This window comes from Pseudochrobactrum sp. XF203, from assembly GCF_020341615.1.
Classification (GTDB): Bacteria; Pseudomonadota; Alphaproteobacteria; order Rhizobiales; family Rhizobiaceae; genus Pseudochrobactrum; species Pseudochrobactrum saccharolyticum.
Map to the genome: position 1 here is coordinate 1,956,256 of NZ_CP084392.1, position 461,373 is coordinate 2,417,628.

The 461,373-nt window shown below is 51.0% G+C and carries 414 protein-coding genes, 8 tRNA genes, 2 other RNA genes and 10 pseudogenes (2 of these 434 cut by a window edge); 175 read left to right on the forward strand and 259 right to left on the reverse strand.

Annotation, left to right across the window (positions count from 1 at the left end; translation table 11 throughout):
• From LDL70_RS08880 to purB, 6 genes are all read left to right on the forward strand, one after another.
• On the forward strand, positions 1-1,139 hold the 3' portion of the coding sequence (locus LDL70_RS08880; RefSeq protein ID WP_225684885.1) for a beta-ketoacyl-ACP synthase. Its footprint begins 25 nt before the window's first position; the window shows 1,139 of its 1,164 coding nt (coding positions 26-1,164); the start codon falls outside the window, past its left edge; the stop codon is at positions 1,137-1,139.
• A gap of 12 nt (positions 1,140-1,151) precedes the next feature.
• Positions 1,152-2,426: a beta-ketoacyl-ACP synthase gene (locus tag LDL70_RS08885; protein WP_225684886.1), complete on the forward strand. Its 1,275-nt coding sequence runs from the start codon at positions 1,152-1,154 to the stop codon at positions 2,424-2,426.
• 56 nt (positions 2,427-2,482) lie between these two features.
• Positions 2,483-3,511: a zinc-binding dehydrogenase gene (locus LDL70_RS08890; protein WP_075654854.1), complete on the forward strand. Its 1,029-nt coding sequence runs from the start codon at positions 2,483-2,485 to the stop codon at positions 3,509-3,511.
• Between the two features lie 88 nt (positions 3,512-3,599).
• A complete protein-coding gene (locus tag LDL70_RS08895) occupies positions 3,600-4,523 on the forward strand; it encodes a lipid A biosynthesis lauroyl acyltransferase (RefSeq protein ID WP_220159890.1) in 924 nt (307 codons plus the stop codon).
• Positions 4,524-4,638: 115 nt separating this feature from the next.
• A complete protein-coding gene (gene rpe / locus LDL70_RS08900; protein WP_075654852.1) occupies positions 4,639-5,316 on the forward strand; it encodes a ribulose-phosphate 3-epimerase in 678 nt (225 codons plus the stop codon).
• 112 nt (positions 5,317-5,428) lie between these two features.
• Entirely contained in the window at positions 5,429-6,742 is a 1,314-nt protein-coding gene (gene purB, locus LDL70_RS08905) for an adenylosuccinate lyase (protein ID WP_075654851.1), read from the forward strand.
• Between the two features lie 156 nt (positions 6,743-6,898).
• Here the strand turns inward: purB and LDL70_RS08910 are convergent.
• Positions 6,899-7,696: pseudogene (locus LDL70_RS08910) on the reverse strand (VOC family protein); the annotation flags it as partial.
• Between the two features lie 330 nt (positions 7,697-8,026).
• Here LDL70_RS08910 and LDL70_RS08915 point away from each other — a divergent pair.
• Positions 8,027-8,575, forward strand: coding sequence for an alpha/beta hydrolase (locus tag LDL70_RS08915; protein WP_075654850.1), 549 nt, complete (start codon positions 8,027-8,029; stop codon positions 8,573-8,575).
• A 34-nt stretch (positions 8,576-8,609) separates the two neighbouring features.
• On the opposite strand, the gene LDL70_RS08920 is transcribed toward LDL70_RS08915, so the two are convergent.
• Together LDL70_RS08920 and LDL70_RS08925 are read right to left on the reverse strand one after the other, a co-directional pair.
• Positions 8,610-9,374, reverse strand: a complete 765-nt coding sequence (locus tag LDL70_RS08920) for an HpcH/HpaI aldolase/citrate lyase family protein (protein WP_225688473.1) — start codon at positions 9,372-9,374, stop codon at positions 8,610-8,612.
• A 160-nt stretch (positions 9,375-9,534) separates the two neighbouring features.
• The gene (locus LDL70_RS08925) at positions 9,535-9,855 is read right to left on the reverse strand and encodes a DUF1476 domain-containing protein (protein ID WP_075654849.1); all 321 of its coding nucleotides are present in this window, start codon (positions 9,853-9,855) and stop codon (positions 9,535-9,537) included.
• 314 nt (positions 9,856-10,169) lie between these two features.
• Here LDL70_RS08925 and purC point away from each other — a divergent pair, with 314 nt between their 5' ends.
• The 9 genes from purC (at position 10,170) to LDL70_RS08970 (ending at position 18,692) form a co-directional block, all read left to right on the forward strand.
• Positions 10,170-10,934, forward strand: coding sequence for a phosphoribosylaminoimidazolesuccinocarboxamide synthase (gene purC / locus LDL70_RS08930; protein WP_022711521.1), 765 nt, complete (start codon positions 10,170-10,172; stop codon positions 10,932-10,934).
• A gap of 107 nt (positions 10,935-11,041) precedes the next feature.
• Positions 11,042-11,284, forward strand: a complete 243-nt coding sequence (gene purS / locus LDL70_RS08935) for a phosphoribosylformylglycinamidine synthase subunit PurS (protein ID WP_022711522.1) — start codon at positions 11,042-11,044, stop codon at positions 11,282-11,284.
• A gap of 173 nt (positions 11,285-11,457) precedes the next feature.
• Positions 11,458-12,129, forward strand: coding sequence for a phosphoribosylformylglycinamidine synthase subunit PurQ (purQ, locus tag LDL70_RS08940; RefSeq protein WP_022711523.1), 672 nt, complete (start codon positions 11,458-11,460; stop codon positions 12,127-12,129).
• A gap of 93 nt (positions 12,130-12,222) precedes the next feature.
• Positions 12,223-12,873: a glutathione S-transferase family protein gene (locus LDL70_RS08945; protein ID WP_022711524.1), complete on the forward strand. Its 651-nt coding sequence runs from the start codon at positions 12,223-12,225 to the stop codon at positions 12,871-12,873.
• Positions 12,874-12,966: 93 nt separating this feature from the next.
• Positions 12,967-13,365 (forward strand): hypothetical protein, encoded by a 399-nt coding sequence (locus LDL70_RS08950; RefSeq protein ID WP_116087579.1) that lies wholly within the window; start codon positions 12,967-12,969, stop codon positions 13,363-13,365.
• A gap of 101 nt (positions 13,366-13,466) precedes the next feature.
• Positions 13,467-15,698: a phosphoribosylformylglycinamidine synthase subunit PurL gene (purL, locus tag LDL70_RS08955; protein ID WP_151159020.1), complete on the forward strand. Its 2,232-nt coding sequence runs from the start codon at positions 13,467-13,469 to the stop codon at positions 15,696-15,698.
• A 304-nt stretch (positions 15,699-16,002) separates the two neighbouring features.
• Complete coding sequence (locus LDL70_RS08960) at positions 16,003-16,236, forward strand: BolA/IbaG family iron-sulfur metabolism protein (RefSeq protein ID WP_022711527.1); 234 nt, start codon at positions 16,003-16,005, stop codon at positions 16,234-16,236.
• A gap of 260 nt (positions 16,237-16,496) precedes the next feature.
• Positions 16,497-16,829 carry a Grx4 family monothiol glutaredoxin gene (gene grxD / locus LDL70_RS08965; RefSeq protein ID WP_022711528.1) on the forward strand — a complete coding sequence of 111 codons (333 nt, stop codon included), beginning with the start codon at positions 16,497-16,499 and terminating at the stop codon, positions 16,827-16,829.
• A 678-nt stretch (positions 16,830-17,507) separates the two neighbouring features.
• The gene (locus LDL70_RS08970; protein ID WP_238481724.1) at positions 17,508-18,692 is read left to right on the forward strand and encodes a multidrug effflux MFS transporter; all 1,185 of its coding nucleotides are present in this window, start codon (positions 17,508-17,510) and stop codon (positions 18,690-18,692) included.
• A gap of 47 nt (positions 18,693-18,739) precedes the next feature.
• Here the strand turns inward: LDL70_RS08970 and LDL70_RS08975 are convergent, their stop codons facing one another.
• The 3 genes from LDL70_RS08975 to LDL70_RS08985 form a co-directional block, all read right to left on the reverse strand.
• Positions 18,740-19,564 carry an inositol monophosphatase family protein gene (locus LDL70_RS08975; protein WP_225684888.1) on the reverse strand — a complete coding sequence of 275 codons (825 nt, stop codon included), beginning with the start codon at positions 19,562-19,564 and terminating at the stop codon, positions 18,740-18,742.
• Between the two features lie 12 nt (positions 19,565-19,576).
• A complete protein-coding gene (gene ttcA / locus LDL70_RS08980) occupies positions 19,577-20,434 on the reverse strand; it encodes a tRNA 2-thiocytidine(32) synthetase TtcA (protein ID WP_033316122.1) in 858 nt (285 codons plus the stop codon).
• 217 nt (positions 20,435-20,651) lie between these two features.
• The gene (locus LDL70_RS08985) at positions 20,652-21,767 is read right to left on the reverse strand and encodes a P1 family peptidase (RefSeq protein WP_225684889.1); all 1,116 of its coding nucleotides are present in this window, start codon (positions 21,765-21,767) and stop codon (positions 20,652-20,654) included.
• A gap of 1,281 nt (positions 21,768-23,048) precedes the next feature.
• On the opposite strand from LDL70_RS08985, the gene uvrA reads away from it, so the two are divergent.
• Positions 23,049-25,970 (forward strand): excinuclease ABC subunit UvrA, encoded by a 2,922-nt coding sequence (gene uvrA, locus LDL70_RS08990; protein WP_225684890.1) that lies wholly within the window; start codon positions 23,049-23,051, stop codon positions 25,968-25,970.
• An 86-nt stretch (positions 25,971-26,056) separates the two neighbouring features.
• Here the strand turns inward: uvrA and LDL70_RS08995 are convergent, their stop codons facing one another.
• Positions 26,057-27,616 (reverse strand): NAD(P)H-hydrate dehydratase, encoded by a 1,560-nt coding sequence (locus LDL70_RS08995; protein WP_225684891.1) that lies wholly within the window; start codon positions 27,614-27,616, stop codon positions 26,057-26,059.
• A 377-nt stretch (positions 27,617-27,993) separates the two neighbouring features.
• Between LDL70_RS08995 and LDL70_RS09000 the strand changes: the two genes are divergently transcribed.
• On the forward strand, positions 27,994-28,332 hold the full coding sequence (locus LDL70_RS09000; RefSeq protein WP_028233793.1) for a P-II family nitrogen regulator: 339 nt from the start codon (positions 27,994-27,996) through the stop codon (positions 28,330-28,332).
• A gap of 66 nt (positions 28,333-28,398) precedes the next feature.
• Entirely contained in the window at positions 28,399-29,808 is a 1,410-nt protein-coding gene (gene glnA, locus LDL70_RS09005) for a type I glutamate--ammonia ligase (RefSeq protein ID WP_225684892.1), read from the forward strand.
• A gap of 177 nt (positions 29,809-29,985) precedes the next feature.
• On the opposite strand, the gene LDL70_RS09010 is transcribed toward glnA, so the two are convergent.
• From LDL70_RS09010 to LDL70_RS09025, 4 genes and pseudogenes are all read right to left on the reverse strand, one after another.
• Positions 29,986-30,786, reverse strand: coding sequence for an ATP12 family chaperone protein (locus LDL70_RS09010; RefSeq protein WP_225684893.1), 801 nt, complete (start codon positions 30,784-30,786; stop codon positions 29,986-29,988).
• 41 nt (positions 30,787-30,827) lie between these two features.
• A complete protein-coding gene (locus tag LDL70_RS09015) occupies positions 30,828-31,481 on the reverse strand; it encodes an HAD-IA family hydrolase (RefSeq protein ID WP_225684894.1) in 654 nt (217 codons plus the stop codon).
• 65 nt (positions 31,482-31,546) lie between these two features.
• Positions 31,547-32,407 (reverse strand): annotated as a pseudogene (locus LDL70_RS09020) (DMT family transporter); the annotation flags it as partial.
• Between the two features lie 139 nt (positions 32,408-32,546).
• Positions 32,547-33,530: an RluA family pseudouridine synthase gene (locus tag LDL70_RS09025; RefSeq protein ID WP_022710968.1), complete on the reverse strand. Its 984-nt coding sequence runs from the start codon at positions 33,528-33,530 to the stop codon at positions 32,547-32,549.
• Between the two features lie 507 nt (positions 33,531-34,037).
• Here LDL70_RS09025 and LDL70_RS09030 point away from each other — a divergent pair.
• Positions 34,038-35,834 carry a glucan ABC transporter ATP-binding protein/ permease gene (locus LDL70_RS09030; RefSeq protein ID WP_022710967.1) on the forward strand — a complete coding sequence of 599 codons (1,797 nt, stop codon included), beginning with the start codon at positions 34,038-34,040 and terminating at the stop codon, positions 35,832-35,834.
• Between the two features lie 165 nt (positions 35,835-35,999).
• Here the strand turns inward: LDL70_RS09030 and LDL70_RS09035 are convergent, their stop codons facing one another.
• The 33 genes from LDL70_RS09035 to rpsL all read right to left on the reverse strand — a co-directional run bounded on the left by LDL70_RS09035 (position 36,000) and on the right by rpsL (position 58,394).
• Positions 36,000-37,313: a replication-associated recombination protein A gene (locus LDL70_RS09035; protein WP_225684895.1), complete on the reverse strand. Its 1,314-nt coding sequence runs from the start codon at positions 37,311-37,313 to the stop codon at positions 36,000-36,002.
• A 101-nt stretch (positions 37,314-37,414) separates the two neighbouring features.
• Positions 37,415-38,887: a DegQ family serine endoprotease gene (locus LDL70_RS09040; protein ID WP_225684896.1), complete on the reverse strand. Its 1,473-nt coding sequence runs from the start codon at positions 38,885-38,887 to the stop codon at positions 37,415-37,417.
• Positions 38,888-39,180: 293 nt separating this feature from the next.
• Positions 39,181-39,606: a 50S ribosomal protein L17 gene (gene rplQ, locus LDL70_RS09045; RefSeq protein ID WP_022710964.1), complete on the reverse strand. Its 426-nt coding sequence runs from the start codon at positions 39,604-39,606 to the stop codon at positions 39,181-39,183.
• Between the two features lie 42 nt (positions 39,607-39,648).
• Complete coding sequence (locus LDL70_RS09050; RefSeq protein ID WP_022710963.1) at positions 39,649-40,662, reverse strand: DNA-directed RNA polymerase subunit alpha; 1,014 nt, start codon at positions 40,660-40,662, stop codon at positions 39,649-39,651.
• Between the two features lie 105 nt (positions 40,663-40,767).
• Complete coding sequence (gene rpsK, locus LDL70_RS09055; RefSeq protein ID WP_022710962.1) at positions 40,768-41,157, reverse strand: 30S ribosomal protein S11; 390 nt, start codon at positions 41,155-41,157, stop codon at positions 40,768-40,770.
• Positions 41,158-41,393: 236 nt separating this feature from the next.
• Positions 41,394-41,762, reverse strand: a complete 369-nt coding sequence (gene rpsM, locus LDL70_RS09060; RefSeq protein WP_022710961.1) for a 30S ribosomal protein S13 — start codon at positions 41,760-41,762, stop codon at positions 41,394-41,396.
• A 485-nt stretch (positions 41,763-42,247) separates the two neighbouring features.
• Positions 42,248-42,832, reverse strand: coding sequence for an adenylate kinase (locus tag LDL70_RS09065; RefSeq protein ID WP_022710959.1), 585 nt, complete (start codon positions 42,830-42,832; stop codon positions 42,248-42,250).
• Positions 42,829-44,169, reverse strand: coding sequence for a preprotein translocase subunit SecY (gene secY / locus LDL70_RS09070; protein ID WP_022710958.1), 1,341 nt, complete (start codon positions 44,167-44,169; stop codon positions 42,829-42,831). Before secY ends, LDL70_RS09065 begins: the two co-directional genes overlap by 4 nt.
• Before the next feature lie 152 nt (positions 44,170-44,321).
• Positions 44,322-44,795, reverse strand: coding sequence for a 50S ribosomal protein L15 (rplO, locus tag LDL70_RS09075; RefSeq protein ID WP_075654834.1), 474 nt, complete (start codon positions 44,793-44,795; stop codon positions 44,322-44,324).
• A 20-nt stretch (positions 44,796-44,815) separates the two neighbouring features.
• A complete protein-coding gene (gene rpmD, locus LDL70_RS09080) occupies positions 44,816-45,013 on the reverse strand; it encodes a 50S ribosomal protein L30 (protein ID WP_022710956.1) in 198 nt (65 codons plus the stop codon).
• 48 nt (positions 45,014-45,061) lie between these two features.
• Entirely contained in the window at positions 45,062-45,622 is a 561-nt protein-coding gene (gene rpsE, locus LDL70_RS09085) for a 30S ribosomal protein S5 (protein WP_022710955.1), read from the reverse strand.
• Between the two features lie 276 nt (positions 45,623-45,898).
• Positions 45,899-46,261 (reverse strand): 50S ribosomal protein L18, encoded by a 363-nt coding sequence (gene rplR, locus LDL70_RS09090; protein ID WP_075654833.1) that lies wholly within the window; start codon positions 46,259-46,261, stop codon positions 45,899-45,901.
• A 12-nt stretch (positions 46,262-46,273) separates the two neighbouring features.
• The gene (gene rplF, locus LDL70_RS09095) at positions 46,274-46,807 is read right to left on the reverse strand and encodes a 50S ribosomal protein L6 (protein WP_022710953.1); all 534 of its coding nucleotides are present in this window, start codon (positions 46,805-46,807) and stop codon (positions 46,274-46,276) included.
• 40 nt (positions 46,808-46,847) lie between these two features.
• Positions 46,848-47,246, reverse strand: a complete 399-nt coding sequence (rpsH, locus tag LDL70_RS09100) for a 30S ribosomal protein S8 (RefSeq protein WP_022710952.1) — start codon at positions 47,244-47,246, stop codon at positions 46,848-46,850.
• 13 nt (positions 47,247-47,259) lie between these two features.
• The gene (gene rpsN, locus LDL70_RS09105; RefSeq protein ID WP_022710951.1) at positions 47,260-47,565 is read right to left on the reverse strand and encodes a 30S ribosomal protein S14; all 306 of its coding nucleotides are present in this window, start codon (positions 47,563-47,565) and stop codon (positions 47,260-47,262) included.
• Positions 47,566-47,591: 26 nt separating this feature from the next.
• Positions 47,592-48,149 (reverse strand): 50S ribosomal protein L5, encoded by a 558-nt coding sequence (rplE, locus tag LDL70_RS09110; RefSeq protein ID WP_022710950.1) that lies wholly within the window; start codon positions 48,147-48,149, stop codon positions 47,592-47,594.
• Positions 48,142-48,453 (reverse strand): 50S ribosomal protein L24, encoded by a 312-nt coding sequence (gene rplX / locus LDL70_RS09115; RefSeq protein ID WP_022710949.1) that lies wholly within the window; start codon positions 48,451-48,453, stop codon positions 48,142-48,144. The genes rplE and rplX overlap by 8 nt, the downstream gene beginning before the upstream one ends.
• A 13-nt stretch (positions 48,454-48,466) precedes the next feature.
• On the reverse strand, positions 48,467-48,835 hold the full coding sequence (rplN, locus tag LDL70_RS09120) for a 50S ribosomal protein L14 (RefSeq protein ID WP_022710948.1): 369 nt from the start codon (positions 48,833-48,835) through the stop codon (positions 48,467-48,469).
• 79 nt (positions 48,836-48,914) lie between these two features.
• Entirely contained in the window at positions 48,915-49,145 is a 231-nt protein-coding gene (rpsQ, locus tag LDL70_RS09125; RefSeq protein ID WP_022710947.1) for a 30S ribosomal protein S17, read from the reverse strand.
• A 12-nt stretch (positions 49,146-49,157) separates the two neighbouring features.
• Positions 49,158-49,358 carry a 50S ribosomal protein L29 gene (gene rpmC, locus LDL70_RS09130; RefSeq protein WP_022710946.1) on the reverse strand — a complete coding sequence of 67 codons (201 nt, stop codon included), beginning with the start codon at positions 49,356-49,358 and terminating at the stop codon, positions 49,158-49,160.
• 11 nt (positions 49,359-49,369) lie between these two features.
• Positions 49,370-49,783, reverse strand: a complete 414-nt coding sequence (rplP, locus tag LDL70_RS09135) for a 50S ribosomal protein L16 (RefSeq protein ID WP_022710945.1) — start codon at positions 49,781-49,783, stop codon at positions 49,370-49,372.
• A gap of 39 nt (positions 49,784-49,822) precedes the next feature.
• Entirely contained in the window at positions 49,823-50,533 is a 711-nt protein-coding gene (rpsC, locus tag LDL70_RS09140) for a 30S ribosomal protein S3 (protein WP_022710944.1), read from the reverse strand.
• Positions 50,533-50,922: a 50S ribosomal protein L22 gene (rplV, locus tag LDL70_RS09145; protein ID WP_022710943.1), complete on the reverse strand. Its 390-nt coding sequence runs from the start codon at positions 50,920-50,922 to the stop codon at positions 50,533-50,535. The genes rpsC and rplV overlap by 1 nt, the downstream gene beginning before the upstream one ends.
• A 2-nt stretch (positions 50,923-50,924) precedes the next feature.
• Positions 50,925-51,203 (reverse strand): 30S ribosomal protein S19, encoded by a 279-nt coding sequence (gene rpsS, locus LDL70_RS09150; protein ID WP_022710942.1) that lies wholly within the window; start codon positions 51,201-51,203, stop codon positions 50,925-50,927.
• Between the two features lie 15 nt (positions 51,204-51,218).
• Entirely contained in the window at positions 51,219-52,052 is an 834-nt protein-coding gene (rplB, locus tag LDL70_RS09155) for a 50S ribosomal protein L2 (RefSeq protein WP_022710941.1), read from the reverse strand.
• A gap of 20 nt (positions 52,053-52,072) precedes the next feature.
• Positions 52,073-52,366, reverse strand: a complete 294-nt coding sequence (locus tag LDL70_RS09160; RefSeq protein WP_022710940.1) for a 50S ribosomal protein L23 — start codon at positions 52,364-52,366, stop codon at positions 52,073-52,075.
• The gene (gene rplD, locus LDL70_RS09165; RefSeq protein WP_225684897.1) at positions 52,363-52,983 is read right to left on the reverse strand and encodes a 50S ribosomal protein L4; all 621 of its coding nucleotides are present in this window, start codon (positions 52,981-52,983) and stop codon (positions 52,363-52,365) included. Before rplD ends, LDL70_RS09160 begins: the two co-directional genes overlap by 4 nt.
• Positions 52,983-53,711, reverse strand: a complete 729-nt coding sequence (gene rplC / locus LDL70_RS09170; protein WP_022710938.1) for a 50S ribosomal protein L3 — start codon at positions 53,709-53,711, stop codon at positions 52,983-52,985. The genes rplD and rplC overlap by 1 nt, the downstream gene beginning before the upstream one ends.
• 26 nt (positions 53,712-53,737) lie before the next feature.
• The gene (gene rpsJ / locus LDL70_RS09175) at positions 53,738-54,046 is read right to left on the reverse strand and encodes a 30S ribosomal protein S10 (RefSeq protein ID WP_002964363.1); all 309 of its coding nucleotides are present in this window, start codon (positions 54,044-54,046) and stop codon (positions 53,738-53,740) included.
• 81 nt (positions 54,047-54,127) lie between these two features.
• Positions 54,128-55,303 (reverse strand): elongation factor Tu, encoded by a 1,176-nt coding sequence (gene tuf, locus LDL70_RS09180; protein WP_022710937.1) that lies wholly within the window; start codon positions 55,301-55,303, stop codon positions 54,128-54,130.
• Between the two features lie 64 nt (positions 55,304-55,367).
• Positions 55,368-57,452 (reverse strand): elongation factor G, encoded by a 2,085-nt coding sequence (gene fusA / locus LDL70_RS09185; RefSeq protein WP_225684898.1) that lies wholly within the window; start codon positions 57,450-57,452, stop codon positions 55,368-55,370.
• Positions 57,453-57,482: 30 nt separating this feature from the next.
• Positions 57,483-57,953, reverse strand: a complete 471-nt coding sequence (gene rpsG, locus LDL70_RS09190; protein WP_022709962.1) for a 30S ribosomal protein S7 — start codon at positions 57,951-57,953, stop codon at positions 57,483-57,485.
• A 69-nt stretch (positions 57,954-58,022) separates the two neighbouring features.
• Positions 58,023-58,394, reverse strand: a complete 372-nt coding sequence (gene rpsL, locus LDL70_RS09195; protein WP_022709963.1) for a 30S ribosomal protein S12 — start codon at positions 58,392-58,394, stop codon at positions 58,023-58,025.
• 502 nt (positions 58,395-58,896) lie between these two features.
• Here rpsL and LDL70_RS09200 point away from each other — a divergent pair.
• Entirely contained in the window at positions 58,897-59,205 is a 309-nt protein-coding gene (locus LDL70_RS09200) for a hypothetical protein (RefSeq protein WP_022709964.1), read from the forward strand.
• A 126-nt stretch (positions 59,206-59,331) separates the two neighbouring features.
• Here LDL70_RS09200 and rpoC read toward each other — a convergent pair whose 3' ends face one another.
• The 12 genes from rpoC to LDL70_RS09260 all read right to left on the reverse strand — a co-directional run bounded on the left by rpoC (position 59,332) and on the right by LDL70_RS09260 (position 73,680).
• The gene (gene rpoC, locus LDL70_RS09205) at positions 59,332-63,534 is read right to left on the reverse strand and encodes a DNA-directed RNA polymerase subunit beta' (protein WP_075657647.1); all 4,203 of its coding nucleotides are present in this window, start codon (positions 63,532-63,534) and stop codon (positions 59,332-59,334) included.
• Positions 63,535-63,779: 245 nt separating this feature from the next.
• Complete coding sequence (gene rpoB / locus LDL70_RS09210; RefSeq protein ID WP_022709966.1) at positions 63,780-67,916, reverse strand: DNA-directed RNA polymerase subunit beta; 4,137 nt, start codon at positions 67,914-67,916, stop codon at positions 63,780-63,782.
• 298 nt (positions 67,917-68,214) lie between these two features.
• Positions 68,215-68,586 carry a 50S ribosomal protein L7/L12 gene (gene rplL, locus LDL70_RS09215; RefSeq protein WP_075657645.1) on the reverse strand — a complete coding sequence of 124 codons (372 nt, stop codon included), beginning with the start codon at positions 68,584-68,586 and terminating at the stop codon, positions 68,215-68,217.
• A 51-nt stretch (positions 68,587-68,637) separates the two neighbouring features.
• Positions 68,638-69,156 (reverse strand): 50S ribosomal protein L10, encoded by a 519-nt coding sequence (gene rplJ / locus LDL70_RS09220; protein WP_022709968.1) that lies wholly within the window; start codon positions 69,154-69,156, stop codon positions 68,638-68,640.
• Positions 69,157-69,530: 374 nt separating this feature from the next.
• Positions 69,531-70,229, reverse strand: a complete 699-nt coding sequence (rplA, locus tag LDL70_RS09225) for a 50S ribosomal protein L1 (protein WP_075657644.1) — start codon at positions 70,227-70,229, stop codon at positions 69,531-69,533.
• A gap of 4 nt (positions 70,230-70,233) precedes the next feature.
• Positions 70,234-70,662: a 50S ribosomal protein L11 gene (rplK, locus tag LDL70_RS09230; protein WP_022709970.1), complete on the reverse strand. Its 429-nt coding sequence runs from the start codon at positions 70,660-70,662 to the stop codon at positions 70,234-70,236.
• Between the two features lie 175 nt (positions 70,663-70,837).
• Complete coding sequence (gene nusG, locus LDL70_RS09235) at positions 70,838-71,368, reverse strand: transcription termination/antitermination protein NusG (protein ID WP_116087609.1); 531 nt, start codon at positions 71,366-71,368, stop codon at positions 70,838-70,840.
• 50 nt (positions 71,369-71,418) lie between these two features.
• Positions 71,419-71,619: a preprotein translocase subunit SecE gene (gene secE / locus LDL70_RS09240; RefSeq protein ID WP_022709972.1), complete on the reverse strand. Its 201-nt coding sequence runs from the start codon at positions 71,617-71,619 to the stop codon at positions 71,419-71,421.
• A gap of 344 nt (positions 71,620-71,963) precedes the next feature.
• Positions 71,964-72,039: transfer RNA gene (locus LDL70_RS09245), tRNA-Trp, on the reverse strand.
• A gap of 65 nt (positions 72,040-72,104) precedes the next feature.
• On the reverse strand, positions 72,105-73,280 hold the full coding sequence (gene tuf / locus LDL70_RS09250; protein WP_022710937.1) for an elongation factor Tu: 1,176 nt from the start codon (positions 73,278-73,280) through the stop codon (positions 72,105-72,107).
• Positions 73,281-73,496: 216 nt separating this feature from the next.
• Positions 73,497-73,570: transfer RNA gene (locus LDL70_RS09255), tRNA-Gly, on the reverse strand.
• Positions 73,571-73,595: 25 nt separating this feature from the next.
• A tRNA-Tyr gene (locus LDL70_RS09260) sits at positions 73,596-73,680 on the reverse strand.
• A gap of 280 nt (positions 73,681-73,960) precedes the next feature.
• On the opposite strand from LDL70_RS09260, the gene rlmB reads away from it, so the two are divergent.
• Positions 73,961-74,851 carry a 23S rRNA (guanosine(2251)-2'-O)-methyltransferase RlmB gene (rlmB, locus tag LDL70_RS09265; protein ID WP_225684899.1) on the forward strand — a complete coding sequence of 297 codons (891 nt, stop codon included), beginning with the start codon at positions 73,961-73,963 and terminating at the stop codon, positions 74,849-74,851.
• Positions 74,852-75,063: 212 nt separating this feature from the next.
• On the opposite strand, the gene LDL70_RS09270 is transcribed toward rlmB, so the two are convergent.
• Positions 75,064-75,498 (reverse strand): CBS domain-containing protein, encoded by a 435-nt coding sequence (locus LDL70_RS09270; RefSeq protein ID WP_022710935.1) that lies wholly within the window; start codon positions 75,496-75,498, stop codon positions 75,064-75,066.
• A 186-nt stretch (positions 75,499-75,684) separates the two neighbouring features.
• Positions 75,685-76,422, reverse strand: a complete 738-nt coding sequence (locus LDL70_RS09275) for a rhomboid family intramembrane serine protease (protein WP_116087614.1) — start codon at positions 76,420-76,422, stop codon at positions 75,685-75,687.
• Positions 76,423-77,084: 662 nt separating this feature from the next.
• Here LDL70_RS09275 and LDL70_RS09280 point away from each other — a divergent pair.
• The 3 genes from LDL70_RS09280 (at position 77,085) to LDL70_RS09290 (ending at position 80,126) form a co-directional block, all read left to right on the forward strand.
• Positions 77,085-78,047, forward strand: a complete 963-nt coding sequence (locus LDL70_RS09280) for a PAS domain-containing protein (protein ID WP_225684900.1) — start codon at positions 77,085-77,087, stop codon at positions 78,045-78,047.
• Positions 78,048-78,238: 191 nt separating this feature from the next.
• Complete coding sequence (locus LDL70_RS09285; RefSeq protein WP_151160000.1) at positions 78,239-78,868, forward strand: PilZ domain-containing protein; 630 nt, start codon at positions 78,239-78,241, stop codon at positions 78,866-78,868.
• Positions 78,869-79,532: 664 nt separating this feature from the next.
• The gene (locus tag LDL70_RS09290) at positions 79,533-80,126 is read left to right on the forward strand and encodes a transglutaminase-like cysteine peptidase (RefSeq protein WP_075656443.1); all 594 of its coding nucleotides are present in this window, start codon (positions 79,533-79,535) and stop codon (positions 80,124-80,126) included.
• Positions 80,127-80,234: 108 nt separating this feature from the next.
• Here the strand turns inward: LDL70_RS09290 and LDL70_RS09295 are convergent, their stop codons facing one another.
• Both LDL70_RS09295 and LDL70_RS09300 read right to left on the reverse strand, forming a co-directional pair.
• Positions 80,235-80,765: a gamma carbonic anhydrase family protein gene (locus LDL70_RS09295; protein WP_225684901.1), complete on the reverse strand. Its 531-nt coding sequence runs from the start codon at positions 80,763-80,765 to the stop codon at positions 80,235-80,237.
• Positions 80,766-80,794: 29 nt separating this feature from the next.
• Entirely contained in the window at positions 80,795-81,250 is a 456-nt protein-coding gene (locus LDL70_RS09300) for an NUDIX domain-containing protein (protein ID WP_225684902.1), read from the reverse strand.
• A gap of 162 nt (positions 81,251-81,412) precedes the next feature.
• Between LDL70_RS09300 and LDL70_RS09305 the strand changes: the two genes are divergently transcribed.
• Positions 81,413-82,390 carry a metallophosphoesterase gene (locus LDL70_RS09305; RefSeq protein ID WP_225684903.1) on the forward strand — a complete coding sequence of 326 codons (978 nt, stop codon included), beginning with the start codon at positions 81,413-81,415 and terminating at the stop codon, positions 82,388-82,390.
• Here LDL70_RS09305 and LDL70_RS09310 read toward each other — a convergent pair.
• The 3 genes from LDL70_RS09310 to LDL70_RS09320 all read right to left on the reverse strand — a co-directional run bounded on the left by LDL70_RS09310 (position 82,353) and on the right by LDL70_RS09320 (position 86,218).
• Positions 82,353-83,012 (reverse strand): hypothetical protein, encoded by a 660-nt coding sequence (locus LDL70_RS09310; protein ID WP_225684904.1) that lies wholly within the window; start codon positions 83,010-83,012, stop codon positions 82,353-82,355. The genes LDL70_RS09305 and LDL70_RS09310 overlap by 38 nt on opposite strands.
• 134 nt (positions 83,013-83,146) lie before the next feature.
• Positions 83,147-84,853 (reverse strand): 2-isopropylmalate synthase, encoded by a 1,707-nt coding sequence (leuA, locus tag LDL70_RS09315; protein ID WP_075656326.1) that lies wholly within the window; start codon positions 84,851-84,853, stop codon positions 83,147-83,149.
• A 456-nt stretch (positions 84,854-85,309) separates the two neighbouring features.
• Positions 85,310-86,218 (reverse strand): cation diffusion facilitator family transporter, encoded by a 909-nt coding sequence (locus tag LDL70_RS09320; RefSeq protein ID WP_028233639.1) that lies wholly within the window; start codon positions 86,216-86,218, stop codon positions 85,310-85,312.
• Between the two features lie 660 nt (positions 86,219-86,878).
• On the opposite strand from LDL70_RS09320, the gene LDL70_RS09325 reads away from it, so the two are divergent.
• Both LDL70_RS09325 and LDL70_RS09330 read left to right on the forward strand, forming a co-directional pair.
• Entirely contained in the window at positions 86,879-87,787 is a 909-nt protein-coding gene (locus LDL70_RS09325; RefSeq protein ID WP_116087624.1) for a cation diffusion facilitator family transporter, read from the forward strand.
• Positions 87,788-87,913: 126 nt separating this feature from the next.
• Positions 87,914-88,387 (forward strand): YccF family protein, encoded by a 474-nt coding sequence (locus LDL70_RS09330; RefSeq protein WP_075656322.1) that lies wholly within the window; start codon positions 87,914-87,916, stop codon positions 88,385-88,387.
• A 91-nt stretch (positions 88,388-88,478) separates the two neighbouring features.
• On the opposite strand, the gene LDL70_RS09335 is transcribed toward LDL70_RS09330, so the two are convergent.
• Both LDL70_RS09335 and putA read right to left on the reverse strand, forming a co-directional pair.
• Positions 88,479-90,650, reverse strand: coding sequence for an anthranilate synthase (locus LDL70_RS09335; protein ID WP_225688475.1), 2,172 nt, complete (start codon positions 90,648-90,650; stop codon positions 88,479-88,481).
• Between the two features lie 889 nt (positions 90,651-91,539).
• Positions 91,540-94,698, reverse strand: coding sequence for a bifunctional proline dehydrogenase/L-glutamate gamma-semialdehyde dehydrogenase PutA (putA, locus tag LDL70_RS09340; protein ID WP_225684905.1), 3,159 nt, complete (start codon positions 94,696-94,698; stop codon positions 91,540-91,542).
• Positions 94,699-94,823: 125 nt separating this feature from the next.
• On the opposite strand from putA, the gene LDL70_RS09345 reads away from it, so the two are divergent.
• Positions 94,824-95,285 carry an Lrp/AsnC ligand binding domain-containing protein gene (locus LDL70_RS09345; RefSeq protein WP_075656316.1) on the forward strand — a complete coding sequence of 154 codons (462 nt, stop codon included), beginning with the start codon at positions 94,824-94,826 and terminating at the stop codon, positions 95,283-95,285.
• A 69-nt stretch (positions 95,286-95,354) separates the two neighbouring features.
• Here the strand turns inward: LDL70_RS09345 and zigA are convergent, their stop codons facing one another.
• The 3 genes from zigA to cysE all read right to left on the reverse strand — a co-directional run bounded on the left by zigA (position 95,355) and on the right by cysE (position 98,015).
• Entirely contained in the window at positions 95,355-96,560 is a 1,206-nt protein-coding gene (zigA, locus tag LDL70_RS09350; protein WP_075656314.1) for a zinc metallochaperone GTPase ZigA, read from the reverse strand.
• Between the two features lie 255 nt (positions 96,561-96,815).
• The gene (locus LDL70_RS09355) at positions 96,816-97,022 is read right to left on the reverse strand and encodes a DUF3126 family protein (protein WP_022710917.1); all 207 of its coding nucleotides are present in this window, start codon (positions 97,020-97,022) and stop codon (positions 96,816-96,818) included.
• A gap of 168 nt (positions 97,023-97,190) precedes the next feature.
• On the reverse strand, positions 97,191-98,015 hold the full coding sequence (gene cysE / locus LDL70_RS09360; RefSeq protein WP_075656312.1) for a serine O-acetyltransferase: 825 nt from the start codon (positions 98,013-98,015) through the stop codon (positions 97,191-97,193).
• Between the two features lie 67 nt (positions 98,016-98,082).
• On the opposite strand from cysE, the gene LDL70_RS09365 reads away from it, so the two are divergent.
• Positions 98,083-98,253, forward strand: coding sequence for a hypothetical protein (locus LDL70_RS09365; protein WP_175576099.1), 171 nt, complete (start codon positions 98,083-98,085; stop codon positions 98,251-98,253).
• Positions 98,254-98,272: 19 nt separating this feature from the next.
• Here the strand turns inward: LDL70_RS09365 and LDL70_RS09370 are convergent, their stop codons facing one another.
• The 3 genes from LDL70_RS09370 to LDL70_RS09380 form a co-directional block, all read right to left on the reverse strand.
• Positions 98,273-99,052, reverse strand: a complete 780-nt coding sequence (locus LDL70_RS09370) for an alpha/beta fold hydrolase (RefSeq protein ID WP_075656310.1) — start codon at positions 99,050-99,052, stop codon at positions 98,273-98,275.
• Positions 99,053-99,105: 53 nt separating this feature from the next.
• Positions 99,106-99,588 (reverse strand): DUF192 domain-containing protein, encoded by a 483-nt coding sequence (locus LDL70_RS09375; protein ID WP_075656308.1) that lies wholly within the window; start codon positions 99,586-99,588, stop codon positions 99,106-99,108.
• An 89-nt stretch (positions 99,589-99,677) separates the two neighbouring features.
• Positions 99,678-100,259 (reverse strand): cold-shock protein, encoded by a 582-nt coding sequence (locus LDL70_RS09380; RefSeq protein WP_075656306.1) that lies wholly within the window; start codon positions 100,257-100,259, stop codon positions 99,678-99,680.
• 229 nt (positions 100,260-100,488) lie between these two features.
• Between LDL70_RS09380 and LDL70_RS09385 the strand changes: the two genes are divergently transcribed.
• The gene (locus tag LDL70_RS09385; RefSeq protein ID WP_075656304.1) at positions 100,489-100,929 is read left to right on the forward strand and encodes a VOC family protein; all 441 of its coding nucleotides are present in this window, start codon (positions 100,489-100,491) and stop codon (positions 100,927-100,929) included.
• Between the two features lie 30 nt (positions 100,930-100,959).
• Here the strand turns inward: LDL70_RS09385 and recJ are convergent, their stop codons facing one another.
• The 6 genes from recJ to LDL70_RS09415 all read right to left on the reverse strand — a co-directional run bounded on the left by recJ (position 100,960) and on the right by LDL70_RS09415 (position 109,424).
• Positions 100,960-102,762 (reverse strand): single-stranded-DNA-specific exonuclease RecJ, encoded by a 1,803-nt coding sequence (recJ, locus tag LDL70_RS09390; RefSeq protein WP_225688479.1) that lies wholly within the window; start codon positions 102,760-102,762, stop codon positions 100,960-100,962.
• 252 nt (positions 102,763-103,014) lie between these two features.
• Complete coding sequence (gene glpX / locus LDL70_RS09395) at positions 103,015-104,004, reverse strand: class II fructose-bisphosphatase (protein WP_022710910.1); 990 nt, start codon at positions 104,002-104,004, stop codon at positions 103,015-103,017.
• Between the two features lie 288 nt (positions 104,005-104,292).
• Entirely contained in the window at positions 104,293-105,822 is a 1,530-nt protein-coding gene (locus tag LDL70_RS09400) for an ABC-F family ATP-binding cassette domain-containing protein (protein WP_225684906.1), read from the reverse strand.
• A gap of 460 nt (positions 105,823-106,282) precedes the next feature.
• On the reverse strand, positions 106,283-107,602 hold the full coding sequence (locus tag LDL70_RS09405; protein ID WP_075656298.1) for a homoserine dehydrogenase: 1,320 nt from the start codon (positions 107,600-107,602) through the stop codon (positions 106,283-106,285).
• A 105-nt stretch (positions 107,603-107,707) separates the two neighbouring features.
• On the reverse strand, positions 107,708-108,901 hold the full coding sequence (locus LDL70_RS09410) for an LL-diaminopimelate aminotransferase (RefSeq protein ID WP_225684907.1): 1,194 nt from the start codon (positions 108,899-108,901) through the stop codon (positions 107,708-107,710).
• Between the two features lie 178 nt (positions 108,902-109,079).
• Entirely contained in the window at positions 109,080-109,424 is a 345-nt protein-coding gene (locus tag LDL70_RS09415; RefSeq protein WP_022710906.1) for a hypothetical protein, read from the reverse strand.
• 401 nt (positions 109,425-109,825) lie between these two features.
• On the opposite strand from LDL70_RS09415, the gene LDL70_RS09420 reads away from it, so the two are divergent.
• The 5 genes from LDL70_RS09420 (at position 109,826) to map (ending at position 113,407) form a co-directional block, all read left to right on the forward strand.
• Positions 109,826-110,998, forward strand: a complete 1,173-nt coding sequence (locus LDL70_RS09420; protein WP_370637637.1) for a D-Ala-D-Ala carboxypeptidase family metallohydrolase — start codon at positions 109,826-109,828, stop codon at positions 110,996-110,998.
• 314 nt (positions 110,999-111,312) lie between these two features.
• Positions 111,313-111,387: transfer RNA gene (locus LDL70_RS09425), tRNA-Glu, on the forward strand.
• 238 nt (positions 111,388-111,625) lie between these two features.
• A tRNA-Glu gene (locus LDL70_RS09430) sits at positions 111,626-111,700 on the forward strand.
• A gap of 93 nt (positions 111,701-111,793) precedes the next feature.
• The gene (sfsA, locus tag LDL70_RS09435) at positions 111,794-112,498 is read left to right on the forward strand and encodes a DNA/RNA nuclease SfsA (RefSeq protein WP_225684908.1); all 705 of its coding nucleotides are present in this window, start codon (positions 111,794-111,796) and stop codon (positions 112,496-112,498) included.
• Positions 112,499-112,579: 81 nt separating this feature from the next.
• The gene (gene map / locus LDL70_RS09440; RefSeq protein ID WP_022710902.1) at positions 112,580-113,407 is read left to right on the forward strand and encodes a type I methionyl aminopeptidase; all 828 of its coding nucleotides are present in this window, start codon (positions 112,580-112,582) and stop codon (positions 113,405-113,407) included.
• A gap of 58 nt (positions 113,408-113,465) precedes the next feature.
• On the opposite strand, the gene pdxY is transcribed toward map, so the two are convergent.
• Positions 113,466-114,314: a pyridoxal kinase gene (pdxY, locus tag LDL70_RS09445; protein WP_225684909.1), complete on the reverse strand. Its 849-nt coding sequence runs from the start codon at positions 114,312-114,314 to the stop codon at positions 113,466-113,468.
• A complete protein-coding gene (locus LDL70_RS09450; RefSeq protein WP_225684910.1) occupies positions 114,314-115,549 on the reverse strand; it encodes a benzoate/H(+) symporter BenE family transporter in 1,236 nt (411 codons plus the stop codon). Before LDL70_RS09450 ends, pdxY begins: the two co-directional genes overlap by 1 nt.
• A 140-nt stretch (positions 115,550-115,689) precedes the next feature.
• Between LDL70_RS09450 and LDL70_RS09455 the strand changes: the two genes are divergently transcribed.
• The 10 genes from LDL70_RS09455 to LDL70_RS09500 all read left to right on the forward strand — a co-directional run bounded on the left by LDL70_RS09455 (position 115,690) and on the right by LDL70_RS09500 (position 126,850).
• Complete coding sequence (locus tag LDL70_RS09455) at positions 115,690-117,177, forward strand: PLP-dependent aminotransferase family protein (protein ID WP_225684911.1); 1,488 nt, start codon at positions 115,690-115,692, stop codon at positions 117,175-117,177.
• 119 nt (positions 117,178-117,296) lie between these two features.
• The gene (locus LDL70_RS09460) at positions 117,297-118,100 is read left to right on the forward strand and encodes a YggS family pyridoxal phosphate-dependent enzyme (RefSeq protein WP_225684912.1); all 804 of its coding nucleotides are present in this window, start codon (positions 117,297-117,299) and stop codon (positions 118,098-118,100) included.
• Between the two features lie 156 nt (positions 118,101-118,256).
• Complete coding sequence (gene radC, locus LDL70_RS09465; protein ID WP_370637639.1) at positions 118,257-119,147, forward strand: DNA repair protein RadC; 891 nt, start codon at positions 118,257-118,259, stop codon at positions 119,145-119,147.
• Between the two features lie 199 nt (positions 119,148-119,346).
• The gene (locus LDL70_RS09470) at positions 119,347-119,985 is read left to right on the forward strand and encodes an outer membrane protein (RefSeq protein ID WP_225684914.1); all 639 of its coding nucleotides are present in this window, start codon (positions 119,347-119,349) and stop codon (positions 119,983-119,985) included.
• Between the two features lie 375 nt (positions 119,986-120,360).
• Positions 120,361-121,425 (forward strand): dipeptidase, encoded by a 1,065-nt coding sequence (locus LDL70_RS09475; protein WP_151159966.1) that lies wholly within the window; start codon positions 120,361-120,363, stop codon positions 121,423-121,425.
• 205 nt (positions 121,426-121,630) lie between these two features.
• Positions 121,631-123,253, forward strand: coding sequence for an ABC transporter substrate-binding protein (locus tag LDL70_RS09480; protein ID WP_022710894.1), 1,623 nt, complete (start codon positions 121,631-121,633; stop codon positions 123,251-123,253).
• 6 nt (positions 123,254-123,259) lie between these two features.
• Positions 123,260-124,324, forward strand: a complete 1,065-nt coding sequence (locus LDL70_RS09485; RefSeq protein ID WP_022710893.1) for an ABC transporter permease — start codon at positions 123,260-123,262, stop codon at positions 124,322-124,324.
• On the forward strand, positions 124,321-125,250 hold the full coding sequence (locus LDL70_RS09490) for an ABC transporter permease (RefSeq protein WP_022710892.1): 930 nt from the start codon (positions 124,321-124,323) through the stop codon (positions 125,248-125,250). Before LDL70_RS09485 ends, LDL70_RS09490 begins: the two co-directional genes overlap by 4 nt.
• The gene (locus LDL70_RS09495; RefSeq protein WP_022710891.1) at positions 125,247-126,083 is read left to right on the forward strand and encodes an ABC transporter ATP-binding protein; all 837 of its coding nucleotides are present in this window, start codon (positions 125,247-125,249) and stop codon (positions 126,081-126,083) included. The genes LDL70_RS09490 and LDL70_RS09495 overlap by 4 nt, the downstream gene beginning before the upstream one ends.
• On the forward strand, positions 126,080-126,850 hold the full coding sequence (locus tag LDL70_RS09500; RefSeq protein WP_151159964.1) for an ABC transporter ATP-binding protein: 771 nt from the start codon (positions 126,080-126,082) through the stop codon (positions 126,848-126,850). The genes LDL70_RS09495 and LDL70_RS09500 overlap by 4 nt, the downstream gene beginning before the upstream one ends.
• Positions 126,851-127,066: 216 nt before the next feature.
• Here LDL70_RS09500 and LDL70_RS09505 read toward each other — a convergent pair whose 3' ends face one another.
• The 3 genes from LDL70_RS09505 to LDL70_RS09515 all read right to left on the reverse strand — a co-directional run bounded on the left by LDL70_RS09505 (position 127,067) and on the right by LDL70_RS09515 (position 129,294).
• A complete protein-coding gene (locus LDL70_RS09505; RefSeq protein ID WP_225684915.1) occupies positions 127,067-127,555 on the reverse strand; it encodes a hypothetical protein in 489 nt (162 codons plus the stop codon).
• A 171-nt stretch (positions 127,556-127,726) separates the two neighbouring features.
• Positions 127,727-128,629 (reverse strand): alpha/beta hydrolase, encoded by a 903-nt coding sequence (locus tag LDL70_RS09510; protein WP_370637640.1) that lies wholly within the window; start codon positions 128,627-128,629, stop codon positions 127,727-127,729.
• Between the two features lie 122 nt (positions 128,630-128,751).
• Positions 128,752-129,294, reverse strand: a complete 543-nt coding sequence (locus tag LDL70_RS09515) for a flavin reductase family protein (RefSeq protein ID WP_022709840.1) — start codon at positions 129,292-129,294, stop codon at positions 128,752-128,754.
• Between the two features lie 479 nt (positions 129,295-129,773).
• Here LDL70_RS09515 and LDL70_RS09520 point away from each other — a divergent pair, with 479 nt between their 5' ends.
• A complete protein-coding gene (locus tag LDL70_RS09520) occupies positions 129,774-130,844 on the forward strand; it encodes an ABC transporter substrate-binding protein (protein ID WP_225684916.1) in 1,071 nt (356 codons plus the stop codon).
• A 37-nt stretch (positions 130,845-130,881) separates the two neighbouring features.
• Complete coding sequence (locus LDL70_RS09525; RefSeq protein WP_225684917.1) at positions 130,882-131,931, forward strand: P1 family peptidase; 1,050 nt, start codon at positions 130,882-130,884, stop codon at positions 131,929-131,931.
• A gap of 64 nt (positions 131,932-131,995) precedes the next feature.
• On the opposite strand, the gene LDL70_RS09530 is transcribed toward LDL70_RS09525, so the two are convergent.
• Positions 131,996-132,448 carry a TerB family tellurite resistance protein gene (locus tag LDL70_RS09530; protein WP_075656273.1) on the reverse strand — a complete coding sequence of 151 codons (453 nt, stop codon included), beginning with the start codon at positions 132,446-132,448 and terminating at the stop codon, positions 131,996-131,998.
• 359 nt (positions 132,449-132,807) lie between these two features.
• On the opposite strand from LDL70_RS09530, the gene LDL70_RS09535 reads away from it, so the two are divergent.
• A complete protein-coding gene (locus LDL70_RS09535; protein WP_075656427.1) occupies positions 132,808-133,593 on the forward strand; it encodes a TSUP family transporter in 786 nt (261 codons plus the stop codon).
• On the opposite strand, the gene LDL70_RS09540 is transcribed toward LDL70_RS09535, so the two are convergent.
• Positions 133,590-134,018, reverse strand: a complete 429-nt coding sequence (locus tag LDL70_RS09540) for an EamA family transporter (RefSeq protein ID WP_022709845.1) — start codon at positions 134,016-134,018, stop codon at positions 133,590-133,592. The genes LDL70_RS09535 and LDL70_RS09540 overlap by 4 nt on opposite strands.
• A gap of 849 nt (positions 134,019-134,867) precedes the next feature.
• On the opposite strand from LDL70_RS09540, the gene LDL70_RS09545 reads away from it, so the two are divergent.
• The 3 genes from LDL70_RS09545 (at position 134,868) to LDL70_RS09555 (ending at position 138,041) form a co-directional block, all read left to right on the forward strand.
• Positions 134,868-135,878 carry an ABC transporter substrate-binding protein gene (locus tag LDL70_RS09545; RefSeq protein ID WP_022709846.1) on the forward strand — a complete coding sequence of 337 codons (1,011 nt, stop codon included), beginning with the start codon at positions 134,868-134,870 and terminating at the stop codon, positions 135,876-135,878.
• A gap of 227 nt (positions 135,879-136,105) precedes the next feature.
• The gene (locus tag LDL70_RS09550; RefSeq protein WP_075656271.1) at positions 136,106-136,996 is read left to right on the forward strand and encodes a proline/glycine betaine ABC transporter permease; all 891 of its coding nucleotides are present in this window, start codon (positions 136,106-136,108) and stop codon (positions 136,994-136,996) included.
• Positions 136,986-138,041 carry a glycine betaine/L-proline ABC transporter ATP-binding protein gene (locus LDL70_RS09555; protein ID WP_225684918.1) on the forward strand — a complete coding sequence of 352 codons (1,056 nt, stop codon included), beginning with the start codon at positions 136,986-136,988 and terminating at the stop codon, positions 138,039-138,041. Before LDL70_RS09550 ends, LDL70_RS09555 begins: the two co-directional genes overlap by 11 nt.
• A gap of 73 nt (positions 138,042-138,114) precedes the next feature.
• Here the strand turns inward: LDL70_RS09555 and LDL70_RS09560 are convergent, their stop codons facing one another.
• Entirely contained in the window at positions 138,115-138,249 is a 135-nt protein-coding gene (locus tag LDL70_RS09560) for an entericidin A/B family lipoprotein (protein ID WP_075656425.1), read from the reverse strand.
• 588 nt (positions 138,250-138,837) lie between these two features.
• On the opposite strand from LDL70_RS09560, the gene LDL70_RS09565 reads away from it, so the two are divergent.
• Complete coding sequence (locus LDL70_RS09565; RefSeq protein WP_022709850.1) at positions 138,838-139,836, forward strand: GlxA family transcriptional regulator; 999 nt, start codon at positions 138,838-138,840, stop codon at positions 139,834-139,836.
• Between the two features lie 114 nt (positions 139,837-139,950).
• Here the strand turns inward: LDL70_RS09565 and LDL70_RS09570 are convergent, their stop codons facing one another.
• From LDL70_RS09570 to LDL70_RS09580, 3 genes are all read right to left on the reverse strand, one after another.
• On the reverse strand, positions 139,951-142,461 hold the full coding sequence (locus LDL70_RS09570; RefSeq protein WP_225684919.1) for an FAD-dependent oxidoreductase: 2,511 nt from the start codon (positions 142,459-142,461) through the stop codon (positions 139,951-139,953).
• A gap of 373 nt (positions 142,462-142,834) precedes the next feature.
• The gene (locus LDL70_RS09575) at positions 142,835-143,119 is read right to left on the reverse strand and encodes a hypothetical protein (protein ID WP_022709852.1); all 285 of its coding nucleotides are present in this window, start codon (positions 143,117-143,119) and stop codon (positions 142,835-142,837) included.
• Positions 143,120-143,308: 189 nt separating this feature from the next.
• Positions 143,309-145,651: a mechanosensitive ion channel domain-containing protein gene (locus tag LDL70_RS09580; RefSeq protein WP_170265286.1), complete on the reverse strand. Its 2,343-nt coding sequence runs from the start codon at positions 145,649-145,651 to the stop codon at positions 143,309-143,311.
• Between the two features lie 543 nt (positions 145,652-146,194).
• Between LDL70_RS09580 and LDL70_RS09585 the strand changes: the two genes are divergently transcribed.
• From LDL70_RS09585 to LDL70_RS09600, 4 genes are all read left to right on the forward strand, one after another.
• Complete coding sequence (locus LDL70_RS09585) at positions 146,195-146,584, forward strand: hypothetical protein (RefSeq protein ID WP_225684920.1); 390 nt, start codon at positions 146,195-146,197, stop codon at positions 146,582-146,584.
• Between the two features lie 143 nt (positions 146,585-146,727).
• A complete protein-coding gene (gene secD, locus LDL70_RS09590) occupies positions 146,728-149,262 on the forward strand; it encodes a protein translocase subunit SecD (protein ID WP_225684921.1) in 2,535 nt (844 codons plus the stop codon).
• Positions 149,263-149,604: 342 nt separating this feature from the next.
• Positions 149,605-151,386: a YbaL family putative K(+) efflux transporter gene (gene ybaL, locus LDL70_RS09595; RefSeq protein ID WP_225684922.1), complete on the forward strand. Its 1,782-nt coding sequence runs from the start codon at positions 149,605-149,607 to the stop codon at positions 151,384-151,386.
• A gap of 173 nt (positions 151,387-151,559) precedes the next feature.
• Positions 151,560-152,510, forward strand: coding sequence for a YbhN family protein (locus tag LDL70_RS09600; protein WP_022709857.1), 951 nt, complete (start codon positions 151,560-151,562; stop codon positions 152,508-152,510).
• 57 nt (positions 152,511-152,567) lie between these two features.
• Here the strand turns inward: LDL70_RS09600 and LDL70_RS09605 are convergent, their stop codons facing one another.
• The gene (locus tag LDL70_RS09605) at positions 152,568-153,422 is read right to left on the reverse strand and encodes a branched-chain amino acid aminotransferase (protein WP_225684923.1); all 855 of its coding nucleotides are present in this window, start codon (positions 153,420-153,422) and stop codon (positions 152,568-152,570) included.
• Positions 153,423-154,067: 645 nt separating this feature from the next.
• Here LDL70_RS09605 and LDL70_RS09610 point away from each other — a divergent pair.
• From LDL70_RS09610 to LDL70_RS09625, 4 genes are all read left to right on the forward strand, one after another.
• A complete protein-coding gene (locus LDL70_RS09610; protein ID WP_028233375.1) occupies positions 154,068-155,081 on the forward strand; it encodes an ABC transporter substrate-binding protein in 1,014 nt (337 codons plus the stop codon).
• Between the two features lie 277 nt (positions 155,082-155,358).
• Positions 155,359-156,453, forward strand: a complete 1,095-nt coding sequence (locus LDL70_RS09615) for an ABC transporter ATP-binding protein (protein WP_022709861.1) — start codon at positions 155,359-155,361, stop codon at positions 156,451-156,453.
• Positions 156,450-157,643, forward strand: a complete 1,194-nt coding sequence (locus tag LDL70_RS09620; RefSeq protein ID WP_022709862.1) for an ABC transporter permease — start codon at positions 156,450-156,452, stop codon at positions 157,641-157,643. The genes LDL70_RS09615 and LDL70_RS09620 overlap by 4 nt, the downstream gene beginning before the upstream one ends.
• Positions 157,640-158,431: an ABC transporter permease gene (locus LDL70_RS09625; RefSeq protein ID WP_075656254.1), complete on the forward strand. Its 792-nt coding sequence runs from the start codon at positions 157,640-157,642 to the stop codon at positions 158,429-158,431. The genes LDL70_RS09620 and LDL70_RS09625 overlap by 4 nt, the downstream gene beginning before the upstream one ends.
• Positions 158,432-158,495: 64 nt before the next feature.
• On the opposite strand, the gene cysW is transcribed toward LDL70_RS09625, so the two are convergent.
• From cysW to cysP, 3 genes are all read right to left on the reverse strand, one after another.
• Positions 158,496-159,221, reverse strand: a complete 726-nt coding sequence (cysW, locus tag LDL70_RS09630; RefSeq protein ID WP_245293634.1) for a sulfate ABC transporter permease subunit CysW — start codon at positions 159,219-159,221, stop codon at positions 158,496-158,498.
• 130 nt (positions 159,222-159,351) lie between these two features.
• Entirely contained in the window at positions 159,352-160,194 is an 843-nt protein-coding gene (cysT, locus tag LDL70_RS09635) for a sulfate ABC transporter permease subunit CysT (protein ID WP_225684925.1), read from the reverse strand.
• A gap of 78 nt (positions 160,195-160,272) precedes the next feature.
• Positions 160,273-161,283: a thiosulfate ABC transporter substrate-binding protein CysP gene (gene cysP, locus LDL70_RS09640; protein ID WP_075656250.1), complete on the reverse strand. Its 1,011-nt coding sequence runs from the start codon at positions 161,281-161,283 to the stop codon at positions 160,273-160,275.
• Between the two features lie 164 nt (positions 161,284-161,447).
• On the opposite strand from cysP, the gene LDL70_RS09645 reads away from it, so the two are divergent.
• Positions 161,448-161,708: a hypothetical protein gene (locus LDL70_RS09645; protein WP_225684926.1), complete on the forward strand. Its 261-nt coding sequence runs from the start codon at positions 161,448-161,450 to the stop codon at positions 161,706-161,708.
• A 279-nt stretch (positions 161,709-161,987) separates the two neighbouring features.
• On the opposite strand, the gene LDL70_RS09650 is transcribed toward LDL70_RS09645, so the two are convergent.
• From LDL70_RS09650 to LDL70_RS09660, 3 genes are all read right to left on the reverse strand, one after another.
• The gene (locus tag LDL70_RS09650) at positions 161,988-162,554 is read right to left on the reverse strand and encodes an NADPH-dependent FMN reductase (protein WP_225684927.1); all 567 of its coding nucleotides are present in this window, start codon (positions 162,552-162,554) and stop codon (positions 161,988-161,990) included.
• Positions 162,555-162,746: 192 nt separating this feature from the next.
• Complete coding sequence (locus LDL70_RS09655) at positions 162,747-164,306, reverse strand: TerC family protein (RefSeq protein ID WP_075656249.1); 1,560 nt, start codon at positions 164,304-164,306, stop codon at positions 162,747-162,749.
• A gap of 773 nt (positions 164,307-165,079) precedes the next feature.
• The gene (locus LDL70_RS09660; RefSeq protein ID WP_022709872.1) at positions 165,080-165,757 is read right to left on the reverse strand and encodes a DedA family protein; all 678 of its coding nucleotides are present in this window, start codon (positions 165,755-165,757) and stop codon (positions 165,080-165,082) included.
• A gap of 515 nt (positions 165,758-166,272) precedes the next feature.
• On the opposite strand from LDL70_RS09660, the gene LDL70_RS09665 reads away from it, so the two are divergent.
• Positions 166,273-166,348 (forward strand) — tRNA-Lys (locus LDL70_RS09665).
• A 650-nt stretch (positions 166,349-166,998) separates the two neighbouring features.
• On the forward strand, positions 166,999-167,676 hold the full coding sequence (locus tag LDL70_RS09670) for an outer membrane protein (RefSeq protein WP_225684928.1): 678 nt from the start codon (positions 166,999-167,001) through the stop codon (positions 167,674-167,676).
• Between the two features lie 48 nt (positions 167,677-167,724).
• On the opposite strand, the gene LDL70_RS09675 is transcribed toward LDL70_RS09670, so the two are convergent.
• Together LDL70_RS09675 and LDL70_RS09680 are read right to left on the reverse strand one after the other, a co-directional pair.
• A complete protein-coding gene (locus LDL70_RS09675) occupies positions 167,725-168,177 on the reverse strand; it encodes a hypothetical protein (RefSeq protein ID WP_225684929.1) in 453 nt (150 codons plus the stop codon).
• A gap of 349 nt (positions 168,178-168,526) precedes the next feature.
• Positions 168,527-169,306, reverse strand: a complete 780-nt coding sequence (locus LDL70_RS09680; RefSeq protein ID WP_225684930.1) for an alpha/beta fold hydrolase — start codon at positions 169,304-169,306, stop codon at positions 168,527-168,529.
• A gap of 105 nt (positions 169,307-169,411) precedes the next feature.
• Between LDL70_RS09680 and LDL70_RS09685 the strand changes: the two genes are divergently transcribed.
• On the forward strand, positions 169,412-170,296 hold the full coding sequence (locus LDL70_RS09685) for a LysR family transcriptional regulator (RefSeq protein ID WP_225684931.1): 885 nt from the start codon (positions 169,412-169,414) through the stop codon (positions 170,294-170,296).
• Between the two features lie 674 nt (positions 170,297-170,970).
• Here LDL70_RS09685 and LDL70_RS09690 read toward each other — a convergent pair.
• The 3 genes from LDL70_RS09690 to LDL70_RS09700 are packed head-to-tail and all read right to left on the reverse strand — an operon-like array spanning position 170,971 to position 173,216.
• The gene (locus LDL70_RS09690) at positions 170,971-171,876 is read right to left on the reverse strand and encodes a dihydrodipicolinate synthase family protein (RefSeq protein WP_225684932.1); all 906 of its coding nucleotides are present in this window, start codon (positions 171,874-171,876) and stop codon (positions 170,971-170,973) included.
• Between the two features lie 21 nt (positions 171,877-171,897).
• Complete coding sequence (locus tag LDL70_RS09695; protein ID WP_225684933.1) at positions 171,898-172,581, reverse strand: B3/4 domain-containing protein; 684 nt, start codon at positions 172,579-172,581, stop codon at positions 171,898-171,900.
• A 23-nt stretch (positions 172,582-172,604) separates the two neighbouring features.
• Positions 172,605-173,216 (reverse strand): LysE/ArgO family amino acid transporter, encoded by a 612-nt coding sequence (locus LDL70_RS09700; RefSeq protein ID WP_151159931.1) that lies wholly within the window; start codon positions 173,214-173,216, stop codon positions 172,605-172,607.
• A gap of 99 nt (positions 173,217-173,315) precedes the next feature.
• Between LDL70_RS09700 and LDL70_RS09705 the strand changes: the two genes are divergently transcribed.
• Complete coding sequence (locus LDL70_RS09705; RefSeq protein ID WP_225684934.1) at positions 173,316-174,218, forward strand: LysR family transcriptional regulator ArgP; 903 nt, start codon at positions 173,316-173,318, stop codon at positions 174,216-174,218.
• A 99-nt stretch (positions 174,219-174,317) separates the two neighbouring features.
• Positions 174,318-174,737 carry a group III truncated hemoglobin gene (locus LDL70_RS09710; protein ID WP_225684935.1) on the forward strand — a complete coding sequence of 140 codons (420 nt, stop codon included), beginning with the start codon at positions 174,318-174,320 and terminating at the stop codon, positions 174,735-174,737.
• A 62-nt stretch (positions 174,738-174,799) separates the two neighbouring features.
• Here the strand turns inward: LDL70_RS09710 and LDL70_RS09715 are convergent, their stop codons facing one another.
• Entirely contained in the window at positions 174,800-175,111 is a 312-nt protein-coding gene (locus LDL70_RS09715; protein WP_225684936.1) for a hypothetical protein, read from the reverse strand.
• Positions 175,112-175,684: 573 nt separating this feature from the next.
• On the opposite strand from LDL70_RS09715, the gene LDL70_RS09720 reads away from it, so the two are divergent.
• The 3 genes from LDL70_RS09720 (at position 175,685) to LDL70_RS09730 (ending at position 177,151) form a co-directional block, all read left to right on the forward strand.
• Positions 175,685-176,119 carry a DUF2834 domain-containing protein gene (locus LDL70_RS09720; RefSeq protein ID WP_225684937.1) on the forward strand — a complete coding sequence of 145 codons (435 nt, stop codon included), beginning with the start codon at positions 175,685-175,687 and terminating at the stop codon, positions 176,117-176,119.
• Positions 176,120-176,204: 85 nt separating this feature from the next.
• On the forward strand, positions 176,205-176,720 hold the full coding sequence (locus LDL70_RS09725; protein WP_225684938.1) for an MgtC/SapB family protein: 516 nt from the start codon (positions 176,205-176,207) through the stop codon (positions 176,718-176,720).
• 92 nt (positions 176,721-176,812) lie between these two features.
• Positions 176,813-177,151 (forward strand): hypothetical protein, encoded by a 339-nt coding sequence (locus tag LDL70_RS09730; protein ID WP_225684939.1) that lies wholly within the window; start codon positions 176,813-176,815, stop codon positions 177,149-177,151.
• A 288-nt stretch (positions 177,152-177,439) separates the two neighbouring features.
• Here LDL70_RS09730 and LDL70_RS09735 read toward each other — a convergent pair whose 3' ends face one another.
• Complete coding sequence (locus LDL70_RS09735; RefSeq protein WP_022709125.1) at positions 177,440-177,775, reverse strand: hypothetical protein; 336 nt, start codon at positions 177,773-177,775, stop codon at positions 177,440-177,442.
• Positions 177,776-177,907: 132 nt separating this feature from the next.
• Positions 177,908-178,231, reverse strand: a complete 324-nt coding sequence (locus LDL70_RS09740) for a hypothetical protein (protein WP_022709126.1) — start codon at positions 178,229-178,231, stop codon at positions 177,908-177,910.
• 162 nt (positions 178,232-178,393) lie between these two features.
• Here LDL70_RS09740 and LDL70_RS09745 point away from each other — a divergent pair, with 162 nt between their 5' ends.
• Positions 178,394-178,741 (forward strand): hypothetical protein, encoded by a 348-nt coding sequence (locus LDL70_RS09745; RefSeq protein WP_075656216.1) that lies wholly within the window; start codon positions 178,394-178,396, stop codon positions 178,739-178,741.
• A 75-nt stretch (positions 178,742-178,816) separates the two neighbouring features.
• Here LDL70_RS09745 and LDL70_RS09750 read toward each other — a convergent pair whose 3' ends face one another.
• The 7 genes from LDL70_RS09750 to LDL70_RS09780 form a co-directional block, all read right to left on the reverse strand.
• The gene (locus LDL70_RS09750; protein WP_225688484.1) at positions 178,817-180,235 is read right to left on the reverse strand and encodes a M20 family metallopeptidase; all 1,419 of its coding nucleotides are present in this window, start codon (positions 180,233-180,235) and stop codon (positions 178,817-178,819) included.
• Between the two features lie 26 nt (positions 180,236-180,261).
• Positions 180,262-181,137, reverse strand: a complete 876-nt coding sequence (locus LDL70_RS09755; protein WP_225684940.1) for an alpha/beta hydrolase — start codon at positions 181,135-181,137, stop codon at positions 180,262-180,264.
• Positions 181,137-182,138, reverse strand: coding sequence for an ABC transporter ATP-binding protein (locus LDL70_RS09760; protein ID WP_225684941.1), 1,002 nt, complete (start codon positions 182,136-182,138; stop codon positions 181,137-181,139). The genes LDL70_RS09755 and LDL70_RS09760 overlap by 1 nt, the downstream gene beginning before the upstream one ends.
• Positions 182,135-183,136: an ABC transporter ATP-binding protein gene (locus tag LDL70_RS09765; RefSeq protein ID WP_225684942.1), complete on the reverse strand. Its 1,002-nt coding sequence runs from the start codon at positions 183,134-183,136 to the stop codon at positions 182,135-182,137. The genes LDL70_RS09760 and LDL70_RS09765 overlap by 4 nt, the downstream gene beginning before the upstream one ends.
• Positions 183,136-184,035, reverse strand: coding sequence for an ABC transporter permease (locus tag LDL70_RS09770; protein ID WP_225684943.1), 900 nt, complete (start codon positions 184,033-184,035; stop codon positions 183,136-183,138). Before LDL70_RS09770 ends, LDL70_RS09765 begins: the two co-directional genes overlap by 1 nt.
• On the reverse strand, positions 184,032-185,009 hold the full coding sequence (locus tag LDL70_RS09775; protein ID WP_075656205.1) for an ABC transporter permease: 978 nt from the start codon (positions 185,007-185,009) through the stop codon (positions 184,032-184,034). Before LDL70_RS09775 ends, LDL70_RS09770 begins: the two co-directional genes overlap by 4 nt.
• 142 nt (positions 185,010-185,151) lie before the next feature.
• On the reverse strand, positions 185,152-186,777 hold the full coding sequence (locus LDL70_RS09780) for an ABC transporter substrate-binding protein (protein WP_075656203.1): 1,626 nt from the start codon (positions 186,775-186,777) through the stop codon (positions 185,152-185,154).
• Positions 186,778-186,894: 117 nt separating this feature from the next.
• On the opposite strand from LDL70_RS09780, the gene LDL70_RS09785 reads away from it, so the two are divergent.
• The gene (locus tag LDL70_RS09785; RefSeq protein ID WP_225684944.1) at positions 186,895-187,758 is read left to right on the forward strand and encodes a MurR/RpiR family transcriptional regulator; all 864 of its coding nucleotides are present in this window, start codon (positions 186,895-186,897) and stop codon (positions 187,756-187,758) included.
• Between the two features lie 37 nt (positions 187,759-187,795).
• Here LDL70_RS09785 and LDL70_RS09790 read toward each other — a convergent pair whose 3' ends face one another.
• The 5 genes from LDL70_RS09790 to LDL70_RS09810 form a co-directional block, all read right to left on the reverse strand.
• Positions 187,796-190,276: an FAD-dependent oxidoreductase gene (locus LDL70_RS09790; protein WP_225684945.1), complete on the reverse strand. Its 2,481-nt coding sequence runs from the start codon at positions 190,274-190,276 to the stop codon at positions 187,796-187,798.
• Positions 190,277-190,354: 78 nt separating this feature from the next.
• Positions 190,355-191,191, reverse strand: a complete 837-nt coding sequence (locus LDL70_RS09795) for a DeoR/GlpR family DNA-binding transcription regulator (RefSeq protein ID WP_225684946.1) — start codon at positions 191,189-191,191, stop codon at positions 190,355-190,357.
• Positions 191,192-191,263: 72 nt separating this feature from the next.
• Positions 191,264-192,217 carry a PhzF family phenazine biosynthesis protein gene (locus tag LDL70_RS09800; protein WP_225684947.1) on the reverse strand — a complete coding sequence of 318 codons (954 nt, stop codon included), beginning with the start codon at positions 192,215-192,217 and terminating at the stop codon, positions 191,264-191,266.
• A gap of 162 nt (positions 192,218-192,379) precedes the next feature.
• Positions 192,380-193,087 carry an NUDIX hydrolase gene (locus LDL70_RS09805; RefSeq protein ID WP_225684948.1) on the reverse strand — a complete coding sequence of 236 codons (708 nt, stop codon included), beginning with the start codon at positions 193,085-193,087 and terminating at the stop codon, positions 192,380-192,382.
• Positions 193,088-193,116: 29 nt separating this feature from the next.
• Positions 193,117-194,187: an endonuclease/exonuclease/phosphatase family protein gene (locus tag LDL70_RS09810; protein ID WP_225688485.1), complete on the reverse strand. Its 1,071-nt coding sequence runs from the start codon at positions 194,185-194,187 to the stop codon at positions 193,117-193,119.
• 318 nt (positions 194,188-194,505) lie between these two features.
• On the opposite strand from LDL70_RS09810, the gene LDL70_RS09815 reads away from it, so the two are divergent.
• Positions 194,506-194,934 (forward strand): BA14K family protein, encoded by a 429-nt coding sequence (locus LDL70_RS09815; RefSeq protein ID WP_225684949.1) that lies wholly within the window; start codon positions 194,506-194,508, stop codon positions 194,932-194,934.
• 80 nt (positions 194,935-195,014) lie between these two features.
• Here the strand turns inward: LDL70_RS09815 and LDL70_RS09820 are convergent, their stop codons facing one another.
• From LDL70_RS09820 to LDL70_RS09870, 11 genes are all read right to left on the reverse strand, one after another.
• Positions 195,015-196,637 carry an ABC transporter substrate-binding protein gene (locus tag LDL70_RS09820; protein ID WP_225684950.1) on the reverse strand — a complete coding sequence of 541 codons (1,623 nt, stop codon included), beginning with the start codon at positions 196,635-196,637 and terminating at the stop codon, positions 195,015-195,017.
• A 276-nt stretch (positions 196,638-196,913) separates the two neighbouring features.
• On the reverse strand, positions 196,914-198,134 hold the full coding sequence (locus LDL70_RS09825; protein WP_121991425.1) for a PLP-dependent aminotransferase family protein: 1,221 nt from the start codon (positions 198,132-198,134) through the stop codon (positions 196,914-196,916).
• 206 nt (positions 198,135-198,340) lie between these two features.
• Complete coding sequence (locus tag LDL70_RS09830) at positions 198,341-198,847, reverse strand: GNAT family N-acetyltransferase (RefSeq protein ID WP_022711411.1); 507 nt, start codon at positions 198,845-198,847, stop codon at positions 198,341-198,343.
• Positions 198,848-199,040: 193 nt separating this feature from the next.
• On the reverse strand, positions 199,041-200,060 hold the full coding sequence (gene ilvC / locus LDL70_RS09835; RefSeq protein ID WP_022711410.1) for a ketol-acid reductoisomerase: 1,020 nt from the start codon (positions 200,058-200,060) through the stop codon (positions 199,041-199,043).
• 76 nt (positions 200,061-200,136) lie between these two features.
• Positions 200,137-200,769 carry a TetR/AcrR family transcriptional regulator gene (locus LDL70_RS09840; RefSeq protein ID WP_028233755.1) on the reverse strand — a complete coding sequence of 211 codons (633 nt, stop codon included), beginning with the start codon at positions 200,767-200,769 and terminating at the stop codon, positions 200,137-200,139.
• A 291-nt stretch (positions 200,770-201,060) separates the two neighbouring features.
• Positions 201,061-202,905: a potassium transporter Kup gene (locus LDL70_RS09845; RefSeq protein ID WP_225688486.1), complete on the reverse strand. Its 1,845-nt coding sequence runs from the start codon at positions 202,903-202,905 to the stop codon at positions 201,061-201,063.
• A gap of 389 nt (positions 202,906-203,294) precedes the next feature.
• On the reverse strand, positions 203,295-204,032 hold the full coding sequence (locus LDL70_RS09850; RefSeq protein ID WP_225684951.1) for a pyridoxine 5'-phosphate synthase: 738 nt from the start codon (positions 204,030-204,032) through the stop codon (positions 203,295-203,297).
• 24 nt (positions 204,033-204,056) lie between these two features.
• The gene (locus LDL70_RS09855) at positions 204,057-205,184 is read right to left on the reverse strand and encodes an ATP-dependent RecD-like DNA helicase (protein WP_022711406.1); all 1,128 of its coding nucleotides are present in this window, start codon (positions 205,182-205,184) and stop codon (positions 204,057-204,059) included.
• 58 nt (positions 205,185-205,242) lie between these two features.
• Positions 205,243-205,845 carry a LysE family translocator gene (locus tag LDL70_RS09860; RefSeq protein ID WP_022711405.1) on the reverse strand — a complete coding sequence of 201 codons (603 nt, stop codon included), beginning with the start codon at positions 205,843-205,845 and terminating at the stop codon, positions 205,243-205,245.
• An 86-nt stretch (positions 205,846-205,931) separates the two neighbouring features.
• On the reverse strand, positions 205,932-206,504 hold the full coding sequence (ilvN, locus tag LDL70_RS09865) for an acetolactate synthase small subunit (RefSeq protein ID WP_022711404.1): 573 nt from the start codon (positions 206,502-206,504) through the stop codon (positions 205,932-205,934).
• A gap of 22 nt (positions 206,505-206,526) precedes the next feature.
• Positions 206,527-208,341, reverse strand: a complete 1,815-nt coding sequence (locus tag LDL70_RS09870; RefSeq protein ID WP_225684952.1) for an acetolactate synthase 3 large subunit — start codon at positions 208,339-208,341, stop codon at positions 206,527-206,529.
• Positions 208,342-208,472: 131 nt separating this feature from the next.
• On the opposite strand from LDL70_RS09870, the gene LDL70_RS09875 reads away from it, so the two are divergent.
• Positions 208,473-208,709, forward strand: coding sequence for a hypothetical protein (locus tag LDL70_RS09875; protein WP_225684953.1), 237 nt, complete (start codon positions 208,473-208,475; stop codon positions 208,707-208,709).
• 109 nt (positions 208,710-208,818) lie between these two features.
• Here the strand turns inward: LDL70_RS09875 and LDL70_RS09880 are convergent, their stop codons facing one another.
• Together LDL70_RS09880 and miaA are read right to left on the reverse strand one after the other, a co-directional pair.
• Positions 208,819-209,571 (reverse strand): GGDEF domain-containing protein, encoded by a 753-nt coding sequence (locus tag LDL70_RS09880; RefSeq protein WP_075656181.1) that lies wholly within the window; start codon positions 209,569-209,571, stop codon positions 208,819-208,821.
• 91 nt (positions 209,572-209,662) lie between these two features.
• Positions 209,663-210,574, reverse strand: coding sequence for a tRNA (adenosine(37)-N6)-dimethylallyltransferase MiaA (miaA, locus tag LDL70_RS09885; protein ID WP_225684954.1), 912 nt, complete (start codon positions 210,572-210,574; stop codon positions 209,663-209,665).
• Between the two features lie 37 nt (positions 210,575-210,611).
• On the opposite strand from miaA, the gene serB reads away from it, so the two are divergent.
• Both serB and LDL70_RS09895 read left to right on the forward strand, forming a co-directional pair.
• Positions 210,612-211,511, forward strand: coding sequence for a phosphoserine phosphatase SerB (serB, locus tag LDL70_RS09890; RefSeq protein ID WP_225684955.1), 900 nt, complete (start codon positions 210,612-210,614; stop codon positions 211,509-211,511).
• Positions 211,508-212,086: a GNAT family N-acetyltransferase gene (locus LDL70_RS09895; RefSeq protein WP_225684956.1), complete on the forward strand. Its 579-nt coding sequence runs from the start codon at positions 211,508-211,510 to the stop codon at positions 212,084-212,086. The genes serB and LDL70_RS09895 overlap by 4 nt, the downstream gene beginning before the upstream one ends.
• Before the next feature lie 89 nt (positions 212,087-212,175).
• Here LDL70_RS09895 and LDL70_RS09900 read toward each other — a convergent pair whose 3' ends face one another.
• From LDL70_RS09900 to LDL70_RS09930, 7 genes are all read right to left on the reverse strand, one after another.
• Positions 212,176-213,678 (reverse strand): Do family serine endopeptidase, encoded by a 1,503-nt coding sequence (locus LDL70_RS09900; protein WP_213599971.1) that lies wholly within the window; start codon positions 213,676-213,678, stop codon positions 212,176-212,178.
• A 475-nt stretch (positions 213,679-214,153) separates the two neighbouring features.
• The gene (locus LDL70_RS09905; protein WP_225684957.1) at positions 214,154-214,351 is read right to left on the reverse strand and encodes a DUF2065 family protein; all 198 of its coding nucleotides are present in this window, start codon (positions 214,349-214,351) and stop codon (positions 214,154-214,156) included.
• A 15-nt stretch (positions 214,352-214,366) separates the two neighbouring features.
• A complete protein-coding gene (gene hflC, locus LDL70_RS09910; RefSeq protein WP_022711398.1) occupies positions 214,367-215,290 on the reverse strand; it encodes a protease modulator HflC in 924 nt (307 codons plus the stop codon).
• Positions 215,290-216,441, reverse strand: coding sequence for an FtsH protease activity modulator HflK (hflK, locus tag LDL70_RS09915; protein ID WP_075656173.1), 1,152 nt, complete (start codon positions 216,439-216,441; stop codon positions 215,290-215,292). The genes hflC and hflK overlap by 1 nt, the downstream gene beginning before the upstream one ends.
• 187 nt (positions 216,442-216,628) lie before the next feature.
• Positions 216,629-217,141 (reverse strand): dihydrofolate reductase, encoded by a 513-nt coding sequence (locus tag LDL70_RS09920; protein WP_225684958.1) that lies wholly within the window; start codon positions 217,139-217,141, stop codon positions 216,629-216,631.
• Positions 217,138-217,932, reverse strand: a complete 795-nt coding sequence (locus LDL70_RS09925) for a thymidylate synthase (RefSeq protein WP_221720560.1) — start codon at positions 217,930-217,932, stop codon at positions 217,138-217,140. Before LDL70_RS09925 ends, LDL70_RS09920 begins: the two co-directional genes overlap by 4 nt.
• 132 nt (positions 217,933-218,064) lie before the next feature.
• On the reverse strand, positions 218,065-218,376 hold the full coding sequence (locus LDL70_RS09930) for a DUF2853 family protein (RefSeq protein WP_022711394.1): 312 nt from the start codon (positions 218,374-218,376) through the stop codon (positions 218,065-218,067).
• 280 nt (positions 218,377-218,656) lie between these two features.
• Between LDL70_RS09930 and ssrA the strand changes: the two genes are divergently transcribed.
• Positions 218,657-219,023, forward strand: a transfer-messenger RNA (tmRNA) gene (gene ssrA, locus LDL70_RS09935).
• A gap of 62 nt (positions 219,024-219,085) precedes the next feature.
• Here ssrA and LDL70_RS09940 read toward each other — a convergent pair.
• Positions 219,086-220,303, reverse strand: coding sequence for a multidrug effflux MFS transporter (locus LDL70_RS09940; RefSeq protein WP_225684959.1), 1,218 nt, complete (start codon positions 220,301-220,303; stop codon positions 219,086-219,088).
• Between the two features lie 471 nt (positions 220,304-220,774).
• Here LDL70_RS09940 and LDL70_RS09945 point away from each other — a divergent pair, with 471 nt between their 5' ends.
• From LDL70_RS09945 to LDL70_RS09955, 3 genes are all read left to right on the forward strand, one after another.
• Positions 220,775-221,371 carry an SspB family protein gene (locus tag LDL70_RS09945; protein WP_225684960.1) on the forward strand — a complete coding sequence of 199 codons (597 nt, stop codon included), beginning with the start codon at positions 220,775-220,777 and terminating at the stop codon, positions 221,369-221,371.
• A gap of 73 nt (positions 221,372-221,444) precedes the next feature.
• Positions 221,445-221,654 carry a DUF4169 family protein gene (locus LDL70_RS09950; RefSeq protein ID WP_220159977.1) on the forward strand — a complete coding sequence of 70 codons (210 nt, stop codon included), beginning with the start codon at positions 221,445-221,447 and terminating at the stop codon, positions 221,652-221,654.
• Entirely contained in the window at positions 221,651-221,923 is a 273-nt protein-coding gene (locus tag LDL70_RS09955) for a ribbon-helix-helix domain-containing protein (protein WP_075656163.1), read from the forward strand. The genes LDL70_RS09950 and LDL70_RS09955 overlap by 4 nt, the downstream gene beginning before the upstream one ends.
• A gap of 39 nt (positions 221,924-221,962) precedes the next feature.
• Here the strand turns inward: LDL70_RS09955 and LDL70_RS09960 are convergent, their stop codons facing one another.
• On the reverse strand, positions 221,963-225,826 hold the full coding sequence (locus LDL70_RS09960; RefSeq protein WP_225684961.1) for an AsmA family protein: 3,864 nt from the start codon (positions 225,824-225,826) through the stop codon (positions 221,963-221,965).
• A 279-nt stretch (positions 225,827-226,105) separates the two neighbouring features.
• On the opposite strand from LDL70_RS09960, the gene LDL70_RS09965 reads away from it, so the two are divergent.
• The 4 genes and pseudogenes from LDL70_RS09965 to LDL70_RS09975 all read left to right on the forward strand — a co-directional run bounded on the left by LDL70_RS09965 (position 226,106) and on the right by LDL70_RS09975 (position 231,482).
• Entirely contained in the window at positions 226,106-227,182 is a 1,077-nt protein-coding gene (locus LDL70_RS09965) for a serine/threonine protein kinase (RefSeq protein WP_028233748.1), read from the forward strand.
• 117 nt (positions 227,183-227,299) lie between these two features.
• Positions 227,300-228,158, forward strand: a pseudogene (locus LDL70_RS18065) (ATP-dependent helicase); the annotation flags it as partial.
• A 77-nt stretch (positions 228,159-228,235) separates the two neighbouring features.
• Positions 228,236-229,915, forward strand: a pseudogene (locus LDL70_RS18070) (3'-5' exonuclease); the annotation flags it as partial.
• Between the two features lie 190 nt (positions 229,916-230,105).
• Positions 230,106-231,482, forward strand: coding sequence for a dicarboxylate/amino acid:cation symporter (locus LDL70_RS09975; RefSeq protein ID WP_028233746.1), 1,377 nt, complete (start codon positions 230,106-230,108; stop codon positions 231,480-231,482).
• Positions 231,483-231,516: 34 nt separating this feature from the next.
• Here the strand turns inward: LDL70_RS09975 and LDL70_RS09980 are convergent, their stop codons facing one another.
• The 3 genes and pseudogenes from LDL70_RS09980 to LDL70_RS09990 all read right to left on the reverse strand — a co-directional run bounded on the left by LDL70_RS09980 (position 231,517) and on the right by LDL70_RS09990 (position 234,281).
• On the reverse strand, positions 231,517-232,878 hold the full coding sequence (locus LDL70_RS09980) for an Nramp family divalent metal transporter (RefSeq protein WP_225684963.1): 1,362 nt from the start codon (positions 232,876-232,878) through the stop codon (positions 231,517-231,519).
• 209 nt (positions 232,879-233,087) lie between these two features.
• Positions 233,088-233,519, reverse strand: a pseudogene (locus tag LDL70_RS09985) (CreA family protein); the annotation flags it as partial.
• Positions 233,520-233,633: 114 nt separating this feature from the next.
• Positions 233,634-234,281 carry a CatB-related O-acetyltransferase gene (locus LDL70_RS09990; protein ID WP_225684964.1) on the reverse strand — a complete coding sequence of 216 codons (648 nt, stop codon included), beginning with the start codon at positions 234,279-234,281 and terminating at the stop codon, positions 233,634-233,636.
• A gap of 159 nt (positions 234,282-234,440) precedes the next feature.
• Between LDL70_RS09990 and LDL70_RS18010 the strand changes: the two genes are divergently transcribed.
• From LDL70_RS18010 to LDL70_RS10005, 4 genes are all read left to right on the forward strand, one after another.
• Complete coding sequence (locus LDL70_RS18010; protein ID WP_255560626.1) at positions 234,441-234,569, forward strand: hypothetical protein; 129 nt, start codon at positions 234,441-234,443, stop codon at positions 234,567-234,569.
• A gap of 11 nt (positions 234,570-234,580) precedes the next feature.
• Complete coding sequence (locus LDL70_RS09995; RefSeq protein ID WP_022711382.1) at positions 234,581-235,168, forward strand: SCO family protein; 588 nt, start codon at positions 234,581-234,583, stop codon at positions 235,166-235,168.
• 79 nt (positions 235,169-235,247) lie between these two features.
• Positions 235,248-236,126: a 50S ribosomal protein L11 methyltransferase gene (locus tag LDL70_RS10000; RefSeq protein WP_225684965.1), complete on the forward strand. Its 879-nt coding sequence runs from the start codon at positions 235,248-235,250 to the stop codon at positions 236,124-236,126.
• Between the two features lie 39 nt (positions 236,127-236,165).
• On the forward strand, positions 236,166-237,989 hold the full coding sequence (locus LDL70_RS10005) for an aminopeptidase P family protein (protein WP_225684966.1): 1,824 nt from the start codon (positions 236,166-236,168) through the stop codon (positions 237,987-237,989).
• 53 nt (positions 237,990-238,042) lie between these two features.
• Here LDL70_RS10005 and LDL70_RS10010 read toward each other — a convergent pair whose 3' ends face one another.
• From LDL70_RS10010 to LDL70_RS10135, 26 genes are all read right to left on the reverse strand, one after another.
• Positions 238,043-238,342, reverse strand: coding sequence for an AzlD family protein (locus LDL70_RS10010; RefSeq protein ID WP_022711379.1), 300 nt, complete (start codon positions 238,340-238,342; stop codon positions 238,043-238,045).
• A complete protein-coding gene (locus tag LDL70_RS10015) occupies positions 238,342-239,130 on the reverse strand; it encodes an AzlC family ABC transporter permease (protein ID WP_225688488.1) in 789 nt (262 codons plus the stop codon). Before LDL70_RS10015 ends, LDL70_RS10010 begins: the two co-directional genes overlap by 1 nt.
• 165 nt (positions 239,131-239,295) lie before the next feature.
• Positions 239,296-241,449, reverse strand: coding sequence for an NAD-dependent DNA ligase LigA (gene ligA / locus LDL70_RS10020; RefSeq protein ID WP_225684967.1), 2,154 nt, complete (start codon positions 241,447-241,449; stop codon positions 239,296-239,298).
• 70 nt (positions 241,450-241,519) lie between these two features.
• Positions 241,520-243,199, reverse strand: a complete 1,680-nt coding sequence (gene recN, locus LDL70_RS10025) for a DNA repair protein RecN (RefSeq protein ID WP_022711376.1) — start codon at positions 243,197-243,199, stop codon at positions 241,520-241,522.
• A 118-nt stretch (positions 243,200-243,317) separates the two neighbouring features.
• Positions 243,318-244,154: an outer membrane protein assembly factor BamD gene (locus LDL70_RS10030; protein WP_225688489.1), complete on the reverse strand. Its 837-nt coding sequence runs from the start codon at positions 244,152-244,154 to the stop codon at positions 243,318-243,320.
• Positions 244,155-244,539: 385 nt separating this feature from the next.
• Positions 244,540-245,400 (reverse strand): UDP-3-O-acyl-N-acetylglucosamine deacetylase, encoded by an 861-nt coding sequence (lpxC, locus tag LDL70_RS10035; protein ID WP_370637645.1) that lies wholly within the window; start codon positions 245,398-245,400, stop codon positions 244,540-244,542.
• 157 nt (positions 245,401-245,557) lie between these two features.
• Entirely contained in the window at positions 245,558-247,321 is a 1,764-nt protein-coding gene (ftsZ, locus tag LDL70_RS10040; RefSeq protein ID WP_075656143.1) for a cell division protein FtsZ, read from the reverse strand.
• 237 nt (positions 247,322-247,558) lie between these two features.
• A complete protein-coding gene (ftsA, locus tag LDL70_RS10045; protein ID WP_022711371.1) occupies positions 247,559-248,881 on the reverse strand; it encodes a cell division protein FtsA in 1,323 nt (440 codons plus the stop codon).
• Entirely contained in the window at positions 248,878-249,816 is a 939-nt protein-coding gene (locus LDL70_RS10050; protein WP_370637646.1) for an FtsQ-type POTRA domain-containing protein, read from the reverse strand. The genes ftsA and LDL70_RS10050 overlap by 4 nt, the downstream gene beginning before the upstream one ends.
• Positions 249,804-250,730: a D-alanine--D-alanine ligase gene (locus LDL70_RS10055; RefSeq protein ID WP_151159850.1), complete on the reverse strand. Its 927-nt coding sequence runs from the start codon at positions 250,728-250,730 to the stop codon at positions 249,804-249,806. The genes LDL70_RS10050 and LDL70_RS10055 overlap by 13 nt, the downstream gene beginning before the upstream one ends.
• A 547-nt stretch (positions 250,731-251,277) precedes the next feature.
• Positions 251,278-252,243 (reverse strand): UDP-N-acetylmuramate dehydrogenase, encoded by a 966-nt coding sequence (murB, locus tag LDL70_RS10060; RefSeq protein WP_151159848.1) that lies wholly within the window; start codon positions 252,241-252,243, stop codon positions 251,278-251,280.
• 290 nt (positions 252,244-252,533) lie between these two features.
• A complete protein-coding gene (gene murC, locus LDL70_RS10065; RefSeq protein ID WP_151159847.1) occupies positions 252,534-253,940 on the reverse strand; it encodes a UDP-N-acetylmuramate--L-alanine ligase in 1,407 nt (468 codons plus the stop codon).
• A complete protein-coding gene (gene murG, locus LDL70_RS10070; RefSeq protein WP_225688491.1) occupies positions 253,937-255,064 on the reverse strand; it encodes an undecaprenyldiphospho-muramoylpentapeptide beta-N-acetylglucosaminyltransferase in 1,128 nt (375 codons plus the stop codon). The genes murC and murG overlap by 4 nt, the downstream gene beginning before the upstream one ends.
• Before the next feature lie 75 nt (positions 255,065-255,139).
• The gene (gene ftsW / locus LDL70_RS10075) at positions 255,140-256,291 is read right to left on the reverse strand and encodes a putative lipid II flippase FtsW (RefSeq protein ID WP_022711365.1); all 1,152 of its coding nucleotides are present in this window, start codon (positions 256,289-256,291) and stop codon (positions 255,140-255,142) included.
• Positions 256,291-257,700 (reverse strand): UDP-N-acetylmuramoyl-L-alanine--D-glutamate ligase, encoded by a 1,410-nt coding sequence (gene murD, locus LDL70_RS10080; protein ID WP_225688493.1) that lies wholly within the window; start codon positions 257,698-257,700, stop codon positions 256,291-256,293. The genes ftsW and murD overlap by 1 nt, the downstream gene beginning before the upstream one ends.
• A gap of 92 nt (positions 257,701-257,792) precedes the next feature.
• Complete coding sequence (gene mraY / locus LDL70_RS10085; RefSeq protein WP_022711362.1) at positions 257,793-258,875, reverse strand: phospho-N-acetylmuramoyl-pentapeptide-transferase; 1,083 nt, start codon at positions 258,873-258,875, stop codon at positions 257,793-257,795.
• Positions 258,876-259,024: 149 nt separating this feature from the next.
• Positions 259,025-260,464, reverse strand: coding sequence for a UDP-N-acetylmuramoylalanyl-D-glutamyl-2,6-diaminopimelate--D-alanyl-D-alanine ligase (locus LDL70_RS10090; protein ID WP_022711361.1), 1,440 nt, complete (start codon positions 260,462-260,464; stop codon positions 259,025-259,027).
• Entirely contained in the window at positions 260,461-261,915 is a 1,455-nt protein-coding gene (locus LDL70_RS10095) for a UDP-N-acetylmuramoyl-L-alanyl-D-glutamate--2,6-diaminopimelate ligase (protein ID WP_225684969.1), read from the reverse strand. Before LDL70_RS10095 ends, LDL70_RS10090 begins: the two co-directional genes overlap by 4 nt.
• 87 nt (positions 261,916-262,002) lie before the next feature.
• Complete coding sequence (locus LDL70_RS10100; RefSeq protein WP_022711359.1) at positions 262,003-263,817, reverse strand: penicillin-binding protein 2; 1,815 nt, start codon at positions 263,815-263,817, stop codon at positions 262,003-262,005.
• Entirely contained in the window at positions 263,814-264,251 is a 438-nt protein-coding gene (locus LDL70_RS10105) for a hypothetical protein (RefSeq protein WP_022711358.1), read from the reverse strand. Before LDL70_RS10105 ends, LDL70_RS10100 begins: the two co-directional genes overlap by 4 nt.
• Positions 264,248-265,225, reverse strand: coding sequence for a 16S rRNA (cytosine(1402)-N(4))-methyltransferase RsmH (rsmH, locus tag LDL70_RS10110; protein WP_370637827.1), 978 nt, complete (start codon positions 265,223-265,225; stop codon positions 264,248-264,250). The genes LDL70_RS10105 and rsmH overlap by 4 nt, the downstream gene beginning before the upstream one ends.
• 511 nt (positions 265,226-265,736) lie before the next feature.
• Positions 265,737-266,149: RNase P RNA component class A (gene rnpB, locus LDL70_RS10115), an RNA gene on the reverse strand.
• A gap of 214 nt (positions 266,150-266,363) precedes the next feature.
• Positions 266,364-267,065: a lytic transglycosylase domain-containing protein gene (locus LDL70_RS10120; protein WP_022711010.1), complete on the reverse strand. Its 702-nt coding sequence runs from the start codon at positions 267,063-267,065 to the stop codon at positions 266,364-266,366.
• Between the two features lie 243 nt (positions 267,066-267,308).
• Positions 267,309-268,139, reverse strand: coding sequence for an N-acetylmuramoyl-L-alanine amidase (locus LDL70_RS10125; RefSeq protein ID WP_225684971.1), 831 nt, complete (start codon positions 268,137-268,139; stop codon positions 267,309-267,311).
• Complete coding sequence (locus LDL70_RS10130; protein ID WP_225684972.1) at positions 268,129-268,866, reverse strand: DnaJ family molecular chaperone; 738 nt, start codon at positions 268,864-268,866, stop codon at positions 268,129-268,131. Before LDL70_RS10130 ends, LDL70_RS10125 begins: the two co-directional genes overlap by 11 nt.
• A gap of 165 nt (positions 268,867-269,031) precedes the next feature.
• On the reverse strand, positions 269,032-269,457 hold the full coding sequence (locus tag LDL70_RS10135; RefSeq protein ID WP_022711006.1) for a hypothetical protein: 426 nt from the start codon (positions 269,455-269,457) through the stop codon (positions 269,032-269,034).
• 316 nt (positions 269,458-269,773) lie between these two features.
• On the opposite strand from LDL70_RS10135, the gene LDL70_RS10140 reads away from it, so the two are divergent.
• The 3 genes from LDL70_RS10140 (at position 269,774) to LDL70_RS10150 (ending at position 272,425) form a co-directional block, all read left to right on the forward strand.
• A complete protein-coding gene (locus tag LDL70_RS10140) occupies positions 269,774-270,601 on the forward strand; it encodes a GH25 family lysozyme (RefSeq protein WP_022711005.1) in 828 nt (275 codons plus the stop codon).
• Between the two features lie 158 nt (positions 270,602-270,759).
• Entirely contained in the window at positions 270,760-272,034 is a 1,275-nt protein-coding gene (locus LDL70_RS10145) for a lytic murein transglycosylase (protein ID WP_225684973.1), read from the forward strand.
• A 148-nt stretch (positions 272,035-272,182) separates the two neighbouring features.
• Positions 272,183-272,425, forward strand: coding sequence for a hypothetical protein (locus tag LDL70_RS10150; RefSeq protein ID WP_139316405.1), 243 nt, complete (start codon positions 272,183-272,185; stop codon positions 272,423-272,425).
• 366 nt (positions 272,426-272,791) lie between these two features.
• Here LDL70_RS10150 and metF read toward each other — a convergent pair whose 3' ends face one another.
• Together metF and LDL70_RS10160 are read right to left on the reverse strand one after the other, a co-directional pair.
• Complete coding sequence (gene metF, locus LDL70_RS10155) at positions 272,792-273,688, reverse strand: methylenetetrahydrofolate reductase [NAD(P)H] (RefSeq protein WP_022711001.1); 897 nt, start codon at positions 273,686-273,688, stop codon at positions 272,792-272,794.
• A 176-nt stretch (positions 273,689-273,864) separates the two neighbouring features.
• A complete protein-coding gene (locus LDL70_RS10160; protein WP_022711000.1) occupies positions 273,865-274,851 on the reverse strand; it encodes a metalloregulator ArsR/SmtB family transcription factor in 987 nt (328 codons plus the stop codon).
• Between the two features lie 142 nt (positions 274,852-274,993).
• Here LDL70_RS10160 and LDL70_RS10165 point away from each other — a divergent pair, with 142 nt between their 5' ends.
• The 3 genes from LDL70_RS10165 to LDL70_RS10175 are packed head-to-tail and all read left to right on the forward strand — an operon-like array spanning position 274,994 to position 276,428.
• Positions 274,994-275,311 (forward strand): DUF2293 domain-containing protein, encoded by a 318-nt coding sequence (locus LDL70_RS10165; RefSeq protein ID WP_225684974.1) that lies wholly within the window; start codon positions 274,994-274,996, stop codon positions 275,309-275,311.
• Between the two features lie 54 nt (positions 275,312-275,365).
• Positions 275,366-275,875: a hypothetical protein gene (locus LDL70_RS10170; protein ID WP_225684975.1), complete on the forward strand. Its 510-nt coding sequence runs from the start codon at positions 275,366-275,368 to the stop codon at positions 275,873-275,875.
• A 31-nt stretch (positions 275,876-275,906) separates the two neighbouring features.
• On the forward strand, positions 275,907-276,428 hold the full coding sequence (locus LDL70_RS10175; RefSeq protein ID WP_225684976.1) for a hypothetical protein: 522 nt from the start codon (positions 275,907-275,909) through the stop codon (positions 276,426-276,428).
• 43 nt (positions 276,429-276,471) lie between these two features.
• Here the strand turns inward: LDL70_RS10175 and LDL70_RS10180 are convergent, their stop codons facing one another.
• The 3 genes from LDL70_RS10180 to ettA all read right to left on the reverse strand — a co-directional run bounded on the left by LDL70_RS10180 (position 276,472) and on the right by ettA (position 279,693).
• The gene (locus LDL70_RS10180; RefSeq protein WP_225684977.1) at positions 276,472-277,083 is read right to left on the reverse strand and encodes a molybdenum cofactor sulfurase; all 612 of its coding nucleotides are present in this window, start codon (positions 277,081-277,083) and stop codon (positions 276,472-276,474) included.
• A gap of 7 nt (positions 277,084-277,090) precedes the next feature.
• The gene (tam, locus tag LDL70_RS10185; RefSeq protein ID WP_225684978.1) at positions 277,091-277,864 is read right to left on the reverse strand and encodes a trans-aconitate 2-methyltransferase; all 774 of its coding nucleotides are present in this window, start codon (positions 277,862-277,864) and stop codon (positions 277,091-277,093) included.
• Between the two features lie 179 nt (positions 277,865-278,043).
• Complete coding sequence (gene ettA, locus LDL70_RS10190; RefSeq protein ID WP_022710994.1) at positions 278,044-279,693, reverse strand: energy-dependent translational throttle protein EttA; 1,650 nt, start codon at positions 279,691-279,693, stop codon at positions 278,044-278,046.
• A gap of 258 nt (positions 279,694-279,951) precedes the next feature.
• Here ettA and LDL70_RS10195 point away from each other — a divergent pair, with 258 nt between their 5' ends.
• Positions 279,952-280,881, forward strand: a complete 930-nt coding sequence (locus LDL70_RS10195; RefSeq protein WP_225684979.1) for an alpha/beta fold hydrolase — start codon at positions 279,952-279,954, stop codon at positions 280,879-280,881.
• 7 nt (positions 280,882-280,888) lie between these two features.
• On the opposite strand, the gene LDL70_RS10200 is transcribed toward LDL70_RS10195, so the two are convergent.
• On the reverse strand, positions 280,889-281,578 hold the full coding sequence (locus LDL70_RS10200) for a D-lyxose/D-mannose family sugar isomerase (protein ID WP_220160007.1): 690 nt from the start codon (positions 281,576-281,578) through the stop codon (positions 280,889-280,891).
• A gap of 373 nt (positions 281,579-281,951) precedes the next feature.
• Here LDL70_RS10200 and LDL70_RS10205 point away from each other — a divergent pair, with 373 nt between their 5' ends.
• The 6 genes from LDL70_RS10205 to LDL70_RS10230 all read left to right on the forward strand — a co-directional run bounded on the left by LDL70_RS10205 (position 281,952) and on the right by LDL70_RS10230 (position 287,826).
• On the forward strand, positions 281,952-283,196 hold the full coding sequence (locus LDL70_RS10205) for an SRPBCC family protein (RefSeq protein WP_022710991.1): 1,245 nt from the start codon (positions 281,952-281,954) through the stop codon (positions 283,194-283,196).
• Between the two features lie 108 nt (positions 283,197-283,304).
• Positions 283,305-284,387 (forward strand): hybrid-cluster NAD(P)-dependent oxidoreductase, encoded by a 1,083-nt coding sequence (locus LDL70_RS10210; RefSeq protein WP_225684980.1) that lies wholly within the window; start codon positions 283,305-283,307, stop codon positions 284,385-284,387.
• Positions 284,388-284,454: 67 nt separating this feature from the next.
• Positions 284,455-285,069: a bifunctional nicotinamidase/pyrazinamidase gene (gene pncA / locus LDL70_RS10215; protein ID WP_022710989.1), complete on the forward strand. Its 615-nt coding sequence runs from the start codon at positions 284,455-284,457 to the stop codon at positions 285,067-285,069.
• A 108-nt stretch (positions 285,070-285,177) separates the two neighbouring features.
• Positions 285,178-286,359: an NAD(P)/FAD-dependent oxidoreductase gene (locus tag LDL70_RS10220; protein ID WP_225684981.1), complete on the forward strand. Its 1,182-nt coding sequence runs from the start codon at positions 285,178-285,180 to the stop codon at positions 286,357-286,359.
• 179 nt (positions 286,360-286,538) lie between these two features.
• A complete protein-coding gene (locus LDL70_RS10225) occupies positions 286,539-287,225 on the forward strand; it encodes an outer membrane protein (RefSeq protein WP_022710987.1) in 687 nt (228 codons plus the stop codon).
• 229 nt (positions 287,226-287,454) lie between these two features.
• Entirely contained in the window at positions 287,455-287,826 is a 372-nt protein-coding gene (locus LDL70_RS10230) for a hypothetical protein (RefSeq protein WP_022710986.1), read from the forward strand.
• A 29-nt stretch (positions 287,827-287,855) separates the two neighbouring features.
• Here LDL70_RS10230 and LDL70_RS10235 read toward each other — a convergent pair whose 3' ends face one another.
• A complete protein-coding gene (locus LDL70_RS10235) occupies positions 287,856-288,215 on the reverse strand; it encodes an MmcQ/YjbR family DNA-binding protein (RefSeq protein WP_116087801.1) in 360 nt (119 codons plus the stop codon).
• Positions 288,216-288,339: 124 nt separating this feature from the next.
• On the opposite strand from LDL70_RS10235, the gene LDL70_RS10240 reads away from it, so the two are divergent.
• Positions 288,340-288,537, forward strand: a complete 198-nt coding sequence (locus LDL70_RS10240) for a hypothetical protein (RefSeq protein WP_221720525.1) — start codon at positions 288,340-288,342, stop codon at positions 288,535-288,537.
• On the opposite strand, the gene LDL70_RS10245 is transcribed toward LDL70_RS10240, so the two are convergent.
• From LDL70_RS10245 to LDL70_RS10265, 5 genes are all read right to left on the reverse strand, one after another.
• A complete protein-coding gene (locus tag LDL70_RS10245; protein ID WP_225684982.1) occupies positions 288,534-288,824 on the reverse strand; it encodes a hypothetical protein in 291 nt (96 codons plus the stop codon). The two genes, LDL70_RS10240 and LDL70_RS10245, sit on opposite strands and share 4 nt — an antisense overlap.
• Before the next feature lie 387 nt (positions 288,825-289,211).
• Positions 289,212-289,742, reverse strand: a complete 531-nt coding sequence (locus LDL70_RS10250; protein WP_225684983.1) for a hypothetical protein — start codon at positions 289,740-289,742, stop codon at positions 289,212-289,214.
• An 11-nt stretch (positions 289,743-289,753) separates the two neighbouring features.
• The gene (locus tag LDL70_RS10255) at positions 289,754-291,688 is read right to left on the reverse strand and encodes a MobA/MobL family protein (protein ID WP_225684984.1); all 1,935 of its coding nucleotides are present in this window, start codon (positions 291,686-291,688) and stop codon (positions 289,754-289,756) included.
• Complete coding sequence (locus LDL70_RS10260; protein ID WP_225684985.1) at positions 291,675-292,223, reverse strand: hypothetical protein; 549 nt, start codon at positions 292,221-292,223, stop codon at positions 291,675-291,677. The genes LDL70_RS10255 and LDL70_RS10260 overlap by 14 nt, the downstream gene beginning before the upstream one ends.
• Entirely contained in the window at positions 292,220-292,522 is a 303-nt protein-coding gene (locus LDL70_RS10265; RefSeq protein WP_225684986.1) for a hypothetical protein, read from the reverse strand. The genes LDL70_RS10260 and LDL70_RS10265 overlap by 4 nt, the downstream gene beginning before the upstream one ends.
• A 297-nt stretch (positions 292,523-292,819) precedes the next feature.
• On the opposite strand from LDL70_RS10265, the gene LDL70_RS10270 reads away from it, so the two are divergent.
• From LDL70_RS10270 to LDL70_RS10280, 3 genes are all read left to right on the forward strand, one after another.
• A complete protein-coding gene (locus LDL70_RS10270) occupies positions 292,820-293,143 on the forward strand; it encodes a hypothetical protein (protein ID WP_225684987.1) in 324 nt (107 codons plus the stop codon).
• Positions 293,127-295,196, forward strand: a complete 2,070-nt coding sequence (locus LDL70_RS10275; protein ID WP_225684988.1) for a DotA/TraY family protein — start codon at positions 293,127-293,129, stop codon at positions 295,194-295,196. The genes LDL70_RS10270 and LDL70_RS10275 overlap by 17 nt, the downstream gene beginning before the upstream one ends.
• A gap of 79 nt (positions 295,197-295,275) precedes the next feature.
• Positions 295,276-296,133: a hypothetical protein gene (locus LDL70_RS10280; RefSeq protein WP_225684989.1), complete on the forward strand. Its 858-nt coding sequence runs from the start codon at positions 295,276-295,278 to the stop codon at positions 296,131-296,133.
• A gap of 61 nt (positions 296,134-296,194) precedes the next feature.
• On the opposite strand, the gene LDL70_RS10285 is transcribed toward LDL70_RS10280, so the two are convergent.
• Together LDL70_RS10285 and LDL70_RS10290 are read right to left on the reverse strand one after the other, a co-directional pair.
• Entirely contained in the window at positions 296,195-296,647 is a 453-nt protein-coding gene (locus LDL70_RS10285) for a hypothetical protein (protein WP_225684990.1), read from the reverse strand.
• 330 nt (positions 296,648-296,977) lie between these two features.
• Positions 296,978-297,451 carry an HIRAN domain-containing protein gene (locus LDL70_RS10290; RefSeq protein ID WP_225684991.1) on the reverse strand — a complete coding sequence of 158 codons (474 nt, stop codon included), beginning with the start codon at positions 297,449-297,451 and terminating at the stop codon, positions 296,978-296,980.
• A gap of 450 nt (positions 297,452-297,901) precedes the next feature.
• On the opposite strand from LDL70_RS10290, the gene LDL70_RS10295 reads away from it, so the two are divergent.
• Positions 297,902-298,099 (forward strand): hypothetical protein, encoded by a 198-nt coding sequence (locus LDL70_RS10295; RefSeq protein WP_225684992.1) that lies wholly within the window; start codon positions 297,902-297,904, stop codon positions 298,097-298,099.
• Positions 298,100-298,120: 21 nt separating this feature from the next.
• On the opposite strand, the gene LDL70_RS10300 is transcribed toward LDL70_RS10295, so the two are convergent.
• Genes LDL70_RS10300 through LDL70_RS10310 form a run of 3 tightly spaced genes read right to left on the reverse strand, consistent with a single transcriptional unit; the run spans position 298,121 to position 299,008 of the window.
• Positions 298,121-298,405, reverse strand: a complete 285-nt coding sequence (locus tag LDL70_RS10300) for a hypothetical protein (RefSeq protein WP_225684993.1) — start codon at positions 298,403-298,405, stop codon at positions 298,121-298,123.
• Between the two features lie 2 nt (positions 298,406-298,407).
• The gene (locus LDL70_RS10305) at positions 298,408-298,659 is read right to left on the reverse strand and encodes a hypothetical protein (protein ID WP_225684994.1); all 252 of its coding nucleotides are present in this window, start codon (positions 298,657-298,659) and stop codon (positions 298,408-298,410) included.
• 10 nt (positions 298,660-298,669) lie between these two features.
• Positions 298,670-299,008 (reverse strand): hypothetical protein, encoded by a 339-nt coding sequence (locus LDL70_RS10310; RefSeq protein ID WP_225684995.1) that lies wholly within the window; start codon positions 299,006-299,008, stop codon positions 298,670-298,672.
• Positions 299,009-299,933: 925 nt separating this feature from the next.
• On the opposite strand from LDL70_RS10310, the gene LDL70_RS10315 reads away from it, so the two are divergent.
• Complete coding sequence (locus LDL70_RS10315; protein ID WP_225684996.1) at positions 299,934-302,168, forward strand: replication endonuclease; 2,235 nt, start codon at positions 299,934-299,936, stop codon at positions 302,166-302,168.
• 372 nt (positions 302,169-302,540) lie between these two features.
• Here LDL70_RS10315 and LDL70_RS10320 read toward each other — a convergent pair whose 3' ends face one another.
• The 9 genes from LDL70_RS10320 to dnaG form a co-directional block, all read right to left on the reverse strand.
• A complete protein-coding gene (locus tag LDL70_RS10320; RefSeq protein WP_225684997.1) occupies positions 302,541-303,137 on the reverse strand; it encodes a hypothetical protein in 597 nt (198 codons plus the stop codon).
• Positions 303,138-303,370: 233 nt separating this feature from the next.
• Positions 303,371-303,667, reverse strand: coding sequence for a hypothetical protein (locus LDL70_RS10325; protein WP_225684998.1), 297 nt, complete (start codon positions 303,665-303,667; stop codon positions 303,371-303,373).
• 157 nt (positions 303,668-303,824) lie between these two features.
• Positions 303,825-305,444 carry a tyrosine-type recombinase/integrase gene (locus LDL70_RS10330; protein ID WP_225684999.1) on the reverse strand — a complete coding sequence of 540 codons (1,620 nt, stop codon included), beginning with the start codon at positions 305,442-305,444 and terminating at the stop codon, positions 303,825-303,827.
• A gap of 90 nt (positions 305,445-305,534) precedes the next feature.
• Positions 305,535-305,611 (reverse strand) — tRNA-Ile (locus LDL70_RS10335).
• 248 nt (positions 305,612-305,859) lie between these two features.
• On the reverse strand, positions 305,860-306,225 hold the full coding sequence (locus LDL70_RS10340) for a hypothetical protein (protein ID WP_028233645.1): 366 nt from the start codon (positions 306,223-306,225) through the stop codon (positions 305,860-305,862).
• Between the two features lie 112 nt (positions 306,226-306,337).
• Positions 306,338-306,784 carry a YcgN family cysteine cluster protein gene (locus tag LDL70_RS10345; protein ID WP_051139026.1) on the reverse strand — a complete coding sequence of 149 codons (447 nt, stop codon included), beginning with the start codon at positions 306,782-306,784 and terminating at the stop codon, positions 306,338-306,340.
• A 113-nt stretch (positions 306,785-306,897) separates the two neighbouring features.
• Positions 306,898-307,191 carry an HlyU family transcriptional regulator gene (locus LDL70_RS10350; RefSeq protein ID WP_225685001.1) on the reverse strand — a complete coding sequence of 98 codons (294 nt, stop codon included), beginning with the start codon at positions 307,189-307,191 and terminating at the stop codon, positions 306,898-306,900.
• 275 nt (positions 307,192-307,466) lie between these two features.
• Positions 307,467-309,488: an RNA polymerase sigma factor RpoD gene (gene rpoD / locus LDL70_RS10355; RefSeq protein ID WP_022710979.1), complete on the reverse strand. Its 2,022-nt coding sequence runs from the start codon at positions 309,486-309,488 to the stop codon at positions 307,467-307,469.
• Between the two features lie 458 nt (positions 309,489-309,946).
• A complete protein-coding gene (dnaG, locus tag LDL70_RS10360) occupies positions 309,947-311,920 on the reverse strand; it encodes a DNA primase (protein ID WP_022710978.1) in 1,974 nt (657 codons plus the stop codon).
• Positions 311,921-312,449: 529 nt separating this feature from the next.
• Between dnaG and LDL70_RS10365 the strand changes: the two genes are divergently transcribed.
• Positions 312,450-314,126 (forward strand): Na/Pi cotransporter family protein, encoded by a 1,677-nt coding sequence (locus tag LDL70_RS10365; RefSeq protein ID WP_075656065.1) that lies wholly within the window; start codon positions 312,450-312,452, stop codon positions 314,124-314,126.
• Between the two features lie 55 nt (positions 314,127-314,181).
• Here LDL70_RS10365 and LDL70_RS10370 read toward each other — a convergent pair whose 3' ends face one another.
• Positions 314,182-314,637 (reverse strand): GatB/YqeY domain-containing protein, encoded by a 456-nt coding sequence (locus LDL70_RS10370; RefSeq protein WP_225685002.1) that lies wholly within the window; start codon positions 314,635-314,637, stop codon positions 314,182-314,184.
• A 717-nt stretch (positions 314,638-315,354) separates the two neighbouring features.
• Here LDL70_RS10370 and carA point away from each other — a divergent pair.
• On the forward strand, positions 315,355-316,575 hold the full coding sequence (gene carA, locus LDL70_RS10375) for a glutamine-hydrolyzing carbamoyl-phosphate synthase small subunit (RefSeq protein WP_075656063.1): 1,221 nt from the start codon (positions 315,355-315,357) through the stop codon (positions 316,573-316,575).
• A 292-nt stretch (positions 316,576-316,867) separates the two neighbouring features.
• Here the strand turns inward: carA and LDL70_RS10380 are convergent, their stop codons facing one another.
• Positions 316,868-317,779: a neutral zinc metallopeptidase gene (locus LDL70_RS10380; protein ID WP_116087806.1), complete on the reverse strand. Its 912-nt coding sequence runs from the start codon at positions 317,777-317,779 to the stop codon at positions 316,868-316,870.
• Positions 317,780-318,101: 322 nt separating this feature from the next.
• Here LDL70_RS10380 and carB point away from each other — a divergent pair, with 322 nt between their 5' ends.
• Positions 318,102-321,593, forward strand: coding sequence for a carbamoyl-phosphate synthase large subunit (gene carB, locus LDL70_RS10385; RefSeq protein ID WP_151159818.1), 3,492 nt, complete (start codon positions 318,102-318,104; stop codon positions 321,591-321,593).
• A gap of 15 nt (positions 321,594-321,608) precedes the next feature.
• Here carB and LDL70_RS10390 read toward each other — a convergent pair whose 3' ends face one another.
• The gene (locus LDL70_RS10390) at positions 321,609-321,908 is read right to left on the reverse strand and encodes a hypothetical protein (protein ID WP_225685003.1); all 300 of its coding nucleotides are present in this window, start codon (positions 321,906-321,908) and stop codon (positions 321,609-321,611) included.
• A gap of 70 nt (positions 321,909-321,978) precedes the next feature.
• On the opposite strand from LDL70_RS10390, the gene LDL70_RS10395 reads away from it, so the two are divergent.
• Together LDL70_RS10395 and LDL70_RS10400 are read left to right on the forward strand one after the other, a co-directional pair.
• Positions 321,979-322,188: a cold-shock protein gene (locus LDL70_RS10395; RefSeq protein ID WP_022711712.1), complete on the forward strand. Its 210-nt coding sequence runs from the start codon at positions 321,979-321,981 to the stop codon at positions 322,186-322,188.
• Between the two features lie 475 nt (positions 322,189-322,663).
• Complete coding sequence (locus LDL70_RS10400) at positions 322,664-323,866, forward strand: pyridoxal phosphate-dependent aminotransferase (RefSeq protein ID WP_116087809.1); 1,203 nt, start codon at positions 322,664-322,666, stop codon at positions 323,864-323,866.
• Between the two features lie 417 nt (positions 323,867-324,283).
• Here LDL70_RS10400 and LDL70_RS10405 read toward each other — a convergent pair whose 3' ends face one another.
• Complete coding sequence (locus LDL70_RS10405) at positions 324,284-325,189, reverse strand: LysR family transcriptional regulator (protein ID WP_022711710.1); 906 nt, start codon at positions 325,187-325,189, stop codon at positions 324,284-324,286.
• Positions 325,190-325,529: 340 nt separating this feature from the next.
• Complete coding sequence (gene trxB, locus LDL70_RS10410; RefSeq protein ID WP_225685004.1) at positions 325,530-326,489, reverse strand: thioredoxin-disulfide reductase; 960 nt, start codon at positions 326,487-326,489, stop codon at positions 325,530-325,532.
• Between the two features lie 378 nt (positions 326,490-326,867).
• On the opposite strand from trxB, the gene LDL70_RS10415 reads away from it, so the two are divergent.
• Both LDL70_RS10415 and LDL70_RS10420 read left to right on the forward strand, forming a co-directional pair.
• Positions 326,868-328,268 carry a TrkH family potassium uptake protein gene (locus LDL70_RS10415; RefSeq protein ID WP_225688495.1) on the forward strand — a complete coding sequence of 467 codons (1,401 nt, stop codon included), beginning with the start codon at positions 326,868-326,870 and terminating at the stop codon, positions 328,266-328,268.
• A gap of 253 nt (positions 328,269-328,521) precedes the next feature.
• A complete protein-coding gene (locus LDL70_RS10420) occupies positions 328,522-328,992 on the forward strand; it encodes an Lrp/AsnC family transcriptional regulator (RefSeq protein ID WP_022711706.1) in 471 nt (156 codons plus the stop codon).
• Positions 328,993-329,041: 49 nt separating this feature from the next.
• Here the strand turns inward: LDL70_RS10420 and LDL70_RS10425 are convergent, their stop codons facing one another.
• Both LDL70_RS10425 and greA read right to left on the reverse strand, forming a co-directional pair.
• Positions 329,042-330,121, reverse strand: a complete 1,080-nt coding sequence (locus LDL70_RS10425) for a glycosyltransferase family 4 protein (RefSeq protein WP_225685005.1) — start codon at positions 330,119-330,121, stop codon at positions 329,042-329,044.
• Positions 330,122-330,124: 3 nt separating this feature from the next.
• On the reverse strand, positions 330,125-330,598 hold the full coding sequence (greA, locus tag LDL70_RS10430; RefSeq protein ID WP_022711704.1) for a transcription elongation factor GreA: 474 nt from the start codon (positions 330,596-330,598) through the stop codon (positions 330,125-330,127).
• Positions 330,599-331,407: 809 nt separating this feature from the next.
• On the opposite strand from greA, the gene LDL70_RS10435 reads away from it, so the two are divergent.
• The 9 genes and pseudogenes from LDL70_RS10435 (at position 331,408) to LDL70_RS10470 (ending at position 340,559) form a co-directional block, all read left to right on the forward strand.
• Entirely contained in the window at positions 331,408-332,334 is a 927-nt protein-coding gene (locus LDL70_RS10435) for a DMT family transporter (protein WP_022711703.1), read from the forward strand.
• 193 nt (positions 332,335-332,527) lie between these two features.
• The gene (locus tag LDL70_RS10440; RefSeq protein ID WP_022711702.1) at positions 332,528-333,703 is read left to right on the forward strand and encodes an alpha/beta hydrolase; all 1,176 of its coding nucleotides are present in this window, start codon (positions 332,528-332,530) and stop codon (positions 333,701-333,703) included.
• Between the two features lie 358 nt (positions 333,704-334,061).
• Complete coding sequence (locus LDL70_RS10445) at positions 334,062-334,613, forward strand: SH3 domain-containing protein (protein WP_225685006.1); 552 nt, start codon at positions 334,062-334,064, stop codon at positions 334,611-334,613.
• Positions 334,614-334,823: 210 nt separating this feature from the next.
• Positions 334,824-337,295, forward strand: a pseudogene (uvrB, locus tag LDL70_RS10450) (excinuclease ABC subunit UvrB); the annotation flags it as partial.
• Between the two features lie 45 nt (positions 337,296-337,340).
• Positions 337,341-337,532, forward strand: a pseudogene (locus LDL70_RS18075) (hypothetical protein); the annotation flags it as partial.
• A 239-nt stretch (positions 337,533-337,771) separates the two neighbouring features.
• Positions 337,772-338,695 carry a lytic transglycosylase domain-containing protein gene (locus LDL70_RS10455; protein ID WP_225685008.1) on the forward strand — a complete coding sequence of 308 codons (924 nt, stop codon included), beginning with the start codon at positions 337,772-337,774 and terminating at the stop codon, positions 338,693-338,695.
• A 309-nt stretch (positions 338,696-339,004) separates the two neighbouring features.
• A complete protein-coding gene (locus LDL70_RS10460) occupies positions 339,005-339,340 on the forward strand; it encodes a hypothetical protein (protein ID WP_139316403.1) in 336 nt (111 codons plus the stop codon).
• Positions 339,322-339,537 (forward strand): cold-shock protein, encoded by a 216-nt coding sequence (locus LDL70_RS10465; protein ID WP_022710150.1) that lies wholly within the window; start codon positions 339,322-339,324, stop codon positions 339,535-339,537. The genes LDL70_RS10460 and LDL70_RS10465 overlap by 19 nt, the downstream gene beginning before the upstream one ends.
• Before the next feature lie 530 nt (positions 339,538-340,067).
• Positions 340,068-340,559: a BA14K family protein gene (locus LDL70_RS10470; protein ID WP_075656380.1), complete on the forward strand. Its 492-nt coding sequence runs from the start codon at positions 340,068-340,070 to the stop codon at positions 340,557-340,559.
• Between the two features lie 75 nt (positions 340,560-340,634).
• Here LDL70_RS10470 and LDL70_RS10475 read toward each other — a convergent pair whose 3' ends face one another.
• Positions 340,635-341,276: an MBL fold metallo-hydrolase gene (locus LDL70_RS10475; protein ID WP_075656045.1), complete on the reverse strand. Its 642-nt coding sequence runs from the start codon at positions 341,274-341,276 to the stop codon at positions 340,635-340,637.
• A 366-nt stretch (positions 341,277-341,642) separates the two neighbouring features.
• The gene (locus tag LDL70_RS10480; RefSeq protein WP_022710147.1) at positions 341,643-341,924 is read right to left on the reverse strand and encodes a hypothetical protein; all 282 of its coding nucleotides are present in this window, start codon (positions 341,922-341,924) and stop codon (positions 341,643-341,645) included.
• Between the two features lie 311 nt (positions 341,925-342,235).
• On the opposite strand from LDL70_RS10480, the gene LDL70_RS10485 reads away from it, so the two are divergent.
• The 3 genes from LDL70_RS10485 (at position 342,236) to LDL70_RS10495 (ending at position 344,989) form a co-directional block, all read left to right on the forward strand.
• On the forward strand, positions 342,236-342,757 hold the full coding sequence (locus LDL70_RS10485) for a MarR family winged helix-turn-helix transcriptional regulator (RefSeq protein ID WP_051138994.1): 522 nt from the start codon (positions 342,236-342,238) through the stop codon (positions 342,755-342,757).
• 139 nt (positions 342,758-342,896) lie between these two features.
• Positions 342,897-343,604: a response regulator gene (locus LDL70_RS10490; protein ID WP_022710145.1), complete on the forward strand. Its 708-nt coding sequence runs from the start codon at positions 342,897-342,899 to the stop codon at positions 343,602-343,604.
• A gap of 89 nt (positions 343,605-343,693) precedes the next feature.
• Complete coding sequence (locus tag LDL70_RS10495; protein ID WP_075656378.1) at positions 343,694-344,989, forward strand: ATP-binding protein; 1,296 nt, start codon at positions 343,694-343,696, stop codon at positions 344,987-344,989.
• 46 nt (positions 344,990-345,035) lie between these two features.
• On the opposite strand, the gene LDL70_RS10500 is transcribed toward LDL70_RS10495, so the two are convergent.
• The 3 genes from LDL70_RS10500 to LDL70_RS10510 form a co-directional block, all read right to left on the reverse strand.
• Positions 345,036-345,383: a tRNA-binding protein gene (locus LDL70_RS10500; protein WP_225685009.1), complete on the reverse strand. Its 348-nt coding sequence runs from the start codon at positions 345,381-345,383 to the stop codon at positions 345,036-345,038.
• Between the two features lie 372 nt (positions 345,384-345,755).
• On the reverse strand, positions 345,756-346,256 hold the full coding sequence (locus tag LDL70_RS10505; protein ID WP_022710142.1) for a YbjN domain-containing protein: 501 nt from the start codon (positions 346,254-346,256) through the stop codon (positions 345,756-345,758).
• A 462-nt stretch (positions 346,257-346,718) separates the two neighbouring features.
• A complete protein-coding gene (locus tag LDL70_RS10510) occupies positions 346,719-347,012 on the reverse strand; it encodes an accessory factor UbiK family protein (protein WP_022710141.1) in 294 nt (97 codons plus the stop codon).
• A gap of 415 nt (positions 347,013-347,427) precedes the next feature.
• Here LDL70_RS10510 and lgt point away from each other — a divergent pair, with 415 nt between their 5' ends.
• The 7 genes from lgt to LDL70_RS10545 all read left to right on the forward strand — a co-directional run bounded on the left by lgt (position 347,428) and on the right by LDL70_RS10545 (position 354,114).
• Positions 347,428-348,270: a prolipoprotein diacylglyceryl transferase gene (gene lgt / locus LDL70_RS10515; protein WP_213598524.1), complete on the forward strand. Its 843-nt coding sequence runs from the start codon at positions 347,428-347,430 to the stop codon at positions 348,268-348,270.
• 3 nt (positions 348,271-348,273) lie between these two features.
• Positions 348,274-349,374, forward strand: coding sequence for a class I SAM-dependent methyltransferase (locus tag LDL70_RS10520; protein WP_225685010.1), 1,101 nt, complete (start codon positions 348,274-348,276; stop codon positions 349,372-349,374).
• A 25-nt stretch (positions 349,375-349,399) separates the two neighbouring features.
• Complete coding sequence (gene pgeF, locus LDL70_RS10525) at positions 349,400-350,179, forward strand: peptidoglycan editing factor PgeF (RefSeq protein ID WP_221720512.1); 780 nt, start codon at positions 349,400-349,402, stop codon at positions 350,177-350,179.
• A gap of 90 nt (positions 350,180-350,269) precedes the next feature.
• Positions 350,270-351,421: a Xaa-Pro peptidase family protein gene (locus LDL70_RS10530; protein WP_075656377.1), complete on the forward strand. Its 1,152-nt coding sequence runs from the start codon at positions 350,270-350,272 to the stop codon at positions 351,419-351,421.
• 135 nt (positions 351,422-351,556) lie between these two features.
• Positions 351,557-352,057 (forward strand): hypothetical protein, encoded by a 501-nt coding sequence (locus LDL70_RS10535; RefSeq protein ID WP_225685011.1) that lies wholly within the window; start codon positions 351,557-351,559, stop codon positions 352,055-352,057.
• A gap of 395 nt (positions 352,058-352,452) precedes the next feature.
• Positions 352,453-353,385: a ribose-phosphate pyrophosphokinase gene (locus LDL70_RS10540; RefSeq protein ID WP_075656032.1), complete on the forward strand. Its 933-nt coding sequence runs from the start codon at positions 352,453-352,455 to the stop codon at positions 353,383-353,385.
• A 108-nt stretch (positions 353,386-353,493) separates the two neighbouring features.
• Positions 353,494-354,114, forward strand: a complete 621-nt coding sequence (locus tag LDL70_RS10545) for a glutathione S-transferase family protein (RefSeq protein WP_225685012.1) — start codon at positions 353,494-353,496, stop codon at positions 354,112-354,114.
• Here the strand turns inward: LDL70_RS10545 and LDL70_RS10550 are convergent, their stop codons facing one another.
• Positions 354,115-355,629 (reverse strand): ATP-binding protein, encoded by a 1,515-nt coding sequence (locus tag LDL70_RS10550; protein ID WP_116087823.1) that lies wholly within the window; start codon positions 355,627-355,629, stop codon positions 354,115-354,117. It abuts the gene before it with no gap.
• A gap of 373 nt (positions 355,630-356,002) precedes the next feature.
• On the opposite strand from LDL70_RS10550, the pseudogene rplY reads away from it, so the two are divergent.
• The 5 genes and pseudogenes from rplY to LDL70_RS10575 all read left to right on the forward strand — a co-directional run.
• Positions 356,003-356,296 (forward strand): annotated as a pseudogene (rplY, locus tag LDL70_RS10555) (50S ribosomal protein L25); the annotation flags it as partial.
• Positions 356,297-356,420: 124 nt separating this feature from the next.
• Positions 356,421-357,161 carry an aminoacyl-tRNA hydrolase gene (gene pth, locus LDL70_RS10560; protein ID WP_225685013.1) on the forward strand — a complete coding sequence of 247 codons (741 nt, stop codon included), beginning with the start codon at positions 356,421-356,423 and terminating at the stop codon, positions 357,159-357,161.
• Positions 357,162-357,356: 195 nt separating this feature from the next.
• Complete coding sequence (gene ychF, locus LDL70_RS10565) at positions 357,357-358,460, forward strand: redox-regulated ATPase YchF (RefSeq protein ID WP_116087826.1); 1,104 nt, start codon at positions 357,357-357,359, stop codon at positions 358,458-358,460.
• 175 nt (positions 358,461-358,635) lie between these two features.
• Entirely contained in the window at positions 358,636-359,097 is a 462-nt protein-coding gene (locus LDL70_RS10570; RefSeq protein WP_083647048.1) for a MaoC family dehydratase, read from the forward strand.
• Between the two features lie 2 nt (positions 359,098-359,099).
• Entirely contained in the window at positions 359,100-359,585 is a 486-nt protein-coding gene (locus LDL70_RS10575) for a MaoC family dehydratase (RefSeq protein ID WP_225688497.1), read from the forward strand.
• Positions 359,586-359,768: 183 nt separating this feature from the next.
• On the opposite strand, the gene LDL70_RS10580 is transcribed toward LDL70_RS10575, so the two are convergent.
• The 7 genes from LDL70_RS10580 to LDL70_RS10610 all read right to left on the reverse strand — a co-directional run bounded on the left by LDL70_RS10580 (position 359,769) and on the right by LDL70_RS10610 (position 368,315).
• Positions 359,769-360,314, reverse strand: a complete 546-nt coding sequence (locus tag LDL70_RS10580; protein ID WP_022710126.1) for an adenine phosphoribosyltransferase — start codon at positions 360,312-360,314, stop codon at positions 359,769-359,771.
• A 203-nt stretch (positions 360,315-360,517) separates the two neighbouring features.
• Positions 360,518-361,378, reverse strand: coding sequence for a cytochrome c1 (locus tag LDL70_RS10585; protein WP_022710125.1), 861 nt, complete (start codon positions 361,376-361,378; stop codon positions 360,518-360,520).
• Positions 361,379-361,407: 29 nt separating this feature from the next.
• A complete protein-coding gene (locus tag LDL70_RS10590; RefSeq protein ID WP_022710124.1) occupies positions 361,408-362,685 on the reverse strand; it encodes a cytochrome b N-terminal domain-containing protein in 1,278 nt (425 codons plus the stop codon).
• Positions 362,686-362,705: 20 nt separating this feature from the next.
• Positions 362,706-363,269, reverse strand: coding sequence for a ubiquinol-cytochrome c reductase iron-sulfur subunit (gene petA, locus LDL70_RS10595; RefSeq protein WP_028233437.1), 564 nt, complete (start codon positions 363,267-363,269; stop codon positions 362,706-362,708).
• A gap of 581 nt (positions 363,270-363,850) precedes the next feature.
• Positions 363,851-365,728 (reverse strand): ABC transporter ATP-binding protein, encoded by a 1,878-nt coding sequence (locus tag LDL70_RS10600; protein WP_225685014.1) that lies wholly within the window; start codon positions 365,726-365,728, stop codon positions 363,851-363,853.
• Between the two features lie 212 nt (positions 365,729-365,940).
• Entirely contained in the window at positions 365,941-367,809 is a 1,869-nt protein-coding gene (locus LDL70_RS10605; protein ID WP_225685015.1) for an ABC transporter ATP-binding protein, read from the reverse strand.
• A gap of 353 nt (positions 367,810-368,162) precedes the next feature.
• On the reverse strand, positions 368,163-368,315 hold the full coding sequence (locus LDL70_RS10610) for a hypothetical protein (RefSeq protein ID WP_175576092.1): 153 nt from the start codon (positions 368,313-368,315) through the stop codon (positions 368,163-368,165).
• Between the two features lie 219 nt (positions 368,316-368,534).
• On the opposite strand from LDL70_RS10610, the gene LDL70_RS10615 reads away from it, so the two are divergent.
• Complete coding sequence (locus LDL70_RS10615; protein ID WP_022710118.1) at positions 368,535-368,990, forward strand: TrmH family RNA methyltransferase; 456 nt, start codon at positions 368,535-368,537, stop codon at positions 368,988-368,990.
• A gap of 119 nt (positions 368,991-369,109) precedes the next feature.
• Here the strand turns inward: LDL70_RS10615 and LDL70_RS10620 are convergent, their stop codons facing one another.
• Positions 369,110-369,370: a hypothetical protein gene (locus tag LDL70_RS10620; RefSeq protein ID WP_022710117.1), complete on the reverse strand. Its 261-nt coding sequence runs from the start codon at positions 369,368-369,370 to the stop codon at positions 369,110-369,112.
• A 336-nt stretch (positions 369,371-369,706) separates the two neighbouring features.
• Here LDL70_RS10620 and hemF point away from each other — a divergent pair, with 336 nt between their 5' ends.
• Positions 369,707-370,621, forward strand: a complete 915-nt coding sequence (gene hemF, locus LDL70_RS10625; RefSeq protein ID WP_075656014.1) for an oxygen-dependent coproporphyrinogen oxidase — start codon at positions 369,707-369,709, stop codon at positions 370,619-370,621.
• 54 nt (positions 370,622-370,675) lie between these two features.
• Here hemF and blaOXA read toward each other — a convergent pair whose 3' ends face one another.
• The 4 genes from blaOXA to LDL70_RS10645 all read right to left on the reverse strand — a co-directional run bounded on the left by blaOXA (position 370,676) and on the right by LDL70_RS10645 (position 374,129).
• Complete coding sequence (gene blaOXA / locus LDL70_RS10630) at positions 370,676-371,485, reverse strand: class D beta-lactamase (protein ID WP_225685016.1); 810 nt, start codon at positions 371,483-371,485, stop codon at positions 370,676-370,678.
• A 127-nt stretch (positions 371,486-371,612) separates the two neighbouring features.
• Positions 371,613-372,854, reverse strand: a complete 1,242-nt coding sequence (locus tag LDL70_RS10635) for a CCA tRNA nucleotidyltransferase (RefSeq protein WP_225688499.1) — start codon at positions 372,852-372,854, stop codon at positions 371,613-371,615.
• A gap of 20 nt (positions 372,855-372,874) precedes the next feature.
• Positions 372,875-373,486 (reverse strand): CoA pyrophosphatase, encoded by a 612-nt coding sequence (locus LDL70_RS10640; protein WP_370637828.1) that lies wholly within the window; start codon positions 373,484-373,486, stop codon positions 372,875-372,877.
• A gap of 79 nt (positions 373,487-373,565) precedes the next feature.
• On the reverse strand, positions 373,566-374,129 hold the full coding sequence (locus tag LDL70_RS10645; RefSeq protein ID WP_225688502.1) for a DUF1285 domain-containing protein: 564 nt from the start codon (positions 374,127-374,129) through the stop codon (positions 373,566-373,568).
• A gap of 253 nt (positions 374,130-374,382) precedes the next feature.
• Here LDL70_RS10645 and LDL70_RS10650 point away from each other — a divergent pair, with 253 nt between their 5' ends.
• Genes LDL70_RS10650 through LDL70_RS10665 form a run of 4 tightly spaced genes read left to right on the forward strand, consistent with a single transcriptional unit; the run spans position 374,383 to position 381,277 of the window.
• A complete protein-coding gene (locus tag LDL70_RS10650; RefSeq protein WP_075656366.1) occupies positions 374,383-375,387 on the forward strand; it encodes a MoxR family ATPase in 1,005 nt (334 codons plus the stop codon).
• Positions 375,387-376,301 (forward strand): DUF58 domain-containing protein, encoded by a 915-nt coding sequence (locus tag LDL70_RS10655; protein WP_225685018.1) that lies wholly within the window; start codon positions 375,387-375,389, stop codon positions 376,299-376,301. Before LDL70_RS10650 ends, LDL70_RS10655 begins: the two co-directional genes overlap by 1 nt.
• Positions 376,302-379,187 carry a DUF4159 domain-containing protein gene (locus tag LDL70_RS10660; RefSeq protein WP_225685019.1) on the forward strand — a complete coding sequence of 962 codons (2,886 nt, stop codon included), beginning with the start codon at positions 376,302-376,304 and terminating at the stop codon, positions 379,185-379,187.
• A gap of 2 nt (positions 379,188-379,189) precedes the next feature.
• On the forward strand, positions 379,190-381,277 hold the full coding sequence (locus LDL70_RS10665; RefSeq protein ID WP_225685020.1) for a glutamine amidotransferase: 2,088 nt from the start codon (positions 379,190-379,192) through the stop codon (positions 381,275-381,277).
• A 141-nt stretch (positions 381,278-381,418) separates the two neighbouring features.
• Here the strand turns inward: LDL70_RS10665 and LDL70_RS10670 are convergent, their stop codons facing one another.
• Positions 381,419-381,943, reverse strand: coding sequence for a GNAT family N-acetyltransferase (locus tag LDL70_RS10670; RefSeq protein WP_225685021.1), 525 nt, complete (start codon positions 381,941-381,943; stop codon positions 381,419-381,421).
• 387 nt (positions 381,944-382,330) lie between these two features.
• Here LDL70_RS10670 and LDL70_RS10675 point away from each other — a divergent pair, with 387 nt between their 5' ends.
• On the forward strand, positions 382,331-383,311 hold the full coding sequence (locus LDL70_RS10675; RefSeq protein ID WP_225685022.1) for a glutathione S-transferase family protein: 981 nt from the start codon (positions 382,331-382,333) through the stop codon (positions 383,309-383,311).
• Positions 383,312-383,459: 148 nt separating this feature from the next.
• Positions 383,460-384,158, forward strand: coding sequence for an OmpW family protein (locus LDL70_RS10680; protein WP_151159792.1), 699 nt, complete (start codon positions 383,460-383,462; stop codon positions 384,156-384,158).
• Positions 384,159-384,213: 55 nt separating this feature from the next.
• On the opposite strand, the gene LDL70_RS10685 is transcribed toward LDL70_RS10680, so the two are convergent.
• Entirely contained in the window at positions 384,214-385,185 is a 972-nt protein-coding gene (locus LDL70_RS10685; RefSeq protein WP_221720494.1) for a small ribosomal subunit Rsm22 family protein, read from the reverse strand.
• A 77-nt stretch (positions 385,186-385,262) separates the two neighbouring features.
• Positions 385,263-386,504: a DUF2333 family protein gene (locus LDL70_RS10690; RefSeq protein ID WP_225688504.1), complete on the reverse strand. Its 1,242-nt coding sequence runs from the start codon at positions 386,502-386,504 to the stop codon at positions 385,263-385,265.
• Between the two features lie 684 nt (positions 386,505-387,188).
• Between LDL70_RS10690 and LDL70_RS10695 the strand changes: the two genes are divergently transcribed.
• From LDL70_RS10695 to choV, 3 genes are all read left to right on the forward strand, one after another.
• On the forward strand, positions 387,189-388,094 hold the full coding sequence (locus LDL70_RS10695; protein WP_225688506.1) for a choline ABC transporter substrate-binding protein: 906 nt from the start codon (positions 387,189-387,191) through the stop codon (positions 388,092-388,094).
• Positions 388,095-388,217: 123 nt separating this feature from the next.
• A complete protein-coding gene (gene choW, locus LDL70_RS10700; RefSeq protein ID WP_022710101.1) occupies positions 388,218-389,054 on the forward strand; it encodes a choline ABC transporter permease subunit in 837 nt (278 codons plus the stop codon).
• Positions 389,055-389,056: 2 nt separating this feature from the next.
• Complete coding sequence (gene choV / locus LDL70_RS10705; protein ID WP_116087842.1) at positions 389,057-390,094, forward strand: choline ABC transporter ATP-binding protein; 1,038 nt, start codon at positions 389,057-389,059, stop codon at positions 390,092-390,094.
• A gap of 73 nt (positions 390,095-390,167) precedes the next feature.
• On the opposite strand, the gene LDL70_RS10710 is transcribed toward choV, so the two are convergent.
• The 5 genes from LDL70_RS10710 to LDL70_RS10730 form a co-directional block, all read right to left on the reverse strand.
• Positions 390,168-391,010 carry a dipeptide ABC transporter ATP-binding protein gene (locus tag LDL70_RS10710; RefSeq protein WP_022710099.1) on the reverse strand — a complete coding sequence of 281 codons (843 nt, stop codon included), beginning with the start codon at positions 391,008-391,010 and terminating at the stop codon, positions 390,168-390,170.
• On the reverse strand, positions 391,007-391,861 hold the full coding sequence (locus LDL70_RS10715; RefSeq protein WP_022710098.1) for an ABC transporter ATP-binding protein: 855 nt from the start codon (positions 391,859-391,861) through the stop codon (positions 391,007-391,009). Before LDL70_RS10715 ends, LDL70_RS10710 begins: the two co-directional genes overlap by 4 nt.
• A 2-nt stretch (positions 391,862-391,863) precedes the next feature.
• Positions 391,864-392,772, reverse strand: a complete 909-nt coding sequence (locus tag LDL70_RS10720; protein WP_028233427.1) for an ABC transporter permease subunit — start codon at positions 392,770-392,772, stop codon at positions 391,864-391,866.
• 8 nt (positions 392,773-392,780) lie between these two features.
• Positions 392,781-393,788 (reverse strand): ABC transporter permease subunit, encoded by a 1,008-nt coding sequence (locus tag LDL70_RS10725; RefSeq protein WP_022710096.1) that lies wholly within the window; start codon positions 393,786-393,788, stop codon positions 392,781-392,783.
• Positions 393,789-393,851: 63 nt separating this feature from the next.
• Entirely contained in the window at positions 393,852-395,459 is a 1,608-nt protein-coding gene (locus tag LDL70_RS10730; RefSeq protein WP_075655989.1) for an ABC transporter substrate-binding protein, read from the reverse strand.
• Between the two features lie 342 nt (positions 395,460-395,801).
• Between LDL70_RS10730 and LDL70_RS10735 the strand changes: the two genes are divergently transcribed.
• The 3 genes from LDL70_RS10735 (at position 395,802) to LDL70_RS10745 (ending at position 397,940) form a co-directional block, all read left to right on the forward strand.
• On the forward strand, positions 395,802-396,299 hold the full coding sequence (locus tag LDL70_RS10735; RefSeq protein WP_075655987.1) for a HugZ family protein: 498 nt from the start codon (positions 395,802-395,804) through the stop codon (positions 396,297-396,299).
• Between the two features lie 468 nt (positions 396,300-396,767).
• Entirely contained in the window at positions 396,768-397,103 is a 336-nt protein-coding gene (locus LDL70_RS10740; protein WP_022710093.1) for a helix-turn-helix transcriptional regulator, read from the forward strand.
• Between the two features lie 9 nt (positions 397,104-397,112).
• On the forward strand, positions 397,113-397,940 hold the full coding sequence (locus LDL70_RS10745) for an RNA methyltransferase (RefSeq protein ID WP_225685023.1): 828 nt from the start codon (positions 397,113-397,115) through the stop codon (positions 397,938-397,940).
• Positions 397,941-398,450: 510 nt separating this feature from the next.
• Here LDL70_RS10745 and mnmA read toward each other — a convergent pair.
• A complete protein-coding gene (gene mnmA, locus LDL70_RS10750; protein WP_175576091.1) occupies positions 398,451-399,662 on the reverse strand; it encodes a tRNA 2-thiouridine(34) synthase MnmA in 1,212 nt (403 codons plus the stop codon).
• A 309-nt stretch (positions 399,663-399,971) separates the two neighbouring features.
• Here mnmA and LDL70_RS10755 point away from each other — a divergent pair, with 309 nt between their 5' ends.
• Positions 399,972-400,247: a DUF1153 domain-containing protein gene (locus tag LDL70_RS10755; protein WP_075655983.1), complete on the forward strand. Its 276-nt coding sequence runs from the start codon at positions 399,972-399,974 to the stop codon at positions 400,245-400,247.
• Between the two features lie 399 nt (positions 400,248-400,646).
• On the opposite strand, the gene LDL70_RS10760 is transcribed toward LDL70_RS10755, so the two are convergent.
• Entirely contained in the window at positions 400,647-401,033 is a 387-nt protein-coding gene (locus LDL70_RS10760; protein WP_022709453.1) for a hypothetical protein, read from the reverse strand.
• 446 nt (positions 401,034-401,479) lie between these two features.
• On the opposite strand from LDL70_RS10760, the gene ctrA reads away from it, so the two are divergent.
• A complete protein-coding gene (ctrA, locus tag LDL70_RS10765; RefSeq protein ID WP_022709454.1) occupies positions 401,480-402,181 on the forward strand; it encodes a response regulator transcription factor CtrA in 702 nt (233 codons plus the stop codon).
• A gap of 224 nt (positions 402,182-402,405) precedes the next feature.
• Here the strand turns inward: ctrA and chpT are convergent.
• A pseudogene (chpT, locus tag LDL70_RS10770) lies at positions 402,406-403,032 on the reverse strand (histidine phosphotransferase ChpT); the annotation flags it as partial.
• A gap of 517 nt (positions 403,033-403,549) precedes the next feature.
• Here chpT and LDL70_RS10775 point away from each other — a divergent pair.
• Both LDL70_RS10775 and LDL70_RS10780 read left to right on the forward strand, forming a co-directional pair.
• Positions 403,550-404,134, forward strand: coding sequence for a DUF1134 domain-containing protein (locus LDL70_RS10775; RefSeq protein WP_075655981.1), 585 nt, complete (start codon positions 403,550-403,552; stop codon positions 404,132-404,134).
• Positions 404,135-404,331: 197 nt separating this feature from the next.
• Positions 404,332-405,291: a hypothetical protein gene (locus tag LDL70_RS10780; RefSeq protein ID WP_225685024.1), complete on the forward strand. Its 960-nt coding sequence runs from the start codon at positions 404,332-404,334 to the stop codon at positions 405,289-405,291.
• A 93-nt stretch (positions 405,292-405,384) separates the two neighbouring features.
• On the opposite strand, the gene LDL70_RS10785 is transcribed toward LDL70_RS10780, so the two are convergent.
• From LDL70_RS10785 to LDL70_RS10795, 3 genes are all read right to left on the reverse strand, one after another.
• Positions 405,385-406,473, reverse strand: coding sequence for a siderophore-interacting protein (locus LDL70_RS10785; RefSeq protein WP_225685025.1), 1,089 nt, complete (start codon positions 406,471-406,473; stop codon positions 405,385-405,387).
• Positions 406,474-406,651: 178 nt separating this feature from the next.
• Positions 406,652-407,770, reverse strand: coding sequence for a DegT/DnrJ/EryC1/StrS aminotransferase family protein (locus LDL70_RS10790; RefSeq protein ID WP_225685026.1), 1,119 nt, complete (start codon positions 407,768-407,770; stop codon positions 406,652-406,654).
• A gap of 361 nt (positions 407,771-408,131) precedes the next feature.
• Positions 408,132-409,091 (reverse strand): Gfo/Idh/MocA family protein, encoded by a 960-nt coding sequence (locus LDL70_RS10795; RefSeq protein ID WP_225685027.1) that lies wholly within the window; start codon positions 409,089-409,091, stop codon positions 408,132-408,134.
• A gap of 171 nt (positions 409,092-409,262) precedes the next feature.
• Between LDL70_RS10795 and LDL70_RS10800 the strand changes: the two genes are divergently transcribed.
• Positions 409,263-409,339 (forward strand) — tRNA-Met (locus LDL70_RS10800).
• 1,236 nt (positions 409,340-410,575) lie between these two features.
• On the opposite strand, the gene LDL70_RS10805 is transcribed toward LDL70_RS10800, so the two are convergent.
• From LDL70_RS10805 to LDL70_RS10815, 3 genes are all read right to left on the reverse strand, one after another.
• Positions 410,576-410,986, reverse strand: a complete 411-nt coding sequence (locus LDL70_RS10805; RefSeq protein ID WP_022709461.1) for a hypothetical protein — start codon at positions 410,984-410,986, stop codon at positions 410,576-410,578.
• Positions 410,987-411,085: 99 nt separating this feature from the next.
• The gene (locus LDL70_RS10810) at positions 411,086-411,625 is read right to left on the reverse strand and encodes a terminase small subunit (RefSeq protein ID WP_213598582.1); all 540 of its coding nucleotides are present in this window, start codon (positions 411,623-411,625) and stop codon (positions 411,086-411,088) included.
• Positions 411,626-411,834: 209 nt separating this feature from the next.
• Positions 411,835-412,059 carry a hypothetical protein gene (locus LDL70_RS10815; protein WP_139316401.1) on the reverse strand — a complete coding sequence of 75 codons (225 nt, stop codon included), beginning with the start codon at positions 412,057-412,059 and terminating at the stop codon, positions 411,835-411,837.
• Positions 412,060-412,350: 291 nt separating this feature from the next.
• Between LDL70_RS10815 and LDL70_RS10820 the strand changes: the two genes are divergently transcribed.
• The 7 genes and pseudogenes from LDL70_RS10820 to LDL70_RS10850 form a co-directional block, all read left to right on the forward strand.
• Positions 412,351-413,430, forward strand: a complete 1,080-nt coding sequence (locus LDL70_RS10820; protein ID WP_225685028.1) for an HlyD family secretion protein — start codon at positions 412,351-412,353, stop codon at positions 413,428-413,430.
• A 2-nt stretch (positions 413,431-413,432) separates the two neighbouring features.
• The gene (rbbA, locus tag LDL70_RS10825) at positions 413,433-416,216 is read left to right on the forward strand and encodes a ribosome-associated ATPase/putative transporter RbbA (RefSeq protein ID WP_213599988.1); all 2,784 of its coding nucleotides are present in this window, start codon (positions 413,433-413,435) and stop codon (positions 416,214-416,216) included.
• A 1-nt stretch (position 416,217) separates the two neighbouring features.
• The gene (locus tag LDL70_RS10830) at positions 416,218-417,330 is read left to right on the forward strand and encodes an ABC transporter permease (protein WP_225685029.1); all 1,113 of its coding nucleotides are present in this window, start codon (positions 416,218-416,220) and stop codon (positions 417,328-417,330) included.
• Positions 417,331-417,392: 62 nt separating this feature from the next.
• A complete protein-coding gene (locus tag LDL70_RS10835; RefSeq protein ID WP_225685030.1) occupies positions 417,393-418,577 on the forward strand; it encodes an acetate/propionate family kinase in 1,185 nt (394 codons plus the stop codon).
• A gap of 16 nt (positions 418,578-418,593) precedes the next feature.
• Entirely contained in the window at positions 418,594-420,984 is a 2,391-nt protein-coding gene (locus LDL70_RS10840) for a phosphoketolase (RefSeq protein ID WP_213598585.1), read from the forward strand.
• Between the two features lie 80 nt (positions 420,985-421,064).
• Positions 421,065-421,394, forward strand: a complete 330-nt coding sequence (locus tag LDL70_RS10845) for a ribose-phosphate pyrophosphokinase-like domain-containing protein (RefSeq protein ID WP_213598587.1) — start codon at positions 421,065-421,067, stop codon at positions 421,392-421,394.
• A gap of 61 nt (positions 421,395-421,455) precedes the next feature.
• A pseudogene (locus LDL70_RS10850) lies at positions 421,456-422,035 on the forward strand (DDE-type integrase/transposase/recombinase); the annotation flags it as partial.
• 121 nt (positions 422,036-422,156) lie between these two features.
• On the opposite strand, the gene hemH reads toward LDL70_RS10850, so the two are convergent.
• Both hemH and LDL70_RS10860 read right to left on the reverse strand, forming a co-directional pair.
• Positions 422,157-423,203 (reverse strand): ferrochelatase, encoded by a 1,047-nt coding sequence (gene hemH, locus LDL70_RS10855; protein WP_213598589.1) that lies wholly within the window; start codon positions 423,201-423,203, stop codon positions 422,157-422,159.
• A gap of 178 nt (positions 423,204-423,381) precedes the next feature.
• Positions 423,382-424,800: a deoxyribodipyrimidine photo-lyase gene (locus LDL70_RS10860; RefSeq protein ID WP_225685031.1), complete on the reverse strand. Its 1,419-nt coding sequence runs from the start codon at positions 424,798-424,800 to the stop codon at positions 423,382-423,384.
• 101 nt (positions 424,801-424,901) lie between these two features.
• Between LDL70_RS10860 and LDL70_RS10865 the strand changes: the two genes are divergently transcribed.
• Positions 424,902-425,660 carry an SDR family oxidoreductase gene (locus LDL70_RS10865; protein WP_225685032.1) on the forward strand — a complete coding sequence of 253 codons (759 nt, stop codon included), beginning with the start codon at positions 424,902-424,904 and terminating at the stop codon, positions 425,658-425,660.
• Here LDL70_RS10865 and LDL70_RS10870 read toward each other — a convergent pair.
• From LDL70_RS10870 to LDL70_RS10880, 3 genes are read right to left on the reverse strand one after another with little or no spacing between them, the layout of a single operon-like run.
• A complete protein-coding gene (locus LDL70_RS10870) occupies positions 425,657-426,907 on the reverse strand; it encodes a cyclopropane-fatty-acyl-phospholipid synthase family protein (RefSeq protein WP_225685033.1) in 1,251 nt (416 codons plus the stop codon). The genes LDL70_RS10865 and LDL70_RS10870 overlap by 4 nt on opposite strands.
• Positions 426,894-427,682 (reverse strand): DUF1365 domain-containing protein, encoded by a 789-nt coding sequence (locus tag LDL70_RS10875; RefSeq protein WP_238481780.1) that lies wholly within the window; start codon positions 427,680-427,682, stop codon positions 426,894-426,896. Before LDL70_RS10875 ends, LDL70_RS10870 begins: the two co-directional genes overlap by 14 nt.
• Positions 427,683-427,738: 56 nt before the next feature.
• Complete coding sequence (locus LDL70_RS10880; protein WP_370637829.1) at positions 427,739-429,094, reverse strand: NAD(P)/FAD-dependent oxidoreductase; 1,356 nt, start codon at positions 429,092-429,094, stop codon at positions 427,739-427,741.
• A 215-nt stretch (positions 429,095-429,309) separates the two neighbouring features.
• On the opposite strand from LDL70_RS10880, the gene LDL70_RS10885 reads away from it, so the two are divergent.
• The 3 genes from LDL70_RS10885 to LDL70_RS10895 are packed head-to-tail and all read left to right on the forward strand — an operon-like array spanning position 429,310 to position 430,995.
• The gene (locus tag LDL70_RS10885; protein ID WP_213598597.1) at positions 429,310-429,888 is read left to right on the forward strand and encodes a sigma-70 family RNA polymerase sigma factor; all 579 of its coding nucleotides are present in this window, start codon (positions 429,310-429,312) and stop codon (positions 429,886-429,888) included.
• Positions 429,885-430,541: a ChrR family anti-sigma-E factor gene (locus tag LDL70_RS10890; protein WP_075655955.1), complete on the forward strand. Its 657-nt coding sequence runs from the start codon at positions 429,885-429,887 to the stop codon at positions 430,539-430,541. The genes LDL70_RS10885 and LDL70_RS10890 overlap by 4 nt, the downstream gene beginning before the upstream one ends.
• 40 nt (positions 430,542-430,581) lie before the next feature.
• Positions 430,582-430,995 carry a DUF2177 family protein gene (locus LDL70_RS10895; protein WP_213598599.1) on the forward strand — a complete coding sequence of 138 codons (414 nt, stop codon included), beginning with the start codon at positions 430,582-430,584 and terminating at the stop codon, positions 430,993-430,995.
• A 90-nt stretch (positions 430,996-431,085) separates the two neighbouring features.
• Here the strand turns inward: LDL70_RS10895 and LDL70_RS10900 are convergent, their stop codons facing one another.
• The 5 genes from LDL70_RS10900 to LDL70_RS10920 all read right to left on the reverse strand — a co-directional run bounded on the left by LDL70_RS10900 (position 431,086) and on the right by LDL70_RS10920 (position 435,414).
• Entirely contained in the window at positions 431,086-433,029 is a 1,944-nt protein-coding gene (locus tag LDL70_RS10900) for a cation-translocating P-type ATPase (protein ID WP_022709077.1), read from the reverse strand.
• A gap of 619 nt (positions 433,030-433,648) precedes the next feature.
• Complete coding sequence (locus LDL70_RS10905; protein ID WP_225685035.1) at positions 433,649-433,912, reverse strand: DUF6074 family protein; 264 nt, start codon at positions 433,910-433,912, stop codon at positions 433,649-433,651.
• Entirely contained in the window at positions 433,909-434,724 is an 816-nt protein-coding gene (locus LDL70_RS10910) for a hypothetical protein (protein ID WP_213598601.1), read from the reverse strand. The genes LDL70_RS10905 and LDL70_RS10910 overlap by 4 nt, the downstream gene beginning before the upstream one ends.
• A gap of 100 nt (positions 434,725-434,824) precedes the next feature.
• Positions 434,825-435,229, reverse strand: a complete 405-nt coding sequence (locus tag LDL70_RS10915; RefSeq protein WP_139316400.1) for a hypothetical protein — start codon at positions 435,227-435,229, stop codon at positions 434,825-434,827.
• The gene (locus tag LDL70_RS10920; protein WP_022709082.1) at positions 435,226-435,414 is read right to left on the reverse strand and encodes a hypothetical protein; all 189 of its coding nucleotides are present in this window, start codon (positions 435,412-435,414) and stop codon (positions 435,226-435,228) included. The genes LDL70_RS10915 and LDL70_RS10920 overlap by 4 nt, the downstream gene beginning before the upstream one ends.
• 122 nt (positions 435,415-435,536) lie before the next feature.
• On the opposite strand from LDL70_RS10920, the gene LDL70_RS10925 reads away from it, so the two are divergent.
• Together LDL70_RS10925 and LDL70_RS10930 are read left to right on the forward strand one after the other, a co-directional pair.
• Positions 435,537-435,980, forward strand: coding sequence for an Arc family DNA-binding protein (locus LDL70_RS10925; protein WP_213906855.1), 444 nt, complete (start codon positions 435,537-435,539; stop codon positions 435,978-435,980).
• 3 nt (positions 435,981-435,983) lie between these two features.
• Positions 435,984-437,201, forward strand: coding sequence for a site-specific integrase (locus LDL70_RS10930; RefSeq protein WP_022709084.1), 1,218 nt, complete (start codon positions 435,984-435,986; stop codon positions 437,199-437,201).
• A gap of 469 nt (positions 437,202-437,670) precedes the next feature.
• Here the strand turns inward: LDL70_RS10930 and LDL70_RS10935 are convergent, their stop codons facing one another.
• Together LDL70_RS10935 and LDL70_RS10940 are read right to left on the reverse strand one after the other, a co-directional pair.
• Positions 437,671-438,903, reverse strand: coding sequence for an HlyD family secretion protein (locus tag LDL70_RS10935; RefSeq protein WP_022711331.1), 1,233 nt, complete (start codon positions 438,901-438,903; stop codon positions 437,671-437,673).
• On the reverse strand, positions 438,903-439,406 hold the full coding sequence (locus LDL70_RS10940; RefSeq protein WP_225685036.1) for a hypothetical protein: 504 nt from the start codon (positions 439,404-439,406) through the stop codon (positions 438,903-438,905). Before LDL70_RS10940 ends, LDL70_RS10935 begins: the two co-directional genes overlap by 1 nt.
• A gap of 126 nt (positions 439,407-439,532) precedes the next feature.
• Between LDL70_RS10940 and LDL70_RS10945 the strand changes: the two genes are divergently transcribed.
• Positions 439,533-439,751, forward strand: coding sequence for a hypothetical protein (locus tag LDL70_RS10945; protein ID WP_225685037.1), 219 nt, complete (start codon positions 439,533-439,535; stop codon positions 439,749-439,751).
• A gap of 7 nt (positions 439,752-439,758) precedes the next feature.
• Complete coding sequence (locus LDL70_RS10950; RefSeq protein ID WP_225685038.1) at positions 439,759-442,080, forward strand: Tex family protein; 2,322 nt, start codon at positions 439,759-439,761, stop codon at positions 442,078-442,080.
• Between the two features lie 188 nt (positions 442,081-442,268).
• On the opposite strand, the gene LDL70_RS10955 is transcribed toward LDL70_RS10950, so the two are convergent.
• The 7 genes from LDL70_RS10955 to LDL70_RS10985 all read right to left on the reverse strand — a co-directional run bounded on the left by LDL70_RS10955 (position 442,269) and on the right by LDL70_RS10985 (position 450,905).
• A complete protein-coding gene (locus LDL70_RS10955; protein WP_225685039.1) occupies positions 442,269-443,027 on the reverse strand; it encodes a 5'/3'-nucleotidase SurE in 759 nt (252 codons plus the stop codon).
• A gap of 81 nt (positions 443,028-443,108) precedes the next feature.
• Entirely contained in the window at positions 443,109-444,290 is a 1,182-nt protein-coding gene (locus LDL70_RS10960; RefSeq protein ID WP_225685040.1) for an MBL fold metallo-hydrolase, read from the reverse strand.
• On the reverse strand, positions 444,287-445,360 hold the full coding sequence (locus LDL70_RS10965) for an ABC transporter ATP-binding protein (protein ID WP_225685041.1): 1,074 nt from the start codon (positions 445,358-445,360) through the stop codon (positions 444,287-444,289). The genes LDL70_RS10960 and LDL70_RS10965 overlap by 4 nt, the downstream gene beginning before the upstream one ends.
• The gene (locus LDL70_RS10970; RefSeq protein ID WP_225685042.1) at positions 445,348-447,048 is read right to left on the reverse strand and encodes an iron ABC transporter permease; all 1,701 of its coding nucleotides are present in this window, start codon (positions 447,046-447,048) and stop codon (positions 445,348-445,350) included. The genes LDL70_RS10965 and LDL70_RS10970 overlap by 13 nt, the downstream gene beginning before the upstream one ends.
• 11 nt (positions 447,049-447,059) lie before the next feature.
• Entirely contained in the window at positions 447,060-448,049 is a 990-nt protein-coding gene (locus tag LDL70_RS10975; RefSeq protein WP_170265281.1) for an ABC transporter substrate-binding protein, read from the reverse strand.
• Between the two features lie 274 nt (positions 448,050-448,323).
• Positions 448,324-449,607, reverse strand: a complete 1,284-nt coding sequence (locus LDL70_RS10980; protein ID WP_225685043.1) for an FAD-binding oxidoreductase — start codon at positions 449,605-449,607, stop codon at positions 448,324-448,326.
• A gap of 365 nt (positions 449,608-449,972) precedes the next feature.
• Positions 449,973-450,905 (reverse strand): LysR family transcriptional regulator, encoded by a 933-nt coding sequence (locus tag LDL70_RS10985; protein WP_022709344.1) that lies wholly within the window; start codon positions 450,903-450,905, stop codon positions 449,973-449,975.
• 391 nt (positions 450,906-451,296) lie between these two features.
• Here LDL70_RS10985 and LDL70_RS10990 point away from each other — a divergent pair, with 391 nt between their 5' ends.
• The 3 genes from LDL70_RS10990 (at position 451,297) to LDL70_RS11000 (ending at position 454,947) form a co-directional block, all read left to right on the forward strand.
• Positions 451,297-452,688, forward strand: coding sequence for a VOC family protein (locus LDL70_RS10990; RefSeq protein WP_225685044.1), 1,392 nt, complete (start codon positions 451,297-451,299; stop codon positions 452,686-452,688).
• A 271-nt stretch (positions 452,689-452,959) separates the two neighbouring features.
• A complete protein-coding gene (locus LDL70_RS10995) occupies positions 452,960-454,495 on the forward strand; it encodes an aldehyde dehydrogenase family protein (RefSeq protein WP_022709346.1) in 1,536 nt (511 codons plus the stop codon).
• A 131-nt stretch (positions 454,496-454,626) separates the two neighbouring features.
• On the forward strand, positions 454,627-454,947 hold the full coding sequence (locus LDL70_RS11000) for a hypothetical protein (RefSeq protein ID WP_225685045.1): 321 nt from the start codon (positions 454,627-454,629) through the stop codon (positions 454,945-454,947).
• Positions 454,948-455,245: 298 nt separating this feature from the next.
• Here the strand turns inward: LDL70_RS11000 and purU are convergent, their stop codons facing one another.
• From purU to LDL70_RS11030, 6 genes are all read right to left on the reverse strand, one after another.
• Positions 455,246-456,130, reverse strand: a complete 885-nt coding sequence (gene purU / locus LDL70_RS11005) for a formyltetrahydrofolate deformylase (protein WP_028233241.1) — start codon at positions 456,128-456,130, stop codon at positions 455,246-455,248.
• A gap of 208 nt (positions 456,131-456,338) precedes the next feature.
• Complete coding sequence (locus LDL70_RS11010; protein WP_225685046.1) at positions 456,339-457,067, reverse strand: SIS domain-containing protein; 729 nt, start codon at positions 457,065-457,067, stop codon at positions 456,339-456,341.
• Positions 457,064-458,236, reverse strand: a complete 1,173-nt coding sequence (gene nagA, locus LDL70_RS11015; protein ID WP_225685047.1) for an N-acetylglucosamine-6-phosphate deacetylase — start codon at positions 458,234-458,236, stop codon at positions 457,064-457,066. Before nagA ends, LDL70_RS11010 begins: the two co-directional genes overlap by 4 nt.
• Positions 458,236-459,267 (reverse strand): SIS domain-containing protein, encoded by a 1,032-nt coding sequence (locus LDL70_RS11020; protein WP_225685048.1) that lies wholly within the window; start codon positions 459,265-459,267, stop codon positions 458,236-458,238. The genes nagA and LDL70_RS11020 overlap by 1 nt, the downstream gene beginning before the upstream one ends.
• Positions 459,264-460,079: a GntR family transcriptional regulator gene (locus LDL70_RS11025; protein ID WP_022709351.1), complete on the reverse strand. Its 816-nt coding sequence runs from the start codon at positions 460,077-460,079 to the stop codon at positions 459,264-459,266. The genes LDL70_RS11020 and LDL70_RS11025 overlap by 4 nt, the downstream gene beginning before the upstream one ends.
• 244 nt (positions 460,080-460,323) lie before the next feature.
• On the reverse strand, positions 460,324-461,373 hold the 3' portion of the coding sequence (locus LDL70_RS11030) for an efflux RND transporter permease subunit (protein WP_225685049.1). The gene runs 2,049 nt beyond the window's last position; 1,050 of the gene's 3,099 nt are visible here — the last part of the coding sequence; its start codon lies beyond the right edge, outside the window; it ends in the stop codon at positions 460,324-460,326.

Below are 461,373 nucleotides of genomic sequence, written 5' to 3' on the forward strand. Positions count from 1 at the left end.
CCGGCATCGGCCTCATCACCTCTCTGGGTGAAGGCGTGGAAGCCCATTGGTCTGCCCTCACATCAGCAGGGACGCAGCCGAAGCTCGATACAGAGAATTTCGCTCCTTACACAGTTCACCCGTTGGGTGAAGTTGACTGGTCTCAGCAGATTCCGAAGCGCTCCGACCAGCGCCAGATGGAAACATGGCAGCGTCTCGGCACCTATGCAGCAGGTCTTGCCCTGCAGGATGCCGGCATCAAAGAGAATGAAGCGCTCTGCTCCACAATGGATATGATTGTGAGCGCCGGTGGCGGCGAACGCGATATCAGCGTCGACACACAAATTCTCGATGCAGGCCGCGGCAATAACCAACCGGGTCTGATACTCAACGAAAAGCTCTCCACAGAACTGCGCCCGACGCTGTTTCTGGCGCAGCTTTCCAATCTGCTTGCCGGTAATATTTCGATTGTTCATAAAGTTACCGGATCATCGCGCACTTTCATGGGTGAAGAAGGCTCCGGCATTTCCGCTGTGGAAACCGCAGCAGCCCGCATCCGTACCGGCCAGAGCACCCATGCGCTCGTGGGCGGTTCTTACAATGCGGAACATTTCGACATGTTGCTCGGCCATGAGCTCGGCGGTTTCCTGAAGTCCGACGGCTGGGCTCCGGTCTGGGCACGTGAAGGCTCGCAGGGCGGCGGTATGATCACCGGTTCCGGCGGCATCTTCCTCGTTCTCGAAGAAGCAGAACATGCCAAAGCCCGTGGTGCCCGCGCCTATGGTGAGATTGCATCTATCTCCAGCGGCCAAATCCGTCGTGGTAAAGAAGATCTTACCGCAACTGTTTCAGCACTGATTGAAGACAACAGTTTTGTTGTGACCGGTGCATCAGGTGCCCAGCAGCCGACAGCCGCAGAAAAAGCAGCTTTGAGTGCCAAGGGTGCCAGCTATCGCGGTGTATCCGGCCTGTTCGGCCATATGCGTGAAGCACAGTTCCCGCTGGCACTCGCACTCGCCGCGCTCAGCGTCTGGAAAGGCGAAGCTTTTGCTCCGCTTTCCGGTGATGAAACAGCACGCAGCGGTGCGCTTGACCGCGCCACAGCACTGACCGTCGGAGCCACCCGCTCCGAAGGTGCAGCCATTATTGTAAAAGCCTGATCGGAGGTCACCATGTCAAAATTTACCGATCATCTCGGCCGCCCTCTCGTAGCCATTACCGGTGCCGGTGTTGTTTCCCCGCTGGGAACCGGCAAGGAAGATAACTGGAACGCCCTGACCGGCGGTCAGTCCGGTATTCACGAAATCAACCGCTTCCCAATAGAAAATCTCAAGACCCGCATCGCCGGTACTGTTGATTTTCTGCCGGAAAGCACAATCGGCGCGTCTGCTCTGTCTGAAAAACTGGCGCGTCTCGCCGGTGAAGAAGCCATTGCCCAGTCCGGTCTGTCGGTCACCGATTTCGGCGGCCCGCTGTTTCTGGCTGCACCACCGGTTGAACTCGACTGGAAAAGCCGCTTTGCGCTGGATGCTCTGGTGAAAAATCAGGGTGAGCCAAGCTATCAGCTGCTGCTGGAAGCCTGCCGCAACAATCCGCGTATGGATGAATTCAACACCACGCAGTTCGGCTATATTGCCGAGCGTCTGGCAGATATTTTCGGCACACGCGGCCTGCCTGTAACCATGTCCACAGCTTGCGCATCGGGTGCGACCGCTATTCAGTCCGGCGTTGAAGCCATTCGCCGTGGCGAGAGCGACCGCGTTCTGGCCATTGGTACAGACGGTTCTGTTTCTGCCGAAGCACTCATCCGCTTCTCGCTGCTCTCGGCGCTGTCCACACAAAACGATCAGCCGCATAAAGCGTCCAAGCCATTCAGCAAAGACCGTGACGGTTTTGCGATGGCTGAAGGCTCCGGCGCTCTGGTGATGGAATCGCTGGAAAGCGCTATTGCCCGCGGTGCAAAAATTCTCGGTATTCTCAAAGGCTGCGGCGAAAAGGCGGATGATTTCCACCGCACCCGTTCCAGCCCAGATGCTTCACCTGCTATCGCCACCGTACGTGCAGCCTTGGATGATGCAGGTCTGACCATTGACGATATCAGCTATGTCAACGCCCATGGCACATCGACACCGGAAAACGACAAGATGGAGTATCACACTCTGTCCTCCGTCTTCGGTGAACGCATCAGCTCAATTCCGGTCTCTTCCAACAAGTCGATGATCGGTCATACGCTGACTGCTGCCGGTGCGATTGAAGCCGTGTTCTCGCTGCTGACCATTCAGACAGGCACACTGCCGCCGACCATCAATTACGACAATCCTGATCCGGCTATCGCGCTTGACGTGGTGCCGAATGTAAAACGGGATGCCAATGTTACTGCCATTCTGTCGAACTCTTTCGGCTTTGGCGGTCAGAATGCCAGCCTCGTGGTTGCAGCGCCGCTTTAAGCGGCTTTGCGCTCCCCGATCAGGCACTCAAAATTTAATAAGGATAGAACTCAAACATGCGCGCATTACAGCTCCTCGATGACCGCCGCTTGGAAATCACCGACATTCCGGCTCCTGAAAAGCCAGGCTTTGGTGAAGTTACCGTCAATATCAAAGCGGTTGCCCTCAACCATATCGATGTATGGGGCTGGCGCGGCATGGCTTTTGCCAAACGCAAAATGCCGCTGGTGATCGGTGCGGAAGCATCGGGCGTTGTCACCGCAATCGGCGAAGGCGTATCCAATGTTCTGCCGGGTCAGCTGGTGTCAATCTACGGCGCACGCACCTGTGGTCTGTGTAAAGCCTGTCGCGAAGGCCGCGACAATCTTTGCGAACATGTTTCCGGTGTTCATGGCTTCCACCTCGATGGTTTCGCCTGTGAGGCTGTTAATCTGCCAGCACGCCTGCTGATCCCTGCACCTCCGGGTGTTGATGCAATCGGTGCGGCTGTTGCCCCTGTCACTTTCGGTACCGTTGAACATATGCTGTTCGACAATGCCAAGCTGCAGCCGGGTGAAAGCATTCTCATTCAGGCCGGTGGTTCCGGTATTGGTACGGCTGCTATTCAGCTTGCCAAGAAGATGGGCTGCACCGTCTACACCACAGTTGGTTCAGACGACAAAATCGAAAAAGCCAAGGCGCTCGGTGCCGATCACGTTATCAACTACCGTGAAGACCGTTTTGAAGGTGTTATGCGCAAGCTCACCAAGAAAAAAGGCGTCGACGTGGTATTCGAGCATGTTGGTGCCGATACATGGGCTGGCTCCATGCTGTCGCTGAAGCGTGGCGGCCGTCTGGTCACTTGCGGTTCCACCTCCGGTGTTTCGACAAATATGAACCTGATGATGCTGTTCCAGCAGCAGCTTAAACTGCTCGGTTCCTTCGGTTGCCGTATGGAAAACATGGCCGATGCCATGCAGAAAATGGCTCAGGGCATCGTTTCTCCGGTGATTGATACTGTGGTCGGCTTTGAAGATATCGACACAGCTCTGAAGCGCATGGAAACCCGTGACGTCTTCGGCAAAATCATTCTGAAAATTGACTGATCCTCAATTTATCAATGCGGATTATCTTGCAGCGCCCTGTGTTTTAACGCACAGGTCGCTGTAAATTTATCAAGACTTAAGGCACCACATGTTCAAGCTGAAACTCCTTGCGTTCAAATATTGGCAAAAGCTGAAAGTTGCCAATTACTGGCTGTGGGCGCAGGCAGTCTTCATTTTGCTGGCGCTGCTTCGTTTGCTGCCTGCCAAAGCCGCCATCCGGTTTTCCGCTTGGGTTGCCCGCAAAATCGGCCCGCTGTCGTCGCGTCATAAAGTGGCAACACGCAATCTCGCCAATGCCTATCCGGAAAAATCTCCTCAGGAGATTGAAGAAATCGCGCTGGAAATGTGGGACAGCATGGCGCGTCTGCTGGCTGAATATGTATTTCTCGATGCGATCTTCGATTTTGATCCGGATGCGAAAGAAAAAGGTCTGATCGAAGTAGAGGGCGAAGAGATTTTCCGTCGTCTGCTCGATGAGAAAAAGCCGCATATTTTCTTCACCGCCCATACCGGCAATTTTGAATTGCTGCCGATTTGCGCTGCAACTTTCGGCCTCAATGTCACCGCACTCTTTCGCCCGCCGAATAATCCGTTCATCGCCCGCAAAGTGCTGAAAGCCCGCCGAACCAATATGGGGCATCTGGTACCATCCAAAGCCGGTGCTGCATGGTCACTCGCTGCTGTTCTCGGTCAGGATGACAATGTGGGTATGCTGGTTGACCAGAAGTTCGCCCGCGGCGTGCCGAGCACATTCTTCAACCTGCCGGTGAAGACCAATCCGCTTTTGGCCAAACTTGCGCGTCAATATGATTGCGATGTTTATCCGGCACGCTGCATCCGTCTTCCCGGCGGTCGCTATCGGTTGGAATTGTCGGAAGCGATGGAGTTGCCGCGTGATGCAAATGGTCAGGTGGATATTGCTGCCACTGCCCAATTGCTCAACGACACGGTTGAAGGATGGGTGCGTGAATATCCGGGACAATGGATGTGGTTCCACAAACGTTGGGGCTAATCCATGACTTTAGGCACATGCGACTTCACATAAACTTGTATGGATGCGCATAGCGTGCTAACCGCCTGCAAACGGAACAGAGCCTCGCTCAAGGCTTAGAAACAAGGATCTCCTCATGTCCCGCCCGATTATCATTGCACCTTCCATTCTCGCATCTGACTTTTCCAAGCTTGGTCAGGAAATCAAAGATGTTGTGACTGCCGGTGCAGACTGGATACATATCGACGTGATGGACGGTCATTTTGTACCAAACATCACTTTTGGTCCGGATGTGGTAAAGGCAATTCGCCCGCATACAGATGCAGTGTTTGACACCCATCTGATGATTGCACCTTGTGATCCTTATCTCGAAGCATTTGCCAAGGCCGGTTCGGACATCATCACCATTCACGCAGAGGCAGGCCCTCACCTGCACCGCTCGCTGCAGGCCATTCGCAACCTCGGCAAAAAGGCCGGTGTTGCGATCAATCCGGGTACCCCTGCCTCGGTGCTGGAAAATGTGATTGATGATGTTGATCTCATTCTGGCAATGACTGTTAATCCGGGCTTCGGCGGTCAGAAATTCATCACCTCCATGCTGCCAAAAATCGAACAGCTCAATGCACTGATCGGCAACCGCCCGATTGATTTGCAGATTGACGGTGGTGTCACGGCAGAAAATGCCGGTGCTGCAGCCAAAGCCGGTGCAAATTCTCTGGTGGCCGGTTCCTCCATTTATAAGGCCGGCAATCTTGAAGGTTACCGTGCCAATGTCGAGGCAATCCGCAAGGCTGCGGAGCAAGGCCGCGCTTAAAACTTTGATCATCAGGCGGATAGCAATATCCGCCTGATGCATTTTTAACCAACCGGTTCATCTCTCCCGTAAATGCAACCGGTACTTCTATCTTTGCTGTTAGGAAACGCACATGATCCCGCGCTATTCCCGCCCTGAAATGGTTGCCATCTGGTCGCCGGAAACCAAATTCCGCATCTGGTTTGAGATTGAAGCTCACGCCTGTGATGCATTGGCTGAAATCGGCGTTATCCCGAAAGAATCCGCGAAAACCATCTGGGAAAAAGGCGGCGCGGCGAAATTTGACGTTGCCCGTATTGATGAGATCGAAGCTGTCACCAAACATGACGTGATCGCATTCCTCACCCATCTGGCTGAATTTGTCGGTCCTGACAGCCGCTTCATCCATCAGGGCATGACCTCGTCGGACGTTCTCGACACCTGCTTCAACGTCCAGCTGATGCGTGCCAGCGACCTGCTGCTCGCTGATCTCGACAAGCTGCTGGCAGCGCTGAAAACCCGCGCTTACGAACATAAAGACACCATCACCATTGGCCGCAGCCATGGTATCCACGCTGAACCAATTACGTTCGGCGTTAAAATGGCACTGGCCTATGCGGAATTTGAACGCTGCCGCGCCCGTCTGGTTGCTGCACGCGAAGAAATCGCAACCTGCGCTATCTCCGGTGCGGTTGGCACATTCGCCAATATCGACCCGCGCGTTGAAGAACATGTTGCCAAGTCGCTCGGCATGAAAGCCGAGCCGGTTTCCACACAGGTTATCCCGCGCGACCGTCATGCCATGTATTTCTCGGTTCTGGCGGTTATCGCTTCTTCTGTTGAGCGTCTGGCTGTTGAAATCCGTCATCTGCAGCGCACAGAAGTGCTGGAAGCCGAAGAGTATTTCTCACCGGGTCAGAAGGGTTCGTCGGCAATGCCGCATAAGCGCAACCCTGTGCTGACAGAAAACCTGACCGGTCTTGCCCGCATGGTTCGTTCCATGGCGCTGCCTGCGATGGAAAACGTGGCTCTGTGGCATGAGCGCGATATTTCGCACTCTTCCGTTGAACGTATGATCGGCCCTGATGCGACGATCACGCTCGACTTCGCCCTTGCCCGTCTGACCGGCGTAATTGAGAAGCTGCTTGTTTATCCTGAGAACATGATGAACAACCTGAATAAGTTCCGCGGTCTGGTGCATTCGCAGCGCGTGCTGCTGGCTCTCACTCAGGCCGGCGTATCGCGTGAAGATTCCTACCGCCTCGTTCAGCGCAATGCGATGAAGGTATGGGAACAGGGCAAAGACTTCCTCGAAGAACTGCTGGCCGATGCGGAAGTCCGCGCAGCACTCTCCGAAGAGCAGATCCGCGAGAAATTCGACCTCGGCTATCATACCAAACACGTTGATACGATTTTCAACCGCGTGTTTAACACGCAAGCAAAATAATACCGTGTTTCAATAATCGAGCTTATATTCAAGCAATTAAAAGCCCCGCCTGAAATTTCAGGCGGGGCTTTTTTTTGCATAGAGGCGACCAATGTCTGAATCAAAAAGCGGCAGACGCCATTTGCAGCCAAGTCGGGCGACTTTTAGATCAGACATTCAGATTTTATTGATGCGGACTTCATTCCCCCACGGATCATCAATCACGCGCGTTTTTACGTCACGCGTATCATTGATCTGCACAAAAGACAGGCCGCTGCGGTCAAGATCACGTTTACCCGCACCAGCACTCTGCCAGATATTATTGGCAATGTGGTGATGATAACCGCCGGAAGACAGAAACACCGCCTTTGAGCCGTATTTTGCTACGGTATCGAATGCCAGTTCATCATGCCACCAGTCATCCGCAGGCTGAATTTGCCCGACACGCAGATGCACATGGCCGACAACAGTGCCTTCCGGCGCTTTTGTCCACTCAGACGGCGCATTGTTCAACTCCTGCAAAAGACCGTTCACATCCATTGCATCGGTCACCATATGCACCTGATCGCCGCTCCACTTCCATGTATCCGGCGCACGATCAGTATAAATCTCAATACCATTGCCATCAGGATCGGTCAGATACACAGCTTCACTCACCGCATGGTCGGATGCACCGGCAACCGGCAGCTGCTTGTCAATAGCGCGACGTATCCAGCGTGCCAGATCAGCGCGTTCAGGCAACAAAAAAGCGGTATGAAACAAACCGGCACTGCGCGGATCTTCCGGCTTCAATGCCGAGGATTGTTCAATCTCCAGCAACTCCCGCCCGCCTGCGCCAAGAATAATCGAGGAGCCGCGGCGTGCCATTTCACGCAGACCGACAATATTTTCATAATATTGCGCCAGCGTTTCAGCATCGCGCGACTTCAGTCCGACGCGTTCAACATAGGCCGGACGTGTCACTGCAAATGGTAATCTTGTCATAATTTCATCCCCGTTTCTGCACCGCGGAATTGTCTGCCGACAGCAATAACAGGCTTAGCGGTTACTTTCAGATAACCTATAAATCGCTCGTCGCCGGACAAGTTGCAATACACAGAGCGGCAAACACGCTGTTCACAAAATAAAATACAATCACTGCATAAATCGCAAAACTGTCCACTGAGATGAAACAATTTACGGCATCATCTTTAAAATATGTCTCTGAATAATAATATGAATGGCAGTGAAAACTGCGCTCTCCGCCAGGCAGAGATACGCAGAAGCAATATTGAATAAACGCTTCAGGCAGAGTAAATCAGGCATATGAAAGTTAAAGACGCAGATATCCTCATCATTCCCGGCTACACCAATTCCGGTCCTGACCACTGGCAGACACGCTGGGAGAATAAGCTCTCCACCGCCCGCCGTGTGCAGCAGGCGGAATGGTCAAAGCCTGTTCGCGAAGACTGGGTTGCTTCCCTCATCAAGCATGTTGAGGAAGCAACCAAGCCTGTCGTGCTGGTCGCGCATTCGCTGGGTGTGCCAACAGCTGTGCATGCTATTCCGCATATCAAAGACAAGGTTGTCGGCGGCTTTTTCGTCGCGCCGCCGGATGTGCTGGATGAAACGATTCGTCCGAAACATCTGATGACTTTCGGCCCTTATCCGCGTGAGCGCCTGCCGTTTCCGGCCATCACCATTGCCAGCCGCAATGATCCGTTCTCAAAATTTGAGTCGGCAGAAGATATTGCGAATGCATGGGGCTCGCTGCTGATTGATGCCGGTGAAGCCGGTCACATTAATGCGGAATCCGGACATGGCCCATGGCCTGAAGGCACCATGGTCTTCACCCAGTTTCTGTCCAAGCTCTGAAAGAAAAAGCCGCTTAAAAGCGGCTTTTTTATTATTAATCCCATGCTTTAAGCATTGCCGATGCACCGGCGGCCAGATAGCCCCGATCCGAGGCCAGCGTTATGAAACGGAAGCCCAGAGCATTATACCGTTTGGCGAATGCGCTGTTGGGAGCATAAATTCCGGCCAGCTTGTTGCTTGCGGCTGCTTTTTGCGCAATCCGCGTCAGCGGTTCAACAATATCTTCGGAGAGCGGATTGGCTTCACGGCCGTTGCTCCATGCAATTGAGAAATCCGCTGGCCCGACAAACACACCATCAATTCCGCGCACAGCCAGAATATCATCCAGTGCCTCATAGGCTGCACGGGTCTCAATCATCGCAAAACTCAATGTTTCCTGATTGACCGTGCGCAAATATTCATTGGAACCGGCCTGCCCGTAGCTGATATCACTGCGCAGCGGCCCCCATGAGCGCTCTCCTACCGGCGGATATTTCATGGCAGCGGCAAAGGCTTGCGCATCTTCAACGGAATTGATCATCGGGGCAATCACCGCATTGGCTCCGAAATCCAGAGCGCGGCTGGCTGTATCAAAGCGACCAACTGGAATACGCACAATAGCAGGCTTACCGGCAGCTTTTATCGTGCCGATACCCTGACAGATGCTGGCCTCGGTATGCGAACCATGCTGCATATCCATCGTCACCGCATCAAAGCCCAGAGCGCTGATATTCTCCAGCAAAAGCGGATCAGAGATAGTACTCCAAGCGGAACGAACCGTTTCGCCGGAGCGCAAACGGGTGGCCAAAGAGTGTGATATTGTCATGAATGCACCTGTATGTGTCTTATATTTCAGAATGTTCCCGACGGACACCTTAGAGCGCAATGAAAAAGGCGTCTATGCGCTTCACAGTAAACATCAAATAAAAAAGCCGCACGGAGCGTTCCGTGCGGCTTTTCAGAAGTTCTATAAAGACTGATTATTCAGCGCTGATCTGCTTGGCAGCTTCCTCAAGCAAATCAAGCAATTGCACACGCAATTCAGCGTCGCTGACATTGACCGATGCGGCACTGAAATCAGCGGTAATTTTGCGAATAACATCCTCGTCACCGGCTTCTTCAAAATCTGCACGAACCACTTCACCGGCATAAGCCTGTGCGTCTTCTCCGGTTTTGCCGAGTTTTTCAGCAGCCCAGAGGCCAAGCATTTTATTGCGCCGGGCAATCGCGCGGAACCGCAGATCTTCGTCATGGGCAAATTTGTTTTCGAATGTATTGCGACGTTCGTCCATTCCGCTCATAGGTCCCTCACATATCAGTTAGTCGGTTTATTCTTGATCTTTATTATACGCCGCCCGCAACGAAATCACAGTGTAATGCGTGGCTGCTTTAGGCATATAGGGTTCGCATAATGGCACAACCAGAGGCTGCGCACAGAAAAAGCATAAAACAATCACTGAAAAACAGCATAGCGGCATAAAGGATGATTGTTAAAAGTTATCATTTGCGCTAGGGAACGCAGACATTGCGGCTGCAGTGGCCGCTTCCTGAAACATCGGGATGAGACGAGACGTCTCAAAACGGTCTCAGCAAACCCCAGAGGTTCCTAAACCCCATGAATCGACGCCGCCGTATTTACGAGGGCAAGGCCAAGATCCTTTACGAAGGACCGGAGCCAGGCACGCTCATTCAGTTTTTCAAAGATGATGCCACCGCTTTCAATGCCAAAAAGCATGAAGTGATTGATGGCAAGGGAGTGCTGAACAACCGCATTTCCGAATACATCTTTACGCAGTTGAACAAGATCGGCATTCCGACCCACTTTATCCGCCGCGTCAACATGCGCGAGCAGCTGATTAAAGAAGTCGAAATCATTCCGCTTGAAGTCGTTGTGCGCAATGTTGCCGCCGGCTCACTGGCCAAGCGTCTGGGGATTGAAGAAGGCACCGTTCTGCCGCGTTCAATCATTGAATTCTATTACAAAGCCGATGCACTCGATGACCCTATGGTCTCCGAAGAGCATATCACTGCGTTTGGCTGGGCAAGCCCTGCGGAACTCGATGATATTATGGCACTTGCCATCCGTATCAACGACTTCCTCACCGGCCTGTTCCTCGGCGTCGGCATTCAGCTGGTCGATTTCAAAATCGAATGCGGCCGTTTGTTCGAAGGTGACATGATGCGCGTGGTTCTGGCCGATGAAATTTCGCCGGACTCAGCCCGTCTCTGGGATGTTGCCACCAACGAGAAAATGGACAAAGACCGTTTCCGCCGCGATATGGGTGGTCTGGTTGAGGCCTATCAGGAAGTGGCACGCCGTCTCGGCATTATCAACGAGAATGAGCCGCCGCGCCCTACCGGCCCGACACTGGTTAAATAAGTCATTTCAGCCCGGGAAGTCTGCCGCTTTCCGGGCTGTGTCTTTCAGGCAGTATTTCCGCGTTGCGGAGACTGTACATTCCCTCTTCTAAAATACAGGATAACAAAGTGATTAAGGCACGCGTCACCGTCACACTGAAAAACGGCGTTCTCGACCCTCAGGGTAAAGCCATTGTCGGCGCTCTCGGCAGCCTCGGCTTTGATGGCGTCAATTCTGTACGTCAGGGCAAGGTTTTTGATGTTGTTCTTGAAACTGCGGACAAAGCAAAGGCTGAAGCCGAGCTGAAAGCCATGTGCGAAAAGCTTCTCGCCAATACCGTTATTGAAGATTACAGCTTCGACATCGCCTGATCTCTTTCTTTTGATGTCATCTGACATCATATTATGAAGAGTAGTTAAAGCAGTTGCAGGAAAAGCGGAAACCGCCTTTACGGGCAATCAGATTACCGGCAGTTCGCCGGCTGATAATTTTCCGCTCCGATCCGTCCGCTACTGCGTTGGATTAAAAGAAAGTAATCTGCACTATGAAATCAGCAGTTATCCTTCTTCCCGGCCTGAACCGCGACCGCGATATGATTGCCGCACTGACGAAAATCGGTGGCAAAGCTCCGCAGACCGTGTGGCAGACCGACACAGAAATTCCTGATGTTGACCTGATCGTTATTCCGGGCGGCTTTTCCTACGGCGACTATCTGCGCTGCGGTGCGATTGCAGCCCGTATGCCTGTGATGCAGGCATTGCGCAAAAAGGCAGAAGCCGGTGTGCGCGTCATCGGTGTCTGCAACGGCTTCCAGATTCTGCTCGAAGCAGGTCTTCTGCCGGGCGCGCTTATGCGTAATACTTCGCTGAAATTCGTTTGCCGTGAAGTAAAGCTCGAAATTGCCAATAATCAGACAGTCTTCACCCGCGGTTACGAACAGGGTCAGATCATCCGCAGCCCTGTTGCCCATCATGACGGCAATTATTTTGCCGAAAGCGATGTTCTGAAATCGATCGAAGACAATGGTCAGGTTGTGTTCCGTTATGCGGAAGGCACCAACCCGAATGGTTCAGTCAATGACATTGCCGGTATTACCAATGCACAAGGCAATGTGCTCGGCATGATGCCGCATCCGGAAAATCTGATCGAACAGGCGCATGGCGGTACCGACGGCCGCGCGCTGTTTGCATCGGCGCTGGATCGTCTGGCTTCCTAAATCAGGTTATGCCCGCTTTGCGCAATAACGCGGCGCGGGCATTTCCTTTTACAGCAGCATGACCTGCATAACAGCAAAACGGGAGGAAGTACTATGAAGCTCTATAACAAGCCTTTATCACCCTACTGCGCCTTTATCCGCATTATTGCTGAGGTCAAAGACCTGCCGCTGAAACTGATCGATGCGCCTGCCGGACCACCGCTGCCGGAGAGCTTCCGTGAAATCTCCCCGATGCGCCGCATTCCTGTGCTGGTCACCGGTTCTGGTGAAACATTGTTCGAAGCCTCTGTAATTGCAGAATATCTGGAAGAGCGTTTCCCTGAAAAACCGATGCTGCCCGCTGATCCAAAAGACCGCGCACAAATTCGCATCATTATGCGTCTGCTCGATCTGGATGTGCTGCCGTCGATCATCCCTGTTTTGCTGGCAGGCCCTGCCAATCCGCTTCCTGCGGATAAAGCAGCGAAAGTCTTCAACCATGTACACCATGCGCTAAAAACCGTTGAAGACCGTATTTCTTCCGGCCCATATGCATTGGGTGAGCATGTGACACTGGCGGATGCATGGCTTGCACCAACGCGCTTCCTGCTGGAAAGCCTGCGTCGTTTTCCGGGTTTTGAAACCATTCTGGACGATTGCCCGAATATTGAAGGCTATCAGACCAATGCCCAAGGTATTCCTGAAATCGCTGCCGTTTTAGGCGAAATGCAAGATGCCCGCAAAGCTCTGGCGAAAGCTAGTTAATGCCCAAAATATGCAAAGCCTGACAAACAATGGTCAGGCTTTGCAAATGCTGAAATACCATACAATCATTTCCTCTGCGGAGCTCAGTCTTTAATGAAATTGGCGCATATAATTGTAATGGCTTTGTCCGCAGTTGCTTTAAGCGGATGTCTCGCGTCTAAAAAATCCCCGTCTCCCGCATCGGGTAATGTCAGTCATACAGCTCTGGCGACCATGGAACGCGTGGCGCTTGGTGCTAAGCAATGCTGGTTTAAATCCGGCGACCCTCAGTTCCGCCAATATACGCTGGCGCCGGAACTGGTTTCTTATACCGGCCGACCGCGTATTCTCGTCGTCCCAGCAAAGAACCCGAATGACCGGCCTTTGCTGGTTGTGCAGGCAGAAGGCAATCCGGGACGGATGGAGCGTTTCGGCCCGTTAATGCAAAGCCCGCTTTCCGAACGCATCGAGCGCGATACAGCGCGCTGGGCTTCCGGACAAAAAAGCTGCTAACCGATTATGCCAGCGAAGCTGGCGGCACATAAGAATTAAGCATCGAACCTATCACATATCCGAGCTCCGGCTCATAGATCAAAGAAGACAGCGACACCGATATGGACAGCAAAAAGTCAATCCGTAATGATTACCCGATCACACCGGAACTGATTGCCTCACACGGCCTCAAGCCCGACGAATACCAGCGCATTCTTGACCTGATCGGTCGTGAGCCAAGCTTTACGGAGCTGGGTATTTTCTCGGCAATGTGGAACGAGCATTGCTCGTATAAATCCTCCAAGAAATGGCTGCGCACTCTGCCAACAACCGGCCCGCGCGTTATTCAGGGCCCGGGTGAAAATGCCGGTGTTGTTGATATTGATGACGGCGATTGCGTTGTTTTCAAAATGGAAAGCCACAACCACCCGTCTTATATCGAGCCATATCAGGGCGCTGCTACCGGCGTTGGCGGTATTTTGCGTGACGTATTCACCATGGGTGCGCGTCCGGTTGCAGCCATGAATGCTCTGCGCTTCGGTGAGCCAGACCATCCGAAGACCCGCCACCTCGTTTCCGGTGTTGTTTCCGGCGTTGGCGGTTACGGCAATGCTTTCGGCGTACCGACAGTTGGCGGTGAAGTTGAATTTGATGCCCGTTACAACGGCAACATTCTCGTCAATGCTTTTGCAGCGGGTCTCGCAAAATCCGATGCGATTTTCTATTCCAAGGCTGAAGGCGTTGGCCTGCCGGTTGTTTATCTCGGTGCGAAAACCGGTCGTGACGGCGTTGGCGGTGCGACAATGGCATCGGCTGAATTTGATGAATCGATTGATGAAAAGCGCCCGACTGTTCAGGTTGGCGATCCGTTCACTGAAAAATGCCTGCTTGAAGCCTGTCTTGAACTGATGGCTTCCGGTGCGGTTATCGCCATTCAGGATATGGGCGCTGCCGGTCTCACCTGCTCCGCCGTTGAAATGGGCGCCAAAGGCGATCTCGGCATTGAGCTGAACCTCGACACCGTACCGGTGCGCGAAGAGCAGATGTCTGCCTATGAAATGATGCTCTCGGAAAGTCAGGAACGCATGCTGATGGTGCTGCGTCCTGAACAGGAAGCAGAAGCACAGGCGATCTTCAAAAAATGGGGTCTGGATTTTGCTATCGTTGGTAAAACCACGGATGACCTGCGTTTCCGCGTCTTCCATCAGGGTGAACAGGTTGCCGATCTGCCGATCAAGGAACTCGGTGATGAGGCTCCGGAATATGATCGTCCGTGGACACCGGCTGTTGCACCAAAACCGCTGGCTGCCGATGATGTACCGGCTGCCGATATTGCTGACAGCCTGATCAAGCTGCTCAATTCCGCCAATGGTTCATCCCGCCGCTGGGTCTATGAACAATATGACACGCTGATTCAGGGCAATTCCCTGCAATTGCCGGGTGGCGATGCCGGTGTGATCCGTGTTGACGGTCATGAAACCAAAGCGCTGGCTTTCTCTTCCGACGTAACACCGCGTTATGTGGAAGCAGATCCGTTTGAAGGCGGTAAGCAGGCTGTAGCCGAGTGCTGGCGCAACCTGACAGCAACCGGTGCTACACCGCTTGCTTCGACCGACAACCTCAATTTCGGTAATCCTGAGCGTCCAGAAATCATGAGCCAGCTGGTTCATGCGATCAAGGGTATCGGCGAAGCCTGCCGCGTGCTGGAATTCCCGATCGTTTCCGGTAACGTATCGCTTTACAACGAAACCAATGGTCAGGGCATTCTGCCGACACCGACCATCGGCGGCGTTGGCCTGATCAAAGACTGGTCGAAAATGGCACGCATCCGCTTTGCGGGCGAAGGCGAAGCCATTCTGCTCGCAGGCGCACCGGAAGGCTGGGGTACACATATTGCCCAGTCCGCCTATATGCGTGACGTTCATAACCGCATCGACGGCCCTGCTCCGCATGTTGATCTGGCGCATGAAAAAGCGACCGGCGATTTCGTTCGCGGCCTGATCGAAGATGGTCTGGTGACAGCTGTTCACGACTGCTCATCGGGCGGTCTGGCTCAGGCTGTGGCTGAAATGGCTATCAAAGGCGAAATCGGCGCAACCATTAATGAACCGGCAGCCCATAATCCGGTTCTCACCTTCTTCGGTGAAGATCAGGGACGTTATGTGCTGACCGTGACCGAAGCCAATCTGGCACAGGTACAGAGCCGCGCAGAAAAAGCCGGTATTGCAGCACCATTCATCGGTCGCACCGGTGGTAAGTCTGTTATCCTCGGTTCCGCAAAGCCCGTATCTGTTGAACAGTTGCATCAGGCCTATGAATCATGGTTCCCTGACTATATGAACGGCGAAATCTGATACTAAAGCATGGCGCAGCTAAATGGTTTCATTTAGCGTTCGCGAACATGCGACAATGAAAAGAATCTAGAGCGATCGCTATCAGTTCCATTAAACGCGACACGCTCTAGATTTTAATACCCGTTAATAACGGAGCCTGCGTCTTGAAACACCGAGACGCAGGCTCCAATTTAAGAAGAGTATCCCCAAAAGCTTAAGACAGGTTTTGGACAAGATGCTAAAACAAAAAAACAGAGCTGGTGCGACAGAACAGATCGGTCGCGGCACACTCTGATCAGAAAAAATGCTCTCGGAGGATTTTAATATGGCTATGGCACCTGGTGATATTGAAGACATGATCAAGGCAGGCATTCCCGGCGCTGTTGTCAGCATCCGCGACCTTGCCGGAGACGGTGATCATTACGCTGCCGAAGTCGTAGCGGAAGCCTTTCGCGGTAAAACCCGCGTTCAGCAGCATCAGATGGTTTATGACGCACTTGGCGGCAATATGGGCGGCGTGTTGCACGCATTGGCATTGCAGACCCGCGCACCGGAATAACAATTCACTGAGCCTGAGTGCAGTGCAGTCAGGCTCACAAAATACCCTGCGGCAACAGGCGTTCTGGAAAATGGTTCCCGCATCGCTTAAAAAGCAGCAACTATTTAAAGCATTTCCAGCAAAAGTGGGAACCGGTTTTGCGTCAGGAAATGCGTTAAAACAAAGAAATAGAGCATTTACTCTGATACAATCAAAACCGGAAATGCTCTAAAGCCTAACTCTGGCGGAATTTGTCCCGCCGGCAATGAAAGGACACTCCCATGAGCGGCATCACTGCGCTTATCGATAATGAAGTCAAAAACAACGATGTCGTGCTTTTCATGAAAGGCACACCGGATTTCCCGCAATGCGGTTTCTCTGGTCAGGTTGTTCAGGTGCTGGATTATATCGGCGTTGACTACAAAGGCATCAATGTTCTGGCTTCTGACGAAATCCGTCAGGGCATCAAGGAATATTCCAACTGGCCGACTATTCCTCAGCTTTATGTAAAAGGTGAGTTCATTGGCGGTTGCGATATCGTGCGTGAAATGTTCCAGGCCGGTGAATTGCAGGCTCTGCTGACTGAAAAAGGCATTGCCACCAAGGCAGCCTGATCCGCAGCAAAGACTTCACGAATATGTGATTATCAAAAAACGGCAGATCTTCTGCCGTTTTTTTTCATTTAAACTATTAAATAGAATTTATCATTCCGGCCAGATTGCGCTCTGCGCAAATCCCTATATGTTGGAATATACCGGCCTGTAAAACTGCTTCGCCAGAAATTTGAGCGCAGTATCTCACGAATGCGGCGAAAAGTTTTTCCGGTATCAATATTTTCAAACAGTATTTATCTGCGGCACCGCCTGCATAAGGCTGCATCGAATTGCTGCGGTAAATGCCCTTCCTGAAGTTTCAGGTCACAAGATTGCGGACGCCCCTGTAACCGTTTTGAGGCTGCACGGCTTTCGCCCTTTATAGCTCGGCAGATACCGGACTGTTTCTGCCTGCGCGCTATTCAAAACACCTCTGTTCCGTAAACAATCCGAGTTTCAGCGGTTTGCGGAACATCGCTTCAGTATCCGGCCACAGACACAACAATAGCAAATTGTGTCATCATCAGTCTGCCGGTTGCTGATCCGCAATAGATTTTTCCGACCGTATTTCCGGCCGGACAAGGCATGTAAAAGATGAAAAGTGAACTTCCTGCAGATGCGGTATCTGCATCCGGCAATCAAGCCTCCGACGGATTTAAATTATCCAGACCGGAATTTATTGCCCTTATCGCGGCACTGATGGCAATCAATGCGCTGGCTATTGATGTCATGCTGCCCGCTTTGGCCGAAATCGGCAATTCTCTCGGTGTTCTGACACCGAACCATCACCAATATGTCGTTACAGTTTACCTGTTCGGCTTTGCAGTCTCACAGCTGCTTTATGGCCCGATTAGTGATCGTTTTGGCCGTAAGAAGCCACTGCTGATCGGTATCGGCATTTATGTCGTCACCTCGCTGGCCTGCGTCTGGGTGCCGGAATTCAATATGCTGCTGGTTTTGCGCTTCCTGCAGGGGATCGGTGCTGCTGCTACCCGCGTCATGACTGTTTCGATTGTGCGTGACCGCTATTCCGGCCGCGCTATGGCTGAAATTATGTCGCTGGCGATGATGGTCTTCATGATTGTTCCGGTGATTGCACCGGCAACCGGCGAGGTCATTCTGATCTTCTCCGAATGGCATATGATCTTCGGCTTTATGGCTTTGTTTGCCTGTGTGATCGGCTTCTGGGCCTATTCCCGTATGCCGGAAACTCTGGCACCGGAAAACCGCCGTCCTTTCACAGCCAAATCCATTATCAGCGGCTTCGGCATTGTTATCGGTAACCGCGTGGCATTCTGCTACACGCTGGCCGCATCCTTCATGCTCGGCTCGCTGTTCGGCTTCATCAATTCTGCACAGCAGATTTATGTCGGCATTTATGATCTGGGACGCGGCTTTCCGGTGGCATTTGCTGCCGTTGCCGCCTTCATGGCACTGTCCGCCTTCCTGAATTCACGGATGGTCGGACGTTTCGGCATGCGCCGTATTTCGCAGGTATTGCTGATTACATTTATCAGCCTCAGCCTGCTACTGTTCCTGCTGTCAGTGTTTTTTGAAGGCCCTGTGCCATTCCCGATTTATATTGTGATTTTTGCACTGATTATGTTCTGCTTCGGCTCTATCGGCGGTAACTTCAACGCCTTGGCGATGGAACCGCTCGGACAGGTTGCAGGCACGGCTTCTTCCGTGCTCGGCTTTGTACAGTCACTGACCGGTGCAGCCATCGGTATGCTGATCGGCCAGTCCTTCAACGGCACAACCGTACCAATGGCACTTGGCTATTTCATTGTCGGTGCTATCGCGATGGTGTTTGTGCTGATTGCGGAACAGGGCAAATTGTTCCGCGCGGTATCGCCTTCACCGCAGCATGTGATTGAGAAATAAAAGAAAAAGGCCGCTTAATGCGGCCTTTTTCTTTATTAAACAGATAATTACTTCTGCCACAGCGCCTGTTTGATCGCCTGCCAGCTATCTGTATCCGGCGCGATAATCAAACCGCCATCAACATGACCCGGTCTATAAGCACTGCCGTCAAGCCGCGCAGTATAACCACCGGCTTCCTGATGGATCAGATTACCGGGCAGATGATCCCAAGGCATCAGCTTGTTATAGACCGCAAAATGCGCAGAACCGGTAGCAATCACGCGATATTCATGCGCTGCACAGCGATAGCCGAGATGCGAGAGAAACTTCGCCTGATTACCGGCAACCAGCGTACGATCCGGCTCCGGCAGATATTGCCATGACACACAGCCAGTCATTTCCTTGAGCGCCGGAGCGTCAGCAACACGCACTTTATGTTCACTGCCATCGGCACGTCGGATATAGCTACCCGCCCCTTTAACACCGATCAGCCAGTCACGCCCCATCGGATCATAGATGATACCGGCAACGGTCTCGCCCTTGATATTAACCGAGAGCATGACGCCGAACAGCGGCACGCCGGATGCGAAATTGAATGTGCCATCCACCGGATCAATAGTGAAAGCCAGATCCGCAGAATTCAGACCATCCAACAGCGCCGGATTGTCACTGCAGGCTTCTTCACCAACAATCATCGCACCGGCAAAGCGCTCACGCAGAGCAGCAGTGATCACCTTTTCCGAATTAACATCAGCCTCAGTCACCAAATCAGCAGCCGAGGTTTTCTGGCGGATATCGCCACTGTCCAGCCGGCGAAAGCGCGGCAGAATTTCAGTGTCAGCGGTCGAGCTGAGCAAATCAGCCAGCCAGTTAATCTCGTGATGATCAAACATAGTCTGCTTCCGTTATTCTTCTGAGGAGGAGGATAGTTCCGGCGCTACCAGCGACGCAAAATCAAAAATCTTACGATCCAGCAAATGGCTCGGACGCACATTGGCCAGCGCGCGGATCATCGTATCTTTACGACCCGGCATACGCTTTTCAATATCGGTCAGCATCGCCTTCATCATATTGCGCTGCAAACCGTCCTGACTGCCGCACAGATCACAAGGAATGATCGGGAATTCCATCGCTGTGGCAAATTTTGCCAGATCATCTTCCGCCGCATAGGCCAGCGGGCGCAACACCAGCAAATCGCCTTCATCATTCAGCAATTTCGGCGGCATTGAAGCCAGACGGCCACCGTGGAACAGGTTCATGAAGAAGGTTTCGAGAATATCTTCACGGTGATGACCAAGCACCAGCGCCGAGCAACCCTCTTCACGCGCAACGCGGTAGAGATTACCGCGACGCAGACGGGAGCAAAGTGCGCAATAGGTCTGGGTTTCCGGCACCTTATCCGTCACGATCGAATAGGTGTCCTGATATTCAATGCGATGGGTAATCTGATTTTTGGTCAGATAATCCGGCAGAATATGTTTCGGAAAATTCGGCTGTCCCTGATCGAGATTGCAGGCAATCAGATCAACCGGCAGCAGACCGCGCCATTTCAGATCAAGCAGCAGCGCCAAAAGACCGTAGGAATCCTTACCGCCGGACAGTGCCACCAGCCAGCGGTCGCCCGGACGCACCATGGCGAAATCATCCATCGCCTGACGGGTCTGACGCAGCAGGCGCTTGCGCAGCTTGTTGAACCCGACCGAGGACGGCACATTACGGAACAGCGGGTGACAACCGTCGCCGCTCATATCCTCATCACTCATGGATGCATAATCATCCAGTTCCTGACTGATATCGGAAACCGGCGCAGGTTTCGCTGCCTGATCCTGCTCATCTGAAACTGCGCCGCCATTCAGGGCTGTGTCGTGAATATTCATAATATCTCTGCTGCAAAAAACTGCTGTTAGAGCCTCGAATAAAGCGAACTGCCCCTGTTCGCAACAAAGAAGCGGCTTTTCAGCCGCCTCCCGGTCACAAATTTCATTCAGAGTGTCTGTTATACTTCTTCATAACTTCAACAAGCCGGTCATGCGGAAGCGCGTAAGAGATATTATCGTCGCGCCCTTTCATTGTTTCTGCGGCAATCATCGCATTAATAATCGCCTCTTCGGTTGCCAAAGCAGCAGCCTGAATGAGCGGATCCATTTTATTATTGGAAACCATCTCCATTTGTGTGGTTTCTTCGCGGCTGAAAGCATCAGGATTGGCCGTTGAAAAAGCGATAAAAATATCACCGCTGCCATTGGCTCCAAAACCACCGACACGACCAATGCCAACAGGCACACGACGTGCCAACCGTTTCAGCTGATGCGGCAGCAGCGGCGCATCCGTTGCCACGACAACGATAATCGAGCCGCTCTCCTCACGCGTCCATGAGGTATCCTGCATCAGCTCGGTAATTTCCTCACCAACCGGCACACCGGCAATCATCAGATCCTGCCGTCTGCCGAAATTACCCTGCACCAAGACGCCGACAGTATAACCGCCCTCTTCATCGCTCAGTTTACGGGAGGATGTGCCAGTGCCGCCTTTAAAATGAAACAGGTTCATACCGGTGCCGCCGCCGACATTACCTTCTGCAATTCTACCGCCAGCAGCATTATCCAGCGCGGCATAGACATGTTCTTTCTTCACATGCATGCCGTTGATATCGTTCAGGATACCGTCCCATGTTTCAGCTACCACCGGCAGCAGCCAGTAAAGGTCTTTGAAATGCGGCCCCGTCAAATCATTATCAATCAGCCATGACACTACAGAATCCCGCACCACGCCAACGCTATGCGTATTGGTGATCGCTATCGGCCCCTCAAGAAAACCGCTCTCCTCCACCCATGTTGTGCCGGTCATCTCGCCATTACCGTTGAGAGAATACCAGCCGGAGAAAACCGGATTGAATGTCTTCCCCCGTGGCAGAATGGCTGTAACGCCGGTGCGTGCAGGGCCTTTACCGGTCTCTAACTTGCCCTCACCCTCGATAATTGTCGAAAAACCGACCGTCACGCCTTCAACATCAGTAATGGCATTATTCGGGCCGGTTGTGCCTGTAAACGGAATACCGAGATCACGTGCGCGCGGTTTATGCGATATGCTTGTCATTAAAATTATTTCCATATTCTGCAATCAAAACAATTCCGCCAGAAGCAGGAGCCGCCGCTGTCGCAAACTGTCTTCAGGCAAAAACACAGCGTCTTTGCCCTGATTTTTGAGAACCCTCCGTGGCGGTATGTCGTCATGCTCCCCGATACCACCACCGGCATATAAGCACCGCAAATTTATCCGCGCAATTGCTTTCATCCGCCGTTATCAGCAGGCTTATCGCATCACTACTAAGCTGGGAGAGAAGATGAGAAAGGATAGAGGCACATCTGCCTCGGCAATAAGTTTATGCAAGATACAAAAATGCCCTGCCGCTCACTTATTTTGGCGCGCAGGGCTTTTGATTGGGGTTCATCCCATTTTGTCGGTAGTCATTCGCCGACAAGCTTTCAGAAAGCTGCCCTAAAGGCAGGTTATCTGCAGAAATGATAAATTGTTGCTCTTTCAATAAAACCACACTTCAACTTTCATTTGTGACAGTCTGGCTCTGAACCGCAGATATAGCATTCAGCTATAATTTTCAGAACCTTACCACTTTCAGCAAATCCTATATTCTGCGATTTGCTGCCGAAGCACACAGACCGGTGAATATAGTCATTGATCTTTCTATACATACTATCTTCACAGATAGTCCTTACAGAAATCCGGTAGTTTCAGAAAAAACATTATTTTTCGACGATACAATATCGTCATGCATGGTCAGGTGGACTCATCCTTATATTCCTCCTGTTTCGCGCGGAACAGTATAAGTTCCTGTCTGGGCTTTCGCCCGTCTTCAGCTGTTCGGGACTTTACATCCCTTTCCTCCGCTGATGCTGAAGACAATTTCAGTGTGCTCTCAGGACAGCGCATCGTCAACTGATAGGTTTTCACATTATATTACATCGTCATTTGATGAACTTAGAGCATTTCACAGTCAAGTTGGATCAACTTGACGCCCGTGATAATGCGACCAAATAAAGAATCTAGAGCGAGTACTATGATCCAATCTGGACGTAAACCGCTCTAGACAAGAAATTCTGCTTTGCTGCGATTACAACCAAAATCTGACTGGACTTAAGTTCATATTTTGTTCTATAACCTTTTGCAAAATTGCGGGAGAGCAGCTGGACTGTCATTGGTGCAGCGCGGTTCCGCAAAACAGAGTACAAATCCGGTCAATATTGAGTTTGAGCAGAGCACACCTATATAAATGTCTGAGTTTCGGCTGAGGCATTGTAAATCCTGCCATTCTCCTGTTTCCGGCCAAATTGTTACGCACCAACCGCAGGCACAATGCTGATGAGCGATCAAAAATTTATTTCCATTCGCGGCGCCCGCGAACATAATCTGAAAAATATTGATATTGATCTGCCGCGCGACAAGCTGATTGTCATGACCGGTCTGTCCGGTTCCGGTAAATCATCGCTCGCTTTCGACACGATTTATGCTGAAGGTCAGCGCCGTTATGTCGAAAGTCTTTCAGCCTATGCACGCCAGTTTCTGGAAATGATGCAAAAGCCGGATGTTGACCAGATTGACGGTCTGTCACCGGCTATTTCCATTGAGCAGAAAACCACCAGCCGCAACCCGCGCTCAACGGTCGGTACTGTTACCGAGATTTACGACTATCTGCGCCTGCTCTATGCACGCGTTGGCGTACCTTACTCCCCTGCCACCGGCCTGCCGATTGAAAGCCAGACAGTCAGCCAGATGGTTGACCGTGTGATGGCTTTTGAAGAAGGCACCCGCCTCTATATCATGGCGCCGATTGTACGCGGCCGTAAGGGTGAATACCGCAAAGAACTCGCTGAACTGCAGAAAAAAGGCTTTCAGCGTGTCAAAATTGACGGTGTTTTCTATGAAATAGCTGACGCACCGGCACTGGATAAGAAATACAAGCACGATATTGATGTGGTGGTTGACCGCGTTGTGGTGCGTCCTGATCTGGCTTCGCGTCTGGCCGACAGTCTGGAAACCTGTCTGCAACTCGCCGAAGGTCTGGCGATTGCAGAATTTGCGGATAGGCCGCTGCCACCGGAAGCAACCGCAGCAGACAGCGCCAATAAATCCAAGAATGACACCCATGAGCGCGTGCTGTTCTCGGAGAAGTTTGCTTGCCCTGTTTCTGGCTTTACCATTGCCGAGATTGAGCCGCGCCTGTTCTCCTTCAACAATCCGTTTGGTGCGTGCCCGACCTGTGACGGTCTTGGCTCTCAGCAGGCCATTGACCCGAACCTGATTGTGCCGGATGAAACCCTGCGTATGAAAGACGGTGCAATCGCACCTTGGGCAAAATCCTCATCGCCATATTACAATCAGACATTGGAAGCACTGGGCAAAGCCTATGGTTTCAAGCTGACCGATAAATGGCAGGATTTGAGTGAAGATGCCCAAAAGGCTGTGCTTCATGGTACAAAAGGCAAAGAAATTACCTTTGTTTATAAGGATGGCTCACGCTCTTACGAAACAACCAAGACATTTGAAGGTGTTATTCCTAATCTGCAGCGGCGCTGGAAAGAAACCGATTCCAACTGGTCGCGCGAAGAGATTGAGCGCTATATGTCGGCCACACCTTGTCCTTCCTGTGCAGGCTATCGCCTGAAACCGGAAGCACTGGCGGTTAAAGTCGGCATGATGCATATCGGTCAGTTAACGGAAATGTCGATCCGTAATGCAGATCAGTGGTTCAGCACGATTGACCAGCAGTTCAATGATAAACAGAACGAAATTGCTGCCCGTATTCTGAAAGAAATCCGTGAGCGCCTGCGCTTCCTCAATGATGTGGGGCTGGATTATCTGTCACTGTCGCGTAATTCCGGCACGCTTTCCGGCGGTGAAAGCCAGCGTATCCGTCTGGCTTCGCAGATCGGCTCAGGCCTGACCGGCGTTCTCTATGTGCTGGATGAACCATCCATTGGTCTGCATCAGCGCGACAATGCCCGTTTGCTCGACACACTGCGTCATCTGCGTGATCTCGGCAATACCGTAATTGTGGTTGAGCATGATGAGGATGCCATCCTCACTGCGGACTATGTGGTCGATATTGGTCCGGCAGCCGGTGTTCATGGCGGTCAGATTATTGCTAAGGGCACACCGTCCGAAGTGATAAACAATCCAAATTCTATCACCGGCAAATATCTGTCCGGTGCAATGCAGGTTATGGTTCCGGCGGAGCGCCGCAAGATTACAAAGTCCAAGCGTATTAAAGTTGTCGGCGCCCGCGCCAATAATCTGAAGAACGTAACCGGTGAAATTCCGCTCGGTACATTTACCGCAGTAACCGGCGTATCCGGTGGCGGTAAGTCCACCTTCCTGATCGAAACCCTGTATAAAGCGGCCTCACGTAAAATCATGGGCTCCCGCGAACATCCGGCAGAACACGACCGGATTGAAGGTTTGGAACTGCTGGATAAAGTGATTGATATTGATCAGTCCCCGATTGGCCGTACGCCGCGCTCCAATCCGGCCACTTATACCGGTGCATTCACACCAATCCGCGACTGGTTCGCCGGTCTTCCGGAAGCAAAGGCACGTGGCTATCAGCCTGGTCGCTTCTCATTCAACGTCAAAGGCGGGCGCTGCGAGGCTTGTCAGGGTGACGGTGTTATCAAGATTGAAATGCACTTCCTGCCTGATGTTTACGTGACTTGTGATGTCTGTAACGGCAAACGCTACAACCGCGAAACACTGGAAGTTCTGTTTAAAGGCAAGAGCATCGCTGATGTTCTTGATATGACGGTTGAAGAAGGTGTGGAATTCTTTGCTGCGGTGCCAAGTATCCGCGACAAGATGGAAACGCTGAACCGCGTCGGTCTTGGCTATATCAAGATCGGCCAGCAGGCGACCACGCTCTCCGGCGGTGAAGCCCAACGCGTTAAACTCGCTAAGGAACTATCACGCCGCGCAACCGGCAAGACGCTGTATATTCTTGATGAGCCCACTACCGGCCTGCATTTCCATGACGTTGCCAAACTGCTGGAAGTGCTGCACGAACTGGTCGATCAGGGCAACACCGTTGCTGTTATCGAGCATAATCTCGAAGTCATCAAAACGGCGGACTGGGTGCTGGATCTCGGCCCTGAAGGCGGTGACGGCGGTGGTGAGATTGTGGCCGTCGGTCGTCCGGAAGATATCGTCGCCGAACCGCGTTCTTATACCGGCCACTTCCTTAAAGAACTGCTGGAACGTCGCCCTGACGGCAAAACACTCGCAGCTGAATAAATAAAAACGCCGCCTGATAAAATAGGCGGCGTTTTTATTAAATGATACGGGAACGAAAATCAGCGCTGTGAACTGATTTTCTTATCTCAGTGCTTCCCATTTTTCAGGGATATGCTGTCACTTGAGAGCAAGCCGTATTTCTCAAGCCTTGCCCATACTTGTACAATCAGGTCAGGCATATCTTCGGCGATTAAACCGACCGGCGCTTCCTCAGCAAAACAATTTGCAGTTTCCGCATGTATCCACACAGCCGCACAGGCAGCTTCAAAGGCTGGCATACCCTGCGCACATAGCCCCGCAATAATACCGGTCAGTACATCACCGGAACCGGCAGTTGCCAGTAATGCATTACCGTTGCTGTTAATTGCAGCACGACCATCCGGTGCGGCAACTACCGTATCCGCACCTTTATAAATCACTACACTATGGCTGAGCTGAGCAGCCTGTCGCGCTTTCTCAACTTTACTCTGACTATCCGTAACCAACCCACCGAATAACCGCTGGAACTCTCCCTCATGGGGTGTCAGCACCAGCGAACAGCCTGATCGTTCTGCGGCAGCAAACAGTATTTGCGGCTGATCTTTAAATGCCGTGATCCCATCAGCATCCAGAACCAGTGTTTTCAAACCGGTTTCATCTGCACTATCCGCCATTAATGCACAGACCAAATCCCGCGCTCTTAGCAGATCACCAAAGGCAGGCCCCAGAACCGCAGTTTTGACTTTTCTTGTTCTGATAAAATTCAGAACATCAACAGTTTCACCTAACGGATACAGCATCGTGCCCGTCAGATGTGCGGCATGAACAGGCAATGCATCCGGAGGCGCAATCATTGTCACCAGCCCCGCCCCCGTGCGCGCAGCTGCAGAAGCACTCAGACGTGCAGCACCGGTGGACATCATCCCGCCGGAAAACACCCCGACATGGCCACGTGTGAATTTATGGGCATTGATCTGTGCAACAGGCAGAACATCACGCCAGAGCTCCGGCAGATTTTCATAAAGCCTGACCGGTATTGTTTCGAACACCGTATCTTCAATGCCAATATTACAAACACTGACATCGCCGCATAACTCACGTCCCGGCTGCAATAAATGTCCGGGCTTCTTACGAAAAAACGTAACCGTGTGCTGCGCCTGCACAGCAGCGCCTTTAATCTGCCCGTCCAGTCCAGATACACCGCTTGGCAGATCAATCGCACAGACAGATATACCGGACATGTTCAGCCTTGTGATACAAGTTGTCAGCTCTCCGCTTACATCACGCACCAGCCCCGCACCGAGCAAAGCGTCCACAACCAGCGAATAATCTTCAGGTATAAAATGATGAAGCGGCAGAACCTGCCCGCCCAAAGACACATAGTCAGCATAGGCAAGAGCCGCATCACTGTTCGTTTTGGGTTGTTCCGTATAAAAGCAAGCCACAGATATGCCCACAGTCCGCAGCAGCTTTGCAACGACATAGCCATCGCCGCCATTATTGCCGGAACCACAAAGCACAGCGACAGAACAGGCATCAGGCCAAAATCTGACAATCTCCTCAAGCACCGCCTGTCCGGCGCGCTGCATCAGATGATAGCCTGCAATACCACCCGCAATGGTAATCCGGTCAGCCTGCCCCATCTCTTCCGGCGTCAATAATTCCATATCAGGCTCCTGTAAGAACGCTTACTGCTTCACACATGCCTATTAAAAACGCACAATGCCTAAATTTTAGGCAATCATAATCCGGCAATCATATTTATCACTGCCATTTTTTCATGCAAAGGCAACGCAGATGCGGCCTTGCCTGAAATTTCTGCACATTCTTTGCCTCAGCTGAAATTCACCTTTCGGCATCATTTAAAAATAAACCAAACATTTCAACAAGCTGCAGCAAAAGTTGCCAATTAAAATTCTGCCTGCCCATAAAAAACTATAAAATTTTACCCGTCAGATTATAAATTCACAGATTTTGGCACGATTTATGCTTATGATATTTCAAGGCCATGTAAGGCTCAGAAATAAACGGAGGCAGCATTCTGATGAAAAAAATCGAAGCTATCATTAAGCCTTTCAAACTTGATGAAGTCAAAGAAGCACTTCAGGACGTCGGCCTGCAAGGTATCACCGTTCTGGAAGCTAAGGGTTTCGGCCGTCAAAAAGGCCACACTGAACTGTATCGCGGCGCGGAATATGTTGTCGATTTTCTGCCAAAGGTAAAAATCGAAGTCGTGCTTGCCGATGATGCAGTGGACGCAGCGGTAGAAGCCATCCGCAAAGCCGCACAAACCGGCCGTATCGGCGATGGTAAAATCTTTATCTCCAGCGTTGAAGAAGTGATCCGCATCCGTACCGGCGAAACCGGCCCTGATGCTATCTGATATGTAAGTCACCGGTTTTGCCGGACAAATTTTCTCAGTTTAACGTCGTTCAATAGGAAAATGCATATGACGACCGCCCATGACATTCTGAAACTGATCTCTGACAACGACGTAAAATTCGTTGACCTGCGTTTTACTGACCCTAAAGGCAAGCTGCACCATGTGACTATGGATGTGGGCATGGTTGATGAAGACATGTTCACCGACGGTGTTATGTTCGACGCCTCCTCCATCGGCGGCTGGAAAGCCATCAATGAATCCGACATGGTTCTGATGCCTGATCCGGCTTCCGCACACATGGATCCGTTCTTTGCAGCGTCCACTCTGGTTCTGCTTTGCGATATTCTCGATCCTGTTACCGGCGAAAATTACAACCGCGATCCGCGCGGCACTGCCAAGAAAGCAGAAGCCTATGTGAAATCGCTTGGCATCGGCGACACTGTTTTCATCGGCCCGGAAGCTGAATTCTTCATCTTCGATGATGTAAAATACAAAAACGACCCTTACAACACCGGTTTCAAGCTGGATTCCAGCGAACTGCCATCAAATGATGACACCGACTACGAAACCGGCAATATGGGTCACCGTCCGCGCGTTAAAGGCGGCTATTTCCCTGTTCCGCCAATCGACAGCTGTCAGGATATGCGCTCGGAAATGCTCACAGTTCTGTCCGAAATGGGCGTAACCGTTGAAAAGCATCACCATGAAGTTGCAGCCGCTCAGCACGAACTCGGCGTGAAATTCGACACGCTCGTCGCTAATGCCGACAAGATGCAGCTCTTCAAATATGTCGTTCACCAGACTGCAAATGCCTATGGCAAGACCGCAACCTTCATGCCGAAGCCAATCTTCGGTGACAATGGTTCGGGCATGCATGTTCACGTATCGATCTGGAAAGACGGCAAGCCGACTTTCGCCGGTAATGAATATGCCGGTCTGTCAGAAAGCTGCCTGTTCTTCATCGGCGGCGTGATCAAACATGCCAAAGCACTGAATGCCTTCACCAACCCTTCGACCAACTCTTATAAGCGTCTGGTTCCGGGTTATGAAGCGCCTGTTCTGCTGGCCTATTCCGCCCGCAACCGTTCAGCTTCCTGCCGTATTCCATTTGGCAATTCGCCAAAATCAAAGCGTCTGGAAGTCCGCTTCCCTGATCCGACAGCAAACCCTTACTATTGCTTTGCTGCCATTCTGATGGCTGGTCTTGACGGTATCAAAAACAAGATTCATCCGGGTCAGGCAGTGGATAAAGATCTCTATGATCTGCCAGCTAAAGAACTGAAAAAAATTCCTACCGTTTGCGGCTCGCTTCGTGAAGCGCTCCAGAGCCTCGACAAAGACCGTGCCTTTCTCAAAGCTGGCGATGTGTTCAGCGACGATCAGATCGACAGCTTCATTGAGCTGAAAATGCAGGAAGTCATGCGCTTTGAAATGGCTCCGCATCCGGTTGAATTCGATATGTATTACTCCTGCTGATACATCCTCCCGAAACAAGAAACCCCGCCAATGGCGGGGTTTTTTATTTGCCTGACAATCAATGAATCTAATTGGCAGGCGATCCATGTAAGATGCTGATTATTTTATATTTATCGATATGAAAAGCCGCGGCGGACAAACCGGCGCGGCTTAAATTCATAGCAATTTCAGCATTGATTAGAGTGCACGCACCAGCGCATCAGCTGCACGGATTTCCCGCTCCCGCCATGCACGGCGTGCCTGCGCCTCTTCATCCTCACCCCATTGTTCAATCGTCCAGTCTTCATCGACATGGGCGACCTTCCATGCCGTATCCACATTGATGGCACCCTTAAACAATGCCAGACCGGTGATTGCCGAGCCGCAAAGTGTGGTCATCACATGCAGAGCAGCCAGCGCAACAGGATCAGAAACCATACGCAGATGCGCGCCGAAAGCAGCCAGTGCTTCACGCGGCTGCGCCACATGCATCAGGCCTTCTGTAACCTCGAAATTCGCACCGAGTGTCGCGGCCCAATCAAGCAGCGGATCCCAATGTTCACGCTGGCGGTCAACCAGCTCTTTCGGGCTGTCTGCGCGATAGCACAGCAGATCAGTACCGGCGAAGCGCAGAATTTCTTCCAGCACCGCCTGCGTTTCCGCAGCAACACCATCAATCGCCGTATTGACCAGACGGGTTGCCGGCATATCTGCCGGATTAATATGTGTATCCTGACGGGCAAATTCTTCTGCCACGATCTGCGCAGCAGCTTCCGTTGGCAGAACCAGCTTGTTTCGCAGCGGCGTATTGACCAGCTTGCCATCCAGCAATATGGCAAAACCACCGGCTTCATAGGCACCGACAGTCACGTCCTTATAGAAACGCTTCGGCAATGGCGTCAGCATCTGCTTTTGTGCGCGGATAACCGGATCAGGATCAGACAGCATCGCCTCATGATCGAGCCGTGCCTGTTCGATATCTTCAAGAATATTGCGCATTTTATTTCCTAAATATTTCGGTTCAAAATCTCACCACGCCATCAGCGGGCAAGCTGACCCAACAAATCCGACGGATGATGCAATATAGTTGCGGCACCCGCTTCACTTAATCTGTCCGGTTTATGATAGCCCCAATTTACACCGATTGCTGTAGCACCGGCACTGCCTGCCATCATCATATCGTAAGTCGTATCACCGATTACAAAGGTCTGCGACACATCGCAACCCGTCTCATGGCAACATTCCAGCACCATTGCCGGATGCGGCTTGGACGGACAATCATCTGCGCAGCGGGATACAAGAAAATTCCGGTCGAAACCATGGCGTTCCATCACCGAGATCACGCCACGGCGGGATTTTCCTGTCACCATGCCCAACAGAATATCATCCTGCTGCGCCAGAGCATCAATCAATTCGGTAATACCGTCATAAAGCGGCTCGTCAAAATCATGCTCCAGCCGGATTTTACGAAATTGCTGCTTATATTGCTCGGTCAGATGCTCAACCTCAGCGCCCATAGGAATACCGGAAATCTGCGAAATCGCCAGATTGAGCGTCAAGCCGATAATTTCCTGTGTCTCGCTTAGTTCCGGAACGCGCAGACCTGCACTCGCAAAAGTCTCGGCCATACAACGATGAATAACGCCGCCGCTATTCACCAGCGTTCCGTCACAATCAAACAGCACCAGTTTCATAGTGAGGCTTTTTCCTGCATAGTTTTTGCCAAATCCGTATCAAATTGCTGCGCTGCTTTGCGCACCGCGATACGCTGCGCATAATTGGCAATAAATAATCCGCCTGCGATCAGGCCCAGCGCTGCAAATAGCTTCCAGCTCATAGGCTCACCCAGCACCAGTCCGCTCAGCATCACCCCGAAGGCAGGGATCAGCAATGCGAAATTCGACAGGGCCGAAGCAGGATAACGACGGATCATCCAGAACCACAGCGGATAGGTAAAGGCGACAATAAAGGCCGACTGAAACACAAAAGCCGCATAGGTCAGCATAGTCGGATCACGAACCGCATCCCCCAGCATCGGCGCAAAAGGCAAAGGTACAATCGCCGCAATAAGCAACTGATAGAGCAAAGTTTTTTCCGGTGCAGCGTCGCTCAGCGGTGTCTTCTTGATAACCAGTGTCGTCGCCGCCCAGAACACGCTGGAAATCAGACAGAGAATATCGCCGTAAATGGCATTCTCGCCGGGCATCGACAATTCATCCGAGAGAACCAGCACCACACCGCCGAATGCAACAATCATTCCGACGACGGTGAGTACCCGCATCCGCTCGCCCAGCAGAAAATGCGCACCAATTGCCACCCAGAACGGCATAGTATTCATCATCAGCGTGGAGCGTCCGGCACTGGTGAAATCCAGCCCCGCAAAAATCAGAACAAATTCCAGACCGAACAGCAGCCCGATCACCAGACCGGGAATAAGCGTTTTATCTTTTTCAAACAGGGCAATACCGCGAAAACGGCACCAGAGGAAAACGAGAAAGCCGCCAACGAAAGAGCGCGCAGCGGCCATATACATCGGGTTGAAGCCCTGATTGCCGATTTTAATGGCAACCTGATTCATCCCCCAGCTGACGCAGATAAACAGCATCAGCGCCACGCCCATTGTATCTATCGTCGCGCGGCGTTCATAACCTGTCACCAGCCGTCCTGTTGCCGACGCCGCGCTCCCTGCTGCCCTGCCCATTTCATCCCCGCTTCAAACACATTCCGGCCTGTTATGCGGCGGAACATACAATCAACTATCAGTCCTGTTCCGCATCCGCATCGAAACCAAGCAGGTTCCACGACTGCACCATATGCGGCGGCAAAGGCGCAGAAACATCAATCATACCGCCACCCGGATTAGGAATGCGGATACGGCGCGCATGAAGATGCAGGCGGTTCTGCACACCGCCCGGGAAATCCCAGTTGATATCAGCTTCAAAATATTTCGGATCGCCGATAATCGGATGACCAAGATATTGCGCATGTACGCGCAACTGGTGGGTACGGCCGGTATAAGGCTCCATTTCCAGCCAGGACAGGTTCTGACCGGCTGTTTCCAGCACGCGGTAGAACGATACAGCGTGATCGGAATCCGGCTCACCATGCTGGCAAACGCGCATACGGTCACCATCCGGCGTGCTGTCTTTTACCAGCCATGTGGAGATTTTGTTCTCGCGCTTGCGCGGTACACCCTTCACCAGAGCCCAATAAGTTTTCTTGGTGTCGCGCTCACGGAAAGCCTTGGTCAGCGCCTGTGCGGCACCACGGGTTTTCGCCACGACCAGAACGCCTGATGTATCGCGGTCAAGACGGTGCACCAGACGCGGCTTTTCGCCTTTTTTATTGCGCCATGCTTCCAGCATCGAATCGACGCTACGCACCACACCAGAACCGCCCTGCACGGCCAGACCGGATGGTTTATTAAACACATAAACCTTCTCATTCTCAAAAATCAGCATTTTTTTGAGAACATCGCCATCACCCTGATTGCGGATGGTCTTGCCGGTCAGCGGAGTGTTGTCTTCTTTTTCATCGAGACCCAGCGGCGGAACACGCACGGACTGCCCTGCCTGCAAACGGCTGTCCGCTTTCACCCGCCCGCCATCCACGCGGATCTGGCCGGAGCGCAGCAGCTTTTGCAAATGCCCGAAGCCCAAGCCCGGAAAATGCACTTTGAACCAGCGATCAAGGCGCATGCCTGTTTCGTCTGCATCTACAGTTTTAAGTTCTACGCCAGCCATATTCTGTTTATTCCGCTAAAATTCGGGGCACAATCACGGCGACAAATGCAATGTCTTCCGTGCAGCCAATATACTCTGAAATATGCTCCTAGAGCATTTCGCAGCCAAATGGAAACATTAGATGACACAGGAACTGTTCAGAACATGTTTTCTGCACGGACTCATGCTTAAAGGCGACCTGCCCCCGTCTGTAACCGTAAAGCGCAAAAACACTTAAGAATAAGCTCTCTGGCACCGGATTCTCACCGAATATTTAAATCCATTAAACTTTCTGAACATTCTATAAAACCATGCATTTTCAGCATGTTACATAAAACTATCACAGCAGGTTACAATCCGTTGTAATTTATGGTCGGTTTCGCACTTAAATTGCCACTTATGAACACCAATTTCCATTGCAGTTTCAGGCAATCAGGATCATGTTCCCGCTGCCGCTAAACATTTGTTTTTCTGACCGCAATCTGACTGGCGGATATAATTCGGTCAGACATTATACCGGAGTGGCCCGTGTCTATTGTGCGCGTTTACTGGAGATCCCTGCAATATCTCTCAGCCGAGAGAACAGCGACAGCGCTTATCGTGCTGGCGAATATTGCGCTTGGCGTGATCACCATTTTTGAACCTGTGCTGTTCGGTCGGGTCATTGATGCGATTTCGCAAAAGACCGTGATTATCCCGACCCTCGCTCTGTGGGCAGGTCTCGGTGTGTTCAACATTATCGCCGTGGTACTGGTTGCACGCGGCGCTGACCGGCTGGCGCATAAGCGCCGTCTCGGCGTCCTGACCAAATCTTACGAAGGCATCATCACCATGCCGCTGGCATGGCATCAGCAGCGCGGCACCTCCAATGCATTGCACACGCTGATCCGTGCAACCGACACGCTGTTCACGCTGTGGCTGGAATTCATGCGCAACCACCTCACCACCATTGTGGCGCTGGCTGTGCTGATCCCGACCGCGCTGAGCATGGATGCGCGCCTGACACTGGTGCTGATGGTACTCGGTGCGATTTATGTGATGATCGGCCAGCTGGTTATTCAGAAAACCAAAGATGGACAGGCTGCGGTTGAGCGCCACCATCACAAAGTGTTTGAACATATCAGCGATACAATCAGCAATATTTCCGTGTTGCAGAGCTATAACCGCATCAATGCGGAAGCCTCTGCCCTACGTGATTATGCGGCAACTCTGGAAAAAACTCAGCGTCCAGTGCTGAACTGGTGGGCACTGGCCAGCGGTCTGAACCGTATGGCTTCCACCATTTCTATGGTGATCGTGCTGCTGATCGGTGCCTATCTGGTTTCCAAAGGCCAGCTGCGCGTCGGTGAAGTGATTACCTTTATCGGTTTTGCCCAGCTGATGATCGGCCGTCTCGACCAGATCAGCAACTTCATCAACCAGACCGCCTCTTCACGCGCGAAACTCGAAGAATTCTTCGCCATGGAAGATGCAGTGGCTGTGCATGAAGAGCCACAAGCTGCCAATGATCTGAAAAATGTGCAGGGTGAAGTCGTCTTCGACAAAGTGACCTATGAATTCCGCAATTCCGGTCAGGGCGTCTATGACATTTCTTTTACCGCCAAAGCCGGTCAGACCGTGGCGATTGTCGGCCCGACAGGTGCGGGTAAAACCACGCTGATTAATTTGCTGCAGCGTGTTTATGATCCTGTGGCCGGTCATATCAGCATTGACGGCACAGATACCCGCAATGTCAGCCGTTCATCGCTGCGCAAAGCCATGGCAACGGTGTTTCAGGATGCCGGTATGTTCAACCGCTCGATTGAGGATAATATCCGTATCGGTGCGGAAGGTGCGACCAATGAAGAAGTGCATGCCGCTGCCAAAGCTGCCGCTGCTCATGAGTTCATTCTCGCAAAAAGCGAAGGCTATGACACGGTTGCCGGTGAGCGCGGGTCGCAGCTTTCCGGTGGTGAACGTCAGCGTCTGGCGATTGCCCGTGCTATCCTCAAAGATGCACCAATTCTGGTGCTTGATGAGGCTACTTCTGCGCTCGACGTGGAAACCGAAGGCATGGTCAAACAGGCTATTGATGATCTGAGCTCTGACCGCACAACCTTCATCATCGCGCACCGTCTTTCGACTGTCCGCAATGCCGATCTGGTGCTGTTCCTTGATAAAGGTCACATCATCGAAAGCGGCAGCTTCAATGAGCTGGCAGCCAAAGGCGGTCGTTTCGCCTCTCTGCTGCGTGCAGGCGGCCTGATGGCCGAAGAAGCAGACCTGACAAATGACATTGATGAAAACAGCAATGTCACGCGCTTCCCTTCAAAAGCTTCGGCATAAAGCACTTCAGAATCTAAATACAAGGAAACCCGGCTTGAGCATTTTACAGCTAAATATTTATTTAGCGTCGTACAAATGCGGCTCAAAAAAGGGTTAGAGCGGTGTGCATGATTCAACTCATGTACAAACCGCTCTAACCACCGGGTTTTATTGTATTATACGATATTATTTTTGATTACGTTCAATCCGCAACTTCGCCCAATAATCGAGGCGTTTGCGGATTTCCCGCTCAAAGCCACGCTCCGGCGGATTATAATATTGCTGACGCCCCATTTTTTCAGGGAAATAATCCTGACCTGAAAAGGCATCCGGCTCATCATGATCGTAGCGGTAGCCTTCATTATAGCCCTCATCCCGCATCAGCTTGGTTGGTGCGTTGAGAATGTGCTTCGGCGGCAGCAGAGAGCCGTTTTCTTTGGCAGCGCGTCTGGCGGCTTTATAGGCCATATAAACACCGTTGGATTTTGGTGCGGTTGCCAGATAGACACAGGCCTGTGCCAGTGCCAACTCCCCTTCCGGCGAGCCCAGATAATCATAGGCATCCTTGGCAGCATTACAGATGACAAGCGCCTGCGGGTCGGCAAGACCGATATCCTCCACCGCCATACGTACCAGACGACGTCCGAGATAAAGCGGGTCTTCACCCGCATCAAACATCCGGCTGAGATAATAGAGTGCCGCATCGGGATCAGAACCGCGTACAGACTTATGCAGAGCCGAGATCAGATTATAATGCCCGTCCTGCCCTTTGTCATAGACCGGCGCACGACGCTGCACGATATCCTGCAATTGCTCGGCGGTAAACACTTCATCAGGCCGCGCCGCACGCCAAACCTCTTCAGCGAGCGTTAGCGCTGCACGGCCATCACCATCCGCCATACGCACCAGACTGGCACGGGCATCAGCATCCAGCGGCAAAGGCTTCTGCTCCACCTCTTCGGCTTTGGCGAGTAATGTGATGATACTTGTCTCATCATGCGGCTTGAAGGTCAAAACCCGCGCACGCGACAACAGAGCGGCGTTGAGCTCAAATGACGGGTTTTCGGTCGTCGCGCCGATCAGCACAACCGTGCCGTCTTCCATAACCGGCAGAAAACTATCCTGTTGCGCACGGTTGAAGCGATGTATCTCGTCGACAAACAGCAATGTCTGGCGGCCGGACATACGCCGTGCCCGTGCCGTTTCAAAAACTTTTTTGAGATCAGCCACGCCGGAGAAAATTGCCGAGATCTGCTCAAAGGCCAGATCTGTATGACCGGCCAGCAATCGCGCTATGGTGGTCTTGCCGGTTCCGGGAGGGCCCCAGAAGATCATTGAACCGAGGCTGCCGGAAGCAATCATACGCGAGAGAATGCCCTGCTCACCGGTCAGATGCTCCTGTCCTGTGACTTCACTCAAGTCTCGCGGACGCATACGGTCGGCCAGCGGACGGTTACGATCGGCTAAAGGATCAACAGCAGATGAAAATAAATCACTCATAGCAACAGGCCGGATTGCTTTCGCAAACCGGCCTCCCCGTTTCAATCATGCACAAGCGATTTCAGAAAATGAGGTTTCCCCTCAACCGCTTGTGATAAAAATCAGCGAACAAACTGACGGTAAATTACACCATCGCGCTCAATATCCAAACGCCATAATGCACTGCGTCCGGCAGAAAGCACAGCCAGCAGATCGTCGACATTGGCAATGGCTGTACCATTCACGCCGCGCACAATGTCACCAGCCTTCAAATTCATCGCCTGTGCAGGCGTGTTGTTTTTTACACCGCTGATAACCACACCGCGTGTTGTCGGTGCGAGGCCGGATTTGCGTGCCAGTTCCGGTGTAATATTTTGCACCTGCGCACCAGCCAGCGGATTGCGGCCTGTGACTTCCCGTGCAGGCGCTTCTTTTGGCGGCTGGGCAAGCGTAACAGCAACCTCACGGGATTTACCGTCATTCAGCACAGTCATCTGCACTGTCTTGCCAATACCGGCAGTGGATACGCGATAGGCCAGCGCATCCGGATTATCGACCTTCACACCGTCAATTGCTGTAATCACATCACCGACTTTAATACCGGCTTCTGCCGCAGGGCTTTTCTCAACCAGATCAGTAATCAGTGCACCGGAAGGCTGTCTCAGGCCAAGACCGGCAGCAATATCCGGTGTAATCGCCTGAAAAGTTGCACCGACATAAGGGCGCTCGAATGTGTCACTGCCGCTCTCCGCAGATTTTACCACAGCTGAAACCATATTCGACGGAATAGCAAAACCAATACCGACAGAACCACCGCTACGCGAATAAATCGCCGTGTTGATACCAATCAGATTACCGTTCATATCAATAAGCGCGCCGCCGGAATTACCCGGATTAATCGCTGCATCGGTCTGAATGAAGAAGTCGAAATCCGAGACACCAACCTGTGTACGTGACTGCGCAGAAACAATACCGCTGGTCACGGTCTGTCCGACACCAAACGGATTACCGATTGCCAGCACCAGATCACCGACCTCAACCTTGTCGGAATCAGCAAGCTTAACCGTTGGCAATTCTTCCTTGGCATCAATTTTCAGAATCGCCAGATCGGTCGTCACATCATTGAGAAGCAGCTTTGATGAGAATTCACGGCCATCAGCCAGCGCGACTTTAATATCATCCGCACCATCAATAACGTGATTATTGGTCACGATCAGACCGGAACTGTCTACGATAACACCGGAACCCAGCGACTGCTCCAAACGTGGCTTATTCGGACGCATCTGACCGCCGAAGAACTGTTCAAAAAACGGATCACCGGCAAATGGCGAACGCTGCTGCACTTTGCGTCCGGCATAGACATTCACCACCGCACCAGAAGTCGATTTTACCAAAGGCGCGTAGGAAAGCTGAATATCGCTATGGGACTGCGGCACCTGTTTCTCGGCAATTGCAGGTGTACTCACGGCAGGCGCAAACACAGAAATTGTTCCCGCTGCAATAACGCCGGTGAGTAAAACAGCCAGACCGGCCTTGTAAATTTTACCTAAGCGCCCCGATTTATTGACCGGATCATTCTGCAGATGTGAAGCCATACTTGTATCCCACTTTTCGGAAACCGACTGATTAGGATGAATATAGGCTTCAAAACCAGACGGAAAAGAGGCCGGACAACAAACATAAAATTAAATTATTGTAATAAAACAGTGCATTAGAAGCGATTTCACATAAATCCCCTGTTCTCAGAAGAATACAAGATCATCGCAAAACCGAAAACTTAGACAAAAGTGGATAATAAGCCCTCATCTCGGAAGGCAAGAATATTAAACCTAAAAATAAAAAGGGGCCGTGAGGCCCCTTAATTTATATAATCTGCGTTAAACAGATATTATGCAGCTTCTGCTTCAGCAGCTTCAGCTTCAACGCGTGCGCGATCAGCAGCGCCTTTAGCAGTGATGTCGCGTTCTACGAACTCAACAACAGCCATCGGAGCGTTGTCACCGGTACGGAAACCGGCTTTCATGATGCGGATATAGCCGCCGTGACGGTCAGCATAACGGGTTGCCAGAACGTCGAACAGTTTCTGAACCAGCTGTACATCGCGGATAGCCGAAATGGCCTGACGACGTGCATGCAGATCACCGCGCTTGCCGAGAGTGATGAGCTTCTCAACGATCGGACGGATTTCCTTTGCCTTAGGCAAAGTTGTTACGATCTGTTCGTGTTCAATCAGCGAAGCAGCCATATTGGCGAACATTGCCTTACGGTGGCTTGCAGTCCGGTTCAGCTTACGGAGTGTCTTTCCGTGGCGCATGAGCCTTCTCCTTTAAAATCTATCTTCCGGTCGCAACCGGTCTCAATATTGATCTTCGTAGCGCTTAGCGAGATCTTCGATATTTTCCGGCGGCCAGGTCGGGATTTCCATACCGAGATGGAGTCCCATCGACGCCAGAACTTCTTTGATTTCGTTCAGCGACTTGCGGCCGAAATTCGGAGTCCGCAGCATTTCGGCTTCTGTCTTCTGGATCAGATCGCCGATATAAACGATGTTATCGTTCTTCAGGCAGTTTGCAGAACGGACAGACAGTTCCAGTTCATCCACTTTCTTAAGCAGAGCCGGATTGAATGCGAGTTCAGCAACCTGTTCCTGCGGAGCTTCCTTCTGCGGCTCGTCAAAGTTGACGAAGATCGCAAGCTGGTCCTGAAGAATGCGGGCTGCATAAGCAACTGCATCTTCACCAGTGACAGAGCCGTTGGTCTCAACATTGAGGATCAGCTTGTCATAATCGAGAACCTGTCCCTCACGGGTGTTTTCGATCTTGTAGGAAACCTTACGTACCGGTGAATAGAGGCTGTCAACCGGAATAAGACCGATCGGAGCATCTTCAGCGCGGTTACGGTCAGCAGGCACATAGCCCTTGCCCGTATTGACAGTGAATTCCATGCGGATTTCAGCGCCCTCATCGAGGGTGCAGATGACGTGATCCGGATTAAGGATTTCAACATCACCAACCGTCTGGATATCACCAGCCGTTACGACGCCTGGTCCTTCCTTGCGGACAACCATGCGCTTAGGTCCATCGCCTTCCATACGGATAGCGATTTCTTTAACATTCAGTACGATATCGGTTACGTCTTCACGCACGCCGTTGATCGACGAGAATTCATGCAGAACGCCGTCAATCTGAACAGCAGTCACCGCAGCACCGCGTAGCGAAGAAAGAAGAACGCGACGCAGCGCGTTACCCAATGTCAGACCGTAACCGCGTTCAAGCGGCTCAGCCACAACAGTGACCTTATTCTTCGAGCCCTGGGTAAGAAAATCAACCTTGTTAGGCTTGATCAGTTCCTGCCAGTTTTTCTGAATCATGTGCTTTCCTTTAATCTAGCTTTGCCACTATCCAATCGTGGCAACAGAGAGCGGAAACCACGAAAGACCTGAACATAAGTTCGGGCCCTTGCGGCGATGGACTGATTAGACGCGACGCTTCTTGCGTGGACGGCAACCATTGTGCGGGATCGGGGTCACATCACGGATCGAAGTGATTGTGAAACCGGCAGCCTGCAGAGCGCGAAGTGCGGATTCACGGCCGGAACCCGGACCGCAAACTTCAACTTCCAGCGAACGCATGCCGTGTTCCTGAGCCTTCTTGGCGCAATCTTCAGCAGCGATCTGAGCAGCAAAAGGAGTCGACTTACGCGAACCCTTGAAGCCCTGTGCACCAGCTGAAGACCAGGCAATTGCATTGCCCTGTGCGTCAGTGATAGTGATCAGTGTGTTGTTGAACGACGAATTAACGTGAGCAACACCCGAGGAAATATTTTTACGTTCGCGACGACGAACGCGACCGGCATCTTTAGCCATAACTAGTCCTTCCAATTGATCTCGACACCGCCGTAATACCAGCGGCTCCACCGACATATCCAGCCATCAGGCAAGACATATCTGGATCTGTTTATTGGCACCTCTCGGAGCCAAATTTTTAAGACGCCCCGTAAACGGAGCATAATCTGCGCGTGTCTCTGACCCGCTCCATAAAAGTGAGGCAGAGACGAGCAAATACCGGAGCCGTTTTATAAAACAGCTCCGGTACCAGCAAATTACTTCTTCTTACCGGCGATTGCCTTTGCAGGACCCTTACGGGTACGAGCATTGGTGTGGGTACGCTGACCGCGAACCGGCAGGGAGCGACGATGACGCAGACCGCGGTAGCAGCCCAGATCCATCAGACGCTTGATATTCATCGAAACTTCACGACGCAGATCACCTTCAACGCGGTAATCACGGTCAATGGTTTCACGGATCTGCAGAACTTCAGCATCTGTCAGCTGGTTTACACGGCGATCAAGCGCAATGCCGACCTTTTCCATGATTTCAGCAGCAAATTTAGGACCGATGCCGTGAATATACTGAAGTGCAATGATCGCACGCTTATTCGTTGGAATGTTTACGCCAGCAATACGTGCCATGCGCTTTCTCCTGTATGAACCGCAAGATAACAGCCGCATCGGCATGTTTTATAATCATACGGTAGTTTAAAATATTACAGCACCGGAAAGCCGGTTCACGCTGTAATGAGCTCTACCGAACGCTATCCGCAAGTTGTTCTCGCAAAAATCTGCGAGTTAACGGCTAATAACACGTCCGAAATCCAAGAGATCCACCGGATTTTCAACAAAGCCGGATCTGTTCTCTATGCCTGCACCGAACCACCGGATACAGACAGCATAAAAATGAACGAAACCGGAAAACCGGTTGCGCCCATCTGAATTAAGCGAATTGTCGCTGTCTTTGACGGAATCGTGAGGAAAAGTCAACCTCTAAGAGAGAACAGGCGTAAATGCTTATCATTTCGTTAAAACTAAATTGCAAACACCTGCTTCTAAAAGTCAAAGCGCCGACCCGATATTATCAGATCAGCGCTTTGGATTTTCAAAAAGACCGGATCCGACGATCAGGCAGGAAGCAGAAGCTTTTCAATCTCTGCTGTAACATCAGCCATAGCGGCCATGCCATCTACCAGCTTCAGTTCACCGGTACCTGCATAATAATCAGACAGAGGTGCGGTTTTCTCACGATACTCAACCAGACGCTTGCGGAAAGCCTCAGGATTATCATCTGAACGGACAGTACCACCTGCAGCAATGGTTTCCGCAACGCGGTTTTCCATACGCTTGATCAGAGCAGTCTCATCGACCTTCAGTTCAATCACTGCATCCAGTTCAGCATGCTTTTCTTTCAGCATACCTGTCAGCGCCTGCGCCTGAGGCACTGTACGCGGATAACCGTCAAGGATAAATCCGCCTGCACAGTCCGGCTGATCGATGCGATCCGAAACAATCGCATTCACGATCTCGTCCGAAACCAACTGACCTGCATCCATAACTGCTTTGGCACGTTTACCGACTTCAGTCTGTGCGGCAACTGCCGCACGGAGCATGTCACCGGTTGAGAGCTGGGGAATGGCATATTTTTCTGTAAGAATTTTTGCCTGAGTTCCCTTGCCTGCACCCGGAGGTCCTAAAAGTATGAGTCTCATCTCGCCCGTCTTCCCCCACGAAGTTTGGATTTTTTAATCAGCCCCTCATATTGATGAGCAATGAGATGACCCTGAATCTGAGCAACTGTATCAAGTGTTACGTTGACAACAATAAGCAGGGACGTACCACCGAGATAGAAAGGTACACCGGCCGCTGAAATCAGGAACTCAGGTACAAGACAGACAATCACGATATAGATAGCGCCAACCACTGTAATGCGGGTCAGAACATAATCAATATATTCAGCAGTGCGTTCACCCGGACGGATACCCGGAATAAAGCCCGAATGTTTCTTCAGCTGGTCAGCAGTGTCCTTAGGATTAAAGACAATCGCTGTGTAGAAGAAGCAGAAGAATGCCATCAGCGCCGCATAGAGGAACATATAGATCGGCTGACCGTGACCAAGAGCGGCCAGCAGCGTGCTTCCCCAGGCAGGCATATTTTCTGTATTTGCGAAACCGGCAACAGTTGCAGGCAGCAAGAGCAGCGAAGATGCAAAGATCGGAGGAATAACACCGGCAGTATTCAGCTTCAGCGGCAGATGCGAAGTTTCGCCCTGCGCCATACGGTTACCCACCTGACGCTTCGGATACTGGATCAGCAGACGACGCTGTGCGCGTTCAACAAACACGATCACTGCGATCAGCGCAATTGCGAGAACAATCACACCAAGGATCAGCGCTGTTGACAAAGCACCTGTACGGCCGAGTTCGAGCGTACCGGAGATAGCCTGCGGAAGGTTTGCAACAATACCTGCGAAAATGATCAGGGAAATACCGTTACCGATACCACGCGCAGTGATCTGTTCGCCGAGCCACATCAGGAACATTGTACCGCCGACAAGCGTAATCACCGAAGTGATACGGAAGAACAGTCCCGGCTCAGACACAATACCGCTGCCGGATTCAAGCCCCACAGATATTGCATAGGCCTGCACAAGCGCCAGAAGCACCGTACCGTAACGTGTATACTGATTGATAACTTTACGTCCGGCTTCGCCCTCTTTCTTCAGCGCTTCAAGAGAAGGCACCACAGAGGTCATAAGCTGTACGATAATCGATGCCGAAATATACGGCATAATCCCGAGCGCAAAAATCGCCATACGGGCAACAGCACCGCCGGCGAACATATTGAACAGCCCCAGCACACCCTGGCTGTGCTGCTGGAACGACTGGGCCAGCGCGTCAGGATTAATGCCCGGCAAAGGAATATAGGTACCAAAACGATACACAAGCAGAGCCCCGAGCGTAAACCAGATACGCTTCTTGAGCTCAGTCGCCTTCGAGAAGGCTGAAAAATTCAAATTGGATGCAAGCTGTTCAGCAGCCGATGCCATGAGATTACTCCGGTCTGTCGTACGTCAGAATCTGACGCCCCTCCCCAGATATGCCCATAGACAACAAGGCGCAAGTAGGCACATGCAATCAATAGGCATAAAGTTGAAAACGGCGGCACTAAGGCCGCCGTCTTGAAGGTATTTCTGAGGCCTTATTCGGCAGAAGCAGCTTCAGGTAATTTTACCGAACCGCCTGCTTTTTCGATCTTTTCGATCGCAACCTTAGAAGCACCGGCAGCTTCAATCACCAGCTTAGCTGTGATTTCGCCATCGGAAACAACGCGGAAACCATCCAGAGCGCGACGGATGATACCAGCAGCGATCAGGGCTTCAGAGGTAACGGATGCTTTTGCATCCAGCTTACCGGCATCCACAGCTTCCTGAATGCGACCAACCGACACAACATTGAACTTCTTAGCGAAGATGTTGGTGAAACCGCGCTTTGGCAAGCGACGGTAGATTGGCATCTGGCCGCCTTCAAAACCATTGATGGACACGCCTGAACGGGACTTCTGACCCTTCACACCGCGACCACCGGTCTTGCCGGAGCCGGAACCGATACCACGGCCAACGCGTTTACGGGCCTTGGTTGCACCTGGGTTTTCACGCAGATCATTAAGTTTCATGATAATTCTCCTGCGCTTGATTAAGCTTCGTCCACAACGCGGACGAGGTGCGCAACCTTGGCAATCATACCACGAACGGAAGGTGTATCTTCCAGTGTGCTGCGGCGGCGCATTTTGTTAAGACCGAGACCAACGAGCGTAGCGCGCTGTTCTTTCGGACGACGAATTGGGCTACCAATCTGTTCAACGGTAACCGTTTTGCCTTTAGTCGAAGACATAACTTTGTTCCTTAAGTCCTTGTGGGGCTAACGCCCCTCACCCAATGGTTATTCTTCACCGGCAACTACGTCGTGACGACGAGCCTGCAGTGTGGAATACTTAATACCGCGCTGTGCAGCGATATCTTTCGGGTGCATCTGATGCTTCAGCGCATCAAAAGTTGCACGCACCATGTTGTATGGATTGGATGAGCCAAGCGACTTGGCTACAACGTCCTGAACGCCGAGGGTTTCGAAAACCGCACGCATTGGACCACCAGCGATGATACCTTTACCGGCAGGTGCCGAGCGAAGAAGAACCTTGCCGGCGCCATGACGACCCTGCACATCGTGGTGCAGTGTACGGCCTGAGCGCAGCGGAACAAAAATCATATCGCGCTTGGCAGCTTCAGTTGCCTTACGGATTGCTTCAGGCACTTCGCGAGCCTTACCATGACCAAAGCCTACACGGCCCTTCTGATCACCAACAACGACCAGAGCAGCAAAACCGAAACGACGGCCGCCTTTAACAACTTTGGCAACGCGGTTGATGTGTACCAGCTTATCGACGAATTCGCTGTCACGCTCTTCGCGGGCGCGATCTTCGCGATTACGTTCTTTCTGTGCCATTTCCTAATTCCTTTTTCTTTTCCGGAAGCACAAGTGAAACATTAACAAGCTATTAAACCCGAAAATGCACAAATTGACACCCGCAGTTCAGCTCTCTGATAAATCAGAAACCAAACCGGAAGTGTCATTACATCAGACCAGAACCGTAAACGGTTATGAAAATATGATGCGTAGTCAGCTTACAGCAATAAAAAGTGAGTCACTTAAGCCTCACGGCGCTGTAATACAGAAAAAATGTCGTCAAATGCAAGCACCTGACGACATTTTTTAATTTTATTAGAAGCTGAGACCAGCTTCGCGTGCTGCGTCTGCAAGAGCTTTCACACGGCCGTGGAAAATATATGCACCACGATCGAAGACAACTTCTGCTACACCGGCTTTAGCGGCGCGTTCTGCAACCAGCTTGCCAACTGCAGCGGCAGCTGCACTGTCTGCACCAGTCTTCAGGGACTTTTTAAGGTCACCGTCAAGGGTGGAAGCAGCAGCAACAGTGTGACCACGTACATCATCGATAATCTGTGCATAGATATTCTTAGATGTACGATGTACGCTCAAGCGCAGGCGGCCATTCGAAACAGCTTTGAGCTGACGACGAACGCGTGCAGCACGGCGCTGAATAGTTTGTTTAGGCGATGCCATAACACGTGTTCCTTATTTCTTCTTACCGGCCTTGCGGACGATAACTTCACCGGCATACTTAACGCCTTTACCTTTATAAGGTTCTGGCGAACGGTATTCGCGGATCTCGGCAGCAACCTGCCCGACAACCTGCTTGTCAATACCGGAGACAACGATTTCCGTTGGCTTAGGTGTTGCAACAGTGATGCCAGCTGGAACATCGTATACAACTTCATGGCTGAAACCCAGCGAAAGCTGAAGGTTTTTGCCCTGCATAGCAGCACGATAACCAACGCCGGAGATTTCAAGTTTCTTTTCGAAACCGTCTTTAACACCGACGAAGATGTTGCTGATCATGGTACGGGCCATGCCCCACTTAGCGCGGGCGTCTTTCGACTGGGACAGAGGAGTAACGCTTACTGCGCCCTCTTCCATCTTCACGCTTACTTCATCACTTACGACGAACTTCAGTTCGCCTTTCGTGCCTTTGGCAGTAACAGTCTGACCATCAACGCTGGCGGTCACGCCTGCCGGAACCGGCACGGGTTTTTTACCGATACGAGACATTGTTAACCCTGTCCGTTTCTATGTTCACCACTCAGCCACATCAGAAGATGCGGCAGAGCAGCTCACCACCAACGTTTTGCTCACGAGCCTGATGATCAGCCATTACACCCTTAGGGGTGGAAAGAATGCTGATACCAAGGCCGTTAGCGACCTGAGGAATCGACTTTACTGAAACGTAAACGCGACGGCCCGGCTTGGAAACGCGGGTCAGTTCACGGATTACTGGCATACCTTCGTAATATTTCAGTTCGATTTCGATTTCGGATTTACCGTTGTCAAAATCAGTCTGTGTATATCCGCGGATATAGCCTTCAGCCTGCAACACGTCCAATACGCGTGCACGCAGCTTGGAAGCCGGGGTTGTAAGCTTGGTCTTTTTACGACCGATAGCATTACGGATGCGGGTCAGCATATCGCCGATAGGATCTGACATAGTCATATTATAACTCTCCTTACCAGCTCGATTTCACGATGCCTGGCACCTGGCCGAGCGAACCCAGCTGGCGCAACGCAATACGCGACATCTTAAGCTTGCGGTAGAAACCGCGTGGACGTCCGGACACTTCGCAACGGTTGCGAATGCGAACCTTGGAGGAGTTACGTGGCATCTCAGCCAGCTGAATGGTAGCGCGGAAGCGCTCATCCAGAGGCAGGGACTGATCCATAACAATTGCCTTCAAACGTGCACGCTTTTCAGCATGACGCTTAACCAACTTTTCGCGGCGCTTGTTTTTTTCGACTGCGCTAGTCTTGGCCATTTTTGATTACCTCGCTACGCTTGCCGTTACTGGCGGAACGGGAAGTTGAAGGCGCGCAGAAGAGCGCGGGCTTCATCATCCGTTGGTGCAGTCGTGCAAACGATGATGTCCATGCCCCAGATCTGATCAACTTTATCGTAGTTGATTTCTGGAAACACGATGTGTTCCTTGATACCCATGGCGAAGTTGCCACGACCGTCAAAGCTTTTAGGATTCAGACCGCGGAAGTCGCGAACGCGTGGAAGCGCGATCGTGATCAGACGATCCAAAAATTCGTACATACGCTCACCACGCAGGGTGACTTTCGTACCGATCGGCATATCTTCACGGAGTTTGAAGGTAGCGATCGAGTTGCGTGCACGGGTGACAACGGCTTTCTGACCGGCGATCTGAGACAGATCTTCGGCAGCACGCGCAGGCTTTTTGGAGTCTGCAGTGGCTTCGCCAACACCCATATTGATTACAACTTTCGAAACGCGTGGAATCTGCATTTCGTTGCTGTATTTGAACTCTTCAAGCATAGCTTTACGGATTGTATCCTTATAAAGCGTCTTGAAGCGTGGTTCACTCTTTGCTTCAGCCATCGATCGACTCTCCGGAACGTTTTGCTACGCGTACCTTCTTGCCGTCTTTCTCGACGAAACCAACGCGGGTTGGTTTACCGTCTTTAGGATCAGCAATCGCCAGGTTTGACAGATGGATTGCGGCTTCTTTCGAAATAATGCCGGCTTCCTGAGTCTGTGTCTGACGCTGGTGGCGCTTAACAATATTGATACCGCTTACGAAAGCCTGATCTTCTTTCGGCAAGACCTTGATCACTTCACCGGTACGGCCCTTGTCCTTACCGGCAAGCACAACAACGCGGTCGCCTTTGCGAATCTTTTGCATCGTCGAACTTCCCTTACAGAACTTCTGGAGCCAGCGAGATGATCTTCATGTGGCTCTTAGCGCGAAGTTCACGCGGAACCGGTCCGAAGATACGAGTGCCGATAGGCTCTTTCTTGTTGTCAATCAAAACAGCAGCATTGTTATCAAAACGGATAACGCTACCATCTGGGCGACGAATGTCTTTAGCTGTGCGAACCACAACCGCTTTCATTACGTCACCTTTTTTAACGCGGCCACGAGGAATCGCTTCCTTGATGGACACCACAATGATGTCACCAACGGAAGCGTATTTCCGTTTCGAGCCGCCCAGCACCTTGATGCACATGACACGACGTGCGCCGGAGTTATCCGCCACGTCGAGGTTTGTTTGCATCTGAATCATGACTGGCCGCCTTCTTATCTCTCAGCTGGTTAAGGGCTCCTGCCCTACCTAAGCTGCGTGTTTAATGTTAGCCCGTTGCTTAGTTCGCGAGAACTACCCAACGTTTGTCTTTCGAAATTGGAGCAGATTCCTGAATGGAAACCTGATCACCAACCTTGAACTGGTTGTTTTCGTCATGCGCTTTGTACTTCTTCGATTGACGAATAATCTTCTGAAGCAGTGGATGCGCGAAACGGCGCTCCACTTTAACAACGACAGTTTTGTCGTTCTTGTCGCTGACGACAACGCCCTGCAGAATGCGTTTAGGCATTATTTAAATTCCTTATGCCTTGCTTTCGGCCGCCTTCTGGCGGGCAATAGTCTTAATACGTGCGATGTCGCGGCGAACCTGCTTCACACGTGCGGTTTTTTCTAACTGACCAGTGGCTTTCTGAAAGCGCAGGTTAAACTGCTCTTTCTTCAATCCACCCAACTGTTCAGTCAGCTGGTCGAGGCTTTTCGCCCGGATGTCTGCGGCTTTCATAGCTGTCTCTCTTATTCAGCGATGCGTTGAATAAAACGCGTCTTGATCGGCAGCTTCGCAGCTCCGAGTCGGAGAGCTTCACGTGCCACATCTTCAGGTACGCCGTCAAGCTCAAACATAACACGACCTGGTGCTACGCGGCATGCCCAGTAATCAACTGAACCCTTACCTTTACCCATACGGACTTCGGTAGGCTTGGAAGTTACTGGCAGATCCGGGAAGATCCGGATCCATACACGACCGGCACGTTTCATGTGACGGGTAATAGCGCGGCGAGCGGCTTCGATCTGACGTGCGGTAACGCGTTCAGGCTCGACTGCCTTCAGACCGAAAGCACCGAAGTTCAGATCCGTACCGCCCTTGGATTCACCGTGAATACGGCCCTTGAACTGCTTACGGAACTTTGTGCGCTTAGGCTGCAACATTGTTCTCTACTCCAATATTCTAACCGAAAACGCTTAAAATTAAGCGTTTTCGCGGCGGCGGTTCGACTGCGGACCCTGAGCGTCGGCTTCAATCGCACGACGTTCGGAAGCCATTGGGTCATGCTCAAGGATTTCGCCTTTGAATACCCAAACTTTCACGCCGCAGATACCGTAAGCGGTCTGTGCTTCAGCTGTACCGTAGTCAATATCAGCGCGCAGAGTGTGAAGAGGAACGCGACCTTCACGGTACCATTCCATACGAGCAATTTCTGCACCGCCAAGACGACCCGAACAATTAATACGGATGCCTTCTGCGCCGAGACGCATTGCGGACTGAACAGCACGCTTCATAGCGCGACGGAATGCCACACGGCGTTCCAGCTGCTGAGTGATCGACTGAGCAATCAGGGTAGCGTCAACTTCTGGCTTGCGAACTTCAACAATGTTGAGAACCGCATCAGAGTTGGTCATATCGGAAAGCTTCTTACGGAGCTTTTCGATATCTGCACCCTTCTTACCGATAATGATGCCCGGACGAGCCGAGTGAATGGTCACACGGCACTTCTTGTGCGGACGTTCAATCACGATTTTGGAGATCGCAGCCTGCTTGAGTTCTTCAGTCAGGTATTTGCGGATCTTCAGATCTTCATGAAGGAGCTTACCGTATTCGCCGGTATTCGCGTACCAACGCGAATCCCAGGTACGGTTAATGCCCAGACGAAGACCGATCGGATTAATCTTCTGGCCCATTATGCGGCCTCCCCTTTTTCGGCGACTTCGCGGACAACGATGGTCAGGTGAGAGAACGGACGTTCAATCCGGCTCGCCTTACCACGGCCACGCACATGAAAGCGCTTCATGACGATCGACTTGCCAACAGAAGCTTCCGCGACGATCAAAGCATCAACATCGAGGTCGTGATTGTTTTCTGCGTTGGCGATTGCCGATTCAAGCGTCTTCTTAACTGTCTCTGCAATGCGCTTGCGCGAGAATGACAGATCAGCAAGTGCCGCGTTGACTTTCTTGCCGCGGATCAGAGCCGCGACAAGGTTAAGTTTCTGCGGGCTAACGCGAATCGTGCGGGCGACGGCTTTCGCCTCGTTATCCTTAAGCTGGCGCGGAGCCTTGGCCTTGCCCATACTTACTTCCTCTTCGCTTTCTTGTCCGCACCGTGACCGTAATAGGTACGGGTTGGAGCGAATTCACCGAACTTGTGTCCGACCATTTCTTCGGAGATGGACACAGGAATGTGTTTATTACCGTTGTATACACCAAAGGTCAGGCCAACAAACTGCGGCAGGATCGTGGAGCGACGGCTCCAGATCTTGATGACCTCATTACGACCGCCGGAGCGTACCTTCTCAGCCTTCTTGAGAAGATAGCCGTCAATAAACGGTCCTTTCCAAACTGAACGAGCCACTTTAGACTACCTCTCTTATTTCTTACGCTGATGACGCGAACGCATGATGAATTTGTCCGTCGCCTTGTTCGAGCGTGTCTTCTTGCCCTTCGTAGGTTTGCCCCACGGAGTAACAGGATGACGACCACCCGAAGTACGACCTTCACCACCACCGTGTGGGTGATCAACCGGGTTCATGGCAACGCCGCGTACGTGTGGACGCTTACCGCGCCATACGGAACGACCGGCTTTACCGTCGTTGGTGTTGCCGTGATCCGGATTGGATACAGCGCCAACAGTTGCGAGACAACCGGAATGTACCAGACGCTGTTCACCGGAGTTCAGGCGAAGGATCGCCATGCCCTGGTCACGGCCAACGAGCTGTGCATAGGTACCGGCCGAGCGAGCGATCTGACCGCCCTTGCCTGGCTTCATTTCCACGTTGTGGATGATGGTACCAACCGGCATCGCACCGAGTGGCATCGCGTTACCTGGCTTAACGTCAACCTGTGCGCCGGAGATAACCTTGTCGCCGACAGCAAGACGCTGTGGTGCCAGGATGTAGCTCAGCTCACCGTCTTCGTAGCGGATCAGCGCGATGAATGCGGTACGGTTTGGATCGTATTCCAGACGCTCAACAGTAGCGGACACATCGTGTTTCGTACGCTTGAAATCAATAAAGCGATACGTACGCTTGTGACCACCGCCCTGATAGCGAACAGTGATACGACCGGTGTTGTTACGACCGCCCTTTTTAGTCAAACCTTCGGTCAATGCTTTGACCGGCTTGCCTTTGAAGAGCTCCGAACGATCCACGATGACCAGCTGACGCTGGCCAGGAGTGATCGGGTTAAAGTGCTTGAGTGCCATTGTCTTTACTCCACGGCCTCTCAGAGACCAGTCGAAACGTCGATGCTCTGGCCTTCAGCCAAAGTTACGATCGCTTTCTTGACATCGCTCTGGCGCCCAACAATACCGCGGAAACGCTTCACTTTGCCTTTACGCACAGTGGTGTTCACAGCTGTAACTTTCACGCCGAAAAGCGCTTCTACTGCAGCTTTGATCTCTGGTTTCGTGGCCTTGCGGGCTACGTTAAAGACGATCTGGTTAAATTCGGAAACCATGGTCGACTTTTCGGTAATGACCGGGCTAACGATCACATCATAGTGACGAAGATCTGTCATTTGAAACGCTCCTCGAGGGCTTCGACAGCTGCCTTGGAAAGGACGAGCTTGCCACGGCGAAGAATGTCGTAAACGTTGATGCCCTGTACCGGCAGCACATCAATATTCGGGATATTGGATGCAGCCAGCTTGAAGTTGGCGTCGATTTCCGAACCACCGATCAGCAGTGCGTTTTCCAGACCCAGATTAGCAAACTGGCTTACCAGCAGCTTGGTCTTGGCTTCTGCAGCTGCCAGATCATCAATGATGATCAGATCAGAGGCTTTAACCTTAGCCGAAAGGGCGTGACGCAGAGCCAGAGCACGAACCTTCTTAGGAAGATCATGTGCATGGCTGCGGGTTACAGGGCCATGAGCCTTACCACCGCCACGGAACTGTGGTGCACGAGCGGAATGGTGACGGGCGCGGCCGGTACCCTTCTGCTTGTACATTTTTGCACCGGTACGTGCAACTTCACCACGGGTCAGAGTCTGGTGGGTACCCTGCTGACGGCGAGCGAGCTGCCAAAGGACAACGCGCTGAAGGATGTCATCGCGCGGCTCAAGACCGAAGATTTCTTCGGACAGCTGCACTTTACCGGCATCCTTGCCTTCAAGTGTTGTAATTGTGAGATCCATTATTCGGCTCCCTCAGTCGCTGCAGGTTCTGCAACCGCAGCAGCTTCACCTTTAGCTTGGCGCAGGCCAGCTGGCTTAGGAGCATTTTCTGGCAGCGATACTTTTACAGCATCACGAACATAGATCCATGCACCCTTGGAACCAGGAACAGCACCGCGAACAAGGATCAGGCCGCGATCGAGGTCGGTAGAAACGACTTCAATATTCTGCGTGGTTACACGGGTCTGACCCATGTGACCGGCCATTTTCTTGCCTTTAAATACTTTACCTGGATCCTGACGCTGACCGGTCGAACCATGGGCACGGTGGGATACCGAGTTACCATGAGTTGCGCGGCCGCCGCCGAAGTTGTGACGCTTCATAACACCGGCAAAACCTTTACCGATTGTTGTACCTGTAACGTCAACTTTCTGACCGGCTACAAAATGCTCAGCAGTGATTTCTGCGCCTACATCCAGAAGATTGTCTTCTGAAACGCGGAATTCAGCTACTTTCGCTTTCGGTTCAACTTCAGCCTTCGCGAAGTGACCGCGCAGAGCCTTGGTCGTGTTCTTCACCTTGGCCAATCCTACGCCAAGCTGTACGGCTGTGTAGCCGTTTTTTTCTACTGTGCGCTGAGCTACAACGTGGCAGTTCTCCATGCGGAGTACTGTCACCGGTACATGCTCGCCAGCGTCTGTATAAACGCGGGTCATGCCCAGCTTTTGTGCAATAACACCTGAACGCATCGGTTCGTTCCTTCCGTCCTCAAGCCTTACAGCTTGATCTCGACATCAACACCAGCCGACAGATCCAGCTTCATCAGCGCATCTACAGTCTGTGGGGTTGGGTCAACGATATCGAGAAGACGCTTATGAGTGCGCATCTCGAACTGCTCGCGGCTCTTCTTATCGATGTGCGGCGACCGGTTAACTGTGAACTTTTCGATCCGTGTTGGCAGAGGGATCGGTCCGCGCACATTGGCACCGGTACGCTTGGCAGTCGACACGATTTCGCGGGTCGAAGCGTCAAGGATCCGATGGTCAAACGCCTTAAGGCGAATGCGGATATTTTGACCGTTCATTTGATTTGTTCCTTATTACGCGGGACGTTTGGCTTTGAAGATGATTTTAAACCACCAAACCAAACGCCCTGCACAAATCTATTATTCGATGATCGAAGCGACGATACCTGCACCAACGGTGCGGCCACCTTCACGGATCGCGAAACGGAGTTTTTCTTCCATAGCGATTGGCACGATCAGCGCAACATCAACAGTTACGTTGTCGCCCGGCATAACCATTTCCACGCCTTCTGGCAAGGTCACAATACCGGTTACGTCAGTTGTACGGAAGTAGAACTGCGGACGGTAGTTTGTGAAGAATGGTGTATGACGGCCACCTTCGTCTTTGGTCAGAATATAAGCTTCTGCCTTGAACTTGGTGTGTGGCTTAACCGAACCTGGCTTGCAGAGAACCTGACCACGTTCAACGTCATCACGACCTACACCGCGAACCAGTGCACCGATGTTGTCGCCGGCCTGGCCCTGATCGAGCAGCTTGCGGAACATTTCAACGCCGGTAACAGTTGTCTTGCCGGTAGCTTTGATACCAACGATTTCAACTTCTTCACCAACTTTAACGATACCGCGTTCTACACGACCGGTAACAACTGTACCACGGCCGGAGATCGAGAATACGTCTTCGATTGGCATCAGGAACGGCTGGTCAACAGGACGTTCCGGAGTTGGAATGTAAGCATCAACAGCGGCCATCAGTTCACGAACTGCATCTTCACCGATTGTCTTGTTGCTGTCTTCCAGAGCTGCCAGAGCCGAACCCTTAACAACTGGAATATCATCGCCCGGGAAGTCGTATTTCGACAGAAGTTCACGAACTTCCATTTCTACGAGTTCGAGCAGCTCAGCATCATCAACCTGATCAACTTTGTTCAGGAACACAACGATCGCAGGCACACCAACCTGACGAGCGAGCAGAATGTGCTCACGGGTCTGTGGCATCGGGCCGTCAGCAGCATTAACAACCAGGATCGCGCCGTCCATCTGCGCAGCACCGGTGATCATGTTCTTAACATAGTCAGCGTGGCCTGGGCAGTCTACGTGTGCGTAGTGGCGGTTTTCTGTTTCATATTCAACGTGCGAGGTCGAAATGGTGATACCGCGGGCTTTTTCTTCCGGTGCGTTATCGATCTGGTCGTAAGCGCGGAAGTCACCAAAGAATTTGGTGATTGCAGCTGTCAACGAGGTCTTACCATGGTCAACGTGACCGATTGTGCCGATGTTGACGTGTGGTTTAGTACGTTCAAATTTGCTCTTTGCCATCTGAGCTCTCCATAAATTTAGCCTGCTCAGGCATTCTTATTTTAACGAGCGTAAGCCAAAAGGCTTACGCAAACTTCTTCTGGATTTCTGCGGCTACTGCTGCAGGAACCGGCTCATAATGGTCGAACTGCATGGTGTACTGGGCGCGGCCCTGTGACATCGAGCGCAGGTTGTTCACGTAACCAAACATGCTGGCCAGCGGAACATTTACGTTAACTACAGTAGCAATACCACGGGCTTCAGTACCGGAAATCTGACCACGACGGGAATTCAGATCGCCAATAACGTCACCAACATAATCCTCAGGAGTCACGACTTCGACCTTCATGATCGGTTCGAGCAACTGAGCGCCGGCTTTCTGTGCACCTTCACGGAATGCTGCACGGGCAGCGATTTCGAAGGCCAGAACAGACGAGTCAACATCGTGGTATGCACCATCGATAAGGGTCGCCTTAACACCGAGCATCGGGAAGCCTGCCAGAGGACCTGCACCCATAACGCTTTCGATACCCTTCTGAACGCCCGGGATGTATTCCTTAGGAACAGCACCACCAACGATCTTGGAATCGAAGATGAAGTCATCGCCTTCATGCGGCTCAAATACGATCTTAACACGAGCGAACTGACCGGAACCACCGGACTGTTTCTTATGTGTATAGTCGATTTCAGCTTTACGGGTGATGCTTTCACGATAGGCAACCTGCGGCTGACCAATGTTAGCTTCAACCTTGAACTCACGACGCATACGGTCAACCAGAATGTCGAGGTGAAGTTCACCCATACCGGCAATAATGGTCTGACCGGATTCTTCGTCCGACTTAACGCGGAATGAAGGATCTTCAGCAGCCAGACGGTTCAGGGCGATACCCATCTTTTCCTGGTCAGCTTTGGTCTTTGGTTCAATCGCGATTTCGATAACCGGATCAGGGAATTCCATACGTTCCAGAATAACAGGCTTCAGCGGATCGCAGAGCGTGTCACCGGTTGTGGTTTCCTTGAGGCCAGCCAGAGCAACGATGTCACCGGCAAATGCTTCTTCGATATCTTCACGGGAGTTCGAGTGCATCTGCAGCATACGGCCGATACGTTCGCGCTTGCCCTTAACAGTGTTTTCGAGAGAAACACCCTTGGTCAGCTTACCCGAGTAAATACGTGCGAAGGTCAGAGAGCCAACGAACGGATCGTTCATGATCTTGAATGCGAGCAGAGAAAGCGGAGCTTCGTCTGAAGATTCACGGGTTGTTTCTGTTTCAGTCTTTACGTCGATACCTTTAATCGCAGGCACTTCGTTAGGAGCTGGCAGATAATCAACAACTGCATCCAGAACAGGCTGAATGCCCTTGTTCTTGAACGCGGTGCTGCAAAGTACCGGATGGAACTGAACAGCAATTGTACCCTTACGGATCAGTGCACGCAGCTCATCATTGGTTGGCAGAGTGCCTTCCAGATAAGCTTCCATTGCAGCTTCATCGATTTCAACAGCAGTTTCGATCAGCTTTTCGCGATATTCTTCTGCTTTTGCCTGAAGGTCAGCAGGAATTTCACCAACCTGCGTCGGAGCGCCGATTGAGCCATCCCATGTCAGGGCCTTCATCTCAACGAGATCGATCACACCGCCAAATTCGTTTTCAGCACCGATTGGCAGCTGAATAACGAGAGCAGTCGCACCCAGACGGGTTTTGATCATTTCTACGCAGCGATAGAAATCCGCACCGATCTTGTCCATTTTATTGACAAGAACCATACGTGGTACGTGGTATTTCTCAGCCTGACGCCATACGGTTTCAGTCTGCGGCTCTACACCGGCGTTAGCATCGAGAAGTGCGATCGCACCATCGAGAACGCGCAGGGAACGCTCAACTTCAATCGTGAAGTCAACGTGACCAGGAGTATCGATGATGTTGAAGCGACGCTTCTTGCCATCACGGCCTTCCCAGAATGTGGTGGTCGCAGCAGAAGTAATCGTGATACCACGTTCCTGCTCCTGCTCCATCCAGTCCATTGTGGAGGCGCCGTCGTGCGTTTCACCGATTTTATGGTTCTTACCTGTGTAGAACAGGATACGCTCAGTCGTTGTCGTTTTACCGGCATCGATGTGCGCCATAATACCGAAATTACGGTAGTCTTCGATTTTATATTCGCGGGCCATAATATTTGCTCTTTGAATAGAGTTCGACGATTACCAGCGGTAATGCGAGAATGCGCGGTTAGCTTCAGCCATACGGTGCGTATCTTCACGCTTCTTAACAGCCGAACCACGGTTGTTTGCAGCATCAAGCAATTCGCCGGACAGACGATCAATCATCGTTGTTTCGTTGCGGTTGCGAGCGGCATTGATCAGCCAGCGGATTGCCAGCGCCTGACGACGGTCAGGGCGAACATCAACAGGAACCTGATAAGTCGCACCACCAACACGGCGGGAGCGCACTTCCACATGCGGCGCAACATTGTCGAGCGCCTGATGGAACATCACCAGACCATCCTGCTTAGCTTTCGCTTCAACAGAATCCAGAGCACCGTAAACGATGGACTCTGCAACAGATTTCTTACCATGAAGCATGATTGCGTTCATGAATTTGGTCACAACCAGATCACCAAACTTTGGATCCGGATTGATTTCACGCTTTTCAGCACTGTGACGACGGGACATATTTGTCTCTTTAATTACATCGGGCTCAACTCACCTGAGGATCAGGTGGCCGGTATCCCCGGAAAATTATTATTTAGGACGCTTAGCACCATACAGCGAACGACGCTGCTTACGGTTTTTAACACCCTGGGTATCGAGCACACCACGGATGATGTGGTAACGCACACCCGGCAAATCCTTGACGCGGCCGCCGCGGATCATAACTACCGAGTGTTCCTGAAGGTTGTGACCTTCACCCGGAATATAACCAATAACTTCAAAGCCGTTGGTCAGACGAATCTTTGCTACTTTACGCAGCGCCGAGTTCGGCTTTTTCGGGGTTGTTGTATAAACGCGGGTACATACGCCGCGCTTCTGTGGGTTTGCCTGCAGAGCAGGAACCTTATTACGCTTAACCTGCGCCTGGCGAGGTTTGCGGATCAGCTGGTTTACGGTAGGCATTGAACCTTCCTCTACTAAATAAACTCGTATCTTTTGCCCAAATGGGCCGTTTCACCGTTATGCATATGCACAAAATCGGACATTGTGCCAACGCTAGCGCTGGCATGCCCGAACAAAAGCAGAGGAAGTTACCTTCATGCGAACGGCAATTTGCATTTTAGATCGTAAAACGAACCCTGTTTGAGACAAACTCCAGAGTATGTCACTCCGGAACAGCCAGCCTCACATCGGCTCAGATGGTGTGCTGATACGCTTAAAGGCGCGTTTCGTCAAGACCGGCAGCGGAGTTTTCTGATTTATGACAGACAAATCGGAATTTCCCCCCTCAAAAGCGGGTAATTTTGTCTGAAATTGCATCACTTGTTATGCAAATCACATAAAATACCGGCAGAATCCTTATCCGACTGTCCTTTTGGATGATTATCTTTTATGCAGACAGTCTGATTCAGCCGTTTCAGGCCCTGATACAGGGCGAGTTTAACCGGAAATTAAGGAATGCCCCGTGTCAGACACAAATCCCGATTCGAATGAAGTGTTTCTCATTATTGCAGATGCATGGAAGGACGGCGAGAGCGATCCCGTCAATGTCCACATCCTGTTGAAATCGGAACCGGAAGAAGATGTCATTCAGGCAACTTTGGAAATCCTTGCCAATGAAGGTTTTGCTGAAGCCGAAATTACCGAAATCGGTACATTGACCGAGCAGCCGGAAGAAGAACCATATCTGAGCGGTTACAATACCGCCCTCTCCGGTCAGGTTGCGATGATCGAGTTTGACGGTTCCCATGAAGATGATGAAGACGAAGAATAATCGTCCCTCACCTTAACGATAAAAAAGCGTCGCTTCATGCGGCGCTTTTTTTATGAACAGTTTCTCCTGCTCGCATACAAAAAAGGCCACCCGAAGGTGGCCTTTTTCATTTCTTATAAGGTCGGATTATTCCGCTGCATTATTGGTCATGTCGACCAGCATTGCATTTGCAGCATCCGCACCGGAAGTTTTGCGGCGCTCATCGATAATCAAATCATCGCGGGCTGTCGCAATACGACGGATCTGGCTCATCATACCGCCGGTACCGGCAGGGATCAGACGACCAACAATCACGTTTTCCTTCAGACCCTGCAGCGTATCCATCTTACCAGCAACTGCCGCTTCAGTCAGAACGCGGGTTGTTTCCTGGAAGGAAGCAGCCGAGATGAAGGAAGGTGTCTGCAACGATGCCTTCGTAATACCGAGCAGAACCGGCAGACCTTCAGCAGGCTTCTTGCCGTCTTCAACCAGACGATCATTGATTTCGTCAAGTTCAATACGGTCAACATGATCGCCCGGAATATAGGTGCTGTCACCGGATTCCGTGATCTCAACCTTCTGCAGCATCTGACGAACGATCACTTCGATATGCTTATCGTTGATCGTCACACCCTGCAGACGATAGACTTCCTGAATTTCGTTCACGAGGTAAGAAGCAAGTGCTTCCACGCCCTTGATCGCCAGAATGTCATGCGGTGCAGGATTACCGTCGAGAATATAATCACCCTTTTCGATCGCATCGCCATCCTGAAGATGGAAAGGCTTGCCTTTAGGGATCAGATATTCAACCGGCTCCAGATTATGGTCATTCGGTTCAATAATGATGCGGCGCTTGTTCTTGTAATCGCGGCCGAAACGGATTGTACCATCAACTTCAGCGATGATCGCATGATCCTTCGGACGACGAGCTTCGAACAGTTCAGCCACACGTGGCAGACCACCGGTAATATCTTTGGTCTTCGCGCTTTCCATAGGCAGACGGGCAATCACGTCACCGACGCGAACCGTTGCACCTGGCTCAACCGAGAGAATGGTCTCAACGGAGAGCTGGAAGCGGGCTTCACCACCCTTCGACAGTTTCGCAACTTTGCCGTTCTTGTCTTTAACAACGAGAGCAGGCTTCAGATCCGAACCACGCGGGGTCGAACGCCAGTCAATAACAACGCGCTTGGTGATACCGGTGGATTCATCGGTGTTTTCAGCAACCGACAGACCGTCAACCATATCTTCGAACTCAATCACACCTTCAACTTCGGTGATGATCGGACGGGTATACGGATCCCACTCGGCCAGACGCTGACCGCGTTTCACTGCATCACCGTCATCGACGAACAGGCGCGAACCGTAAGTTACACGATGGCTTGCACGTTCCTTGCCGGATGCATCCATGATGAGAACGGCCATGTTACGGCCCATAACCACCAGATGACCGTCGGAATTGCGAACCACATTGCGGTTACGCAGTGCAACAGTACCTTCATAGGAAGCTTCCAGATAGGAGCTGTCCACAACCTGCGCTGTACCACCAAGGTGGAACGTACGCATGGTCAGCTGGGTACCAGGCTCACCGATCGACTGCGCAGCGATAACACCGACAGCTTCACCTTTGTTCACCGGAGTACCGCGTGCAAGGTCACGACCATAGCATTTGCCGCACACGCCGGAGCGGGTGAGACAGGTCAGAGCCGAACGGATACGAACGGTCTGGATACCGGCTTTTTCGATCACTTCCACATGACGTTCTTCGATCATGTCACCGGAAGCAACAATCAGCTCACCCGTAGCCGGATGATTGATGTCGTCCAGAGCAACACGGCCCAGAATACGCATGCCGAGCGAAGCCACGATCTGACCCGCATCAACGATCGGGTTCATTGTCAGACCAACGGTTGCACCGCAATCCGGTTCAGAAATGATCGCATCCTGCGCAACGTCAACGAGACGGCGTGTCAGATAACCGGAGTTAGCGGTTTTCAGAGCCGTATCGGCCAGACCCTTACGCGCACCGTGTGTCGAGTTGAAGTACTCGTTCACGGTCAGACCTTCTTTAAAGTTCGAGATAATCGGTGTTTCGATAATCTCGCCCGAAGGCTTGGCCATCAGACCGCGCATACCGCCGAGCTGACGCATCTGCGAAGGCGAACCACGGGCACCGGAGTGCGACATCATATAGATGGAGTTCATCTGCTTCTGACGACCGGTTTCCGGATCGAATTCAACAGCCTTAATGCGGGCCATCATTTCGTCGGCGATCTTGTCAGTCGCTTTACCCCAGGCATCAACAACCTTGTTGTATTTTTCGCCCTGAGTGATCAGACCGTCATTGTACTGCTGTTCATATTCCTTGGCCAAAGCTTCTGTATCGGCAACGATTTTCGCCTTGGCATCAGGAATGACCATGTCATCCTTACCGAAGGAAATACCGGCACGGCAGGCATGGGCAAAGCCGAGCTGCATCACGCGGTCACAGAAAATCACTGTCTCTTTCTGGCCGCAATGACGGTAAACCAGATCGATCATCTTGGAGATGTTCTTCTTGGTCATTTCCTGATTGCAGATATCGAAAGGAACATTGGCGTTCTTCGGCAACAATTCACCGAGGATCAGACGACCCGGTGTTGTGTCAAAGAGTTTCGATACAGGCTTGCCTTCCGCATCAACAGATTTGAAGCGGCCTTTGATCTTGGTGTGCAGCGTAACGGTCTTGGTTTCCAGCGCATGCTGCAATTCGCCCATATCGGCGAAGACCATGCCCTGACCAGGTTCGTTTTCAGCAACGATCGACAGGTAATAGAGGCCGAGAACCATATCCTGCGACGGCACGATGATCGGAAGACCGTTTGCCGGATGCAGAATATTGTTGGTCGACATCATCAGAACGCGTGCTTCGAGCTGTGCTTCAAGCGACAGCGGCACGTGAACAGCCATCTGGTCACCGTCGAAGTCCGCGTTAAACGCAGTACAGACGAGCGGGTGCAGCTGGATTGCCTTACCTTCGATCAGCGTTGGTTCGAAAGCCTGAATACCAAGACGGTGCAGCGTCGGCGCACGGTTAAGCAGAACCGGATGCTCGCGGATAACCTCATCAAGGATATCCCAAACTTCCGGACGTTCTTTTTCAACCAGCTTCTTCGCCTGTTTAACAGTCGAGGAGAAGCCCTTGGCGTCAAGACGTGCGTAGATAAACGGCTTGAACAGTTCCAGAGCCATTTTCTTCGGCAGACCGCACTGGTGCAGTTTCAGCTCAGGACCGGTCACGATAACCGAACGACCGGAATAGTCGACGCGCTTACCAAGAAGGTTCTGACGGAAACGACCCTGCTTACCTTTCAGCATATCCGAAAGTGACTTCAGCGGACGCTTATTCGCACCGGTAATGGTACGACCGCGACGGCCGTTATCGAACAGCGCGTCAACAGCTTCCTGCAGCATACGCTTTTCGTTACGGATAATGATGCCAGGCGCACGAAGCTCCATCAGGCGCTTCAGACGGTTGTTACGGTTGATCACGCGACGGTAAAGGTCGTTCAGATCGGAAGTCGCAAAGCGACCGCCATCCAACGGCACCAGAGGGCGCAGATCCGGCGGGATCACCGGAACGATCTTCATGATCATCCACTCAGGACGGTTACCGGATTCCATGAAGTTCTCAACGATTTTGAGACGCTTCATCAGCTTCTTGGTCTTCAGTTCCGAAGTGGTTTCGGCCAGATCGGTGCGCAGCTGCACAGCAATCTTTTCGAGTTCCATTGTCGCCAGAAGATCATAGATCGCTTCCGCACCGATCAGCGCTGTGAACTGGTCTTCACCGAATTCATCAACAGCGATCATATATTCTTCTTCCGAAAGCAGCTGGTGCTCTTTCAGGGAAGTCAGGCCTGGTTCTGTTACGATATAGTTTTCGAAATACAGAACGCGTTCGATATCCTTCAGCGTCATATCAAGCAATGTGCCGATACGCGAAGGAAGCGACTTCAGGAACCAGATATGGGCAACAGGAGCAGCCAGTTCGATATGGCCCATGCGCTCACGGCGCACGCGTGACAGCGTTACTTCAACGCCGCACTTCTCACAGATAATGCCCTTGTATTTCATGCGCTTGTACTTACCGCACAGGCACTCATAGTCCTTGATCGGGCCGAAGATACGGGCACAGAACAGACCATCGCGTTCAGGTTTGAACGTACGGTAGTTGATCGTTTCTGGCTTTTTGATCTCGCCGTATGACCAGGACAGAATCTTCTCAGGGCTGGCAATCGAAATCCGGATGGAATCGAATGTCTGCACCGGAGCCTGAGGATTGAAAAGATTCATGACCTCTTGGTTCATGCCGTTCTCCTTAGGGCATCATGCTTCACAAAAGTTGGCCTACTTCGCGACAGCATCATGCGTTTGAATCTATATGCAGAGCAGTATCCGGCACAGGCTTTAGCGCCCAGATACTCTCTGACGGGCAATTGCCCTAATCTGCGCAACGGCCAGACACAGCGCCTGAAACCGTCATTCTTTCAAAACATACTGCCGAATAATGGCAATAATGGCGTGGCGCGGAAAACCGCGTCACGCCTTTGTTTTTACTCTGCTGCGTCAGGCAGCTCTGTCGGCGCTACCAGGTCGCGTGTATCGTCGAGTTCGACATTCAGACCAAGCGAACGCATTTCCTTCACGAGAACGTTAAAGCTCTCCGGAATACCCGCTTCGAATGTATCGTCACCACGAACAATCGCTTCATAAACCTTGGTACGGCCTGCCACGTCATCAGACTTGATGGTGAGCATTTCCTGCAGCGTGTAAGCTGCACCATAGGCTTCAAGCGCCCAGACTTCCATTTCACCGAAGCGCTGACCACCGAACTGCGCCTTACCACCCAGCGGCTGCTGTGTGACGAGCGAGTAAGGTCCGATCGAACGGGCGTGGATCTTATCATCAACCAGGTGGTGCAGTTTGAGCATATAAATATAGCCCATTGTCACCTGACGATCAAAAGGTTCGCCTGTACGGCCGTCATAGAGCGTCGACTGACCGGAAGTTGCCAGACCTGCATCAGCAAGCATCGCATTGATGTCTGCTTCAACAGCACCGTCAAAGACCGGTGTTGCAATCGACACACCACGCTTCACCTGATCTGCAAGCATGAGGACACTGTCGTCATCATAAGAGCGAACCGGTTCGTTACGGTCATTGTCCGGATAGATATGTTCCAGAGTGTCACGCAGCGGCTGGATATTTGCGGTCTCTTTATAGACCTCGATCAGTTGCCCGATCTTCTTACCCATACCGGCACATGCCCAGCCCAGATGTGTTTCCAGAATCTGGCCCACATTCATACGGGACGGCACACCCAGAGGGTTAAGCACGATGTCCGCATGGGTACCATCTTCAAGGAACGGCATATCTTCTACTGGCAGAATGCGGGAAACCACACCCTTGTTACCGTGACGGCCGGCCATCTTGTCGCCTGGCTGGATCTTGCGCTTAACAGCAACAAAGACCTTAACCATCTTCATGACGCCCGGAGCCATTTCGTCGCCGCGCTGAACCTTTTCGACCTTATCCATGAAGCGTGTTTCAAGCAGCTTCTTGGATGCGTCATACTGGTTGCGCAGAGCTTCGAGTTCGCTCTGGCTCTTTTCGTCTTCAACGGCAAACTGCCACCACTGGGAACGCGGATATTCAGTCAGGATATCGCGGTTAACCGCAACGCCCTTCTTGAAGCCCTTAGGACCAGCAGCAGTAATCTTACCTTCCAGCATATCTGCCAGACGACCATAGGTGTTACGGTCAAGGATAGACTGTTCGTCGTCGCGGTCTTTTGCCAGACGTTCGATTTCTTCACGCTCAATCGCCATTGCGCGTTCATCTTTTTCAACGCCGTGGCGGTTGAAAACGCGAACTTCCACAACAGTACCGTATGTTCCCGGAGGCATACGCATTGAGGTGTCACGGACGTCAGAAGCCTTTTCACCAAAGATAGCGCGCAGAAGCTTTTCTTCCGGCGTCATCGGGCTTTCACCCTTTGGTGTGATCTTACCGACGAGAATATCGCCAGGATGAACTTCGGCACCGATGTAAACAATACCGGCTTCGTCGAGGTTCTTCAGTGCTTCTTCCGAAACGTTCGGAATATCACGTGTGATTTCCTCAGGTCCGAGCTTGGTATCACGGGCAGCAACTTCGAATTCTTCGATATGGATCGAAGTGAACACGTCATCCGAAACAATCTTTTCAGAAAGCAGGATGGAGTCTTCGTAGTTGTAGCCGTTCCAAGGCATGAACGCGACGAGCACGTTACGGCCAAGCGCCAGATCACCCAGATCGGTCGACGGACCATCAGCAATGATGTCGCCCTTCCCTACACGGTCACCAACGCGCACAAGCGGACGCTGATTGATGCAGGTGCTCTGGTTGGAGCGCTGGAACTTCATCAGACGGTAAATGTCAACGCCGGACTTCGAAGGATCGAGGTCTTCAGTTGCACGGATAACGATACGTGTCGCATCCACCTGATCAACAATACCGCCGCGGCGTGCACCGATAGCAGCACCGGAGTCACGGGCAACAATCGGCTCCATACCGGTACCGACAAACGGCGCTTCCGCACGTACCAGAGGCACGGCCTGACGCTGCATGTTCGAGCCCATAAGAGCGCGGTTGGCGTCGTCGTTTTCCAGGAACGGAATAAGCGCAGCAGCAACAGAAACCAGCTGCTTCGGCGAAACGTCCATCAGATCCACGTTTTCACGCGGCGCCATCAGAACTTCACCGGCATGACGTGAAATTACGAATTCTTCAACGAATTCACCATTTTCGCCCACTTCAGCATTGGCCTGAGCAACATAGTGCTTGGCTTCTTCCATAGCGGAAAGATAAACGACTTCATTGGTGATCTTACCGTCGATAATTTTACGGTAAGGGCTTTCAATGAAACCATATTTGTTGACGCGCGCAAATGTTGCGAGCGAGTTGATCAGACCGATATTCGGACCTTCCGGTGTTTCAATCGGGCAGATACGGCCGTAATGGGTCGGATGAACGTCGCGGACTTCAAAGCCTGCGCGTTCACGGGTCAGACCGCCAGGTCCGAGAGCCGACAGACGACGCTTATGGGTGATTTCAGACAGCGGGTTGGTCTGATCCATAAACTGCGACAGCTGCGAGGAACCGAAGAATTCGCGAACAGCGGCAGCAGCCGGCTTCGCATTGATCAGATCCTGCGGCATCACTGTATCGATTTCGATCGAGGACATACGTTCCTTGATCGCACGTTCCATACGCAGCAGACCGACGCGGTACTGATTTTCCATCAGCTCGCCAACGGAACGCACACGACGGTTGCCGAGATTGTCGATATCGTCGATTTCGCCCTTGCCGTCACGCAGCTCAACGAGCGTCTTGATAACAGCGAGAATGTCGTCTTTGCGCAGAACACGAACAGTGTCCGCTGCATCGAGGTCAAGACGCATATTCATCTTAACACGACCAACAGCCGACAGATCGTAACGTTCTGAATCAAACAGCAGCGATTCAAACATCGCTTCTGCGGAATCCATTGTCGGAGGCTCACCCGGACGCATCACGCGATAGATGTCGAACAGCGCATCCTGACGGGACTGGTTCTTGTCAGCAGCCAGCGTATTACGGATGTAAGCACCCACATTCACATGGTCGATATCAAGAATATTGATCTCGTTGCCACCGGTTTCGAGCAGAATCTTCAGAGTCTTTTCGTCAATTTCATCACCGGCTTCGAGATAGATCTCACCGGTTGCATAGTTGACGATGTCCTCTGCCAGATAGGAACCGAGCAGATCATCATCCGTCGCACGGATCGCCTTAACGCCCTTCTCCGCGATCTGCTTGGCAGCGCGCGCAGTCAGCTTACGGCCGCTTTCAGCAACGACTTCACCGGTATCAGCATCGAGCATATCGCCGATGATTTTCATACCTTTGAAGCGGTCAGCCGAATACGGAATACGCCAGTTTTCGCCGTCACGTGTATAAGGGACAGCGTTATAGAAGGTCGAAAGAATTTCTTCACCGTCCATACCCAACGCCATCAGCAGCGATGTGGTAGGGATCTTACGGCGACGGTCGATACGTGCGTAAACGATATCCTTGGCATCGAATTCGATATCGAGCCAGGAACCGCGATACGGGATCACGCGCGCAGCGAACAAGAGCTTGCCCGAAGAATGGGTTTTGCCTTTATCATGGTCAAAGAACACACCAGGCGAACGGTGCATCTGCGAAACGATAACACGCTCCGTACCATTGACGATAAAGGTACCATTGTCGGTCATGAGCGGCATATCGCCCATATAGACATCCTGTTCCTTGATGTCTTTAATGGACTTTGCGCCTGTATCTTCGTCAATATCAAAAACGATAAGACGCAGTGTCACTTTCAGCGGTGCTGAATAGGTCAGATCACGCTGGCGGCACTCATCCACATCGAACTTTGGCGCGTCGAATTCGTATTTGACGAATTCGAGCATAGAGGCCCCGGAAAAATCCGAGATCGGAAACACCGACTTAAAAACAGCCTGCAAACCTTCGTCAGGACGTCCACCCTTAGGTTCATCGACCATAAGGAACTGGTCATAGGATGCCTTCTGAACCTCAATGAGGTTCGGCATCTGGGCGACTTCTGGAATCTTGCCGAAAAATTTGCGTACGCGCTTACGACCGTTAAAAGAGTGGGTCTGAGCCATCGTCGCTCCTCGTTCTGTGCCTTACGGCGTTCTGAGCCCGTGGGAATACCAGGGCCTGTTGCTTGCCGCCTTACGACGGTCCTATGAACGGGTCAAAACCCGTTTCCTGACAGCTGCTCTTCTGTCAGGAAAAGGGTTTGTAACCGTTTGAACTATAAAATCTGCCACGTATCATGAAAGACATATACAGTTCATTATGCTATCCATTTTTGTTTGTCACCTAAAATCAGGCGCTTACAAAAAACGTCCGCTCATAAGCGGAAAACGGCGGGCCGTTAAGCCCGCCGGATCACTCAAATTACTTGAGTTCAACCTTAGCGCCAGCTGCTTCGAGCTGAGCTTTGATTTTTTCAGCTTCGTCTTTCGACGCGCCTTCTTTAACAGCCTTAGGAGCACCTTCTACGAGGTCCTTAGCTTCTTTCAGGCCCAGACCGGTGATCGCGCGAACTTCTTTGATCACGTTGATCTTGTTTGCGCCGCCATCAGCGAGGATAACGTCAAATTCGGTCTTTTCTTCAGCGGCTGGTGCAGCAGCACCGGCAGCAGCAGCAACTGCTACAGGAGCAGCAGCAGATACGCCCCACTTTTCTTCAAGAAGCTTGGACAGTTCTGCAGCTTCCAGAACGGTCAGTGCGGACAGGTCTTCAACGATCTTTGCGAGATCAGCCATTTGTATATTCCTTTGATTAAGGTTTGAACTGTTATAACAGCGAGAACGGCCTTACGCCGCCTCGTTCTTCCGGGCATGTGCGCCGATAACGCGAGCAATTTGACCTGCTGGCGCGCTTGTGAGCACAGCGAGACGGGTGGCTGGTGTCTGAACCATACCAACCAGCTTGGCGCGCAGTTCGTCGAGCGACGGCAGGGAAGCAAGAGCTTTCACGCCTTCTGCATCGAGAGTAGTCGCACCCATAGAACCACCAAGAATGACAAGCTTGTCATTGGTCTTAGCGAATTCTACCGCTACTTTCGGAGCTGCAATCGGATCGATTGCATAAGCAATTACAGTCTGTCCGGTGAACAGATTTGCAATGCCTTCGGACTCCGTGCCCTGAAGAGCGATTTTGGCAAGACGGTTCTTCGCGACTTTAACGGCGCCGCCTGCTGCACGGACTTTTTCGCGAAGATCGCTCATCTGTGCAACTGTGAGACCGCTATAGTGGGCCACGACGACCGAACCGGACTCTTTGAAAGTGCCGTTCAGCCAAGTGACAAATTCGCGCTTTTCCGCTTTTTCCACTGTCTCTCTCCAGTTGATAAGAATACACAGGAGTATTCTTACCGGGTTGCCTTTGCCGGATAGCGTGTAAGAAGTGCTATCCAACTTACGAGGTTCCTGTCCCCTTCCCCTTCACCGCCCGAGAGCAGATCCGGTCAAGGCAACTACGGTTCAAACCTTAAAACACAGCAAAGCTGCAAAAAATAAGGTCATTCCACGTCTCATGCAGGCTCATAAAATTAAGGCGAACCACCTGCAATCTCGGACAGGATACCGGAATTTTACTTCCGGTGATCCGGGCCCAGAGGCCCCGGAAACTTGTTTCAATTCGAATGTCGCAATTACTCGGGCAACATTTGAATCAGGCTTTTACAGATTTATTCCGTAAAAGCAAATCAGGCGATTTTAACGCTCGAAGGTTCAACCTTGACACCAACGCCCATGGTCGAAGAAACCGCAACGCGCTTCAGGTATTCACCTTTTGCACCGGCTGGCTTGGCTTTCAGAACTGCATCTGCGAAAGCGCGGATGTTTTCTTCCAGAGCCTTAACTTCGAAAGAAGCCTTACCAATACCTGCATGAATGATACCGGCTTTTTCAACGCGGAATTCAACTGCGCCGCCCTTGGAAGCCTTAACAGCACCGGCAACATCAACAGTCACAGTACCGACTTTAGGGTTTGGCATCATGCCGCGCGGGCCGAGAACCTTACCCAGACGGCCAACGAGTGGCATCATGTCAGGGGTAGCAATGCAGCGATCGAAATCGATATTGCCGGCATTGATGGTTTCGAACAGGTCTTCCGCACCAACGATATCCGCACCGGCTTTCTTAGCTTCTTCAGCTTTGTCACCACGGGCAAATACAGCAACGCGAACAGTACGGCCTGTACCGTTTGGCAGATTAACAACGCCGCGAACCATCTGGTCAGCATGACGTGGATCTACACCGAGATTCATCGAAACTTCGATAGTTTCGTCGAATTTCGCAACAGCACGCTCCTTTACGAGACCAAGAGCAGTGCTCAGGTCGTAAAGTTTCATAGGCTCTACGCCTTCACGGATTTTAGCGACACGCTTTGAAATTTTCGCCATCGTATCAGCCTTCCACCTTCAGACCCATCGAACGGGCAGAACCTTCAACCATGCGCATTGCAGCTTCAACGTCAGACGCATTCAGGTCTTTCATTTTGGCTTCAGCAATTTCGCGCACTTTATCACGGGAAACCGTGCCGGCAGAAATCTTGCCAGGCTCTTTCGAACCGGACTTCAGATTAGCAGCCTTCTTGAGGAAGTAGGTTACAGGAGGAGTCTTCATCACGAATGTGAAGGACTTATCCTGATAATAGGTAATCACGACCGGAACAGGCGAACCTTTTTCCATTTCCTGCGTGGCAGCGTTAAATGCCTTACAGAATTCCATGATGTTAATACCGCGCTGACCCAGAGCCGGACCGATTGGCGGCGATGGATTTGCGGCGCCAGCAGCTACCTGAAGCTTCAGCTGGCCTGCAACTTTTTTAGCCATTACTATCTGCCTTTTTTCTTGCCCCTCAGGGCAATGTTAAATGCCTTTACGGCACTCTATCACCACTGCATATGCAGCGTTGCAGCGGGTGGTCCGGTTAACAGAGCGGCTAAGCCTGCGCCCCTTCCACCCAATTTGTCACCTTAGTGACAATTCAGCCCTTAGGCTGAAATGATCAGAGTTTTTCAACCTGACCAAAATCGAGATCAACAGGTGTTGCGCGACCAAAGATCGACACTTCAACCTTCAGACGCGAACGATCATCATCAACTTCCTGCACAATACCGTTGAAGGAAGCGAAAGGACCGTCCGAAACACGAACAGATTCACCCACTTCAAACGACACAGAAGCACGTGGACGCTCAACACCTTCTTCCACCTGAGAAAGAATCTGCTGAACTTCACGGTCACTGATCGGAACAGGCTTCGACTCTGTACCGAGGAAGCCGGTTACGCGCGGGGTATTCTTAATCAGATGATAGACATCATCTGTCAGATTGGCACGAACCAGAACATAGCCCGGAAAGAATTTGCGCTCTGCGTCAACCTTACGGCCGCGGCGCACTTCCACGATCTTTTCTGTAGGCACCAGAATTTTTTCAAAAAGATGAAACAGACCTTTTTGCTTCGCCTTTTCTTCGATTGCTTCAGCAACCTTTTTTTCGAAATTCGAATATGCGTGTACGATATACCAACGCGCAGTCATTATGCTTCTCCCGTATAGCTCACACCAGCCAAATGCCAACCAAGCCTATATTAACGACCGAGACTCAGAAGCAATTCAACGCCATAAGCCATCAACTGATCCGCAAAAAAGAAAAACAGCGCCGCCAGAAAAGCCATAATAACAACCATAACGGTTGAAATAACAGTTTCACGCCGGGTTGGCCACGTTACTTTAGCCGTCTCAGCACGAACCTGACGGAAAAACGTAATCGGATTTGTTTTGGACGCCATTTGCCACTCTGCGCTTGAAAAAAATTAATCCCAATCAAAACAAGCCGTTAAGAATGTATTAATCAGAAAGAACTCACAAGATTACGGCACGTCGGACGAAAACTCAATCCCACGCACCGTTTACGTATTGCCCTACATAGAGCCGATTCCATAAAAAAACAAGCCCATATGCTAAGATATAATAAATTCCCGCATATCATGCACGGAAAGTGCATGGCGCCCCTGCCCTGCGGCGGGTTAATATTATTTATAAAACGACTGCGCTGACACACAAGACCAGCTCGGCACCTATTAAGCACAAAAAAGCGGCACTGTAAATCAATACAGCACCGCTTTTCTGAAAATGGCAGGGGCAGCAGGGCTCGAACCCGCGACCTACGGTTTTGGAGACCGTCGCTCTACCAACTGAGCTATACCCCTAAACTCTTCCGCCCTAATCTATCAGACCGGCGGACAAGGCTGGCGTACCAGCCTTGTGAAATCTATTATTCGATGATCGAAGCGACGATACCTGCACCAACGGTGCGGCCACCTTCACGGATCGCGAAACGGAGTTTTTCTTCCATAGCGATTGGCACGATCAGCGCAACATCAACAGTTACGTTGTCGCCCGGCATAACCATTTCCACGCCTTCTGGCAAGGTCACAATACCGGTTACGTCAGTTGTACGGAAGTAGAACTGCGGACGGTAGTTTGTGAAGAATGGTGTATGACGGCCACCTTCGTCTTTGGTCAGAATATAAGCTTCTGCCTTGAACTTGGTGTGTGGCTTAACCGAACCTGGCTTGCAGAGAACCTGACCACGTTCAACGTCATCACGACCTACACCGCGAACCAGTGCACCGATGTTGTCGCCGGCCTGGCCCTGATCGAGCAGCTTGCGGAACATTTCAACGCCGGTAACAGTTGTCTTGCCGGTAGCTTTGATACCAACGATTTCAACTTCTTCACCAACTTTAACGATACCGCGTTCTACACGACCGGTAACAACTGTACCACGGCCGGAGATCGAGAATACGTCTTCGATTGGCATCAGGAACGGCTGGTCAACAGGACGTTCCGGAGTTGGAATGTAAGCATCAACAGCGGCCATCAGTTCACGAACTGCATCTTCACCGATTGTCTTGTTGCTGTCTTCCAGAGCTGCCAGAGCCGAACCCTTAACAACTGGAATATCATCGCCCGGGAAGTCGTATTTCGACAGAAGTTCACGAACTTCCATTTCTACGAGTTCGAGCAGCTCAGCATCATCAACCTGATCAACTTTGTTCAGGAACACAACGATCGCAGGCACACCAACCTGACGAGCGAGCAGAATGTGCTCACGGGTCTGTGGCATCGGGCCGTCAGCAGCATTAACAACCAGGATCGCGCCGTCCATCTGCGCAGCACCGGTGATCATGTTCTTAACATAGTCAGCGTGGCCTGGGCAGTCTACGTGTGCGTAGTGGCGGTTTTCTGTTTCATATTCAACGTGCGAGGTCGAAATGGTGATACCGCGGGCTTTTTCTTCCGGTGCGTTATCGATCTGGTCGTAAGCGCGGAAGTCACCAAAGAATTTGGTGATTGCAGCTGTCAACGAGGTCTTACCATGGTCAACGTGACCGATTGTGCCGATATTGACGTGCGGTTTGGTACGTTCAAATTTGCTCTTTGCCATCGCTGTCGCTCTCTTTCACCACAACGCTTAATTTAATGCGCTGCAACAATTTTAATTGCCATATAACTTACCCTACGACCTGACAGTCAAGGATATTATATAGTAGAACTAAAGCCCCGCCCCGCTACCGGATCGGAACTCTATCAACTCGCTTCCGGCTTAAGCTTTATTCAAAGCCCGCCAAGTTACTCACGCCAAACCGCCCTGAAATAAATCTGGAGCGGGTAGCGGGAATCGAACCCGCGTATTCAGCTTGGAAGGCTGCTGCTCTACCATTGAGCTATACCCGCGCACTCTAAACTCCTGCTCTGGCAGTGGTGGAGGAGGTTGGTTTCGAACCAACGTAGGCTAAGCCAGCGGATTTACAGTCCGCCCCCTTTAACCACTCGGGCACTCCTCCAGAAACTCACTGCAAGCAGAGTTGAGCGACTAGGCATTCCGTTCACTGTGACCCCGTAGCGCTTGGCTCGTTTGTCGCTGTGAACGAGGCGGGTTATGCCGATAACACCCTGATAAGTCAACAGCTCTTTTTGAAAAAAATGCACAAAATTTTCACAGGCTTATCAATCATCCACAATATAGGGCTTTTCAGGGGTAGTTTTTTCGCATCATGAAACTTTCCTGCCTGTGAATAAGGAAAGATGCTACCTTGAAGACAGGAAAATCGGTATAGAGCGCTCATGAAAGATAAAAAATCGTCACCGGACTCATCCGGCTCCTCCTCCGGCACACCAAAAGATTCGCATTATGCGCGTCTGCGGCGCCAGTTTCGTGATCAAAAATCCGGCGGCAGCGAACAAAATTCGCAAAATAACCGGTTCCCTAAGCGTAAACCTGTAAAAGGTACGCCTGCGGGCGACGGAATCACCCGTCTTTATGGCCTGCATACGGTAAAAGCCGCGCTGGAAAATCCGCGTCGCAAAATTTTCCGTATGATGGTCACTAAAAACGCCCTCGCCCGTCTGGAACTGGATGAAGCAACTATTGCCCGTCTCGCTCCTGAAATGGTTGAGCCGCGCGATATTGATGCGCTGACCGGCTCCGACGCTGTTCATCAGGGTGTTCTTATTGAAACTGCAGCGCTTAAACCGCGTAAATTGCAGGATCTGAAAGAAGGCAGGCTGCTTTTGATTCTCGATCAGGTCACCGATCCGCACAATGTCGGCGCTATTTTGCGCTCGGCTGTGGCTTTCGGTGCAGATGCTTTGATTACAACATCCCGTCACAGCCCGCAGGAATCAGGCGTTCTGGCCAAATCAGCATCCGGCGCCCTGGAAATGATCGACCAGATCGAAGTGCGCAATCTTGCTGAAGCGATTCAGGAACTGCATGAGCTGGGTTACATGACTATCGGCCTTGATTCTGAAGGCCCTCAGGAAATGGAACACACGCTCAAGGGCGACAAGATTGCTCTCGTGCTTGGTGCGGAAGGTAAAGGTCTTCGCCAGAAAACCCGTGAAACAGTTACCGCATTGGCGCGGCTTGATATGCCGGGCGCAATTAAATCGCTCAATGTCTCGAACGCCGCTGCAATTTCACTTTATGCTGCCCAGCGTTTCCTGAGCAAATAACAAGTTTGAACAACAAAGCCCTGTATCGGGGATTCGCGGAGTGCCGCTTTTAACCGTGACATTCTCCTGAATCACTCAATGCAGGGCTTTTCTAGAGCGTGTCGCGATTAATAGCATTCATGGCACTCGCTCTAGATTCTTTTAATTGTCGCATGTTCGCGAACGCTAAATGAGGCCATTTAGCTGCGACATGCTTTAGTAAAATTCGGCACTCAGGCAGTGGCGATATATTGAATCATCTCGGCCGTTTCCTGTTCGGCCTGTTCAATACGACGCTTCACAACGTCACCGATCGAAATAATACCGACAAGATCACCGGCTTCATTCACCACCGGCACATGGCGGAAACGATGCCGTGTCATCATTTCCATGACATAATGAACATTGTCCTGCGGGCTGCAATGCAGCACTTTTGTTGTCATTGCTTTTGAAACCGGCAGCTGCAAGGCCTGTATTCCGTGATTAGCGCAGGCGCGCACAATATCCCGCTCGGAAAGAATCCCTGTATATCGGCCCTTGCCGTCATCAACCAGCAAAGCACCGATCCGGTGCTCTGAAAGTTGTTTTGCTGCTGTTTCCAGATTCGCATCTGACCTGACAGTGAAAACATCACTGCCCTTCTGCTCCAGAATTGCGCGTACAGTCATTATTTCCTCCCGATAATGAAACACATCACATTTTCCTCCTGAAAACAGAGAGGATTATGGCATCAGGCGGCTGACCGGCACACAAAATACTGCATAATGTTACAAGAACGGAAGAGCAGCATGCGTACTGGTGACCGTTGATTCAGTCTAACACAGAATCGCGGAAGGCGATAAAACAAAGCAGTTTCAGGAGCGCCCGCGCAGCAACAAAGCTATGCCGAAGAATCCTGCAACAAAACCGCCGATATGTGCCTCCCACGCAATGCCTGACAATTCGCCGGCAGGCGTTGCATAAAGTCCTGTAATCACATTGATGAGCAGCCAGAAACCGACAAATGTCAGAACAGTGCGGTTTTGCAAGGTTTCAGCCACCGACAATAGCGGCCCGCCGAAAGCAGGTACCTGCCGCCCCGTCCCTGTATAATAAGTAACACGGCGGAAACCAAAACGCGCCGCAGCCCCCATCATGCCGGATATTGCACCGGAAGCACCGACGAGCGGAATATTGCTGTCCGGATAAAGCGCATAATGGGTGAATGCCGCCAGAATGGATGTAAGTATCCAGAACAGCAGAAATTTACGCGTCCCGATACGACCGGCCAATGGCGAACCAAAAGCGGCAAACCACACGCTGTTCACCGCCAGATGCGCAAATCCGCCATGCATGAAGGAATAGCTGATCGCAGTGAACCATGCTGTAATATCGGTAAAGCCGCCCCACGCACTGAAGCGCTGCGGAATAAATGCAAAATTCAGCAGGAACCAGATATATTGCGGATCGCTCAGCAGATAGAACTGCACAATATATACAGCGGCACAGAGACCGATTAATGCCACAACCACCGGCGGCATATTAAAGACCGGCTGAGAACCGCCTTGTCCGCGGTCATCCTCTGTCCGGGTTTCATTAACCGGCTGCTGCATATTATCCTCATTATGATTTACACATTTATCGGCAGAGTGCTGTCAGAACACAATGCGACAAGGTCTGTCTGCGGAATTTATCGCTCAAACAGGAACATAGAGCACTTCCGGTAAAAGTGGAAAGCGGTTTTGTCGCGGCATTTTACATCGCACATTTATATACAGGCGTGAGACAAGCCTGAAATATTCCGGTGAAATTCTTGAAACCTTGTCCAGATAAGAAAAAACCGCCTGTTAAACAGGCGGCGAACGGACAATATCGTCCGGACATAAATTCTGGAGTTCAAGCATAAGATGCAATTGGCAGCTTCCCAATAAAACGCCTGCAACTTTTGCGTAAAAGTATCTAAACATACTTAATTGATTAATGCAATCGAAGCAAAGCGTTAACCATAAATTTTATTGTTCGTGGATGTTCGGTGCTCAATCATGGCTTGTTTACGTTCCTGTGCGCATATTATCGCCATCAAACATATTCAAAAACCCGTCAATCTCAGCTCCGGCTGGGAATTTTTATCGGGCTTTGAAAATTAAAATATGTTTCGCGAAAGCAGTGTTTCAATCTGAAAGACATGCGCGCTCAACATGTTACACACAGCCGGTATTCCGCTGCAAAAGCAGAAATATCCGGTCGCAGGAAGATACGAGGACAGCGCCATATCATGAAACATGATTGGACGGCAGATCTGCTCACATATTGGGACAGGTTGCGCGGAACCCGCGCAGCGCCGGATCGTCGTGACATCAGCCCGCGTGCGCTGGGTGGCAAGCTACCGAATATCTTCATTCTGCGCAGTGATGCTGATACCAACGGCGCAGCAGAGCAGCCTGAGACCGCAGATATTCCGCAGGCAAAGCAATGGCAGTTCCGGCTGGCCGGTACCCGCCTCTGCACAATTTATGGCAGAGAATTGCGCAATACCCGCTTTTTATCTCTCTGGCATGATGATGTCCGTTCATGGCTTGCTGAACAGCTGCATCTCTCCGGTCTGGATTACCGCCCGCTGCGGCTGGAACATACCGGCCAGACGCTGAACGAAAAAAACTGCCATTTCGAAACATTATTATTGCCGTTGCATGAGGCAGACGGTTCCCTTGCATGGATCGGCAGCATGGTTGCGCTGGATCAGCCGCTTTGGCTTGGCAGTGAACCGCTCATCAGTAACCGCATGGGTCTCTCGGACAATAATGCTGCACTACCGGTTCAGGATGATAATCTGAATGCGGCGAAAGGTATGAAGTCTGTTCTTCAGGTCTTGCTCGATCGCCATCACGAACTTCTGCCGAATGCAGATAATATGCCGATTGCGAAAACCGCATCAGCGGGCACTGCCCCTCTTCTTGATGAAAGCATCAGAATTGACGGTATCGGTGTAGCGGACACGGCTTTTGCCAGAGCCTTACTTCCCCAGATCGAAGCCTTAATGCCGGCTGCGCGGGCAACGGAACAAATTGTTCCGCATTCTGCCCGCCCCGCACCGGCAATAACCGGCGCACCTGCTCCTCTGACGGTTGCTGATCTCATTAAAAGTATTCATACAGCGGCACCGGAAACCGAATCTGCCTATCAGGCAGCCAAGGCAGCACATCTCAAGCTGATAACCGGCGGCAAAGACAAATCCTGATTTGTGAGGTCAGTATAACCGGCAGTACTGATGTAAAATTTGTTATCCCCATAGAATGGTGAAGTAAAAACGCTACAAAATTAAGCTTTTAGTAGCGTACTGTTAAATTTTATCGTATCGTATTATCGCCGGTGAAGGGGAAACACCGGCTTTCATATTTTTAGAATCGCTCAAAGGCACCTTTGAATCATATGTCGGCAGAAACACCTCCATCTTCGCACGCCTCATTCACATCGCCTGCAAAGACTGCGGAGCAACCGGATTCTGCCGTAAGACTGACCCTGAAATCACCTCTGGACGGCCGCTTCATGCGTGCTGACGGCAGTGAATATGCCTGCAAATTATGGCGTATCTCCACCAATAATGCCGACCTCACTCTGAGCGATGATGAAATCATCATCCGTGCGGATGATCATATTATTGCTTATGTGGATAATATCGGACGGCTCGAAGGCACTGTCATCAGTGTTCAGCGGGATGATTTCACGCTGCAGCTGATCCAGACTGTGCATCAGAAAAATAAACTGGCTGCAAAAATCAACTGGCTGAGCAAAAACACCAGTCAGCAGTCAGAGCAAAGACGTCATGCCCGTCATACACCTGCGCGTACCGAAGCGATCCTGATCCTTGATGACGGTTCGGAACATGCCTGTAAAATTCTTGATCTGTCACTGTCCGGCGCAGCCGTCGCCACCAATCTGCGACCACCATTGCGCAGCATTGTAACACTTGGCAACAGTCAGGCGAAAGTCATGCGCCATTTTGAAGATGGCATCGGCATTGAGTTTCTGGTTCTGCAAACCGATCTGCCAAAAGACTAAAGCATCCCGCATTTAATCCTGCCCTATTATATTCATCCGGACATCGGGTGAACGTGTTGACGCGCGCAGATTTCATCAACCGGCTCGCGTAAACGATCCGGCACTAAAGCCCCCTTTTCCCCTGTATCTATGATTCTGAGTGATCTTTGATGCCGTGCATAAAGGGCGAGGCATCACCATTTTCAGGGCAAGCCTGTGTAAAAAGCCACGCATTCATATTTTATAGTTATCAAACGCTGAAATTCGTTTTTACAAATTTGTAAAAACGCAAAACGGCTAGGTAAATATAAGCTTATCGCACACGGTACGCCTTACACCGCATATTAACCAGAGGCTGTGGACATCCGGCAGATTTCAACCCGCTGTTAACTGCACAACGCTCTGTTAACCTCAAGCTTTCACACAACCGAAACCTGCGTGAATTTTGCGTATAGTAAGTCCTAATTTTCGTTAAAACACTGATTTTACAGGCAGTTAAGGTTTACGAATTTTCACTTCTGCGTTTACTTTGTCTTATTCATATCCCTTTGGATAGTGTCAATGTCTCGCTGCCATGGTGCTCTCAACAAGGAGCGTCACAATGTATAAAAAGACAGCACATAAAAAGAGTGCCCGCAGCACAACAGCAAAGAATAAGCTGGCTGCCGCAACTCTGCTGCTTACAATGACAGTTTTAGGAACAGTGTTTGGCGGCACGACGACAAGTCAGGCTGCTCAGCCATGGATGCAGACGGAAGGCCGCACAACCCAGCCGGTCGGTCATTATGACTTCTGCAAACAGTATAAAAAAGAATGCAGCCAAACCAGCCGTTCAGAAGCCCCGTTGCAGCTCACACAGGCTCTGTGGAACAAGATCGTTCAGGTCAATGCACAGGTAAACACTGCAATTCTGCCACGCACCGATATGGAAATCTGGGGCAAGGAAGAAGTCTGGTCTTATCCGACCCAATATGGCGACTGTGAAGACTATGTGCTGCTCAAGCGCCGTATGCTGATTAATGCCGGTTTTCCGGTGAATACATTGCTGATTACTGTTGTCCGTCAGAGCAATGGCGAAGGCCATGCTGTGCTGACAGTGCGCACAGACCGCGGTGATTTCATTCTGGATAATCTTGAAGACAGCGTCAAAAACTGGAGCCAGACGGACTACACCTATCTCAAGCGTCAGTCCGCCCGTCACAGCGGCCAGTGGGTCGATATCCGCCACGCACCGGAAATGCTGATGAGCGGTATTGCAACATCAGCGCTGGGAAATTAGAGCGCCGTGCGCCCTCTTGAGCGTACAAAACTCACTCTAACACTTTATATTTACAGCATAATTTTACCTTAAATTGATTCAAGCTTAAGAAATTATGCTGTTGAGCAATTAAGGCGCGATTTCCAAGCCGCGCTGATAACGCTTGCCATTGGCAACGTAATTTTGTGCGGAATCACGCAGTTTCTCAATTTGCTTTGTGGTCAGTTCCCGCAATACCCGCGCCGGTGAGCCGACAATCAGCGAATTATCCGGAAACTCTTTTCCCTCGGTGACCAGAGCACCGGCGCCGACCAATGAGTTTTTGCCGATTTTTGCACCATTAAGAATGATTGCGCCGATTCCGACCAGACTGTTCTCACCAATCGTGCAGCCATGCAGCATTGCCCGATGGCCGATTGTGCAGCCCTCACCAATGGTCAGCGGAAAACCGATATCGGTGTGCAAAACACAATGTTCCTGCACATTCGTATCCTTACCGATATGAATCAGCTCATTATCGCCACGGGCGACAACGCCGAACCAGATCCCCGCATTTTCACCGACACGCACTTTGCCGATCAACGTCGCATCCGGTGCCAGCCAGTTACTGGCACGATGGTCGAATTGTGGATTATGGCCGTCCAACACATAAACCGGCATGGTGGTATCTCCGTTTTCTCAAGCTCAAATCACCACAACGCATCCGGCTCCGCATGGGTTGTGATCTCTTTCAAACGACGCATCGTGGCCTCTGTTACGCCGTCAGGCAAGTCACTGAGCGGAAAAAATTCGGCCTCGGCAATTTCCCAATCAGGTGAGCGCGTTCCGCTCTGTTTAAAAGACCGGCATATATACAGCGCCACATGATCGCGGTTGGAAGCTTTGGTGTTTTTATACAGGGCGAAAAGTTCCGGCGTAGCAGTCAGCTCAATACAGGCCTCCTCACGCAGCTCTTTAATCAGAGCCTGTCCAAATGTTTCTCCACGTTCCACACCACCGCCCGGCAAATGCCAGCCTTTGACATAGGTATGGCGCACCAGAAACACACTCTTCCCCTCATCCCCGAGCACGACAGCCCTCACCCCCAGCGTCATAGGACGGCGGAACAAAAAATACGTATGAAAGAACCAGCTTTTAAAATTCATAAATCGGCTTTTCTGCAATGGTCGGAGATACTAAATATAAAGAGTGCGGCTTACGATCCAGTCAATTGACAAAACTATTAGCCCGCATGCGTTTTTATACGCCAAACTCTTATATGTATGTTTTTCATTGACTATGCGCAGTTGAAAGCTAAATCTTCGCCAATGTTCAGACTTGCCCATATTTCAGACATTCATCTGTCGCCGCTGCCGCAGGTTCGCTTGCGCGAATTGGCCTCCAAACGCATCACCGGCTATATTAACTGGAAGCGTCACCGTAAAGGTGCCATGCATGATTGGGTGCTGGAAGGGCTGATTAAAGATCTGCAAAGCCACAAGCCGGATCATATCGCTGTTACGGGCGATCTAGTAAATCTCGCGCTTAATCTTGAAATTGATAATGGCTTTGAATGGCTTAAACAGCTTGGCTCACAGGAAGACGTTTCTTTCGTGCCGGGCAATCACGATGCCTATGTTCCGGGTGCGCTGGATAAATCCTGCTGCAAATGGGAACCGTGGATGCGCGGCGATGGCATCGACAATCGTGAAAAGCGACCGCAATTTCCTTATTTGCGTGTGCGTGACGGCGTGGCGATCATTGGCGTCAGCTCGGCGCGTGCGACCGGTCCGTTCATGGCCAGCGGTGATTTTTTGCCTGCACAGGCCGCGCGGCTGAAAAAAATGCTGTTTGAAACCGGCGAGCAAGGTCTGTGCCGCGTTATCCTGATTCATCACCCGCCGATCCGAAATGCAACACCGGCCTATAAGCGGTTGTTCGGCATTGGCCGTTTTCAGAAAGTGATCCGTGAAGCCGGTGCCGAACTGGTGCTGCACGGCCATACCCATCTGGCAACCTATAATGAAATTGCGTCTCCAAATGGCGCGGTGCCGGTGATCTGCGTGCCATCGGCCAGTCAGGCGCCCTATCCGATCGGTCATGAAGGCCGGAAACCACCGGCGCGCTATAATCTGTTTTCTATTGAAGCACTTGATCAGCCGCAAAGCTGGCAATGTCACTGGCAGCAATATGGTTTTATCGGTGAAAATACTGAAGTGCAGCTGATCGGTGAACGCACATTAATGCTTGGCAAAGCTGCACCGCAAATCAGCGCGGCAACAATTCCGACAGCATCGGCAGAGTGATACCATAATAGTGCAGCGCAAAAATCAGTACCAGACAGCCGAGTAAAGCACCGCCTGCAAACCATAATAGTTTAATCAGCGCCGGATTTTCCGAAATTTCTGCGCTGTTGGTTTGCTCAGCGGTGTTTTCAGCGACAGCGGGCTGCCGCTCTGCAACAGGGACTTCAGAAGTCCAGTCATCCATCAGCCGTTCACGCTCAAGAATCCGCGAAGCAATATAGCGGGTGACCGCTTCTGAAATGACCTTGATATCTTTATTATCGGCCAGAATAATCCGCCCCAGACGGGTATCACGGACAAAGCGATAGCTGCGCCGGTCACGGGCAATCATTACAAAGGCGCTGGCATCCAGCCACAAACGCGGTTGCATGCCTTTATTCAGGCAGAAATCCCACTGCTCATCCGTTGCCGGCACCGCATCAAAAACCGGCTGCAAATCCTGCAACAGCAATTCCAGACGGGCAATATCCGTCTCTCTGATATCGGTAATACTGTCGTGACGGTCGGCCTGTGCAGTTTTCGCCTGCCGGATTGCAGTCTTCAGCCGTTCTTCGCCGGATAAATGTGCCTCCGGCACAGATGCAGACGGATATATCGTGAAATCATCTTCGCTTTTATTCATACCGCCGCCTTTTATCTTGCTGCATTTTACAGGCAATCTCATGCATGGCGATTTTATGACTTTAGACCGGCATTATAACAAAAAGGCCTGAAACCGTATAGTTTCAGGCCTTTTTAGTATCACTCAGAGTGATCTTATTTAATCAGACGGTTTGCGGCGGAAACAATCGCAGCAAGCGATGACGTCACAATATTATGGTTCACACCAACACCGAAGACTGATCCCTGCGGATGTGACAGTTCCACATAGCTGATCGCCGATGCATCCGAACCGCGCTGCAACGAATGTTCCGAATAATCGGCAACGGAAATATCAATGCCGATATGTTTCGACAGCGCATCAATAAAGCCATCCACGGGGCCGGTGCCACGTCCTTCAATGGTTTTTGTCACACCATTATCAATGATCTCGGCCTGCATAATACGGACAGCTTTATTGTCCGGATCCGCAAAAGTGTGGTGATCAACAAATTCCAGACGCGAGCCAGGCTGGCTCACATAGGCTTTCTTGAACTCTTCATAAATGCGGGGTGCCTGCAGTTCTTTTCCTTCATCATCCGTAATCTGCTGAATGATCTCACGGAATTCCACCTGCATCTTGCGCGGAATATTCAGACCGTAATCCTGCTGCAGAATATAAGCGATACCGCCTTTACCTGACTGGGAATTGATACGGATAATCGCTTCATAGGAACGGCCGACATCCTGCGGGTCAATCGGCAGATAAGGCACTTCCCAAACCGGCGTATTCGCGCCTTTCTTGGCTTTCATACCCTTGTTGATCGCATCCTGATGCGAGCCGGAAAACGCCGTATAAACCAGCTCACCGACATATGGATGACGCTCAGGAATAACCAGCTGATTGGAATATTCGTACACTTCCTTCATGCGGTTGATGTCCGAGCAATCCAGTTCAGGATCAATACCTTGCGTGAACATATTCAGTGCCAGTGTCACCACATCCACGTTACCGGTGCGCTCGCCATTGCCGAACAATGTGCCTTCCACACGGTCGGCACCGGCCATCAGCCCCAGTTCGGTTGCGGCAATACCTGTACCGCGGTCATTATGCGGATGCAGAGAGATAATCAGGTTTTCACGATTATCCAGATTACGGCACATCCATTCGATCTGATCGGCATAGACATTCGGCGTGTTCATTTCCACCGTGGACGGCAGATTGAGGATCAGCTTGTTTTCAGCAGTCGGCTTAACGATTTCCGTCACCGCATTACAGATTTCCAAAGCCACTTCCAGCTCGGTGCCGGTAAAGCTTTCCGGCGAATACTGGAAACGATAGCCGCCGCCTGCTTTGGCAGCCATATCCATAATCATCTTGGCGGCATCGGTGGCAATCTGCTTGATACCGGCAACATCCTTGCCGAACACAACGCGGCGCTGCAACTCACTGGTAGAATTATAGAAATGGATAATCGGGGTCTTAGCGCCTTCCAGCGCTTCAAATGTGCGGGTAATCAATTCCGGACGGCACTGCACCAGCACCTGCAAATCCACATCATCCGGCACATTGCCTTCTTCAATCGCCCAGCGGCAGAAATCAAAATCAGTCTGGGAAGCGGACGGAAAGCCGATTTCAATTTCCGGAAAGCCCATATCCATCAGCAACTGGAACATACGAGCTTTACGATCATGCCCCATCGGGTCAATCAGCGCCTGATTGCCGTCACGCAGATCAACCGAACACCAGATCGGTGCCTTTTCGATCATTTTCGACGGCCATTGGCGATCCTGCAAAACTGTCGTTCTGAACGGCGTGTATTTTTCAGCCGCAATCGGCATGCCTTTGCGAGGGGATTTGGAAGCGGAAATAATATTGGTCATTTTAAAGTCTCATCAGCCACAGCAACTGCAATATACAGCCGCCTTAAACACGCCCTGTCTGCTCAATTATAAAATGAAGATGCAGAAAAATCGGGCACAATCGAAACGGATTCTTTGACCGGAGCATGAGTCTGACGGCTCTGTACGACCGCCGGACGCTCCAATCAACGAGCCCGGCGATCGCCGCTAAGGCCGAGTAGAAGTAGAAGCGAGAGTGGACGCGCGCAAGACTCAGCGGCTGCAAAGCCCTGATCTGCTCCGAAGCTCACAAAAGAGCTGGTATGATAATGCGCGTTGTTCATGGGACAAATGCTATACGCCTTGATAACAAGTTGCAAGAGACTTCCCCGCAAACGAAATAAAATTACAGGCCTATTCAGAGAAAAATAAAAACGCTGCCCCGCACGATGACAGGACAGCGTTTTTATTATGAAAAATCAATGCATTAAATTTCCATCATGCAAAAGGAACGGCTGCAGTTCCCGGCGGAAGCTTGGCCTCATCCTCAGGCTCAACATGAATCACAACCCGTGAATTATCAATTTTCTCATGCAGCGCATCTTCGATCCGGTCGCAGATAATATGCGATTCACCGACTGTCATATCGGCCGCAACAACCAGATGAAATTCGATAAAAGTCACACGTCCGGCAATGCGGGTTTTAAGGTCATGTACCTCAAGTGCCCCTTCCGCATTGGTGGAGATAATATCGCGGATCTGCATTTCCTCAACAGGCTCAACACCCACATCCATCAGCCCCTGCACGGAGGCATTGATAACATGCCAGCCCTGCCAGAGAATATTCAACGCCACAACAATCGCCAAAATCGGATCAAGAATTGACCAGCCGGTGATGATTGCTGCAACCAGACCAACCAGCACGCCTGCGGAAGTCACCACATCTGTCATAATATGCTTGCCATCAGCCAGCAAAGCCGGTGATTTGGCAGCGCGTCCCACACGGATCAGCAGCCCTGCCCAGAGCATATTAATCACACCTGCAATCAGGTTGATACCCAGCCCAAGCCATGGTTCATCCAGCGTGCGCGGTGTTTCCAGAGCGCTCCATGCCTCACGCACAATCAGCAGTGCCGCAACAACAATCAGTACACCTTCAACCACAGCAGAAAGGTATTCCGCTTTATGGTGCCCGTAAGGATGATTACCGTCTGCCGGCATAATACTGACTGTAATTGCCCACCATGCACCGACAGCAGCGATGACATTGACAATCGATTCCAGCGCATCGGAATAAAGCGCAACAGAACCGGTAAGCAGATAGGCCAGATATTTAAGCGCCATCACGCCGATGGATACCGGAATTGTCCATGTAGCCAGTCGCCGAATTCTCAGATTAGCATCCATACCCAAACCTTTTATCTCTCCGAACATGTTATTGCGCCGTTTTATTGAAAAACGACGGGACAGCCGGAGATTTACAATTTTGCAGTTTATAAAATTCGGCAGCTTATGCAGAGACTGCTTATCAGTCATCCAAAGCCGCCCTCATCGAAATAAATTCAATTCAGCACTCGCTGAGATGTAATTACCCTTAGCGCAAAATGTGCCAATTCCAAATCTCTAAAGTACCGTAGCTGACATTTTTCGCTAATTTCTGCCGTCCAGTTGCAACTGGTTTTCACTCAGCGCTATAGTTTTAATAAATCAGCAAATTCATAGACTTACATATGGTTTAACTGCAAATCATTTGCAAATACAGATGAGGAAAAACTAGCAATTCGAATCAGAGAACAATTCGAAACTGACGTGCATAACGGTCAAAAAGCGGCATCTCTTTTAATTTTCATAATAATAATATATAGAGTGCCTATGCATAAATGCGCAGCTTAACATCCCGATCCGAAATTACGCACAGCAGTAATAAGACAATATCTGTCCGGATCAGCGCAGAAAAAGTGCTAAAAACAAAAAAAGCAGCCAGCTAAACCGTTTTCACGGCATAAATTACTTGTGCCTTCCGGTTTCACAGATGGTTGTTCTTTCTACAAAGGCAGACCCTTTAAAATGCAACGTCTCGCACGTTTTGAACAACTGATTTTACGAAGATCAATATTTGTCACAATCTTTATCGGCCTCTTCGGAATAGTCTTCGGCATACTCTCCGGTTCCAGCGCAGTCATTTTTGACGGCATGTTCTCCTCAACCGATGCTGTCATGTCGATACTTGCCCTTTTTGTCGCGCGGCTCCTGACCAGCGAAGGAACGCGCCGCTTCCAGCATGGTTTCTGGCATATTGAACCACTGGTTCTCGCTTTTAACGGCATCGTGCTGATATTGTTCTGTCTCTATGCTTTCATCAACGCCGTCAGCACCTTGCTGCAAGGCGGCACAGAGCTGAATTTTGACTGGGCAATTCTCTACGCCGTCATTGTCTGTATCATCTGTTTTGTCATGATGGCCTATCAGCACAAGATCAATAAACGGCTCAAATCGAACTTTATCACGCTTGATACGCAAAGCTGGCTGATGACCGCTTTGATTACGCTGGCTCTTCTGATCGCCTTCAGTCTGGCATGGCTGTTACAGGGCACGGCCTTTGAGCCATGGACGGTCTATACAGACCCCGCCATTTTGCTGTTTCTGTCGGCAGGCCTTATCTTTGTGCCGCTCAAAACAGTTCTGGGTGCATTTCGCGAGATTTTGCTGGTCACACCGGAACGCATGGATCTGCGGGTGCGCAAGATCATGGATAGAATGAAGGCCAAACATGGCTTCAAAAAATATGCCAGCTATGCAGCCAAAATCGGTCGCGCACGTTTCATTGAAATTCACATCGTTCTGCCCGCTAACTTCCCGATAACTTCGATCGCAACGCTGGATGCAATCCGCGAAGAGATCGGTGAGGAAATCGGCGGCGCAGGCCCGCAACGCTGGATTACTGTGAGTTTTACAGGCGACGAAGCGTGGATTTAACGGGCAAAGTAATTTTATCGCACATCAAAGATTAACACCCCAATAAATTGGACATGCAAAAGAAAGTTTGAACCTTTAGATGAATAATTTTATTATATAATTTCACTCATAATAATGGATATAAATATGCGATTTGCAGGAAATGTTATTTGGTTTGTTTTTGGCGGTGCAGTTCTTGCCTTGATATGGCTTTTGGGTGCAGCAGTCTTCGCTATTTCTATTATTGGCTTACCGCTGACCCGTGCGGCGATTGAAATGGCTAAAATGTCTGCATTTCCATTCGGTAAAGATGTCGTCCATGTCAGGGAGTTAGACCGCAAGGGCGTAACGGCCACCACTGCCACCACCGGAACGATAGGCTTTATATTTAATGTTCTTTGGGCATGCACCTTCGGTATCGTGCTGTTCTTTTCTTACATCATTGCCGGTATCATCAACTGCATAACCATCATTGGTATTCCATTCGGCATACAATCTTTCAAACTGGCCGGCATCTCCTTCTGGCCGGTTGGCAGACGTGTTGTCAGCATCGAACTGGCTAAGGCCGTGCGGGAAGAAAACGCCCGTATGCAGCTGCAAACTATGAGACCGTCTGCTTAATCTTGGTATTTGTCAGATACGCATATCTGCTTCAAAAAACAAAGCCGCGCAACAGATGTTACGCGGCTTTTCTTTTAAACATCACTTGCGGTTATTTCTTTACGAGCTTCGACACCACATTTTCAATCATCTGCATACCGGCATTACCGCCGAGTGTCATGATTGACTCCGGATGGAACTGTACTGCAGCCACCGGTTCTTTTGCATGTTCAAAGCCCATGATAACGCCGTCATCTGTCTCAGCAGTGATGATGAAATCCGCTGGCAGTGTCGTCTTATCCGCATAAAGCGAATGATAACGACCAACGGTGACTTCCTGCCCGAGACCATCAAACACCACACCATTTTTCAGAATTTTAATCCGTGACGGCTTGCCATGCATCGGTATTTCCAGCTGTTTCAGTGAGCCGCCATAGGCCTCTGTCAGCGCCTGCAAGCCGAGACACACACCAAAGACCGGCAGATCACGCTCACGCGCTTTACGGATTGTATTCGTGCAGTCGAAATCTTTCGGCGTACCAGGCCCCGGTGACAGTACCACCAGATCCGGTTTGAAGCGGTCAAAAATTTCATCACTCACCGGCGAGCGCACAGTCGCCACATTGGCGCCGGTCTGACGGAAATAATTGGCAAGCGTATGCACGAAGGAATCTTCGTGATCGACCAGCAGAACAGAAATTCCGGTTCCCGCTTTCATAGACTGCGCCTTCTCCTGCAATTCCGGCTTGATATGCGCCTCACGGATCGCTGTCAGCATTGCCGATGCTTTCAGCTCGGTTTCGGCTTCTTCTTCCTGCGGGTTTGAATCATAGAGCAAAGTCGCCCCTGCCCGTACCTGCGCCACACCATCTTTAATGCGGATAGTGCGCAGTGTCAGACCGGTATTCATATCGCCGTTGAAATGCATCATGCCAACCGCACCGCCATACCATGCACGCGGGCTACGCTCATTTTCTTCAATGAAACGCATTGCCCAGAGCTTCGGTGCACCGGTCACAGTGACTGCCCATGCATGACTGAGGAAACCGTCAAATGCATCCATACCATCGCGCAGACGACCTTCAATATGGTCAACCGTATGGATCAGGCGGGAATACATCTCGATCTGGCGACGACCGATTACACGCACCGATTCCGGCTCGCAAACGCGGCTTTTATCGTTGCGATCCACATCGGAGCACATGGTCAGTTCGGATTCATCTTTTTTGGAATTGAGCAGTTTCAGAATCTGCTCGGAATCTGAAATCGCATCTTCACCGCGTTTAATGGTGCCGGAGATCGGGCAGGTTTCGATGCGACGACCATTCACCCGCACAAACATTTCCGGTGAAGCACCAATCAGATATTCCTGCTCACCCAGATTGATGAAGAAAGAATATGGTGACGGGTTAATGCTTTTCAGCTTGCGGGAAATCGCTGACGGCTGGTTTTCGCATTTTTCATAGAAAATCTGCCCTGGCACCACTTCAAAAAGATCTCCGCATTTGAAGCTTTCTTTGGCACGTTCAACCAGAGCAGCATATTCGCCCTTTTGGTGATCGCCTTTTGCCTGCAGTTTTTCAGCTGCTTTAAACACGTCAGACGGTGTTTCGCGCGGCAAGCCGTCTGTTTTCTTATTGCCGACAGTGAAATCGTAGGAATCCACCCATGCTCTTGCAGAATAATGGTCAACGACAAGAATTTCATCCGGCAGGAACAGGACCAGATCGCGCTGATCTTCAGGGCGTTTCAGCTTGTAAGTAATCGGCTCAAACTGGAAGGCCAGATCATAGCTGAAAGCACCGTAAAGGCCGAGATTGCTGTCTTCCTCGGAATAGAACAGAGAGACGATCTCACGCAGCACAGTGAAGACCGACGGCATACGCGAGCGTTCTTCTTCCATATATTGGCGTGTCGGCTCAGCAATCGTCAGCTGAATTTTTTGCTCTGTTTCATCATGAATCGTCACTTCTTGCAAAGCGCCGATCACAGGGCGGATACCGCCTAGCAGAATTTCACCACGGGCATTCAGCGCTTCAATGCGCATAGAGCGGCCTTTGGAAGTAATCACCAGCGGCGGATCAATAATTGCTGTATCCCAGCGTGTGTAACGACCCGGATATTCATAATTGGATGAAAAGACAGCGCCGCGTCTTGTATCCAGCGCATCAATACGCTTGTCGATAGCCGTTTTGTAATCCACCAGATGACGGCGGCGTGCGACAGTAATGCCGCCCTGCGTGATATGATCGTGCTGATCCTGATCGGCAGTTTTTGCCATAATCGCTCTGCTCCTGTTGCTGCGATCCCTATACTGCCAAACGGCCGGTTTCGCACCTGTTTTTCAACAAAGCATCTCTGCTTTGATTTTAAGTAGATACTCAGGCGCTTCAGGATTTCAGGGCAGAAAATAAAAACGGCCGCCCGGTGAACCCCTGAGCGACCTGAATGACACTTATGCAAATGTCTGCGTTGGCCGCTAGAAGCGAGCCCACCACCAAATAAGAGATGCAAAAGTAAAATTAGTCATGCGCTATTTTTAGCTCTGTTTTTCAGGCCTTGCAAGCTCTTCTGTTTTATCATTTTGCGGAAAAGATATTATTGCGCAGAACAAATACATACATCTTAAAATTGCATTTTAAATTTCATTCGAATAAACGCCGATCAAGCCCATTCAACACACAACATGAGTCTGCACAATGAGCCACCGCGTTACAAATGCTCAAACGCTCACACCCCATTCACTACATCAAACCTCTGAGAACTGCCCCAGCCGGTAAAGAGCACATTTTCATATAACAGCACAATAACAGAAGCTTATATCAAGCCATCAATCAAAAACTTCCAAAAGAAAACCCGGATCAGCAAAAAGATCCGGGTTAAAATGTCCGATATGCGAACTGTCAGGCAGGCGATCATATGGGGAAGATTTGCCCGTCCCGCTTTTCAAAAGCAATTAATTTCAAAAAAATATTATGCTCAGATCTAAAATAACTAAGTGAAGTATGCTTTTCAGTACAAGATCAAAACTACCTCAGGTTGTATTTTTCGTCAACGAAATTCTGTGCAAAACAGAAAATAAAAAATCGCCCGCCACATTTTATGCGGCAGGCGATTCTTTTTCGATAAAACGCAACATATTGCCCTGATTGAGGGCAATCGCGTTGGCTATATTACTCGCCCATCGCGATCAGCGAAGCGTTACCACCGGCTGCTGCGGTGTTAACCGACACAACCTGCTCCAGCGCAAAGCGCAGCAGATAGTTCGGGCCACCAGCCTTAGGACCGGTGCCGGACAGGCCGGAACCGCCGAATGGCTGCGTACCGACAACCGCACCAATCGTATTACGGTTGATATAAATATTACCCACATCCAGACGCTCAACCGCACGGGCCACAACCGCTTCAATACGGCTATGGAGACCAAAGGTCAGACCAAAGCCCGAATTGGCAACCTGATCGAGAACATTATCAAGTTCAGATGCCTTCCAGCGCACAACATGGAGAACCGGACCAAACACTTCGCGTGTCAGTTCTGATGCATCTTTCAGTTCGATAATATGCGGTGCAAAGAAATGACCGGCCTGCAATTCACCTTCCGGTGTCACGCCAACCTTGGTCACTTTGGCTTTGCCCTTCATCTGCTCAACATAGTCGTTCAGCATGGTCTGCTGTTCACGATCAATGATCGGGCCGATATCTGTGGTTTCCAGAGCCGGATTGCCGAGATGCATTTCACGCGCTGCACCTTCGATCATCTTCAGCATGCCGTCAGCAACATCTTCCTGAAGATAAACAATACGCAGAGCCGAACAACGCTGGCCGGCAGAGCGGAATGCCGACATAACAACATCATCCGCAACCTGCTCTGGCAGAGCAGTCGCATCAACGATCATGGCGTTCAGACCACCGGTTTCAGCGATCAGCGGTACAATAGGGCCTTTCTTGGCGGCCAAAGTACGGTTGATTGCCCATGCTGTATCGGTCGAACCGGTAAAGCACACACCGTCAATGCGGGCATGTGAGGTCAGAGCAGCACCAACGGAACCGTCACCCGGCAGATAAATCACTGCATCCTGCGGTACACCGGCTTCGTGAAGCAGCTTGATTGCTTCATAGGCGATCAGCGGGGTCTGTTCCGCAGGCTTGGCGACAACCGCATTACCGGCAGCAAGCGCAGCGGTCACCTGACCAAGGAAGATTGCCAGCGGGAAGTTCCACGGGCTGATACAAACGAACACACCGCGACCACGATAACGCAGACGGTTATCTTCACCTGTAGGGCCAGGCATAATGGTTTCATTGGCAAAATGACGACGGGCTTCCGCAGCATAATAACGGCAGAAATCAACGGCTTCACGGATTTCGGCAATACCGTCATCCATTGTCTTACCGGCTTCACGCGACAGAAGATCTATGAAACGGTCGCGGTTCTTCTCCAGAAGATCACCGGCACGTTCCAGCGCTGTTGCGCGGTCTTCAACGCTCATGCGTGACCAGCCGGCAAAGCCTTTGCGTGCAATTTCAACAGCTTTTGCAGCATCTTCAGCAGTTGCTTCGGCAACTGTACCAACCTGAGAACCGTCTACCGGCGACAATACAGGCTGACCGGAGCCTTTTTTAGCAAAACCGGCAAATAATGGCACTGCATCAACATTCGCCCGCGCCTTAACGATCCCGTCCATAAAAGTCCCCAATACTAATCTGTCACCAAATTCAAGTCCGGCAGAGTTACGACGCTGCCCATACATATCTTTAGGATACGGAATATTTGCATTCCGCATGCCTCTGCCATCATTCAAAATTTCAACCGGACGCTTCAGCAGGCTTGCAACCGGCACATTTTCATCGCCCACAACGGAAACAAACGACGAGTTCGCACCATTTTCCAGCAGGCGGCGCACAAGATAGGCCAGCAGGTCGCGATAGCCGCCAACAGGCGCATAAACGCGGCAGGCAATCTTTTCACCGGCTTCTGTCACCTGTTTGAACAGGCTTTCACCCATGCCGTGCAAGCGCTGGAACTCGAAACCGCTCTTATCATTTCCGGCCATTTCCAGAATCATCGCCACGGTCAGGGCGTTATGTCCGGCAAATTGCGGGAAAATATGCTTACGCTGATCCAGCATATAGCGTGCGCAGGCAATATAAGACGCATCGGTTGCAGCTTTGCGGGTGAAGACCGGATAATCGTCCAGACCGCGTTCCTGCGTGCGTTTCACTTCTGTATCCCAGTAAGCGCCCTTCACCAGACGCACCATCATGCGCTGGCCGGTCTTTTCGCACAGGGAAACAATATGCTGGATAACCGGCAGAGCGCGCTTCTGATAGGCCTGAATCGCCAGACCGAAACCATCCCAGCCAGCCAGTGACGGATCAGCGAAAACGCGGTCGATCAGATCTAACGACAGCTCCAGACGGTCTGCTTCTTCCGCATCAATGGTGAAGTTCAGATCATAGGATTTGGCTTTCTGAGCCAGCGCCAGCACATCCGGCACCAGTTCACGCATCACCTGCGCATGATGGGTCGCCAGATAACGCGGATGCAGAGCCGAGAGCTTGACCGAAATACCCATACGATCCGGCAGTTTGCCATTGCCGGCAGCTTTGCCGATTTCATCAATCGCATCGGAATAGGATTTATAATAACGCTTGGCATCTTCTGCAGTGCGGGCACCTTCGCCCAGCATATCGAAAGAATGGCGATAGCCTTTTTTCTCAGCGACTTTCGCACGCTTCAATGCATCGTGAATATTTTCACCCAGCACGAAATGCGAACCGAGAAAGCGCATTGCCTGTTTGGTGGCTGTGCGAACTGTCGGCAAGCCCATACGCTTAACCAGCGAAGACAGAACGCCTTCCGGTGTTTCGCCCGGACGGATAACTTTAGCTGCCAGACCCAGCCCCCATGCGGAAGCGGATACAAACCATGTATCGCCCTGCGCACGATGCTCAGACCAGTTGCCCTGTTTCAGCTTATCTTCGATCAGCTTGTCCTGTGTCGCACTGTCCGGCACGCGCAGAAGCGCTTCGGCCAGCACCATCAGCGCCAGACCTTCACGGGTGGACAGGCCATATTCACGCAGGAAATCTTCAACACCGCCAATCCCTTTGGACTGCTTGCGGATATTGGTGATGAATTCCGAAGCCCGCGCATCAATGCGGCGGTTGGCGGCATCATCGAATGTTACGCTGGCCAGCAACGCACTGACCAGTTCATGGTCATCCGGTGCATAAGGCGCGGTAAAAGGCGGCAGTGGCAGGGTTGTATTCTGAGCCTTTTCAGAAACAACCTGAGGGGCGTTTGAAAGGGCTGTATTGGGCAGTGTCATAAAAAGGCTCCTGTAGAGTCTTGCGACGGGTTTTTAACTGTATATTTTATCTCATATAGTTTATCTCACTAATTAAAGTGCCTTATTCGGTGGATATCACTGCAAAAATCGGAATTTTAGCAAAAATGAAGCAAATTGACGCTATGGACAAAAAGATTCTCCGTGCATTGCAGGAGGACGGCAAGCTGACCAATGCCGAACTGGCCGAGAAAATCAGCCTGTCACAGACCGCAACGGCCGAGCGGGTCAAGCGTTTAACCCGCGATGGTTATGTGCTGGGCTACACGGCAAAGCTCTCACCAAAAATGCTCAACCGCTCCATGCTTGTCTTTGTTGAGATCAAGCTCGATCGCACGACACCGGAGGTTTTTGAAACCTTTGCCGAGGCCACAAAAAACAATCCGGTGGTGATGGAATGCCATATGGTGGCCGGTGGTTTTGATTATCTGGTGAAAGCGCGTGTAGCGGACATGGAGCAATATCGCCGCTTTCTGGCAGACTCCCTGCTCTCGCTGCCGGGCGTGCGTGAAACCCATACCTATCCGGTGATGGAGGAGGTTAAAGAAACCTCGGCAATCGGGATTTAAAAGCGTCATGCCTTTGCGTGAATCTATTTCTTCACGCAAAGGCGTATAATATTGTTTTAAAATAATAAATTATGCTGCGCGCTGATCCCATGGCTCGAACGGATCGTAAAGCGATGCCCATTCATCGGGCACAAAATTATCGGCTTCAACCAGACAATTATCCAGCGCAGCCCGTATTGCCCCCTCATCCATCGCGGCAGTACCGATAAAAACCAGTTCCTGCCGCCGGTCACCCCAGAACGGATCAAGATAAGGCTGCATAGACTGACGCCAACCCTCATCTTCCGGCCAATATTGTTTCGGGATTGACGCCCACCACAATCCGCGCTTGCCGGTGCGCAATAATGCCCCCGCCTGACTAAGCTCACCCACATAGCGCGGGCGGGTGGCCAGCCAGAAAAAACCCTTCGAGCGGATCAGCCCTGCCCAACTTTGCTGAATGAAGTCATGGAATTTAGCCGGATCAAACGGGCGGCGCTCACGATAGACAAAAGAACAGATGCCATATTCCTCAGTCTCCGGCACATGATCTTTAAAACCATAGAGTTCTTTAAACCATAACGGATGTTGCTCGGCCTTTTCAAAACTGAAGCGGCCGGTATTCATGATCTTCGCCAAAGGCACTTTGCCGAAGTCAGCATCAACCACATCGCAGTCCGGATTGAGAGCGCGGATAATTTTATAAATATCTTGTCTTTGCGCGGGCGAAACTTCGCTGATCTTATTCAGCACCACGACATCGGCAAACTCGATCTGCTCCACCAGCAAATCCACAATACCGCGTTCATCGCCCTCACCGGCTGTCTCGCCACGATCGCTCAGAAAATCCTGCGATGCATAATCGCGCAGCAGATTGGCGCTGTCGACAACCGTTACCATCGTATCCAGCCGCGCCACATCAGAAAGGCTGAAACCTTCCTCATCGCGAAACTCAAAAGTCGAGGCTACCGGTAAAGGCTCGGAAATACCGGTCGATTCAATCAGCAGATAATCAAACCGCCCCTGTTTTGCGAGCTGCGTCACCTCCTGCAAAAGATCATCGCGCAGAGTGCAGCAGATACAGCCATTGGTCAGCTCAACCAACTGCTCCTGTGTGCGGGACAGATTGGCACCGCCATCACGCAGCAAAGCCGCATCAATATTCACTTCACTCATATCATTCACGATCAGGGCAACACGCACCTCTTCACGATTGTTCAGAATATGGTTGAGCAAAGTGGTTTTTCCGGCGCCCAAAAAACCGGACAAAACCGTGACAGGTAAACGTTGTTCCATTTCATCTCCTGAATATCGCCATGTTACGGGTCATGCGCGCTTCAGCGCACAGCCCGTCATTATCGGAAAGGCGATATTGATATGTTATAATATAACACATCACAAGAGATTTTACGCTATTGCGACCTGATTACACAGATTGAAGGCTTACATATAAAAACGGCGGCTGATGCGAATGAATCTCTTCATGCATAAGCCGCCATAAATATTTGTAATTCAAAAGATTTTTAACTTCAGCAAACAGGGTTGCTAAAATTACAGATCCATTTCCAGAATGGCCATGGAGAAGTTGTAGGACAGTTCGCCCTCATCTTCATCCTTATAGATGATGCCCAGAAACTCATCATCCATATAGACTTCGCAGGAGTCATCCTTACGCGGACGCGCCTTAACAGTCAGGTTCTGATTATCAAAAGTCCGCTTGAAATAGGCGTCCAGTTTCTTAATTTCTTCGGGTTTCAAACGGATTCTCCTGTTTCATTTTACGGGGCTGTCTCATGCGCCCCTGTGCCCGATATGTAAAGGGGCAACATGTCGCTTTATCCTAAAACCGCTCACACTTTTCGGGGCGTGCATTTATTCTTACGCACGCCTTACCCGAAAACCGCTTACACTTTTCGGGGCGTGCTTTTATTCAGCAGCATTAATCAGCTGATCCATCGCGCGCGAAGGCTCAGCACAATCGCAACTGCCGATCACTTTCGCCGGAACACCGGCGACCGTCACATTATCCGGCACGGCTTTAACCACCACGGAACCGGCAGCAATTTTTGAGCATTCACCGATCGTGATATTGCCAAGAATTTTTGCACCGGCACCGATCAGCACCCCACGGCCGATTTTCGGATGACGATCACCCCCAGCCTTACCGGTACCACCCAGTGTTACCTCATGCAGGATCGACACATCATCGCCGACCACCGCAGTTTCACCGATAACCACACCGGTCGCATGATCGAGAAAAATACCGCTGCCGAATTTCGCCGCCGGATGAATATCGGTCTGGAAAATCGATGAAGAGCGGCTCTGCAGATAATAGGCGAAATCCTTGCGTCCCTCTTTCCACAGCCAATGCGCCAGACGATGGGTCTGGATGGCATGGAAGCCCTTCATATAAAGCAGAGGATCAAGAAAACGGTTTGCCGCCGGATCACGGTCATAAACCGCCTGCAAATCAATGCGCAAAGTCTGCGACCATTCCGGCGAGGCTTTGCTCATCGTTACAAAAGTCTGGCGCAGCAGATCAGCAGCCACATCCGCATGACCGAGACGCTCGGAAATGCGATGCATAACCACATCTTCCAGACTGCCTTGATTAAGCACTGTGGAATACAGAAACGCCGCCAGCAACGGCTCTTTCACGGCTGCAGCTTCGGCCTCAGCACGCACGGAATACCAGATCGGATCCATATGATCGACGACCTTGCTCACCGGAATAGAACCATGTGCGGCCATTGCATCACTCCTGGCTTTACAGCATTCACTTATTCTTCAATCACCGGAAACCGCCAAATGCATTGAAATGGCTGGAAAATCTTACCGGAAACCAAATATTTCCGATTATTTTCGCCAGTCCTTCATGCTGCTGCTTCCGGCATTTATCTGGGCGAGTTTAAACCGCATTACAAGAGATGAAAATCCCTCTGCTGCTATTGCGGTAAAATTACCTGAGCGGATCGTCACATTTTCATAGAAAACCTGTCCGGCAGCACTCAGTCAATCGGATGCGCCTTCAGAAACTCCAGCACAGCCTGCTTGTAAACTTTATCTCCGACCGCCAGCATATGATCGCGGTCAGGAATATCAACAGCCGTTGCATGCGGCATCAGATCGGCCAGATCCTGCGCATCACCGGCAATATCATCCTTCGTGCCGACAGCAACCAGTGCAGGCTGGCTGATCATCGCCATAGCCTGTGCGGGAATAAGCTCTTTGGACGTGATAACACAGGCTGCAAGCGCAAAACGGTCGCTCTTTGTCTGATCCGCGAATTTACGGAACATCAGACCGCGCGGATGGGTGATACTGTCCACATCCTCCGACAACAGCGCATCATAAATCGGATCCCAGTCACCGGCACCGGTGACCATACCAATGCCTAAGCCCCCGAATACCAGACTATGCACCCGTAACGGGTGTTCCAGCGCCGCAAAAGCACTGATCCGCGCGCCCATGGAATAACCCATAACATGGGCTTTATCGATATTCAGATGATCCAGCAGGGCAACAGCATCAGCCGCCATTAATGACGGGTAGTAGAGTTCACGATCATGCGGCTTGTCAGAACGGCCATGGCCGCGATTATCAATCGCAATCGCGCGATAACCGGCATCGGTCAGTGTTTTAATCCAGCCCGGATTGAGCCAGTTGACCATACCGGAAGATGCGAAACCATGGATCAATAAAACCGGCTCACCTTGTCCTTCGTCACGATAAGCCAGCTTTAATCCGTCATGTTCAAAATAACGGACTTCATTCACATTCACGACCATAGTTCACTTCCGAGATTTATCTTCCGCCCTGTTTAGCGCAACAGGACTCAAATTCACTGACATTGCCCGCATATTATCCGGTGCTTGACTGTATCACCAGCCTTGATGCCAAGTTTAGCGGCAATGCCTGCATTCACTTCAATGACAAAAGCCACCGGCTCACCGGAAGCAACAATATCTTTTGAAAAAGGCACCGTATTTTCAGCAACCCGCGCGATTGATCCGTCATTACGGACAAACAACATATCCAGCGGCAGCGGCGTATTGGCCATCCACATCATGACCGGGCGCTCTTCACCGAAAACAAAGATCATCGCACGGTCAGCCGGAAAATCCTTACGATACATCAGTCCTGCACTGCGTTTCTGATCCGTATCGGCAACTTCCAGCCCGAAACTTTTCTCGCCCGATGCGGTCTGTATTTTCAAAGCCTGCGCATCCAAAGGAACGCGCATCGGCTCTTCCTGCGCTGATACCGCAAAACTGCCACCCAAAAGCGCGGCCACAAATACCAAATAAGCAAACCACTGTTTCATCGGGCAAACCATACTTCAAAACATGTTTGAGAGAAAATATACGTGCAGACCATTATAGCAAATATAAAAAAACCGGTCAGAGACCGGTTTTAATGCGGATTAGTAAAAGGCGAACCAATATCCGGATGAATTTCTGCCGCCATCAGCCCTTTATCACCATGACCGAACCGTACCAGAACCACCTGTCCCGGACGCAGTTCCATCATACCGAAGCGACGCAGCGTTTCCATATGAACAAAAATATCTTCCGTCCCCTCACCGCGGCTTAGAAAGCCAAAACCTTTGGTACGGTTGAACCATTTGACAATTGCCCGCTCCAGCCCGCTCGACGGCGTAACCACAACATGGGTGCGTGCAGGCGGCAGCGTTGAAGGATGCGCAACATCGGAAAGGTCGAGAGACAAAACGCGGAAACATTGCCAGCCGCGTTCACCGCGGCGAATTTCGCAAACAACACGCGCACCTTCCTGTGCGGTCTGAAAACCGTCACGGCGCAATGTCGTCACATGAACAAGAATATCACCGTAGCCGTCCTGATCGGGAACGACAAAACCATAGCCCTTCGCGACGTCGAACCATTTAATGGCACCGGAAATCTCGACAATATCGGTTGCATCCTCAGCGGAGTTGGTACCATCCATAAACTCATGGGACAAAGACTTGTCAGTCATGGCACGCTCCTCCTTTCATCTGCCGGGCAAATCAGGTTGATTCTCATCTTCAAGATAACACTTCCTTAACCGTATCCGGCAAGAGCAAACTTTCAATATTCCTGTTTCGATCACAGACTTTATGAGCAGGCATGCTAAAACAGCGGTGAACTATTTCAAATCTGCCCTGTTTTAAATATGACACCTGCTAAAACAGACAGGATCAAACAGGGTAAAACAGGAGGCAAACATGCGCTATTTGCACACCATGATCCGTATTCGTGACATTGATGAGTCACTGGATTTTTTTGTTGAAAAATTCGGACTGGTGGAAACACGCCGCACGGAAAGTGAACAGGGACGCTTCACTTTGATCTTCCTCAGCGCGTCGAAAGATCAGGCAAATGCAGAAAGCTCCCGCGCGCCGGAGCTGGAACTGACCTATAACTGGGATGCGGAAACCTATAGCGGCGGACGCAATTTCGGCCATCTCGCCTATGAGGTCGATAATATTTATGACTTCTGCCAAAATCTGAAAGACAAAGGCGTTGTCATTAACCGTCCGCCACGCGACGGCCGCATGGCTTTTGTAAAATCACCGGACGGTATTTCCATTGAAATTCTGCAAAAAGGCGAAAGACTGGCACCGCAGGAACCATGGGCATCTATGGAAAATACCGGCAGCTGGTAAACGAACCTCAGCAAGCTGTTAAACTGCCTCTTATTGGCGCGAGAGATCAACTTTCGCGGCATCCACGATGCGGATCTGCGTTGAAACAGAGCCATTCCAGTGATTGAGCGATAAATGGCCGGCAACATGCACCATGTGTCCGGCCTGATCGAACAGGAAACGCCCAAGATCACTGTCAGCAGCACGGAAGGCAATACCGTCCACGCGTTTGCCGTCCAGCCCTTTCAGGGCAACTTTCACATGATCGCGCCCGACAACACGCACATCAGCGATTGTATGGTTTGGCAGTGCCAGCAGCGGCTGCACATGACCAGCACCATATGGCCCTGCTTTTTCCAAAGCATTATACAGCGCAACCGTGGCACCTGTGGCAGAAACCGCACCATCAATCGCCAGACTTTGCTCAGCGCGCAGTTCATCCACCTGCTCGGCAGCCTGCTCTTCAAAAAATGCGCGCAAAGCACCGAGTTTGGATTTCTCCACCGTGATACCCGCCGCCATAGCATGACCGCCGCCTTTGACCAGCAAGCCCTGTTCAACGGCTTTGCGTACCAGTTTGCCAAGATCAAAACCGCTGATCGAACGCCCCGATCCTGTGCCCACACCATTACCATTAAAGGCAATGGCAAATGTCGGACGTTTCGCCTTATCCTTCAGACGGGAAGCCAGCAGACCAACAATACCCGGATGCCAGTCTTCATTGGCAGTGACCAGAACCGCAGGTCCCGATTTGCCGGAAAGCTCAGCAAAGGCTTCCGCTTCCGCCTGCTGCAACATTATTGCTTCCATCGCCTGACGCTCGGCATTCAGCCTGTCCAGTTCTTCGGCGATGGTATTGGCTTCAACAGGGTCATCCAATGTCAGCAAACGGCTACCCAAAGCAGCATTGCCGATACGCCCGCCCGCATTGATGCGGGGACCAATGAGAAAGCCGAAATGGAAACTATTGAGCGGCTCACCAATGCGAGATACCCGCGCCAGCGCCGCCAGCCCTGCATTGCTCTGATTGCGGGCAGCGAGCAGACCTTTAACCACAAAAGCGCGGTTCACACCGATCAGCGGCACCACATCGCAAACCGTGGCCAAGCCCACCAGATCGAGATAGCTCAGCAAATCCGGCGTACCATTTGCCGCTTTAATACCGCGCTCACGCAATTCCCGTGCCAATTGCACCAAAGTCATAAAGACAACACCGGCAGCGCAGAGATGCCCCTGCCCTGAAATATCATCCTCACGGTTCGGATTAACAATCGCGGCGGCATCTTCCGGCAATGCACCACCAAGCTGGTGGTGATCCAGAACCACAACATCGGCACCGGCATCTTTCGCAGCGGTAATTGAAACAGCACTATTGGTACCGCAGTCCACAGTCACGATCAGAGACGCGCCTTTGGCAACCAGCTCACGCATGGCATCGGGGTTCGGGCCGTAGCCTTCAAAAATACGATCCGGAATGTAGATCAGATTTTTAATGTCATAGGCATTGAGAAAGCGGGATAACAGCGCTGATGAACAGGCGCCATCGACGTCATAATCACCGAAAATTGCTACATTCTCACGGTGCTGAATAGCATCGGCAATACGAACAGCAGCCTGTTTCATATCCGTCAAAGTCAGCGGATCAGGCATCAGGGAGCGGATACTCGGATTGAGAAATTCTTCAGCGGCTTCAAGGCCAACGCCACGACCGGCCATAACGCGGGAAACCAGATCGGGAATACCGTAATTCTGGGCGATAGCGAGGGCGGTATTGGCTTCCCGCAGACCTAACCGATCCACCCATTTCATGCCCGTTGCAGAAGAACGTATTCCGAGAAACAAACGCTCATTCATATCCACGCGGGCAACTCCTGTTGGCATTGAGTTCTTACAAACAACAAAGGCGACATTTTTCAATGTCGCCTTATAGCAGAATTTAATTGTGGTGCCACTCTCGTAGCTGTCCTTGTAGCGCCGAGGCTAAAAATCATCAGGTTGCGGCGAAAATGGTGGCTGTTTTGAAACCGGAGCGGAGCGTACTGTTAGTACGTGAGCACCGGATTTCGAGACAGACGCCATTTGCAGACCAAGCTGGCGATTTTTACTTTATGCGAACTTGGAGAGGTCTTGGTGCCGCGCCTTAATCTCACGCACAGTCTGTGACTGAGCACGCATGACGATGGTGTGGGTCTGGATGTAGTCGCGGGCAAATTTAACGCCGGAGAGCATGTTGCCGTCGGTTACACCGGTGGCTGCAAACAGTACGTCGCCTTTAGCCATTTCTTCCATCAGATAGACTTTGTTCGGGTCTGTAACGCCCATTTTCAGAGCGCGGGCGATCTGGTCATCAGAATTGAACTGCAGACGACCCTGCATCTGGCCGCCGATGCAGCGCAGAGCTGCTGCTGCCAGAACGCCTTCAGGCGCGCCGCCAATGCCGAGGTAGATATCAATGCCGGTTTCATCCGGATTGGTGGTGTGCATAACACCGGCAACGTCGCCATCACCGATCAGACGGATTGCAGCACCGGTTGCGCGGACTTCTTCGATCAGGCGTGCGTGACGCGGACGATCCATGATGCAGGCAGTGATTTCGTTGACCTTAACGCCTTTGGCTTTTGCCAGTGCGTTCAGGTTTTCAGTCGCAGAAGCATCAATATCTACAACGCCGCGCGGATAGCCCGGACCAACAGCGATTTTCTGCATGTAAACGTCCGGTGCGTAAAGCAGATTGCCTTTTTCAGCAATTGCAACAACAGCCAGCGAGTTTGGCAGGTTCTTGGCGCAGATGGTGGTGCCTTCCAGCGGGTCGAGCGCGATGTCGACTTCAGGACCGTTGCGGGTGCCGACTTCTTCACCGATATAGAGCATCGGCGCTTCGTCGCGTTCACCCTCACCGATAACAACAGTACCGGAGATCGGCAGACGGTTCAGCTCTTTACGCATTGCGTCAACAGCAACCTGATCCGCAGCTTTTTCATCACCGCGGCCACGCAGACGGGCAGCAGCCACAGCGGCGCGCTCGGTCACGCGAACCAGCTCGAGTGTCAGAATACGGTCGAGACCCTGCGGGGTCTGATCTGCAGAATTGGCCATTTAAACAGTCCTAAATTCGTTATCGAAAGATATGCCTGCAATCCGGAATAGTATCGCTGCGCAACGGATACAAAACTGCTGTAGCCGATTATGATGACAGGGGATTGTCAGACATGGTCGCCATCTTTTGGCAAAGTCGGGCTCTCCCTGCAAGGGATAAAGCGCGGGGAGAAAAAGTAAATCGATTATACTCGGTTGAAAAACCATCACATTTGAAAACGAGTGATACCGGCAGTGTATTTTCGTAAGAATTACACTGCCGGTATCTTTTGTTATATATCAGACTATTCAGCCCGCAAGCTGTCCGGCTTCTTCAAAGAATGCTTCCGGTGACTCCACTTCAACCAGCTTATTCTTCACAATCTGCCAGAAACGATTGCCGGTATTGCGCACGAAACTACGGTCATGCGACACCAGCAGACAGGCGGCATCACTGTTCAGCAATTCAGCTTCCAGCGCCTCCTGCCCCTCAATATCCAGATGGTTGGTCGGTTCATCGAGAATATAGAAATTCGGATGTGTCAGCCGCAGCACCAGCATAGCAAGCCGCGCTTTTTGCCCGCCGGAAAGTCGTGCAACCACCTTCCCCTGCATATCAATATTCATACCTGCCCCTGCCAGCAGCGAACGCGCCTTCTGATCTCCGATATCAAAATGACGGGTGATCGTTTCTAACGGTGTGTGCTTGTCATTCAGTTCTGACAATGCCTGATCGCTGTAGCCCAGCACCAGTGACGGCGTGGCTTTAAGCGCCGGACTTTCCGGCGCGGCACCCGTAATCACATTCCGCACCATGGTCAGTAATCGCGTTTTACCTGTACCATTGGCACCAAGCAGCACAATACGATCACCGGGGTTGATCCATAAACGGCCGGTTTTATAGAGAATGCGATTATCCGGTGTGACCACATCAAGATTATCAATCACCACCAGCGCACGGGCATGACTGCTCTGTCCTGCCAGCTTGATAACACCGGCAGACCGCTCCAGATGCGCGGGCTTGGCAGCATCTTCCAGCTTCTCCGCACGGTCCTTCAGCTGCTTGGTTTTTATCACCAGCAGGTCACTGCCCGAATTGATACCGATATTATTGAGTTTGGCCGCCTGTTTGCGCAATTGCTGTGCAGTTTTCATATCTTTCTGATATTGGCGCGCATCCGCAGCATCGGCCTCATCCAATGCGACACGGGCACGGCTATAAGGCAGAGCATAGATTTGCGAATTTTCAGGCCGCAAAAACAATGTACGCTTGGTCACAGCATCGAGAAAAGCACGGTCATGGCTACACATAATCACCGCTGTTGAACGCGGCAGATCATTCAACCAGCCTTCAAGTAGATGGATTTTTTCCAAATCCAGATGGTTGGTCGGCTCATCCAGCAGCAACAGATCGGGCTCGGCAATCTGCGTTCGCGCCAGCAAAGCAAGGCGTTGCCAGCCGCCACTCAACTGCCGCATTGCACGGTCACGCATATCCTGCGGCACACTCAGATCGTCGAGAATAATATCAACGCGCCAGCTTTCATGCAGCTGCGCGTCTTCATCCAGCCCGCTCAGCACCACATTATATAAGGAAATATCCAGCCAGTCCTGCGGCACATATTGCGGCACCACACCGGTTTTCAGACCACGGGCGCGGGTCACCAGACCATCCGTTGGCTCCAGCTCACCGCTGATGATACGCATCAGACTGGATTTACCGCGACCGTTGGCGGCAACCACGCCAAGACGTTCCCCCTCACCGACAACGAGGCTTAAATCACGAAACAGTTCAACGGACAAAGTGAGAGAAAGATTTTGAAGATTAAGGTAGGACATAAGATCAGCTCAGAATTTGCCATAGCCGCACAGAACATCGCATAGATGCGAACTGGTAACGGGATGGTTCAATCAGATGCAGTTCGCTCCATGCAAAACCGCACCTTTAAAGAAAGGCTGAAAAAGACAGATTGTACGGTCTTAATCGGCCCTGCACAAATTAATGAGACAGGGCGTAATCAGGGCCGAATGTGTGATGATGCTGATGTCGCAGAGAAAACATCTTACGGCCCTCCTTTCTTAAACTGCATTTGAGCTGGCTATTTCTAGCAAAAGCAAAACCTGATGACAAGATACTGATTGCCCAAACAAAAAACCGCCGGAAATTCCGGCGGTTTTTATCAGTTCCTGTCTTTATTAGAGCGCCGTGTGCCAGACTTGGCACACAAAACTCGCTCTAACACTTTAAAATGAGAGCATAATTTTACCTTAAACTGATCCAAGTTTAAGGAATTATGCTCTACCCCGCACGTTCAATGCGGATCATCTGCGGCTTATCGAAGAGATCACCATCTTCGGTAATCGCCTTCAAAGCCTGCTTAACCGCTGATTCCGTCGTTGCATGGGTTACGAGAACAACTGTCTTAATCACAGCCTCTTCAACATTGGCACCCGTGCCGCGCTGTACGATAGATTCCAGCGAAATATCATTTTCCGCCATGCGCTTGGCAATCGTTGCAAACACACCGGCGCGATCATGCACATTCAGGCGAATGAAATAACCACCGGCATGAGAACGCATTTTCGCGCGCGCTGTCGGCTTCAGATCTTTTGCAGGCGTACCGAAGACCGGCCCGTGCTGGAAACCCGGACGGCTTTTACCGATATCGGCAATATCACCAATCACAGCAGAGGCCGTGGCATTGCCGCCGGCACCCGGACCTGACAACAGCAACTCGCCGAGAAGATCGGTTTCGATCGCCACCGCATTGGTCACGCCATGCACCTGCGCAATGACAGAAGAGGTTGGCACCAATGTCGGATGCACACGCTGCTCCACACCGGTTTCTGTTTTCTGCGCCACGCCGAGCAATTTAATTTTATAGCCAAGCTCTTCCGCTGCACGGATATCCGCGAGCGAAATATTGCTGATCCCTTCCAGATAAATATCGTCAGCGGCAATCTGCGTGCCGAATGCGATACTGGTCAGCAGTGCCAGCTTATGCGCCGTGTCATTGCCTTCAATATCAAAGGTCGGATCAGCTTCCGCGTAGCCCAGACGCTGTGCATCTTTCAGACATTCGGTGAAGGAAATCCCCTCCTCACCCATACGGGTCAGAATATAATTACAAGTACCGTTCATAATACCGTAAACGCGCGACACAGTATTACCGGTCAGCGATTCACGCATCGCCTTAATCACCGGAATACCGCCTGCAACTGCTGCTTCAAAATTCAGCAACACGCCTTTGGCTTCTGCGATTTTGGCCAGTTCCACACCATGATAGGCGAGCAAGGCTTTATTGGCAGTCACCACATGGCGACCGGAATTGAGTGCAGCCTCAACAGCAGCGCGTGCAGTACCTTCCGAGCCGCCAACCAGCTCAACAAAAACATCAATATTATCTGATTTTGCCAGTGCGACCGGATCATCGAACCATTCAATATTGCTGAGATCAACACCACGGTCACGGGTACGGTCACGTGCGCTGACCGCAGTCACTACAATTTCGCGTCCGCATTGCCTTGTCATCATTTCGGCTTTATCGCGCAGAATGCGCAAAACCGATGCTCCTACGGTGCCAAGTCCGGCGACACCGATCCGCAATGCATTACTCATTATTGTGCCTCAGCAATATATACTTAATTCAACGGGCGGGAACTGTATACTCCCGCCTCACTTTATTCGCTTGGCTCAGGACATTCCCCTGAAGCCGCCTTTTTATCAGGCAGCTCCGTCAGCATTCCCCAGAAAGCGTTTGATATTACGCGCGGCCTGACGAATACGATGTTCGTTTTCCACCAAAGCAATGCGCACAAATTCATCCCCATGTTCACCGAAACCGAGGCCGGGCGCAACAGCTACATCAGCTTTTTCGATCAATAGTTTGGAAAAATCGAGCGACCCCATGGCACGATAGCGTTCAGGGATCGGAACCCACGCAAACATTGTCGCCTCAGGAGACGGAATTTCCCAACCCGCACGGCCAAAACTCTCAACCAGAACATCGCGGCGTGTCTTATAAACATTACGCACATATTCAATATCGCTGCCGTCGCCGTTCAGTGCAGCCGTTGCAGCCACCTGAACCGGCGTGAAAGCACCGTAATCGAGATAGGATTTGACCCGTGTGAGCGCCGCAATCAGCCTTTCATTGCCAACTGCAAAGCCCATACGCCAGCCGGCCATCGAGAATGTTTTGGACATGGAGGTAAATTCAACCGCTACATCCATTGCACCCTCAACCTGCAACACCGATGGCGGCGGATTGTTTTCATCGAAATAGATTTCCGAATAGGCCAGATCCGACAGGATGATAATATTATGCTTACGGGCGAAGGCCACTACTTCCTTATAGAAGTCGAGTGTCGCCACTTGCGCAGTCGGGTTGGACGGAAAACTCAGAATCAGCGCAATCGGGCTCGGGATCGAGTGCTTAACACCGCGCTCCAGCGAGACGAGGAAACTGTCATCCGGTTTTGCACTGATGGAACGGATGACACCACCGGACATGACAAAGCCGAAAGTATGGATCGGATAGGTCGGATCCGGACACAGAATAACATCACCCGGCGCAGTAATTGCCTGCGCCATATTGGCAAAGCCTTCTTTGGAACCAAGCGTGGCAACAACCTGTGTATCCGAATTGAGCTTCACACCAAAACGACGCGCATAATAATTGGCCTGCGCTTTACGTAAGCCAGGAATCCCTTTGGATGAGGAATAGCGATGGGTGCGCGGGTCCTGCACAGCTTCACAAAGCTTATCAATAATACCCTGCGGTGTCGGCAGATCGGGATTGCCCATGCCAAGATCAATAATGTCGGCACCCGCCGCTCGCGCACTCGCCTTCAGGCGGTTAACCTGTTCGAAGACATAAGGTGGCAGGCGACGGATTTTATGGAATTGTTCCGACATATCTCTCTTCCGTTTAATTAAAATGCGATGCAGCATAATCTTGTAAAACTGCACGGCTGTTAAAAGTCCGGATCAGTACGACCCGAATCCAGAGCGCCAAAACAGCACTCCGATCTGTAAATTCTAAAATGCGAATAAATTTATGGCGTATCAAAACGCCTGTCGTCAGATCAGCCTGTTACTCGGTGGCTTCGATTGCCTTTAATGTGGCATCGGTTTCCGCCTGCAACTGGCGTTTGCGGGCTTCGATTTCCGCTCGGCTCGATCCTGTTGCGGGTGCACTTCCCTGACGCGCCTTGGCGCTGCTGAGGCTACCGGTAATCCGGTCTTTTTCCTCAAAGGTCAGCTGCTTGGTTTCACCGCGCGGCATAATCCCGAAATTCGGATAAGCTCCGGTACGCAGTGCGCCCTCCTGCGGCACACCGGCAGAAGGCCCGCTTGTGCAACCCGCGAGCGCCACAGCAGCCACGGCAAACATTGCATTACGCAGCGTTGCAAAGTGATGTGTCTGTTGTGCGCTCATAGAGGAAATTCCCTGCATATCGAATTCTGGTCGTAACTCTGGCCGAATAACTGGACAATAAACGTATAGACGCATTTCGCAACAGGAAGCTTTCATTTCCGCCGTGAAAAACACTCTTATTTACGTCATTCTGCCAAGTCTGCCCGCGAACACGAAATGTAACAATTGTTATTGTTTTGAAAAGAATTGTTACAGGGCATAACTTGCGCCCCAATTAATAAAGAATTAACAATTTTTGCGACGAAAACAGTCATTCCGCATATATTAATAATAGCCAGAATTTTGCACAAACGGAGCCTCTTTACAGCCCTTTGTGCCAGCAGTTGCACAGGAAACCTTTGATTTGAGTTCAGTTTCCGCAGATGCACTCAGACAAGTCGCAGCATAATGAAGGGTCTGCTTTGTTCGATACGATAAAACGTATACGAGAAAAAAACGCTCAGCTTTTCTGCGGCATAGCTATCATTCTCGCTTTAAGCATCAGTGGCTGTACCACATCTTCCGGCACATCCCTGCTGGAAAGCGTCGCCAATGATACGACTCTGGCCGAAAATAAATCCGGTGATTCCGCTTCTGAAACTCCGGCGGCAAATACAGCAACCGCTGCGGCAAAAACTGCTCCGGCCTCTACTATAACGGCAGAAGCCGCAAAACAGACAGCAGAAGCACAAATGGAAAAACCGGTACAGGTTGCCTTGGCTGATACAGCCGCCGCCGCAACCAATCAGATTGTACAGACACCGGAAGCAGCAGCCCCTGCCGAACAACCGAGCACTCTGGCTGCACTTTTCGGCACACGAAACAAGCCTACTGCTGCTTTAGCAGCGATTCCGCAGGCAGAAGCAGCAACACCGGCGACAAGCCAGACAAAGCCGCAGGATAATGCCGCTCAGGCCGAAACTGCCAAGCCGGATGCAAGCGCAAATACCGCACAAACTCCTGCAATTGACAGAACAAGCCAAAGCGCAGGCGCGGCAGCCCGTCTTTTCTCACCGGGAAAAAACAGTGTGCGCGGCACCGGAAAACAGGAAGCTACGGTTACAGCTTCTGCCACTCCTAAAAGAGCAAGCGACTATAATTATACGCTGCCGGGTGTGCGTGCGAATGGCGGCGTAGAGATTCGCCACAGTAATAAAGTGTTCGACGAAAGCGATATTGATCTTGATGAAGACGATTTCAGCGCGCCGGTAACACTCGCCTCCGCTGGCGGCATGGCGCGTCTCGCGCCGAACGGCCTGCGCACCCAGCATGATAAAGTGCAGGTTTCCTGCCTGAAACCGCAGCTGGTCTCAATGATTAAACGCCTTGAAAGCCACTACCGCAAACCGGTTGTCATCACCTCCGGCTACCGCAGTCCGGCGCACAACCGTTCGGTCAGAGGTGCGAAACGCTCATTGCATATGTCGTGTTCAGCGGCCGACTTGCAGATTCCAGGCGTTTCCAAATGGGAAATCGCCCGTCAGGTGCGCACATGGCCAAGTCGCGGCGGTGTCGGCACCTATTGCCATACAGAATCGGTACATATCGATGTCGGGCCGGAGCGCGACTGGAACTGGCGCTGCCGTCGCGGCTAAAAAATACCGTCAGACAAATCATTTTACAGGCCGGATCAGCTATCTGATTCCGGCCTGTCTTCATTTTCTGACCGCTCTGGTGATTTGTGCGGCAGATTTGCATTTATTTGCAGGGTGAAATGGTACCCGAACACGCCTCAGTTCCCGTCATTCAGCGCTAAACACTTAATTCCACACGACAAAAGCAGCACTTCCGTGGCTTTATTCACAGGCAGAGCACTGCCAAATGAAAAAAATCTGCATTTTTTGCAAATTTCTTATTTTACCCACTTGCACGATAAATATCATGCCGCTATAAGCCGGTTCACCAGCAGGCGCCCATCGTCTAGCGGTTAGGACAGCGCCCTTTCACGGCGCAGACAGGGGTTCGATTCCCCTTGGGCGTACCATCTTCTCCAGGCTGATGAAGATGAATGATCTCAGGATCAGATATAAATTTCCCCTTCTGAACTAAATCAAAACACTCGAAACCGAACTTCGTAACGCGCTTTAATCCGCCGCGATTCTGATTCCGGCTGTTTCGTTGCTTTTTCATAAGCATCAGATTTTTTTCACATATTTTGTATTTTTTTGCATTTTCCCTATTGCGCATTCAATACGGCTTAGCTATACAGCGCTCACCGGCAGGCGCCCATCGTCTAGCGGTTAGGACAGCGCCCTTTCACGGCGCAGACAGGGGTTCGATTCCCCTTGGGCGTACCACTTTCTCTCTTGAGAAATTCAGTTTCCGAAAACAAATCTCCAAAAATAAAAATTCAGTTTTGCATTCAGATCAGCTTTGATCTAACCAGAAACATGCTTTTTCCTTCTCCCCTTATTCGCGGCACATTATTGCAGCGCTATAAACGTTTTCTGGCGGATATCCGGCTGGACAGCGGTGAACTGATTACCGCATCTGTGCCCAATACCGGCTCCATGCGCGGCCTGACCACGCCGGGTTCAGAAGCATGGCTCAGCGTCTCCGACAGCCCGACTCGCAAATATGCCCATACGCTGCAAATTGTACAGGCCGACGACACTCTGGTCGGAATCAATACCGGCCTGCCGAATAAAATTGCTGAGGAAGCGATCCTGTCCGGCATGATTCCGCAATTATGCGGCTTCACCACGCTCAAGCGCGAACAAAAATACGGGCAGAACTCCCGCATTGATTTATTGCTTCTTCGAGAAACGCATCAGCAGACATATGTAGAGGTCAAGAATGTGCATTTTAAGCGCACAGGACAACTGGCAGAGTTTCCCGATAGCGTAACTGCCCGTGGTGCCAAACATCTCTTTGAGCTCAGCGAGATGGTCAAAGCCGGTCATCGTGGTGTTATGGTCTTCGTTATTCAGCGTCAGGATTGCGATTCTCTGTCCATATGCGGCGATCTTGATCCTGCTTATGCCGCAGCATTTGCGAATGCGCGGCAGCATGGGGTTGAGGCTTACGCAATTCGGTGCCACATAAGTCCTGAATCAATTATCGCGGATCAGACGGTTCCCGTTCTGAACCTGTAAATCTTTTGCTTTGTCTTAGTCGCAAGGCAGTCAATTCCGGTACAGCCTGAGTGCTGTCCTAACATATATACGGATCACCCGATGGTAACCTATGTCAATGCCGACAGCGCCCCGCTTAAATATACAGGCCAGATCAAGCTTTACGGACCTGAAGGTTTTGCAGCCATGCGCAAGGTCTGCGCAATCACATCCGAATGTCTTGATGCGCTGAATGATATTGTCAAACCGGGCGTCACCACCAACGAGATCGACCGCTTTGTTTTTGAATTCGGTGCCGATCGCGGTGTGGTGCCTGCCACGCTGAATTATCGCGGCTATACCAAAAGCTCCTGCACATCGATCAATCACGTTGTTTGTCACGGTATCCCTGATGACAAACCGCTGCGTGAAGGCGATATTCTCAATATCGACATCACCTTCCTGCAGGATGGCTGGTATGGCGATTCAAGCCGCATGTATGCGGTCGGCCAGATCAAGCGCGCTGCCGAGCGCCTGATGGAAGTCACCTATGAAAGCCTGCTGCGCGGTATTGCAGCTGTAAAGCCGGGTGCAAAAACCGGTGCAATCGGTGCGGCCATTCAGTCTTATGTGGAAGCGGAACGCTGCTCTGCCGTGCGCGACTTTTGCGGTCATGGTGTGGGACAGTTATTCCATGATGCCCCGAATATTCTGCACTATGGCAAAGCGACTGATGGCGTGGAAATCCGCGAGGGCATGATCTTCACCATTGAGCCGATGATCAATCTCGGCAAGCCGGATGTGAAAGTGCTGAAAGACGGCTGGACAGCCGTCACCCGCGACCGCTCGCTGACTGCACAATATGAGCATACAATCGGTGTGACCAAAGACGGCTGTGAGATTTTCACCCTGTCGCCGAAGGATATTTTCTTCACCACCGGTAACAAATAACAAAATGGCCGCATCGTTTAAAAATGATGCGGCCATAATTTTTTAATGTGAAAGATTGTTAAATCGTAGGCAACAGGGCGGTAATAGCACCTCCCAACTGCATCTCATATTCGCCTTGTTCAGCAGTGCGCCCGACAACGTTGAGCACGGTTGACGCCGCATCACGGGCTGCTTCTGTTAAAGTGCTGCCATGCGCCAGATTGGCAGTCAGCAGGCCGGTAAACAGATCGCCTGTGCCCACCGGTACAATCGGCACACGCGGCGAAGTCAGTCTTGTCACTTCCCCGCCCTCAAACACCACATTCTCCAGCGAGCCATAGGGCGTATCGGGAAACACACAACCCGTTGCAATCACACGCGCATTGTTAAACGCCTGTATCTGCCGCACCTTTTCCTGCAGAATATCAAAGGATGAAGCGTCGCTTCCGGTAATCAGCCCGACTTCAAACTGATTGGGTGTCAGGAGATCGGCCAGCGGCACCAGTTCATTGATAATACAATCCACCACCGGATCAGCGACAAACACGCCTAAGCCTGTGTCCCCCATCACCGGATCGCAAATATAAATAATCTCCGGATTGATCTTGCGTGCACGTTTGACGAAATCCGCAACAACTTCGCCATTGGCACGCGAGCCCAGATAGCCGGAGACAATATAGCGGCTGGTACTGATTAAGCCGCGTTCTTCCACGCCGCGCAGCAGGTCACTCACCAGTTCCGGTTCCAGCACGCGCCCGCGCATAGTTTCATAGCCCGGATGGTTGGAGAGCAATGTCGTCGGCACTGCCGCAACATTCAGCCCGCGCGCCTGCATTGGCAGCACCGCAGCACTATTGCCGACATGGCCGTAGACAACCTGACTTTGAATGGAAATCACAGATGTCTGCATTGATAATGGCTGCGACATTACTTTACTCCTTCTTTGACAGCGACCAGCGCTTCACGATCCCGCTTCGGCAACTGTCCGTTCAGCAACATATAAGCAACCAGACCGATCACCAGCCCCCAAAATGCGCCGCCAATACCCAGCAAATTAATATTGGCAGCGGAGGCCAGAAAAGTGATTAAAGCCGCTTCACGGGTTTTCGGATCAGCCAGCGCACCTGCCAGACTGCCGCCAATGGTACCGAGCAAAGCAAGACCGGCGAGCGTGGTGATAAATGTTGATGGAAAGGCCATAAAGACCGCAGCAAGCGTGACGCCGAACACGCCGACAAGCACATAGAAACAACCTGCCGCGATACCGGCGAACCAGCGTTTGTGCGGGTCTTCATGCGCTTCACGCCCTGTGGCAATCGCAGCCGTAATCGCAGCAATATTAAAAGCATGGGAGCCGAATGGTGCCATAATCAGCGAGCCGAGACCGGTGACTGTGACAATCGGATTGGCACTGGTTTTAAAACCGTCATTCCGCAGCACCAGCATGCCCGGCATATATTGACCCGACAGCGTGATGAGAAACAACGGCAGTGCCACACTCAGCAATGCATTCAGTGAGAAGACCGGCATTGTAAACACCGGAGCTGCCAGAGTGAGGCTCAAATTGGAGAAATCCACCCGTCCCTGCACCAGCAGAAAACCGATACCCAGTACCAAAATCCCCACCACCGCATAGCGTGCAGTAAAGCGCTTGAGCAAAACATAAGCGACGATCAGCCCGCCAACGAGCAGCGGATCAATGGTTGCACCACCAAAGGCACCAATACCGAATTGCAGCAGAATACCGGCCAGAAGGCCGGAAGCGATACTTGCCGGAATAAGCCGGATCACTTTCTCAAAAGTGCCGGAAAGCCCCAGCACGACAAAAGCAAGCGCCGAGATAATATAAGCACCGACAGCTTCCGCATAAGGCGTTGTGGCGAGTGCAGTAACCAGAAAAGCCGCTGCTGGTGTTGACCATGCAGTGATGATCGGCTCACGAAAATGCCAGCTCAATATCAGCCCCGTTACACCGACACCAATAGACACAGACCAGACCCATGACGCTGTCAGCTCAGGGCTGAGACCGGCAATTTTCGCCGCCTGAAAAACCAGAATAAAAGTCCCTCCGTAATTGACAATCACCGAAATCAATCCGGCAACAACCGGATGGGTCAGATCGCTGAAACGCAAAGGAGATGGTGGCGGAATAGTCTGAGACATAAGACGGGCTCTCTAATATGGCTATGGCGCTGCCGGTTCTGCATAAAGCCGACGGTCACAGGATGGTCATGATGCGCTTGACTTTTAACCCGTGAATGGTCTGTTATCTCCATCCACTTATCGCTTTGGAGCCAGACCAATTGTTCAGGCACTCCCAACTTGAATCTGTCAAAGCATGGATTGCCCATCCGGCTCATGCCACAATGCCGCTTCATGCACGGATACAGCGCACCATCCGCCAGCTGATCGTCAACGGTGCATTGGCATCGGGTAAACCGCTCCCCGCCTCCCGCGCTTTGGCAAAATCGCTGGATGTCTCGCGTGATACGATTGAGGCTGCCTATAGCCAGCTTCATGCAGAAGGCTTTATTGAACGTCGGGTTGGCAGTGGCAGTTTTGTGGCCGAGATGACTGACTTCTCGGCGGGGCGCAGGCTCTCGCAACGCGATGCGCTGGCACGTAATCAGGCACCGAACCTGAGCAAACGCGGCAATGCCATGTTTCGCAGCGGTGGCGTGCGCGAGCAATTGGTTCCCCGCCCTTTTGCACCGAGTCTGCCGGAAACCCGCAGCTTCCCGATACAACTCTGGGAGCGGCTTGAAAGGCAGGTTCTCAAAGAAACCGGCACGCAGGCACTGCTGCACGGCAATCCGCAAGGCACTGAGCCGCTGCGCCGTGCGATTGCCGATTATGTCAATCTGGAGCGTGGCGCCCGTGCCACCGCCGACCGTGTGCTGGTGCTTACCAGTTCGCAGCAAGCACTGACACTCTGCGCCAATATGTTGCTGGATGCCGGCGACAGTATTTTCATTGAAGATCCGGTCTATTACGGCGCCCGCAGAGCTTTTGATGCGGCGGGACTGATCCCCGTACCAGTTCACGTCGACCGGCAGGGCATTATAGCCGAGCATATTCTCGAAGACCCGCTTAAAGCCAAAGCCGTGTTTCTCACCCCGTCCCATCAGTTCCCGACCGGTGCTACGCTGGCTCTGGACAGACGTCTGGCATTAATCGAATGGGCATCCCGCCAACAGGCATGGATCATCGAAGACGATTATGACAGCGAGTTCCGCTATACCGGCAAGCCGACAGCCTGCGTACAGGGGCTCGATCCCCATGACCGCACCATCTATATCGGCACTTTCACCAAATCTCTGTTTCCGGGTCTTCGCATTGGCTATATCGTGCTGCCGCCGCAACTGGTTAAACCCATGACCGTAGCGCGCACCTTGCTGGACGGTCATACAGCATCCGTGGCTCAGCTTACACTCGCGCGTTTTATGGAGGGCGGTCATTTCGGTGCGCATATCCGTGCCATGCGCAATATTTATGCCGAGCGTCTCGAAGTTCTGACAAAACTCGTCGGGATACATCTGAGCGAATTTATTGAACCGCGAGTACCAATCGGCGGCTTGCAAATGCCGTGTCTGCTGATCTGCGAAATATCGGAACGTGCAGCCATTGATGCAGCAAGACGTGTCGGCATCGAATTGCAGGGACTATCGCCGCTTCATGCATCCGGCAGCGGCAGAGCCGGATTTCTGATGGGCTTTGCGGCCTATACACCGGCGGAGCTGGAAACCGCCGTTAAAAAGCTCAAAACAGCGTTTCAGAACATCAAAATCTGAAATTTCAAATGGCCTGCCAGTGAATTCAAAAGTGGCCGGTCTAAGCCAGCCATTTCTATACTATGCTCCGTGTCGTATTTTGCCTGCACTCAAGGCAGCACGACTGAAAGACACATGCCATGGATCAACTGCTCACCCCGCTTTCTGCCGAAGATATTGCCCGCTTTGGTGAAACACCCGCAATTCGCTTTGCGCAGAATTTGCAGCTGGTTCAGGAACGTATTGCTGCGGCAGCCTTGCGCAGTGGTCGCAACTGGCAAGATGTGCGTCTGCTACCGGTTACCAAAACTGTTCCCGCACATATTCTGCGCTATGCGTTTGCCGCAGGCATTACAGATTTTAGCGAAAACAAACTTCAGGAAGCCCGTGATAAGCGTGAGAAACTCGATGATCTTGCGATTAACTGGAGCATTATCGGCCATCTCCAGACCAATAAGGTCAAATATCTCACACGTTTCGCCACAGAATTTCATGCGCTCGACAGTATTCGCCTTGCGGAGGAACTGAACCGCAGATTGGAAAGTGAAAACAAAGATCTGGATGTCTTTGTGCAGGTCAACACATCCGGTGAAGAGAGCAAATATGGTCTGCATCCCGATGATCTGCTGCCATTCATCGAGCGCCTGCCCGATTATCCGCGCCTGAAACCCCGCGGCCTGATGACCCTTGCTTTGTTCAGCTCTGATCTTGATAAAGTACGTCCATGCTTCCGGCTTCTGCGCAACCTGCGCGATCGGGCGGCGCGGCATCATTCCGGTATCACCAAACTCTCGATGGGCATGTCCGGTGATTTTGAGGCGGCGATTGAAGAAGGCGCGGATATTGTCCGCGTCGGTCAGGCAATCTTTGGCCCAAGGCCGACTGCAGATGCTTTTTACTGGCCGGGTCTGACAGACACAACACAGCAATCAGCTCAGCCATAAAAACAATTTAAGAAATATAATCAAATACTTAAATTGTTAAACTGCCTCTTAAAACCTATTTTCCGATAGACCATTCTGAGATTTTCCGCTTAATCTGTAAACGGAAACCGCTCATCCCTGCGGTAGCCATCTGTGCATTCGGGGGCACGTTGCAGTATGGCAAATAAAATTGCGTCAGCGGATGAGACAGATCTGTTTCCGCCTGCTGATGAGAGACTTCATCTGCAGATATTCAATGAGGCAGGCATAATGCAACAGCCCTCCGGCCACTTGTCTGTGCCTGCCGGAGCGACCGAAAACCATCCGGTTTGTTCGGCAGAAACACCTCCGCAACCGGAACAGCCCGTTAAAACCTCTGCAAGAGTGAAGAAAAACAAGCCTCATTATAGCGGCCACCGTCAGCGCCTGCGCGAGCGTTTCAACAATCATGGCGACGACGTTCTGGCCGATTATGAGCTGCTGGAGCTTCTGTTGTTTCGCACCATTGCGCGGGCAGATACCAAACCTCTGGCCAAAGCTTTGCTCAACCGGTTCGGCAGTTTTGCCGGTGTGCTGGGGGCAGAACCGCAATTACTAAGGGAAGTTGCAGGCTGCGGTGAAGCCGTGGCGCAGGATATCAAACTGCTTAACGCCTGTGCCCGCCGTTCCGGCAAAAGTGAAATCATGAAAAAGGATGTGCTCGATTCATGGAGCAAGGTCATCGCCTATTGCATGACCTCAATGGCCTATGAAAACCGCGAGCAATTCCGCATCCTGTTTCTTGATAAGAAGAACCGCCTGATCGCCGATGAAATACAGCAAATCGGTACTGTCGATCATACACCGGTCTATCCGCGCGAAGTCATCAAACGGGCACTGGAACTGTCCTCTACTGCCCTGATCTTATTCCATAATCATCCGTCCGGTGACGCAACACCATCCCGCGCCGATATTGATATGACCAAGGTAATTATCTCAATTGCATCGCCGCTGAATATCGCTGTCCACGACCATATTATCATCGGCAAAGCTGGTCATATCAGTATGCGCGGCCTCGGACTTATCTGAAAAAATACGCACAAAAATCCGGTTAACCCATTATTAATTATAAACAAAACAATAAGACCGGCTTAACAGAAACATGACATAAACAAACCAAATTGGTCACAATTAACCGGCATAACCGGCTCAAAGGCGCAAGACTAAAAAGACTCGGGCGCCAGACAAATTTCAAGATTGCCTCACATGGCAAATACGGAGCCGGACTATGCGTCACTTTACACTTATCAGCACAGCAGCACTCGCGCTGGCACTTACACAGACTTCTGCTTTCGCAGCAGATTCCTTCAATAATGACTATAACTACAACGACAGCTCATCCAGCTATGATGCGCCTGCGACATGGGAAGGTAACTATGTCGGCGCGCATCTCGGCACCACTTCTTCCAAAACACCAAGCCCGTTCTCCAGCCGTACTTCGGCAATGGGCGGTATCGTCGCCGGTAAGAACTTCCAGTCCGGCAACTTCGTTTATGGTGGTGAAGTCGAAGGCAACTTCGGTGAAGCGGAACATAAAATTCAGGATGGCGGCCGTCTGCAGCAGTCATGGAGCGGTGTAGCCAAGATTAAAGCCGGTTATGCCATGGACAAGACTCTGGTTTACGGTACTGTCGGTTATGGCCTGACCCGTTTCAAACCAAAAGACAATGTTACATCCGGCAGCAAATGGGCTGGCGGCGTACAGATGGGCGTCGGTGTTGAGCAGCAGCTCTCCGGTCCGTTCTCTGTCAAAGCAGAATATAACTATATGCGTCACAATGGCGTAAAAACCAGCGTGAATGACACACGTTATGAAAACAATCTCAAGACCCACACTCTGAAAGCCGGTGTTAATTACCGCTTCTGATTCTTGAGTATTTGAACAAAACAAACCAAAGCGCCGTATTTTCTTAAATACGGCGCTTTTTTCATATTTTTAGATTTTTTGCTAAAATACATTGATTTTATTATAAAAAACAAAAGCTTGAATAAGCGTATCCATTCTGAATATGGTTTGTTTTTTCAGCATAGGCTTATGCAAATTTTGCATTCCCCCACCTGATTAATGTCAGGATAATAACTTTTTCGATGCATTTTCCTCTTTGTCTTCGTCATTTTAACTGCTTTTTTGTACGCGCCTTTGCGTTGTCTCAACCGGTCAACAGCTTGATCGTGCCCCGCAGCTTGACTTGAACAGGCTCCCTGATTTTAAAGTTAGGCTGAGGAAATTGGGAATTTAATCATGCAAGCAGTTTTTGACGGCCATAATGATGTGCTGCTTCGTCTTTGGGAGAACCGCAATAAAGGCGAAGATCCGGTAAAGGAATTTATCGAAGGAACCACGCAGGGGCATATTGATCTGCCACGCTCCCGCAAAGGCGGCCTTGCCGGCGGTCTCTGCGCCATTTACATTCCCAACCCTGCTACCGGCGAAACAATTTTCGACGAACCGGACAGCAATGGTCATTACGACACGCCGCTTGCTGCCCCGCTTGACCGCACCTATTCCTTCGACATCGCCAGCGAATTTATCGACATTGCCTATAAGCTTGAACGCGCAGGCGGATGGAAAATTTGCCGAACCGGTCAGGATATCGACAATGCCATTGCAGACGGTGACTTTGCAGCCGTTCTGCATATGGAAGGCTGTGAAGCGCTCGACAAGGATCTGAAGGCACTTGAACTGTTCTATCAGGCCGGTTTGCGCTCGCTCGGTCCTGTCTGGAGCCGCCATAATATTTTCGGCCACGGCGTACCGTTCTCCTATCCGATGAGCCCTGATACCGCACCGGGACTGACCGATGCCGGTAAAGAGCTGATTAAGGCCTGCAACAGCCTCGGCATTCTGATCGACCTGTCGCATATCACTGAAAAAGGCTTCTGGGATGTGGCCAAACTCAGCAATCAGCCTTTGATTGCCAGCCATTCCAATGCCCATGCCCTGACACCGGTTGCACGCAATCTCACCGACAAACAGCTGGATGCAATTGCCGAGAGCAATGGTCTGGTCGGCCTGAACTATGTCACCACCATGCTGCGCGCAGATGGTCAGGTGAATACGGCCACACCGATGAGCGATATGGTGCGCCATATTGATTATCTGGTGAAGAAAGTCGGCATCGATGGTGTGGCACTCGGCTCGGATTATGACGGCGGCCCGATACCGGAAGGTATTACGGACGCTGCGGGTACACAAAATCTCGTTCAGGCGCTGCGGGAAGCGGGCTATGGCGAGGATGATCTTGCAAAAATCTGTCGTGAAAACTGGCTGCGTGTGCTGCGCTCTGCCTGGCATGAACACCACTGAGCAATCATAAAAAAGCACAAAAACAATCAGTTGACGACAAGTGTCAGCCTCCTTGCGGAGTCCTGCCATTCAATCATATGATAGATAAAAATCTTTCTGCCGGATTAGCTCGGCAGAAAGAAAATAACACGGTGCGATACACGTGTTTTCAGTATCGCAGGCACGTTGAACGGCCAATCATTTGGGATGAAATATGGGGTATATAATGATTAAAAAATCCAACGGGATTAAAACATTAAATCGTTTTGGTTATCTCGCAGCCACCGCCGCTCTGGGCGTATTTGTCAGCGCAGCAGCAGTGCAGGCCGCAACACCGGCCGATACGCTGGTTCTGGGCTGGACATTCGATGACATGATTACGCTGGATCCGGCGGAATCCTTCGAGCTCTCCACCGGCGAAATCCTCGGCAACACCTATGACCGCCTGCTGCGTCTCGACCCGAATGATGCATCCAAGGTCATCGGCGACGTTGCGGAAAGCTGGGAAGTTTCCGAAGACGGCCTGACCTATACTTTCAAAATCCGTGAAGGCCAGAAATTTGCCTCCGGTAACCCGCTGACAGCTGAAGATGTGGCCTACTCGCTCATCCGCGCTGTTAAAATTGACAAGAGCCCGTCTTTCATCCTCACCCAGTTCGGTTTCAAGCCGGATAATGTGGAAGAAAAGATCAAGGCAACCGATGCTAATACACTGGTTATCACTGTTGACCAGTCCTATGCGCCAAGCTTCGTGCTGAACTGCCTGACCGCTGACGTGGCCTCGGTTGTTGACAAGAAACTGGTTGAAGAAAACGCCAAAGACGGCGATTACGGCTATGGCTGGCTGAAGACCAACTATGCCGGTTCAGGCCCGATGATTGTTCGCGACTGGCGCGCCAATGAAATCGTTGTTCTGGAACGCAATGACAATTACCGTGGCGACAAATCCCCGCTGAAACGCGCGATTTACCGCTATGTCAAGGAAAGCGCGACCCAGCGCCTGATGCTTGAAAAAGGCGATATCGACGTAGCGCGTAACCTTGAGCCGGGCGACATTGATGCGATTGCCAAGACTGAAGGCGTTTCGCTGGCATCCGCACCAAAGGGCACCGTTTATTACTTCAGCCTCAACCAGAAAAACGAAACTCTGGCCAAGCCTGAAGTGCGCGAAGCTCTGAAATATCTCGTTGATTACAGCGCGATTGAATCAACACTGATTAAACATATCGGTGTTCAGCACCAGACATTCCTGCCAAAGGGTCTGCTCGGCGCGTCGGATGAAAAACCGTACAAGCTCGATGTAGCCAAGGCTAAGGAATTGCTGGAAAAAGCCGGTCTGAAAGACGGTTTCAACATCACTATGGATGTGCGTTCCAGCCAGCCTGTAACCGGTATTGCTGAATCCATTCAGCAGACTTTTGCTCAGGCCGGTATCAAGATGGAAATCATTCCGGGCGACGGCAAACAGACCCTGACCAAATATCGTGCCCGCAAGCATGATCTCTATATCGGTCAGTGGGGCACAGACTACTGGGATCCGAACACCAATGCGGATACCTTTGCCAGCAATCCTGACAATAAAGACGATGCATCGGCCAAAACACTGGCATGGCGCAACGCGTGGGATATTCCTGAGCTGACCAAGGAAACCAAAGCTGCTGTTCTGGAACGCGACACTGAGAAGCGTACACAGATGTATATGGACCTGCAGAAGAAACTGCTTGATGACGGTCCGTTTGTCATCCTGTTCCAGCAGACTGAAGTTGCCGCTTACCGCAATAATGTCGAAAACTACAAGCTGGGCGTGACCTTCACCACCAACTCTGTCTACGACGTATCGAAGAAATAATACGGTATGAGTGTAACCACTATTACAGCATCCGGGCGCAAAAACGCCCGGATCAGCAAATGGGCTCTCGGGATCGGGAGCTTCTTGCTGGTCGTCATCACAACCTATCTCGGACTGCTGGCTGTGACCTTCTTCATTGGTCGCGTCATTCCGATTGATCCGGTTCTTGCAATTCTCGGTGACCGCGCACCGGCTCATGTTATTGAGCGCACCCGCGAAGAGTTAGGATTAAATCTGCCGATCTGGCAGCAATTCATTATTTATGTTCAAAAAGCCCTTTCCGGTGATTTCGGCATGTCGGTTCTGACCTCCAATCCGGTTATGACTGACATCAAGCGCGTTTTCCCTGCGACAATGGAACTGGCGACAATCGGCACGCTGATCGGCGCTGTCTTCGGCATTCCGCTCGGTGTGCTCGCGGCTGTAAAGCGCGGCAGCTTCATCGATCAGCTGGTGCGCGTTATCGGTCTGTTCGGTTATTCCGTTCCGATCTTCTGGCTCGGCATGATCTGTCTGCTGATTTTCTACGCCAAACTTGGCTGGGTTGCAGGTCCGGGTCGTATTGATGTGGCCTATGAATATACCTTCACGCCGATCACCGGTCTTTATATGCTGGATGCGATTATTCAGCGCCAGTGGGATGCATTGGGGAATATTCTCTCGCATATCATTCTGCCTGCATCATTGCTCGGTTATTTCTCTCTGGCCTATATCAGCCGCATGACCCGTTCTTTCATGCTCAATGAACTGGATCAGGAATATATCGTTGCAGCGCGTGCAAAGGGCTTAAGCGAAACCAAGATCATCTGGGGTCATGCCCTGCGCAATGCGGCTGTGCCGCTTGTGACGGTGATTGCCCTGTCCTATGCCGGTATGCTGGAAGGCTCAGTTCTGACTGAAACCGTGTTCTCATGGCCGGGTCTTGGTCTGTACATCACCAATTCTCTGCAAAGCGCTGATATGAATGCTGTTCTCGGCGGCACCATTATCATCGGCTCTGTGTTTATTGCCCTTAATCTGCTTTCCGATCTGCTCTATCGGACACTCGACCCACGGACGCGCGCACGATGAGTGAGACAACACTTCCAAAAGAAACATGGCGGGAATGGCTGCTCACTGAGCGTCCGCAATCCCGTGCACAGGCCAAACTCGGCCGTTCCTACATGATCTGGCGCCGTTTTACCGCGAATAAACTTGCGGTACTCGGCCTGATTATCATCGGTCTGCTGGTATTTGTGGCTGCCTTTGCACCATGGCTGGCACCGCATTCACCGGTTTCCGGTGATCTGGCCAATTCACGCCTGCTGCCAATGGGCTCACCGGGCTATCTGCTGGGTACAGACGATCAGGGGCGCGATATTCTCTCCCGTCTGATCTACGGTTCACGCTGGACGCTCTATGTTGTGCTGCTGGTTGCTATTCTGTCGGCACCGGTCGGTCTTCTGGTGGGCACTGTAGCCGGTTATGCCGGTGGCTGGGTTGATGCGCTGCTGATGCGTATTACCGATATTTTCCTTGCCTTCCCGAAGCTCATTCTGGCGCTCGCTTTTGTTGCGGCTCTCGGACCCGGCATTGAAAATGCAGTTATCGCGATTGCGATTACCTCATGGCCGCCTTATGCCCGTATTGCCCGTGCAGAAACACTGACACTGCGCAATTCGGACTATATTTCAGCTGTGAAACTGATGGGCGCTTCCCCTGCCCGTATCGTCATCCGTCATATTATGCCGCTCTGCCTGTCCTCGCTGATCGTACGTGTGACGCTGGATATGGCCGGTATTATTCTGACTGCTGCCGGTCTTGGCTTCCTGGGTCTCGGTGCTCAGCCGCCACTGCCTGAATGGGGTGCAATGATTGCTTCCGGCCGTCGTTTCATTCTCGACCAGTGGTGGGTAGCCGCTGTACCGGGCATGGCCATTCTCATTGTCAGCCTTGGCTTCAACCTGCTTGGTGACGGCCTGCGTGACGCTCTTGATCCGCGAGGCAACAACCAATGAGTGACAAGTTACTTTACGTTGACGATCTGCGGGTATCATTCCCTACCCGTACAGGCTCGATTGAGGCTGTTCGCGGCGTGTCTTTCACGCTGGGACGTGAGCGTCTGGGCATTGTGGGTGAATCCGGCTCGGGTAAATCCCAGACCGGCCGCGCCATCATGGGGCTGACACCGCCCCATGCAAAAATCACAGCCAAGCGTCTGGAATTTGACGGTATTGATCTGCTCGGCATCTCTGCAAAAGAACGCCGTGCTTTGCGCGGCAGCCGCGTGGCCATGGTTCTGCAGGATCCGAAATATTCGCTCAATCCGGTTATGACCATTGGTCGCCAGATTATTGAAACCCTGTCGGCTCATGCACCGGTCAAAAAATCCGAAGCCCGTCAGAAGGCTCTGGAGATGCTGGAAGCGGTACAGATCCGTGATCCGGAGCGCGTTTTTGATCTCTATCCGCACGAAGTATCCGGCGGTATGGGGCAGCGCGTAATGATCGCGATGATGCTGATTGCCCAGCCTGAACTGCTGATCGCCGATGAACCGACTTCGGCTCTCGACGTCACCGTTCAGCTTGAAGTGCTTGGTATTCTCGACAAGCTGGTGGCAGACCGCGGTATGGGGCTGATCTTCATCAGTCACGATCTGCGTCTGGTCTCCTCATTCTGCGACCGCGTTATCGTGATGTATGCCGGTCGTATTGTTGAGGAAATTGCTGCCAGTGATCTGGCCAATGCCAAACATCCATATACTCAGGGGCTTCTGAACTGCATGCCTAAGATCGGCGCTGACCGTCATCCGCTGCCAACCCTGCAACGTCAGGCGGAGTGGAGCGTATGACCGGTACCAGTACAAAAACATCTGCCAATCCGGCATTGTTCATTGAAAATCTCAATGTCTTGTTCAATGACTTCCACGCGTTGAAGGATGCGTCGATCACGGTTGCTAATGGCTCCTCCTTTGGTCTGGTCGGTGAATCCGGTTCGGGCAAGTCCACACTGCTGCGCGCAGTTGCAGGACTGGCACCAACCTCTTCCGGCAAGATTGAGGTCAACGGCAAGCCAATACCAAACCCGCGTGACAAGGCCTTCTACAACACGGTACAGATGGTGTTTCAGGATCCTTACGGTTCCCTTCACCCGCGCCAGACTGTAGATCGCCTCTTGCTTGAGCCATTGGCTATCCACGGCATCAAAGACACGGAGAAGCGTATTGTCCGTGCATTGGATGAAGTAGGCTTGGGCTCCGGCTTCCGCTTCCGCTATCCGCACCAGCTTTCCGGCGGTCAGCGCCAACGTATCGCAATTGCCCGTGCCCTCATCGTAGAGCCGAGCATTCTGCTGCTGGATGAACCGACTTCTGCGCTTGATGCTTCCGTTCAGGCGGAAGTGCTCAATCTGCTGGAGCAGATCCGTCGTGACCGTAAACTGACCTTCGTTATGGTCAGTCACGATCTCGCAGTTATCACCCATATGTGTGATGAGCTGGCGGTAATGCAGAACGGTACGATTGTTGAGAAACTCAAAGCGGATGATCTCGCCAAAGGCAATCTGAAAGAAGACTATACCCGCAATCTGATGGTTGCCAGTGAAGGCTTCAAACGCTGATTTCCTGACATCATTAAAAAATCAGGCCGCGTGTCTCACGACCGCGGCCTTTTCTTTATCTACACAATGATTTCAGATGGTTAGCACCACTATCGGAATCATTTTCTCAAACAAAAAAGCCGCTCTGTATTAAGAGCGGCTTTTTTGTAATTCTCAGCCTATAAAATGTTAGAGCGACCTTTGTGCGCCCGGGAGGGCGCACGGCGCTCTAAAAAATCAGCTGGCTTTTTTCTGTTTTGCTGCGGCTTTTTTCACAGGTGCAGCCTTGGCAGGCGTTGCTGCAGGTGCTTTAGCAGCTGCTTCATTGGCTGCGCGCTGATCGGCGCTCATCGGGCTGGTATCAACAACCGAACGCACAGTGCCGTTGGCGCTGATTGTGCAGCGTGCATCACGGGAATCCACTTTCAGGATCACATCCGTATTGCCACCGCCGCCCGGACGGCTGTCTACAGCAGTAACCACGCGCTCCGGAATATAATAACGGTTAGCCGCTGCTGTAATGCACGGATTTGCCAGTTCAGGCGCTACATTGCTGCGCACGAATTGCGGGAAGCTAGGCATTTGCGAAGCAACCGGAACCGGCGCCTGTGCAGCAGCCGTTGTCGGAGCCGGAGTTGTGTTGGATGTTGTGGTACAGGCGGCAACCAGCGGAGCAAACATTGCCAGAAGTACAAAACGTTTTGCGGAACCTGTACTGGTGCGCATACCATGCCTCATTCATAAAACAGATGTTATTGCAGTGAAATCGTCACTTTTTTCTGAGCCGAACCTATTCGCTTTTTCCCAAATGTCGAGTGGCAGCACAGTCACACTGACCAACAATCCTTCATGCTCCACAGTCAAAATGTCCTGCACGGCCATTATCCGCAACAGATTTTATGGAGCCTTGCTGACCAGCCAGTTCAATACCACCCGCCAGTCTGTCATGCGGATCGGCGTACCGTGATTGCCGCTTTCATAACGATGCATCACCACCGGATATCCGCCCTTTGTTTTGCGCAAAGACCGGTAAAAAGCTTCCTGACTGTCAATCGCAAAAACCGGATCACGACTACCATGGCTTAGGAAAACCGGAACCTTGCGTTTAAATGCAACGCTCTTGCGGAACTGGTCATCCCAGAGGGAGCCAAGCAGTGCCAGCCCGTCAATCTGCTGCGCCGCGGTTGCATCCGCAGTCAATTGCCAGCACAGCACACCACCCGCTGAACCGCAGGTGACAATCACCCTGGCGCGTGGTGCCTGCTGCTTCATGGCAGCAATCAAACCGGAAATTTCTGAAGTTCCCTTGGCTGCGAAATCCGAAAAATCCGGAACGAGATAAACACCGCCGCCCTGCACCACCAGATTTTTAAGCCGGTTAAAATTACCGCCAAATGTAAAGTCATTCACGCCCTGATGGCGGTTGCCGCCTTTACCATGGAGATAGAGCACAATCATGGAGGTCTGCGGTGTCAATTTGCCGACCTGATAGGTCTTCACCACGCCCGCTGCAGTCGGCACAGCAACATCCTTCTGCTGCGCCCGTATTTTCAGCGAGACATATTTATCCTGCACCCGCTTCTCTACAATGGTGTCGCGCCCGTTAATGTCGCGCATTTCATTATAATCGAGGATGAGATAATTGCCGCCATCGGCGCTTTTCAGCACGGTCTGTGCAGAAAACAAGTCGTCTTTGAAAGGCTGTAACTGCGGTTGCGCATGAGCCGCACCAGCGCAGAATAATCCCGCAACCAGAACCAGCGCCCCCGCAGGTCGCAATGAAATTCCCAAAACTCCCACTGCAATCTCCCTTTGCAGCCTCCCCTTTTAGTCCTTGAGCATTCTCATAATAAAAATACCCGCGCGCAGAGTGCTGCGCACGGGCTTTTTTGTCAAACCAAGTCTCGTTTAATTAACAGGCTTCAGATTTTGAGCTGATGATAGGAGCGGTTGAGATAAACCAGCGCTTCATTGCCCTCGGCCTGCGACTGTTCCGCAGAAATCTGCCGCAAGGCCAGCACTTCCCCGAACAGAACATGATGCGTGGCATGATCCTGACGTGAGATGATCTTACAATCGAGACTTGCCAGCGCGCCTTTGAGAACCGGCGAGCCTGTCGCCATAACATCCCACTCAGCCAAGGCAAAACGCTCTTCCATGGTCAGGTGATTGCGGCCGGCAAAAGCCTCCGCGAGATCTTTTTGCCCCGCATGAAGCACATTGAAAGCAAAAACACCGTTTTCAATGAACATCAGATTATCGGTATGCACACGCTGCAGGCAGATCAGAATGGTCGCCGGATTATCCGATACGGAGCAACCGGCAGAAAGCGTCAGAGCACGGCGTCCGGCCGGACCGTCAGTCGTCACAATATTCACAGCACCGGCAAACTGGCTCATCGCATTGCGATAGTTCAGCGGATCCACAGCCTGATTTGTCGTCACAATAGACTTTACCATATTCATTTATATCGCTCTGCCAGTGCACCACTATAAAATGCGCATAAGATTTCAACACCCTCTTACACGTCCGGTGCCCACTTTACAGTACCAACTCTTCGATTTTAGCAATCAAATGACAGTGAGGACTGTCGTTTAACTCTATAAAAGCAGAATTCTAAACACGACAACAGAAAATCAGCACAGTTATGCAGGTGTGGCCAGAACAAGTTTAAGTATCTGAATCAAAAAGCGACTGACACAAGCGAAAATGGTGATTTTTGAGCATCCGCACGGAGCGTACTTAATGTATGTGAGTACGGAAGCGGAGAAAATTGCCATTTGCAGCCAAGTCAGGCGGTTTTGGATCAGATACTAAGCCATTGCAAGCAGATGCAGAACACACTACCTCTGAGGGCAGAATTTTCTTATCAAGGTTGAATCCGCATCTCATGAGACTTGCCGCCACGCTTTACTGTCTTTGTACCGGACTATCAGCGCTGACCATGAGCACTGCTCACGGCCAGACACAGGCTGATAATTCTCCCCTGCAAATCGGTATTGTTGCCCCTTTTGAAGGGCCTTATGCCACGCTGGCAAAACAGATCATGCTTGGTGCGGAAGCGGCTAAAATTCAAAACCAATATCCGGTCAGCCTTGTCTATATGCAGGAATATTGCAAAGCAGATCAGGATGCAGCCACAGCTGAGAAACTCAGACAGGCCAAAGTCAAAGTCGTTATCGGCTATCTGTGCAGTGAATCGCTGGAAGGTGCGGCACCGGTACTGGCGCGCGACGGCATAGCCATTCTCAGTCTCGGCAGTCGCCAGCCTACAATTCTTGAGCAGGAAACCAGACAGAGTTTTGGTATTTTCCGGTTGCAGCCGGATCGCAAGCTCGCAACGGCAGTTCTCGCTGATAAGCTCGCCCCCCTCTGGCGCACCGCTCCTTTTGCTTTGATTGAAGACGGAACCGTTCAGGGTCGTGACTTTGCGCGCGATGCTCTGCTGACTTTCAAATCCCGCGGCCTTGAACCGGCATTGACCGACACTTACCGTCCGGCACAAACCTCGCAAAATGCTTTAATCTCACGGCTGAAACGTGCGGGTATCAACCATATTCTGCTCGGCGGTGAAGGAGATGATGCTTCAGTCATTGCCCGCAGTGCAGCAGCTGCCAACTGGCCTTTGACAATAGCAGGCAGCGAAACATTTCTGCGCGTTGATCCGCAAAACCCGTTGCCAGCAGGACTGCTGATGAGTGCCATTCCTGAAGCCATTACACAGGCTTCGTCAGAAAGTGCAGTTAAAGCCATTACCGCTATGGCTGAAAAGCAACCGGATACGCAGGATATGAAGGCTGATGGTTATGCATTAGAGGCCTATAGCGCCCTGCAAATTGCCGCACAGATCCTGACCGATCCGTCAGAAACGCAAAAAACCGCTGCCGAGCTTTTATACTCAACCCGTTTTGAAACAGCCGGCGGCACCGTCAGCTTTACACCTGCAGGTTTGCGGCAGGAAAATCCCTACCGGCTGATGCGCTTTAACGGCAAGGATTTTGAACCGGTGCAATAAAATCAAAAATGGGAAAACCAAAATAGGGGGACAGAAAATGACAAAGCCGCTGAGCCACAGCCACAACACCACTGTTTCCGGCCCGCGAAATCTGATTACCGATGTGGCGGGGCTGCGGGTTGGCAATGCGCAGGACGAGCATATCAAAACCGGCGTCACAACTATTCTCTGCGACCGCGAAACCACCGCTGCGGTGCAAGTGCTCGGCGGCGCGCCCGGAGCGCGGGAAACCGATCTGCTGGAGCCCCATAATACCGTGCAAAGCGTGAATGCGATTGTGCTTTCCGGCGGTTCGGCATTCGGTCTCGATTCCGCTTCCGGTGTGCAGGCTTACTTGCGCGAGAGAAAAATCGGTTTTGAAGCGGCAGGGCATTATATTCCGATTGTCCCCTCGGCCATTCTCTTTGACATGCATAATGGCGGCAACAAAGACTGGGGACGTTACCCGCCCTATCGCGAGCTTGGCTATCTGGCAGCGGAAAATGCGGCAGAAGAATTTGAACTTGGCAGTTATGGTGCCGGTGCCGGTGCTCTGGTCGCCGGTTTCAAAGGCGGGCTTGGCTCCGCCTCTCACAGACTGCCGAATGGCATGACTATGGGCGCACTGGTTGCAGTCAATGCTGTCGGCTCTGTCACAGTCGGCGATACAAAACACTTCTGGGCTGCACCATTTGAGCAGGATAATGAATTCGGCGGGATTGGTTACCCCTCACCTATGCCTGCAAATGCAACAGACCTGCGCATCAAATTCCGTGACAACGGCACGGCATTACCACCTGCCGCGAATACTACCATCGGCACCATTGCCACCGATGCGATTCTAACAAAAGCGCAGGCCAAGCGTCTGGCGATTGCTGCTCATGACGGTTACTCCCGCGCGATCTGGCCTGCACATACACCTTATGACGGTGATCTGATCTTTGCACTCGCCACCGGTGCCAGCGGCATTGAACCCTCGGTTGAAGATTTCATTGATCTTTGTGCCGCTGCGGCTTCAACCATGGCACGCGCTGTGGCACGCGGAGTTTATCATGCCAAGCCGAGAGAAAATGATCTGTTCTCCTGCTGGAACATGGCCGGAGAATAAATAAAAAGCGCGCCGGTCGGGGCGCGCTTTTTCTTTGTTGATTACCCCGCGTGAGTGAGTGTGCTTAATCTTCAACCTGTCCGCTGTTCTGGCGGCGCTCAAACAGCTCTTCCGGTGTAACATTCAGCTGCTCAACCACACGGGCAATCAATGCACTTTCCGCCGGATGAATTTCATTATCCGCTTTTGCAATGGTCAGCAGATGTCCGACAAGCGACTGACGGCGTTCCGGCACCATTTCGCTGAACAAAGCGGCGGCCTGGGTACTGGTCGTCTCATAGGAGAAGGTTTTCAGATAATCTGCCACTTCAGGCAGTTCTTCCGGCTTGATATCAAAATCATGCTGCATGATGCGCAATAATGCATTCATTTCAGCCTGATTTTTCTGTCCGTCGGCAAAAACCAACCGCACCAGCAGCAACAATTCGGAGACCAGAGCCGGATCCTCCGACAGGCGCTGCACAGCAGTCTTTTTGCTCAGATAAGCGCTGATACGCTCAAAAATCGTTTCACTCATCATCGTCCCCGAAAAACGCAAGTCTTTTAAGAAATGCAGTGTTGGCAAGACTGCGGCCAAATGACAAGCCCTGCCTTGCAACTCTTTAGAAATAAGACAAGCATCGAGCATAATTTCTTAAACCTGGATCAGTTTAAGGTAGAATTATGCTCTGCTTTAAAGGTGTTAGAGCGACCTGTGTGCGCCCAAACAGGCGCACGGCGCTCTAAGTAAACAATCCCGTTATTGTTCTGTCCCATCTTGCACCTCTATCCGGCAGTCTTTATGAATTGCTCCCAACATAAAAGCCCGCCGCCTGCTTTGCCCCTCTCCGCAAGACCCGCTGCACAGTTCTGAACGGTTCCCCCATGTTCGCGTCTATGACCGCCTCCATTGATTCCCTGCTTTTGCTGCTCGCTCTTGCCGGTTTTATTGCCGGATTTATTGACGCGATTGCAGGCGGCGGTGGTATGATTACCGTTCCGGCGCTGATGCTGGCCGGTATTCCCCCTGTTGAGGCACTGGGTACCAACAAGTTGCAATCGCTGTTCGGCTCATCTTCCGCAACCCTGTCTTATGCGCGCAAAGGCCATGTCAATATCAAAGAGCAATTGCCGCAAGCTTTAATGTCCGGTCTCGGTGCTGTGCTTGGTGCCCTGCTGGCCACCTATATTCCGGGTGACTTTCTCTATGGCTTGCTGCCAATTCTGTTGATCGCTATCGCCATTTACTTCGCCCTGAAACCGAATGCAGGCGATGTCAGCCGCGTTCAGCGTATGAAGCCGTTTCTCTTCGGCGTAACCATCGTGCCGCTGATCGGTTTTTATGACGGCTTGTTTGGCCCCGGCACCGGCTCATTCTTCATGCTGTGCTTTGTGTCGCTGGCAGGCTATGGCCTGCTCAAAGCAACCGCCCACACAAAATTGCTCAACTTTGCCTCGAATTTCGGCAGCTTCCTGACCTTTTTGGCCTTCGGTGCGATTAACTGGAAAATCGGCTTGGTGATGGGTGTCGCCCAAATGTTCGGCGCCACAGCCGGTGCCCATCTGGCAATGCGTGTCGGCGCAGGCCTCATCAAGCCATTGCTAATTATTACCTGTATCCTGCTGACAATCCGCCTGCTGATGGAGCCAAGCAATCCGCTGCGTCTCTGGATCGGGTTTTAAACTTTTAAGGTCAGCAGAATAACACCGCCTGCGATCATCACCACACCGGCCCAGTTTATCGCGGAGAGCTTTTCGCCGAGAAAAACCACACCGAAAATTGCCACCATAATGATTGAGAGCTTGTCTACCGGCGCAACACGCGCGGCATCCCCGATTTTAAGCGCACGAAAATAAGCGATCCATGACGCACCGGTTGCCAGCCCTGACAGAACCAGAAACAACCAGCTCTTGGCCGAAATATCGGATGTTTTCTGCCACTGTCCGCTGATTGTGAGGAACAGACACAAGGCTGCGATAATCACCAATGTACGGATAAAGGTCGCAAAATCCGAATTAATTCCGGCAATACCCAGCTTGGCAAAAATTGCTGTCAGTGCCGCAAATGCAGCTGATACCAGCGCCCAGAATTGCCAGCTTTCCGTCATTGCCTGTTCCTTAACTTTATCTTCTGCGTTTCTTGTAAATAATCTTCTGAGTTTTCAGATGCTACTAACAATAATGGTCACGCAGCCCATTATTTAATGTATTGCACAATAGAAATAATCTGCATGCCGAGAGAAAAACAATCAAAAAAATTGCATATTTACCACCCGTTAAACTCTTGATAACCGAACGGTAACGATGTGTGTTTAAAAGAGTGGATAAGAGACATTTATGTCTCCCGCTCCGGATCAGGTACTGCGTACCGGAGTTGTATTTTATCTGCCGCGTTGAGTGAGGCAGATAAGCCAAGCGTATTTTGGCAATCACCGCGCAAGCTTAAAAGCGATAGCGCGGTTTTTGCCGTATCTGCTCTCTATGCGCAGCCGCAGCCAAGCCTGCACCTGTATTTTCCCAGCTCTAAATTCTGAGAAATCTTCCCCGCCTGTTATGCCAGAGCGAGTTTTTTCGCGCCTGTAGCACAGGCTGCCTACGGCTTCCAAAAACCTCTTTACTATCAAAGTGATACTTAAAATCACTCAAAGTATAATATCACTATTTTTATCTGATTTTACACCAAGCTAAATATTATCCACAAAATCTTCATGACAAAATAAGTCACATTTTTAAAACTGAAGCACTCCATTTCTCTTCTGTCACAAAACAACTGACAGCAGCAAAGTTTTTCACTCTTTAAATAGGAATGTCGCTAATTCGTTACAGATCGTCGTTGTGAAGCCGCACAGTTTGCTGCTTAGAATATTGCATATCATTATAAAAAATTAACTGTCTCCGGCACCGGTACCACCGGAAGACAGATAACAACCGGTACCACAGGGAATAGGAGAACACATATGAAGAGGCTCTTTGCTTCAACTATTCTGGCCGCCGGTCTTTTGACGGCTTCCGGTATGATGTCTGTGTCTGCACAAGCTGCCGAATGCGGTGAAGTCACCATTTCCAATATGAACTGGCAGTCCGCAGAACTGCTTTCCAATCTTGATAAAATCATTCTCACCGCAGGCTATGGCTGCAATGCGGAGATCGTTGTCGGCGATACAGTACCGACCATCACATCCATGGTAGAAAAAGGTCAGCCGGATATTGCTCCGGAAGGCTGGGTCGATCTGCTACCCGATATTGTTAAAAAAGGTTTTGATGACGGTAAAATTATTGCTGTTTCCGAGTCCCTGCCCGATGGCGGTGAACAGGGCTGGTGGATTCCAAAATATATTGCCGACAAAAACCCTGACATTAAAACCTTCGACGATTTGCTGAAACATCCTGATCTGTTTCCCGATCCGGAAAATCCATCCAAGGGTGCTATTTATAATGGTGCACCGGGTTGGGGTGGCACGGTTGTTACCAGCCAGTTCTACAAGGCTTTTGAATTTGAAAAGGCCGGTTTCAACCTGATCGATACCGGATCCGCAGCAGGTCTGGACGGCGCTATCGCCAAAGCCAATGAGCGCAAAGAGCCGATTGCTGCCTTCTATTGGGCACCAACCGCCCTGCTCGGCAAATATGAAATGGTTATGCTGAAAACCGGCTATGACATTGATGAAGCCGAATGGAAACGCTGCAACACAGTGCTCGACTGCCCAGATCCGAAGAAAAACGGCTGGCCGAAAGATCGTGTGCAAACACTGGTCACCAAGAAATTCTCTGATCGTGCAGGCCCTGCCCTCGATTATCTGAAAAACCGGTCATGGTCGAATGAAACGCTAAACAAGCTGCTCGCATGGATGACCGACAATCAGGCAACCGGTGAACAGGCTGCCGTTCACTTCCTGAAAACACAGGAAGATATGTGGACGAAGTGGGTTCCGGCAGATGTTGCTGAGAAAGTGAAAGCTGCGATCTGATCCTTAGAGCATGTCGCGCTCAAATGAATTCATTTGAGCTACCGCGAACATGCGACAATGAAAAGAATCTAGAGCGAGCGCTATGATCCAATCTGGATGTAAACCGCTCTAGTCACTGATTTTTATCAGTGACAAAGCCTCTTCAAAAATCCCTGTCCGGCCTCATCATGCCGGACAGGGAGTGTTTTAAAAATTGAATGAGTTGCAAATCGGAGAACAGACGCTTCATGGACTGGCTGTACCGCTTTCCCAATCTCGACAATGCGACACTTACCAATCTCAAAAAAGCCATTGACGAGACATTCCGCAGCTTCACCCGTGCCTACGGGGATGCCATTGAGGGCTTTTTCAACCCGCTGCAATATTTTCTGATTCAGGCAGAACGCTTTATGACAGGCACACCTTGGCCGGTTATATTATTGCTCATTGCCGCAATCGCATGGTTCTCCAGCCGCAGCATCAAAATCACCATCGGCTCTGTCATCACTTTGTTTATCATCGGCTATCTCGGCATGTGGGATGATACGATGAAGACAATCTCGATGATTTTTGTCTGTACGGTTATCGCCATTCTCGTCGGCATCCCGACCGGCATTCTGATGGCCAAATCCAACCGCCTGCAAAGTGTCATCAGCCCTGTGCTGGATATTATGCAGACCATGCCAAGCTTTGTTTATCTCATTCCGGTAGTGATGCTGCTTGGTATCGGTCGTGTACCGGGGCTGATTGCCGTGGTTATCTACGCCATTCCGCCGATTATCCGCCTGACCAATCTCGGCATCAGGCAGGTTGACCGTGACGTGCTGGAGGCGGCAGATGCTTTCGGCTCATCCCCGTGGCAAAAACTCAAAAATGTGCAGCTGCCGCTGGCTTTGCCAACGATTATGGCGGGTATCAATCAGACAATTATGATGGCGCTGGCCATGGTGGTGATTGCCTCGATGATCGGCGTGCAAGGGCTGGGACAGCCGGTGCTTAAAGCCATTTCCAACCAGTATTTCACTTTGGGTATTTTCAACGGCATGGCCATTGTCGGTATTGCCATTATTTTTGACCGCATCAGTCAGGCCTATGGCGCACGGTTGCAGAAACATCTGGAGATCACGCATGGCCAATAATCCGTCTGTATCGACGGCTGAGACACCTGCAGCCGGCATCTCCATCCGCAATCTCTACAAGATCTTCGGTCATGATCCGAAAGCCTATGTGCAGCTTGTCAGAGAAGGCATGACCAAAGCAGAACTGAATGACAAGCATGGGCATATTCTGGGGCTGCGCGACATTAATATTGATATGCCTGCGGGTTGTATTCAGGTGGTGATGGGCTTGTCCGGCTCCGGCAAATCCACCCTTATCCGCCATATTAACCGGTTGATTGACCCGACCAGCGGTGAACTTCTGGTCGGTGATGAAGATGTGGTCACCATGACGCCTGCGCAATTGCGCGCATTCCGGCGGCACAAAACCGCGATGGTGTTTCAGAAATTTGCCCTGTTGCCGCATCGCACAGTTTTGGAAAACACCGTCTACGGACTGGAGATACAAGGGGTGCCGCGTACCAGACAGCTGGAAGAAGCCCATCGCTGGGTTGAACGCGTCGGCCTGAAAGGCTTTGAGGAAAAATATCCGAACCAGCTTTCCGGCGGTATGCAGCAGCGCGTGGGACTTGCCCGTGCGCTGACCAATGATGCACCGATCCTGCTAATGGATGAAGCCTTTTCCGCGCTTGATCCGCTGATCCGCGTGGATATGCAATCTGTGCTGCTCGATCTGCAAAAAGAGATCAAAAAGACCATTGTATTTATCACGCATGATCTGGATGAGGCTTTGCGGCTGGGTGACCGGATTGCCATTTTGCGTGACGGTGAAATTATTCAGCAAGGCACAGGTCAGGATATCGTGCTTCATCCGGCAGATGCTTATATTGAAAGCTTTGTGCAGGAGGTCAATCGCGGGCGGGTTATCCGTGTGGATACAATTATGACACCCCCGCAAGGTGCAGACACCAATCTGCCGGTAATCCGTTTTGATACGCTGCTGGAAGAGGCAATGCGCAAGCTCGTGGATGAAAAAACTGAACAGGTCAATGTATGCTGCGAAAAAGGCATCATCATCGGCCAGACCTCTGTCAGCTCAGTTATGGCTGCGATGATACGCCGTTAAACTTTAGACGCGTAAATAGCAAAAGCCTGCATTGATCCCTCAATGCAGGCTTTTAAAGTATTTTGTGTGCTATTTACTCAATGGTCTGCTGAACAGCACGGCCGGTGTCTTTCACGTCCTTACCGACACCGCGCACCGTATTGGCACAAGCGGCCAGCGACAGCGCACAAATAACAATTACAAGCGGGGCGAATACAGAAGTTTTCATCAAGATATCTCCCAAATCATGAGCCAAAACCTGATCGCCTGTCAGATATGGGGCGTTTTCCCAAAGAATAACCTTAGAAAACCGCATCACTCCTGACAGAAAACAAACAGTTTCATGACAAGGAACGCGGAACGCCCCTTTCTGGTTGCATCACTAAAACATAATTCAGGAAATAATTGAGCGCCTTACCGGCTGTGCCTTGCACAATATCAAGAGACGCAAACAATATAGCGTTCGCGACATAATTTCATTTTACACCAATTCTAAGATTACAAAAAATTTGCGTCTGCACGCCATTTTTCGATACAAAATTACCATTTCGCGACAGGCATTTGGCCGCACTTCCCTAAGACCAAAGAATATGTCTCAATACCGATATCCTGATTGCGCCGTCTGTGTGGGACAGAAAACCGGCCTGTCAGAGATCAAACTATACAAAGCGGTTCAGACAAAACAGAGAGTGTTTTACGGGAAAAGCACCTTAAAGGATAAACCCGGCTCTTCTCTGGCCCGATCTGATCTGCACAAATTAATAATTGAGCATCTTGTTTTACGACATGACAGCTCTGAAAATGCGGGAACATGGCCATGAATGATAAAGCACGGCTTAAGCGGTCTATTGTCTTTTTTCTGGTGCCGAATTTTTCTATGATTGCTTTTGCCACGGCGATTGAGCCATTGCGCATTGCCAATCGTATGCTCGGTTTTGAAGCCTATCGCTGGCGGCTGGCCTCCGCAGACGGTAAGCCTGTCATGGCATCCAGTGATATTGAAATTGCTGCAAACACATCGCTGGATGATGAACGCCGCAATCTTATCGGCGAGAACCGCCCCAGCATGGTATTTGTCTGTTCAGGCGTTCATGTCGAAAATTATCAGAATAAATCTGCACTGGCATGGCTCCGTGAATCCTATAATCGCGGCATTTCCGTTGGCGGATTGTGCACCGGCGCGCATATTCTGGCATCAGCCGGACTGCTCTCCGGCAAACGCTGCGCTATTCACTGGGAAAATCTGCCGGGCTTTTCTGAAACTTTTCCGAAGGCTGAGGTCTATGCGGATCTGTTTGAGATCGACAGCAATCTCTACACCTGTGCAGGCGGCACCGCGGCACTGGATATGATGCTGAAACTGATCGGCGATGATTTTGATGAAAATCTGGTCAACAGCATTTGCGAACAGGCACTGACTGATCGCGTACGTAAACCGCATGACCGCCAGCGCCTGCCACTGCGTGCCCGTCTCGGCGTACAGAATTCCAAGGTACTCTCAATCATTGAAATGATGGAAGGTTGCCTCACAGAACCTCTGTCACTACTGGATGTCGCCGGTAATGTCGGCCTGTCCCGCCGCCAGATTGAACGCCTGTTCCGTCAGGAAATGGGGCGTTCCCCTGCCCGCTATTATCTGGAAATCCGTCTTGACCGCGCCCGCCATCTGCTGATCCAGTCTTCTATGCCGGTGGTTGAAGTGGCTGTTGCCTGCGGCTTTGTCTCCGCCTCGCATTTCTCAAAATGCTATCGCGAACTTTACGGCCGTTCACCACAGCAGGAACGTGCCGACAGAAAACAGCTGATTGCTGCTTAGAAACACTGCAAAGGCCAGTTTTACCGACCTTTTTATTTTGCGCTCAATCCATAAAAAATCACCGGCATCTCAAAGGAAATGCCGGTGATTTTGTCTTTGCAATGACGGAGAGTTTTAAGCTCTCAGGCGTTCATTTTCAGGATCAAACGGCGATTCAGATACGATCGTCGCCTTGTAGTTTTTGCCGAGAATATTGATTTCCAGCTCCGTTCCGATTGCAGCATGTTCCGGCTTTACCATTGCCAGTGCAATGCTCTTATTGAGACGCCAAGCAAAGCCGCCATTGGTGGCACGACCAACCAGCTTGCCGTCTTTGTAAATCGCCTCGGAACCGCGGGCATCAGCATCCTCAACACCGTGAATTTCAAGCGTCACAAAATTCCAGCGCAGGCCTTTTTCGCGGGCAGCCACAGCTGCATCACGACCGATAAACTCACCTTTATTCGGATGAACAAAGCGATCCAGACCGGATTCAAAGGCATTATATTCCACTGACATTTCGCGCGGGATCAGACGATAGGATTTTTCAATCCCCATCGACAGCATGGCGCGGATGCCAAACGGCTTGATACCGAATGCAGCACCGGCTTCCATCACCAGATCATAGATCGTGTTCTGCTGTTCAATCGGATGATGCAGCTCCCAGCCCAGCTCGCCAACAAAGTTGACGCGCAATGCATGGGCAGTTGCAGTGCCGACGCTGATTTCCTTACCTGTCAGCCAAGGGAAGTCTTCATTAGACAGGCTGGTGCGGGTCAGTTTCTGCAAAACTTTACGGCTATTCGGCCCCGCAAGAACCAGCACACCATATTTCTGGGTGATCGGACGCAGAATAACCGAACCGTCTTTCGGCGCCAGCTGATAGAGATAATCATGATCGATATTCTCATAGGCACCGGCGGACACCAGATAGAAGCTGCCTGGCTTCCACTCATAGACGGTGAATTCGCTCTGCACACCACCCTGCGGTGTCAGCATATGGCTCAGTGCCACGCGGCCTTGTTTCTTCGGCACACGATTGGCGAGAATGCTTTCCAGCCACTGGCGCGCGCCGGAACCGGTCACTTCCATCTTGGCGAAAGGTGACATATCCAGCAGGCCGACATTATTGGTGACATTCTTCACTTCATTGCCGACATGCTCGAAATAATTCGAGCGGCGGAACGACCAGAGTTCCTGAACCTTACCATTGGCATCCGGCTCCGGATGATTATGGTTCAGCAGCACATCCGGCTTATCCAGCGATGCAACATCAATGCCATAGCCCTCCGGTGCAAACCAGTTGGCACGCTCCCAACCATAGACGGAACCGAACACACCGCCCAAGGCCTTCTGGCGATCATAAGACGGTGAGCGCTTCAGCGGACGCGCAGCCGTGCGCTCCTCATCAGGATAATGCACGGTGAAAACATCGGCATAGGCTTCTTCCGCTTTTTCCTTGAGATAGCCTTCAGTCACATAAGGGCCGAAACGGCGCGGATCGACGCCCATCATATCAATGGATGGTTCGCCCTCGACAATCCATTCGGCCAGCTGCCAGCCGGCACCACCCGCAGCAGTCACACCAAAGGAATGGCCTTCATTGAGCCAGAAATTCTTCAGCCCCGGTGCAGGTCCGATAATCGGATTACCATCCGGCGTATAGGCAATCGCACCATTATAAACTTTCTTGATCCCCACCTCGCCAAAGGCAGGCACACGCGCAATTGCGGTTTCAATATATGGCATCAGGCGTTCGAGATCTTCCTGAAACAGCTCATATTCGCTCTCGTCAGACGGGCCGTCCTGATAACAGACCGGCGCGCCGATTTCGTAAGGCCCGAGCAACAACCCGCCATTTTCCTCACGCATATACCACGAGCTGTCACTTTCGCGCAGCACGCCCATTTCCGGCAGGCCTTTGGATTTGCGCTCTATGATTGCCGGATGCGGCTCGGTGACAATATATTGATGCTCGACCGGCACAACCGGCACAGTCAGGCCGACCATCTTGCCGGTTTTCGCAGCGAAACTGCCGGAAGCGGACACAACGTGATCAGCGGTAATATCACCCTTGTCGGTCTTCACCAGCCATTTGCCGTCCGGCAATTGTTCAATACCGGTCACAGTGGTGTAACGGTAAATCGTAGCGCCCATATCACGGGCACCTTTTGCCAGCGCCTGTGTGAGATCGGCAGGCTGGATATAACCGTCATCCGGATGCTGGATCGCGCCGAGAATACCGTCCGTTTCCGCCAGCGGCCAGACTTCTTTGACCTGTTCCGGCGTCAGAATATTCACCGGTACACCAATGGTCTTCGCCACACCGGCATAATACATATATTCGTCCCAGCGGTCTTTGGTGCGCGCCAAGCGAATATTGGTGCACTTACTGAAACCGACATTCAGACCGGTCTCTTTTTCCAGTTCCTGATAGAATTTGACGGAATATTTGTGAATCTGCCCGACCGAATAGCTCAGATTGAACAGAGGCAAAAGCCCCGCCGCATGCCATGTCGAGCCGGAGGTCAGTTCTTTGCGCTCGATCAGCACAGAATCTGCCCAGCCTTTCTTCGCCAGATGATAGAGCGTTGACACGCCTACCACACCGCCACCAATAACCACCGCACGGGCATGGGTCTTCATGAAACTTCATCCTCTGAACCGGCAATGCCGCGTCTTGTTCTGAAGCGGTCCGGCACTGCAACATTCTGATACAGCCTGTTATTTCAGCCCCTTTATCCGGTGCGGTCATAACGTGGCAGGGCGCAAATCTCCCACCTTGAGGCGCACCATTCTTCCGGTGTTTCAAAGCAGATTGCGCTTACTATGCTGTCAGTTCAGTGACTTGTAAGGTCTGTTTGCGACACAGCCGAAAAGCGCCGCGACGCGACCTCTCCGCAGTGTAAATTCACCCGCGCAGGCAATGTCAAAACAAGGATTGCTGCTTTAAGCATAAGAAAAAGCCGCAACGGTTGTGACCATTGCGGCTTTTAAAAAATCAGTCGCTTTGAAGCGGTTATTTATGCGTACCGCCGCCATTGAGAATTGTGATGGCCTCATTGCCCGTCAGCGCCTCGCGGTCGCCGTTCGGAAAGGTCACAAAACAGCCGCTCGGGCAGATTGATACTGTTTCACCGGGCTGCACTGTCACCTGCTGCTTGGAAGAACCTTCCGTCACCACAAGCGTCTGTGCTGTGCTGTCGCTGTTCAGGACGGATGCTGCCAAAGCAGATGCTGATCCGGCCAGAATGCCTGCAATCATAACAAGGCTGCCAAATCCGGTTTTTTTCATATTCACCATAGCACTCCTCAAACTCTGAACTTCACTGCGGTTTCAATCTCTGTGTCAGTCACATTTTAGTCTGCACCGCATCATTTCATGGCCTTATTTATAATCATTGCCGATGAACCGCAACTGAATGAGAAGTTAATTAAAGCTTAATCCAGACAAGAATCGAACAACTTTCTGGCATTTCCTTCATGATCAGCTCTAAGCGACCTCTTCTGAATTTACATGCGGCTCAGGCAAAGGAATCGGAGACGGCAAAGGCATCACACTGATCCCTTCTGCTGCAAACCGCTCAACAATCGTGAATTGCAATTCATTACGTACACCGAGAGCGCTGGTGATATCGGCCAGAAAAATACGGATTTCGAAGCGCATCATCATATTGCTGCTGACCAGCTCGGTCATATTAATCAGAAACACCATCGGCTCCGGATTTTTCAGAACCAGCGGCGTTTCCTTGGCAATTTCAAACAGCATTGCCTGAATCCGGCGCACATCGGTACGATACCCGATCAGAAGCTGCATATCGGAACGGCCAAGTTTGTTACGATGCGTCCAGTTGCCGACATTGTCATTAATCAGCGTCGAGTTCGGCACAATAATCGTCTCGCGCTGGAAGGTTTCCACTTCCGTTGCACGCACGCTGATCTTTTTCACAAAACCGCTGACAGTGCCAGTCTGTACCCAGTCTCCGACCTTCAGCGGGCGCTCAGCCAGCAGGATCAGACCCGAAACAAAGTTCGAGACAATATTCTGCAAGCCGAAACCGATACCAAGCGAAAGACCACCGGCGACCAGCGCAAGGCTGGAGAGATTGATCCCGGCAGCTGAAATACCAAGCAGCCCCGACAAAGCCAGACCGACATAGCCAACCACGGTTTTGATGGAATTACGCACACCCGGATCAATACGCCCGCGTGCCATGACACTGCCGTCCAGCCAGTTCTGGAACAACCTTGTCAGGAAGTAACCCATAATGAACAGCACAATACCGGTCAGAATGCTCAGCAGCGAAATCGAGAAATTACCGATCTGGAAACCGGTCATAATCCGCACAAAACTCGTGCTCATTTCCGACCACTGGAAGCCGAACTGCATCAGAACCAGCGGCACACCAATCAGCAAAACGATAAGATTAATGACAATACCCGCCAGCAGCCCCAGCTGATCCAGCGTAGCCTCATTGGCATTAAACTTGTCCCGCAGCTTCCGCCCGAGACTGGTATTGGCAAAAGCTTTCTCATGGGTAATGGCGCGTGCAGTCAGAAAGCCGAGATACATGGTGACGATAAACGCACCTGTCACCACAATCTGCTGCGCCACAAAACGGGCAAGACCGATATAACCAAAAATCGCGGCACAAATCGGCACTAGTCCCAGCACGATCAGAATGATCTTGGTGAGTTTCGGCCATTCGCGCAATTCACCGGTTCTCGGATTCTGAATCGGTTTCAGGAAGGCAATCGCCAGCAGCAGAGCACCAACCATTGCTGTGCCGATCACACTTTTCGCCACAGTCAGCGACAAGGGCGAAGACATCACGCCATTCAGAATTTCCAGAAAATATTCAATACTCTGCGTAATCGCAGCGGCTGTCAGCAACCAGATCAGGATTTGCGCGGGCTTCGGTGCAATCGGCAACAGACGCCAGTTCGGCATATCGGGACTAAGCACGCCCCGTGCCAGCCGGTAAATAAACAGCACCACACAGAAAAGAGAAAATAAGGCAGCCAGTAACTGCGCCACATCAGGCCGCAGCAGATCGAAACGCTGGAACAACACATAGACCAGCCCCAGAAACACGACAATCGCCACAGACGGAATGACTGTTGACCAGAAGGCAACGGACAAACGGCTGAGATAGCTCGGTCTGTCCTCCAGCGGATCGCGCTCATAAAGATCGGCGAGCCAGCGCCTTGCACTTAAGTGAATAAGCAATGCCGGAATAACGGAAATCGCCAAAACACCAAGCAATGTCCACAGGCGCGGATAGAGCGTGAAATCCCACCATGATTTCAGCAGATAATAGAATGTCTTGGTTTCATAACCGGCCGCATTGATAACCTCGGTCACCAGCGCCGTGTTAATATCAACACGCTGAGACAGGGTCTGCGTAAACAGGTCACGGCGCATAGAGCCGATTTTCTCAATCAGCTGATTGGCCTGTACCGATGCATCTTCGGTAAAGCCGAGAACCGTATTGATCTCGGCCTTTTCTGCCGTCAGTCGCTCCCGCTCTGTTGCAACAATTTCGGATTCAGCAGGTTTACCTTCCGCAGGCGGAGGTCCCATCTGGTCAAGGCGTGAATTAATTTCGCTCAGACGCGGGCGAAAGGCCAAACCGGCATCGAGAAGCTTTTTGGAAATTCCCTCAAGCTTGACCTTAATATTGGCCAGCGTTTCATCATTGCTTTTGGATTTATCGAGAGTTTTGCCGATCTCATCAATCTGGACGCGCAAGTCCTCGACAATCGTCTTTTGTTGCGCTGCCAGATTTTGCGACACGGATTGCGCCTGAGCCATATCCCAGCCGTTTCCGGTCACGCTCCCTGCAGCAATGCCCGATATCAGCAATACAAAGCACAATAAAAACCTTAAGGAGATTGCTGATAGGAGTTTCAAAATCTGTCTCTCAATAAACTGCTGCTTCCGATTCATATTATTGACTTTTCCGGGGCTTTTTCAGAGCCGTCAATCCACAAATAACAGCATAGAAATAAATGGGCGCAAACGCTGCTTTCTTATGCACAATATAGGCGCAAATAAGATTAAGGCCACAGCTTCATGTCACAGAGAAATTGTTTATCTTCTCGTGCAGGTCGTCAGCAGACATAACTGTTTTTTGTCAGCAAAATGCAACAAAGCCGTGTCATGTCAGCTATTTTCCTTGTGATTAAGATGCTGAATGGTTAATGAGATGAAACAGTAAATTTGCATAAGCCGGAGACCTTCTGCAAATTTACGCAAGTCAGACATGATTTTCGCAAATCAGGACAAAAGCGAGCCGGAACAATTTTCAGATCCAGACTTTGCAGCGCGATAACGGGGAAAGCACGACAGGAACAGCACTGGCTGTCTCTTCGCACTGTGCTTTATTCTTTCGGCCTGCTGTGGTTTCTGTCCGGACTGCTGGCTCTGCAATCGGTATTAATTACTGCCGGTGATCAAAACTCAATCAGCTATCAGACCGCAGCTCTGGTGCAGGATCGCCAAAGCGTTCAGACCACTGATCCTTCAGGGCGTGCGCCGAACAGCACGCTGACAGCGCCGGTTCGGGCAATTCTTACCCCTGCGCTTTATTTCAGCAGCAAGGCTCTGCCTTTCAGTGCTGACGGCACTTTCATTGTGCCTGCATTATTTGCCCTTCTGGCAGCTTTCATTTCCGCATCCGTTCTGCGCATTCAGCATAACCCGCAGACCGATGCCCGCCGCAGCGCTATCCGCGCCCGCGCACCGCCTGCTTTCTTCCAAATTTAAATTCTGCTTTCCGGCAGTTCTTTTAAAATAAGCCCTATTGGACTTTATTTGTCTGACAGGTCTTATAATTTCCATCTGCATTACGGCACGGTCTGTCTGAATATAGCCATTCCTGCCGCAAACAATCGGACCGGATTACTCTCATGCGTACACCCAAATGGGCTGTATATCTTTACAGTCTCATCATTCTGGCGGGCATATTCATTGCCCTGCCGAACGTCTTTACCAAGCAACAGCTGGAAAATATGCCCGGCTGGTTCCCGAAAAATCAGGTCACACTCGGGCTTGATCTTCGCGGCGGTTCCTATCTCGTCCTTGAAGTGGATGCTGCCGGTCTGAAAAAAGACCGTCTGCGTACATTGCTGGATGATGCACGCAGCAAGCTGCGCTCAGAACGCATTCAGCCACAGTCCATTCGTGTGGCCGGCGATGCGGTTCTGGTCAATATTGCCGATACTGCGCAGCGTGACCGTGCGGTAACAGCACTGAAAACCCTGATTAATCCTGTATCGACCAGCGGTTTCGGTACACCGATCAATGATATTGATGTGACAACGCCGGGCGAACAGATCCGTCTGTCGCTGACAGAAGCCGGTTTCAACTACCGTCTCGACAGCGCCCTCACCCAGAGCCTTGAGATCATCCGTCAGCGTGTGGATCAGGTCGGTGTTTCCGAACCGTCAATTCAGCGCGTCGGCAGTGACCGTATCGTAGTTCAGTTGCCGGGTCTGCAGGATCCGACACAGCTGCGTCAGCTGCTGGGCTCAACGGCTAAAATGGCCTTCCATATGGTTGCGGATGCAGATCCGAACAGCCCGCCGCCTCCGGGCGTCACGATTATGGAAGATTCCAAAAATCCGGACATTAAATATCCGATCGAAGATCAGGTCGCACTCAGCGGTGAACGCCTGACCGATGCGCGCGCCGGTTTTGACCAGCGCTCAAACGAGCCGATTGTTTCGTTCCGTTTTGACAGTCAGGGTGCCCGTCAGTTTGCTGAAATCACCACAAAGAACGTGAACCGTCCTTTCGCTATCGTTCTTGATGACAAGGTTCTGTCTGCACCGACAATCCGTGAGCCGATCACCGGTGGCTCCGGCCAGATCAGCGGTCAGTTCACTGTTGAAGATACTGTGGTTCTGTCCGCCCTGCTGCGTGCCGGTGCATTGCCTGCGCCGCTGACAGTTATTGAAGAACGTACCGTTGGTCCGGATCTCGGCGGCGATGCCATTAAAATGGGTGTCTATACCGGTATTCTCGGCTTTATTCTGGTCGCCGCATTCATCATCATGCTCTACGGTGTTTGGGGTATGATCGCGAATTTCGCGCTGCTTCTGAATATTGTTCTGACCTTTGCAGCACTGACCCTGATCGGGGCAACGCTGACCCTGCCCGGTATAGCCGGTGTTATCCTCAGTATTGGTATTGCTGTGGATGCGAATATTCTTATTAACGAGCGTATTCGTGAGGAAACCAAAAAAGGCATGGGCGCTATGGCTGCGCTCGATAAAGGCTTCAACTCCGCTTATTCAACCATTGTTGACGCCAACGTCACCTCGGTGATTGCAACCGTTCTGCTGTTCATGTTCGGTACCGGCCCTGTTCGCGGCTTCGCTATCACCATGATGCTCGGTATCGCCATTTCCATGTTTACGGCTGTTTCGGTCGTTCGCATCATCATGGCATGGTCTGTCCGCCGCCGTAAGCTGAAGGTTCTGCAGATTGAACCTTGGGTTCGTGTTGCACCGGAAAACACCAATTATCAGTTTATGAAAGCCCGTTATTTCGGGATTCTGGTATCTGTGGTTCTGTCCATTGCCTCTCTGTTCCTGTTCTTCAAACCAGGTCTGAATTACGGTCTCGATTTTACCGGCGGTATTCAGGTTGAAATCACCACATCCCAACCGGCTGATCTGGGACAATTACGTTCCTCGCTCGGCGGACTTGGTCTGGGTGAAGTCGCATTGCAGAATGCCGGCAGCCCAGAAAATGTTCTGATCCGCGTTCAGCGTCAGGATGGCGGTGAAGAAGCGCAGACAGTTGCGGTTAACAAGGTTCGTGAAGCTGTTCAGTCGATCGACAAGGATGTGAAGATCGAACGTACAGAAGTCGTGGGGCCAAAGGTCAGCGGCGAGCTTGCACGTTCCGGCTTTATCGCTCTGGTACTGGCTGCCGGTGCGATGCTGATCTATCTCTGGTGGCGGTTTGAATGGTATTTCGCCGTGGGTGCGATTGCCACGCTGGTACTCGATACCACCAAGCTGGTCGGGTTCTTCGTCATCACCCAGCTCGACTTCAACCTTACAGCGATTGCGGCCGTGCTGACACTGGTCGGTTACTCGGTCAATGATAAGGTGGTGGTCTATGATCGTATGCGTGAAAATATGCGTATGTATAAGGCCAAGCCGCTGCGTGAAATCATTGATCTGAGTATCAATCAGGTTTTCGCCCGTTGTATCTACACCTCGCTTTGTACCTTCCTTGCTGTTCTTCCGATGGCAATCTGGGGCGGCAGCGCGGTTGAGAACTTCGCGATCCCGATGCTGTTCGGTGTATTCATTGCAACCACATCGTCGATCTTCATTGCAGCACCGATCCTGATGCTGCTCGGCACCTGGTGGGAGCGCACTCATAAGCGCGGCCTCGGCGAGACAGACGACGCAGTGACTGCCAAGTAACAAAGACACGATCTTATCGCGCGGCATAGAGCATCGGACCGAAAAGTGTATTCGGTTTTCGGATTATTCCGATGCTCCATTTAAATATTAGAGCGTCCTTTATGCGTCCAATTGGACGCACGGCGCTCTAAAGCCGCGCGATATCCCCTTCTCTGCTTTGCCCTTTTTCTGAACCTGCATAATTCCGCCGAGATTGCAGTTGAGACAAACGGCAAAAGACGCTTATCGCAAGGCAATGTGATGCTACGCATCGCGCTTTGGAAAGTTCAATCGCCACTCGGGCTTAACCAAAGTCCACTGAGTTTCACTCAACGGACTTTGGTTTTATAAGGACAAGCCGCTATGCCTCACGACACTCCCCTGATCGCTACGATTGTTGTTGGTCTGTGTCTGGCCTTTCTGTTCGGGGCTATCGCCAATCGCCTCCGCATTTCTCCGCTGGTGGGTTATCTCCTCGCCGGTGTTCTCTGCGGCCCTTACACCCCGGGTTTTGTTGCCGATCAGGAACTGACACTGCAGCTTGCTGAAATCGGCGTCATCCTGCTGATGTTTGGTGTCGGCTTGCATTTCTCCGTCAAGGAACTGTTGTCGGTCAAAGCCATCGCGGTTCCGGGAGCGCTGGCGCAGATTTTTGCCGCAACCGCTCTTGGCACCGGCCTCGGCCTGATTATCGGCTGGGATTTCACAGGCTCTGTGGTTTTTGGTCTGGCTCTCTCCACGGCATCGACCGTTGTGCTACTGCGCGCTATGCAGGAACGCCGCCTGATGGAAACCGATCGCGGCCGCATCGCCGTCGGCTGGCTGATTGTTGAAGATCTGGTCATGGTGCTGACACTCGTCTTGATGCCAGCCATTGCCGGTCTTTTACATGGTAATTCCGGCACGGTTCCGTCAGATCCGATAGCTTCGTATCTGGGGCTTGGCATTACCGGTATTATCCTGCTGACACTGATCAAAATCGCGGTCTTCATTGCACTGATGCTGATTGTCGGCAAAAGAGTTGTGCCATGGGTGCTTGAAGTGATTTCCGCCAGCGGCTCGCGTGAACTCTTCCGCCTCGGTGTGCTGGCCATTGCGCTTGGCGTGGCCTTTGGCGCTGCCAACCTGTTCGGCGTCTCACTGGCACTGGGTGCATTTTTTGCCGGTATGGTGATGAGTGAATCGGAACTCAGCCATCAGGCGGCCGAGGAATCCCTGCCGCTGCGTGATGCATTTGCGGTGTTGTTTTTTGTCTCGGTCGGCATGTTATTCGATCCGATGGTGCTGATTAATAATCCTCTGTCCCTGCTGGCGACATTGCTGATTATCATGATCGGAAAATCCGCTGCCGCTTTTTTTATTGTGCGCGCGTTCAAACATCCGACAGGCACCGCACTGACCATTTCTGCCAGCCTTGCGCAAATCGGTGAATTCTCATTCATTCTGGCCGGTCTTGGCGTATCGCTGAAAATCATGCCGCCGGAAGCACGCGATCTGGTGCTGGCCGGTGCTATTCTTTCCATTCTCTGTAATCCGCTGGTCTTTATCGGCTTTGAAAAACTGCGCCCGTTTATTGAAAGAAAGCTTGGAGCGAAACAATCAGCAGATGTCACAGATCTCGAGGCTGATGACAAAGACAATGCGGCAGATGATTTCAGCACCTATGCAACCACACAAACCGGTCACACAATCATTGCCGGTTATGGTGAGGTGGGCTCGCGTGTTGCAGCCAGACTGATTGAAGAAAAGCGCCCGCTCGTCGTGATTGAGAATGCCGAAAAACCGGCCACAGAATTACGTGAAACAGGTGTCGAAGTTATTCTCGGCAATGCCGCCGATGCCGATGCACTGGCCAGAGCCGGTCTTGCAAATGCTCAATGCCTGATCCTCGCTCTGCCTTATGCATTTGAGACAGCGCGTGTTATTGCACAGGCCGGTCAGATCAATCCGTCCCTGCATATTATTGCCCGTGCTGAATCGGTAGTTGAAGCTGATTATCTGCGTGATCTCGGGATTGGTACGATTATTCTGGCAGAAGAAGAAATTGCCCGCGGCATTCTCGGAAAAATTTCCGAAACAAAGACAGATTATGTAAAAAACTTGACAGAAACTTCACCTGAAGAACCCTTAAGTTCCATAAATTAATGATTAAGACATAAAAATCGTTAAAAGTGACGAAGTATAAAAACTGACAACATGTGAATACCTGTTACAAATGAGTGATGTGGAATCAATCAGCAGACATCCGCCCTTAAAAGACGGAATTCCGGTGATGACTTGTGTGACCACACCAACAACAAAAGGGTGTCATCTGATAGATGAAATGGAAAGATTACATCTGGCCGACAATCGGCATCGGCGCGGTTATTGTATCCGTATGGCTTCTGTATAATGAACTGCGCAGCATTTCTCTTGAGGATGTAATTGACAGTCTCGCGGCGATTACCCTGAAACAATGGCTGCTGAGTGCTTCCTGTGCATTGCTTTCCTATATGGCGCTGGCCGGTTACGACCGCATCGCGCTCAAGCATTTGCACAAAAAAATCTCATGGCTGTTTATCAGCCTGTGCTCTTTCACTGCTTATGCCCTGTCCCATAATATCGGTGCTTCGGTTATTTCCGGTGCGGTTGTCCGCTACCGTGCCTATTCTTCCAAAGGTCTTTCCGGTGCGGAAGTTGCCGTTCTGGTCGGTTTCTGCTCTTTCACCTTTGCGCTCGGCACGCTGATCCTCAGTGCTATTGTTCTGCTCGTTGAGCCGGAGCTGCTTCAGCGCTTTAACAATGATATTCCTGAAAGCCTCGCAATAGCTGCCGGTGTCGTCATTCTCGTATTGGTTGCGCTTTATGTATTTGGCAGCTTCATGCAATTGCGGCCTTTGCGCATCGGCTCAAAATTCCAGCTGTCCTATCCGCGCCTGTCCGTTGTGTCATGGCAGTTGCTGATCGGCCCTCTGGAACTGATCGGTGCAGCAGGCATCATCTATTTCGCTCTGCCTGAAGTGAACCATCCGGGCTTTCTGATTGTGCTGGGTATTTTCCTGATCTCATTCTCGGCAGCTCTGATTTCCAATGCACCGGGTGGTCTCGGCGTTCTGGAGTTTCTGTTCATCACCGGCCTGCCAAATCTCAATCCGGCCGATGTGCTGGCGGCGCTGATTGTCTTCCGCCTGCTCTATCTGCTGATACCGTTCGGTATCTCTCTGATTGTCGTGCTGATTTTTGAGAAGAGTGAATTCTCCAAAAAGCGCAAACTTGATATCAAGTCTTGAAAACAAAAAAGCCGCGAAACTTAAGTTTCGCGGCTTTTTTGTTAAAGGATGGCACTCTTACGAATGCGCCCAGTCCCAATAGAGTTTGCGGGCTTTCTGCGCAACCGGACCATAGCTCAGTTGCCTGTCGTCAAAGCCGATCACCGGCACGACCTTGGAATGATTGCCGGTTGAGAAAATTTCATCGGCTTCACGGAAATCTTCAACCTTCAGCGTGGTTTCCGTTACAGACACACCATTATCACGCAGCAGACCGATCACGCGCTGGCGGGTAATACCGTTGAGGAATGTGCCGTTTGGCGCAGGTGTAAACACTTCACCATCGCGCACCATGAACACATTGGAAGATGCCAGCTCGGCCACATTACCCAGCATATCGCAAACCAGCGCATTGCCGAAACCTTTGGCACGGGCTTCCCGGATCATGCGGGCATTATTCGGATAGAGGCAGGCAGCCTTGGCATCCAGCGGCATGGTCTCAATTGTCGGACGACGGAAACGTGTAGTGGTAATGGTGAAACCGGTTGGCTCGCCCATCGGAATTTCTTCCAGACACAGCGCAAAATCCGTGCTTTCGGCAGCAGGCAGAACCACATTGGCTTCGCCCTCTTCCGCCCAATACATCGGACGGATATAGACCGCAGCATTCTCGCCGAATTTTGTCATGCCCTGACGGCTCAGTTCCATGATTTCTTCAGGCGTATTCGTCGGTTTCAGACCAAGTGCCTCTGCGGAGCGGTTAACGCGTGCGCAATGGCGATCCAGATCAGGGATCACACCTTCAAAACCGCGTGCACCGTCAAAAACCAGCGAACCAAGCCATGTTGCCTGTGATGACGCACCGAGAATACGCACATCGCCTTCATGCCATTTGCCTTTATAAAATGTCCAGCTACGACCAATCTGGCCCATGTCACTTCTCCATATGCGAATCAAATTTGAAATCCGGCAGTCTGCTGCAAGCAAAATCCGGCCCGTGGCGACCAGCTGCATTTGTCCGTAACCGGCTGAGTTTATCAGCAATCTCCGGCAAGGTGGCAGCGTCAGCAACGCAGAACCACATTAAAATCCTCTCAGGGAAGTGCAACTCCCCAAAGATAAAAACTATTTTTTTAATTTATTCCGGTGCGCGGAAGCCTCAGTAAAATCAGCAGCCCATACATTTTAAACACAAAATCATTCCTAAAACGCATCAACTCTGCCATTTCCGGACTGTAATATATCTGTGTGACGTAAACGGAAGCCAGCCTTTTCAAGCCAAGGAAAACGCTCATCATTCTTACTGTGGTTTTATGATTTCAAGACCATTTCCCTGCATCGAGGCAGCAGAAATGCTTCATGCTCTTTGCGCAGGAGCTGCCGCAAAGGCTCTCATTCAACATTGTCACAATGCTAAATTAGCGCCTGCTCTATGCGACATTAATTGTATGGCAACTGCACAATCAGCTATTGCCCCCCTGCATTTCCTATGGAAAACTTGTTGCAACAAATTTCATAACAATAAACTGTGGGGAATAATCAATGAAGCTTACGCATATTGCATTCACGGCCTGCACCATGCTCGGCGGTCTGGCTCTCGCAGCCGGTTCTGCTCAGGCACGCGACCTTACAGTTGTCTCCTGGGGCGGCAGCTATCAGGACGGACAGCGCGAAATTTATTTCAAACCTTTTGCCAAAGAGCTGGGCAAACCGGTTCTCGATGAGAGCTGGGATGGCGGCTACGGCGTTCTGCAAGCCAAGGTCAAAGCCGGCGAAACCAACTGGGACGTTGTGCAGGTTGAAGCTGAAGAGCTTGAGCTTGGCTGTGCCGACGGTATTTATGAAAATATCAATTGGGAACAGCTCGGCGGCAAAGACAAATTCATTCCGGCAGCGGTTCATGATTGCGGCGTCGGCGCGATCGTCTGGTCTACCGGCATCGCCTATAACGGCGACACGATGAAAGATGCCCCGCAATCATGGGCTGATTTCTGGGACGTGAAAAAATTTCCGGGAAAACGCTCTTTGCGTAAAAGCGCCAAATATTCTCTTGAATTTGCGCTGATTGCTGACGGCGTTGCTCCGAAAGATGTTTATGATGTGCTGGCATCGCCGGAAGGTGTGGATCGCGCATTCAAAAAACTCGATGAAATCAAGCCGCATATCGTGTGGTGGGAAGCCGGTGCGCAGCCGGTACAGCTGCTCTCTTCCGGTGAAGTGGTAATGGCCTCGGTCTATAATGGCCGTATCAATGCACTCAACCGCACCGAGAACAAGAATTTCGGTTTTGTCTGGCCGGGCAGCATCTATGCCGTCGACAGCTGGGCAATCATGAAAGGCACGCCTTTCCCGAAAGAGTCGATGGATTTCATCGCTTTCGCCAGCAAGGCCGACAATCAGGCCAAACTGCCTGAATATATCACCTATGGTCTGCCGAATATCGAAGCCGATAAATTCGTTGACGAAAAATACCGCAAAGATCTGCCGACCACACCGGCCAATATGACCGATGCAGCAGCCATTGGCGTGGAATTCTGGACAGATAATTCTGAAAGCCTGAACCAGCGTTTCAATGCATGGCTTGCCCAGTAAGCTGAAGTCAAAGACCGGCAATCATGTGACCGGTTATGCAGTTGTTCCGGAATTTGCATACCTTCCCCCGTAAGGATGCAAATTCTCCGGAACGGCTGCACTTCGCAGCTTAATTTTCCTGACTGCTAAGCAGTCATCTTTTCCCCGACTGCACGGCAGTCATTCGATTCAAAAGCGCATTTCCTGTTGCCGCCCCGCAGCAGACAACAGCAAACACTGTCCTGTTTGACTCCCGAAAACGGTCTGACGGTGTTTCGCTCCATTCGAGGTTTTACGCGTGAATAATCCCTTCATTCATTTTGACAAGGTGAGCAAAGCATTCGGCTCCCTGACAGTTGTCGATAATCTGGATTTAACCATCGGCAAAGGTGAGTTTGTCAGCATGCTCGGGCCTTCCGGTTCAGGCAAAACCACCTTGCTGATGCTGCTGGCCGGTTTTGAACGCCCTACCGGCGGCACTGTCAGTGTTGATGGCAAACGTATCGATCAGTTGCCGCCGCATAAGCGTAATATGGGCGTGGTGTTTCAGAATTATGCTCTGTTTCCCCATATGACCATTGCCGAAAACGTGGCTTTCCCGTTGAAAATGCGCGGGCTATCCAAGTCTGAAATGCAGGATCGTGTGAAGCGCGCATTGGATATGGTGCAGCTTGGCACCATGCTGGAGCGCAAGCCTTCGCAGCTTTCCGGCGGCCAGCAGCAGCGTGTTGCACTGGCGCGCGCATTGGTGTTTGAACCGGAGGTGGTGCTGATGGACGAACCGCTCGGCGCGCTCGACAAGCAGCTGCGTGAACGTATGCAGCTCGATATCCGCGAATTACATCACCGTCTCGGCCTGACGATCGTTTTCGTGACCCATGATCAGTCTGAAGCTCTGACCATGAGCGACCGTATTGCCGTATTCAATCGCGGTAAGATTGAGCAGATCGGCACGCCATCCCAGATTTACGACCATCCGGCGACGCAATTTGTTGCGGAATTTATCGGTGAAACCAATCTGATCGACGGTAAAGTCTCCGGCATCCACAATGGCGAAACCCAGATCCGCCTGAACAATGGTCAGGATATCCGTGTAGACGCCGAAGCACCGTTCCATGCCGGTCAGGATATACGCCTGTCGCTGCGCCCTGAGCGCGTGCGGCTGAATACAGAGGAAAGTGCCGCCAATCATTTGACAGCAACCGTCAGCGATATTGTCTATCATGGCGACCATCTGCGTGTAGCGCTGGATTTTGCAGGCCAGAGCCTTGTCACCAAGGCCGACCGCAGTTTCCATAATTTGAAAGCCGGCGATCCGGTCACCTTGTCTTTCCTGCCGGCGGATTGCTGGCCGATTGCAGTTCCTGCCCGTAATTCTCAGGTGGCGGCATGAATGAACTGCAACGACAACGGCTGAAATCTTTCGCACTGGTGGCACCGCTGGCTTTGTTCCTGCTGGTCTTTTTCATCATTCCGTTGGTGACGATGATGAAAGAGGCAGTGTCTGATCCGGTTGCCGCTAAAGCGCTGCCGCTCACTGCACAGGCTGTCAGCGACTGGAATCCGGAAGCACCGCCGACACCGGAAATGAAAGCCTCATTGGCGGAAGATATCCGCAACAATGATGATGCCCAGCTCTTTGGTGATCTGGTACGCCGCCTCAACAGTGCGCAACCCGGCTTCCGCACATTGATGAGCAAAACCCGTAATCAGCTGACCAAGCTTGAAGAGCCGGTTGATTATGCGCAGATTGACCTCGTCGCGATCGACAAGAAATGGGGCGAACAGCAATACTGGCAGGCCATTGCTTCAGCGGCTTCAACCACACTGACAGACCGTAATCTGCTGGCAGCCGTGGATATGGAACGCGACATCTCCGGTGAAATCCGCTCTCTGCCATCCGATGCCTCTGCCAATGTCACCATTATGGTGCGTACCTTCATCACTGCACTCAGCGTCACCATTGCCTGCATTCTCATCGGCATTCCGTTCGCTATGGTTGCGGCATCCGTGGAAGGCTGGAAACGCCAACTGCTGCTTGGCGCGGTCTTACTACCGCTCTGGACATCGCTGCTGGTGCGTACGGCCGCATGGTTTATCCTGTTGCAGGATCAGGGGCTGATTAATAATGCGCTGATTGCGATCGGCATTACCAGTGAGCCGCTGGCACTGATCTTCAACCGTACCGGCGTGATTATCGCCATGACCCATGTGCTTTTGCCCTTCATGGTGCTGCCGGTGTTCAGTGTGCTGATCGGCATTCCGAAAAATCTGATGCCAGCCGCCGCTTCACTTGGCGCACATCCGCTGCGTTCTTTCTTTCATGTGCTGTTACCATTGATTATGCGTGGCGTGGTCTCCGGCTCGCTGCTCGTCTTCATGACAGCGCTTGGCTATTACATCACCCCTGCTCTCATCGGCGGCGCTAAAGACCAGCTCATCAGCTCGGTCATCGCGTTCTATGCCATGGGCGCTGCAAACTGGGGCATGGCCGGTGCGCTCGGCATGGTTCTGCTGATTGCAACCATTCTGCTCTATACGATCTATATGCGTCTCTCGACCGAGAAGGAGGTACGTTCATGAACGGCTTCAAACTCCTCAAACTTCTGTTTGGCGCAGCGGTCGTATTCTTCCTGCTGGCACCGCTGGTAGCAATCCTGCCACTGGCCTTCACCAGCGGAGCGTTGCTTGGCTATCCGATGGAAGGCTATTCCACACGCTGGTTTCAGGAACTGGTGCAGGCCGATGCATGGCGACGCTCAATCATCAACAGCCTGATTATCTCTGTCGGCACCACGGCACTGGCAACAGTGCTGGGCACCGTCGGAGCGCTGGGGCTGCGCGGCAATCAGTATTCCTTCGTGTTCAATTCGATCAAAACAGTGTTTCTGCTGCCGATGGTCGTGCCTGCTGTGGTACTCGGCGTGGGCATGCAGCTGATGTTTGCGCAATATGACCTGCTCAACTCCTATATCGGCGTAATTATCGCCCATACGGTTGTGGCAGTACCATTCGTGGTCATCAATGTGCTGGCCGTGCTGCAAAGTGTTGACCGGCGCGTTGAACAGGCGGCTGCAAGTCTTGGTGCACCGCCCCATATAGTCCTGCAAAAAGTAACGCTGCCGCTGGCAAAACCCGGCATTATTTCCGGTGCGGTCTTTGCTTTCGCAACCTCGCTGGATGAAGTGGTGCTGACCCTGTTCGTCGCAGGTCCGAACCAGCGCACACTGGCACGACAGATGTTCTCGACCATCCGCGAGAATATCAGTCCGGCTATTGCCGCCGCTGCATTCGTTTTCATTGTCGGTACAATCTTGATTGCACTGGTGATGATCCTGACACAGCGCAAAGCAGCAGCTCAGCCGCAATAAAACAAACAATTACAAAAAGATAAAAGCCGCCTTTGAATCAATTTCAGAGGCGGCTTCGTCTTTTTTAATCAACTTGTTTGCGTTCCAGCCAGACTTTCAGCACCAGTGTTAGCAGAGCCAATACCGCCAGTGTTGAAGCCGCGGCAAATGCGCCAACTGTATTTTGATCCTGAAACAGCAGATCAACCTGCAACGGCAGCGTGTTGGTTTTACCGCGAATGGCGCCGGAGACAATCGATGTCGCACCATACTCCCCCATCACCCGCGCATTACACAGCACGGCACCATAGAGCAGTGCCCATTTGATATTCGGCAGCGTCACATAGAAGAAGGTTTGCAAGCCGCTGGCACCGAGTGACAATGCCGCCTCTTCATCCTCGCCGCCCTGCATTTCCATCAGCGGGATCAGCTCACGGGCAACAAAAGGACTGGTGACAAACAGGCTGACCAGAAAGATCGCCGGAACGGTGAACATGATCTTGAGATCATAACTCTCCAGCAAAGGCCCCAGCATCCCCTGCGCGCCATAGAGAAACAGATAGGCTGTACCGGCAATAATCGGCGATACAGAAAACGGAATTTCAATAAAGCTGATCAGTAACCGTCGCCCCGGAAAGCGGAACCGCGTCACCAGCCATGCCACGCAGACACCGAAAGCCATATTGATCGGTACAACCACAATCGCCGTCAACATAGTCAGCCACACCGCATGCATCGTATCCGGCTTGGTAATTTCTGCCCAGAAGCGTCCCATACCGCTGCCAAAAGCTGCAGAAAAAATCACCGCCATCGGAATGCCGAGCACGATCAGCGACAGCACAACGGCCAGCCCGATCAGGAAACGCCGTCCCCAAAGTCTGCGTCGAAACTGCGGTGAAGTTTTTTCAGAAGCTAAAGCAGGAAAAGCCAAAATCGCCATATCAGTTTCGCTCCGCATAGCGCAGCTGCCGTGCCTGCATCAGATTGGTTATCAGCAGCATGGCAAAAGCCATCAGCAACATCACCATCGCCAGTGCCGCAGCTGCCGGATATTCATATTCATCCAGCCGCACAAAAACGAGAAGCGAAGTCACTTCGGTTTTAAACGGCAGATTGGCAGAGATGAAAACAATCGCGCCAAACTCCCCCAAACCACGTGCAAAGGACAAAGCACTACCAGCCAGAAATGCAGGCAGGATCATCGGCCAGATCACATGAGCAAAAACCTGCCATGGATTGGCACCTAGCGTCTCCGCCGCCTCCTCCACATCGTGATTCAAGTCTTCAAGAACCGGCTGTACTGTTCGGATAACAAAGGGAATACTGGTAAAAGCCATCGCAATTATTATGCCCGCAGGCGTATAGGCCAGGTATAGGCCAAGCGGTTCAGTATATTGCCCGATCCAGCCATTCTTCGATAAAACGGTTACCAGCGCCAGACCGGCAACGGCGGTCGGCAATGCAAAAGGCAGATCAACGGCAGCATCCAGCAGGCGCTTGCCCGGAAATTCATAGCGCACCAGCACCCACGCCATCAGCAGACCAAACAGAGCATTAAACACCGTCGCGGCGGCAGAGGTGAGTATGGTCAGCTTGAATGTCGCCACAGCGCGTGGCGAACTGATAATCGCCCAGAAATCCGCAAAGCCAAGACTGGCCGTTTTCATAATCAGAGCAAAAAGCGGCAGAGCCACAATCACCGTCAGATAAAGCAGCGTACAGCCCATCGTAATACCAAAGCCCGGCATCACTGTTTTTCTGACTTTAAAGATTGGTCTTTTCATAACCGGTCTGCTCTGTATGAGATACGGGAAAAGCCGGCGCGCCTTTGAGGACGCACCGGCTGTCATTTTCAGGTCACGTTATTTGCCCGTGAACAGCTGATCGAGAATACCGCCCTCGGCAAAATGCTCTTTGGTCACATTTGCCCAGCCGCCAAATTCATCTTCCACACGCACCAGTTTCACCTCAGGGAAATTGGCTTTGTGCTTTTCAATGGTTGCAGCGTCATGCACACGGTTGAAATTGCTTGCGAGAATTTCCTGCCCCTGTGGTGCATAGAGGAAATCGAGATAGGCCTGAGCGATTTTACGCGAGCCGCGTTTATCGACAACCTTATCAACGATTGTCACCGGAAACTCGGACAGCAGGCTGATTGGCGGTACGACGACTTCATATTTATCTTTGCCCAGCAGCTTCTGAGTACCCAGCACTTCGGCTTCAAATGTCACCAGAACATCGCCAATACCGCGCTCGGTGAAAGTGGTAGTCGCACCGCGGCCGCCGGTATCAAACACCGGAACATTTTTGAACAGCTTGGTGATGAATTCACGAACCTTGGCATCATCCTTGTTAAATGCTTCACGCGCATAGGCGGTTGCCGCCAAATAGGTATAGCGCGCATTGCCGGAGGTTTTCGGGTTCGGGAAAATCACCTGTACGTCTTCGCGCACCAGATCGTCCCAGTTTTTGATCTGCTTCGGATTGCCTGCACGCACAAGAAACGCTGGGAGTGAATAATAAGGCGAGGAATTGTTCGGCAGACGGCTCTGCCAGTCCGCAGGGATCAGATTGCCTTTGTCATGCAGCACCTGCACATCTGTCACCTGATTAAAGGTCACGATATCGGCTTCCAGCCCCTCGAGAATAGAACGTGCCTGTTTGGAGGAACCGGCATGAGACTGATTGACGGTGAGTGTTTCACCGGTCTGTTCTTTCCACACCGGAATAAAGGCTGTGTTGACCTGCTCATACAGCTCGCGGGCAATGTCATAGGAGACATTGAGGATTTCTTTCGGATCCTCAGCCTGTGCCGCAGTCAAAGAAGTTCCCAAACCGAGCACAAGCCCGGCCGCTAACAGAAGTTTTTTCATGAAATACCCGCCGCCTGTGTCTTTGCCTAAGGCAAATGATTGGAGTTATCTATAGCTCCAAAGATTAAGCAGCAGCGGCATGAAATCAATACTAAATTATTGATTTAAATAGATAATTTACTTTTAGAAACAAAATCAGAAATCTATGATACGTCAGAAAAAGAATGAGCAAGATTTTGCTAGCAAACATTCATATGGCGCAATTTGATTTCCGGAACATGGTTGAAAAATCGCAGTTTGCGGAAGGTTTTACCAAATACCGCGGTGACGCCAGCAGCCGAATTTTTCGGATTGATCCGGTGCAAGGCGGCTTTGGCGTCGCCGTTCAATGGTCTTCTCGTCCTGAGAAATTTCCTGCCAGAATTTTTGAAACGCCTGACCGCGCTGCTGCATTATTCCCTTCAGAGACTGAAATAGAGCCATGAATAACACTCCTGTATCGTCAGATTGCCAGCGTTTCCCAAAAAGTGTGAAACGGTTTTCGGGTAAGATACGCGCAAAACAAAGAGACAGAGCATTTCCTATGATCAAGATAAACTGAAAATGCTCCAGAATTAACATTCCGTTAATGTCTGCCAATACAGTGCTATTGTCAATAATCCCATTAATTTTATGTGATTTAAGATTATCAATTCGCTGCTAAACAACAAAAAACCGCTACATTGCTGCAGCGGTTTTTCATTCAACATCAATAAGATGGAAGCTTACTTATTGCGGATTGTCTGCAGGCCGTCATTCCAGACTTTCAGCTCTGCCAGAACAGTCTTTGCACTGGCTTCAACCATTTCAGTCGCAACAAATTCGCCGTTCTCATTCAGGAACTGCGGATAATTCGGCAGCGGAATACCTTCCGGCAGCGGCATCATACGCAATGTGCTCAGATGCGAACGGGCAACCTGTGCGGAACGCAAACCGCCGGACACACCGCCATAGCTCATAATAGCCGCAGGCTTATAATTCCATTCGGTATTGAGGAAGTTCACCGCATTGAAGAATTCAGCCGGCGGGGAATAGTTATACTCCGGAATCACAAAGACAAATGCATCACCGGCATCAATGAGCTTGCTCCATTTTTTGGTATACTCATGCTCATATTTCTGCACGCGCGGATGTGTGGATTCATCAAAAAACGGCAGTTTAACTTCAGCCAGATCAACCAGCTCTGCATCGAAATCAGAATTTGCGGCTGCAAAATCATTAAACCATTTGGCAAATTTATCGCCATGACGCGCAGAACGTGTTGCACAAATGATTGTATAAAGCTTTGGCACGGATATTTCCTTTTTCAGCTGAAAAACAGACAGGCATAACTGCGCCCTCTTTTCAGCCACCTGTTAAAAGTGTTTCAGAAAAACTGCAAGTTATCTCCTGCGACACAGTGTTCACAGAATAGGACAATGCATTTTATATAAAAACGCCGCACCAAAAATGATGCGGCGTTTCTTTCTTTTCAATCAGCCAGCTTAAAGATCATAAGCAGGCAAAGCTGTGATTTTGACTTTGGCGATGTTACGACGCTCCATGGTCAGAACCTCGAACTCAAAACCTTCGGCAGTGAATTTTTCACCACCTGTCGGAATATGGCCGAGATGCCAGAGAACAAAACCGGCCAGTGTCGTATAGCGGTCGTCTTCATCCACAAGATCACGATCCAGAATACCGCTCAGACGGCGGATATCTGTAAAGCCATCGACAATCCAGACACCGTCTTCGACGGTCTCGACACTCGGAGCATCGCCGTCTTCATCCGGAAACTCACCGGCAATGGCTTCAAGAATATCCGTTGGCGTTGCAACACCTTCGAAAGAACCATGTTCATCGACGATAACCGCCATCTGCACCGGAGAACCGCGCAACTGCTCCATAACCCGCAGCACATTGCTGTGTTCATGAACAACCAGCGGCTGTTTCATGGCACTCTGCCAGTCAATCGGTGCGGAATCCGCCAGATAAAGCAGCAAGTCTTTTGTCAGCGCCACGCCGACAAATTCATCGACCTGTCCACGGGCAAGAATAACACGCGAATGAGCAAACTGGCGCAACTCATTACGAAGCTCTTCTTCACTCGCATCCAGATCCAGCCACTCCACCTCATTACGCGGCGTCATGATGGAGCGCACCGGACGATCAGCCAGATCCAGCACGCCGCGGATCATTTCCTTCTCTTCCGGACGGAACACATCTGCCGCAGCAGTATGTTCCGCAATCACGTCAACAGTTTCCGACAGAGCATTGTCGCTGCCGCGACCACCGCCAAGAAGGCGCAGCACGGCACCGGCAGTGCGTTCACGCAGGTCATTGGTTGTCACGCGTTTTTCACGGTTGTGACGGCCGACCTGATTGGCAGCTTCGATCAGGATCGAGAAGCCGATTGCCGCATAGAGATAGCCCTTAGGCACGTGATAACCGAAGCCTTCAATCACCAGACTGAAACCGATCATCATCAGGAAGCCAAGACACAGGATAACCACGGTCGGATGTTTATTGACGAATGTCATCAACGGCTTGGAAGCAACCATCATCACTGCCATAGCAACGACAACAGCAATCATCATCACCGGCAAATGCTGCACCATGCCCACAGCGGTAATCACGCTATCGAGCGAGAACACGGCATCAAGAACAACGATCTGCGCAATAACCTGCCAGAACACTGCATGAACCGGATTACCTTCCTTGACGGCATTTTCACCTTCAAGACGCTCATGGAGTTCCATCGTACCTTTGGCAAGCAGGAACACACCACCGACGATCATGATGATATCGCGGCCGGAGAAACCAAAGGAGAAAATGGTAAAGAGCGGCTGTGTAAGCGTTACGATCCACGAGATTGAGGCCAGCAAACCAAGGCGCATCAAAAGCGCAAGCGCAAGGCCGAGCAGTCGCGCTTTATTACGCTGGCTCGGTGGCAATTTACCGGCAAGAATAGAAATAAATACGAGATTGTCGATACCAAGAACAATCTCAAGAACAATCAGAGTAACCAAGCCTATCCAGGCATTGGGATCGGCAATCCATTCCATGGGTTGTCGTTTCCTAGAATTTCTGTTGCGGGATGCGGTTGCAAGCCTGTTTTTGGCCAGCCAAACGCGCAAGCACTGGTTCGGCACTGAATCCGGTTACAAAAAACCGTGTCAGTTCCGTTCCGCTACCGGTTTTGAAATCAGATAACCGGACATGCTTATTGGCAGTGTGATTTCCTGCTGATAGCGCAGGATCAGAGATCCCTTTTTTCAGAGCCGCTTCAGGCACCTGAAACAAGGTTTGATACATCACCGAGAAAAACAGAAGGATTTTATCCCGCGGGCCGGTCTCCTTTGCAGAAAACAGGCGGGCGATGACAGCTGCAGCACCGGCAGTCTTATCACGCAGAAATTGTACAGGACGGGAAACATGCACAACCGGTGGAACAGAGGTCTGATATGTCAAAGACCTGTTATGTCTGCCAGCGGCGTGCAGGAAAATTGTGTTTCGGATTGTTACCAGTTCGGAGCGGCAACAATCCGGAATAGACGAATCGTCAGAAGTATCTTCCGGCATCGGAGTTTTTAAAGACCCATTTTAGGCGCAATTTGCGCGGTTAAACATTTCACATTCAGCGTAAAGCTTTTTAAAAATCAGACCATTGCACGTTGAACGACTGTCTGTCGGACTGATAATTTGCATTTATAATGAATACAAATGCAAATCTAATCAAGTTCGTCCGGTAATTATTTTGCCAAACCTCTGGCAATGCGGCAACAATTTTACGTGTCTGTGTATATCAGACACTGCCCGAAATTTATGACAGGAACTATTATTCAGCCGGTGTTGCAGAGATTTTATTCTTCGCGGCACCACGTCTGCGCTCATGTTTCGGGCGTGCACGCATAAAGCGGACACCAACAATACTGACAACTGTCGCCAGCACTGTAAGAGCAACAGCCATCCATACCCAGTCAGTACCATCGAGGCGTGCAAAAATGCCCGCACCTTTACCGGCCAACCAACCTGGCAGGATCATAACCGGCGCCCAAACCAGCGCGGAGGTAATATTAGCGGTCTGAAAACGCTTCTGATCCATGGACATCATGCCCGCAACCAGCGGCACGGTACAACGCACAGGGCCGAAGAAACGGCCAAAAAACACAGCGGCAAAACCATATTTGCGGAACAGCAGGCGTGCCTGCGCAATATGGGAACGGTATTTGTTCAGCGGCCACTGGTGAATAACCCGACGTCCGAGCCACCAGCCCAGCAAGTAGGAAATAACATCGCCGATAACGGCACCGATAACAGCACCGATCATGACGGGAATAGGATCGATAATACCGGCTCCGACCAGACCGCCGATTGCCAGCATGATTGGTGTTGCCGGAATCAGCATACCGATCACAGCCAGAGACTCACCAAATGCTATCAACCCGACAATCGGTCCGGCCCAAGCCTGATTGGCCGAAATAAACTGCCCGAGATCGCCGATAAAACCGTCCATTGAACCCTCAGATCATGCAAAGCATGAAAATTTCCGCGCTGCTTCGCCATCATTCCTGTAAATGATTAATACTGCCCGGAAGGCGGATTAACCAGAACCATAGCAGACGCTATGCCAGTTTTTTTGCGCCTAATTATGGCACAAAGACAAAACTCTGATGACAAAACCAGTCAGCAGCAACAATATTCAGCAGTCTGTATAGCTGTTAGATTATTAAAAATCCGATATGCAGGCTGAAACTTAATTCAGCGTGATATACCTATATGTCTGCAATGCAAACTATATGTGCAATGATTTATCACGTATCAAGGCTATTTAGCCGCTTGTTTTGCGGTTTATGAACCGAAACATCCCAGTCAGGCGTAAAAGCACAATCCGGATCAGTCACTTGCCTGCCTCACATCACAAGACATGAAAATTGCACATTTTTTTCAAAAAAATAATTTCATGACTAGACAGGCCTTCGGCTCCACTTTATAGAACCGCTCACTTACTGAATGATTATTCAGAAAAGTGGGTGCGTAGCTCAGTCGGTAGAGCAGCTGACTCTTAATCAGCGGGTCACAGGTTCGATCCCTGTCGCACCCACCAAGCTTTTCAATAGCTTAGTGGCGACCTCCCCAGAATGAACTGCTGTAGCTTACAATCAGTTTACAGATTTTGTGCAATCTCACTCCCTGATCAGCATGAGATTGAATGCACCAGAGCACTCTTTATGCATCTCTGGCAGGAACATAGATGAGCTGGAAGATTGCCATGCAGTTCACAAACAACTCCATCTAAATGAAATTGAAACCGTGTCCGATGCAAGGCTAGAGGCTGCAAAGGTCAGATGCGCATGGCCATTGTGAGGCTGGATGAAATGTCGGGCTTCATCGGAGGGCTGGCATAATGTCAACCTTACGCAGCTTAAGTCATCTTGACCTACTGCGCCTGACCTGTGGAGGCTGCGGACGGGTCAGAGATATACCGTCGCGCTTCATGGCGATGATGTGCGGTGAGAATACCGACATCAACACGCCCCCCAACAGATTGCGCTGCAATGTATGCAGCTATCGCGGCACAATGAGTGATGATACCCCGTCATGGGGAAACAAGCTTACAAAGCGAGGCATTGAAATATTTCGGAAAGTGTTTGGAGAGTTCAATGCATGTGTTGCAGTATTACTACAGACATTCATATCAAAAAAAGTAGATTGGCTGCATCGGCGGATAGGCGTCACTATAGTTTGGAAAAAGCCATGAAAATCAAATATATTTTACTTGTTTCAGTCGTAGCGCTATCGGGAATCTCGTCAGCTAACGCCGCTGATGCAATTCAGTATCAAGAACCTGCTCCAGCTATAGTCACACCATCATTTTCTTGGACTGGTGGATATGCTGGCGTTCATTTTGGCTATGGTTGGGGTGATTCAGATTACACCTATCTATTTAATGATGGCGAATTGAAACCGAACGGTTTTCTTGGTGGCGTCTATGCTGGTTACAACTTTGCTTTAGAAAACAATGTTGTTCTCGGTGTTGATGCTGACATCACTTATAATAACATTAAAAAAGACCACACCATCTCGTCAGCTGAGTACGAAACTGAATTACTTTGGTCAGGTGCAGTGCGCGCTCGCGCGGGATATGCAATTGACCGTTTCCTCCCTTATCTCGCTGGCGGTGTAGCATTCGGCCAAGTTAAGAATTCATACGGTATCACTGTTCTCAATTCAACCTACTCCGACAAAGAAACCCTTGCTGGTTGGACAATCGGCGCAGGCCTTGACTATGCGGCCACAGATAACCTGATCCTTCGTGTCGAGTACCGGTACACTGATTTTGGCAGCAAAGATTTTGACTTTGGTGGGGCAGAGGGTGTTTCTTATAAGTTAAAAACAAACGATATCCGTGTGGGAATTGCATACAAATTCTAAACCACACTATTAACGCGATTACAGTCGCCTAATGACTAGGCGGCTGTTTTATTTTTTCTCCTGAGCCAAAGCGGCCAGAACCTGATCAAGGCGCTTATTTGTCTCTTTGGCACTTTCCCACGTCTCTTCCTTTAGCTCTTTCATACCTTCGCGTAACTGGTTCACATGACCGTCAAGACCAACACGGTGTACGTAATCATCACGTGTTCTGTTGATCCGCTCATGTAGGGCATCATCGTCGGCCTTGATGGATACAGCCAACGATCGAAATGAAGCGATCAGAGCAATGATGAATGAGACCGCGATAGAGGCCAATATTCCGATCAACCATTTGATATCCTCCCCCATCACAAGTACCCGCTTTTGCGCTATATGCGTTGTGTTGTGGCTGGCAACATCATTTAGCGAGTACGTACAGGAGCCGGATCCGAAGACAGGCAAAAAAGCACCGGCACTGGTTTGCGATTGATAAAAGCGAACCAGTGTTTTATTTGCAGGCATCTGGACTGAATGGATTGAAGTTAGAAAACCATCAGAGGGCAAACAAAATCACACCCTGTTTGCATTCCTGACCACTGAACCGATACAGTTGTACTCCTATTCATCCAAAAGCTATGCCAGTCATTCTAACTGAGCCGGCGGAGCTGGACACGTAGATCAAGGCACAGTTAGAATCACAAACGAACTGCAGCGATCATTTTCACAGAGTAAACTGCTCATCACTCAATGAGATGCGCTGTATTCGCACTATCACTACCACCAGCACTTGATCTAAGTGCATATTAATTTCTTTGAAGCCGTGGGATATTGATAGGCGGCAGAACGAGTTGCCGTCCATCAAACTACTCAATTATTTAATATTTTTTACCGCATCTAGTATGACTCTAGCAACTTCAGTTGGTTGAGAAATATGAGGTGCGTGGCTAGTATTAAATGTGGTTGTATGGGCGTTTATTTTTCTTGCCATTGCTTTCTGCAAGTCTGTATCAAGCATATGGTCATGTTCACTGACAATATACCATGAGGGCCTATTTTCCCAGGCAGACTTGGAAATTTTTACACCAAACACAGCACCATTTGTGGGAGCCTGTGTAGTATACATAATAGATGTTTGTTCGGGCGATACATCCTGCGCCAAATGTTTCTCAATGCCTTCACGGGTGAGCTTGAGATATCCCTCGCCATCGGCATCGATATGACTGAACCCAGATGGTGTGGCGTAATCTTTGGTTAAATCACTGACCGACTGTCCAGTAGATGGGGCGAAAGCCGCTACATAGACCAACGCCTTTACCTCATCATCATTTGCGCCAGCTTCTGTTATTACCGCGCCACCATACGAATGACCAACCAATACTATTGGCCCCTTAATTCGTGCCAGTGCACGGCGTGTTGTAGCGACATCTTCTTGAAACGAAGTAAGCGGATTCTGTACCGCGACTACGTCCAGCCCCTGAGCTTCAAGCACCGGAATAACTTTAGTCCATGCAGAGCCATCGGAAAAAGCGCCGTGCACCAGGACTACGGTTGGCGTTGCATTCTTTGGAGTTTCCGCCATTGCTGTGGAGCCTATAGTAGCTGCCATCAATAGCGAGAGAGGCAAATTTTTCATCATATTACCTTTTTTCATTCAGTATTATTTCGTTTTTTATCGAGAACTGAATTGGAATGTACATTCAAAACATAATAGAATAAATTGACATATTATATTCACACCTGAAACAAATGAGATCAAATGGACCGTCTTACCTGTATGCAGACTTTTATACGAATTGCGGAGTCCGGATCAATTTCATCTGCCGCCGAAGATCTTGGACAGTCTTCACAGCTGGCAGGAAAACAATTACGCGCCCTTGAGCAAAGCTTAGGAGTTCAACTTATAACCAGAACAACACGAAATCAGAGCCTCACTGATGTCGGTAAAACGTTCTATGAAAGTGCCAAAATTATTCTTGCTGATGTGGAAGAAGCCGAAGCACTTATCGCGGAGACACGCTCAGCACCGATAGGCCACTTAAGGGTAAGCGCACCAATCACTTTCGGCAGCCAAGTTCTTGCAGCTGAATTGCCAGATTATCTCAATCAGAATCCAGGGGTGACTTTGGAACTATGTTTATCAAACCGCACCGTCGATTTGGTAGAAGAAAGGTTTGATGCCGTTTTTAGAACTGGCAAGTTACCCGATAGTCAGTTGATTGCCCGACGTCTTGCGCCGTATCAAATGGTCATGTGCGCAGCACCTTCATACTTAAATAAGGCTGCCAAACTGGATATACCAGAAGATTTATCTCACCATCAGTGTCTTATTTTTACGCATACAGCGATGCGTACGGAGTGGAATTTTATCGGTCCTAAAGGGCCTCTAACCGTACCTGTTACCGGAAGATTTAAAACAGATAACAGCGAGGCACTACGTGCTGCAGCTCTAGCAGGGTTAGGCATCATAATGCAGCCGCTGCCACTTCTTCAGCAGGACATCAGCTCAGGAAGACTAATAAGGCTCCTTAATGATTATGAACCGACTGGTCGGCCCACCCATGTGTTATATTCCCAAGATCGAAGAATGACGCCGAAGTTACGAAGCTTTCTGGAATTTTGCGTAGATCGTTTTGGACCCTGATTGAGTGATATAAAAACTTCAGAAGCCCTAAACCATACAATCATATATGCCATAGGGCTAATGATAAAAGATATTGAGCCCAGTGTCATCGGTAGTTTAGAACGCGTAGTCTGATGACAAAGCTTATATTTAATTAGCTGAGGTATCACTACTGTTAGGAAATCAAATCGGGTTTCAAGGGCCTTGGGGGACGACTTATCCGGCTAATTTGCGCATTACCCTCTCCAAAATGAGCGAAAATGAGTTCGTAAAATACGGACATACAATGAAAACCCGTCCACCTATGCCGTGGTACGGAGTAAATGCCATGACTGACCATGAGTTGCGGTCATTATATCAATATGTGAAGTCATTTGGGGAAATTGGGCGTCCTGCCCCAGAATATGTGGAACCAAATCAGACACCAAAAACGCCGTTTATCGTCTTCGCCCCGCCCAATATGCCCGCTCAATAATCAGTAAATTCCCGCATCACAACCAATAGCACAGTTCGTCTATTTCCTTCGTGCCCTCTAATCAGAGGGACACGGGTGCGCAATATCGTATTCACCAATTTTTCAATAGCTTAGTGATTTCTCGCAAGAACATAACAGCGTAGTTACATATAAAAGCCGTGCGCATTTATATGTGATTTTAGCGGCAGGCTCGCATGTTACAAAGCTCTGCCATTGTTATTTATTCCTGCCCTGTGGCTCCAGAAATTGCCCTTATTGCAACTGCAATTTCAGCAGCAATGCTTTTATCGAGCGGCAAGAACGGGCGCGGAAGTACAGCATCAGACAAAGACAGCTGATTAAGCATTTCATAAACAACACGCAGACTGCCATGTCGTTGGAACAAAGACCAAACCGGCTGCAAAATCCCGTTAAGTTTGTGTGCCAGCTCTGTATCTTTTCTTTCAGATGCACGTGTTAAACTGACACAGAGTTCAGGAAAAACGCCTCCCAAAACGCTATACCAAACATCCGCGCCTTTGAGCAAAGCTTCGGAGCATTTCCAGTCACCGCTATAGCCGCATGAGAACTCCGGCGGTACTGAAGCGCGCTGCTTCAATATATGCTGCTCCACACTACTATCTGCCGGCAATGCATTTTTGATGCCGACAATCCCCGTCACTCTGCAAAGACGGGCTATTAACGCATCAGAGAAGTTAAAGTGCGTCGTTCCGGGATTGTCGTAAATGCAGATCGGTAGCTGACTATCTCTAGCAACACTAGCGTAGTGCTCAAAAACCTCGTCCTGCGTTAAACTTGTGTATGAAACAGGCGCTAATAGCCCTACTGTAGCCCCTAAAGACTTCGCATCCTGTGCAAATTTAACGGCATCATCCGTCCGCAGAGCACTTACGCCGACAATTAGCGGCACCCTGCCTTTAATTTGCTGATGCGCCGCTTCTATTGCCTTTTTCCGCTCTGCATAATTCAGATACATATATGTACCTGTACTGCCGAGAAGCCCGATTGAATCGACCCCGGCGACAATCATTCTTTCGATTAGCGAACATAGGTTTTCTATGCAGACTTCGCCATATTCATTGGCAGGCGTGATCGGAAACGCAGAGAGACCGGTTAATACTGACATAAAATTTTTTGCACCTACCGGCTAAACCGCAGTTTTTTGTATGAGTATTTCACTGTTCGGTGCCATTTTCCTGATACCATTCACAAGCATATCCCCTGCTTCATCAAGAGCAGATGCAGGCATTGCTTTTAAACTTTCCAATATAAACCACATACGGCCTCCAGCATGATCAAGCCGCGTCCTGCTTCCTTGACGCCAGTTCCAGCGCCTGCATGTAACACCCAGATCATCACGCCAAATCACCTCCCCCGGTATCGGGTTCTCAATAACGTCCTCGCCGTTATTCTTAGTGTCAAAAATCTCGGTTCCTTCAGCAAGCATCAATTGAGGACGCCCGACATAGGCATCGTAATTTTCCCCGCCTACCGGCAGCGCATAGCGCAGGCTAATTGCATTATAGAGATCAACAACAGGATTGATTGCAGGAATGCGCCCCTCTTTCAAAACGCGTTTTCTAAGTGCCTGAGCAGAACATGGAGTGCGATTAGGCTTCGCACCAAATTTCAGATAGATGTCTGCCCAACCAGCCAGGTGATCCTCTGCCCATGCTGGTCCGCCTGCCAGCACATAAGCACACGCATCGTCCAGAATAACTGGATCAACCTCATTCATGACACCCGCCTTGGTATCGACATAGATACTCAGCGCACGAAAATCCGGCGCTATTGCCATTACTTTCTCAGAAATAAACGGGGCTACAGGCATTCAGTTAAACTCCGGTAATTTACTCACAAACCAATAAGAAGGCGGGCAGCAATTCCCCACATTACAAATGCAATAATTGCCTCAAGAATTCTCCACGCTGACGGTTTTGCAAATAGCGGTCTCAACCACTTTGCCCCGTAACCAAGCGAAAAGAAAAATAAAAATGAAGCTAAGATTGCACCGGCAGCAAACATAAACTCAAAACCTGAAAACTGGGTCGAGATAGAGCCGAGCAGCATCACCGTATCGAGATAAACATGCGGATTGAGCCATGTGAGCGCGAAACAGGTCAGCACAGCTGCTTTTAAACTTTGCTTTTCAGCAGAATTACCGGATGCAAGGGTTTCAGATGATCGCAATGCCGAGCGCATATTAGCCGCTCCATAGAATATAAGAAACGCGGCTCCGCCATAGCGCATGACCGGATCAAGCCAGGGCGCCATGCCGATAATCGTGCCAAAGCCTGCCACCCCCAATGCGATCAGAATTGCATCGGACAAAGCGCAGGTTAAAGAAACGGCAAAAACATGTTCATTGCGCAAGCCTTGCCGCAGCAGGAAAGCATTTTGCGAACCAATGGCAACGATCAGGCTCAGCCCCATCGTCATGCCTGTAATGAATACTGATAAGCTCATATCTGAATTTTAAACTCGGCTGGAATTGCAAACCGTGTTATCAGAAGCGTGAATTTAGTAAAATTAAACAATCTAATTCAAAGTAAGGGAAACTAATGCATGATTGACTATCCTGCCGCTCTTGCTGTCAAGATGGTTGTACAAACCGGCAGTTTTGAACAGGCTGCCAAAGCTCTGCATGTTACGCCCTCTGCAATCTCTCAACGTGTGAAAATTATAGAAGAACGCCTCGGTGTTTCTTTGATCGAGAGAGGAAGCCCATGTGTGGCAACAGAGAAAGGTGAATGGCTTTGCCGGCATCTGGAGCATGTCAGCATGCTTGAAAGCGAGCTGGCCAAGCATTTGCCAAATCTGACTGAGATGCGCAGCTCAGCGATGCAACGAATTACCATCAACATAGCTGTAAACGCCGACAGTATAGGCACATGGTTCTTAAAGGCTATGGCTCCTTTTGTGCAGGATACAGGCTATTTACTGAGCATTGCGATTGATGATGAAGACTATACGGCTGAATGGCTTGAGCGCGGTCGGGTGCTTGCGGCAGTTACATCACTTTCAAAGCCAATAAAGGGCTGTCGTGTTTCGCAACTGGGAGCATTGCGCTATCAGGCAACGGCCACCCCCGCCTTTATTGAGAAGCATTTTACCAATGGTATTGCAGAAGGAATTGCTAAGGCACCGGCACTCTCATTCAATCAGAAAGACCGGCTGCAACAAGAATGGATTAACCGGACAATGGGGCGTATTATTAATATGCCCACGCATCGGATTCCTTCAACACAAGGTTTTATCGATGCCTGTTTAGCCGGAATGGGCTGGGGTATGAATCCGGTTCATATCGTGCATGAACACATCAAATCTGGTCGTCTGGTTGAACTGGTTCCCGACAGTGCTTTGGAAATTCCTCTGTTCTGGCAGGTCAATCATCTGGCAGCGAATGAACTGACCAATCTCACCCGACAGGTTACGCAGGTTGCAAAGCAATTTTTGATCCAGCCGTGAATTTGCTTTCAAAACATGCCCGTTTTGAGTACAACTCCGACTATATCCTTCCAACAAAAAAGCGCGCCCTCCCATCGGGCAGTGCTTCCTGTACCGGTTATGACTGTTCTTATTAATCAACCGCATCCATCCATCGACAAGGCATCAATCCAGATTTTGGTTGCCAGATTTTACGGTCGCGCCCGTGAAGATGCATTAATTGGCCCGATTTTCGCCGATGCAGTGCATGACTGGGATCATCACATTGCGCAGATTTCGGAATTCTGGTCAGCGGTCATTCTCAAAACCGGTGGCTATGAAGGTCGTCCGATGCCACCTCATCTGAAACTCAATTTAAAAAGCGAACATTTTGACCGCTGGCTCGGCTTGTTTGAGCAAACTGCACGGGAAATTTTTCCTGAGGAAGCAGCCATTATCTTTATTGATCGGGCGCACCGCATTGCCGACAGTTTTGAAATGGCGATTGCCGCCCATGCCGGAAAAATAATTGCACCGCGCCATTCCCGCCGGACCGTTTAACTATTCGCCAAAGCAGACACTCTACACAATTCTGACTGACTTCGGATATTGAAGCCGCACAATTATTTCTTTGCTTGAAGACATAGATTGTCACCAGCCGGAAGCTCAGAAAACAGTTTAATATCAGCATCATAGCGATAGGCTATGATATGTATTGTGCAGCTATCCTCATACCGTGCGCAGGTTTGCATCGATACACAGAGACGGTCACCGGCACCCCAGACTTTAGCGGGTGGCCTGTCATAAATCCCCTCATAAATAGTCTGCGACTGCGCCTCACCATCAAGCCAGTTCAGCATAATTTCCGAACGGAAATGGTCATAACCAATATTGCTATAGCCGATCTTATATTCAACAGCAGCAGGATTGGACATAAATGCAGTGCCTGAAGCTATATTTTCCCAGTCTGCAACATCTTCTGCATGGGCAGAAGCCGGAGTAAAAACAGCAACAACGCAAAGCAGACAGACACCCCCTGTTATGCTCCCTCTCTTGGATAAAAAATGAGCGACATCTTCTGCGAAGAACCGGCTGAAAATCATTTTGCCCCAACTATCCTCTTCATGCGTTCCCGACACCTAGAGCGGTTTACGTCCAGATTGGATCATAGCGCTCGCTCTGGATTCTTTATTTGGTCGCATTATCACCGGCGTCAAGTTGATCCAACTTGACATAATCAAGAAGTCAAGTTGATCCAACTTGACTGTGAAATGCTCTAGCACGGCATGCCTTCGCTTACCGGTCTTAACTGATTACCTGCCTGTAGAACAAAACTTTCACAGCGAACAAAACTACAGAAAATTATAGCTGGGCAACACGCCCTCTGACTTGCCATTCTCCACGGACAGGAGATTGATATGGCAGAGTTCTGGATATGTATTTTTGTGATACTCGCCATAAACGGGGCAATCGCACTTTATTATGCTGGTGGCAGACGCGACAACTAATTGGCCAGCCTGACCGTTGCAGTTCCACACGCTATCGCCTCTTGCTTTACTCCGGAAGTCGCGTTTTATTCTCCTCGGGTTTTAATATTTAAATCAGAGGGCAGGATGCGGCAGATTTATTTTCTATTGATGATTATAGGCGCAGGATTCCCTTTATATTTTTTCTGTTTGTTTCTGATCGAAAACGGGTTCAACCCAGCTTTATTTTTTGAGCATTTATTTGCGAACAATATCTCACGCTTCTTCGCAGCAGATGTCGCTATATCCGCACTGGTACTGATTATCTTTATCATCCATCAGAGCCGGAAACTTAAAATGCCTTCCGGATATTATGCTCTGATCGGCTTAGCTGCGGGCGTATCCTTCGCGCTGCCATTATTCTTATATTTGCGGGAAGGTCACATTGAGAAAATGAGCATCCGCGCGGAACTGTAAGAGCTTCTGCCACAACCGCTTCTTTGGAACATTCTGCAGATCACCACGTTTTCCTCTTCATCACCACAAAGATGCGAGGAAGCGAATGGAAGCGTTTCAGGCAGCAATCACAACCACGTTCAGCGCCGATAATTTCAATGTCTGGCCGCATGTTATCGCCCTTGCTGCGGCCTATATATTGGCTTTGCCCATAGGCTGGCACCGGGAAAGGGAAGAAAGAAGCGCAGGCCTTCGAACTTTCCCCTTAGTTGCCGTAGCCAGCTGCGGCTTTGTTCAGGCAGCTGAAAGCATCACTGCAGACAATCCGGAAGCGCTTGCCCGTATTATAGAAGGTGTCATCACCGGCATGGGGTTTATCGGCGGCGGTGCAATTTTACGCCTCAGCACTTCAGTCAAAGGGACTGCAACAGCCGCAAGTCTTTGGGCCACCGGCGCAGTCGGCATCGCATGTGCGATGGGCACATTTGATGTCGCAATCATCATTGTCGTTTTCGCACTATTAACCCTGTGGATGTTCTCCAACGGAAAGTCTCTGACAGATGATCCCGACACCTCCGCACCTGAAACAGCGACAACAAAAAAGGCAGCCAATAAACTGTAGAATATATTACCAGAAAACCGCTTACTTGTTACCTGTATCCATATGACATAAGCTTGCAGTAATAGTGTGTCCGATAAAAACAGCAGATAATAATGATGAAAAATATCCAGATTATCGACGGTGCAATAAACGCGACTTATAGCATATTTCAGGCAACCGAGAGTGAATATAACATCATCTTCCCGGATGAATGTGATATGGAGCTGATTGAAGACCTCATTGCACGGCTCGGTGACGATGAAACCAATCGTGTACTGGCTCCTCTTTGGGAACGTCCGATATTGAAACGTAATGCTGTTGGCATTCACGGGACATTATTCTACGACAACGATCACCGTAGAAACTTCATACCGCAATCAAAGCGTGAAGTTGATTGGAATGAACAGACAATCAATCAGGCCCAGTTCGATTTATTCTCGCGGTATCGTTAGATAAAACGACATAGAGCGCCGTGTGCCAGACTTGGCACACAAAACTCGCTCTAACACTTTTAAATTATGCTCTAGCCGATGAAAAATAATATCTACAAATTCAGAAGTGTAAAACACGCAGATCCTGAAAAGAAGCTGCAAATGCTTCCGCCTCCACCTAAAACTCAGCTGAATAGCACTGCTTTTTCAGCAATTGTGATTGTTGTTTTCATCTGCACATTTGTAGCCACTCTATTCCTGCTTCAATGAAAACCCCGCACTTGGCGGGGTCTGTAAAATTGCGAATGACTATCTGCAGCCTTTGTTTCTCCACACGGCTTCAATGGCATTTATTTTGCCTTTAGACACAGCAACCTGTCCTTCTTTATTTCCGCCAAATGTGCTCGAAGCCGGAACACCGATTAAAAACACACCAACGGCATCTCCGGTTGCGGCATCATTCTGCTGTTTAGAAAGAACAGCAAGATTACTTTTCTCTCTGGAATATTCATGAGCCAAACTCTGACAGTTCAAATTTGAATAAGCTGCCATCGGAATATCAACCGGCACTATAGCATCAGGTCTTTTAGCACATGCTACAGAAAATACTGTCAAAGACAGAGCTAATATTAATTTGATCTTCATGATTCCCCCACCATATACACACAGTCTAATTGGCCAAGGGATTGATTAAGGTCAAGTAAAACAAATAAGGCAGTCAAAAGACTGACTTATACTTTAGTCATACATATCCCGTTCATCCATGAATGAATTTGATCACGGGCATTCCTGATCCCGAACAAAACGGGCTTTAACAAAACCGTGCAATGTACCGTCTTCATAGGAATAGCTGACCGGACACCAGCGCTGTCCCCACGGAATTGTCTTCGGTGTGCATTCCCCCTTCAGAGCCAGCACACCATAATTATTGGCAGGAATTGAAATCACAATTCTGCTTTTTGCAGAGGGTCTCGCACGAACATTCAACGCATCACCGGCATCAACATTCACAACGCGAAGACAACCCGGTCCTGTTGTTGCATGTGCCGAAACCGGAAAGACTGCCAGTGCCAAAGCGATAATTATAGGTTTTGAAAACATACCGGACTTCCTGTCGTAAATTACAGTTGCACAATAACATTCAAAACTGTACCGGGCATGAACATAGTCTCAGTAATACCAAATTATTTGATTTGTTTACTTTTTCGACACATGAAAGTTATACGCCCCTTTATCAATATTCATAAATATGACTGAGGTAAAATGTTAGGGCGTATTCTGAACGGTGTTGAACGCACATATCTGATCCGTGCCTGGTTAATTGGTGCTTGTTTCTTCGCTTTAATGGTCACGGTAGCTTTGCAGGCAAAAAACGGCGCGCAGGTCGCCCCGCTTTTCTATTTTGCAATCTGCACGCTTATGTTCCCGTTTTCAAAACTCGTCTGGGATGAGCTGAAAAATCTTGTCATGGGACAGAATATTTTCCTGATGAATGCGCTGATCCTGATGATGCTGAAACTATTCATCAATGCGCTGCTATGGGCTTTCGCACCATTTATAGCCATCATTGGTATCGGATATATTTGGTATCGCACCAAATCGAATGATTGAGAGCACTCAAAATCATCAGCAAAAAAGGCAGCCTGAAGGCTGCCTTTTTCATTTTATCAGCGCTTTAAACAACCATCAGCCTTTGGACATATCCAGCGGCGGCTCAACGCCTTCGTTCAACGGGCTGATATAAGGTGTGCGGGTGGTCTGCGCCGCCAATGCTGCCTTGGCATCTGCCATCAGCACCGGATCACTCAGCACAGCAAGACCGGTCGCGGCCATTGCTTTTGCCACATGCACCATGGCTTTATGTGCCGCCGGAGATTTGCCCTGCGCCACCACCTGCCATGTGTGAAAAGGCGTACCGATGGCCACTGTCGGCGCATGAACCTGCACAGTCGGCACTACCCAGCTGACATCACCGATATCAGTCGAGCCGATCTGCGGCTTATGTGGCTGATCAAGCGGCACCAAAAACTCGGCCAATGGCGCATCCGTTTCCGGCATACCAATCACATTATAGACGGAGGAGATTTCTTCCGGTGAAAGAGTAGCACGGATTTTGCGGGCATAATCACGATCCTGATCGTCAAATTCCGGTGCGCCAAGCTCTTGCATTGTGCGATACAGCGCCTGCTCAAGCGGTTTGTTGCTCAGCGTATTGGAAACCGCGCTGACGATCTTCATCTCCATACGGGTTTCGGTCATCATCGCCGCACCCTGCGCAATCTTGTTCACGCGGTTCACCAGTGAGAGCATGGTCTGCAAATCCATCGCACGGATAGAATAGCGTACCCGTGCATGGGCTTGCACCACATTCGGCGCAATGCCGCCGGTATCCAGCAAAGCATAATGAATACGCGCATCAGACGGCATATGCTCGCGCATATAATTGACACCGACATTCATCAGCTCAACCGCATCGAGCGCACTGCGGCCAAGATGCGGCGCGGCAGCGGCATGGGAAGCACGACCGGTAAAGATGAAGTCCGCACGGGTATTGGCCAGCGATAAAGCCGGAGCCACTTCCCAGAAGCTGTAAGGATGCCACGAGATTGCAACATCTGCATCGTCAAAAGCACCGGCACGCACCATAAATGCTTTGGCCGCACCGCCCTCTTCCGCTGGGCAGCCATAATAGCGCACACGCCCAGGAATTTTATGCTCAGCGAGATAGTTCTTCAACGCAACTGCTGCAAGCAATGCACCGGCACCCAGCAGATTATGACCGCAGCCATGACCATGACCACCCGCTTCAATCGGACTATGCTCGGACGCACCGGCTTCCTGACTGAGCCCCGGCAGCGCATCATATTCGCCCATAAAAGCAATAACCGGCCCGCCTTCACCGGCCTCGCCAATCACAGAGGTCGGAATACCGGCAATGCCTTCGGTCACACGGAACCCATGATGCAGCAGCTCGGCCTTATGTTCAGCCATAGAGCGCTCTTCGGTATAGCAAACCTCCGGCATTCCCCAAACGCGGTCGCTCATTTCGATGAGGCGCTGCTTTTCGTCCTCAACCTTCTGCCACAAGTCCTGACGATCATTCATGCTCATTGGATCATTCCTGCATAAAATTAGAGATTGGTTGCTTCTTCAAAGACCAGTTCGGATGCGGGTGGGATACGTCCCTCAAACCAGTAGGCCGCAGCCGCACGCGACATAGCCGCACCGTCATGACCGACACCGGCCACATCAATCAGCTTCCAGTTGAATGGCATGCCTAAGCTTTGCGCTTGTTTTTGCGCAAAGTCATAGACGAAATATGCCCGTTTATAGCGGGAAGGCCCTTGCGCAAATGCTTCCGGCTGATCCGGCAAATTGGGATCAGCCTCATCAATATCCTGATCACCGGCGAAGATATGCATCGGATAGGCAAACCAACGGGCAAGCTGCGTCTCGTCGAGACCAATACCGCCCATGCCCTCCGGAAATTTACGTGTCAGATCAGGCAATGTGTACCAACCCGGATTGGCCGCAACAACATCCGAGAAAATACCGTGATCCTGCGTGGCCAGCAGACGGTGCGAGAACTGGCCACCAGCCGAATGGCCGTATAAACGCGCCTGTTTCTGCGTGGTTACCCCACCGGCCTGAAGGGCTGCAAGAACACGCGCAGGCACACCATAGAGCCAATCCTGCTTTTCACGCACAAGCCCTGCACTTTCATCGAGGATCAGCCCGTTATTATAGCTTTCCGCCATCGGGAATTGTGCATCGGGGAAAGTCGGCGCAACAATCAGCAAGCGGTGTTTTTCAGACGCCGGAATCCAGAAATCACGATATTCATCGCCATTACGCAGCATACCATGCTGCACGATAATCACCGGATCTTCAGGACGGTAGCTTTCAGGGCAGTAGAAGTTTACTTCCAGCGGTCTGTCCGGATGATACTGATCAACAAACGGCAGCGTACTGCGTCCGGTTTCTGGACGAAGAATGGTGGTAGTCATTATGTCTCCGGATTATGCAAATGACAGGCAGCACTCTGGTCGGCTGTCACATCTTTTAGTTCGGGGCGGCGCTCGCGGCATACCGGCATGGCATGGGCGCAACGCGGATGAAACGGACAGCCGGAAGGCGGTGCCAGCGGTGATGGCAGATCACCGGTCAGCGGCTGGAAATCACGTTTACGACAGCTGATCGACGGGCTGGCATTAATCAGAGCCGCGCTATAGGGATGCGCAGGCTTGCTGAAAATTGCTGATGCGGAACCAATCTCAACGATACGGCCGAGATACATGATCGCAATCCGGTCGCTGATATGCCGGACAACGCCGAGATCATGGCTGACAAACAGATAGGTCAGCCCGTAGCGGGCACGCAAATCCATAAACAGATTGATCACCTGCGCCTGAATAGACACATCAAGTGCAGATACCGGCTCATCGCAAACCAGAAAATCAGGTTTAACTGACAAAGCGCGGGCAATGCCGATACGCTGACGCTGGCCACCGGAAAACTGGTGCGGATAGCGATCACGATATGCGAGATCCAGCCCCACCTCCTCCAATGCTTTGTTCACCGCACCGGCAATCTCGGCTTTCGGCATCAGGCGATGCACCTTCAGTGCCTCGCCGACAATCTGATTGACCTTCATGCGCGGATCAAGCGAAGCGTAAGGATCCTGAAAAATCATCTGTACTTTCAAAAGAAAGTCGAGTTTTTCACGGCCTTTGAGCTTTTCAACGGCGCGACCGTCATAAAGCACATTGCCTGCGGTCGGTTGATAAATCCCTGTAGCCATACGGGACAGAGTGGACTTCCCGCAGCCGGACTCGCCGACAAGTCCCAGCACCTCACCGCGTTTAATGCTCAGATCAACACCATCTACCGCACGTAAAACCCGCGCCGGTGCGGCCTGCCCTGTCAGGCGCAGAATGCGGTCAGCCATTGTGGATTTGGAGTGAAAATGCTTCTTCACCCCGCGCATTTCAAAAAATGCATCACTCATGGTCTTGCCTCCTGAGTAAATGCCTCACGGACAGGCAGTGATACCGGATTGTGACAACGGAAAATCCGCCCGTCGATCACCTGCTGTTCGGGATTAACTTCTGCACAAACCGGTTTGACGCGCTCGCAGCGTGTGCGGAACGGACAGCCGCTTGGCCTGTCATCAATACGCGGTGCATTGCCGTCAATCTGGTGCAGGCGTTCCCCCGGTTTTACCGTGCCGGAAGACGAATTCAGCAGACCTTGCGTATAAGGATGCAGCGGTCTGTCCAGCACATCATCGACCGCACCGGTTTCAACAATCTGCCCCGCATACATTACCGCCACACGATCGGCGAGTTCAGCCACGACTGCAAGATCATGAGTAATCCACAGCACGGCAGTACCGGTTTCCCGTGCCAGCTTCTGCACCTCATAGAGGATCTGGCTCTGAATGGTCACATCCAGAGCCGTGGTCGGCTCATCGGCAATAATCAGATCGGGGTTATTGAGCAATGCGGTGGCAATCGCCACGCGCTGGCGCATACCACCGGAAAACTCATGCGGATATTGTTTGAGCCGCACTTCCGGTGAGGAAATGCCAACCCGCCCCAGCGCATCCGCAGCCTCTTTCATCGCTTGCGCTTTACTACAGGAACGATGTTCAAGGATCGCCTCACACATTTGCTCACCAATGGTCAGCACCGGATTGAGTGTGGAAAGCGGATCCTGAAAAATCATAGCGATGCGGTCGCCGCGTAAATTACGCAACCGTTCATCGGATGCTTCACGCAGATTTTCGCCATTGAACAGGATTTCGCCTTCAACAATTTCCCCCGGCGGATCAATCAATTGCACCAATGAGAAACCGGTGACAGATTTACCGGAACCGGACTCTCCGACAAGGCACAGCACTTCGCCGCGCGCAATGCTCAGATCAATGCCGTCAACTGCCGACCATGCGCCACCCAGCAGGTGAAATACGGTTCTTAAGCCCTTTACTTCAAGCAAAGCTGTCATCACACGCCCCTCACATTAAAGCTGCGACGCAGGCGGTCACCGACAAAATTGAGCGAGATAATCAGCAGAACCAGTGCAATCCCCGGAAATACGGCAATCCAGTATTCGCCCGACAACAGATAATCAAATCCATTGGCAATCAGCAGGCCGAGCGACGGCTGGGTAACCGGCACACCAACGCCAAGGAAGGACAAGGTCGCTTCCAGCGTGATGGCACTGGCAATACTGATGGTGGAGATCACCAGCACCGAGCCGATGGAGTTGGGCAGCAAATGCCGGAGCATAATATAAGGGGTCGGCAAACCGAAATTGACGGCCGCTTCGATATATTCCTTACGGCGTTCAACCAGCGCGGAAGCACGCATCAGGCGGGCATATTGCGCCCATTGCACCAGAATAATCGCGAGGATCACTTTATCAACGCCGCGCCCGACAGATGCGAGCAGCACCAGTGCCACCAGCATTGACGGAAAGCCGAGCATAAAATCCACCACACGCATGATGATCGCATCGGCAACACCACCGAGTTGTGCGGCCAGCAATCCGGCACTCACACCGATGGTCATGGCACCAAGTGTCGACAGCAGACCGACCAGCAGGCTGGTACGCAAACCATAGAGGATGGCGCTGACCATATCGCGGCCTTGCGCATCCGTGCCCAGCCAGTAGACCGAACCCGTCATGCTGGCGGAACCCGGCGCAAGGCGGTTATCCATCACACTCAAAGAGGCAAGATCATAAGGGTCTTGCGGGGCAATAAAGGGTGCAAGCACAGCCAGCAAAACCAGCAGCCCGAGCAGGATACCCGCACCGCGTGTTGTCGGCTTGTTGCGGATGCTGCGCAGCACTTTCTGGCGCAGCGGTGTATTGGCATAATCCGGAATAATCGGCTTATTCATACCATATCTCCGGAAAGTTTGACCCGCGGATCGAGAACCGCATAGAGCACATCAACCATGAAATTCACAGCGACGAACAGCAGCGTGGCCAGCAGCACATAGGCAACCACCACAGGGCGGTCGAGCTGGTAGATACTGTCAATCAGCAGCTTGCCCATGCCGGGCCACGAGAACACGGTTTCGGTAATGGTGGAGAAGGCAACAAGACTGCCGAATTCAATGCCGACAACAGTCACAACCGGTATCAGAATATTGCGCAGCACATGGCGGTTGACGATACGCTTGCGGCGTACACCTTTGGCGCGGGCGAATTTCACATAATCCTGCGTCATCGCTTCGGTAGTGCCCGCGGCTACAAGGCGGATCATCAAAGCCATATTCGGAATAGCAAGATTAAGCGCAGGCAGGATCAGATGGCGCAGACCATTGGTGGTGAACAGACTGGTCTGAATGCCCAGCACTGAAACCGTTTCGCCCCGCCCTGCGGTCGGCAGCCAGCCAAGTGCCACGCTGAACAGCAGCACCAGCATCATGCCTTTCCAGAAACTCGGCAGCGAAAAGCCGATGACTGTTCCCGCCATAATGAAACGCGACGGGCGGCTGTCCGGATTGAGACCAGCCAACAGTCCAAGCGGAATACCGACAACGGCGGCAACTGTCATCGACAGCAGCACCAGTTCAAATGTGGCTGGCAGACGGGCAAGAATAAGCGAGACCACCGGCACACCGTGAACGAAAGATGTACCGAGGTCGCCTTTCAGGGCATTGCCCAGAAATGTGAAATATTGCTGCCATACCGGCAGATCGAGCCCCAGCCGCTTAATCAGAGCCAGCCGTTCGGCAGCGCTGACCTGCGGTGGCACAAGAAGTTCAATCGGATCACCAATGCCATATACGGCAAAGAAAACAGCGACCGACACGGCAAGCAGCACCAAGGCGCTCTGGATAAGTCGCTGCAAAATATAAGCTGTCATGACATGCTTCTCAGATTATCTGGGGCTAAAATATTTCACCGTCAGGCAAGAACAAGTCTGACTGTGATGATGCACCCTCGAAAGACTCCAGAGCGGGTGACATTGACTAAACCACGTCACACGCTCCGGTCTTAACCCTCAGTTACTTGGCCGGCTTGGCAGACATAGCCATCGTGAACTGATCTGAACGACCGGTATAAGTGACATTGGCCTTATGCGCCCAGATACCGCTTTCGAAATGCAGCGGAATGAAAGCATAGTCTTTCATCACTTCGGTCTGTGCCTGCTGGAGCAATTCCGAACGCTTATTATCGTCCATTGTTGCAACAGCTTCATAGATCAGCTTGTCAAAAGCAGGGTTGGAATAGCCGCCATAATTGGAGCCGCCCAAAGTGCCTTCTTCATTCGGTTTTGCCGGCCACTGACGCAGGAAGGATGAAGCCTCACCGCTGGTGGAACCCCAGCCGCCGATTGCCACACTCAGTTCCTTCTTGGAACGGCGCGGGAAATAGATGGCGCGGGTCATCGCATCCACATCCGACTTAATGCCGATCTGCGTCAGATATTGTGCCACGGCCTGCGTGATCTGGCTGTCATTGATATAGCGGTCATTGGTGGTGGAAAGTGTCAGCTGGAAACCGTCCGGATATCCGGCTTCAGCCAGCAGTTTCTTGGCTTCCGCAGGATCATAACGCAGTTCCGGCGGGTTTGGCAGCGTACCGAACATGCCCGTAGGCAGGAACTGATAGGCAGGTTCCGCCGCACCGTCCATCAGACGGGCAACAATAGCATTACGGTCAATCGCCAGCGACATAGCCTGACGGACACGCACATCCTTCAGCGGGTTTTTGCCGTCAGCAGCTTTGACATAAGGGCTTTCATCACGCGCCACATCAAGCTGATAATAAATCACGCGTGTTGAAGGTGTGATCGTATAGCCGAAACGCTTGTCATCCTTGATACGGGACAGATCACGCGCAGCCGGATTTTCAATAATATCATAGTCACCGGCGAGAAGACCGGCGAGACGCGGACCGGCATTCGGAACCGGCAGGAAACGCACAGCTTCCCATGGCTCGGCTTCGCCCCAATATTTATCATTACGTTCCAGCTCGATAGCAGAACCGCGCACATAGCTTTTCAGCTTGTAAGGGCCGGTGCCGATTGCAAGTTTGCCGTCATTGAAATCACCAACCACCGGCCAAGCACCGGTCACACCGCAATTCTGCTCCGGTGCGAAACTGATCTTGTCATGTTTGACGATTGAGGAACTCAGAATACCCACAGTGCCGATAAAGGACGGAAGCAGCGGCTCAGGCGCTTTGGTCTTAATCACCAGTGTCTGCGCATCAGGTGCTTCAACAGACTCAAAATTCGCGGTAATGTCCGCAAAGGAACCGGCAATTGCTGTTTCGTTTTTCAGCGTGCGGCAGAAAGTAAAGATCACATCATCGGCAGTAAAAGGTGAACCATCAGAGAAAGTCACGCCTTCCCGCAGTTTGAATGTCCAGGTATTCTTGCCGTCATTCTCCCATGAACTTGCAAGAGACGGATGTACATTCTGCTTTTCATCCTGACGGGTCAGTCCGTCAAATATATGAACTGCCAAAGCATTATTCGGTGTCAGATCATGATAATGCGGATCAATTGCAGTCGGTTCTGATCCGAGCGCAATGCGCAGTGTTTCAGCTGATGCCGCACCGCTCATCAAAGCAGAGCTCAGCAGAGTTGTTCCCAGCAGACTCGCCACGAGCATTTTTTTATACATAAAAGTCTCCGTTCCCCAACGAATGTCATTTTTGATATGATTGTCATTATATTTGACATGGTTATTTTCAAAAATAGAGTATATGAAAATTTTATGCCGTCAACACCGGAAACCATCATGTCGCAAACTTTGAATCCCAAGTCCGATTTTGCCAACCGCATGTCTGCGGCATATCCTTCATTCAGCAAATCCTATCGCCGGATTGCCGATTTTGTTCTGGCAAAACCGCTGGATGTCGTTGCCATGTCGATTGAAGGGCTGGCTCATGCCAGTGGCAGCTCGACCGCCACAATCACCCGTTTTGTGCGTGCGGCGGGCTATAGCGGCTATGGTGAATTCCGTGAAAAAATTGTCTCGGATTTTCAGTTTTCACCGTCAGTTAACAGATTAAACAACGCTGAAAACGCCCAGTCCGGTCAGCAAAGTGCCTATTTGCATACTGTCCTGGCCGATTGTTCCGACAATATCAAAGACACGATTGCCAATATTGATACGCCTTCATCGGAGGCATTTATTGAAGCCATTATCAATGCCAGACGCATCATCATTCTCGGCACCGGCGCCAGCCATTATGCGGCGACATTGCTGGAAGAAGGACTGGCTCTCTATACGGAGAAAAACGTGTCCAATATTCTGTCACGCGGCGCATCCCAATATTCCAACAATTTTGTGCGATCGGTGGATGAAGGCGATGTGGTTATCGCTATTTCCATGCCGCGTTATTCCAACAATACCGTGCAGCTTTCCAAAGCTGCCAAGCAAAAAGGGGCAGTGATTCTGGCAATCACCGACAGCCCGACATCACCGCTCGTTCAGGTTGCTGATACGATCTTTTTCGCACCGGCGCGGAACCGTTTGCTGCCGAATTCTCCGGCAGCAATCTTTGCGTTGGCAGATGCCATTGTGACAGCGGTCGCGGCACGCCGCCCCGACATAGTCGCCTCCACAATCGGAAGCCCGCCGGAAGATCTGTTTTTATAAATAAAACAACATCATCCGGCAAATTATTGAATCAAAATCAGATCTTTACCCGTTCGGATTTCGGATCATAAGGACTGCGCAAATGCATCTGCGCAGGGTAGCGCTGACCGGCAACATCAACCTCGAAATCCCCCTGCTCCAGCCAGTCTTTACTAGCGCCCTCCGCATGACTGACCAGCCCCAAGGCAACAGCACAGCCCAATGTATGACCATGGGCGGCAGAACGGATTTCACCGGCAGGCACGCCATTGCGCAGGATCAGTTCCCCGCCCCACAAAACGGCATCTGCATCATCAAGCGTCAGCTGCACAATGCGCCGCTTCAGAAGATTATCAGCCTTGAACTTCACCAGCGCATCCCGCCCGATAAAACCACCGGCCTTGTCCATTGCTACAGTAAAACCCAGTCCGGCCTCATAGGGATTAATATCCGGTGTCAGTTCGCGGCTCCATGCACGATAACCTTTCTCAAGGCGCAGGGCTTCCAACGCATAATATCCGGCATCACGCAGGCCGAATTCCTGCCCCGCTTCCTGCAGCGCTTCATAAACGCCTACAGCAAATTCAACAGGCACAATCAGTTCCCAGCCAAGCTCCCCCACATAGGTCATGCGGTTGGCAAAAGCGGTTGCATAGCCCACGCCGATTTCACGCACCTGACCAAACGGAAATGCTGCATTGCTGAAATCCGTATCACTCAGTTTTTGCAATAGGCTGCGGGATTGCGGCCCCATCAGTGCCAGCACTGCATAGGCGGAGGAAACATCGGTGACCGTTACATAATCGCCTTCAGCAATATACCGGTTAATCCAATCCGCATCGTGAACTGCCTGCGCGGAGCCGGTAATAATCAGAAACTTCTCTGCGCCAAGCCGCAATACAGTCAGATCTGTTTCATAACCGCCGCGCTCATTGAGCATGCCTGTATAAACCGACGACCCCACCGGCACATCAATATCAGCAACACAGAGATGGTTTAGAACCCGACAGGCATCACGCCCCTGTATCAGCAGCTTGGCGAAAGAACTCTGATCAAAGAGAGCAACACGCTCGCGCACAGCCTGCATTTCACGCCCGACATTCTCATGCCAGTTCTGCCGCCCGAAATTATAGACCGTCTCCGGCTTCTGCCCCTTATCCGCAAACCAGTTCGCGCGTTCCCACCCCATTTTCGAGCCGAAACAAGCCCCCTTCGCCTCCAGAAGATGATAAAGCGGCGACCGGCGGAACGGCCGTGCCGTATCAAGCTCCCTGTTTGGCCAGGGCATGGCATAATGCAGACCAAGCGTTTCTTTAACGCGGTCATGTAACCAGCGCTGGTTATTGTTGAATCCGGCAAACCGACGAATATCCACCGGCCATAAATCCATCGTCGGAGCACCATTGATAATCCATTCCGCGAGCGCACGTCCTGCACCACCGGCACTGGCAATACCCATGGAATTAAAACCGGCGCCAACAAAGAAATTCTTCAGTTCCGGTGCCTCACCGAGAATAAAATTATTATCAGGGGTAAAGCTCTCAGGACCGTTATAAAACTTCTTCACTTCTGCTTCCGCCAGTTGCGGCACGCGGATCAGAGCATTTTCCATCAACGGCTCAAACTGATCCCAGTCATCTTCCAGCAAAGCAAATTCAAACTTATCAGGAATCCCCTGCATACCCCACGGTTTGGCCTGCGGCTCAAAACCGCCCATGACCAGACCGCCAACCTCTTCTTTGAAATAAATATAACCGTCCGGATCACGCATAACCGGTAAATCCGGATGCACGCCCTCAATCTTTCCGGTGACGATATACATATGTTCTGCCGAATGCAGAGGCACCGTTACGCCGCACATCTGTCCGACTTTACGTGCCCATTGCCCCGCGCAATTGACCACAATTTCTGCAGTAATATTCCCGCGATCCGTCTCAACTCCGCAAGCACGACCGTTTTTCACGGTAATACCGGTCACCTGAACCCGTTCCAATATTCTGGCACCGCGCATTCGTGCGCCGCGCGCCAAAGATTGTGTCAGATCACTGGGATTGGCCTTGCCATCATCCGGCAGCCAGACCGCCCCCTGCAAATCATCCGTCGCCATGACCGGCCAGAGATCACCTGCCTCACGGGCTGAAATAACCTCGACATTGACACCCTGCGCACGGGCGGAGGCAGCGGTGCGCTGCAAAACGGTCATGCGATCTTTGCTGCGGGCAACAGACAGGGAGCCGCATTTTTTCCATCCGGTCGCTAAGCCGGTCTCTGCCTCAAGTTCGCTGTAAAGCTGAGTGGAATAGCGGATCAGGCCGGTCATATTGGCATGGCTGCGCAACTGCCCCACCAGTCCTGCCGCATGCCATGTTGTGCCGCAACTCAGACTGCCCTGCTCCAGCAACACAACATCTGTCCATCCAGCTTTGGTCAAATGATAGGCAACGGAACAGCCGATAATGCCCCCGCCAATAATCACCACCCGCGCCTGAGACGGAAAACTGTCTGCTTTGTCTTTATGATCTGCATTATGCTCTGTCATGACCTCACTCCCTCCGGTTGAGATCACTATAAAAACAAAGCAACAAAAAACAACATTAAATGCAACAAAAAATCACATTTATGAAATATACAAGCGGAGGCCCTTCTCAGCCAGTGCCGTCACAAACTGCGGCTCCGGTCTGTGATCTGTAATAATGCCTGCGGCTTGCTCATAATGTGCAACACGCAGCGGCGTCATGCGTCCGAATTTCTCTGCGCTGGCCAGAAACCATGCTTCACCGGCAACAACAGACAGCCGTGAGCGCAATTCCGCACCATTACGGGTAAAGTCCGTAATCTCGCCCTCGGCAGTAATGCCGCCCGTGCCAAGAAATGCCAGATCAAACCGGAAATGCTCCAGCGCCTGTAATACATCAATACCGCCGCTGGCCTCTTCTTCAGGGCTGATCTCACCGCCTAAAATATGCACGCGAATGGTTTGCACATGGCAAAGCTGCAATGCAATTCGCAGACTTGTGGTGCAGATTGTCAGGTTTTTCGGTGCTTTATCCTGTTGTGTTAAAGCCTGAGCAAGAGCCAAAGTCGTTGTGCCGGAGTCCAGAAAAACTACCATGCCGGAACGGATCAAGGCACAGGCGGCCTGACCTATTGCGGCTTTACCTCCGCTATTTTCCTGACTGCGCAACCCGAAGGCCAATTCATGAAGCTGGATTTTTGTAGCCCCGCCATGAACCAGCGCCAGCAATCCCCGCTGTGCCAGCAGTTTCAGATCACGGCGGATTGTCTCCCGTGAGACGTCAAAAAACGCCGCAACCTCACTGATACCCGCCACGCCATCTTCATTCAGCCTGCGCAGAATTTCATCATGACGCTGCGATGCCAGAATGCGTTGTCCGGACGGGTTTTGAGGATCAGCCGGATTTTGAGGATCAGATTGCGATGAGGTTTCTGCCACAGACAACTCCAGATACAGAAATGTTGCATCTTGTGACTTTTATCAAGAACCAGCCACGCAATGCAACATATTCTAAATCTTCAGATAGCCTTCAGCAACCTTAACCGCACTGCCGCCGATGCGCGCACCGGTCAGCTTCTTCGCAGCCACATCCAACTCCAGCCGGATGCGCGATGGTCTGCCCATCTGAATACCCTGCTCAATCCACAACTGTGTCAGCCCGTCTACAGGCTGGTCAAATTCGTTGATTGCACCGGCAAAGGCGGCAACCGCAGAACCGGTGGCCGGATCTTCATAGACATGCTTGCCGGATGTGAACATCCGCGCATGATAATTGCTCTCAAAGAGCCGTGTCTCACGGGTATAAATGTAGAAAGGTATCGCACGACCTTCAAAAGCCTGCATATGATCTTCCACAAAAACCGGATCGACCACAACTTTGGCTGCGGCAATCATATTCTTCACCGGCACCAGCACAAACGGCTTACCGCCGCTCCAGACCGAAGGTACGTGATTTTCAAAGCCGATTTCATGTGTATTGAGGCGCAAGGCAGCGGCGGCCTGCTCCTTCTCTACGGTGATATTCACGCGCTCAGGCAGGCGTGGCAAGTCAAATTCGGCGAAGGCAGCCGACTGCCCTTCCGTGTCACCGGAGCCTGCGCAATGAACCGCAACACGTACCGGCCCGACTTTTTCCTCAAGCGTCATAATCAGGTCGGTCTGAGGTTTTTGTCCGTTGCAATTTTTATAGGCCAGCGCAACCGCCGTACCCACGGTCGGATGACCGGCAAAATTCAACTCATAATCCGGCGTAAAAATCCGTATCGAAGCTGTATGCAGCGGATTAACTGCAGGAGCAACAAACACAGTTTCCGAGAGATTGAACTCGCGGGCAATGGCCAGCATTGTGGCATCATCCAGCCTTTCAGAATCATGAACAATAGCAAGCGGATTACCGCTTAGAGCTTTCTCTGTGAAAACATCATAGATCTCGTAGAAACGCCCCTGTACAGCCATGCCGTTCATATTCCCTGCCCTTTAAGATGATCCATGTCCGCCCCGCTCCGGAACTTTCAAAAGTACCGTATCTGATTCAACACATTTGCATTGCCGGTTAAAACATTCAAATGATTCATGAAGTGCATAATATGCAATTCAAATCTCAGCCGCCCGCATCATATGCCGTTACTATTGCGCAAAATACCAGTCGGTGAAAGTACGAATATAATCGGGACTGCGTTCATCCAATATGCCGCCCTGCCCGATCATCAGCACCCGCGATAATTCCGGCTGCCTTTGCGCTGCGATAAATTCCTCCGCCTGCCTCTGCAATTCATTCGCCGTGCGGTCGAAATAATAACAACGGAACAGCGCCAGACTGCGATCACACATAACCAGACTATAGCCGCCGGTGCGCACTGCATGATTCAGATCAATTCCGGTTTCCTCCAGCACTTCACGTCTGGCATTTCCGTCCAGATCAACCGCGCCGTCAACAATATCCTGATCATCATTGGAACCCGCCGGAAAATAAATCCGGCCGCCGACAGCGTTGTGTGAGGCCATTTGTCCGAGCAATAGCTGATTATCTGAGGAGACGATGACGCCGCAGCCGAAAATATGAAACGGCTTATCCGTACTTTTGTCTTTGCGCCAATAAAGCAGACTGCGAAAACTGGTACGCTGATAGGGCGCACGCAAAATACCGTCCGCTAAAACGGCCTCTGCTGCCAGATAAATTTCTCCGTCATAGAGTGTCGGATTGCTTGCTACTTCCTGCTGCCAGTTTTCATTAATAGCCTTCTGATTCCGGACAACATAATCAGGAACACCGCCAACAACCTGTATCCTGACATCACGGACAGGATAAACCCTGTTCTTGTCTCTGCTTTGCATTCGTCTGCTCCGTTAGACTGAGCCTGTCCTTAAAGCTCAAGTGTGACGGCAACAGGACAATGATCGCTCGCTTTTGGTCTGTCCCAGCCAATGCGCGGGAAGCGCACCACATCCTGCCCTTCAGGAAATAAGGTACGGTAAGGCTGACCATTGCGGATAATTTCCGGCACAGCCTGTGCATTGCGCTGCGCCAGAGCCGGTGATGCCCAGATATAATCCAGCTGGCACAGGTGGCGCTCCTGCGGGCCACGTGTGTGATACAATGTCCAGCGATCGAGCTCCGGCCGCCGCTCCACCAGATTGACCGCAAAACTGTCATTGAGAAACACATTCAGGCAATTATCCGGCTCCTGAACCGGCGTAAAATCATAGCCGTCCCACTGGTCGCCGCTTATCGCGAGCTTCTCGTAATAATCATTGAAATCACCGCAGATCACCCATGAAGCATCCGCAGCACCGTCACGGCCGAATTTTTTCTCGATAATCATACGAACCGCCTGCGCCTCGGCCAGCCGTACCGGCAGCGTCGTCAGTTTCGGATCCTGACCATAGCGTACACCGCCCATGGATTTGAAATGCGTAACAAAGACCGTCAGCGGCTTGCCGCCAATGCGCAGATCCAGCATCAGACAATCGCGTTTAAACACCCGCTCATGGGCTTCAATCCCCACGGAGGACAGTACAGGATCATAAATACCAAGATCCTGATAGGTCAGATGTGCATTGCTCTCCAGCTTCACCAGCTCAATCGTGTGGCCGCTGCGCGTTACGTCACGCATCATCACGCTGACATCAATACCGCGACTGTCATTACCATCGATCAGATATTTATGTTTGTAGCCCTGCCCCACCATCTTGAACAAATAGCCATATTCAAAAGCATTTAGTGCAGCGAGATCATCAACTTCCTGCAAGCAGAGAATATCCGCCCGTGTCTGCGCAATCGACAGAGCAGATAATTGCCGCGTATCATCCGTATGCGCCACCATCCGCGCCTGTTCGAGCTGACGGTATTGTGTTTCATTATCAATCGCAAAGAGCTGCAATGAGCGATCCTGCCGCAACTCATTGCGATAACCGGTAAAATCAAACCGGCGCATCAGGTTTTCAATATTGAATGTCGCTAAGGTGAATAATACCGGCCCTTCTGGCTGAACATTATCCATAACCGGTGTTGATTGCGCAGAAACCGTCTCAGACATTAAGCTACTCATCATTGCGTTCACATCCGGCTTACAGGATAAACCGGCACCCACTTTTCCGCGGCATGCGATAACTCAACCTAAACACCATATGTTGAATTGCAATCAGTGATATTGCCTGCAACTGATTTTCTTCAGAAAGCCTGCCCCTTAAATTGGCAGCATTTTTGTACTATATTAGCCTTAAGCTATATAAATTCACGAACGGATATCCCTATGTCCAGATTCATTCTGAAAACCGCATTCACAGTGGGCATTGCCCTGCTCTCCGGCGCATCAGCCTATGCAGGCGGCAACCAGATCAGCGGCGGCATTCCATCTCTGAACCCGACCGGCCTTCTGATTGTCGGCGGCATTACCGGCGGCAACCGTGCAGACCCTGCCAGCCGGAACTGTTACGGCTCCACGCTCTGCAAAGAAAGCGGCGCCTATTATACGGAAGACGGCGTACTGCATTATAAAAACGGCGATCCGCTGGTACAGCGCGGCGCTACAAAACGCATCGGCTCGGCAAAATCAGCCAATGCGGGCGATAATATCAATCATATGCAGTGGTGCAGCAATCAGTACCGCTCATATCGTGCGTCCGATAATACATATCAGCCTTTTGCCGGCAGCCGCACCACCTGCAATTCGCCTTTCTGAAATTTGCGTCTCAAATAATTATGCCCCTTCAGCCATTGATCGCGGAAGGGGCATAAATGATTTACAGCAGGCGCTGAAGTTTAGTCTTTGCTGACTTCGGTAATATAATTGGCATCAGCCACCATATTGAAGTTCTTGACATTTTTGGCAGCAACAGCCGTTTCAATCTGCTGATAAAGCATCACGAACGGGCTTGTCTCCTGAAAATCCTTCTGGATTTTGTGGTACATCTGCTCGCGTTTTGCAGTGTCTGTTTCTTTTGCCGCATCCATGGTTTCCTTGGACATTTCTGGAATGTCCCATGAACTGCGCCATGCTGTCGTTTTCATCGACACTTCATCGCCATTATCCGGATTATAGGAGAAGGTCGATGCATTGGTATGCGGATCCCAGTAATCAGGGCCCCAGATACCCAGCGAAAGCTGATGCTTGCGCGCACGTACTTTTGTTGTCGTCAGCTTGCCGTCGCCCTGCAACAGCTCAACCTTGATACCGGCTTTGGCAAAAGTCTGCTGAATGCTTTCAGCAATACCAACGCCTGGCTGTGTATTACGCACATCGAGCGTCACACTGAAACCGTCTTGCAAACCGGCATCGGCCAGAAGCTGCTTCGCCTTATCAACATCCAGTTTGAACGGCTTGTCATCAATCGCTCCGAACATACCAAGTGGCAGGAAGGACTGATGTGTGCGGCCGATACCCTTAATCAGCGTATTTTCAATCGCATCATAATCAACGAGATATTTCATCGCCTGACGGACTTCCAGCTTGGCAAGGTTCGGCACATTCTGGTTGGCTGTCAGATAATAGGTGCGCCCCTTCGGAGCACTGAGAATATTGAAATCGCTGTTCTTGGCAAATTCTGCAATATCACCCGGCTCAAGGTTACGGGCGACATCAATATCACCGGCCTGCAACAGCAGACGCTGCGACACGCTCTCCTTCACATGACGATAAATAGCGCGTTTTACAGCCGGTTTTGGGCCGCTGTAATTCTCATTGCGCTCCAGCAGGATCACTTCATTCGAGCGCCACTCTTTCAGGCTGTAAACGCCGGAACCTGCATAATTACGCTTGAGCCAGTCATAGCCGAAATCTGTATCAAACGGCTTGGCTTCCGTTCTTTCGGTTTTAACCGCATGTTCTTCAACCAGCTTGCTGTCAACAACAGAAGCCACACTGGAAGACAGCCCATTGAGCACGAAGCTCGGCGCAAAAGTTTCTTCCGTAGAGAACACGACCGTATAATCATCCGGCGCAGTCACCAGCTTTTCCACATTGTCTTTGTTCAGACCAAACTGGCTGATGATGAATGCAGGGCTGAGATCAAGCTTGATCGCGCGGTGCAGAGAATAAACAACATCCTGCGCCGTCAGCGGATTGCCGGAAGCAAATTTCTGCCCCTGCTTAACCTTGAAAGTAATGGTCTTGCCATCTTCCGAGACCACCCAGCTTTCCGCAATCTGCGGAATGATCTTGGTCGGATCTTTCGGATCTGTGGTCACCAGACGTTCATAGGTGTTGGTCAGAATTTCCGACGTGGTGATCTCGAAAATTTCTGCCGGATCGAGAGAAATCACATCATCAATGGCCATTGCCACAACCAGCGTATCCGCCGGCGTTGCCGCCTGTGCAGCAACCGCTGACAGACCAAGCACCGACGCACAGGCCAGAGCCAGCGTGTATTTTTTAATTATAGTCATGAGTTTCCCCTCAATCTCTCCGCCTGAATCCTGTCGCTGTATAAGGACTCAGATTTATAAAATTATAACAAGGTCAGGCTACAGGATTGCCGGACAAAGCCAAGCATCTTTTTGCAAAGAAAGCCGTAAATTCAGCAGGTTAAGCACCAATGCATATCGCAATTAAATACATCCATTTAACGGTGATATACTTCAGCTGAAACTCCGGCCGTGAAGATATAAAAAAGCCGGAGCAGCAGGCTCCGGCTTTTTTTCATTCAATGAGATTGCTTATTCTCAATTTTTCTCATGGGCACGGATCAGATTGCCAAGGCGCTTGATGCCCTCATCAATCATCTCGTCATTGGCACAGGAATAGGCGAGACGCAGCGTATTTGCACCGGTGCCATCCGCATGGAATGCTTTACCCGGAACAAAAGCCACTTTCTCTGTCTCAATCGCAGCGGCCAGAAGATCAGCACCATTCATATAATCCGGAAGATTGACCCAGACGAACATACCGCCCTCAGGCTTTGTCCATGTTGCCGATTTCGGCATATATTTATCCAGCGCTTCCAGCATTTTATTGCGGCGGTGCGAATAGACAGAGCGGATTTTAGCAATCTGCGCATCAAAACCATTGGCAGCAACATGATGCACAGCCAGCTGATTGATGGTTGAGGAATGCAGATCAGCAGCCTGTTTCATCAGCACCAGTTTGCGGATCACGGTAGCATTGGCAACGACATAACCAACACGCAAGCCCGGTGCCAGCGTCTTGGAGAAGCTGCCGGAATAGATGGTGCGGGTATTTTCAATCGAGCCTTTGCGCTCAATTTCCAGCGCCAGAACCGGCGGGATCGGTGTGCCGTCAAAACGCAGATACTGATAGGCAGCATCTTCGATCAGCGCGATATCCATTTCATCGCCCAGATCGATCAGCTTTTCACGGCCTTCACGATCAATGGTTTCACCGGTCGGATTGCTGAAATCTGCTGAGAAATAGGCAAATTTCACCTTACCGCCAGCCTTCTCAGCAGCTTCTTCATAGGAAGCCGGAGTACGGTTGCCGTTTGGCTGCAATGTATCATAGGTCGGCTCATAGGCATTGAAAGCCTGTAGCGCACCGAGATAGGTCGGGCGCACAACCAGCGCCGTATCATTCGGCGACAGGAACAGCTTGCCGAGATAATCCAGCGCCTGCTGTGAACCGGAAGTGATGAAGATATTTTCAGCAGTGCAAGGCACGCCGATTTTTGCCATTTCACCCTGCAGCCATTCGCGCAGCGGCTTATAGCCTTCACTTACCGAATATTGCAGCGCTGCATCGGATTTGCCCGTGGCGAAAATATCGGCATAGGCTTCTTTGAATTCTTCTGCCGGAAACAGTTTCGGATCAGGAATACCACCCGCGAAAGAAATAATATCCGGACGCTCAAGCAGTTTCAACAATTCACGAATTTCCGACGCTTTCATACGCGATGAACGTGTTGCGAATATTTTTTCCCAATCCAGCATGGGGGTTCCTCATAAAGTCAAAAGAGATGCCGTGAAATAGACCATAAAACTTAACTAAAAGCTGTGTGCCTTTGGTTATCACCTTATGCGTATTTCACAACAAAACAAGCAAAATATGTCAGCAATGCTGACCTTTATTCATTTTATTGCGATTTGACGGATAATTTCGTTACATTCGAACAAAATCAGCCGCACAAAACTAACAATCATGCATTTTCAGCAACTGACCGCAGCATCATCACCTCATCAAACATTTCTCCGTTGAGAGAAATCCAGTTCGGTCTGCGGCCGAATTCTGTATATCCTTCGCGCAGGTAAAGCTGCCATGCCGTTTTATTCTCAGCCAGCACACTCAGCTCAAGCTGGGTAAAGCCATTGTCTCGCGCATAGGCTTCAACAACCTGCATTAATTTCTGCGCAATGCCCTGCCCGCGCATCTCGCTTTTCACATAAACCATCACAACAATGGCGCGGTGAGCAGTTCGCGCACCAGCCTGCGGCCACAGGCCGATGAGTCCCACCGGTCTCTCGCCGTCAAAAGCTGCAAAAACCGGTGTGCTTAACTTTGCACGCCAGTCAGCTTCAGAGAATTTCACCCAGTCCTCATAGGCCGAACTGTAAGCCTCCGGATGCAACTGCAATGCCTCCAACCTGATCTCGCGCATGATTGCAAAATCATCAGGCACCAGCTGCCGGATAGTAATTTCACTCATATTTCACTCCTCCCGTCAGCAGTACTGCCATAAATAATCAGGCCCGCACAAACAAAACTTTGTGCGGGCCTGATATTCAGTGATTAAGCAATGCCAGATTAGTTGCGAGCCTTATCAACCAGCTTGATTTTGGAGATTCCCCCTCGGCTATGCCGAGAAAAAGAAAACTTGGATCGCCAAAAAGCTTAGCAAATTAGTTGCGAGCCTTATCAACCAGCTTGTTCTTGGAAATCCAAGGCATCATGCCGCGCAGCTTGGCACCAACTTCTTCGATCTGGTGATCGTCGTTCATACGACGGATACCCTTGAAGCGTGCAGCACCGGCACGGTATTCCTGCATCCAGTCGGATGTGAATTTACCGGTCTGAATGTCGTGCAGAACGCGCTTCATTTCAGCTTTGGTTTCTGCAGTGATGATGCGAGGACCGGTTACATATTCGCCCCACTCAGCAGTGTTGGAGATCGAGTAGTTCATGTTGGCGATACCGCCTTCATAGATCAGGTCAACGATCAGCTTCACTTCGTGCAAGCACTCGAAATATGCCATTTCAGGTGCGTAACCGCCTTCAACCAGCGTTTCAAAGCCGGCGCGGATCAGTTCAACCAGACCGCCGCAGAGAACTGCCTGCTCACCGAACAGATCGGTTTCGCACTCTTCCTTGAATGTGGTTTCGATAACGCCCGAACGACCGCCGCCAACGCCCGAAGCGTATGACAGAGCCAGATCATGGGCATTACCGGAAGCATCCTGATGAATAGCGATCAGGCAAGGTACGCCGCCGCCCTTCTGGTATTCGCCGCGCACAGTATGACCCGGGCCTTTTGGCGCGATCATCACAACGTCAACAGTCTTTTTGGTTTCGATCAGACCAAAATGAACGTTCAGACCATGAGCAAAAGCAATGGCAGCGCCGTCGCGCAGATTGTCATGGATGTGTTCTTTATAGATGTCAGCCTGCAATTCGTCAGGGGTTGCCATCATCATCAGGTCTGCCCATTTAGCAGCATCTGCAACGCTGAGAACTTCGAAACCGTCAGCTTCAGCTTTTTTAACAGTGGCAGAATCCATGCGCAGCGCGATGCGGACATGCTTGGCACCGGAATCCTTCAGGTTCAGCGCATGGGCGCGACCCTGGCTACCGTAACCAACGATAACAACATTTTTGCCTTTAATCAGATTTACGTCTGCATCACTGTCATAATAAACGCGCATAGGATATTCCCTTCCTTCTATGCTATTAGTCTGTGCCGTTTTTCCTCAAAACCGGCACTATTCCACACCGGCAAAATCAGGCGCCGGCTTTATTTCCGTAAAGTGCAAAAAACTGTCGTGTTGCCGTTCTGGCATCGCGGATAATTTCTGCATCACTGACCTCATGACGGTCGCCGAGCAGCAGACGGATCTGCATATCGCGCACCACAAGGCCGAAGAACGAGGCAAAAGCCTCATTAATATCATCAAAGTCCAGCAGGCCTGCATCGCGTCCGGTTTCAAGCACCGGCTTGAGACGACGCGCCATAGCGATCGGACCATTATTCAGCACGATCTCACCGAGATCCGACTTACCGGAACCCGCATGGCTGACCGCTAAACGGTTCAGCGCGATGGATGTGCTGCCGGACAGAACCAGCAACCAGTCGCGGGCAAAATGCTCCAGACTGGTAAAGAGCGATTCTTCATCCAGCCCTTCCCGCGCCACCGGCACAACACGCACTTTCGACGCCTGCCATTGCACGGTTGCAGTCAGCAAACCATCACGGTCAGTGAACCATTTATAAAGCGTTTCCTTGGAGCAGCTTGCACGTCGTGCAACACCCGCCATCGTAAGACTGTCACCACCCTCAACGAGGAGTTCCAGCGCGGCATTCAGCACATCTTTCTGACGATCTGTCAGCTCTGTGCCGGTTCCGACATTGCTCACGACATTCTCAGGTTGCTGCAACTGCACGCTTCCACGCTCCTTAATTCTTGTCTGAACAGCAGCCTGACGAGATTCTCATCATGCGTACCGTACGTTACGGTTCGGACTATGCCGTCAGTTTACCAACAATGCAAGAGGGATTTTATGCCGAAACAAATTTTATAGGCTATTTCCCCTGCCCGCTACAGACAGAGGAAATAATACAGCATTCTCAACACCGCAAAGGCCGGTTCATGCCCGAGGCCAATATCGTCATTTACTGCCATGTCCGGTGTCTTTAGGGTCAGACACTCAGAGATTGACCTGTGTACCGATTTCAACCACACGACCGGTCGGAATCTGGAAATATTCCGTGGCATCAGATGCACTGCGGGCAAGCGTAATAAACAATTTCGCCTGCCAAAGCGGCATTGGTGAACGCGGAGAAATACGCAAGACGCGTCGCGACAGGAAGAATGACGTGGTCATGATGTCATATTTCCAGCCAAGCTTGCGGCAAATCCCCAGCGCACGCGGAATATTCGGCGACTGCATATAGCCGAAAGTCAGCGTCACCTGCATAAACCGGTCGCTATATTGCGAGACGCGCGCACGGTCATCCTCATCCACCCAAGGGCGCGGTGCTGTCACCACGGTCAGGATCACATTATTCTCGTGCAGAACCTTATAATGTTTGAGACTGTGCATCAGAGCCGTCGGCACACTGGACGGATCACCGGTCAGGAACACCGCCGTGCCGGGCACGATAACCGGCTCCTTACGCGCCATCTGGCTGACAATAATATCCAGCGGCACTTCTGTTTTGCGGGTTTTCTGAAACAGATGGCGGCTGCCGCGCACCCATGTCCACATCACCAGCAGCACCAGCGCGGCCACCACAATCGATGCCCAGCCGCCCTGATGCACTTTGACCAGATTAGCACTGAAGAACATCAGATCAACAATAGCGAAACCGGCAATCGTCAGCACCACAACCGGCAGGCTCCATTTCCAGAGACGACGCATAACAAAGAACAGTAGGGTTGTTGTCACCAGCATATTACCGGTAACCGCAATACCATAGGCTGCCGCCAGATTTGTCGATTTCTGGAAGGTCACCACCAGCAGAACAACGGCAATACCAAGCAGCATATTAATGCGCGGCATATAAATCTGGCCGTGTAATGTTTCCGATGTATGCAGCACTTCAAGCCTTGGCAGAATATTCAGCTGCACCGCCTGGCGCGCCAGCGAATAAGTACCGGTCAGAACCGCCTGACTGGCGATAACCGTAGCAACTGTTGCCAACAGCACCATCGGCAGCAGCGCCCAATGCGGCATCATCTGGAAAAACGGATTGCGCACTTCCTCACCGCCCGCAGCGCTATGTGTCAGAATGAAAGCGCCCTGCCCGAAATAATTCAAGATCAGGCTCGGAAACACAACCCACAGCCATGCCCGCACGATCGGCTTGCGGCCGAAATGGCCGAGATCGGCATAAAGCGCCTCCGCACCGGTGACTGCCAGAAAGATTGCACCGATCGTGGCAAAGGACGTAGCCGGATTACCACCAAGAAATGCAAAGGCGTAATAAGGATTGAGCCCCGCCAGAATGCCCGGATCATCAAAAATATGGATAAAGCCTGTGAGGCCAAGCGCCAGAAACCAGACCAGCATCACCGGTCCGAAAATACTCGCCATGCGTCCTGTGCCGTGCTTCTGGACAAAAAACAGCACAACCAGAATAGTGATCGTAATCGGCACCACATAGGGCGTCATATCCGGCGCAACAATTTCCAGCCCTTCCACTGCGGAAAGCACAGAAATTGCCGGTGTAATCACCGCATCACCGAAGAACAGCGACGCACCGACAATACCGATACCGAGAATAATATCCGGTCGATTGGCAAAACTGGAGCGCACCAGCGCCATCAGCGAGAGAATACCACCCTCGCCGTTATTGTCCGCACGCAGTACAAACAACACATATTTCACGGTCACAATCAGCGCCAGCGACCAGACGATCAGAGAGATCACGCCAAGAATTTCAGTGCGCAGCAAATTGCCGTCGGTGATAGAAGCGTGCAGTGCTTCACGAAATGCATAAATCGGGCTGGTGCCGATATCGCCATAGACGACGCCAAGCGCGCCCATCATTAAAAGCTTCAGATTTCCCGTATGATTATGAGGATCAATAATTTCCTCATCTGCGCTGACCGGCGCATCCTGATTGGCAATATCTTCACGCTGCGCCTGATTCATAAAATACCTTTTAAATACCTTTTGATACAGAATGAGCACAGATAGATAGCCGGATATGAGGACAAGAAAACAGGCTGATCCGGTGCTCAGTATAACCATGTTCCGGCCATAAAGAAAACTGCCGGAAAGGCCGTATATAAATGCTCAATTTTGCACAAAAACAATGTGCATCAATGCATAACTGCCCTGATGAGGCATCACAAATACGGATAGCTCATCAGGGCAGAAATTAAATAAAATCAAAATATTACAAGAGAAAACTGAATCAAAACACAAAATGCATTTTAGCCGAGTGCTTTGATAAAACGCTGCACCGACTGGCGCATACCATATTCCAGTGCATCTGCTGTCAGGCCATGACCGATAGAAACTTCGCTCAGTGTCGGCATGACTTTTACCAGTGCAGGCAGATTGGCAACCGTCAGATCATGCCCCGCATTAATGCCTAACCCGAGTTCCGCAGCTTTCAACGCGGCCTTTTCCAGCAATGCCAGTTCATGCGCCTGCGCTTTAGGATCCGCATAAGCACCGCCATAAGGGCCGGTGAAAAATTCCACGCGGTCGGCACCGGTCTCTTTCGCAATCTCAAGACCATCCGGCGTCGGATCAGCAAACATTGAAACACGCATACCGCGTGCTTTCAGCCGCTTGGTCACTTCGCTCAGCATCACCTTATGTTTGGCAAAATCCCAGCCGTGATCCGAAGTATTCTGCGCCGGATCATCCGGCACCAGTGTTACCTGTTCCGGCTCGTGTTGCTCCACCAGTGCCAGAAACTCTTCAGACGGATAGCCTTCAATGTTGAATTCAGCCTGAGGGAACTCATCATCAATCAATGCGCGGATATCGGCCAGATCAGAAAAGCGGATATGACGCTGATCGGGGCGCGGATGCACGGTCAGGCCGGAAGCACCGGCATCAAGCGCAATACGTCCCAGACCGGTCACGCTCGGCCAAGGCAGATCACGGCGGTTACGCAACATAGCCACCGCATTAAGATTAACCGACAGAGTTGCAACCATAATCCGAGCTCCCTGCTATATTTATTAGCGAACGATTGTTAGTTTTTCCGCCGCACGGGTAATTGCCGTATAGAGCCAGCGCTCACGCGTATCGCGGAAAGCATAGCTCTCATCAAACAACACCACATTATTCCACTGCGAGCCCTGCGCTTTATGGGTAGTCAGCGCATAGCCATAGTCAAAATCATCAAAACGCTTTTTGGTCTGCCACGGAATTTCCGCATCAGGATCTTCAAACTGCGCTTTCAGCAGCTTGATCTTGGCCACGCCGCGACCCGGCTCTTCATCCTCCGGTGCAATCAGCAAATTAATGCCGGGCTTCACGGTTTCCTTGGAAGATGTCATCACCTTCCAGAGCGACCCGTTGAGCAAACCTTTGGCCGGATCATTGCGCAGACAAACCAGCTTGTCACCGGATTGCGGATATTCTGCCGTAAAACCCTTGAGTTCACGCAGCCGCTGATTATAGCGCTTGCGAGTGCGATTGGTACCGACAAGCACCTGATCGGCATCCAGAACCAGTTCCTGATTAACTTCCGCCTTGCTGATAACGCGCGCAGCACCGTAATCGCCATAAGGGATTTCGCGGCCTTCACGCACATCCAGTGCCAAACGGATAATCGGATTATCCTGCGCCTGACGGTGAATTTCTGTCAGCAGATAATCCGGCTCATGTTCGGTAAAGAAGCCGCCACCGCTGATCGGCGGCAACTGACCGGGATCACCGAGCACCAGAATAGGTGTGCCGAATGTCATCAGATCGCGGCCAAGTTGCTCATCGACCATCGAACATTCATCGACAACGATCAGCGCAGCTTTGGCAACAGGGCTTTGACGGTTGAGCGAAAAGGTCGGCGAGATCGAGGTCTTACCGGTTGTTTCGTCTTCAATCGCCTCTTCACCTTTCGGGCGATAGATCAGCGAATGCAGCGTGCGGGCATTACTCGCACCTTTGGAGCGCAAGACCTGTGCAGCCTTACCGGTGAAAGCCGCAAACTGCACCTCACCATCCACATGCTCGGCGAAATAGCGCGCAAGCGTCGTCTTACCCGTTCCCGCATAGCCAAAAAGGCGAAAAATCGGTGAACGGCCTTTAGCCAACCATTGCGCAACAGCCTGCAGCGCGTTGTCCTGTTCCGGTGAAAATTCCATTGTGCCTCTGCCATCATGCCTTCCATTGACCGGATTCGTCCCGAAAGAGCAAGGTTTATCACTTCAGCATCGGCCACAGGCTGACCACCAGCAGAGCAGCCATCGTCAGATTGAACCATTTAAGCCGCACCGGATCTTCCAGCCATTGGCGCAGTAGACTGCCGAAAGCCGCCCATGATGACACGCTCGGCACATTAATGACTGCAAACACAACACCGATCAGCAGCACGGAAAGCGAATAGGCATCATGCACCGTATAGCTTGCCATTGCTGTTACGGCCATCACCCATGCTTTCGGGTTCACCCATTGAAACAAGCAAGCCTGCATGAAACTCATCGGCTGAGCACTCTCATCATCGACACGACCGACAGATGTCGATGTGGCGATTTTATAGGCCAGATAGAGCATATAGGCACCACCGGCGAATTTCAGCCCCACATACAGCGCCGGTGCGGTTTCAAGCACAGCGCCCAGACCATAGCCGACGCCAAGCAGAAGCGACAGAAAGCCGATACCAATTCCCAGCATATGCGGAATGGTACGGCGGAAACCGAAATTTACGCCGGAAGCCAGCAACATCAGATTATTCGGCCCCGGTGTGATGGATGTCACAAAGGCAAACACCACCAAGGCCATAAAAACATCATAAGAAAGCAACATCTTGAAAACGCTCTCGTTGCAAAAAACAACACCGCTGTCTCAGACAGAGAACAGCGGTGCTGCTTTCAATCGCTTATCAGAAAGAACTACATTCCTTCTGCACCACGGATCATAGCAGCTACGCCGGTGCGGCAAACCTCAATCAGACCGAGCGGCTTCATAATCGCGATAAATTGATCGATCTTCGCGCCCTTACCGGTAATTTCAAAAATGAAATGCTCGACCGTTGCATCCACAACCTTGGCTTTGAAAGCATCAGCCAGACGCAGCATTTCTGCACGGTCATCACCTTTGCCAACCACTTTGATCAGCGCCAGTTCACGTTCAACCGGACGCTCATGACCAAGCTGCTGGGCATGATAGGTCAGATCAACCACGCGATGCACCGGAACGATACGTTCCAGCGAGTGACGGATCTGATCCAGAACATTGGCAGTGCCGCGTGTCACAATGGTAATACGCGACAGGTGCTTTTCGTGCTCGGTTTCAGAAACCGTCAGGCTCTCAATATTGTAGCCACGGCCGGAAAACAGGCCGATAACACGGGCAAGAACACCCGGCTCGTTATCAACCAGTACCGATAGTGTATGTGTTTCAACTAGCTGGGTTTCTTCGGTCAGAAAGTAAGCTGAACCGGAAGCTGCATTTTGTGCGTTCATAATGAATATCCTTGTTCCGGTATTAGACGAGGTGACGGTCTTTAGCGTCGATAGCATTGGCAACAGCTTCATCCGTCGCTTCATCCGGCAACAGCATTTCATTATGCGCCTTGCCTGAAGGGATCATCGGGAAGCAGTTCGCCAGATTGGCAACGTGACAGTCAAAAATCACCGGACCGTCTGTTTCAATCATTTTCATGATTGCATCATCCAGCTCATCCGGCTTGGAGCAACGGATACCTGTGCCGCCATAGGCTTCAGCCAGTTTAACAAAGTCCGGCATCGCTTCTGTATAAGAATGCGACAGACGGTTACCATGCAACAGCTGCTGCCACTGGCGCACCATGCCCATATACTGGTTATTCAGAATGAAAATCTTGATCGGCGCATTATGCTGAATGGCCGCTGACATTTCCTGAATACACATCTGTACCGAAGCATCACCGGCAATATCAATCACCAGCGCATCCGGATGAGCAATCTGCACACCCAAAGCCGCAGGCAGACCATAGCCCATGGTGCCCAGACCGCCGGACGTCATCCAGTGATGCGGCTCCTCGAATTTCATGAACTGAGCAGCCCACATCTGGTGCTGTCCAACTTCTGTGGTGATATAGGTTTTGCGATCTTTAGTCAGTTCCTGCAGACGTTCCAGCGCATATTGCGGCATAATCACATCGCGGCTGTGCTTATAGGCCAGCGAATTGCGCGCACGCCATTTATTGATCTGCTGCCACCATGCGCTCATGTCCTTGTTGTCAGGACGCTGGGCAGAGGCACGGTACTGGCGCACCATATCTTCCAGAACATGGGCAACATCACCGATAATCGGCACATCAACGCGAACGGTCTTGTTGATCGAAGACGGGTCGATATCAATGTGGATCTTCTTGGAATTCGGCGAGAAAGCATCAAGACGACCGGTGATACGGTCATCGAAACGCGCACCGATACACAGCATAACATCACATTCATGCATGGTCATATTGGCTTCGAATGTGCCATGCATGCCGAGCATACCCAGCCAGTTCTTGCCCGAAGCCGGATAAGCCCCCAGACCCATCAGGGTCGATGTGATCGGGAAATCGGTAATTTCGACCAGTTCACGCAGCAGTTTCGAGGCTTCAAGGCCGGAATTGATAACACCGCCGCCGGAATAGATAACCGGTTTCTTCGCATTGGCCAGCAATTCAACCGCAGTGCGGATAGCACTCTGATCGCCGTTCAAAACCGGATTATAGCTGGTGCGCGGGCTGGTTGCCGGTGGCGTATACATGCCGGTGGCAAACTGGATGTTCTTCGGAATATCGATAACAACAGGACCCGGACGACCGGTACGCGCCACATGGAATGCCTCATGCAGAACGCGTGCCAGATCATTCACATCCTTAACCAGCCAGTTATGCTTGGTGCAAGGGCGGGTAATGCCGACAGTGTCAGCTTCCTGAAACGCATCTGTACCAATGAGACTGGTCGGAACCTGACCTGTGATGCAAACCAGCGGAATGGAATCCATCAGCGCATCCTGCAAAGGTGTTACCGCATTGGTGGCACCCGGACCGGAGGTCACCAGCATAACACCGACTCTGCCGGTTGAGCGGGCATAGCCTTCAGCCGCATGGCCTGCGCCCTGCTCGTGACGCACAAGAATATGCTCAACTTTTTCCTGCTGAAACAACTCGTCATAGATCGGAAGTACCGCACCGCCCGGATAGCCGAAAATATGCTCAACGCCCTGATCGATCAGTGCCTGCACAACCATTTCCGCACCGGTCATTTCCCGTTTGCCGGTTTCGTTCTGCGCTGCGGCTGTGGTGCCACTTGTATCTGTACTCATTGTCTTTCGATGTCCCGTCTGCTGTTCCGGTGATTACTCCCTGATATCCACCGGAAGTCCCGTACTGTTTAGCTATATTCGTTGTGTGAAGATAATAAAAAAGGCCCCCTGAGGGAGCCTGTGTTTCGCGCATGGGAGCTTTCGCCGGATGGTTACACCATCCTGCCCATACGCTTACCCACCACGAGAATAATTTTCTTAGCCATAAGGGGAGATTAAACAGCTGTTTTTTTCACGTCAATGGCAAAAAACGTAATCTTGTTATTTTCTTTGCCGGTTCGGGCAGAAAAGCACTGCATCATGCCAAGCCTGCGTCCCTCATGAATCTAACAGACAAACAAGACCCGCAAGCCATTGAAAAATATTAGGCATAATTCCTTAAACTTGGATCAGTTTAAGGTAAAATTATGCTCTAATTTTAAAGTGTTAGAGCGACCTTTGTGTGCCAAGTCTGGTACACGGCGCTCTGAAGAAAAATCAGCGGCCGGTCATCTTCTGCAAAGCGACACGCGCCTTTTTATAAAGAGCCGGCGCTTTATCCTTACCATTCCATTCGGCAACCGCAGACACCGCATGAATAATATGACTGTCATGCCCCATCCGCAATTCGCAGGCTTCCAGCTCCTTGCAGATTCTCGCAGCCATCCTCGAAGCATCCCCTTCCTGCAGATCCGGCACGATCAATGCAAACTCTCCATCGCCCATATGCGCCAGAACATCATGATAGCGGGTGCAGTTGCGGATACATAAAGCCGCTTCCATCAGCAAGCGGTCAGCAGTATCACGGCCACGCTGCTCGCAGAGCAATTGCAGTTTCTCAATACCAATCAGCAAAACGGTAACAGGGTGATTGATCTTGCCGAATTGCAGCAAATATTCGTGCAGAGCGGCATCGAAATAAGGACGGCTTTGCAACCCCGTCAAAGGATCATTGAAACTGATCTGATCCAAATCTTTGGAGTTGCGCGCAATCATCCATGTGATGATTTTCAGCTGGCCTTTGTTTTTGACCTGCATACGGATTTGCGGCAACAGCATCAGGCCACCGGCTGCCCCCGCAGCCACCAGCAACAGCAAAGCAATGCCCAAAGGCGTATCGGACAGGGAACCGGATTTATACGGCTCACCAAGATCATGCATCAGCCGGTACTGCATAAACAGCATCAGGCCTGCGCCGCAGAGCAGCACAATCATGATGATGAAAAACAGTTCAGCCCGCAGATAACGCATGATCCCCCCGTTGACCCGTTGTATCACAACAACAGATTTAGGTGGGAGATTAAATCTTAAGTGTTTCACCTGCGTTAACAACAAAGCCTGCTCAGGCGAAGTAATCTTCTGCCCGTTCCAGCCGCCGCCAGTCATCCCCAAACTGGTTACGGAACCATGTCATCTGCCGCTTGGCATATTGGCGCGTGGCAATCACTGACAGTTCCACCGCCTGTTCGCGCGTTATCTCACCCTTGAGCCAGCTTTCAATCTCGCGCACACCAATGGCTTTCATCACCGGCAGAGCCGCATCCGGCTGCAAAGCCAGCAGCGCCAGCACTTCCTGAACAGCATTACCCTGCATCATCAGATCAAAGCGCTGCGCAATACGCTGACGCAACCATGCCCTGTCCGGCATCAGCACCAATTTCTCTGCGCTTTCGGGATCAATCAACGCCCTGCCTGTACTGTTTTGCCATTCAATGAGAGAGCGTCCGGTGCTGTCGACAACCTCCAGCGCACGGACAATGCGCTGACTGTCTCCCGCCTTCAGCCGTTCCGCCATTGCCGGATCGCGCTTTTGCAATTCCTCATGCAGAAGCGGCGCACCATCTTGCGCCATGCGATTGCGCCAGTAATCGCGCACTTCGTCTTTCACCCGCGGCATATCCGAGAGGCCGCCGAGCAACGCTTTAAAATACAATCCGGTACCGCCGGTAAAGACTGCGACACGCCCCTGCAATTCAGGCTTTGCCAGCAGGGCTTCCACTTCCTGAAGCCAGCGGCCGGTGGAATAAAGTTGCAATGGCGAAACATGGCCGTAAAGATAATGCGAAACAATTTGCAGATCATCAGCTTGCGGGCGCGCTGTCAGCTGATCCAGCACATCATAAACCTGCATGGAATCACTATTTATGATATAGCCGCCGCAATCCCGTGCGAGACGCAGTGCCAATGCTGATTTACCGCTGGCAGTCGGCCCCGCGATCAGAATTGTCTTTTGCCTGTCTCTCTGCTCTACCACTCATCATTCTCCAAACGCACAAAGCGGAACCGGTATTATGTCCCAGCCAGCCTCACTTGTTGCCACACTGATCTGCAATCCTGCCAATCCGGTTCTGACACCTGAATTGGGGCATAAAGCCTGCGAGGCGGCCGATACGCAAGCCCTTTACTGGCTGGCAGATGGTATTGCCTGTGATCTGCCGCTGAAAACCGGCACAGATATCGCAGAAACAACGGCAAAAATCAGAGCCGCTCTGGACGGTGCCCCTGTGGATATTGTCATTCAGGAACAGGATACCCGCCGCAAAAAACTGCTGATCGCGGATATGGATTCCACGATGATCCAGCAGGAGTGCATTGACGAACTGGCAGAAGAAGTCGGCCTGCGCGAACATATTGCCGGCATCACCGCCCGCGCCATGAATGGTGAAATCGCGTTTGAACCAGCCTTGCGTGAGCGCGTTGCTCTGCTCAAAGGCCTGCCGGTCAGCATTATCAATCAGGTGATTGCCAATCGCATTACCCTGACACCAGGCGGACGTGAGCTGATCGCGACGATGAAGAAACACGGTGCCTATACAGCACTGGTTTCCGGCGGTTTTACCAGCTTCACTTCCAAAATCGCTGCACAGCTCGGCTTTGATGAAAACCGCGCCAATATTCTGCTCGATGACGGCACGCATCTGACCGGTCTGGTTGAAGAACCGATCCTCGGTGCCGATGCCAAGAAACTCAGCCTTGATGATATCTGTGCCAAACTTGGCATTACCGAGCAGGAAGCAATGGCCGTGGGCGATGGTGCCAATGATCTGCCGATGATTAAACATGCAGGCAGCGGCGTGGCACTCCATGCCAAGCCTGCTGTTGCAGCGCAGGCGCGCATCCGTATCGATCATGGCGATCTGACGGCCCTGCTCTATATTCAGGGCTATCGAAAAACGGATTTTGTAATATGACCGCTATTATTGAAACGCCCCGCCTGATCCTGCGCAACTGGCAGGAAGATGACCGTGCATTTTTTCACGAGATCAATTCCGATCCGGTGGTAATGGAATTCTTCCCTGCCCTGCGCAGCCGTGAGGAATCCGATGCACTGATGGATCGCATTGTGGCCATGGTCAGAGAAGACAGTTTCGGCTTTTACGCCGTGCAGGAAAAAGCAAGCGGTGATGTCGTCGGTTTCACCGGATTGATGAAAACTGATATCCCTCCATTTGTACCAAAGGGTGTGCTGGAAATCGGCTGGCGCTTAGCACAACGCTATTGGGGTAAAGGTTATGTCACCGAGGCAGCGCTTGCTTCTCTTGCCTATGCTTTTGATGAGCGCGGGCAGGATGAGGTTGTGTCCTTTGCCGTGCATAATAATCACCGCTCCACAGCTGTGATGAAGCGCATTGGCATGGTCAACAAGCCGGAACGCGATTTCGACCATCCGAAAGTGCCGGATACACATCCGCAACTAAAACGTCATGTGCTCTACACGATCAACAAAGAGCAATGGTTGAATCAACATGGTAAGTCCGGCGTCTAATCCGTTCATCTGATTCAAGTTTTTACAAATAAAAAGGCCGGAGGATGTACACATCCTCCGGCCTTTTCTGCATTCTTGTTGATGTCAGATCAATCAATACGCAGGGTCACAAAGCGCAGCTCACCGCTTGGCGCAGCCAGCATCAGCAATGCATTTTTACGTCCCTGTTGACGCAGTTTTTCGATTTTCTTTTGAATATCCGCAGGCGCTTTCACAACTTCCTGCGCGAATTCAACAATCACATCGCCTGCATTAACCCGCTTTTCTTCGGCGGCGGATTTGCCTTCAACGGCACTAATCACCACACCTTCCACATCGGCGGAGATTTCATACTGCTTGCGCTGCGCGTCATCCAGCTTGCCAAGTGTCATGCCGAGCACCTTTACTGTCTCAGCCTCTTTGGCCTTAGTGCTGTCCTTGGCAGCCGCAGCTTTATCCTTATTCTCATAATCTTCGAGACGGCCGAGTTTGATCTTCACAGTCTGCTCTTTGCCTTTACGCAGCACCAGAACGCTGACCTCTTTGCCCACAGGACTTTCAGCCACCACGCGCGGCAGGTCGCGGGCACTTTCCACATCCTTGCCGTCAAATTTCAGAATAATGTCGCCCGGCATCAGTTCTTTATTCTCAACACCGCTATTGGCAATCAGTCCGGCAACCAGCGCACCCTTAGGCTCACTCATGCCAAAGCTCTCAGCCACATCATCTGTTACCGGCTGAATGCGCACACCAAGCCAGCCGCGGCGGGTTTCACCAAATTCTTCCAGCTGCTGAATAACGGAAACAGCCAGTTCGGACGGAATAGCAAAACCGATACCGATAGAACCACCGGTCGGTGAAATAATCGCGGTATTAATGCCGATGACTTTGCCGTTCATATCAAACAGCGGGCCGCCGGAATTACCACGATTAATCGCCGCATCGGTCTGAATGAAATTATCATAAGGCCCCGCCTGAATATCGCGGTTGCGGGCAGAAATAATACCAAGGGTCACAGTACCGCCAAGACCAAACGGATTACCGATTGCCATCACCCAGTCACCGATCCGCGATTTTTCTGAATCGCCGAAGCCAACCGCAGTTAGCTTGTGCTTCGTCGGATCAACTTTCAGCAGCGCAATATCAGTTTTGGTATCCGTGCCGAGCAGTTCTGCTTTCAGCTTTTTACCATCGGTGAAATTCACCTCGATTTCATCAGCATCTGCAATGACGTGATTGTTGGTGACAACCAGCCCCTTCTCCGCATCAATCACAAAACCGGAACCGAGCGACTGCATCTTGCGGGCAGCACTGCCACCGTCTTTCTGATTTTCCTCAGAGAAGAAATCGTCAAAAAATTCCTGAAACGGCGATCCTTCCGGCAATTGCGGCGCAGGCTCGGCCTTTTCCTCTCCGTTTTCATCTTTCACGGTCTGGGATGTGGAAATATTGACAACAGAATCCAGCAAGCCCTGCGCCAGATCGGCAATAGAAGCAGGCCCCGCAGTGGCAGTTCCGGCAGCCAGTCCGAGCGGCGCCAGCTTGCCGGCAATGGCCGGCTGTGGTGCCTGCGGCGGGTTTGCAGCGGTCTGCTGCTGCGCCTGAGCTGTCATGGCGCCCAACAGTACCGTGCTTACAGACAAGGCGGCAAGTGCGGTACGCAGGGGAAATGAAACCGTGCTTTTATTCTGAGTGCGAACCATCTGAAACTCCGCCTGTTTTGTTATTTAGAGCGCCGTGCGCCCGATCCGGCGCACAAAGGTCGTTCCAACTCTGATACTTACAACGGATTGCAAGCAAAATACGGCCAGAGCATGTCGCAGTTAAATGTCTTCATTTAATATCCGCAACATACACTCACCTGCAATCCGAAGCACCTGCTATGAGCTGCCTGAATGCAATACGCTCAGGTTTAAACCCATTATGCTCTGCTTTTAAAGTGTTAGAGCGACCTTTGTGCGCCCGATCGGGCACGCGGTGCTCTGAAGCACATTATCAGAAGTTTGAAGCCCAAGCAGTCGCTATGATTTAATGCTGCAAATTCTGAAAAAAAGAGGCGTATGAAATATCATACGCCTCTTTGTAATTTTATCCGGCAGATCCGCCTCTGACCAGCCATATCACCCCGACGCCAAGCGCCAGTGCAACAATACCTGCTATTCGCAAATAATTTTCCGGAGCTTCTGACACGTCTTTAGCCATACGTCTGGTAAAGTGCGGGAAGCCGCCATAGAGAAGCCCCTCTAAAACGAGGAGCAATCCTATGGCTGTAATCAGGTCACTCACAGCGGCATCCGGTCCTTACTGTACGCTCTGACCGGCATTCGCAGGCTGCTGCGGCAGTTTACCGGCGGCATCCTTAAAGAAGCGGAAGAACTGAGAATCCGGCGACAGAACCATGGTTGTGCCTTCAGCCTGCAAGGACTGACGGTAAGCATTCATCGAACGATAGAATGCATAGAAGTCAGGATCCTGTTTTGCGGCTTCCGCGAAGATACGACCACGTTCACCTTCACCCTCACCGCGCAATACTTCAGAATCACGGTTGGCTTCGGAAACAATTTCCACAACCTGACGGTCAGCAACAGCCTTGATACGCTGCGCTGCTTCACGACCACGGGCACGCAGACGCTCAGCTTCTGCAAGACGCTCGGCCTTCATACGGTCGAAGGTCTGCTGGGAAACTTCAGCGGTCAGATCCGTACGGCGGATACGTACATCCTCAATGGTCAGACCAAGGGATTCCGCATCCGGACGCAGCTGGTCGCGTACTTCACGCATCATGCTGCCGCGTTCTTCCGACAGAGCCGATTCAAAGCCGCGCAGACCATAGACCTGACGCAGAGCCGCATCGAGACGGGTACGCAGACGCTGTTCAGCAAGCATTGTATTTGCCGAAACAGTCTCACGGAATTTACGGGCATTGGTAATGCGGTAAACGAGGAACGCATCCACATCATAGAATTTACCGCCGGAAACCTGAACGCGGATATCGTCCAGATCAAAACGCAGCATACGGTCATCAATGATCTGCACATTGTCTGCTTCCGCGAAAGCAAATGGCAGTTTGAAGTAGAGACCAGGCTCTGTTTTCACGTCAACGATCTGACCGAAACGTAAGACAATAGCCTGCTGGCGTTCATTCACAACGAAAACCGAGGAATAAACCAGAAATGCGACAACAGCGATCGCACCAACAATAAAAGGCAAACGATTCTGATTCATTACTGGTTGCCTCCTGCTTTACCCTGCTGACGCATCAGTTCAGTCAAAGGCAAATATGGCATGACATTATTGCCGCCTTCGATAATCACTTTATTGCTGTCTTTCAGCACCTGCTCCATGGTCTCAATGAAGAGACGGTCGCGGGTAACATCAGGAGATTCTTTGTAAATATTCAGGACAGAGTTAAAGCGCTGGCTTTCACCTTCCGCTTCCTGAACCATACGGGTTTTATAACCGGCAGCATCTTCACGAACCTGCGCAGCCTCACCGCGTGCCTGACCCAGCTTCTGGTTGGAATACTGGTTGGCTTCTTCTACAAAGCGGTCTTCATCCTGCTCAGCACGCTGCACTTCATCAAAGGCATCAGCCACTTCACGCGGCGGTGCAGCATCTTCGATGGAAAGAGCAGTTACCTGAATACCGGCGCCATAGCCGTTCAGCGTATCCTGAACAATATCACGCACCGACTGGGCAATTGCCGCACGGTTGTCACGGAATACATCCTGTGCCGGACGACGACCGACGATTTCACGGATCGCGCTTTCAGAAACCTGACGAACCATATTGTCAGGATCCTGTACCTTGAACAGGTAAGAACGCGGATCGGAAACACGGTAAAGTACGGAGAACTGAACATTAACAATGTTCTGGTCACCGGTCAGCATCAGACCCTGTGTGGCACCGCGAGTGCCCTGACCGCCAATATTGATCTGGCGTTCACCGGTCGAAACTTTTTCATAAGTTTCAATCGGCCAGAGATGGAAATGCAGACCCGGTTCGGAAATGGTTTCTTTCGGCACACCGAAGCGCATTTCAACCGCAAGCTCATCCGGCTGCACGGTATACATGGACTGGAACAGCCAGAAACCGGCGAGCGCAAGCGCACCGACAATATACAAAGCAGGGCCGCCGCCACCGCCGCCACCGCCCGGCATCACCTTTTTAAGGCGATCCTGACCTTTGCGCAAAATATCTTCGAGATCCGGAGGCGTTCCGCCCGAGCCGCCAGGCCCGCCGCGCGGTCCTTTAGGGCCTTGTCCCCATGGTCCGCCCTGATTAGAGCCGCCATTATTGGAACCGCCGTTGCCGGATCCGCCATTCTTATCGCCGCCGCCCCATGGGCCGCCGCCATTTTGATTACTCCAGGGCATCCTCACCTCTCGTGCCAGATGTCAGAGGCGGAACACCTCTATTCATCAATCAGTATGTTCCGTTTATAGGTACGCAAAAGCAGTCTTTCAACGCAGGACACGCAGATTCATCACGCTTTTGTAATTTTCTGGCAAAATAGTTGATCGACATGGTAAAAAACAGCTTTTTATGCAGCTGTCTTTTCGTTTAGCGCCGGTCGTAAACCACATAGCGGGTCGGGTAATTATCTTTCTCGCCCGCCGGTACGTCATCTTCGCTGGTGATCTGCCAGACTTGCGGATCAACAGGGCCGAAAAAAGCATCACCATCTATGCTGGCTTTAATATGCGTCACATGCAGGCGCGTGGCCTTGTCCATTGCCTGCGCATAAATCTGCGCACCGCCGATAATGCAAATCTCATCGGCACCGGATTCGCGTGCTGCTTTTTCACCGGCAAGCAGCGCTTCATCAATTGAGGGCACAACCAGCGCACCTTCCGCGCTGTAACCGGCATCACGGGTAATCACAATATTGGTGCGGTTCGGCAGCGGACGACCAAGGGATTCCCATGTTTTGCGCCCCATCACCACCGGCTTGCCCAGTGTGAGTTTTTTAAAGCGCTGCAAATCCGTGGAAAGACGCCATGGCATGCCATTGTCACGCCCGATCACACCATTCTCAGAAACGGCAACTACAAAAGAAATAATCATGGCCATCACACCGCAATCGGCGCTTTAATAGATGGTTCGGCTTCATAGCCAACCAGTTTGAAATCCTCAAAGCGGAAGGCAAACAGGTCTTTTATATCAGGATTGATTTCCATCACCGGCAGCGCTTTCGGCTCGCGGGTCAGCTGCAACTTCGCCTGATCGAAATGATTGTGATAGAGATGCGCATCACCAAGCGTATGCACAAAATCCCCCAGTTTCAGACCGGCAACCTGCGCAATCATCATGGTGAGCAGCGCATAGGATGCGATGTTAAACGGCACGCCGAGAAAAATATCGGCTGAACGCTGATAGAGCTGGCACGATAATTTGCCGTCGGCCACATAGAACTGGAACAGGCAATGGCATGGCGGCAGCGCCATTTCATCAACCAACGCCGGATTCCATGCAGATACAATCAAACGTCTTGAATTAGGATTCTTCTGCAAATCCCTCATAAGATTCGCAATCTGGTCGATATGCGTACCATCCGGTTTCGGCCATGAACGCCATTGCGCACCATAGACCGGACCGAGATCGCCATTCTCATCTGCCCACTCATCCCAGATGCTTACACCATTCTCTTTGAGATAGGAGATATTGGTGTCGCCACGCAAAAACCACAGCAATTCATGGATGATAGAGCGCAGATGCAGCTTTTTGGTTGTCAGAACAGGAAAGCCCTGTGCGAGATCAAAACGCATCTGATAACCGAAAACCGAACGTGTGCCGGTACCGGTACGATCACCGCGGTCAGTGCCATTGTCGAGAACGTGCTGAAGAAGATCAAGATATGTACGCATAGATGGTCTTTAGCCTTTTTCAGCGAAAATATCACGCGCAATCTGCGGCAATGCACAATGTGGGCACGCACAGTTATTTGATCGCAGCAGCCATAAAAAAAGCCCCGCTGAATGCGGGGCTTTTTAAACTTATCAGAGGCTTTCCAGCTTACCGAGTGCTTTTGCAGTCAGGTAATAGAAGGTCACACGCTGCTTGCTGTGGTCACCCTTCATGGTTTCAGCCACACTGGCGATAACCGCATTTGCTTTTTCAGCATCTTCAATGCCGAGCTTCTTGCCGATCCAGCTGGTGCGCACACGCGCCAGTTCTTCAGGGTCGGATGCAGCAACCAGCGATGCATCGCGGCTGCGCAGAGCAATGCCAAGATGTTTTACAATTTTAGCAACAACAGCCTCATCGGCAGCAGCATCGTAACGGCGTACGTCGGCTAGATAATCAGTCATGAAACCAGTCTCCTTCAATCTGACCGCTTTTACGGCCGTTAAACCAGAAAAAGTAAATAAGACAATTGCTCAATATCATAGCTGAATCGACATTCAGCCTATTTACCTCTGTATTATGGAAAGATTGACCAGCAGACAAAACCTGTCAATGCCGTAAAACCTCTATTCTTTCAGAAAACACACCAAACTGTTATTTCAGTCTTTTTCAATAAATGATTGCCCGACAAAATCGCCGGAGTTTTATATTTTTCACAGCTGAAAGATAAGGAAAGCCCTTTCCCCTCTTTTCAAGCGCACGGAAGCCACCTATATAAACCTTGTCGGCTTGACCGGCTATGGTGATAAATGGACTGCGTAATAAACCTATTGGACCCGGGGGCGGTACCCGGCGCCTCCACCAGAATACAGCTTAAACTGAAACGGCTGTCTTGTGGCGGGGGCGAAACAGGATCGACAAGGGCGTAAAGGTTGATCTTTCACTCGGCATTGTACCACCGTTATCGGGCTAATTGAGTAGTTGCAAATGACAACAAAGCTCAGGGTTATGCTCTCGCTGCCTAATGGCGGTGCGGGAAACCCAACCTAAGTCCTTAGGGTTAGCCCCTTAAGGCGGGGTTCGGAGGCACCTGGCAACAGAAGCCTCCACTTCTCCCCTTTACAAGATGATATGAAAAAGGCACCGGAATTTCCGATGCCCTATTTTAGTCACTCAGTGAATTTCCGTCACATGCGATGACGGCTTTTTAAGCCCGTGCCGCATGATGGTCAGATAGGTCAGTACCCAGCCGGAAAAACCGCAAAGCGCAATGGCGACCAGCATCGGCAAAACATTCCCTGTCATAATGAACGAGCTGAGCCCCATAGCAGCCGCTGCGACCAGCAATTGCAATGTACCGAGCAAAGCTGCTGCCGTTCCGGCAATCTCGCCATGATCATCCAGCGCCAGCACACTGGTGCCCGGCAATACCAGCCCGAGAAAACCATTACCGATAAACAGGAAGGTCATAATCATCCACAGGCTCTGTGTGAGAAATATGGCTGCAAGAACCATGATAACCATCGTCACCAGATAGCCTGTTACCGCATAGGAAACGACCTTACCCAGCCCGTAACGGCTCGCCAGCATACCATTGAGCTGCGACACACCGAAAAACGAGATCGCATTGAGTGAGAACACCAGCGAATATTCGCGCGGGGTCAGACCGTATTTCTCAATGAAGATGAAGGATGAATTAGCGATATAGACAAAGAATGCGGCCATGCAGAAGCCGCCGATACAGGTCAGGCCGATAAATTTGCTGTCGCGGATCAGAAAAGCATAGCCGCGCAATGCACGTCCTACCCCGCCGGAAATACGCTGTTCAACGGGACGCGTCTCTTCCTGTGCGAAAAAGACCAGCGCAAGACCGAGAATGGCCGCCAGCAGAACACCCCAGAACACGCCGCGCCAGCCAAAATCTTCAATGATGAAACTGCCGGTCAAGGGTGCCAGAATTGGTGAAATCGAAAAAACCAGCATCAGCATCGACATCAGCCGTGCCGCATCCACACCGGTATAGAGATCGCGGACAATCGCGCGCGGCACAACCATACCCGCACTCGCCCCCACACCCTGAATAAAGCGGAAGAAAATCAACATCTCGATATTGGTCGCCATTGCCGAACCGACACTGCCCGCAGCAAAGAGCGCAAGCCCCAGATAAAGCGGCAGTTTACGACCGTAAATATCCGAAAACGGCCCGCAAAACATTTGCATCAAAGCCGTCGCCAGAAAGAACACCATCAGGCTCATCTGCACGGCGGCATCATTGGCGTGTAAATCTTTTGCAATTGTCGGCAGTGCCGGCAAATACATATCAATAGCGAACGGCCCGATAGCCGAAATAAAACCGAGCACAAGAGCTGTGCGGTACAAACGAGCGGACATGCGTTTAACTTTCAGAAGCGCAATAAAAATGAAGACAGATTATTTCTCCGCCTCTGCGCAGAGATCATTATCCACGAGATAAATCAGCCGCTTGTCATCGCATTCGGATTTGTCACATCATCCGGACTGACGGGAGCGCAAAAATAGAAGTGAAGCGGAAAATGGTCAACCGTCAATTTCAGGCGATTTATCCTGTAACACACGGATCTGAACGGCAATTATTTGAGAAAGTTCTTTCACCTTTCATTACAGCGGTATATTGATAAATGAGACAGGGTTGCAGCATTTTTCTCGCACAAGTGATAAAAGCTGCTGTATCAATCCTCAGATTATATTGTCTCGGCCAGAATGACCGGCGCATTTCATTTCAACGGAAATGCCCTGATCCTTGATTATCAATTGATCATACGGCAATGCTGACTTAGACAACATATATGACAACACTCCTCGAATCCGCGGGATAAGGATTTAATGGTTCAGGATCTTATCCGTTACGATATTCTTGCTCAGGATGCGCTGCGCGGCGTTATCCGCAAAGTGCTCATGGAAGTGAATAAGGCTGGTCTGCCCGGCAATCACCACTTCTTCATCACCTTTCTGACAGAGGCACCGGGCGTTCGCATTTCATCTCGTTTGAAGGAAAAATATCCTGAACAGATGACAATTGTTATGCAGCACCAGTATTGGGATCTGGTGGTTACCGAGCAGTTTTTTGAAGTCGGTCTTTCCTTTGGTGAAATCGCCGAAAAGCTGGTCATTCCGTTCTCCGCAATCCGCGGCTTCTACGATCCGTCAGTGAATTTCGAACTGGAATTTGATGTGTCTGTTGCGCTGCCGACCGGTGACAATGACACGGATGATCTGGAAATCGTATCGGAACTGCGCCTGCAGGATGATGCGGAAGAAGATGAAACAGAAGCACCGGCCAAGCCTGCTAAAAAGCCAACCAAAAAGGCTGACCGCAGCAAGACAACGGCCAAGGAAGACAGCAGCGAAACTACAGATAAGGAAGAGGCTCCGAAGCCTTCTGCCGATGTTGTATCGCTGGATGCTTTCCGCAAAAAATAAACAGATGCAATATTCCGGCCGGCAGCGGCCGGAATATATTCATGAGAATATTCTATTTTGAGAGGGCATAGTCATGAGTGACATTATCAATCTCAAACAATTCAAAAAACGCAAAGCCCGTGCGACGAAAGAAGTTGAAGCGGATGCCAATCGCATCCTGTTTGGTCGTACCAAAGCGGAAAAATCTTTCGATAAAAATCAGAATGATAAGCAAGTCCGGTTCCTTGACCAGAACAGGCTGGAACCACGCAGCTCCGCCTCATCTGTTGACGAAAAAGAATGAGCGATAAAACTGCCCGTCAGCCATTGAGCACAGCAGCACGCAGCAAAGCACGGTTGCGCAAACACTCAATCACATTGCACGGCCATGCCACCAGCTTTTCGCTGGAAGATGCATTTTATGACATCATCGTACAGATCGCAGCGCAGAACGGCCAGTCGCTGGCTTCACTCATTGCCATGATTGATGATGAACGCGACCGCAACAGCAACCTGTCTTCCAGCCTGCGCCTCTATGCACTGGACTGGGTATTGAGCATCAAAGCACCTTAATTGCCGCAAGATGCTCTAAAACCTAAACCGGCGGTAATTTTACTGTAACTGTGTTTCAGGCAGAGTTTGCAGAAACTCATCAAGGCTTGGTTTGAAATCAGGCGCAATATTTGGCTGCTGCGGTGTTTCCTGCGGAAGTGTTGTTCCTGCACCCGCAGCTTCTTCCGCACGTCTGCGCAAAGCTTCTTCAGCTTCAATACGCTCGCGTTTGCGGGCTTCTGCTTTCGCAGTATAATAATCAGCCTCGCGCTTCAGACGCTGCTTTTCAATAATCAAAGCCTGTGCCGCTTCTACCCGCTGTTGTTCCCGCAACAAGCCGCGCTGGGTCAAGAACTGCACCATCGGCTGATAATCGAACTGCAATTGTGGCTGCTGCCATCCACCGGAAACCGTGAACTGCAATTGCGGGGTCACATCATTCCGCTCATGCTGCGGCAATACCAGATCCAGCCGCCCGCTGCCGCCCCAGAGAAAGCGGTTCAGGTCAAATTGCAAATCCGCCTGCACTATGGCTCTTTCATTCTCTGCCTTAACAGTCGGCGCACGGATAATCCCTCCGGCAAGCGACAACAGAGCCTGAATCCGGGCAGTGCTTATTTGTCCGTCCTGCGTCAGGCTTTTCGACAATGTGCTGCGCTCGGCTTCGGCCTGTTTCGGCTCAACCTGAGAGAGAGCCGTATCCGACAATTCATCGGAGCGTCGTAACAAATCCGGTAAAGCTGTGAGGTTAAATCCTGCAATAACAGGCTGCTCAACAGTCACCGCCCCCTCACCGGCCAGAGAATGCACCAGATCAGCCATCGACTTGCCGCTGCCCGTAAAGCCCAGCTTGATATCGCTTGCACCACTCACTGGCGGCTGCATATTTTCCGGCTGATAGAGCACCTGCATATCCCCGCCGGAAAGACGCAGATCCCCGTTGGTGAGCAAGGTTCCATTGGCATTATTCAACTCCAGTTTGCCGGATAGTTTGCCCTTGGCCCACTCACCGCCAATTTCACTAAGCTGTAATTGCTGGTCGTTTTTGATAATACGCGCAGAGAAATCACTGAATGTCGCTGCATCCGTCAGCGCAGCCTGTGCGGCACTCACTTTCAGATCCATACCCAAAGGAAGATTAGTTCTGTTACCAAAGCCGGTTTCAGACCAGCTCCGGCCGTCACCGCCGGTGATATCTGCAACCGACAGACCGCTCATCGCCGCAAATAATGCAGCCAGATCAAAACGCTCCAGCTTTATCTCGCCGCGCAATTGTGCAACCGACTGATCGCTGAGCGATCCGTCCAGTCTGGCGTTTACAGTCTCATTATCCAGCTTACCCTGCAAATTCGGCAACCGGACGATATTTTTCCCGAACTGAAAATCGCTGACGATATCTACCGGCAGACCTGAGCCAAAACCACGACCAAATGGCAGGGCATAACCGGCGGTGGCCAGAAACGGTTCCAGATCATCGCTTTTCAGCACGGCTTTACCGCTGGCCGTCAGCTCATCACCGGTCAGCGTAATCACACCATCAAGACGGGCATTGCCATCATCGCCACTGATTTCAAGAGCGGTTTTCATACCGGCAACCGGCGCGCCCTGCGCCTGCAGATTAATCTCCGCCTCTCCCATCAGTCCCAGCGGCACAACAGGCAGACCGAGCAGTGCCAAGGCGGCTTCACCTGAAGCGGCTTTGGCATTGGCCGTCAGCGATAATTGCATCGGCTCGGAACCGGCCAGTGTCCCTTTTGAGGATCCGGCAACAGACAGGATCAGCGCGCCGCTCTGACCATTCAGGCTGAAAGAAAACTCGGCAATATCGGATTTTGCACTATCGGCCGGACTGCTTCCCGCCTTGACACGACTGCCCCGCGCTTTGGTATCTTTTGCTTCCGTTTTCTCGGTTCCGGCATCGTCAGTTTTCTGCGCATGCGCTCCGTCCCCGAACAGATTAACAGCATTCACAAGCAGATCGAGCTTGGTGCCGGAGAACAAATCCGGATAAGCATTGGCTCTGGCGGAAAGCGCAGAAATAAGCGGCTCACGCGGGAAAACTGCATCGAGCTGGTGCAAGACAGGGCTGAGATCATCGGCCAGAATTGTCGCATCAAGTGACGCATTGACCGAATTATCAAACGGCCGCAATGATCCGGTTGCAGAAACGGTTGCGCCTTCCAGACCGCTAACCAGCAGCCTGTCAAAATCCAGCTTGCCATTGCTCAGACGAAATGCAGTATCCAGCTGCTCCGCTTCCAGCCCTGAAAATTTAACGGGGCCTGCCTTGAGATTGACCGTCAGATTTTCACCGGCAAGTGCCGAAAGATCACCTTCCCGCAGGAACATCCCGCTCAGCAACTGCATTGTACCTGCATCCAGAGCTTTACCCTGAATATTCAGTACCGAAGATGCCGCGCGGCTTTCCCCGCCGCTGCGTTCAAAACTACCCTGAAGAACGGTCTCGCCCAGTACAATTTCCAGATCATCGACACGCTGGGCATCTTTACTCAGATTAATCTTGCCGGAAAATCCGGCAGCAGGAACCTGCCCCGCCAGCGCTTTGCCGCTATCGCCGGATAACCATGAAGCAAAGCCGGCAGGCTGGCGCGAAGCCAGCAGGAAACTGCCGTCAAAACCGAAATTTGCCCCGAGCTGCAATTTGCCCTTGGCCTCAATCTGGGTACGTCCCGGAAGATCAGCCTGTAACTGACTGATATTCCATGAATCCTTGTCCGGTTCAGCACGGATAATCACAGAGCGGATAGTTGTGCCGCTTGCCACAATAGCTGGCAGCCGCAGATCAATATTGCCCGGAATATCCGGCACCGGAACACGCTCCAGCAATGTCTGCAAGAAATCAATTTTCTGCCTAAAAGACATAACCGGCTGCGTCGGTGCAACAGTCTCATCTTTGAGGCTGACATCCGGCTTCATCCCGTCAAGATAGACCTGCTGGCCATCCGCACTAATCATGAAATGCGGGTTCTCTGCCAGATCAAGCTGTGCCTTACCGTTAATCACATAAGGAGCATCGGCATCGCCCTGCTCCATCCGGAATTCTTCAATATTGAAGCCGCTGTTCTGTGCTTCGAATTTTCCGGTCAGCCGCAGCTTGTCAAAGGTAACAGCTGAGGTAATACCCTGCTTTTTCCGCTCTTCATCGCTCAAAGTAAGAAAGGAAAACTGCCCTTTATAAACAGGCTTGCCGTCAGCAACCGTTACATCACCTTCTGTATCCAGCGTCAGCGGCAGATCAGAAGGACGCAGGCCGATGCGCAAACGCAGCGGATTATCCGGTTTTTTCTCGGCCGTATTGATATCAACATTGAAAACCTGCCCGTCGGCCTGCAATGTGCCGTTGATACGCCACGGCCCCATCAAACTGTCCGCAGACAGGGTAGCATTGATGGACTGCAATTCCTGGCGACGCCCGCGCACTTCATCCTGCAGTGTAATTTGCCCGTCGCGTAAAGTCAGCTTTTCCAGCTTTATTCTGGAACCGGCCAGATCACTATTTTCCGGTAAAACCCAGTTGAGATGTCCCTGCTTGTCCAGCCCTGCAAAAAGATGCGGTTTTTCCATCCGCATATCAAAGATCAGAATTTCACCGCGCAAGAAGGGCATTAATTCCGCATCCATGGAAAACTGATCCATGGTCAGGGCACTTTGACCGTTTTTCCCTTCAACGCGCACATCAGAAAAAGTAACGGACGGAAACGGAAAAAGCCGTGCTTTGGCTGTCCCGTTCACATGCACCGGCCTGCCTAAAATCCGGCTGGCCTCCAGTTCAAAACGGTCGCGATAGCCTGTCCAGTCGATAAAAGGCGGTACGACCAGCGCCAAAGTCAGCACCAGTACCAGCAAACCACCGATAGCAACGAACAAACGCCCCAAAGTCTCACTCCGGCTGAGTACAGCCATCTGCTAACAAAACTGCTTTGCAGTCATTGTCATTTATGAATCACATTTCAGCGCGCACCATAGCGGCTCGCAGCCTGCGACAACAAGGTAATTTCACCATGACAAAGGCTGTATGCACCTGAATAGAGCCGTAAACTCGTGCCCAAAGATAAGGACACGGCTTGATCCTCTGGTATCTAACCGCTACAGCTGTCACATGACAGCCAATATCATTTTGTTTTCATATCTTCGGCCGCTTACGCTTCACACCCGAATTGACTTTATATCTGTGACATTATCATGAATTATTCAACGTCCGAGACCAATTCCCAACTTATGGAAACCATTCCTGATTTCTATGAGACTGCCGTTTTCAAGCGGGATATTTTCTCGGAAACCCGTGCAGGCTATTTTGTCGGCGAGCCGGAAACCCGTATCATCCGCCGCGTTGTCAGCGCAGCTCCGTGGTGGTCAAGCCCGCTGGCATGGTGGCTGGCCCGCCGTGAAATCCGTGGCCTCAAAAAAGTGCGCGGCATCAAAGGCACACCGCAGCTTCTGGCAACAGACAAACACGGCTTGTTCCGCACATGGACGGACGGCACGCCGTTGCATCTGGCACGCCCGTCCCATCGTGAATGGTATTTGTCTGCCCATCGTATTCTGCGTGACATGCGCCGCATGGGCGTTACCCATAATGATCTGCAAAAGCCGCAAAACTGGCTGATGACGCCGGAAGGCGAAGCCGCTGTGATCGACTTCCAGCTGGCTTCCGTGCATCGCCGTCGTGGCGCCTATTACCGTCTGATGGCCTATGAGGATTTCCGCCACCTCATCAAACAGAAGCGCAATTTTGCGCCTGATCTGATGACGCCAACGGAAAAACGCATTCTGGCACGCCGGTCACTACCGTCACGTATCTGGCTGGCAACGGGCAAAAAAGTCTATAATTTCGTTACCCGTGGCATTTTCAACTGGTCTGACGGTGAAGGTACCGGTGACCGTATTGATAATGAAGGGCCGGCAATTATTGCGGCGCTGAAATCCGATCCGCGTGTGAAGGATGTATCTCTGAGCCTCTATTCCCTGCCTGCAAAAGGTGTGGGGATTTATGCTTTTGTTGAAACACTCAATGCGGACGAAAAGTCACTGCGTGCACGCCTTAAAGGTTATAAAGTCGAGCTGATCCAGCCGGTTGCCCATTTACCGCGCCGTGAGGACGGCACTGTGCGCGAAGATATTCTGCGCCTTGTTGCTATGAACCAAATGACAGAACTGGACGATCTTCTGCTGCGCGAGCCGGATATGCGCCCGCTGGTGGAAGCGCTCGCCGCGCATCGTCTTAACTTCACGGATCGCCGTATCACGCAGATGGAATAGGATTTTCCAGCCTGTAAATTTTAAAAAACGCAACGAATGAAGTGCCTGTAAGCTCTGCAGGTACTTTATTTGTTCTGGTCTATGGCGTTTCGCTTAAGAATCATTACATTCGGAACTATGTCAGACTTTCCAGACGATATTCCCTTCTTCGGGGAGCCGGATGTACCGGCTACACCTAAACCGCAATCTGGTCCAAAAGCCGGGATTGCCGCGCGGGCTATGCAGGCGCGCAACCAGCAACGCGGTGAACCAGATTATCTGCAAGGGCTAAACCCTGAGCAGCGGCAGGCGGTCGAAACGACTGAAGGGCCGGTTCTGGTTCTGGCCGGTGCGGGCACCGGCAAAACCCGTGTTCTGACCACGCGTATTGCGCATATTATTCAGCAGGGTTTGGCATTCCCAAGCCAGATCCTTGCAGTGACTTTTACCAATAAAGCCGCACGCGAGATGAAAGAACGTATCGGCCACCTTCTTGGCGGTGCGGTTGAAGGTATGCCATGGCTCGGTACTTTCCACTCTATCGGGGTGAAGATGCTGCGCCGTCACGCGGAACTGGCCGGACTGCGCTCTGACTTTACCATTCTTGATACGGACGATGTGATCCGCCTGCTCAAGCAGCTTATTCAGGCTGAAGGGCTGGATGACAAACGCTGGACGCCGCGCTCCTTCTCGATGATGATCGATGGCTGGAAGAATAAAGGCTATGGCCCGTCTGAAATTTCGGAGGGTGATGCCCGTGCTTTTGCCAATGGCAAAGGACGTGAACTTTATTATGCCTATCAGGAACGGCTGAAAACGCTGAATGCCTGTGATTTCGGTGATCTTCTGCTGCATCCGATCCGGATTTTCCGCAAACATCCGGACATTCTGCGCGAATATCATGCACGTTTCCGCTATATTCTGGTGGATGAGTATCAGGATACCAATACCGCACAATATATGTGGCTGCGACTGCTGGCGCAAAGACCTAGCTCTAACGCAAACACCCAATCAGCATCAACACAACCACATAGCACTCCCAACGCGACCGACTGGTCGTCCGAGCCTATGCGAGGCCCTCACGGAGCCGGTGAGCATAGCGAACTCGGCGTGAGTGCAAAAAAATCAACACAACAGATTAACATCTGTTGTGTTGGCGATGACGATCAATCGATCTATGGCTGGCGCGGGGCGGAAGTCGACAATATTCTGCGCTTTGACAAAGATTTTCCTGGCGCAACAATTATTCGTCTCGAGCGCAATTACCGTTCCACGCCGCATATTCTGGGCGCGGCCTCCTATCTGATCGCCCATAATGAAGGGCGCTTTGGCAAAACACTGCTGCCGCAGGCAGCCAGTGAAGATGATCAGAAAGTGCATGTGCATGCGGCTTGGGACTCAGAGGAAGAAGCCCGTGCGGTCGGTGAAGAGATAGAACAGGCGCAGCGTCGCGGTCATCTGCTTAATGATATGGCTATTCTGGTGCGTGCCTCGTTCCAGATGCGTGAGTTTGAAGACCGTTTCGTAACTCTCGGCCTGAATTACCGCGTTATCGGCGGCCCGCGCTTCTATGAGCGTCAGGAAATCCGCGATGCGATGGCCTATTTCCGCGTTGTTGCCCAGCCTGCCGATGATCTGGCCTTTGAGCGCATCGTCAACACGCCGAAACGCGGTCTTGGTGAAGCCAGCCTGCGCTTAGTGCATGATTATGCACGCGCAAAAAATATGCCGATGCTGCAGGCGGCAGAAGATCTGATTGCCACGGAAGAACTGAAACCAAAAGCCCGCTCGGCACTGCGTGAAGTGGTCGAGAACTTCCGGCGCTGGCAGGGATTGCTGGATAACAAGTCTCATACAGAACTGGCAGAGATCATTCTCGATGAATCCGGCTATACGGCGATGTGGCAGAATGACCGTTCTGCCGAAGCACCGGGACGTCTGGAAAACCTCAAAGAACTCATCCGCTCCATGGAAGAATATGAAAGCCTGCGCGGCTTTCTCGAACATGTGGCGCTGGTGATGGATACGGAACAGAATGAAGGCATGGATGCTGTCAGCATCATGACCCTTCATTCGGCCAAAGGTCTGGAATTTAAAACTGTGTTCTTACCGGGCTGGGAAGAAGGTCTGTTCCCGCATCAGCGTGCGCTGGATGAAGGCGGTCGCTCAGGTTTGGAAGAAGAGCGCCGCCTCGCCTATGTCGGCCTGACCCGCGCCAAGAAAAATCTGCATATCTGGTTTGTGTCCAACCGCCGTATTCACGGCATGTGGCAGACCACGATCCCGTCCCGTTTTCTTGAAGAATTGCCGGAAGAGCATGTGGATATTGCGGAATCCGACAGTTCCTATGGCGGCGGTTATGGCCAGTCACGCTTTGATGCCGTGGGACGCGGTGATCCGTTTGCCAATTCTTATTCCACACCGGGCTGGCAGCGGGCGCAGCAAAACCGCACCGATGCGACGCGCAACAATTGGGGCTCCCGCTCCGGTGCCAATGTTGAGCGCATCGGCTATGGCGAAACGGATTCCGGCTTCGGTGCCGGTCGCGGTTCAGTCAAAGGCAAAGTGATTGACGGCGAGTTGGTGGCAAAATCTGTTTCCTCAACGCCGTCAGACTTTAAGGTCGGCGATCGTGTTTTCCATATGAAATTCGGCAACGGCAATGTCGCCTCAATTGACGGCAACAAGCTGACCATCGACTTTGACCATGCCGGACAAAAACGCGTCATCGACAGCTTTGTGAAACGGGTATAAAAATCTGCTGACGCTTGAGTTTAGAAATAAAATTCTAACATTAATTTGTATGAGAGTATATCTTCATCAAGGCACTACGCAACGCAGCATAACATTGCTTAACCGAGCCATGAATCTCCGTTAAATTTCGAACCAACGAGCGAAGGAGCAAATTTGCCCCTTCGCTTCACTTGTTTTGAAAGAAAAATTCATGTCCGTCGCTCATGTGAAAAAATCTTCTGCGCAGGCCAAGCCACTCTATCTGAATTTCGGTTTTCAGGTATTGACGGCGATGGTTATCGGCCTGCTGCTCGGTCTCGTTGCCCGTAATATGGGGCCTGATATCAACGGCAATGCCAACTGGCTGTCTGTCACCCTGCAGACAATCGGCTCGATCTTTGTGCAGATGCTGCGTGCGCTTGTGCCGCCACTGGTTTTCACCGCGATTGTGGCCTCTATCGCCAATCTGGCTGCGCTTAACAATGCCGCCAAACTGGTCTGGCAGACCCTGCTGTGGTTCGCCATCACATCCTTTATCGCTGTGCTGATCGGTATTGCGCTGGGTCTGATTATTCAGCCGGGCATCGGTTCCGGTGTTGCCGCAGAAGCTGCCAAAGCGCCTGCCTCTTCCGGCTCATGGCTCGACTTCCTTAAAGGTCTGGTGCCTGCCAATATGCTCGGCCTTGAAGCCAGCACCAAACTTGGCAAAGATGCTGCCACCACTTCGCTCAATTTCAACGTGCTGCAGATCCTTGTTATCGCCATTACTTTCGGTGTTGCGGCACTGAAAGCCGGTGATGCTGCCAAGCCTTTCCTCGCCTTCAACCAGTCTTTGCTCGTTGTGGTGCGTAAAATCCTGTGGTGGGTTATCCGCCTCACCCCGCTCGGCACCATCGGCCTGCTTGGCCGCGCTGTTGCTCAATATGGCTGGGAAACTCTGGTTCAGCTCAGCTGGTATGCCGCAGCCGTCTATATCGGTCTGGCAATCGTGCTGTTCGTGGTCTATCCGGCAATCCTGATCTTCCACGGCCTGAAACCATCGCGTTTCTTTGCGGGTGCATGGCCTGCAATCCAGCTGGCTTTCGTATCCCGCTCTTCCGTTGGCACACTGCCGGTAACTGAAGCCGTGACCGAGCGTAATCTGGGTGTGCCGCGTGAATATGCAGCTTTTGCTGTGCCTCTTGGCGCCACCACTAAAATGGACGGTTGTGCTGCAATCTATCCGGCCATTTCGGCGATCTTTATTGCGCAATATTTCGGCCTGCCGCTCGGCCTTCAGGAATATGTGCTGATCGCATTTGTCTCGGTACTGGGTTCGGCTGCAACTGCCGGTCTCACCGGTGCGGTAGTGATGCTCACCCTCACACTCTCCACCCTCGGCCTGCCGCTGGAAGGTGTCGGCCTGTTGTTGGCGATTGACCCTATCCTCGATATGGGACGTACCGCTGTTAACGTTGCCGGTCAGGCACTGGTACCGGCCGTTGTTGCCAAGCGCGAAGGTATTCTTGATGAAGCTGTCTATAACAGCGAAAAGAATATCGACGATATTGATCCTTCACATCTGACAGCGCAAGGCGTTGCTGCTTAAAACAAAAAAGCCGGAGGAAACTCCGGCTTTTTTATTATCCGCCTGTCACCACATCATAGATCAGTTTCAGGTTCAGCACGATCACGATCAGCGCCACAATCCATGCCGCCCCTGTCAGCCATAAAGGCGCGCGCAGAGCACCCATCTTTTGGCGGTCTGATGTAAACAAGATCAGCGGTACAATGGCGAATGGCAGCTGCAAACTCAGCACCACCTGACTGAGGATCAGCAGATTGGCAGTTCCCTTATTGCCATAGAGCATCGTCACAATAATCGCCGGTATAATAGCAATACCACGCGTAATCAGCCGTCGCAGCCATGGCCTAATGCGGAAATTGATAAAACCTTCCATCACGATCTGCCCCGCCAGCGTTGCCGTTACTGTCGAGTTCAATCCCGCACAGAGCAGCGCGACACCAAACAGGATTGGTGCCAGCGTGCTGCCGAGCAGAGGCGCGATCAAGGCTTCCGCCTGCTCAATCTCCACCACATCAGTACGTCCAACCTTATGAAAAGTCGCTGCGGCCAGAATAAGAATAGACGCATTGACGGCCAGAGCCAGCATCAGCGCAATGGTGGAATCCCATGTGGAATAAGTAATAGCCTCGCGTTTTTCCTCTAAATTACCGCCATATTTACGCGTTTGAACAATGCCTGAATGCAAATAGAGATTATGCGGCATCACCGTTGCGCCAATAATCCCCAGCGACAGATACAGCATTTCCGGATTGGTCACGATTTCAGTGGTCGGTGCAAAGCCACGGATTACAGCGCCCCAATCGGGATCAGCCAGCGCAATCTGCACCAGAAAACACAAAGCAATAATGCAAAGCAAAACCAGCACATAGGCTTCAATCCAGCGGAACCCCTTGCTCTGCATATATAGCACGACAAAAACATCAAGCGCGGTCAGCAACACACCGAGTTCCAGCGGCATACCAAACAACAGATTAAGCGCAATCGCCGTGCCGATCACTTCGGCAAGGTCGGTGGCACAAATAGCAATCTCCGCGCCGATCCATAAGAACCATGCCATCGCCGGAGAATAAGCATCGCGGCAGGCCTGCGCCAGATCGCGCGCCGTCGCCACAGCCAGACGCGTGCAAAGCGATTGCAGCAGAATAGCCATGATGTTGGAAACCAGCGCCACAACCAGCAGCGTATAGCCAAAGCGCGAGCCACCGGCGATAGACGTCGCCCAATTACCTGGGTCCATATAGCCGACTGCCACCAGATAGCCCGGCCCTGCAAAGGCGGTAAATTTTCTCCACCGCGTGCCATGACGCGGAATTGCAATGGAACCATTGACCTCAGCCAGCGATTTCGCTGCCGGTTCCTGACGCCATGCGCCGGAATTGTCAGCACTTTCTGCCAGTGGAAATTCATTTTTCTTCATGAAAAATCTTCGTGCACAAATGATAATGAAACTCATTTGCAACTAAATGCCTGATTTTTCCTGTCGTCAAGAAAAAACAATTCCCCGTATCGTGACAGGGAAATACAGGCATAAAAATGCAGGTTAGAGCGCCGTGCGCCCTCTTGAGTGCACAAAGGTCGCTCTAACACTTAAAAATTACGCTTCAGAACCGGCATTTAAAAAAGCGCTTATTGCGGTTTACCTTTTTCCCACATCACATCACCGCGATAAAGCGGCACGGTTGAGAGCGATGTTTTGGCAGAACCATCCTGCACCTGTGAAGCATGAGCCAGATAAATCAGCGTATTATTGGTCTGATCGTAAATACGGGTAATGACCAGCTTCTTCCAGATCAGGCTGGTGCGCTCGGAAAATACCCGCTCACCGCCTTTGCCCAGCTTGATATCTCCGATGGTAATCGGCCCTGTCTGCTCACAGGAAATCGACGCATTGGACGGATCTTCAAACCAGTTTCCCTTTTGCAGCCGGTCGATCATACCACGCGAGAAAGATGCCAGATGGCAGGTCACACCCTGCACTTTCGGATCGCTGACCGCATCAATCACAATATCATTGCCGAGCCAGTCCACACCAACTTTGCCGATTTCCTCCGCCTGCACCACGCTTATGCTTGTCAAAGGAGACAAGGCCAGCATTGCACCCAGAGCTGTAACGGTCAGAAATTGCTTCATAAACATCTCCTGCATTCAGATTTGAATCAAATATGGAATGGCTTACGCATCCTCTGCCAAAGGCAGCCACTTATCGAGAAAAGCATTAATCTCCATGGTCTGAATATCCGGCAACGCTTTGTAGATCAGCTCCACCGGCCAGTCCCACCATGCACTCTGCAACAGGCGCTCAACCGTCTTTTCATCAAAACGCGGTCGCAGAATTTTTGCAGGCACACCGGCAACAATCATATAGGGTGGCACATCTTTAGAAACCACCGCATTTGCGCCGATCACAGCACCAGTACCAATGCTCACACCGGGCAAAATCACCGCGCCATAACCAATCCAGACATCATTACCGATCGTCACCCGTCTTGAGGAACGGTGTGCACGATAATCCATATCCACGCCGATATTGCGAAAATATTCATTCGGCCGGTAGGTCATTTTATGCATAGTCAGGCGCTGCATCGGATGTTCCAGCGCATTGATCCGCACATTGGAAGCAATGGAGCAGAAATGGCCTATTTCGGCATAAATCCCCTCACCGTTGCGCTCCAGATAGGTGAAATTACCGATCTGCACATCACGCAGGATCACCCGCTCAGCGATTTCGGTATATTGTCCGAGTTTAACGGATTTCAGCTGCGCGCTCGGATGAATTTTCGGCTGCACATCACGCGAAAACTGCAAAACATCCTCACTCATCACGTTTTATTCCTGCATAAGTTCAATTTCAAAAATTTCTGAAATTTCATAAAAGATGGGAAAATCACACAGACAGCCTTTGCCAAACTGCCACAAGCCAGCTATAACATTATTATGACGACAGCTGATAGACAGTCCAACGGACACGAGAGCAGAAAATTGCTTTGGATTAGCGGCGTGGTATTAATCACCGCTCTGGCCGCTGGTGCTTTGTTTGCAGGCTGGATGAATTACAGCGACACCATATTCATGACCATGCTCATGGATGGTATTTCATGGTGCTTCTGAGGATCTGATTTATGCGTAAATATCTTCCCGTTCTGGTGCTGTTTGTTGCTGCCTTCACAATCGGCATTGTCGGCTTTCAGGCCTATCGTGACAAACAAATGGCCTCCGGCGAAGAGAGCCCTTATGGCGGCGCATTCAAGCTTGTCTCTATGAATGGCAGTGAAATCACTGATCAGTCTCTGCGCGGCAATCCTTCAGTCGTGTTTTTCGGCTATACCCATTGTCCGGTTGTCTGCCCGACCACCCTCTTCGATCTCGACAGCTGGCTGAAAGAGCTCGGCCCTGAAGGCGCGGCTATTCGCGGCTATATGGTCACTGTTGATCCTGAGCGTGACACACCGGAATATATTCAGAAATACATTACCAATGTCTCCGACCGTATCACCGGCATTACCGGCGACCCGAAGGACATTGCTGCAATGCTGAAGTCCTACAATATCTATGCCAAGAAAGTTGATGAAGACGGCGAGAATTACACGATGGATCACACTGCATCTATCCTGCTTCTCGACAAGAACGGCCGTCTGCGCTCAACCATCGCCTATGGCGAACCGTCAGAAACAGCAATTTCCAAGCTGAAACGTCTGGCAGCAGGCTGATTAAAGTTACTAAGCACTCCCAATCAAACCCGCTTCATGGTAAGCGGGTTTTTTTATAACTCCAATTCAGAGACCCCACATGGCACAGTACCGCTTATATCTCACACGGGACAAAGATCAGGCTGAGCAGATTTTCGATCTGCTGGAACCGGTATTTGAAGAAGACGGTCTGCCGCTGGCCAATACTGAAATTGATGAAGACAAGCAGATTTATGAAATCTCGCTTTATACCGAAGATAAAGCCGGTGCCGATGAAGCCCTGCCGCGCATGGCCGCCTGTCTGGGTCTGAAACCGGAAGAAATCGGCGTGGAAGAACTGCCGGATATTGACTGGGTTCTGCATTCCCTTGAAGGCCTGAAGCCTGTTCGAGCCGGTCGTTTTTTCGTTCACGGCTCCCATGACCGCGACAAGCTGCAGGACGGCGATATCGGCATTGAGATTGACGCGGGTCTTGCTTTTGGTACAGGCCATCACGGCACTACCGCCAGCTGCCTTGAAATGATCGAAGAAATTGTTGCACTTGAAGAGCCGAAAAATGTGCTGGATCTCGGCACCGGCAGTGCGGTTCTGGCCATTGCCGTTGCCAAACTGCGCGATATTCCGGTTCTGGCTACCGATATTGATCCTGTTGCGGTCGATGTGGCGCAGGAAAATGTGGAGAAGAACGGCGCGGATAAATGGGTTTCTACCCTCACCGCCACCGGCTTCGACAATCCGGAAATGCAGGCACGTGCGCCATTTGATCTGATCGTCGCCAATATTCTTGCCAATCCGTTGATTGAACTGGCAAGCGAGATGCGCGCCCATGTGAAAGATAATGGGTCGCTGATCCTCTCCGGCATTCTGGAAACGCAACGCGACAGCGTGATTGCAGCTTATGAAACAGCAGGCATTGAGCATCACAAAACTATTTACAAAGAAAGCTGGGTTGCTCTTCACCTCAAGCCAAAGCTCTGATTATAATGAGGGTCTAACCTTTTTCAGGATCAGAATCTCATGTTTCAGAACTTTGAAGTCAGCAGCAATCCGGCAACCGGTGCGCCGCGTGTAGCCAAATTGCGCGAGGAACTGAACCGTCTTCAGTTGGACGGTTTTCTTGTGCCACGCGCCGATGAGCATCAGGGCGAATATGTACCGCTGCGTGCTCAGCGCCTTGGCTGGCTGACAGGCTTCACCGGTTCTGCCGGTGCAGCGCTGATCCTGAAGAATAAAGCCTATGTCTTTGTTGACGGACGCTACACATTGCAGGTGCGCACCCAAACCGATCCGGCCGTGTTCGACATTGAAAGTCTGGTCGACAATCCGCCTGCCTCATGGCTGGAGAAAAACGGCAAAGGTCTGGTCATCGGTTTTGATCCTTGGCTGCACACAATTGCAGAAACCCGCGCACTGAAAGCAGCACTCGAGGCACAGGGCGGCCAGCTCGTACCGGTGCAGGACAATCTGGTTGATCTGGTCTGGACTGACCAGCCTGCCGCGCCATTAGAGCCGGTGACAATTCAGCCACTGCAATATGCCGGTCAGGAGCCACGCGCCAAGCTCAACTTGTTGAGTGAAGCAGTTGAGAAAAGCGGTGCCTCAGCCACTATTCTGACAGACCCCGCCTCCATCGCATGGGCGTTTAATATTCGCGGCCGCGATGTCAGCAATACACCGCTGCCTTTGAGCTTTGCACTGATTGCGGCTGACGGCCAGCACATTCTGTTTATCGATAAGCGCAAGCTGCCGATTGAAACCGAAGCCTATCTGACGCAGCTGACCAAAATCACTGCGCCAAACCAGATGGAAAACACGCTGGCTCAGCTGGCAGGTGAAGGTGCAAGCTTCATGCTTGATCCTGCACTGGCTGCGGAAAAGCTGCGCATGATTATCACGCAGGCCAATGGCACTGTGATTGAAGGCACCGACCCTGCCCGCCTGCCCCGCGCCATGAAGAACAAAGCCGAACTGGACGGCTCCCGTGCCGCCCATGAGCGTGACGGCGTGGCCATGGTCAAGTTCTTCTCATGGCTCGACAGCCAGCCTGCCGGCAGCGTGGACGAAATCAGCGCCGCTCAGCAGCTGGAAGAAAGCCGTCGCACAGTCGGCGAAATGTTCCAGAAGCCACTGGAAGATCTGTCCTTTGACAGTATCTCCGGTGCAGGGTCTGACGGAGCAATCATCCATTACCGCGTCAATACAGATACGAACCGCAAGCTCAAAGATGGCGAGCTGTATCTGATTGATTCCGGTGCGCAATATCGTGACGGCACCACGGATATCACCCGTACTGTGGCGATTGGTGATGTCTCTGCTTTTGAGAAGAAGACTTTCACGCTGGTGCTGAAAGGCGTTATTGCGCTATCCCGCCTGCGTTTTCCTGTCGGCACACGCGGTCAGGATATTGATGCCTTTGCCCGTGCCGCACTCTGGCAGCATGGCTATGACTATGCGCATGGCACCGGCCACGGCGTTGGTTCTTATCTCGCTGTGCATGAGGGGCCGCAGAGCATTTCCAAGCGCGGTGCGCAGGAGCTCAAAACCGGCATGATCCTGTCCAATGAGCCGGGCTATTATCGTCCGGGCGAATTCGGCATCCGTATTGAAAACCTGATTATCGTCAAAGAGCCGCAAGCAATTGATGGCGGCGATATCGCAATGCATGAGTTTGAAACACTGACTTTCTGCCCGATTGACCGTCGCCTCATCGATGTTTCATTGCTCAATGCGGATGAACTGGCATGGCTCAACGACTATCATGCACAGACACGCGACAAGCTGCTGCCGCATTGCTCGGAAGACGAAAAGAGCTGGCTGATTGCAGCGACCGAAGCCCTGTAAAGCTTTGCCATACAGACATAAAAAAACCGGCGATTTCGCCGGTTTTTTGTATTTTAAAAAGGCATATATTGGCGCAGCAGCACAATCAGCACACCGCCGAAAATACACAGCGGAATAATACCGATGCGGAATGCCGCCAATGTGCAGAGCACCATGGTCAGAAACTCTTTCCACCCCGCATTGAAAGCAGCCGGAGCAACAAGCGTTGTCAGCACTGCCGCAGGCACGGCATTGAGGCCGGCCTCAACGCGGTAATGCACACGCTCAAACTGCGAAAGAATGAGATGTCCGCCGATACGGGTGATATAGGTCAGCACAGCCGCGCCAAAAATAATCCATACAGTTGAAGACATTACTGCACGTCCTTCACAGTTTTCACCGGCTCATCATCCAGCGTAATCACGGTTTCACGGCCAGACAGCGGCTTGGCAATCACAACAGCCATAACAATACCGCCGATTGCACCAACGGTGACATGCCACGGCGAGCCGATCCAGAAATAAGCAGCAACGGAAGTCACGGAACTCGCCGCAACAATCGGGAACCAGTTTGTACGGGAGCGAAAGCCCATCACCAGCCCGAGGAAATAGATCGGCAACAGCATATCAAGACCGATGGCTTTCGGATCACCGATCATCCCGCCGAAAGTCGCACCAATATAGGCTTCAATCACCCATGACAGATAAAGCGGAATGGCCAGCCCCATATACCAGACAAAGGTAATGGGCTTTTTCTGCTCCGCCTGCTTTTCGCTTTCCGCATATTGAACATCGGTCAGGAAAAAGAACGCCACGATCTGCTGCAAAGGCGTGAAATGCTTAATCAACCGTCCTGTACCTGCGGAATACAACACATGGCGGAAATTCACTGCGAAAATCGACAGCAGGATCATCCATGGTGCAACATGTTTGCCAAACAGCTCCATGCCCACCAGCTGGCTGGCACCGGCAAACAGTGCCGCGCTCATCCATACCGATTCACTGACATTCAGGCCGTTATCAACGGCAACAACACCAAACAAAATGCCAAAAGGCGCGACCGCCGCCATAACCGGCCCGCCGCGTCTTGCACCATCCCAGAATTGTGCAAGTTTACCTGTCTGGGTACCAGACAGGATTTTTGGATTACATCCATCCATCATCATTACCAGTATTTTTCAAACGCGCCTTAAAGCCCGCGTTTACATTTGAGGAATGGACTAAAGCAGAAAACTGCTCTCCGTTCCCACACTGGTTATGAATAGGCTGATGCATAAAACCAATCAAGTGCAGGGCAGACACACCTGCCCTGTCATAAAAGGTAATATTTAATCCGCACCAACGAGCGTAAACCACGCATCTTCGTCGATCACCTCAATGCCCAGCTCCGCAGCTTTGGTGAGTTTTGAGCCTGCCCCCGGCCCTGCAACCACCAGATCTGTCTTTTTTGAAACCGAACCCGCTGCTTTTGCGCCATAGCGCTCCGCCATGGTCTTGGCTTCATCACGCGACATGCGCACCAGCGATCCGGTGAAAACGATGGTTTTACCGGCAACCGGAGAGCCGCTCACGATTTCGTGAACTTCATCCAGCGGTGTTACCTCTGCCAGCAATGCGCTAAGCACTTCTGTATTATGTGGCTCCTGATAGAAATCCACAATCGCCTCAGCGACGATCGTGCCAATACCTTCCACATCAGTCAGTTCGCGCCATGCATCATTGCCCTTGTCGCTCTTTTCCTGCGGCACCAGAGCGGCCAACGCCACTTCTGCCAGCTTGGCATAAGAACCAAAGGCGCGTGCCAGTTTCTTGGCATTGACCTCACCGACATGGCGGATACCAAGCCCGAACAGAAAACGGCTCAGGGCAATCTCACGCCGCTCATTAATCGCGGCATAGAGTTTCTTCACCGATGTCGCACCGAAACCTTCAATATTCTCCAGCTTCTTCAGCGGTGATGCAGCTTGCCGCTTTTCCAGCGTGAAAATATCAGCAGGCGTGCGGATTTTTAAACTCTCATCTTCGGCATTGAAGAAGAACTCAACCTGCTTTTCCCCCAAGCCCTCAATGTCAAAAGCATTACGCGAAACGAAATGGCGGATACGCTCGACTGCCTGCGCCTCGCAGATCAGACCACCGGTGCAACGGCGCACCGCCTCACCTTCTTCGCGCACCGTATGGCTGCCACAGACAGGGCACAGACGCGGGAATTCATAGGCAACACTCTCCGCAGGACGTTTATCTGCAACAATATCCACGATCTGCGGGATCACATCACCGGCACGCTGAATAATCACCGTATCGCCGACGCGGATATCACGCCCCTCACGCAACGCATTGCCCTTCTGGTCAAAGCCGCGAATATAGTCTTCATTATGCAGTGTGGCATTGGTCACGACCACGCCTCCGACCGTGATCGGCTCCAGACGCGCAACAGGCGTCAGCGCACCGGTACGGCCGACCTGAATATCAATGCCTTTGAGAATGGTAAAAGCACGCTCTGCCGGAAATTTATGCGCAATTGCCCAGCGCGGGCTGCGCGAAATAAAACCAAGACGCTGCTGCAAAGCCAGATCGTCGATCTTATAGACCACACCGTCAATATCATAACCCAGCGTTGCACGCTGCTCTTCAATCGCATGATAATGGGCAACCAGTTCCGGAACGCTCTCAAAACGGCGCATCAGCGGATTGATGGTGAAACCATAGGATTTGAACTTTTCCACCATGCCCATTTGCGTAGTGGCAGGCATTTCGCTCACCTCACCCCATGCATAGGCGAAAAAACGTAACACACGGCTGGCGGTGATTTTGCTGTCCAGCTGGCGCAGCGATCCAGCTGCCGCATTGCGCGGATTGGCAAAAACCGGTTTACCGTCTTTTTCCTGTTTTTCATTAAGCGCCGCAAAATCGGCATGGCTCATATAGACTTCACCGCGCACTTCCAGCACATCCGGCGCATCGCCTTTCAGCACCTGCGGAATATCGGCAATCGTGCGCGCATTATTGGTAACATTCTCGCCTACAGAGCCATCGCCGCGTGTCGCAGCACTCACCAGACGCCCCTGCTCATAACGCAGTGAGAGCGACAAGCCATCAATCTTCGGCTCTGCAGTTATACCGAGCGGGCTGCCCGGAAAGAGTTTGAGAAAGCGATAAATACGTCCGACAAATTCACTCACATCCTCATCGCTGAAAGCATTATCCAGCGACAGCATTGGCACATTATGGGTGATTTTGGAGAATTTCTCCGAAACCGCCGCGCCGACTTTCAGCGATGGCGAATCTTCGCGGATCAAATGCGGAAAACGTTGCTCAATTGCCTGATTGCGGCGACGCAGAGCATCATATTCCGCATCAGAGATTGTCGGCGCATCCTGCGTATTATAGAGAAAATCATGCTCAGCGATGGTTTTAGCCAGCAATTCAAGCTCAGCTGCGGCCTGTTCTTCGCTCAAATTTTCAACGCTGATTTCACTCATATTCAACCCGTCTCCGTTTACGGATTCAATATAACACAGGTGATGAAAATCAAACGCTCAAGAGTGAATTTTATGCAGTCAGAGCGCCGTTTTCCCGCAGCAATCTTTCTGCGGCAGCACGGGCTTCATCAGTCACACTGGCACCGGCGAGCATACGCGCTATTTCTTCTTGACGCTCCGCGACTTCCATCGTGCGGATAGAGGTACGCATCTGTTCGCTCTCCCCTTGCGCCTTGGCGATCAGGAAATGCGTTGTCGCACGGGCGGCCACCTGCGGCGCATGAGTGACAGAAAGCACCTGCACATTGGATGACAGCCGTGCAAGACGCTGACCAATCGCATCAGCCACTGCACCGCCCACACCCGTATCAATTTCGTCGAATACCAGTGTTGGTGCCGAACCGCGATCAGCAAGAGCAACCTTGAGCGCCAGCAGGAAACGGGACAATTCACCGCCCGAGGCCACTTTCATCATTGGCCCTGCGCGTGTTCCCGGATTGGTACGCACCCAATATTCAACAACATCAATACCTTCAGCACTACGGTTTTCCGCATCGGTTTCGATATTGACGATAAATTCCGCACGCTCCAGCTTCAGCGCCGGCAATTCCTGCATCACAGCCTGCGTCAGCGACTGCGCAACCTGTGCGCGCTCTGCCGACAATGCAGCCGCTGCCGTGTCATAAATTAGGCGATTTTCCTGAGCCTGTTTCTCCAGCTGCTCCAGCTTTTCCGCACCGGCATCCAGATCCTGCAAATCCGCATCCATCTTGTCGCGCAATGCAGCCAGATTGGCCACCGGCACAGAGAATTTACGCGAAGCTGCACGCAGCGCAAAAAGACGCTCTTCCACTGTCTCCAGCACACGCGGATCAAAATCAATCTCGCGCATTGCCGTATCAATACCGCTCTGCGCATCACCTAGGCGATCCAGCGCCTCGTCAATCGCTTTAATCACCGGCTCCAGCAGATGCGGTGCTTCCGGCATTTTGCGCTCAAGACGGCGCACCAAGGCAGCCAAAGTCGGCACCGGCGATTCATGACCGGACAGCAGATCATTGGCTTCACTGACATCGGTCGCGATCTTCTCAGACTTCATCATGATAGAGCGCTTTTCAGCAAGCTCATCTTCTTCGTCTTCTTGCGGATTGAGCTTATCAAGCTCTTCAGCCGAGGCACGCAGATAATCGGCCTCACGCGCTGCGGCTTCCACTTTAGCGCGATGCTTGACCAGAGCACTCTCACTGTCGCGCCATTGCTTATACAAACGACGCAGCTGCAAAGTCTGCCCGTCCAGCCCGCCAAATGCATCCAGCAATGTGCGATGCAAATCTGTATCGATCAGCGCACGGTCATCATGCTGGCCATGAATTTCCACCAGATGGCGGCCAAGTTCGCGCAGCAAACCAACGCTTGCCGCCTGATCATTGATGAAAACACGCGAACGGCCGTCACTATTCTGCACACGGCGCAGAATAATGTCGCCGTCATCATTGATTTCATTATCCTTGAGAAAATTACGGGCGGGATGATTGATGCCGACATCAAACACCGCCGTCACCTGCCCCTGCTCCGCGCCATGGCGCACAAGGGAAGCATCGCCTCTAGCACCAAGCGCCAGAGACAAACTGTCGAGCAAAATAGATTTACCCGCACCGGTCTCACCGGTGAGGACAGACAGCCCTTTTTGAAACTCGATATCGAGTTTCTCAATCAGGACGATATCGCGGATCGACAGTTGCGCTAGCATGGCTGCCTTTTATAGCATTTTACAGTCAAATGACCACATTTGGCGTCGATAAATGCGGGGAAACAATAAGACTGAGCGAGTTGAAGTTATCATTTAACTACAACTCGCTCTGCCTGCATTATGCTCCGCCCGTGATGAGCGAAGATGCTTTGGAAAGCCACGAACCAGTGTTTTCACGCGGCTCAAGACCACCACCCTGCAAGAGCTTATAGGAATCTTTATACCAAGGGCTGTCCGGGAAGTTCTTACCCAGAACCGCAGCAGCAGTCTGCGCTTCAGAGGTCAGACCCAGTGCAAAATAAGCCTCGGTCAGACGAGCCAGCGCTTCTTCCACCTGACGGGTGTTGGAATATTCCTCAACCACATTGCGGAAACGCTTGATCGCGCCGAGATATTCCTTGCGCTCAAGATAGTAACGGCCGACCTGCATATCCTTACCTGCGAGCTGGTCGCGGGCAAAGCGGATCTTGGTCTTGGCGTCTTCAACATATTCCGATTTCGGGAAACGATCGACAACTTCCTGCATCGCAGCAATCGCACGGCGGCTTGCCGCCTGATCGCGCGTTACATCCGGAATCTGACGGAAATAGCTCAGGCCGATGATGTAATAGGCATAAGCGGATTCATCCGAAGTCGGATAAAGCGTGTTGTAGCGCTTGGCCATTGAAATGGCTTCTTCATAATTACCTTTGCGGTAATTGGTGAATGCGGACATCACCAGCGATTTACGCGCATATTCTGTGTAAGGATGCTGACGGTCAACAGCGGCGAATTTCTTCGACGCTTCGTCCAGACGTCCGGCTTCGAGATTGGCAAGACCTTCATTATAAAGCTTGTCAGCCGGATCAATGCTCTCGACATATTTGGACAGGTCAACATCTTTGTCACCGGAGGCACAACCTGCAAGCGCCATTGTCAGCACGACAGCACTAGTCGCCATAGCCACCTTGGTCATTTTACGAATTTGAGAACCCTCAGCACCAGTAATATTGGCTGCAGTATCTGGGAATTTAGAAATCGTCATGCTGTCTCCGGTGTTTCGGCAACACAAATCATGGGCAAATCATTCCTGTGTCAGAGGGTTCATAAACCATAGCTGAGAACAATCGGCAATGTTAATACAAGTTTATTCGCACTGCTTCGAGACTGCAATGCCTGCCAGACACGACTTTTTCAACCCGTACAGTCATAAAACAGCAAAATCTCTTACAAACCGCCATCACACTGCATGTGTTCGCGGCTCAATTAAGGCTGACAGAACAGACTCTCAAAGAATCATTGAGTAATTTGTCCTGATTATCATTTATAGTTGCGCGCTGTGTTCTTCAGATAACAAAAACTCAGCTTTCCAACCGATAGTGATCCGGTTTTTCCAGCAATGCCTTTACCAGAAGCGCGTTCAGCTTATGACCGCCGCGATAGGAGCGGAACAGGCCACGAAACGGGTGACCTGCCAATGCCAGATCACCGACAGAATCCAGCAATTTATGACGCACGAATTCGTCCGGATAGTGCAGCCCGTCAGGATTAAGCACCTCACCCTCATCGCCGATAGCAATCGAATTTTCCAGCGACGAGCCAAGCGCCAACCCCATTGAACGCAGTTTTTCTACATCGCGCATGAAGCCGAAGGTACGCGCTTTAGCGATTTCATGCTCGAAGACATCGGCATCAAGATCAAAACTGAAAGACTGGCGGCCGATTGAGGCTACCGGAAAATCAATTTCCACCTCATAGCGGGTACCGTTATGCGGTATAAACTCTGCCCAGTTCTGTCCGTCTTCCACACGCACGGGTTTCAAAATAGTCAGATACTGACGCGGGGCATCCTGCTTCACTAATCCGGCCTTGCGGAATGCACTGATAAACTCAGCCGAACCGCCACCGAGGATCGGCACTTCAGGGCCGTCAATTGCAATAGTCAGATTATCAATGCCAAGCACTGCAATCGCGGCCATCAGATGTTCAATCGTGCTGACACCGAAATCAGCAGAGCCGATGGACGTATTCAGCGTTGTCGAACCAAGCGAGGCAGACAATGCAGGAATGCTCTCACGCCGCCCCTCACTATTGTGACGAATAAAAACAATACCGTGGTTCACAGGCGCCGGACTGATATCCAGCGTAACAGGTTTGCCGCCATGCACACCAAATCCCGAGAGCGGGAATGATCCGGCTATTGTTTGCTGCATAGTTTTCATAACAATCCTGTTTCCTGTCTTATCTGCCAGTTTCATATAGGACGCACAGCCTCAAGGCTCAATCTTGTTTCCCGATAAAACACCAGCCTTAAAACAAAAAAACACCGCGTCCCTGATGAGAACGCGGTGAAATTTAAGCAAAAGGTATTTTATCAGATCAGTTGGCCTGACGGCGAAGGAACGCCGGAATTTCAAGCTGATCATCTTCAGAAGCCATGCGCGGCTGTGCACGACCCTGACTGTCAAGCTGACCGTTGCGCGGTGCATAGATCGAGGCATCCTGCGACAGCGGACGGCGCTGTTCAGGAGCACGAGCCTGCATCGGAGCGGCTGGCATTTCACGTTTCTGAGCCGGTTCCAGACGGGCAGTCGGCTGTTCGTCATCACGGCGGGACAGGCTGGCAGTCAGACGACGCAGCAGACCAAGCGGGCCGCGTTCTTCATGTGCCTGCTGTGCCGGCTGCGGAGCCGGTGCGCGACGGGCATTCATTTCCGCCTGAACAGCCGGAGGAAAGTCCGATACGCTTGGCATACGCGGAGCCTGACGCGGCTGCTGCGGAGCCAGAGCCGGATCCATGTGCTGCTGCGGCTGGAACTGCGGCTGAGGTGCCAGATTATGCGCTGGCTGCTGCATCTGCGGCTGAACCGGAGCCTGCATCTGCGGGCGCGGAGCGGCTGGCTGCTGACGCATTTCCATCATGTCTGGTGCAGGTGCCTGAAAAATACGGCTCTGCGGCTGGAAAGCAGCATCATTGGTAGCGGCTGGCGGCGCATAGGAGCGCTGCTCACCTTCACCCAGATGCAGGGACTGCTGAGCCGGAGCGGCATGTTCAACAGGTTTAGCCTGAGCAACAGGCTGCTGAACAGGAGCCTGAGCGGCTGGCTGCGGAGCTGGTTTAGCTACTGGTTTCGCTGGCTGGCGAAATTCCAGCGGCGCAGGCGCCGCGTCTCCGATCTGCTTATCGATTCCGGTAGCAACGACAGAAACACGGATCACACCTTCGAGACCTTCATCGAAGGTCGCGCCGAGAATGATCATAGCATCCTGATCGACTTCTTCACGGATACGGGTAGCAGCTTCGTCAACTTCAAACAGTGTCATGTCACGGCCACCTGTGATCGAGATCAGCAGGCCGCGCGCACCGCGCATGGAGGTTTCATCCAGCAGCGGGTTAGCAATAGCGGCTTCAGCAGCGGCAATCGCACGACCGTCGCCGGAGGCTTCACCGGTGCCCATCATGGCCTTGCCCATTTCGCGCATAACCGAGCGAACGTCAGCAAAATCAAGATTGATAAGACCTTCTTTAACCATCAGGTCGGTGATGCAGGCAACACCGGAATACAGCACCTGATCGGCCATCGCAAAAGCGTCGGCAAAAGTGGTTTTGTCATTGGCAATACGGAACAGGTTCTGGTTCGGAATGACGATCAGAGTATCGACATTCTTCTGCAGTTCTTCGATACCCATATCAGCCGTTTTCATGCGGCGCTGGCCTTCGAAGTGGAAAGGTTTGGTGACAACACCAACGGTCAGAATACCTTTTTCGCGCGCTGCACGGGCAACAACCGGCGCGGCACCGGTACCTGTACCACCGCCCATACCGGCGGTTACAAAGCACATATGTGTGCCGTTCAGGTGATCGATGATTTCATCAATGCACTCTTCAGCGGCTGCGCGGCCGACTTCCGGCTGCGAACCTGCACCCAGACCTTCGGTCACAGCTGCACCCAGCTGAATAATACGTTCAGACTTGGACATAGTCAGAGCCTGGGCGTCGGTATTAGCCACAACAAAATTTACGCCACGCAAACCGGCGTTAATCATGTTGTTGACAGCGTTACCGCCACCCCCGCCCACACCGAAAACGGTGATGCGCGGCTTCAGCTCGGTGATATCCGGCTTTTGCAGATTGATTGTCATCAGTTTCGTTCCTTTTGCCTTTCACCGCTTCGCCGCCGCGGTGCCGTATTCTGATTTATTTTTTGTACGCATACCCCGGAAGGAACCGCGTTATCATTTTGAAATTATCCGGTCATTTACCATGATTTGGCAAAAAGCCCAGAGTGTAATCGGGTCAGAAATGAAAAATCTCAAACCCTTGTTTCAAAACTGCTTTCCTTCAATTTTACTCCTCAGGAAAGCTGCAGCACCTTCTTACTAAAAACTTGTTTTCAGCCATTGGCCGACCCGTGAAATACGTCCGCCGGAGCCGATAAGACGACCACCGGAGGCAGCACGAACAGACCGTTCTTCAATGCCTGCTACCTGCGGATAAATCAGCAGGCCTACTGTTGCCGAGAATGCCGAACCTTTTGCAGCTTCCGGCAATCCCGCAATTCCTAAAGGCCGCCCGATACGGACATTGCGCGCCAGAATGCGGCGGGCAACTTCCGGCATACCGGTCAGCTGGCTTGCGCCACCTGTCAGCACAACACGCTTACCGACAATATGGCCCAGCCCCGAAGCATTCAGCCGGTCACGAACCAGCTCCAGTGTTTCTTCAACACGGGCACGAATGATACGGGTGAGAACTGAACGCGGATACTGGTTGGGCACATCACGATCGTCATCGCCGATCGGCGGAACGCTGATCAGATCGCGGTCATCGGCAGCGCTTGGCAGCGCCGAGCCATACATAACCTTGAGACGTTCAGCATCTTCCATACGAGTGGAGAACCCGCGTGCCACATCCATTGTTACATGCATACCGCCAATGGCAATGGCGTCAGCATGGATAAATTTACCTTCCGAGAATACGGAAATCGTTGTGGTGCCGCCGCCCATATCGATACAGGCCGCGCCCATTTCCGCTTCATCATCCACCAGAGCCGCCAGACCGCTCGCATAAGGTGTAGCGACAATAGCTTCAACCGAGAGATGGCAGCGATTGATGCACAATTCGAGATTGCGCAAAGGTGCGCTGTCTGCGGTCAATACATGCATATCAACGCCGAGTGAATCGCCCAGCATACCCATCGGATCGCGGATACCGCGTTCACTGTCGAGCGTGTAACCGATCGGCAGTGAGTGAACCAGATGGCGCTCAGCCTGCAGCGCCTGTTTGGCACCCGCAGCAAGCACGCGGCGAATATCGGTTTTTTCTACTTCATGGCCGCCCAGATCAATACTCGCATTGAAGGTTTCGCTTTTCAGGCGACCGGAAGAAATATTGACGATCAGCGATTCAACGGTCAGACCGGCCATACGTTCAGCTGCATCTACAGCCAGACGGATCGACTGCTCGGCCGCATCCAGATCAATCACCACGCCGGATTTAACGCCGCGGGATTTCTGATAGCCGATACCCAACACATCCATACGATGCGTACGGCCCGGCAGAAACGCGCTTTCATCCCGCGGGCGCAGACGCGCAATCACACAGGAAACCTTGCTCGACCCGACATCAAGCACTGTCAGAAGCCGCGTGCGGCGACCTGAAGAGGACGAACCGGAAGTGTTTTTTGCAGACCAGATACTCATACGCGCCTACCCGCTGCCGCTTTGGCAGCTTTTTCACGGTCTTTCAGCATTTTCTCACGGCTTTCCATGCCGGTCGGTGTGAGCTGTACAGTCACACGGTCATCCAGACGCATGTCGAGGCTGAGAATATCCCGACCAAGAATATTTTTAGTCCGCTGCAGGGTTTCAACCTCTGCCAGAGCGCGTTTTACATCCTGCTCAGGCAACAAAACCCGCACACCATTATCAAACAACAAATCCCAGCGACGGTCAGAAACCCGCGCATAGGCACGCACCTTGGCGGCCAGATCAGGATAGGCTGCGACTGTTTCAATAAAAGCTTTGCCGCGCTTTTGCGCACCTTCACCCACCACCAGCGGCAGCGAGGCATAACGCGAACCGTTCAGCGGAACGATCGGCTTGCCTTCTTCATCCACCAGCAGCAAATCACGGCCGGACTGCCAGACTGCAAATGCCTTACGCTCCTGCAGGGAAACCACAACAGAACCCGGATAGACTTTGCGGATTTCAACACCGGCGACCCAAGGCAATGTTTCAATCGCCTGACGTGCCTCATCCGCATTGAAACCGATCAGAGATGTCTCTCCGTCCAGTCCTAGCTTTTCAAGAATATCAATTTCAGAGGTTTCATTATTACCGGCAACGCTCACCTTCTCGATTGCAAAACCGAAAGTTGATGCCGTTGCTTTCACAACCTCATGTGTATGGTTACCGATGACCATACCGTAAATGCCGGTCGCACTCAGAAAACCGATCATGCCGAAAGTGCCCGCATAACGCGGAACATTTACCCCGCCGCCGAACAAGCGCGAGGCAATACGGAAAGGCTTGCGCAGAAAACGCGGAAGAACAAAAGCACCACCGTGCGAAAGTGATGTACGGAACATCATCGCATCACGATTACTTCTGTCAGATCTCGCCTTTATCGCATGCACGAGGCATCCTCCACCATCCAGCTCAACAACTCACCGAATGAATACCCTTCAGCCTTGGCAATATCCGGCACCAGAGAGGTCGGCGTCATGCCCGGCTGCGTATTCACTTCAAGCCAGATCAGCTCACCGTCACCGGAGCCGTTCTCATCAAAACGGAAATCGGAACGACTCACGCCGCGACACCCGATTGCCTGATGTGCCTGAAGTGCCATTATTTGTATTTTTTGGTAAATATTTGGTGAAATTTTCGCAGGACATTCATGCCGCGAGCCACCATCTGCATATTTTGAGTCATAATCGTAGAAGGAATGTGCCAACGGAATGATCTCACACACACCAAGGGCGCGATCGCCCATCACAGCGCAGGTTAATTCACGTCCGGCGACATAGCGCTCGACCATAACCTCATCGCCGTATTTCCACTCATCCGAACCGAGAATCTGCGGCGGAGCGCTCTGCCCTTCGCGCACGATCACCACGCCGAAGCTGGAACCTTCACGCACCGGCTTCACCACATAAGGCGGCTGCATCGGATGCTGATTGCCAATATCAAAACGGTTCATCACGCGCGACGGCGCGACAGCCACGCCGGCAGCACCGGCAACAAGCTTGGCACGACCCTTATCCATTGCCAGCGCCGAGGCCAGCACACCGGAATGCGTGTAAGGAATTTGCAGATATTCAAGAATACCCTGAATAGCACCGTCCTCACCAAAAGGACCGTGCAATGCGTTAAACGCAACATCAGGCTTCAATTCAGCAAGCACAGCAGCCACATCGCGGCCGACATCAACACGCGTCACACGATAGCCCTGCTCTTCAAGCGCTTTGGCGCAGGCAGCACCCGAGGAAAGACTGACCGGACGCTCCGATGAAAACCCGCCCATCAAGACAGCAACATGTTTACCTGTCATTTTAACCATGTCCCCTCTGCCAGCAACGCTGATACACATAAAACAAAAACTCTGAGCCCGCCGGAGCTGAGCCGCATGTCGAACAGACACGCAAAACACATTAAAAATATTCCCTGGCACGCCGCATAATCAAAAAACTGAACCAAAATTCAGACAATCATACAGCGCTCCGGCGGAAGATTTCCGCAGAACCCCAAGGCAAAATTAACTTGCCGACCCAAATCACTAACGCTTGTTCACTATAAGAATCAGAGAGTTGATTCTATGGCAAGCCCTTACAAAAAATTACGACTGCAATATCCGAATCAGATTCGGGTGAAACTACTGATTTATTATGGTTTTTTGATAATTAGTTTGCGCGGAAATTTATTTTAGCAAAATGCAAAGACAGGACTCTTGACAGGGGCAAATCACCCGCAAAACCGCGTAAAACGCCCCTCAAAAACAAATCACCGCTGCTCTCCCAAATCAGAGAAAACAGCGGTGAGTTTACAGAACTTCAGCGGCCTTCCCAAAAACAGAACGACCACTGCAAAAGCGCAAAAGATTAATCGAGAAATTCGGTGACTTCGCGTCCTTCGAGGAACTGGCCGAGACGACGGATTTCCCAATGGAGATTAATACCGGAATTTGCACGCACTTTATTGCGCACAGTCTCGCCCAGCAGCTCCAGATCATAACCGGTGGCATTATCGCCATTAATCATGAAATTGCAGTGCATATTCGACATATGCGCACCGCCGACAGTGAAACCACGGCAACCGGCTTTATCGATCTCTTTCCACGAAGATGTGCCTTCAGGATTTTTGAAAGTTGAGCCGCCGGTCTTCTCGCGGATCGGCTGCACCGTCTCACGATGGTTCTGCACTTCATCCATAGCTGCGCGGATTGCAGCTGCTTCACCACGCGGCCCTTCAAACAGCGCACTGGTGAAAATCAGATCTTTCGGCGCGGAACAATGACGATAGGCATAGCCCATATCCGCATTACTCAGAATGTGCAGATTGCCTTTACGGTCAAGCGCACGCACTTCGACAACACGTTCACAGGTTTCAACACCATTGGCACCGGCATTCATGCGCAAGGCACCACCGATGCCGCCCGGAATACCGTGATAGAAATGGAAACCGGCGATTTCAGCTTCAAGCGCAGCCGCAGCCACACGCTTGTCAGGCGTGGCCGTACCGGCACGCAGACGCGTATCCGACACCCGCTCGACCTCACCAAAGCCCTTGGCAGACAAACGCACCACAAAGCCCGGAATACCGCCTTCACGCACCAGCAGGTTCGAGCCGATCCCGACAGTCATCACCGGAATTTCTTCCGGCACATTTTTCAGGAATTCTGCCAGATCATCTTCATCCGCAGGCTGAAACAAAACTTCCGCAGGGCCACCGGCACGAAACCATGTGATCTTATCCATGCCGGAATTTGGTGTCAGGCGTCCGCGAATACCGGACAAAGGTTTTTCAAGCTGCTTTAACAGCGCTTCACCATCAAGCTTTACAGCCATTTTCAACCATCTCTCTTAAATCGATCCGGACTTCAAATTTTCCGGATTATAAGCATCGCAACAATTCGGATAAGGTCAGGAGAAAGGCGGCAGGATCAAGGCATTATCCCTGACCCGTACCGGTATTTTTTTAAGTCCGCTACATTTCAGTGTCTGAATCAAAAAGCGGCAGACGCAAGCGAAAATGGTGATTTTAGAGCATCCGAACGGAGCGTACATATTGTACGTGAGTACGGAAGCGGAGAAAATTGCCATTTGCAGCCAAGTCGGGCGACTTTTGGATCGAACACTCAGGCTGCGCTTGTACCACCTAATTGCTTAGGCAATGCATATGCCCATTGTGTGATATTGCCTGCACCGAGGAACACGACAAAATCGCCTTCCTGTGCCAGTGCTTTAATAGCTTCAGGCAAATGCGCAGGGTCTTCCAGATAGCGTGCATCGCGGTGACCGGCAGTTTTGATCTTGCTGACCAAGGCTTCCGAGGTCACGCCCTCAATCGGATCTTCACCAGCGGTATAAACCGGCGCAATCATCACTGTATCCGCATCATTGAAGCAGGTGGAGAAATCGTCGAACAGGCTCGCCAGACGCGTAAAGCGGTGCGGCTGGGCAATCGCAATCACGCGCTTCGGCGCGGCCTCACGGGCAGCTCTCAGCACAGCTTTGATTTCCACCGGATGGTGGCCGTAATCGTCAAAGATTTCAACGCCGTTCCACGAACCGGTATGGGTAAAGCGACGCTTAACACCACCAAAGCCCGACAGTCCTTTGCGGATATCATCAGCAGTCAGACCAAGCTCATGCGCCACAGCAATAGCCGCTGTGGCATTGGACACATTGTGACGACCCGGCATCGGCAGACGCAGATCTTTGATCTCAACGACTTCGCCCTTGCGATCGCGGATTACGACATCAAACACCGATACGGCACCATCCATGCGGTGATTGGAGAAACGCACATCGGCCTGCGGATTCTCACCATAAGTGATCACGCGGCGGTCTTCGATACGGCTGACAAGTGCCTGCACTTCCGGATGGTCAAGGCACATAACGCCGAAACCATAGAATGGCACATTCTCAACAAACTGGCGGAAAGCCGCGCGTACATTATCGAACGAGCCGTAATGGTCGAGATGCTCTGGATCAATATTGGTAATAACCGCAATATCAGCAGGTAATTTGAGGAAAGTACCGTCGCTTTCGTCGGCCTCAACCACCATCCACTCACCCTCACCCATACGGGCATTGGTGCCATAGGCATTGATGATACCGCCATTGATAACAGTCGGGTCCAGATGACCGGCTTCCAGAAGCGTTGCAACCATCGAGGTCGTGGTGGTTTTGCCATGGGTACCGCCGATGGCAATTGCCTGACGGAAGCGCATCAGCTCGGCCAGCATTTCCGCACGGCGCACGATCGGCAGCAGATTTTCCCGCGCTTCGACCAGTTCCGGATTATTCGGACGGATAGCAGTAGAGACAACAACCACATCAGCCTTGCCGATATTTTCAGCTTTATGACCGACAAAAACCTCAATGCCCTTGTCACGCAGACGCTGCACATTGGCGCTGTCAGCCTGATCTGAGCCCTGAACTTTGTAGCCCAGATTATGCAGCACTTCCGCAATGCCGCTCATGCCAATGCCGCCGATCCCGATAAAATGAACCAGACCAATATTCAGAGGCATTTTCATACGCGTTTTCCTTGCTTATAATCAGAAACAGACAATCCTGCTGCAATAGCCTCGACAAGATCAGCAAGCAACCGTGTTGCATCAGGACGACCTGAACTTTTTGCCCGTGCTGCCATATCTGCCAGTCTTTGCGGCTCATTCAGCGCTGCAATCAGGATTTTTGCCAGTTTTTCCGGCTTCAGTTCTGCCTGACGGATAACCTCACCGCCACCGGCCTTTGCCAGCGCCTCGGCATTGGCGGCCTGATCGTGATCGAGCGCGAACGGAAACGGCACCAGCAGGCTCGGACGGCCGATAGCAGCGATTTCAGAAACGGTAGAAGCGCCGGAACGGGAGAGAACGAAATGCGCCTGCGCCATCATCTCCGGCAAATTGCCGAAGAAAGGCGCGACCTGCGCTTTAACGCCGAGCTTTTCATAGGCTTTACGGCAAATCACTTCATCTTCAGGGCGCGCCTGCTGAGTGACAAACAGTCTTTCACGCTCGTCAATCTCAAGCAGAGCAATCGCGGCAGGCACCACGGTAGAAAAATACTGCGCGCCCTGACTGCCGCCAAAAACCAGCAAGCGGAAAACATCCGGCTCTGCAGAAGGCTTATAAGCAACATTGGTCTGCGCCATAACGCTCGGGCGCACCGGATTACCTGTCTGCACCGTTTTAGCCGCATGAGTGCCGCTCTCTGCCGACAGGAAACCACCGGCAATCGCTGTCACACGGGCGGACAGGCCTTTATTGGCACGTCCCATCACCGCATTCTGCTCATGGATAATGGTCGGAATATTCATGCGCGATGCCGCATAGAGCGGCGGCAGGGTCGGATAGCCACCGAAACCAACAACCAGTTTTGGGTTCAGACGGCGGAAAAGCTTGCGGCAATCGAGATTGCCCTGCCACAGGCTGTAAAATGTCTTCGCCAGTGCAATCGGATTTTTACCGGCAATGGTTGCGGAGCGCACGACATGGACATGGTTTTCATCAAAACCGGAAACAAAACGCTGCGCACGTTTATCCGTCACCAGATGCACATCATAACCGTCATTTGTCAGCTCATGCGCGAGCGCCTCAGCAGGAAACAAATGCCCGCCGGTACCACCCGCTGCCAAAACGATAACACCTTTTGTCATCATCATCCGTTCTGTATTTTTTAACAGGCAGTCCCGAATAATCATTCACCGGAACTGCGCAATTCGTCTTATAATTTAAAGCACAGGAATACGTTCGCCCGCGCCTTTCAGCGAGGCAGACATACGGCGCTCAGGATTTTGACGTGTCAGCGCCAGCAGGAAACCCATCGTAATTGCAATTGCCACCAGCGATGAACCGCCATAGGAAATAAACGGCAAGGTCATCCCCTTGGCAGGCATCAGATGCAGGTTCACAGCCATATTGATGATCGACTGGAAGCCGAACAAAATCACAATACCGGAAATGGCCAGACGCGAGAAAGCATCACGCTCTCTCATGGCAACAACAAGCCCGCGAATAACGATAAAGGCGAATAGCAGCATAATCAGAATGCACAGGATAATGCCGTATTCTTCCGCAGCCACCGAGAAAATAAAGTCCGTATGGCTGTCAGGAATAATACGTTTGATCGTCCCTTCACCCGGCCCCTGCCCGAACCAGCCGCCGCTGATAATCGCTTCGCGGCCGGTATCAACCTGAAACGTGTCACCTTCACCGGTCATAAAGCGGTCAATACGACCCGCCACATGGGGAAGGAATGTATAAGCGCCCAAGCCCAGCACAACCGCACCGCCGCCAAAGACGACAATCCACATCCATGACATGCCCGCCAGAAAGAACATAGCGCCCCAGCTCACGGCTGTCAGCGTGGTTTGCCCGAAATCCGGCTGTGCCATCAGCAGTGTTGCAACCAGACCGAACAGGATAAGTGCCATGAAACTGCCCGGCATATCGCCGCTGCGCTCCTGCTCGGAGAACAACCATGCACAAATCACCACAAAAGCCGGTTTCATAAACTCAGACGGCTGGATGGAAACACCGGCCAGAGAGACCCAGCGCCGCGCACCTTTGACTTCAATCCCGAAAAACAGGGCTGCAACCATCAGCAACAGAGAAATACCAAGCAGAGCCAATGCAAAACGGCGCACCAGACGCGGACTGAGAAATGACGTACCGATCATAGCGATCAGCGCAGGGATCATGAAAAAGATCTGGCGCTCAACAAAGTGAAAACTGTCCAGACCAATACGCTCCGCCACCGCAGGACTGGCGGCATAGGACAGCAAAATGCCAAGCCCCATCAGTGCCAGACAGGCAGCCAGAAAATAACGGTCAATCGTCCACCACCAATTGGCGACAGGGCCTCTGTCTACGCGGCTAACCATCAGTCTGCCCTCCCGATCGGTGCAAATCCCTGCAGCGTCATGACTTTATCGCGGAATGCTGCGCCGCGTTTTTCAAAATTCGGAAACTGGTCAAAACTGGCGCAGGCCGGTGACAGCAATACCACAGGTTCATCTGCCGCATCCTGTGCCGCGTCCAAGGCTGCATGGTCAATGGCAGCATCCAGCGTATGGCTGATTTCAAACGGCACATCATTGCCCAGAGTAGCCGCAAATTGCGCTGCCGCTTCACCGATCAGATAGGCTTTGGTAATGCGCGGGAAGAAGGTGCGCAGACTTTCAATGCCACCGCTTTTCGGCAGGCCGCCCGCAATCCAGTAAAGTTGCGGGAAAGACGACAGTGCAGGCGCAGTTGCTTCCGCATTGGTGGCTTTTGAATCATTGATAAACAGGGTTTTACCCTGATGGCCGACCTGCTCCATACGATGAGCAAGCCCCGGAAAACTGCGCAGACCGGTACGGATTTCATCAAGGCTCAGACCGACAGTCAGGCATGCGATGATTGCGGCCAAAGCATTTTGTGCATTATGCGCACCGCGCAGAGAACCGATGCCCTCCAGAGACAACAGCAATTCGGCCTTGCCATTCTGTGCGCGATAAATCTGTGCGCCCTGCGCATAATAACCGTCCTGCAAAACCTGATCTTTGGAAAAACGGATCAGCTTTTTGCCAGCTTTTTCCAGCCGGTCAGCAATGGCAACACAATAAGCATCATCAATGGCGACAATCGCCGTATCACTACCTGCAACCAGACGTTCTTTAATGGCGGCATAATTTTCCATTGTGCCGTGACGGTCGAGGTGATCGGGCGTCAAGTTCAGTAAAATACCCGCTGTCGGATTGAGTGAAGGCGCCAGATCAATCTGATAAGACGAACACTCAACCACATAATTACGGCCATCTGCCGGTACTTCAAGCGACAATACAGCAGTACCGATATTGCCGCCGAGTTGCATATCACGGCCTGAGGCTTTGATAATATGCGCGATCAGGGCAGTTGTAGTGGATTTGCCATTGGTGCCGGTAATGGCGACAAATGGCACATCATCGCCTGCAGCCAGCGCTGCATTGCGTTCACGGCAGAACAGTTCGACATCACCGATAACCGGCACCTGCATCTGATGTGCCAGTTCCGCGCTCCAATGCGGCTGCGGATGGGTCAGCGGCACGCCGGGAGAGAGGATAAATGCACTGAAGCCCGACCAGTCTGCCTCGCGCAAATTCTGTGTGAGAATGCCTTCCGCTACCGCACGGGTAACACTGTCCGGATTATCATCCCATGCCACAACCTTCACGCCGCCGGCGATCATAGCTTTCGCCGTTGCAATACCGGAACCACCAAGGCCAAACAGCGCAACAGCTTTATCTTTGAGGGTCAGTGTCGGGATCATAATCAGGCCGCCAGTCGACAATAATATTCAATATATAATTTAATCCGAATGGTTAACAAAACCATTCGGATTACGTGTGTTTTACAATTTATTTAACGCAGTTTCAGCGTTGAAAGACCGATCATCGCCAGAATAATCGCGATGATCCAGAAGCGGATAACCACCTGACTCTCAGTCCAGCCTTTTTTCTCGAAATGGTGATGGATTGGCGCCATCAAGAATACGCGCTTGCCGGTCAGTTTGAACCAGCCGACCTGAATAATCACCGACAATGCTTCCATAACGAACAGGCCGCCGATGATTGCCAGCACGATTTCGTGCTTGGTCGCAACCGCAACCGCACCCAGCATACCGCCCAGTGCAAGCGAACCGGTATCACCCATAAAGATCGCGGCAGGCGGAGCGTTGAACCAGAGGAAGCCCAGACCGGCACCAATAACCGCGCCGAGAATAACCGCCAGCTCACCGGTGCCCGGTACAAAATGGATTTGCAGGTAATCCGCAAAAATCGCGTTACCCGACAGATAAGCAATAAAGCCGAAAGAAGCCGCAGCAACCATCACCGGCACAATCGCCAGCCCATCAAGACCATCGGTAAAGTTGACCGCATTACCGGAACCAACCATGACAAAAGCGGCAAAAGGAATGAAGAACCAGCTCAGATCCAGCAACATGCCTTTCAGGAACGGGAATGTCAGCGAGGACGAAAACGGCTCCTGACCGGTGCGCATGATGACATAGGCAGCAATTGCAGCAATGATGAACTCAAGCCCGAGACGCGCCTTGCCGGAAAAACCTTTATCCGACTGTTTTGTCACTTTCAGATAGTCATCGTAGAAACCGATAGCACCGAAGCTGATTGTTACCAGCAGCACAACCCAGACATAAACGCTTTTGAGATTGCCCCAGAGCATGACCGAAGCCAATGTTCCGAACAGGATCATCAACCCGCCCATGGTCGGCGTACCGGCTTTTTTGAAGTGAGTCTGCGGGCCGTCAGCACGGATCGGCTGACCACGCCCCTGCCGGACGCGCAGACTGTCAATAATGCGTGGCCCAAGTAAAAAGACCAGCAAAGCTGATGTAATCAGTGCACCGCCGGTGCGGAAAGTAATATAGCGGAATACGTTGAAAAACGACAGATGATCCGCAGCATTGGCTAATAACATCAGCATCGGGTGAATGCCCTTCAGGTCGGTATCGGCACTTTAACACATCGCATTACACAAGAAATGCAGTGCTTAGTTCCTGTTATTCTTTAGCAGCCAACTATGACTGTATATGGAAAATCCGGTTTTATACTTTACGCATAAAACCGGCCTGTTTATTCTGCGGCCTCAGAGACGGCATATTTTTTCAGCAACGCATTGACGATTTTCACAAAGCCGATCGACTTTGACGATTTAATCATCACCACATCTCCGGGACGCACTGCTTTGACTACAAGTGGAAGCAGTTCGTCAACGCTTTCCCGATACTCAACCTGAATTTCTGCAGGCATTGCGGATTTCAGGGCACTCATATGCGCGCCGCCGATGAAAAGCATATTCACATGCGCATCCACAATCGGGCGTGCCAGATCACCATGCAGCTTGGAAGATTGCTTACCCAGCTCCAGCATATCGCCAAGCACTGCAATGCGCCGTCCCTTCTCAATCCCCTCGCCTTGCGGCTCAGTGGACTCAAGCAGTGACAGTGCAGCGCGCATGGATGCCGGATTGGCATTATAGCTCTCATCAATCAGCGTGAATGTGCCGTCACCATGGCGCAGACGATATTGCGCACCGCGTCCGGCTTCAGCCTGCAGACTTGCCAGCGCCAGCACAACTTTCGTCATATCCGCGCCGACCAGATGTGCAGCGCCCATCACCGCCAGCATATTCTGTACGATATGCCGGCCGGGAGCGCTGATCTTCACAGCCGCTTCCTGACCGCCGAGCGAAACCGTGATGCAGGAGCAATCCGTCTTCATCACCAGATCACGCAGTTTGTAGGTTGAACGGGCATTTTCACCGAATGTGGTGATGTGCTCAATACCGGCAGCTGTTGCCAGCGCTTCCAGCTGTTTGAAGCGTTTGTCATCCCTGTTCAGCAATGCATAACCACCGGGCAGCACGCCTTCAAAAATCTCCGCTTTGGCAACAGCAATTTCTTCGAGATTAGCAAAATGCCCCAGATGCGCAGGCGCAATCAGCGTAATGACAGCCACATGCGGCTGAACCATTTTTACCAGCGGGCGGATTTCATCATGATGGTTCATGCCGATTTCAAAAACACCATAATCGGTATCTTCCGGCATACGTGCCAAAGTCAGCGGCACACCCCAGTGATTATTGAATGAAGCGGCTGAAGCATGAACCTTGCCGCAATCAGACAGAACATGGCGCAGAGCTTCTTTGGTGGTGGTTTTGCCCACAGAACCGGTCACAGCAATGATCTGCGCTTTGGAGCGTGCGCGGGAAGCAATGCCAAGGCGGGTCAGTGCGGCCAGCACATCATCCACCACAATCATCGGCACCTGTAATTTACCCAGAGCAGGCAAACGCGCTTCGGTCACAACCAGCAGACCTGCTCCGGCAGCCATAGCAGCGGTTGCAAAATCATGCCCGTCAAACACATCACCTTTAATCGCGAAAAAGGCTTCACCCTTCCGCAGTGTGCGGGAATCGATTGAAATACCGGTAATACCTTCAGGAAGGTGGCCGACCGGCCGCCCTTCCATCGCTTTTACCATGTCAGACGATTTCCAAAGCAAATCACTCATTTAAAACGCGCCTCAAGCGAGCGGGCAACTTCTGCATGATCGGAGAATGGCAGTGTCACATCATTGATGGTCTGCCCTTCTTCATGCCCCTTGCCCGCAATAATAACTGTATCGCCTGCCTGTGCGAGCAGCACAGCATGGCGGATAGCTTCATGACGGTCACCGATTTCCAGTGCATCCGGTGCCGCAGCCAGAATTTCTGAGCGGATAGTAGCCGGTACTTCCGAACGCGGATTATCATCAGTGACAATCACCACATCGGCCAGACGGGTGGCGATTTCTCCCATGATCGGACGCTTGCCCTTGTCGCGGTCACCGCCGCAGCCAAATACTACGATCACACGGCCGGTGGTAAACGGGCGAACTGAAGTCAGCACATTTTCCAGTGCGTCTGGCTTATGGGCATAGTCCACATAGACAGGCACACCATCTTCAGTCGAGCCGACCAGATCCAGACGACCCGGCGCACCTTTCAGACGCTCCAATGCTCGGAAAGCCGCATCAGCAGGCACACCGGAGACAATTGCCAGACCGGCTGCAACCAGCGCATTCGCTACCTGAAAATCACCGGCCAGCGGCAAAGCAAATTCGTAAATCTTACCGGCATGGCTCAGCTCAACATGCTGACGATGGCGCTCGTGTTCCACGCGTTTCAGCGTAATGAAATCGCCTTTACGACCAACGGTTTTCACATCAGAACCGGCAGCAACTGCGGCTGCAATCGCCTGCGGTGAAAAGACATCATCGGCAAAAATAATCGCCGGAGCACCTTTTGGCAGCAGCGTATCAAACAGGCGCATTTTTGCGCCAAGATAATCTTCAACCGTCGGATGATAATCCATATGATCGCGGCCGAGATTGGTAAAAGCTGCGGCTGTCAGCTTCACGCCGTCCAGACGGCGCTGATCCAGTCCGTGCGATGAGGCCTCCATACAGGCATGGGTCACACCTTCATCCGCCAGTTCTGCGAGAAGTTTCTGCAGCTCCACCGGATCAGGCGTTGTCAGCGAGCCATATTCATTCCGTGTCGGGGAGAAAACGCCGGTTGTACCAATGCTTGCGGCTGCAAAACCTGCATAAGCCCAGATCTGCTGGGTAAAGGAAGCAACGGAGGTTTTGCCACTGGTGCCGGTAACAGCAGTCATAATCTGCGGTTGTTTGCCATAGAATATTGCAGCAGCCATTGCCAGCGCATGGCGCGGGTCTTTGCTGCGCAGCACCGGCACAGTGATGCCCTCGGCATTCATGTCTTCATCGGCCAGAATTGCAACTGCACCGCGTTTGACAGCATCAGCCGCATAGGCCGAACCGTCATTTTTCACGCCTTTCAGAGCCGCAAACAAGCTGCCCTTCTGTACCTGACGGGAATCGGAACTCAATCCGGAAATCTCAGTCTGCGCGACTGAGTCCGTCATATCATTTACATAGGCTGCGATATCTTGAAGTTTCATGCCATTCAGATCCCGATTTTGAATTCATTTCATGTGACATAATAAGTGCTCAAGGCATTATTACGTCACATTGATCCCCTGCTCAGATCAGTCATTCTCATAAGCTGCCAGAATTGGTGCATTATCCTGCGCAAAATCAGGCGACACACCCAGGAACGATGCTGACCGGCGGATGATATTTGCAACCATTGGGGCAGCATTGAGTCCGGCGGTCGCAGAAAGTTTGCCTTCCTCCGGTTTTGGCTCATCAATAATGGTCAGAACCACATAGGTCGGGTCATCCATCGGGAATGCAGCAAGAAACGCATTAAAACGGACATCTTTGGAATAACGGCCGTTAATAACCTTTTCCGCTGTACCGGTTTTACCACCAACGCGATAGCCCTTTACCTCAGCACGACGACCGGAACCGATCTCGGAATTAAGACGATAGAGATAACGCATATCATCGCTGGTTTTAGGCTTCAGAACCTGTGTGGCAACAGCATTGGCCTCGTCTTGTGTGCGTGGCAGGAATGTCGGCGGAATGAGCTTGCCGCCATTGACCAGCGCCGCAGCAGCAACGGCCGTCTGCAAAGGTGTGGTCATCATACCGTGACCATAGGAAATGGTAATGGAGTGTACCTTCTTCCACACGCGCGGCTCAACAGGACGCGCCACTTCCGGCAGTTCGGTCTGCATACGATCCAGCAAACCGACGCGCTTCAGAAACTCGCGATGGCCTTCAATACCAATCGCATCAACTTCTTTACCCGAACCGATATTGGAGGAATAAATAAACACTTCTGCCAGTGTCAGCCAGCGGGCCTTACCGTGGAAGTCGCGGATGGTCTGACGACCGATCGTAATCGGGCGGGTCGCATCAAACTTGCTTTCCAGATTGAACTTACCGGAATCCAGCGCCATCGCTGTGGTGAAGCTCTTGATCGTCGAGCCCATTTCATAAGTACCGGCTGACATCCGGTTCAGACGATCTTTTTCCAGCGCATTATACGGATTATTCGGATCAAAATCCGGCACCGAAGCCATAGCAACCACTTCACCGGTCTTGGCATTCAGCACCACAGCACCGGCAGCAATCGCACGATATTTTTCAACAGCGCGCACCAGTTCGTCGCGCATAATATGCTGCACGCGCAGATCAATCGACAGGCGGAACGGCTCGAGATTATCCGGCTGGGCAAGGCCTGCCATACGCAGATCGCTTAAGCCCTGACTGTCGATATATTTTTCCATACCGGCAATACCCTGATTGTCGATATTGACCAGACCGACAATATGAGAAGCCGTAGGCCCGCCCGGATAGAAACGGGATTTCTCTGTGCGAAAGCCGATACCCGGCACACCCAGCGCCATGATCTGGCTCTGCTGACGCGGGGTCAGACCGCGCTGAATCCACACAAAGCCCGCACCGCTTTTCAGACGGCGATAGGTGCTTTCCCAGTCAAGATTAGGCAGAACCGTTGCCAGCAATTCCAGAGTTTCGTCCGGATCGGCAATCTTTTTCGGCTCGGCATAGAGCGAAGCGGTTTTGATATCCGTCGCCAGCACTTCGCCATTGCGGTCAAGAATATCCGGCCGTGCTGCAAGCGTGCTGGCCGCACCGGCGCGATAACCTTCATTATCGCCGCCCTGCATACCGTAATAAACAAGACGGCCGCCAATCACCGCATAAATACCGACAAAGCAGGAAATCGCCATAATCAGACGATTACGCGCGCGGTTTCCATGTTTCTTGCGGTTTCCGGCAAAGGCAACACTGTCATTGAGCGGAGACGTGGCAATGCCGCGCTCACTCTCGAGCGCGGCACTGTCAAATTCAGGTGCCTGCCCCAGAACCGGAGCATCATCTGATGAGGACTTTTTATTTTTACGCCGGAACCAGCTGCTTTTTCCGCTCATGGCCGCACTCCCGGAACCACAACACGCATCGGTGCCGCATTTGAAACTGCACCGGCCGGTGCAGTTTGCGCAACGCTGCCTGTGCTCATCGTATCAACAGATGCAATCAGATCGGCACTGCCGCCGATCAGCTTTTCAATATCATCAGCCTGTTTCATCGGAATATCATCGAACAGACCGATCTGCGTCACATCAACCGGCTGCAGTTTCAGCTGTGACTGATAAATATCAGACAAACGCTGCAAACGGTTCGGCTGGGTCATCAGGCTCCAGTCGGCTTTCAGCAGATTGATCGTGTCTTTTTCAAAGGCGATCTGGCGCTGAATTTTCTTGATCTCAACCACCTGCTTTTCAGCATCATGTTTGATCTTATAGGTCACGGTTGCCGCCACCAGCATGACTGCGATCAATATAATATCTATAGTTCGCATCATGATGATTTCCTCTTCGCATTATCAGTTTCTGGCAGAACAGGCAGGGTTGGCAGGCCGAAAATACTGTAATCCGCTTTAAGTGGCGGATATTCTGTGCGGATACCGGCGCGTAGTTTGGCCGAACGCGCGCGCGGATTGCGCTCCGCCTCCTCCTCGCTGGCACCCACCGCGCCTTTGACTGCAGGCGTGAAACTGCCGTGACGCATATGCGCTTCCGGCAAATGACGCGAACCGCCGCCGCCGCCCGCACGGTCTGCAAAAAAGCGTTTCACAATACGGTCTTCCAGCGAGTGGAATGTCACAACAACCAGACGGCCGCCCGGCTTCAGCGAGCGTTCTGCAGCAATCAATGCACGCGCCAATTCACCCAGCTCGTCATTCACATAAATACGCAGCGCCTGAAAAACGCGGGTCGCCGGATGAATACGGTCTTTCGGATGACGCCCGACCAGCATTTCAATCGCATTGGCAAGATCACGGGTGCGGCTGAAAGGTTTGCTCTCACGGCGTTTTTCGATCATGCGCGCAATGCGTCCGGCATGACGTTCCTCACCGAGAAAATTAAAGATGCGTGCCAGATCGCCCATTTTATACTGGTTGACCACATCAGCAGCGCTCAGACCCTGCGAGGACATGCGCATATCCAGCGGCCCGTCTTTCTGGAAAGAAAAACCGCGATCGGCCTCGTCAATCTGCATAGAGGAAACGCCGATATCCAGCACAACACCGTCAGGCTGCACATCGCTCAGCACATCTTCCATCTGGGAGAAGCGTGCTTGCACCAGACGCAAACGTCCCTGATATTCTGCAACCACCACCTGTCCGGCAGCAATTGCATTCGGGTCGCGGTCAATGGCCAAAACTTCGGCACCGGTCTTGAGAATTCGTTTTGTGTAGCCGCCGGCACCGAAAGTGCCGTCCACATAAAGCTTACCGGCTTCAGGCTGCAAAGCGCTGACAACCTCTTCCAGCATAACCGGAATATGGCGGGAATAGTCTTCATGCTCTGATGCGCCCGCCGGAGTATCAGCGTGCTGTGTCAGTTTGTCTGCCTGCGCTTCCGGAACCATAATTTCCTTCGGTCCTGTCATTGTTTTGCTTTCTTCAGCGGACCCAGCGTGAGAACGGCAGATCCTTGCCCGCCAACGGTTAAACCGCGGCTGCAGATTTCAGCATTTTGCATACCGGCCAATGCCGGATGCAGCACAAAATGTCTGGAAACTGAACAAAGTCTGGACGCAACAAACTGCATTAAGAAATACCACCGGGGTAAGGTAGGCGTCAACGCAGGCGCAAAAACCGCTCCGAACGTTGCCATATTATCGATTTTTGCGACTGCGCAGCCGGCCGGACACGCAATACGCCGTGAATAAATTTATCCAATATTAATATTAAGGAAGGGTTATTATACGGGCACAGTTATGATTTATCAGCGGTTAAAATGGCACTTTGTGCAGCATCCTATGCCGAAGTAATTTAAACAGAATTGTCAGCCGGTCTGTAAGCCGGGTTCTGTATGGCCGGACTGTTTCCAGCCCGACGCGGCAGCCATTCATCTGGGACGGATGTCGCCACCCGCCTCTTGCAACCCACCCGGACGGCTATCCGGAAACTGATTATCAGGCCGAAACCTGATGCGCCGTCCCTATTCGGTCTTGCTCCCGATGGGGTTTACCGTGCCACTCCCGTTACCGGCAGCGCGGTGGGCTCTTACCCCACCCTTTCACCCTTACCTGCCCGATGCCCTTGCGGGCGATGGCAGGCGGTCTGCTCTCTGTTGCACTTTCCCTGAGGTCACCCTCGCCGGGCGTTACCCGGCATCGTGTTTCCATGGAGCCCGGACTTTCCTCACTTGCCACCTTTCGGTATTGAACAAGCGCGGCTGCCCGACCGGCTGACATGCGTCTATAGGCTTGATCTGTCATAAAACGCAATAAAAAAGCTGGACTCCGGCGACGGAAACCCAGCTTTTGTATAAAATCTCAGCCCTGCTGTGTAAGGGCTGTTTAGATTTAGGTTATGGCGTACAAAACATCCCGCCAGAGCCTGAATATAAACAGGCATAGAGCATTTGCAGTTAACTGACCTCAGTTAACGGTCGCAATTGTGCTCTTAGAATGAACGCATGAAGTCTTTAACTTTGCTGCAATATTTTGCAGATGTCGGGTTCATACGCTTGGCGCCGTGACCGGCATTGTATTTCAGAATTGTGCCGCAGGTTGAACCACCACCGAGCTTCTGTGCCTGTGCAAGATATTTCATGCCATATTGCACATTGGTTGCCGGATCATAGAGACCTTTTGCCGAACCGGTATAACCCAGACCACGTGCAGTACCGAGCTTGATCTGCATCAGACCGATTTCACCGGCGCTGCCGCGAACATGTGCCTGATAATTGCTTTCATTGCGCACAACCGCATGAGCCAGTGCCAGCGGCACGCCATAGGAAGATGCATAACGGGCAATGATGCCGGAATAAGGCTTGCCTGATTTGTCTGTCTGCGCCTGCTTGGTTTCTGCTTTGCCGCTGATCTGATTATTCAGATCGATACGGGTGCGAGCAGAACGACGCTCAATAACCGGCATTTTGGCAGTACCGGAAGCCTGTTTCTGATAGGCAGTACGGCTGGTATCAGCCTTGTTTTTAGTCGCTTCATTCTTCTTTGTTGCAGTCTTTTCTGAAGCTTCTTTTTTTGCTTTCAGGATGTCTACAAGATTTGTTTTTTCAAGTACCGGTGCACTCATGGCTGGTGTCAGACCGAACGAAACCACCGCCCCGCTGAGAGCGCATAAAAATCCAATTTTTTTAATCATAAACCTTAACCGTTGGAACTGTTGCATAATCCGTCGAAAGGTTTTGCAAGGCATGCAAAACCAGCTTTCAACGCCCTTCCTTTTGGGAAACAGTCCGCCCCATCACCAGACTTGCTCAAGGAAATTGAGGTTGTATCTGACGGGGAAATGCAGCCGAAGATTGTCGGGGCAAGTCACAGATTGCAAAAACCTGTAACATTAGCGGACTATTTCTTGCTGCCAACAATAAGGTCTTTTGAAAAATCAGCTGGTTACGGTTTCACGCAAATTCGTCGAAATTAGCCTGTGCAGTGTCTCAATTGTCGAGATATCCGCCACACCATCAATCTGAATCGGGCGAAAATGGCGCTGAAATGCACTCAGCACTACTTTGGTCCGCTCGTTAAACTCGCCATTGATGGTGATATCATAGCCATACATTGCCAGCATGGACTGCAAAGCCTCAACCGGCTGCCCCTGATCGCCCATGGCAAAAAACCGTCCGCCGCGGATCGGAGCCGGTTCAACCCAATGACCGATGCCTGCTTTAAACAGGGTCTCCCACGGAAAATTCTCGCCCGGATCAATCTTGCGTTCCGGAGCAATATCCGAATGGGCAAGCACATTCTCCGGCGCAATATTATAGCGTTCGCAAATCGAGCGGCAGAGAGAGATCACCGATGAAATCTGCGCATCTGGATAAGGCGGAAAATTCTCCAGCACACCCGGATTGACGATCTCGATACCGATAGAAGCAGAATTGATATCCCGCTCCCCTTTCCAGCAGCTCTGGCCTGCATGCCATGCGCGTTCGCTTTCCGCGACCATCTGCACAACCTGACCATCCTCATGCACGAGATAATGTGCCGAGACTTCACGTTCAGGACATTTGAGAATATCCAGAGCCTCCTGCGCAGTCGCAAGCCCCGTATAATGCAGGATCAGAAAACGCGGTTCTTTACCGTCTTTACGCGGGCCAAAATTGGCAGATGCATCAATAACAGCGCCCTCATAGTCAGCTTTGCTCAGCAAGGCGCGCGGGGCGGCCTGATTATTCTGTGCCAAACCGGCTTCCGGTGTTGAATTATCCTGCATAGTCATGCTGACCCAATTGTTTCTCAAGTGTCGCCCAGGCCGCATTGATTGCAGCCAGACGGTGATTGGCTATTTTCTGAAATTCATAGGGCATACCGCGGGCAATCACCAGATCCGGATGGTTCTGACGCACAAGTTTGCGGTAATGCTGCTTGGCCTCGATAAATCCTACGCCGCGCTTCAAACCCAGAACGGCATAGGGATCGGAAGGGCCGAGATTGACGTGCCTTCCGGCGATCAGCAAAAACTCGTCTTCTTCAATACCGAAAATTTCCGCCACACGTCGCAGGAACTGCATTTCCTTATCATGCACATAGCCATCGGCTTTGGCGATATAGAACAAACCATCGAGAACATCGGAAAGCGCACCGCAAGGCTCTTCCGCGCCGTTTTGCTGGGAGGAGCGGCACAGCGAAGCAATCTGACGGGCATAGCTCTCAAAACCGGCCACATCCTGCTTGGCAAGATTATACAGTCTTGAGACGTGATCCGCCTCTTTTTCCGGCACTTCAAAAATATCCTGAAAAGCCCGCACTTCATGCTGCGAGACAATGCCGTCAGCTTTGGCCATTTTGGCAGACAGCGCGATCATGGCAATGGAAAAAGCAACACGGCGGCGTGTTTCCGCATCGCCCTCAAAATAGGTGCGGACGGCTTCAATCACTCCGGAAAACGCACTGTAAGCCGTCTGCGTTAAAAAATCAGCGATACTGGACCAAATCGACATAAGCTTATGTAATTCAAAACAACTCTGATGAAAACCATCAAGCGCAAAGAGTTGAATGAAATTCAGCTGACATTGCTGACAGCCAGTACCGGCACACTACGACATTGCACATAATGAGAAAGCATTTCCGGTAATGCAAACGAAAGCCGGAATGCTCTTATAATTTTACATGGAGTTTGCAGATGACTGTTCCGCACGCATCTGACTTTCCATGCGCACGCGCACGAAGTCTTCTGCAGTTTTCTTAGCTGCTGCAGCCTGATCTGCAGTCTGCCCGACACTCAGAGCGGTTTTCTCTGCATCTTCACCTGCTTTTTGCACCGCAACTCTCACATCTTCTTCTGTGAGTGGTTTCTTCAGCTCAGGCAAAAGCACAGCAGGGCCTGCAACACTGTTCTGTGCAGCCTTGGCGTCAATTTCAGCCAATTCCTGATCGGCCTTTGACTGCAATTCCTGCTCCGAATGAGCAATAACGGCTGCGACACTGTCAGGTTGTTTTTGTGCAGTCTTGTCATGCGTCAAAAATCCGCCGGAAAAGACCAGACCGGTCAGCACACCGACAGCAAGGATAAAAGCCAGCAGACGATACATTTGACCTCCTCAACCGCCTTCAGCAAGGCGGCTTACAATCTCTCGTTAATGCCGGAAATATTTAATTGTTCCGCTTTTTATTCCGGCAATTCTGACAGTATCCCCGTCAAACCTGTATAAGTTATGACCCAACTAATCAAAAAATATTTATAAATCAAACAGTTTGGCACAAGACATTGACCGGCTGAGACAAAATGCGTCCACCTGCATCCCGCTGGTGGCACGAATTATCCTTATTCCTCTAAAGGAAAAATTTAACCTTTTGCAGTAAGAAAGCATTCATGATTTCCCTGTGATTGTTGTGAGATGATACCCGATGAAGCCAGCAGCACTTGCCGTTCTCAGCCTTGTGCTGAGTGCATGTACATCTGTGGATTATGATTTTTCAGATGTAAAACCGTCGGCAGGTTCTGTCTCCGGCACAGGGATTGCTCTTCCTTCTTCCAGTGCCAAGGCGCCGCGCTTCTATGATCGCAAGCCCCATGACTATACCGGTAAAACCCCGTGGCATTATCCGGTCCATGGTACGGATGTCTCCAAATATCAGGACAAAGTTGACTGGCAGCAGGTGCGCAACAGCGGCATTTCTTTTGTCTTTATCAAAGCGACAGAAGGCGGCGACCGCGTTGATGACCGCTTTGCGGAACATTGGGCAGGTTCACGTGCAGCCGGTATTCCGCGCAGTGCCTATCATTTCTATTATTTCTGTCGCAGTGCAGCCGATCAGGCGCGCTGGTATATCCGCAATGTACCGAAAGACCCGAACGCCTTGCCACCGGTTCTGGATATGGAATGGAACCCGCTGTCACCATCCTGTAAACTTCGTCCCGATCCGGCTGTTGTGCGCAAGGAAATGCGCACATTCCTGACCATGATCGAGCGTCATTACGGCAAGAAGCCGGTCATCTATACAACGGTTGATTTCTTCGATGATAATGATCTGCGCAGTTTCAGCGATTATCCGTTCTGGTTGCGCTCTACGGCCGGTCATCCGGATGAAAAATATGGCCCTCACCCGTGGGTCTTCTGGCAATATACCGGCACAGGTACAATTCCCGGTATCAAGGGTGACGCTGATATTAACGTATTCGCGGGCAATCATGCCCAGTGGAGAAAGTGGCTGGAAAGCAACAAAGTCAGATAAAATCGCCTTTACTGCGTGAATCTGACTTTACCATCTTCTTTTTCACAAAATGTTTATGCAGGACATAATTCAGAAAACTTGAACGCTCTGGTCAAAACCGGCCCGATCAACCAAAACAGCAAGACCTTACCGAGGCCTGCTGCAGAAAGAACTGAGTTATGTCACGCCCTGCCTCCCTGTCTGCCTTCAGATCAGTTTTTAAACCACTTCTGACTGCCGCTACTCTTCTCTCTACTGCAAGCTTTGCTTTTGCTACAGCAACACAGCCTGCGGCTCCCTCGGCAGCACCATCCGCACCGGCCGCTGTCGCGATTGAAAAACCGGCCTGCGGCGGTGATTATAATGTCTGGCTTGAAGGCGTGGTGACTGAAGCCAAAGCCGCAGGCATCTCAGACAAGGCACTTACAGAGCTGCATAAAGCCCAGCTTGATGAACGCACATTGAAGCGTGACCGCACGCAGACCGTTTTCAACCTGACCTTTGCCGAATTCTCCAAACGTCTGATTTCCGAACAGCGCCTGAAAAAAGGCCGCGAAAATCTCGTGAAATATGCAGATGTCTTCAAAAAGGCCGAAGACACTTATGGTGTTCCGGGACCGGTGATTGCTGCATTCTGGGGGCTGGAAACAGACTTCGGTGCTATTCAGGGCGATTTTGACACGCTGAACTCGCTCGTTACGCTGGCTCATGATTGCCGCCGTCCGGAGCTTTTCCGTCCGCAGCTGATCGCTTTGCTGAAACTGATGGATAAAGGCGTTGTGGATGCCGGCACCATGGGCGCATGGGCAGGCGAAATCGGCCAGATGCAGTTGCTGCCGAAAGATTATCTGGAACGCGGTGTCGATGGCGACAATGACGGTAAAGTGGATTTGCGCAACAGCGTGGCTGATGCGGTGATGACTGCAGCCCGTATGTTGTCTGAACTTGGCTGGCAGCGCGGCGAGCCTTGGCTGGAAACCGTGCAGCTGACACAGGATCTGCCATGGGAGAATTCCATCCGCACTTATCGCCTGCCCCATTCGAAGTGGAGCGGCTGGGGTGTAAAGTCTGTCAATGGCAACGCACTCGGCGCTGATGACGGTGACGCCTCCCTGCTCATCCCTATGGGACGCAAAGGACCGGCATTCCTCTCCTACCGCAATTTTGATATTTTCGTCGAATGGAACAAATCCATCGTCTATGCCACGACCGCCGCTTATTTCGCATCGCGTCTGGCTGGCGGCGAGCCTTTCCTGCTCGGCACACCGGAAGCCGGTCTTTCAACAGAAGAGCTGAAAGAACTGCAGAACAAGCTCGTTGTACGCGGCTATGACATGGGTCGAATCGATGGTGTTTTCGGCACCATGACCAGAGATGCTGTGCGCACTGAACAGCTCCGTTTGGGCATGCCTGCCGATTCATGGCCGACACGTGAATTGCTCGAAAAGCTATAAATTTAGTGGGATTTTGATGCCGCCTGTAAAAAATTTTACGGCGGCATCAAAACTTTTGACACCTGCCTAACATATTGTATTTTTTACAAGTTTAAAATTCTGCATTGATTGCGAAGGCTGTCTTCGCCGCTCCGCCCAGCACCCTCCCATGAAATTAGACTTTTCTTTGGCCGTTTATGTCGATAAAATGACACAAACGGGAAATGTGCTGACACAGTTAAAAAACAGTCAATTTGATCGTGAGACCATGCCTCTTGCATGGGTGGTTAAAGAGACTGGAAGCGGCATTTCCGGTTTAGAGTTAAGAGAAGCGGCTCCGGCATATTCCCTCAGATCGGGTTCTGTCAGGAGTGACTTTCCGGCCTTTGAATGTTGTTCATACGGCATTTGAAAACTGAACTTACAACCTGCTCAGGAGGCAATCCATATGGGTTTAACGCGTTCAATCAATGCCTTGGTATTTTGCGCAGCTTTTGTTTTTGTCGCAGCAATGATTGTCGGTGTATTTCCCTGACCTCGCATATTCACCATCTGAATTTCAGATGCTGACCTGATATCTGCATTTCGGTTTCATAATCAGAAAATATACAGATTACGGTCTTAATCAGAGACATTTTGCAGGCATCACTTTTACAGATACCTCCGGCATATTTGGCATTCCGCAAAAGTAGATAAATCAAGTCCTGTCATTTTTAAAAACGAAAAGCCCTGCGGAAACATTTTTCCGCAGGGCTTTTTCGTTTCATCCCATATATTTTCAGGCCGCTACCGGCGCCCTCACCCCAAGCAAATGGCAAATCGCAAAAGCCAGATCCGAGCGGTTCATCGTGTAGAAATGAAAATCATTTACACCGCGCTCAATCAGATCATTGACCTGTTCGGCTGCAAGCGCCGCTGACACCAGCATATGCGTCTGCGGATCATTCTCCAGCCCGTCAAAACGATCTGCCAGCCATGCCGGTATGCGCGTTCCTGCACGTTTGGAGAAATTCGCCACCTGCTTGAAATTATGGATCGGCAGCACACCCGGAATAATCGGAATGTAAATTCCCGCACGACGCACACGCTCCACATAACGCTCATAAAGATCATTATCGAAGAAGAACTGTGTAATCGCCCGGGTCGCACCATTATCGACTTTGCGTCGCAGCATCTCAATATCGGTAGCAAAATCCGGGCTTTCCGGATGTTTTTCCGGATAGGCAGAGACGCTGATATCAAAATTAGCAATCGATTTGAGACCTGCCACCAGATCGGCACCATTCTGATAGCCGCCTGGTGTCGGCTGATAGGCTTCACCGATACCGCTTGCAGGATCGCCACGCAGCGCCACAAAGCGCGTCACACCCAAAGAAGCAAAGGAGCGGACGATAGAATTGACCTCTTCCTTGGTTGCATCCACGCAGGTCAGATGCGCGGCAGGTGTAATGGATGTTTCTTTGATGATACGGGCAATGGTTTTATTGGTGCGCTCACGGGTCGAACCGCCCGCACCATAGGTCACAGAAACAAAAGCCGGATTAAGCGGTGCCAGACGCGTCACTGTCTCCCAAAGACGATCTTCCATCTCTTCGGTTTTCGGCGGGAAAAACTCGAAGGATACACGGATCGGATGCGCGCTCTCGGAACGGCGCTGCTGGCCAAAACTAGACATCGGAAATCTCCGTTATTCTTGCCGTCATAGTTTGCACCATGGGGCAAATATTCATGGTCACGTCACCATGAAGAAAATCAAAACTGCGCCTGCCCGCACCTGAATGGCGCAAAGCTAAACATTAGAATGCTACTCAATAATGCCGGTGTGCCTCTAAGTGCGCCTCAAAGTGCACCTCAGGCAGCATCGGCGATCAGCATTCGCGGATCACGCGCAAGCCACAGTTTAATCACCAGTCCGGAAGCCTGCCCGCCCTGCGGCTCAAGCGCTTCAATCTTCTCCGGCTCAAGCCCTGCGGCTCTCATCCAGCCGGTCATTTGCTCGTCACTGAAACCAAGCCGCAAATGGGCATGTTCGTCACGCAGGAATTCCAGATCATGCGGCGCAAAATCCACCACCAGCAAACGCCCCTGCGGGCGCAGCGCACGTGCAGCCTCACGAATGGCCGATTGCGGCTCGTCAAGGAAGTGCAGCACCTGATGGATTGTCACCAGATCATAACCATCGCGGTCAACCGGCAGCGCATAAATATCGCCCTGACGCACCTGCGCATGGGCAACACCGGCCTGATCCAGATTGGTGCGTGCAACTGTGAGCATATCGCGATTGATATCAATGCCGACACCGCGCACATAAAGCGGGCTGAACATTTCCAGCAAGCGGCCGGTACCGGTGCCGATATCCAGCATAGACTGGAAAGCCTGTTCGCCGACAATACCACGCAGCGCATCTTCAACCATTGTTTCATCAATATGCAGCGAGCGGATCTGATCCCAGCTTTCTGCATTGGCACTGAAATAGGCAGTTGCCCGCTCATGGCGCTCGGCTTTCACCTGCGCAAGACGCTCCTGATCGCGCAGCAGCAGCGGATCCTGATTGTCCTGCCAACCGATCAGTGCACGGGAAAGCCCCTGATGGATCGGGGTTTCCGACAGGCGGAAATAGGCCCATGACCCTTCCTGATAGCGGCTGATTAAACCGGCTTCACTCAGCAATTTGAGATGGCGGGATACACGCGGCTGCGACTGGTTGAGAATGGATGTCAGATCAGAGACCGTCAGATCACCACCGGCAAGCAGCGTCAGAATACGCAACCGGCTTGGCTCTGCCGCAGCCTTCAGCACTTCCACCATTTCTTCAAGAGCCAAAGGCTTGCCAGTCATACCGCACTCCGCATTTAAAACACATAAAGATATGTTTATGTGATCCATGCGATTATTGCAACTAAAATCGACTGATAAAAGTTTTAAAATACCATATTTGATTTAAGCATAATCACGGCAAAGCACATCACAGGAAGCCTCCATGGCCGCATCCGCAAAACGCCGCAAAGAGATTGAACTGGCGCTCCGCTTACTGGCACCACATACGCCTTATTTTGATGCGGAGCAAATCCGCGAAGCAGCTGCCGCACCGCATATGCGCAGCCTCACTGCACAAAATGCCGTGCGCCTGACACTACTCGCCTATATCCGCCACACCTACACCGACTACGACAAATTACGCGATGAAGGACTGGATAAAGACAGCGCACTTTATTGGATTCAGGATCAAATTTCAGAAAAACTCAGAGAATGGCAAGCAACGGATTTACTGCCTGACAGTAATTACAGTGACCAATAAAATAAATATGTGGGAGATTAAAAATGTAATTTAAATCATTAAGAGGATTACACAATGGCATATACTTATAGAATATACGCAGTTAAATCAAAAAAATACTTAAGCCTTGACACTAGCCAGTTAAATAATATTTATATTGACAACGTTTCAAGAGGCGAAAACGTATCAAATCAGATAAATACTTATAGCTGGACATCATATAAAGATTCGCGAGCAACAGTTGGGGGGAATTCCGCCCCAATTAAACTATACAATACAATGACTCACCGCTTTCTTGCCAGTACAGAGCAAGTACAAACAATTACCGGGACGCCAAATAAAATAGGCGAAATCCTTGGCACAACGACATATGGTACAGCGGACAATGCCTTAGAGTTCGTCTTTCAGCTCGTGGGAGATAAATACCTGATTTATCTTTCAGGAGATGAAAAAACTCCTCAAACCGGAAGAACTCTTCTTTACGACAAAATGAATAAGAACAGAGTTGTTTTAAGTGCATATAATCCATCATTCGTTACTAGCGACCTGGATAATTTATGGTCTATAGAACAGGTTACACTTTAATATAAATTAAAATAATATTTTGAGGTTGAATATGACTTATGATTTTTACTTAACAAATGAATATAGTCAAAATCTTCTAACTGTTCGCGATGTCACCGGAGATAAAAATAAACTATTTCAATACGCATGTACGACACAGGAAACCCCTCCTCCAGAAACTGATGATGGCTATATTTGGTTTACATATGAATCACCTGCCACAAAAACAGATGGAGTATTACTTTACAACTCATTTTCTGAAGGTTTTTTTGGTGTAACAGGAACTATATTTCCTGCTGAGGGAACAAAGCCGGCAAAAGCGCAGCTTGGAACACTAACATTTTTTCCAACACAACTCATTGAGCGGGTAAACTTTGTTGCCGTACAAGGGAAGCCAGATTATTATTATATTCAAACCTACATAAACAACGCAAACACAAATACATATCTTGTATATGACGATGAAGCTGATGATGTAAGTTTTATGATTATAGATGACTTAAACACTAAAAATGTGCATTTAAATACAATGTGGAAAATGACTCAAATCAGAAATGACGTACCAATTGCATAAATAAAAATGTAGTCAGATTGGTCGGTATCAATCTGACTATAATTTATTGCAAATAAATTACTTGCTCCGATATCCTTATATTCACCTTATCTGCAACCTCAACATCCCCCGCCCGCTCCACCCAGCCAGTCTGACCACGCAGATATTTCGCTGATTTTACAAAGTTAAGCGCCACCATCGCCTCATTCTGAGCGCCAATATGCTGCGCAATTGATGTTCCGGCGATTTTGCACGGTGCATTCAGCCCGTTCAGCTTCAGTGTCAAACCACTGTCAAAAAACAGCACCGTACCGGCGGGCAGAAGCGTGAAGTCTGCGATACCCTCCACTAGAATATTGCCCCCGATCCATTCCGGCCTGATCGCGTCAAGCCCCATTGCCGCAGCAATCTTTTCCAGTTCTTCAAGAGAAATCAAAGAGAGCTGACGGTCATTACGGATTAATGTACCCCGCTCATACCACGGCTCGCGGCCACCGGCTCTACGCGTCATTCCGTAATGATAATCACCGATAATACCACCATGGTCACATTGCAATTTATCTACTGCTTGCGTGACAAAATCCTGCCCTGAAGCAATATAAAGTCCACGGACACGACCTGTAACCTTGCGTGCCGCTATGCGCTTGCCATGAATGTTATTGAACAAATCTGTCATCACAGTTTCAATCTTCACCGCGCACAACAACCATAAATACGCGCGGGAAGTGCAGCAGCACTTTACCATCTACTGTCAGTGGATAATGCTCTGCCAAGCGTTCCGTGTATTCCTCCAGATAATCGCGCTGCTCTTCTTCATTGAGCGGATTTAAAAACGGACGCAGGCCGGTGCTTTTCACCCATTCAGTAATTGCCGCATGACCATCAAGCGGGTGATTATAAATCGTGTGCCAGATATCGATATGGGATGCGAGCGGTATCAGAGCATCATAATAAGCATTCACGCTCGGCATTGGCGGACGGGGGGCTTTATTGAGACGTTCAATCCAGCGACTGTCTTTTGCCACCTGGCGCATCATACGGTGAGATGGCTCATTCCAGTTATCCGGCATTTGCACAGCCAGTGCGGCACCTGATTTCAGCCCCTTCAACAGGCGCTGCAAATGCTGAATATGCTCAGGAATCCACTGGAACACCGCATTGGAAAACAGCAGATCAACATCCGCATCCGGCTGCCACTGCGTGACATCGCTTAAATAAAACGGCACATCAGGCAACCGTTTCTGCGCCTTTTCAATCATATCCGGCGACGCATCAAAACCGGATAGTTGCGCCTGCGGCCAGCGCTTTTTCAAGGCCTCGGTAGAGTTGCCGGGTCCGCACCCAATATCAACAATGACGGCAGGATCTTTCAGCGGAATACGGGCGATGAGATCATTAACCGGTCTTGTGCGCTCATCCTCAAATTTCAGATATTGCTGTGCCGACCAGTCTTTCATCGTGATGCTCCTGTGCCTTACCTATAACAGACAATCTATAGCACCGGTGTATTTTGCCAAGCACTTTACAAACAAAAACGCCCTCCTTTCGGAGAGCGTTTCTATGACTTCAAATCTGTAGTCAAAAACTGCAGGCAACGCCATTTTCAGCCCTGCATGCGGCTTTTGAACCCGAAATTTTAGCGTGTCAGCGGCTTATAGGTCACCCGCTTAGGATTGACGCTTTCAGGTCCGAGACGACGTACCTTGTCAGCTTCGTAATCTTCGAAGTTACCTTCGAACCACTCCACATGGCTGTCGCCTTCAAAAGCCAGAATATGCGTGGCCAGACGGTCGAGGAACATACGATCGTGCGAGATGATAACGGCGCAGCCAGCGTATTTTTCCAGCGCATCTTCAAGCGCCGCCAGTGTTTCCGTGTCCAGATCGTTGGTCGGTTCGTCGAGGAGCAGCACGTTGCCGCCGGTCTGCAGCATCTTGGCAAGATGCACGCGGTTACGCTGACCACCGGAAAGATTGCCGACTTTAGCCTGCTGATCGCCGCCCTTGAAGTTGAACGCACCGCAATAAGCGCGGGAGTTCATTTCAAACTTGCCGAGCTTGATGATGTCATTGCCGCCGGAAATTTCTTCCCAGACATTCTTGTTCGGGTCGAGGTGATCACGGCTCTGGTCAACATAACCGAGCTTAACAGTATCACCGATACGCACAGAACCGGTATCCGGCTGTTCCTGACCGGTGATCATTTTGAACAGGGTCGATTTACCTGCACCGTTCGGCCCGATAACACCAACGATACCGCCCGGAGGCAGTTTGAATGTCAGATTGTCGATCAACAGACGATCGCCGAAGGATTTGGACAGGTTTTCAACTTCAATAACCACCTGACCAAGACGCTCACCCGCAGGAATGAGAATCTGCGCATCGCCCGGACGCTGATTTTCAGCCGCTTCAACCAGCTTGTCATAGGCCTTAATACGGGCTTTCGACTTGGACTGACGCGCCTTAGGGCTTGCAGCAATCCACTGACGTTCACGCTCAAGTGCTTTTTGGCGGGAATCGTCTTCACGGCCTTCCTGAATCATGCGCTTGGCCTTGGCTTCCAGATAGGCAGAATAGTTGCCTTCGTAAGGAATACCACGACCGCGGTCGAGTTCGAGAATCCAGCCGGTCACATTGTCAAGGAAGTAGCGATCGTGCGTGATGAGCAGCACAGCGCCCTTATATTCACGCAGGTGCTTTTCAAGCCATGCAGTGGTTTCAGCATCCAGATGGTTGGTCGGTTCGTCGAGCAGCAGCAGATCTGGCTTGGAAAGCAACAGCTTGCAAAGTGCAACGCGGCGGCGCTCACCACCGGACAGAGTGGTTACATCAGCATCGGCAGGCGGGCAGCGCAGTGCTTCCATCGCCATTTCAACCTGACTTTCCAGATCCCAGAGGTTCTGGCTGTCGATAATATCCTGAAGTGCCGCACCTTCGTCAGCGGTTTCATCAGAATAATTCATCATCAGCTCATTATAACGGTCAAGAATGGCCTGTTTGTCAGCCACACCTTCCATCACATTGCCGAAAACAGTCTTTTCAGGATCAAGATGCGGTTCCTGAGCCAGATAACCACAGGTCGCACCATCGGCGAGCCAGGCTTCACCGGTGAACTCTTTATCGAGACCAGCCATAATCTTGAGGATTGTCGATTTACCGGCACCGTTAGGGCCGAGAATACCGATTTTCGCATCAGGATAAAATGACAGGTGCAGATTTTCGAGAATCTTCTTTGTACCGTAGTTTTTATTCAAACCCGACATATGATAAATAAATTGACGTGCCATTGGGTGGCTGTTCTCCGAGAATTTGAGCCCGTAATGTGTGGGAATTCGCTTTGATGCGCTATTTAGGCTAAATATTGCGCAGGGGCAATGCCAGAACAGAGGCGAAGAAGACGCGATAAGCATCTTCCCCTGTTTAACCTCTGAGGGTCTGAATAAAAAATCACCATTTGCAGCCAAGTGGGCGACTTTTGGATCAGACACTGCATAGCTATTATTATTACAAATATAGTCTCCGCACTCCTGAAACAAGGTTTCACAATGCCGTTTGATAATCCTGAAATCCTGTTAAGTCCGAGCGGTGCAAAACTGGCATTGCGTTTTCAACCGGCGAAGAAAACGGCAATCGGCAATATACAGATCAGCCACGGCCTTGCTGAACATGCTGCCCGCTATCAGGAATTTGCGGAGCATCTCGCGGAGCACGGCTTTAACGTCTATGTCCATGACCATCGCGGACACGGGCTGACCAGCGCACCGGATGCACCGCTCGGACAGTTCGCAGCCAAAGATGGCGATGAAAAAACTCTGCAGGATATCGGCTTTGTTGAAAAAACAATCCGCGAAAGACATGAGCAACTGCCACTCATTCTCTTCGGCCATTCCATGGGGGGATTGGTAACACTCGCTGCTTTATGCGGAAAATTCTGCACGCCCGATGCGGCAGCCATCTGCAATTCCAATTTTGCCAATGTGCTGAATCAAACACTGGCTTTCACATTACTCAAAGCCGAGCGCATGTTTCTCGGCTCCGATGTACCGAGCCATTTCCTGCCAGCCATGACTTTCCGCACATGGGCAAAGCAGGTGAAAAATTATCAGACACAATTTGACTGGCTGTCCCATGATACAGCGGAGGTTGCGCTTTATAATAATGATCCGCTCTGCGGCTATGATCCGTCGGTCAGTATGTGGATCGATGTTTTCCGCTTTATGCGTCGCTGCAACAATCCTGCACCACAACAAGCGATACCGTTGCATTTGCCGCTTTATTTACAGGGTGGCGGACAGGACCCTTCGACTGAAGGTGGCAAATCCCTGCTTGCACTGGAGAAAAGACTGAAAGCTTCCGGTTTCAGTACTATCACCACTCAGATTTATCCGGATATGCGTCATGAAAGCCTGCATGAAACAGATCGTGCGCGTTTCATGCAGGACTTTACAAAATGGGCATTAAAGGCAATCGCCTGACAGAACTTTAAGCCAGCCACTTGTCATAATCAGACACCAACAAATGCAGTGGCTGGACATCATCTTCCACGTCGGAGAACCGGCCGATCGGCTCACGGAAAATATTATCCGTCAGATCATCATTGACAGTTGAAACCTCGCCAATCAGCACATCACCACCCTCGCCCCAGAAAGCATGCCAGTTACCGGGCATCAGGGTCACGCTCTCACCCGGATCAAGCTTCAGCAAACCTCCGGCAGACAGCCGCTTGATGCGCCCGTCACAGGCAACAACCACGTCGCTTTTATCATCAATCGAGCCATCCGGATTGGAATTGAACATTTCCAGCACCAGTTTGGCACCACCGCGATTGATAATATCCTCAGCTTTCACCACATGGCGATGCATCGGCGACAGCTGGTTCTCGCGCGAGATCATGATCTTTTCCGCATAAAGCATACCGGTGCCTTTTTGCAGATCTTCGGCCTGTCCGTTGCGCACGGTAAACAGGAACAGCCCCATTTCATCGAAACGCCCCTGCCCGTAATCAGTAATATCCCAGCCGAGACGCGCATTACGGATTGCTGCACTGTCATCGCTCACACGGGTGCGCATTTCCTCCGGCGACCAATAGGCAAAAGGCGGCATGACAAAACCGAAAGACCGGATAAAGCGGTCACTTTCACGGATAATTTCATTAATTTCCGAGCGTTTCATAAATGTTTCCTCCAGCGGTCATCCGCTTGATACGGGTCTTGTCTGCGCAACAGAAAAGCACGGCCTGCCCCGTCTGACCAGTCCCTTTTCGGCTACAAAATATTGCCGCCGATAAATTTCCGGATGCGGCGGTTTGGCGTGTCGTCTTTACGCGAAGCCCATGTCGTTTTCGTATGCGCGTCCGCCATATTTCAATGGTTGAATACGGATAATCAGAGCAGATTTTTTGAGAAATATTCTGAGACTTAACTCTTGTCGTCAATCTTAATACCCATACGGGATCAGGCTTTTTCATGTCGCACATAAGCCACTCCGGCAGCGACATATTTTAAAGTCCGGCACCCCCGATGAACAACGCTATGCGAGGCATATTATGGACGTCCGCAATCAGATGCTGAGTGACTTGTTGGGGCGCGACCCGAATTTCAGTCTCGGACAGAAATTCTACACAGATCCCGACTTTTACAAGCTGGATCTTGAACATATCTGGTACCGTGAATGGGTTTTTGTCGGCCATGATTGTGAACTACCGAAAGCAGGCAGCTATATTACCGTGCAGATCGGTGATTATCCGGTGATTGTCGTGCGTGACAGTCAGGGCGGCATCCGCGCTTTTCACAATACCTGCCGCCATCGCGGTTCACGTATCTGCACAGCGGAAAAAGGCACCGCTGCCCGTCTCGTCTGCCCTTATCATCAGTGGACTTATGATCTGGATGGTAAGTTATTATTTGCCCGTCAGGTTGGCCCTGATTTCAAACCGGCAGATTTCGGCCTGAAAACCGTGCATTGCGAAACTGTCGCCGGTTACATTTATATATGTGTCGCGGATGAAGCACCGGATTTCAACGCTTTCCGCGCAACAGTTGAGCCTTATCTGGCGCCTCACCAGATTAAAGATGCCAAGATCGCCTTTGAAAGCACGATCATTGAAAAAGGCAACTGGAAGCTGGTCTGGGAAAACAACCGCGAATGCTACCATTGCGCCGCCAACCATCCGGAACTGTGCCGCACCTATCCTGAAGCGCCAAGCGCCACCGGCGTACAGGGCATGATGGAGGATGAGGAAACCAACCAGCTCTGGAAGCGCTGCGAGGATACCGGCCTGCCTGCCAAATTTAATATGTCCGAGAACGGCCAGTATCGTATTGCCCGCATTCCGCTGCTGCGCGATGCCGACAGCTATACAATGTCCGGCAAGCCCGCTGTAGCGAAAAGCCTGAGCTCTGAAGTCAGAGCGTCCAAAATCGGCGCAATGCTGCTGTTCAACTATCCGTCCACATGGAACCATGTGATGATCGATCATGCAATTTCCTTCCGCGTGCTGCCGATCAGCGCCGAGGAAACCATGGTCACCACCAAATGGATAGTCAATAAAGATGCGGTTGAGGGCGTCGATTACAATCTCGAGGAACTGACCCATGTCTGGATCGAGACCAATGATCAGGATCGCCGGATTGTGGAAGAAAACGCCCGCGGCATCCGCTCACCGGCCTATCAGCCGGGGCCTTATTCCGTGGAGCATGAAGGCGGCGTCATGCAATTTATTGAATGGTACGCCAATTTCATCACCCCGCGCCTGCAAGGCGAAGTTGCAAAACTCAGCCGCGTGGCCTGATACTCAACGCAATATCCCGGAGCGCAACACAGCGCTCCGGACAATATCATGACAGGCAGGTTCACTATGAACCCACCTCAAGCCCCCTTCAGGTGAAGAGCAGCACGAATGAAATATCTTGATGAAATGCTGCCGTGGAACGACAGGCTTCAGGTTCTGGAATGTGATGCGGCGATTGAAGAAGCGCCGGACGTGATGACTTTCTCGTTCCGCACGCCGGAGAATAATAACTGGTTCCGCTATATGCCGGGTCAGTTCATCACGATTGAGATACCGGCCGCACCGGAACCAGTCATGCGTACCTATACGCTGTCTTCCACGCCGTCGCGCCCTTATTCCGTATCCATCACCATTAAGGCACAGACAGGCAGTATCGGTACCCGCTGGATGCTGGATAATATGCGTCCGGGCATGCAGCTGAAAGCTTTTGGTCCTGCCGGTGACTTCTCGCTCGTTTCGCATCCGGGCAAAAAATACCTGTTCATCTCAGCCGGTTCCGGCATCACACCGATGATGTCGATGACGCGTTTCCTTTATGATACGCAACCGGCCAGTGATGTGGTTTTTCTCAATTGCGCCCGCTCACCGGATGAAATCATTTTCCGTAAGGAGTTGGAACTGCTTGCCAGCCGTATGGATAACCTGCGCCTGCAATTGGTTGTCGAGCGTTCCATCGCCCGCAATGTCTGGAGCGGCGTTCATGGCCGTATCAGCCATAGTATTATTGATATTTCCGCACCTGATTTCAAAGACCGCACAGTTTTCTGCTGTGGCCCAGAGCCGTTTATGCGCGCCGTAAGTGACATGCTTGAAGCCAATGGCTTCAACATGGACAACTATCATCAGGAAAGCTTTCAACCGGCCTCGGAAGCACCCGCTATACCGGTGCCTGCCGCGCTTGAAGCCGCAGCCGGTGATGCAGAGACAGAAGCGCCGAGCGTTATTTTCACATTATCCGGTATCGAAGTGCAGTGCAGCCCGACCGATACCGTATTGCTGGCAGCGCGTAACGGCGGGTTGAAAATACCAAGCGCCTGCGAGTTTGGTGTCTGCGGTACGTGCAAAGTCAAATGCCTCAGCGGCGAAACCGTTATGAATCATAATGGCGGTATCCGCGATGATGAAATTGAAGAAGGCTATATTCTTGCCTGCTGCTCTCATCCTTTGGGTCGGGTGGAAATCGAAGCCTGATCCTCTTGACCTTTCCGCGTGCTTTCGTCACTGATCGCTCTCGGACGTGACGCAGCGGGAGAATGGGATGCCACAACACGATCAGAAAAACTCCGCCTTTATTGTGATTGATATTCAGAATGATTTTTGCCCCGGAGGCGCGCTGGCTGTAGCCGGCGGGGACAGTATCGTTGCAGGCATCAATCAGGAGATTGAGCACTTTGACCATGTCATCCTGACACAGGACTGGCATCCCGCAGGTCATTCCAGCTTTGCTTCGACCCATGAAGGCCGCGAGCCTTATGAAATGGTGACAATGTCCTATGGCAAACAGACTTTGTGGCCGGATCATTGTGTACAGGGAACCCATGGCGCGGAGTTTCATAAAGACCTGCAATGGACAAAGGCCGAACTGGTGATCCGCAAAGGCTATCGTAAAGCTATCGACAGCTATTCCGCCTTCTTCGAAAATGACCACATGACCCCTACCGGTCTTGGCGGCTATTTGCGCGAGCGCGGCATTAAGCATGTAACACTCGCAGGTCTCGCTACCGATTTCTGTGTGGCCTATTCGGCTCTGGATGCGGCAGCTCAAGGTTTCAAAGTCACCGTATTGCCGGATTTAAGCCGAGCGATTGATATTGGCGGCTCGCTGCAAACCATGATGAGCCAGATGCGCAATGCGGGCGTAGCATTCCGTTAAAACTGCATTCTCCCCGCAATCAACAAGGCAGCGCTCGACGGCTGCCTTTTTTGCTTTATATAGACGCCTTTATCCTCCTACCCGTTTTCCGGAACAGAAAGCCTCACCGTGATTGAGAAAAAAGACGTTGTAATTATCGGTGCAGGCGCAGCCGGAATGATGTGTGCAATCCGTGCCGGTCAGCGGGGTCGCTCCGTCGTACTGATTGACCATGCGAAATCCCCTGGTGACAAAATCCGCATTTCCGGCGGCGGCCGCTGCAACTTCACCAATATTCATGCAACGGCAAAAAACTATCTGTCCGCCAATCCGCATTTTTGCAAATCCGCACTGGCACGCTTCACGCCGCAGGATTTCATCGCCATGGTCGATAGTTACGGCATCAGCTGGCATGAAAAAACATTGGGGCAGCTGTTCTGTGACCATAGCGCCAAAGATATTATCAACATGCTGCGCACGGAAATGCAGCAGGCCAATGTGCGGCTCGACCTCAACACCACGGTTTCGGACATCAGCAAAATCACAGACGGTTTTATAGTTACGACGAGCTATGGCAAAATCGAAGCGCAATCGCTGATCATTGCCACCGGCGGCAAATCCATCCCGAAAATGGGAGCCACGGGTTTTGCTTACACGATTGCCGGTCAGTTTGGGCACAGCCTGATTGAACCCCGCCCCGGTCTTGTACCTTTGACGCTGGAGCCTAATCTGCTGGAACAACTCAGCCCGCTTTCAGGGATAGCCGTCGATGCCGAGCTTAAACATGGCAAAACCCGATTCCGCGAAGCACTGCTTTTCACCCATCGGGGTATGAGCGGCCCTGCGATTCTGCAGATTTCATCCTATTGGCGCGAGGGCGATGAGGTCGTTTTGACCATTGAACCGGACTTTGACTTCCTCGCATTGTTAAAAAATGCACGAAAAACGAATGGCAAACAATCTGTCCAGACGGTCCTTGCAGAAAAGCTGCCCCGCCGTTTAGCCCAGTTTTTCACGGAAAAGACACAATTGAACAAGCCTCTGGCTGATTTGTCCGACAAGATCTTAACAAATCTCGTTGCCGCAATTCAGGATTGGCATATCAAACCGGCAGGTTCCGAAGGATATCGCACGGCGGAAGTTACACTCGGCGGTATCAGCACCGATGAGCTCGACTCAAAGACCATGGAATCCAAAAAGGTACAAGGTCTTTATTTCATTGGAGAATGTGTGGATGTAACCGGCTGGCTTGGCGGATTTAACTTCCAATGGGCATGGGCATCGGGCCACAGCGCAGGTCAGGCCGCATAATATTTACGTGACAAATCACACGTTTTCGTGAGCGGCGCGCACAATTACATTATGGCGGAAAAGTGTCAATGCGATCACATTTACTTCAAGTCGATAAGAACTTGCTGTTGCATATTTGTGACAGACATTTCCGAGGGTATATTTTATGTTTCTAACGAGATCTAAAAGGAGTTCATCACATGAAATATACAACTCTGGCAGCTGCTCTGCTTCTCTCCTCCACAAGCGCTTTCGCAGCTGATGCTATCGTTTACAACGAACCAGCCCCTGCTGTTGTAGCTGACACTTTCTCCTGGACAGGCGGCTATATCGGTCTTAACGCCGGTTATGCAGGCGGCAAGAACAAGTTCAACGGTTACGACAACTTCGCAGTATCCGCTAAAGACAATGCAAGCGGCTTCCTCGGCGGTATTCAGGCCGGTTACAACTGGCAGTTCGACCAGACCATCGTTGGTATCGAAACTGACTTCCAGGGCGGCAACCTGAAATCCGATGCAGAACTGAGCTACAATGGCCAGACTGCCGGTGCAGAAGCCAAAATCAACTGGTTCGGTACAACCCGCGTTCGTCTCGGTTACACACCGGTTGACCGCTTCATGGTTTACGCAACAGGTGGTGTTGCTTACGGTAAAATCAAAGCTTCTGCTTTTGATGGCGCAACAAGCTTCTCCCAGTCCGACACTAAAGTTGGTTACACTGTAGGTGCCGGTGCAGAATACGCTGTTACAAACAACGTAACTCTGAAGACCGAATACCTCTACACCGACCTCGGCAAGCTGAAACTGGATGATGTAAACGGCGTTCGCTTCGGTGAAGTTAAGGCTCCGTTCCACACAGTACGCGTTGGTGTGAACTACAAGTTCTAATCCATACTTGCGAACTAAAAAGAAAGCCCCGCATTGCGGGGCTTTTTTTATTTCTTAACAACCAACTCAAACCGGCAGCAAAGACACCGCCTCAAAGCAGCCCCGAATTTTCCTGCGATGATCCGCCCGCATTCTTCATCACTATACCCATATTATAATCCCCCGCACCTACCCCTCGGCATGGTTTATGCTTATCTATACATCAGCACTATGATGTATCGGGAGAGATATGAATAAGTCCTGTTTCGCAATTCTTCTGGCTTGCAGCCTGTTTCCGTCTTCACTTCATGCCGCCCCTATCGGCGAAGTGATTGCCGAAATGGCAGGTAAATGCTGGAAATTGCCGGAGAAAATTGACTATCAAAAAGCATCAGCCATTTTTGAAGTCACTTATAATGCGGATGGTGAGTTATTGGAGATCATCACTGTCGAATATCGCCCTGTGCGGGAAGCGGGCAAAATCTTTGCTCTCAGTGCACAACAGGCACTTCTGGATTGCGCCAATAGAACCGATGTTAAATCCAGAACAATACGGGTGGTCATGAATTACACCGCGCCAAGATCCAATGAGCCCCTGATTATGAAAAGGTCTCTGCGGTAAGATCAGCGCCAATTTCCCGACCACAAAGCCTATATCAGCAAGCCGAGTTCTTTTTGCTTTTTCTTTGACAGTCCCTGCGCAACAAGATGGTAAGATTGCAGGATATAATCCTTCAGCTCATCATCATTGAGACCCGGCTCCGCATAATGCTGTATCCATTTCATGCCGCGCGAGGCAAGATATGGCGCAGGGCGCAACCCCGGCTGCTCCTGCAGCATTTCAAATGCAATATGGCTGACTTTGAAACTGAAACTCGGCTGGTCATTATGCCAGCCGCCAATGACAAAAACCTTGCCACCAACTTTCCAGACATGTGAGCCACCCCATTGAACAACATAAGTTGTTGCCGGCAAGCTGCTGCAAAAGGCATTATATTCGTCATAAGTCATAGCTACTCACCACATCAAAAAATGATCTGCACAGAGCAGAGATAATATCTTACTGTTTTTAAACACCAAGATGTTAAACTGCGCACTTCCGTCCTTTTCACCATTTAAGAAGCATCCGACATTTATGGCCAGTGAATTATCAAACCTAGAATCCGCAACAAAATATCTTTCCCCTACCGACAAAGACCGCTTCTTCAAAATTAAGCGCGACATGGAAGCATCCGGCGCCTCAAGAAAAAGCATTGAGGAACGCTTGCGCGCCTTTCTATGGGATGTTGTTGAATCCGACGATGATGATGAAAACGAGGACGACGCGCTTTAAGCAAAAGCCGTCTCCATGAAACCAGTTATGAACTCGGCTGCAACTCTTATAATATTGGCTTTGCTGCACGGAAGCAGCAAAGCTCTCGGGAAGGTTGTTTCGGGAACAGATGTCTCTGAAATACTAATCAGCTTCACCGGAACCATATTTATCGGCACTGCCGTAACATGGGTTGTGGTCTGGATTGTTTTAAGATTGCTCCAGAAGCAGGAACTCACAATCACAGTGACCAACTGGATTTTAGCCGCAGCAACAATCACCAGCTTTGCGCTGGCAATGATGCGCATATAATAACACTAACAAATCCAAGTGAGGATGGTGGGCCCGGAGGGATAGCTCGCTCGCACATATATAAGCATTTGATTTTATTGCTTAATATTTATTGCAGAAAAATCATCATTTCCATTTGTACACCCAATCAGGTGTACAAAGAGGTGTACAGCAAGTCAATAGATGGACACCGAAACCATAGGGGACCAGTCCCCTGCCGCTATCGCGGCACCCCTGGGATATTTATAGCAAAGCTGGATGTAGGGCTTGATTCTTGTGGGCCGACGATCAACAATATGAATACAGAACAGCGAGGGATCGCGATGGCTGTGCAAAGATGGATACCATCAAAAAACCACCTGACGCAAAATCAGGTGGTTTTTATTTTGTCAGAACATATGACATCATTTTTTGCTTCTTAGTGAGTTGCTGCCTGTGCCTTTTTTGAGAAAAATCGGGTTCACATATGCAAGAGAACCTTCACCATCAGACATTTTAGGAGCATTCTCACGTGTCGCTCGGTCAATGAGTGCAGCACCTTCTGATCGCCATTTTTGAACAGTTTTATAGCGACCTTCGCGTTTAAATTCACGATAAAGCCTACCCCAAATGTCACGCTCGTTTTCACCGTCTTTGCTAGCATTTGCGGCAAAATATGCAGTCAACAATTGATCATCTTTGATAGATGTATCGTGACCAAGAAACGGACACCATGAACGCCCTTGTTGCCTAATTTTCTTTGCTGAAAGAGGTGACATTGCGGCTTGCTCTTTGCCAACAACCAAGCCCCCGATAGTAAATTCGGGAGCGAGTTTTTCTTCTGAACGATAGCGCAAGTATTTCGAAAGTGCGTATGCAAAACCACGTTCTTTCGATGTCCTTTCTATTGTTTTGTCTTTTTTCTCTCTACGAGAACCGCCAAATAAATGTTCCATATCAACCTCCATCAGCGTGGACAAATGCTCATAGATTCATCATGAGCATCGTTTTTTCTTTTGACTTCATCTATGTCCAAATTTTTGTAGTCTTCGCCTCGAATTTCATTGTCTGGATAATGTTGAGAATTGTGCTGATCAGCACGACGACCAAGCTCACGGAAAGCATCAAGCTGTTTTTCTATATCTTGCGGTGTTTCTTGTCTGAGTGCATCAAGCTGATCGTCATCAAGATAAAAGCGTGTGAAAATTGAAAGATTTTTATCGCGCTGCATAAGCTCATTGACTGCATTTTTGTCTCTGCATGCTGATGCGTGAACAAGCTCTGCTAAACTCTTACGCTTTTGAATACCATCAAGAGCTTCAGCTTGTGCTTCCAATTTTTTGACAGCATCTTCATATTGTTTTTTGACTTCAGGAGACGGCTGGTAAAGTTCTTTTGTGTCTCTGTCGTATACAGTTACACCAGCCCTCTGAGCAGCAAGCCATGCTTTATCCTTGAATTCTTTGTCACCAAAAATTTCTAATTCTTTATCCCATTCATCAACGGATTTTTGCATGAGCGCGTCGATAGCTGAATCATTGATTTTTCCATAGATTTTCAGTTCATCGCCAGTGTCTTGCACACGTGCAGAACCGAGCCGCAACCACACACCGTCAAGAGCAGGCTCAACGCTTGTATAACCACGATTATACCAAGCATCTGCAAGCTGTTGAATGTAAGTATCTGTCGATTCTGATGTTTCAAACGTGTTGTCCGGAGCCTTCAAAATAGGCTTTTTGTTAACATTTTTTCGCGTGTTTTCATGCTGATATGAACGCTTTGAAAATGTGTTTGCTTCTTGAAGTTTGATGACATCATCGACGAAACCAGCTTCCGCAATGTTAGCTGCTAATTCATCTGCATAGCTGTTTGCAGGACCACCATACGTCTGTAAAGCGCGGCCAGAATTGGACAATTCCAACCATGAACCGTCACGCATTTGTGCGCGGAAATTTCTAGTTCTGTTGTCAATCATATGAATTTTAGCCTGATCGATCGAAACGTCAGGAAAACGCTCATGAAAAAGTTCGACTTTGTAGTCTTGCTTTTTTTCTGAGTACTCTTTGTTTTGAAGATGCGGATAGTTTCTCATAATGCTCTCCTCTATTTTTTCGAGCTGTTGGATTAAGGTTGCTTCATGCTGTTTTAGCTTTCTCAACATGAAGACTTCATTCGTCCGCCTGTCCCCTTTTTTACGGGTTTTGGCAGCGCGAATTCTTTGTTCACCGAGTAACGGTTCAGCGGTCTTATCTATGCCGCGATCACGATATGATCGGTGGTCGGCTCGTTTTTCAGAGCCAGACTTGATGAGATATGAATTCATTATATTAGCGATGCGCTCGCGCTCGTTGTTGAGTGCGTCTTTGCGTTCGCCCCCCAAACGTCCGCCACTTTCAAACATTGAAATGAGGTCATTATTTTTAGATTTCGAGAAACCGTGTTCTGTTGTGTGATCAAGTTTCCGCAACGACAACATGACATGTATGTGCGGCTGTGGCTCTTTATCGAGCGCAAGTGGACAGTGAATAGCCACGTCCGCGACTGCACCAGCATCCACATATTTCTGCACGATTTCCTGTGCGAAATTCGACCATTCAGATTGTGGGATATCGCGTGGAATACTGATTTCCAATTCACGTGCGACAACTGAGTTTTTGCGATTTTCTGAGCGTTCAACAGCATTCCAAAGTGCTTCACGATCCAGCGCCCATGCGGGGGCATTTGATGGTGTCAGTATGAAGGATGAAACGACATGCTTTTTTGTATAATCGAATGTTTGACCAATACGGTGATCAGTCAGTTTTGATGCAGAACGATATGCTGCGGCAGCGACAGACGACCGTCCGTCACTGCGCTTGAAAACCTTAGTCGAGAAATGAAAAAGGGCATCATTTGGGGTCATGTTTTATGACCTCATTTTGCGTAATTACATTTGCTTGAAACTGGATATCGTAAACATTTTTGACGCTCAAAAACGCTAGCATCACAGCACTCCAATAAATAGGAATGACAACAATAGATGCTAAATTTCTAAAGCTGAGTCTTTTTCGATTTAATCGAATAAGAGATTGTGACGTTGTGTACAAACTTAATAAAAATATAGGTAATGGGCCAATCACAATAGATAAAATAGAGACAGCTTCGTTTCGCTCAGCTACTGAAATAATCCAGCCAAATAAGACTGTATGCAACATAACAGTCATGACTTCAGAAAAGTATTTCTCCAGAAATTCTAAAAAGAAATAATAAATGCGCTGTAAAATCGTTTCTCTATATGCAGCATCAGTGCCGTCATCATTCTTTGAGCACTTTGCAATTGCCTTTTTTGTGAGAACAACAATCAGAGAAATGACGGCTGTGACTGACACCAAAGTGAATGCCATTGCGAGCCAAAAATCGGCAGGAATTTGTGCAATCGGATGATCAGAAATGTTCATGACAACACTCCTTCACCTGCATTAATATAAGTAGCTCCAGCGCGGCCCCATTTGACGTAATTCACAAATTCGCAGACTTGGATAACGTCATATCCAGCATCGCGTAGCACGTTAATCAAATGACGTTTTTTAGCTTCGCCACCTGCACAAAACTGCATTCCATTTTCTGTGGTTTGCTCAAACACGTAACCACTTTTCAGCGCGTAATGTTCAAGTTCCATATCGTGCAGGTCTGGTGATAGAACTGCGAATTTTTGCTCCTCGTATATTGAGGAAAATAAAATTTTAATCTGTCTCATTTGCATACTCCAATTTTAAAATTTGAAGCCACCGAAAGGCCCCTGCCAGGCAAGCTGCAATCGGAGATTGCTTAAGCGCGCACTTAAAGGCAGTGAGCCTTTCCCCTTGGCTTCAAGTAAATTATTTGATGCAAACTTGACTTATACAAGCCTTGAACAAATCATTGTTAAGTATTCATTTTTACAAATACAAATTTGCTCAAGTAAACATTAGATTTGTCAATAAATTTGAGTACGAAATAAATTAACTTGTCGGCGAATATTAGAAATCTGTCGGCGCAAATCGGAGTATATTGAATGCCTATTTCTTTTAAAAAGAACGAACGCTTAGAAAAATTGCTAGCACAGAAAGCAAAGCTTGAAAGTGAGCTTGCACGTGCGCAGAAGAGTCAAAAAGCAGAAGCCCGAAAATTGGATAGCCGCCGCAAAATTATATTGGGCGCGGCTCTGCAAAAAGCAGCGAATGAGGGTCGTATAAAAGAGGATTTTATACGCAGTCTGATCGCTACATACGCAAGCGAAAGAGATCAAAAAGTTTTCAGCGAATTTGATTTTTCAACGCGCGAAAACAGAGACGATGAGCATAGAGAAATAGGAGACAGACATGATGAATCCTATTGATATTTTAAAAGAGCCATCGAGCGACAATCTACTCTGGAAAATTGTCGAAATTTTATTGCCAACTTCACAGCCGACAATACTTACGCAAGCGATATTTGTGATAGCGACTGTGCTGCTATCTACAGCGATTTTAAAAATCGTATATCTAGTGATTTCAGGGATCATTACAGCTTCAAGAAAAGGCAGCAAATTTACTGAATCTTTTAATGAAGTCCTTGCACCGTTGAGTATCGTTTTTGCGATAGGACTCATGGCTCCGATACCTGGCGGAAGCGGTATTACATCAGCGCATTACGTACTAAGAAATTTGATTGCTGCGCCTTCAATCAACATGTTCGATGCAATCTCACTTGCTGTTGCAGAACACGTTATAAAAGATGGTAAGCAGCTCTATCCGTTGGCAATGCATGGTAATGAATTAGCTTACACGGTGTTTGCGTATGACATGTGTACGCAGCTTTATAATCATGAAGTGAAAGCGAGCAGATCGCCAGCGCTACTACCTATTTCACAAGCCTCTTCGGCTGGTGAAGTCATTGAATTGAGCGCTGACAAGAAAAAAGTTGTTTGGGATTGGTCGCCACAGTGCGGCGGCTTCTCGTTATCTTACCCACTTGCTGACGAGTTTGGCTTATTCGGATTTGACAGACATAAAGCAGTGACAAAGCTCATAAAAGATGTTCGTGCTATCACGCCGAAAATGTCGGAAGGATTCTTTAAAGCACTCTGGGCCCCGCCTCAAAAACACGATTTAAAGTTCGTTGAAAATTTAAAAAGCAGTGAATATTTGCCAACAAATTTCTTCGTGCAGATCGATGGAATAGCAAAAGAATACGAAAAAACACTGCAAGAATCCGCATCAAAGCAGCTGCAAATAAGTCAAGGTGAGCAGCGCCAAAAACTCATAGATGGAATCAAAAAAGCTGGCGGCGCAGTAATGTTTGCGTACTACACGACACTTACGCGAATGAATGAACAAGCCAATGGTTTCACAACTGAAGCGCCTATTTTTGCACCGCCGAAACCTGAAGCATGGTCTGCTCTAGAATATAATCTAAAAAATCTCACTACTCTGCTCGACGCTTTCAAGAAAAACGAAGAAAGACAGGCACTTACGGGTGATGATTTTGCTTTCGCTACCGAACAAGATACGACTCTTTTTGCGAAAGTTGTGAACAGCGTTTCTGCGCCTATTGTCGACTACCTGACACGTTATGATGGCTGGTCAAACGATCCAACCGCGGATTTGATCAATTTAGGCTCGCGAATGATGACAAGCGCTAAAATTGGTTTTGGCGTTGGTTTGACAGCAACTGGTGCAAGCAATTTCTGGTCTTCGACGGCGGGTAAAGTTGTTGACTATATAATGACTGGAGTCTGGCCTTTGCTCGCGGCTCTGTTCGTAGGTGGCGCAGCACTGGCTATCGTGCTTCCAAACTTACCACTCATATATGCAATGTTCGGAATTGTAGCATTTGCAGTCGAATTATTGGTCGTTTCGGGTGCGATACTATGGTGGGGTTTCACGCATGCGAGACTCGATTCAAGTGACTCATTTGTGTCGACCGCGAACATGCCTGGCTACAAATTTTTGTTTAGTCTGCTGTTCAGACCATCTATGAATATGCTGGCCTGGCTCGGTGCAGCTTTGCTCAGTACAGTGCTGTTGAATATTTTATTATACCTGTGGTCGTTTGGATTTCGGGCAAATATGGGCGGCGCGTCACTCGGTATAACAAGCATGATTTTCAGCATTGCAATCGTCACATATATGCAATTTAGAGTCGTCTTATACGTGTTCAGCTTGAACATGACATTGCATGAACGTATTGCAGCTTGGTTTGGTCACGCAACGCAATCTATGGGTGAAGGTAGCGCTGCAAATACGATCATTGCAACGTCCGGCCAAAACATGCGCCTTGGTGCTGATCATAAACCAAATAATGCTCCAGGAAACCGCCAGAAGCCGCAAAATAATGGTGAAGGTGGTGGCGGCGGCGGTCGTATGAATCGCATGCCGATTCCTGACAAACGCAATACCGCAACTGAATAAAACTAAACCTTTCCCTCGTTGCCATTAGCGGCTGGCAGCGGGGGATTTAATTGGGCCGCAATTTAAGGAAGAACAAATCATGAATAAAATGTTGACAACATACATACTATCCGCAGTTTTAGGCTTCGCCGGAACGCTGGCTCTCACAGCTTATTCAAAAGCTGATGAAAAACCGCGATTTTATTATCGCCATAGTCATGGTGCTGGTTCAGGCTCCGGCACAGATACGGACAATGAGCAAAAAAAAGAACGTGTTAGAGTGCAAGTGAGCTTAAGAGATGCAGCTATTGAGCCAATTTTTGGAGGTTCTTCAAATCATCCTGTCGATGCTGGAAAAAATATGGAAGATCATAACCACGCCCGACTTGAATATGATTTTAAATTGCATTTGCAGGCAGAAAAAAATGCTAATACGAGTGAAATAAAAGAGCTGAAGACATCGTTGAAAATATGTTCAGCAGTATCGTGCAGCGTGACAAAACACATATCTTTAGAATGTCAAAACAATGTTTGTGTTCTCTCTAAAAACACAGCTTTGAATCCAGGCTCAAACACAGAATTTCTAACTTTGAGCGATTCAAAGAAAACTATCGATCAATTTCTGAATCAAGAAGTCTCTTTAGAAGTATTGTCTATTGATAGTTCTGAATATGAGGGACTTGACCACATTTTTGAGATTTCACTTATGAAAAATCAAAAATATAGCCGCAAATATGTAACTGAATGGATATTCAGCTTACCCTGGAAAGTAACTAACGATGTGCAAAATCGTACCAAAGTTTTTTTGAATACGGTACAAGAAGAAGTGCTCATAAAAAAATTTGCGGCAACTGGTGACTTATATTATCAGAATTTGAACGGCAGTCCCTACATTTTTGAAAATGAAGCTCAAAAATTTGATCACGAAGCTTATGCTCGGACAGTTTACCATGATTGATTAAAAAGCCCTCTAAAGCGATTTAGAGGGCGTTTTTAATGGTGTTGGTGAACTTGTGTCATTATTGTTCAGACGATGTCTCAGAAGCCAAATTTCGTGCAATTTTACGCGCTTGATATGCTGCCGCACGCTTTGCTTTTTCTACCATTCTTGTAGCGTGGTAAGCTTTGAGTGCTTTTGATAAAGTTTCGTATTTTTCAACGACCAATCCATATTTTTTTATCTTCACAACACGAACAAAAATATTATATCCGTGCCGATACGCAGACCTTTTTCGACTGCGCTCTGTATATGCTATTTCAAGCACGTCACCCTTTTCAATTTTTGATATATCAAACATTAAACCCCACTCTTTAGAGTCAAGAAAAATGCGCTTGTGGTGTGCAGCATTCTTACCAGATATTTTTGCACACCAATTCGAATATCCGAATTCTCTATAGTAAATAGGATTTAAAAAATATCCGTCCAGGATTTCGTATTCTTGAATGTCTGGTGTTTGATTTTCTGTAGTCATATTTGTTCTCCATCATTAGTGATGAACAAGTATGAGTTTCAGAATTGTCAAATTCAAAATTTCTGAAATTGAAAATGTCAATAAAGCCTTGTTTTATATGGTTTTAATTAATTGCAGTGTAATCGCCGGCAAAATAAAAACCCTGATTTTTTGTCAGGGTTTTGGGTCGAAAATGAGTGCAAAAGACTGGTCATTATTTGAGTTGTTTTTTCAGAAATTCGATACGCTTTTGATGATATGAGATTTTAGATTCTTGATATTTGATCTTGGCTAAGATGTATTCGTTGAATGGTTTGCGCGGGGCTGGTGAGGTTGTTTTTTTCAATTTACTCATTGCCACACCCATTCACCAGCAAGCATTCTGTTTTCTCTATCCCATTCATCGAATGCACATTTATCCGGGCAAACTTTTGGTAATGTAGGCGGCTCTGGTGGCAATGCTGGACCAAGCAATAAAGCGCTTACGCTCCAAGCGCGACCATCACCTTCATTAAGAAAATACCCCTTCAGTAACTTGCCCGCATCCATTTGTGGCGCAAGAACGGCAGCCAATCGAGCCGGAACATGACCAAGCATGTGTTGACCATTCTTGAACCAAATTTCTATAGCATTTTCATCATATTCATTATCCGGATTGCGTATAAATTGAATGCGGTCACCAGCTTGCGGTCTAAGTAATTTATCCGACATTTCATCGGAGTCAGAATATTTGTAAAACTGCAAACCTGCTATTTGAGACTCAATATATTGCTGATCTGGATTTTCACCGAATTCAATCAATAATTCACGTATATTTGTTTTCATCTTAAAGTCCTCCATATTGGGCTGATGAAACAAGTATGCGTTTTGGATTTGTCAAATTCAAAATTTTAAGAACTGAGAACGAATATAAAGCCTTGTTTTATATGGTTTTAATCAATTTCACGTAATCGCCGGCAAAAACAATAATCTCGATTTTTGGCCGGAGTTTTTGGATGAAAATGGATACAAAAAACCCCGCTTTTGATTGCGGGGCTTTAATAGGAATGTGATTGCATTGGGATCAGAAACCTTTTGCGATGTAAACCGCAAGAATGAGACCGATTACTGACCAAGCGGTGAGAACGATTGTCGCTTGCATGATGCCGTATGCGATGCCCTTAAAAAATCTGTTCATGTGATTTACTCCTATGTTTTTTGAAAATCTGATCCTCTTTTTGCTGACGAAATAGCAAGAAAGTAAAGGGTTTGGCGCGGGTAACACGGGCCCTTTACTTGGTTGCTGCGGCAGCATCTTCAGATCAAATTTTCAAAGAACGCGATGTAATCATCATAGATTTTTGCATGGACCGGAATGCATATGCTGTCATCGTATCGCTGTTAGTATTGAGTGCCCATAGCGTTTATGACGCTGGTAAAACAAAAATGCAGGATGCTGCTAAAAAGCCCCACGTTTTGATGGCAGGGCTTTAAGGGGTGGCTTTCATCATCAATTTACATTTTAAATCTGTTTTCAGCTTCTTTTTCATATTCTGCGTCTTCTTTATACATATTCAAAATAGCGTGTAGTTGATCGACTATTTCTTCAATTTCATCTTCTTCAAAATGCTCCGAAAGGAGATATTTGCTTTCATCATATTCGGAGCGACCGATCTTTTCCCTGTCGCTGTCGTAATATTCCAAATATTCTTCACTATTTATGTCGAATTTCAAAACTTTACCTACATAATTTTCATATGCAAAACGAACATTTTCGACTTCTATTTCTTCATCTCTCATTTTCATTCTCCCATTTGATGTTTCCTGGCTTCAAGTGCTGCACGCATGCGTTCGAGAACCAGTATTGAAACGACTTTGTTTTTGTGTGGAATCTGGTTTAGCGTACTGATTTTTAGACCAGTTATTTTAGCCAGCTCTGTGCGTGGTAAATCGAGTTCCGAGCGCAGTTTTTTGAATTCCTGTATCCTCCACCCGACCTCGCTTTGAGATCGGGCAAAGATAGGCTTGTGCGCATAGTGATATAAAGTATTCATAGCACCTCACTCACATGGAAAATCGCTTGTTAATCTCTTCTTCTCGTTCAGCTTTAGCAACACGAGCGTCTTCAAGAGTTTCGTCAGAAATTGGATTTTCGCGAAGGTAATCATTCACATGAGCATGAACTTCATCCATGTCGAGATTTCTGTTATAGTGCCACAAATTGCTCGCGTCATGATCATTAACTAAAAGACCATCGTCTAAATCAATCCAGTCACCCGTGCTGACTTCCTCGATTAAATCACCATCTTCATTCATTTGTTTAACATCAAAATATGCAAACAAACCATGATTGTCTTCAACTTTAATGTTGCTTACTTCGTATGTGTATTCTTGATCTATCATTGTATTACCCTTACTTTTTTATATAGGTCTTAGCACCGTTGCTTACCTATATATTAAATATAGGCTGATACTAAACTTGAGTAAATATTGACAAAACAACTATTATTTGGTTATCTATTGACATATGTACTTGAGACTTGATAAAAATTGCACAATTTCCCTTTAAGTATAAGGGTTTTAGAGCGTTCAAACTTTTTTCAAAAAATGTGAAAATAATTGCTTTTTGAGAGCTTGATCGGCGAATTTTGTTGGTGCCGGCAACACTTTTGAACAAAAAAAGCCCCGCTCTTTGGAAGCAGGGCAAATTTGCAAGAAAGAAATATACAAACGAGACGAATGTATGAACACAAGATAACACAAATCAGAGTTTGCGCAACAAATAATTAATAAAATCAAATAGTTAGCTATTGACATCTGCTTGGATTTGAAGCCAAAAACAGCAAATTTTGATGACAATTCAACACATTATCGGCTCAAAAATTATTCTCATTTTTCCTCAAAAACATATGTACTGCCAGCAAGCTGCAGGGTTGATCTTTTGCGTGCTGCATAAGCTTTTTTACCTCGATGCTGAATAGGCATCGGGGTTGATCGAAGATCATAAAAGCAGCAAAGCAAAAGGTCACTGAGCGAAAAGGTTCCATGTTCTAATATTTGCCCGATCCGAAGGATTGAGGCGGGGCGAGTGACCCGCATCAAAGGACAAGCAAATATTCGACGTGGAAAAGAGCGAGTGTTACCCGCAGCGTGTTTTGAAATGTTTTGTCGGCGGATAAAAACCCCGTTTTTGACACGGGCAAGTTTCCAGGCCCTAATAAAAAAACGCTGTGGTCAATGGGCGGGAACCCTGCACCGCGCTTTTTTCGGAGTATTTGATTATGATCATTCATAAAAAAGCATACGTAAAGACCCCTTGCTCATTTAGATGAGCCGCCCGCTGGAAACCCCGATTTCCAGCACACAGACAAGTCTACCTTCAAAAACCAAATTTGTTGACAACGCCTTATCTAACAAGGCTTTTTTCCAGAATTTAGCAGCCGATAGCAATGCGCAGCATGAACATACTGGCAAGAGTGATTTAGCTGTAAAGCTTGCTGCCGGCGGTCATCTTGGAAGTCGTTTTCTTAAAGAAAGACAGTTTGCATATCTGAACAAACCTGACTGTTCAAAATCAGAGTTTATTCAAGACTTCTTAGATGCTGGCTCTTTGGTACTCACAGAAGTTGAAGCTCGCAAACGCGACTTTCATGATCTTGAAGCTGAAGAACAAGACGTAAAGCGTGCAGCACGCTACACTGAAAATTGGCGGCAACCGTCTTATTCTGGCACTTACAAACAGCGCCGAAACCACACGCATGTAGGCAATCATTTGCCGCCCGAGTGGCTGCCGTTTTTAGAGAAAATGTCACCTCAAAAACGCCGTCAAAGAGAGATCGCGATTTTGGATCGTGTGGGCTGGGATGGCTTAGAATTAATTGGTTTGCGTGCTTCTGACATCAGTCAAAAAGCAAATGATTTAGCATATGAGCATTGGAAAAAATTCCCGCCGAAAGATGAAAATGGCAATGCGACAAATCAAGAACCTGCTCATATGAAAGGGCGCTGCAAGAAGCACCATCGCCGCCGTTTGAAAAAGCAGCAGCGTAAAGCCCTCTTGTATGTTGAAGCAGCGTTAAGTGCTGTGGGCGGCGCTAACAATGATATGCGTCCGCTTTATGTGTCGGATTACACACTCGCGCTGCATCGTGAATATGAAGCAGAAACAGCGCTGAAACTTGAAGATTTGAGGCTTATCAATGTTGACGATCCGAGCGTTCAAATCCCAATGTCAGAGGTGAATAAACGTGCGAAAATTGCGGATGTGACTAAGCGCAGGCTCATTATTGATATGATGCTAAAAAAATGGGAGACGTTGAATTGGCATGTGTGTTGGATCACAGTCACATTGCCTGGCGCGTACGTTCCACACAGCACGAATGAAGATAAACGTGCAGCACAATGGAATACTGATTTTGGTCCTCTTGAGGGCATGCAAGCGATGCAAGATGATCATCATCGTGTGCTAGCGCTCTTGCGCGATAAAGGCGTGCGTCCATCGGGATGGTGGAATGCACAGCCTCAACAATCTGGGACAGTTCATCGTCACTATGTTCTGGCTTGCAAGACGCAAGAACATGCGCGTGTAGTATGCGATGAATTCCGTAAGAAATTTTCCAGCCGCTTGTATGGTGATGATGCTGGTCAAGACCGTGGGTGTGCAGCATTTGTGATCGGTGATTCTGATAAGAAATATGCACCACCGAAAAGCAAAAACGGACAGAAAGAAACTGCTGCGAGCATAGCTAAATATGCTGCGCGTTATGCGACACGTCTTGAGAATGAAAATGACCAGCAGAAACAAGAAACCATTGATCCCGACACAGGCGAAATTTTAGAAATTTCCAAGCCAACCGATTTGATGCGTTTTAAAGCGTGGAAGTGGATGAGACGGCTACGCACGCATAATTTTTTAGGTTTGGACTCAGGTCGTGGACCTCAAAAAATTTGGGATACGTTTTGGAAAAAATCAGGACAAGATGTCCATGCAAAAGATGGTCGGGCAGAAATCGCAATGCGCATGATGCAGAAAGTGCGTGAAGAAGGTCTTGATGCTGCACACTTCAGAAAATTGGCTGATGAGGCTGACAATGCAGAAGATCGTGACGAAATGCTTCAAGATGTAAAGTTTCATAATGACCAGGCAGCACAAGCAGCGTGGCATGCGGCGATTGCGATAGGTATGTGGAACGATGCTGATCTTGATGAAGCTGAGGTACAGTGGTTGTCTGATGAACTGTCAGAGCATCATGAGATGGAACTGCATCAGTCACTGCCACCGCTACCAATAAGAGATACTGTTGAGACGGGTTATAATGAAACGACACGAAAGAATGTTGGTGTTTTCTGCCCATCAACAAACGAGAAATTTATGAACGTCGATGGTGAATGGAAAATCGTTGATGTGGCTGAGGCTGAAGTGATGTTGGAAGAATTTAAAGAGAGAAATAAGAACGATCATACGGTTGGATTAAGTTCAAAGCTTTCACTTAATCCAACCAACCCAAGCTTACCGCCTCCGGCGGAACTTGGCTCACCTGAGCCAGAAATTGTCCCCCGATGATCCGCCTTTTTGATAGCAAAAAACGCACAAAAACAGCCTCCAAAACAAGCCATGCAAACATGGACCGGAGAGTTGTGCCAGCGTAATAAAGGGCAAAATAACGGCAATTAACGGACACAAGAAACGCATAATGAGATGTGCAGCATCTTCAGCATGAGGTTCTTAGTCCCTGATCTAGTGTTATCAAAAACCTTTATTTATAAGGGTTTCGACATAAGACCGCCGTGCTGCACAAATCGGCTGCACGGCAGTTCTTCCATGATTTTACGTGCAGCACGCAAAAAGTAAGGCTCGTAAATGCCTGTTTTTTTGAGGTTATGAGGACGAGCCATATAATTGCATGCAGGAAAATTAAGGATTTTTGAATCCTGACTACTTTTCCAATGGAGTCACAAAGACAGTCCCTAAAGCATATGGTGGCTTATCATCTTCAGTATAAACACGATTAAAATCTACGTTATCAATTTGCTCTTGATACTGGTTCTCAACCTGCGCTTTCAACTCAACCGCTCTATCATAGATCAATGGAGTGTATTGCATCGCAAAGGGCTTATCTTTTATCAGCATCTCAGCGCTAGCAACAACCTCGGTTGCCGTCTGTAAAACCATCGGCACAGGCATTATTTTCAGTATTTTCTCTGAGTGTGGTGAATAACGAGGAGCATGTTTCAGATACGGCTCATTCAATGAAAAAACGACACAAGCAGCAGGCTCACTTATTTGTAAACCATTAGAAATTGCATCAATTAAACCCGTTCCGATATCATGTCCATTTTTGGGGGCAATGCCAGCATGATAGAGAACAGACTTTAAAGACAACTCAATGCTTATCAACAATGAGTTTAAAACAGGGTTGTATAAGCCTATGGGAGCCTCAGGTTCTTTAGCGTTATTCAGGATTATACCTGCAGCAAGATACTGTTTTGAATCTTCCAACATTATGAGAGAGCGTTTTTTAAGCGCATCCATTTTGCCTATCCCACGAAAAATTTCCTACACTTAGTGAGCTATTAAACCCCTTATATTATAAGGGTTTTGATACGAAACCATAGTGCTGCACCAATCGGCAGCATGGCAGTTTTTCATGATTTTACGTGCTACACACAAAAATCGACGCTCACAAATGCCTGTTTTTTTGAGGTTGCGAGAGTGAGCCATATAATTGCATGCGGGAAAATTGAGGATTTTAGGCAATTTGAAAATTATGCGGCCCATTCATATGCATGTTTTTCGATAGCTTTTACAACCGTTTCATGCCGCGACGCTGAATGATACTCATATCGGGTCAAATTAAATATAGAGTACCCATTCATTTTTATATCATTGTCAATCTTATCCTTGTTCTGAAAATAATAATCTTGTTTGTCGATGTCATATGAAAAATCATCAATAGAATGGCTGATATTATCAATCATGTTTCGCAAATCCTGATTAAATTCTACATCAGCGCGAAAAATTAAAATACGTCCATTACTGATCTTGATAGCATTCAAAAGCATTTTTGACTTCCTTCCATGTGCTGGTTGTTCAATTTTACCTTATACAATCAGTGATTGCATCGCCAATCGACACTATTCACAGTTAATGCAGCTCACATGAGGAAAACATGACTGCGCGTAAGTCAAATAACGCTGTAGCAGTCGAGTTTTTCAGTGTTCAGCTTTTCAAGAAGACATCAATTTTAGGCAGGTCAAGAGCTTCTATCAGACCAATTTCATCTGCTTGCAGCACTGAAAATCCATAGGAATCTGCAACGCTATCACTCGCGTGACCACACTGCTTGTCAGCAATCAGCTTGTTAGTTCCGTTGCGTAACCAATGTTTTGCGTTGTGCCTGAGTGAGTGAAAAACTTGACGGTATGGTTCGTGAATGCCTAGTTTCCGCATCCAATTCGACATCTGTTTTGATGCAGCATCCGCAGGATCATCAGCTTTTTGAACTTCACCAAATATCCAATCACGCCGCCTTAGCGCCCAATGCACAAAACCACACTCATGCAAATATGGATGCAGCGCGACAATTCGTGGTGACGTTTCCGTTTTTAAAGCACGATCAATTGTTTTTCCACGCAGAATAATGGGCTGGCGCAGATCAATGACCGTATGCCCTTCGTATTGAATGATGTCTTTCGGTTGTAGGTAAACAATTTCACCAAGACGCATACCAGTGAGCAAGCCAACGAGTAGCATGTATTTCTTATATTCATAACGAACTGTGTTGATTGCAAAAGCATCTTCTAGCCATACATTTAATGATGAAGCTGGCAGACCCTCGCGCACTACGTTTTTACGAGCAGCAGACGGCATTGTTATGCGGTAAGATTTTAAATCTCGCACACCTGATACCCCCGCGGTCATGCGGGACCAGAGGTTTAGAATTTCGCTAATTGATGATTGCACTGATGATGCTGTTAAAACTTGAATAGGCTCTTTTCTCTTTGCATTTTTTTGAGCAGTTTCTTTTAAAGACAAGCCTTTAAAGCACTCATATTTTGAGCGATTTTTTGGTATCTTTGACATCACATTCGCAAAGTCCTGAATGTGCATCGGCAAGTAATAAGAAAGCGGTTTATCGCCAACAATATCAATGAAAGCTGCTAAAGAAGTCGTCAGTCGTTCTTGATAGCGGTCGTCCGCTTTGGCAGCGCCTTCTTTTGCTTGCTTGCGATTATCCAGAATGATTTTACCTGCAGCACTCAAAAACGTATCAGCCGTAATTATGCGCTCATCCATCTCAATAGTTGGTGCAGGTGGTTGCACTAGGATTGGTGCTGGCACTGGCTGAACATTCATAGATGCAACGGACTGCAATGCATGTGCATATGCTTCACGTTCAGCAGCAAGTGCCGCAGCATCTGTCTGTAAGGCATTCTCTAATGTTTTAAGCTGCTCTTGAACTTTTTCATATGTTTTTGAAGCCGCAAGCTGCTCAACAGAATATTTTAAAAAGTCTTCACGTTCTTTGTCTGTGGAAGCATGCTCTGCATCTTCCCGCCCCATCCCAGACCGAAGTAACGCCCAAAATTTTTCATGACTTACTTTTTTGTACTGTTTTTGCAATTCGAGCAAGCTACGCTCTAAAGCTTTACGATCAGCCCCCAAAGCAAACCCCATCTGTAAATGCGATGCTAAATGATAAGCGCATCGCTTTGCATCTCTTGCTGAGATATCCCCCAACCAAAGCCGAAAATGGCTTTTTTGGAAGGTTTGCACAAGATGCTGCGGCACACGATGCTGAAAGAAATAACCATTATTCTTCTTCCATAAATACTTCACGAATCATCGCTCCGATTTTAGGTGTACATTTAGGTGTACAAATCAGATTGACCGCTCTATATTTATCAATAAAATCAATGGTTTATGTGATGGTGGGCCCGGAGGGACTCGAACCCCCAACCAAGCGGTTATGAGCCGCCGGCTCTGACCAATTGAGCTACAGGCCCACGCAATCCCGATCTACCTGAATCGAAACATGATCGCAAGACTAACTCGCTTATCAGCCAAAACATTATCAATCAGTGTTTAAAGACATACCGGATATTGACGACGACGCATCATATCATTCTGTAAAACAAGATATTTCCGTAATTTTAGCGCCAAAAGCTGTCTTCTCATCCGCATAAAAAATCAGGCTGCGAATCTGTTCGATTCACAGCCTGACAGGAAATCAATTCAACCGGTCAATGCCGGATTAGCGCAAGATCGGGCAACCACGCGCTTTACCGAAGAGCACACTCACCGGACGGCCATGGCGATAACCGGAGACGCGGATCGTTGAGCGGTTGCTATGCACGCGCATCCCGCGAATGCCCATACGCGATGCTTTGGAGACTGCATTGCGCGGTGTGCAGGCATAACGGTTCGGACGATATTGCGGACGGTTATAATGGCCATGACGATGGTTCACCTGCACCACCGGCGCACCGGTTGTCGCCACACCGCTGACTGTGAGCGATACTGCAGGCGATGCGGCCTGTGCCGATGCACCCGCCGAGAAAACACCGGCAAGACCAATCAGGCCGGAAACAATTGCTGCCTTCATTGAGAAACCCGACATATTGTTCTCCTTGGATAATTCTTTGCTTGTTGCGATATCCAATATTTAGCAAGCTATTTCTGAATGCAGCAGCAATCAATCATTCATTTGCAGTTCATCTGATCACTTTTTATCAGGCAATGTGACCGGTCATATGTTTCAGATATGCCTCTTCATCCGGCAGATCATGATCATAAGCAGTGATCTTGCCACGCACGGAAATACCGGCCTCATGCACTGTTTCTTTGGAGCCGGAAACAAGCGGATGCCACCACTCCAGATCCCTGCCCTCAGACACACGGCGATAGCCGCAGGTCTCAGGCAACCAGCGCACGGTCTCAATAATTTCCGGTGTCAGGAATACGCAATCCGGCACAGTTTTTCTGCGGTTCGGATAATCCGAGCACTGGCAGCTTGTGCCATCCAGCAGAGTACAGGCGACACTGGTGCCGTAAATCTCGTCTGTATCGTCATCCTGCAATTTATGCAGGCAGCACTGGCCGCAGCCATCACAAAGGCTTTCCCACTCCTGCTTGTTCAGCTCACGCAATGTTTTGGTTTGCCAGAATGGTTTCTTCATAACGTCCTCACCTTCCCGCAGCATTTTAGCAAATTTACTGCGGCCGGATAAATCAATTTCAAAATAAAAGGCCCGGTAAACCGGGCCTTATGTCTCGTCAATTTCGCCTCGGTTTAACGAAATAAATTGTCGCCCTGCTCATCAATAATCTGACGGGCTTTGATGAGGGTAATATTTACCGCATCATCCATGGTGGCGAAACGATCTGCGCGGATGAATTTATGTTCTTTCATCTCGCCAGCGATTTCCTTACGGATCAGGCCGCAGGTCTGAAACTGTCCGGCTTCGGCAAACGGCGTTGCCAGAATGATGAAGCCCTTATGCTCACTGTTGACCGGCTCAGCCTGAGCCTTGCTGTCTGCAGCTTCAGAACCACCAAACCCAAAAAGGCGTTTAAGAAAAGACATTCTATCTCCTGGCTATCCCCTAGAGCATTTCGCAGTGAAATGGGATCATTTAACGTCCGCGACAATACGACAGTTAAAAGAATTTAGAGCGAGCGCAGCGGCTAGAGCATTTCACAGTCAAGTTGGATCAACTTGACGCCCGTGAAAATGCGACCAAATAAAGAATCTAGAGCGAGCGCTATGATCCAATCTGGACGTAAACCGCTCTAGTATTAAACACGACACGCTCTAAAAAATGCCGCCACCACAGGGACGACGGCATTTTCTTATGCTTATTAGCTATCCAGGAACGAGCGCAGCTTGCGCGAACGGCTCGGATGCTTGAGCTTACGCAGTGCTTTCGCCTCGATCTGACGGATACGCTCACGGGTAACCGAGAACTGCTGGCCGACTTCTTCCAGCGTGTGGTCGGTGTTCATACCGATACCGAAACGCATACGCAGAACACGTTCTTCACGTGGGGTCAGCGATGCCAGAACACGGGTCGTGGTATCACGCAGGTTTGCCTGAATGGCTGCATCAATCGGCAGCAGCGCATTCTTATCTTCGATGAAATCGCCCAGATGTGAATCTTCTTCATCACCCACCGGCGTTTCAAGGGAGATAGGCTCTTTAGCGATCTTCAGAACCTTACGCACTTTTTCCAAAGGCATAGCCAGCTTTTCAGCCAGTTCTTCCGGTGTCGGTTCACGGCCGATTTCATGCAGCATCTGGCGCGATGTACGAACGATTTTGTTGATCGTTTCGATCATATGCACCGGAATACGGATGGTACGTGCCTGATCCGCGATAGAACGGGTAATCGCCTGCCTGATCCACCATGTCGCATAGGTCGAGAACTTATAACCACGGCGATATTCGAACTTATCAACCGCCTTCATCAGGCCGATATTGCCTTCCTGAATAAGATCAAGGAACTGCAAACCACGGTTGGTATATTTCTTGGCGATGGAAATCACGAGACGCAGGTTTGCTTCAACCATTTCCTTCTTGGCAATGGTTGCTTCGCGCTCGCCCTTCTGCACCTGATTAACGATGCGGCGGAATTCACCGATCGAAATCGCGGTTTCAGTGGCCAGATTCTGAATTTCCGAACGCAGATTATCAATGCCGCGTTTTTCCTTGGCAACAAAGTCCTTCCAGCCGCGGGCTGTCAGGGTTGCAAGACGGTCAGTCCAGTTCGGGTCAAGCTCATTGCCCTGATATTCTTTGAGGAATTCTTCACGGCGCACGCCGAAAGATTCCGCCAGACGCAGGAGCTTGCCTTCGTTCTGAACGAGACGCTTGTTAATGTCGTAGAGCTGCTCAACCAGCGATTCAATACGGTTCTGGTTCAGCGACAGCGACTTAACGGCCTTGATCAGCTGATCTTTCAGTTCCTTGTAGCGGCGCTCCTGAGAGGTCGACAATTCACCGGCAGCAGCCAGACGGCCTTCAACCTGCTGATCCTGCAATTTGCGCAGTTTCTTATAGGTATCAGCGATCAGATCGAGGGTTTCCATGACCTGAGGACGCAATTCGGCTTCCATCGCAGCAAGCGACAGATTGGCCTCATCATCTTCATCCTCGTCATATTCTTCCTGAATTTCACCGCCGACATTGGTGATATCATCGTCATCGCGTGAACGACGGCCACCCTTGTCATCACCGCGCGCAGGCTGTTCTTCCACACGCTCGATCACCGGTGCCTGTTTGGCTTCAGGACCCGCATAAGTAGTTTCAAGATCAATGATTTCGCGCAGCAAAATCTGCTGGTCGTTCAGTGCTTCACGCCAGATAATCAGAGCCTGAAATGTCAGCGGGCTTTCGCAAAGCCCTGCAATCATGGTTTCGCGGCCAGCCTCAATACGCTTGGCAATCGCGATTTCACCTTCACGCGACAGAAGTTCAACCGAACCCATTTCGCGCAGATACATACGCACCGGATCATCGGTACGGTCTGTCGGCTCTTTTTTGGTGGTCGTTGTCGCCAGCGCGGTACCGCCGGCTTCTACCAGATCACCGCCGCTTTCTTCGCTGTCATCGTCGCGCTCTTCTGCGTCAGCATCCTGCTCGTCATCTTCAACAACATTGATGCCCATATCGGACAACATCGACATTGTATCTTCGATCTGCTCGGATGTGACTTCCTCAGAAGGCAGCACGGCATTCAGCTCGTCCATCGTGACATAGCCACGCTTCTTGGCGAGCTTAATCATCTTCTTGACAGCGTCGTCCGAAAGGTCGAGAAGCGGCCCATCGGTCGCGCCATCGCGCTCGACTTCAGCTTCTTCGTTTTCCTTTGCCTTCGTTGCCATATATTTATCTCCAGACGATCGGTTTGTTTTGTCCATCGGGCAGAATGAACAACAAAACAAACGATTCGCGTTATGCCCCGTGACTATCGATAGTATCGGCAATAGCGCTTTCGCGTTAAAACCGGATTAACCGTGCTGATTACCGGCTGCGGCAATTAAAACAACGGTTTGCAAATTTCATATTTACAGAGCCTTCTCAGCCCCGTATTGACCTCATATCGGTCATGAACTCCGGTCATGACATTGTTCAGATGCTGTGTATTATCGCCTTTCAGCGACGGACAAGCTCTCACCGATACAATTAAAGAATGCGACTCATATGATTCGCATGGAAAAAGCGAATCATTTATGCAGATTCGCGACAGAGTGACGCCGGTTAAGCACCGAACAATGCAGTTCTGAGCAGTTTTTGTTCAAATTATCTCTGTTTGGCGACCTTATTCACGTATTGCTTATCCTCAGAATCCGCCGGGCGGGCGTCCTGAAGACTGACCAAAACCTTCAATAAGCGCTTCGGTTGCATCGGCCTTGCGAATTTCGCTCTGAATATCAATCAAACGCGCAAAAACCTCGGCTGACGCTTCAGTGGAAAGAGCTTCTTCTACGGCTCTTAGTTCCTTATGTAGTGTCCGTGCGCGCAGATGCAAGTGCATCGCCTGTTTGAGGGCTTCACGGGCATCATCTTCGGCTGCCAGCAGCGTTGCAGGCCATAGACGCGCACGGCGTACCACCAGTTCCAGCTCATCCAGCAATTCTGAAAAACCGTTTTCATTGAGGATTTTACGCATCATCTTACCGTCTTCGGCAAGATGGCTGGCCATCACATCCAGAACCGCGGCATGAAGCGCCGTCAGCCCCGCATGGGTCAGTTCCAAAGTGGCTACAACCTCAAAATTCTCATCAATCAGCGCCGGATGATTAATCAGCGTCAGAACGATCGTCGCCTCGCGCAGACTTGGTGCGGATGAACCACCTTTCACAATCGCGGAACGGGTCAGACTGTCAGAAGCCTTGGTGGAGGCCGCATTGCCAAAGCCACCACCGAAACCGCTACCTTTACCGCGCTGCGGCTGGAAATTACCCTTACCGCCGAAGCCACCTGCCTGCTTACCGGCATTCTGCCGCCCCCATTTAGGGCCGAAGAAGCTTTGCGATTTCTCACGCATATGCTGGCTGTAATAATGTTTGACGCTTTCGTCTTTGATGCGCGCCACATGGGTGCGCATCCGTGCATCCAGCTCGGCACGGCGCTCCGGCGTTTCAAAATTACCGCCCGCAGTTTCCCGCATCCACAGCATTTCAGCCAGCGGCTTGGCATCCTGCAACACGACACGAAATGCGGAAGCACCCTGCTCCTTGACCAGATCGTCAGGATCCTTGCCCTCAGGCAGCAGAGCAAAAGCCAGCGATTTACCCGGCTGCAAATTCGGCAAACCGGTATCCACCGCACGATAGGCAGCACGAAGACCTGCCTGATCGCCGTCAAAGCACAAAACCGGCTCAGGGCTGATCCGCCAGAGCAAAGCCATCTGCTCCTCGGTCAGTGCAGTTCCAAGCGGCGCCACAACCTCGTTGAAACCGGCCTGCGCCAGTGCGATCACATCCATATAGCCTTCAACGGCAATGACCGGTTTGGCTTCTTCGCCGTTTTGCGCCTGACAGGCACGGCGCGCGCGCACCATATTGTAAAGCACCCGACCTTTGTGAAACAGTTCGGTTTCCGGCGAATTGAGATATTTCGCAGGCGCATCCGGCGACATTGCACGTCCGCCAAAGGCGATCACGCGATTACGGCTGTCAGTAATCGGAAACATAATGCGGTCGCGGAAACGGTCATAAGACACTGCAATGCCTTCACCATGCACAACCATGCCGCAGGCTTCAATCTGCTCACGGGTTGCACCTTTTGAGGCCAGATATTCTTTCAGAATATTGCGGCCTTCCGGCGCATAACCGATACGGAACTCGGCCTGCGTCTGCGCATTTAAGCCGCGGTCGCGCAAATAAGAGCGGGCTTTGGCACCAACGGATGCCTGTAACTGATCTTCGAAAAATGCTGCGGCCAGTTCCATCACATCATAGAGCGTGCCGCGCTTTTCCTCGCGTCTCTGCTGCTCGGCATCCATAACCGGCATCGGCACACCGGCCATATCGGCGATCCGTGCGACAGCCTCGGGAAAGTTCAAACCTTCAAGCTCGGTGAGAAAACGGAAATGATCGCCCGTCACACCACAGCCGAAACAATGATAGCGGCCTTTGCGATCCTCACAGTGAAAGCTCGGGCTTTTTTCACCATGAAAAGGACAGCACGCCCAGAAATCCCCCTTGGACGCATTGGTTTTCTTGCGATCAAAGCTCACGCGTGTCCCGATCACAGACGATATCGGAACGCGGTCGCGGATTTCATCAAGGAAGGACGGGGGGAAACGCATGCGCCTTTAAATTCTCTCTCAGTTCTCTTGCCAGAACAATACTGACTTCGGGGGACATCAGACTTGTCCCCTCACCTTAATAGCACGGAATACAGAAAAACACGCCTCAACAACGCATCTTTCCCCGATACTCACATGCCGGCTCCTGTGCAAGTGCAGCCTCTCCTATAAGCGGGCAGCACAGTTGTCATAATTATCGCTTATCATCTTATACAACGGGACAGCAATATCATCCTTCAGTACCTGAAAATGCAGGATTTTGATTTAGTCGGCTAACTGTCATAAATTTGTCATAAAAACTTTAAATACCATCTGTTAGAGGTAAAATCCCTCTTCCAAATTAAGCATAATGTGCCTAGATTGATTAGCCAGTGCATGATTTTCGCACTGCATTTTATCCGTCCTGATCATTCCGCGAAATCACTGCAGCAATGCTGTGTATGCGCGAACAGGAACGGAGCATCCGGAGACAATCCGGGGAACCACAAAGGATGAGCTAATCATCCGGTAATAAAAAAGGAATACGCATTTGAATGGTTCAGTCGTCCTCCTGCATCTTGCAGGGGCAGTCGCGTTGCTCTTATGGGCAACCCGTATGGTTCGGGCAGGCGTTGAAAGCGCCTATGGCGACCGGTTACGCCGACGACTGCGCAAATATATGCAAAAACCGCTTCTGGCGGTCAGCTTCGGTGTTTTGCTGGCTGTATCCCTACAAAGCTCCACGGCCGTCACTTTGCTGGTCGGCTCTTTTGTCGGCGCAGGCTTTGTCAGCGGTGTGGCCGGCCTTATGGCCGTGCGCGGCGGCGAACTCGGCTCTGCCCTTGTCGTTAAAATCCTGAGCTATGACCTGACTTTACTGGTGCCTTTGGCGCTTGTGGCAGGCACATTCATTTCCATGTCTTCCGAGCGGCTGTTCTGGCGGCAGAATGGTAAGATTCTGGTCGGTATCGGCCTGCTTATTCTCTCGCTTGAACTCACAGGTGAAGCGACAACGCCATTGCGCGACAGTCAGTTGCTGCCGGTGATTGTCAATTATCTGGCGAGCGATCCGGTTACCACCTATTTGCTTGCAGCGCTGATGACATGGCTGTTCCATTCATCAATTGCCGCAATCATCTTGCTCACGTCTTTCGCTTCACGCGGCCTCATTCAGCCGGATCTGGCGGTGGTGATGGTGCTTGGCGTCAATCTTGGCTCTTCTATCATCGCCCCCCTGCTCACACGCAATGCCCCGCCGGAAACCCGCGTGGTACCGCTCGGCAATCTGCTGATGCGCGGCGCAGGCTCTCTCGTTATTCTGATCCTGTTTCTGTCCTTTAAGCCTCCGGTCGAGTTTCTCGGCTCCGATCCGGTCAGTCAGGTTGTGAATGCGCATATCCTGTTCAATACGATTATTCTGATTGCAGGTATTCCGCTGTCAGGACTTGTGCTGCGCGCTACGGAAGCACTGGTCAATCTTAAAGCCAAACCGGAAGCACCGGCAGAAACTGTATTCACGCAGGAAATCAGCGCGCTGGATATGAGTGTCATCAACTCCCCGCCGCTTGCCCTCGGCAATGCAACGCGTGAAGTTGTGCGCACCTGTGAAACCGTTGACGTGATGCTGCGCCGGATTATGGACCTTTATGAAAAGCCGGATCAGGTCGGCATTAATGAACTGGCAAAACTGGATGACCGTCTGGATGCCCGTCATGCCGCCATCAAGCTTTATCTGGCGAAACTGGCGACCAAAAACCTGAGCGAAGATGAAGCTCTGCGGACGCAGGAACTGCTCGGCGCCTGCGTTAAGCTGGAACAGGTCGGCGATATTATTGTGCGCAATATGCTTGCCCATGTGCAGAAGAAGATGGATCGTAAGCTGGAGTTCACAGAAGAAGGCTGGGACGAACTGACCGAATTCCACGCCATGGTCGTTTCCAATGCGCATCTGGCCTTCAACGTATTGGTATCGCGTGACAGCTATACGGCGCGCCAGCTCGTGCATGAAAAAGACCATCTGCGCGATATGGAGAAACGCACCAGCGAAATGCATTTCCAGCGCCTGCGTGAAGGAACTGTGCGCAGTGTCGAGACCAGTTCGATCCATCTGGATACGATCCGCGATCTCAAGCAGATCAACTCGCTGCTGGCTTCAATGGCCTATCCGGTACTGGAAGAAAAAGGCATGCTCGGCGGCACCCGCCTGAAAACAGTGACGGAAAGCTGACACAAAAAAGCCCGCGTTGATCGCGGGCTTTTTCTTTTTTCTCAATTATTCAGGATCAGCTACCGAGCAGTTCTTTCAGCACACCGCTGGCCTTTGCAAAATCCATCTGGCCGGCATAACGTTCTTTAAGAACCGCCATTACCTTACCCATATCGCGCAGGCCTTCCGCACCGACTTCGGCAATGGCAGCGGCGCTATTGGCGCGGATTTCTTCATCGCTCAGCTGCTGAGGCAGAAATTCTCTGATGATCTCGATTTCAGCACGTTCATTTTCAGCCAGTTCAATACGATTGCCTTCTTCGTACATCTTGGCGGATTCTTCACGCTGCTTGATCATCTTGGCAAGAATTGCCAGAATTTCATCATCCGATACAGGGTCTTTGCCTGCACCGCGATTGGCAATGTCGCGATCCTTCAGAGCAGCCATAATCAGGCGCAGCGTTGAAGCACGCATTTTTTCATGGGCTTTCATAGCCGTTGTCAGAGCTTGCGAAATTTCCTGACGCAGCATTTCTTATCTCCTTGGCAGGACAGCACTATATTCGTATCCGGCCTGTTAAATTTATAAAATCCGGTCAGAGCAAGGCGCGGTCAGTTGTCTTTTTATAAACACGCGCATGATGCAAATTTTACAGAAATCAGAGCGTGCGCACAGAACAGAACAAAGGCGATACGCTCCTGAATGCAATAAAGCTGGCCGGAATAAGCAAATCAAAGGCCTTATAGCGCAATTTGCAGTCTTGGCAAAACCATCAGCTTATTTTCTTCGCGCAACCTCATTATGCCTCCGCATTATGCAAGCAGAAACCGGCTTTTTCTGGCTGTCTTGATAAGCCCAAATTACTAGCCGCATATTGACCGCCGCTTTTCCCGCGAAAATATCCGTCACAGCAATTGACCGCAGGGCAAGATTTCTTTACATTATTAATCTTAGCAGAAGATTTTTTTCATTCTCGCGACGGAGCTCATTGTATCCGGCGCGTTTTTGCACATCTGGTGTTTATCATACCGGGTTGCATCTGCACATATAACACATAGTTGCCGTTCAGATGGCCGACCACAAAGCCGGTTACGGACGCGACATACTTAGAGCGCCGGGCGCCCTGTTGGGCGCACAAAACTCGCTCTAACACTTTAAAATTGGAGCATAATTTATCCTTAAACTGATTCAAGTTTAAGGTGTTATGCTCTAACAGCACAGCGCGCAATTTTGATCAGGAGTGCCTCAATGACCGAAACCACACCCAAAACCGCACCCTGGACGACTTCCAAGCCAACAGCTGTTCTTGTTTTGGCGGATGGCACAGTGATCGAAGGCAAAGGTGTCGGCGCAGTCGGCGCGATTGAAGCGGAAGTCTGCTTCAACACCTCTCTCACCGGTTATCAGGAAGTTCTGACCGATCCGTCCTATGCAGGCCAGATCGTAACTTTTACATTCCCGCATATCGGCAATGTCGGCACCAATGAAGAAGACAGCGAGCGCCTAAATCCGGCCAGCCGCTCCGGCGCAGTCGGCACAATTATTAAGGCTGATATTACTGCCCCTTCAAACTACCGCGCCACACAGGATTTCGACAAGTGGCTGAAACAGCACGGCATTATCGGCCTCAGCAATGTTGATACACGCGCACTGACCGCCCTGATCCGTGAAAAAGGCGCAGCCAATGCCGTGATCGCTCACGATCCGAGCGGCAATTTCGACATTCCGGCTCTGAAAAAACGCGCTAGCGCTTGGGCTGGTCTCGTAGACCTCGACCTCGCTAAAGATGTTACTTCCGGCCAGTCTTCCGTATGGACAGAAAAGTCATGGGTCTGGAATGAAGGCTATGGCAGCCAGACAGAAGAACAGTTCCATGTCGTTGCGGTTGACTATGGCATCAAACGTAACATTCTGCGTCTGTTTGCAGATCTCGGCGGCAAGGTAACGGTTGTTCCGGCCACTGCAAGCGCTGAAGATATTCTGGCGCACAATCCGGACGGCGTATTCCTGTCCAACGGCCCTGGCGATCCGGCGGCTACCGGTGAATATGCAGTGCCAACCATTAAAAAACTGATCGAAACGGACATTCCGCTGTTTGGTATCTGCCTCGGCCACCAGATGCTGGCACTGGCAACAGGTGGCAAGACTGTAAAGATGCATCAGGGTCATCACGGCGGCAACCATCCGGTGAAAGATCACACAACCGGTAAAGTTGAAATCGTATCGATGAACCACGGTTTTGCGGTGGATGCGGACAGCCTGCCTTCAGGCGTGGAAGAAACTCACATCTCGCTGTTTGACGGTACAAATTGCGGATTGCGGATTATCGGCAAGCCGGTCTTCTCGGTACAGCACCATCCGGAAGCCTCTCCGGGTCCTGAAGACTCGTTCTACCTGTTCCGCCGCTTTATCAACCTGATCCGCGCACGCAAGGGTCAGGAACCTCTGCCGGAACGCGAAGCGGCCTGAGCTTAAAAGGACGCGAAGCGGCCTGAGCTTAAAAGGACGCGAAGCGGCCTGAGCTTAAAAGGACGCGAAGCGGCCTGAGATAAATATTCATAGACAAAATAAAAGGCCGGTGATTTTCACCGGCATTTTTCTATACTCGTAGTTTGATTTTTCTATCAAGCGCGAGGTCATATTCGGGATGATGACGTGGCGAAAATAGTGTCTTACGAGAACCGGAGCGGAGCGTACTATAGTACGTGAGTACCGGAAGCACAGGAAGGCGCTATTTGCAGACCGTCAGCACCCGAATATATTAAATGGGGTTGTTGAAAGTATCACAAGCATCAACCCGTCCCGTATCAAAGCCGCGCTTGAACCATTTGGCACGCTGCTCAGAGGTACCGTGGTTGAAGCTTTCCGGCACGACATAGCCCTGCGAACGCTTCTGCAAAGTATCGTCACCGATCTGATGGGCGGCGTTCAGAGCTTCTTCGAGATCACCCTGCTCCAGCAGGCCTTTCTGCTCGGTGAATTTACCCCAGACACCGGCAAAGCAATCGGCCTGCAATTCCACGCGCACGGACATGGCATTGGACTGCGCTTCACTCATGCTTTGACGCATCTGGTTAAATTTCGGCAGAATACCGAGCAGGTTCTGCACATGATGACCAACTTCATGCGACAGCACATAGGCATGAGCAAAATCACCGGAAGCGCCGAAACGCTTGTCCAGTTCACGGTAGAAACTCAGATCGATATAAACTTTCTGGTCGCCCGGGCAGTAGAAAGGTCCCGAGGCAGCAGAAGCAAATCCGCAGGCAGATCTTACCTGACCGTCAAACAGCACCAGAACCGGCTTTTTATAGGTCTGACCGGCAGACTGGAAAATACCGCTCCAGACTTCTTCTGTTTCTTTCAAGACAACACGACTGAAACTGGCCGCTTCATCATCAGCACGCGGCGTGGAAGCACCAATATTGGAAGAACCGCCGGACGTCTGTGTGCTCTGGATGGAGCCGTCACCGAACAGGATAGGCAGCGGATTAATACCGGCCATCCACAAAACAAGTGCCATCACACCCAGAATAAGAATGCCGGAAAGCCCGCCGCCGCGCACAACACGGAAACCCGGCCCGCCGAGTCCGCCACCGCCTCTCAGACCACCTCCGCCATTCCCACGGCGATCCTCAACATTGTCACTCTCTTCGCGACCTTGCCAGCGCATCAGCGCTCTCCTTATTTTACATAATTCTTTGGCAGCTATAATAAAACGGAAATGCTCTGCCCGCTACTCTGCCCACAGTCTATTTAGCAAAGATAAAACACAGGACATTTCAAAACAGGCTGACAACCGGTCAAATTTCAATAAGAATTGTTATAAACGCATATTTTCTCCCAAATAACGTATTTAAGGGGTTACTTTCCGCAAATTGATTACCTATAAGACACGCTTAGCCCAGACGCATCATATAGCCTCTGAACCCGACGGTCATACCGTTCGGGCTTTTGTCGCAGAGCCGAATAAGCGCTAAACACAGGATGAGACCATGCCAAAACGCACAGACATCAAATCGATTCTGATTATCGGAGCGGGACCAATTGTTATCGGTCAGGCATGTGAATTTGACTATTCAGGCACACAGGCCTGTAAAGCCCTGAAAGAAGAAGGGTACCGGATCATTCTGGTGAATTCCAATCCAGCCACGATCATGACAGATCCTGATCTGGCGGATGCTACATATATTGAGCCGATCACACCGGAAGTTGTTGCCAAGATCATCGCCAAAGAGCGCCCTGATGCGCTGCTGCCAACCATGGGCGGCCAGACTGCACTGAACACCGCGCTGTCGCTGAAGCGCATGGGCGTGCTTGACCGCTACAATGTGGAAATGATCGGCGCAGACGCCAAAGCCATTGATAAAGCCGAAGACCGCGCTTTGTTCCGCGAAGCCATGGCAAAAATCGGCCTTGAGACACCAAAGTCCATGCTGGCCAATGCCACGGACGTTAAAGACGAAGACCGCAAAGCCCATAAGATCAAACGTGAAGAGCTGAAAGCCAAGCTCTCCGGCGACGATCTCGACAAAGCACTCGACAAGCTGGAAACCGAATGGCAGCTCGGCGAAACTGACCGCAAGCAGCGCTACATGACCCATGCTATGGGTCTGGCAGCACAGGCGCTCGATCATGTTGGTCTGCCTGCCATTATCCGCCCGAGCTTTACCCTCGGCGGCACCGGCGGCGGCATTGCCTATAACCGTTCGGAATTCTTTGAAATCGTCGAAGGCGGCCTTGATGCCTCGCCGACCACCGAAGTACTGATTGAAGAATCCGTGCTCGGTTGGAAAGAATATGAAATGGAAGTTGTACGCGACAAAGCGGACAACTGCATCATCATCTGCTCGATCGAAAATATCGACCCGATGGGCGTTCACACCGGTGACAGTATCACTGTTGCCCCTGCCCTGACGCTGACTGATAAAGAATATCAGATCATGCGCGATGCTTCGATCGCAGTGCTGCGTGAAATCGGCGTTGAAACCGGCGGCTCAAACGTACAGTTCGCGGTTAATCCTGAAAACGGTCGTCTGATCGTTATTGAAATGAACCCGCGCGTGTCCCGCTCGTCAGCGCTGGCATCCAAAGCAACCGGCTTCCCGATTGCTAAAGTCGCCGCCAAGCTGGCTGTCGGCTACACCATGGACGAGCTGGAAAACGATATTACCGGCGGTGCAACACCTGCTTCGTTTGAACCAAGCATTGACTATGTTGTTACTAAAATCCCGCGTTTCGCTTTCGAGAAATTCCCGGGCGCCAATAATGTTCTGACCACCGCGATGAAATCGGTCGGTGAAGTGATGGCTATCGGCCGTACCTTCCAGGAAAGCCTGCAGAAAGCTCTGCGTGGTCTGGAAACAGGCCTGACCGGTCTTGATGAAATCGCAATCCCGAATATTGAAGACGGCGATGAAAAAGGCGCAATCCGCGCAGCTATCGGCACACCGACACCGGATCGTCTGCGCATGGTTGCACAGGCCATGCGTCTCGGCATGCCGCTTGATGAAATTCATGCAGCCTGCAAGATCGATCCTTGGTTCCTTGAGCAGATGGCCGAGATCGTTGCGACTGAAGATCGTGTCCGTGAACACGGTCTGCCGCAGGATGCGGAAAATATGCGCTATCTGAAAGCCATGGGCTTCTCAGACAGCCGCCTTGCAAGCCTGATCCGCAAAGATGCCAAGGATGTTGCCAAACATCGTGCAGAACTGAGCGTACATCCGATTTTCAAGCGCATTGATACCTGCGCTGCGGAATTCTCTTCACCAACGGCTTATATGTATTCGACCTATGAAACGCCGTTTGCAGGTGTTGAAGCCTGTGAAGCGGATGTATCCGAGCGCAAAAAAGTTGTGATCCTCGGCGGCGGTCCTAACCGTATCGGTCAGGGCATCGAGTTTGACTATTGCTGCTGCCATGCCGCCTTCGCGCTGAGCGATGCCGGTTATGAAGCGATCATGATCAACTGTAATCCGGAAACGGTTTCCACGGACTATGACACGTCAGACCGTCTGTATTTCGAGCCGCTGACCGATGAAGATGTGATCGAAATTCTGCGTAAAGAGCAGGAAAAAGGCACTCTGCACGGCGTGATCGTACAGTTCGGCGGCCAGACCCCGCTGAAACTCGCCAATGCACTGGAAAAAGCCAATATTCCAATCCTCGGCACCTCACCGGATGCGATCGATCTGGCGGAAGACCGTGACCGCTTCCAGAAGCTGCTGATCAAGCTCGGCCTCAACCAGCCGAAAAACGGCATTGCCTATTCCGTTGAACAGGCTCGCCTGATCGCTGCTGACCTCGGCTTCCCGCTGGTGGTTCGTCCGTCTTATGTTCTGGGTGGCCGCGCCATGCAGATCATTCATGATGAGCGTATGCTGCAGAAATATCTGCTGGAAACTGTGCCTGAACTGGTGACCGAAGATATTAAAGCCAAATATCCGAATGATAAAACCGGCCAGATCAACACCCTGCTGGGCAAAAATCCGCTGCTGTTTGATACCTATCTGACCGATGCTATCGAAGTGGATGTGGACTGCCTCTGCGACGGTAAAGACGCTTATGTTGCCGGTATCATGGAACATATCGAAGAAGCCGGCATTCACTCCGGTGACTCAGCCTGCTCCCTGCCGGTTCACACTCTGAGCGATGAAATCGTTGCTGAACTTGAACGCCAGACGATTGCCATGGCCAAAGCGCTCAATGTCGGCGGTCTGATGAACGTGCAATATGCGATCAAAGACAATGTAGTCTATGTGCTTGAGGTCAATCCGCGTGCATCGCGTACCGTGCCTTTCGTGGCTAAAACCAACGGCACACCGATTGCCAAGGTTGCGGCACGCATTATGGCCGGTGAAAGCCTCGAACAGGCACTGGCTGCCTATGGCGGCAAGCCTGATGTGAAAGCACAGCGCCACATCGCCGTGAAGGAAGCTGTGTTCCCGTTCGCCCGCTTCCCGGGTGTGGACACCCTGCTCGGACCTGAAATGCGCTCGACCGGTGAAGTCATGGGTCTCGACTATGACTATGCACTGGCCTTTGCAAAATCACAGCTCGGCGCAGGCGTTGATCTGCCACGCGATGGCACAGTATTTGTCTCCGTCCGTGATGAAGACAAAGCGCGTATCGTAGCGCCTGTTAAGCGTCTGGCAGACCTCGGCTTTAAAGTTCTGGCAACCGGCGGCACACAGCGCTATCTGGCTGAACAGGGCATCGAAGCCACCAAAGTCAACAAGGTTCTGGAAGGCCGTCCGCATATTGAAGACGCCATCCGCAACCGTCAGGTGCATATTGTCTTCAACACCACAGACAGCGTCAGCGCGGTTTCCGACAGCAAGTCGATCCGCCGTGCGACCCTGATGCACAAACTGCCATATTACACCACACTGGCTGGTGCAGAGGCGGTTTCTGAAGCGATTGCCGCGCTCAAGGCCGGATCACTGGAAGTTCGTCCATTGCAGGATTACTTCAAGAAAGCCTGATAAGCACATAAACGATCAAGCAAAAGGCAGTCTTATAAGGCTGCCTTTTGTGTTTTCAGCACTGTAATTCCTGCTCCGGATACATCGCTCCCCTGCATTGAACTCTACAGAGATACTTTTCGGAGAGCGGTGATTTGCAGAAATATTCTCACGCGTTGTAAAGGTTTCCCGGAGATTTATTCTCCGTCCATGTGCGATTTCCTGAGAAGCCGCCTTGTATTGGTCAAAAATGTCGCATATGTTGAGTTCATCGAATTTTCGGTCGAGTGATTTTGCGGCCCGCACGGCAACGCCTTGCTTCTCATGATCTTCCATCAACAACTTCGATCCACCGGGAACGTCGCAAGGCGAACCTGAATTTACTATGAACTTGAAGGAATTTCCCATGGCTACGGGAACAGTTAAGTGGTTCAACACGACCAAGGGTTTCGGTTTTATTCAGCCTGATCAGGGCGGCACAGACGTGTTCGTTCATATCTCCGCTGTACAGCGCGCTGGCTTGGCTCAGCTCGATGAAGGCCAGAAAGTCACCTATGAAATCGTGCAGGACCGCCGCTCTGGTCGTTCATCTGCCGACAACCTCGTTGCAATGTAATTTGCGATAAGGTTAAGAGCTGCATTTCATGCGGCTCAGGGTTGAGATACAGGGCGTTGAGGTCACACTGACTGACAATCTGGGATCGAATAAAAGGCGGGTTTTCCCGCCTTTTCTTTTTTCTGCACATCCCAAATATAAAACGCCGCAATTACGCTGCGATGCAAAAGCTTTCCTTGCACTTTGCCTGTGATTGCGACATAAAGCTGTAGCCTCTGACTGAACAGTCCGGCTCTATATCAGCGTTGCTCCCCACCGGCATAAACAGCCTCAAAACTGTAAACTCCCCGGATATCATATGCGACCAGATCAATCTGCGCTCGCGAAGGGCTCAACAACGTCGCTATAGCGGCTGCTCAGGCACCGGCAGCAACGCTTAAACACACGCGGTTGAGGAGATTGCGCTGTGTCTGAGGTTTTCTTTTATCCTCCGGCTATTCAGCCGGATCGCCAGTTCCATTCAGGAGTAATGATCATGGCATTCCTCGCCGACGCACTGTCCCGCGTAAAACCATCTGCCACAATCGCTGTCAGCCAGAAAGCACGTGAGCTGAAAGCTAAGGGCAAAGATGTTATCAGCCTTGGTGCAGGTGAGCCGGATTTTGATACCCCTGATAATATTAAGCAGGCAGCCATCGACGCAATCACCCGCGGCGAAACCAAATATACCCCTGTTTCCGGTATTCCTGAACTGCGCAAGGCAATTGCTGCGAAGTTCAAGCGTGAAAACGGTCTGGATTACACCTGGGAACAGACCATTGTCGGTACCGGCGGCAAGCAGATCCTGTTCAATGCATTGATGGCAACCCTCAATCCGGGTGATGAAGTTATCATCCCTGCGCCTTACTGGGTAAGCTATCCGGAAATCGTTGCCCTGTGCGGCGCAACACCGGTGACTGTTGAAACCACAATGGACAACCAGTTCAAACTGCAGGCCGCCGATCTGGAAGCTGCGATCACGCCAAAAACCAAATGGCTGATCCTCAACATGCCTTCCAACCCGACAGGTGCCGCTTATTCTGAAAGCGAAATCAAAGCGCTGACCGATGTGCTGCTGCGTCATCCGCAGGTCTGGATCCTGACCGACGATATGTATGAGCATCTCGTTTACGGCGAATTCAAATTCATGACCCCTGCGCAGGTTGAGCCAAAGCTCTATGACCGCACACTGACCATGAACGGCGTTTCCAAAGCCTATGCCATGACCGGCTGGCGCATTGGTTATGCAGCAGGCCCGCTGCAGCTGATTAAAGCTATGGATATGGTTCAGGGGCAGCAGACCTCCGGTGCCTCCTCCATCGCACAATGGGCAGCGGTTGAAGCTCTCAACGGCCCGCAGGATTTCATCGAAAAGAACAAGGCAATCTTTCAGGGGCGCCGCGATCTCGTTGTTTCCATGCTCAATCAGGCCAGCGGCATCACCTGCCCGACACCGGAAGGCGCATTCTACGTCTATCCGTCCTGTGCAGGTCTGATCGGCAAAACCGCACCTTCGGGCAAGGTTATCGAAACCGACGAAGATTTCGTATCTGAATTGCTGGAAGCTGAAGGCGTAGCCGTTGTTCACGGTTCAGCCTTTGGTCTCGGACCAAACTTCCGTATTTCCTATGCGACTTCAGAAGAGTTGCTGGAAGAAGCCTGCATCCGCATTCAGCGTTTCTGCGCTTCCCTGCGCTAATACGAAACGCATAAAGCGTCTGAAGCCCCGAACATATCGTTCGGGGCTTTTTTATTGCGCACAAAACTCTGCCTGCATAAGCAGGGTCACATGGAATATGAAAAAAGGGATGGTTTTTGTCGCCCTGAAATTTGGACAAAAAAAAGCCGGACATAAGCCCGGCTTGGAATTTTGAAGGCGTCATATGGACAAGCCTTCAGAGGGGAACACTTAGGATGCGCAATGGGAGGAGGAGACGCATCACTAAGATGAGTTGTATATGCTCCTTTAAGCCTGATTTCACAACGCCCGATATTGCAAAGCAGCCATGCATTTTCAGATAGCTCAGCATCTTGAAACCGGTTTTTCTGCACAGATGGGCGTTAAACAACAAAAAAGCCGGTAAAACCGGCTCTTTTTAACGTCAATTGGTCTGTTTCAGAAGGACCAGTTTCTCGCTTTGGAGAAAATGAAATCACGGAAAACATGCAGCTTGGCCGCATTTTTCAACGCTTCCGGATAACAGAAGAATGTATCGAAGGAAGGAATCTCTCCCAAAGCCGGCAACAAACGCACCAGCCCTGATGTTTTATCGACCATATAATCCGGCAGAACCCCGATCCCGACACCACTGAGAACCGCGCGGCGGATGGAAAGCAGATTATTGACCTGCAAGGTCGGAATGCGCGCACCGCCATCTGTGCGGCCTGCTGTTTCCAGCCAGTTCAGCCCCATCAGATAGGACGGCGCAGATTCACCAAAGGTTACAATGCGATGCTCATCCAGCTCTTCAATAGCATTGAGCTTGCCATATTTGGCAATATAGCCTTCAGATGCATAAACATGCATATGCACGGTAAACATGCGGCGCTGGATCAGATCCGGCTGCTGCGGCTGGCGCAAACGCAAAGCACAATCCGCATGACGCATGGTCAGATCGAGCTCTTCATCATCGAGAATGAGCTGCACCTGCACATCCGGATAGAGATCGGCAAATTCTTCCATCCGCTCGATCAGCCAGCCGGAACCAAGCCCGACCGTTGTCGTCACACGCAGGCGACCGGAAGGCTTTTCACGGTTTTCATTGAGTTTGGAGCGGACATTTTCCAGCTTCATCAGCACATCATGTGCTGTGCGATACAAAACTTCGCCCTGTTCAGTCAGAATAAGGCCACGCGCATGACGATAGAACAGCGCCACACCGACATCCTGCTCAAGCGCGCTGACCTGACGCGAAATCGCAGATTGCGACAAATGCAATGTCTGCGCCGCGTGGGTAAACGAGCCGGCCTCAGCAGCGGCATGAAAAATGCGTAGCTTATCCCAGTCAAGTGGTGCCACCACACTATCCCCTTTTCATGCAATGCCCGCCTTTATAGCAACGGACATTGCTTTTCATCCTCCGGCACAATGCGGTTCATCCGCTATGCACTTCCCATTTCAACTTCTCGCCGATGTCCGACAGTAAATCAGAATCAGCTTATAACTGCCACAAGACAAAGAACTAAATTTTGTGGCAACTTTAAAGAGCCAGAGCATTTTCAACAAAAACGAAAACCGGTTTTGCAAAGAAAATGTAGCCGAAACAAAGAAACAAAGCGATTTTGCGATTCAGGGTCATTCAAAACCGCTCTGCAGTGCAGAATTATCAGGTGCCGGTTGTTTAAACCACGAGCTTAACGGCTCAGGCTTCCGGTTGTGCCGCCAGCCAGCGTTCAGCTTCAAGCGCAGCCATACAGCCCATACCTGCCGCAGTTACAGCCTGACGGAAAATATCATCCGTCACGTCACCGGCAGCAAATACACCTTCAATGCTTGTCGCGGTTGAATCCGGTGCAGTCCACAAATAACCGCTATCCTTCATCTTCAGCTGATCTTTGAACAATGACACCGCCGGTGCGTGACCGATTGCGACAAACACACCATCAGTTTTCACCTCGGTAATCGCACCGCTCACCGTATCTTTGAGCCTTGCGCCGGTTACAACCGGCCCCATAGGCGGATTGGCAGGACTACCGGTAATTTCCTCGACTGCATGATTCCAGATGATTTTTACATTTTCGCGCTTCAGCAGACGTTCCTGAAGAATTTTTTCGGCACGGAAACTGTCACGGCGATGCACAACAGTAACTGATTGAGCGATATGCGAAAGATACAGCGCTTCTTCGACAGCAGTATTACCGCCGCCAACCACGATCACATCCTTGCCGCGATAGAAAAAACCGTCACAGGTTGCACAGGCAGACACACCGCCGCCCATGAAATGCTGCTCGCTTTCAAGACCAAGCCATTTGGCCTGCGCACCGGTCGCAATAATCACAACATCACTGGTAAACACCGCACCGCTGTCGGTTTTCGCCGTGAACGGACGCTTTGACAGATCAACTTCCGACACCAGATCATAGACAATTTCAGCGCCGACATTTTCAGCCTGTTTGGCCATTTGCTCCATCATCCACGGCCCCTGCACGGTTTCTGCATAGCCCGGATAATTTTCAACATCGGTGGTAATCATCAGCTGACCGCCCTGCTCCAGACCGGTGATGATAACCGGTTTCAGCATGGCACGAGCCGCATAAATAGCTGCCGTATAACCGGCAGGTCCTGAACCGATAATGAGGACAGGAACATGGCGCTGTGTCATAGACTTTTCTCTTTCCGCGTAACTTCATTGCCGCGCATTACAGAATAAAATCCGTATTGCACCCAGATAGTGTGAAACTAGGTTTCGCAGTCTCCGATTACAAGCTGAAGCGGGGCTTAATCACAGGCAAGTTTATCCATCGGTCAGAAAACCGCGCTTGTGTTTCTGAGAAGTCACAAATCGGCTTTTGTGTCTGCCCCCCCATAGGAAATGCATAAAAATTTTGCTAGATTCCTATAGTTTTCCTATAGAGTTACCAAACCCGTGCTGCTTTACGCATAAACAGGCAGTCCTGCTGACGGGAAGAGTTATTACAGCCGAGAGGGCAGGATCATATTTCGCTTCGTTAGTAATATTTGCGCGCGTTTAGGCATGATGATGGCCGTCGCTATGCTGTTTCCTGCAATGTTTGACCTGCGCGACGGCACACCGGACTGGCTGATTTTCATCCGTTCTTCCCTGTTTACCGCCGTTGTATCGTCACTGGTCTTTCTCTCCACGCAAAACAGTCATATCCGCTTTTCGCCGCGTCTCGGCTTTCTGCTCACTGTCTCGCTCTGGGTAACGGCAGCCCTGCTCGGCTCAATTCCGTTTTACTTCTCCCATTTGCCGATCAGCTTTGCGACAGCCCTGTTTGAATCCACATCCGGCATTACCGCCACCGGCTCCACAGCATTGACCGGTCTCGACCAGATGCCGCGCGGCATTCTGATCTGGCGCTCATTGCTATGCTGGATCGGCGGTATCGGGTTTATCGGTTTGGCACTGTTGCTGCTACCGTCTCTGCGTATCGGCGGCGTCCAGCTTTTCCATATGGAATCTTCGGACAAGTCCGAGAAAATTCTGCCACGCGTCAATCAGCTGGCGATCGGCATCATTGTCGCTTATTGCGGTCTGACTATCCTGTGTATTGTTGCATATTTTGCCGCCGGAATGGGCATGTTTGATGCCATCAATCACGGGCTGACCACGATCTCCACGGCCGGTTATTCGACTCATGACAGTTCTTTCGGTTTTTTTGACGGTAATAAAGCCATCCTGATTGTGGCTATGGTCTTTATGACGCTCGGCTCCCTGCCGTTCATTCTTTTCATCAAAGCTGTCATTCCGCAGCAAATGCCCAATCTGCTTGATCCGCAGGTTAAACTATTCCTGTCGTTGACCCTTATTTTCACATTCGGGCTGGCAGTGATGCTGCGCATCAGCTCCGATATGCCTTTCGGCACTGCTTTGCTGACCGCAGGCTTCCATTTCATTTCCGTTATCACCACCACCGGTTTTGCAATGGAAGATTACACACTTTGGGGCCCTGCGGCGGTCGGCGTATTCTTTCTTGCCTCCTTTATCGGCGGCTGTGCCGGTTCCACCTCCGGCGGTATGAAAATCAACCGCATCATCATTTTGTGGCGCACAACACAAGCCAGCCTCACCCGTCTGGTCATGCCTCACGCTGTTGTCAAAGCCCGCTACGGCACATCGGAAATCACACCGGATATTGCCCAGAGCGCCCTGCTCTATTTGTTTCTGTATTTTGCCTCGCTGGTGCTGGGCACTATGGCATTGTCCATCTTCGGGCTGGATTTTGTCTCCGCCTTTACCGGCGCGCTTACCGCCCTCTCCAATGTCGGCCCCGGCCTTGGCGAAACCATCGGCCCTGCAGGCAACTTCTCCACCATCAATGACAATGCGCTCTGGGTGCTGAGCTATCTGATGCTCGCCGGACGTCTGGAACTGATTACTGTGGTCATTCTGTTCACCCGTGCCTTTTGGGTACGCTGAACAGTGACAATCACGAAAAACTGATCCGGTTCCGGAAAAGAAAATGATGCAGAATGGTTGATAATTTCAATTAACCATTCTCATTGTTTCATTCATGATATAATGCAATGACTCTAAAGCAATTCTTGGAAAGCCCGTCACTGGCACTGAGCCTTGCATTGTTGTTATATAATTGCTTTATGCACTTCTGAGACTTCCATTCTGCCTCCGGCAGTTCACAGCCCTTTTATTGCCACCCTCTTACGGAGTTCCTATGCCGATTAAGGTTGATCTTGATGATATTGACTGGAAAATTCTGCGGGAACTGCAAAATGACGGGCGGATGACAAATGTCGAGCTGGCGGAACGCGTCGGTATCTCGGCACCGCCATGCCTGCGCCGTGTACGCAAGCTTGAAGAAAGCGGCATCATTCAGGGCTATCAGGCGATCATTAAAGGTGAAGCTGTCGGTCAGGATCTGGTGGCTTTCTGCTCAGTCGGCCTGAAACACCAGTCCGATGGCGAATTGAAAGCCTTTGCCGAGAAAACCAAATCCTGGTCACTGGTGCGCCGCGCATGGATGGTGTCCGGTGAATCCGATTTTCTGCTGCATTGCGTTGCACCAAATCTCAACGCCTTCCAGACTTTTGTGATTGAAGAACTGACCGCGACGCCGAATGTGGATTCCGTGCGCACAGCACTGACCATCAAGCCGGTCAAAGACGAAGTTCTGATCGCAATTTAAAAGCGACATATCTCTGAATATTAAAAAAGCCGGTGAAAACCGGCTTTATTTATGCCTGCTCGAAAATCCGTTGGTAGAAATCACCGATTGTCTTCGCTTCGCGTTCCAGCGGGAAAAACTCACGCACCCGCTGCAAGCCTTTTTCCGCATGTTGTGCGGCAAGTGCGGGGTCACGCAGATAATTTTCAATCGCAGGTGCCATAGTCGCACCGGACGGCACAACATAACCGGTTTCACCTTCAACCACGATTTCCGGATAGGCACCGGCATCGCTGGTCACCACTGCGGTTTGCGAAGCCATGGCTTCAAGCGGCGTCAGGCCAAAACCTTCGGTGCGGGACGGCGCCACATAGACATCCAGACGGCGATACCATGCACTGATACTGTCGCCCGCAGGATCGGCACTGACAAACGGCACCTCACCCAGAAACATAATCCGGTCAGCCAAACCCGCTTTTCTGACCTTTTCCTGCAGTTCTTTTTCAAAGCCAACATGCTCAGCTGTAGCACGCCCTGCCACCACGGCCGTCCAGTCAGGATAGCACGGCAGCAGTTCAATCATCGCATCGACAAAAAGGTCTGTGCCTTTCTGATGCCGCACACGGCCAAAACAGCCAATGGCATATTTTCCGGGCAGACCGGTTGCCGCGAAACGATCCTGCGCGCTTTGCGGCGGGCGGAACTGTTCCAGATCAATACCATGCATGCTGACAGTATTCGGCACGTCCAGATAGCTCGCCGTGCGGCCACTGGTTGCCAGAACACCGTCCATACGACGGATCAGCCATTTGGTAAATTTCTTATGATGGCGCTGTGAAGCCGAGGTAAAAATCACCTTCAGCTTCATCCGCAGCACATCGCGCATCACAATACCGGCCAGCATTTCAACATTGCGGCGGGCATGCCAGATGCGGAATTTTTTGCCGGACGCAGGCCTGCGCCATAATCCGGCAAGGTCACGCAAATTCACATGCGGAAGATCATCCGGCAATCCCCGCCCGACAGCTGCAATCCTGATCCCCATTTTGCGTTGCACCGGCACCAGCTGGACAATCGTCGAGGTGACGCCGGAGAGACGCTTTTTAAAATTCGGAGCCAGAATATCAGTGTCAGAAAGGGATACGCGCACTGGTTAAATAAATCTCATACCAAGGATTTCATAGGAACGGGCGCCGCCCGGTGCATTGAATTCCACAGTATCGCCTGCGCTTTTACCGATCAAGGCACGCGCAATCGGTGACGAGATAGAAATGCGGCCTTTTTTAACATCCGCTTCCTGATCGCCGACGATCTGATAAATGCGCTCTTCTTCGGTGTCTTCATCAATGAGCGTAACAGTCGCGCCGAATTTGATGGTCGTGCCTGTCAGCTTTGAAATATCGATCACTTCAGCACGGGCGATAAAGTCTTCAACTTCACCGATACGGCCTTCATTGAGGCTCTGTGCTTCTTTGGCTGCATGATATTCGGCATTTTCAGAAAGATCGCCGTGCGCGCGCGCTTCCGAAATCGCCTCGATAATGCGCGGACGCTCTTCCTGCTGACGCCAGCGCAGTTCCTCTTTCAGCTGATCGAAGCCAGCCTGTGTCATAGGGAACTTTTCCATGCCCTGTCCTTTCTCATGCCTGATGCGCGGTCTTCAATCGCGCTAAAGCACTCCGCAGCCTTAAAACCACGAAAATGCAGAAACAAAAAATGAGACTATCTTCCGGCTAGCAAAGCACCATGCGCCCTGTCGGGTGCACAAAGGTTGCTCTAACATTTATATTTACAGCGTAATTTTACCTTAAGCTGTTTCAGGCTTAAGGAATTATGCTGCAGCAGCCGGAGAACACCCCCGAGACTCAAAAATAAAACGGTCGCCGAAGCGGTGCTTCGGAACCGTTCATCATTCATCATCTGTTTCAGTTATCGTGCCAGCTTTGCAAACAAAAAGAAAGAGCAAAAAGCATCGGCAAAAAACTTGTGAAAAACTCGGAGCCTGCCCGCCCCGCGCCAAGCTTTTCTGAAACATTTTTTAAAAAAAACAGATCTTTTTTACTGAAAACCTGTGACAGCTTTTACATGAACACAACAGCATGAAAACGCTGAAACAATATATAAGACTTCAGTATAAAGTATTATAAGTCCGAAAATTTCAAAAAAAACTACAGCTGACAGCGTGAGAATCATTTCGGATATACGTTGTAACATCATATATTATGCTGAAATCCGGCTTGCTTTCCTGCAATAATACAGCATAGTGACCGCGGTTCAGCACATAGTCTCAGCCTGCTCAGATCCGGTTTGCCCTCAGCTCTGTCGCGTATCATACAGAGAAAAGCAGTTCCGGCCTGCCGGACAGTTCCGTCTTCCGCAAGACAAACATGATCTGAACTGTAACGATCCACGTTTATTGCATTCCGCAGGCATATCATGACCCAGTCACGCGCTAATTTATTGCTTCTTTTTGCCGGCCTGATCTGGGGTCTTGGCTTTGTTGCCCAGTCAACCGCCATGGAAAATATCGGCCCGCTGACCTTTATCGGCCTGCGCTTTATCGTGGCCACAGCAACAGTTGCGCCTTTTGCCTTTATGGAAGCCGGACGTGCATCCAAACCGCTTTCCTTTTCCGATCATAAAGCCTTCATGATTCTCGGCAGCATGTTGTTTTCCGGTATGGTTCTGCAGCAAACCGGCCTGCTCACCACTTCCGTCACCAATGCAGGCTTTCTCACCGGTCTTTATGTTGTGCTGGTGCCGATTTTAGGCGTGATTTTATTTTCCCAATGGCCGCATCCGGTCGTCTGGATTTGCGCAGTACTCAGCCTTACAGGCATATTCATGCTGTCCGGCGGTTCGCTTGACGGTTTCAGTCAAGGCGACTGGCTGATGATTGCCGGTGCATTTTTCTGGGCTTTGCAAGGGCTGTTCATTGCCCGTTATGCATTGCGTATCGGCAGACCGGTCACCATGGCCTGCGTTCAGTTCGCGGTCGTTGCATTTGCCGGCATTGTTTGCGCTGCGATTTTTGAACAGATCGAATGGCAGACCATTCAGGCCGCAGCGCCGGAAATTCTGTTTACCGGCATGTTCTCATCCGGCGTGGCGTTTACATTGCAAGCCATCGGCACCCGTTACACCAGCGCACCGCAGGCAGCTATTTTCCTGTCTTCCGAAGCTTTATTCGCAGCCCTGTTCGGCGCAATCCTGCTCGGTGAACGTCTGCCATTTATCGGCCTTGCCGGTTGTGCGCTGATTTTCCTGTCCATGCTGATGGTCGAAATTGTACCCCGTCTGCGCTTCAAAAAACCGGCAACCGGCAAGACAAGTCTTTCAGAGGTTCCGGCAGAAAACCTGTAAACCAAGCCGTTACAGCTATGGTTTAAAAGACACGACAGCGCGTTAAACCGCCGGATTTATCTGTGCGGTTTAGTTTTACAGATTGCCAGACTTGTTAATTACTGCTTTTAAAAACACTGAACATCCGGTTACGTACACGGAAGATGTTCCGCTTGGTTGAACAGTAACAGGCTTGGCAAGGATAGAGCAGCGAATGACTCGTATTTTGTTTCTGGCATTCGTTTCCATCATTATCAGCGGCTGCACCGGCTCCCGCGCGGTACTCTGGCACGGCCCCAATTCCAATCCGGCTTCTGTAGCTGCGGCCAATGCTGCCATCATCAAACCGGCTCAGCCAGCTTCCGTCGTCCCTGTTTATGTAGCCACAAGCCGTCAGCGCAGCGATGATTTTTCAATGCCTTACAATGCGAAACGTTCAGACAAGCTGAATTTTTCACGCGTTGATATCGGCATCCCGAAATCCCATGTGAAAGGCGTTGTGGAAAAGACCGGCTATAAGCCGGATCCGGCCAAGCATTTCGCGGCAGTCAGCTTCCAGCCTTTTGATAACAGCCAGATTTTCGTCAATCAGCTGAATCAGGCTCTGGATCAGCACTCGGCAAAAGATCAGGAACTGCTGATCTTTGTGCATGGCTATAACAATAATTTTGCGGACAGCACGTTCCGTGCAGCCCAGTTTACCCATGATTACGGGTTAAAATCCGTGACCGTGCATTATGCATGGCCGTCTGCGGCCTCGCTCGGCCTTTATGTTTATGACCGCGACAGCGCCAATTTTGCGCGCGACGGTCTGGCAGAATTGCTGAAACTGGCATCAAAGACCAAAGCCAAACGGATTTTGCTGGTTGGGCACTCCATGGGCAGTTTCGTCACCATGGAAGCCCTGCGCACATTGGCACTCAATGAAGAGCGGACTGCACTGAACCGTCTGACCAATGTTCTGCTGGCCGCCCCTGATATTGATCTGGATGTGTTTGAAAAGCAGGTCAAAGATGTGAAGCCTCTGCCTCCTATGGCCGTTCTGGTTTCGCGCAATGACAGCGCGCTGAATATTTCAGGCCGCATTACCGGCGGACATTCCCGCGTCGGCGACGGCTCCAGCATTGAAACGCTGCAGAAATATGGCATTGCCGTGCTGGATGCCAGCACGGTTGATGGCGGAGATCACAGTGTCTTTGCCTCTTCGCCAACGCTGATGGCACTGGTTAGTGACGGCAGCCTTTCCTTCAATACTTTGAAAGGCGAAGGTCAGACATCCGGTCAGGCCATATTGGCCGATGGTACAAATGTGATTACCGGTGCCGCTTCTATGGTTATCTATCTTCCGGGACGTATTTTAACTGCGGCTGCCACAGGCTTTCAGCAATAGTTTCAAGCTCTCACACCATCCCCGACCTGTTTTGACTTCGGGGGTGGTGTAAAATCTGTTTTCTGCAGTAACCACATTTTGCAATATTGATTTTATCCCTATCAATAAAAGCCTATATTGAGCCGGTAAGCATTCAGGCTACATTCACATAATTCCGTATAGATTCTGACAAACGAAAAAGCTCCGCTATCCGTCCGTCCATATTCCGAATGGATGTATGACGGAACCGGAACAGGTGCTTATTCGTTTATAATTCATGGCGCCCTTTGATGCTCTGAGCTCAGAAAGCCTCTGACATGAAAAGCGCGCAGATTGTTCTGCTGCAAAAACAGACAATTCATCACGGGGAGACCGAAAAATGAAACTTGGTATCAAATCGGCAATTATTGCCCTTGCTTTATTCTCCGCCACAGCCGCACAGGCTGCGAATGCGATTGTAACAACCAATCTTAATCTGCGTACCGGCCCCGGCACGAATTATCGTACGCTCGGCTCTATTCCGAACGGTGCACGCGTTGATGTGAACGGCTGCACCAGGGGCTATGGCTGGTGTCGGGTCAATTACGCAGGGCGCTCGGGCTGGGCATCTTCACGCTATCTCGCAGTGCGCGAAGGATCATCCGGTAACTACAGCAATAATAATTTCGGCAACACAGCTGCCGCCATCGGCATTCCGCTGATTGCCGGCGTAGTTATCGGCTCGGCGATCAACAATGACAGGTATGACCGCTGGGATCGTCCATATTATCGCCCGCACCGCCCATATTACAGACCGCATTACCGGCCGAATTATCGTCCGGGCTGGGATGGATACCGTCCGGGTCGTCCGGGCTGGGAAAACGGCCATCGTCCGGGACGTCCGCACTGGAACCGCCCGCGTCGCGGCGGTGATGGTCCGCACGGCCAGTAATCACTGAGCCTCTAAAAACGCCGCAGGGATTTTCTGCGGCGTTTTTTTGTTTCTGATAATTATCAGGCAGAATGAAAACGTACCCTTTTCGTTCTATACTTATATGCCTATATTCGCTAATGTCTGACTACCCGCTTTCTTTTGATCGGGTTACAGACTGGCTGTATCCATCATCTGCCCTTTGCTTCTGTTTGCCGAGAGAGTTCTGACATGTCCAAAAAAGATAAGTCATCACAGCCCCCTGCTGATTTGAACAAGCAGCAACAGGGTTTCGGCGAAGCGCCTCAGGCAGAATTTTCAGGCATTCCGCTCTCCTCTTCGGTCGGAGACTGGTCGCGGATGATCAGTGAAATGGCTGAACAGCCGGAAGCTATGCCTTCCGCATCAGTCGCTAAAAAACCGGCAGCAAAAAAAACAGAAGCGAAAAAAGCACCGTCTTCCAGAGCCAAGGCAGCCACGCTGAAAGAACGCGTCGCGGCAGGTCTTAATCCTGTCTCCGGCATGGATATCACCATGGAAGATGCAGCCAATATGCCTTCCAGCGGTGCCACTGCAACTGTGGAAGCTCTGTCTGCTTTGATTGAATCCGGCAATCCGCTGTTCAAAAATGGTAAACTCTGGACACCGCACCGGCCGGAACGCCCTGCCAAATCTGAGGGCGGCATCCAGATTAAAATGGAAACCGAATATACCCCTTCCGGTGACCAGCCGACAGCCATCGCTGATCTGGTAGAAGGTATTGAAAACAGCGACCAGACACAGGTTCTGCTTGGCGTGACCGGTTCGGGTAAAACCTTTACCGTTGCCAATATTATTGAACGCACGCAGCGTCCTGCTCTGATTCTCGCACCGAATAAAACACTGGCAGCCCAGCTATACGGAGAGTTCAAAAGCTTCTTCCCGAATAATGCGGTCGAATATTTCGTATCCTATTATGATTATTATCAGCCGGAAGCTTATGTGCCGCGCTCCGATACCTTCATTGAGAAAGAATCCTCGATCAATGAAGAAATCGACCGGATGCGCCACTCCGCAACCCGTTCGCTGCTGGAGCGCGATGATGTGATTATCGTCGCCTCGGTCTCCTGTATTTACGGTATCGGTTCCGTCGAAACCTATACGGCGATGACCTTTGAAATGACCATCGGCGACCGTCTCGATCAGCGCCAGTTGCTCGCCGATCTCGTTGCACAGCAATATAAGCGGCAGGATATCAATTTCGTGCGCGGTTCCTTCCGTGTGCGCGGCGATACGATTGAACTCTTCCCTGCCCACTTGGAAGACCGTGCATGGCGTATCTCGCTTTTTGGCGATGAAATTGAAACCATCACCGAATTCGACCCGCTAACCGGTCAGAAAACCGGCGATCTAAAATCCGTAAAAATCTATGCGAATTCGCACTATGTAACGCCGCGCCCTACCCTTAATCAGGCGATCAAATCCATCAAGGAAGAGCTGAAGCACCGCCTCGTCGAGCTGAACTATGCCGGACGTCTGCTCGAAGCCCAGCGTCTTGACCAGCGCACAACCTTTGATCTGGAAATGCTTGAGGCAACCGGCTCCTGTGCAGGCATTGAAAATTATTCGCGTTATCTCACCGGCCGCCAACCGGGTGAGCCGCCGCCGACTTTGTTTGAGTATATTCCTGATAATGCTCTGGTTTTCATTGATGAAAGTCACGTTACCGTTCCGCAGATCGGCGGCATGTATCGCGGCGACTTCCGTCGTAAAGCAACGCTCGCGGAATACGGCTTCCGCCTGCCATCCTGCATGGACAACCGCCCGCTGCGCTTTGAGGAATGGGATGCCATGCGTCCGCAAACCATTGCAGTATCGGCAACACCGGGCAAGTGGGAAATGGAGCAATCCGGCGGTGTATTTGCTGAACAGCTGATCCGCCCGACCGGCCTGATTGATCCGCCGGTTGAAGTACGGCCAGCCCGTTCGCAGGTCGATGATGTGCTGGGGGAAATCCGTGAAACCGCAAAGAACGGCTACCGCTCACTGGTCACAGTGCTGACCAAGCGTATGGCCGAGGACCTGACAGAATATCTGCATGAACAGGGCGTACGCGTCCGCTATATGCACTCGGATATTGATACGCTGGAGCGTATCGAGATTATCCGCGACCTGCGCCTTGGTGCATTTGATGTGCTGATCGGGATTAACCTGCTGCGCGAAGGTCTGGACATTCCTGAATGCGGCTTTGTCGCTATTCTCGATGCGGATAAAGAAGGTTTCCTGCGCTCAGAAACCTCACTGGTGCAGACAATCGGCCGTGCAGCGCGAAATGTCGATGGCCGCGTTATTCTTTATGCGGATACGATCACCGGCTCCATGCAACGCGCGATGGAGGAAACCAGCCGCCGCCGTGAGAAGCAGGTCGCCTATAATACCGAACACGGCATTACACCGGCGTCGGTGCGCAAGAATATCTCGGATATTCTCAATTCCGTTTATGAGCGGGATCATGTGCGCGCGGATATCAGCGGCTTTGCCGAACAAGGCGGCATGGTCGGCAATAATCTCGGCACGCATCTTGAACATCTTGAGAAGAAGATGCGTGACGCCGCGGCCGATCTCGACTTTGAAACGGCTGCAAGACTGCGTGACGAAATCAAACGTCTGCGAGAAAAAGAGCTGGCTATTGCCGATGATCCGCTGGCGCGTGAAGCGGAGCTGTCCCTTGAACGACCGTCCAGAGGTGGCAGAACATCACCGTCGCCATCACTGTTTAAAAAACCGTCGCTCGACAATATGGGCCCCGGAACAGATATGGCGAAACCGCTCGGCCCGCAGAGCGACGACGATCCGGCTCCGGTAAGACGGCATCGTGCCGGTGCAGGCTCCTATGAAGATCCGGTAGATGTAAAGCGTAAAACCCGCCGCTCCGGCAAGACCGGGCGTCCCGGCAAATAGCGTCTGCTTCTTGACCGTATTGACAGCACAAGACGGAAAACGCATGAAAGCGATGTGCGTTTTCCATTTCTTAGAGCGTCGCGCGCCCTTTCGGGCGTACAAAAATCGCTCTAACATTTTATATTTGCAGTATAATTTCACTTTAAACTCATTCAAGTTTAAGAAATTATGCTCTGGCATTAACATATGTCTCAAAACCCGCGCAGGACTTTTGCGATATATTCTGACAGGATCAGCCTATGCGCCTTCCGGCCGGATTATTTGCTGCACTCATGCTGTCTGTTCCGGTCTCTGGTCTGTCTGTTGCCTTTGCACAGGAGCAGCAGGAAAAACCAACCGAATCCACCCCTCCCGTAACGGAGAAAAAACAGAGCGAGAAGTCTGACGCCGCTGCGAAACCTGCGCCGGATGTTGCGCAAATCTGCCGCCTGATTGCCGGATCGGCTGAAAAACATGGCATTCCGCCGAATTTCTTTGCCCGCTTGATCTGGAAAGAAAGCCGTTTTGACCATCTGGCTGTCAGCCCTGTCGGTGCGCAGGGTATTGCGCAGTTCATACCTTACACAGCCAAAGAACGCGGCCTGACCGATGCTTTTAATATTGAACTGGCTCTGCCCGCCTCGGCATCGTTTTTGAAAGATTTGCATGGCAGTTTCGGCAATTGGGGGCTGGCAGCAGCGGCCTATAATGCAGGGCCGACACGCTTGTCCAACTGGATGAAGAATGGCGGTTTTCTGCCGCTGGAGACAGAAAATTATGTTCTCTCCATTACCGGCAAAAGCGTGGATCATTTCAGTACCGGACAAGAGCTGACTGACACGCCGCTGGATGACAAGCTGCCCTTTCAGCAAGCCTGCCAGCTTTTACCCGTCATCAAATCCCGCTCAATCTCTATGGCACAGCTTAATCCGTTTCCATGGGCGGTTCAGGTGGCAGGAAATTTCCGTCAAAGTATTGTCAGCGCGCAATGGAACCGTTTGCGCAAACAGAATCCGAAACTGTTTGCCGGTCGGGAAATCTATATTTCCCGTGTGCGCAGCCCGATCGGCAGAAGAGGAATCTATGTCGCCCGCCTCGGTGCGAACAGCCGTCAGACAGCGGATAATCTCTGCCAGACCATCAGAATCAGTGGCGGCTCGTGCATCATTCGCAGAAATCGCTGAAACTTTCAGAGCCTTTGGCGACAATGAAAGTGAAATACACGGGGCTGCATCACTTTCCGGAATAAGCGACAACCCGAATACACAACCGGAATGCCAGCAATTGTTCAATTTCAGCAGTGAAAACAACGCTCTTTAAAATCGAAAGCAGCCTTTTCGTGTATTTTTTTCTCAAAATATGCGATTTTTTAAGTGATCCGACTTCTTCCAACCATAAAGAACTACATAATTCAGTTATTATACAACAATTTTCAAAACTAAATAAAACTTAAGTCATCTTGAATTTCTTTTTAGTGAAGTATCTTTGTATTTATGACTATTTATTTTTTATTACAGCCCATCTTGGCAAAGAAAAAACAGCGTCATAACAAAAATTTGCTTGCCAAATACCTCTCTATAGATCAGTCTTCAAATGTTCGGGCATTTGGCGAACAATGGAAGACTGGAAGAACGGCGCGCCGGAACCGCTATAAGCTCCGGGTCAGGCAACTGACAATGATCGGCTCCTTTCCTGATTTCGATAACTGCCTGCATACCCCTACCGCTGGGCGTGTGGTGCGCATAGCGGTTCGAAAAATTCCGTTGCGGCTGAAAGGCCAAGACGGCGCCAAGGAAAAGGAACGTATCCCATGGCACAAACCGGCGTAGTCAAATTCTTTAATGGTGAAAAAGGCTTTGGCTTTATCAAACCGGATAATGGCGGACCAGATATTTTCGTACATATCTCTGCTGTTCAGGCTTCCGGCCTCACAAACCTCGCTGACAATCAGAAAGTTTCTTTCGAAACTGAACCGGATCGTCGCGGCAAAGGCCCTAAAGCTGTAGACATCAGCATTACCGAGTAAAAAGCACCAACTGCCTATATATGATTTCTGCGTGACATTCTCACAGAAGTCAGATTGCAAGCAGTGCTTTATCCAGAAACCCCGGTTACGCCGGGGTTTTTTATTATCTGCAGAGCGGCTCCTGTGAGCGCTCGCTGTTCACTTTCTGATACAGTCTGAAAACCAAAAAAGACGGCTCAAACCAGCACGCAGAGCATTACGGGATTGCTTCTTTCATTAGAGAACCTCCTATCCCGTTGTTTTCATGAATGTCTTACAGCTGAAGCCCGCCTCCCTCTAAGCAATGTGTCCGCACGCCCTCAAAGCGCATGAAGCCATGTTTTCAAATCCACGCTGCTTGTCATTAATCGTGACATACGGAGATATTTAAAAAGCTGAACATTCCCCCTATTTTCTGTTCAGCAAGCATTCATATGCCCTGCTCTAATGATTGGTCATCATCTTATCACAGCACATAAAGTTGCAGATGAGAGAAGACCAAAACCGGCATTATCGAATGCGTATAGCTTCGTAAGGAGGCACAGATTATGATGAATAAGTTGACCAAGACCGCTCTGATCGCAGGCCTCTCCATTGCCACGATAGCCGGCAATCTTTCAGTTGCATCCGCTGATGACTGGGGACGCCGCCACGGGGGCTGGAACAATGGCGGCTGGAATCATGATAATGGCTGGCGCAACCGTGACAGAGACTGGGATCGCCGCGACCGCCGCCGTGATCGCAACAATGCGATAGCAGCAGGCGTGCTTGGCCTTGCAGCCGGTGCGATTATCGCCGGTGCCATGTCGCAGCCGCAACCGCAGCCTGTTTATCGTGAACCGATTTACAATGCACCGCCACCGCAGACTTTCTACCCGGCCCAGCCGGCACGCGGAAATTATGGCCGCGACTACCGTGGCTCTTACCAGCCATGGACACGCGAATGGTATAACTGGTGCTCCCAGAAATACCGCTCCTTTAATGCGCAGTCCGGTACATTCCGTGGCTATGATGGTCAGGATCACTTCTGCGTCGCAAACTGATCCCGTTCAGATAAAAAAACCGCCGGTCACTCCGGCGGTTTTTTATTAGAGTTTTGGGTGCCCTTGGCAACTCATTCACACCAGAAACGGATTGCCTCTGCGCTCATCGCCAAAGCGGCTGCCTGCACCATGACCGCAGATAAAGCTGAATTCATCACCAAGCGGCAGCAGTTTCTCTTTGATAGAACGGATCAATGTATCATGATCTCCGCCCGGCAAATCCGTACGGCCCACGGATCCGTTGAACAAGACATCACCGACAATTGCAAAATGCATGGCTTTATTGATGAAAACCACATGTCCCGGCGAATGCCCCGGACAATGCAAGACTTCAAAATTCTCACCGGCAACCTGTAGAACATCGCCTTCTTTCAGCCAGCGATCCGGCTGAAAATTGCGGAAGCCTTCTCCCAGACCGAATTTGGCCGCCGAGGCTTCCACATTGTCGTAGAGAAACGCATCCTCTTCCTGTGAACCGATAATCGGCACCTGCAAAGCATCACGCAGATCAGCAGCAGCACCGATATGATCGACATGACCATGGGTGATCCAGATCTCTTCGATCTTCAGCTGATTGTTCTCGATCACTTCTTTCAGCGCATCAACATCACCGCCCGGATCAACAACAACGCCTTTTTTACTGTCCTTATCGAACAGGATTGTGCAATTCTGCCGAAAAGGCGTGACTGCCACTATGATTGCCTGAAGCTTGCTCATTTATCACCCGATTATCGTTTGCGTGCTCTGACCGGTTTTCGTTTTGCCTAGAGCGCCGTGTGCCAGATCTGGCACACAAAGGACGCTCTAACACTTTAAAATTCGCACATGTCTGGTTCAAATGGATTCATCTGAGCTCCCGCGAACATGCGCCCATAGAAGGATCCAGAGTAAGTGCCATGCGTATAATTAAGCGCGGCACGCTCTGGTGCAAACAAAAAGGACAGCCGTAGCTGTCCTTTATATAGGCCGGATAAATCAAAAAAGCAGTGCATCGCGCACCGCCTGAAGAAAAAACATATTCATAAGACCGGCATGACATCCCGCCCTGCCGGTCATAAGGTAATTAATCCCGAGTTTTTACGGTCAGGCTTTATTAGCCATGCTGTTTTTAATCAGACCGATCACGGCTGTCAGAACGGCACCACCGGCACCGCCGCCGATCAGCTGTCCGACAATACCGCTCAAAGCAGAATCGACACCGCCACCGGCCAGCATTGGCAGAAGCTGACCGAGGATCAAACCGCCGATACCACCGGCAACTGTATTGCCTGTTGTTCCAAGGCTGAGATTCTTAACTGCACCGGCCAGATTGCCGCCGACAGCACCGGCGACTAACTGTACAAGAATAGGAATAATGGCATCCATAATTGTCACCCCAATTAATGTTAAACATCAAAGTAGAACGCCTTGACATCTTGATGATGACAAGAAAAAGGAGACTGTCAATTCTTATAATTATTACCTGATAAATTCAGCATGTTTCATCCCTCCGGAACTGCCCGCAATCATACAGTTTCACACAGAATCAGATTTAAACGGCAGATAGTGTGAAAATGCAGCATGTTGCGCCGCAAAATATTGCCATGGTTGTTTCTAAAGCGGATAATGGAAAGTAAGATGCAGATAATCTATCCGCATAGCAAACAGGCTGATAGAACTAGCAGGCTGAAATATGAATGAACCGGAGACCGGACGTGCGTTTCAATCACAATGATACTACTATTCGTGCCGCCCTCTCAGAAGATGAGGTCAACGATCTGGGCATCATTGAACTTCTGTTCTTTTCCTATCGCGATTTTACAGCTGATCCCGATAAGCAGCTTGAAACCATGGGCTTCGGCCGCGCACATCACCGTGTGTTATATTTTGTCAACCGCAAGCCCGGCATGAGTGTTGCGGAACTGCTGGATGTTTTGAAAATCACCAAGCAGAGCCTTGCCCGCGTTCTGAAACAACTGGTCGATAACGGCCATATTATTCAGCTGACCGGTGAAACCGACCGCCGCCAGCGGGAATTATATCCGACTGTTTCCGGCCGCGAGCTTATTCTTTCTCTGACACAACCACAGTCAAACCGCATTGCCGCGGCTCTGGCGGAAAGCAATGTTACGGAAAAACAAATTATCCAGAATTTCCTGAAAGCCATGGTCAACAGCGACCAGCGCGATCAGATCGACAGCCTGCCGCTCAGCCGGTAAATATAAACAGCCTTCATTCACATAGTGTGTATATCCGAAGGCCGTGCACACAGATAAACAGACTGCAGAAGCCGAGATAACAAGCTGAATACACGCCTCGCCTGAGGCAGGAAAAGCTCTGTACTGAAAGGGTAAACCAATGACCAGCGAAGACACAATTCTGTCCGACGATGCCCCGCACCTGCTGGTGGTTGATGATGATACCCGTATCCGCAGCCTGCTCTCGCAATATCTGAGCACCACCGGTTACCGTGTCACAATGGCAGCCAATGCGCAGGAAGCCCGCCGCAAGCTCGAAGGCATTGATTTCGATCTCATTATTCTCGACGTCATGATGCCGGGCGAAAGCGGTGTGGAGCTGACCCGCTCCCTGCGTGAGCAGAAAAATGTGCCCATTCTGATGCTTACCGCGCTTTCAGAAACTGACAGCCGTATCAGCGGCCTCGAAGCCGGTGCCGATGACTATCTCTCCAAGCCGTTTGATCCGCGCGAACTGACCCTGCGTATCAATAATATTCTGCGCCGCGGTGCCCAGCCGACACAGCATATTATTGAGCAGATTGTTTTCGGCCCCTACACTTTTTCTATTCCGCGCAAGGAACTCAAACAGGGCGGCGAAGTTATCAAACTGACGGATCGTGAACAGGATATTATGACGATCTTCGCTGAACGCGCCGGTGAGACAGTGCCGCGTCATGAACTGACCGGTCAGGACGGGGAAGTCGGAGAAAGAACAATCGATGTGCAGATCAACCGTCTGCGCCGCAAGATTGAAGTCGATCCTGCCAATCCGATCTGGCTGCAAACAGTGCGCGGCATCGGCTACAAGCTGAGCATTGAGCAATAAAAGCGCTCGTCGCCAATAACATAATCCTGACGGACAGGAGAGAATAGCAGTTGCTCTGGAAAAGGTTTTCCGACTGGCTGGCATTGCGTATGCCCAAGCGGCTTTATGCGCGCTCGCTCATCATCATCATCGCTCCGATGGTGCTGTTGCAGTCGGTTATTGCCTTCGTTTTTATGGAGCGGCACTGGCAGATGGTCACAGAGCGTCTGTCCACTGCGGTTGTGCGCGATATTTCTGCTATTATTGATATTCTGGAAACCTATCCGCAGGAACCCGATTACGCGAATATCATCCGTATTGCGCAACAGCGGCTGGATCTCAACGTATCTGTTCTGCCACCCTCGCCGCTGCCACCGCCGGGGCCAAAACCGTTTTTCTCCATCCTTGATTATTTTCTCAATGAGGAAATCACCCGCCAGATCAATCGCCCGTTCTGGATTGATACGGTCGGGGATTCTGACTTAGTAGAAATCCGCATTCAGCTGGATGACAAAGTCTTACGTGTTTTTGCCAAGCGCAGTCAGGCCTATGCATCCAATACGCTGATCTTCCTTACATGGATGATCGGTACGGCACTGGTTTTGCTGACTATTGCGATTGCCTTCCTGCGCAATCAGATCAAACCGATCCAGCAATTGTCAGAAGCGGCTGAAAGCTTTGGTAAAGGCCAGCCGATGCCTGCCGGTTTCCGTCCCCATGGTGCTGAAGAAGTGCGCAAGGCGGGCATTGCCTTCATCCAGATGCGCGAACGCATTGAGCGGCAGATTGAACAGCGTACAGCCATGCTCAGCGGCGTGAGTCACGATCTGCGCACCATTCTCACGCGCTTTAAATTGCAGCTGGCCATTGCAGGCAGCAAGATTGATACGGTGCCGCTCAATCAGGATATTACCGACATGCAGAATATGCTGGAAGGCTATCTGGCTTTTGCACGCGGTGAAGGCAGTGAGGAGCAAGGCGTTCTGGATCTGCAAATCCTCATCACAAAACTGGAAGAAGAAGCGCGGCTGCGCAATCGCGGCTTCTCCGCCGAGATACACGGCAACAGCAATATTCACGTCCGCCCGAATGCGTTCACACGACTGGTCAGCAATCTCGTCGGCAATGCTTTCCGCTATGCGCAATCCGTGCATTTAACGGCAACCCATGAGAATGACTGGCTGACCATTGTTGTCGATGATGACGGCGCGGGCATACCGGAAGACAAGCGGGAAGAAGTTTTCAAACCCTTTGTCCGTCTGGATGAAGCCCGCAATCAGGATGCAGGCGGCACAGGTCTGGGCTTAGCGATTGCCCGCGACATCGCCCGCAATCACGGCGGCGATATCACACTGGACAGCAGTCCGACCGGCGGTCTGCGCGCCATTGTCAGCATTCCTGCCTGATGCATTCTCAAGCGGTTTAAATGAGACAGCGTAACGCGGTATAAGACTAGATTAGCTTCTGCCCGTTCGGCACATTCCGCTCTGTTGCCGCCAAGACAATATCGCCATTTTCATCGGCAAATCCGAGCGTCAAAACTTCGGACATAAACGGACCGATCTGGCGCGGCGGGAAATTGACAACGGCCAGAACCTGACGGCCGACCAGCGTTTCCGGCGTATAATGAACAGTAATCTGTGCGGATGATTTTTTAATACCGATCACATCGCCGAAATCAATTTTCAGCTTATAGGCAGGCTTGCGGGCTTTGGCGAAAACTTCCGCTTCAATAATCGTACCGGTGCGGATATCGACTTTTTCAAAATCCGCAAAACTGATTTCCTGCTGCTCAGACACGACACCCCCGCCCATACTTGTAAAGCGTGTCGCGTGTAATTTTATCCACTGCGCCCGCTCTGTCTCCAAGTTTTACGCATGTCACAACCGGAAAACCGGTAGCCGCTTTTCCGCGACATGCTCTAGAGCATAATTCCTTAAACTTAGATCAGTTTAAGACAAAATTATGCTCTAATTTTAAAGTGTTAGAGCGAGTTTTGTGTGCCAAGCCTGGTACACGGCGCTCTAGAGCATTTCACAGTCAAATTGGATCAACTTGACACCCGTGATAATGCGGCAAATTAAAGAATCTAGAGCGAGCACTGTGATCCAATCTGGACGTAAACCGCTCTAACGCTGCCATTTTAAACAGGCAGCGTTTGTTTTATCACCTTAAGCCCGACCGACTGTTTCAAACAGCACGCCCTGCAAAGCTTCTTTCGCCGGCACACCCGACCAGACTACAAACTGGAAAGCCTGATAATAGCATTCACAGGCTTCCAGCGCGCTGGCCAGCAATACTTCAACCTGACGGCTGGTTGGCTTAGCGCCGCCCGCCAATAACAGGGACTGACGATACATAATCGCCCCTTCCTGACGCCACAGATCAAAATGCCCCATAAGCAGCTGCTCATTAATCAGAGAGAGCAGACGCATGACTTCATTCACGCGCGGCTCACTCACCTTTACATCAAAGGCGCAGGCCAGATGCAGCGCTTCAAACTCTTCCATCCACGAGAATGAAAGGTGATAATCTGTCCAGTTACCGACAACAGAAACTGCAATCTCATCGTCACCGGTACGGTCAAAAGCCCAGTCATTGGCATGCGCAACCTGTTCAATGACATCCACCGGATGTGCATCGCGAGCGATATCGAGCTCAAGAAGGTTCATGTTCGTTCCCTGTTTTTGGGCTTACCTGCAAGAGTAAAACCCGGATTCCGGCTGTCATAAACACGCAGCCGGAATGTATCCCCCGCAGCAATCGCCACAAAAAAGACACACTGGTTAATAGGCCGAGACAAATGTTGCCAAACGCTGCAACCCCGCCTCCAACACACGCGCAAACACATGACTGTTACACTGACGCATCAACCGGATCTGTGCGGCTGAACTTATTGTCCTGCCGCTCCCCGCTTCTGCCATGCTTCATGACTCAATTACGAATCATGCAGTGTTTTCAGTCTATTGATGCTGAGTCAGAGTACCAGTCCTTTTTGTCAAAACTCTAAGAAACCATGTGGAAAGAACAAACGGCGCCCGAGTGGGCGCCGCTGTAACCGATTCTGGAATAAGGGCTTTTAGGCATTCGCCCCTGTGAATAAAAAGTTAAAAAATCTTTGAGATTTTTAGACCTTAAGCGCCTTTTTTCGCTGGTTTTTCTGCCAGTGCTGCTTCGATTTTAGCAATACGCTCTTCCAGCTCGGCAATTTTAACAGTCAGGGCACTGTTTTCGGTGCGGGTTTTGACCGCCATTTCACGCATAGCTTCAAAATCTTCACGCTGCACAACATCCAAAGTGTTGAGCAATTTTTCACCCTGAGAGCGCATTGCTGTCTCGACTTCACGACGCACGCCCTGCGCGGCACCCGCAGCATCAGTGACGAGTTTTGCGAGTTCATCAAGAACTTTACCGGTTGCATTACTCATTGGATCACCTCTTTTTAGCCGCCACAGGCGGAAATAAACTTCTGCTTCTGAGATAAGCCCGCATTATATCGTATGCAAGACTTAAACAGTCTTACTTTGTCAGACATTTAAGTTCGGCTTAAGGCGAGTGGATTGAATTTGACGTTTGCCCCCGACCGACATCAATGTTGTTTCAAACGTCAAATTCGAAAATCTACTCTTTTCATATAATTGCCAGTGGTCATTTCAATACCGACATTTGCTCAGCATCTACATCCACGGGATGCAAATGCCGGTATCAGACCACTGGAACCCGAATAAAGCCATAAAAGCAACGGACTTTTATCCTGAACAAAAATTCGCTATGCCTCATCAACAACAGTACAAACCAGTGCTGGAACACATGATAGCAGACGCAGCCATAACGGAGTGAAGAATGACCGAACCGCAGATCATGATGGCTGCACTGCCCTTCCCGAATATTGATCCTGTGCTGTTTTCCATAGGGCCGCTCTCCGTGCATTGGTATGGTATCGGCTATGTCATCGGCATTCTGTTTGCGTGGTGGTATGGCAAGAAACTCGTAAACACAGCGCGTCTGTGGCCGAATAATAATGCGCCGATGGATCCGCTGGCTCTGGACGATTTTGTACTCTGGGCAGCGCTCGGTGTCGTAATCGGCGGACGTCTCGGTTACGTGCTGTTTTATAATTTTGGTTTTTACATCAGTAACCCGCTGGAAATACCGGCCGTCTGGGACGGCGGCATGTCTTTCCACGGCGGCATTCTCGGCACGACCGTTGCGATGATCCTGTTTGCCCGCAAGCGCGGCATTCCTGTCTGGAGTATGTTCGACACAATCGCCGCCGGTGTGCCGATCGGCCTTGGCGTCGTGCGCATTGCCAATTTCATCAATTCAGAACTCTGGGGTCGTGTCAGCGATGTTTCATGGGCGGTCTATTTCCCGAATGGCGGCCCGCTGCCACGCCACCCGAGCCAGCTTTATGAAGCAGCGCTCGAAGGTTTTGTATTGTTCTGCGTACTCGCTCTGCTGATCTGGAAGGGCAATAAACTCAAAGCTCCGGGTTTCATCGCCGGAGCCTTTGTCGCCGGTTATGGCTTATCACGTATTCTGGTGGAATTCTTCCGCGAGCCGGACGCACAGCTCGGCTATCTCGTCGGCGGCTGGATGACCATGGGCATGGTTCTGTCTGTTCCGATGGTACTGCTTGGTGTCTGGGCAATGTGGCGCGGAAACCGCGCTGCGGCAAAGGCATAAACAATGGCAGAAACGACAATCCCCGCCGCAGACAAGCTGAAACAGCGTCTGATCCGCTTGATTACCAATGGCGGGCCGATCAGCGTGGCAGATTATATGGCTTTCTGCCTCGCCGATCATGACGGCGGCTATTACATGACCCGTGAACCGTTCGGGGCGAAAGGTGACTTCATCACCGCGCCGGAAGTCAGCCAGATGTTTGGTGAACTGATCGGCATTTGGGTCGTCAGCCATTGGGAAGCTCTGGGCAAACCGGAAAACTGCACCATTTGCGAAATTGGCGGTGGTCGCGGCACTTTGATGAGCGACCTGCTGCGCGCGGCTGGCAAACTGGCACCGGACCTGCTGCGTAGCGCCCATATTGCAATGGTGGAAACCAGCGACCGGCTGACAGGTGTGCAAAAGAAAAAGCTTGAAGGTGCCGCCCCTCACATGGCTTGGTATAAAAGCTTCGGGGAAATCCCGCAAAACACGCTGATCCTCGTCGCCAATGAATTGTTCGACGCGCTGCCCGATCATCAATATGTCAAACATGAAGGTCGCTTTGTTGAGCGCATGGTAGCGACCTGTAATGAGGCAGCGCCGGAACTTTGCTTCACTACCGGAACCGGCGGCATTGCCCCTGCCCTTCTGCCTCAAGGTCATGAAGCAGCACCGGAAGGTACAATTTTCGAGGCCTCGCCGGCACGTTCTGCGCTGATGCAGCAAGTCAGCGAACATATCCGCAAGCACAAAGGCGCGGCTTTGCTGATTGACTATGGCTCTCATGAAGCCGGTTTCGGCGACACCTTGCAGGCACTCTATCAGCATGCCTATCAGGATGTGTTCATCGCTCCCGGTCAGGCCGATATTACTACACATGTGGATTTCGCTGCTCTCGCGCAAATTGCTTCCGGCCTCGGCTGCACGACAAAAGCTGAAGAACAGGGCGATTTCCTGCTGAGAATGGGGCTGCTCAGCCGTGCCGGTCAGCTTGGTGCCGGTAAATCTGCCAGCGTGCAGGAGCAAATCCGTGATGATGTCGAGCGACTGGCGGCACCAAACCAGATGGGCAGCCTCTTTAAAGTCTTAAGCGTCACTTATCCCGACCTGAAAACAATCTGATATTTCATTTTCCAGAGAGACTATCATGACCAATATGCCTGATCCGATCCGCTCTCCTTTGCTCGAAACCAATGACCGCATCGCGCATGGGTTTTTCACCCGTCTCGGCGGCGTATCTTCCGGCATTTATGACAGCCTCAATGTCGGTGCAGGCTCTAAAGATGATCCTGATGCTGTTGCAGAAAACCGCCGTCGCGTAGCGGCCTATTTCGACCTGCAGCCAGAAGACCTGCAAACCCTCTATCAGGTGCATTCACCAACCGTTCTGACCATCACTGAAGCCCTGCCTTCGCCACGCCCGCAGGCCGATGCGATGGTGACCAATGTGCCGGGACTGATTCTGGGGGCATTGAGCGCCGATTGTGGTCCTGTACTGTTTTGTGAACCGGAAGCGGGCATTATCGGCTCCGCACATGCCGGTTGGCGCGGTGCCTTGGCCGGTGTTCTGGAAAACACCGTGGAAGCCATGGTTAATCTGGGCGGTGAAAGGTCAAAAATCCGCGCAGTTCTGGGGCCATGCATCGGTCAGGACAATTATGAAGTCGGCGCTGAATTCGTTGCGGAATTCACTGCCCGCGATCAGACTTATGAACAATATTTCCGCCCATCGAGCGATCCGGCGCGTAAAATGTTTGATCTTTGGAGCTTTATCGTTGATCGTCTGTCAGCCTGCGGTATCCAGACAGCGTCTCTTGATCTCTGTACCTATGCCGATGAAGCGCGGTTTTTCTCTTATCGCCGCACCACCCATCGCAAGGAACCGGATTACGGACGCCAGATCGCCGCTATTGCCATCCGGAAGTAAGCGCTTCCGGTTCTGAAAACATGCATGATCCTGCCGGACTGCTCGCAGAGCGGTAACCGGCACGGTCGTTTGTTCAATGCGGAGATAATTATGGCACTTCACTTTGCACCGGAAGAATTTGCGGCACGCCGTGACCGGCTGATGCTCTGCATGGCTGAGAACAAGCTTGATGCATTGCTGCTGTTTTCTCAGGAAAGCATGTATTGGCTGACCGGCTACGACACTTTCGGCTTCTGTTTTTTCCAGTGTCTGGTCGTCAAGCAGGACGGCAGCATGGTACTGATGACGCGCTCCGCCGATCTGCGTCAGGCGCGCCACACTTCTACGATTGAACATATCGTGCAATGGACAGATCGCGAAAACGCCAATCCTGCGATTGATCTGCGCAATCTGCTCAATGACATGGATCTGCTTGGTGCCCGCATCGGTGTCGAATATCAAACCCACGGGCTGACCGCCGCCAATGGCCGCAAACTGGATGAGCAGCTGAACAGCTTTGCCAAAGTCATCGATGCTTCCGGCATGGTTGACCGTCTGCGTCTGCTGAAAAGCCCTGCGGAAGCCGATTATGCCCGCAAGGCCGCAGCTCTGAGCGATGCGATTTATGATGCTGCACTTGATCAGACGCGCAAGAATGCCAATGAGGCGAATATTCTTGCCGCGATGATGGAAGCCAATTTCCTCGGCGACGGTGACTTTCCGGCCAATGAATATATTATCGGCTCCGGCCCTGATGCTCTTCTCTGCCGTTATAAATCCGGCCGCAGGCAGCTGCACAAAAATGACCAGCTGACCCTTGAATGGTCCGGCGTCTACCGCCATTACCACGCGCCGATGATGCGCACAGTACTGACCGGTAAAGCAACCAAGCGTCATGAGGAACTGTATCAGGCAGCACATGAAGCCTTGATGGCTGTGGAAGCCGCCCTCACCCCTGCCTCGACATTCGGCGATGTTTTTGAAGCCCATGCCAAGGCACTGGAAGCGCATTCGCTGACGCGGCACCGCCTCAATGCCTGCGGTTATTCCGTGGGTGCACGTTTCACGCCGTCATGGATGGATCCGCAGATGTTCTATGCGGGCAATGCTGAGCGCATCGAGCCTGATATGACGCTGTTTGCCCATATGATTATTATGGATTCTGAAACCAATACGGCCATGACTTTAGGCCAGACCTATCTGACCACCAACGGCCCTGCCGAAAGCCTGTCGAAAAGCAGTCTTGACCTGGTGATTATTTAACAGGAACTGAAGCCGATGCCGGTTAATTTATCTGCCTCTGTTGATGCTTCTTTAAAACGGAAAGCAACACTGCCGTTGCCTTTTAAATCCTCCGCAACAGTACCGTTGCTTTTTAAGTCTTCCGCAACATTACCGTTGCTGGTATCAGCCCTTCTGCTGGCTGGTTGCTCCTCGCAGACGACCAGTGAGAAAAGCGCGGCGCTTGCCCCGCTGACCTCTGATTTTGGTCAGCCCGCACAGGCTGCTCAGGCGCCTTTGAATATGGCCAAGGTGCGTAATTACAAACTCTATATTGCACCGATCATCGGCGCACCGCTGGAGATTGTGACACCGCTCTCATTGCGTTTTGACACAATCATAAAAACGCAATCCATCACTCTCGCCTCGAATATGGAAACCGAAGCCGATTATATTCTCAAAGGCTATCTGTCCAACCTCACCGAGAATAATCAGACTTCTGTGCTTTATGTCTGGGATGTCATGGATAAGCAGGGCAATCGCGTCCATCGCCTGCAAGGTCAGGAGAAAGTCTCGGGCAAAAACGGCTGGTCGTCTGTTCCTGCGACTGTGATGGGTAAAATTGCCGATGATACGCTGGCGGACTATTTCCGCTGGGTCTCGGCCAACGCTCAGTAAACAGCTTCAATCGCAATCAAACATCAGGTGAGACTCAGTTTCACCTGATCCTGCCCGTCATGTTAAGTCTGTTCTCAGAAACTTCACACAAACGTGTCTTTTTGGCCTATAGAGAGCATGAAAATGCAGCTTTTGTGAAATATCGGGGCATTAATGCTGCCCTGCGGCTTTTGTACCCTTGCAATACTGGCCAAGCTTTGTAAAAGGCCGCTCATCCAGCCAGTGTTGTATGAAGAAATGATGCATAGCTGCTGAAGTGAAATTCTATGAGACGGACGGGTTTAAAACCCAGAACTCTCACAATCAAACCCGGATACAGGGAATCCGCGCATGACCAATGCAAAATGCATTCAAGGTTTATGCGCTAGGCAAACCAGCGCCAGAGGCAAAAAAGCATGAAACTTTTCGCGGGCAACTCCAATCGTGTCCTAGCAGAATCCGTCGCAAAACATCTGAATATTCCGCTCGGCAAAGCCGTTGTGAAGCGTTTTGCCGATCAGGAAATCTTCGTGGAAATTCAGGAAAATGTGCGTGGTGAGGACGTTTTCGTTCTGCAGTCCACCTCTTATCCGACCAATGACCACCTGATGGAACTGCTGATCATGATCGATGCATTCCGTCGTTCTTCAGCGCGCCGCATCACTGCAGTGCTGCCTTATTACGGCTATGCCCGTCAGGATCGTAAACCAGGCCCGCGTACACCGATTTCCGCCAAGCTGGTTGCCAATCTTATCACTGAAGCCGGTGCAAACCGCGTTCTGACCCTTGATCTTCATGCCGGTCAGATTCAGGGCTTCTTCGATATCCCGACCGATAATCTCTATGCTGTTCCGGTTATCGCCCGCGATGTTAAAGCCAATTACGACACATCCAATGTGATGGTGGTTTCGCCTGACGTTGGTGGTGTGGTACGCGCCCGCTCGCTGGCGAAGCGCATTGATGCGCAGCTGGCAATCGTTGACAAACGCCGTGACCGTCCGGGTGAATCGGAAGTTATGAATGTCATCGGTGATGTGACCGGCAAAGACTGCCTGCTGTTTGACGATATCGTTGATTCCGGCGGCACACTCTGCAATGCGGCTGAAGCTCTGCTGGCCAAAGGTGCAACCAGCGTTACCGCCTATATCACCCATGGTGTTCTCTCCGGCGGCGCGATTGCCCGTATCACCAATTCGAAGCTGAAAGAGCTGGTTATCACCGATTCCATCCAGCCAACCGCTGCAATTGATCAGGCACACAATATCCGCGTTCTGTCGATCTCCGGTCTGATCGGTGAAGCGATTGCCCGTACCGCTGCGGAAGAATCCGTATCCAGCCTGTTTGATTAAAAACTGCTGGTTATCTGAATTGAAAAAGCCGGATCACTGATCCGGCTTTTTTGTTTTCTTCTTCACAAAGACAGTGCATTCTTTCTCTCAAACGGAGGAGAATGCATCATGTCAGATCCCATACTCTATACGAATCCGATGTCGCGCGGACGTATTGCCCGCTGGATGCTGGAAGAAACCGGCTCTCACTACACTACACAGATCGTCCCTTTCGGTCCGGTTATGAAAGATGCGGAATACCGGTCGATCAATCCGATGGGCAAAGTACCGGCATTGCAGCATAACGATCATATCATCACCGAAACAGCTGCGATCATCGCCTATCTGGCTGATGTTTTTCCGGATGCCAAACTGGCGCCAACCGCAGACGAGCGGGCAAAATATTATCGCTGGCTGTTTTTCGGCGCAGGACCTGTGGAAGCGGCTGTCAGCAACCATGCCAGCGGCTTTAATCCGACAGAAGAACAGGGCCGGTTTATCGGCTATGGCTCCTATGAAACTGTTATGGATGTGCTGGATCAGGCGCTGTCAGAAACGCCTTACATTACCGGCGACCGCTTTACCGCAGCCGATGTCTATGTCGGTGCGCAAGTGAATTTCGGTCTGGGGTTCAATACAATTGAAAAACGCCCGAGCTTTATCGCTTACAGCCAGAGACTGCTGGAACGCCCTGCCCTGCAACGGGCAACAGCGCTCGATGATGCCGATATGGCGAAAATGAAAACCTGATTATTCCGCAGCCTCGGCGCTGTCCGCGCTTTCATCCGGCCCGTTCGGATCACCGGCTGCGGTTTCACAACCCATATCGGGAAATGCAACAATACGCATGCCTTTGAAGTCATTTCGCACAACCAGCAGGCCGCGCTCTTCAAAATAAGTCAGCAGACGACGGGCGCGGCTGGTGGAGTGACTGCCATAGGCACGTGCCAATGTGGCATCGGACGGGCATGGCGCCCCTTTGACCGCAGCCTGCGCCACAATCAGGAATACACCCTGCACATCATCGGTCAGGCTTTCTGACAATTGCAGTGCAGTCTGCCATTTCTCATCATCAATCAGCTCATCCCCGCCGCTGGCCTGCGCCACAGCAAGACGACGGCGGAACGCCGGTAACGCCAACGGCTCCCCCGGCACACGATGAATACGGCAGCGCACCAGAAAATCCTGATACAGTACTGCCACAGTGCGATAGGCGGCTTCCGGATCTTCGATGATCTCGGTCATCACCTTATCGAGCAGCTCTTCACGCTCGGCTTCCACCAAGCCCGGAAACAGCGGCTCATCCGGCACTTCGGCTTCCGGCTTGGCTTTCACAACCTGCTCCAGAATTTCTGCAATCGGGCGCGGCGGTGGTGGCGGTGGTGGCGGACGGCGCACAATCATCTTCGCTTCAGCCGCACTTGGCGTAAAAATCAGATCAGCCGCATCAACCGGAGAATCCGGCAATGGCATTAGTTTCGGGCTGGATGAGCGCGCAGAAGTTTCCACCTTGCCGATTTTCACCGGCAGCGGACGGCGCGACAAAGCAGGCCCCAGCGCCACAAAATGGCCGCGCTGCAAATCACGGAACTGTTCTGCCTGACGGCGATCCATACCCAGCAGATCGGCCGCTCGCGCCATATCAATATCAAGGAATGTACGCCCCATCAGAAAGTTGGAAGCTTCAGCCGCCACGTTTTTGGCAAGCTTTGCCAGACGCTGCGTGGCAATCACACCGGCCAATCCGCGCTTACGGCCACGGCACATCAGGTTGGTCATAGCGCTCAGTGAAATTTTACGCGCTTCATCGGAGACTTCACCACCGACAGAAGGCGCAAAAAGCTGTGCTTCATCGACAACCACCAGCATCGGATACCAGTAATCACGGTCAGCATCGAACATGCCATTGAGAAATGCCGCAGCGGCTTTCATCTGCTGGTCAATATCCAGGCCTTCGAGATTAACCACCACAGACACACGGTGCTGGCGGATACGCTGGGCAATACGGGTCAGTTCAGCCTCGGTACGTGCAGCATCAACCACCACATGGCCGTAAACATCGGCCAGCGTGACAAAATCACCTTCAGGATCAATGATGCACTGCTGCACCCACGGTGCGCTCTGCTCCAGCAAGCGGCGCAGCAGATAGGATTTACCGGAACCGGAATTACCCTGAACCAGCAGACGTGTGGCCAGAAGCTCTTCGAGATCGAGCATAGCCGCGGTGCCGTTCGTTGTGGCTCCCATGTCGATGCCGACCTTCATATGACCTCCTGAAATACACGTGAAAAAACACCCTGATGAACGGGTGTGATAAAATAAGATTCGGGATATGGAACTTGTCTATCAGCTATGTATCATAACACCAAGCCACGAAGCGCGCGCATTTAGCACGGCTGCTGCGGAATACACAGCGACAAGCCATATAAGGTTCAAAAATGCCTGTCTTGTGCACAAAAACTTGCACTTACGGGTTTTATCGCTTATGACAGCGCATCCGCGTAGACACCCTTGGAGGCAACGCGGAATGATATATCCGCATCATCGCTGTTTTTGCTGCGTATTTCGCGGATATATCATGTTTCGGAATCTCACCTGATTTTGCGGAACACTCCAAATTACTTGATAAGGAAAAGCCATGAGCGAAGTTAAAACTCTCAAGGCCGTAAAACGCGAACGGGCTGGTAAGGGGTCCTCCCGTGCACTTCGCGACAACGGTCAGATTCCAGCAGTCATCTATGGTGACAAGCAGCCTGCTATTTCGGTCGCTATCGACTATAAGACCATTTACTACCTGATCTATGGCGGCGGCTTCAAGTCTACCGTTTTCAACATTGATGTTGACGGCCAGACCATCAAAGTTCAGCCTAAAGACTACCAGATGGATCGCGTTAAAGACACGCCTCTGCACGTAGACTTCATCCGCGTAGCATAAATTTCGAGCCTTCCGGCTTCTGATTTATCAAACATCTCCGGTGCAAACCGGAGATGTTTTTGTTTGTGATACCAGCACAGCCTGATAAAACGCTTGCCATATCTAATTCTCGGAGACGACCATGCTGCTGATAACCGGCCTCGGCAATCCCGGTGCGCAATATGCGCGAAACCGTCACAATATCGGTTTTATGGCCGTGGATGAAATTCATTCCCGTCATCGCTTTTCGCCATGGTCGAAAAAGTTTCAGGGCCTGATTTCCGAAGGGATGATTGATGGTGAAAAGATACTGCTGCTCAAGCCGCAGACTTTTATGAACCTCTCCGGTCAGTCTGTCGGCGAAGCGATGCGCTTCTACAAACTGGCAATCAGTGACCTTGTTGTGATCTATGACGAGCTTGATCTGCCCCCTGCCAAATTGCGTGTCAAAGCCGGTGGCAGTGCCAATGGTCACAATGGTATCAAGTCCATCGACCAGCATATGCACGGGTTGCTGAACTCCAAGGAATATCGCCGTATGCGCCTTGGCATCGGCCATCCGGGTTCGAAAGATCTGGTGCATCATTATGTGCTGGGTGATTTTGCCAAAGCCGACAATGAATGGCTGGATCTGCTCTTTACCGGCATTGCTGACAATCTGTCCTATCTCGTCAAAAAAGACGATAACGGCTTTATGAATAAGCTGTCGCTTGTCATAGGCGGCAAGCAGGATGCCAAAGCGGAAGCACCGGTAAAAGCTGCGCCCAAAGCCCAGAGCCATATCCGTCAGGCACGGCAAAATAATACGATTGCCCCCAAAGTTCCGACAACCGGCCCTATGGCCGATATGCTGGCCAAACTCTTCGGCAAAAAAGACAGCTAATTTGATTTTTGGGTCACAGCCGCTAAATTTCAGCGGCTTTTTCACGTAATCCGTACCACCGCCCTTGACCTGTGCTTGCCCCATAGCGCATAGGCAATGGCAATATTCATTACGTTTCATGCTGAAGGATAAGGGCTGAACCGCGCCATTGCCGGTCGTTCTTAAAATTCGCACCAGACCGGATAAGGTTCTACCATGGGTTTCAAATGCGGTATCGTTGGCCTGCCGAATGTCGGCAAGTCCACCCTCTTCAACGCACTGACCAAAACAGCTGCCGCACAGGCTGCAAACTATCCTTTCTGCACCATTGAGCCGAATACCGGTGAAGTTGCAGTGCCGGACAGCCGTATGCGCCAGATCGCAGACATTGCCGGTTCAAAAGAACTGATCCCGACCCGTATCAACTTTGTTGATATTGCCGGTCTGGTACGCGGCGCTTCCAAGGGTGAAGGTCTGGGCAACCAGTTCCTCGCCAATATCCGTGAAGTCGACGCCATTGTTCATGTGCTGCGCTGCTTTGAAGACGATGACATCACCCATGTCGAAGGCCGTATTGATCCGGTCTCCGATGCGCAGACCGTTGAAACCGAACTGATGCTCTCCGATCTCGAAAGCCTTGAGCGCCGCATCGTCCAGATCCGCAAGCGCGCCACCGGCAAAGACAAAGAAGCAACAACCGTTCTGCCGATGATGGAAGAATCCCTGAAGCTGCTTCAGAATGGCGAGCCGGTTCGTATGCTGCTGAAAGGCATTGCACCGGACGATCTGCTGATCCTCAAAGGCCTGAACCTGCTGACTTCCAAGCCTGTGCTTTATGTCTGCAATGTTGCAGAAAGCGATGCAGCAAACGGCAACGAGCACACTGAAGCTGTCGCCAAAATGGCAAAAGAACAGGGTGCGGAAACTGTTATCATTTCCGCAGCGATTGAAGCGGAAGTTTCGCAGCTGCCGGATGAAGATGCACAGCTGTTCCTTGGTGAAATGGGTCTGGAAGAACCGGGTCTCGACCGTCTGATCCGTGCGGGCTACAGCCTGCTTGATCTGATTACTTATTTCACTGCCGGACCAAAAGAAACCCGTGCATGGACTGTGCATCGCGGTGCTAAAGCTCCGCAGGCAGCTGGTGTGATCCATACTGATTTTGAACGCGGCTTCATCCGCGCGCAGACTATCGCGTTTAATGACTACGTTACCTTTAAGGGTGAAGTCGGCGCCAAAGAAGCCGGTAAAGCCCGTGATGAAGGCAAGGAATATGTGGTGCAGGACGGCGATGTGATGCTGTTCAAATTCAACACCTGATTTTATATATCACCGAATTTAAAGCCCTGCTCTGCAGGGCTTTTTTGTATCTGTGTAATTTAACAAAACATCATTTGACGTTTACGTAAAAGATCATAGGATACAACACCGAAAACAAAGCAGCCACATACCACTATTGCATGGCAGCTTGTCATATAAACGGAGGAGAGTGCCGTTGAGCCAGCCCCATTTCACCTATAATGATTTTATCGTCGGCGACAGCCTGCAACTCGGCTCCAGGCTGGTGACTGCAGAAGAAGTCATTGCCTTTGCCAGCGAGTTTGACCCTCAGCCTTTTCATATGAGCGAAGAAGCAGGCAAAGCGTCAATTCTCGGCGGGCTTTCCGCTTCCGGCTGGCATACCTGTGCCATGCTGATGCGCATGATGGCTGACCGGTTTATCAGCAATTCCGACAGTCAGGGTGCACCCGGCGTGGAATATGTCAAATGGCTGAAACCTGTATTGGCCGGAGACACAATCAGCGCAACCACAACAGTTCTGGAAAAGCGTATCTCTCGCTCACAGCCTGCACTCGGCATCATCCGGCTGAACCACAAAATCACCAACCAGAATGACATTCCGGTTTGTGAAGCACAGGGTTCAATTTTCATGCGCGTAAATATTCAGGAGGCGTGATGATGGAAAAGACCAGCAAGCCATCCATTCTTGAAGAGAATATCGGCAAAACAGTTACCATCGGCTCTTATGAATTTACCGAGGCGAAGATTATCCGCTTTGCAGAAAAATATGACCCGCAGGTCTTTCATACTGATCCGGTTGCAGCCAAAGAAAGTTTCTTTGGCGCCCTCTGCGCCTCAGGCTGGCACACCACTGCGGTCTGGATGCGCCTGAATGTGCAATCCATGATTGGTATAATTAAAACCTGCATGGAGCGCGGAGAAACGCCGCCGGTTTTCGGCCCCTCACCCGGTTTTGAAAATCTGCGCTGGGAGCATCCGGTCTTTGCAGGTGATGTGATCGCTTATACAGCACAGATTACCGACATTCGCCCGCTGGCGACAAAACCGGGCTGGTCTATGCTCAATCACCACTCCACAGGTACAAACCAGCATGGCGAGCGTGTGATGCAATTTGACGGTGCCGCTCTGGTGAAGCTGCCCTGATCGTAAGCACATTAGAAATATAAAAAGCCTGCCTGATTGCTCAGGCAGGCTTTTTATTAGAGCGCCGTGCGCCCTATTGGGCGCTACACAAGGTCGCTCTAACACTTAAAAATGAGAGCATAATTTTTACCTAAACTGATCCAAGTTGAAGAAATTATGCTCTCATCTCACAGATAAGCAGACCTAATCGCCTTCAAATTCCAGCAAGGTGCGAACCTGCACACCAAGCTCTTCCAGCTTCTTGCGTCCGCCCAAATCAGGCAGATCGATAATGAAACAGGCAGCAACAATTTCAGCTTTCATCTGACGCAGCAGATTGACCGCAGCAACAGCTGTACCGCCGGTTGCGATCAGATCGTCAACGAGGATGACCCGTTCGCCCGGATGGATCGCATCGCTATGCATTTCCATTTCATCAAGGCCATATTCCAGACTATAGGCAATACGTACAGTCTCATAAGGCAGTTTGCCTTTTTTGCGGATCGGCACGAAACCGGCCGACAGCTGATGCGCCATTGCGCCACCGAGAATAAAGCCACGGGCTTCTACGCCGGCAATCTTGTCAGCTTTGCCACCAGCAAACGGAAATACCAGTTCATCAATCGCACGGCGGAAAGCCTGAGGATTGCCCATCAGTGTCGTTACATCGCGAAACATTACGCCCGGACGCGGATAGTCCGGAATTGTACGCAACGAAGCCTTCAGAAACTCTTTGGTTTCATCATTCATGGCAAATCCTCATTTGTAACTCTCTGGTTGGCTCTATCCGTTCAATCCTCTGTTGAAACAGATAATCGCCATCCGGCGTTATAGCGCTCTGTTTACCGGCTACGCACAGTAAGCAGATAAAACAGATCAAACTTCACATAAAAAAGGACGCCCTAAGCGCCCTTTTTCTTATTTATAGGATCACACGATCAGTGTGAAGCCAATTAGTGCTTAATACCCGCAAAAACACGACGTTTCGTTGCGTAAACAATTGCACCCAGCAACAGCAGGAACACGATAACGCGGAAACCGGTTTTCTTACGATCTTCCATATGCGGCTCAGCAGCCCACATCAGGAAGGCAGAAATATCGCGCGAATATTGTTCAACTGTTTCCGGCGAACCATCATCATAGGTCACCTGACCATCGCTGAGTGGCTTGGCCATAGCAAGCGACTTACCGGCGATAAAGGCAGGGTTATAATGCGTACCTTCCGGAATCTGCATACCTGCAGGCGGTGTTTCATCATAGCTGGTCAGCAGGGCATGAATATAATCAGGACCCGCTTCCGCATATTGTGTGAAAATATCAAACACAAATGTCGGGAAACCACGTTCAACACCACGCGCCTTGGCGATCAGCGAGAAATCCGGCGGGACTGCATTATTATTGGCAGCGGCCGCGGCTTCCGCATTCGCGAAAGGTGACGGGAAATAATCGCCCGGACGAGCTGCACGGGTGAACATTTCACCGTCAGCATTCGGGCCGTCCTGCACTTCATATTCCGCAGCAAAAGCTTTGATCTGGTCATCATTATAACCAAGATCGCTCAGCGTGCGGAACGGTACCAGTTTCATCGAATGACAAGCGGAGCAGACTTCCTTGTAGATTTTCAGGCCGCGCTGCAACTGTGCCTTGTCATAAGTGCCGAAAGGCCCTGCGAATGACCAGCTTTCCTGTGTCGGATGCTTGATCGGGTAATGTGCCGGTTCTGCTTCACTGCCCGCAGTCTCAGCCTGTACAGCGCCCAGTGTGAGCGCTGTGGCCAAACCGAAAGCAGCAAGACCGGTAAAGAACATTTTCATAACTGTACTCTTCCTATCTGGTGCTGCAATCAGGCTTTAGCATCTGCTTTTGCAACTTCATCATCCGAACCGAGAACCGCTTCAGTGATGGAGTTTGGTATACGCTTCGGCTTTTCAACCAAACCGAGTACCGGCAGAATGATGATAAAGAATGCGAAATAATACAGCGTGCCGATCTGTGCCATCAGGGTATAGACACCCTCAGCAGGACGGGAACCGAGCCAGCCGAGGAAAATCGCATTGGCGACAAATACCCAGAAGAACATCTTGAACCATGGACGATAAACCGCCGAACGTACCTTCGATGTATCAAGCCATGGCAGCACAAACAGGATAGCAATCGAACCAAACATCACCAGAACGCCGCCGAGCTTGGAGTCGATCGGGCCGATATTGAAGGTAATCGCACGCAGCATCGCATAGAACGGCAGGAAGTACCATTCAGGGACGATATGCGCAGGGGTTACCATCGCATTTGCTTCAATATAGTTATCCGGATGGCCAAGATAGTTCGGCATATAGAAGACGAAATAGGCGAAGAAGATGAAGAACACGACCGCGCCGAATGCGTCTTTAATCGTCGCATAAGGTGTGAACGGCAGTGTATCTGTCTTCGTTTTCACTTCAATACCGGTCGGGTTGGTCTGGCCGGTCACATGCAGTGCCCATACGTGCAGCACAACAACACCGGCAATCATGAACGGCAGAAGATAGTGCAGCGAGAAGAAGCGGTTCAGTGTCGGATTATCCACGGCAAAACCGCCAAGCAGCAGTTGCTGGATCGGTTCACCGATAATCGGAAACGCCGTAAAGAAGCCGGTGATAACGGTCGCACCCCAGAAGGACATCTGTCCCCATGGCAGCACATAGCCCATGAATGCGGTTGCCATCATCAGCAGGAAAATGACCACGCCGAGGATCCACAGCAGTTCGCGCGGAGCCTTATAGGAACCGTAATACATACCGCGGGCGATATGCAGGTAAACCGCAATAAAGAAGAAGGATGCACCATTAGAGTGCATATAACGCAGCAACCAGCCGGAATTGACATCACGCATGATCTTTTCAACCGAGCCGAAAGCCAGCTGGGTGGATGCTGCGTAATGCATAGCCAGCACAATACCGGTCAACAGCTGAGCAATCAGCATGAAGGCCAGAATGCCGCCGAATGTATACATATAGTTCAGGTTACGCGGAACCGGATAAGCAATAAACGAGTCATAGACGAGGCGCGGCAGAGGCAGCCTTGCGTCAACCCATTTTTCGATACCGGTCTTTGGCGTATATGAAGAGTGTCCGCCGCTCATAAAATTTCTCCTCAGACCACTCAACCGACTTTAATGACGGTATCGGAAATGAATGCAAATTCCGGAATGTGCATGTTTTCCGGTGCCGGACCGCTGCGGATACGGCCAGCCGTATCATAAGTCGAACCGTGGCACGGGCAGAACCATCCGCCGAATTCACCGGCTTCACCAAGCGGCACGCAACCCAGATGGGTGCAAACGCCGATCATGACGATCCAGTTTTCTTTGCCTTCACCGGCAGTGCGTTCCAGATCCGAAGCCGGTGCGTCTGCTGCCAGATTGGCATTACGCGCCAGAGGGTCCTTCAATGCAGACATCGGCGTGTTTTTGGCATCTTCGATTTCTTTAGCCGTACGGTTACGGATAAATACCGGCTTACCGCGCCATTTTACTGTCAGCGATCCGCCTTCCGCGAGGGACGAAACGTCCACTTCAATGGATGCCGCCGCAAGGGTTGAAGCATCCGGCCGCATCTGGTCGATAAATGGCCATGCCAAGCCGGCAGCACCGACTACGCCGGCCATTCCCGTCGCTATGTACAGAAAATCACGCCGTGTCGGCTCAGCTGTGTCGTGTGCGCTCACGTACCACTTCCTTTTTGACTTGCATGTTGAACTGTCCTCTGTTGTCCGCGAGCACATTCGTCCGTAATTATGTGACGTTTTGTGCTGAGAGCTGTAAGACCTGAAAACAGATACAAACCGGACATAACTCCCCCACCTTGTTCAAGGTTTAGGCATGATAAAAAAGCTTGTCCAGTCATCTGAGGCACTTACGGCACCATGTCGCAGGCATGGAAACCGGCAAAGTGAAGGCCGCACTATGGTCAAAAAACGGCTTTCCTCACCCGTATCAATGGCAAAGCACCTGTGACCATTTCGTGCAAAATCACACGGGGCAGAACAGGCAAACGGCCATTCCGTGCCTGTATAAAATTACCTGAGAACAGTTTTTAAAATAAAGCGGGGTCCTATCCGAACCGGTCAGGAAATCCGGTTTACTGATATGTAATATAAAATATGAGACGGCAGGCCGCAGATACAACAACCGCATAAAGAGTTACAAAAACGTCATAAAACACTGCATTTCCGTCATCAATCGGCATAAGAACTCTGTTTTGACCGATCACGCGCAAAGTTCACACGGGGAGAATTCTCCCCGCCATTCAGATTTCCTCATCGGCCTCACCAAGAAAGCCACCGGATTGACGCGCCCATAAACCGGCATAAATACCACCCGAAGCAATCAGTTCGCCATGTGTGCCGCTTTCGGCGATCCGGCCATGATCCAGCACAACCAGACGATCCAGCTGTGCAATTGTCGACAGGCGATGCGCAATAGCGATCACGGTTTTACCCGCCATCAGCCGCGTCAGATTTTCCTGAATGGCTGCCTCGACCTCTGAATCGAGAGCTGATGTGGCCTCATCAAGAATAAGAATCGGCGCATTTTTCAAAACGGCACGGGCAATACTGATTCTCTGCCGCTGTCCGCCAGACAATTTAACGCCGCGCTCGCCGACAAAAGCATCATAGGCTTTACGACCTTTGTAATCCTCCAACGCGCCGATAAATTCCTCAGCCTCGGCCTGACTGGCGGCAAAGCGCAGCTCCTCCTCAGATGCATCGGCTTTCGCCAGCATAATATTGTCCCGCAAAGAGCGGTGCAACAGTGCCGTCTCCTGACTGACCACCGCAAAAGCCGCACGCAATGAGCTTTGTGTCACATCGCGCACATCCTGCCCGTCAATGCGCACAGAGCCGGTATCGACATCATAGAGCCGCAGCATCAGATTAATCAGCGTGGTTTTACCGGCACCGGAATGACCGATCAGCCCGACACGCTCACCGCCGCGAATGGCAAGACTGATATCACTCAGCACACCGGCCTTCACCTTGTTTTCATTCTCGGAGCCATAACGGAAAGTCACATGCTCAATATCAATGGCACCAGAGGTCACCTGCAGCGGTTTGGCATCGCGTTTATCTTCCATGCCGAGCGGTGCAGAGATCAGCCGCATGGAGTTTTCAATCACACCATAGGAACGCAGCATACCGTTCATCTGCATCATCAAACGACCAAGCAGCATATTCAGACGCAGAACCAGACCAAGTGTGAAAGCCACCTCACCCACTGTCGCCTGACCTTTGGTCCACAGATCAATCGAGAATGCCGCAACCAGCACAATCATCAGGCTGGAAAGCGCAGTCATAGAAACGCGCATTCCTGTCAGCGTGCGCATGAAAGGCAGCATGGTCTTGATATAGCTGGCAAAGCCTGACCGCAGATAGGCCTGATCCATATCCGGCGTATTCAGCTTGATGGTCTGAATATTGGTATAGCTGTCGACGATACGGCCATTGATCAGCGAGCCGGCCTCAGCACTGGCCTCGGCCTGTTTACGCATGGTCGGCAGATAGAGGCGTGCGATCCACGCGAATAACACCATCCACACCACCACCAGTACCGCAAGCCGCCAGTCGAGCTGACCGAACAGCAGCAATGTTGTGATGCTGTAAATAATCATAAACCAGACAACCTGAATGAAACTGGTAATCAGATCACCGGCCGCCTGCCCTGCCTGCCAGACTTTGGTAGCGATACGGCCTGAAAAATCATTCTGGAAAAACGCATAGGACTGACGCAACACATAGGAATTGGCCTGCCAGCGGATCAGATTGTAAAATCCGGGCGTGATTGTCTGGTCATCCAGCAAGGAGCTGAGCGCGGTCATCAGCACCCGCACCACCAGCACGATAAACCCCATGGCCAGCAATTCATAACCGGCGCTGATATAAAGACCGTGCCAGCTACGCTCCATTGCACTCTGGTCAAGAATATCAACAATGCGTCCGGTAAAATAGAACAGGCCGGCTTCCAGAAGCGGCAGAATACCACCAACGATCAGAGCCAGCAGCAAAGGCCAGCGCGCCTGATAAATATAATGCCAGAGAAACCGCATTGTGGTTTGCGGCGGGCGTTTACCGTCGAAATCCTGCAACGGATCAATCCAATTTTCAAACAGACGGTAAATCATATTCATCGGGAAGGCCTTTCCGCAGCATCCCGCAATAATTACAGGCAGGAAGGCGCATGCAAACAGAATCGGCAAGCAAATTGCTGATGTTTTTAATATATAAAATAAAAAACTTTCCGTCCGCGATTAACGCCGGGCATCATATTTAAAGCCTGAAAACTGAACCGCCGCCGCTCTGGCAGAGCGGCGGCGGGTGTTTTTCTCTACTTGAACAGTGATTATTCAGCAGGCTCAGGCAGTACCTGTTTTTCTTCCTCATCATCAAAACCAAGGAACCCGCCGGACTGACGTGCCCAAAGCGAAGCATAAATGCCGCCCTGCGCAATCAGCTCTTCATGGGTGCCGTCTTCGATAATGCGTCCCTGATCCATGACGATCAGACGATCAAGCGCGGCAATGGTCGACAGACGATGGGCAATGGCAATCACAGTCTTGCCTTCCATCAGCCTGTACAGGCTGTCCTGAATTGCCGCCTCCACTTCGGAATCGAGCGCAGATGTCGCTTCATCCAGAATGAGGATCGGCGCATCCTTCAAGATCACACGGGCAATGGCCACACGCTGGCGCTGACCACCGGACATTTTCACACCACGTTCACCGACATGCGCGTCAAAGCCCTGACGGCCTTTCGGGTCAGTCAGATGCGGCAGGAACTGATCGGCCTGCGCCTGTGCAACCGCTTCCAGCATCATTTCATCCGTTGCATCAGGACGGCCATAGCCGACATTATCCCTGACGGAACGATGCAGCAGCGAGGTATCCTGCGTCACCATACCAATATTGGCGCGCAGGCTGTCCTGTGTGACTTTGCAAATGTCCTGACCGTCGATCAGGATTTTACCCTGTTCCAGATCGTAGAAACGCAGCAGCAGATTGACCAGTGTGGACTTACCCGCACCGGAACGGCCGACAAGACCAACCTTCTCACCCGGACGGATATTCAGCGACAGATCATTGATGATGCCTTTGCCCTTGCCATAGTGGAAACCGATGCGATCAAAGGTGATCTCACCGGAACGCACATGCAGCGGCTTTGCACCTTCATGGTCAATCACTTTGCGCGGCTGCGCGATCGAACGCATACCGTCTTCCACTGTGCCGATATTTTCGAACAGTGCCGACATTTCCCACATGATCCACTGGGACATACCGTTCAGACGCAAACACAGGGCAATACCGATGGCCACCGCACCTACAGAAGCAACATTGTCCATCCACAGCATGATACCCAATGCACCGACTGAGAACAGCAGCAAAGAGTTCATGAAATAGAGTGAACCGAAGAACTGCGTCACCATACGCATCTGGCGGTTTACTGTACCCTGAAACTGCTCAAGACTGTCACGGACATACCCTTCCTCGCGCTGTGTGTGCGAGAACAGTTTGACCGTGGCAATATTGGTATAGCTGTCAACGATACGGCCGGTCATCTCGGAGCGGGCATCGGCCTGTGCTTCGGAGATCACCCGCAGGCGCGGAATGAAATAGCGAAGCAGACCGACATAGGCCAGCAGCCAGACAATGAACGGGATCATCAGGCGCCAGTCAGCCGTGGCTGCGATGAAAATTGTACCGGTAAAATAGACCGCTACATAGACCATCACATCCGCAAGTTTGATCACCGTTTCACGCACAGCCAGTGCTGTCTGCATCAGCTTGGTGGAGATACGTCCGGCAAATTCATCCTGAAAGAATGTCATCGACTGACGGATCAGATAACGGTGCATCAGCCAGCGTATCCGCATCGGGAAATTCCCGATCAGTGTCTGGTGCAGAACCAGAGATTGCAGCAAAACAATCAATGGCAAAATCACCAGAACAACGCCGCCGATCAGCGCCAGTTTCCAGCCCTCCTGCTGCAGGAAGGTTTCACGATTATGCTCACTCAGCCAGTCCACGACATTGCCGAGAAAAGCAAACAGCGACACTTCAAAGATTGCGATCAGCGCTGTCAGAAAGGCCATCACAATAATCCAGCCCCACGCGCCGCGGCTGTAATACATACAGAATTTGAACAAGCCCTTCGGCGGTTGTTCAAGCGGAACATCCGGATAGGCGTTCAGCTTCTTTTCGAACCAACGAAACATTTTCGACCTCAAATACGGGCTATCCCGTGCGAAAACCAATTCCCCCGCATCATTTTCGTAAAACGAATACGGCAGGGGGCAGTTTTGATTCATTTGGGTTCTGCCATTCACTTCAGCAACTGAATATGAGGCAGAATTTCAGCATTTTTAAAGCATCGGAAAATCAACGGGCACAGAACCCGAAACACTCAGATGCGGTTTGAGGATTAAATGCGTGAGTACACTTAACCGGAAGATAGATGGAAGAATCGTATTTGACCTGCGGATCCGACGGCACAACTCATCATCGGTTTCAGGCTATCAGGTGGTTTGCTACAGCAATCCGATATATACGCTCATTTTAACAGTCCCGTTCAGCGCAACGCCCGCAAAAACAATTCGGGAGAAGATACCACAGCTTCGATTGGTGCGGTACCCGCCATGAAAGCTACCGGAGCGGGGTTAATCACGCCGGATACAGGTGCGGCTGCAACTGGGCAAAGATTCAAGGAAATCTTAATATTCATCACAGCCTCCTTCTTGGTCAATCTGGCATGGCCAATCTGATAAAATGGATGATCCGTATAGCACTATGTTATTTTACCGGCTAGTCACTGCTGGTTCTTTTCTCTTCACTTTACCGAGAACACATTAAACTGTGACAGATTGCACACAATTCTTATTGTTTGAAATTATATGCTATAGGCCGCTTATCTGATGTCACCCGAAACAGAAGCAACAGCCTGATGACAATACATATCGCCCTCTTCCAGCCTGACATTCCCGGCAATACCGGAACCATCCTGCGCATGGCAGCCTGTCTCGGACTGGCTGTGCATGTGATTGAACCAGCCGGTTTTGACCTCTCCGATCGCGGGCTGAAACGTGCGGGCATGGATTATCTGGAACAGGCAGCGCTGACCCGCCATCTCGACTGGGAGCATTTCAACAACTGGCGCTTGTCTGAAAATCGCAGGCTGGTGCTGCTCTCCACCAAGGCGGCACAACCCTATACGGATTTCAGCTACCGGCCGGATGACATTTTGCTGTTTGGCCGTGAATCTGCCGGTGTGCCGGACTATGTGCATGAGACCTGTGAAGAGCGGATCATCATCCCGATGGTCGAAGGTGCGCGCTCACTCAACCTCGCGCTTTCGGTGGCAATGGCCGCCGGAGAAGCTATTCGACAGGTTAAAGGCTAGAAGCTATTCGACAAGGTAAAACTTAGAATAAATCTTTAAATATCAGTCAATTAAAAAGAATAGCAGAATCATATTCTGATCCACTTGAATCAGAATATGAGCAAACAGCGCTAACCTGTTTAGTCGGAACTTGGCAGACGGCGGATGGTGAATTCGATCACATCATTCGGGCGCACATACCAGCTTTCAATTTCTGTCCAGTAAGCGGCTTTCGGATAGGTTTCAAACCATTCCCGCGCCTTAACTCGCGCTATGCTGCGTGGCAGTGAAAATGTTTCGCGGATATAGCCGTCGCTGATATTCGGCTTCACGCCGGATGCTGCTTTGCGCATCTGCCTGCGCAAACCTTCCAATGGCGGTTTCGGCGGAATGGATGTCATAAGCGATCTCCTTTACAGCGCCCGTATGGGGCAAAAAGACAAAGCAGAATAAGCATCACGCTCAACACTCAAATATGTTTACACACACTACAAGCAGAAGCTGCACAGGATCTTACAACTCTATAGTGCAATTTACAGCAGAATCTCATCCGAAACGAGTCATTTCCTCGCCTGTTATCGCTGTAAAGTATGAACGAAATCTGTCATTTTCCGAAAAGCAGAAAGCTTTCATAAACATAATCCGGTTTATGAAGACTATATAACCTGTTGACAGCTGCTGATATGCTGGCGCTGCGGCTTCGCCCAAAGCTCCCAAAACATAATAAGGAACCAAGCATGCAACGTCCGGATCTTCCAGCTCATCTTCCAGATAATCTTGAAGACAAAAAACAACTGGCACAAAACTGGTTCGAAGAATTACGTGACCGTATCTGCTCCCTGTTTGAAACCCTTGAAGACGAACTGACAGGCCCGCTCAGCGACCGTGAAGCCGGCCGCTTTGTCCGCACCCCTTGGGCAAAAGACGAAGGCCGTGGCGGCGGCGGTGTTATGTCGATGATGCATGGCCGCGTTTTTGAAAAAGTCGGCGTGCATGTTTCCACTGTTTATGGCGAGTTTTCGCCGGAGTTCCGCGCCCAGATTCCGGGTGCCGATGAAGATCCGCGCTATTGGGCGAGCGGTCTCTCGCTGATTGCCCATCCGCAAAACCCGAATGTACCGGCAGTGCATATGAATACGCGTATGGTTGTGACGACACGCCAGTGGTTCGGCGGTGGCGCCGATCTGACCCCTGTGCTTGACCGTCGCCGCACGCAGGAAGACACCGACAGTCAGGCTTTTCATAAGGCGCTGAATTTCGTTTGTAACAAACATGCAGGCATTGCCGATTACGACCGTATGAAACAATGGTGTGATGAATATTTCTATCTGCCGCATCGTCAGGAACCGCGCGGCATCGGCGGCATCTTCTATGACTGGCTGCATTCAGGCGATGAACAGGGCGGCTGGGATGCAGACTTTGCATTTACCCGCGATGTCGGCCGCTGCTTTGCCGTGGTCTATCCGCATATTGTGCGCCAGAACTTCAACCAGCCATGGACAGATGCTGACCGCGAGGAACAGCTGATCCGTCGCGGTCGCTATGTAGAATTCAACCTGCTGCATGACCGTGGCACGATCTTCGGTCTCAAGACCGGCGGTAATATCGCCTCGATCCTGTCTTCCATGCCGCCAGTGGTGAAATGGCCTTAATATAAAATCAGAACGGGGGCATCAGCCCCCGTTTTTTTATGAGAGCGCCGTTCTTTATTGATCAAAATTTTTCAGGAACTGCCCGCGGATCAGTAGTCCAGGGCTGGTCTTTAATGCCTTGTCAAAGACCTGCATCTTGGCAAAAACCAATTGACGGCCATCCTTTTCCGCCCAACCGACAAACCAGCCTAAGCGCTGCTCCCCTGCAAATTTGCCATTTGCATCACGCAACCGCGCAGCACCGGTTTTGCCGGTAACTTTCCAGCCTTTTTCCGATGTAAAAACCGTCATGGCAGCTTTGGCTTTCTGTTGTGCCTGCTTGGAGACCGGCAAAGTCTCATGCACAAGCTTATTCAGAAATTGTACCTGCTCGTCCGGTGAAATCTCCAGTGAAGAGCCGATCCATGAACCTGTCAGTCCGTCTTGTTTTCCGGCTCTGCCCGAAACATCCTTATTCCCGTAATCAAGGGCTGCGACAGCTTCGGAAAACTGCTTCTGTCCCAACTGTTTTGTGATCTCACGTGAATACCAGACAACCGACTGTTCCAGCCACCGCGCCGGATCAACTGCAATCCGGTCACGTTCCGGCGCTTCCATTTCAGGCTTCCACTGCCAGACCGGATCATGCTCCGAGCGGAGGATATTTTTGTCATAACCAATCACGGCAAGCGGCACTTTAAACGTCGATGCCGGTGTAAAGCGTTTGTCACAAACACCTTTACGGGAAAGGATTTTCTGCGTTGCGGCATCCATAACCACAGCACATTCCGTTACAATCCCCTTCTCTCCGGCCTGAGCCTGAAAACTCGTGCCGCTTGTCAGCGCAAAAGCCAATAATGCCGCTGATCGCAATTTTTTATCCATGATACGCAACTCCGGAATTCTGAAATATTTAAATCACCTCAGATGAATCATGACCTGCAGAAATCGCATTAATCATCTGAACCGGCAGCTAAAAACAAAAACGGGGCGGAATTTCCGCCCCGATATGTCAGGATAATGTTGCTAACAAATTTTCTTTACTAAGCTCAAATCCGGAAGCCAGCCATTCCGCCTCCAGTGTTTTGAGTTGCTTGCCAAGTTCTGGGCCTTTTTCAAAACCCAGTTTCATAAGATCAGCTCCGCTGACCGGAAATACCGGTATTTCAGCCTGCACTGCCACATCCAACAAACGACTATACTGACCTGCGCGTATCATCGCCTGATTATCATTTTCAGCCTCTGCACGCGCTGACACCAGCGCCAGCTTAATCCGGTCAACCAAAGCCTGCCGTGAGCCGCTATAGATCAGCTTAATCAGACCTGTCTCCGACAGTTCCGGCTTAGGCAGATCAGCCAGCGCCCAGCTTTCCAGACGGGCTTTATCGGCATTGGACAGGCGCAGCCTCTTGCCAAGCTCGGCCATGCGCGCTGCATCCGGCGGCACAATCGCCTGCAAGCGCAGCAGAGCATCCGGCTTCCAGCCCAGATCGCGTTCACTGCGCACCAACGCATGAATAGCATCAATGCCCCATTTCTCGCTCTCCGGCAAAATCTGGGTCAGCACACCGGACTGACGCATCCATAGCAATGCGCGTGACGGATCAGGAGCAGAAAGCAGCTTCTTCAGCTCTGACCACACCCGCTCAGCGGACAAGGTTTGCAAATGGCTTTTCAGCTTGGCACAGGCTTTCAGCCCTGCCGCATCCGGCCGTCCCGAGCCATACCAGGCGAAGAAACGGAAGAAGCGCAGAATACGCAGATAATCTTCCGTAATCCGTGTCTCGGCATCGCCGATAAAACGCAACTCGCGCTTTTCAATATCTGCAAGCCCGCCGACATGATCCACGACATCGCCATTGGCACGCACATAAAGCGCATTGACGGTAAAGTCCCGACGCTCGGCATCAACCTGCCAGTCACGGCCAAAAGCGACTGTGGCCTGTCGTCCATGTGTTTCCGCATCGGCGCGCAAAGTTGTCACCTCATAGGGCACACCATGGGCAACAACAGTCACTGTGCCATGGTCAATGCCGGTCGGCACGACTTTAAAACCACATTTTTCGGCGCGCGCTTTGGTCTCTTCCGGCAGGGTTGTGGAGGCAATATCAATATCGCCCACCGGTTCGCCCAGAAGGGTATTGCGCACGGCACCGCCAACCACCCGCGCCTCTTCACCATCTTCAGCCAGTGCTGCCAGCAATTGCTGCAAAGACGGCACGGCAAGCCACTCCGCACGATCTGCAATATTCAGCACAGTTGTTGTCTTTTCACTCACGCATAGAGCCTTTCATAGAGGCTACGGATAATCCCCGCTGTTGCGCCCCAGATATTCCGATTCTGATAATGGATGGCATAGAAAAACCGCTCATGCCCCGCAAACATCCGGCTCTCGCGCTGATGTTGTTGCGGGTCCATCAGAAAATGCAGCGGCACTTCAAAAATATCCGCCACCTCATCAGGATTGGCATGAAGTTTAAACGGCGTCCGTATCACCGCCAGCACCGGCGTAATCGTATAACCGCTGCCGGTCATATATTGCGGCAGACGGCCGAGTGTCTGCGTCTGCCGTGCATCCAGTCCGATTTCCTCATGGGCTTCACGCAGAGCCGCATGTTCAGGGCTGAGATCCTCAGCATCAATCTTACCGCCGGGAAAAGCCACCTGACCGGAATGGCTGCGCATCTGCGCATTGCGCGTGGTCAGCAGCACGCTGGCATGGTCACCGTGATCCACCACGGGGATCAGAACCGCCGCCGGTTTGAGTTTAATTTTCAGACGCGGATCAGCTCCCGCCATCACATGAGAGGCAGTCCATTGAGGATTGAGTGCATGATCGCCGGACAAAGGCAAGCCGCCTGAATCAAATTCATCAGCAACCGTCATAAAGCTTTGTTTTTGTTCAACTCTCCGCATCAGATCCTGTGCGGTAAAACCTGTATCAGCCATCGAGTTTTTCATTGTATCACTGTAATTGTTCAACCGGCATCACCGGAAATATCCGGCCATTGGAGCGCAGGGCAAACATCAGCTTTCCGTCGATCATCAGTTCTTCTCCGAGTGCTGCCAGATCATACATAACTGCGCGGCTGACCAGCGCCTCCAGCCGCCCTCTCACCAATATATAAGGTTTGAAACCGCCGGTTTCACTATCGGTCACAAAACGCAGCGGATGCTGCTCTCCCGCCTCAACCACATCGCCGACATTGGTGCGGAAAGTGAGAACCTGCGTCTCCCCCTCGCCGGAAACATGCATCTCCACGGCATTGAAATGCGCATCTTCCACACGGATGGCGATTTTTTCCACCGGTGTTACCAGATAGGTTTTACCGTCGGCATCCTTGCGCAACACGGTTGAGAACAGGCGCACCAATGCAGGGCGACCGATCGGCGTGCCCATATAGAACCATGTGCCGTCGGCTTTGATTTCCATATCCAGCTCGCCGCAAAAATCCGGCTCCCAGCGTTCCACCGGTGGCAGACCTTTGCCTTCTTTTCCCTCAGGCAACTGGCTGGCGGCACGGCGCATCAACGCATCAAGCCCGCTTGCAGAGTTCGTGGCAGAACTGGTGACAGAACCGGCATCAACATCAGCAGTTTCTTTATTTTTCGACATATTACCGCTGTTCATTTCAGTTTCCTGTTAAGACCTGTGCCTGACAGTCCGGTGCATTCCGGTTAATGCGAACTGTGCCATTTACGCTCCCGTCAGCATGACATAGTCTTGCCCGATGATTCAAGTAAACCAGATAAAGCATCTGATCTGGAATAAAGAGGACATCATGAATTTTACCGCTGCGTCGAAAATTGATCCTGATGCCGTGATACGGGCTGCCGATCAGGCTGCCAGTGACATTAATCTGATCCGTCAGCAAATCGGACAGGTTATTTACGGTCAGGAGCAAGCGGTTGAAAATACGCTGGTCGCATTGCTGGCCGGTGGCCATGCCCTGCTCGTCGGTGTGCCGGGGCTTGCCAAAACCCGTCTGGTAGAAACGCTGGGCACTGTCCTCGGCCTTGATGAAAAACGTATCCAGTTTACGCCTGATCTGATGCCGTCCGATATTATCGGCTCTGAAGTCATGGATCAGGACAGCGACGGACGCCGTTCTTTCCGTTATATTAAAGGGCCGGTTTTCGCACAGCTGCTGATGGCCGATGAGATCAACCGTGCATCGCCGCGCACGCAGTCTGCTTTGTTGCAGGCGATGCAGGAATATCATGTCAGCGTTGCCGGTCAGCGCCATGATCTGCCAAGCCCGTTCCATGTGCTGGCGACCCAGAACCCGCTTGAACAGGAAGGCACTTATCCGCTGCCGGAAGCGCAGCTCGACCGTTTTCTGATGCAGATTGATCTGGATTATCCGGATATTGATGCGGAACGTGCGGTGCTGCTCAACACCACCGGCACAATGCAGGCACGGCCGGCCAAAGTGATTGAAGCCACACGCCTGCAGGAAATCCAGCAGCTGATCCGCCAGATGCCGGTGCCGGAAACCGTGCTGGAAGCCATTCTGAAATTGGTTCGCTCAGCCCGTCCTGATGCTGATAATGACCATGCGAAAAACCATATCAGCTGGGGTCCCGGCCCGCGTGCCGGACAGGCGCTGATGCTCTGTACCCGCGCGCGCGCACTCTATGAAGGACGCCTTGCTCCTTCTGTTGATGATGTGAAAGCCTTGGCAGAACCGGTTCTCCAGCACCGCATGGCTCTGAATTTTGCCGCGCGCGCTGATGGTGTGGGCGTGCGTGATGTGATTGCCAAACTGACACAGGCGCTCAACTGATGACAGCAACCGGTGCCATAACCCGTTCTGAACAGGCCGTTGACCTGCTGGCGCCATCGCGCAGGCAGGCAGCACTGATGCCTGATCTGATTACGCAGGCACGCCATATTGCCGGCTCTGTTATCAATGGCTGGCATGGCAGACGCAAACGCGGCACCGGCGATAATTTCTGGCAGTTCCGCCCTTATGCGCAGGGCGATATGCTCTCGCGCATTGACTGGCGGCGCTCTGCCCGCGACGACCATACCTATATGCGTGACCGTGAATGGGAAACGGCGCATACAATCTGGCTGTGGTGCGACCCGTCGCCGTCTATGCTCTATCAATCCCGTTTCAGTCCAGTTTCCAAACAGCATCGCGCATTGGTGCTGACGCTGGCTCTAGCAGAACTGTTCAGCCGCTCCGGTGAGCGTATTGCCTATCCTGATGTGCTGCCGCCATTGCTCGCCCGCAATGGTGCAGAGCGTCTGGCAACAGCCTTATTGCAAACCGGTACTTTAGCAGCACAACCTGATCTTCAGCCTTTGCAGCGTTTTAATGAACTGGTGCTGATCAGTGATTTTCTGCAGCCTGCCGATATACTCAGCGCGAAGCTTGACCAGATTGCCAGACGCGGTATCCGTGCGCATCTCATCGCCGTTGCCGATCCTGCGGAGGCAGATTTTCCGTTTTCCGGCCGCACAGAATTCAAAGACCCTGCGTCCGGTCAAATTCTTGTCGCCGGTCGTGCGCAGAATTATGCGGAAGATTATCGCAGGCTTTATCAGGCACAGCGCGAATTTCTGCGTGAAACCTGCACCCGTTTTGGCTGGAGTTTTATCACCAGCGCAACAGATAAACCGGCAGCACAGGCTCTGACCACACTCCATGGCTTTCTCGGACATCATTCTTCCACCGGCGGAGGCGCTGCGTAAATGCCGCTGATTTTTACTGCTCCGTGGCTGCTGGCCGGTCTTCTCACTCTGCCCGTAATCTGGTGGCTGTTGCGTGCAACGCCGCCCAAACCGGCACAGGAACCGTTTCCGCCACTTGCCATCCTCGCCAAGATTGCCCGTCATGATCAGGAGGCCAGTAAAAGCCCGTGGTGGCTGACGCTGCTGCGTCTGGTTCTGGCCGCTCTGGTGATCTTCGCCGTTGCAGGGCCGGTGTGGAAACCGCAGCCGATCACTTTCACCGGTGCGCAGCCGGTTGTCATCATGATCGACAATGGCTGGGCTTCTGCCCCGCAATGGGCAGCCTATGAAAATCAGGCACAATGGCTGATCTCCAATGCTGAGAAAAATGATGCTCCGGTCTTTCTGATTGCCACCGCCGATCCGCAAAACACAGCAAGCGGCCCTTTCACTGCCGCGCAGGCGCTGGAACGTCTACAGGCACTGGAGCCGCGCGCTGTTCCGGTTGAACGTCTGGCTGCCGCTGAACGTCTTGGCACTGCTCTGAACAATACAGCTGACAGCCGCATTTTTTATCTGAATGACGGACTGGAGACTGCGCAGGATCAGCAAGCCTTTACGGCTCTCGACAAGCTGAAAGCCACAAATATTCAGCTGATTATGCCGGACAGTCAGCAGCTTTTTGCTGTTCAGGGTGTAGCCAATCAGCAGAATGCATTGGTGATTGATCTGTTGCGCCCGTCCAGTGATGTGCAGGCAGCCAAAGTTCAGCTCAGCGCCTATGATAATCAGGGGCGTGTGCTGGCGCAAACACAGGCGGATTTTGCCGACAAAGAAACCAAGACCGTGGCGCAAATGACCATTCCGGTTGAGTTGCGCAATGATATTGCCATGGTGCGGGCAGATCAGATGCGCCATGCCGCAGCCACGTGGCTGCTGGATGAGAATAACCGCCGCCGCCGTGTCGGCCTGCTGGATGCAAGTAATGCTGACAAAGCACATTCGCTGTTATCGCCATTGCATTATATTTCCTCGGCGCTGGCACCTTTTGCTGACCTTATTAACGCCAATGATCGCGATCTCAGCCAGTCTGTTGATCGTCTGCTGGAGCAGAAACCCTCCGTCATTGTTTTGTCGGATATCGGCAGACTGCCGGAAAGCACAGCGGCGAAACTGATGCAATGGGTTGAAAACGGCGGCACATTGCTGCGTTTTGCCGGACCGCGTCTGGCGGCAGCACAAAGCGATACCGACACCAAACGCGATCCGCTGCTGCCGGTACAATTGCGCAGCGGTCAGCGTAATCTTGGCGGCACTTTGTCATGGTCTACGCCGCAGCCCGTTGCACCTGCACCGGAAAACAGCCCGTTCCGCAATATTCAGCTGCCTGATGATGTCACAGTGTTGCGACAGGTTCTTGCAGAGCCGTCACCGGATCTGATGCAAAAAAGCTGGCTCAATCTTGCCGATGGTACACCGCTGATTACCGGTGAAAACCGTGGCGCGGGGCGCTTGGTTCTGTTTCATATCGCACCGGATATCGGCTGGTCTAACCTGCCGCTCTCAGGCGGATTTGTTGATCTTCTGCGCAGGCTTACCGAAACATCCGGCGCACAGGCTGCCAATGCAGCCGGTGAGCAAACAGTGACACTACCTGCCTATCGCCTGCTGGATGCCGCAGGTAATCTGACAGGCCAGCCCGCAGCTGCGCAGCCGCTGGTGATTGAAAAAGGCAAGGCACCGGAAGCATCCCTGCTTAATCCGCCCGGACTTTACGGCACAGAACAGGCTTATAAAGCACTGAACCTGATGAAGAGTGACACAGTTCTGAACCCGCTTACCAAACCGGAAATGACGACCAATCTTGCAATGGTGCCGGCCACCAAGGCACAGACCGTTAATCTGCAAGGCTCGCTCTTTGCGCTGGCCGCAATATTGCTCGCACTCGATGGTTTGCTGATGCTGTGGATCGGCGGCACCTTCTCGCGGAACAGATCGCGTAATTTCACCGGCAATGCGTCCGGCGCCGTGAAATCCCTGCTTATCCTGTTCGCTTTATCCGCAAGTCTGACAGCTATGCCCTTCATAGTGCAGCCGGTTCTGGCACAGGAAGCGCAGGCCAGAGACGATAGCAAGCCCGACGATCAGGCAAAAATTGACGTGCTGGATGTCACCCATCTCGCTTATGTGATTACCGGCGACAAAGCGACGGATGATGTAAGCCGTATCGGGCTTAGCGGTCTCAACCAGTTTGTTGCAGATAAAACCTCACTGGAACCCGGTGCGCCGGTCGGTATTAATCCCGAAAAAGATGAACTCGCTTTCTATCCGATGATCTATTGGCCGGTTGATGAAAAAGCACCTTTTCCGAGTGAAAAAGCGCTGCAGCGCATTGATGCCTATATGCAGCAGGGCGGCACGGTGATTTTCGACACCCGCGACCAGCTCTCCGGTGATACCGGCGGGTTGAATGGCACCAGCCCTGCCACGCAGCGGCTGCGTGATATGCTGGATGCAATGAATGTTCCGCCTCTTGCACCCGTTGCTGATAATCATGTGCTGAGCAAAACCTTTTTCCTGATGCCGGATTTTCCCGGACGCTATCGCGGCAGCCCGCTTTGGGCGGAAGCCCCTGTCGATAATCCGGATGCCGCTGACCAGCCTGCCGACAGGCCTGTTCGCAACGGCGACGGCGTCAGCCCGATCCTCATCACCGCCAATGATCTGGCCGGTGCATGGGCAATGGATGAAAACTGGCAACCGCTATATCCGACCGTGCCGAATGATCCGATGCAGCGCATCTATGCACTGCGTGGCGGTGTGAATATGGTTATGTATGTGCTGACCGGTAATTACAAAGCAGATCAGGTGCATGTGCCTGCTTTGCTCGAACGGCTGGGGAACTGATAATGAGCCTGTTTTCCCTGCATTTCTCACCCCTGCTCTCACCGCTCTGGCTCGGACTTTGTCTGGCTCCACTGGCTCTCATTACTCTGGCGGGCTTGTTCCTGCGCAAACGCGGCAGCTGGCTGCGTTTGGGCGGTTTTGCAGCGCTTGCACTGGCCTTATTTAATCCGGAGATTACGCGCGAGCAGCGCGAGCAGCTCAAAACCATTGTTGGCATTGTGGTTGACCGCAGCGCCAGCCAGTCTCAGGGCAGTCGTACACAGGATACGGATGCTGCGCTTGAAGCTTTGAAGCAAAAGCTCGGCGCACAATCCGATATTGAAACGCGGATTATCGAAGCCGGTTCCGGTACTGAAAACCGCGACAATACCCGATTGTTCACAGCCCTGAATGAAGGCCTGCGCGACGTGCCGCCGTCACGCATCGGCGGTGCGGTTATGATTACCGATGGTCAGGTGCATGATGTGCCTGCCAAAGCAGACGAGCTGAATTTCAAAGCCCCGCTTCATGCGCTGATTACCGGCACCGGCGATGAATTCGACCGCAGTATCCGCTTCATCCGCGTGCCGCGCTTCGGCCTCAGCGGCAAGCCGCAGGAGCTGGTTTTCCGGGTGGAAGATGCCGGAAAAATTCCGGTGGATGCATCACAGTCCAGCGTCACCATCCGTATCAATGGCGAACTGGTCGCCACAGTTCCGGCATCCATAGGTCAGGATGTCAAAACCGAGATCACCCTGCCTCATGCCGGTCGCAATATTGTGGAAATCGCCACAGAACCGTTGAGTGGTGAAGTCACCACCGCCAATAATCAGGCCGTTGCACTGATTGATGCCATCCGCGAAAATCTTCGTGTGCTGCTGGTATCCGGTGAACCGAATAATGGCGAACGCACATGGCGTAACCTGCTAAAATCCGACACCTCTGTCGATCTCGTGCATTTCACCATTCTGCGTCCGCCGGAAAAGCAGGATGACACGCCGATCAATGAATTATCGCTGATTGTCTTTCCGACGCGCGAATTATTCGTCGATAAGGTGGAAGATTTCGATCTGATTATTTTCGACCGCTATCAGCACCGCAATGTGCTGCCGCTGCTCTATTATGATTATATCGCTCAATATGTGCAAAATGGCGGCGCCCTGCTGATCGCCGCAGGCCCTGAATATGCAGACAGTATGTCGATTGCACGTACGCCGCTGCTCAGCGTTTTGCCTGCATTGCCAACCGGTGATGTCACGGAAAAAGGCTTTTATCCGCGTCTGACGGAAGCCGGAAAACGCCATCCTGTCACACGCGGGCTGGAAGGCAGTGAACAGGAACCGCCGCAATGGGGACGCTGGTTCCGCTCGATTGATATTGCCACACCGCAAGGCGAAACTGTCATGCAGGGGCCTGACAACAAGCCGCTGATGGTGCTCGGCCATCAGGGCAAAGGCCGTGTCGGCATGTTGCTGTCCGATCAGGGCTGGCTCTGGGCGCGTGATTTTGAAGGCGGCGGGCCTTACGCATCGCTCTATCGCCGCATGGCACACTGGCTGATGCAGGAGCCGGAGCTGGAAGAAGAAGCGCTGACAGCCAAAGGCACTGCCGATCGTCTGGAGATTACCCGCCAGACCATGAGCGACAAGGCCCCTCCGGCCAAAGTTACCACGCCATCCGGCAAAATCATTGAAGTGCCGCTGACGCAATCCGTTGCCGGACAGTTCACAGCGCAATTACCGGCCGATGAACAGGGACTGTATAAGATTGAGAACGGCGATTATTCCGTGCTTGCCCATGTCGGCAATGTGGACACGCCGGAACTGCGCGACAGTATTTCCACAACACAAAAATTGCTGCCTGTGGCGCAGGCCAGCGGCGGCAATGTTCTGCGTCTGAAAGAAACGACTGAACAGGCTGCAATCTCCGTGCCGGATGTTTCGCTGATGAACCCGTCGCAAAAACAAAGCCCTGCCACTCTTCTGGGTCTGCGGCCTACTCAGGACACAAGTCTGGTAGCGATGCACCGCATTCCGCTTTTCACCAGCCTGCTGGCTTTAGCGGCACTGCTGCTTATTCTCGGCGGCACATGGTATCGTGAAGGGCGTTAGAAAGCGTATCCCGAAAAGTGTGAAGCGCCTACGCAGGGAAATCAGTTCACTGGACTGATTTCTCGTCCTGCTTCGATCGGAAAAGATACGCGGCAAATAAGGAAATGAAGCGGTTTCAGATCACTGAAACCGCTTTTTACATCAAAGCTGGTTGATATGCTTAACCTGTCCCGCAAGCTCATTGAGCGCAGGGCCTGACAGCCCTTCAGCTCCCGGCAGAATACAGGCAAGCAGCCGCTCCGGATTAACCGGTGCCGGCATAATCACCTTATTGGCATCCACTTTCACAAAGCCAAAAGCATTATAATAAGGCGCATCGCCGACAAGCAGACTCAGCCTGTGCCCTGCTTTTGCTGAGGCTTCCATCGACTGGTTCATCAGTATCCGGCCAATGCCGCGGCTTTTCCAGCCATCCCGCACGACCAGCGGCCCCAGCAGCAACGCAGGTGTTGTACCGATAGCTATCGGTGTCATTCTGATTGAGCCGATCAGCCTTCCGCCATGAAGAGCCACAAAAGACAAATCGCGGTCATGCGCTCCGCCCTCGCGGATACGCGCAGCTGCGCGGACAAATCTGCCCGGACCAAAAGCAAGCGCATTGATTTCTTCGATTTCCGCATCGTGGGCGCAGGTTTCCTGCGTGTAAGTCAGTTCAGACTGCAACATGGCACATCACTATTTCAGAGATTTAGTTCAGAATTATCGCGTGATTTGTCGCCGCTATGGGGCATAAAAACGCAAACAGGTATCCACCGGTGCCGCGCACCGTTTACAATTTCATCGTCGGATGAACTGCAGACCTGTCAATTCCGTTCTCCTGAAAGGTGAATAGCCGCAAACTGATGCGGTGTGTTTGCTTAACATCATTTTTTTTGATCGTAAAGAGCCGTGCTGAAAAACAAAACATCGTCCTGTTTTCAGGACAGCGTGTTTCGTAAAAACAGCCAGATCAGGCGAGACTTTCCCGCATTATGTATTACATTAAGGATCAGAATTCTCTGCCGCTGCCGTTGAGTTATCCGGATTAACGCGGCCAATATAAGGAATATTCTTATGGGTCTCTTAGTTGACGGCAAATGGCACGACCAATGGTATGATACGAAAGCCACAGACGGCCGCTTTGTCCGCTCCGCTTCGCAATTCCGCAACTGGATCACAGCAGATGGCAGCGCAGGCCCCAGCGGCACCGGTGGTTTCAAAGCTGAAGCCGGACGCTATCACCTCTATGTATCGCTGGCCTGTCCGTGGGCGCATCGCACACTGATTTTCCGCGCGCTGAAGAAACTGGAAAATGTCATCAGCGTCTCAGTTGTTGATTATCTGATGGCGGAAGAAGGCTGGACGCTGACCGGCAAAGACGGCGCAACGCCGGATCATCTCTATGGTGCCAAACGCCTCTATGAAATCTATACCCGTGCCGACCCGAACTATTCCGGCCGCGTGACTGTTCCGGTTCTCTGGGACAAACAGCAGCAGACCATTGTCTCCAATGAATCCGCTGAAATTATCCGTATGCTCAACACTGCTTTCAATGAATTCGGTGACGCGTCGCTTGATTTCTATCCGGAAGATCTCCGCGCAGAAATTGATGCAATGAATGAGTTCGTCTATCCGAACATCAATAACGGCGTTTACCGTGCAGGCTTTGCCACCTCTCAGGAGGCCTATGAAGAAGCCTATAGCAATGTGTTTGATGCTTTGGACAGGATCGAGACCATTCTCGGCAAACAACGCTATCTCACCGGCTCCCGTCTGACTGAAGCGGACTGGCGCCTGTTCACCACACTGATCCGTTTTGATCCGGTCTATGTCGGTCACTTCAAATGTAACAAAGCACGGATTGCCGACTATCCGAATATCTCAAACTATGTGCGTGAGCTTTATCAGGTGCCGGGTGTTGCCGGTACTGTGAATTTCACACATATCAAAAACCATTATTATATGAGCCATAAAACAATCAATCCGACCGGTGTTGTCCCCCTCGGCCCGCAGCTTGATTATAATGCACCGCATGACCGTGCCCGTTTCAGCTAAGCTCGCATATTAAGTGACAGTTTTATCACACCGCATAGCGAACATCCCGCTATGCGGTGTTTTATTATCTGCAATTGATTTCAATCAATGGAAAGCCGCCTGCCCGCTGTCAGTTTGCCTTCATTCTCAGACTTTAAGGAAAACAGACATGGCTATCCTCCCGGCAAATCGTCATACATGTGCTCTTCTTGCTGCAACTGCTCTCACCGCAATCGCTATGCAGCCTGCACTGGCCGCAGATGCGGTTATCGCACCGGTTGAACCGCAGGTATCGGAACCGCTTGCCGTGGCGCTCAGCCCGTGGCAGGTTCGTGTGCGTGCGCTTGGCGTCATCACAGAAAACAAAGGCCATGTGAATGAAGTTCCGGGTTCCGGCCTGAAATATTCCAACACAGTGGTGCCGGAACTCGATATTTCCTACTACTTCACCAATAATATTGCAGCTGAACTGATCCTCGGTACGACCTATGCCAATGTTGACGGTAAAGGCGCGATCGATGGTCTGGATGTCGGTAAAGTCTGGCTGTTGCCACCAACTCTGACCCTGCAATATCACTTCACTGATTTCGGTGCGTTCAAGCCATATGTCGGTGCCGGTGTGAATTACAGCATCTTCTACAACCAGAAATCTCATGATGCTGATTATCTGAAAGTTAAAAACACTTTCGGCGGCGCATTACAGGTTGGTTTCGACTATATGATCGACGATCATTGGGGCTTCAACTTCGACGTGAAGAAACTCTATCTGCGTCCTGATTTTGATGTAACCGTTGGCGGCGCTCAGATGAGCGGTAAAGCCAAACTTGACCCATGGCTGATCGGTACCGGTATCACCTACCGCTTCTGATATGAATCATTAGAAAAGCCCGCTGAAAAGCGGGCTTTTTTTATAATGCGATTTTCTATTCCGCACCGATCAGATCACCCCAGTCGGCACGGCGAGCCTGCGTAAACAGGGCTTTGTCCCGTTTGGTAATCAGATGTTCTGCAACCTGTCCGTCAGTGCTGCATAGTTTAGCAATAACTTTCCCGCCACCGGTTTTCGGCTGCATCAGCACCCGCTGACCTGAAAGGGATACCGGCTGACGGCTGATCGCCAGATAGCTGAATTTCTCATCCTCCCAAGGCACATCAGCCTCTTTGGTCAGACGGTGGATTTTGGAACGCGCCACACGGCGGGAGAAATGACACCAGTCCGGTATCTGCACAGCGCAAGCCTGACTATGGGTGCAAGGTGCTGCGATATGCGCACCCAGAGCCTGCAATTGTGTTCTGGCATCGAGAATGCGCTGCCAGCCCGCAGGTGTTCCCGGTTCCACAATCACAAACATACCTTCCGTCAGGTTCCATAATTGCGCAATCAGCTTTTGCCGTGCAGGCTCATTCAGTTCATCCAGCACATAGGCCAGTGTCACAAGCTCTGCAGCTTTGGCATCTTTCAGCCCCGTTGTCACATCGGCGGCACGCCATTGCACATCGGCCACCGGTGCATGAGCGGAAAGCTTCTCGCCCACAGCACGGATTGCATTGCTACCTTCCAGAAGTAGCGATGTTTCAATCTCCGGCCAGACAGCAGACGCCGCCCATAATGCGGTTCCCGGTCCTGCACCAATATCCAGATGACTGCGCGGGGCAAAGTCTGGGATGATATCGGCCGCATGTTGCAAAGCAGAGGTCACAGCGGCAAAAGTCGCAGGCAAACGCGCGGCCAGATAGGCATGTGCTGCCAGTTCGTCGGATAGATGCCATTTGCCATCGCGTGTCTCGGCACGGTAACGACGGCTGAGGATGCCGGAAGCCCGCTGCAGATCCGCCAGCGCCACACCCTGCAACTGCGCATCCACAGCCTGTCTCAATGCCGCCGGTAATTCCATAATTTTATCTCACGTAAAAAAACTCTGCCGCGCTTTAACACGCGGCAGAGTGATTTAAAACATATCTGCTCTGATAATCAGCGTTCCAAAACCTGACGGATATCCACCAGATTGGAGCGTACGCGCAGAATATGGAAACCCATCGTCGTCAGGTGGGACGGCGTGAACCATGCATCCTGACGACCATTGGAAACGATGGTTGGCTGCATATCCAGTGCCGAGCGCAATTGCTGCTCCATTGTATCCCACAAACCATCGAGATGTTTCTCAGCCAAAACGGCTTTAAAGTCGGAATGCGTTGCGCGGATCAGACCGTAATAAGCGTAGAGCTGACCATAGGCGAACCAGAACCGGTCATCGGCACGGGTATCAAACCAGCCTGCATGATAATTATCAGAGCGGTCTTTCAGAATGGCAGATGTCGAGCCGAGATCGCTGGCAATACGATCTACATACTGGATCAGATTGTCCGCACGGGCATCGAAAGTTGCCTCGCATTTTTCAAGACGCGCATTGAAAGCACGCAGCTCTTTAATGGCGGAACGATAATAGCTCGGTGTCGGCGTTTTCGGGCCAAACGGGCTTAAGCCGAAATACCATGTATCTTCACGGAACTGCATGTTTCCGCGCGCCTTTTGCAGATCATTATCAATCTGCGAGGTGCCGCGCAGACGGCCGAGAGAATCCACCAGTTCAATCGTTGTGCGGCGCACTGCCGAATGCACTCCGCGCTGGAACGAGGCTTTATTATCCAGAAACGGTGTCCGATCCCAGTCCAACCCGAAGAAACCTGTTTTATAGAACAGCATGGAAGAGACCCATGCATTCTGGTTCACATTGAAATCGGTCAGTTCAGCAGTCACTTCGGCCAGAGCCGATGGTGCACAAACCCGCGCCCCTGCCGGCTGCGATAAGGCCATTTGCGGCGCAGGCTGCGGTGCTACTGGCTCAGTCGAAGGCGCTGCATTATTGGTCGTGCTATCATTATTCCCCGTGGCATTTTCCGCAGGCAGTGCCGTCGGGTCGGCAGGCGATATGCTTTCTGCCGATGATGGTGATGGGGCTGCCGGTGATGTAAGCGCTTTTGACGGCTCGACAATTTCACCGGGTGTGACAGCACTTTGATAGGCATATTTTGCCGGATAATCCGGATCAAAATTCGTCCAGACCTGTGTCTGCACTACGAAATAGCCATACAGTCCCGCCCAGCCGATAACGGCTACGGCGATAAGGGTTTTCCACAAGACGCTGAGGCTCTGATAAACGCGCCACAAAGCGCCGAAAGGCACAGCGATCAGCCGCAACAGCGCTGCAATCATGCGCCCTATAAAAGCAAAGATATTTCCGATGACCGTCACGATCTTGTCCTTTGTGTCAGCTCTTGCCCCGCATCCTGAACAGAACGCAGCCCGAAAGGTATTTTTCCTGTAAACCCTTGCATAGTTTCAAAGAAATACGCAACAGCGCCGGATTTTTTAAACAGCAATCATTCAATCCGGCACAAGCCGCTCAGCACGCTTTACCTGAAACCGGCACAAGCGGCACCAGTATGTCCGGCACAGGCGCCTTACAGAGAAACAATGTCATTACGACTTTGATATAAACCGCAACAGCGCAGGTTCAACCGGTGAGTCTGAATTTAATTTTCAGCTTTAGCCTTGAAATTACTGCATATTATTTTTAGCCTGCCTCATTCCGACGTTAATTGTCGTGTTTGCGGATTCTAGGATCACAAAACTGCTTGAAGACTCCGGACTTTGATGCTTGTTTAGATTTGGGGCCGGGACATGTCGCGCAAAACAGTGCTGCGGTTTTCTGTTCAAACTGCATAAAAACAAACAACAGAGCAGTTTCGGGGAAGCGGAAATGCTCTGCTATAAATAAATATAATCCGGTCAATGGAGATATTCATGCGTTTTCTGCCAGTGAAACATCTGTACCCTGCCAACCTGTCCTTAGCCAAAAGCCGCAAATCCGTGCTGGCGCTTACCTGTGCCGCTCTTATGGCGGGCAGCGCAGGCGGTGCATGGGCGGCAGAACCTGAAGCCTGTTCCACAATCCGCTTTTCAGATGTCGGCTGGACAGATATTACCTCGACCACAGCGGTTGCTACAGAAATTCTCAAAGGTCTTGGCTATAAAACAGATATCAAAATCCTGTCTGTGCCGGTGACCTATGCGTCCTTGAGCAAAAAAGATATCGACGTTTTCCTCGGTTTCTGGAACCCGTCCATGGCCGCTGATCTCCAGCCATATCTTGATGACAAGACCGTCATCACCCTGCGCACCAATCTGACCGGCGCGAAATACACATTGGCAGTGCCTGCTTTCGCCTATGATGAAGGTCTGAAAAGCTTTGCCGATATTGCCAAATTCAAAGACCAGCTCGGCAATAAAATTTACGGTATTGAGCCGGGCAATGACGGCAATCGCCTGATCCTCGACATGATTTCCAAAGGCGCTTTTGATCTGAAGGGCTTTGAACTGGCGGAGTCTTCCGAACAGGGTATGCTGGCGCAGGTTGCCAAAGATATTAAAGCCAAGAAACCGGTCGTGTTCCTCGGCTGGGAACCGCATCCGATGAATTCCCGCTTTGAAATGCGTTATCTGGAAGGCGGCGACGACTTTTTCGGCCCTAATCTCGGTGGCGCGAAGGTCGAGACCAATGTCTGGAACGGCTATACAGAACAATGCCCGAATGTCGGAAAGTTCCTGACCAATCTTGAATTCACCCTTGAGATGGAAAACCAGATCATGGGTAAAATTCTGGATGATGGTGAAGATCCGGCCAAAGCGGCAACGGCATGGATCAAAGCCAATCCGGATGCGCTGAATGCATGGCTGAAAGACGTTACCAGTTTGGACGGCAAAGACGGCCTTGCAGCTGTCAAACAAACTTTCGGTCTCTGACCGCACACAGTCAATCTGCTGCCGGTATCACACCGGCAGCAGATTTACCGTACGACTATTCATGGTTTTCACAAACCAAACCCGATTGAAAAATAGACTGACAGGAAAACGGGGACCTGACTTTTGGACTGGCTGACATCACAAAAAATTCCCGTCGGGCGTACAGCGAAGAATGTTGTCACCTGGTTAACTGAAAATCTGAGCTGGCTGTTTGATGGTATTGCCGCCATTATGCAGACATTGATTGACGGCTTACTGGCCGCACTCAAATTTCCGCATCCCTTTATTCTGATTGCCATTTTTGCCGCGATCGCATGGGGGCTGCAAAGAAAAATCTCGACTGTCATTCTGACGATTATCGGATTTTTATTCATCCTCAATCAGGGCTATTGGGATCAGACGCTGGAAACCCTGACGCTGGTTCTGTCGGCCTGTTTCATCTGTATGGCGCTTGGCGTACCATTAGGCATCGCAACGGCACACCGGCCAAAGCTTTATGCGGTGGTGCGCCCGATCCTTGATCTGATGCAGACATTGCCGACCTTTGTTTATCTCATTCCGGCGATTGTGTTTTTTGGCATTGGTATGGTGCCGGGTCTGCTGGCAACAGCCATTTTTGTGCTGCCCGCGCCTGTCCGCCTCACCCATCTCGGTATTTCCTCAACGCCGGAACATTTAAGAGAAGCCGGAGAGGCTTTCGGCGCTTCGCGCCGCCAGTTGCTCTGGAAGATTGAACTGCCCTATGCCATGCCACAAATTCTGGCTGGTCTCACCCAGACCATCATGCTGTCTTTGTCTATGGTGGTGATTGCAGCGCTTGTCGGTGCGAATGGTCTTGGCGTGCCGGTTGTGCGTGCTCTTAACTCGGTCAATACCGCGCTCGGTTTTGAAGCGGGACTAGTGATTGTGGTTGTCGCCATCATCCTCGACCGCATTTTCCGTCCGGGCAGGGAAAAATAATCATGGCCTCTATCAGTCTTCAGAATATCAGTATTGTTTTCGGCAATAAAACGGACAAGGCACTGGATCTTGCCGATCAGGGCTTTACCCGCTCAGAAATTCAGGCAGAAACCGGCCATATTCTCGGCGTGCATAATTGCTCGCTCGATATCCGCGAGGGTGAGCTGCTCGTCCTGATGGGATTGTCCGGCTCCGGAAAATCCACGCTTTTGCGCGCGATTAACCGCCTCAACCCGATCAGCCGCGGTTGCGTCACCGTCTATAATCAGGGTGACGAAATCAATGTGACAGCAGCCGGTACTGCACAATTGCGCGCACTGCGCACTCATGTGGTTTCCATGGTGTTTCAGCAATTCGGCCTGCTGCCATGGCGCACGGTTGAAGACAATGTCGGTTTCGGTCTTGAAATTGCAGGCCTAGGCAAACAGGCACGCAAAGAAGCGGTACAGAACCAGCTGGAACTGGTCGGATTGCAGGATTGGGCAAAGCGCAAGGTCGGTGAATTATCCGGCGGCATGCAGCAGCGTGTCGGCCTTGCCCGTGCCTTTGCTACCGGCGCACCGATCCTGCTGATGGATGAGCCATTCTCCGCGCTCGATCCGTTGATCCGCGCGCGCTTGCAGGATGAGTTACTGCATTTGCAGGATCATCTGAAAAAAACCATTGTCTTTGTCAGCCATGATCTGGATGAGGCAATGAAACTCGGTAACCGCATTGCTATCATGGAAGGCGGCCGTATTATTCAATGCGGCAGCGGACAGGATATTTTGCTTAATCCGGCCAATGATTATGTGGCGGATTTTGTGGCCAATATGAACCCTCTGGGTGTGCTGCTCGCCGCTGATATCATGTCCCCGCTTGACCGCAGTGCGCCGCCCCGCCCTTTTGCAGCAACAGCAAAACCGGAAACCGCAATTCAGGATATTATGCAGGCGATGGTGCGCAATAATGGCGATGTCGGAGTTGTGCATAATGGTGCGATTGTCGGCAAAATCTCGGCTGATGATGTGGTGCGCAGCCTCACCCGCCACCGAAGATAATTTAAAACCTGCAAACAAAAACGCCGCGCTGATAAGATCAGCGCGGCGTTTTTGTTATCACTGTAATCGTATTTTAGGCTGCTGAACGTTTTTTCGCACGTTCAGTCACACGCTGACGAATACTTTCGATATCCGAACGCGGAGTGGCCCCGAACAGCTTCTTCGTATAGTCATGACGCGGATGATTAAACACCTCGTCACGTGTGCCATATTCAACAACCTCACCATAATACATCACCATCACCTCATCGGCGATATAGCGTACCACAGACAAATCATGGCTGATGAAAACATAGGTCAGTTCAAACTCTTCCTGCAGATCCGCAAGAAGATTAAGCACCTGCGCCTGCACCGAGAGATCGAGTGCCGAGACCGGCTCATCCAGCACCAGAAGGCGCGGGCTGAGCATTAATGCACGGGCAATCGCAATACGCTGACGCTGACCGCCGGAGAACATATGCGGATAGCGATTGAAGTGCTCGCGGCCAAGACCGACCTTGAGCAGCATCTGCATCGCTTTTTCCTGACGCTCTTCCGCTGTCATATTGGTATTCAGCAGCAGAGGTTCCGCCAGCACATCACCGATTTTCTGACGCGGATTGAGCGAGCCATACGGGTTCTGAAACACGATCTGCACACGCTGGCGCATTTCGCGGGTCAGACCATCGGTGGCAATATTCACCGGATGACCGTCAATCAGCAATTCACCGGATGTCTGCGGGTCAATCAAAGTCAGGATGCGGGCAAGTGTTGACTTGCCGCAACCGCTTTCACCGACAATAGCCAGTGTCTTACCCTTCTCGACCGAGAAGCTGACATTTTTCACCGCATGCACAGTTTTCGCCTTGGAAAACAAACCGCCGCCAGTGTGATAATCCCGCACGATATTACGGGCTTCAAGAACGATCTCACTCATTGGGCAGCTCCTGACGATGCGGCATTCTGCAAGACAAAATCCGAAACCGTTGGCAGACGGTCACCGGTTGCATTTTCCGGCAGGGCTGAAAGCAGTGCTTTTGTATAAGGGTTCTGCGGATTCTCAAACAATGAGAGCACATCCGCATCTTCCATCTTATGACCTTTATACTGCACGATAACGCGGTCTGCGGTTTCTGCCACAACACCCATATCATGTGTAATCATAATCAGGCCCATACCGTGCTCTTCCTGCAAACGCATCAAGAGATCAAGGATCTGTTTCTGAATGGTCACATCAAGCGCAGTTGTCGGTTCATCCGCGATCAGCAATTTCGGATTACAGGCAATCGCAATGGCAATCATCACGCGCTGGCACTGACCACCGGACATCTGATGCGGATAGCTGCCCAGACGCTCAGAGGCATCACGGATGCCCACCAGTTCCAGAAGCTCGATCGCACGGCTACGGCGCTGTGCTTTACCCATATTCAGGTGGAAGCGCAGAACTTCCTCAAGCTGGAAACCAACGGTAAAGCACGGGTTGAGGCTGGCAATCGGTTCCTGAAAAATCATGGAGATTTCACGGCCGATAATCGCGCGGCGTTCTTTATCGCTCATATTGAGCAGATCACGGCCGTCAAACAGCATCTTGTCCGCAGTGACTGTTGCAGTCTTCGGCAACAATCCCATCACCGCCAGCATACCAACGGATTTACCCGAACCGGATTCACCAACGATAGCCAGAACCTCACCGGCATCGACAGAAATATCGATGCCGTCTACGGCTTTGAAAGCACCTGTTGACGTATCAAAGGCAACTGTCAGATTTTTGATTTCTAAAAGAGCCATTATCAGCTCCTCTTCAATTTTGGATCAAGCGCATCGCGCAGACCGTCGCCAACCAGATTGATCGCGAGAACCGTAATCAGGATAGCAAGACCCGGGAATGTAACAACCCACCATGCACGGGTGATAAATTCACGTGCTTCAGCAAGCATTGTACCCCATTCCGGTGTCGGTGGCTGTGCACCCATGCCAAGAAAGCCCAGAGCAGCAGCATCAAGGATCGCATTGGAGAAGGACAAAGTGCCCTGCACGATCAGCGGTGCCATGCAATTCGGCAGAATGGTCTTGAACATCAGACGCAGACGGCTGGCACCGGCTAAGCGGGCAGCAATCACATATTCACGGTTCTTTTCCGCCATCACGGCCGCACGGGTCAGACGCGCAAAATGCGGCTGCAAAACAAGCGCGATAGCGATCATCGCATTCATCAGACCAGGTCCGAGAATTGCCACAAGAACCAGCGCCAGAATAAGCGACGGGAAGGACAGGATGATGTCCATCACGCGCATGATGATTGTATCAACTACGCCGCCAAAGAAACCGGCGATCAGACCAACGGTCACACCGGAAACCAGCGACAGAACAACAACCACAAGACCGATAAACAGCGAATATTGCGAGCCGTAAATCAGACGGGACAGAACATCGCGGCCAACCGCATCTGTACCGAGCAGAAATGCAGCTTTACCGCCCTCTTGCCAGACCGGAGGGGTCAGCAATGCGTCACGATATTGCTGTGTCGCATCATGGGGAGCCAGCAAAGGTGCAAAAACAGCCACCAGAACCAGCGCTACGAAAACGATCAGGCCGAGAACCGCACCGCGGTTCACGCTGAAATAATACCAGAAATCGGCAAGCTGGCGTCGCAAAGACACATCAACTGACTTTTCCATTGGTACAGTAGAATTACTCATTGGAAGCCTCACTTATGCCGGATGCGCGGGTTGATTAAGCCGTAAAGCAAATCAACAGCCAGATTAACGACCATCACAAGGATGGCGATCAGAAGCAAACCGCCCTGAACAGATGGATAGTCACGACGGAAAATACTGTCGATCATCCATTTGCCGATCCCCGGCCAGGAGAAAATAGTTTCAGTCAGAATAGCACCGCCAAGCAAAACGCCGACCTGCAAACCGATTGTGGTAATAACCGGAATAAGCGCATTGCGCAGAGCATGCAGCCCGATAACACGACGCTGGCCAAGGCCTTTTGCACGCGCTGTGCGGACATAATCCTCACCCAAGACTTCAAGCATAGCCGAGCGGGTCTGACGTGCAATCACCGCCATCGGAATTGTTGCCAATACGACTGTCGGCAGGATCAGATGCGAAAGCGCAGAGGTAAAAGCCCCCTTCTGTCCCGACAGCAGACTGTCAATCAGCATAAAACCGGTAACCGGCGGGAAAAAATACATCAGTGAAATACGGCCGGAAACCGGTGTCCACTGTAAAATACCCGAAAACAGAATGATAAGCAGCAGGCCCCACCAGAAAATCGGCATGGAATAGCCGACCAGTGCTACGCCCATCGATGTCTGATCAAACCACGAACCGCGCTTAACCGCCGCGAAAACACCGGCAGGAATACCGATCAGAACCGCAAGCACAATAGCACACAGCGCCAGTTCGACTGTCGCCGGAAAAAGCGTGAAAAACTCGGTAATAACCGGTTTTTTGGTAACCATGGACATGCCGAAATCGCCGTGTAGCAAATTCCAGATATAATCCAGATATTGCTGCCACATCGGCTTGTCAAAACCGAACTGCTTCATCAGCTCCGCATGTCGCTCCGGCGATACGCCGCGCTCACCTGCCATCAGCAGGACCGGATCACCCGGCAAAACGCGTACGAAGCCGAAAGCAAGAATAGTGATGCCGAAAAATGTCGGTATCAGATAGGCAATTTTGCTTAAAATGAATCGTATCATGAATATAGCAAGACCGGGCGCTGAAATATTTCATCCAGCGCCCGGTCATTCTCCTTTTAAGAATTACTCGGAAATATCAACACCGTCGAAACGGTAATCACCGAGCGGGCTCATCTTAAAGCCCGTAACTTTGGCAGACATCGGCACATAAACTGTGGAATGTGCCAGTGTGTTCCAAGGAGCCTGCTCCTTGAAAATTACCTGTGCCTGCTCGTAAAGCTTAACGCGCTCTGCCTGATCGGAAGTCACTTTCGCCTTCTGGATCAGATCTTCAAATGGCTGGTAGCACCATTGTGCACGGTTGTTGCTGCCAACACCGGAACAGCCGAGCAGAACGCCGAGGAAGTTATCCGGATCACCATTATCACCGGTCCAGCCGAGGATAACCGCACCGTCACGATCCTTTTCGCCCGACTTCTTGAGATATTCACCCCATTCCATCGAAACGATTTCAGCTGTTACACCCACTTTGGCCAGATCGGCCTGCATCAGCTCAGCTGTACGACGTGCATTCGGCATATAAGGACGGCTTACAGGCATAGCCCAAAGCTTCATCTTCAGATCTTTAACGCCGGCAGCTTCCAGAGCCTTTTTCGAGGCTTCAGGATCATATTTGTCGTCTTCAATCGCGTTATTGTAACCCCACATTGTCGGCGGGATCGGGTTTTTGGCAACCTGACCGGAACCCTGGAACACAGCGTCAATGATCGCCTGCTTGTTCACAGCCTGATTGAGTGCCTTACGTACTTCCGGCTTATCGAAAGGTGCAACAAGCGTATTATATGCAAAATATGCAATATTCAGACCGGCCTGTTCATCAACCTTCAGATTGCTGTCAGCCTGCAGGCCTTTGATATCTGCCGGAGCCGGATAAGACATCAGATGGCATTCGCCGGCTTTCAGCTTCTGCGCACGAACTGCAGCATCGGTTGTGATTGCGAAAACCAGATCGTCGATTTTCTGCTTTTCACCCCAGTAATCAGGGTTCGCTTTGAAGCGGATAACCGCATCTTTCTGATAGGCTACAAAAGTAAACGCACCGGTACCCACTGGGAACTGGTTAAGGTTTTCTCTTTTACCATCTGCGTCCAGCTTGTCCGCATATTCTTTCGACATAATGGATACGAAAGGCATCGCAATATTGGCGAGGAATGGTGCTTCAGGACGTGTCAGCACGAATTTAACAGTATTATCGTCAACCTTGACGATATCCTTGATCAGAGTGCCCATTTCCATACTGTCGAAATATTCGTAGGAAATACCGGCAGTATACTGGTGCCAAGGATTGTCTTTGTTGCGCTGACGGTCGAATGAGAACAGAACGTCATCAGCATTGAAATCACGGGTTGGTGTAAAATAATCCGTTGTCTGGAATTTTACGCCCTTACGCAGATGGAATGTATATTCCAGACCATCTTCGGACACTTCCCATTTTTCAGCGAGACCTGGCTCAACAACAGTTGTGCCGTTCTCAAACTCAACCAGACGGTTATAAACCGGATGCGCAGACGCATCAAAAGTATCACCACCAGTGTAAGGTGCCGGATCAAATCCCTCCGGCGATGCCGGCGAGCAATATACCAGCGTCTTTGCGGATGCAGCGCCGGAAAAACCCGCCATCATGGCAGCGGTCAGCGCAGTCGCAGCAAGAAGTTTAGTATGAAATTTCATTATAGGCCTCCACCCGATAACAAGCTGCAACGCCTCACGTCGCAGTCTGAGGCGTAAAGAAGCATTTTGCGCGGCAAAAAGGCAAGTTGAATTTACGTCTTGGTCAACGGCGCAGAAAAAATAATTCCGCTCCATAATTAGACATAAAAAATATATATTTGATTTTTAATGATAATTTCGGCTTTTCAACCGTTTCAATTTCACAAAGCACGCAGGATTTTTTTGTGATTAGCTGCTAGTAATCAGCCTGTTTGCGCCTGTTCCTGTCAGAATCGGAACAGTACCGGACGTTACGCAAGCTATTGATAGATCAGGACAAGACACGGAAAATGAGGCAGGATTATGAGTGAAAAGAAAGACGTCATCCAGCAGACAACAGAGGAAGCACGTGTACTCGCTGTTCAGCTGATTTCAAATGCTACTTACGGCTCACTCGCAGTGCTTGATCCGGCAACCGGCCGTCCGAGTGTAACACGCGTTGCAATCACCACTGATACGGATAACACCCCCCTGCTTCTGGCATCGGGCCTTGCCACCCATACACCGGCCTTGGATGCCAATCCTGTCTGTTCGCTACTGCTTGGCGAACCGGCCGATAAAGGTGACCCGCTGGTTCATCCGCGCATTACCCTTGCCTGTTCAGCAGAAAAATTCATGCGTGGTCAGGAGGGATATCAGCGCCTGCGGGATCTGTTCCTCGAAAAACGCCCTAAAGTTAAACTTTATATTGATCTCGGCGATTTTGTTATTTTCCGCCTCAATGTGGAAAGTGCCGGTCTCAACGGTGGTTTCGGAAAAGCTTTCCATCTAAAAACCGAAGATATTGTACTGCCGCAATAAATATCGACGATTTCCCGCTGTCCAGCCTGCGACATTTGCGACTTATATAATATTTTTTGAATGATACGGCGAAGCACAATCTGATTGAGCTTCGTCTTATCTGCCTGTATTTGACTTAGATTTTTTCTCTATCAATACTCTAAATTAACAAGATCACAAAAATGTGTACTTATTCAAAAGCCTGCTCATAAATTTTGAAATTCAACGATTATTTTTTTACAAAAGCGACCAATATTTATTATTAATATTTTAGTTTAAAATGACATTTTCAATATTTTAGCAATCGCTAAATGTAAAATAAACAAATAATTTTGAAATCGATTTATCACTCCCTAAAAGAGTAATTATTCTGTACGTTTTAAAATAATTCTTGCAAATATCAATTCTATTGGTAGTTGTAATAGTGCGCTGATTTCTTTCTTATAAGCGCACTATCAAAATTGCTGTCATACGGGGGTAGGACTGCACATGAAACATGATAATATCTACGCAAATCTTGTCGATAACGCGGATCAGGCTGCCGACTTCCTGTCGGCTCTCGCCAACAATAAAAGGCTGCTGATCCTTTGCAAGCTGTTGCATAATGAAATGTCTGTGGGGAGTCTTGCAAAAGCAATCGACCTCAGCCAGTCTGCATTATCACAGCACCTTGCAAAACTGCGCGCACTCAATCTTGTTTCCACAAGACGGGATGCCCAGACAATCTACTATGTTGTTTCATCTCCGCATATTGAGCTGGTGCTTTCAACATTAGGCAGTCTGTATCTGGCACGCAGCGAGAAAAGACGGGAAGCGTTTGCTTAAACTAAACTGATGCATAATCAGACTAAAAATAATTCCGTCATATTTATTAATGACTTAGCAGATAAGCGCCTCGGCGCTTATCTCAACATTAAAGAAAAAGACCTTACAGGGCGCGAGTCCCGCTTCATTGCAGAAGGCAAGGTCGTCTTACGCGTTCTGCTGAATTCATCGCAGTTTGAAGCTGAATCTCTTCTTATCACCGAAAACAAACTGGCCGGCCTTCAGGATATTTTGCCTCTGGTTCCTGATCACGTCCCTGTTTATGCAGTTTCGCCATCCGATATGGATCAGATTGCGGGCTTCAATGTCCATCGTGGCATTCTTGCTGTCGGGAAAAGAAAAAACCTTCATAACATCCAGAATCTCATAGAGAATTTGCCGGATAATGCCCTTATCCTGATCCTTTGCGGCATATCCAACCATGACAATATCGGATCAATTTTCCGCAATGCCGCCGCCTTTGAAGCCAGTTGTGTAATGCTGGATGAAACATGCTGCGACCCGCTTTACCGTAAAGCAATCCGTGTTTCGGTCGGCGCAACATTACAAGTTCCCTATGCCCATAACGGCAAGATTGACGATATTGTAAAAACCGTCGCCGAAGCGGGCATCAACCTCATTGCACTATCACCGCAAAGCCCGCAATCACTCTATGATCTGCCTGTAAATGGGCGAACCGCGCTCTTGCTGGGCACTGAAGGCGAAGGACTGCCGCAGCATCTGCTTACCTCCCTGCAAAGCGCCCGCATTCCTATGTCCCGCCGGTTTGACAGCCTGAATGTAGCGACAGCCTCCGGCATCGCATTATCCTGCCTGAGCCGCACAAATTTTGATTAAACTGCCTGATTTCAAACTGAAGCCGCTCGTTTCACACCACCGGAAACAAACAAATCATTTCACTGCAACGCGGGCAATGCCGCAAAATCTCAGCATCAATTGACTGAACAGAATACTGGATACATACAACCTGAAATAGCATTATTAAATTCTAAATTATCAGTTCAATAAATCATCAAATATATGAATTTCAACACTCTTTTCAGAGTGAGAATCTAAACTCAATTTTATTGATGAACCGTATCAATTCTGAAAATATTGGCTTCAGCTTCTGGCTGTTACTCAAGTGCCGTGTATTTCAGGAGTTTTTTGATGCCGGTTATATCAGATCAAGATAAAATGCTTATCTGACAGGTTATCGCAATCACAGGAGCGATGAATATATCCAAAACACGGCTTTGCAAGCATATATATTCTGAAGACAAGTTTAGTACATAAATAATCCGGAGTAAACAAATGTATCATTCATCTGTTTACTCCGGATCATAGTCTTCAACACTCATATGCAGCTCAGGCTGCGGACACTGAGCCTGATGTCGCTCCTGCGCCATTGCCGGTTAGTTCACGAAGCATTTTTTCGGCTTCCGGAGCACGTTCGGAACGGGCAATAAAACCACCGCCGAATACGCGCGCCGTATTGCTGTCGTCGGAATAGAGTACACAGGCCTGTCCCGGAGCGATACCGCTCTCACCATCAATCAGCTCAACCCAGGTTTGACCGTCCGCATGATGCAAAACAGCAGGCTTTGGCGGACGCGTTGAACGCACCTTGGCAAAGACTTCCATACCTTCCGCTGGCAGATCAGCAAGCGGACCGTCACCGAGCCAGTTCATATCACGCAGGAATACTTTATGTGTTTCAAGCGCTTCACGCGGGCCGACAATAACGCGCGCATGGGCAGCATCGAGATGCACAACATAAAGCGGTTCACCGGTCGCAATACCAATACCGCGGCGCTGGCCAACCGTATAATGAACAATACCGTCATGATCGCCCAGAACACGACCGTCAATATGCACGATATGGCCGCGTGTCGCCGCTTCCGGCTTCAGGCGCGAAATAATATCGGAATACTTGCCCTGCGGGACAAAGCAAATGTCCTGACTGTCCTGCTTCTTGGCAACAGTCAGCCCCATTTCCTCAGCCATTTCACGAACCTGCGCTTTTGGCAGATTACCAAGCGGGAAGCGCAGATAATCGATCTGCTCCTGCGTGGTGGCGAAAAGGAAGTAGCTCTGGTCACGATCCGCATCAACTGGGCGGAATAGAGCTCTGTGAGCACCGTTTGCACCGCTGCGGATATAGTGACCTGTCGCAAGCGCTGCCGCACCCAGATCGCGCGCTGTGGCCAGCAGATCAGCAAATTTTACAGTCTGGTTACAGGCAACGCACGGGATCGGCGTTTCACCGCTCACATAGCTGTTGGCAAAAGGATTGATAACCGCTTCACGGAAGCGCGCTTCATAATCCAGTACATAATGCGGAATACCAAGGCTTTCGGAAACGCGGCGCGCATCTTCAATGTCCTGTCCTGCGCAGCAGGAACCGGCACGGTGCACGGCAGCGCCATGATCATAGAGCTGAAGGGTTACACCAACAACATCATAGCCTTCACGCTTGAGAATACCGGCAACAACCGAAGAATCAACGCCCCCTGACATTGCAACAACAATGCGCGTATCTTCCGGCTTTCCCGGCAAATCGAGGCTGTTCAGTTTCATGATTAGGTCCATATCCGGGGTCAAAACCCGATATCTTGCTTCAAATTCTCCCCTTATATAGGCCATTGTGACCCGCCTTGCCAAGATGCCGCAGGGCAAAGGAGATTTTTTAATAAAATATTTTGAGCTGAAAACGAGTAAAAAAGCCTCAAAACGGCTTAAATATGACGTTTTCAAGCTCTTTCTACATAATCTTTAATGAAAATTATTATTTATTACCAGAGCCTTACCGAGTGCTTAGCTCTTTTTTAAAGCTGTGACGCTATCGTGAAGCGTGATTAGGTCCTTGAGTGTTGTGTAGAGAGTACAATGACCGATCTGGTAAGACCACGAGTAAAGTACGTCATCGGTCCGGACGGAAGTCCGCTCACCGTTGCTGATCTTCCGCCGTCGAATACACGGCGCTGGGTTATCCGCCGCAAGGCTGAAGTTGTTGCCGCAGTTCGCGGCGGCCTCCTCAGTCTTGAGGAAGCCTGTCAGCGTTATACGCTGACAGTCGAAGAGTTTCTGTCTTGGCAGTTGTCCATCGACGAGCATGGTCTCGCCGGTTTGCGGACAACACGCATTCAACAATACAGACACTAATTTCATCTCTCCTCTTTAAAGGGCTGATGAAAACAAAATAAGGATATGCCGTACGCGGCGCATTCTACAGATCAAGCCGGAGAGTTTTGCTCTCCGGCTTTCTTTGTTTTCAGGGGCTTAAACAAACCTCACCAACAATCCCCAAATCCAAAAACAAAAAAATGCATAATTCCTTAGACCGTGTGGTTTAAGGAATTATGCATTTGTAAAACTGAGACCTGTTGATCAGAACGCAGAGGCTGCGGTTTTCATCATGCCCGGCGAAGCAGAACCGGTCAGATTTTGGTTATGATGAGACGAAAATGGTGATTTTCGAGCCCCGAAGCGGAGCGTACTTACAGTACGTGAGCATCGGAAGCGGAGAAAATTGCCATTTGCAGGCCATTAGAGCCTAAATCTTTATCCGATCATGACGCGACGATCGTAGACCGGAGCCTCTTCAATCTCTTTGAGCTTGCCGTCACGGGTTTCGAGGGCTTCGGCGCGGGAGAGATCGGCTTCGGCTTCCAGAAGTTCGGCTTCGGCGGCTTCTTTCTGAGACATCAGATCGCGGATCGAATCAAAAAGATTGTCGCGGCGCTGACGGGCAGCTTTGGCAAAGGTCGGATAAGCAAAATGCGTGGTATCCGTAATCCCTGCTTTACGCTCTTCTGACTGGATTTGCGCATCAAGCTCACCGGCCATCCGCTCAAACTCGCCCATCATCAGGTCCAGCTGACCAATTTGCCGGCGCTTTTCTTTAACCTGAAACAGTTTCAGCCGGACAAGACTCTCACGTGGCTTCATACGCATTACTCCTTGAACACCAAGTTCCCAGGCAATTTTTCAACACTTGCTGCCTGCGACCACCCTCTACGCAAAGAAATCACTTAATTTCGAAACAAAAAATTAAGATTTCGGGCTTTTGGTAACCATTCCTTTACGTACAGCGTTAATCATAGCCGTTAGGACTTAAGGCTAGGTAAATTAACTGTGCTTTTTCAGCAACATTAAAACTTTGAATCCAATGAGTCACTTATAACGATTTCTTAAACTAATTTGTTAAGAAATTTTTCGAGTGATTATCCTGCAAATTCAATAAGTTAACTGAAAATTCTATAAGACTCATATTTACTATTGCCAATGAGAATCATATTTTGTTAACCATTCGGTGGCAGACTTGGTTCAAAGCGAGTGCTGTTAGGCAATTAACTGCTGGATCAGGTTAAGCGGCGGAAAAAAGGATTCTGAAGATGCGCGTTCTTTTGATTGAAGACGATAGTGCAATCGCACAAAGCATCGAGTTGATGCTCAAGTCAGAGAGCTTCAATGTTTATACGACAGATCTGGGCGAAGAAGGCATCGATCTGGGTAAGCTCTATGACTATGATATCATTCTGCTCGATCTGAACTTGCCGGATATGTCAGGTTATGAAGTGCTGCGCACATTGCGCCTGTCCAAGGTAAAGACACCTATCCTCATCCTGTCCGGTATGGCTGGCATTGAAGATAAGGTTCGCGGCCTCGGTTTCGGCGCTGACGACTATATGACCAAACCTTTCCATAAAGATGAGCTGATTGCCCGTATTCATGCAATCGTTCGTCGCTCGAAAGGCCATGCACAGTCTGTTATCACCACCGGTGATCTGATCGTTAATCTGGATGCCAAGACTGTTGAAGTCGGCGGCCAGCGCGTTCACCTCACCGGCAAAGAATATCAGATGCTGGAGCTGCTCTCCCTGCGTAAGGGCACAACCCTCACCAAGGAAATGTTCCTCAACCACCTCTATGGTGGCATGGACGAACCGGAACTGAAAATCATCGACGTTTTCATCTGCAAATTGCGCAAAAAGCTCGATGCTGTTTCCGGCAGCCAGAACTATATTGAAACTGTCTGGGGTCGTGGCTATGTGCTGCGCGATCAGGACAGCATGGATCACCGCGAAATCGCATAAGCTCTTATGCAATTCCGGTTTCAAAAAGCCCCGCTTCTGCGGGGTTTTTTATTGCCCTTCGTCAGCAATACTAAAAAGCCGCGCAATTCAAAACTGCGCGGCTTTCAAATTCAACTGAGAGTCAGAGCTGATTAATCGTCAGCCAGTGTACCGGCGTCTGCGGCGAGTGTGCCGTCATCGGCTTCAGGAACATCACCCTGAAAAGCCGGTTCAACCTCTGCTTTCTGCGCTCGGAAGACGATTTCTTCTTCGCTCACATCAATAATGATTTCCATACCGGCTTCCTGTGCCAGCAACAGCGTGTAGTAAGGCTGCACGGAATGCGCATCAATTGCCTCCTCCGGAATGATACCGTCGTGCAATTCCTTAAACTTCGGCGGGACGCGCAGCATACGGCCGCGTGTTTTAATGCTGATTTTCGGATCGGTTTCCGCATCTTCCAGCACCACATCCAGATTGCCGCCGCGCGGAATGGAAGAAATACCGATCAGGATCAGGTTCAACAGCAGCTTCACCTGATTTTTAGGCAGGAAAGCGCGGTTGCCGGTCCAGGTAAATTCAGGCTTTTCATTCGCCATATAAGCGGTGGCAACATTTTGCGCATCACCGGTATCGATCTGCACTCCGGCAGAACCGGCAGCACCGAAAGCGATACGGGCAAATTGCAGACGGGCAGAAGCATTACGTGCACTGGCAGCGATCAGCGCCATTGCATCTTCATCCGCACCGCCCTCTTCCAGCAATTCCAGACCATTATTAATCGCACCGACCGGTGAAATAATGTCATGGCAAATGCGGCTGCACAGCAATGCGCCGAGATCAACCGCAGAAAGAACAACAGGCAAGGACATTGATTGCATCTCCAAATTTCATATCTGCCTGCCGGCAGGCTTCGATCAAAGTTCCGGCTCAGCCTTGCGGGCAAAATCTGGCACATCGCAAAACGAATCACCGGAACATAAACTGATAACAGGACGCCATGGCATCCTTGTGCCGCGATTATGCGCCAATAGGCTTAATGATTACCAAATAACAGGACAAAAACAGCTTTAATGCTTTTTCATTAAGCCATTGAAAGGACAATTTTTCATATAAACAATTCGACAAGGTTTTTGACGCTACAATAAGGGTCATATCCGTGCGGAAGGCTATAAAAATCAAACAGCCGTTTCGCCAAACCACCGTATCCTGCTGTTCCGGCAAGATACATACCGGATAAAGCAATCATCAGAATTGCGGTTCCGGACAGGGATTTAAACATGTGCAGCAATTGTTTGCGCATGTTTGGAAATACGGACAACAGCGCCTGTTCAGGGTGCTCATTGTCCCGTCAGACAGAATGAGCCAAGCAGCCAGAAGGATTTTTTTATGGCTACCCTAAACCTGTCCTCTTTCCGTGTGCATATTGCCTCGGTCATAATAGGATTACTGGCTCTGATCAGCGTCGTACCGCAGCAGGCCAAAGCCAATGAAGGCTTCAGCATGGAGGAAATTGTTGCCTCCGGCCACCGTTTCTTTGGCTCGACCTCAGGCGGCATTGCCTCCGCCATTGAAAAAGCGTTCCAGAGTTACGGCCTGCCAAACGGCTATATTCTGGGTGAAGAAGGTTCCGGCGCCTTTGTAGGCGGCCTCACTTACGGTGAAGGCACGCTCTACACCAAAAATGCCGGCGATCACAAAACCTACTGGCAGGGGCCTTCCCTTGGTTGGGATTTCGGTGGTCAGGGTTCGCGCGTTATGATGCTCGTTTACAATCTTGATGATGTAAACATGCTCTATGGCCGCTATGCGGGCGTTTCCGGATCTGCCTATATTATTGCCGGTGCAGGTTTTAATGTACTGAAGCGCGGCAATATTCTGCTGGTACCAATCCGTACCGGTGTCGGTGGCCGTCTCGGCGTCAATATCGGCTATCTCAAGCTGACACCAAGCGCGACATGGAATCCGTTCTGATCGCAGACATATGACCGGAGAGAGAATTGGAAAATTCTCTCTTTTACAGGCGCATCCCGTATATTTTGCGGATCAGATGTACATTCAGTCAAAGGGACAGAGCAGTAATCCGGTTAAATCAGACCGGAATGCACTCTGAATGATTTAAATTTCATGCATTCATGTCATAATCTGAAAGCACCGGAGATCGGCAGATCGTGATACAATCCGTACTGGTTTTCCTGCTGGGCTTTTTATGCGCAGTCTTTCTGATTTTGCTGGCAGCGCCATTGTTCTGGCGACGCGCGAATTATCTGTGGCAAAAACAGATGAATGCCCAACTGCCGCTTTCGCTGACAGCTATTGAAGCCGACAGGGATATGCTGCGTGCATCCCATGCGGCCGCGCTCCGTAAAGCGGAAATGCAGACCTTGGAAATCCGTGAGAAGCACACACAGGCATTGTTGAAAATCAGCACGGATCGTCATGAAATTGAGAAGATTCTGCCTTTGCAGCAGGAGCTTGAAATTGCCAGAATACAACAGAAAGACGACCGGCAGACTTTAAACGCTGCGCAGGAGCAGATGAAAAAGCTTCAGCAGAAACAGCAGGCGACATTTGACGAAAACGGCCGGATGCAACGCCAGAATGAAGCATTGAGCCATCTCAGTGATACGCTGCGTGAAGAGGTCTCCCGTCGTGAAAGCGAAGCAGACCGGTTGCGGCGTGAGGCAGGCGATCTGCGGCAGGAAAAGAAACAACTTAACAGCTTGAAGTCAGAACTGGCTTCTCAGGTGGCATCATTGAAAACATCTCTTGAAAGCGAGAAACAGCGTAATCAGGCGCTTGAGGAGAAACTGCATCGTCTGATTTCAGAACTCTCTGATGCGCAGGAAAAACTCGAACGACAGAGCAAAACCATGCGCTCCGGCGAAAAATCCGCTGAGAATGAAAGCCGGACGCTGAGTGACGAAGATAACCAGCTGCGGGAAACCATCAGCGATCTCGCTGCTGAAATGGTTGCCAGAACGGCAGCTCAGGAAGGTGAAACCTCTCCTATCCACACATTGCTGAAAGAACCGGATACAGAACCGGCCGCTCCAGCCAAAAGCACCAAAAAAGCAAAAACATCAAAACAGAAAAGTCTGGCCGGACGCATTAAAAAGATCACGGCCTGACCTGAGAGCGCCGTGTGCCGGACTTGGCACACAAAACTCGCTCTCATGTCAGGCAGTAGCTTTTCTTAAAATCGCACAGCCAGAACCATCCGCTTAATGGTCATCCGTAACGCCACGCCGCCAATAGGCAACCGCCATGTGGTCATCGCGTTTCAGGCCGCATTCTTTACGCCAGAAGCCGCGAATAGCTTTAAAAGCATCGAACTCACAGCCAGCCCATGCAAACAACCGGCGCCCTTCGCTTTGCACCGGCATGGCCTGTTTTACCGCATCAATCAGCAGCGTTGTCGTTCCGGCTTCCGCACCGTTACGATGCAGCCATTTCAGATCAAGCTGTGCCTGAGTTTCCAGTAGCTGTTCTTCCGCACTGTCGGCTATTTCAATACGGACAATTACCGATGCTGTCGCCGGTAGTCTTTCCAGAATACGGGAAATAGCGGGTAAGGCAGTCTCATCGCCGACCAGAATAAAATCATCACCCGCAGGCATATCCCCGCCACCGGGGCCGGTCATGCCGATAATATCGCCGGTCTGCGCCTGCATGGCCCATTCTGTTCCCGGTGCTTCAACCGTGCTGGGATGCACAACCATATCAATATCAACCCAGCTCTGCTCAACATCAATGGTCCGGATTGTATAGACACGGTTTTGCAGACGGTGCTCACCATCCGGCCAGACCGGACGACCATCAGCCCCCAGATGCGGCCATTTCGGCTTGAGCGGCGGCTTAGGCGGCAATATCAGGCGGATATGAAGCCCGCCGCTGGCATAGCGCCCCAGATCATCGCCCTGCAATCTGATCCGGCGCATATGCGGCGTAATATTGCGCACGGCAATGACCTTCATTTCACGGAAAAACGGTGGCAGGCTGCCCTCGCCTGCGCCGTCGCCTTCCCAGCGGAAACTCACAGCTTCGGCACCCGCATGGTGGACAATACCTTCCGCGACAGCAAATTTCAGATAAGACAGATCGCTTTCATTGGCAGCCTCGGCGGTTACGGTAAAACGCTCCTGTTCCAGCCTGAGTTTTGCCACCCCCATCAGCAGCGGAATTGTACCTTCATTCCCTGTGCGCTCCACGGCATAATGTTCACCATAAACACGTAGCAGATTTTCGAAAATTATCTCTGCCTGCGCGGAGGAAACTTCCGTTTGCGCAATAAATACAGGCTTATTCATCATCTCTCCTGCAGTCTCTGCCGGTTAAAACCGGCGGGTTATCTGCAGCTAACACCCGATAATATGAATTTTCAATTCATATTTTAATTTGCAGTCATACTGACTGCCCGTCTGAAACAGCAAAAAGGCCGGATGTTTCCATCCGGCCTTTAAGATCATAACTAAAACCGGAAAATTCCGGTTACTTACCGTGGAACTCACGAATCGCAGCGATAACGCGTTCCTGATCTTCCTCGGAGAGGTAAGCATGCATCGGCAGGCTGAGAATGCGTGAAGGCAGAGCTTCAGACACCGGCAGACCACCTGGTGCTACCATATAATGCTTATAAGCAGTCTGCAGATGCAGCGGCTTCACATAATAGATAACCGAAGGAATCCCCTTCACCTGCAGATGGGCTTTCAGCTCATCACGGCGTTCGGTTTCAATCGAATATTGCGCCCATGCGGAACGGATACCGGCAGCCGGACGGGTTACTTTAACAATGTCACCCAGACCTTCGGCATAACGATTGGCAACCTTTTGACGGGTTTCCATTTCGTCTTCGAGAATAGCCATTTTTTCCAGCAGAACCGCTGCCTGAATTGTATCCAGACGGGAGTTCAGACCAATGCGCACATTGTCATACTGGGTTTCGCCTTTACCGTGGAAATGGATAGAGCGCAGAACATCGTTCAGCTCATCATCATTGGTAAAGATTGCGCCACCGTCGCCATAGCAGCCGAGCGGCTTGGCAGGGTAGAAGCTGGTTGCACCAACATGACCGAAAGAACCACACATGGCATTGTCGCGCTTGCCGCCGATCGACTGGGCAGCATCGGAAATAACCTTGAGGCCTTCTTTATCAGCAATTGCCATAATGGCACGGTAATCAGCAGGCAGACCGAACAAATCAACCGGAATGATCGCCTTTGGTGTCAGACGGCCTTCCTTGCGCACTGCATCAATAGCAGCCTGCAACTGTTCCACATTCATATTGTAGGTGTCTTCCTCGACATCCACAAAAACCGCTTCCGCACCAACCAGCGCCACCACTTCAGCGGTTGCTGCAAAGGTAAAGCTCGGGCAGAAAACTGCATCGCCGGGGCCGACGCCCATAGCCATCAGCGGCATCTGCAATGCGTCTGTACCATTGGCACAGGCCAGAACATGTTTGACGCCAACATAATCAGCAAGCTGCTTCTCAAACTCAGCAACTTCAGGTCCGAGAATATACTTGCCTTCCGCGACCACTTTAAGAACAGCAGCGTTAAGACGGTCTTCAATGCGAGCGCGCTGGCTCACAAGATCAATGAATTGCATGTCGGCTCCAATATCAATTGATCCGCATCATGCACGCGCACACCCGCGAATCGAGTAGTATGTAGTCCCTCATAAGAGACTTCGCCATGGTGCATTCTTCACTGTTTGGCAAACAATGTAACACAGCTTGAAGCAATGGCGGAACATCGCGTCTCCCTTGTTCCGCACAGCAGTCGCGAAGACCGGCTCGCCGGTTCTTATACCAGAAAAGCCGCTCAATCGCGTTGTTTTATTCGCATCCTGCAGTCTGTCCACATGGATACGGTCTGATTATCCCGTTCAGCCCCTCAGACTATGGGGCAATCTATCAGTACCGTCAGCATGACAAAGAGCCGGATATCTCAAATATCTGTGATTCCGGTTAGCGAACCGGATGGTTCACAGTGCCTTTGGTCAAAATCCGCAACACACTCACAGCTTCTTCACCATTGGTGCGCGGTGTTTCGCGCGTTTCAATACAATGAATGAAATGTTCCAGCTCACGGGTCAGCGGCATGCCTTCCTGTACCGGCACATATTCCGGATCAGCTTTGGTGAAAGCGATCTGCCCGTTCTCCTGCCAGACTTTATGACGATACAGGGTCAGCTTGCGCTCCCACGGTTCGGCATCGTCAAAAACAGCCATCGCCTTGTCGCCAACAACCGCAAGACGGCGATCCATGATCGGGTTCAGGCGTGAAGCAAACAAATGGCTGCGAATACCGTTCGGGAATTCCATATGCAGATGGGCAAAATCACTCAAATGATCGATCATTGCCGCACCTTCACCACGCACAACGGAAGGTTCAGAGCCGGTCAGTGCCAGAATCATCGACAAATCATGCGGTGCGAGATCCCAAAGAGCATCATTCTGGCCGTGGAACTTACCAAGACCAATGCGATGCGCCTGAATATAACCGATTTTGCCGAGTTCACCGCTTTGTGCCAGTTCCAGCAATTTCTCAAATGCCGGATGGAAGCGCAGAATATGACCAACCATAAACACACGGCCATGCTTCTCAGCCGCCTGTATTGCGGCCTCACCATCAGCAACAGTCAGGGCGATCGGTTTTTCAACCAGCACATCCTTGCCGTTTTCAACGGCGCGGATGGCATATTGCGCATGGAACTGCGCAGGCAGCGCCATAACGATCGCGCCGATGTCTTTTGAAACAAAAAGATCATCAACACTGATTTGCGCCACATCGTAATCCGCAGCAAATTTTGCGGAGCGTGCCGGATCAATATCGCTGACAGCAACGAGTGCGCCCAGACCTTTAAGAGTGCGGATATGATTGTTGCCCCAATAGCCACAACCGAGAACTGCGATACGCGGTGCCATATTTTCCTGCCTTTGCTTGTTGAAAACTCAATAACTTTGCAAAAGTTGGATTTCAATACCGATTAATGCATAACAGTGCTTGACAGCTATGCGCATACCGACTTATACGACCCCCGTTCCCAACGAGAACATTGCTTCGCGAAGCAGCTGAAAAGCTCTGAAGCATCGTGGGGCGGAGTAGCTCAGTAGGTTAGAGCAGAGGAATCATAATCCTTGTGTCGGCGGTTCGAATCCGTCCTCCGCTACCAAAAAATTACAAAACAAAATCAAATAGTTATAAAGCACGTAGCTGGAACATGATGTAAATTTCATGTCGCATCGTGTTGCAAATGGCATTCTGTAAATTTCAATGAGTTACACTGGTACACGGTAGCTCCACGCGACATGCCGTGCAACATGCCCCGTCGAATCGTTGTGACACTCAGCCCAGATTTGGACTGAGCAACCTTTCGCTCAAATCGAAGGGTTGAATTCAGCCGAACCAGATTTGGTTTGGCCTGACATGCCAGCTTGAGCGGCAACTTGCTGGCGGATAACTTGGGGCGGCGACTATCAGAAGTTACAAGATCATTTCGAGTCCCCTATTGCGGCACAATCTGCTTGCGGAATTCACCTGCCCAACGAATAGTGTAATTCAACTTCCTCAATTTAAGGAAGTTGAATTGTTCATCCACAATTTGTGGACGTGCCCTAAATTTGGGGCATCATCAATTCAGTGATACCTTTTACTCAAATTTCAGTAAAAGTCCGCACCATAAAATGATGGAGTGGGAGATGCGTCCAAGGTTGGTACGAATTTCGCCCATTCCTGACTTCCGATAACCAAAATGATATGTTCGGCCGGATCAGTAGCTATAACATCAACACATACAAAGGACGGATATTTCTCGAAGATGAGAAAAGACCAGTCCCGTTTATTTTAGTAGATATGTGCCGAGATATTGCCACAAGAAATCTGATCGTTTCGAGCCTGCGCGCAAACAATAGAGACAGAATATCACCCGATGGTCGGATCTCATGTAGTGCTTTCAAATTTGTTAGCAGTACGGAGCGTTAAAGAATATTCTTATTACCAAAGTGGAACGGCCTTAGAATAAATAACTGATTAGCCGCCCTGTTCCAGTCGGGCGGCTTTTTTATTGCTGACCGGTCATAGCGACTTCAAGCCTTCACCGATCAGAAAGCCACGAACGCCGTTTAAGCCACTTGCGCCAGTCTCATGGCATTCAGCGCGGTCTCATATGGCAGTCCGGTCTTATCGCGTACCCACGGCCCAAATTCGCCGTGCGGAAGCGATAGCTTATTCTGGATGAGAATTGCCCTATCTCGATCAGCTCCGCTTCTGTGTGGCGCGTATAGGGCTGGAATATAGGCCTCTCGTCTGAAATGGCGACTGGTTCCTTCGAGGTTGCCGTGTGGCGTGCTTTCTCGCTTTTGTAGGTCGCATGAGTGCTTTCAGTTGGGGCGACTGGCTACAGAATAAACTACGCCGCACACACTGGCGCAAGCAATCCTTCAAGCTCCGAAAGTATCAATGTGCGTAGTGTCCCGCGTACCGGCCACGGCCTGAGCGCTAGAGAGCGACCACGGAGCACGGCAAGGTCTATCTGATCAAAAGCCGCCATAAAGTCACCAGCACGCCTCTCTGCCCAATCTGGGCGCTGCAGCACTATGTCTGAGACTGCACCGATTGTTTCAGACCACAGCTCATCAATATTACCGGCGCTTTGCTTTATGGTTTTCACAACAAAGACCAAATGACCTTCGCCGTGTGCGTCCCTTATGGCTTTCATTGTGCCCCGTGCATGGCTCTGGCCGCGCGCTCTGCGCCGGTAGGTAGGCACCAATTTAACGCCCAATTGATCCATTAAACTATCAAGACGACCTTTAGCCATAAAGCACCTCTCTTATTAGTTTATTACAGGCAGTATTCCCACCTTCTAGGATATTGTTATGCTGACGGATAGACGCAGTTCTCCGCCCCCCCCCATTTGTCAGGAGTCGTTTTCTCCGCCGGCTCCCAAAAGATCGCTGCCAGATCGTAAAGCCTCACCCGCTTCTCTGAACTTGCCTTGTGATTGAGCAAACGCCCCATTTAATCCCTTCTCAATCTCCGCGCGCAATTTCACATCGCGCGTTACCGCTACGGGGATGCCGGTAAGTTCTGCGCGTAGTGTTGCAAAAACATTTGAGACGACGGCTTCAACGTCTTCCATATCGACGAGACGACCTTCCTCTTTCCCGATCCGGAGTTCGACCTCTCTTTGCCGTGCGGCCTTAAGGCCGCTGTCGGCTGCTGCTTTAGATGACCTTCGTTCCTCGTCTTTAAGGGAGCGGACATAACCTTGTACAACAGCAACCAGTGGGTACTTTCCCTTGATTGCCACGGGGATATAACCATTCGCCGATAGCTGACGAAGCCATTGAGATGTAATACCCAACAGTGAAGATGCCCCACTCGTTGACAGCATTTCTTCACCCGTAAGGTCGATGATTGCGGACGAGGTCGAAGATGTTGTGGCCTTTTTTGCCATTTCGATTTTCCTCAAAATGCAAAGCAAACTCCGATTTTCCAAATTTGGAAAACGCTCATATTTAGGGGTGCAGCGTGACCGCACAGCTTGCCTATGGGGTAAGGTACCTTTTCTTTGCCCCTTGACGTCGCGATGCAGAGGCGCACAGAGGGGGGGAAGGCAAATGAATGATTTACTACCATGAACCGTTCCGCGCTTGTACAGCCCGTTCAATCGCACAAATGGGCAAGCTTGTTGTTGGATTGTTCAATTCGAGTAAGGGTGCGCGGATAGAGATCGACATGTCGAGTAACTGGCCATCCACTGACTTCAGTCACAACAATAAGAACTTCCTCCTGAGGTTCAAGTTCAAGACGTTTATGTAGAGTCGCACGACTCGCTGTATGCTGTTCGGCGAAGGTCATTGCGCCATTAAAGTCCAGATCGGCAATCATTTGATCTACCTTGGCCTTTAATTGGTCTTGCAAAATTCATATCCAAATATCGCTTCCATTATTGCCTAGGATCACGTCATGCGTCAAAAAAGAAGAAACTCAATCCATAATAGCACAGATATTGTCCGATTTAGACTGGAACCAACATAAATAAAAAATGATGCTTTTTGGGGCAGAATGTAACTTTTATTACAACAAAAAGAAATAAACAGTATTGACTGCAATCAATGACATTTATTGATTCATATAACACCTCATAGACAAAGTTTCATATAAACTCAGGCATAGTAAATGATCAAAAGCAAATTGATTCGGTTTAAGAAATACACTTTTGTTGTCGTTACAGTCCTGCTTGCTGGAAGCGGATATTATACATGGCAACAACTGAATAATGACAACCTACCCGAAGGCATTGCCTCCGGAAATGGACGTATTGAAGCCGTTGAGGTCGACATTTCCACCAAAAGTGCCGGTCGTATTCGTCAAATTCTGGCGGATGAGGGTGATTTTGTGAATGCCGGCGATGTTCTGGCGCAGATGGATACCGATCAGGCCGAAAGCCAGCGTCGTCAGGCTGAAGCACAGTTGCGCCGTGCAGAAATCAGTATTGAAACAACCCGTAGCCTTGTAGCACAGCGTGAAGCAGAACAAAAAGCAGCTGCTGCCATCATCGCACAACGCGAAGCACAACTAGATGCCGCGCAGCGCCGCTTGGTACGCTCGCAGCAGCTGAATGAATCCCGTACTGTCTCCCAGCAAATTCTCGATGATGACCGTGCCAATGCCCGTGGCGTTGAAGCGGCCGTAAGTGCTGCCAAAGCGCAGCTGGCTGCAACTGAAGCCGGTATTAGCGCCGCCAAAGCGCAGGTTGTTGATGCGGAAGCAGCCGTTGATGCTGCTAAAGCCGCGATTGCAACAATTGCCGTTGAGATCAATGATGCCAGTTTGAAAGCACCCAAACCGGGTCGCGTTCAATATCGTATTGCCCAGCCGGGTGAAGTGATTGCTGCCGGTGGCCGTGTGCTCAATCTGGTTGACCTGAGCGATGTTTATATGACGTTCTTCCTGCCAACTGCACAGGCCGGACAGGTCGCAATCGGTGCTGAAGCACGTATCGTTCTGGATGCTGCACCGCAATTTGTTATTCCGGCCAAAATCAGTTTTGTTGCCGACGTTGCCCAGTTCACGCCGAAATCCGTTGAAACGGAAGAAGAGCGCCAGAAGCTGGTGTTTCGCGTAAAAGCCAAAATCCCGCAGGAACTGCTGCAAAAACATATTCAGCAGGTCAAAACCGGTCTGCCGGGCACTGTCTATGTTAAGCTGAACTCTGAAGCCACATGGCCACAGAACCTTGCGGAACCTGTACAATGAACATGGATCTGGCGAGCGATAACAGCGCGGACGATGAACCTGTCGTCCGCATACAGAATGTCAGCCTGACCTATGGCGCCAAACAAGCCCTGTGTGATCTGACGCTGGATATTCCGACTGGTCGCATGATCGGCCTCATTGGCCCTGACGGCGTGGGGAAATCCAGCTTGCTGTCACTGGTTGCTGGTGCGCGTATTATGCAGCAAGGGCGCATTGACGTGCTGGGCGGGGATATTGCTGACAAGCGCCATCGCCAGTCCGCTTTTCCTCGTATTGCCTATATGCCGCAAGGGCTGGGTAAAAACCTATATCCGACCCTGTCGGTCTTTGAGAATATTGAATTCTTCGGCAGATTATTCGGCCATAACAAGCATGAACGTGAGCGCCGAATTACGGATTTGCTGGCACGCACCGGCATGTCGCCCTTTGCGGATCGTCCTGCCGGCAAACTCTCCGGCGGGATGAAGCAAAAAACCAGTCTTTGCTGTTCGCTGATCCATGATCCTGACCTGCTGATTCTTGATGAGCCGACCACCGGCGTTGATCCTCTGTCGCGCCGCCAGTTCTGGGAGCTGATCGACGATATCCGCAAAGATCGCCCGGGTATGAGCGTGATTGTTGCCACGGCCTATATGGAAGAAGCCGAGCGTTTCGACTGGCTTATTGCTATGAATGACGGGCAGATCCTCGCCAGTGGCACACCAAAAGAGCTGATGCAACAAACCGGCACATCGAATGTGGATGATGCCTTTATCGCCTTATTGCCGGAAGAACTGCGCCAAGACCATCATAAGGTGGTGATCCCGCCGCGTGATGAAAGCATCACGGATATTGCCATTGAAGCCGAGCATGTCACCGTGCGTTTTGGTAAGTTCACAGCCGTTGATAATGTCAGCTTCCGTATTCCGCGCGGCGAGATTTTCGGCTTCCTCGGCTCCAATGGTTGCGGCAAATCCACGACCATGAAAGTGCTGACCGGCTTGCTGCCTGCAAGTGATGGTATTGCCCGCCTGTTTGGCCGTGAAGTTGATACCAAAGATATCGATATCCGCCGTCGTGTCGGCTATATGTCACAGGCTTTCTCGCTCTATTCAGAACTGACTGTGCATCACAATCTGGAACTCCACGCCAAATTATTCGGCATGGAAGAGGCCAGAACCAAACAGCGTATTACAGAGCTTTCACAGCGTTTCGATCTGACCGAGATGATGGATATTTACCCGGATGATATGCCGCTCGGTATCCGTCAGCGTTTGTCTCTCGCGGTCGCCCTGATCCATCAGCCGGATATTCTCATTCTCGATGAGCCGACTTCCGGTGTTGATCCGGTGGCACGTGATGCCTTCTGGCAAATCCTCGCCGATCTTTCGCGCAAGGATAATGTGACGATTTTCGTCTCCACCCACTTCATGAATGAAGCAGAGCTTTGTGACCGGATTTCCCTGATGCATGCCGGTAAAGTGTTGATCAGTGATACACCGGCTGCAATCACTGCCAGCTGTTCGGCAGCAACACTGGAAGAGGCGTTCATCGGCTATCTTGAAGATGCCATTGGCGAAACCGCACCTGCGCCGCAACCTGCCCATACAGCAGTTGCAGAACAGACAGCACAAACAGTAAAACGGGTACGAGAGCTTCCGGCTCCGTCTGCAAGCTGGATGCCTGATCTGCGCCGTATGCTCGCTTATACCAGACGCGAAACGCTGGAACTGCGGCGCGATCCGATCCGCGCCACACTGGCAATGCTTGGCAGTGTTATCCTGATGTTTGTGATCGGTTTCGGTATCAATCTCGACGTGAATAACTTAAGTTTTGCAGTGATTGACCGCGACGACACAACGATCAGTCGTGACTATATCCTCCAATTCTCCGGCTCACGCTATTTTATCGAAAAAGATCCGATCCTTGATTATGACGATCTCGACCGGCGCATGCGAAACGGCGAGATCAGTCTGGCGATTGAGATACCACCGAACTTTGCCCGCGATGTCGAACATGGACGTCCTGTTGAAGTCGGCGCATGGATTGACGGTGCAATGCCGACGCGGGCAGAAACCATTCAGGGTTATGTGCAGGGCACGCATCTCAACTGGTTGTCGCAAAAAGCCCGCGAGCTCTATGGCAACACCACGGCCCTCACCAGTTTCAATATGGAAATCCGCTATCGCTATAATCCGGATGTGCAAAGTCTGGTAGCCATGGTGCCAGCGGTTATTCCGCTGTTGCTGCTGGTTATACCGGCCATGCTCTCGGTGCTGAGTGTTGTGCGCGAAAAAGAACTGGGCTCGATTATCAATTTCTACGTGACACCGGTCACGAAATTCGAGTTTCTGATGGGTAAGCAGCTGCCTTATATCGGGCTGGCTTTCTTCAACTTCCTGATGCTGACCGCCTTCGCAGTGTTCATCTTTCAGGTGCGGTTTACCGGCAGTTTTCTGACCTATTCAACGGCTGCCTTGCTCTATGTGATTATCACAACAGGCATGGGGCTGGTGCTCTCCACTTTCATGAACAGTCAGATCGCCGCTATCTTCGGCACCGCCTTGATGACGTTGATACCTGCCGTGCAATATTCGGGTATCATTGATCCGGTTTCTTCTTTGCGTGGTGCAGGGGCTTTGATCGGTCAGATTTATCCGACAACCTACTTCACCACCATCTCGCGCGGGACGTTCTCGAAAGCGCTCAGCTTCTCTGATCTGGGCATGCCTTTTCTGATGTTGCTGATAACCATTCCGGTGCTGATGGTGCTGGGTATTGTTCTTCTCAAGAAACAGGCGCGCTGAGATGAGGATTTCCAATATATTCCGTCTTGGCATCAAGGAGCTACGCGGTCTTGCCCGCGATCCGATGCTGATGATCCTGATTGTTTATGCGTTCACACTGGCAATCTATACGGCTTCCAAAGCAATGCCGGAAAACCTAAACAATGCGGCGATCGCAATTGTTGATGAGGATCAGTCCCCGATCTCCGGCCGGATTACCACCGCATTTTATCCGCCTTATTTTGTGCCGCCGAAACTCATCTCCACTTATGAGATGGACAAGCGCATGGATACCGGTCTGGATACATTTGCGCTGGATATTCCGCCGAACTTCCAGCGTGATCTTCTGGCCGGACGCAATCCGACTATTCAGCTGAATATTGATGCGACGCGTATGAGTCAGGCCTTCAGCGGCGGGCGCTATGTGCAGGCCATTGTGACCAATGAGGTGAGCGAGTTTCTCAATCATTATCGCAGTGCCACTAAAATGCCGGTCGCGCAGAACCTGCGTGCGCGCTTCAATCAGGATCTGAACAAAGGCTGGTTCGGTGCGGTTACCAACGTGATTGCCTCGGTGACGATGCTGTCAATCATCCTGACCGGTGCGGCACTCATTCGCGAGCGTGAACATGGCACGATTGAACATCTGCTGGTGATGCCGGTCACCCCGATCGAGATCATGATCAGTAAGGTCTGGTCTATGGGGCTTGTGGTGCTGGTTGCCACGGCAATGTCCTTGCTGTTCATCGTCAAAGGTGTGCTGTCGGTACCGATCAATGGATCGATCATCCTGTTCCTGCTCGGGGTGGCACTCCAGCTTTTTGCCACCACCAGTCTCGGCATTTATCTAGCAACCATTGCCGGTTCCATGCCGCAATTCGGACTATTGATTGTGCTGATCCTGCTGCCGTTGCAGGTTCTCTCCGGTGCAATGACACCGCGTGAGAGCATGCCGGAAATCATTCAGAATATCATGCTGGCAGCACCAAACACGCACTTTGTGATTCTCGCGCAATCGGTGCTGTTCCGCGGTGCAGGATTAAGCGTGGTCTGGCCGCAGTTCCTCGCCCTCATAATTATCGGTTCCGTGCTCTTCTTCTTCGCACTCAAACGTTTCCGTAACTTCCTGAGGTGAGCTGACACAATAAAGCCTGCCTCACTTTTCCTGCAAAGCTGTTGATTATGGAAAGACTTGGAATGAATGATTTAATTCTCACATTCAATACAGGATCATCGACCGTCAAAATCGGCAGTTTTGAATGGAACGGCTCGTCTTTGCATAAATCCGCTAAGGCTGGCATTGATTTTGCCGCGTCTCCTTTGAGTTTTCATATGGAGCGCGGCAAAGAACGGCTGGATTTGCAACTGCAATCTGAGGCTTCTGCGGATATAGTCAGCGTGTTGAGCGAGGTTTTCGATAAGCTTTCTGCGCATATAGACCTGACCCGTATCAAAGCCATTGGTCACCGTGTGGTGCATGGCGGCGATGTTTTTACTGGTCCTGCATTGATTGATGAAGGCTCAATTCAGGCCATTGACGATTTGTCGGCCTATGCGCCGTTGCATCAGCCTAAAAGTCTGGCGCTGATTAAAGCGATCCACCAACTTTTCCCTAATATTTTGCAAACAGCCTCTTTTGATACAGCCTTCCATCGCACCATGCCGGATGTGAACCGCCGGTTTGCCATTCCGCGGGAAATGCATGACCAAGGCATCAAGCGCTATGGTTTTCACGGACTCTCTTATCAATCCATTGCACAACATTTTAACGAGCTTGACCCGGATTTAGGCCGTAAGAAACTTGTTGTTGCCCATCTTGGCAGCGGCGCCAGCCTTTGCGCACTTAGAGAAGGCAAAAGCGTTGATACCAGTATGAGTTTCTCCACGCTGGACGGTATTCCGATGGCAACGCGCTGCGGAAATCTAGATGCGGGTGTGCTGCTGCATCTGTTGAGCCAGCAGAATATGAACGCCGATGAGTTGACTGATATGCTTTATCATCGCTCCGGTCTGCTCGGTGTATCCGGCATCAGCGGAGATTGTCGTGACTTGTTGGCAAGTGAGGCACCTGAAGCAAAGCAAGCTATTGATCTCTTCACCACACGCATTGCCGGTGAAATCAGTCGTCAGGCGACCAGCCTTGGCGGGTTGGATACCATTATTTTCACCGCAGGTATTGGCGAACATCAGCCCGAAATCCGCACCCATATTGCCAGAAAATTACAATGGCTGGGCGTCGAACTGGATGGTGTGGCCAATGATAAAAATGCTTTCCGCATTAGTACACAATCAAGCAAAATCGCGGCTTTCATGCTCGCAACTGATGAAGAGCAAGTGATTGCTGCGGAAACCCTCACTGTTTTAAACCAATCCTCCCAATAGGTTAAGGAATTTTGGAATGAATAATCAGACTGGCGCCCAGCCGCTTACTCCGGATCAGCTGAAACTGACCGACCGCTATTGGCGCGCGGCCAATTACCTCTCCGTCGGGCAGATTTATCTGATGCAAAATCCGCTGCTGCGTGAGCCTTTAAAACCTGAACATGTCAAGCCGCGTTTGCTCGGCCATTGGGGCACTACACCCGGTTTGAACTTCATCTATGTACATCTCAACCGCATCATTAAAAAGCGCAACAAAGATGTGCTGTATGTCTGCGGCCCCGGTCACGGTGGCCCTGGCATGGTGGCGAATACCTATCTGGAAGGCACTTATACGGAAACCTATCCCGATATCACCGAAGATGTTGACGGAATGCAAAAACTCTTCCGCCAGTTCTCGTTCCCGGGCGGTATTCCAAGCCATGTGGCACCGGAAACTCCGGGTTCCATCCATGAAGGAGGCGAGCTTGGCTATGCGCTTGTGCATGCTTATGGCGCAGCTTTTGATAATCCCGATCTCGTCGTTGCCTGTGTTGTCGGTGACGGTGAGGCCGAAACCGGCCCCTTGGCGGCTGCATGGCATTCTAACAAATTCCTCAACCCGAAGCGCGACGGCGCGGTGTTGCCGATCCTGCATCTGAATGGCTATAAAATCGCTAATCCGACCCTGCTTGCTCGTATGTCAGATGAAGACTTGTACAGCCTTTTCACAGGCTATGGCTATGAACCATTTTTCGTAGAGGGCCACGAGCCGGAAGCCATGCACCAACTGATGGCTGCAACTTTTGACCGTGCTTTTGATCGTATCAAAGCCATTAAAGAGCAAGCCGATCTTAAATCTCCGGAGCGTCCGCGCTGGCCGATGATTATCTTCCGCAGCCCCAAAGGCTGGACAGGGCCAAAAGTGGTTGACGGCAAAATGGTGGAGAACCATTGGCGCTCCCATCAGGTGCCGGTTGCCAATTGCCGCGCAGATGATGCCCACCGCAAAATCCTTGAAGACTGGATGCGCAGCTATGATCCCGAAGATCTGTTTGACGCAAGCGGCAAGCTGAAACCGGAACTGCGCGCGCTCGCACCAAGCGGTGAAAAACGCATGGGCGCTATTCCGCATTCCAATGGTGGCTTGCTGCGTAAAGACCTGAAAACACCCGATTTCCGCAAATATGCAGTCAATGTTAGCGTGCCGGGTGCGGTACAGGAACAAACCACCAAAATCCTTGGTGATTATCTGCGCGATGTCCTCCGCCTCAATGATGAGGATAAAAACTTCCGTGTCTTCGGGCCAGATGAAACGGCGTCCAATCGCCTTGGCAGTGTTTTTGAGGCAACCGACCGCGTCTGGATGGCTGAAACGCTAAACAGTGATGATCATCTGGCCTCCGACGGCCGCGTGATGGAAGTGCTCAGTGAGCATTTGTGTCAGGGCTGGCTGGAAGCCTATTTGCTGACCGGTCGTCACGGCTTCTTCTCCTGCTATGAAGCCTTTATCCATATTGTGGATTCAATGTTCAACCAGCATGCCAAATGGTTGCAGGTCGCGCGCGAACTGCCATGGCGCAAACCGGTTTCATCGCTCAACTATCTGCTGACCTCCCATGTCTGGCGGCAGGACCACAACGGCTTCTCCCATCAGGATCCGGGTTTTGTCGATCTGGTCGCCAATAAGAGCGCCGATATTGTCCGCGTTTATTTCCCGCCGGATGCCAATACACTGCTTTGGGTGGGTGACCACTGTCTCAAAACATGGAACCGTGTGAATGTGATCGTTGCCGGTAAGCAGCCATCACCACAATGGCTAACCATGGATGAAGCAGAAAAGCATTGTGAGGCCGGTCTTGGTAAATGGGATTGGGCAGGCAGCGAAGATGGTATGGAGCCTGATCTGGTGATGGCTTGCGCCGGTGATGTACCGACCATGGAAACTCTGGCCGCCGCCGCAATGTTGCGTGAAGCGCTGCCGCATTTGCGCATCCGCGTAGTCAATATTGTTGATCTGATGGCACTGCAATCACCGCAGCATCATCCGCATGGTATTGCCGACAGTGAATTTAATGCGCTTTTCACCACTGATCGTCCGGTAATTTTCGCTTATCACGGCTATCCGTATCTGATCCACCGGCTGGTTTATAAGCGCACCAACCATCCGAACTTCCATGTGCGTGGCTTTATCGAAAAAGGCACAACCACAACGCCCTTTGATATGGCTGTGATGAACGAACTTGATCGTTATAATCTGGCGATTGAAGCGCTTAACCGTCTACCTTTGGCTGCCGGTATAGCAGACCCGATTATCGCGTATCTTCAAAAAAAGCTTCAGCAGCATCATGACTATGTGCGTGAGTATGGTGAGGATATGCCGGAAATCCGTGACTGGAAATGGCCGCATAGCCGCGTAGCCAAGAGCTGATTGCAGATATTTACCGGAGCGGTACATACCGCTCCGGTCTTTGAGTTTTATTCTGATGAACAGTGAATGGATATGTTAATATGGCTCTGCACTCTGCTGAGAAACGTCTGACCATTCCTCTGTTCGGCAATGAAGATCTGGCACGCGCGATTGCCGCCGCAGGTAATTATCAGCTTGGATCGCTGGAAACCCGCAATTTTCCGGACGGTGAGAGTTATCTGCGGTTTCTTGATGATGTGGAAGGCCGCGATGTGGATCTCATCTACACACGGCACATCCCAATCATAACTTCCTATCGTGATTTTTTGCGGCGGATGCAGCTCGCGAGTTTAAAGACCGTTCTGTCAATCTGGCCCCCCCCCTTTCTGGCCTATTGCGACAGGACAAACGCTTCAAATCCGGTGATGTGATCATTGAATAACCCTAGATTTGTAGACACCTTGTGACTTTAAAAAAGGTAAAGAGCTTACGATGAGTAAAGCTAATTTCACCGACGAATTTAAATTGATGCTGTTAAACAAATAACTGAGCGCGGTTATTCCGTAGCAGATGTTTCGCGTCGCTTGGGCGTAAGCACTCATTCACTTTATAGCTGGATGAAGCATTACAACGCCCCTGAGAAAGCAGCTGCTCAGGATGATCAATTGTCAGAGATCAGGAGTGGACTTGCTGTCCAAACCGAGTTGCGAGACTGACTCGACTGGCAGGTATCGTAGCTTAGATTGGCTACATCAAAACATATGTGAACGGTGCTATTCTGGCTGTCGTAGTCGACATTTTGACAGACGTTTTATTGGCTGTTCAATACAATCGCACCAAACCACAGACCTGGTCTTACAGGCTTTTTGGATTGTCGTGTGGCGACGTATACCAAAAGAGCTAGTACTGTTTCATTCCGACCAAGGCTCCCTGTTTACAAGTATGAACTGGGTTCATTCCTGAAACAGCACAACTTCTGCACAGTATGAGCCGGCTTGGGAATTGTCACGATATTGATCTAGCTGATAGCTTTTCTAATCGACTTGATAGAGAATGTGTTTGGCGCAAAGTAGAACACGATTGAAAGGAAGGCAAGATTGCCTGATGCAGTCTACAATTGTCTGTTTAACATCGGAGCAAGCCGCTAAAAATCACGATACCTTGCTAGATAGGAATCTGAATAAATTTTACATTTACACCCGATCTAGACTGCACATTTCTTTTAATAGAACAGATTCCAATACCTTTATTCCCGCCTCACTATCATTCAGACATGGTATAAAAGTGTATTCTTCCCCACCGTGTTCCATAAAGTACTCCCGATTTTCCACCGCAATTTCTTCCAGTGTTTCCAAACAATCGGAAACAAAACCTGGGGTAATAACCGCGATTTTTTTAACACCACTTTCAGCCAGTGACTGAATTGTTTTGTCTGTATAGGGCTTAATCCACTCTTCTGGCCCAAAGCGAGACTGAAAGGTAACAATCAATTGCTGTTTTGACATGCCCAATCTTTCACGCAGTAAGCGAGCTGTCTTCATACAGTGACAATAATAAGGGTCGCCCTTATCAAAGTAGTTCTGCGGAATGCCATGAAAAGAGGCTACAATAACCTCAGGCGTCCAACTAATAGTGCTCAGGTGTTGAGTTACAGAATTATACAAGGCGTCAATATAAACAGGATCATCATAATAAGGCGGCACTGTTCTTATGGCGGGTTGCCAGCGCATATTTAATAATTTGCGATACACCGCATCATTAACCGATGCTGTTGTAGCCGCCGCATATTGAGGATAAAGAGGGAAAATAATAATACGCTCAGATCCGGCACGTTGCAGTGCATCTATGCGGTCTGCAATGGAAGGGTTGCCATAGCGCATAGCCCAATCGATGATAATGTTATCATTATCGTTGAATTTCTCGGCAATAAGACTTGCCTGATTTCTGGTGAACGTACGAAGATAACTTTCATTCAGTTCGTTATTCCAGATAGATTTATAGGCTTTGCCAACCTTCTGCGGCCGCGTATTGAGCACAATGCCAAATAGAATTGGGTACCACTTCCAAGGCGACCATTCTATAACCCGTTTATCCGTCAGGAACTCTTTGAGATAAACACGAAGTGACTTGTAGTCTGTCCCTTCAGGTGTGCCGAGATTAATAAGCAAAACCCCGATTTTCCCGTTTTTGACATCAGGATGTTGTACGGGATTGCCATTATAAACAAGACTATGTTTCACTGAAAATACATCCGATTTTTTGGTTAAGTAACTATCTAATCATCCTTTACGTTTGCCTGAACAAAACGGATCACCGGAAAATACGCATAATTACAATCAGAGTGCCGTGCGCCCATCTGACATACTAAAATTTACGTAAAATCGACCTTAAGCTGAAATCAGAATAAGGCTTTATGCTCTAAATCTCGTTCTTCATAATCATCTTGAAGAACCTCTGGCTTTCTGCAATATCCGCAATCGGCAACGGATAATCGGTGCCCAATTTCAGTTTTGCTCCGCGCAAGACATCAGCAGGCGCTTGCTCCGGACTGTGTATCCATTTTGTGGGCAATAAGCGCAGTTCAGGCACCCATTGACGCACGTAAGCACCTTCTGGATCGAAGCGTTTTCCTTGCACGACAGGGTTAAAAACCCGAAAATACGGGGCAGCATCCATCCCGCATCCCGCAACCCATTGCCAACTGGCAGGATTGCTGGCCACATCAGCGTCAACCAGCGTATCCCAGAACAACTCTTCCCCAAGACGCCAGTCGATCATAAGATTTTTCGTCAGAAATGACGCCACAAGCATTCTGACACGATTATGCATCCATCCTGTTGCCCACAATTGACGCATTCCAGCATCAATAATCGGTATGCCGGTCTGTCCTTTTGTCCATGCAATGAAAGATGCGGGATCCTTGCGCCACTCAATTGGTTCAAGTGTCGGGCGCATATCATGCGTGGTAATATCTGCTCTGTGATAAAGTTGATGGTACTGGAAATCACGCCAGATCAACTCGGACAAAAACTTATCAGCACCATTTGCCACATGCGGATGCTGCTGCGTGAACTGAACAACTTCATGCCATATCTGGCGCACACTCATCTGCCCGAAGCGCATATAAGGCGAAAGTTTTGAAGTGCCGTCAAGAGAAGGACAGTCGCGGTCATCCGCATAAGACCGGACCAGATCTTTCAAAAATACGGTCAAACGCTGGTAACCCACCTCCTCGCCGGTTTGCCAATGCTGGGCAATTGTGTGTGCCCAGTGCGGTTGTTTATAAATCATAACCGGCTGGTGCTGCACGCAATTTCTGGAGGCTGCCATCTGAGCCGATATAGCACGAGGCTGAAGAACACCTTGCCGGCGCAAGGCTTTGGCATAGGGTGTATAAACCTGATAGGGGTCACCGTTTCCAGTCATAACCTCCCAAGGTTCGATCAATAAATTACCCCTGAATGAGGCAACATGGATACCTTTGCCTTTGAGGTTATGTTTTATATCTGCGTCGCATTCACGCTCTGTATGCGCATAACGCCTGTTCCAGAAGACAGCTTTAACATGCTCCGTTGTTACGATATGTTCTATGATAATCGCCGGATCACCTGTCTCAATTATTAATTCGATATTTTTTTGCGCCAATTGCGCAGCAAATTTTTCAAGGCTTCTCTCAAGCCACCATCGCGCAGCGCCGCCAGGACAGCGCGAAATTCCTGTTTCCTCATGGATATAAACGGCTGTAACAGATCCGCCCGCTAACAATGCCGCATCAAGTGCCGGATTATCTTGCATTCTAAGGTCATTGCGCAACCATATAAGACTATGATTTTTCATAGAAAATCCTGAGAGCTAAGAGAAAGAGCGGATGATGGATGAACCGCTGCCACCCCTGTTGCGTATAGAGAATGTAAAGTTTGTCTAATGAGGTGAATGTAATGGAAGCTCATATACATAATAAACTTGTATGGATAACGGGTGCCGGCACCGGAATGGGGCGCGCTTTGGCAATAAGGCTTGCCAGCCAAGGCTGGAAAGTAGCAATCAGCGCCCGCACAAGAGCGCATCTTGAAGAGGTCGCCGCACAAATACCGGACAAGATTTTTGCTTTTCCGATGGATGTGACGGACCACGCAGCGGTACCGGCTGCATATGCCGCGATTGAAGCACAGCTTGGCCCTGTTAGTGTCGCAATCCTCAATGCAGGCATATATAAGCGGGACAATGCGTTTAATTTTGATGCTGCGCTTTTTGAGGAAACGGTCAATGTCAATCTTATAGGAACTGCCTATTGTCTGGGCGCCGTTATGGAGCCCATGCTCAAGCGGCAATCGGGACGCATATTGGTCGTCTCCTCCGTTGCAGGATATACCGGCCTGCCAGGTGCAGCAGCATATGGCGCGACCAAAGCCGGTCTCATTAATATGTGTGAGGCCCTTTATCCTGAGCTGCGACGTAAGAATGTGCTTCTCAGCGTTGTTAATCCCGGTTTTGTAGATACGCCGCTCACACAAAAAAATGACTTTCCTATGCCTTTTATAATTTCAGAGAATGAGGCCGCTGATCACATCATTCGCGGCCTGAATTCACATCGTTTTGAAATTGCATTTCCGTGGAAGATGGTTTGGCTTACCAAATGTCTGGCATGTCTGCCCACTGGATTGCGATTTGCAATTACGCGCAAATTGTTACGTTAATCCTGATTGACGCAGAGCTGACGGAAATGAAACTGCCCGACATCAATGCGCTGCGCTCTGAAACCGGCAGCGCAATAATGGAAATAATATCGCCACATCCGCTTGAAACGCGCATCAAAGCCGAGTGGCTCGATAGTGCACCATTGCTTTATGAATTGATCATCCCATTGAAGCAGCGTCTTCTCATAATCACGTCCAAACATCAGCTGGTCAGTCAGCTTTAAATTATGTCTTCGTGCGACATCAATAAGTGCGTTGCATGAAGGCAGCATACCGCCCGGAAAAATATAGGTCTGAATGAAATCAGCATTGCGCCGGTATTCATCAAGGCGGTTATCATCGATGGTAATAACCTGTAGCAAAGCCTCGCCGTCACTCTCTAACAAGGCTTGCAGTCTTGCAAAATATACAGACCAGTTCTCCTCGCCGACAGCTTCAAACATCTCGACAGATACGATTTTGTTGAAATGCCCCTCACAATTTCTGTAATCTTCAATACGAATTTCAACACGATCAGATAGGCCCGCTTTCATCATGCGCTCTCGCGCAAAATGTGCCTGCTCCTGAGAAAGTGTCAGGGCTACAATGCTGCAACCGGTTTTACGCGCAGCATATTCCGCAAATCCGCCCCATCCGCAGCCGATCTCAAGAACACGGTCATTTTTCTGAATATTCAATTGCCTGACGATGCGGTCATATTTGGCATTTTGCGCATCAGATAAGGACTGTCCGGCCGTTTGGAACAAGCCGGAAGAATATGTCATGGTCTCATCCAGCCACTGAGCATAGAATTGGTTGCCCAGATCATAATGGAAAGCAATATTGCGCTTGCTTCCTGTAGGCGTATTGGCACGGAGACGATGGCGCAAATTGGCCATCAATCTTGCAAGTGCCGGCAATGCGAGAACCGAATTTAAATAATCCTCATTGAAAATTCCCAGATCCAAAACAGCACCAATATCTGGACTATCCCAGTTATTATCAATAAATGCGCGCGCCAGCCCGAGTTTTCCTCCGGAGAGGACTTGCCACACAAATTTCGGCGAACGAATGATCATTGTTGCATCAGGGCCCGGTCTTGAGCCTTTGACATAAAAACTGTGCCCATCAGGAAACTCAACAGTCAGTGTGCCGAAAGCAATCCGGCCAGCCCATTTCTGCGCAATGCGCATCCATAGCGGCGGACGTTCGTTGAGCCCTGCTTTGACTTCCCTCTTGATGTTCATTGTCTCTTCAGTGGTGCTCATCAGGATTTAACTCACGGGGCTGATTGATCGGAGTGGGGTTTGAAACAACAGTACTGTCGACCTTGCTGGCCGCCGCCTTATAGCGATAAATGGTAAGGCCTTTTCTCCAAAGGCGCAGTGCCTCCCAATAAATGCTCGCGCTGACTTTCAGGGTCATCAACGGGTGACGCAACAATGCCAAACCAAGCGTGCGGTCATTTATGGGGCTTCGTGTCGCTTCAAAATTTGCAACAAGCACCATGCCATCAGCATCTTCCTCATGGATACGAACCAGCAGCTTTTCATCGGGAGGCTCAATGTAAAAATTATAGAAACAGTCCATCGGCAAAAAAGGAGATACATAAAAATCCTTCTTACATTGCTGGTGAAAGCCCTGTCCTGTCAGCTTCCCCTCGAGAACACGCATAATATAGGTATGACGTTCTGCGAATGTATTGCTGACCTCATAAAGAACAGCGCGCAGCCCTCCTTGCGCGTCATAACAAAAATAGAGTGTCAGCGGATTGAAGACATAGCCATAAATGCGCGGATAACAGAGAATATAAATACTCATCCCTGCCCCCTGAAGACCAGCACGGGCTAGTTGCCCTTCAACCCAATGGCGCAATCCGCCCTTTGTGCCATCTCCGTGATCTTTATCGTGAAAGCTCACAATTGCGCGGCGATTATAAGCAAAAAGACGCTTTGCCTTGTCTAATGACGGAAGCTCATCAATATTCAGCAGCAATGAAAATACACGATAAGTGAAGCGATGCCGTTGAGGACGCAACCGCATATGCATCACTTTGCCTGTATAAAGACCTGACTGTATCTTCTCACTAGAGCGCATTATTATGATGCCTCACTCTCAGACGGCTGTGAAATTCTGGAGGATGCGTTTGGTACATTCCAAGGTCGTTTCAAACCAGCCAGCCCTTCTGCCACTGCAAGCCCTGCCTGCAAACCATCCTCATGAAAACCATAGCCAAAATACGCACCACAGAACCATGTATTACGCTTGCCTTGCAGGACATGCAGCGCACGCTGCGCTTCCAATGCTCGAAGGTCAAAAAGCGGGTGCTCATAATCAATCACCTTGATAATTTTTTCACCGGCGATCGGCTTAGTCGGATTAAGCGTAACAAAAAGCGGGTATTTCCTATCAAGAGATTGAAGCTTATTCATCCAATATGTCACACATAAAGGTTGCTTTTCTGCATTCTTTTGATCGCCGGTATAATTCCAGCTCGACCAGATCCGCCTGCGCCTTGGCATAAGTGACATATCGGAGTGCAAAACGGCGCTATTGGCTGTGTAACGAAAAGCACCAAGCAGTTTCTGCTCCTCAAAGCTGGGATCATCCAACATTGCAAGCGCCTGATCCGCATGCGCGGCAATAACCACATCAGTAAAACGCTCTGTATGGCCTTTGTTATCTGTCACCATGACGCCGTCAGGAGTGCGCTTGATGCGCACAACCTTGGCATCAAGCCTGATGTCACCGGATATTGCCTGTGCCAATCGCTCAACATAACGGCGGCTGCCACCCGTAACAGTGCGCCATTGCGGGCGATTTTTAAGACTGAGCAATCCGTGGCTGACAAAAAAGCGCACAAAGGCTTGCACAGGATAAGCCCGCATTTCATCCGCGCCCGCAGACCAGATTGCAGCCCCCATAGACAGCAGATGATTTTCAACAAAATCATTACCATAATTATGAGAACGAAGATATTCGCCAAGGCTAGTCTGCGCGTAATGTTCACTATCCAGAACAGAAGGCGCCTCGCGGTAAAACCTCAACACATCCCTGACCATAAACCAGAAACGGGGACGAATGATATTACGCCGCTGACCAAGCAAACCGTTGATGCCAGAACCGGAGTATTCCAGCCCGCCCTCATTGAGTGATACGGCAAATGACATATTGGATTTTTGTGTCTCAACGCCGCATGTTTCAAATAATGCGACAAGATTGGGATAATTCCGCTCATTATAAACAATAAAGCCCGTATCAACGGCAATCTCGTTTTGTCCGCACGGAACCATAATCGTATTGGAATGCCCGCCTAAGCGGTTATTCTCTTCATAAATGGTGACCCGCGCAGTTTTGCTCAACAGCCATGCTGCAGACAATCCGGAAATACCTGATCCGATGACAGCAATGTGTTTTTTATTTTCAGAGAATGAGTGAGAACTGCTCACGGCTATTCCTTTTGTTTTTTATATATTCCAATACGCGCCGTACGACGTTTCGGATCTCTTTTTTTAAATTATTTTGATGTCGTGATCCGTTTGCTGATTTTCTCCGTAAAGATGGCATGAAAACAAACATTTCCATCCAGCCGCAATCGTGGCACAACAAATACAAAGGAATTGCAGAGCGCAGATCTATGCTGCTCCGATTCAGGCGGGAATGTTTCAAAATGAAAAAAACCACCCCCAATGCGGAGATTGGGAAACTCGAAGTATTAATGAAAGCTGTCACATTGGATCGCGATATTGATGCTTATGAGGTGATTTTTAAATACTTTGCGCCGCGTGTTAAATCTTACATGTTGCGGCTTATGACCGATGAACAGCTCGCAGAAGAGCTGATGCAGGAAACAATGATCACTGTATGGCACAAAGCGGACCGTTTTGATCCGCTCAAAGGAGCGCTTTCAACATGGATTTTTACGATTGCACGAAATTTGCGCATTGATGCTGTAAGACGAGAGAAAAGACCCGAATTTGACCCGGATGATCCGGCTTTTGTTCCTGATGAAACAATACCCGCTGATGCTCTAATCATAATGCAGCAATCAAGTAATGAATTACAGCAAGCAATGGAAAAATTACCGAAGGAACAGTTCGAGCTTATAAAAATGTCTTTTTATGATAATCACTCTCAAAGTGCTATTGCCGAGAAAATGAATATTCCGCTTGGAACAGTTAAATCACGAATGCGACTGGCATTTGAAAAATTGCGTCTTTCCCTCAAACACTTAGGGAGAGCGTCATGAATATACATCATCATTTAAGCGATGCGTTGCTTGAAAGCTATGCTGCCGGCACCTTAAGCGAGGGCTGGAGCATTGCCGTAGCCACACATTTATCATTGTGCCCTTCATGCCGTTTTCGTCTTAAAAACTATGAATGTCTGGGCGGAAAATTGCTTGAGGAACTACCTGCTGATACGTCTGTGGATAAAGCATGGGAGGCTGTTCGGTCGAGATTGGCAAAGACATCACTAAAGACCAAGCAAGAACGACCGGAACCACAACCTCAGGCACCTGTTTTACCTCAGCCATTACGCTCTTATCTCGGAGGAGATGTCGATAAGCTGAAATGGCGCGCTCTTGGTCGCGGAGCAAGTCATATTGTCATTCCGACCAGCGACAATTCATCAACCGTACGCCTGCTCAAGATACCTGCCGGCAAGCCGGTTCCTGAGCACGGTCATGGCGGACGGGAATTGACACTTGTTCTTAGCGGAAGTTTTATCGATGGCGACGAGAGTTTTACTCGCGGCGATATCGAAGAGGCAAATTCCGATATTATTCATCAGCCTATAGCTACATCGGACGCTGATTGCATTTGTCTGGCGGTTACAGATGCCCCGTTACGTTTCCGCTCATGGATTGTTCGTTTAGTGCAACCTGTGCTTGGAATTTAGCGGCTAACGAATTCTGAATATAACAAAGATGAGATCTGCAATGTTAAAACAGGCCATAATTGCATATACTACGACTGCCATAGTGTTCTTTGTTGTTGACTTTATCTGGCTGTCAAAGATGACAAGCTTGTTTTACCGCCCACGAATGGCCAACATCCTAATTGATCAGCCAAATTTCACTGTAGCGGGTCTTTTCTATCTCGTTTATGTAGGCGGGATTATTTATTTTGCGGTAATACCTGCTCTCAACTCAAACAGCTGGCTTACTGCTGTTATTAATGGTGCCATTCTTGGGCTTATTGCTTATGGAACCTATGATATGACAAATCTCGCTACGTTAAAAAATTGGTCCTTATCAGTAAGTATAGTTGATATGGTGTGGGGTCTGCTTCTCACTGCTATGGCTAGTTCAGCAGGATACTTTGCAACATCGTTTATTCTCCCCAAAATATAACAAATTAGATGTGTTTTTTAGCTGCAGAATTACTATTTATTCCAAAACATTAGTGGAGTGAACCGACGCCGACCTAAACAATCTTCGCAGCTATTTATTACGAGTATTATCTTTCAGAAGATTTTGATCGGCAAAGACGCTTATCGTACTTCTAATTGGGTCGCTTAAGAGTCTCAACCCGTTGAGCACCACAAGAACCGTGCCCCCCTCGTGGCCAAGTACCGCCAAAGGCAATGGCAATTCAAAAAAAGCTGCACCCACAACCAAAACACACATCATACAAATCGCAAAAATAAGATTTTGACGAATTATTGATACGGTTCGCCTGGCAAGACGATGGGCTGCCGCTAATCTTTCCATATTCTCTGAAAGCAGAGCGACATCAGCAGCCTGTAAAGCAACTTCAGATCCTGCCGCCCCCATCGCAATGCCGACATCGGCGCGCGCTAGTGCCGCTGCATCATTCACACCATCACCAACAAATGCAACTTTCCCACCACTAGCCATTTCTGCAACCAGCCTCACCTTATCCTCTGGCAACATCTCGGCATGAATCTCATCTGGCTTGAATCCAAGCAGCTTGCCAATACGCAGCGCCACTGCCTGTCTATCGCCTGTCATCATTGCGATGGTCTTAACGCCGTTTTCTCGCAAAGCGACAAGTGCTCCAGCTGAAGTTTCACGTACTTTGTCCGCGATACTGATCGCACCTAAAACAAGCGCCCCACGCCCAAGATAAACAACTGTCTCTGCTCCGTCCTGTAAGTTTTTAAAGCGCTCATCATCAAGAAGAGCACCCATATTATGGGCCATTCGACGATTACCTGCCCAAATAGGGCCGTCCATATCACGTCCAACAATGCCAGCGCTTGGAATTGTTTTCACATCATAAACATCATGTAGTTTCACCTCTCGACGGAGCACTTCGCGCCTCAGGGCGTCGGCAATATGATGCTCGGAATTGGCTTCAATACTAGCTAGTGCGGATAAAAAACTCATCTCATCATCAGCTAGAGGAACAACTCCAGTTACTTCTGCACGCCCGGTTGTCAACGTTCCAGTCTTGTCGAAAGCAAAGATATTAACTGCTGCAAGTGTCTCAAGCGCTGCCCCACCTTTAAATAAAACGCCTCCCCGTGCAGCTGATGATAGAGCGGACAAAATTGCTGCTGGCACCGAAATGACTATCGCACACGGGCTCGCGGCTACAAGCAAAGTTGCTGCAAAGTATAATGCAGCTTCCCAGTCATGCCCAAACCAATAGAAAATGCCAAGAGCAATCAGCGAGACCATTAAAACGGCAACTGTATAACGTTGCCCAAACCAAACACTGAACCGTTCTGAAGGAGCTTTCGCTGCCTGAGCTTGTGTGACTAGCTCAATCATGCGTGCCACAGTACTTTGTTCAACAGTTTTAGTAATCCTAATCTCAAGTACGCCATCAAGATTGACCGTTGCCTCAAAAACTTTAGCACCAGTTTCTTTGCGCACAGGCATAGATTCACCCGTAATCGTAGACTCGTCCAGCGCTCCACTTCCGCTTGCTATTGTTCCGTCAGAGGGTATTCGTGCGCCAGGCCGAACGATAACAATATCTCCAACACGAAGACTTGCTGCCTGCACTTCTTTGATCGAACTATCTGCTAGTTTAAGTAAAGCGATTTCAGGCCGTAACGCCATCAATGCTTCAATGGCGCGGCGCGCTCGCCCCATGGCACGCTCTTCCAATGTCGTGGACAAACTAAACAGCGTCAGCAAAATAGCACCTTCGACAAACGCACCAACAATCGCCGCAGCAATAGCTGCAACAATCATCAACAAATCGATGTCGAGTACGCGCTCATGGACCAACACACTCAACGCCCGCCATCCGGCGGGAACACCGCCAGCAAGATATACCAGTACCACGCCGAAACTAGTCAATGCGAAAGCCAATGCACCACTGAATAGCCATGTCCCAACCAAGGCCAACAAAAGCCCCAACACGGTTGCAGAAGTAAGAGCAACTAATGGATTAGTTAAAAATCGATACATTGATACATTGCTCCACTTCGCTAATGAACTAAGAATGTTCAAACAGCTGCGCCAATGATCCTATCATAACTAAAGTCGCCGCAAGGCGTTTTGGAACCAACTCCATAGAAGTTATCCCGGCTGCGACTATGATCACACCATACAGTGCAATCGCAGCGTCACTGAGCATACTAAAAAATTCAACAAGGTTAGTTGTTTGCCATAAAGTCGTATGAAACACAGCCATCGTCCGTGAACGGGACTTATTATGCAGAATATTTTTTATTGCATTGATTGCAAGCAGAACAAAAACAAAACCGGTTACTGGAAAAAATGCTGATAGGACCTTTTCAGGTCAAAACCTCTCGATGACTGACAAGAGACTTCAAATTTAATAGTTATTTCAGAATGTGCGTAATATTTTTTATCATTCGGGGCAGTCATTAATTCCTGCCTGCGCCATGATAACGGGCGGATATTACGGCGTAGATTGTGATCAATCTGTGGTGAAGTTTCAACGTTGATTAAACCGCGGAAAACTCTCATCCTAAATACTGTAATTACAAATTTTATAAGGATTGGTGAGTTCTACTCTAATTAATCTAAGCTGTCATTTCTAAGGCAATGAAACTGATAAATATTATGCCACCCCTCCATCCCATAATGTTGCAATGCTATTCAACTCTTGCTGGACAGCGCGCGAAAAGCCTGAAAGCTGTTCATGCTGCTGCTCGGCCGTCAGACCAATTCGGATGAGGTGTTTGCGGTTAGCAGCAATGACCTGTTTCCAATACAGCTCTGCATCTTCACCATGTTTTTTATAGAGCAGAGAGGCAGTACGCCGCACCTTTCCAATTCTGGCATCGAGTGGGAATATTATTATCTTACAAAAATCTATACTCATGCTGCACCAAGGTTCTTGTTGCTTCGCAATATGAGGATTTCATCCTCAAACTCCTGACTGGGGGATAATCCCCCAGACCCTGACGACCCGCTACGCGGATCGTTTTGGTTGACTGCGTGTTTGCTTCTACCGAGCACGAACTCGCAAAGGCATTTACCAGTTAGGCTTTTGAGAAAAGGATCTACTTGGGGATCTACCGGTGTGCCTGCCGGGCGAGAGAAGCAGAACTCTAAATCACAAATAGCAACGTTAATTTCAGCTTCAGCGAGGTCTTTCGTCTCGTGCCGTCCTAGGTCAAGTTCTTCGCCATCAACCGTAAGCATTGAGCGCCAAAGTTCACGATTACTGTCCCACCAAATTCTCCCAATGCAGCGATGGTGTAGTGCGCCGTCATCACCGTATATATTCTTCCTTATATAGGAAATCGTGGGCGCACCGGACATTTGTCCGCTTAATACGCCATGGGCAGCACCGGACAAATGTCCGGTTAATGCGGCGTTGTTTTTTGCGGACAAAATGACATCCTTCGGTAGGTTAAAGTCGAGATCAAGTGATAAGTAAATCGTGTCTGTCGACCGCCCCCTCTTGCCCCACTCAGACTGTTTTGATCGGTCAATTACTTCAAGCGCTTCTAATGCTGACAGACCACGCCGAACATGGCGTTCGGACATGCCGACCTTCTTAGCAAGGCGCATCTGAGTAATTTGACATACCCCACCAACAGAGGAGGCTACCAAACCTACCAATATCGTGTTTAGTGACTTGTCATCAATTTTTTGACGCTTAAGCCAGTCCTTTGCGGATTTACTCATGCAGACCTCTTTCTGGCCTGCGCGGACTTGGCGCAGCGGGTGGCCTGTCTATGATGCCAATCGGCAAGAGCGAAGTGAGCGCGACCTATAAGAATGAGGATTAAGCGCATTGGCCTGCTCCCGCGCTGTGATCAAGGGCTTCATTCCATGTATCAAGACTGGACTTGATGAAGCGCTGCAGCTGGCCGGCCGCAAAAATGATATTCGAGGCATCACTTTCAGACACAAAGTAAAACTCACGATTGCCGGTTACGGACGAATGATCTTTGTCGAATACATCATGGAGCAACCCACCGAGGATTGAAGCCATATTCTTTGAATCGTTGATCGGATTCTCAAGATTGAACAGAGCTTCGTTTATCTTGACCGTTGCACCTGTAGTTGCCTGCGGAACACCCTTTGTGTTATTCCTCTGCATGTTCTTCATTCCTGCGATGGTTTGGCTTGAACTCTGGCTCGGTTTTGAGGTTGCCGCCTCTGCCGAGCCTTTTGATTTCTGGCTCATGCCGCATCATCCATGAAAAATGCAATCAGCTTGCTACGTTCAGCGACCCATCTGCCACCCACCTTCTTCGCGGGAAGCTGGCCAGTATTGAGCAAATGGAACGTCTGCCGCTCATTGCGCCCAATCAGCTTTCCAATTTCTGAAACTTCCCAAATTAGTTCCATTGAATTTGTATTATTACTCATGACTTAAATTCCCTATATGTTCATGGGTGCAACTCGCATCAACATTCAATGGCTACCATCAATTAACCATGATATCAAGTCGCACTCTTGACATTTTTGATGGCAAGTTGCACTCATTGCAAATGAATGAAAAAAATAAGTACCCAAGTGAAATCGCTGACCGCTTTCAACTCCGACTTCCTCCGGGGCTGAGAGACCGTATAAAAGTCTTCGCGGAAGCACACGGTCGCTCAATGAACACAGAAATAGTGCGTGTTCTTGAAAAAGAGTTCCCTGAGCCAATGCCTCTTGATGTTAGACTGAATGAGTTGCTTGGCCTATTTACAGCGCTTCGTAAAGTCAGAGGACATGAAGACGCTATCAACGAATTAACTGACGGTCTGTTAGAAGCGGTCGAAGGGATTGCCTCTGGCCGTGTCCCCGACATCGACGAGGTAACACGACAACGCATTCGAGAAAGCCTCGACGACTGGCATCTTGCACGTATTGAAGAGGCTCAATTTTCCATCGATCAAATTGATGAGAAGTATACTCCCAAAACAATAAATCCAGACCTCACTGATTAAGCAATGTCGATACGCAAACGCAAATGGACTAACCCAAAAGGCATTATTAAAGAGGCGTGGGTTGTCGACTACGTTGACAGTCAGGGCACACGCCGCCTGAAAACATTTGCGAAGAAAAAAGAAGCGGATGCATTCTCAGCCACTGCTAAAATTGAAGTGCGCGAAGGCGTTCACGTTGCAGATAGTGCAAGCGCAACAGTTGCACAGGCAGGCGGTTTCTGGATCGCTAGCGGTGAAAATGACAGCTTAGAGCGCTCCACCATCAACCAGCGCCAAAGACACGTAAAACTGCATATTGACCCGTTCATAGGCAATACGTTGCTTTCGCGTTTGAATGTTCCCGCTATTCGAGAGTTTGAAGATAAGCTCCGCGACGAAGACCGATCGCCTGCCATGATTAAAAAAATCATTGGCTCTCTTGGTTCAATCTTAGCCGATGCGCAGGAGCGCGGCCTTACCATTCGCAATCCGGTCAAAGATATGCGCGGTACACGCCGTACGGGGAAAGATAGACAGGCAGAGCGCCGTCAGAATGGCCGTATCAAGGTCGGCATAGACATTCCCACCAGAGAAGAAATCAAAGCTCTTATTAACGCCATAGACGGCCGCTGGAAGCCATTGCTCATCACTGCAATCTTTACAGGCATGAGATCATCCGAGCTACGAGGTTTGCGCTGGCAGGATGTGGACTTTGAAAAGCGCGCTATCAATGTACATCAGCGCGCTGATGAATTTGGAGAAATTGGTCGACCGAAGTCTGGTGCAGGCGAACGGACTATTCCAGTACCACCACTTGTCATAAACACATTGCGTGAATGGAAATTAGCCTGCCCTCGCAGAGAAACCGTGAGACTGGATCCTAACGGCAATCCTGTCACGGAACTTCACTATGTATTCCCGAACGGTTTAGGTAAAATCGAGAGCCACGCAAACATCATCAATCGCGGCCTGATACCCGTTCAGATAAAAGCCGGCATCACCCAACAAGACGGACAGGAAGTGAAAGCCAAATATACAGGCCTTCATGCTCTGCGCCATTTCTACGCGTCGTGGTGCATTAACCGCCTAGAAGATGGAGGCCTTGGATTACCTCTCAAGGTCGTTCAAGAGCGCATGGGACACTCATCAGTCACCATGACTGCAGATACATATGGGCACTTATTTCCCCGTGGTGATGACGCTGCTGAGCTTGCAGCGGCCGAGCATGCCCTTTTAAGCTAACTGCGGGTGTTAAAGCTATTAAACGCGACATGAGCGCAACATGAATATAAATTACCTTATAAAATCAATGAAGATATAAGGCATCATAATCCTTGTGTCGGCGGTTCGAATCCGTCCTCCGCTACCAACAAATTTTCCCAATCATAAAACAATATTATGAATGTCTCTTCTGTTTTAAGCATGAGATATTTGCTTCACCTCGACGGCATTGTGTAAAATGCCTCGAGCATCAGCGATTTATTCCCGTTTTGGGAATCACTTGAGAATCAATCGGATAGACCTGTTATTTTCACAAGGCCGGTGCCGGAACATAAATCCGGCACCGGTTTTTCATTTCGGCTGACTAGAGCATTTCACAGTCAAGTTGGATCAACTTGGACAGTCCGGGATAATGCGAAAAACTAAGAAATCTAGAGCGAGCACTGCGATCCAACATGGACGTAAACCGCTCTAGTCTTTTTCAGCAGCATCAATGTCCGCCGAGCACCAGCAGCTGTACCGGCATCATAATCGCCTGAATGCGCAGAATGACAGCATGAACGAGGCCGGTGGCATCCACCGCGTGCAGGAATGCCGAACGCAATGGCCCTGCGGTGCCTGCCTGCAGCTCTTCATGATTGCTGGTATAGGCATTGGCAATGCAATTGCTGCCCGGAGGCACATTGCCAAAACTATTTTCATAAAGAGGTTCCAGCGTCGCGGTAATCGTACCAGGACGGCTCAGCTGCTGCACATCAACCAGCTGATCGCTGGCACGCACCTGCCCGCCTGCAATCACATCCTGAACCTCAGTCACCACCATCGGCACAACGGTAAAAGGCTGACCGATACAGGTAACTTCGGCGATCATGCCGGTCTTGATAACCTGTGTCTCAATCTGATTGAAACCGGCAACCAGCCTGCCCCGTCCGGCATCATCCGGCACCAGAACACCTGCAGGGCGCAGCAGCGGGTTCACCACCTCACCCGTGCGCAAGGTAAACTGCTGCACGGTACCGGACACACCGGCACGCACAGTGGTTTTATCCAGCTGCACCCGTGCTTCCTCCAGTGCGGCCTCTGCACTGGCTTTTTGCGCAGGCAATAAAGTGCTGATCTTGGTCTGCAATGTCTGCTTTCTGGCAATTGCCTCAGCCAGTGCGCCTTTGCGTCCTTCAAGGCTGGATGTCAAGCGGTCAATCTCGCGCTGGGCAACCACATTCGGATTGCGGCGTTGCAACTCAGTCTGTGTATTGAGATCAATCTGCGCCTGCAAATAGGCGGCCTCAACTGACTGTATCGCACCATCTGTTGCAGCAATCTCAGATTTCGCCACCTCAGTTTCCGCCTGCACTTCGACAATACGCTGCTCTGCAGTTTTCATCGCAGCTTCCTGCTTGCTGCTGTCAAGGCGGAACAGCGGATCACCGGCTTTCACTTTCTGAAAGCGGGACACATAGACCTCTTCAACACGCCCCGGAATTTCCGGCAGGATTGTCACCGTGCGATAAGCGGCAGTCACATTGGATGTGGAAGGATGATAATAAAAGATCATCGTAATCAGAGAGATTGTCAGAATAAGACAGGCCGTGATCCCCCAGCGCAGCTCAAACCACACCGAATAAAGCGTGATATGGTGACCGATAAGTTTACCCTGACCATAACGCCGGAACAGATAATCCGGCAAAATCGTCACCATTGAACAGAGAAGAAATTCCAACATTATTGCTTCTCCCCGTTCTGATCCGGATTATGAGATGAATGCCCGTCTTGAGCTACCTGCGGCTGCACTGTTTCCGCTGGTTTAGCGGCAGCTTCCGCTACAGGAGCAGGCTGTTGCGCGGCTGGCACCGATGCAGGCGGATAGTTCTGCGGCACATAAGTGCTGCGCGCAATCCTGTTCAGGGACTTGGCCATTGAGGTTACCGGCGTAATAAAATTCGGCAGTTCAATCATCGCCAGCAACAGGGCAGCAATCCAGAAAAGCTGATTATGGGTAAAGAGCGCAATCAGCGCCAGAACCGCAACAACCTGCAACTGCACCTTATTGGTACGATGTGCCATTTGCTCCGGCAAAGCATGAAGCCGGAGATAGAGGGTGCCAACGGCAAAGATCATGCAAATGAGAAAAACAATGACGAAATTAAACAGAATATCGGTCTGTCCCGGTGCCGTAATAAATGCGGGCACATGATCAATGGCTATGGGGTGTTTACTCACATCCATAATTTGCCTGTCTCCTGATCTGAAGATTAAGTTTCAGTGATTAAATACACTCAGCGAAAAACAGGCCGCACTTCCTGTGCAAACAAGGCCAAAAAATGTTGGTTTTAGTGCCAGAACAAGGCGCATATGAGTAAAACGGCATTAACGGCTGCTGATAACGCTAAGTTGAAAAGTTCCGCGCGTCCTCATCATGAGTACAGCAAATATTTTATCAGAATTTTGCAATACACAAAACAATATTGCTCAGTCGAGAAACTCTCTGCGTCATATTCCGGCAAGGATATGATTCCCGCCTTCAATGCGCCGCATCAAAGCTCTATGATAAAGGCGTTATTATCAGCATGAGATTCTTATGACAGACATTACCAGACGGATTGCCGCCATCATTGCCGGTGAGATCAATGCAAAACCGGAACAGGCGGTTGCCGCTATCGGCCTGCTTGATGAAGGCTCGACCGTGCCGTTTATCGCCCGCTACCGTAAAGAAGTGACCGGTGGTCTTGATGACACGCAATTGCGCAACCTGTCCGAGCGTCTGACTTACTTACGTGAACTGGAAGCCCGCCGCACTTCCATTCTGGACTCCATCCGTACACAGGAAAAGCTCACACCGGAGCTGGAGCTGAAAATCGCGAATGTCAGCACCAAAGCCGAGCTGGAAGATATCTATCTGCCCTATAAACCAAAGCGCCGTACCCGTGCGGAAATCGCCCGTGAGCGTGGCCTTGGCGCACTGGCGCAGGCTATTCTCGATAACCGCGCTGCTGTGCCTGCCGAACTGGCGACCGCCTATATCACGCCGGATGTGGCTGATGTGAAAGCCGCCCTTGAAGGTGCGCGCGATATTATCGCCGAAGGTATCACCGAAAACGCTGATCTGCTTGGCCGCCTGCGCAGCTACATGAAGGACAATGCGGTTCTTCAGTCTCGTGTCGTTGCCGGAAAAGAGACTGAAGGTGCAAAATTCTCCGATTATTTTGCCCATAGCGAACAGTGGAACAAAGTGGCAGGCCACCGCGCCCTTGCCATGCTACGCGGCCGCAATGAAGATTTCCTGACACTCGACATTGTCGTCGACCAGCAGGACACTTCACCGGTCAAGCCGGTTGAGCGGATGATCGCCCATAGCTATCAGGTCGGCGGCACACTGGCCGGTGATAAATGGCTGATGGAAGTGATCGGCTGGACCTGGCGCGTGAAACTCTCGTTGTCCCTCTCCCTCGATCTGATGCGCGATCTGCGCGAGCGTGCGGAAGAAGAAGCGATCAATGTTTTCGCCCGCAATCTGAAAGACCTGTTGCTGGCAGCCCCTGCCGGTTCCCGCGCTACCATGGGTCTTGATCCGGGCATCCGTACCGGCGTGAAAGTGGCGATCGTTGACGGTACCGGCAAACTGCTGGACACTGCAACGGTTTATCCGTTCCAACCACGCAATGATCTGCGCGGTGCACAGGCCGAAATCGCCTCGCTGATCCGCAAGCATAAAGTTGAACTGATCGCCATCGGTAACGGCACCGCAAGCCGCGAGACCGAGCGTATGGTTGCCGATCTGCTCGGCGATATGGTTACTACCCCCTTGGCACCAAAACCGCTTAAAGTGATTGTTTCAGAAGCCGGTGCATCGGTTTACTCAGCCTCGGAAACAGCGGCTGCAGAATTCCCGCAGCTTGATGTGTCGCTGCGCGGTGCGGTTTCTATCGCCCGCCGCCTGCAAGACCCGCTGGCAGAACTGGTGAAAATCGAGCCAAAATCCATCGGCGTTGGTCAGTATCAGCATGATGTGGATCAGGCACGCCTTGCCCATATGCTGAATGCCGTTGTTGAAGATGCAGTGAATGCGGTCGGCGTTGATCTCAACACCGCTTCCGCTTCACTGCTTGCCCGTGTGTCCGGCCTTGGCACATCACTTGCCGAAGCCGTTGTTGCGCATCGTAACGAAAACGGCCCGTTCAAGAAGCGTAAAGACCTGCTCAAAGTCGCCCGTCTCGGCAACCGTACATTTGAGCAGGCCGCAGGCTTCCTGCGTATCCCGAATGGTACCGAGCCGCTTGATGCCTCATCCGTGCACCCTGAAGCCTATGGCGTGGCCGCCAAGATCGTTGCCGCTTGCGGCCGCGATGTGCGCTCACTGATGGGTGATGCCAGTGCTTTGCGTGCGCTTGATCCGAAACTGTTTGTTGATGAGCGTTTTGGTCTGCCAACCGTAAAAGACATTCTGTCGGAATTGGAAAAACCGGGGCGTGATCCGCGTCCGGAATTCAAAACCGCCACCTTTGCCGATGGCATTGACGATATTAAAGATCTCAAACCCGGCATGTTACTGGAAGGTACTGTGACCAATGTTGCCGCCTTTGGTGCCTTTGTTGATATCGGTGTGCATCAGGATGGTCTTGTACATGTGTCCCAGCTTGCCGATAAATTCGTCAAGGATCCGCATGAAGTGGTAAAAGCCGGTGATGTGGTGAAAGTGCGTGTGACAGAAGTGGATGTGCCGCGCAAGCGTATCGGTCTGACTATGCGCAAAGACGGCGGCGGTGAAGCTGCACCCAAGCCTATGGGTGAGCGCGGACAGCGTCCGGCACAGAAACATTTCACGGCCAAGCCGCAGGAAAAGCCTGCTGAAGCTCAGGGGGGTTTTGGTGCAGCACTGCTTGAAGCCATGAAACGTAAATAACCAAATAAAAAGGCCGCTGAAAACAGCGGCCTTTTTCATATCTGAATCAAAAGACGAATTTATCTGTCTAAGTGTCTGAATCAAAAAGCGGATGACGTGAGCGAAAATGGTGATTTGCGAGCATCGGAACGGAGCGTACAAAGAGTACGTGAGTACCGAAGCACAGAAAAGCGCCATTTGCAGCCATGTCAGGCGACTTTTGGATCAGACACGAAAGACCTGATAAGCCCCTCACTTAGCTCTGCCTCACCAAACCAGTTGAGCCGGTTGATGCAGATGAAACCGCGATCAATCAGATCATTATCATCGCCTTCAGAAGATGAATGCGGACGTCCGCGCGGCACCATCAGCACTGTCTCATCACCATCTATGCTGACTACCTCCGACGATGATGCAATCTTGTCCCGACCAATGCGCGGCTGGGCAATTGGCGCTGGAAGACCATGCGGCAGATTAATGCTCAGCCAGTGCCCTTCACGCTGCCAGTCTGCACGCTGCTCTAACAGGTTGCGCAATAATTGCACCAGCGCCACCAGATCATCTTCACCACGGCGCGGCTGTTTAACCTGCGAGAAACCAATGGCAGGAATACCCCAGAATGTTGCCTCGCGAGCAATACCGAGCGTGCCGGAATAGGCCAGATCTTCGGCCACATTGCGCCCGTCATTAATCCCCGCCAACACCAGATCAGGCTTGGCCTGATCTTTGAACAACCAGCTCATCGCCGACACAACACAGTCCGCAGGTGTGCCGGAACAGGAATAGCGCTGCTCACCGCGTTTCACCATGGTCAGTGGTTTGCCGATGGTGATGGATGCACCCGCAGCCGTGCGCTTACCATCCGGTGCAACCACCCACACATCATCACTCAATGCCCGTGCAGCACGTTCCAGAAAAGCCAGACCTTCCGCATCAATACCGTCATCATTGCAAAGCAAAATACGCATCAGGCTGCTCCCAATTCCAAAGCATTTCCAGTTGAGTTTGCATTGTTAGAAATGCTTTGTTTTTTTAAATTAACGCGCATTTTAATCCGAAAACCGCTTCACACTTTTCGGAATGCGCTCTATCACATCACCGCTCTTCACATCCTGACGCACAACTGGGATATGCTCTGCCAGTTCGCCAAGCAATTGAGCCGAGCAGGAATGACCAAGCATATCAGGCTTACCTGCCTGCTCCCAAAGCGCGACCATGCCGCTCAAAGTCGGATGGGTCGGCAATCTGATCCAGTCCGCCAGCTCGTCCCGCAACATATCAAAGGCCGGTGTATCTTCCGGCACATGGCCGGTCAGCAAAACCGGCCGTCCGGTGCGCAGCGCACGGTTCATCGCATAGGCGGAAGGCCCTGCCTGCCCCATCGCGTCAAATGTCAGCAGCGGACAACGCGGCAGCGCCTGATCTTCCCGCCAATCCTGTGCATTATGCAGCAATTGTTTCAACCGTCCGGCCACGCCGTCCCGCAGGGCACCAGATGCTGCAATCTGCTCTGCCAGTGCGGCACGCATATCCGCATGAATAGCAAAATTAACCGGCATCAGTGCCATCAGTTCCAGCGAGCGGCCAGAGAGTGGTGTCGGCAACAGACAACCGTCACGGTTCTGCAAAATCCATTCTCGGATTTGCTGTGCCCGTGTGTCCGCTGAAACAGCATCAGCACCATAAGAGGCATCCAGCAGCAACAGATCACATTGCGGAAATGCATCCATCTCCAGCACCGGACTATCCGGCACCACATCACCGCTATAGAGAACCTTGTGCCCTTCGGCCTCGACACAGAACCACACGCCGCCTGCCACATGGCCGGAACGACCGGTGGTGATTTCTGCATCTCCGATGGTCAGCACATCCCCAGCTTTGAACAGTTCAATACGCTCCTGCGGAAATGCAACATTCTCGAGATGTTGTTGTTCGGCATAATTCTTCAGAGTCTGAGCTGTTTCCGCCAAAGTTTCGGCAGTCATCAGGATACGCCCCTGAAAGCCCTGCGCCAGCAACCACAAGAGCCCGCCGACATGATCCTCATGGGCATGGGAAATCAGCACAGCATCAAGTGCGGCAATCGCATCCACCTCAATCAACGGATAATAATCACGCCCAGTGGCTCCGACTTTAATGCCAATATCAAACAGCAGCTTGGTAGCCGTTGTGCTGATACCAACGCCTAAGCGTCCTTTTTCACCGAAACCGCCATAGAGATTGATCTTCATACCGCACCTGCTTCCGGTATCACCCAGCCTGACCGGATACGTAATTGCGCTGTATCATCCGCTTTGAGATGCAGCGGATCCGGCAGATTGAAATGCAGGTTCAGTTCCGGTGCCTGTTCAGCAACAGCTTCAATCCGTGATGCGCCGCCCTGATAGACCGAGCGTGTCACCCGCACGGCAAATCCGTCCTGTTTCACCAGTTCCAGATCATCCTCACGGATACAAATCTGTGCGTCTTTGCGCACCACTTCATCGGCACGGCAACGCAACCGCACCTGCTGCCCCAGCACCACGGCTTCACAGGAACCACTACCATTGACGCTCAAAATCTCCGCAGGCAGTACCATGCCCTGCGCGATAAACGATGCGACCATCGCATTGGCCGGTTCATTATAGAGCGTTTTCGGCGAGGCAAACTGCATCAACCTGCCTTTGTCCATCACTGCAATACGGTCGGCCAGCGCCATCGCTTCGGCCTGATCGTGGGTGATATAGATAATCGTCGTGCCGGTGCGCTTATGGAAGCGCGCAAACTCATCTTCCATCGAAGCACGCAAATGCACATCCAGATTGGCCAAAGGTTCGTCAAACAATACCAGCGACGGTGCTGCCACCAGACAACGCGCCAGTGCCACGCGCTGACGCTGCCCGCCGGACAAGTTCGCCGGACGGCGATCACCATAGCCCTGCAGATCAACCAGCTTCAGTGCCTCTTGCACACGCCGTTCGCGCTCGGCTTTTTCCACCTTGGCAATCTTGAGGCTATAGCCCACATTTTCCGAAACGGTCATATGCGGCCAAAGAGCATAGTTCTGGAACACAATACCGACACGGCGTTTTTCCGGCGGCACGAACTGTCCTTTGCCGGTCACCAGATTATCGCCGACATAGATCACACCGTCATTCGCCTGTTCAAATCCGGCAATCATGCGCAGCAATGTGGTCTTGCCACAGCCGGAAGGCCCCAGCACGGCAATGAATTCACCATTGGCGATATCCAGCGACACATCGGTCAGCACTTTGGTGTCGTTAAAGCTTTTGGAAAGCTGAGAGATAGTCAATCCCGCCATGGCAGAACTCCGTCAGGCAGATATCTGGCGAACATATTGGTCACCAGCATCAGTAAGAATGTAATCAACACGACCAGTACAGATATTGCAGCCGCATAGGGTGAATCGCCACCCTGCTCAAAAGAGAAAATCACCACGCCCAGCGTTTCCGACCCTGATGACCACAATAGCGCAGAAACTGTCAGCTCCGAAAAGGCGGTCATGAAAATCAGCACACCGCCAGCCAGAGTTGCCGGTGCTACCAGCGGAAACACGATGGTGCGCAGGCGTGTCAGCAGTCCAGCACCGGCCACCTGTGCCGCCTCTTCCAGAGCACGGTCAATCTGATGCAGGCCGGTAATGGTCGGGCGCAGTGCCAGCACCAGAAACCGTGCCAGATAGGCGTAGAGAATAATCCAGATCGTATTATAGAGATGCAGCCCGACAACCGGCAAAGGTTTGAGGAACATCAGCAATGCGGCAATCGACAGCACCACACCCGGCAGAGCATAAGGCAGTTCGGCTGCGAGATTGAGCAAGCGTGTCCACCAGCGCGACCGCCATGTGATGAGATAGCCAAGCGGCACCGCCACCAGCACCGCAAAACCGGCTGCGGCCAGCGACAGGGTGAATGAATTGACCAGCGCACGGCGAGCCCCTGCATGGTCAAACAGCACAAATTTCAGATTATCCAGTGTTGCCGTCTGCCAGCTCAGCGGAATACCAAAAGCAGGCACCAATGCGGTGAGCAACAGGCCAAACATCGGCAGCACCAGCACCAAGGCGATCAGCAGCCAGCAAGCGACCTCAACAGTCAAACGCCATGAGCCAAGTTCAAAAGGCGCGGCAGGCAGTGAGGTTGAGGCAATACGATAATCGCGGCGGCGTGCCATATAATCCTGACACAGAATACCCGCCATTGCGATCACACCGATCAGCAGTGAAAGCACAGCGACCTCCGACAGCACAGATGGTCCACCACCGGCAAGCTTTTGGTAAATCAAGGTCGGCAGCACCAGCACATTGGCCGGAATACCCAAGAATGCCGGAATACCAAAATTGCCGACACAGGATACAAAAGCCAGCGCAGAAGCGCCGATTACCGATGGTGTCATCAGCGGTACAATGATTGTGCGCGTTACCTGCCATTTACTGGCACCGCTGCTCAAAGCAGCTTCAACCAGTTCGCGCGGTAATTTACGCAAACCGGCGCGTACGATCAGGAACACCAGCGGCGCATATTGAATGCCGAGCAATGCAATAATACCGGTGGTAGAATAAAGCGGATTACGGCTGCCAAGCTCCGGCGCCATGCCGATCATTTTGAGAAACGGGCTCGCGGGGCCAAAGAGTTGCAACCATGCCAGAGCAGTCACCTGCGGCGCAATCAGCAATGGCACCACAAACATCAGCACGAACACGCCGCGACCGCGAATATTGGTCAGGCTCACCAGCAGCGCCACGGCACTGCCAAGGATAACAGCAGCAAGTGTGCCGCCAAATCCGGTGATTAAAGAATTACGCGTGGCAACCCATGTGGAGGTTGAAGAAAGCGCCGAGCGCAATGCACTGTCAGAGAGCTGACCATTCGGCGCGATAATCTCGCTGGCCAACCGCTGCATCGGCCACAGAGACAGCGTGAACACCACTGCCGCCACAAGAAAAATCAGAGCCGTATCCCGGCTCTGACCAAATATTTTATCTGACATCAAAGAATGCCTTAACCGCCGAACAGTTCAGAAAAACGCTTCTTGTCGGCTTCTGTCACACCCAGAACTTTGAGCGTATCGATCGACATGATGTTGATTTTTGTTCCTTCCGGCAACCAGCCCGGGCGACCAACAGATTCCTTGGCTGGCAGATAGCCCTGCTCCAGCGCCAGTTTCTGGCCATCATCCGAGAGGATGAAATCAACAAATTTTTCCGCACCGGCAACATTCTTGGCAGTCGCCATGATTGCAACAGGCTCAGTTACTGCAGGCACGCCTTCTTTCGGGAATACGAACTCAACCGGCGAACCTTTTGCCTTGGCATTCAGTGCCATGAAATCCACGAGAATACCGTAAGGCTTTTCACCGCTGGCAACGGATTTCAGCACAGCACCATTGCCGCGCACGCTGATCAGCTCATTGGCTTTCAGCTTTTCGAAATAATCCCAGCCAAGTTCAGAATTCAGCGCAAAGCCGGAGAGCAGATAAGCAGCCGCGCCGGAATAAAGCGGGCTCGGCATCACGATCTGGCCTTTATATTCTTCTTTGCCGAGATCAGCCCAGCTTTCAGGCTTGCTTTTCGCCTGTGTGTTATAGGCAATACCGGTGGTGATGAGCTTGGAACCGAAATAGGTTTTGTCCTTGTCGAACGAACCTTCGGTCAGACCATCAGTCTTCGCGCCTTCATAGGCTTTCAGACGATTGTCTTTTTTCAGCAGTTCCATCGACACGGCATCGGCGATCAGCAGCACGTCCGGCTGCGGCGCACCGGCAGCAAATTCAGCAGCCAGCTTGCTGAGAATATCGCTGGTACCGGAACGGAACACCTGCACATCAATATCAGGATTGGCTTTGCGGAATGCTTCAACGGTTTTGGTCGCATCAGCTTCCGGCTGCGAGGTATAAAGATTGAGCGTTTCTGCATTCACTGCAGTTGCGCCCATAAACACTGCCAGAGCAGTAGCCAGAACTGTTTTACGTGACGTGCGTTTCTGCAACATGATTCTTATCCCTGAAATCATTCATCCGACACCGGAGCGAGCCGGTTACTCGCCGTTCATTTATTAAATGAACACTACAAGTTTATGACAAAGAATAAAGTCACCACAGAAAACAAAAACAAACAGGGCATTGAACCAGCAATGCCCTGTTAAAACCTCATCTATTCTGGCAGTTGGCTCAGAATCTTGCGTGCTCTTTGATTTAGGCGCTCAGAAGCGAGCATGCTCTTTGATTTAGGCGCTCAGAAGCGAGCATGCTCTTTGATTTAGGCGCTCAGAAGCGAGCGCCGGCAAAATGCGCGATCTGTGCGCCGGTTTCATAATAGGCTTCGCGGATACCGAGGAAGGACTGTGTTTCCGGCTCAGTCACCGGCAATGGCAGATCAGCTTCGCTGATTTCACCGCTGATATGACGTGCCAGCACATTGCCGAATACTGTACCGGTGGCAATGCCGCGACCATTATAACCGCTGAAACCGATCACATTCTTATCAAAGCGATGAAATTTCGGCAGGCTGTCATTGGTCATGCCGATCAGGCCGTACCATTCATAATCAAATTCGACTTTACCAAGCTGCGGGAACAGACGCTTCATTTCGCGTTTTGCCCATGCCGTATGAATACCTGTGCCGGTATTGCGCAATGCACCAACGCTGCCGAACACCAAACGACCAGCCTGATCGTAACGATAAGACGACAGCACCTGTTTGGTATCCCATACGCCCTGACGTTCCGGCAGAATCTGTGCCTGCTGCTCTTTGGTCAGCGGCTTGGTTGCCAGATTGAAATAAGGCAGATGCATAATTTCTGCGCGGATCTGCGGCCATGGTGCCTGTGTATAGGCATTGGTTGCCACCACGATCCACTGCGCACGCACTGAACCCTTGGCAGTGCGAACCACCCAGTCATTGCCCACACGTTCTGTAGAAGTTACCGGAGAACCGGTGAAAATCTGTGCACCCGCAGCAATGGCCGCATGGGCAAGGCCACGCACATAGGCCAGCGGCTGAATGGTGCCTGCACGCATATCCAGCAGCGAACCGCTATAGGCTTTAGTACCGACTTTCTTTGCAGTTTCTTCGGCGCTCAACAGCGTTACCGGCGCACCACGGCGCTGCCACTGCTCCGCACGATCCTGCAATTCGCGCAGGCCTTTCTGACCGACAGCGCAATGCAGCGTACCGGTGCGGGTCGCTTCACAGGCGATATTGTGTTTTTCAATACGCTCGAAAACCATTTTCGGGCCATTGCCGAGTGCTTCGAGCAGACGGTCACCATATTTCTGACCGAGCACACCCGGCAGATCATCCGGCATAACCCACATACCGGCATTGACCAGACCGACATTGCGGCCGGAACCGCCAAAACCGATTTCAACGCCTTCAAGCACGGCAACTTTGCTGCCGCGTTCGCTCAAATTCAGTGCGGTTGAAAGACCGGTAAAACCACCGCCAACAACAACCACGTCAACGTTTAACTCGCCTTGCAGGGCAGGTGTAACCGGAGCGGCAGGAGCGGATTTTTCCCAGAGACCGTGAGAACGGGGATTATTCAACATGTCAGTTCATTTCTCAAAAACAACGTTGCCACTTATGTCAGCCTGGATTGCAGCAACAAGCCTACGATTATGCGTCTGAAATATACGCACCACGCAAAAGCGGCTCAGACAAAAGGTCAACGATCAAAATGGATAAAGAGCGCCGTATATATAATGCGGATACACACACAACACTCTGAGTGTTTGAAATTTGAAGCACAACACGGAAAATCATCCGGCTTGTTATTTACCAGTGTTATTATCGTCTTTTTCTTCTGGCGCCTGAGTAGCCATACACCTTTCGGTTTTGGCAAAAGTAGCAATTTTTGCGCAACAGATCATTCATTTGCGGAATGACCTGTTCCACTTAAATTGCATTACATATCTTATTCTGCGTTCAGATGCACCAGCGCCATATAGTCATGCTGGCCGACCTGCCCGCGAATCCAGCTGGAAAATGTCTGTATCAGCGGATTTTCATGCTTGCCTTCCGGCACCACCAGATAATAATCATTCTCGGTGCGCATAGGCTTATCAAACAGAATTCGCAGGCGACCTTCCTGCAATTCCTGCTCAATCAGATAAACCGGCAACAAACCAATCCCAAGCCCTGCGGCAGCGGCCTCGATCACCATAGAGAATTGATCGAAACGATGGCCGCTATAAGTGCTGCGTGCATCCACTTCGCAAAGTTCGAACCATTGCGTCCACATTTTCGGACGCGTTGTCAAATGCAGCAAAGGCTCTTTTTGCAGGTCTTCCGGCTCAACAATACGGTGGCTTTCGATCAGCGCATTGCTGGCAACCGGCACCACCATCTCACTGCACAGATAATTACAGGTGGCATGTGCCCAAACCGGCTGACCATAGTGAATAGCCATATCAAACGGATATTCTTCAAAATCGAACACGCCGGTGCGTGAACCGACATTAAAAGCCACGCCCGGATTTTCTTCGATGAAGTTCGGAATACGCGGCATCAGCCAGCGCGCACCGAATGTCGGCAATGTCGCCACGCTGAAAGCTGAAGAAGACTGTGCCGAGGCCATCGCCCGCAACATCGTGTCTTCAGTCTGATTCAGCAGACGACGCACTTCCGGCAAAAACTTGCGTCCCGCATCAGAAAGCAGGATGCGCTGACGGATTCGCTCAAACAGCAAAACGCCAAGCTGGCCTTCAAGATCCTTGATCTGACGACTCACCGCGCTTTGCGTCAGGTTCAGCTCGTGGGCTGCCTGCGTGAAACTTCCGTGACGTGCAGCGCATTCAAAAGCCTGCAAAATGGCGATATCCGGTATCAGTCGTCGGCTGAGCTTCATTCCTGCCTCGCATAAACATAGTCGGTTTCGTCGCAATCATGCGGCCACTACAGCTGATATGATCAATTTTAGTCATGATATCAACATCTGATACGTGTTTCTGATAGTCGAAAATCGATTTAAAAAGAAATTACGCATCAAATTTAAAGCATATCCCGAAAACTGGCTGACATTTTTCGGATCAGATAGGCCTTTATAACAACATCAGGATGGTTTTGTGCGACTCCCAAAGAGCACAAATCAACCACACTAAGCAGTTTTAGGGCAGTTTCAGGAAAAACGTCATCCGCTTTTCTTTACGGAACTGCACCAAGAGCAAAACAGACAGGGCTTTATCTTCTCCCAAGACAGATAACAGCTCGCATACGGAAAGCCCTCAAGGAGGCAAACCATGAATTTCGTATCAGCCGACAGCATCCGCGCTGCATTCTCAGCCGCAATGTCCGCAATGTACCGTACAGAAGTGCCTGCTTACGGTACGCTGATGGAACTGGTTGCAGATGTTAATGCTGCGACCCTGAAAGCCCAGCCTGAACTGCTCGCCCGTCTCGAGGATACCGATTCTCTGGATCGTATTTCCGAAGAGCGTCACGGCGCGATCCGCCTCGGCACCGCCGCTGAACTTTCCATGATGCGCCGTGCTTATGCCGTTATGGGCATGTTCCCGGTTGGTTACTATGATCTGTCCGCTGCCGGTGTGCCTGTGCATTCCACAGCTTTCCGTCCGGTTGATGATGCATCGTTGAAGATCAATCCGTTCCGCGTTTTCACTTCGCTGCTGCGTCTCGACCTGATCGCTGACGAAAAACTGCGCAAGGAAGCTGAAGAAACACTCGCAAAGCGCAACATCTTCACTGCCGGTGCGATTGAGCTGATCGAGATTGCTGAAAAACAGGGCGGTCTTACACAGGAACAGGCTGACAAGTTTGTTGCTGAAGTTCTGGAAACATTCCGCTGGCACGATAAAGCCAATGTGAGTGCAGAACTCTATCATCGTCTGCACGACGCCCATCGTCTGATTGCTGACGTTGTGTCTTTCAAAGGCCCGCACATCAACCACCTGACACCGCGCACACTCGACATCGATGCCGTGCAGGCTCAGATGCCGGCGCGCAATATTTCGCCTAAAGCTGTTGTTGAAGGCCCGCCAACCCGTAAATGTGCGGTTCTGCTGCGTCAGACCTCGTTTAAAGCGCTCGAAGAATCCGTTTCTTTCACCGATGCTGCAGGCGAATGGAAAGCCGGCACACACACTGCCCGTTTTGGTGAAATTGAACAGCGCGGCATTGCACTGACACCAAAAGGCCGCGGTCTTTATGATGCGCTGCTCGACAAGACCCGCGCACGTATCCGCCCTGCGCCGGATGGTTCGAATGCTGCTGAATATGTTCGTATTCTCGGTGAAGTTTTCGAAGAATTCCCGGATACATGGGCAGAAATCCGTGAACAGGGGCTCGGCTATTTCGCTTACAGCGTTGCAGATCGTTCCAAAGCCAAGAGCGAACTGACCGCCGCCAATCTCGACAGCCTGATTGCTGAAGGCGCAATCCAGTTTGACCCGATTGTCTATGAAGACTTCCTGCCGGTCAGCGCCGCTGGTATCTTCCAGTCCAATCTCGGCGACGACGATACACAGGAATTCACTGAAAGCCCGAACCAGAAGCGTTTTGAAGCTGATCTCGGCGCAACCGTGCTCAATGAATTTGAACACTATGCCCGCATCGAGCGCGAATCTGTTGAGGGTGCATTGAAGGCTATCGCCTTTAAAGCTGCAGCAGAATAACTAGATAACATATGAAAACGGCAATCTGCCCTCAAAGCGGATTGCCGTTCAGCTGTTTATACTAGAGCGTGTCGCGCTTCATTTGATCCACAACACGCGCTCTAGATTCTTGAGTTGTCGCATTATCGCGGTCGTTAACTGAAGTCAGTTAACTGCGAAATGCTCCGGAGCAAATTACTGCTCCACCGTACCAGATAGAATATCAGGTCTGCTCACTTACCCGAGCGTAGCGCCTGATATTCTGAACGATAAACAATAGGGAATGCGATTTATGAGCACCGAAAATAAAAAAGTGAACGTTAAGCAGGAAGCTGCTGACATTCTCGCCAAGCTTGGCGTTGACAGCGCTGCCTATACAGGCGGTGATCTTGCCTCGTTCAGCCCGGTTACCGGCGAACAGATCGGCGCCCTCAAGACTCATTCGGCTGCAGACACTGCCCGCATGATCGAAGAAGCTGATGCAGCATTCCGCACATGGCGCGATGTTCCGGCTCCACGCCGCGGTGAGCTGATCCGCCTGCTCGGTGAAGAACTGCGCGCTTCCAAAGCTGATCTCGGCCGTCTCGTTTCGATCGAAGCCGGTAAGATCATCTCCGAAGGTCTCGGCGAAGTTCAGGAAATGATCGACATCTGCGATTTCGCAGTTGGTCTGTCCCGTCAGCTTTACGGTTTGACCATTGCGACTGAACGCGCCGGTCACCGCATGATGGAAACATGGCATCCGCTTGGCGTTGTCGGCGTTATCTCCGCCTTCAACTTCCCTGTAGCTGTCTGGTCATGGAACGCGGCTCTGGCACTGGTTGCCGGTGACTCTGTTGTCTGGAAACCTTCCGAAAAGACCCCTCTCACAGCACTTGCTTGTGAAGCGATCTTCAACCGTGCGGCTGCCCGTTTCGGCGCAGATGCTCCTAAGGGTCTGTCCGCTGTTATCATCGGCGACCGTACAATCGGTGAAGTTCTGGTTGACCATCCGAAGGTTCCGCTGGTTTCCGCAACCGGTTCAACCCGCATGGGTCGCGATGTAGGCCCTCGTCTGGCCAAGCGTTTCGCACGCGCTATCCTCGAACTCGGCGGCAACAATGCCGGTATCGTCTGCCCGTCAGCCGATCTCGACATGGCTCTGCGCGCGATTGCTTTCGGTGCCATGGGTACTGCAGGTCAGCGTTGCACCACCATGCGTCGCCTGTTCGTACACGAAAGCGTTTACGACACACTGGTACCACGTCTGGTCAAAGCCTATCAGAGCGTATCCATCGGCAACCCTCTGGAAACCCCTGCACTGATCGGTCCGCTGATCGACAAGGCTTCTTTCGACGGCATGCAGAAAGCTCTGGCAGAAGCCAAGGCTCATGGCGGTAAAGTTGTCGGCGGTGAACGCGTATCCGTAGGTCCGGACACAGGTTACTACGTACAGCCAGCAATCGTTGAAATGCCAGAACAGGCAGGTCCGGTTCTCGAAGAAACCTTCGCACCAATCCTCTATGTGATGAAATACAGCGATTTCGACAACGTACTCGAACTGCACAACGCAGTTGGTGCCGGTCTGTCGTCTTCGATCTTCACACTGAACCTGCAGGAAGCTGAGCGTTTCCTCTCTGCATCCGGTTCGGATTGCGGTATTGCCAACGTCAATATCGGTACATCCGGTGCTGAAATCGGCGGCGCATTCGGCGGTGAAAAAGAAACCGGTGGCGGTCGTGAATCCGGTTCGGATGCATGGAAAGCTTACATGCGCCGTGCAACCAACACTGTGAACTACTCGAAGGCACTGCCGCTCGCACAGGGCGTATCCTTCGATATCGACTAATCATCATTGCTGATGACAAAGAAAAGCCCCTCTCGCGAGGGGCTTTTTTATTGACTAAAATCACACGCAGGTCTCTATTAGACGCAGCATTCACGCATATCTTGTCAAAATTCTCCGCAACGGAGGCTCACATGCGTTTATTTTTAGCAGCCCTGACGACTATTATTTATACTGCGCCTCTGGCCGCAGCGCATGCGAGTGAGAATAATGCGGTGTTCTGCACCAAGCTCGGAGAGCTTGCGGGGCGGTCGATGGCGGCACGTTTGCAGGGAAAGCCGCTGGCTGATCTGTTGCAGGTCAAGTTTGATCCGGCGGTGCATGAGATTTTTCAGACAGTCATTCTGGATGCCTATTCCAGACCTCTAGTTGAGGGAGAAAATGCGTGGGTGAGAAATATGTCTGACTTCAGAAATGCAGTTGAAGAGAAATGCCAGTCATCTCTGCAAAAATAAAAAGCCGGAAATTCCGGCTTTTTATTTCTCTACACTCAACCTTCTCAACCTGCTGGCGCCCCAACAAAGCGCGACGCTTTGAATTTTGGTTATGGCGTGGCGAAAATGGTGATTTTTGAGAACCGGCGCGCAGCGTACCCTGCATAATCCTTTCATCCGCTGATGAAAGATAAGATTATGCAGTCTTAAAGATCACGGCAGCCTTTGCACGTCCAATAGGACGTGCGGTGCCGTGTGTACGTGAGCAGCGGAAGCGCAGAAAATTGCCATTTGCAGCCCGCCAGAGTCGAAATTCTCCTTAACCCATGCGTTCAGAGGCGTACGACCCTGGGCTCGCCGGGAATACGACTGTCCGGTTGCCATTGAGGAACACGCGGTGATGGATATGCGCATGGATGGCGCGTGCCAGAACCTGCGCTTCCACATCACGACCAATGGAAACATAATCAGCTGCCGACTGTGCATGAGTAATACGGGCAACATCCTGCTCGATAATCGGACCTTCATCGAGATCAGCGGTCACATAATGCGCGGTGGCACCGATCAGCTTCACGCCACGCTCATAGGCCTGCTTGTAAGGATTGGCGCCTTTGAAAGACGGCAGGAAGGAATGGTGAATATTGATGATCTTGCCGGACATTTTCTGGCTCAGCTCATCAGACAGAACCTGCATATAACGCGCGAGAACCACCAGTTCCGTGCCGGTCTGGTTGACGATATCCATCATTTTGGCTTCGGCTTCGATCTTATTTTCCTTGGTCACCGCAATATGGTGGAAAGGAATATCGTGATTGACCACAACCTTCTGATAATCAAAATGGTTGGAGATCACACCGACAATATCAATCGGCAGACCGCCGATTTTCCAACGATAGAGCAGATCATTGAGGCAATGACCAAAACGGGAAACCATCAGCAATGTTTTTACCGGCTTGCGGGTATCGTGGAAATCATAGGCCATGCCGAATTTGTCAGCAGTTTCCTGAAAACCACCGGCGATTTCTTCGAAACTCTTGCCCTGTTCGGTAATAAAGCTGACGCGCATAAAGAATTTATCGGCACCGAGATCATCGAACTGTGCGCTGTCAACGATGTTACACCCCATACCCGCGAGATATCCGGAAATAGCGGCAACTATACCGAGGCGTGACTGGCAACTGACGGTCAACACATAATTCTGCATGGGAGTGTCCCTTAAGCTTCAACAGTTCAAATGAGAATGAACCGGAAAATTCCGGTTCCGTATGAAGCTCTTACACAGAATTTCCGCGCTTAACAGTCCCGATTACGCTTTTGTTTGACGGATTCCTGCCATTTGCAGACAAATCTGCATGACCCATAATCTCAGGTTACAGGTGATGATTTCCTGACTTATGGGTGGTATGTAAAACTCACAAATGCGGATTGCGGGTCTTATATTTTTCAATCAGACGGTCATTGATTTCCGTGGCACCCGGCATATTCGCACTGCGATAGACCGGAACTTCTCCGCCCTCTGCGGCCAGTTCGGCAGCAACCGCGGTAAAGATCGCGTGGAGAATGGTGGCACCAACGGCGGTGGAAACCGCGCCCGCTTTCATCCCGCTGTTTGGCAGCTGCATCATCGCATCACCGGCCGGAATTTCATTATCCAGCACCAGATCAGCGAGTTCAGACAGACGTACACGACCATTGGCCGCGCTGGCAGAATAGGAAACGGATGTCAGCGCGATAATTTTTGCACCGGCTTCACGGCCGAAGCGCGCAGCTTCAACCGGCGCGGCATTAACACCGGAATTGGAAACAACCAGCAGAATATCATCGGCTCCAATATCATAGCGTTGCAGCAAAGGCTGAACCATGCCGCTGATACGTTCGAATTTGGTGCTGGAAGATGCGCCTTCATGCAGCATCGTGAAAGCCGAGAGAACCGGTACGGTAATCGCCAGACCACCGGCACGATAATGCACTTCTTCGGCAAGCATATGTGAATGGCCGGTACCGAACACAAAGACACGCTTATCATTGCGTGCAGCTTCGCCGATCATGGCAACAGCCTGCTTCATCGCCTCAGCCTGACTGTCACGCAATTGCGTGAGATGCGCGGTCAGACGGTCGAAATAATCATTGATAATGCTCATGCCCGCTGATCCTGTCGCGCACCGGAAATCCATGTCGCTCTGACATGGCACTGATCGTCCAGCCAGACCAGATCAGCGCGCTTTTTCGGTGCCAGCACCCCACGATCCTTCAGCTGCAAAAACGCGGCCGGATAGGATGTCGCCATGCGCAAGGCTTCCTCGCAGGAGAGATCCAACATTGCCATACCATAGCGGATACCCGATGCCATATCGAGATCAGAGCCCGCCAGCGTAGTTCGATCTTCCAACACCAGTTTCGGGCAATAACCACCCTCAACACGATAAACTGTACGGCCATTGAGTTGGAATGTATCGCGGCCGGAACCGACCAGCGACATTGCATCGGTAACAAAGAACAGGCGACCCTGCCCGCGTTTTGCCCGCAATGCCACACGCAAAGCCGCAGGTTCGGCATGATGACCATCGGCAATAATGCCACTCCACACGGACGGATGATCCAATGCCGCACCAACGAGATTAGGCGTACGATGGCCGAACTGGCTCATTGCATTGAACAGATGGGTCACGCCCTGCGCGCCCGCATCGAACCGCGCCATAGCCATTTCATAAGTGCTGTCACTATGGCCGATGCTGATAATAACACCGCCTTCGGTCAGCTCACGCACCTGATCGGGTGTGACCTGTTCCGCAGCCATTGTCACCAGCAGACAACCGATTTTCTGCGCCGCTGCAGTCAGCGCCTGAATGTCAGCTGCCTCTACAGGGCGCATCAGCTCCGCCAGATGCGCACCTTTTTTCGCCGGTGCCAGATGCGGCCCTTCAAGATGAAGACCGGCAACACCTTTATCAGCCTGCACCGCAGCCACGGCGGCAGTCATAGCCTGCGCCGTCACATCACCGGTATCGGTAATCAGGGTTGGCAACAGGCTGGTTGTGCCATATGGGCGGTGACCTGCTGCGATGGTGCACATGATTTCAGGTGTCGGCCCGTCATTGAGCATTGCCCCGCCGCCGCCATTGACCTGCGCATCAATAAAACCGGGGCTGAGAATGCCGCCGTCCAGTTCAATGATCTGCAGATTTTCCGGCAATGCGTCACCATCCTGCACCAGACGGACAATCCTGCCCTTCTCGATCAGAACGGCTGTCCGCTCATGAAAACGATGACCGTCAAAAACACGCGCACCACGCAGCAGCTGAAAACCCATCAGACAGTCTCCGTTACCTTATTCAGATTAAGCGGCTTATCAGGATTAAAACCACGGCGGCGCGTCACCGCTTCGATCACACGATAATAGGCGCCGAGCGATACCAGCGGATCAAGCAGAGCCGAACCGGTTGCCGGTGTTTTAATCTGGCTCCATGGCAGATCCAGCGGGGAAATGGCCAGAATATTACCGCCAATGCTTTCCAGATGTTTCAGCGCCTGCAGATTATGCTGATAGGCCTGATCCTGCGAGACAAAGGCCACAATCGGGAAGCCTTTTTCCACCAGACGCATCGGGCCATGCATCAGCTCGGCCAGCGAGAAGGCTTCCGCATGAATCGCCGAAGTTTCCTTGGCTTTCAGCGCCGCTTCAAGCGCAATCGCCATTGAAGGGCCGCGACCGCCGATAAACAGCGATTGTTTTTCAGCCAGAATATTCTCAAGCGCATTGCCTGCATCAACCTGAACCGCGCCCAGTGCGTCCGGCAGCTGATCAAGCCCGCCCTGCATTGTGCTGTCTTTGCTCACCGCAGCAATCACACCGGCCAGAGCCGCAGCAGAAGCGATGAAAGATTTGGTCGCAGCAACACTTTTCTCAGGACCTGCACCAATACCCAGCACGATATCGGCCTCATTGCCGAGCGGGCTGTCGGTCACATTGACCACAGCAACCGTAATTGCGCCGCCCTTTTTAGCCGCGCGCTGCATGGCAACGATGTCAGGGCTGGCGCCGGACTGCGAAACGGTAAAATGTACAGCAGAACCAAGCTGCAACGGCGCATCATAAACTGATGCCACCGACGGGCCGATGGCTGCCACCGGTAAGCCTAAACGGATTTCTGCCAGATATTTGAAAAATGTTGCTGCATGGTCAGAAGAACCGCGTGCACAGGTCGAAATCAGCGCGGGCTTACGGGAGGCAAAGACCGCCGCGATTTCTTCAAAAACCGGCTTCTGGTCTTTTAACATGGCTGCAACAACTGAAGCAGCCTGTTCGGTTTCCTGAAGCATGAGTGTTGGTGATACGGTCATCGGACCTCTCCCGTTTTCAATTCTGCAATAAAGTCATAAGCATCGCCGCGATAAAGCGAGCGGGTATATTCAACAATCCGGTCTGTTTGCGTGCGTGATACGCGTTCCATTTGCAGGGCAGCAGCCTTGTCAGCCACACCAAGCAAACGCGCATTGACCGGATCAAGCACAACAGCAGTCAGCCTCTGCAAAGCGCGCACCGGTTTGTAGCCATGCTGTTCGAGTGCTGTATAAAGCGACAGCGCACCGCTGAGCACAGCCTGTGCCAGTTCCGTTTCCTGTCCGGCAGCAGATAATGTAGCGGTACCCAGCAGACGCTGCGGCACCACTGCACGTTCAATTGCCATCGGCATATCATCGGCAAGGCGCAGGCGCTCCACCCGCACCACCAGATCCTGCATGGAAATGCCAAGCTGGAATGCCTCTTCCGGTGACGGCTGCCCGATACCGCCGGATAGAATACGTACCCCTGGTACTTTACCACGGGCGATCATATCCTGCGAGAATGAGGTAAGCTGCCAGAGCGGCTGACTGATCTTTTTCGGACGTTCGCAAATATAGGTGCCGCTGCCATGACGGCGTTCCACCAACCGGTTTTCAAGCAATGCCTGATAGGCCGAGCGGATGGTGACCCGCGCCAGACCAAGCGCCTGCGCCAGTTCACGCTCGGGCGGCAGACTACTGCCAGCGGCGAGACTGCCATCCTCAATCAAATTGGTAAGCACGACGGAAACCTGCTTATAGAGCGGCCCGCCGGTCGTTTGCGCCGCTAATCCGCGCTGAAGAAGAGGAAGTAATCTGGTATTATCCATACCCGGACTATAATACCTTTTTAATACCAATGACAAATGGAATTATCTGCCAGCTCAAAATAAAAAGGGCAGCTTCTGTTTTAAAAGCTGCCCTTTAGAGCATTTCACAACCAAGTTGGATCAACTTGACTTCTTGATTATGTCAAGTTGGATCAACTTGACGCCCGTGATAATGCGACCAAATAAAGAATTGAGACGCGAGCGCTATGATCCAATCTGAACGTAAACCGCTCTAGCATTTGAGCTATTGTACTAACACCGGTTCAGCCGGTGGCACCTCGGAGCTATCTTCCGGCTCCGGATGCTCAGGCTCTTTCACACGGAACCAGGCCACATAAAGCGCAGGCAGGAACAGCAGTGTAATGACCGTTCCGGCAATAATCCCGCCCATCATGGCATAGGCCATCGGCCCCCAGAAGACTTCACGGGAAATCGGGATCAGCGCCAGACTGGCCGCCGCTGCGGTCAGCGCAATCGGACGCATACGATGCTGGGAAGCCTGATAAACAGAATCCCACGGATGCATCCCCTCTTTGATATGATCCTCCACCTGCACGATCAGGATCACCGAGTTGCGGATCAGGATACCGATCAGCGCCAGCACACCGAGAATAGCGACGAAGCCCAGAGGTTTGCCACTTGGCAGCAAGGCCGCCACTACACCGATCAGACCGAGCGGAGCAACCGCCACCACCAGAAACAGCCGCTGAAAACTCTGCAATTGCAGCATCAAAATCGTCGCCATAACGAACAGCATCAGCGGCACAACGGCAGCAATCGGCCCCTGACTTTTGGCGCTTTCTTCTACAGTACCGGCAATATGGACGGAATAACCAAGCGGCAGTTTCTGCGCAAATGCATCAACTTGCCCCTTCATCTGTTCCACCACCGTATCCGGCATGGTCTTGTCGAGAATACCGGCAGAGACTGTGATTGTCGGCAGGCGGTCACGGCGCCAGACAACCGGCTGCTCAATCTCGTAACGGAAATTGGCAATCGAGGCGAGCGGGATGGAATCCCCGTTGCCGGTACCGATCTGCAGATTGCGCAGAGTTTCAATCCGGTCACGCTCCTGCGCCTGTGCCCGCACCACCACATTAATCAGATAGGTAGCATCGCGCACCTGTGTGATCGCCAGACCGCCGACCACGCTGTTGAGCGTCATCGAGATGTCTTTGGAAGAAACACCGAGTTTACGCGCCTTATCCTGCAATACATCAACCCGCACCACACGTGCCGGTTCGTTCCAGTCATAAGCCACAACACCCAGACGCTGATCCTGCGCCATGATAGT

What these genes read in the sequence shown, in the direction of transcription:
- LDL70_RS09565 (WP_022709850.1), top strand. Translation starts at nt 138,838, where the DNA reads ATGAATGATAAAGCACGGCTTAAGCGGTCTATTGTCTTTTTTCTGGTG.
- LDL70_RS10345 (WP_051139026.1), bottom strand. Translation starts at nt 306,784, where the DNA reads ATGAAGAAACCATTCTGGCAAACCAAAACATTGCGTGAGCTGAACAAG.
- pncA (WP_022710989.1), top strand. Translation starts at nt 284,455, where the DNA reads ATGCCACAACACGATCAGAAAAACTCCGCCTTTATTGTGATTGATATT.
- LDL70_RS10320 (WP_225684997.1), bottom strand. Translation starts at nt 303,137, where the DNA reads ATGGATGCGCTTAAAAAACGCTCTCTCATAATGTTGGAAGATTCAAAA.
- LDL70_RS09995 (WP_022711382.1), top strand. Translation starts at nt 234,581, where the DNA reads ATGCGTAAATATCTTCCCGTTCTGGTGCTGTTTGTTGCTGCCTTCACA.
- rplR (WP_075654833.1), bottom strand. Translation starts at nt 46,261, where the DNA reads ATGGCATCGCCTAAACAAACTATTCAGCGCCGTGCTGCACGCGTTCGT.
- LDL70_RS09370 (WP_075656310.1), bottom strand. Translation starts at nt 99,052, where the DNA reads ATGGTCGTGAATGTGAATGAAGTCCGTTATTTTGAACATGACGGATTA.
- LDL70_RS10230 (WP_022710986.1), top strand. Translation starts at nt 287,455, where the DNA reads ATGAATAAGTCCTGTTTCGCAATTCTTCTGGCTTGCAGCCTGTTTCCG.
- glpX (WP_022710910.1), bottom strand. Translation starts at nt 104,004, where the DNA reads ATGGCCAATTCTGCAGATCAGACCCCGCAGGGTCTCGACCGTATTCTG.
- LDL70_RS10845 (WP_213598587.1), top strand. Translation starts at nt 421,065, where the DNA reads ATGGCTCTGCACTCTGCTGAGAAACGTCTGACCATTCCTCTGTTCGGC.
- LDL70_RS10420 (WP_022711706.1), top strand. Translation starts at nt 328,522, where the DNA reads ATGCCGATTAAGGTTGATCTTGATGATATTGACTGGAAAATTCTGCGG.
- LDL70_RS09280 (WP_225684900.1), top strand. Translation starts at nt 77,085, where the DNA reads ATGAAACATGATTGGACGGCAGATCTGCTCACATATTGGGACAGGTTG.
- blaOXA (WP_225685016.1), bottom strand. Translation starts at nt 371,485, where the DNA reads ATGGATAAAAAATTGCGATCAGCGGCATTATTGGCTTTTGCGCTGACA.
- LDL70_RS10980 (WP_225685043.1), bottom strand. Translation starts at nt 449,607, where the DNA reads ATGTTGAATAATCCCCGTTCTCACGGTCTCTGGGAAAAATCCGCTCCT.
- pdxY (WP_225684909.1), bottom strand. Translation starts at nt 114,314, where the DNA reads ATGTCGCAGCCATTATCAATGCAGACATCTGTGATTTCCATTCAAAGT.
- LDL70_RS09735 (WP_022709125.1), bottom strand. Translation starts at nt 177,775, where the DNA reads ATGAAGATCAAATTAATATTAGCTCTGTCTTTGACAGTATTTTCTGTA.
- LDL70_RS09575 (WP_022709852.1), bottom strand. Translation starts at nt 143,119, where the DNA reads ATGGTGAATATGAAAAAAACCGGATTTGGCAGCCTTGTTATGATTGCA.
- LDL70_RS10100 (WP_022711359.1), bottom strand. Translation starts at nt 263,817, where the DNA reads ATGAGCGGAAAAAGCAGCTGGTTCCGGCGTAAAAATAAAAAGTCCTCA.
- LDL70_RS08925 (WP_075654849.1), bottom strand. Translation starts at nt 9,855, where the DNA reads ATGAGCGGAATGGACGAACGTCGCAATACATTCGAAAACAAATTTGCC.
- LDL70_RS08950 (WP_116087579.1), top strand. Translation starts at nt 12,967, where the DNA reads ATGAAATTGGCGCATATAATTGTAATGGCTTTGTCCGCAGTTGCTTTA.
- LDL70_RS09625 (WP_075656254.1), top strand. Translation starts at nt 157,640, where the DNA reads ATGAACGGCTTCAAACTCCTCAAACTTCTGTTTGGCGCAGCGGTCGTA.
- LDL70_RS09710 (WP_225684935.1), top strand. Translation starts at nt 174,318, where the DNA reads ATGACTGTTCTTATTAATCAACCGCATCCATCCATCGACAAGGCATCA.
- LDL70_RS10935 (WP_022711331.1), bottom strand. Translation starts at nt 438,903, where the DNA reads ATGTTGGAATTTCTTCTCTGTTCAATGGTGACGATTTTGCCGGATTAT.
- rplK (WP_022709970.1), bottom strand. Translation starts at nt 70,662, where the DNA reads ATGGCTAAAAAAGTTGCAGGCCAGCTGAAGCTTCAGGTAGCTGCTGGC.
- LDL70_RS10905 (WP_225685035.1), bottom strand. Translation starts at nt 433,912, where the DNA reads ATGAGTATAGATTTTTGTAAGATAATAATATTCCCACTCGATGCCAGA.
- rpsM (WP_022710961.1), bottom strand. Translation starts at nt 41,762, where the DNA reads ATGGCACGTATTGCTGGCGTAAACATTCCAACGAATAAGCGTGCGATC.
- leuA (WP_075656326.1), bottom strand. Translation starts at nt 84,853, where the DNA reads ATGACCAATATTATTTCCGCTTCCAAATCCCCTCGCAAAGGCATGCCG.
- LDL70_RS10545 (WP_225685012.1), top strand. Translation starts at nt 353,494, where the DNA reads ATGTCAGATCCCATACTCTATACGAATCCGATGTCGCGCGGACGTATT.
- LDL70_RS10170 (WP_225684975.1), top strand. Translation starts at nt 275,366, where the DNA reads ATGGCATATACTTATAGAATATACGCAGTTAAATCAAAAAAATACTTA.
- rplC (WP_022710938.1), bottom strand. Translation starts at nt 53,711, where the DNA reads ATGCGTTCAGGTGTTATTGCACAAAAGCTGGGCATGACCCGCGTTTAT.
- LDL70_RS09825 (WP_121991425.1), bottom strand. Translation starts at nt 198,134, where the DNA reads ATGCTGGATTGGGAAAAAATATTCGCAACACGTTCATCGCGTATGAAA.
- LDL70_RS10340 (WP_028233645.1), bottom strand. Translation starts at nt 306,225, where the DNA reads ATGTCGGGTTTCTCAATGAAGGCAGCAATTGTTTCCGGCCTGATTGGT.
- LDL70_RS09860 (WP_022711405.1), bottom strand. Translation starts at nt 205,845, where the DNA reads ATGTTGCTTTCTTATGATGTTTTTATGGCCTTGGTGGTGTTTGCCTTT.
- LDL70_RS11010 (WP_225685046.1), bottom strand. Translation starts at nt 457,067, where the DNA reads ATGAGCATTATCAATGATTATTTCGACCGTCTGACCGCGCATCTCACG.
- purB (WP_075654851.1), top strand. Translation starts at nt 5,429, where the DNA reads ATGATCCCGCGCTATTCCCGCCCTGAAATGGTTGCCATCTGGTCGCCG.
- secY (WP_022710958.1), bottom strand. Translation starts at nt 44,169, where the DNA reads ATGGCATCGGCTGCTGAACAGCTTGCATCCAATTTGAATTTTTCAGCC.
- rpoD (WP_022710979.1), bottom strand. Translation starts at nt 309,488, where the DNA reads ATGGCAACGAAGGCAAAGGAAAACGAAGAAGCTGAAGTCGAGCGCGAT.
- LDL70_RS09820 (WP_225684950.1), bottom strand. Translation starts at nt 196,637, where the DNA reads ATGACTATAATTAAAAAATACACGCTGGCTCTGGCCTGTGCGTCGGTG.
- LDL70_RS10465 (WP_022710150.1), top strand. Translation starts at nt 339,322, where the DNA reads ATGGCACAAACCGGCGTAGTCAAATTCTTTAATGGTGAAAAAGGCTTT.
- LDL70_RS09960 (WP_225684961.1), bottom strand. Translation starts at nt 225,826, where the DNA reads ATGGCTGTACTCAGCCGGAGTGAGACTTTGGGGCGTTTGTTCGTTGCT.
- LDL70_RS09740 (WP_022709126.1), bottom strand. Translation starts at nt 178,231, where the DNA reads ATGTTTTCAAAACCTATAATTATCGCTTTGGCACTGGCAGTCTTTCCG.
- LDL70_RS10620 (WP_022710117.1), bottom strand. Translation starts at nt 369,370, where the DNA reads ATGACATCCATTCCGCCGAAACCGCCATTGGAAGGTTTGCGCAGGCAG.
- nusG (WP_116087609.1), bottom strand. Translation starts at nt 71,368, where the DNA reads ATGACTGCGCGTTGGTATATCGTACACGCATATTCGAATTTCGAAAAA.
- lpxC (WP_370637645.1), bottom strand. Translation starts at nt 245,400, where the DNA reads ATGAAAACTATGCAGCAAACAATAGCCGGATCATTCCCGCTCTCGGGA.
- LDL70_RS09400 (WP_225684906.1), bottom strand. Translation starts at nt 105,822, where the DNA reads ATGTCCTACCTTAATCTTCAAAATCTTTCTCTCACTTTGTCCGTTGAA.
- rbbA (WP_213599988.1), top strand. Translation starts at nt 413,433, where the DNA reads ATGGATCTGGCGAGCGATAACAGCGCGGACGATGAACCTGTCGTCCGC.
- LDL70_RS09490 (WP_022710892.1), top strand. Translation starts at nt 124,321, where the DNA reads ATGAGTGAGACAACACTTCCAAAAGAAACATGGCGGGAATGGCTGCTC.
- LDL70_RS09690 (WP_225684932.1), bottom strand. Translation starts at nt 171,876, where the DNA reads ATGTCAGTATTAACCGGTCTCTCTGCGTTTCCGATCACGCCTGCCAAT.
- LDL70_RS10785 (WP_225685025.1), bottom strand. Translation starts at nt 406,473, where the DNA reads ATGATGAATAAGCCTGTATTTATTGCGCAAACGGAAGTTTCCTCCGCG.
- rpoC (WP_075657647.1), bottom strand. Translation starts at nt 63,534, where the DNA reads ATGAACCAAGAGGTCATGAATCTTTTCAATCCTCAGGCTCCGGTGCAG.
- LDL70_RS10875 (WP_238481780.1), bottom strand. Translation starts at nt 427,682, where the DNA reads ATGCGGTTGCGTCCTCAACGGCATCGCTTCACTTATCGTGTATTTTCA.
- sfsA (WP_225684908.1), top strand. Translation starts at nt 111,794, where the DNA reads ATGCTTTTTCCTTCTCCCCTTATTCGCGGCACATTATTGCAGCGCTAT.
- LDL70_RS10440 (WP_022711702.1), top strand. Translation starts at nt 332,528, where the DNA reads ATGACTCGTATTTTGTTTCTGGCATTCGTTTCCATCATTATCAGCGGC.
- LDL70_RS09815 (WP_225684949.1), top strand. Translation starts at nt 194,506, where the DNA reads ATGTCCAGATTCATTCTGAAAACCGCATTCACAGTGGGCATTGCCCTG.
- LDL70_RS09000 (WP_028233793.1), top strand. Translation starts at nt 27,994, where the DNA reads ATGAAAAAAATCGAAGCTATCATTAAGCCTTTCAAACTTGATGAAGTC.
- LDL70_RS10310 (WP_225684995.1), bottom strand. Translation starts at nt 299,008, where the DNA reads ATGATAGATCAAGAATACACATACGAAGTAAGCAACATTAAAGTTGAA.
- carB (WP_151159818.1), top strand. Translation starts at nt 318,102, where the DNA reads ATGCCAAAACGCACAGACATCAAATCGATTCTGATTATCGGAGCGGGA.
- LDL70_RS09515 (WP_022709840.1), bottom strand. Translation starts at nt 129,294, where the DNA reads ATGAATATGGTAAAGTCTATTGTGACGACAAATCAGGCTGTGGATCCG.
- purQ (WP_022711523.1), top strand. Translation starts at nt 11,458, where the DNA reads ATGAAATCAGCAGTTATCCTTCTTCCCGGCCTGAACCGCGACCGCGAT.
- LDL70_RS10605 (WP_225685015.1), bottom strand. Translation starts at nt 367,809, where the DNA reads ATGTTTCGTTGGTTCGAAAAGAAGCTGAACGCCTATCCGGATGTTCCG.
- LDL70_RS09645 (WP_225684926.1), top strand. Translation starts at nt 161,448, where the DNA reads ATGAGCAAGATTTTGCTAGCAAACATTCATATGGCGCAATTTGATTTC.
- LDL70_RS09010 (WP_225684893.1), bottom strand. Translation starts at nt 30,786, where the DNA reads ATGCGCAATATTCTTGAAGATATCGAACAGGCACGGCTCGATCATGAG.
- LDL70_RS09555 (WP_225684918.1), top strand. Translation starts at nt 136,986, where the DNA reads ATGGCCAATAATCCGTCTGTATCGACGGCTGAGACACCTGCAGCCGGC.
- LDL70_RS10550 (WP_116087823.1), bottom strand. Translation starts at nt 355,629, where the DNA reads ATGAAGGTCGGCATCGACATGGGAGCCACAACGAACGGCACCGCGGCT.
- serB (WP_225684955.1), top strand. Translation starts at nt 210,612, where the DNA reads ATGTCCCAGCCAGCCTCACTTGTTGCCACACTGATCTGCAATCCTGCC.
- hflC (WP_022711398.1), bottom strand. Translation starts at nt 215,290, where the DNA reads ATGAATCAGAATCGTTTGCCTTTTATTGTTGGTGCGATCGCTGTTGTC.
- LDL70_RS09990 (WP_225684964.1), bottom strand. Translation starts at nt 234,281, where the DNA reads ATGAGTGAGGATGTTTTGCAGTTTTCGCGTGATGTGCAGCCGAAAATT.
- LDL70_RS09480 (WP_022710894.1), top strand. Translation starts at nt 121,631, where the DNA reads ATGATTAAAAAATCCAACGGGATTAAAACATTAAATCGTTTTGGTTAT.
- radC (WP_370637639.1), top strand. Translation starts at nt 118,257, where the DNA reads ATGGCAAATAAAATTGCGTCAGCGGATGAGACAGATCTGTTTCCGCCT.
- LDL70_RS10140 (WP_022711005.1), top strand. Translation starts at nt 269,774, where the DNA reads ATGAAGCCAGCAGCACTTGCCGTTCTCAGCCTTGTGCTGAGTGCATGT.
- LDL70_RS10290 (WP_225684991.1), bottom strand. Translation starts at nt 297,451, where the DNA reads ATGAAAACAAATATACGTGAATTATTGATTGAATTCGGTGAAAATCCA.
- rplB (WP_022710941.1), bottom strand. Translation starts at nt 52,052, where the DNA reads ATGGCACTCAAGCACTTTAACCCGATCACTCCTGGCCAGCGTCAGCTG.
- LDL70_RS09330 (WP_075656322.1), top strand. Translation starts at nt 87,914, where the DNA reads ATGCGATTTGCAGGAAATGTTATTTGGTTTGTTTTTGGCGGTGCAGTT.
- LDL70_RS09485 (WP_022710893.1), top strand. Translation starts at nt 123,260, where the DNA reads ATGAGTGTAACCACTATTACAGCATCCGGGCGCAAAAACGCCCGGATC.
- ilvN (WP_022711404.1), bottom strand. Translation starts at nt 206,504, where the DNA reads ATGAACGCACAAAATGCAGCTTCCGGTTCAGCTTACTTTCTGACCGAA.
- LDL70_RS09700 (WP_151159931.1), bottom strand. Translation starts at nt 173,216, where the DNA reads ATGAGCTTATCAGTATTCATTACAGGCATGACGATGGGGCTGAGCCTG.
- LDL70_RS09810 (WP_225688485.1), bottom strand. Translation starts at nt 194,187, where the DNA reads ATGCGCCGGTTTGATTTTACCGGTTATCGCAATGAGTTGCGGCAGGAT.
- rplQ (WP_022710964.1), bottom strand. Translation starts at nt 39,606, where the DNA reads ATGCGCCACGGAAAGACACTCCGTAAGCTGAACCGGACTGCAAGCCAC.
- LDL70_RS10660 (WP_225685019.1), top strand. Translation starts at nt 376,302, where the DNA reads ATGCCGCTGATTTTTACTGCTCCGTGGCTGCTGGCCGGTCTTCTCACT.
- ligA (WP_225684967.1), bottom strand. Translation starts at nt 241,449, where the DNA reads ATGAGTGAAATCAGCGTTGAAAATTTGAGCGAAGAACAGGCCGCAGCT.
- LDL70_RS10810 (WP_213598582.1), bottom strand. Translation starts at nt 411,625, where the DNA reads ATGGCAAAAAAGGCCACAACATCTTCGACCTCGTCCGCAATCATCGAC.
- LDL70_RS10285 (WP_225684990.1), bottom strand. Translation starts at nt 296,647, where the DNA reads ATGACTACAGAAAATCAAACACCAGACATTCAAGAATACGAAATCCTG.
- LDL70_RS10135 (WP_022711006.1), bottom strand. Translation starts at nt 269,457, where the DNA reads ATGTATCGTCTGCTGGCTTTTATCCTTGCTGTCGGTGTGCTGACCGGT.
- LDL70_RS09755 (WP_225684940.1), bottom strand. Translation starts at nt 181,137, where the DNA reads ATGACTACCACCATTCTTCGTCCAGAAACCGGACGCAGTACGCTGCCG.
- LDL70_RS11020 (WP_225685048.1), bottom strand. Translation starts at nt 459,267, where the DNA reads ATGACCGTATCACCAACACTCATGCTTCAGGAAACCGAACAGGCTGCT.
- LDL70_RS10730 (WP_075655989.1), bottom strand. Translation starts at nt 395,459, where the DNA reads ATGAAATTTCATACTAAACTTCTTGCTGCGACTGCGCTGACCGCTGCC.
- LDL70_RS09715 (WP_225684936.1), bottom strand. Translation starts at nt 175,111, where the DNA reads ATGTCCAATCCTGCTGCTGTTGAATATAAGATCGGCTATAGCAATATT.
- LDL70_RS10255 (WP_225684984.1), bottom strand. Translation starts at nt 291,688, where the DNA reads ATGACCCCAAATGATGCCCTTTTTCATTTCTCGACTAAGGTTTTCAAG.
- ybaL (WP_225684922.1), top strand. Translation starts at nt 149,605, where the DNA reads ATGCCTCACGACACTCCCCTGATCGCTACGATTGTTGTTGGTCTGTGT.
- LDL70_RS10725 (WP_022710096.1), bottom strand. Translation starts at nt 393,788, where the DNA reads ATGATACGATTCATTTTAAGCAAAATTGCCTATCTGATACCGACATTT.
- LDL70_RS10130 (WP_225684972.1), bottom strand. Translation starts at nt 268,866, where the DNA reads ATGTCGATTTGGTCCAGTATCGCTGATTTTTTAACGCAGACGGCTTAC.
- LDL70_RS09900 (WP_213599971.1), bottom strand. Translation starts at nt 213,678, where the DNA reads ATGACAGCTCAGGCGCAGCAGCAGACCGCTGCAAACCCGCCGCAGGCA.
- LDL70_RS09610 (WP_028233375.1), top strand. Translation starts at nt 154,068, where the DNA reads ATGCTCGGCGGTCTGGCTCTCGCAGCCGGTTCTGCTCAGGCACGCGAC.
- LDL70_RS09765 (WP_225684942.1), bottom strand. Translation starts at nt 183,136, where the DNA reads ATGACAGCTTTGCTTGAAGTAAAGGGCTTAAGAACCGTATTTCACCTG.
- LDL70_RS10820 (WP_225685028.1), top strand. Translation starts at nt 412,351, where the DNA reads ATGATCAAAAGCAAATTGATTCGGTTTAAGAAATACACTTTTGTTGTC.
- LDL70_RS10240 (WP_221720525.1), top strand. Translation starts at nt 288,340, where the DNA reads ATGGCCAGTGAATTATCAAACCTAGAATCCGCAACAAAATATCTTTCC.
- LDL70_RS09015 (WP_225684894.1), bottom strand. Translation starts at nt 31,481, where the DNA reads ATGAAACTGGTGCTGTTTGATTGTGACGGAACGCTGGTGAATAGCGGC.
- rsmH (WP_370637827.1), bottom strand. Translation starts at nt 265,225, where the DNA reads ATGCTGGAAGAGGTTGTCAGCGCTTTGCAGCCTGAAGCCGGTAAGCTT.
- LDL70_RS09320 (WP_028233639.1), bottom strand. Translation starts at nt 86,218, where the DNA reads ATGGATGCTAATCTGAGAATTCGGCGACTGGCTACATGGACAATTCCG.
- ilvC (WP_022711410.1), bottom strand. Translation starts at nt 200,060, where the DNA reads ATGCGCGTTTATTATGACAGTGATGCAGACGTAAATCTGATTAAAGGC.
- LDL70_RS09945 (WP_225684960.1), top strand. Translation starts at nt 220,775, where the DNA reads ATGGTTCAGGATCTTATCCGTTACGATATTCTTGCTCAGGATGCGCTG.
- LDL70_RS09345 (WP_075656316.1), top strand. Translation starts at nt 94,824, where the DNA reads ATGAAGCAAATTGACGCTATGGACAAAAAGATTCTCCGTGCATTGCAG.
- LDL70_RS10270 (WP_225684987.1), top strand. Translation starts at nt 292,820, where the DNA reads ATGCCTATTTCTTTTAAAAAGAACGAACGCTTAGAAAAATTGCTAGCA.
- LDL70_RS10655 (WP_225685018.1), top strand. Translation starts at nt 375,387, where the DNA reads ATGACAGCAACCGGTGCCATAACCCGTTCTGAACAGGCCGTTGACCTG.
- LDL70_RS08975 (WP_225684888.1), bottom strand. Translation starts at nt 19,564, where the DNA reads ATGTTTGATCATCACGAGATTAACTGGCTGGCTGATTTGCTCAGCTCG.
- LDL70_RS09065 (WP_022710959.1), bottom strand. Translation starts at nt 42,832, where the DNA reads ATGAGACTCATACTTTTAGGACCTCCGGGTGCAGGCAAGGGAACTCAG.
- mraY (WP_022711362.1), bottom strand. Translation starts at nt 258,875, where the DNA reads ATGCTGATGTTATTAGCCAATGCTGCGGATCATCTGTCGTTTTTCAAC.
- LDL70_RS09600 (WP_022709857.1), top strand. Translation starts at nt 151,560, where the DNA reads ATGAAATGGAAAGATTACATCTGGCCGACAATCGGCATCGGCGCGGTT.
- recN (WP_022711376.1), bottom strand. Translation starts at nt 243,199, where the DNA reads ATGCTAGCGCAACTGTCGATCCGCGATATCGTCCTGATTGAGAAACTC.
- rplF (WP_022710953.1), bottom strand. Translation starts at nt 46,807, where the DNA reads ATGTCTCGTATCGGTAAAAAACCCGTGCCGGTTCCGGCAGGCGTGACC.
- LDL70_RS10030 (WP_225688489.1), bottom strand. Translation starts at nt 244,154, where the DNA reads ATGACCAAGGTGGCTATGGCGACTAGTGCTGTCGTGCTGACAATGGCG.
- rpsQ (WP_022710947.1), bottom strand. Translation starts at nt 49,145, where the DNA reads ATGCCTAAACGCATTCTGCAGGGCGTTGTCGTCAGCGACAAGAACGAC.
- LDL70_RS10510 (WP_022710141.1), bottom strand. Translation starts at nt 347,012, where the DNA reads ATGAGTAATGCAACCGGTAAAGTTCTTGATGAACTCGCAAAACTCGTC.
- purL (WP_151159020.1), top strand. Translation starts at nt 13,467, where the DNA reads ATGGACAGCAAAAAGTCAATCCGTAATGATTACCCGATCACACCGGAA.
- LDL70_RS10150 (WP_139316405.1), top strand. Translation starts at nt 272,183, where the DNA reads ATGAAATTAGACTTTTCTTTGGCCGTTTATGTCGATAAAATGACACAA.
- LDL70_RS09305 (WP_225684903.1), top strand. Translation starts at nt 81,413, where the DNA reads ATGTTCAGACTTGCCCATATTTCAGACATTCATCTGTCGCCGCTGCCG.
- murG (WP_225688491.1), bottom strand. Translation starts at nt 255,064, where the DNA reads ATGACAAAAGGTGTTATCGTTTTGGCAGCGGGTGGTACCGGCGGGCAT.
- LDL70_RS10885 (WP_213598597.1), top strand. Translation starts at nt 429,310, where the DNA reads ATGAAAAAAACCACCCCCAATGCGGAGATTGGGAAACTCGAAGTATTA.
- LDL70_RS09870 (WP_225684952.1), bottom strand. Translation starts at nt 208,341, where the DNA reads ATGAGTACAGATACAAGTGGCACCACAGCCGCAGCGCAGAACGAAACC.
- LDL70_RS10900 (WP_022709077.1), bottom strand. Translation starts at nt 433,029, where the DNA reads ATGTATCGATTTTTAACTAATCCATTAGTTGCTCTTACTTCTGCAACC.
- LDL70_RS10865 (WP_225685032.1), top strand. Translation starts at nt 424,902, where the DNA reads ATGGAAGCTCATATACATAATAAACTTGTATGGATAACGGGTGCCGGC.
- LDL70_RS10000 (WP_225684965.1), top strand. Translation starts at nt 235,248, where the DNA reads ATGGCACAGTACCGCTTATATCTCACACGGGACAAAGATCAGGCTGAG.
- LDL70_RS10175 (WP_225684976.1), top strand. Translation starts at nt 275,907, where the DNA reads ATGACTTATGATTTTTACTTAACAAATGAATATAGTCAAAATCTTCTA.
- LDL70_RS10095 (WP_225684969.1), bottom strand. Translation starts at nt 261,915, where the DNA reads ATGAAACTTCAAGATATCGCAGCCTATGTAAATGATATGACGGACTCA.
- LDL70_RS09275 (WP_116087614.1), bottom strand. Translation starts at nt 76,422, where the DNA reads ATGCAGCAGCCGGTTAATGAAACCCGGACAGAGGATGACCGCGGACAA.
- LDL70_RS09965 (WP_028233748.1), top strand. Translation starts at nt 226,106, where the DNA reads ATGAATTATTCAACGTCCGAGACCAATTCCCAACTTATGGAAACCATT.
- LDL70_RS10540 (WP_075656032.1), top strand. Translation starts at nt 352,453, where the DNA reads ATGAAACTTTTCGCGGGCAACTCCAATCGTGTCCTAGCAGAATCCGTC.
- cysE (WP_075656312.1), bottom strand. Translation starts at nt 98,015, where the DNA reads ATGGCCGCACATGGTTCTATTCCGGTGAGCAAGGTCGTCGATCATATG.
- LDL70_RS10250 (WP_225684983.1), bottom strand. Translation starts at nt 289,742, where the DNA reads ATGGAACATTTATTTGGCGGTTCTCGTAGAGAGAAAAAAGACAAAACA.
- LDL70_RS09760 (WP_225684941.1), bottom strand. Translation starts at nt 182,138, where the DNA reads ATGAGTGATGCATTTTTTGAAATGCGCGGGGTGAAGAAGCATTTTCAC.
- LDL70_RS08970 (WP_238481724.1), top strand. Translation starts at nt 17,508, where the DNA reads ATGGCAATCAATGCGCTGGCTATTGATGTCATGCTGCCCGCTTTGGCC.
- LDL70_RS10610 (WP_175576092.1), bottom strand. Translation starts at nt 368,315, where the DNA reads ATGAATATTAAGATTTCCTTGAATCTTTGCCCAGTTGCAGCCGCACCT.
- ftsW (WP_022711365.1), bottom strand. Translation starts at nt 256,291, where the DNA reads ATGGTTAGCCGCGTAGACAGAGGCCCTGTCGCCAATTGGTGGTGGACG.
- LDL70_RS09160 (WP_022710940.1), bottom strand. Translation starts at nt 52,366, where the DNA reads ATGACAGATCTTCGTCACTATGATGTGATCGTTAGCCCGGTCATTACC.
- pgeF (WP_221720512.1), top strand. Translation starts at nt 349,400, where the DNA reads ATGACCAATATGCCTGATCCGATCCGCTCTCCTTTGCTCGAAACCAAT.
- LDL70_RS09450 (WP_225684910.1), bottom strand. Translation starts at nt 115,549, where the DNA reads ATGTCTCAGACTATTCCGCCACCATCTCCTTTGCGTTTCAGCGATCTG.
- LDL70_RS09680 (WP_225684930.1), bottom strand. Translation starts at nt 169,306, where the DNA reads ATGAAAAAAGGTAATATGATGAAAAATTTGCCTCTCTCGCTATTGATG.
- LDL70_RS09460 (WP_225684912.1), top strand. Translation starts at nt 117,297, where the DNA reads ATGGATCAACTGCTCACCCCGCTTTCTGCCGAAGATATTGCCCGCTTT.
- lgt (WP_213598524.1), top strand. Translation starts at nt 347,428, where the DNA reads ATGACCGAACCGCAGATCATGATGGCTGCACTGCCCTTCCCGAATATT.
- LDL70_RS10695 (WP_225688506.1), top strand. Translation starts at nt 387,189, where the DNA reads ATGGCGGGCAGCGCAGGCGGTGCATGGGCGGCAGAACCTGAAGCCTGT.
- LDL70_RS10200 (WP_220160007.1), bottom strand. Translation starts at nt 281,578, where the DNA reads ATGAAACGCTCGGAAATTAATGAAATTATCCGTGAAAGTGACCGCTTT.
- LDL70_RS09950 (WP_220159977.1), top strand. Translation starts at nt 221,445, where the DNA reads ATGAGTGACATTATCAATCTCAAACAATTCAAAAAACGCAAAGCCCGT.
- LDL70_RS09770 (WP_225684943.1), bottom strand. Translation starts at nt 184,035, where the DNA reads ATGAATAAGCCGATTATTCCGGATTATGCCAATACACCGCTGCGCCAG.
- LDL70_RS09050 (WP_022710963.1), bottom strand. Translation starts at nt 40,662, where the DNA reads ATGATTCAGAAAAACTGGCAGGAACTGATCAAGCCTAACAAGGTTGAT.
- LDL70_RS09730 (WP_225684939.1), top strand. Translation starts at nt 176,813, where the DNA reads ATGATGAAAAATATCCAGATTATCGACGGTGCAATAAACGCGACTTAT.
- LDL70_RS10325 (WP_225684998.1), bottom strand. Translation starts at nt 303,667, where the DNA reads ATGCTTTTGAATGCTATCAAGATCAGTAATGGACGTATTTTAATTTTT.
- rlmB (WP_225684899.1), top strand. Translation starts at nt 73,961, where the DNA reads ATGAAAGATAAAAAATCGTCACCGGACTCATCCGGCTCCTCCTCCGGC.
- murD (WP_225688493.1), bottom strand. Translation starts at nt 257,700, where the DNA reads ATGATCCCGACACTGACCCTCAAAGATAAAGCTGTTGCGCTGTTTGGC.
- zigA (WP_075656314.1), bottom strand. Translation starts at nt 96,560, where the DNA reads ATGGAACAACGTTTACCTGTCACGGTTTTGTCCGGTTTTTTGGGCGCC.
- LDL70_RS09660 (WP_022709872.1), bottom strand. Translation starts at nt 165,757, where the DNA reads ATGGACGGTTTTATCGGCGATCTCGGGCAGTTTATTTCGGCCAATCAG.
- LDL70_RS08995 (WP_225684891.1), bottom strand. Translation starts at nt 27,616, where the DNA reads ATGGAATTATTGACGCCGGAAGAGATGGGGCAGGCTGACCGGATTACC.
- cysT (WP_225684925.1), bottom strand. Translation starts at nt 160,194, where the DNA reads ATGAAAAGACCAATCTTTAAAGTCAGAAAAACAGTGATGCCGGGCTTT.
- LDL70_RS10395 (WP_022711712.1), top strand. Translation starts at nt 321,979, where the DNA reads ATGGCTACGGGAACAGTTAAGTGGTTCAACACGACCAAGGGTTTCGGT.
- LDL70_RS09545 (WP_022709846.1), top strand. Translation starts at nt 134,868, where the DNA reads ATGAAGAGGCTCTTTGCTTCAACTATTCTGGCCGCCGGTCTTTTGACG.
- LDL70_RS10790 (WP_225685026.1), bottom strand. Translation starts at nt 407,770, where the DNA reads ATGCAATTCATTGATCTTGTGAGCCAGCGCGCTCGCATTGAAGACCGT.
- LDL70_RS10210 (WP_225684980.1), top strand. Translation starts at nt 283,305, where the DNA reads ATGAAATATCTTGATGAAATGCTGCCGTGGAACGACAGGCTTCAGGTT.
- LDL70_RS10665 (WP_225685020.1), top strand. Translation starts at nt 379,190, where the DNA reads ATGAGCCTGTTTTCCCTGCATTTCTCACCCCTGCTCTCACCGCTCTGG.
- LDL70_RS10305 (WP_225684994.1), bottom strand. Translation starts at nt 298,659, where the DNA reads ATGAATACTTTATATCACTATGCGCACAAGCCTATCTTTGCCCGATCT.
- LDL70_RS09035 (WP_225684895.1), bottom strand. Translation starts at nt 37,313, where the DNA reads ATGAGTGATTTATTTTCATCTGCTGTTGATCCTTTAGCCGATCGTAAC.
- LDL70_RS09830 (WP_022711411.1), bottom strand. Translation starts at nt 198,847, where the DNA reads ATGAGTGAAATTACTATCCGGCAGCTGGTGCCTGATGATTTTGCAATC.
- ctrA (WP_022709454.1), top strand. Translation starts at nt 401,480, where the DNA reads ATGCGCGTTCTTTTGATTGAAGACGATAGTGCAATCGCACAAAGCATC.
- LDL70_RS09025 (WP_022710968.1), bottom strand. Translation starts at nt 33,530, where the DNA reads ATGGCTGGCGTAGAACTTAAAACTGTAGATGCAGACGAAACAGGCATG.
- LDL70_RS10455 (WP_225685008.1), top strand. Translation starts at nt 337,772, where the DNA reads ATGCGCCTTCCGGCCGGATTATTTGCTGCACTCATGCTGTCTGTTCCG.
- tam (WP_225684978.1), bottom strand. Translation starts at nt 277,864, where the DNA reads ATGAAAGACTGGTCGGCACAGCAATATCTGAAATTTGAGGATGAGCGC.
- recJ (WP_225688479.1), bottom strand. Translation starts at nt 102,762, where the DNA reads ATGAATGAGCGTTTGTTTCTCGGAATACGTTCTTCTGCAACGGGCATG.
- LDL70_RS09695 (WP_225684933.1), bottom strand. Translation starts at nt 172,581, where the DNA reads ATGCCTGTAGCCCCGTTTATTTCTGAGAAAGTAATGGCAATAGCGCCG.
- LDL70_RS09325 (WP_116087624.1), top strand. Translation starts at nt 86,879, where the DNA reads ATGCAACGTCTCGCACGTTTTGAACAACTGATTTTACGAAGATCAATA.
- ftsZ (WP_075656143.1), bottom strand. Translation starts at nt 247,321, where the DNA reads ATGACAATCAATCTGCAAAAGCCGGATATCACCGAGCTGAAGCCGCGC.
- LDL70_RS09955 (WP_075656163.1), top strand. Translation starts at nt 221,651, where the DNA reads ATGAGCGATAAAACTGCCCGTCAGCCATTGAGCACAGCAGCACGCAGC.
- tuf (WP_022710937.1), bottom strand. Translation starts at nt 55,303, where the DNA reads ATGGCAAAGAGCAAATTTGAACGTACTAAACCACACGTCAACATCGGC.
- LDL70_RS10145 (WP_225684973.1), top strand. Translation starts at nt 270,760, where the DNA reads ATGTCACGCCCTGCCTCCCTGTCTGCCTTCAGATCAGTTTTTAAACCA.
- LDL70_RS09495 (WP_022710891.1), top strand. Translation starts at nt 125,247, where the DNA reads ATGAGTGACAAGTTACTTTACGTTGACGATCTGCGGGTATCATTCCCT.
- LDL70_RS09980 (WP_225684963.1), bottom strand. Translation starts at nt 232,878, where the DNA reads ATGAAGAAAAATGAATTTCCACTGGCAGAAAGTGCTGACAATTCCGGC.
- rpoB (WP_022709966.1), bottom strand. Translation starts at nt 67,916, where the DNA reads ATGGCTCAGACCCACTCTTTTAACGGTCGTAAGCGCGTACGCAAATTT.
- LDL70_RS09310 (WP_225684904.1), bottom strand. Translation starts at nt 83,012, where the DNA reads ATGAATAAAAGCGAAGATGATTTCACGATATATCCGTCTGCATCTGTG.
- LDL70_RS10350 (WP_225685001.1), bottom strand. Translation starts at nt 307,191, where the DNA reads ATGTCTTTTCTTAAACGCCTTTTTGGGTTTGGTGGTTCTGAAGCTGCA.
- LDL70_RS08960 (WP_022711527.1), top strand. Translation starts at nt 16,003, where the DNA reads ATGGCTATGGCACCTGGTGATATTGAAGACATGATCAAGGCAGGCATT.
- LDL70_RS09750 (WP_225688484.1), bottom strand. Translation starts at nt 180,235, where the DNA reads ATGAATGATCGTCAGGACTTGTGGCAGAAGGTTGAGGACGAAAAGCAG.
- LDL70_RS09895 (WP_225684956.1), top strand. Translation starts at nt 211,508, where the DNA reads ATGACCGCTATTATTGAAACGCCCCGCCTGATCCTGCGCAACTGGCAG.
- LDL70_RS09800 (WP_225684947.1), bottom strand. Translation starts at nt 192,217, where the DNA reads ATGAACGGCATGGCTGTACAGGGGCGTTTCTACGAGATCTATGATGTT.
- LDL70_RS10830 (WP_225685029.1), top strand. Translation starts at nt 416,218, where the DNA reads ATGAGGATTTCCAATATATTCCGTCTTGGCATCAAGGAGCTACGCGGT.
- LDL70_RS10180 (WP_225684977.1), bottom strand. Translation starts at nt 277,083, where the DNA reads ATGACAGATTTGTTCAATAACATTCATGGCAAGCGCATAGCGGCACGC.
- LDL70_RS09745 (WP_075656216.1), top strand. Translation starts at nt 178,394, where the DNA reads ATGTTAGGGCGTATTCTGAACGGTGTTGAACGCACATATCTGATCCGT.
- dnaG (WP_022710978.1), bottom strand. Translation starts at nt 311,920, where the DNA reads ATGCGTTTCCCCCCGTCCTTCCTTGATGAAATCCGCGACCGCGTTCCG.
- LDL70_RS10690 (WP_225688504.1), bottom strand. Translation starts at nt 386,504, where the DNA reads ATGATTGCAGCGCTGTTGCGGCTGATCGCTGTGCCTTTCGGCGCTTTG.
- LDL70_RS09775 (WP_075656205.1), bottom strand. Translation starts at nt 185,009, where the DNA reads ATGACAGCTTATATTTTGCAGCGACTTATCCAGAGCGCCTTGGTGCTG.
- LDL70_RS10975 (WP_170265281.1), bottom strand. Translation starts at nt 448,049, where the DNA reads ATGTTGCAGAAACGCACGTCACGTAAAACAGTTCTGGCTACTGCTCTG.
- hflK (WP_075656173.1), bottom strand. Translation starts at nt 216,441, where the DNA reads ATGCCCTGGAGTAATCAAAATGGCGGCGGCCCATGGGGCGGCGGCGAT.
- choV (WP_116087842.1), top strand. Translation starts at nt 389,057, where the DNA reads ATGGCCTCTATCAGTCTTCAGAATATCAGTATTGTTTTCGGCAATAAA.
- LDL70_RS10530 (WP_075656377.1), top strand. Translation starts at nt 350,270, where the DNA reads ATGGCACTTCACTTTGCACCGGAAGAATTTGCGGCACGCCGTGACCGG.
- rplE (WP_022710950.1), bottom strand. Translation starts at nt 48,149, where the DNA reads ATGGCTGAAGCAAAGAGTGAACCACGCTTCAAGACGCTTTATAAGGAT.
- LDL70_RS09375 (WP_075656308.1), bottom strand. Translation starts at nt 99,588, where the DNA reads ATGAAACAGTGGTTTGCTTATTTGGTATTTGTGGCCGCGCTTTTGGGT.
- LDL70_RS09850 (WP_225684951.1), bottom strand. Translation starts at nt 204,032, where the DNA reads ATGGTTGCAACTCTGTCGGTTAATCTTAATGCGGTGGCTATGTTGCGT.
- LDL70_RS09940 (WP_225684959.1), bottom strand. Translation starts at nt 220,303, where the DNA reads ATGTCCGCTCGTTTGTACCGCACAGCTCTTGTGCTCGGTTTTATTTCG.
- cysP (WP_075656250.1), bottom strand. Translation starts at nt 161,283, where the DNA reads ATGAAAAAACTTCTGTTAGCGGCCGGGCTTGTGCTCGGTTTGGGAACT.
- LDL70_RS10120 (WP_022711010.1), bottom strand. Translation starts at nt 267,065, where the DNA reads ATGATTAAAAAAATTGGATTTTTATGCGCTCTCAGCGGGGCGGTGGTT.
- LDL70_RS10965 (WP_225685041.1), bottom strand. Translation starts at nt 445,360, where the DNA reads ATGGCGGGATTGACTATCTCTCAGCTTTCCAAAAGCTTTAACGACACC.
- LDL70_RS10470 (WP_075656380.1), top strand. Translation starts at nt 340,068, where the DNA reads ATGAATAAGTTGACCAAGACCGCTCTGATCGCAGGCCTCTCCATTGCC.
- LDL70_RS10460 (WP_139316403.1), top strand. Translation starts at nt 339,005, where the DNA reads ATGACTATTTATTTTTTATTACAGCCCATCTTGGCAAAGAAAAAACAG.
- LDL70_RS10485 (WP_051138994.1), top strand. Translation starts at nt 342,236, where the DNA reads ATGAACCGGAGACCGGACGTGCGTTTCAATCACAATGATACTACTATT.
- LDL70_RS10400 (WP_116087809.1), top strand. Translation starts at nt 322,664, where the DNA reads ATGGCATTCCTCGCCGACGCACTGTCCCGCGTAAAACCATCTGCCACA.
- rpe (WP_075654852.1), top strand. Translation starts at nt 4,639, where the DNA reads ATGTCCCGCCCGATTATCATTGCACCTTCCATTCTCGCATCTGACTTT.
- LDL70_RS10920 (WP_022709082.1), bottom strand. Translation starts at nt 435,414, where the DNA reads ATGAGTAATAATACAAATTCAATGGAACTAATTTGGGAAGTTTCAGAA.
- LDL70_RS10165 (WP_225684974.1), top strand. Translation starts at nt 274,994, where the DNA reads ATGGCCGCATCCGCAAAACGCCGCAAAGAGATTGAACTGGCGCTCCGC.
- LDL70_RS10280 (WP_225684989.1), top strand. Translation starts at nt 295,276, where the DNA reads ATGAATAAAATGTTGACAACATACATACTATCCGCAGTTTTAGGCTTC.
- LDL70_RS09560 (WP_075656425.1), bottom strand. Translation starts at nt 138,249, where the DNA reads ATGAAAACTTCTGTATTCGCCCCGCTTGTAATTGTTATTTGTGCGCTG.
- LDL70_RS10950 (WP_225685038.1), top strand. Translation starts at nt 439,759, where the DNA reads ATGACAGACATTACCAGACGGATTGCCGCCATCATTGCCGGTGAGATC.
- LDL70_RS10580 (WP_022710126.1), bottom strand. Translation starts at nt 360,314, where the DNA reads ATGAATGATGAAACCAAAGAGTTTCTGAAGGCTTCGTTGCGTACAATT.
- LDL70_RS09295 (WP_225684901.1), bottom strand. Translation starts at nt 80,765, where the DNA reads ATGCCGGTTTATGTGTTGGACGGCCATAATCCACAATTCGACCATCGT.
- LDL70_RS10960 (WP_225685040.1), bottom strand. Translation starts at nt 444,290, where the DNA reads ATGAAGATCAATCTCTATGGCGGTTTCGGTGAAAAAGGACGCTTAGGC.
- LDL70_RS10495 (WP_075656378.1), top strand. Translation starts at nt 343,694, where the DNA reads ATGCCCAAGCGGCTTTATGCGCGCTCGCTCATCATCATCATCGCTCCG.
- fusA (WP_225684898.1), bottom strand. Translation starts at nt 57,452, where the DNA reads ATGGCCCGCGAATATAAAATCGAAGACTACCGTAATTTCGGTATTATG.
- LDL70_RS08890 (WP_075654854.1), top strand. Translation starts at nt 2,483, where the DNA reads ATGCGCGCATTACAGCTCCTCGATGACCGCCGCTTGGAAATCACCGAC.
- rpsE (WP_022710955.1), bottom strand. Translation starts at nt 45,622, where the DNA reads ATGGCACAGAAAGAACGTAATCGCGAAGATCGCGCCCGCGAAGAGCGT.
- LDL70_RS10685 (WP_221720494.1), bottom strand. Translation starts at nt 385,185, where the DNA reads ATGGAATTACCGGCGGCATTGAGACAGGCTGTGGATGCGCAGTTGCAG.
- LDL70_RS09925 (WP_221720560.1), bottom strand. Translation starts at nt 217,932, where the DNA reads ATGCGTACATATCTTGATCTTCTTCAGCACGTTCTCGACAATGGCACT.
- LDL70_RS09300 (WP_225684902.1), bottom strand. Translation starts at nt 81,250, where the DNA reads ATGAATTTTAAAAGCTGGTTCTTTCATACGTATTTTTTGTTCCGCCGT.
- LDL70_RS10835 (WP_225685030.1), top strand. Translation starts at nt 417,393, where the DNA reads ATGAATGATTTAATTCTCACATTCAATACAGGATCATCGACCGTCAAA.
- LDL70_RS10245 (WP_225684982.1), bottom strand. Translation starts at nt 288,824, where the DNA reads ATGCGCATCATTGCCAGCGCAAAGCTGGTGATTGTTGCTGCGGCTAAA.
- LDL70_RS10260 (WP_225684985.1), bottom strand. Translation starts at nt 292,223, where the DNA reads ATGAACATTTCTGATCATCCGATTGCACAAATTCCTGCCGATTTTTGG.
- LDL70_RS09040 (WP_225684896.1), bottom strand. Translation starts at nt 38,887, where the DNA reads ATGGCTTCACATCTGCAGAATGATCCGGTCAATAAATCGGGGCGCTTA.
- LDL70_RS09520 (WP_225684916.1), top strand. Translation starts at nt 129,774, where the DNA reads ATGAGCACTGCTCACGGCCAGACACAGGCTGATAATTCTCCCCTGCAA.
- LDL70_RS09540 (WP_022709845.1), bottom strand. Translation starts at nt 134,018, where the DNA reads ATGACGGAAAGCTGGCAATTCTGGGCGCTGGTATCAGCTGCATTTGCG.
- pth (WP_225685013.1), top strand. Translation starts at nt 356,421, where the DNA reads ATGCTGCTGATAACCGGCCTCGGCAATCCCGGTGCGCAATATGCGCGA.
- ttcA (WP_033316122.1), bottom strand. Translation starts at nt 20,434, where the DNA reads ATGAGTGATGAGGATATGAGCGGCGACGGTTGTCACCCGCTGTTCCGT.
- LDL70_RS09410 (WP_225684907.1), bottom strand. Translation starts at nt 108,901, where the DNA reads ATGTCGGAACAATTCCATAAAATCCGTCGCCTGCCACCTTATGTCTTC.
- LDL70_RS10815 (WP_139316401.1), bottom strand. Translation starts at nt 412,059, where the DNA reads ATGATTGCCGATCTGGACTTTAATGGCGCAATGACCTTCGCCGAACAG.
- LDL70_RS10380 (WP_116087806.1), bottom strand. Translation starts at nt 317,779, where the DNA reads ATGCGCTGGCAAGGTCGCGAAGAGAGTGACAATGTTGAGGATCGCCGT.
- LDL70_RS10645 (WP_225688502.1), bottom strand. Translation starts at nt 374,129, where the DNA reads ATGCGCCGTGCCGCCAGCCAGTTGCCTGAGGGAAAAGAAGGCAAAGGT.
- LDL70_RS10925 (WP_213906855.1), top strand. Translation starts at nt 435,537, where the DNA reads ATGAATGAAAAAAATAAGTACCCAAGTGAAATCGCTGACCGCTTTCAA.
- LDL70_RS09780 (WP_075656203.1), bottom strand. Translation starts at nt 186,777, where the DNA reads ATGTATAAAAAAATGCTCGTGGCGAGTCTGCTGGGAACAACTCTGCTG.
- LDL70_RS10675 (WP_225685022.1), top strand. Translation starts at nt 382,331, where the DNA reads ATGGGTCTCTTAGTTGACGGCAAATGGCACGACCAATGGTATGATACG.
- LDL70_RS09385 (WP_075656304.1), top strand. Translation starts at nt 100,489, where the DNA reads ATGCGCTATTTGCACACCATGATCCGTATTCGTGACATTGATGAGTCA.
- LDL70_RS10015 (WP_225688488.1), bottom strand. Translation starts at nt 239,130, where the DNA reads ATGATGGATGGATGTAATCCAAAAATCCTGTCTGGTACCCAGACAGGT.
- rpmD (WP_022710956.1), bottom strand. Translation starts at nt 45,013, where the DNA reads ATGTCTTCGACTAAAGGCAAAACGGTTACCGTTGAACAGATTGGTAGC.
- LDL70_RS10735 (WP_075655987.1), top strand. Translation starts at nt 395,802, where the DNA reads ATGAGTGAAAAGAAAGACGTCATCCAGCAGACAACAGAGGAAGCACGT.
- LDL70_RS10225 (WP_022710987.1), top strand. Translation starts at nt 286,539, where the DNA reads ATGAAATATACAACTCTGGCAGCTGCTCTGCTTCTCTCCTCCACAAGC.
- LDL70_RS10275 (WP_225684988.1), top strand. Translation starts at nt 293,127, where the DNA reads ATGATGAATCCTATTGATATTTTAAAAGAGCCATCGAGCGACAATCTA.
- LDL70_RS10670 (WP_225685021.1), bottom strand. Translation starts at nt 381,943, where the DNA reads ATGTTGCAGTCTGAACTGACTTACACGCAGGAAACCTGCGCCCACGAT.
- LDL70_RS09930 (WP_022711394.1), bottom strand. Translation starts at nt 218,376, where the DNA reads ATGACTGATTATCTAGCCGACGTACGCCGTTACGATGCTGCTGCCGAT.
- ychF (WP_116087826.1), top strand. Translation starts at nt 357,357, where the DNA reads ATGGGTTTCAAATGCGGTATCGTTGGCCTGCCGAATGTCGGCAAGTCC.
- LDL70_RS10315 (WP_225684996.1), top strand. Translation starts at nt 299,934, where the DNA reads ATGAGCCGCCCGCTGGAAACCCCGATTTCCAGCACACAGACAAGTCTA.
- rplP (WP_022710945.1), bottom strand. Translation starts at nt 49,783, where the DNA reads ATGTTGCAGCCTAAGCGCACAAAGTTCCGTAAGCAGTTCAAGGGCCGT.
- rpsH (WP_022710952.1), bottom strand. Translation starts at nt 47,246, where the DNA reads ATGACTATGTCAGATCCTATCGGCGATATGCTGACCCGCATCCGTAAT.
- LDL70_RS10945 (WP_225685037.1), top strand. Translation starts at nt 439,533, where the DNA reads ATGAGTAAAACGGCATTAACGGCTGCTGATAACGCTAAGTTGAAAAGT.
- LDL70_RS09380 (WP_075656306.1), bottom strand. Translation starts at nt 100,259, where the DNA reads ATGACTGACAAGTCTTTGTCCCATGAGTTTATGGATGGTACCAACTCC.
- LDL70_RS09270 (WP_022710935.1), bottom strand. Translation starts at nt 75,498, where the DNA reads ATGACTGTACGCGCAATTCTGGAGCAGAAGGGCAGTGATGTTTTCACT.
- LDL70_RS10970 (WP_225685042.1), bottom strand. Translation starts at nt 447,048, where the DNA reads ATGTCAGATAAAATATTTGGTCAGAGCCGGGATACGGCTCTGATTTTT.
- rplL (WP_075657645.1), bottom strand. Translation starts at nt 68,586, where the DNA reads ATGGCTGATCTCGCAAAGATCGTTGAAGACCTGTCCGCACTGACCGTT.
- putA (WP_225684905.1), bottom strand. Translation starts at nt 94,698, where the DNA reads ATGACACTGCCCAATACAGCCCTTTCAAACGCCCCTCAGGTTGTTTCT.
- LDL70_RS09655 (WP_075656249.1), bottom strand. Translation starts at nt 164,306, where the DNA reads ATGGAATGGATTGCCGATCCCAATGCCTGGATAGGCTTGGTTACTCTG.
- LDL70_RS10640 (WP_370637828.1), bottom strand. Translation starts at nt 373,486, where the DNA reads ATGACGGTTGCTGATGAATTTGATTCAGGCGGCTTGCCTTTGTCCGGC.
- LDL70_RS09670 (WP_225684928.1), top strand. Translation starts at nt 166,999, where the DNA reads ATGAAAATCAAATATATTTTACTTGTTTCAGTCGTAGCGCTATCGGGA.
- LDL70_RS10090 (WP_022711361.1), bottom strand. Translation starts at nt 260,464, where the DNA reads ATGAGTGATTTGCTTTGGAAATCGTCTGACATGGTAAAAGCGATGGAA.
- carA (WP_075656063.1), top strand. Translation starts at nt 315,355, where the DNA reads ATGACCGAAACCACACCCAAAACCGCACCCTGGACGACTTCCAAGCCA.
- LDL70_RS10795 (WP_225685027.1), bottom strand. Translation starts at nt 409,091, where the DNA reads ATGGCACCGCGTATCGCAGTTCTCGGTTGTGGCTATTGGGGCAACAAT.
- LDL70_RS10435 (WP_022711703.1), top strand. Translation starts at nt 331,408, where the DNA reads ATGACCCAGTCACGCGCTAATTTATTGCTTCTTTTTGCCGGCCTGATC.
- rplV (WP_022710943.1), bottom strand. Translation starts at nt 50,922, where the DNA reads ATGGGCAAGGCCAAGGCTCCGCGCCAGCTTAAGGATAACGAGGCGAAA.
- LDL70_RS09570 (WP_225684919.1), bottom strand. Translation starts at nt 142,461, where the DNA reads ATGAAGACCCATGCCCGTGCGGTGGTTATTGGTGGCGGTGTGGTAGGC.
- purC (WP_022711521.1), top strand. Translation starts at nt 10,170, where the DNA reads ATGAATCGACGCCGCCGTATTTACGAGGGCAAGGCCAAGATCCTTTAC.
- LDL70_RS09285 (WP_151160000.1), top strand. Translation starts at nt 78,239, where the DNA reads ATGTCGGCAGAAACACCTCCATCTTCGCACGCCTCATTCACATCGCCT.
- LDL70_RS08895 (WP_220159890.1), top strand. Translation starts at nt 3,600, where the DNA reads ATGTTCAAGCTGAAACTCCTTGCGTTCAAATATTGGCAAAAGCTGAAA.
- murC (WP_151159847.1), bottom strand. Translation starts at nt 253,940, where the DNA reads ATGAAAATGCCTCTGAATATTGGTCTGGTTCATTTTATCGGGATCGGC.
- LDL70_RS10490 (WP_022710145.1), top strand. Translation starts at nt 342,897, where the DNA reads ATGACCAGCGAAGACACAATTCTGTCCGACGATGCCCCGCACCTGCTG.
- LDL70_RS10840 (WP_213598585.1), top strand. Translation starts at nt 418,594, where the DNA reads ATGAATAATCAGACTGGCGCCCAGCCGCTTACTCCGGATCAGCTGAAA.
- mnmA (WP_175576091.1), bottom strand. Translation starts at nt 399,662, where the DNA reads ATGAAACTGAACAGCCTCGATTTGCCGGGAAAGCCGGAAGATACGCGC.
- LDL70_RS09365 (WP_175576099.1), top strand. Translation starts at nt 98,083, where the DNA reads ATGGCTGGAAAATCTTACCGGAAACCAAATATTTCCGATTATTTTCGC.
- LDL70_RS10715 (WP_022710098.1), bottom strand. Translation starts at nt 391,861, where the DNA reads ATGGCTCTTTTAGAAATCAAAAATCTGACAGTTGCCTTTGATACGTCA.
- LDL70_RS10955 (WP_225685039.1), bottom strand. Translation starts at nt 443,027, where the DNA reads ATGCGTATTTTGCTTTGCAATGATGACGGTATTGATGCGGAAGGTCTG.
- LDL70_RS10520 (WP_225685010.1), top strand. Translation starts at nt 348,274, where the DNA reads ATGGCAGAAACGACAATCCCCGCCGCAGACAAGCTGAAACAGCGTCTG.
- trxB (WP_225685004.1), bottom strand. Translation starts at nt 326,489, where the DNA reads ATGACACAGCGCCATGTTCCTGTCCTCATTATCGGTTCAGGACCTGCC.
- LDL70_RS10010 (WP_022711379.1), bottom strand. Translation starts at nt 238,342, where the DNA reads ATGTCTTCAACTGTATGGATTATTTTTGGCGCGGCTGTGCTGACCTAT.
- ettA (WP_022710994.1), bottom strand. Translation starts at nt 279,693, where the DNA reads ATGGCACGTCAATTTATTTATCATATGTCGGGTTTGAATAAAAACTAC.
- LDL70_RS10910 (WP_213598601.1), bottom strand. Translation starts at nt 434,724, where the DNA reads ATGAGTAAATCCGCAAAGGACTGGCTTAAGCGTCAAAAAATTGATGAC.
- LDL70_RS10680 (WP_151159792.1), top strand. Translation starts at nt 383,460, where the DNA reads ATGGCTATCCTCCCGGCAAATCGTCATACATGTGCTCTTCTTGCTGCA.
- LDL70_RS09805 (WP_225684948.1), bottom strand. Translation starts at nt 193,087, where the DNA reads ATGCAAAGCAGAGACAAGAACAGGGTTTATCCTGTCCGTGATGTCAGG.
- LDL70_RS09725 (WP_225684938.1), top strand. Translation starts at nt 176,205, where the DNA reads ATGGAAGCGTTTCAGGCAGCAATCACAACCACGTTCAGCGCCGATAAT.
- LDL70_RS10370 (WP_225685002.1), bottom strand. Translation starts at nt 314,637, where the DNA reads ATGCTGCGTCAGGAAATTTCGCAAGCTCTGACAACGGCTATGAAAGCC.
- rplA (WP_075657644.1), bottom strand. Translation starts at nt 70,229, where the DNA reads ATGGCGAAAATTTCAAAGCGTGTCGCTAAAATCCGTGAAGGCGTAGAG.
- LDL70_RS10005 (WP_225684966.1), top strand. Translation starts at nt 236,166, where the DNA reads ATGTTTCAGAACTTTGAAGTCAGCAGCAATCCGGCAACCGGTGCGCCG.
- LDL70_RS10860 (WP_225685031.1), bottom strand. Translation starts at nt 424,800, where the DNA reads ATGAAAAATCATAGTCTTATATGGTTGCGCAATGACCTTAGAATGCAA.
- glnA (WP_225684892.1), top strand. Translation starts at nt 28,399, where the DNA reads ATGACGACCGCCCATGACATTCTGAAACTGATCTCTGACAACGACGTA.
- rpmC (WP_022710946.1), bottom strand. Translation starts at nt 49,358, where the DNA reads ATGAAAGCCGCAGACATCCGGGCGAAAAGCCTCGACCAGCTGACTGAA.
- LDL70_RS10775 (WP_075655981.1), top strand. Translation starts at nt 403,550, where the DNA reads ATGGCTACCCTAAACCTGTCCTCTTTCCGTGTGCATATTGCCTCGGTC.
- LDL70_RS09620 (WP_022709862.1), top strand. Translation starts at nt 156,450, where the DNA reads ATGAATGAACTGCAACGACAACGGCTGAAATCTTTCGCACTGGTGGCA.
- rpsC (WP_022710944.1), bottom strand. Translation starts at nt 50,533, where the DNA reads ATGGGCCAGAAGATTAATCCGATCGGTCTTCGTCTGGGCATTAACCGT.
- LDL70_RS11000 (WP_225685045.1), top strand. Translation starts at nt 454,627, where the DNA reads ATGCGTTTATTTTTAGCAGCCCTGACGACTATTATTTATACTGCGCCT.
- rpsN (WP_022710951.1), bottom strand. Translation starts at nt 47,565, where the DNA reads ATGGCCAAGACTAGCGCAGTCGAAAAAAACAAGCGCCGCGAAAAGTTG.
- LDL70_RS10415 (WP_225688495.1), top strand. Translation starts at nt 326,868, where the DNA reads ATGGCCGTCGCTATGCTGTTTCCTGCAATGTTTGACCTGCGCGACGGC.
- uvrA (WP_225684890.1), top strand. Translation starts at nt 23,049, where the DNA reads ATGAGCGATCAAAAATTTATTTCCATTCGCGGCGCCCGCGAACATAAT.
- LDL70_RS09415 (WP_022710906.1), bottom strand. Translation starts at nt 109,424, where the DNA reads ATGAGCGCACAACAGACACATCACTTTGCAACGCTGCGTAATGCAATG.
- LDL70_RS10205 (WP_022710991.1), top strand. Translation starts at nt 281,952, where the DNA reads ATGGACGTCCGCAATCAGATGCTGAGTGACTTGTTGGGGCGCGACCCG.
- LDL70_RS09785 (WP_225684944.1), top strand. Translation starts at nt 186,895, where the DNA reads ATGTCGCAAACTTTGAATCCCAAGTCCGATTTTGCCAACCGCATGTCT.
- LDL70_RS09475 (WP_151159966.1), top strand. Translation starts at nt 120,361, where the DNA reads ATGCAAGCAGTTTTTGACGGCCATAATGATGTGCTGCTTCGTCTTTGG.
- LDL70_RS10445 (WP_225685006.1), top strand. Translation starts at nt 334,062, where the DNA reads ATGAAACTTGGTATCAAATCGGCAATTATTGCCCTTGCTTTATTCTCC.
- grxD (WP_022711528.1), top strand. Translation starts at nt 16,497, where the DNA reads ATGAGCGGCATCACTGCGCTTATCGATAATGAAGTCAAAAACAACGAT.
- LDL70_RS09875 (WP_225684953.1), top strand. Translation starts at nt 208,473, where the DNA reads ATGGGAGCTTTCGCCGGATGGTTACACCATCCTGCCCATACGCTTACC.
- LDL70_RS10745 (WP_225685023.1), top strand. Translation starts at nt 397,113, where the DNA reads ATGCATAATCAGACTAAAAATAATTCCGTCATATTTATTAATGACTTA.
- LDL70_RS08945 (WP_022711524.1), top strand. Translation starts at nt 12,223, where the DNA reads ATGAAGCTCTATAACAAGCCTTTATCACCCTACTGCGCCTTTATCCGC.
- LDL70_RS10890 (WP_075655955.1), top strand. Translation starts at nt 429,885, where the DNA reads ATGAATATACATCATCATTTAAGCGATGCGTTGCTTGAAAGCTATGCT.
- rplN (WP_022710948.1), bottom strand. Translation starts at nt 48,835, where the DNA reads ATGATTCAGATGCAAACAAACCTCGACGTGGCGGATAACTCCGGCGCA.
- LDL70_RS10930 (WP_022709084.1), top strand. Translation starts at nt 435,984, where the DNA reads ATGTCGATACGCAAACGCAAATGGACTAACCCAAAAGGCATTATTAAA.
- LDL70_RS09535 (WP_075656427.1), top strand. Translation starts at nt 132,808, where the DNA reads ATGACCGCCTCCATTGATTCCCTGCTTTTGCTGCTCGCTCTTGCCGGT.
- LDL70_RS09530 (WP_075656273.1), bottom strand. Translation starts at nt 132,448, where the DNA reads ATGAGTGAAACGATTTTTGAGCGTATCAGCGCTTATCTGAGCAAAAAG.
- LDL70_RS10600 (WP_225685014.1), bottom strand. Translation starts at nt 365,728, where the DNA reads ATGAATATGATTTACCGTCTGTTTGAAAATTGGATTGATCCGTTGCAG.
- LDL70_RS09405 (WP_075656298.1), bottom strand. Translation starts at nt 107,602, where the DNA reads ATGAGTAATGCATTGCGGATCGGTGTCGCCGGACTTGGCACCGTAGGA.
- LDL70_RS10300 (WP_225684993.1), bottom strand. Translation starts at nt 298,405, where the DNA reads ATGAGAGATGAAGAAATAGAAGTCGAAAATGTTCGTTTTGCATATGAA.
- LDL70_RS10480 (WP_022710147.1), bottom strand. Translation starts at nt 341,924, where the DNA reads ATGGATGCCATTATTCCTATTCTTGTACAGTTAGTCGCCGGTGCTGTC.
- LDL70_RS10055 (WP_151159850.1), bottom strand. Translation starts at nt 250,730, where the DNA reads ATGACAGGTAAACATGTTGCTGTCTTGATGGGCGGGTTTTCATCGGAG.
- LDL70_RS10235 (WP_116087801.1), bottom strand. Translation starts at nt 288,215, where the DNA reads ATGACTTATGACGAATATAATGCCTTTTGCAGCAGCTTGCCGGCAACA.
- LDL70_RS10105 (WP_022711358.1), bottom strand. Translation starts at nt 264,251, where the DNA reads ATGATGCGAACTATAGATATTATATTGATCGCAGTCATGCTGGTGGCG.
- greA (WP_022711704.1), bottom strand. Translation starts at nt 330,598, where the DNA reads ATGGAAAAGTTCCCTATGACACAGGCTGGCTTCGATCAGCTGAAAGAG.
- LDL70_RS10615 (WP_022710118.1), top strand. Translation starts at nt 368,535, where the DNA reads ATGACAATACATATCGCCCTCTTCCAGCCTGACATTCCCGGCAATACC.
- LDL70_RS09685 (WP_225684931.1), top strand. Translation starts at nt 169,412, where the DNA reads ATGGACCGTCTTACCTGTATGCAGACTTTTATACGAATTGCGGAGTCC.
- LDL70_RS10710 (WP_022710099.1), bottom strand. Translation starts at nt 391,010, where the DNA reads ATGAGTGAGATCGTTCTTGAAGCCCGTAATATCGTGCGGGATTATCAC.
- LDL70_RS10575 (WP_225688497.1), top strand. Translation starts at nt 359,100, where the DNA reads ATGGAAAAGACCAGCAAGCCATCCATTCTTGAAGAGAATATCGGCAAA.
- rpsJ (WP_002964363.1), bottom strand. Translation starts at nt 54,046, where the DNA reads ATGAACGGTCAAAATATCCGCATTCGCCTTAAGGCGTTTGACCATCGG.
- LDL70_RS10740 (WP_022710093.1), top strand. Translation starts at nt 396,768, where the DNA reads ATGAAACATGATAATATCTACGCAAATCTTGTCGATAACGCGGATCAG.
- hemF (WP_075656014.1), top strand. Translation starts at nt 369,707, where the DNA reads ATGCAACGTCCGGATCTTCCAGCTCATCTTCCAGATAATCTTGAAGAC.
- rpsK (WP_022710962.1), bottom strand. Translation starts at nt 41,157, where the DNA reads ATGGCTAAAGATGCCGGTCGCGTTCGTCGTCGCGAACGTAAAAATATT.
- LDL70_RS10985 (WP_022709344.1), bottom strand. Translation starts at nt 450,905, where the DNA reads ATGAAGCTCAGCCGACGACTGATACCGGATATCGCCATTTTGCAGGCT.
- LDL70_RS10870 (WP_225685033.1), bottom strand. Translation starts at nt 426,907, where the DNA reads ATGAGCACCACTGAAGAGACAATGAACATCAAGAGGGAAGTCAAAGCA.
- LDL70_RS10590 (WP_022710124.1), bottom strand. Translation starts at nt 362,685, where the DNA reads ATGAGCGGCGGACACTCTTCATATACGCCAAAGACCGGTATCGAAAAA.
- LDL70_RS10650 (WP_075656366.1), top strand. Translation starts at nt 374,383, where the DNA reads ATGAATTTTACCGCTGCGTCGAAAATTGATCCTGATGCCGTGATACGG.
- LDL70_RS10720 (WP_028233427.1), bottom strand. Translation starts at nt 392,772, where the DNA reads ATGAGTAATTCTACTGTACCAATGGAAAAGTCAGTTGATGTGTCTTTG.
- LDL70_RS10755 (WP_075655983.1), top strand. Translation starts at nt 399,972, where the DNA reads ATGACCGATCTGGTAAGACCACGAGTAAAGTACGTCATCGGTCCGGAC.
- ftsA (WP_022711371.1), bottom strand. Translation starts at nt 248,881, where the DNA reads ATGAGTATCTGGTCTGCAAAAAACACTTCCGGTTCGTCCTCTTCAGGT.
- LDL70_RS10505 (WP_022710142.1), bottom strand. Translation starts at nt 346,256, where the DNA reads ATGAACCTTCTTGAGCTCGATATCGCTCGCGATGCACATCCGGTGGAT.
- cysW (WP_245293634.1), bottom strand. Translation starts at nt 159,221, where the DNA reads ATGGCGGTGATTTTTTCTGCAGCTTTTGGCAGCGGTATGGGACGCTTC.
- LDL70_RS11025 (WP_022709351.1), bottom strand. Translation starts at nt 460,079, where the DNA reads ATGGATAATACCAGATTACTTCCTCTTCTTCAGCGCGGATTAGCGGCG.
- LDL70_RS09470 (WP_225684914.1), top strand. Translation starts at nt 119,347, where the DNA reads ATGCGTCACTTTACACTTATCAGCACAGCAGCACTCGCGCTGGCACTT.
- LDL70_RS09290 (WP_075656443.1), top strand. Translation starts at nt 79,533, where the DNA reads ATGACAGTTTTAGGAACAGTGTTTGGCGGCACGACGACAAGTCAGGCT.
- LDL70_RS10760 (WP_022709453.1), bottom strand. Translation starts at nt 401,033, where the DNA reads ATGAAGCCACGTGAGAGTCTTGTCCGGCTGAAACTGTTTCAGGTTAAA.
- LDL70_RS09605 (WP_225684923.1), bottom strand. Translation starts at nt 153,422, where the DNA reads ATGGGCCAGATTGGTCGTAGCTGGACATTTTATAAAGGCAAATGGCAT.
- murB (WP_151159848.1), bottom strand. Translation starts at nt 252,243, where the DNA reads ATGGCTGTAAAGCTTGATGGTGAAGCGCTGTTAAAGCAGCTTGAAAAA.
- metF (WP_022711001.1), bottom strand. Translation starts at nt 273,688, where the DNA reads ATGTCTAGTTTTGGCCAGCAGCGCCGTTCCGAGAGCGCGCATCCGATC.
- rplX (WP_022710949.1), bottom strand. Translation starts at nt 48,453, where the DNA reads ATGCAAAAGATTCGCAAAGGCGACCGCGTTGTTGTGCTTGCCGGTAAG.
- LDL70_RS09550 (WP_075656271.1), top strand. Translation starts at nt 136,106, where the DNA reads ATGGACTGGCTGTACCGCTTTCCCAATCTCGACAATGCGACACTTACC.
- LDL70_RS09525 (WP_225684917.1), top strand. Translation starts at nt 130,882, where the DNA reads ATGACAAAGCCGCTGAGCCACAGCCACAACACCACTGTTTCCGGCCCG.
- nagA (WP_225685047.1), bottom strand. Translation starts at nt 458,236, where the DNA reads ATGGGTTTTCAGCTGCTGCGTGGTGCGCGTGTTTTTGACGGTCATCGT.
- LDL70_RS09855 (WP_022711406.1), bottom strand. Translation starts at nt 205,184, where the DNA reads ATGGAATTTTCACCGGAACAGGACAACGCGCTGCAGGCTGTTGCGCAA.
- LDL70_RS10895 (WP_213598599.1), top strand. Translation starts at nt 430,582, where the DNA reads ATGTTAAAACAGGCCATAATTGCATATACTACGACTGCCATAGTGTTC.
- LDL70_RS10915 (WP_139316400.1), bottom strand. Translation starts at nt 435,229, where the DNA reads ATGAGCCAGAAATCAAAAGGCTCGGCAGAGGCGGCAACCTCAAAACCG.
- LDL70_RS10585 (WP_022710125.1), bottom strand. Translation starts at nt 361,378, where the DNA reads ATGAAAATGTTCTTTACCGGTCTTGCTGCTTTCGGTTTGGCCACAGCG.
- LDL70_RS09975 (WP_028233746.1), top strand. Translation starts at nt 230,106, where the DNA reads ATGTCCGTCGCTCATGTGAAAAAATCTTCTGCGCAGGCCAAGCCACTC.
- LDL70_RS10125 (WP_225684971.1), bottom strand. Translation starts at nt 268,139, where the DNA reads ATGCAGGATAATTCAACACCGGAAGCCGGTTTGGCACAGAATAATCAG.
- rplD (WP_225684897.1), bottom strand. Translation starts at nt 52,983, where the DNA reads ATGGATCTCACAATTACAACACTTGAAGGCAAGGATGCCGGTAAAGTG.
- LDL70_RS09880 (WP_075656181.1), bottom strand. Translation starts at nt 209,571, where the DNA reads ATGCGTTATCTGCGGGCTGAACTGTTTTTCATCATCATGATTGTGCTG.
- LDL70_RS08985 (WP_225684889.1), bottom strand. Translation starts at nt 21,767, where the DNA reads ATGACAAGCATATCGCATAAACCGCGCGCACGTGATCTCGGTATTCCG.
- secE (WP_022709972.1), bottom strand. Translation starts at nt 71,619, where the DNA reads ATGGCGTCCAAAACAAATCCGATTACGTTTTTCCGTCAGGTTCGTGCT.
- LDL70_RS10805 (WP_022709461.1), bottom strand. Translation starts at nt 410,986, where the DNA reads ATGGCTAAAGGTCGTCTTGATAGTTTAATGGATCAATTGGGCGTTAAA.
- LDL70_RS09505 (WP_225684915.1), bottom strand. Translation starts at nt 127,555, where the DNA reads ATGCGCACCAGTACAGGTTCCGCAAAACGTTTTGTACTTCTGGCAATG.
- LDL70_RS10265 (WP_225684986.1), bottom strand. Translation starts at nt 292,522, where the DNA reads ATGAGACAGATTAAAATTTTATTTTCCTCAATATACGAGGAGCAAAAA.
- LDL70_RS09705 (WP_225684934.1), top strand. Translation starts at nt 173,316, where the DNA reads ATGATTGACTATCCTGCCGCTCTTGCTGTCAAGATGGTTGTACAAACC.
- LDL70_RS09790 (WP_225684945.1), bottom strand. Translation starts at nt 190,276, where the DNA reads ATGACAGAGCATAATGCAGATCATAAAGACAAAGCAGACAGTTTTCCG.
- LDL70_RS10390 (WP_225685003.1), bottom strand. Translation starts at nt 321,908, where the DNA reads ATGGAAGATCATGAGAAGCAAGGCGTTGCCGTGCGGGCCGCAAAATCA.
- rpsG (WP_022709962.1), bottom strand. Translation starts at nt 57,953, where the DNA reads ATGTCCCGTCGTCACAGTGCTGAAAAGCGTGAAATCAATCCGGATCCA.
- rpsL (WP_022709963.1), bottom strand. Translation starts at nt 58,394, where the DNA reads ATGCCTACCGTAAACCAGCTGATCCGCAAACCTCGCCAGGCGCAGGTT.
- tuf (WP_022710937.1), bottom strand. Translation starts at nt 73,280, where the DNA reads ATGGCAAAGAGCAAATTTGAACGTACCAAACCGCACGTCAATATCGGC.
- LDL70_RS10195 (WP_225684979.1), top strand. Translation starts at nt 279,952, where the DNA reads ATGCCGTTTGATAATCCTGAAATCCTGTTAAGTCCGAGCGGTGCAAAA.
- map (WP_022710902.1), top strand. Translation starts at nt 112,580, where the DNA reads ATGGTAACCTATGTCAATGCCGACAGCGCCCCGCTTAAATATACAGGC.
- LDL70_RS10940 (WP_225685036.1), bottom strand. Translation starts at nt 439,406, where the DNA reads ATGGATGTGAGTAAACACCCCATAGCCATTGATCATGTGCCCGCATTT.
- LDL70_RS08885 (WP_225684886.1), top strand. Translation starts at nt 1,152, where the DNA reads ATGTCAAAATTTACCGATCATCTCGGCCGCCCTCTCGTAGCCATTACC.
- LDL70_RS10475 (WP_075656045.1), bottom strand. Translation starts at nt 341,276, where the DNA reads ATGAGCAAGCTTCAGGCAATCATAGTGGCAGTCACGCCTTTTCGGCAG.
- secD (WP_225684921.1), top strand. Translation starts at nt 146,728, where the DNA reads ATGCGTACACCCAAATGGGCTGTATATCTTTACAGTCTCATCATTCTG.
- LDL70_RS09845 (WP_225688486.1), bottom strand. Translation starts at nt 202,905, where the DNA reads ATGATGGGCGCGCTTGGCGTCGTCTATGGCGATATCGGCACCAGCCCG.
- LDL70_RS10990 (WP_225685044.1), top strand. Translation starts at nt 451,297, where the DNA reads ATGAATTTCGTATCAGCCGACAGCATCCGCGCTGCATTCTCAGCCGCA.
- LDL70_RS10995 (WP_022709346.1), top strand. Translation starts at nt 452,960, where the DNA reads ATGAGCACCGAAAATAAAAAAGTGAACGTTAAGCAGGAAGCTGCTGAC.
- purU (WP_028233241.1), bottom strand. Translation starts at nt 456,130, where the DNA reads ATGCAGAATTATGTGTTGACCGTCAGTTGCCAGTCACGCCTCGGTATA.
- LDL70_RS10160 (WP_022711000.1), bottom strand. Translation starts at nt 274,851, where the DNA reads ATGACTGGCAAGCCTTTGGCTCTTGAAGAAATGGTGGAAGTGCTGAAG.
- LDL70_RS08915 (WP_075654850.1), top strand. Translation starts at nt 8,027, where the DNA reads ATGAAAGTTAAAGACGCAGATATCCTCATCATTCCCGGCTACACCAAT.
- LDL70_RS09500 (WP_151159964.1), top strand. Translation starts at nt 126,080, where the DNA reads ATGACCGGTACCAGTACAAAAACATCTGCCAATCCGGCATTGTTCATT.
- LDL70_RS09675 (WP_225684929.1), bottom strand. Translation starts at nt 168,177, where the DNA reads ATGCCTGCAAATAAAACACTGGTTCGCTTTTATCAATCGCAAACCAGT.
- rplO (WP_075654834.1), bottom strand. Translation starts at nt 44,795, where the DNA reads ATGAAACTTAATGATCTGCGTGAAAACCCAGGTGCAACCAAGGCCCGT.